Consider the following 458066-nt stretch of genomic DNA (forward strand, 5'->3'; position numbering starts at 1 on the left):
AGATCGGCACCGTCAACTCGATCAACTGGGCACGCGTGGTGGCGCAGGTGGTGTACTACTTCCGCGGCTATCTGTCGGCGACCACGTCGAATGACCAGAAGGTGTCCTTCACCGTCCCGTCGGGGAACTTCGGCAATATCTGCGCCGGCCACATCGCCCGCATGATGGGCCTCCCGATCGACAAGCTGGTCGCCGCCACCAACGAAAACGACGTGCTCGATGAGTTCTTCCGCACCGGCGTGTACCGCGTGCGCAAATCGTCCGAGACCTACCACACCAGCAGCCCGTCGATGGACATCTCCAAGGCGTCCAACTTCGAACGCTTCATCTACGACCTGGTTGGCCGCGACGGCGACCGCACCCGCGCGCTGTTCCAGAAAGTGGAAACCCACGGCGGCTTCGACCTGTCCGGCAAGCCGGGCAGCGACGGCGACGAGTTCAAGCTGGTGGCCAAGTACGGCTTCAAGTCCGGCAAGTCCACCCACGAGGACCGCCTGAACACGATCCGCGACGTGGCCGACGACTACGGCATCGTCATCGACACCCACACCGCCGACGGCATCAAGGTCGCGCGCGAAAACCTGGAGCCTGGCGTGACGATGATCGTGCTGGAGACCGCGCTGGCCGCCAAGTTCAACGAAACCATCCTCGACGCGCTGGGCGAGGACGCCGAACGTCCGGAAGGCTTCGAGAACATCGAAGACCTGCCGCAGAAGTTTGTCGTCATGCCGCCGGATGTCGAGAAGATGAAGGCCTACATCGCCGCGAACACCGGCCTGTAACCATGAGCGACGAATCCAAGCCCAAGTTTCAACCGAAGCCGATGCTGGCGGTCGCCGAGGCGCTGGCCCTGATGGCCGCCGCCGCGCGTCCCGTGGCCGGCGTTGAAGTGGTATCGACACTGTCGGCCAACGGCCGCGTGCTGGCGAAGGCGCAGGTGTCGGGCATGAACGTGCCGGGCATGGACAACACGCAGATGGACGGCTACGCGGTGCGCGCCGCCGATTGCGCCAGCGGCCGCGCGGCACTGACGGTGTCGCAGCGCATCCCGGCCGGCCATGTCGGCCAGCCTTTGCTGCCAGGGACCGCCGCGCGCATCTTCACCGGCGCGCTGATCCCGGAAGGCGCGGACGCGGTGGTCATGCAGGAGCAGTGCGAGCTGGCCGGCAACGTGGTCACGATCCGCCACACGCCCAAGTCCGGCGAATGGATACGCCGCGCCGGCGAGGACATCACCAACGGCAGCATCATCCTGCCGGCCGGCACGCGCCTGCGCAGCCAGGAGCTGGGCCTGGCCGCGTCGGTCGGCCTGGCCGAGCTGCCGGTCAAGCGCAGGCTGCGCGTGGCCGTGTTCTTCACCGGCGACGAGCTGACGATGCCGGGCGAGCCGCTGGCGCCGGGCGCCATCTACAACTCCAATCGCTTCACCCTGCGCGCGCTGCTGGAAAACCTGGGCTGCGAGATCAGCGATTTCGGCATCGTGCCCGATTCGCTCGACGCCACCCGCTCGGTGCTGCGCGAGTGCGCGCAAGGGCATGACCTGATCATCACCTCCGGCGGCGTGTCGGTCGGCGAGGAGGATCACATCAAGCCCGCCGTCGAGGCGGAGGGCAAGCTGAATATGTGGCAGATCGCCGTCAAGCCGGGCAAGCCGCTGGCGTTCGGCGAGGTGGGGCAGGCTTTCTTTGTCGGCCTGCCGGGCAATCCGGTGTCGAGCTTCATCACCTTCCTGATGTTCGTTCGCCCGTTCGTGCTGCGCCTGCAGGGCGTGACCGAGGCGCTGGCGCCGCGAGCATTCACGATGCGCGCCGATTTCAACTGGCCGAAGGCGGACAAGCGCAACGAGTTCCTGCGCGCGCGCATCAACGCGGCCGGGGGCCTTGAATTGTTCACCAACCAGAGTTCCGGCGTACTGACGTCGACCGTATGGGGCGATGGCGTGATCGACAATCCGCCCGGCCAGGCCATCGCGGCCGGCGACGCCGTTCGATTTATACCGTTTAGCGAGTTAATGCACTGATGTCTGTTACCGTAAAATTTTTCGCCAGCGTGCGCGAAGCGCTGGGCGCATCGTCCGAGACGCTGGACCTGCCGGCCGGCATGAGCACCGTCGGCGCCTTGCGCGCCCACCTGGCCGCGCGCGGCGAGGCCTGGCAGCAGGCGCTGGGCAATCCGGCATTGCGCATGGCCTGCAACCAGGTGATGTGCGGCGCCGACACGGCCCTGGCCGACGGCGCCGAAGTGGCGTTCTTCCCGCCAGTGACCGGCGGCTAAGCCCTAGGGCTTTTTAGGCTTGGCGTTGGCGCCGCGCGCCGCGTCCAGGTTGTCGCACAAGGCGCAGGCCTGGTTGTTGCGGTAGCGGCGCCATGCCGCGTAGGTGAAAATGGCCGCCGCGAACAGCGCCCAGACGGCGGCGCTTAGATAGTCTTCGCGCGCGGTCGAACCTTTGAACCACTCCACCGCCGCCAGTATCACAAACAAGGGCACTGCGGCCTGCAAATAGCGTTTAATCCAAAAAGTGGCGCCCATCGTATCTCCTGTAACTTTGTCTCATATCGGACCGAATTCATGCAGTCTAGTTTGACACCTTTTCGTGTCGCCGTCATCGGCGGCGGTCCTGCCGGGCTGATGGCCGCCCAAACTCTGTCGCAGGGCGGGGCGGAGGTCGACGTCTATGACGCGATGCCCTCGGTCGGCCGCAAGTTCCTGCTGGCCGGGCGTGGCGGCATGAACATCACGCACGCCGAACCGTATGTGGACTTCGTTACGCGCTACGGCAAGGGCGCCGCGCCGCTGCGCCCCATGCTCGACGCATTCGGCCCGCAGGACGTGCGCGACTGGGTGCATGGCCTGGGCGTGGACACCTTCGTCGGCACCTCGGGCCGCGTGTTCCCGACTGATATGAAGGCCGCGCCATTGCTGCGCGCCTGGCTGCATCGTTTGCGCGAAAGCGGTGTGCAGTTCCACATGCGCCACCGCTGGCTGGGCTGGCGCGACGACGCGCTGATGTTGGATACCCCCGGCGGCGAACTGCTGGTGCACGCCGACGCGGTGGTGCTGGCACTGGGCGGCGGCAGCTGGGCGCGACTGGGTTCGGATGGCGCATGGGTGCCGCTGCTGGCCGCGCGTGGTGTCGGCGTGGCGCCGCTGGCGCCGGCCAACTGCGGCTTCGACGTGGACTGGAGCGAGCATTTCAGCAGCCGTCACGCGGGCGAGCCGCTGACCACCGTCGCCATCATCTCCACCGGTGCGGACGGCAAGGAATTCCGCAAGCAGGGGCAGTTCGTGGTCACCCAGGGCGGCGTCGAGGGCAGTTTGATCTATGCCTTGTCGGCCGCGCTGCGCGACCAGATCGCCGCGAATGGCTACACGACGATCCATCTCGACCTGCTGCCGGACCTGTCGCCGCAACGGGTGGCGGACGAGGTGGCGCGGCCGCGCGGCGCGCGTTCGATGGCCAGCCATCTGCAAAGCCGCCTAGGCATCAAGGGCGTCAAGGCCGGCCTGCTGCGCGAGTGCCTGGGCAAGGAACAGTATGCGGACGAAGACCAGCTGGCGCGGGCCATCAAGCGGCTGCCGGTGGGTCTGCTGCGGCCACGCCCGATCGACGAGGCGATCAGCAGCGCCGGCGGCGTGCGCTGGGATGCGTTGGAGGGAACGATGTTGAAGTCGGCGCCGGGCGTGTTCGTGGCCGGCGAGATGGTGGACTGGGAAGCGCCCACCGGCGGCTATCTGCTGACGGCCTGCCTGGCCGGCGGCCAAGCGGCGGGACGCGATGTCCTGGCCTGGCTGAAGCGCGACTGATTTATTCCCAGGTCACGTCGCCGGAACCGGTGCGGCTGACGTTGCGGTTGTCGGGATTGCCGAATACGCGGATATCGCCGCTGCCGCGCAGCGTCAGGTCCGCCGACTGCTTGGCGAACACCTGGCTGGTGCCGGAGCCCTTCAGGTTGACCGTCACTTTTTCCGAAGCCAGGTGGCGCGCATCGAGGTCGCCGGAGCCGGTCAACTCGGCGTTCAGTGTCTTGCAGCTGCCGGAAGAAGTGATCTGGCCCGAGCCCACCATCTCCAGTTCCACATTCTCGCTGCTGCCCGCGTTCAGGTTCAGATGGCCGCTGCCATGGGCGCCGGCGGTCAGTTCGCGATAACGGCCGGTGAAGTTCACATTGCCAGAGCCGTGCATCTGCAGTTCCAGCTTGTCGCCGTTGAAGCCCGTGACCTTGGTCTCGCCGCTGCTGCGCACCGTCAGCTCTTCGAGCTGCGGCAGCACCAGCTCCACCTGCAATGGGTGGCGTGGATTGAGCAGCATGCCTTTGGTGCCGATGTGCAGGTCGCGGCCGTCCTGGATGGTTTCGATATTGGCCAGCGAACGCTGCTCGCCGCGCACCTTCAGCGACGCCACCGGACCCTGGACCAGAATCAGGTCGATCGGGCCGTTGAGTTCCACGGCGGTGGCCATGGCGTCGATCTTGCGGGTTTCGCTGCCCAGGGCGCGGCCGGCCGAACTGGTCGGGCTGGTGCTGCCGTAGGCCTTCAGCATGCTGTAGCTGATGGCGATCAGCACGAAGGACAGCAGCAAAAGGCTGGTCCCGATTTTTAATAATGCGCGCATGGTCATGCCTCCTTAGCGTCCACGAAGCAGGGACACGTTCATTGCGATATACCGTTTCAGGCCGATCATGGTGTAGCGGGTGACGACAATGCTGATCAGGCAAAGCGCGATCCCGCCCAGTATCAGGCCAAAGCCGATCAGCGACTGGCTGGTGCGCGCGCCGCTGTCGAAATCGGTGGTGATGTGCAGGTCGCCGGTGGCGACCGCCTCGGCGCGGTTCAGCAGGCGTCCGCTGCGGCTCAGGTTCTCGTCGCCGCCGACGCTGTTGTCGGCGTTGTCCGGGTCCTTGTTGATCTGGACGCCCATGCTGTTGATCGCCATGCGCCAGCCCTGGATGTCCTGCTCTTCCTGGTCCGTGTCGAAGTGCGAGTTGGTGAACGCCATCACGTGGCGCAGCGGGCCTTCCAGCGCCAGCTCGTTCTGCCCCGACAGCCCGCTCGACACCAGCGCGATGCCGGCGATGTAGAAGGCGAACGCCGATACGTAGACGGCGCCCAGCAGCGAGGCATACACCATCGCCGGGATCACCATGAACAGGTTGAAGATGGCCAGGCCGATGAACGACACCACCATCCGCGCCAGGTTGACCGGGGTTTTCTTTTGCTCGAAGGCGTTCAGGTGGACGTTGGCGCGCAAGGTCATGGCGACCTTGCGTGGTTCGTCGAGTTCCTTGTAGACCTCCGCCTCGCTGCGGCCGGCGACCAGGCCGTCGATGAAGCGCTGCTCGTAGTAGGCCAGGGTCTTGGCCACCGTTTCCTGGGGCAGGCCCTGCATGGCCTGTTTGAGCGCGTCGAGGTATGCCTGCTTGTTCATGATATCAAATACCTAATGTTGCGCTGTTGTGTGCCATGGCCATCGCGCTGCTTGCCACCGGTGCGGTCTGCACGATGGCCACCGTGCTGGCCGCGACGAAGGCGATCAAGGCAAGGGTTTTGAGGCTGAGGGCGATGTTCATGTTGATTCCAATGTTGGTCTTTTGTCGATGATGCTACTGTACGCAAGCGCCCGGCCAGGCGCCATCGGCATGAGACAGGCTGCATAAATAGCGGGGCAGACGACCAAAACCGGGGACTAGATGGTGGCCCCCTTGAGCAGCGCGGCGGCGGCGACGCCGCTGCGGACGGCCGATTCCAGCGTGGCCGGGTAGTCGCCGGCGGTGTAGTCGCCGGCGATGACCAGGCCGGGCAAGCCGCTGTCGTTGGCCGGGCGGGGCAGGCCGGGCGCGCAGGCGTAGGTGGCGCGCTTCTCGGTGATGACCTTGAACCACTTCGGCCGGCCCAGCTCCGGGCGCTGGAACACCGCCGCCAGCTGGACCGCCACCGCCTCGGCCAGCAGATCCTGGCTTTGGGCGGCGGCGCTGCCGGAGGCGCTGATGACCACCGCCAGCAGGCCGGACTGGCCGGCGTCGAGCTGGCCGCGGTCGAACACGAACTGGCCCCATTGATGGTTATCCGGGTCGTCCAGCAGCGCGAAGAAGGGCAGTTCCAGCCGGGTCGCGGCGTCGTATTGCAGGTAGCAGGTGGTGATGGCTTCCGGCTCGAACGCGGTCAGCTGGCTGCACAGGGCGGAGGTATCGCAGTCCGGTATGCCGTGCAGCAGCGTGGCGGCCTGGCTGGCGCCGGTGGCCAGCACCACGCCGCTGAAATAGGTGCTCCAGTTGCCGCCCACGGCGGCGCCGCTGATGTCGAGCTGCCACAGGCGGCCTTCGATGGAGCGCAGCGCCTGCACCTTGGCGCCGGTGCGCACCGAGCCGCCGTGCGCCTCGACGTAGGCCGCCGCCGCCTCGGGCAGCAGGGCGGACAGGTCGGCGCGCGGCAGCAGCATGTCCGAGGCGCTGCGCTTGGCGCCCAGGCTGTCGCGCAGCACGTTGAGGAAGACCTGGGCCGAGGCGCGTTCCGGCGGCGTGTTCAGCGCGGCCAGGCAGAGCGGGCGCCACATCAGCTGAATCAGGCGCGGGGTCTGATCGAAGCGTTCCAGCAGCTCCACCACGCTGCAATCTGTGTGCAGGGTCCAGCCCATCCACCGCGCGGTGGTGGAGAAGCGCGCCAGGCTGAGTTTATCGGCGCGGTCCAGTCCCTTGGCGCGCAGCAGCGCCAGCGCCAGGTGCAGCGGCGCGGGCAGGCGCGGCGCGACGAAATCCATGCCGCCGCTGCCGGCCGGGTAGCGCATCTGCAGAGGAAGGGACAGCAAGGCCTGCTCGCGGTCCACGCCGGTCAGCTTCATCAGCCGCAGCGTTTCGCTGTAGGCGCCCAGCAGGATGTGCTGGCCGTTGTCCAGGTGGCGGTGGTCGGTTTCGATGCGGCGCGCGCGGCCGCCCAATGTGCGCGCGGCCTCCAGCTGCGTGACCTTGTAGCCGGCGCGCGCCAGCTCGACCGCCGCCGCGCAACCGGCCCAGCCGCCGCCGATCACCGCGACCGCGCGCGAAGTCAGCCCCGGTTCGACTTTGCCGGTGCGCTGGTCGACGCCTTCGTTAGCCACGAATGTAGGTCTTCCACGCCAGCCAGAGCTTGCGGATCGGCGTCAGCGAAATGCGTTGCGTGAGCACGTGGAAGCCGTCGGCCTGCACTTCGTCGAGCAGCGTGCGGTAGATGGCGGACATCATCAGGCCGGGGCGCTGGGCGCGCCGGTCCTCCTTCGGCAGCAGCGCGAAGGCTTCGTCGTAGACCTTCTGCGCGCGCGCGGCCTGGAAGGCCATCAGCTTTTCGAAGTTCTCGCTGTGGCGGGCGTTGAGCAGGTCGGCGGCGGTGACGTTGAACTGCTGCAGCTCGTTGATCGGCAGGTAGATGCGGCCCTTGCGCGCGTCCTCGCCGACGTCGCGGATGATGTTGGTCAGCTGGAAGGCGTGGCCCAGTTTTTCCGCGTACAGCAGCGTTTCGGGCTTGGTCGCGCCGAAGATGCTGGCCGACAGGATGCCCACCACGCTGGCCACGTGCCAGCAGTACTTGGTCAGCGCCGCGTAGTCGAGGTAGCGGGTCTGGTTCAGGTCCATCTCCATGCCGTCGATGATGGCCTGCAGGTGCTGTTGTTGCAGATTGTAGGCGCTCAGGTGCGGCTGCAGCGCCTGCGTGACGGGGTGGGTCTGCTGGCCTTCATACATGTTGGCGATTTCCTTGCGCCACCAGGCCAGCTTGATGCGGGCGATCGATTCGTCGGTGCACTCGTCGACGGTGTCATCCACTTCGCGGCAAAACGCATACAGGGCGGTGATTGCGCGGCGACGCTCCTGCGGCAGGAACAGGAAGCTGTAGTAGAAACTGGAGCCGCTCTGGGCGGTCTTTTGCTGGCAGTATTCGTCGGGAGACATGGATAAAAAAGCAAGGATGACATCGAAGCCGCTATTCTATAGGTTAAGTGTAACAATGTGGGCCTCTGTCGGCACGGCGGGCATGGATTGGAGTACAGTTCAAAGTTCTCAATTAAACAAGATTGTTCACTAGCCAAGGGGAACTCCATGGATGCCACCGGCCGGCCTGAAGGCTGCAACACCGTCACACCAAACTGCATCGTCAGCAATGTGGCCGAGGCGGTCGCGTATTACCAGAAGGTGTTCGGCGCGGAGGAATTGTTGCGCCTGCATACGCCTGATGGCAAAGTAGTGCATTGCGAGCTGAAGCTAGGCGATTCGCGCATCAACTTGGGCGAATCCATGGAGGGCTGGCCGGAGCAGCCGTTGCTGGCGCAGATCTACGTGCCGGATGCCGATGCCACCGTGGCGCTGGCGATCGAGTGCGGCGCGAAGGCGCTGAGCCCGGTCGGCGATATGTTCTTCGGCACGCGCGAGGGGCGGGTGATGGATCCATTTGGCAATACCTGGACCATCGCCACGCATCAGAAACAGGTCTCCGGCGCGGAAATGCAGCGCCTTTTGAATGAGATGTATGCATGATACAAATACGTGAAATCGATCACCTGGTGCTGCGCGTCGTCGAACTGGCGCGGATGATGGACTTTTACTGCGGCGCGCTCGGCTGCACGGTCGAGCGCAGGCAGGATGAAATCGGCCTGGTGCAATTGCGCGCCGGCAGCAGCCTGATCGACCTGGTGCCGGTGGATGGCAAGCTGGGCCGCGTGGGCGGGGCGGCGCCGGGCGCCGAAGGGCGCAATATGGACCATTTCTGCCTGCGGGTGGAGCCCTTCGACGAGCCGGCCATCCGCGCGCATCTGCTGGCGCACGGGGTGACGGCTGGGCAAGTGGAATCGCGCTACGGCGCGGAAGGAGAGGGGCCGTCCATCTATCTGACCGACCCGGAGGGCAATGTTGTTGAGTTGAAAGGTGCACCCAATCAACTGTGACGACGGGTTTTTATCTTCGGGGATACAATATGTTACGTTTCCCTGGAGATGCCACGTATGTATCAGCAGTTTGCCGCCGCCATATTGCTTATTCCACTGTTGTGGGGCTGCGGCCGCGCGCCAGCCGCGGCCGATGTTCCAATGAAATCCGCTACTTATTACGAAAATCACCTGCAGGAGGCCGCGCTGGTGGCTAGCCGTTGTCACGTGCTTAATGAACAGCAACAGCGCAAGCTCAGCGGGCGCGACTATCAGGAATGGCGCATTTCAAACGAATGGGCCAATTGTCATACCGCGATATCGGTGACGGACGCGGCCGCGTTGCGCGATTCGCTGCTCAAACCGCCGGCGTCGCACGGGGCGAACACGGCGCTATCGCCGTAGGCTGCCTGCGCGGCGGCGGCCAGGCGGGTCGGACAGCACCCGCACGATGACGCTGAATGGAATGTTCCTGCGCACTAAAAATTCCGACGCGAACGCCCGTCCACGGCTTTGCAGCAGGTTGACGCCCAATTCCACCACTTTCGATGTTTCCAAATCCGGTCGCGACGACCGATCTTCCGTAATCATAATGCCACCTCTCCATTTTCTGGCAAGGTAGCATAGGGAAGGAACATTGTGCAGCGGAAACGATCTAATCGTGCTCGGCTATCTTTTGCGGCAGAGTCGCGTCAAGCGGCCTTGAAAACCGCCTTCATTTGCTTCTTCATGCGCACCGCCGCCCAGAAGATGCCCAGCCAGTCGCGCTTGGTGAGCTTGGGGCGGTGCAGGAAAACGTCGTATTCGGCCGCCTCGATCGCGTCCAGGATGCGCAGGCCGCCTTGCACCACCATGCGCAGCTCGAAACCTATGCGTCCGTTCAGGCGCAGGGCCAGTGGGGCGCCGCTCAGCATCAGCGCACGGGCGCGGTCCACTTCAAACTTCATCATGGAGCGCCAGCGGGGGCGGGCGCTGGCGTGGTCGAGCGCCGCCGGCGAGATCGCGTAGCGGCTCAGATCCTCCAATGGGATGTAGATACGTTCCTTATGGATGTCGATCGCCACATCTTGCAGGAAGTTGATCAGCTGTAACGCGGTGCAGATGGCGTCGGAATCGCGGATATTTTCCTCGTCGGCCTGGCCGTACAGGTGCAGCATCAGGAAGCCGACCGGATTGGCAGAGCGGGCGCAATAGTCCAGCAGCGCATCGTAGGTGGCGTAGCGGCTCACCAACACGTCTTGCTTGAAGGCCGACAGCAGGTCGAACAGCGGCTTGAGCGGCAGCTCGTACTGGCGCACCACCTGCGCCAGCCGCTCGAACATCGGATCGTGCGGGGTGGCGCCGGCCTCGATCTGGGTCAGCGCGGCTTCGTAGGCGTTCAGCGCGGCAAGCCGCTGCTCGGGCGCGGCGTCCCCTTCGTCGGCCAGGTCGTCGGCGCTGCGGGCAAAGGCATAGATCGCTTCCACCGCCGGCCGCAAGCGGCTCGGCAGTAGAAAAGATGCAACAGGGAAATTCTCGTAGTGATCTACCGGCATAAAACTGGCCCAAAAGCAAAAAATAAAGTTAATGACGCGAAAGTCATTTGCAAACACACGAGGTCGGCATATAATAAATTAACGGAAAGTCATTAATTTCCGAGCCGTAATAGTAGTGCCATCTACACTCCAGAGCAAGCTAAAGGAATACACCGTGGTCGCCTTTGAAAAACAGCGTCAGATTTCACCCCTCCTTATTACCGTGCTGGCGGCCGCCGTGCTGGCCGGTTGCTCCAAGCCCGCCGAGAAAACCGAAGACATCCGCCCCGTGCGCGCCATGGTGCTGGCCAGCAGCGACATCGACGTCAACGCCGAGTTTTCCGGCGAGGTGCGCGCCCGCGTGGAATCGCGGCTGGGCTTCCGCGTCGGCGGCAAGATCGTCAGCCGCAAGGTCGATGTCGGTACGCTGGTCAAGCACGGCCAAGTGCTGATGCAGCTGGACCCGCAGGACTTGCAGCTGTCGCAGGCCCAGGCGCTGGCCGGCCTGCGCGCCGCCGAGACCAACCGCGACCTGGCCAAGGCCGAGCTAAAGCGTTATCAGGAACTGCGCAACAAGAACTTCGTCAGCCAGGCCGTGCTGGACGCCAAGGATTCCACCTACAAGGCAGCGCAAGCCAATGTGGACGCCACGCAGGCTGCCTATCGCGGGCAGTCCAACCAGGCGGCCTATGCCAGTCTAGTGTCCGATGTTGACGGCGTTGTGACAGCGGTGGATGCCGAAGTCGGCCAGGTGGTGCAGCCGGGCACGCCCGTGGTGCGCGTGGCCAAGCAGGGCGAGAAGGAGATCGTCATCGGCCTGCCGGAAGACAAGGTCGAGACCCTGCGCCGCGTGCCGGACGTGCAGGTGCGCCTGTGGGCCGACCCAAGCAACGTGGTGGCGGGCAAGATCCGCGAGATCTCACCGGTGGCCGATCCGTCGACCCGCACCTACACCGTCAAGGTGGTGATTCCGGACTCGCTGTCCGAAGCCAAGCTGGGCATGACTGCCGTGGTGCAGTTCGCCTCCAAGACGGCCAAGCCGCAGATCAAGGTGCCGTTGACGGCGCTGTACTATGAAAAATCCGCTTCGTCGGTGTGGGTGGTGGAGGGCGGCGTCGTCAAGCTGGTGCCGGTCACCATTGACGGCGCGGCCGGCAACGAGATCGTGCTGGCGGGCGGCGTCAAGCCGGGCCAGACGGTGGTGACGGCGGGCGTCAACCTGCTCAAGCCGGGCCAGAAGGTCAAGATCCTCGGTAACGATCTGCCGGCCGCCGCGCCTGCTGTTGCGCCTGCGGTCGCGGAGACCGTCAAATGAAGGGGGGCTTCAACCTTTCACGCTGGGCGCTTGAACACATCCCGCTGACGCGCTACCTGATCGCCGTGCTGCTGATAGGCGGCATGCTGAGCTATTCCAACCTCGGCCAGGACGAGGATCCGCCATTCACCTTCCGCGCGATGGTGGTGCGGGCCAACTGGCCGGGCGCGACCTCGCTGCAGATGGCCGAGCAGGTCACCGACAAGCTGGAGAAGAAGCTGCAGGAGACGCCGGACATCGACGAGATCAGCAGCTACTCCAAGCCGGGCGAGACCACCATCATCCTCAAGCTGCGCGAATCGGCGCCGCCCAAGGAAGTGGCGCAGTCCTGGTACCAGGTGCGCAAGAAGATCGGCGACATCCGCGGCACCTTGCCGCCGGGCGTGCAGGGGCCGTTCTTCAACGATGAATTCGGCGATACCTACGGTTCGATCTTCGCGCTGTCCGGCGACGGCTTCACCTATGCCGAGATGAAGGACTATGCCGATTTCGTCCGCCAGCAGCTGCTGGGCGTGCCGCTGGTGTCCAAGGTCGAGCTGTTCGGCGTGCAGGACGAGAAGATCAACATCGAGTTCTCGCACAAGAAGTTCGCGCAACTGGGCATCCCGATCGAGGCCATCGCCAACCAGATCGCCACCCAGAACACGGTGGAGGCGACCGGCGTGCTGGTCACCCCGACCGACAACCTGCAGGTGCGCGTGACCGGCGCGCTCAAGACCGTCAAGGATCTTGAGGAGCTGGAGCTGCGCGCCAACGGCACCACCTTCCGCCTGGGCGACTTCGCCACCGTCAAGCGCGAGTACCAGGACCCGCCCGGCAACAAGATGCGCTTCAACGGCAAGGAAGTGATCGGCTTGGGCGTGTCGATGGAAAAGGGCGGCAACATCATCCAGCTCGGCAAGAGCATGGAGAAGACCGTCGCCGCGATGAAGGCCAAGCTGCCGGTCGGTATCGAGCTGGAGCGCGTGTCGGACCAGCCCGAGGCCGTCAAGGCGTCTGTGGGCGAGTTCGTGCACACGCTGATCGAAGCGGTGCTGATCGTGCTGGCCGTCAGCTTCGTCGCGCTGGGCATGCACAGCAAGCCCAAGCTGCGGCTGGACGTGCGTCCTGGCCTGGTGGTGGCGCTGACCATTCCGCTGGTGCTGTCGGTGACCTTCCTGTTCATGCGCATGCTCGACATCGACCTGCACAAGATCTCGCTGGGCGCGCTGATCATCGCACTGGGCTTGCTGGTGGACGACGCCATCATCGCCGTCGAAATGATGGTGCGCAAAATGGAGGAGGGCATGTCGCGCTTCGACGCCGCCACCTTCGCCTACACCTCGACCGCGATCCCGATGCTGACCGGCACGCTGATCACGGTGGCGGGCTTCCTGCCGATCGGCCTGGCCAAGTCGGCGGCCGGCGAGTACACGTTCTCGCTGTTCTCGGTCAACGCGCTGGCGCTGGTGATTTCGTGGGTGGTGGCCGTGGTGTTCACGCCGTACATCGGCTACGTGCTGCTGAAGGTGAAGCCGCACGCCGAGGGCGGCAGTGAACATGACCTGTTCGACACGCCGGGCTTCCGCAAGTTCCGCGCGGTGGTCAACTGGTGCGTCGAATATCGCAAGACCACCATCGCGGCCACGCTGCTGATCTTCGCGCTGGGCGTGTACGGCTTCAAGTTCATCGAGAAGCAGTTCTTTCCGGACTCCAGCCGTCCCGAACTGATGGTCGAGCTGTGGACGCCGGAAGGCACCACCTTCAGCGCCAATGAGGCGCAGGTGAAGAAGTTCGAGGCATTCATCCGCAAGCAGGAGGGCGTGGTTAGCGTAACCAGCTACGTCGGCACCGGCAGCCCGCGTTTCTACCTGCCGCTGGACCAGATCTTTCCGCAGACGAACGTGTCGCAGATCGTCGTGCTGCCGAAGGACCTGCATGCGCGCTCGGCGTTGCGCGACAAGATCGTCGACGTCTTCAAGCATGACTTCCCTGAAGTGCGCGGCCGCGTCAAGCTGCTGCCGAACGGGCCGCCGGTGCCGTATCCGGTACAGTTCCGCGTGACCGGCGGCGAAGTGGACAAGGTGCGCGCCATCGCCGACCAGGTGAAGGACATCATGCGCGCCAATCCGAACACGCTGGGCGTCAACGACAACTGGAATGAATCGATCAAGGTGCTGCGCCTCGACCTGGACCAGGACAAGATGCGCGCGCTGGGCGTGACTTCGCAAACCGTGATGCGGGCGGCGAACACCATCCTGTCGGGCACCACCATCGGCCAGTTCCGCGAGGACATCAAGCTGATCGACATCCAGATTCGCCAGCCTATCGAGGAGCGCAACACGATCTCGATCCTGAACGACACCAACATTCCGACCGCCAGCGGCAAGTCGGTGCCGATCAGCCAGCTGGCGCGAGCGCACTTCGTGTGGGAGCCGGGCGTGGTGTGGCGGGAAGGGCGCGAATGGGCGATCACCGTGCAGTCCGACGTGGCCGACAACATCCAGGGCCCGACCGTGTCCGGCCAGATCGAGCCCAAGCTCAAGCAGCTGCGCGACAACCTGCCGGCCGGCTACGCCATCACCGTCAAGGGTGCGGCGGCGGACAGCGGTTCGGCCGAGGCGTCGATCGCGGCCAACCTGCCGCTGGCGATCTTCATCATCTTCACGCTGCTGATGCTGCAGCTGCACAGCTTCTCGCGGGCGCTGCTGGTGTTCCTGACCGGCCCGCTGGGCGTGGCGGGGGCGGCAATGGCCTTGCTGGTGCTGGGCCGTCCGCTGGGCTTTGTGGCCAACCTGGGCATCATCGCGCTGTTCGGCATGATCATCCGTAACTCGGTGATCCTGGTCGACCAGATCGAGCAGGACATCAAGGCCGGCCACGATCCGTGGACCGCGATCGTCGAGTCGGCGGTGCGGCGCTGCCGTCCGATCATCCTGACGGCCGCCGCGGCGGCGCTGGCGATGATTCCGTTGTCGCGCTCGGTATTCTGGGGTCCGATGGCGGTGGCGATTATGGGCGGCCTGATATTGGCCACGGCGCTGACTTTATTATTCTTGCCAGCACTGTATGCGGCATGGTTTAGAGTGAAAAAGCCGGTGAAATAAGGAAAAAACAGCGGAATGTTGGCGACATATTAAAAATCGTCACATTTCGCTGAAAAACCCGTTAGAATACCGCGTTGAAGTTGAAAGCTCCTGCGGACTCCAGCGGGAATAGGGCGACCGTTTTCACTTACGGGTCGCCCTTTGCTTTTGTGCAAACATGCCGCGAGGATGGCGAAATTGGTAGACGCACCAGGTTTAGGTCCTGACGCCAGCAATGGTGTGGGGGTTCGAGTCCCCCTCCTCGCACCAACTGTATTACTATTTTTTTGGACGATTTTTACATGGCAACTGCAGTCGAAACCTTAGGCAAACTCGAACGTCGTATCACGATCTCCTTCCCGCTGACCGAGGTCCGCGCTGAAGTTGAGAAGCGCCTGAAAGTGCAAGCCAAAACGGCTAAGGCACCAGGCTTCCGTCCGGGTAAAGTTCCTCTGAAAATGGTCGCAGCACAATACGGTTATCAGATCGAGACCGAAGTGCTGAACGATAAAGTTGGCCGCGCTTTCAACGACGCCGCCAATGCAGCCGAGCTGCGCGTAGCGGGCTACCCACGCATCGAGCCTAAGGAAGATTCGCCAGCGGGCGTCCTGACCTTCGACGCGACCTTCGAAATCTACCCGGAAGTGGTCGTTGGCGACCTGTCGACCGTGGAAATCGAAACCGTCAAGGCTGACGTGTCGGAAACCGAAATCGACAAAACCATTGAAATCCTGCGCAAACAGCGCGTGCACTTCCACACCAAGGGCGAAGCTGGCGAACACGGCGACGGCGGCGAAGCTGTCGCAGCCAATGGCGACCGCGTGACCGTGGACTTCGTCGGCTCGATCGACGGCGTTGAATTCCCAGGCGGCAAAGCTGAAGACTACGCTTTCGTGCTGGGCGAAGGCCGCATGCTGCCAGAATTCGAAGCCGCCACCGTCGGCCTGAAAGTCGGCGAATCCAAGACCTTCCCACTGGCCTTCCCAGAGGACTACCATGGCAAGGACGTTGCCGGCAAAACCGCATCGTTCACCATCACCCTGAAGAAGCTGGAATGGGCGCACCTGCCGGAAGTCGACGCTGAGTTCGCCAAATCGCTGGGCGTGGCCGATGGCGACGTCGCCAAAATGCGCGAAGACATCAAAGTCAACCTGGAACGCGAAGTTGCCGGCCGTGTCAAAGCCCGCAACAAGGAAGCCGTGATGGAAGCGCTGGTGAAAACCGCGACCCTGGACGTGCCACAAGCCCTGATCGCCCAAGACACCGAGCGCCTGGCCGAAATGACCCGTCAAGACATGGCTCAGCGCGGCATGAACGTCAAGGACATCCCGTTCCCACCAGAACTGTTCGCGGAAAAAGCCGAGCGTCGCGTACGCCTGGGCCTGATCCTGTCGCAACTGGTCGGCGAGAACAAGCTGCAAGCCCAGCCTGAACAGGTCAAAGCGCAAGTCGAAGACTTCGCCCAGAGCTACGAAGACCCACGCGAAGTGCTGAAGTACTACTACAGCGACCGTCGCCGCCTGGCTGAAGTCGAAGCCCTTGTATTGGAAGAAAACGTCGTTAACTACGTCCTGGGCCTGTCGAAAACGTCGTCCAAGGTTGTGGCCTTCGACGAACTGATGGGAAGCAACGCACAAGCGTAATTCAGCACGGGCCGGATGATGTAATATAAAGCTTCCGGCCTATAGCTGCTTCACAAGGAAATGGAATGACTGGTATGAACCGTAACCCGGCGCTGGACACTGAAATGCTCGGCCTGGTGCCGATGGTGGTCGAACAGAGCGGCCGCGGCGAGCGCTCCTATGATATCTACTCGCGCCTGCTGAAGGAGCGCGTGATCTTCATGGTCGGCCCCGTCAACGACCAGATGGCGAACTTGATCGTCGCCCAGTTGCTGTTCCTCGAAAGCGAAAATCCGGACAAGGATATCTCGCTGTACATCAACTCCCCAGGCGGTTCGGTCTCGGCCGGTCTGGCGATCTTCGATACGATGCAGTTCATCAAGCCCGACGTTTCGACGTTGTGCACCGGCATGGCCGCCTCCATGGGCGCCTTCCTGCTGGCGGCCGGTGCCAAGGGCAAGCGCTTCTCGCTGCCGAACTCGCGCATCATGATTCACCAGCCGTCCGGCGGCTCGCAGGGCATGGCTTCGGACATCGAAATCCAGGCCAAGGAAATCCTGTACCTGCGCCACCGTCTGAATTCGATCATGGCTGAACGCACGGGTCAAACCGTGGAGCAGATCGCCAAAGACACGGATCGTGATCGTTTCATGTCGGCGGAAGAGGCGGTAGAGTACGGTTTGATCGACAAAATGTTGTCCAACCGGGCTTGATGCTTCCTTCGCAGCATTGCTAAAAGAACGCCCGGGCGATTAATCGTTCGGGCGTTTCGTTTTTATTTCGGGTAGCATGTAGTCGTCGGCGGACTTTTCCAGACTTCACTTATGCTACCTGGCAAGAGCAACGCCATTCTGTAACCCAAAGAAAACTGCCCCATGTCAGACAAAAAATCCTCCAGCGGCGAAAAATTACTGTACTGCTCGTTTTGCGGCAAGAGCCAGCACGAGGTAAAGAAACTTATCGCCGGCCCATCGGTCTTCATCTGCGACGAGTGCATCGACTTGTGCAATGACATCATTCGCGATGAAACCTCGGCCATCGAGTCGGTCACGGGCGCCAAGTCGGACCTGCCGACCCCGCATGAAATCAAGGACTTGCTGGACCAGTACGTCATTGGCCAGCAAACGGCCAAGCGCATCCTGTCGGTGGCGGTGTACAACCACTACAAGCGCCTCAAGCACCTGGGCAAGAAAGACGACATCGAACTGGCCAAGAGCAACATCTTGCTGGTCGGTCCTACCGGCTCGGGCAAGACCCTGCTGGCCCAGACCCTGGCCCGCATGCTGAACGTGCCATTCGTCATCGCCGACGCCACCACGCTGACCGAAGCGGGCTATGTGGGCGAGGACGTCGAGAATATCATCCAAAAACTGTTGCAAAGCTGCAACTACGATGTTGAGAAAGCGCAACGCGGCATCGTGTACATCGACGAGATCGACAAGATCTCGCGCAAGTCGGACAACCCATCGATCACCCGCGACGTGTCGGGCGAGGGCGTGCAGCAGGCGCTGTTGAAACTGATCGAGGGCACGATGGCGTCGGTGCCACCGCAAGGCGGCCGCAAGCATCCTAACCAGGACTTCGTGCAGATCGACACCACCAACATCATGTTCATTTGCGGCGGCGCGTTTGACGGCCTGGCCAAGGTGATTTCCAACCGTTCGGAAAAATCCGGCATCGGTTTCTCGGCCAGCGTGAAGAGCAAGAAGGAGCGCAGCGCCAGCGACGTGCTGCTGGAAGCGGAACCGGAAGACCTGATCAAGTTCGGCCTGATTCCCGAGCTGGTGGGCCGCCTGCCGGTGGTCGCCACGTTGTCGGAACTGACCGAGGAAGCGCTGATCCAGATCCTGGTCGAGCCGAAGAACGCACTGGTCAAACAGTACGCCAAGCTGCTGGACATGGAAGGCGCCGAGCTGGAAATCCGTCCTGCCGCCCTGCACGCCATCGCCAAGAAGGCGCTGGCCCGCAAGACCGGCGCGCGCGGCCTGCGCTCGATCCTGGAACACGCGCTGCTCGATACGATGTACGAGCTGCCGAACGAAACCAATGTCACCAAAGTGGTCATTGATGAAAACACGATCACCAGCGGCGCCAAACCTTTATTGATCTACCAAGACCAGGCCAAGGCATCTGGTGAGAATTGAATAACTTGTGCACACTAACCCCACTCAGCAGCAAAATTCATTTCGCATCCGTGGGGCAAGGCGGTACAATTTAAATCAATAAAAGAATGCAGGCTTCATTCGGAAAGCCACACGTGACAGCAGCGTTTGTCACGCGTGGCTTTTTTATTTGACGCGTTTTTTTAGAACATGACTAGCTACTTTGAAATTAACCTTTTTTAAAGGGATTATTTCTTGCAGGTCGGTCTTGTGATTCGGCAAAACAGCGCCCACATCATAATCACGCTTTCACATAAGGTACGCCATGACAACTTCCAAATTAACTGAGCAAACTCAACTGCCGTTATTGCCGCTGCGGGATGTTGTAGTTTTCCCGCATATGGTGATACCGCTGTTCGTAGGCCGCCCAAAATCGATCAAGGCGCTGGAAGCCGCTATGGAGCAGGGCAAGAGCATCATGCTTGCCGCGCAAAAAGCCGCTGCCAAGGACGAACCTTCTGCTTCCGATATCTACGAGATCGGCTGCGTGGCCAATATTCTGCAGATGCTGAAACTACCCGACGGCACCGTCAAGGTGCTGGTCGAGGGTGCTCAGCGCGCACGCATCAACCGCATCACCGATGCGCCGACGCACTTCATCGCCGATCTGACGCCGCTCGATTCCGAGCTGGGCGACGATTCGGAGATCGAAGCGATGCGCCGCGCCATCGTTCAGCAGTTCGACCAGTACGTCAAGCTGAACAAAAAAATCCCACCTGAGATCCTCGCCTCGCTGTCGGGCATCGACGACGCCGGCCGCCTGGCCGACACCGTCGCCGCGCACCTGCCGCTAAAGCTCGAGCAGAAACAGGTGATCCTGGAAATCTTCAGCGTGGCCAAACGCCTGGAGCACCTGCTGGGCCAGCTGGAAGGCGAACTCGACATTCTGCAAGTCGAGAAGCGCATCCGTGGCCGCGTCAAGCGCCAGATGGAAAAGTCGCAGCGCGAGTACTACCTGAACGAACAGGTCAAGGCCATCCAGAAGGAACTGGGCGAGGGCGAGGACGGCGCCGATCTGGACGAGCTGGAGAAAAAAGTCGCGCTGGCCAAGATGCCGAAAGAGGCATTGGACAAGGCCACCGCCGAGCTGAAAAAACTCAAGCTGATGTCGCCGATGTCGGCCGAAGCCACCGTCGTGCGCAACTACATCGACACGCTGGTCAGCCTGCCTTGGAAGAAGAAATCCAAGGTCAACAACGACCTGTCGAACGCCGAGAAAGTGCTGGAAGGCGATCACTACGGCCTGGACAAGGTTAAGGAACGCATCCTGGAATACCTCGCGGTGCAACAACGCGTCGACAAGCTGAAAGCGCCGATCCTGTGCTTCGTCGGTCCTCCAGGCGTCGGTAAGACCTCGCTGGGCCAGTCCATCGCCCGCGCCACGAACCGCAAGTTCGTGCGCATGGCGCTGGGCGGCGTGCGCGACGAGGCCGAGATCCGCGGCCACCGCCGTACCTACATCGGCTCGATGCCGGGCAAGGTGCTGCAGTCGCTGGCCAAGGTCGGCGTGCGCAATCCGCTGTTCCTGCTGGACGAGATCGACAAGATGGGCGCGGACTTCCGCGGCGATCCGTCGTCGGCCCTGCTGGAGGTGCTGGATCCTGAGCAGAACCACACGTTCTCGGACCACTACATCGAGGTGGACTTCGACTTGTCCGACGTGATGTTCGTGGCGACGTCGAACTCGTACAACATCCCGCCGGCGCTGCTGGACCGCATGGAAGTCATCCGCCTGTCCGGCTACACGGAAGACGAGAAGACCAGCATCGCCCAGCGCTACCTGCTGCCTAAACAGATCAAGAACAACGGTCTGAAGGAAGAGGAAATCTCGGTGGCCGAGTCGGCGCTGCGCGACATCATCCGCTACTACACCCGTGAAGCCGGTGTGCGCTCGCTGGAACGCGAAGTGTCCAAGATCTGCCGCAAGGTCGTGAAGATGCTGTTGCTGAAGAAGACGGAGAAGAAAGTCGCCGTCACCAGCAAGAACCTGGACAAGTTCCTGGGTGTGCGCCGCTACGACTTCGGCGTGGCCGAGAAGGAAAACCAGATCGGCCAGGTCGTGGGTCTGGCATGGACCGAGGTGGGCGGCGATCTGCTGACCATCGAAGCCGTGCAGATGCCGGGCAAGGGCGGGGTGATCCGCACCGGCACGCTGGGCGACGTGATGAAGGAATCGATCGAGGCAGCCCGCACCGTGGTGCGCAGCCGCGCCAATCGCCTGGGCATCAAGAACGAAGTGTTTGAGAAGAGCGACATCCACATCCACGTGCCAGAAGGCGCGACGCCGAAAGACGGTCCTTCGGCTGGCGCGGCGATGACGGTGGCGATGGTGTCGGTATTCACGGGCATTCCGGTCCGCGCCGATGTGGCGATGACGGGCGAGATCACGCTGCGTGGCGAAGTGTTGCCGATCGGCGGCCTGAAAGAGAAGCTGCTGGCGGCCCAGCGCGGTGGCATCAAGACTGTGCTGATCCCCGAGCAGAACGTCAAGGACCTGGCCGACATCCCGGACAATGTCAAGAACAAACTGGAAATCGTGCCGGTGCGTTGGATCGACAAAGTGCTGGAAATCGCGCTGGAACGCATGCCGGAAGCGTTGACCGAGACCGCCCCGGTGGAAGCCGTGGCAGCCGCGGCCGCCAAGGTGGACGGCCAAACGGAAGTGGTAAAACATTAACTTTTACTAGAGTTTAGTAACGGTGAATGCAAAAACAGGCGCTTTTATAGCGCCTGTTTGTTATTTCACCCCGATTTTCTATGGTGCAGCGCTTGACACAGGGGCGGGCTGGCTTGTTTAATACGGCCTGAGATTTTTCTCGGCCTGGAGAACGGTATTCAAATACCGCTATCTACCGGCTAAAACGATATAACCTTTGTGACGGGGAATTGCTTTGAATAAGACTGAATTGATCGACCATATTGCTACCACCGCTGATATCTCGAAAGCGGCTGCTGCACGCGCACTCGACGCGGTGATCGACGGTGTAACCACCACCCTGCAAAAGAACGACAGCGTCACCCTGGTCGGCTTTGGTACCTTCTCCGTGAGCGAACGCGCTGCCCGTACCGGCCGCAATCCGCGCACCAAAGAAGAGATCATCATCGACGCAGCGAAAGTTCCTAAATTTAAAGCTGGTAAAGCTTTGAAAGATGCTGTAAACTAACGGACTTCAGTGAGCAGCAAGCGGTAAAGTTGCTCACGAAACGCAAAACGGGCGGTTAGCTCAGTTGGTAGAGCGGAGCCCTTACAAGGCTTAGGTCGGGAGTTCGAGCCTCTCACCGCCCACCAGTTTTGCAGCAGCAAGGTAGTACCCAGTGTTTTGTTGGAGCGGTAGTTCAGTTGGTTAGAATACCGGCCTGTCACGCCGGGGGTCGCGGGTTCGAGTCCCGTCCGCTCCGCCAACAAAATGCTAAATTGAGTAAGACCAAGGAGCGGTAGTTCAGTTGGTTAGAATACCGGCCTGTCACGCCGGGGGTCGCGGGTTCGAGTCCCGTCCGCTCCGCCAAGAACAAGATACCCCGCAGCTATTATTAGCTGCGGGGTTTTTCTTTTTCCGCCGTATTAAATTGGGGTCAAGTCTGACATTCGGACACGAGCTCAACCGTATATATGCGTTACGGTTGAGCTCGTGTCCGAATGTCAGACTTGACCCCATTTTGTTTTTGGTTGAGCTCGTGTCCGAATGCCAGACTTGACCCCATTTTGTTTTAATGGCGCGTGGGCGCGGACATTATCGCGTTCGGAAACTAATATTTTCTAATGGCATCGTTCGGCTGGGTGCGCCGGTGTCTGCTGCGCCGCACCACGCGTGCGCTGGTGGCGATTTTGTTGCCCGGCCTGGTGGCGTGACTGTTTTGCCAAGGATTTACTCTTGCTATAGAGGGGGGCTCTCTGTAAAATCCCGCAACCGGAATCTTGTATGTGCAAGTTCCACTCAATCCGAATTGGCAGACCATGTTTGAATTTATTCGTACCCATCAACGTTTGATGCAGATACTCCTGGCGATTATTATCGTCCCGTCGTTCGCCTTCGTTGGTATCGGCAGTTACAAGAGCTTCGGCGATGACGCCAATACGATCGCCAAAATCGACGGCAAACCGCTGACCCAGCAAGAGTTCGATAACGCGGTCCGCACTCAGCTGGACAGCTATCGCCAGCGCCTGGGCGCGCAGTTCGACCAGAAGATGTTCGATACCCCGGAATTCAAGCAGAATATCCTTGACCAGCTGGTCGCCGAGCGCGCCGTGGCTGCCGAGGTGAACCATGCGCACCTGAGCGTCAGCGATGCCCAGCTGCAAAAAGTCATCAAGGAACAATTTGGCGGCGAGGGCGCGTTCGATATGGAGCGCTACAAAGCCATCCTGGCCGCGCAAGGCATGACGCCGCTCATGTTCGATCAGCGCATGCGCCGCGACATGACCTTGCAGCAGTTGGGCAACGCGATCCAGTCCACCGGCTTCGCACCGCGCGCCGTGGCCAAGAGCCTGTCCGACATCGGCGCGCAGGAACGCGAGGTGCAGGAACTGCTGCTGCCGGTCGCCGATTTCGTGCCGCAAGTGAAGATCACCGACGACATGGTCAAGGCTTACTACGACAAGAACAGCAAGTTCTTCGAAGTTCCGGAGCAGGCCAAGATCGAATACGTGGTCTTCAACAGCGACGCCGTCATGAACCAGGTCACCGTGACCGACGCCGAGGTGGCCGCGTACTACGCCGCCAACCAGCCAGCTTTCGCCACGCCGGAAACCCGCCGCGCCGCACACATCCAGGTCGCACTGAAGAAGGGCGCCAGCGCCGCCGAAGTGGCCGCCGCCAAGGCCAAGGCCGACGCCATCGTTGCCGAACTGCGCAAAAATCCAGGCGACTTTGCCAAGGTCGCCAAGGCCAAATCGGACGATCCTGTGTCGGGCGAGCAGGGTGGTGATCTGGGCGTCGTCAGCAAGGGTTCGCTGCCGGCCGCTTCGGTTGAAGCCGCTGTCATGAAACTCAAGCAGGGCGAGATCAGCGATCCGGTGCAGTCGGACTTCGGCTTCCACATCCTGACCGTGACCGAGCTCAAGCCGTCCGTCGTCAAGCCGCTGGACGCGGTCAAGACCGAAGTGGCCGAGGCGCTGAAAAAGCAAAAGGCCGCCAAGAAGTATTCGGAAATGGCTGAAGCCTTCACCAATACCGTCTACGAGCAGTCGGACAGCCTGAAGCCGGTCGCCGACAAGCTGGGCCTGAAGATCGAAACCGCCGCCAACGTCTCGCGCACGCCGTCGCCGATGGCCGGCCAGGCGCCGTATAACAACGCCAAGTTCCTGGCCGCGCTGTTCTCCAACGAGTCGATCAGCAGCAAGCGCAATACCGAAGCGGTCGAAACCGCGCCGAGCACGCTGGTCGCCGGCCGCATCGTCGAGTTCAAGCCTGCGACCAAGCGTCCGCTGGCTGAAGTCGATGCCGCCATCCGCCAGCGCGTCACGATGGAAGAGGCCGCCAAGTTGGCCGCCAAGGCCGGCGCAGAGAAACTGGCTGCGTTCAAGAAATCCGGTGACGCCACCGGCTTCGGCGCCGCCAAGCTGGTGTCGCGTTCCAAGCCGGAAGGCGTGAACGGTCTGGCGATGCAGGAAATCATGAAGGCCGATACCACCAAGCTGCCCGCCTACGTTGGCGTGGACGTGCCTGGCATGGGCTATGGCGTCTACCGCATTGGCAAGGTGCAGCAGCCTGCGGTGCAGGATGAGGCACGCCGCAAATCGGAAGCCGAACAGATCAACAGCATCGTGGCTCAGCAAGAGATGTATGACTACATCGAACTGCTGAAACAAAAGGCCAAGGTCAAGATCCTGAAGCCCATCGCAAAAACCACAGTTGTAGAAGTAAAGTAAGTTGATTTTCCGGGAAGCGCTCCGCGCTTCCCGGTGCAGTACTCCCCGCCGTTGCGGCGCGTCCGCCCCACCTCCCAGCATTTTCCCTTCCGCCTTCCCGCCTTCGATATCGCAAGTTAGTTGTTTAATTTGAATAATTAATTGACATCTAAATTGGGCTGATGTAACGTTAAATGGCGCATTGGCTCCTCAGGCGCATTCGGTTTCCACTTTTTTTCTCGGGAAAATTATGAAACTAAAATCTCTCTTAATCGGGACTGTGCTGGCGGCCACCTCGATCACAAGCTACGCCGCCGGCGACAGTTATAGCGTTCCGGTTGTGCTAAACGGCACCCCGACCACCGGCTACAGCGCCCACTTCGGGGTGGACCACTCGGTAATCGGCGCCTTCACCGACGTCTTTACCTTCAGTCCCGCCGTGGGCCCCAGCCTGGTGAATGCCTGGGTGCAGACCTTGAACCTGGGTGGCAACCATAATATCGATTTCTACTCCGCGGACCTGAACGGCCATGCCTTGAGTTTTACCCCGACCGGCGCTGCCGAGTCAGGCATGCTCGACCCGACCTGGATCTCCGGCACGCTGGTGCTGACGGTATATGGCATATCCAATAACGTCTCCGCCAGCTATTCCGGCACGCTGAATGTCGATCCGGTACCTGAGCCTGAAACCTATGTCATGATGCTGGGCGGTTTGGGCATCCTGTCGTATCTCGGACGGCGCCGCAAAAAGAGTTGACGGCCTTTCAGCACCTTAAGCTGTGGCAGAAAAAAAGCCCCGACAACCGGACACCGGTTCTCGGGGCTTGTTGCTGGTGCGGCGCTGACTCAGGCCGGTATGGCCATCAGGCTCAAGGCGGCAGTCTGGAAGGCGGCGTTGTCGATGTCCGCCAGTTCCAGCGGCATGGCCTGGCCATATTTGACGAAATTGCGGTCGATCGAGCGCAGGTACGCCGGATCATAGTGATCGGCCAGCAGCTCCTCCACCAGCGCCGGCATCGCCCCGGCCACCGCCATGGCTTGCCAGCGGCCGATCTTCTCGCGCCCGTGCAGCGCCGTCAGGAACTCCAGTTGCTCGTTGAGGGAGGCCGGGCTGTCGGTGAAATGCGCGTAATCCTCCATCAGCAGGCGCACGCGGTTGGCGCGCGACAGCGTCAGCGCGACGCAGTCGGAGGCGCGCATGGCGTCCATCAGCGCCGTCGGCACGCGCAGGTTGCCGACCTTCTTGCTCTCCGATTCCACAAACACCGGAAGCGCGGGGTCGAAGCGGCGCAGGGTATTCCAGATCGCGGTCTCGAAAGCCTTCTGGCTGGGCTGCGGTTGGCTAGGCAGGTTGCCCAGCACCGAACCGCGATGGGCGGCCAGCTGCTCCAGGTCCAGCACTTGCGCGCCGTTCGCGTGCAGCACTTCCAGCAAGCGGCTCTTGCCGCTGCCGGTGGTGCCGCAGATGACCTTGAACTTCAACCCAGGCGGCTGTTCCAGCGCCGCGTTGACGTGGGCGCGGAAGGCCTTGTAGCCGCCGTCCAGCTGCGCCACCGGCCAGCCTATCTTGGCCAGGATGTGCGCCATCGAGCCGCTGCGGTTACCGCCGCGCCAGCAGTAGATCAGGGGCCGCCATTCGCGTGGCTTGTCCAGCCACAGCGCCTCGATGTGGGCGGCGATATTCTTCGCCACCAGCGCGGCGCCGACCTTCTTGGCCTCGAACGAATTGACCTGCTTGTACATCGTGCCGACCTGGATGCGCTGGGCGTCGTCCAGCACCGGCGCGTTGATGGCGCCGGGCAGGTGGTCGAGCGCGTATTCGGCGGGGCTGCGGACGTCGATGATGGCATCGAACTTGTCCAGTTGCTGGAGCGCGTCGTCGAATACTAGGATTTCTGGATACTTCATTTTGCCTTGATGCTTTTCTGTAGAACGGGCCAGATGTTGGCCAGGATGGTCGGATGGGCTTCGGCCAGCGGGTGCAGGCGGTCCGCTTGGAACAGCTGCGGCTTGTCGGCTATCCCGTCGAGCATGAACGGCACCAGCGGCGCCTTGATCTCCTTGCTCAGGGTGCCGTACATGGCGAAGAATTTGTCGGCGTAATCGCGCCCGTAGTTGGGCGGCATGCGCATGCCGATCAACATGACCTTGGCGTCGGCCTTGGCGGCGGCATCGGCCATCGCGCGCAGATTGGTCTCGGCGGCGGCCACCGGCAGGCCGCGCAGGCCGTCGTTGGCACCCAGTTCGATCACCACCAGCGCCGGCTTGTATTTCGCCAGCAGCGCCGGCAAGCGCGTGCGGCCGCCGCTGGTAGTTTCGCCGCTGACGCTGGCGTTGACCACATTGGCCTCGATCTTCTCGCTCTTGAGTTTTTGCTCGGCCAGCGCGACCCAGCCAGCGCCGCGCGCCAGGCCATATTCGGCGGAAAGGCTATCGCCGAGCACCAGCACGGTTTTTGGTGCAGAATAGGCGCTCGCCGCGGCCGATGTCAGCAGCAGCGCGGCCAAGGCCTGAGCCCCCTGTTTTCTTGATAAACCGTATAAAACATTTAACACATTCAGCATGCCTGATTTCCCTAAAGCGTCTTCCCATTTCATGCCGGACGGACCGGGCCTGGCGTCCAGCGCCGCAGCTGTGCCGCTGTACGGCGCGCAGCCCGCCATCGCCGTCAGCGGTCTGGCCAAGCGCGTGGCCGACGCCAGCGGCGAACTGACGATCCTGCACGAGGTGGATTTTACCGTGCAAAAAGCCGAGACGCTCGCCATTGTAGGCGCTTCCGGCTCGGGCAAGTCGACTTTGCTGGGTCTGCTGGCAGGCCTGGACACGCCCAGCGCCGGCCGCGTGATGCTGGATGGCGTCGATATCTACGCGCTGGACGAGGATGGCCGCGCCGCGCTGCGCAAGGAAAAGCTGGGTTTCGTGTTCCAGTCGTTCCAGCTGCTGGCCCACCTGACGGCGCTGGAAAATGTCATGCTGCCGCTGGAGCTGCGCGGCGCCACGCATGCGCGCGAGAAGGCGGAGAGCATGCTGGAGCGGGTGGGGCTGGCCAGCCGCTTGAAGCACTATCCCAAGTACCTGTCCGGCGGCGAGCAGCAGCGCGTGGCGCTGGCACGGGCCTTTGTCCCCGAGCCGCCATTGTTGTTCGCCGACGAGCCGACCGGCAGCCTGGATGCGGCCACCGGCGAGGCGGTCATCAAACTGATGTTCGAACTGAATCGCCAGCACGGCTCAACCCTGGTGCTGGTCACGCACGACCAGGCGATGGCGGCGCGCTGCGCCCGCACCATCACCATCGCGGCGGGGCGGCTGGTTTGATGGGCTAGCGGGCGTGGTGCTGGACCATGCGGTTGAGCGCCACGCGGATCGCAGGTATCAGTTCGCCGGCGGTCAGGCCGATCGGGCCCGTGCCTTCGGTGACCAGCACGTCGGCCGCCATGCCGTGCAGCCAGACGCCGGCCAGCGCGGCCTCCCACAGCGGCCAGCTTTGCGCCAACAGGCCGCCACACAAACCCGACAAGACGTCGCCGGTGCCGGCCGTGGCCAGCGCCGGATTGCCGGTGGTGTTGATGACGGTATCCCCGTTCGGCGCCGCGATCACGGTGCCGGAACCCTTCAGCACCACATAGGCATTCAAGCTGGCCGCCAGCTTGCGGGCGGCGCCGATGCGGTCGGCCTGCACCTCGGCGATGTCGGAGCCCAGCAGCCGCGCCGCCTCCAGCGGATGCGGCGTCAAAATGCTGGAGGCCGGGCGCCGCGCCAGCGCGGTTTGCAGTGCGGGATTGGCGGCCAGCAGATTGAGTGCGTCGGCGTCGGCCAGCAGCACACTGCCGCTCGCGATGGCGCGCTCCAGCAGTTCGCCGGCGCGGCGCGATGCGCCCAGGCCAGGGCCTATCACCAGCGTCGCCGCGCCCAGGTCGAAATCGTTGGCGAGGCGGCACATCAGCTCCGGCTGGCCGCTGTCGCAGGGCAGTGGGTCTTCGACGAACAGCGCGTAGACGCGGCCCGCGCCGCTGTTGAGCGCAGTGCGCGCGGCAAGCAGCGGCGCGCCGCTCATGCCGCGCGCGCCGCCGATCACCGCCACGCTGCCGTAGCTGCCTTTGTGCGTGTTGTGGCGCCGCGCGCGCAGATGGCGCGAGAAGAACTTGACGTCGTTCAGGTGCAGCCGCGCCGGCGCGAAATGGCTGGCGTCGATGTCGAGGCGCGAGACGTCCACCAGACCCGCGTAATCGCGGCCGTCGCAGGTGTGCAGACCGGGCTTGTTGCCGATGAAGGTGATGGTGTGGGTGGCGTGGATCGCCACGCCGTCCGGTCCGACGATGGCGCCGGTGTCGGCATCGAGGCCGCTCGGCAGGTCCAGCGCCAACACCGAGCATTTGAGGCCGTTGACCGCTTCCGCCAGTTCGCGCAGCGCGCCCGCCAGCGGGCGTTGCAGGCCGATGCCGAACAGGCCATCCACCACCAGCGTCCATTCGGTGCCGGCCACCATCGCCAGATCCAGGTCGGCAAAGCGGGCGTCGCTGGTCTGGGCGCGTCGCATGGCGGCCGCGCGCTCCGTGGACGGCGTCGATTGCGGCGGGAAGTGCAGGATCGTCACCTGCGCGCCGGCGTAGGCCAGGTGGGCCGCGGTCTCCAGTGCATCGCCGCCGTTATTGCCGGGGCCCGCCAGTATCAGGACCTTGGCCTTGGAGGTCGAGAAGGGCAGCAGATCCAGCGCGGCATTGGCGCCGGCCTGGCCGGCCCGCTGCATCAGCACGCCGTCGGGTAGCGCGGCGGCTGCGGCGTGTTCGATGGCGCGTATCTCCGCGCTGGAGTAAAGTGGATTCATGGTGCGATTTTAGCATCCAAATTATGTTGTACGGCCGCTATCCCACGCGCGGCCGAGACACTACAATACACGCTTCAGTTATCGTAGCGAGGCTTGCATGGATTGGCAGTTCTGGATAGACCGTGGTGGTACGTTTACCGACATCGTGGCGCGTCCGCCCGATGGGCGCCTGCGTACGCTCAAGCTGCTGTCCGAGAACCCCGAGCAGTACGCCGATGCGGCCATCGCCGGCATACGCCAGCTGATGGGTGTCGCGAAGGGAAAACCGATTCCGGTGGCGCAGATCGGCGCCGTCAAGATGGGCACCACCGTCGCCACCAACGCGCTGTTGGAGCGCAAGGGCGAGCCCACCGCGCTGGCCATCACGCGCGGCTTCCGCGATGCGCTGCGCATCGCTTACCAGAACCGTCCGCGCCTGTTCGACCGCCGCATCCTGCTGCCAGAACTGCTGTACAGCCATGTGATCGAAATCGACGAGCGCATGGGCGCGCATGGCGAGACCGTCGCCGCGCTGGACATGGAGACCGCGCGCGCCGGCCTGGCGGCGGCCTACGACATGGGCCTGCGTTCGCTGGCCATCGTCTTCATGCACGGCTACCGTTATCACGCGCATGAGGTCAAGGTGGCGGAGATGGCGCGGCTGATGGGGTTCACGCAGGTCTCGGTCTCGCACGAAGTCAGCCCGATGATGAAGCTGGTCGCGCGCGGCGACACCACCGTGGTGGACGCCTATCTGTCGCCGATCCTGCGGCGCTACGTCGACCAGGTGGCGAAGGAAATGCCGGGTGTGAACCTGCAGTTCATGCAGTCCAGCGGCGGCCTGACCGACGCGCGTGCCTTCCAGGGCAAGGACAGCATCCTGAGCGGCCCTGCGGGCGGCATCGTCGGCATGGTCCGCGCCAGCAAGCTGGCCGGCTTCGACAAGGTGATCGGCTTCGACATGGGCGGCACGTCGACCGACGTCTCGCATTTTTCCGGCGAGTTTGAACGCGTGTTCGAAACCCAGGTGGCCGGCGTGCGCATGCGCGCGCCGATGATGAGCATCCACACGGTGGCGGCGGGTGGAGGTTCGATCCTGCATTTCGACGGCAGCCGCTATCGCGTGGGCCCGGACAGCGCGGGCGCCAATCCTGGGCCGGCCAGTTATCGACGCGGCGGCCCGCTGGCGGTCACCGACTGCAATGTCATGCTCGGGAAAATCCAGCCCAATCACTTCCCGCAGCTGTTCGGCGCGGAGGGCCGGCAGGCGCTCGACGCGCATACCGTGCGCACCCGCTTCGCCGAACTGGCGGCGCGCATCCAGGCCGCCACCGGCAAGGAGACCACGCCGGAGCAGGTGGCCGAGGGCTTTATCGAAATCGCGGTCGGCAATATGGCCAACGCGATCAAGCAGATCTCCGTGCAGCGCGGGCACGACGTCACCGAGTACGCGCTGACCAGCTTTGGCGGCGCCGGCGGGCAGCATGCCTGCCTGGTAGCCGACGCGCTGGGCATGACGACGGTGTTCGTGCATTCGCTGGCTGGCGTGATGTCGGCCTACGGCATGGGCCTGGCCGACCAGACCGCGATGCGCGAGGCCGCGGTGGAAGCGCGCCTGGGCGCCGATTCGGTGGAAGACCTGGACGCGCGCCTGCATGCGCTGGGCCGCCATGCGCGCGCCGACCTGCATCACCAGGGCGTGGACGACCAGCGCATCGCGATGATACGCCGCGTGCACCTGCGTTACGAAGGCACGGATTCGGCGCTGATCGTCTTGTTCGATACGGTCGATAGCATGAAGGCGCAGTTCGAGGCGGCCTACCGCAAGCGCTATTCCTTCCTGATGCCGTCCAAGGCGCTGATCGTGGAGGCGGTGTCGGTGGAGGCGGTCGGCAAGTCCGACGCGCCGTCCGAAACCGTGGAGCCGGCGCCGCGCCGCGTGTCCGGCCTGATGCCGCATGCGGTGGTGCCGATGTACACCGGCGGCAAATGGCGCCAGACCAATCTGTACCAGCGCGGCGCCACGCGCATCGGCGACATCGTGAAAGGCCCGGCCATCATCGCCGAGGCGAATGCGACCACCATCGTCGAAGCGGGATGGCAGGCGGAGGTGACGCTGAACGACCATCTGGTGCTCAAGCGCGTGGTCGCGCTGCCGGAGCGCCGCGCCATCGGCACCAGCGCCGACCCGGTGATGCTGGAGATCTTCAACAACCTGTTCATGTCGATCGCCGAGCAGATGGGGCTGCGCCTGCAGAACACCGCCTACTCGGTCAACATCAAGGAGCGGCTGGACTTCAGCTGCGCCATTTTCGACGCCGACGGCAACCTGATCGCCAACGCGCCGCACATGCCGGTGCACCTGGGTTCCATGGGCGAGAGCATCAAGACCGTGATGCGTGAGAATGCCGGCCGTATGCACGCCGGCGACGTTTTCATGCTCAACGATCCGTACAACGGCGGCACCCATTTGCCGGATGTGACGGTGATCTCGCCGGTGTTCGACGAGGCGGGCCGGGACATCCTGTTCTACGTCGGCTCGCGCGGCCACCATGCGGACATCGGCGGCACCACGCCGGGTTCGATGCCGCCGGACTCGCGCGTGATCGAGGAAGAGGGCGTGTTAATCAATAACTTCAAGCTGGTGGACGGCGCCGCCGGCGGCCAGCTGCGCGAGGCCGAGACGCGTGCCATGCTGGCAGGCGCGCGCTACCCGGCGCGCAATCCCGACCAGAACATGGCCGACCTGCGGGCGCAAGTGGCGGCCAACCAGAAGGGCGTGGACGAGCTGCGCAAGATGGTGGCGCACTTCGGCCTGGAGGTGGTGCAGGCCTACATGGGCCACGTGCAGGACAACGCCGAGGAATCCGTGCGGCGCGTGATCAGCGCGCTGAAAGACGGCAGCTACACACTGCAACTGGATAACGGCGCGCAGATACAGGTGGCGGTGCGGGTCGATCACGCCAGCCGCAGCGCGGAGATCGACTTCACCGGCACCTCGCCGCAGCTGGAGAATAACTTCAACGCGCCGTCGGCGGTGTGCATGGCGGCCGTGCTGTACGTGTTCCGCACGCTGGTGGACGACGAGATTCCGCTGAACGCCGGCTGCCTGAAACCGCTGAAGGTGCTGATACCGCAAGGCTCCATGCTCAATCCCCACTATCCGGCGTCGGTGGTGTCGGGGAACGTGGAGACGTCCACCTGCATCACCAACGCGCTGTATGGCGCGCTGGGCGTGATGGCCGCGGCGCAGGGCACGATGAACAACTTCACCTTCGGGAACGCCCGCTACCAGTACTACGAGACCATCAGCGGCGGCTCCGGCGCGGGCCCCGGCTTTGACGGTACCAGCGTCGTGCAGACCAATATGACCAATTCGCGCCTGACCGATCCGGAGATCCTGGAGTTCCGCTTTCCTGTGCGCCTGGAGAGCTACGCCATCCGCGAAGGCAGCGGCGGAGCGGGCCAGTGGCATGGCGGGAACGGCGGCGTGCGCAAAGTGCGCTTCCTCGAAGCGATGACCGCCGCCATCCTGTCGAACAACCGCATCCACGCGCCGTTCGGCATGGCCGGCGGTGAGCCGGGCGCGTTGGGGCGCAACACCGTGATGCGGGCCGATGGCCGCGTCGAGGAACTGGCACACATCGGTAAGACCGACATGCAGCCCGGCGATCTGTTCGTGATCGAAACGCCGGGTGGTGGCGGCTACGGCCCACGCGAGGATAAGCAATGACGCAACTGGAGGCGGGTGCTTATTTGCTGCGGCCCTTCGTCGCTGCGGACGCGCCGGCGTTCGCGGCGGCCATTCGCGAGTCGATGTCCAGCGTCGGTAAATGGATGTCGTGGGCGCATGCCGAATACACTGAGGAACAGGCGCTGTCGTGGTTCGCCTTTTGCGACGCCAGCCGCGCCGAGGGCAGCGCCCACGAATTCGGGATCTTCCTGCCGGATGGCGTCTCGCTGGTTGGTGGCGGCGGCTTGAACCAGCTCAATGCGGTCAACAGCTTCTGCAACCTGGGCTACTGGGTGCGGGAGTCGGCGCAGCGGCAGGGCGCCGCGATCGCCGCGACTACCGCGCTGGCCCGCTACGCCTTCCTGCACCTGAATCAGGCGCGGGTGGAGATCGTCATCGCCGCCGGCAATGAGGCCAGCGCCGCCGTGGCGCGCAAGGCGGGCGCCGTGCACGAATGCCTGGCACGCAACCGGCTCAAGCTGCGCGGCGAGTCCGTGGCGGCCCATGTGTTCTCATTGATCCCCGATCAGACTTGTCAATCCACGTTGACAAGTCCGGTTTTGTCAATTAAAGTTGACGCATGACCGATCTCCATCACCTCAAGATTCCCACCGCGCCCGGCGACGCCTTGGCGGCGGTGCTGGCGCTGCGCGAGCTCGCGGACCAGATAGAGCGCAAAGCCGTGCGCAAGGCGCTGGAGGACGGCTGGACCTGGGCCCAGATAGCGGAGGCGCTCGGCGTCTCCCGGCAGGCCGCCCATAAAAAGCACGCGGCGAGTCTGGCGCGCGGCTGAAGCCATCAGGAGGAAAGCACGATGTTCGCGAAGATCAAACAGCGCTGGCAAGACATGCGCACCATTGCCAATTTATCGAACAACGCCGAACGCTGGGCCTTGAAAGCGGGCCAGCAGCACCCTGGCGCGGAGCACTACGCTTTGGCCGCGCTGGACCTGGGCGACGGCTCGGCGCGGCGTGTGTTCCAGCGAGTAGGCGCCGATCCGCAGGCGTATCGCGCGGCGTTGGAGCAGCGGCACGCCGCGGCGCTGTCCTCGCTGGGCCTGGAGGTCGAGGCGGACGACATGGCGCCGCCGCCCGCGACGGCCGGCAAACTGTTCGACGCCCAACCATCTGGCCAAGCACTGATGCAAAGGCTGCGGGATGCGCAACGCCAGCTGCCTGCCGCGTTGTGCGGGGCGCATATCCTGCTTGTGGTGGCGGGCATGCGGCAAAGCGCGGCTGGCCGCGCCTTTGGCGCCATCAACGTCGATCTGCAGGCACTGGGCCGCGCGGCGGAAGAGGAGCTGCGCACCATGGCCGCCTGACGGCCCGCCATCCAATACCATCGGCATCAAAAAACGGTACCGGCGATTCCCGGCTTGTCCAGTACAGGGCGTGGGGCTTAAAGTTTTGGTTCGATGAACAGATGGAAGGGAGAACCCGGTGCGTATGCTACTCAAGCTCCTGCGCGGGCGCAGATCGGCGAATGGCGCGATCCTGTCGGCCTTCCTGCTGTGCGCCCTGTACTTCGTGACCTGGTATCTGATTTCCCACCTGTCGAACTTCCCCGGTTCACTGATCCTGTAACTAAGCGGTCGTCGCGATACCGTACTTGCGCTGGGTGTGCGAATACTGCGCCTGCAGCGCCTCCAGCGAAGGATGGGTCGGATCGATCTTGCGCATGCGCTCCAGCAGATAGGCGCATTGCTCGGCCAACGGCACTTCCCAACCCAGATCGTCCAGCTGCTTGAGTATCGCCGATGTCGCCGCCGGCAGCAGCGACATATTGGCCGGCGCCTTGCGCAGCGCCGCGTTCAGCGTATCGACCGCAGCCCGCAGGTCGCCCTGGCCGCGCTGTTCGGATGCATGGGCAATCAGCTCGTCCACCTGCAGCTTGATTTGTTCGCCCATGCCGGCAGCCAGGTCGTGGCGGCCGGCCTTCTCAAACACCTGCACCGCATCGTCCATCGACACGCCGCTCTCGGTATCGTTCATCAGGTTCAGCATCAGGTCGGAGGCCTGCTGGTCCAGCTTCACATTCAGGCAGCTGTGTACCAAGCCGATTTTGAGGCCGGTCGACAGGCCCCGGCTCGCGCCGACGGCGTTGACGGCGGTGGCCAGTTCCGCCGCCGCGCCGCTGATATTGCCGGTCATTTCCTGCAGCAGGCCGGCCGCGATGGCGCGGCAGGCCTCGACGTTGGCGCTGCCGCGCAACGAACGCTCCATGTCGCGTATCACGCCGCTGGCCTGATGGGCGTCGCCTTTCTTGACCAGCGTCTTGACCAGCTTGACGTGATCCTCGGGGTCGCGGAACTCGGAGTACTTGGCCTTGGCCACCACCTGCTTGAACGCCTTCTCGGCCACGCCGACGTCGCCCGTCTCGAACGCCACTTCGCCCAGGTGGCGCAGCCGGCGCACCATGTTGGGCGAGATCGCCACCGCGTCCTCCAGTATCTTCTTGGCCGCTTCCTGCTGGCCCATCGCCTCGTGGGTGCGCGCCAGCAGATCGTAGGCCGCCATGAACTTGGGATTGTGGACCAGCAGCTCCTGCAAGGTCTCCTGCGCTTCGATGTACTTCTGCTGGCCGAACTGGCAGCGTGCCATCCCCAAATGCGCCCAGGCGATAGGGCGGTTCATCAGGATGACCTGGTACACCACCTCGGCGTCGGCCAGTTCGTCCAGCGACACCAGCAGCTCGGCGCGCAGGCGCGCGAAATCGATCGCGTAACGTGGATTCTTTTCCTCGGCGATGCCGCACTCGCCGATGGCTTTGCGGACGCTGCCCAGTTCCACCAGCTGGTGGATGGGCAGGAACACGTCGCGCCGCTCGACCGCCTTGCGCAGCCGCTGCAGCAGCGCGTCGACGGTGAAGGGCTTGAGGACGTAGTCGGTTGGCGTCAGCTCGGCCGCGCCGATCACTTTGCTGTACACGCCCTCGGACGTGAGCATGATGAAGATGGTCGACGGTGCGATGAGCTTATGGTGGCGCAGGTCTTCCAGCAGCTGCTGGCCGTCCTGGCCATTGTTTTCGCCGCTGCCGTTGCCCAGGTCGTACTCGCACAGGACGATGTCGAACGGTTTCTTGGCCAGCTGGCGGATGGCCGTGCCGGAGCTGACCGCGTAATCGATCTTGGTGATGCCGGATTGGTTCAGCATGTTGTGCAGGCTGCCGCGCATCCCGGGATTCGGGTCGACGATCAGCACCGACAATTCACTATATTCCGCCATGTTACGCATCCTAGCTAAAGTTAAATCTAGCATACTCCATGGCAAGTCGAAATGTTATGAAAAACCGGCAACAAGAGCGGGACTGTGGATTAATCCGGCCTCAAATTGCCAAAAATGTTGCTTCCGCAGCACTTTTTTGGCCGAATTGGCGCTGTATAGGCAGGCTGGTAAAGGGTATAATGCGCGCAAAGGAAATTCTGCATTACAAGTATCTCGTGCTCCATCTACCTTTAATCCGCAGCCATGCTGCATCAACCATCCTCCAAACATGTTGATTCTGCCGGGCTCCAACGCCCTGTCCGCATTCCGTAGCCAACGCCTGTTAACTCAACTGCAAGCCGCGCTGCCTGCCGTCGCCGCCGTCCAGGCGCGCTATGTCCACTTCATCGACGCCGCCGAACCGCTGTCGGCCGACGACACCAGCCGCCTCGGCGCGCTGCTGACCTACGGTGAGCCGGCCCACGCCGACAATACCGATGGCGTGGTCGAAGAGTTCTTTGTCATCCCGCGCTTCGGCACGATCTCGCCGTGGGCCTCCAAGGCCACGGACATCGTCCACAACTGCGGCATGGCGCACATCAAGCGCGTCGAGCGCGGCATCGCCTTCCGCATAAATCTGAAAAGCGGCATTTTGGGCAGCAGCATCGGCGCCGCCAAGAAGCTGTCGGATGAAGAAGTGCAGGCCGTCGCCGCGCTGCTGCACGACCGCATGACCGAATCGGTGCTGCGTCATCCGGACGAAGCGGCCGGCTTGTTCCGCACGCTGGAAGCGAAGCCTCTGGAATCGGTCGACGTGATCGGCATGGGCAAGGCAGCGCTGGAAAAGGCCAACACGGACCTGGGCCTGGCGATGTCGGACGACGAGATCGAGTACCTGGACGCCGCCTTCACCAAGGCTGGCCGCAATCCGACCGACGTCGAGCTGATGATGTTCGCGCAGGCGAACTCGGAGCACTGCCGCCACAAGATCTTCAACGCCGATTGGACCATCGACGGCGTCGCTCAACCGAAGTCGCTGTTCGGTATGATCAAGAACACGCACCAACTGCAGCCCAAGGGCACCATCGTCGCCTACAGCGACAACTCGTCGATCATGGAAGGCGCGGAAGTGATGCGCTTCTTCCCGCAAGGCGACGCCCACCAGTACGCGCCGACCACCGAGTTGACGCACACGCTGATGAAAGTGGAAACCCACAATCACCCGACCGCGATCTCTCCATTCCCAGGCGCCTCCACCGGCGCCGGCGGCGAGATCCGCGATGAAGGCGCGACCGGCCGTGGCGCCAAGCCGAAGGCAGGCCTGACCGGCTTCACCGTGTCGAACCTGATGCTGCCAGGCGCCGTGCAGGCCTGGGAAAACGACGCTCCCGTCACCGCGCCGGTGGCCGACTACCGCAGCAGCGGCAAGGCTTATGGCAAGCCAGACCGTATCGCGTCGGCGCTGCAGATCATGATCGAAGGCCCACTGGGCGGCGCCGCGTTCAGCAATGAATTCGGCCGTCCGGTGCTGGGCGGTTACTTCCGTACCTACGAACAGAATATCGGCAAGCAGTTCGCCGGCGCGCACGACACCGTGTTCGGCTACCACAAGCCGATCATGATCGCGGGCGGCATCGGTAACATCTCCGGCCAGCACACGCACAAGAACGACATCCCGGTCGGCAGCCTGCTGGTGCAGCTGGGTGGTCCCGGCATGCGCATCGGCATGGGCGGCTCGGCTGCTTCGTCGATGGCCACCGGCACCAACACCGCGGACCTGGACTTCGATTCGGTCCAGCGTGGCAATCCGGAGATGGAACGCCGCGCGCAGGAAGTGATCAACGGCTGCTGGCAGCTGGGCGCGAACAATCCGATCATCTCGATCCACGACGTCGGCGCCGGCGGTCTGTCGAACGCCTTCCCGGAGATCACCAACGACGCCAAGCGCGGCGCGATCTTCGACCTGCGCAAGATCCCACTGGAAGAAAGCGGCATGGCGCCGAAAGAGATCTGGTCCAACGAGTCGCAAGAGCGCTATGTGCTGGCGATCTCGCCGGACAATCTGCCGATGTTCAAGGCGCTGTGCGAGCGTGAGCGCTGCCTGTTCGCTGTCGTCGGCACCGCGACCGAAGAACGTCAACTGAAGCTGATCGATCCAGAGCTGGGCAACGAGCCGGTCGACATGCCGATGGATGTCCTGCTGGGCAAACCGCCGAAGATGCAGCGCGACGTGCATCATGTGCAGAACGAATTCCCGGCCATTGACCTGACCGGCATGGACCTGGAGGAAGCCGCCAAGCGCGTGCTGCTGCTGCCGACCGTCGGCGACAAGTCCTTCCTGATCACCATCGGCGACCGCACTGTGGGCGGCATGTCCGTGCGCGACCAGATGGTCGGCCCATGGCAGGTGCCGGTTGCCGATTGCGCCGTCACCGCGATGAGCTTCGAGGGCTACCTGGGCGAAGCGATGGCGATGGGCGAGCGTACGCCGCTGGCCGTCATCAACGCCGCCGCGTCGGGCCGCATGGCGGTCGCCGAGGCGATCACCAACATCGCCGCCGCGCCGATCAAGGATATCTCCGACATCAAACTGTCCGCCAACTGGATGGCCGCCTGCGGCCAGCCTGGCCAGGACGCGGCGCTGTTCGACACCGTCAAGGCGGTCGGCATGGAGCTGTGCCCTGCGCTGGGCATCAGTATCCCGGTCGGCAAGGATTCGCTGTCGATGCGCACCACCTGGAAGGACGAGGGCGACGCCAAGGCTGTCACTTCGCCGGTATCCCTGATTGTCTCGGCCTTCGCGCCGGTGCACGACGTGCGCAAATCGCTGACGCCACAGATCAAGACCGATGCCGGCGACACCGCCATCATCCTGATCGACCTGGGTCGCGGCAAGAACCGCCTGGGCGCTTCGGCGCTGTCGATGGTTATGGGCCAGCTGGGCAACGAGACGCCTGACGTGGACAGCCCTGAAGACCTGAAGGCCTTCTTCACCGCGATCCAGCAACTGAACAACGACGGCAAGCTGCTGGCCTACCACGACCGTTCCGACGGCGGCCTGTATGGCACGCTGACCGAAATGGCCTTCGCCGGTCGCGCGGGCTTGTCGATCAATCTCGACATCCTGACGCTGGAAGAGGGGCACGGCGCCGATCAGGGCGACGCCAAGAACTGGGCCGGCCAGATCGCCGAACGCCGCAACGAGCAAACCCTGCGCGCGCTGTTCTCCGAGGAGCTGGGCGCGGTGATCCAGGTGCGCGCCGAGGAGAAGTCGGCGGTGATGGACGTGCTGCGCACATTCAACCTGGGCGCCTGCAGCCATATCATCGGCAAGCCGAACGACCGTGGCGTGATCGAGTTCACCCGCGATGCCAAGAACATCTACAGCAAGCCGCGTTCGGAACTGCATCGCCTGTGGAGCGAAACCAGCTGGCGCATCGCCCGCCTGCGCGATAATCCTGCTTGCGCCGATGCCGAATACGACCGCATCCTGGACGAAACCGATCCTGGCATCACGCCGAAGATCACCTTCGACCTGACCGAGGACGTCGCAGCGCCGTTCCTGGCAACCGGTGTGCGTCCACGTGTCGCGATCCTGCGCGAGCAGGGCGTCAACTCGCACATCGAGACCGCTTACGTGATGCACCAAGCGGGCTTCAACGCCGTCGACGTCCACATGAGCGACCTGATTGCGGGCCGCGTCAAGCTGGATGACTTCCAGGGCATCATCGCCGTCGGCGGCTTCTCGTACGGCGACGTGCTGGGTGCCGGCGAAGGCTGGGCCAAGACCATCCTGTTCAACGCCGCGCTGGCCGAGCAGTTCGCCCGCTTCTTCGCGCGCACCGACAGCTTCGGCCTAGGCGTCTGCAACGGCTGCCAGATGATGAGCAACCTGAAGTCCATCATCCCTGGCGCGCATGCCTGGCCCAAGTTCACCACCAACAAATCGGAGAAATTCGAAGCGCGCTTCGCGATGGTGGAAGTGCTGGATTCGCCGTCGATCTTCTTCAACGGCATGGCCGGCACGCAGACCGCCATCGCCATCGCCCACGGCGAAGGTTATGCGGACTTCACGCAGACCGGCAATATCAACGAAGCCGTGGCAGCGATGCGCTTTGTCGATAATCGCGGCGCGGCCACCGAAGCCTATCCATATAACCCGAATGGCTCGCCGCAAGGTCTGACTTCGGTAACCACGGCGGATGGCCGCTTTACGGTAATGATGCCGCACGCGGAGCGCGTATTCCGTTCGGTGCAGCAATCGTGGCATCCTGAATCGTGGGGCGAAGATTCTCCATGGATGCGCATGTTCCGCAACGCGCGTAAATTCGTTGGATAACCGAAGTTGAATCAGAAAAGGCCGGAGCGATCCGGCCTTTTTTTATGGTTTGGCGAGATGCTTATTGGCCTCGCGATAACTGAGTGCCGAAAGCCGGTGCTTTTCTTTTTGCGTGAATGCCCGGACAGCTTCTGGATCATGGTGGGCATAATCGCGTAAGGCCCAGCCTATCGCTTTCTGGATAAAGAACTCTTTCTCGTGCGCCAGCGCAAGGGAGTAATTGAATAGCCTGTCCGTATCCACCTTGTCGCGCCAGCCCAATTGGTGCAATAGGGCGATCCTCCGTACCCACATATTATCGTGAGATAAGGCCTCGTCCATTCCATCGTGGCGGTAATGCAATATATCGCTGATTACCGAAGCCAGCGCATCGACCGTATCCCACCACGATTTATTCTGCGCGAATCTCAGCAGCTCGGGAATATGCGCAAGATTCAATTCCTTGCTGTGCATGGCGACCAAGTCAATCGCCACGTATTGATATTCTCTTTGCGGACGCTCCCATAATTCGCGGGCGCAAAGGAGGAGATTCTCCGCGCCGCTTCCCTTTAATCGCTTCAGCAAAGGCTTGGCTGCCATCCGGCGTTGCGGCGTGCCTACGCCCAGAAAATCGAATTGATCGCGCATATAAGCCCGCATGGCGGGCGCGCGGGCGGGCGTGGCTGCGGAGGCGAGGAGGGTGTCGAGGTCGGCGTGGAATTGTGGGTTCATGGGCATGAGTATAGAAGATTTCGGCCCCAGCCCCGAGAGTAAGCTGAAAATTGGCATGAACTTGCCAGTTTCTGGTCTGCATGGGCAAAAAGAAAGGCACTCGACGGAGTGCCTTGAAGGGGGGATATTTGCGCGCTTTAACGAGCGTGCCGCGCGAGCCGGAATATGCTGACGATCTGCGCCAGATTGGAAGCCTGGTTTTGCATCGTCTCCGCGCTGGCGGCCGCTTCTTCCACGAGCGCGGCATTTTGCTGCGTCACTTGATCCATCTGGGTAATCGCCTGATTAACCTGTTCGATACCCGATGTCTGTTCCTGCATCGCCATGCTGATTTCGCTCATAATATCGGCGACATGTTTTACGCTGTCGACGATTTCGGTCATGGTAATACCCGCTTCCTCGACCAGTTTGCTGCCTGTATCCACATTCGCGACCGAATCGGTAATTAATTCCTTAATCTCCCTGGCCGCCGCTGCGGAGCGCTGCGCGAGATTACGGACTTCCGAAGCCACCACGGCAAATCCACGTCCTTGTTCACCTGCGCGCGCCGCTTCAACCGCGGCATTTAATGCCAGGATATTAGTCTGGAACGCGATGCCATCAATAACCGAAATAATATCGACAATCTTGCGGGAGGAGGCGTTAATCGAAGTCATGGTATTGACGACCTCAGAAACCACCGCGCCGCCTTTCATCGCCACCTCCGAGGCCTTTGCGGCCAATCCATTTGCCTGGTTGGCATTGGCGGCATTTTGTTTAACCGTCGACGTTAATTCCTCCATCGATGAAGCAGTTTCTTCCAGCGAGCTAGCTTGTTGCTCGGTGCGGGTGGACAGATCCAGATTACCGGCGGCTATTTCGCTGGAAGCGGTCGCAATGGTGTCCGTGCCGCCGCGTATTTGCGCCACCATATTCCCCAGATGATCCTGCATTGCTTTCATTTGATAAAGCAGGCTGCTTGAATCGCCATGTTCAGTATCCACGGCATGGGAAAAATCACCGGATGAAATATTATTTGCCACGTTTACCGCGTAGGCGGGTTCGCCGCCAATCTATTGCATGACGCTATTAGTCATCCAGAAGGCGATGCCGGCGCCGGCAAGGCAGGCCACCACGCCCAGCGCCAAGCTGAAGATCAACATCTTGCGCGTGAAGTCCACCAGCTCTTGGCGGATTTGCTTGACCAGTGCGTTCTTGTTTTTGTTGAAGTCCAGCAGCTTGGTGCGCATTTCCCGCCAGACGGGAGTTTCTTCCTTGTTCAGGGTGCTGATCGCGGCGGCCTGGTCATCCTTGGCGACGCCCAGGATTTTGGCCTGCAGGCCGGCCTGCTTTTCGCGCAGCGCCAGCACATCCCGGAACAGCTTCGAGGTCTCCGGCTGGTCGCGGGGCAGCTCCAGCGCGATATCGGCTTGTTCCTTGAAGGATATGCCCGCGTCCTCCAGATTCTTGTAGCCGGTCTTGTTGGCGGGATCGATGACGACGTTGCGCAGCGCCTGACCCATTTGCAGACCTTGGGCGTACATATTGGTGGAGGCCGACAGCAGCGCCTGATCCTGCTCCAGGAACTGCGAGAACTGGTTCTTGGCATTCTGCATGCCAATCAATGCCACTCCGAGGGCGCAGGCGAAAAAAACGCATACCAGGGAAATGCACAACATCATGCGCGACTTCAGTTTCATGGCAATATCTCTTATCGTAATGAAATGTCAATGGGACGTTTTGGTGCCCCACGGAAAGTCTAGGCATGCGTCTTTGCGCTGGCGATTCAAATATCCGCGCCTGTTGCATCGCCGCCAAAAACGAAAAAGGCGCCTCGAAGGGCGCCTTTCTTTGACAGCAAGAAACAGTATTACTGGATCTTGGCTTTCTTGGTCAGTTCGTCGCGGAAGGCGGCGATCTTACGTTGTTGCAGGGCTTCTGCAACCTGGCCTTTGACTTCTTCCAGCGAAGGCAGCTTGGTGGCGCGGGATTCTTCCAGCTTGATGACGTGGTAGCCGAACTCGGTCTTCACTGGAGTCTGGGTGATCTCGCCATTTTTCAGTGCAACCATCGCGTCGGCGAAAGGCTTGACCAGTTTGCCTGGAGTCATCCAGCCCAGATCGCCGCCGTTGTTGGCGGAGCCGTCCTTCGATACCTTGGCCAGTTCCTCGAACTTGCCGCCGGCTTTCAGCTTGGCGATGATGTCTTTGGCTTCCTGTTCGGTGGCGACCAGGATGTGACGCGAGTGGTATTCTTTTTCGCCCATGGCGGCTTTGTACTTGTCGTACTCGGCTTTGATTTCGGTATCTTTTACCGGATTCTTTTTGACGTAGTCGGCCAGCATCGCGTTGATGATGATGCTCTGACGTGCGTTTTCGATTGCAGCCTTGACTTCCGGCTTGGTGCCGAAACCTTGTTTATCCGCTTCCTGGATCATCACTTCGCGGCCGATCAGTTCTTTCTTGACCATTTCACGCAGTTGCGGGCTGTCAGGCTGCTGGCCTTGGGCGACCACTTGCTTGACCATTTGATCCACTTTGGCGGCAGGAATAGCCTTGCCATTGACGGTCGCGACGTTTTGCGCGAATACCGGTGCTGCTACGACAGCGATCAGTGCTAACAACAGGCGGGCTGGCTTCAACATCATTATTAAATCCTATAAAAAAACTAGAAATCGCACTCGGCGGTGCATTGTATCAACGCAAAATTAAAAACGGCGCCCCGCAGGGCGCCGCCTTCATCTGTAACATTACTGCACTTTTGCTTTCTTGACCAGTTCTTCTTGGTAGGCTTGCAATTTCTTCTGGGCCAGCGCTTCAGCAACTTGCGGCTTCACTTCTTCCAGGGTAGGCAGCTTGGCTGGACGGATGTCGTCCACCTTGATCACGTGGAAGCCGTTCGGGGTTTGAACTGGCTTCTCGGTGACCTGGCCTTTTTGCAGGCCGACGAAGGCTGCCGAGAACGCTGGTGGGAAGGACGAAGGCACGGCCCAGTCCAGATCGCCGCCGTTGGCTGCCGAACCGGTGTCTTTCGACGCTTTGGCCAGCTCTTCGAACTTGGCGCCACCCTTGATTTTGGCGATCACGTCGTTGGCTTCGGCTTCGGTGGCCAGCATGATGTGGCGCACGTGGTATTCCTTGTCGCCGTTCTGGGCCACGAAGCGGTCGTATTCAGCCTTGATGTCGGCGTCCGAAACCGGATTCTTCTTGATGTAGTCGCCAACCAGCGCGTTGATGATGATGGCTTGGCGGGCGTTTTCGATTTGCGTTTTAACCGCTGCATCTTTGCCGAAACCTTGCTTTTCCGCTTCCTGCATCATCACTTCGCGGCCGATCAGGTCCTTCTTGATCAGTTCGCGCAGTTGTGGCGAATCAGGCTGCTGGCCTTGTGCAACGACCTGCTTGACAACTGCCTCCACGCGCGAGGTAGGGATGGCTTTGCCATTAACTACGGCAACGTTTTGTGCGAAAGCAGGTACTGCGGCAACGGCGAGAAGTGCAATCAGCAAACTGGCTGGCTTGAAAGTCATTATTAATTCCTGTAAGGGGAAAGTTTTAGCGAAATTGCCTGGGCAGGAGTTAGATCAGCTATCTGTCTTTGTGTTCAATTATTTTGAAACCGATAGCGACCGTTCCCAGACCAAGCGCTACATCATACTTCGGACGGAGCCAATGCGGTAATGGCCAATGCATGAATTTCTTTATGCATCATATCGTGCACGGAATCATACACGAGTCGATGTCTTGTGACGAGTTTGAGGCCCTCGAATTGTAACGAAACAATTCTAACGTTGTAATGACCCCCACCCGAGGCGGCGCCGGCATGGCCCGCGTGCAATGCGGAATCGTCTTCCAGCGTCAGTTCCAGCGGCGCCAGGGCGGCCTGGAAGCGGCTGCGCATGCGGTCTATGCGGGTATCGGTCATGCTTCATCCTTGATGTGGCGGGACAGGTAAATAGTTTGACCAACGATAAACACAAACATGATCGCGGTCGAACCAAATGCCTTAAAGCTGACCCAGGAACTGGTGTCGCCTTTAAACAAAACGAAGGCGACATACCAGTTCAGGAAGCCCATCGCGACAAAGAAACAGATCCATGCCAGGTTCAGCCGGCTCCAGATCAGGTCCGGCAATTGGATGATCTCTTCCATCGATTTGCGCATCAAATTCTTTTTAAAGACCAGTTCGCTAACCAGCAGGCCGGATGCAAAGAACCAATAGACGATGCTCAATTTCCATTTGATGAAATCTTCGTCGTGCAAGTAAATGGTCAGGCCGCCGAAGAATACAAACATGGCCAGCGAGAACCACAGCACGAAGTCGACCTTGCGCCCGCGCGCCTTGATATACCCGATCTGGGCCATCGTGGCCAGAATGCCGACCAGCGTCGCGATCACGATCGGCGATTCGTCCGGCTTCACCGAGCCGCCGGAAATCATGCCGCTGAGGTAGGTATTGATGAAGTGCTGGGCAGCCTCGGCATTCCAGCCCGACAGCTTGTAGGCGGCAAAGAACAGCAGCAGCGGGATCAGGTCGAACAGAAATTTCATGTTGTTTTAAAGGTTATTGTGGATCGAAGCGCAAGGAGGCCGAATTAATGCAATAGCGCAACCCGGTTGGGGGCGGACCGTCCGGGAACACGTGGCCCAGATGGGCGTCGCATACCGCGCATATGATTTCGGTGCGCAGCATACCATGGGTACGGTCGGTTTTTTCAATGACATTGGCGGGATCGAGCGCTTCGAAATAGCTCGGCCAGCCGCAGCCGGAATCGAACTTGGCGTCGGAGCGGAACAAGGGCGTATCGCAGCACACGCAGGTGTAGATGCCGTGTTCGTGGTGATCCCAGAACTTGCCGGTAAAAGCGCGTTCGGTGGCGGCGTGGCGCGTGACTTGATATTCCATCGGGTCCAGCATGGCGCGCCATTCGGCGTCGGATTTGGTGACTTTATTGGTCATGGCTTATTGCTCGCTTAAAAGATGAAATTGTTCAAAATGGACAGGGCTAGGCGCAACGACGAAGGCAGTGCGCTAGCACGGCGAGGAGTTGCAACGACGCCATGGCCTTTTTGAGCAATTTCATGAAGAACAGCTTACTTCAAGGTGGCTAGCCCAATCGGGGGGCAAGGCCGCGTATTGATCATGCTCAGGCTGTTCGTCGTATGGGCGCTGCAAAACTGACAGCAGACGCTCCACTTCAGTAAAGTCCTTATTCTGTGACTTTTCAATAGCAACCTGCGCTAAATAATTACGCAGCACATATTTTGGGTTGATTTTGTTCATCGCAAGCTGGCGCGCGGCGTCGTCGCTGGCCTCGGCTTGCAGGCGGGCGCGGTACTGCACAGCCCAGGCGTCGAACGCCGGCCGGTCGATGAACAGGTCGCGCAGCGGTTCGTCGCCACTGGCGTCGGCCGTCTTAAGGCCGCTCAGGCGACGGAAGAAGAGGGTGAAATCGACGCTGTTGGCCTGCATTAGCGCAAACATGGCGTCGAATAGCGCACGATCGGCATCGGCGTGTTCAGCCAGCACAGTCAAGCCCAGCTTGGCGTGTAACAGCTCATCCATCTTGGCGGCGAACGCGGGCTGGTAGACATCCAGCGCGGCTTGCGTCGCATCCACCTCGCCGATCAAGGGCAGCAGGGCCTGGCCCAGCGCGTAGCAATTCCAATGCCCAACTTGTGGCTGATTTGCATACGAATAGCGGCCTTGCTGGTCGGTGTGGTTGCAGATGTGATCGGAATCGAAAGCTTCCATGAAACCGAAGGGGCCGTAATCCAGGGTCAGGCCCAGGATGGACATGTTGTCGGTATTCATCACGCCATGCATGAAGCCGACCGCCTGCCAGTGAGCGATCATGTGCGCGGTGCGGCGCGTAACTTCAGCCAGGAACGCCTGATATGGATTGGCTTCCGCGCGCAACTCCGGATAAAAGCGGTCGATGACGTAATCCGCGAGCACCTTCAGCTCGTCGTTCTTGTTGCGGTAGAACCAGTGTTCGAAGGAGCCGAAGCGCACGAAGCTGGGCGCCATGCGCACGACCACGGCCGAGGTTTCCACGGTCTCCCGCATCACGCCCTGGTCCGAGCCCGCCACCGACAGCGCGCGCGAGGTCGGAATGCCAAGTCCGTGCATGGCTTCCGAACACAGGAATTCGCGTATCGACGAGCGCAACACGGCGCGGCCGTCGCCCATGCGGGAGTAGGGCGTCAGGCCGGCGCCTTTCCATTGCAATTCCATCGGCCCCTCGGCGGTGGCGACATCGCCGAACAGCATGGCGCGGCCGTCGCCCAGCTGGCCGGCCCAGACGCCGAACTGATGGCCGGAATATACGGCCGCCAGTGGCTCGGCGCGCTCCGGCGCGGCGTTTCCGGCCAGGATGTCGAGGCTGTCGGCCACTTGCGCGGGCGTCAATCCGATCAGCGCCGCAGCCGGCGCGCTGACGGCGACCAGGTAAGGCGCAGGCAACGGCGTCGGCATCAGGCGGGTATAAAAAGCGGGCGGCAGGGACGCGAAGGAATTGTCCAGGGGCAGTTTAGAGGCAGTAATGGCAGTTCCCGGTTCGAAGTGAGTCCCGATTTTACCCCAGTGCGCAGGTGCTGCGCTGCAGCATCGAAATGCGTTGACGGTCGTCGCGTGGGCGCTACAAACTCGTTCATCCAATATCAAACTTTCCCAGGAGTCCACATACATGTATCCCCAGAGTCCGCTGATGGGCCAGATGATGAACCAGCCCTTGCTCGTTTCCAGCATTTTGGACTTCGCCGCCCGGCACTACGCCAACAGCGAGATTGTTTCGCGCCGCGTTGAAGGGGACTTGCACCGCTACACCTTCCGCGACTGCCAGCAGCGCGTCAAGCGCCTGGCCAACGCCTTGCACGGCCTTGGCGTCGGCATGGGTGAGCGCGTGGCCACGCTGGCCTGGAACGGCTACCGTCATCTGGAAGCCTACTACGCCGTGTCCGGCTCGGGCGCCGTGCTGCACACCATGAACCCGCGCCTGCATCCCGAGCAGCTGGCCTACATCTGCAACCACGCCGAAGACCAGTACCTGCTGTTCGACTTCTGCTTCTTGCCGCTGGTGGAAGCGTTCGCGCCCTTGTGCAAGACCATCAAGGGCTTCATCCTGCTCGGCGCGGCCGACCGCATGCCGGCCGAGACCAAGATCCCGAACCTGCTGTGCTACGAGGACTTGATCAACTCCCATTCCGCCGAGTTCGAGTGGCCGCTGTTCGATGAGAATTCCGCCTGCACCTTGTGCTATACCTCCGGCACCACGGGCAATCCCAAGGGCGCGCTGTACTCGCACCGCTCGACCGTGCTGCACGCCTACGCGTCGGCCTTGCCCAACGTATTGAACGTGTCCTCAAGCGATACCGTGATGCCGGTGGTGCCCATGTTCCACGTCAATGCCTGGGGCCTGCCGTACTCGGTGCCGCTGTCCGGCGCCAAGATGGTGTTCCCCGGCGCGGCGCTGGATGGCAAGTCGGTCTACGAATTAATGGAGCAGGAAAAAGTGACGTTCTCGGCCGGCGTGCCGACCGTGTGGCTGGGCCTGATCAACTACGCGGTGCAGAACAAGCTCAAGTTCTCGACCTTCCGCCGCACCGTGATCGGCGGCTCGGCCTGTCCGCCGGCGATGATGAACACGCTCATCGACGACTTCGGCGTCGAGGTTGTGCACGCCTGGGGCATGACGGAGATGTCGCCGCTGGGCACGGCCGGCGGCCTGCTGACCAAGCATCTGGACCTGAGCAAGGAAGAGCAGCGCAAGATCCTGCAAAAGCAGGGCCACGGCATCTACGGCGTCGACATGAAGATCATCGACGACGATGGCAAGGAGTTGCCGTGGGATGGCGTCAGCTATGGGCACCTGATGGTCAAGGGGCCGTGGATCATCTCGCGCTATTTCAAGGACGAGGGAGGCGATGTGCTGCAGGACGGCTGGTTCCCGACCGGCGACGTGGCCACCATCGACGCCGACGGCTTCATGCAGATCACCGACCGCAGCAAGGACGTCATCAAGTCCGGCGGCGAGTGGATAGGCACCATCGACCTGGAGAACGTCGCCATGTCGCACCCGGCGGTGATGCAGGCCGCCTGCATCGGCGTGGCGCATCCGAAGTGGGACGAGCGGCCACTGCTGGTCGTCGTGCTGAAGCAGGGCCAAGAGCTCAAGCGAGAAGACCTGCTGGCCCACTTCGACGGCAAGGTCGCCAAATGGTGGCTGCCGGACGACGTGGTGTTCGCCGACGCGCTACCGGTCGGCGGCACCGGCAAGATCCAGAAGAACAAGCTGCGCGAACAGTACCGCGACTACCGCCTGCCCACCATCTGAGGCGCCGCTATTTCCTGACCCGGGCATGCTGGACCATGGGCAGCTCCGGCAGGAACACCAGCATCAGCAGTCCCAGGCCGACCAGCACGGTGCCGGTGGCGAAGATGTTGCCGATGGCATGGCGGTAGAGGTCGGCCGTGGCGGTTTGCCCGTGCAGGCGCTGCGCCAGGATCGCGCCGGAACCGGTCACGCCGATCAGGCCACCCAGCGAGCGGAAGAAGGTCATCATCGCGGTGCCGACGCCGCGCCGGTTGGCGGGCAGGGCGTTCTGCACGGCCATCGTCATGTTCGGCATCACCAGGCCGAGGCCCGCGCCCAGCGTGAAGATGGCCGGCTCCAGCACCAGGTAGCCGGCCGAGTTGGCGATGCCCCAGGCCAGCACGGCGAACGACAGCGTCGCCAGGCTCAGGCCGATGGTCTGCGCCGGCTTGTAGCGGCCGTGGAACTTGGCCAGCACGCGGCCGTTCTGGGTCGACGCGATCACCAGGCCGATCATCATCGGCATCGTCAGCAGGCCCGAGTGGGCCGGGCTGACGCCCATCACCATCTGGAACAGCAGCGGGAAGAACACGCTCGAACCCATCATGCCGACGAAGGTCAGCGCCAGCACCGCGCTGGCCACGTTGAACACGCGGTTGTGGAACAGGTCCGGCGGCAGCACCGGCTCCGGCACCCGGCGCACGTGCCACAGCAGGGCCGCCGTCAGCGCCGCCGCCAGCAGGCTCAGATATTTCACCTCATTGGAATTCCACGGCCACTGCGTGCCGCCCAGCGCCAGCACCAGCAGCGCGGCGGTCACCGCACTGGTCAGCAGCACCGAGCCGAGATAATCGATCTTGTGCGCGTGATGCGGACTGGTGTGGTGCAGCGATTTCGAGATCACATACAGCGCCGCCGCGCCTGTCGGCAGGTTGACGTAAAAGATCCAATGCCACGACAGCCAGTCCGTCAGCAGGCCGCCCAGCACCGGCCCCAGCACGCTGGCCACCGCGTACACGGCGGCGATGCTGCCTTGCCGCTTGCCGCGCTCGGCGGGCGGCACCAGGTCGCCGATGACGATCTGCGCCAGCGGCAGGAAGCCGCCCGCGCCCAGGCCCTGGATCGCGCGGAAGGCGATCAGCTCGGTCATGTTCTGCGCCAGCCCGCACAAGGCGGACCCGGCGAGGAAGGTGATGATGGCCGTGTACAGCAGCGGCTTGCGGCCGTACTGGTCGCTCAGCTTGCCGTACAGCGGCATCATGGCGGTCGAGGCCAGCACATACGCCGTTACCACCCACGACAGGTGGGCGATCCCGCCCAGGTCGGTGACGATGCGCGGCAACGCGGTGGCGACAATGCTCTGGTCGAGCGCGGACAGGCTGATCATGATGACCAGGCCCATGTAAATGGCGTGGATTTCCTTGGACGTGATCGGCGCGGTGTCGGTGTGTGTGGTCATTCGCCAATCTCGTTCAGGTATTGGATGGCCGTGCGCAAAGCCTGCGCACCTTCGGGTTGTAGCTGTGCCAGCCTGCGGGCCAGCCAGTCGCGACGGCGGCTGCGGAGGTCCGCCATCAGCGCCTCGCCCTGCGTGGTCAGCAGCAGGCCGACGCGCCGGCGGTCTTCGGGATTGGGCGTATCGCGCCGCACCAGACCGGCATTCTCCAGCGTCTTGATGTGGGCGCTCATGGTCGGGCCGCGCAGCTTTTCCAGGCGCGCCAGCTCGGCCACGCCGATGCCGGGGGTCTGGTCGATGGTCGACAACAGCAGCCTGTGCTGCAAGGACAGGCCGGACGGGTCATGGTCGCCTTCATGGCGGATGCGGCGGAACACGTGCAACAGCGCCGCGCGCAGATCGTCCGCCAGCTCGATGGCGTCCTTGGGGACCGGGGTTTCTTTGATCATGGCATTTAATATAGGTAGGCTACCTATCTATATTAAACGATGGCCGGCCGGACTTCAAGACGAAAAAAAAGCCCGGCGAACCGGGCTGAGGGAGGAGACATCGTTACTTGAGGGCGCCGAACACCTTGCCGATCAGCTTGCTGCCGGCGCCGAGCGGATCGGCGCGGATGGCTTTTTCCTCTTCGCCGATCATCGTGTACAGGCCGTCCAGCGCGCGCTGCGTGACATAGCCTTCCACCGTGGACTGTTCCTTGGCCAGCACGCCCAGCTTGGGCGCCATCGCCATCGCGGTGTTGTACTTGTTGGCCAGGTCGGAGCGGTCGGTGACCTTCTTCACGATCGGCAGGAACTGCACCGCCAGCTTCGGCGAGGTCTTTTCGCGGAAGAAGTCGGTCACCGAGGTCTCGCCGCCGGTCAGGATGTTCTTGGCGTCGGTGATGGACATCGACTTGACGGCATCCAGCAGCAGCGGCTTGGCCATCGGCACGGCGGCCTCGGCCGCATGGTTCATCTGCACCACCAGGTCGTCGAGCTGCTGGCTCTTGCCGGTCATCTTCAGCAGCGGACGCGCCTGCTCCAGGATCTTCGGCAGCGGGATGCGGACCTTCTCGTTGTTGAGGAAGCCGTTCTCCGCGCCCAGCTTGGAGACCGCCAGCGTCGAGCCTTTTTCCAGCGCCGCCTTCAGTCCGCCCGAGGCGTCCTGGTTGCTCAGGTCGGCCAGCGACAGCGCATAGGCGCTGGCAGCCGCCAGTGTCAGGGGAAGCAGCAGGGCGATGGAACGGCGGGAGATGGACATGGTGGACCTCAAGGTTGGCAAGGCCGGCGGCTGCCGGTTTGCCGCTACTTTACCCCAGCGCCGCTCATGCCGCCAGCGCCGGCATCTCGCGCGCCAGCCGCTGCAGCAGCCGGTCGCACTCGAACACGCTCAGCGTCTTGTGGCTGTCGCCTTCGCCCTCGATGTCGATCACCTCGTCCATCTCGCTGCGCGGATCGTCGTGCGTGCCGGTGTTGCGCATCATCTTGGGCGCCGCAAAACGGCGGTTGTCGTTGATGGTCAGGATATTCTCGACCGCGTCCACCACCAGCCCGTACAGGTCCGCGCCGCGCTCGACGATCAGGATCTTGGACTGCCCGACGCCGGCCAGCGGCGGCATCTGGTACAGGCTGCGCAGGTCGATCACCGTGATCATCTGCTGGCGCAGGTTCAGCATGCCGCGCATGAAGGCCGGCATGCCGGGCGGGCAGCTGATGTCGCCGGAATAGTCGATGATCTCGCGCACCTGCCTGATCTCCACCGCGTAGCTGCTCTCCAGCGCGAAGGTGATGTAGACCTGGCGCTGGCCGCGCCGCGTGGCGCCCTCGGCCTTGACGGCGGCGCCGGCCGGGTACAGGTTGGCGTGGCCGGCGCGCATTTCCCGGATCTCGGTGCTGCTGAAGATCTGACGGTGATCGAGGAAGATGATGTCGCCCAGCTCCGGCTTGGAGATGCAACCGCCGAACATGCCGGCGCGGGCCTTGCTCAGCAGTGGAATCGCCATCACTTCCTCGCTGTAGAAGCTGACGATATTGTCGACCGAGTCGACCAGGAAGCCGACCGTGGCATCGTCGATGCGGGCGACGATGACCCGCTGTTCCGGCAGGAACTCGCGCCCGTCCGGTGCGGCCCCGTGTGCGGCGTCCAGCAGCGCGGCGAAGTCCACCACCGCCACCTGGCTGCCGCGGAAGTTGAAGCGGCCCAGGCATAGCGCGCTGTTCAGCACGGACGCCTGCAACGCCGGCACGCGCATGATTTCCTGGATCGCGCCCATCTCCAGCGCGAACGACGAGGCGCCCACGCGGAAGCTCACGCATTTGCGCCGTTCGCCCTGGCTGCGGTGCGCGGCCTGGCGGTGGGCGCCCTGCAGCGCCAGCACCTGCGGCACGTTTTCGATGCGGGCCAGCGCGGCCGGGTCCAGCACCTGCACCAGGCGGGCGCCGTCGTCCAGCAGGATGGTGCCGGCCACCACGCCGCGCGTGTCGCCATCGGCGTAGCTCAGCGTGCTACGCTGCTCGGGACGCACGCGCAGGATCTCGCCGGTGGCGTGGAACAGCATGCCCACCAGCACACCCTGGTAATCGAGGATGGCGATCTTGTCGCCAGCCTCGGCGGCACGGGCCTGCGGCCGGAACACGCGGCCCAGGTTGACCACCGGGATCACCGTGCCGCGCAAGGTGAACACACCCTCCAGGAAAGCCGGCGACAGCGGCAGGGCGCTGATCTTCTCGGGCATGTGCACCACCTCGCGGATGCAGATTGCGGGCAGGGCGAACTCGTCGCCGTCCAGCACGAAGGAGCCGAACAGTTCGGTGGCGGGCGCGGCGCTGCTGCTAGTGGCGTGCATGAGGCGCTTCCTCTTGGGTGACGACGATGTCGGTGACGGCGAAGCTCTGGGTCGCGCAGTCGATGGTCAAGGTGCGGCCGTGGTGGCCGCCCAGCCGGCAATAGCTGACGTTGAGTCCCCGCTGGCGCAGGTATTTGTGGGCGGCGGCGACATTCTTCTGTCCCACCTGGAGCCGAGGCATGTGATGCTGGAACATGTTGGCGCCGCCGGCGATCACCACCTCGATGTCGGGATAATCGTCTTCGGTCGCGCCCATCAGTTGCAGCAGCGACGGCACGGCCTGGCTGACGTAGCGTGCGCCGAATTCGCATTCCCGCTCCGGCGCCTCGGGCAGCAGGCAATGGGCAAGGCCGCAACGGCCGCGCTTTTTCCACAGAAAGGCGATGCCGACACAGGAACCCAGTAGCGCATGCAGCTGGTCGCTGCGGCCGCCGACCTCCAGCTTGCCGATCTGCACCTGCAGGCAGCGCGGCATGGTGGCGGGAATGGACTTGCCGGAAGGGACGATGACGGTGTTTTTCATATTGTATAAATCATGGGACGTTCGTAGCGGTAGGCAGTGTTGAGGCCGCCGATCGATTCGGATTCGCCGAGGATCAGCCTGGCGTGGGGCGCCATGCTGTGGCGGGCCAGTTTCAAGACGGCTTCCTGGTGTTCCTGGTCGAAATAGATCAGCACATTGCGCAGGAAGACCAGGTCGAACTGCCGGTGCGGCTTCAGTGGCGTCAGCAGGTTGTGCTGGACCAGCTCGACGTGCTGCTTGAGCGCGTCGACCACGCGCAGACCCTTGCCGCCGGACTTGAAGTACTTCCTCACCCATTCCGGATGCGACAGGTGGATGCGCTCGACCGAACGCCCGCTGTACTCGCCGGCGCGCGCCACCGCCAGGATCTGCCGCGAAATGTCGCTCGCCAGGATGCGGTAGCTGAAGCCCGGATGCGCGGCCTGGAATTCTTCGCACAGCATCGCCATCGAATACAGTTCCTCGCCGCTGGAGGCCGCCGCCGACCAGATATCGAGCCGCCTGCCGCGTTGCGTGTCCCACCACGCGGGCAGGAACTCGTTTTCCACGTAGTCCCACACCTGCGGCGTGCGGAAGAACAGCGTGTCGTTGGTGGTGACCAGGTCGATGAAATGGGGGATTTCGCCGCGGTCCTGCTCCACCTTGTCCAGATAGGCCTGGTAGCTGGCGATTTCCAGCGCCTGCATGCGCGGGCGCAGGCGGCGTTCCAGCAGCACGCTCTTGCGCTCGTTCATCGCGATGCCGGTGTGCTTGCGCACCAGCGCGATGAGCGCGCTCAACGTGTCCGGATGCAGTCCCGCGCCAATGTTCATGCCTACACCACGAAGCCGGCCACGGTCTTGTTCAAGTCGCCGGCGCGCTGGTTCAAGCCTTCGGTTTGGCGGGCGATGCTGTCGCAGGCGGCGGCGGACTTCTCGGCCTCCTCGGCGATGTACTGCACGGCGGTGCTCACTTCGCGCGCCGTCAGCAGCTGCTCGTTGGTGGCGGTGGAGATGTCCGAGATGGCGACCGTGGTCTTGGCCACGCCGTCGACGATCTTGTCGAACGCGTCGCTGGCCTGGCGCGAGATCTCGCTGCCGGCCGAGACCCGCTTGACCGACTCGTTGATCAACTTCGAGATTTCCTTGGTGGCCTGCGACGAGCGCTCGGCCAGCTTGCGCACTTCGTCGGCGACCACCGAGAAGCCCAGTCCGTGTTCGCCGGCGCGGGCCGCCTCGATGGCGGCGTTGAAGGCCAGCATATTGGTCTGGTTGGCGATCTCGCTGATGACCTTGACGATTTCGCCAATGTCCTCCGACGAACGGTTGATCAGGTCCATCGCCTCGATCGACTTGGCCACGGCCTTGGCGCCGGCCTGGGCTTCGTGCTGGGTGGCCTTGGCCAGCGTATCGGCGTCGTTGGTGTTTTGCGCGATGGTGTTGATGGAGTTGGTCAGGCCGTCGATGGAGGCGTTCATTTCCTCCACCGTGGCGCCCAGCGCCTGCGTGCCGACGGCCACGCCATTGGAGCGTTCGGCGATGGTGGTCGATGCCTCCGCGAAGCCGTTGGCCGACGCCACCACGTCGCTGATGACGTTGCGCAGGTCGGCGATCATCTTGCTGATGCCTTCGGCCAGGTGGTCCAGCGGTTCGTCGCCATCGATGGCGATCTTGCTGGTCAGGTCGCCCGAGGCGGCCCGGTCCACGGATTCCAGCAGGCGCTTGATCTTGCCGCCATCGGACTCGGCCTTGGCGGCCACCGAGTTTTCCAGGTTGACCTGGTCGGTGATATCGCTGGCGAACTTCACCACCTTATATGGCTTGCCGTTCAGGTCCAGCACCGGATTATAAGTGGCCTGGATCCATATGGTTTTTCCATTATTGCCAATTCGTTTATATCGGCCGCTGTCGAATTCGCCACGATTCAATTTTTGCCAGAAGCGTTTATATTCCGAGCTATTGCCATATCCCGGCTCGCAGAACATGCGATGGTGTTCGCCTTTTATATCCTCGATGGTGTAACCCATGGTATTAAGGAAATTATCGTTGGCATTCAATACATGGCCGCTCATGTCGAATTCAATCACCGCCTGGGCCTTGGAAATGGCCGCCAGCTTGCTTTCGTACTCGGCGGCTTTGATCTTGCTGTCGGTGATGACGGTGGCGAACTTGATGACCTTGTAGGCCTTGCCATCAGGGCCGATGATCGGGTTGTAGGAGGCGTTGATCCATACTTCGCGCCCACCCTTGGCCAGCCGCTTGTAGTCGCCCCGGTCGAACTCGCCGTTCCCGAGGCGGGCCCAGAACTGCTTGTACTCCGGGGACTTCACGTATTCGGGGTCGCAGAAGATCGAGTGGTGCTTGCCCTGGACTTCGGCCAGCGTGTAGTCGACGGTCTTCAGGAAGTTTTCGTTGGCATGCAGGATGGTGCCGTCGAGATCGAACTCGATCAACGCCTGCACCCGATTCAGCGCGGTGTTAATTGCCTGAATATCCAGATCCTGCGATTTGATTGCCTCGCTGTCTGCATCCATTTTGGACTCCGTTATATTTTGTGAGAATTAATTTGCGGGAAATATTAATCGCGGCACGACAGTGTATTCCACGGCATTCGGACTTATTATTTATCCGAACTCTGATAAAGCACAAGGCCGGTATTTATTATTTCAACGCGCCTGTACTGAATTTGCTACGGGGAATTAATGCTGGCGTGAATATGTGTGAGAATCTCGCTTATTTTAAAAGCGGTTTCTCCGCATTCAAAAGCGCTGGCGAAACCGGCAAGTTTGCGTGGCTGCCCACCGGGCCATCCTGTACCATGCTGTCAGGACAACAAAAAAAATAATACGACCGTTCTTTTATGGGGTATAGTAAGTGGGCTGAGGTTCCCACTAAAACATAAGGAAGAGACATGACTGCTGAATATCAAGTCCACGGCACGGTTGCCGTCATCACGCTGAACAATCCGCCGGTCAACGGCCTGGGCCTGGCCACCCGCACGGCGGCGGTCAAGGGCATCCAGCAGGCGCTGGCGGACGACACCGTCAAGGCCATCGTGATCACCGGCGCCGGCAAGGCCTTCTCCGGCGGCGCCGACATCAAGGAATTCAATTCGCCCAAGGCGCTGACCGAGCCCAGCCTGCACACGCTGATCGCCACCGCCGAAAGCTCGACCAAGCCGGTGGTCGCCGCCATCCACACCGTCTGCATGGGCGGCGGCCTGGAGCTCTCGCTCGGCTGCCACTACCGGGTGGCGATGCCGGGCGCGCAGATCGCGCTGCCGGAAGTGAAGCTGGGCCTGCTGCCGGGCGCCGGCGGCACGCAGCGCCTGCCGCGCGTGCTGGGCCTGGAAATGGCACTGAACATGATCGTCTCCGGCACGCCGGTCGCGTCCGACAAGCTGGCCAACACCGCGCTGTTCGACGCCGTGTTCACCGCCGACGCCGACCTGGTCAGCTCGGCCGTGGCCTTCGCCGAGACCATCGCCGACGTGCGCCCGCTGCCGAAAGTGCGCGACCGCAAAGTCGATTACCCGAACCACGAAGCCTTCCTGCAGTTCTCGCGTAACACGGTCAAGGCCATGTCCGGCCCGTTCCCGGCGCCGCTGGAGTGCGTGGAAACCGTGGCCGCCTCGGTCACGATGAAGTTCGAGGACGGCATGAAGTTCGAACGCGAACGCTTCCTGCACCTGATCCAGACCACCGAATCGAAAGCGCTGCGCCACGCCTTCTTCGCCGAGCGCGTCGCCAGCAAGGTACCGGACGTGCCGGCAGATACGCCGGTACGCGCCATCAAGCAGGCCGCCGTGATCGGCGCCGGCACCATGGGCGGCGGCATCGCCATGAACTTCCTGAACGCCGGCATCCCGGTCGTCATGCTGGAGACCAAACAGGAGGCGCTGGACAAGGGCCTGGCCACGATCCGCAAGAACTACGAGAACACCATGAAGAAGGGCAAGCTGACGCAGGAGAAGTTCGACCAGCGCATGGCCCTGGTGAGCGGCACGCTGGCGTATGAGGATATCGGCCAGGCCGACATCGTGGTGGAAGCCGTGTTCGAGGACATGGGCGTGAAGGAAACCGTGTTCCGCAAGCTGGACGAGGTGATGAAGCCGGGCGCCATCCTGGCCTCCAACACGTCGACCCTGGACCTGAACCAGATCGCCAGCTTCACCAAGCGTCCGCAGGACGTGATCGGCACCCACTTCTTCAGCCCCGCCAACGTGATGAAGCTGCTGGAGATCGTGCGCGGCGCGCAGACTGGCAAGGACGTCCTGGCCACCGCGCTGGCGTTGTCGAAAAAGCTGAAGAAGACCGGTGTGGTATCCGGCGTTTGCGATGGCTTCATCGGCAACCGCATGATCGAGCAGTACAGCCGCCAGGCCGGCTTCCTGCTGGAGGAGGGCGCGCTGCCGGAGCAGGTCGACAAGGCGATGGAGAAGTTCGGCTTCGCCATGGGACCGTTCCGCATGGGCGACCTGGCCGGCAACGACATCGGCTGGGCGATCCGCAAGCGCCGCTATGTGGAGAAGCCGGAGATCAGCTACTCCAAGACCGCCGACCTGCTGTGCGAGATGGGCCGCTACGGCCAGAAGACCGGCGCCGGCTGGTACGACTACAAGGCCGGCGACCGTAAGGCCTATCCGAATGAGCAGGTCAACGCGATGATCGTGCAGCACTCGGCCGACATCGGCGTCACGCGCCGCAAGATCAGCGACCAGGAAATCGTCGAACGGCTGGTGTACTCGATGGTCAACGAAGCGGCCCATATCCTGGAAGAGGGCATCGCATTGCGCGCCTCCGACATCGACATGGTCTACCTGACCGGCTACGGCTTCCCGCTGTTCCGCGGCGGCCCGATGTTCTATGCCGATACGGTGGGCCTGCCGAACGTGCTGGCGGCGATCAACAAGTACGCCAAGGGCCACCAGGGCAGCGCCTGGAAACCCGCTCCCCTGCTGGTCAAGCTGGCGGAAGAGGGCAAGGGCTTCAATAGCTGATCTTATTTGACCAGGCCAGTGCCCTGCGGGATGTGATAGGCGTCGTAGTAATGGCGCTTGTAGATCGCCGTAAGGGCGCCGGCCTTCTGCATGTCATGCATGGCGCTTTCCAGCGCCGCCAGGCGCTCCGGCGAGACGGATGTCCGCGATACCGCTATCGAACGCGGTTGGCCGTCCGAGGGCATGCGGAAGGCCGCTTTCTCCAGTTGCCCGTCCAGGTGCAGCGCCGACACCAGCGCGTCGCCTTGGTCCTCGGGGATCAGCACCGCGTCGATGCGGCCCAGTGCCAGCTTGCGGAAGTTGGCCTCCATGTCCTTGGCTGGATCCCGCTGCACCGACCAATCGCGGTCGAAGCGCCGCAGATACTCCGCGCCCCATTTGGTGCCGATGCGTAGCGGCGCGATGTCCGCATAGTCGTTGATGGTGACGTTGCCGTCTTTGCGCACGTAGAACACGCGGTCCGCACTGTGTTCGCGGTATGGCGTCTGCAGGAAGTACAGGAAGGTGTCGCGGCGCGGCGTCTCGCGCAGGCCGATCATGATGTCTGCCGTGCCTTGCTCCAGCATGAACTGGCAGCGCTTGAGCGGACACGGTTTGATCTGCAGGGTCAGGCCGGCGCGCCGCGCCAGCTCGCGGGCGATTTCGGTATAGGCGCCGCCATAGACGCCATCCTCCTCGGTGATCCAGGGCAGCATCTTGTTGACCGCCAGGACCAGCGTATGCTCTCCGCTTTCCGGCTCCGCCTGCGCGAGCGCCGGCAGCGACGCCGCCAGCGCCGTTATCGCGAAAAGCAGGCGGCGCAGGATTTTACTTACCTGATACCGGCTTGACCTTGGCCGCCGCTTCCTTGGCGCGGGCGCGGGCGGTTTCAACGTCGTCGGCGGTGGCCAGCGCCACGCCCATGCGGCGGCGTGCGAACGATTCTGGCTTGCCGAACAGGCGGATGTCGGTGCCCGGCACGCGCAGCGCTTCGGCCACGCCTTCGAAGGCGATGCCGGCCGCTTCATGCTGGCCGTAGATGACGGCCGATGCACCCGGCGCTTTCAGCGCGACGTTGACCGGCAGGCCGAGGATGGCCTTGGCGTGCAGTTCGAATTCGCTTTGAACCTGGGTCGCCATGGTCACCATGCCGGTGTCGTGCGGGCGTGGGCTCACTTCCGAGAACCAGACCATGTCGTCCTTGACGAACAGCTCCACGCCGAACAGGCCCAGGCCACCCAGGTCGCCGGTGACTTTCTCGGCGATGTCGCGGGCGCGCGCCAGCGCCAGTGGATTCATGCGGCATGGCTGCCAGGATTCGACGTAGTCGCCTTGCACCTGCACGTGGCCGATCGGATCGCAGAACTGGGTCTCGACCTGGCCGTTGGCGCCGATGGAGCGTACCGTCAGCAGGGTGATTTCGTAGTCGAAGTCGATGAAGCCTTCGACGATCACGCGGCCCGCATCCACGCGGCTGCCGGCGGCGGCGTAGTCCCACGCGGCCTTGACTTCGGCGGCGCTGTCGATCTTGGATTGGCCTTTGCCCGACGAGGACATGACTGGCTTGATCACGCACGGGAAGCCAATGGCGGCGGTGGCCGCTTCAAGTTCGGCCAGGCTGCTGGCGAAGCGGTACGGCGACGTCGCCAGGCCCAGTGTTTCGGCGGCCAGGCAGCGGATGCCTTCGCGGTTCATGGTCAGCTGGGCCGCGCGCGCGGTCGGGATGCAGGTGATCTTGCCGGCTTTTTCCAGCGCGGCCAGCGTGTCGGTGGCGATGGCTTCGATTTCCGGCACGATCAGGTCCGGCTTCTCCTGTTCGATCAGCGCGGCCAGCGCGGCGCCATCGGCCATGTTGATGACGTGGGCACGATGCGCGACCTGGTGGCCCGGCGCGTTCGGATAACGGTCCACGGCAATCACCTCCACGCCCAGGCGCTGCAAGGCGATGATGACTTCCTTGCCTAGTTCACCGGAGCCGAGCAGCATGACTTTGGTGGCGGTGGGAGACAGTGGAGTGCCGAAAATGCGTGGAGTGTTCATGTGGAAGTCCGGGAGTGAGGGATAACGGTTGATGGTGCGCCGCAGCGCCGCGCGGGCCGACTATAGCAAAATGCGGCTATTTTGGACAGCGGCAGGGGCATTATAATAAACCCAATCTTGGCATCGGATTAATCGCAGGCGCTTATCGCGGCCTGGCTGCGTTTATCCGGCAGGGGCTGCGCCGGTCGCATGGCCATCCGCGCCGCCGCATCGTCAGGCAAAGTGTGCCCATGACATTCCGTCATGGACATGACTAAGGAAAAAAATGAAACCAATGCACGTAATCGCCGCCGCACTTGCCGCCACTTCGCTGTGGGTGGTCGCGGCCGAATCGACCGGCAAGCTGCCCGCTCCCTGGTATGTCGGCGGGGGGACGCCATCGTCCTATCAGGCGGGGATAGACAGTGTGGAAACCACCAGCGGCAAGGGCTCCAAGTTCCTGCGCTACGTCCAGGGCGAGGGCAAGAGCTTTACGACGCTGTCGCAGGGCGTATCGGCACAGCGCTATCTGGGCCAGCGCGTGCGGTTCCAGGCACGTGTGAAGTCGCGCGACGTGAGTGTCTGGGCGGGCCTGTGGATGCAGGTCAGCGGGCCGACACCCGCCAAGCTGGCCTTCTACAACAGCCAGGACAAGCCGATCACCGGCACCACGGATTGGCAGACCCGCAGCGTGACGCTGGATGTGCCGGAGGAGGCGACCACCATTAACTTCGGCGTGATCAACGCCGGCACCGGCCAGGTCTGGATAGACGAGCTTTCGTTCGAGGTGGTCGGCAAAGACGTGCCGGTCGACTCCTTCCAGCGTAACAAGTTGCCGGAGTCGCCGACCTTATGAGCGCCGCAGCCGGTGGCGGTTACGCGGCATTGACCGAGGCGGCGGCGAGCACGGTTCCGCAAAAGGCGCTCAGCGCGGCGCTGGTCGCCGGCTTTGCCGCCGTTTGCCTGGCGCTGCGGGCGTACACCTTGCTCGCGCTGTTCAGCGCCATGCTGTTGCCGGTGGGCGCAAGCGGCGCGTGCATGCTGGTGCTGCTGGCCCGCGCGGCACGGCTGCGCGAATGGCGCTTTCTGTGGCCGGTCCTATTGCTGTTTATCGGCGGATTCAGTTGGTTGGCCGGCCTGTTGTATCACGAGGGCATGGGCCGGGCCGGCATCGTCACGCACAACGATTTGCTGGTGCAGTTTTCAGTGGCGGCGCTGGCGCTGCTGCTGTTGGCGCCCCGGCTGTGGATCGCACAGCAGCAATCGCGCGCGCTGCAGATGGCGCGGCTGACGCAGGCCGCGTTGTCCGCCGACCTGAAGGCCCTGCAAGCCCAGATCGAACCGCACTTCCTGTATAACACGCTGGCCAATACGCGTTATCTGGCACGCCACGACCCCGAGCGCGCTGTGGCGATGCTCGATCACCTGATCGGTTACCTGCACACGGCGCTGCCGGACCTGCGCAGCCCGATGTCCAGCCTTGGCCGGGAGTGCGAACTGGCGGGCCACTATCTGGCGCTGATGGGCATACGGTTTGGCGACCGCCTGCAATACGACATCGACTGCCCGCCCGAGTTGGGCGTGGTGGAGCTGCCACCGCTGATGTTGATGCCGCTGGTGGAGAACGCCGTGCAGCACGGCGTCGAACCGCACCCCGGCAACGTAATGGTGCGCATGCTGGTGCGCCGCCAGGACGATGCGTTGGTGGTGGCGGTGCGTGACAACGGCGCAGGCCCGGGCAAAGCGGCGCTGGGCAGCGGGGTCGGATTGCGCAACCTGCGCGAACGCCTGGCCGCCTTGCACGGCAATGCCGCCGGATTCCGTCTTCAAGTCGCGGCGGACGGCTGGACCGAGGCTGTGATCACATTGCCAATGGGGGCCGCATGATGCATCGTCCACGCATACTGATCGCGGACGACGAGCCTTTGCTGCGCGCGGAGCTGCGCCAGTCGCTGGCGGCGTTGTGGCCGGAGGCCGAACTGGTGGCCGAAGCGGCGGATGGCTACGAGGCGCTGCGCCTGGCGCGGGCGCTGGAGCCGGACGTCGCCTTCCTCGATATCCGCATGCCGGGCCTGAGCGGCCTGGAAGTGGCGCGCACCTTCGGCGCCCGTACGCATGTGGTGTTCGTCACGGCCTACCAGGAGCACGCGCTGGCCGCGTTCGATGAAGGCGCGATCGATTACGTGCTCAAGCCCACCGATCCCGTGCGCCTGGTGCGCGCCATCGAGCGGGTGCGCGCGCGCCTTGGCACGCCTCCGCCCGACCTGGCGCGGCTGATGCAACAGCTGTCGCCAAAACCGGCGGCGCCGTCATGGCTGCAGGCGACCGTCGGCAACTCGATCCACTTCATCGATTTGAGCGACGTGATTTACTTCTGTTCGGAGTTCAAATACACGCGGGTGGTGACGCCGCAGCAGGCCGAGGCCCATATCCGCACGCCGCTGAAGGAGCTGGCGGCCGAACTGGAAGACGCTGGATTCTGGCAGATACACCGGGGATATGTGGTGGCGGTGAAGCGCATCGCGGCCGTCAGCCGCGACGCCGACGGCGCCTTGTGGCTAAGCCTGCGCGGCCATCAGGACAAGCTGCCCGTGAGCCAGCGCTTCCAGCACCGGTTCAAGGGCATGTAGCGCTTTTAGAACGAGTAGACCAGCGTTACCGAGGTTTGGGTGTCGGTGTTCTTTTTATCTTCCGGCACGTTGGTGTCGTTGCGGACGCTGAACGCGGCCTTCATCTGCATGGTGCTGTTGATTTTGGTGCGCAGCGCTGTCTCGGCCAGCGAGTGCATGTTCGAGGTGCCGCGTTCGACGCTCAGGTTCTGGCTGAACAGGGCGGTGTCGCTCAGCTTCCATTTCAGGTTGGCCGCGCCGCGCACGGTCATGCCGCTTTCCATTTCACCGGTCGAACGGGTGCCATTGAAATAGCCCGGACCAATTTCCACGTCCATGCTGTGGTCCGGCGTCTTGTAGGTCTCGGTGCCGTAACCGACACCCACCGTGGAGTAGCGGGTGTACGCGCCGAATTTGTCGTTGACGTGGGTGGCCAGCGCGAACAATTTGTCGTGGTCCTGCAGCAGCTTGTAGGCGGCTTTGGCGGAGAACGAATAGCGCTGGGCGGAACGCTCGCGCACTTTTTCGCCGTCGGACCTGGTGACCTGTTCGTCCTTGAAGTACCCGGCCAGGACATACTCGTTGCTCCAGTCGGGCAGCTCCTGCTTGGCATCCAGCTTGCCGGTGACCGAAGTACCGACCGTGTTGCCTGACGTGGAGATGGCGCCCAACTCCGCGGAGTTGTTCCAGTCGTGGCCGAGGATGGATTCCGCGGCGGCGTAGCCTTGGACCAGGGAGAGGGTGAGGGCGGGGATAAGTAGGATCGCTTTCATGCCGAATATTGTACCTTAGCCCGAAAATCAGCGCATCCAACCGGATCGCGGGTAGGGATCAGCTGGTGAGCCAGTAGTCCGGACGGGCGTAGATCTCCTTCAGCATGTCGATGAAGAAGCGCACCTTGGCCGGCAAGTGCCGCTGCTGCGGATAGACCGCCACGATGTCGTACTGCGGCAGCGCGTAATCGTCCAGCACCGTGATCAACTCACCGGAGGCTAGCTGCGACTGGATCTCCCACGATGAACGCCACGCCAGACCCAGGCCCTCGGTGGCCCAGCGGTGTAGCAGTTCACCGTCGTTGCAGTTCAGGTTACCGTCCGCCCGCACCGTCACCTGCTTGCCGTGATCCTGGAAGTACCAGCCGCGCTGCTGCCCGCCCTGCAGGTTGAAGGCCAGGCAGTTGTGCTGCGCCAGGTCGTCCAGCGTGCGTGGAATGCCGTGGCGGTCGAAGTACTCCGGCGTGCCGCACACCACGCGCCGGTTGCTCGCCAGCTTGACGGCGACGAAGCTCGGATCGATCACGCCGCCGATGCGGATGCCGACGTCGTAACCGTCCCGCACCAGGTCCACCACGCGGTCGGTCAGGTTGAAGGAGATCTGCACGTCGGGATGCGCGCGCACGAAGCCCGCCGCATGGGGCGCCACGTGCTTGCGGCCGAAGGCTGCCGGCGCCGAGACGATCAGGTGGCCGGTGGCGCGGTGCCGTCCCTCGGACACCATGCGGTCCGCATGGCCCAGATCCGCGAGCAATTTGCGGCAATGGTCCAGGTACAGCGTGCCTTGCTCGGTGAGCGTCAGGTGGCGCGTGGTGCGGTGCATCAGCTTCACGCCCAGGCGCTTCTCCAGCGCGTCGATGCGCCTGCCCAGCATCACGGGCGTGATGTGCTGGCCCATCGCCGCCCGTACCAGGCTGCCTTTTTCGGCCACGTCGACGAAGGCCTCGATTTGCGTCAGTTTGTCCATGGCTCGATTATTCCACACTTATTCCATATTTTGAGTATCGAATAAAGCGAGAGTTTGTCTTCTTATCACGGCCCGCCTTTCCCGCTACGATGATCCCATCAAGTTCAGTACTTAACCATCAGGGGACAAGCATGGCACGGATGACAGCAGCGCAGGCGGCAGCAATCGTTTTGGAAAAAGAGGGGGTGAATCAGGTGTTCGGAGTTCCGGGCGCCGCGATCAACCCGTTTTATGCGGCATTGAAGAAGCAGGGCAGCGCGAAGCACATCCTGGCGCGCCACGTCGAGGGCGCGTCGCACATGGCCGAGGGCTACACCCGCGCCAAGGCGGGCAATATCGGCGTGTGCATCGGCACCTCCGGCCCGGCCGGCACCGACATGATCACCGGCCTGTATTCGGCCCAGGCGGATTCCATACCTATCCTCTGTATTACCGGCCAGGCGCCGCGCGCCCGTTTGTACAAGGAGGACTTCCAGGCGGTCGATATCGAGTCGATCGCCAAGCCGGTGACCAAGTGGGCCGTCACCGTGCGCGAACCGGCGCTGGTGCCGATGGTGTTCCAGCAGGCCTTCCACATCATGCGCTCGGGCCGTCCCGGTCCGGTGCTGGTGGACCTGCCGTTCGACGTGCAGATGGCGGAAATCGAATTCGACCCGGACACCTACCAGCCGCTGGAAGCCTACAAGCCCAAAGCCACCCGCGCCCAGATCGAAAAAGCGTTGACGATGTTGAACGACGCGGAATGCCCGCTGATCACCGCCGGCGGTGGCGTCATCAACGCCGACGCGTCCGACCTGCTGGTGCAGTTCGCGGAACTGACCGGCGTGCCGGTGATCCCGACCCTGATGGCGTGGGGCGCGATCCCGGATGACCACAAACTGATGGTCGGCATGGTCGGTTTGCAAACCAGCCACCGTTACGGCAACGCCACGTTGCTGGCGTCCGACTTCGTGTTCGGCATCGGCAATCGCTGGGCCAACCGCCACACCGGCACCATCGAGGTGTACACCAAGGACCGCAAATTCGTCCACATCGACATCGAGCCCACCCAGATCGGCCGCGTGTTCGGCCCTGACTTCGGCATCGTCTCCGACGCCGGCGCAGCGCTCAAGCTGATGATCGAAGTGGCAACCGAGTGGAAGGCCGCCGGCAAGCTCAAAGACCGTGCGGCGTGGGTGGCGCAATGTAATGAACGCAAGCGCACCATGCAGCGCAAGACGCACTTCGAACAGGTGCCGGTCAAGCCGCAGCGCGTGTACGAGGAGATGAACAAGGCCTTCGGCCGCGATACCTGCTACGTCAGCACCATCGGCCTGTCGCAGATCGCCGCCGCGCAGTTCCTGCACGTGTATAACGCCCGCCACTGGATCAACTGCGGCCAGGCCGGCCCGCTGGGCTGGACCATCTCCGCCGCGTTGGGCGTGGCCGCCGCCGACCCGCAGCGCAAGGTGGTGGCCATTTCGGGCGACTACGACTTCCAGTTCATGATCGAAGAGCTGGCGGTGGGCGCGCAATTCAAGCTGCCGTACCTGCATGTGGTGGTGAACAACTCCTACCTCGGCCTGATCCGCCAGTCGCAGCGCGGCTTCGACATGGACTTCTGCGTGCAGCTGTCGTTCGAGAACATCAACGCGCCGGAACTGAACGGCTATGGCGTTGACCACATCGCCGTGGTGGAAGGCCTGGGCTGCAAAGCGATCCGCGTGACCAATGCGGACGAGCTGCCGGCCGCCTTCGAGCAGGCCAACAAGTGGATGGAGGAGTTCAAGGTGCCGGTTGTGGTGGAGGTGATCCTGGAGCGCGTGACCAATATCGCGATGGGCACCGACATCGACAAGATCAACGAATTCGAAGAGCTGGCGCTGCGCGGATCCGACGCGCCGACCGCGATCTCCCTGCTGGACTGAGAGGAAAACAACATGACCAAACTTGCAGCCAACCTCACCATGCTGTTCACCGAGGTGCCGTTTATCGACCGCTTCGAAGCGGCGGCCCGCGCCGGCTTCCAGGCCGTGGAGTTCCTGTTCCCGTATGCGTACAGCGCCCGCGACCTGTCCGAGCGCCTGAAGGCCAACAAACTGGAACTGGTGCTTCACAACCTGCCGGCGGGCCACTGGGAAGCCGGTGAGCGCGGCATCGCCTGCCATCCGGACCGCGTGGCCGAATTCCGCGATGGCGTCTGGACCGCCATCGCCTACGCCAAGGAACTGGGCGTGAAGCAGGTGAACTGCCTGGTGGGCATCCTGCCCCAGGGCGTGACGCGGCAGGACGCGCAGGTCACGCTGGTGGACAACCTGCGCTTCGCCGCCGAGGCGCTGAAGGACGAGGGCATCCGCCTGCTGATTGAACCGATCAACAGCTACGACATTCCCGGCTTCTTCCTGACCAATACGGCGCAGGCGGCATCGCTGATCGCGGTCACCGGATCGGACAACCTGTTCATCCAGTACGACATCTATCACATGCAGCGCATGGAAGGTGAGCTGACCAACACCATCAAGAAGCACCTGCCGCTGATCGGCCACGTGCAGCTGGCGGATAACCCCGGCCGCAACGAGCCGGGCACCGGCGAAATCAACTACCGCTACCTGTTCGAGCAGCTGGACGCCGCCGGCTACCAAGGCTGGATCGGTTGCGAATACAAGCCCCGCACCACGACGGAAGCGGGCCTGGGCTGGCGCGCGGCGCATGGCGTTTAAATCACATACTTTTTAAGGAAAATATCATGTCTCGAGTTGGATTTATTGGTCTGGGTATCATGGGCGCACCGATGGCGCAGCACCTGCTGAACGGCGGCCACAAGCTGTACCTGCATGACATCAAGAACCCGCCGTTCCCGCTAATCGAGGCCGGTGCGACGGTCTGCACCTCGGCTGCCGAAGTGGCGGCGCGCGCCGACATCATCATCGTCATGGTGCCGGACACGCCGCACGTCGAAGCGGCCCTGTTCGGCGAAGAAGGCGTGGCCAAGGGCCTGCGTCCGAACACCATCGTGGTCGATATGAGCTCGATCTCGCCCATCGAAACCAAGAAGTTCGCCAAGAAGATCAATGCCTTGGGCTGCGAATACCTCGATGCGCCGGTCTCCGGCGGCGAAGTGGGCGCCAAGGCCGGTTCGCTGACGATCATGGTCGGCGGCTCGGAAGCGGCGTTCGATATCGTCAAGCCGCTGTTTGAACTGATGGGCAAGAACATCACGCTCGTCGGCGGCAACGGCGACGGTCAGACCACCAAGGTCGCCAACCAGATCATCGTCGCGCTGAACATCCAAGCCGTGGCCGAGGCGCTGCTGTTCGCGTCCAAGGCCGGCGCCGACCCGGCCAAGGTGCGCTCCGCGCTGATGGGCGGCTTCGCCAACTCGCGCATCCTGGAAGTGCACGGCGAACGCATGGTCAAGCGCACCTTCAATCCGGGCTTCCGCATCGAGCTGCACCAAAAGGACCTGAACCTGGCGCTTCAGGGTGCCAAGGCAATGGGCGTGTCGCTGCCGAATACCGCGATGGCGCAGGAGCTGATGAATGCCTGCGCGGCCAATGGCCTGGGCGGCATGGACCACTCGGCACTGTGCCGCGCGATCGAGCTGATGTCCAACCACCAGATCGCCGAGGCGTAATGAGTACGCTGAATCCACGCCAATTCCTGCTTGATCTTTATGGCAGCGCGGTGGACGCTGTCAGTGCGGAGAAGTGCTTGCCGGCCTACCTGCCGGAACCGCCGAAGAACGGCCGCACGCTGGTGATCGGCGCGGGCAAGGGCGCCGCCGCCATGGCGCGCGCGGTCGAGCGTCACTGGAAGGGTGATATTTCCGGGCTGGTCGTCACGCGCTACGAGCATGGCGTGGACTGCGAGCGCATCGAAGTCATCGAGGCCGCCCATCCGGTGCCGGACGAGGCGGGCCGCGCCGCCGCAGGCCGGATGATGGAGATGGTCCAAGGTCTGAGCGAGAACGATCTGGTGCTCTGCCTGATCTCCGGCGGCGGCTCGTCGCTGCTGGCGTTGCCGGCGCCCGGTATCACGCTGGAGCAGAAGCAGGCGCTGAACAAGGCTTTGCTGAAGAGCGGCGCCGCCATCTCCGAGATGAACTGTGTGCGCAAGCACCTGTCGGCCATCAAGGGCGGCAGGCTGGCGCTGGCCTGCGCGCCGGCACGCGTGGTGACGTTGCTGATCTCCGACGTGCCCGGCGACGATCCCGGCATCATCGCCAGCGGCCCGACGCTGCCCGATCCGACCACCTGCGCTGATGCGCTGGCGGTACTGCGCAAGTACGACATCGCCATCCCGGACAGCATCCGCGAACATCTCGAATCCGGCGCGGGCGAGACGCCGAAGCCGGGCGATCCGCGCTTCGCGCGCAACAGCCATCACGTGATCGCCATCGCGCAGGATGCGTTGGAGGCGGCGGCGGCACATGCGCATGCGGTGGGCATCACGCCTTACATCCTGTCCGACGGTATTGAAGGCGAATCGCGCGATGTCGCCATTGTCCACGCGGCGATGGCGCGGCAGGTGGCGACGCGCGGCCAGCCGTTCCAGCGGCCTTGCGTCATCATTTCCGGCGGCGAGACCACGGTGACGGTGCGCGGCTCGGGGCGCGGCGGGCGCAATGCGGAATTCCTGCTCAGCCTTGCGGTGGCGCTGGACGGCCATCCCGGCATCCACGCCGTGGCCTGCGACACCGACGGCATCGACGGCTCCGAGGACAACGCCGGTGCGCTATACGGCCCGGACTCGCTGGAGCGCGGCCTGACGCAGAAACTGCGGGCCAAGACGCTCTTGGAAAACAACGACGGCTACGGCTATTTCAGCGCGTTGAACGATCTGGTGGTCAGCGGCCCTACCCGCACCAACGTCAACGACTTCCGCGCCGTTTTAATTCTGTAAAAAAGGAACACCCAATGCGACGTCAACGTCAGGCCAAAATCGTGGCCACGCTCGGCCCGGCCAGCAGCAGCAAGGAAGCCATCCAGGCATTGTTCGAAGCGGGCGCCGATGTGTTCCGCTTTAACTTCAGCCACGGTACCCATCAGGACCACCAGGCGCGCTGCAACATCGTGCGCGAGATCGAACGCGGCGCCGGCCGGCCGATCGCCATCCTGGCCGATCTGCAGGGGCCCAAGCTGCGCGTGGGCCAGTTCGCCGAAGGGAGGGTGACGCTGGTGGCCGGGCAGGAGTTCGCGCTGGACCGCGACACGTCGCCCGGCAATGCGCAACGCGTGTGCCTGCCGCACCCGGAGTTGTTCGAAGTGATCGACAGCGGCCAGTCCTTGTTGCTGGATGACGGCAAGCTGCGGCTGGCGGTGGTCGCCAACGAGGGACGGGTGATACGCACGCGCGTCGTCAACGGCGGCGTGCTGTCGGACCGCAAGGGCGTCAACGTGCCGGACGTGGTGCTGCCTATCCCGGCGCTGACGGAGAAGGACCTACGTGACCTGGACTTCGCGCTGGAGATGGGCGCGGACTGGATTGCGCTGTCGTTTGTGCAGCGGCCGGAGGACCTGGTCCAAGCCCGCGCCATCGTCGGCACGCGCGCCGCGCTGCTGGCCAAGCTTGAGAAGCCGGCTGCGCTGGATGAACTCGACGCCATCGTCGCGGTATCGGATGCCATCATGGTGGCGCGCGGCGACCTGGGTGTGGAGGTGCCGCCGGAGCGGGTTCCCGGCGTGCAGAAGCGTATCCTGCGCGCTTGCCGCCTGCAGGGCAAACCGATCGTCATCGCCACGCAGATGCTGGAGTCGATGATCTCGGCGCCAGTGCCGACGCGGGCGGAAGCTTCCGATGTGGCCAGCGCGATCTACGACGGCGCCGACGCGGTGATGCTGTCGGCGGAATCGGCCAGCGGCGCTTATCCGACCGAGGCGGTGTCGATCATGGACCGCATCATCTGCGAAGTGGAGAAGGATCCGCTGTACCGACAGATGATCGACGCCCAGAACCAGGCGCCGATGCCGAACAGCGGCGACGCGATCTGCTCCGCGTTGCGCGACGTGACGCAGATCGTCGGCGCGGTGGCGACGGTGACGTACACCAGCTCCGGCCACACCAGCCTGCGCGCGGCGCGGGAGCGGCCGATGGCGCCGATCCTGAGCATCACGCCGAACCTGTCGACGGCGCGCCGCCTGGCGCTGGCCTGGGGTGTGCATTCGACCGTGAGTGCGGACGTGCGCAATGTGGACCGCATGGTGGCCGCGGCGTGCCAGGCGGCGCTGCGGGAAGGATTCGGTCAGCCGGGCGATCAGATCGCGATCACGGCAGGCGTGCCATTCGGCCAGCCGGGCAGCACCAACCTGCTGCGCATCGCGCAGATCTGGCCGAGCGACGAGCCGGCGGCGGCGTGATTCTATCGTCGACCTTTCGCGTTGCGGTGCCAATGGTGCTGCAACGCCGGTTGACGGCGGTCGGACAGATCTACTTCCAGAATTCGCCGGTCTTTGGCGCGGTGCTGCTGCTTTGCCTGTTCCTGAGCGGGCCACCGCTGGCACTCGGATGCGTGTTGGGCGTCGCCTGCGCGTCGCTTGCGGCACGGGCGTTCAAGCTCCCGGAAGAGCGCCGGCATAACGGTTTATACGGTTTTAATGGCGCGCTTGCTGGCGTGGGCCTGTGCGCCGTCTACCAGCTGGACGGCCCGTTGCTGCTGATGGTCGCCGGCGCTGGTGCGTTGACGGCGGCGCTGACCTGCGCCGCCGAACGCGCCCGCATTCCGCCGTTGACGCTTCCGTTTGTGCTGACGATGTGGCTGGCCGGTGCGGCTGCCCAAAGTGTCGGTCTGCAGGAATCGATGCCTGCGCCGGGCGGTTGTGGCACGACAGTCGTCAGCTATCTTTTCTGCTCGGTGGGACAGGCGGCATTCATCGGCGGCGCGCCACTCGGCATGCTGCTATGGGCCGCGCTGGCGCGACGCCATTGGCATCAGGCCATGTGGGGATTATCAGGCGCGCTGTTTTCCTGGCTGGCGATTACGTTGGCGAATCAGCTGTGGCCTGGCGCATGCATCGAAACCCAGTCGACCGGAGCGGGCATCAACAGCACACTGGTGATGCTGGCTCTCGGCGCCCGCGAATGCCGCTGGCTCTCGCGTCTTTCCGCCGCTGGCGTCAGCATTACGCTATCTATCGGCTTGGGCGCCGCTGACATCCATTACTTCACGCTGCCGTTCATCCTGACAATCTGGATAGTGCTCTTGGCTACTCGTCTTAGAGATCATGCGGCGTTAGGCCGGTATGCTTGGCTATTCGACTGAGAATGCGGGGGCCCAGCTCTTCACTGTCGTGGAACGCAAAGACAAAGTCTGGCCAGCCGGCGCGCATGAGAACTCTGTGAGACCCGGACTGTCGTTTAAGTATCCAGCCCACCTTTAATAACGCGGAAAAAACCAGCTTTGCCTTGGTAGCGGGCCACTGGCTCATGCCATTGCTGGAACCGATATCTTAATATTAAGCGGCTGAATCTCTTCATGTTCAAGTCGCTCGGCAATTACACGCAGTGCAAGCGCCTGAACTTTGGATATGGCTCGGGTTGCGCTTTCTGCGTAGACCATCACGCCGGGCAGTTGGGGAATTTCCGCCAGCCAGCGGCCGTCGGATTCCTGTTCGCAGTCAATAGTGAGGTTCATATTGTCCTCCATCGGAACGCCTAGTCTAGCATGAGAAAAACGACCGGCGTTGTGATCGATCTAACCGCCGTTGACGTATTCGGTCAAACCTTCGGCGAGGGCGGCGAAGGTGGTGGCGCAGGCGGGATTGCTGCGCAGGTTTTCGTGCATCGCCAGCCAGGTATCGAGCGGAATGGTCAGCAGGTCGGGGAGTACACGCACCAGCCGCGCGTCGCGCTTCGCCAGGCCGACCTGGCAGATGCCTATCCCCAGCCCGGCGCGGATCGAGGCCAGGTGAACCAGGTCGCTGTCGCTGCGCAGCGTGTAGGACTGGTTTTGCAGCTTACCCAGCAGATGCTGCAGGCTACGGGTGAAGGCCGTCTCGCGGTCGATGCCGATGAGGGCGTGGCCCGACATGTCGTCCCAGGTCTGCGGCATTCCCCGGCGCTTCAGGTAGTCGCGCCTGGCGTGGAACCCCAGATCGATATTGCCGATGCGGCGCGCCACCAGCACGTCCTGCTCCGGCCGCGTCATGCGGACGGCGATGTCGGCGTCGCGCCGCAGCAGGTTTTCGATGCGGTTGGAGGTCGCCAGCTCGATGGTGATGCCGGGATGCGCGCGCGTGAGCCGCGCCAGTATCGGCGGCAGCACCTCCACGCTGACGGTTTCACTGGCCGTGACCCTGACCGTTCCCTTGATCTCTCCATGCCCGAGGCCAGAAGCTGCGCGCAGCAGCGCCGAGGAGGTGGCCGCCAGCGTCTCTGCATATGACTGCAGCGCGTATGCGGCATCGGTCGGAATGAAGCCCGATTGCGAACGCGTGAACAGCGACAGCTTGAGCGACTGCTCCAACGCGTCGATATGGCGGCCGATCGTCGGCTGGGTCAGGCCCAGCGCGCGGGCGGCGCCCGATAGCGAGCCTTCCGTCAGCACGGAGAGGAAGGAGCGGTACAGGTCCCAGTTTGGTTCGTTCATAGTCATACGAAATTGTATAGCGGCTATGCGCTTTTAGGTAATTTTCTTTTAGCTGGGGTTGCGCGACACTGACTCCATCAACTCACCAAACGGAGATAAACATGAAAAAGACTGCACTGGTACTGGGCGCAACGGGCGGAATCGGCGGCGAAGTGGCGCGGCTCCTGATGGCTCGCGGATGGAACGTCAAGGCGCTGCACCGCGCACCGGAGCGCGCCGCCAAGCCGAACGACGGCATCCAATGGCTGGCAGGCGACGCGATGAACCGCGATGAGGTGGTCAATGCCGCACACGGCGTCCAGCTGATCGTCCACGCCGTCAACCCGCCCGGCTACCGCAACTGGGGCGCGCTGGTGCTGCCGATGATAGACAACAGCATCGCCGCAGCCCGCTCCAGCGGCGCACGCATCCTGCTGCCTGGTACCGTGTATAACTACGGCCCCGATGCGTTCCCGATCCTGGATGAGGAATCGCCACAACGGCCGGTCACCCGCAAAGGTGCGATCCGTGTCGAGATGGAAGCGCGCTTGCAGGCTGCGGCGGCCGACGGTGTAAGGACGCTGATTGTGCGGGCCGGCGACTTCTTCGGCCCCAAGGCCGGCAACAACTGGTTCGCACAAGGTCTGGTCAAGCCGGGCAAGCCGGTGACAGGCATCAGCTATCCAGGTAGCGCAGGCGTCGGCCACCAGTGGGCCTACCTGCCGGATGTCGCCGAGACGATGGTGCAGTTGGTCGAAAAGGAGGATCAGCTGGCGACCTTCGCCCGGTTCCAGATGGAAGGCCACTGGGATGCCGACGGCACTCAAATGGTGGCGGCAATCGCCCGTGCCGCGCGCAAGCCGGAGCTGAAGGCAAGCGCTTTCCCATGGTGGCTGCTGGCACTGGCGTCGCCGTTCGTCACGGTATTCCGCGAACTGCGCGAGATGCGCTACCTCTGGCAGCAGCCGGTTCAGATGTCGAACAAGCGTCTGGTGCGGATGCTCGGTGCCGAACCGCGCACGCCGCTCGATGTCGCCGTGCAGCGAACCTTGTCCGGCTTGGGCAGCATTTAAGCCAGCTTGTACCTGGCCAGGATGCGGTGTGTGGTTCCATCGGCATCCATGGCCGCCTTCGCGCGCTGGAACTCCTGGACCGTGGCTTCGTCGAAGTCCAGCGACCCGGCCAGCCACGCGGTGGTGGTCCGAACCGGGGCGCTGACCTCGAAGGCCCGCTGGGCGGAGCGGCTCTTCAGCGAACTCTGGATGATATTCCGTTCGCCGAAGGCCGCATCGGCCATGCCCTCCAGCAGATAGCGGTGGATCTCTTCGATCGAATTCCCTTCGACGATATTCCGGTAGCCGAGTTCCTGAAGTATCGCCGTCTGCGCGGCGCCGCGCAGCAGCGCGATGCGGCGGGACTTCATGTCGTCCAGGTGTTGGAGGTCGAACGTTCCGCCGCGCGGCGCGAGGAACATGTAGTGTTCTTCGTACAAGGGCGCCAGCCAGCGGAAGCGGGATTCGCGTTCCGGCAGGCGCGTGACGGGAAAAATCGCCGTCGCCGGCATCGAAGTCGCGAGGAACAGCGCACGCTTCCAAGGCACGAACTCTAGCTTGAGGTCCATCTGCGTGCGTTTGCACAGCTCATTGAGCAGCTCACGCAGGGCGCCGGGACGCGTGTTGTCGTTTTCGAAAACCAGCGGTGGCAGGTGCGTGGTGACGACATGCAGCCGTCTGGCTGGCCCGGTCTGCGCCAGTGCGGCGCCACAACCGAGCGCCAAGGCCATGCCTAGTAGAGATCTTCGTTTCATAATTCGGTAAGCAAATCAGCGCCGACTGCGCTCCACGTATCGTAACCGAATTTGGAGCGCGGGCGGCGCGGGATTGCTTAGCTGTGACGCTGGTGGACAGCTTTGCCGGCGGCGTAGGTGGCGGAGATCGCGCGGTCGTCGCCCAGCATGGCGATAGCGAACAGCAGTTCTTCGACCGAGTCCGTGCGCTCCGTGCGGCGGGCCAGCAATGGCGTGGCTTTTGGATCGAGGATGATGAAGTCCGCCTCCGCGCCCGATACGAAATTCCCGATCGTGCCTTCCAGCTGCATGGCGCGGGCGCCGCCCAGCGTGGCCAGGTAGAACATGCGCATCGCCTGCAGGTAGGTGCCGCCCATGCGGGCCACCTTGTAGGCTTCGTTCATCGTCTGCAGCATCGAGAACGAGGTGCCGCCGCCTACGTCGGTGGCCAGCGAGAGCGGCACTCGCTTCGCGTCGGCACGTTCGAAGTCGAACAGGCCGCTGCCCAGGAACAGGTTGGAAGTGGGGCAGATGGAGATGGCCGATTGCGTCTCGCCCATGCGGGCGCGGTCGGTGTCGTCCAGCCAGATGCAGTGCGCGTACATCGAGCGTGGACGCATCATGCCGAAATGATCATAGACGTCCATGTAGCTGCGCGCGCGCGGGAACAGCGATTTGACCCAGGCCACTTCGTCGGTGTTCTCGGCGACGTGGGTTTGCAGGAAGGTGTCCGGGTAGGCCTTGGCCAGCGCGCCGGCCAGTTCCAGCTGGGCTTCGGTGGAGGTGGGCGCGAAGCGCGGAGTGATGGCGTACAGCTGGCGGCCGCGCTTGTGCCACTTCTTGATCAGCGCTTCGCTCTCACGCGCGCCGCTTTCGGCCGTGTCTTGCAGGAAGTCGGGGCAGTTACGGTCCATCAGCACTTTGCCGGCGGCCATGCGCAGGTTGCGCTTTTCGCTTTCGGTGAAGAAGGCGTCCACCGATTGTGGATGCACGGTGCAGTAGACCATGGCGGTGGTGGTGCCGCAGCGTGTCAGTTCGTCGAGGAAGAAGCTGGCGACGTTGGCCGCGTGTTCGGGATCGGCGAATTTACGCTCGGTGGGGAAGGTGTACTTCTCCAACCATGGCAGCAGGCCGGGCGCCGGCGAGGCGATCATGTCGGTCTGCGGATAGTGGACGTGCGTGTCGATAAAGCCGGGCATGATGATCTTGCCGCGGTAGTCGTGCAGCGGTGTCCCTTGCGGAAGGAAGGCGATCAGCTGGCTGAAATCGCCCGCCAGGTGGACCTTGCCGTCGTTGACGATCAACAGGCCGTCCTCGTGCCAGGAGCAGGCGTTGGCGGCGAAGGCCGGGTCGTCGCTGAAGTGCAGAAGGCTGGCGCGGTAAGCCTGGAAAGTGCCGCTCGGAGTGATGATGCTTGCCATGATATTGATTCCTTGTTCCGTAGTGCGGACGCCAGTTGACGCGCGCGGTGATGCGGCGCGACTGACATGGTCGTCGGCGATGAAGGCGGGCGCTTGGCGCCACACCGGTCTATGCGTTTGGGGTTACTGCTAGCGCGGTGGCTAGATTAGTGAGGTGCGCGCTCTAGATGACGATAGCGCGCTCCCGCCCCGGCGCTGCCGGAGAGTGAGAACGCCCGGCTTGCAGGCAGTTGGAAGGACATCAATTGATACATACGGTTTGCGATTCCGATAAGACGGCAGGTGCGGATGCGCTCATTTTAGCACCGTTTTCCGCCGGAGCGGAGAGCGCGGCGGCTTCCCAGACCTGCATCAGCTGCGCCGCGACCGAGACGGCGATCACCGCCGGCGCCTTGTCGTGGATGCCGGGCAGGCCGATAGGGCAGGTCATGTCCCCCATGCGCGCCGCCGGAATGCCGCGTTCCTGCAGGCGGCGCTCGAAGGAGACGCGCTTGGTCTCGGAGCCGATCAAGCCGAACCAGGTGAAGTCGGTGCGGCGCAGTATGTGTTCGGACAGCTGCTGGTCCAACGCGTGGCTGTGCGTCAGCACCAGGAAGGAGGCGCCGGGCGGCGCTTCTTCCACCACCGCTTCCGGCGTGTCGGTCGCTTCGACGCGGACGTTGGCCGGCAGGACGGAGGGGAACATGTCTTCACGCTCGTCGATCCACACCACCTGGCATGGCAGCTCCGCCAGCGCGCGTACGATGGCCGCGCCCACATGGCCGGCGCCGAACAGGTACAGGCGTTGACGATAAGGCAGGCAGGAGTCGATCAGCCAGCGCTTGCCGTGATCGTCGATGCGCACCTTGCAGTCGATGCCGGGGCCGGGACGGGGCAATGTGGCGGGGCCGGGGCCGCTCAGGTGCGCGCCCGTCGCGTCGTAGCTGCTGGCTGGCTCCACGCTGTCCAGCGGCACCAGGCGCCAGCTGTCCTGGCCTTCACGCCAGCGGCGTGCCAGCGAGCCGAAATGCTCGCCGGCTTCCGGCATGATGCGCTCGAACGCCAGATGGACCACGCCGCCGCAGCATTGGCCCAGGCTGGGGCCCAGTGGAAAACGCTCCAGCCGGCGCTCGGCACGCAGCTCGCCGGCCGGCATGGACAGCATCTCGCGGGCGATGTCGGTGGCGACCATTTCGAGGTGGCCGCCGCCGATCGTATCGAAGGCGTGATACTGGGTGATCAGCATCTTGGCGCCAGGTTCGCGCGGCGCGGAGCCGGCTACCTGCGCGACGGTGACCAGTACACGTGGCACCGCCTTGCTGGCCGCCGCCGTCAGCGCGTTGAGGTTAAGAGGCATGGACATGTTTAACTCGCCGCTTCCGCTGCCGCTTGCACTGCGCTGATCGCATCGAGGATAGCCTCGCTGGTTGCCGGTGCGCGCAGCGGCGGGTTGTAGCGATGATCGCCGACGCTGGAGCAGGCGTCGCGGATCGCCAGGAATACCGAGAACGGCAGCAGTAGCGGCGGCTCGCCAACCGCCTTGGAGCGGTGGATGCTGTCCGCGACGTTGCGGTTCTTGAACAGGCGAACGTTGAAGTTCTCCGGGCAGTCCGATACGCCGGGGATTTTGTAGGTGGACGGCGCATGTGTCATCAGCTTGCCGGCTGCGTTCCACCACAGTTCTTCGGTGGTCAGCCAGCCCATGCCCTGTATGAAGGCGCCTTCGACTTGGCCGACATCAATGGCGGGGTTCAGCGAATTGCCGGCGTCGTACAGAGCGTCGGCCTTCAGCAGCTTCCATTCGCCGGTCAGCGTATCGACCACGACTTCCGACACCGAGGCGCCGTAGGCGTAGTACGAGAACGGATTGCCGCTCATTGTCTTCGGATCCCAGTGCAGGCCAGGCGTGGCGTAGAAGCCGTCGGACCACAGCTGGATGCGCGCCATGTAAGCCTTCTGCACCAGCTCCGCGAACGGAATCGCGATCTCGCCGACGTGGACGAAGTTCCCCTCGAAGCGCACCGTGGCGGGATCGCCGTCGTGGCGTTTGGCGGCGAATTCGGCCAGGCGCGAGCGGATGGTGTTGGCCGCGTCCTGCGCCGCCTTGCCGTTCAGGTCCGCGCCGGTGGATGCGGCGGTGGCCGAGGTGTTGGCGACTTTGCTGGTGTCGGTCGCGCTGGCGCGCACCATGGCGAGGTCGATGCCCAGTTCATGCGCCACCACCTGGCATACCTTGGTGTTGATACCCTGGCCCATTTCGGTGCCGCCGTGGTTGACCAGCACCGAGCCATCCGTGTACACATGCACCAGCGCACCGGCCTGGTTGAAGTGCGTGACGTTGAAGGCGATGCCGAATTTGACCGGCGTAAGCGCCAGGCCGCGTTTGAGCACCTTGCTCTGCGCATTGAAGGCGTTGATCTCTTCGCGGCGCTGGCGGTAGCCGCTTTCGTCCTCCAGCTGCGCTACCAGTTCGTGGATGACGTTGTCGACCACTTTCTGGTTGTACTGGGTGACGTTGCGGCCTTCCTCGTCGTTGCGGCCGTAGAAGTTAATCTTGCGGACGTCCAGCGAGTCCATGCCGAGATTGCGGGCGATTTCGTCGACGATGTATTCGATGGCGATGGCGCCTTGTGGGCCGCCGAAGCCACGGAACGCGGTGTTGGACTGCGTGTTGGTCTTGCCGGCCATGGCGCGGATATCGACGTCGCCGAGATAGTAGGCGTTGTCGAAGTGGCAGACGGCGCGCGTGGCGACCGGCGCCGACAGGTCGGCCGAGAAGCCGGCGCGCGTAACCATCTCCACCTTGGCGGCGACGATCCGGCCGTCGTCGCCGTAGCCCATCTCGTATTCATAGTAGAAGCAGTGGCGTTTACCGGTAACCATCATGTCGTCGTCACGGTCGGCGCGCAGCTTTACCGGGCGGCGCAGGTGCGCGGCCGAGATGGCGGCGCAGGCGGCCCACAGCGCGGACTGCGATTCCTTACCACCGAAGCCACCACCCATGCGGCGGCACTCGACCACGATGTCGTGCGAATGGCGGTGCAGGGCATGGGCGACCACGTGCTGCATTTCGGTCGGGTGCTGGGTGGAGCAGTGGATCAGCATTCCCTTGCCTTCTTTTGGAATGGCGTAGGAAATCTGGCCTTCCAGGTAGAACTGCTCCTGGCCGCCGACGTGCAGCGAGCCTTTCAGTTTGTGCTTGGAGCGTTCGAACGCGGCCTGCGCATCGCCGCGCGCCAGGTGCATGGGCGGCACGACGAAGGACTTGGCGTCACGCGCGGCTTGCGGCGTCAGGATGGCGGGCAGCTCTTCGTATTCGATGACGGCCTTTTTGACTGCGCGGCGGGCATTGTCGTGCGAGTCCGCCACCACGATGAAGATCGGTTGGCCGACGTATTCGACCAGGCCTTCCGAGAGGATAGGATCGTCGTGGATGATAGGGCCGCAGTCGTTGGTGCCGGGGATGTCCTTGTGGGTGTACACGGCCACCACGCCGGGCGTGGCTTTGACGGCGTCGAAGTTCATCGACAAGATATTGGCGTGCGCCTTGGACGAGATGCCCAGCGCCGCGTGCAGCGTGCCGGCGGCTTCTGGGATGTCGTCGGTGTAGGTGGCTTCACCCAGCACGTGCAGCACCGCCGATTCGTGCGGATGCGGCTTGCCGACTTCCGCCCACGCCATGGGGACGGCCTGCGTCAGGAATGGTTCCGATTTGCTGTTCATGCTGTTACGGCTCCCTCTGCGTAGTGGAATGCGTTGATCGATTGCAGCGGCTGGGCGGTATCGGGATTCGTCTCCAGCCAGTAGCGGCGCAGCAGGTTCTGCGCGGTTTTCATGCGGTAGCTGGCGGTGGCGCGCATGTCGCTCAGCGGTGTGTAGTCCTTCGCCAGTTCGGCCGTCGCCAGCTTGAGCGTGGCCTCGTCCCAGCGCTTGCCGTTGACGGCGGCTTCGGCCAGCGGTGCGCGGCGGGAGGTTGCTGCCATGCCGCCGTAGGCGATGTGGGCGTCGCTGACCACGCCGTCCTTCAGGGTGAAGGCGAAGGCCGCGCAGACGGCGGAGATGTCCTGGTCGTAGCGCTTGGCCAGTTTGTAGGTGCGGAAGTGGATGTCCTTGCGCGGCAGCGGGATGCGTACGGCTTCGACGAATTCGCCCGGTTGCCAGTCCTTCTTCATGTAATCGAGGTAGAACTTCTCCAGCAGCATGGAGCGCTGGCCCTTATCGCTGCGGATGACGATTTCCGCGCCCAGCGCGATCATCCAAGGCGCTGAGTCGCCGATCGGCGAGCCGTTGGCGACGCTGCCGCCCAGCGTGCCGGTATTGCGGATCGGCTGCGAAGCGAAGCGCTGCCACATTTCGTGCAGCTGTTCCTTGTAATGCTTGCAGACCGCCTCGTAGGCGTCGTTGAGGGAGACGGCGGCGCCGATGTACAGCATGCCGTCTTCCTCTTCCATGCGATACAGCTCCTGCACCTGGCGCACGTAGATCATATCGCCCAGGTTGCGCATTTGCTTGGTCACCCACAGGCCGACGTCGGTGGAGCCGGCGACGATGGTGGCGGTGGGCTTGGCGGCCCGCAGTGCGGCCAGCTCGGCCAGCGTGCGCGGGGCGTGGAAGGTTTGGCCGTCGTGGGTGTAGCTGTACATTTCGGTTCGCTGGATGGATTGCAGCGTGGCTTTCAGCGCCTCGCGGTCGAAGCTCACGTGCGGCAGCTCGCCCATGCGGCGTGCCGCGTCGATGATGGGGCGGTAGCCGGTGCAGCGGCACAGGTTACCGGACAGGGTTTCGTCCACCGTCTTGCGGCATGGCGGCGTGGTTTGCCCCTCCTGTTTGAGGTAGAGGCTCCACAGCGACATGGCGAAGCCCGGCGTACAGAAGCCGCATTGCGAGCCGTGGCATTCGACCAGCGCTTCCTGCACCGGATGCATTTTTCCGTCGGCCTGCTTCAGGTCTTCGATGGTGAAGACCGCCTTGCCGTCCAGCGTGGGCACGAACTGGATGCAGGAGTTGACCGACTTCATGGCCACTTCGCCGTCCGGCTGCAGCTCCGCCACCACCACGGTGCAGGCGCCGCAATCGCCTTCGGCGCAGCCTTCCTTGGTGCCGGTGCAGTGCAGGTCCTCGCGCAGGTGCTGGAGCAGGGTGCGGGTCGGGGCGCCGCCGTCAACGGAGCGGACTTCGCCGCGATAGAAGAATCGAATAGGTTCAGACATGATTGCTCCGCGATTACTTGGTTTGGAACTGGCGCAGGAAGTCCAGGAAGATCTGTGCCGATACTTCGGCGTCGTCCGCCGTCATGGTTTCCAGCGGGTTGTGGCTGATGCCGCCGTTGCCGCAGCGGGTGAACAGCATGGCGACATCGGTCATGCGGGCCAGCGCCATCGCGTCGTGGCCGGCGCCGGAGGGCAGCTCGAATACTTCGATGCCGGCGCGTTCGGTGGCGGCGGCCAGCTGCTTCACCAGCCACGGCGCGCATGGTGCGGCGGGAGCTTGCATGATCTTGGTGATCTTGAGGCCGATCTGGCGGCGCGCGCAGACTGCTTCGGCCTGATTCAGGATATCGGTGACAGCGGCGTCCCGCGTGGCGTCGTCGGCGGCGCGGATGTCCAGCGACAGCTTGCAGGCGCCGGGGATCACGTTGACCGATCCATCCGGCACTTGCAGCTGGCCGACGGTGCCAACCAGCGAACGTTCGCGCCCGCAGCGGTCCTCCACGTACAGCACGATTTCTGCGGCGGCTGCGGCGGCGTCCTTACGCATGATCATCGGCGTAGTGCCGGCGTGGCTGGCCAAGCCGGTCAGCTCGACCTGGTAGCGGCAGCTGCCGGCGATGGAGGTGACGACGCCGGTCGGTAGGCCTTTGCCCAGCAATACCGGGCCTTGTTCGATATGGACTTCGACGAACGCCAGCACGTCATCCGGCCTGCGGGCGACCGAGGCGATCTTGCTGACATCGTGACCGGCGGCGGTCAGCGCTTCGCGCATGGTGATGCCCTGGGCGTCGGCCTTGTCCAGCAGCGCCATGTCGAACTGACCGATGACGGCGTTCGAGCCGAGGAAGGTGCTTTGATAGCGCACGCCTTCCTCTTCCGAGAAGCCGATGATCTCCAGGTCGAAGGGCAGGCGTTCGCCGCGCTCATTCAGGTGCTTGACCACGGCGATGGGCAGCAGGATGCCTTCGCGGCCATCGTACTTGCCGCCGTTGCGGACGGTGTCGTAGTGGGAGCCGGTCAGCAGCGCCTTGGCGCCCGGCTTGTCCGACTTGTAGCGGCCGACGACGTTGCCGACCGGGTCGATGGCCACTTCCATGCCGGCTTCCTTCATCCACGCCGCCAGCTGGGCTGCGGTCTTGCGGTGGGCATCGGTCATGTAGGCGCAGGTGAGGTTGTCCGCGTCGTCGCTCCACGCGCCGATCACTTCCGACCATTCCATGATGGTGGCGCCGAACTGCAGCTCCACTTGCAGCAGCTGGTTGAGGCGCATCTCGGCGATGCGGCCGATCTGGCGCAGGCATTCGGCCAGTTCGTCGTCACGTTGCGAGCGTAGGCGGCGGCTGAAGGCGGCGATGATCTCCTGGCGCGACAGGCCGCTGCCGGTCGGGCCTTTGACGGCCAGGATGAAGGGGAAGCCGAATTTGGCGTTGTAGTCGGCGTTCAGTTTGTGCAGCGTCGCCAGTTCGTCTGCGGAGCAGTGGGTCAGGCCGGCCTGCGCCTGTTCACCGGTGGATTCGGCGGTCAGTTCGCCGGCGAGTGCCGCCTTGCCGGCCAGTTCAGGGTGGGCACGGACCAGGCCCAGTTGCTCTTCTTCGGTAGCTTTCCGCACCACGCCTTGCAGCGATTGTTTGAGCGCGGCGATGGTCGCGAACGGGCGCTGCGCGGCGGCGCGCTCCGGTATCCATGGCGAGTGTTCATAGAGGCCATGCAGCAGCTGCGTGAACTCTTCGGCGCCGCAGCGGTTCAGGTGATCTAGTGTGATTGTCATTGTTGTGCAGGCAGTCGCCCGTCTCCTCTTGGTATAAGAGGAATGATATATGGCAGGGGAGGCTGTTATATACGCCCGGAGCCATAACCGCATTCAGCCCGGGCTTATGGGGAGTGTTGTGGGCGTGCCACGCCCACGGAGGTTCACTTTGCGGTGAGGGCTTGCGCGGCCTGCGTGACCTGGTCGCGCAGCCATTTGTGTTCCGGCGCCTGGTGTACGCGCTCGTGCCACAGCTGGTAGAAGCGCATCGTCGGGAAGCGCACCGGCACGGTGAAGGTCTTGATCGGCAGGTTTCGTTCGTAGAAGCGCAGGTACTGCCGCCCTGTGGTGAGCACCATGTCGGTCTGCGTCAGCATGTAGGGGATCAGGCTGAAATACGCCGACTCCACGACCACGTTGCGCTGGTAGCCTTGCTGTGCGAGGAAGCTGTCGATCACGCCGTGGAAGCCGGGCAGCGTGGGCGAGGGCGCCACGTGGGGCAGGCTCAGATAATCGTCCAACGTCATGTCATTGGCGCCGGTGCGCTTGGCGTAGGGCGCGTCGGCGCGCATGGCGCAGATGATCGGGTCTTCGAAGAGCCGCGACAGGTACAGGTGCTCCGGCGGCTGCTCCCAGTTCCCGATCAGCAGATCAAGATCGCCGTCGGACAGCATGCGGATCGCGTCCACTTCTGCGCCCAGGCTGTGGATGATGACGCGGCTCTTGGGAGATTCGCGTCGCAAACGCGCCACAACGTTCGGCAGGAATTGAATATCGAGGTAGTCCGGCGCGCCGATGCGGAAGGTGCGGCTCTCCTCCTTCGAGGCGAAGGGCGTCTTGTGTAGGAACAGCTGTCCCACCTCGTCGAGGATGCGCTTTGCCGGCTCCTTCAAGCTTTCGCCGTGCTGCGTCGGCACCATGCCACGGCCGCCGCGCACCAGCAGCGGATCGCCCGTGAGCTCACGCAGTTTCTGCAGCGAGGCCGAGATGGAGGGCTGCGTTTGATCCAGTTTCATCGCCACGCGCGAAACGTTCTTCTCGCAGAGGAGCATGTAAAGGATGCGTATCAGGTGCAGGTCTAAATGGTCGGGAAGTTGTGCCATGGTGATCGATCTATAACGGTGAGCCTATTTTTAATATACGGCTACTGCCATACGAAAAGCCAGAATTAGTTTTATCGTTCGTTCCACACCATGCGTGTTCTGCGCGTGGTTTTCAATCGGTCGCAGCGGAGCTTTCAACAGTTCGCGGCCAAAAAGGGAAATCATCCCATTCGTCTGGAGCGCCCGCGGTGGCAGACGAGCTAAATCCAAACATGGAGACAACATGGAATTGCTCGCTTACGGCGTGGACTGGCTCAATCTATTGGTGCGCTGGCTGCATCTCATCACGGGGATAGCGTGGATCGGCGCGTCCTTCTACTTCGTCTGGCTGGACAACAGCATACGCCCGCCGAAGCCCGGCTCCGACCTTGCGAAGAAGGGCGTCTCCGGCGAATTGTGGGCCGTGCATGGCGGCGGTTTCTACAACCCGCAGAAGTACCTGGTTTCGCCGGCCGAGCTGCCGTCGGACCTGCACTGGTTTAAATGGGAAGCCTACGCCACCTGGATCTCCGGCTTCTCGCTGCTGTTCATCGTCTACTACTTCAACGCTTCGGCGATGATGATCGATAAGTCGGTCGCGGACCTGACGCAGTTGCAGGCGATCGGCGTGGGTCTGGGTTCGCTACTGGTGGGCTGGCTGTTCTACGATGCCTTGTGCCGTTCGCCGCTGGGCAAGAAGGATGGCCTGCTGGGCGTGGTCATGTTTGTGTTCATCGTCGCCATGGCCTATGTGCTGACCAAATTCCTGAGCGGCCGCGCCGCCTACATCCACGTCGGCGCCATGATCGGCACCATGATGGTCGGGAATGTGCTGATGCTGATCATTCCGGGCCAGCGCAAGCTGGTGGAGGCGATGGAGCAGGGTAAGTCGCCCGATCCTATCCACGGCAAGAAGGCCAAGCAGCGCTCCGTCCATAACAACTACTTCACGCTGCCGGTGCTGCTCATCATGATCAGCAACCACTATGCGATGACCTACAGCCATGCGTACAGCTGGGCGCTGCTGGGCGCGATCATCGCGGCTGGTGTGCTGATTCGCCACTTCTTCAACCTGCGCCATCATGGCAAGACCGCGTGGCAGTTCCCTGCGGCCGGCGTGGCGATCCTCGCTGCTGTCGCTGTGGTGATTGCCCCGCGTCCCGCTGCGGCGCCATTGCCTGCGGCTGCCAGCGGAGTGGCCGATGCGGCGCATGCTGGCGTTGCGGCCCCTGACTTCAACCGTGTGCAGGCCATCGTCAACCAGCGCTGCGTCAGCTGCCATGCGGCCCAGCCCACGCAGCCCGGCTTCGCCACCGCGCCCGCCGGCATCATGCTGCACACGCCGGAGCTGATTCACCAGAACGCCGCCAAGATCAACCAGCAGGCCGTCGTGCTGAAGGCTATGCCGATCGGGAATATGACCAACATCACGCCAGAAGAACGCTCCGAAATCGGCGCGTGGTTCGCCGCCGGCGCCAACTGAGAGATAACGATTATGACCACCACTACCATCAACGGTTTCAACCTCACCGCCGCGCAAGTTGTCGCCGTCGCCCGCGACCACACAATTGAAGTGAACCTCGCCGCATCGTCGCGCGCCGCGTTGAAGGAAAGCCGCGACTACATCGAGTCGACCTGGATGCACGACGAAGCGCCGATGATGTACAGCTTTAATACCGGCGTCGGCATGCTGAAGGACACCCGCGTCAAGGTGCAGGACATCGTGCTGTTCCAGACGCAGCTGATCAAGGCCCACGCCTGCGGCATGGGCGAGCCGTTCTCCGAGGAGGTCAGCCGCGCCACCATGCTGTTGCGCGCCAATGCCTTCGCCAGTAACTACTCCGCGCCGCGCGTGGAGGTGGTTGACCGCCTGCTGGCCTTCGTCAATGCCGGCATTCATCCGATCATGCCGCAGAAGGGTTCAGTCGGCGCCTCGGGCGACCTGGCGCCGCTGGCTTACCTGGCCGCCGCCATCGCCGGCTTCGAAGAGGCGGAGGTGATGTACAAGGGCCAGCGCATGTCGGCGCCGGACGCGATTCGCGCATCCAACGTCGGCCCGGTCGTGTTTGAGCTGAAGGCCAAGGATGCTTCGGCGCTGATTAACGGCTGTACCGTGTCGCTGGCGGTGGCGCTGCTGGCCGCCGCCGATGCGCGCAACATGCTGTCGGACGCCTGCCTGTCGCTGGGACTGACGCTGGAGGCGATGCGGGCCGAGATGTCGGCCTTTGATCCGCGCATCCACGAAGCGCGCCCGCACGCTGGCCAGATCAAGACCGCCGCCATCATCCGCGATTTGCTGGACGGCTCCACCCGCACCACGCACGAGGCGCGTGCCGTGCAGTTCCCGGAAGAGCTGCGCCGCACCGACATCCCGTACACCGCCCGTATCCAGGACGTGTACTCGCTGCGCTGCGCGCCGCAGGTGTATGGCCCGGTGTTCGATGCGCTGGACTACATCGACACCATCCTCGATAAGGAAGTGAATTCGGCCACCGACAACCCGCTCATCTTCGGCAAGGACGGCGGCGGCTTCGAGATTATCTCGGGCGGTAACTTCCACGGCCAATACCTGGCGCAGGCGATGGACCTGCTGGCGATGGCTGTCGCGGACCTGGGCAGCATCGTTGAACGCCGCGTGGCGCGCCTCATCGATCCTACGCTGTCGTGGGGCCTGCCGCGCAACCTGATGTCCGGCGTGCGTGGCGTGAACACCGGCTATCCGGTGATGCAATGCTCGCTCAGTTCACTGGTGATGGAGAACCGCACGCTGTGCATGCCGGGCAGCGTGGACTCGATTCCCGCCAAGGGCAACAGCGAGGACCACGTCTCCAACTCCACCTGGTGCGCGCGCAAGGCCGCCACTGTGGTATCGAACACACAATACATTGTGGGCGTAGAAATGTTATTGGCCTCCCAGGCGCTGACGATGACAGAAAACCTGCTGCCCGGTTTTGTGCTCGGCAAGGGCACGCAGGCGGCCTATGAATCGGTGCGCAGCCAGATCCCCGCGTGCCTCGACGGCGACCGCTGGCTGCACAACGACCTCGAAGTAGCGCGCTCCTTCATTGTGAGCGGCTCGGTGCGCGAGGCGGTGATCGCGAAGATTGGTGAATTCGTTTAAACCCGGCGGCATGTAAAGCATAGGAGGGTAAGCAAGGGGCTACGCCGTAAAAAATACGGCGCGTCCCGACTGTTATAGGCCATAGCAGATAGCAGGTATGCCACCAGACCAATTACACACAGTGGCCCCTGAGATAAGGTCTAAGCCGATTGTTCCCATGTTTAATCGGCGGATGACACAAGAAGCAGTTAAAAATAGAACACGGAGACGTTATGTTAATTCTAGAGAAGTACTTCAAGCTGAAAGAAAATGGGACCGATGTGCGCACCGAATTGGTCGCGGGTCTCACCACCTTCCTGACGATGGCTTACATCATCTTCGTCAATCCCTCCATCCTGGGCGACGCCGGCATGCCCAAGGGCGCGGTCTTCGTCGCCACCTGTATCGCGGCCGCATTGGGCTGTTTGATCATGGGCCTTTACGCGAACTATCCGATCGCCATGGCGCCGGGCATGGGGCTGAACGCGTACTTCGCGTACGTGGTGGTCAAGGGCATGGGCATGCCTTGGCAAATGGCGCTGGGCGCGGTGTTCATCTCCGGCTGCCTGTTCCTGTTCGTCAGTGTATTCAAGCTGCGGGAGATGATCGTCAACGGCATTCCGCACTCGATACGCACCGCGATCACCGTCGGCATCGGCCTGTTCCTCGGCTTGATCTCGCTGAAGAGCGCAGGCATCGTCGTCAGCAGCCCTGAGACGCTGGTGCGTGTAGGCGACCTGCATTCGGCGCCCACGCTGCTGGCCATCGTCGGCTTCTTCGTCATCGTCGCGCTGGACCGCCTGAAGGTAAAGGGCGCGATCCTGATCGGCATCCTGGCCGTGACGGTGATGAGCTTCTTCATCGCAGGGAACAAGTTCAATGGCGTGGTCGACATGCCGCCGTCGCTGGCGCCTACGCTGTTCAAGCTTGATCTGATGGGCGCGATCTCGGTCGGCCTGCTGAACGTGGTGCTGGTGTTCTTCCTGGTCGAACTGTTCGACGCCACCGGCACGCTGATGGGCGTGGCCAACCGCGCCGGCCTGCTCGTCAACGGCAAGATGGAGCGCTTGAACAAGGCGCTGATGGCCGACAGTACCGCCATCCTTACTGGCTCGCTGCTGGGTACTTCCAGCACCACGGCCTACATCGAGAGCGCGGCTGGCGTGCAAGCGGGCGGCCGCACCGGATTGACCGCCGTCGCGGTCGGCGTGCTGTTCCTGGCGTGCCTGTTCATCTCGCCGCTGGCCGGCGTGGTGCCAAGCTACGCCACGGCGCCTGCGCTGCTGTACGTCTCCTGCCTGATGCTGCGCGAACTGGTCGACATCGACTGGTCCGACACCACCGAAAGCGTGCCAGCCGCCATCGCGGCGCTGACCATGCCGTTCACGTACTCGATCGCGCTTGGCGTGGCGTTCGGCTTCATCTCCTACGCGGTGTTGAAGCTGTTGACCGGCCGTGTGCGCGAAGTGCGTCCAGTGATCTGGGCGATCGCTTGCGTGTTCACCTTCAAGTTCGTCTACCTCGGCGCAGGCTGAGGATCTAACCCACACGATTGCATCCTCACCGGCGCGCCATATGGCGCCGGCGGGGACGGTCGCGTCCAAAATAATACGGAAAACTAAAATGAAAACGAGACAAATCCCTCAGCTGTTGTGCATCGCCTTGATGGGCATGGGCGCGGCCCACGCCGCCGACTGGAGCGACACCTCCGTCAGCTGGCGTTACGGGAACGACTACCGCGAGCCGTTCAACCCGAACGACATCTCGAAGAATATTCTTGCGCTGACCCACGTCAGCGGCTACAAGTACGGCACCAACTTCTTCAACGCGGACTTCTTGATGTCGGACAAAAACGATCCGGCCTCGCTGACGCAAAAGTCGGGCGCCAACGAAGCGTACATTCTGTACCGCAATACGGTGGACCTGAGCAAGGTGACTGGTCGCGAATACAAGTTCGGTCCGGTGCGCGGGCTGGGCATCACCGGTGGGTTCGACGTCAACACCAAGAACGATGTGGGCTACAACTCGCGCAAGCGCATGTTCGTGCTGGGGCCGACTTTTATGTGGGACGTGCCGGCGGGGCACTTCAACACCAGCCTGTTCCTGCTCAACGAGAGCAACGCGCCGAGCGGCGCCTTCCCGCCGATCTCCACCGTGACTGGACGCTATACCTACAAGACGCATGCGATGTTGTCGTCGGAATGGGGGATCCCGGTGGGTTCGCTGTGGGCCTTCGAAGGCTTTGCCAACTTCATCGCGGCCAAGGGCAAGGACGAAGTGGGCAACGATACCGGCGCCGAGACCAATATCGACATGCAGCTGATGTTTGACGCCGGCGCCGCGATGGGGCATGCCAAGAACACCTTCCGCATCGGCGTCGAATACCAATACTGGCGCAACAAGTTCGGCAACACCTCGGCCACCACCGGCGGCCAGGGCAACATCGCCAAGACGCCGATGATACGCGCCGAATATCACTTCTAAGCAACTTGGGGTCAAGTCTGACATTCGGACACGACCCCAGCAGTAGAGGCTTCGGACACCGGCCCAACAGATGGGCTCGTGTCCGAATGTCAGACTTGACCCCAATTTTATGCGGCGGCTTTGGTGGCGTTCGATAGCACGTAGCGGTTCTTGCCGTGCCGCTTGGCGAGATAGAGCGCTTCGTCGGCGCGCTTGTAGCTCACTGACAGGTCGGCGTCCCTGTCGAATTCCGCGATGCCGATGCTTACCGTGCGTGGCGGGTGCGTCGCCCTGCGAACGCCATCCAGCAGTGCGACGGCAAAATCCAGCGCTTCCGCAGCTTCGCCGTGGAATAGGACGCCAAATTCTTCGCCTCCCAGCCGGCCGCACAGGTGGCCAGTTCCCAACCTGGCGATGACCTGCGCCGTGCGGATCAGTACCTCGTCGCCGGCGTCGTGGCCCAGCGTGTCGTTGATTTTCTTGAAGTCGTCGATGTCTATCATCAGGAAAAATAGCGGCGCGTCCGAGGCGTGCGATTGCGCGCGGCGCGCCTCGAGCGTGAATTTGCGCCGATTGTTCAGGCCGGTGAGCAGGTCCTTGTAGGCCATCTCCGCCAGCTCGCGCCGCGCGCGGTGGCTGCGTATCCGCAGCTTGAGGAAGTAGGCGTGCAGGTAGATCGCCATGGCGAAGCTGCTGCCCATGACCAGCAAGGATAGATTGAACGTCAGCTCTCCCGGATGCGCGGGAAAATTGCCGACCGTGAGTATCAGCCACACGGCAATGGCCGCGCCGATGTAGTTGAGCATGCCACCGAAGATGGGCGCCGCCGACAGCGTCAGCACCGTGCCGACCGGCAGCACCCAGAACGTCGGGTCGGGGCAGTACGCCACCAGCAGGCGAAAGGCGAACGCGGTGGCGGTGGTGCCGACGATGCCGGAGACGACCAGCGCCCGGACCGAGCGCGCGCACAGCGAGATGCCCAGGCTGAGCAGCATGCCGGGTACGCCGAACAGCAGGCTGGCCTGCAGCGTCTGCCCGCTGGAGGCCAGGATGACGGCGGCAGTGATCCAGCTCAGCAGCCCGACGCTTTGGGAGATGATGGCGACCGGACGCAACTCGGAATAGAACTGCTGCTGCTCGTCGGTATCGGCGCCGTAGTAGGAATAGGGAAGTAGTGTACGCATGCGGTCTCAAGGCCTGCCCATCGGGAGGGGCCTCAAGTATACGTGTTCGCTTGCCCACCTCCCAGTTAATTTCTGGGATGTGGGCAATTATTTGAGGCTTACATGCGTGGTTCGCCGGTCCTGGCGTTGACGGCGATGGTCGTGCCCGGAGGCGCGCTCAACTGCGCACGGTGCTCCAGCCCGCGATAGTTGTACGTCACATCCCAGTATTCCGGCTTCGGATTGCTGACGTTTTCGCAACGACGAACGTCGCGCGCGTAGGTCTGCTGGTTGCGGTTGTTGGCCATGTTGTTGCCGATGGCCGCGCCGGCTACCGCGCCGCCGGCCGTGGCCACGTCGCGCCCAGTGCCGCCGCCCACCTGGTGGCCCAGGATGCCGCCGATCAGCGCGCCGGCAATGACGCCGCCGACATTGTTGCCGTTGGAGGCCGGTTCGCTCACCTGTTGGCGTTCGACCCAGCAGCGCTGCTCCGGCGTGCCGACCACGGCGCGCACCGAGGTGATCGGCACGTCAACCACGCGCTCGCTGGGTCGGCGGCGGTATTCATAGGTCGGTTGCGGCAGCGGTGGCGGGGCTTCGTTGTCGTAGCGGGCGCGACGGCCCACCGGACGCACCGACGAGATGCGGTCGTTCATGCCCATGCCGCTCAGCGATTCATAACTGCCGCGGCGCAGCACCATGCAATGGCCGCTGAAGTTGGCGTCGTCGCAGACTTCCCACTGGCCGCGGTCGACCACCACCGACGAGGCGCGGTCGTTGAAGCCGGTGCGCGAGAAGTCGTTGACGGACCGGGTGGCGGTGAAGGCGCGCCCGCGCAGGCCGTCATGCTCGTAAAATGTGATTTGCGCCATGGCTTGCGATGCCAGCGCCAGGGTTGCGGCAGCCACGGCGATTTGTATAGGCTTGTTCATGGTCATCCTCTTGTCGTTGTTTTAGTCCCCGCACAATGCGCCGATTCGTGCGCTCTATCTGTGCGGTTGACAACACAAGGCGGTTCAGGGCTCGACCGAGTGCGCCCGTTTCAGGCAGCGCAGGACGAAGGTGGATCGGCTGTGGCGCAGGCCGGGGAGCTTGTATAGTTTGCGGCGCAGGAATTCCTCGTAGCCGGCCGTCCCCGCCACCGCCACCTTGATCAGGTAGTCGTACTCGCCGGTCAGCAGGTAGGCTTCCATCACTTCCGGCAGGTCCGCCAGCGCCTGGCCGAATTTTTCGAAGATGTCGTCGTCGTGCCGGTCCAGCGTGACTTCGATGATCACCGTGTCCGGGTAGCCCAGCGCCTTCTGGCTGAGCAGGGCGGTGTAGCCCTCGATCATGCCGCCTTCTTCCAGCGCCCGCACGCGGTTCCAGCACGGCGTGGTGGACAGGCCGACTTTTTCCGCCAGCTTGGTGTTGCTCAGGCGGCCGTCGCGGCGCAGCTCGCGCAAGATACTGCGGTCGAGTTCGTCGATTTCCATGTTGTTTTTCCGTGAAAGATGATTATTCCTCGGATTTTATATCAAGCGGGATAATCTTCTTCAATCTGCGCGGAACGGAGCAAAACAAGGAAGCCTATTTTGCGGCTTCCCGGATATTCTGGTTGCATGAATACCACACAAAAAAGCTACCGATTTTGCATCGAGCCGGACGACGCCATCGCCACGCTGGAGGCCGTGCTGGCGATTGTGCGCCGTCTGGGATTGGAGTTGCGCAGCCTGCGCACGACCACGCATCCGCAGGGCGTGGACGTGCAGATACGGCTGGCGGCGGAGGATGAGGATCCGCTGACGCTATGCCGCATGCGACTCAATAACGTCGTCGGCATCCTGGCGGTGCGGGAGATGCCGACGCTGGTGGCATCTCCGCAGCGGGCGGCGCTTAGCCGCTGACGTACGCGTACTTGAACAGGAACAGCGCGGCGATCACCCACACCACCGGCTTGACCTGGCGCGCCTGGCCGGTCAGCAGCTTCAAGCCGGCGTAGGTGATGAAACCGAAGGCGATGCCGTGGGCGATGGAGTAGGTGAACGGGATCACCAGCGCGGTGATCGCGGCCGGCACGCTTTCGGTGGTGTCGCTCCAGTCCACGTCAACCAGGTCGCGCAGCATCAGGCAGGCGACGAACAGCAGCGCCGGGGCGGTGGCGTAGGCCGGCACCACGCCGGCGATCGGCGCGAAGAACAGCGCCGCCAGGAACAGCGCCGCCACCACCAGCGCCGTCAGGCCGGTGCGTCCGCCCGCTTGCACGCCGGCCGCGCTTTCCAGGTAGGCCGTGGTGCTGGAGGTGCCCAGCATGGAACCGGCCACGATGGCGCAGCTGTCGGCCAGCAGCGCCTTGTTCAGGCGCTTCATTTTGCCGTCGACCAGCAGGCCGCCGCGGCTGGCCACGCCCATCAGCGTGCCGGTGGCGTCGAACAGTTCAACCAGGAAGAACACCAGCACCACATTGAACAATCCCAGCGAGGAGGCGCCTTTCAGGTCGAACTTGAACAACGTCGGCTCCAGCGATGGCGGCAGCGACATGAAGCCGTGGAAGGTGTTCCCGCCGAAGAAGAAGCTCATCACCGTCACCACCACGATGCCGATCAACAGCGCGCCGGGCACGCGCAGGCGGTCCAGCGTGACGATCAGCAGGAAGCCGAAAACGGCCATGATGGTTTGCGGCTTGTGCATGTCGCCCACGCGCACCAGCGTTTCGGGACTGGCGACCACCAGGCCGGCGCCCTTCATGGCGATCAGCGCCAGGAACAGGCCCAGGCCCACCGTGATGGCCACCCGCAGCGAATGTGGGATGCCGTTGACGATCAGCTCCCGCACCTTGAACACGCTCACCAGGATGAACAGGCAGCCGGAGATGAACACCGCGCCCAGCGCCGATTGCCACGGCACGCCCATGCCCAGCACCACGGCGTAGGCGAAGTAGGCGTTCAGGCCCATGCCCGGCGCCATGCCGATCGGGTAGTTGGCGTACAGGCCCATGATGATGGTGCCCAGCGCCGCCGCCAGGCAGGTGGCGACGAACACCGCGTCCTTGGGCACGCCGGCGTCGCCCAGGATGGCGGGGTTGACGAAGATGATATAGGCCATCGTCAGGAAGGTGGTGATGCCCGCGACCACTTCGGTCCTGACGTTGCTGCCATGCTCGGTGAGCTTGAAAAATTTGTCGACCGGCGACATGTGCGTTCTCCCTGATTGCTTCGAGGCCGAAGAATATCACGTACAGGCGATTCTCCCCGGAATTGCTTATTGCACTGAAAGATGTAAAAATGGAAAATCTCAAGACAAAATGCCATCTTCATCCGCACAGGGCGTCATCATTATGGAACTTCAGCCGCAGCAAGCCGGCAGCACGCTTGTGCTCAGCCCCGCCGGCCGCATCGATCATACCCATGCCGATGCCTTCAAACTCGCACTGGACCCGCACCTGAGCGACTGTACCAAGGATGGCGTCCCGCTGGTGCTTGATTTCAGCGGTGTCAGTTACATCAGCAGCATTGGCCTGCGCGCGTTGATGGTGGCGATCAAGCAGGTCAAGGCGCAGGGCGGGCGCATGGTGCTGGCGTCGCTGCAGCCGCTGGTGCTGGAGGTGTTCACCATCAGCCGCTTCGACATGTTGTTCGAGATCTTCCCCGACCGCGTCGCCGCGCTGGCGGTGGTCGGCGGCGGTTCATGAAGGCGCGCATCTGGGGCGCGCGCGGCTCGCTGCCGGTGGCGCTGAACCACAAGCAGATCCGCTCCAAGCTGGTGACGGCGCTGGAAGGCGCCATCGGCCGCAACCTCGACACGCCGGAGAAGGTGGCGTCGTATATCGACAACGACCTGGGTTTCGATGTGCGCGGCACTTATGGCGGCAATTCCAGTTGCGTCGAGGTGGAGGTGTGGGACCCGGACGCCGTGCATGAACATATCATTCTTGATCTGGGTTCGGGTGTGCGTGCGCTGGCCGGCGCCAAGCTGGCGCGCTACGGTCCGGGCAAGCCGCAGACCTACCATGTGTTCATGTCCCATCTCCATTGGGATCACATCATGGGCTTCCCGTTTTTCACGCCGGCTTATATACCGGGCAACCGCATCGTCATCTACGGCTGCCACGAGGAGCTGGAGACGGCGTTCCGCCGCCAGCAGGAGCCGATCAGCTTCCCGGTCGGCTTCCACCAGCTGGGCGCGACCATCGAGTTCGTGCGGATGGAGCCGGGTGTGCCACTGCGTCTGCATGACGTGACCGTGACCGCCAAGCTGCAGCTGCATGCGGGCGACTCCTACGGCTATCGGCTGGAGCAGGGCGGCAAGGCCATGGTCTACAGCACCGACTCCGAACACAAGCTGGATAACGCCGCCGAGCGATTAGCCTTCGTTGAGTTCTTCCGCGACGCCGACCTGGTGATCTTCGACGCCATGTATTCGCTGGCCGATTCCATTTCGGTGAAGGCCGACTGGGGCCACTCCAGCAATGTGGTCGGCGTCGAGTTGTGCCAGCTGGCCGGCGTCCACCAGCTTTGCCTGTTCCATCACGAGCCGATTTACGACGATGCGCAGATCGCCCGCGTGCTGGCCGAGACGCGGCGCTACGCCGAGATCACCGGCGAGGCGCCGCTGGACATCGTCTCCGCCTACGACGGCATGGAAATCGAACTGTAAGCGCGGCCATGCTGCTCCGCTTGAGAACCATGGCCCTGGGCGGCATCCGCGCCGGCCGGGGCAGGCCGCTGGCGCTGGTGTTGGCGTGCCTGCTGGCCGTGGCGCTGGCGTCGGGCGGCGACGGCGTGCTGCCGCAGCTGCGGCTTGCCTTGTTCAACGCCTATCAGGTCCACCTGCCGCGTCAGCGCGTATCCGGGCCGGTGCAAATCATCGCCATCGACGAAGCTTCGCTCAAGGAGTTCGGCCAGTGGCCATGGCCGCGCACGCGCTTGACCGAGCTGATAGAGCACATCAACGCGCAGCAGCCGCTGGCCATCGGGCTCGATATCCTGATGCCGGAGCCCGACACCACCTCGCCCGAGGCGCTTGCGGCGCGGCTGCCTCCCGGTCCATTGCGCGACAGTCTGGCGGTGCTTCCCCCGTATGACGACGTGCTGGCCGCCGCGATACGGCGCGCGCCCATCGTGCTGGGCGCGGCGGGATTTGCGCATCCCGAGGCCGGCACCAGTGATGCCTTGCGCGTATGGCCGGTGCATGTGAACCGGCCGGCGTCGTCGCTAAAGGTGATGCGCTTCCCGCAGGCGATGTCCAGTTTGCCCTTGCTGCAGGCGGCCTCCAAGGGGCAGGGGCTGTTGTCGGTGGATCTGGAGCGGGGCCTGGTGCGCCGCGCACCGCTCGTTGGCGCCATCGGCGACACGCTGGTGCCGGCGTTTTCGATGGAGTTGCTGCGCGTTGCGACGGGCAGCTCGGCGCTGGAGATCGAGGCCGGCGACGACGGCGTCCACAGCGTGTCGGTCGGCGACCTGCGCGTGCCGACCACGCCCGATGGCGCGGTGTGGGTTAACTTTTCGGCACCGGCGATGGACCGTTACGCATCGGCGCTGGACGTGATGCGCGGCCGGCTCGCTCCCGGCGCGCTGCAGAACAAGATCGTCATCGTCGCCATGACGGGGCTGGGCCTGACTGACTACAAGACGAACGCGCGCGGCGACTTCATGCCCGGTGTGGATACGCACGCGCAGATGATCGAGAGCTTCTTCGACGGCGCCTTCCTGCGCCGGCCAGCGTGGATGCGTTGGGCGGAAGTGGCGTTGTTCGGCGTTTGCAGCCTGCTGCTGGTCTGGTGGCTGCCCAGATTGCGCTTGCTGGTGTCGGCGCCCTTGTGCGGCGCGCTGGCAGTGGGCTTGTTCGGCGGCGGTGCGCTGTTGTTCGCGCGCGCGGGCTTGCTGTTCGACGCGGCGGGCGTGGTGTGCGCGATCGGCGTGGTGGGACTGAGCATGTTGGCCAGCATGCTGACGGCGGCGGTGCGCGATCGCAAGCACAGCGAGCGCGCCTTGCAGATGGCCCGGGTGTCCGCCGCCAAGGTGGCCGGTGAGCTGGGTGCCGCGCGCCGCATCCAGATGGCGACGCTGCCGCAAGCCGCGCTGGCCTTCCCCGGCGAGCGGCGCTTCTCGCTGGATGCTTTGCTTGAGCCGGCGCGCGAGGTGGGCGGCGATCTGTACGACTTCTTCATGCTGGATCAGGACCGCGTGTTCTTCATGGTCGGCGACGTGTCGGGCAAGGGTTTGCCGGCGAGTCTGTTCATGGTGGTGGCGAAGGCGCTGTCCAAGAGTGTCGCGTTGCGCGGCCCATCGGAAATGGCGGCCATCATGAACGGCGCCAACCGCGAGCTGACCCGCGAGAATCCGGAGATGCTGTTCGTGACCAGCGTGGCCGGCATACTGGATGCCTCCAACGGCCAGGTCTTCCTGTGCAACGCCGGCCATGACGCGCCGCGGCGCCTGACCGTGGATGGCCGCGTCGAACACCTGCATGCGGCGGACGGCCCGCCGTTGTGCGTGTTGGAGGACTTCGAATATCCGGTGCGGCACTACCAGCTGCAAGCCGGCGAGTGCCTGTGCCTGACCACCGACGGCATCAACGAGGCGATGAACGAAGCAGGGAACCTGTACGGCAATGCACGGCTGGACCGCTTGCTGGCCGCACTGCCCGCGACAACGCCGGCGGCGGTGGTGCAGGCCGTGCGCGACGACGTGCGGCTGCATGTGGGCCAGGCCGAACCCTCGGACGACCTGACCTTGCTGGTGCTGCGGTGGGACGGCGTGGCCTGATCAGCGCGTGATCAGCGCACGCGGATTTCGACGCGGCGGTTGCGCGGCTCGTCGACGCCATCGGCGGTGGGCACCAGCAGTTCGCGCTCGCCGCGTCCCTGCACGGCGATGCGGTCCGCGTCAATTCCCACTTCCACCAGCATTTGCTTGACGGTGGCGGCGCGTCGCAGCGACAGCTCGTCGTTGTACGCCTGCTTGGCGACGGTGTCGGTGTGGCCGATGACGATGATCTCGGGAGCGGGCCGCGACGCCAATTGCGCCTTGATGTCCGCCAGCCGCGCCGCCGATTCCGGCACCAGCGCATCGGTATCGGTGATGAAGTACAGCGTGAACACGGCGGCCCGCTGCGGCATGGCGGTCAGCGTGGAGGCATAGCGGCTGCCGATATCGGCGCCGTTGCCGGCGCTGACGGTGGCGCCCTTGCTATCGATGGCGGCGGTCTGGTATGGCTGGTCGAGCACCGTGTCGACACCGGCGGTGGTGATGATGACCGCGCTGGCCTTGCCGTCCTGGCTGGGCAGCAGGGTGATTTGCTCGGTCGGTGTGCGTTGCTGCGAGACGGCGGCCAACAGGCAGGCGATCCAGATCAGCATGGCCATGCTTTACTCTCCGTCCTTGACGTCGATGACGAATTCGGTGCCGCGCACGCCCAGGATGGAGGTGGGCGTCCGGAACTGCACCGCGCCCGGCGATTGCTTGGACAGCTTGCCGGAGATGACGCCCAGCGTGCCGCGCTTGACGGTGGCATTGAGCACGCCGTCGTGCGAGGTTGGATCGAAAGCGTATTTTTCAAGCCACACATTGCTGTTCGGGCCCACCGCCAGCAGGGTCTCGTCGCGCAGCGTGATACCCACGCTGCCATCGGCGCCGGTGACCACGCGGTCGCTGGCCATCAGTGCGGCGCCAGGGGCGGCCGGGGTCTGTTTGCCGGCGCGCTCGATGGCCGCGATGCCCTTGGCGGTCTTGATCATGCCGGCCGGCTGCTCGGCGGCGCAAGAGCCGCCAACGGCGAGGACGGCGGCCGCCGTGACAATGGCGGCTTTTAAGTTACGCATGTTTCTTCTCCTGGGATAAGCATTCCGATAATATGCTCGAATGGACAGAAAAGAAACCGGTATTGCGCAGCTGTTGCGGTTTCCGGCGCGGCTGGATGCGGTCTCCGGCGCGATGTCGTTTGCCGCGTTGGCGCTCAAGCAGGCTGGCCTCGGGCCGGGCGTGGTCGCGCGCGCGGAGCTGATACTCGAGGAGCTGCTGCGCAACAGCATCCTGCACGGCCACGGTGGCGACAGCGCGCATTCGGTGTGGGTGGGCGTCGACGGCGCGCGGCTGGTGTACGAGGACGAGGCGCCGGCCTTCAATCCGGTCACCCAGGGCCCGCCGCCGCCCGATCCCGCGCTGCCCATCGAGGCGCAGGCCGTGGGCGGTGTCGGCCTGCTGCTGATACGCCAGTTGGGCAGCGCGGTGGCGTATCGGTATTCCGGGGGACGCAATCGTATCGAGATCGCCTTACAATAGAGGCTATCTTCAACCAACAGGATCATGCATGAGCGAGTTTTCCAGCGATATCTACACCGAGCCGTCCACCATCGACGTCAACACCCTGAACAACCTCGGCCCGCTGGCGCCGATGGCGGGCATCTGGAAGGGCGAGCGTGGCCTCGATATCAAGCCGAAGGCGGACGGTCCGCGCAAGCAGGCATACGTGGAGCGCATCGAGCTGTATCCGATCGATCCCGTCACCAATGGCCCGCAGCTTTTCTACGGCCTGCGCTACCTCATCATCATCAACAAGCCTGGCCAGGCCAAGACCTACCACGAGCAGGTCGGCTACTGGCTGTGGGAGCCGGCCACCAGCACCGTGATCCAGACGCTGGGCATCCCGCGCGGGCAGATCGCCATGGCGTCCGCCGTGGTGGCGCCGGACGCGAAGGAGTTCGAACTGGTGGCGCGGCTGGAATCCGATACCTACGGCATCCGTTCCAATCCCTTCCTGGAATACGGCTTCAAGACCGTCGAGTACCGCATCAAGGTCACCATCAACGACGATGGCAGCTGGGGTTATGAAGAGGACACGGTGATGATGATACGCGGCCAGGACGAGCCGTTCCACCATGTCGACCGCAACCTGCTGTTCAAGGTCGCCGAGCCGGTGGCCAATCCAATGGCGAGCGGCGTTCCGGCCTAATCGGCCAGCGCGTATCCGTCGCGGCCATTGCGTTTGGCCGCGTACAGCGCGCTGTCGGCGCGGGCCACCAGTTCGGCCGGCGTCTCGGCGTCGTGCTCCTGCAGCGCGATGCCGATGCTGGTGGTGATGCGCATCGTCTTGCCGGCGATGTGGAACGGCCGGCGCATCGCATCGATGATCTTTGCCGCCAAGCGCTCGGCCTCGCCGTGGCCGTTCACCTGTTCCAGCACGATCACGAACTCGTCTCCCGCCAGCCGCGCCACAGTGTCCGAGGCGCGCACATTGCCCACCAGCCGCGAGGCGAATTCCTTCAGCACGACGTCACCGGCGCCGTGGCCCATGGTGTCGTTGATGATCTTGAAGTTGTCGACGTCCAGGTAGGCCAGCGCCAGCGAGCGGCGATTGCGCTTGGCCCGAACCAGCGCCAGTTGCAGTATCTCTTCGAACATCAGGCGGTTGGCGATGCCGGTCAGTGTGTCGATGCGGGCCAGCTGCGTCAGGCGCTCCTCGATTTCCTTCATGCGCGTGGTGTCGTGGGTGAGCGTGTAGATGCCCACCACGGTGCCGTCGGCGCCGATCTCCGGCACCAGCGTGGTTTCCAGCGCATGCAGGCTGCCGTCGATTTGCGCCTTCAGTTCGTAGGTGGCGTTCTCGCCGCTGTAGGCCTTTTCCAGGTGGGCCTCGGCCTGCTCGTAGTGGTCGCGGCCTATGCCCTCGACCAGATGGCGGCCTATCAGCTTGTCCGGCGCCACGCCGAACCACTGGAAGAAAGTGGCGTTGACGAACTGGAAGCGGCGCTTGTCGTCCAGGTAGGTGATCAGCACCGGCAGGTTGTCGGTCAATAGCTTCAGGCGTTTCTCGCTGGCGGCCTGGCGCAGCTCCGCGCTTTTGCGCTCGGTGATGTCGACCACCATCAGGTAGACGCCGGCGACGCTGCCGTCGGCGGCGATGTCCGGTATCAGGTCGCCCATCACTTGCTGTGGCTGGCCGTCCTTGCGGCGTTCGCGCTCGTAGTGTACGCGCTCGCCGCGCAGCGCCGCCTCGTGATATGGCGCCAGCGAGTCGGCGAATTCCTTGCCCAGCACTTCCTCCATGGTCCGGCCTATCATCGCCTGCGGATCGAGGCCCAGCATGGTGCGGAAGTATTCGTTGGTGAAGTGGTAGCGGTTGTCCTGGTCGATATACGCGACCAGCGCGGGGATGCTGTCGGCGATCATGCGCAGGCGCTTTTCGCTGTCGGCGATCTTTTGTTCGTACAGCACGCGTTCGGTGATGTCGTGCAGGAAGGCGGTCGCGTAGTATGCGCCGCCGTGCCGCAAAGCGTTGATCGACAGTTCAACCGGGACTTCGTGGCCGTCGCGGTGCAGCGCCGTGATGCGCACGCGCGTGTTGGCCATTGGTCCGATGCGGCCGTTGGCGACATGCGCCATGCCGGCGATGTGCGCCGCGCGCTGGTCCGGCGGGATAATCAGGTCGGCGATGTCGCGGCCGATGGCTTCCTCGCGGCTCCAGCCGAAGGTGCGCTCGGCGGCGGCGTTCCATTTGGTGATGGTGCCGTTGTTCTGGCAGCTGACGAAGGCGTCCGGCGCCTGTTCGAGGATATTGCTGATCAGGGATTCGCTTTCGCGAATGGCTTCCTGCGTCTGTTCGCGTTCCGCCATTAGTTCGTGGAAGGCGCCGCTCAATTCGCCGATTTCGTCGGCGCGCCGGCGCTGCAGCACGCCGATGCTGGCCTCACCGTTGCGGATGTCGTTGATGTTGTGGCGCAGCTGTCCCAGGGGCTTGAGCAGGGTCTGGATCGCCAGCCACGCCATCAGGCCGGCCAGCGCGGCGAAGGCGCCCGCCGCCAGCATGGCGTGGCGGCGCATTTCGATCATCGGCGCGAACGCTTCGTCGACCGGGAAGCGGGCCCCGATGATCCAGTTGGTCGTCGACAGGTGCTTGTACGAGTAGATGCCTTCGCTGCCGTCCTTGTTGGCCGCTTCGGTCCAGCCCTCGAATCCTTGCAGCGCCATTTCGGTGGCGCGGTTGTAGCCGGGGCGCGCGTTGATGTGCTCCAGCAGCCGCTTGGGATTTGGATGGTGCAGCAGGATGCCCTGCGTGGTCATGATGAACATGTAGCCGGTCTGGCCCGGCTTCTGGGCCGCGATCTGCGCCAGGAAGTCGGAGTCGATCAGGTCGATGGTACCGCCCAGCAGCATCACCGCCTTGCCTTGTGCGTCCAGCACCGGCTGGATGATCATGATGGCGGGGCGGCCGGACAGGATGCTCTTGAACGGCGGCGATACCACGGCGCGGCCCTCGGCCAGAACCTTGCGCAGGAAGGCGCGCGGACGCTCGTCCAGCGCCAGCACGGCCGCGCCTTCGCCTTCGGTGTGTATCAGCACGCCGTTCTGGTTGAAGATGTGCAGGTTGAGGAATTGCTTGCGCACCGCCGGATGCCGGGCCACGAAGGCGCTCATGCCTTGCGGATCCTGGCCGGCGTCGGGTGGCACGGCGTCGGCGAGGCTGGCCAGCAGGGCTTTTTTCGCGGTGATCTGAGCGTCCACCTGGGCGGCGGCCGAGGAGAGCAGGGCGTACTGCTGGTTGCCGATCACGCCCTTCATGTTGCGCTCCGCCAGCACCAGCGCGACCCAGGTGACGATCACAGTCGCGACCAGCACCAGCATCACCACGACGGCGGTCATGCGGAACTTGAGGCTGCGCGGCATCAGTGCTAAAACGGCCATGTTGCTCTGTTTTAAGTATATTGAACGGAGTATTACATACCCAGCCCTGCAAGGCCAGCGGGTACAATGCCCGCTGCAACGAAGCCACACCGCGCCGGCCGGCGCTTTACACGGAACAGGGACTATGCTGCGGGCGATTTTGTGGGATAACGATGGCGTACTGGTGGACACAGAGCGCCTGTTTTACGAGGCGAACCGGGACCTGTTCCGGCCACTGGGGCTGGAGTTGAGCGAACAGCACTTCTTCGACTGGTACCTGGCCGATAATTGCGGCGCGTGGCATCTGCTCGAACCCCAGCTCAGCATCGCCGAGATCGACGCCTGGCGCGACGAGCGCAATCGCCAGTATGCGGCCACGCTGGCCACCGAGACCATCCCCGCCATCGACGGTGTCGGCGAGGTGCTGGCCAGCCTGTCGCCGCGCCTGCGCATGGGCGTGGTGACCAGCTCCAATCGCGACCACTTCGAGATCATCCACGACCGCCTGGATTTGCTGCCGCATTTCGAGTTCGTGCTGACCTTCGAAACCTACGCGCGCAGCAAGCCGGCGCCCGATCCCTACCTGCTGGGCCTTGAGCGGCTGGGTGTGCGCGCCGACGAGTGCCTGGTGGTGGAGGACTCGCCGCGCGGCCTGCAAGCCGCGACGGCGGCCGGCATCCGCTGCATCGTGTTGCGCAATGAGCTCACGCGCGGCCATGACTTCCCCGGCGCCTGGCGCGTGGTCGACACCATGCCGCAGCTGCTGGCCGAGATCGAGCAGCTGATCGCGGCTTAACGGCCCGACGACGCGCGCCGCGCCGGCGGTGCTTCCAGCGCGGCGTAGTGTTCGCGCTGACCCGGCGCGCCGTGACGCGCGGACTTGATCGGCTTGACGCTGGCGCTGCGTCGCGTGCCCGCATCGCCCACCAGCTTGAACACGCCGACCGCGCCTTGCAGATGCGTGGCCTGGTCGCGCAGCGTGGCGGCGGCCGCCGAGGCCTGTTCCACCAATGCCGCGTTCTGCTGCGTGGTCTGGTCCATTTCGGCGATGGCGCCGTTGATGTGCTCAATGCCGGACAGCTGCTCCTGGCTGGCGGCGGCGATGTCGCTCATGATGTCGGTGACGCGGCGCACGCTGGCGACGATCTCCGTCATCGTCACGCCGGCCTGGTCGACCAGTTTGGCGCCGGCGTCGACCTGGCCGACCGAGTCGCCGATCAAGCCCTTGATTTCGCGGGCCGCCGCGGCCGAGCGTTGCGCCAGGTTGCGCACCTCGTTGGCCACCACGGCGAAGCCGCGTCCCTGTTCGCCGGCGCGGGCCGCTTCCACCGCGGCGTTCAACGCCAGGATGTTGGTCTGGAAGGCGATGCCGTCGATGACGGCGATGATGTCGACGATCTTGCGCGCCGACGCGTTGATCGAGGCCATCGTGTCCACCACTTGCGCCACCACCGCGCCGCCCTGGCCGGCGACGTCGGAGGCCGATACCGCCAGCTGGTTGGCCTGCAGCGCGTTGGCGGCGTTCTGCTTGACGGTGGAGGTGAGTTCCTCCATCGACGAGGCGGTCTCCTCCAGCGAACCGGCCTGGCGTTCGGTGCGCTCGGACAGGTCCATATTGCCGGCGGCGATTTCCGACGATGCCGTGCCGATGGCCTCGGTGCCACCGCGCACTTCGGAGACGATGCTGATCAGGCTGGCGTTCATCTCCTTCAGCGCGGCCGACAGCTGGCCGATCTCGTCGCGGGAGCGGATCTCGATGTGGGAGCTGAGGTCGCCGCCGGCCACGGTGCGCGCCACCCGCACCGCGTGGCGGATCGGGCCGACGATGCCGCGCGTGATGTACCACGCGGTGAACAGGCTGAGCGCGCCGCCGGCCACGCCCAGCGCGATCATCAGCGTGCTGTAGAAGGAGGCGATCTGCTGCGCGTTGCCGGAGGCGTGCTCGACGCTGGTCGCGCGCAGGCCGGCCGAGCCCACCGCGACCACCACCGCGAGCATCATTGTTGTTAGTGAGAAGGCAATGGTCAGGCGCTGACCTATCTTGATGTCGGCTATTTTCATGTCTCGTTTTATTGTGATTTTGAGTACCGGTATTTGCTCCGGGGAACAGAAAGTGTATCAGCGAACGGTCGTGCGAATCTATAACTTTTAGCAATATTTCGCTGGCGTGCGACGACAGTGTTGCGCTTTGGGTAGCATGGTCCCAGCAAACAGAGTAAGGAGATGATCATGCCTAAAGGAGCGAGTCCCAAGCGCGAGCGCGAATACAAGGAGCTGGAGCACAAATTCGAGAAGGAAGGCCGCTATCCGGGCCGGGAGGAAGAAGTGGCTGCACGCATCGTCAACAAGCAGCGGTCCGAGGCCGGGGAGACCAAGGAAGCCAAGACCCACGCGCCACGTGGGGGCACCGGGCACCGGCGCGCCAACACCACGCGCAGCGCCCGCCGCAGCAAGCCGTCGTGACGCTGGCCCTTATCATATTTTTCACCTGTTGGTCACAAAACGATGTAAAATAGTAAGCAGTGTTGTCGCAATTGAAATGAAACTCAGCCTCTGGTAGGGCGGACGTTTAGAAGGGCTGGAACCGTCGCGGTTCCGGCCCTTTTTGTTTTTACGGCTGGATCCAGGCCTGGCTGGCGCTCAGCACGGCTGTCAGGATCAGCAGCGCGCCCATGACGCGGGCGGCGACCGTGGCGGCGGCCGGGTGCGCGGCAAACCATCCGCTGGCGCCGCTGGCGGCATAGGCCAGCGCGCCGTAGACGCCCAGCTGGGTCAGCGCGGTGATGCCGCCCAGCACGCCGGACTGCACCCACAGCGGCCCCTGACCCGGCTTGAGGAACTGCGGGAAGATCGCCAGCATGAAGATGTAGGCCTTGGGGTTGAGCAGGCTGGTGGTCAGCGCGCGGCGGAAGATGACGGCGTCGGCCATCGCCTCGGCGCCCGGCGTCGGGTGGAAGATGCTGTCGCTGCGCAGCAGGCTGTAGCCCATCCAGGCGATGTACACCGCGCCCGCCAGCAGCATGATCCTGAACAGCGGCGGCCAGCATTGCAGCACCACCGCCACGCCCAGCGCGCCCATGCACAGGTGGCAGAAGCCGCCAGTGATGATGCCGCCGACCGCCGCCATCCCCGAGCGGCGCCCGCCCAGCATGGAACTGCCCATGACGAAGGCCATGTCCAGGCCGGGCAGGGCGATCACTCCAAATACGACGACAAAATATAGCCACAGATTGGCGGTTTGGCTCATGTGTTGCTCCCTGGTTGGTGTGTTTTGCCTAGCTTAGCGATTAATCAGGACGGATTTGGCCCTATAAATCTGCTATCTTTGCGGCATGTATCATCCAACCACCCGCGTGCTGGCAGTCCTGGAGCTGCTGCAAACCCATGGCCGCATGAGCGGCGCCGAGATGGCGCGCCGCCTCGACGTCGACGCCCGCACCTTGCGCCGCTACATCGTCATGCTGGAACAGATCGGCATCCCGATCATGGCCGAACGTGGCCGCTACGGCGGCTACGCGTTGATGCCTGGCTTTAAATTACCGCCGATGATGTTCACCGACGACGAGGCGCTGGCGTTGTCGCTGGGTCTGCTGGCGGCGCGCGGACTGGGGCTGGCGGAGGCGGCGCCGGCGGTGGCCAGCGCGCAGGCCAAGCTGGGGCGCATCATGCCGGACGGCTTGCGCCAGCGCGTGGACGCCATCGATGGGACGGTACGGCTGGATTTGCGGTCCATCGCCCAGCCTGCCGCCGGGCCGCAGGACAACGCGGCGCTGACGGCGCTCAGCCTGGCCGCCAAGTCGCGCCGGCGCGTGCACCTGCGCTACCGCTCCGGCGGCGTCGACACCGAGCGCGACGTCGATACCTACGGGCTGGCGTACTACGGCGGGTACTGGTATGCGGTCGGCTATTGCTATCTGCGCGCCGACATCCGCACTTTCCGCCTCGACCGCGTGCTGCAGGTGACGCCGGCGCGGGGCGGTTTCCAGTTGCCTCCCGGATTCGATGCGCTGGAGCATTTGCGCCTGTCGGTGGCCGCGTTGCCGCGCAAGTTTTCCGCCACGATCCTGCTGGAGACCGACCTGGCCACCGCGCGGCGCGCCTTCGTCGACACCATCGGCCTGTTCGAGCAGACCGCCGACGGTGTGCTGCTGCGCAACCAGTCCGACGACCTGGGCTGGTTGGCGCGCCAACTGGCCGCCGCGCCGTTCGCCTTCACGGTGGTCGAGCCCGACGCACTGCGCGAGGAGTTGCGCACAGTTGCCGGGCGCTTGTTGCGGGCGGGCGAGCTCCGCTAGAATGCCGCCACGCCAAATTTACTCGAAGGAATTATGTTTTTGATTCAACGAACTGTCGCGGCGGCAGCGCTCGCTTGCGGCTTGCTGGGCGCCGGCCTGGCCTGGGCCGGCAATTGCCCGGCGCATTATGTCGACGGCCGCCTGCCCGAAATCCGCAACGCCAAGATGAGCGCCGCCACCACCGAGCTGTGCTTCGGCGTGTTCGGCGTCATGCATTCGGGGATCACCCGCACGCCGCTGTGGTCGGCCGAGCATTTGACCTCCGATAATATCGAGGCGGCCAAGACCCTGTCGCGCGAGAATTCCTTCCACACGGAACCGCAGTTGCCGGCCGGCGTGCGCGCCGAACTGTCCGACTACGCCCGCAGCGGCTACGACCGCGGCCACATGGCGCCGAACGGCGACATGCCGGACCGCGAAACCCAGCACGAGAGCTTCACGCTGGCGAACATGGTGCCGCAGGACGCGGACAACAACCGCCACGTCTGGGCCGGCATCGAGGGCGCGGTGCGCAAGCTGGCGCAGAAGGAGGGCGACCTGTACGTGATCACCGGCCCGGCCTTTATCGGCGGCAATCTGCAAAAGGCCGGCAACGTGCTGGTGCCCACCCATTTGTACAAGCTGGTGTACAGCCCGCGCCAGCGCGCCGGCGCCGCCTTCTTTATCGAAAACCGCGCCGATGCGGAATATGAAACACTGAGCGTGGCGCAGCTGGAGGCGCGGGTCGGCATCAATCTGTTGCCGTCCTTGTCGGCCGAGCAAAAGGAGACGATGTTGCGTCTGCCTAAAGTCAAGCCACGTAAATCCCGGAGTTAATCATGAGTAAATTTGTACCCTACGCCAACGAGTCGGACGTGTTGAACATCGGCCAGCTGTCGATCGAAAACCGCCTGGACCGCATCACACTCAGCGGCGATGTCGACCTGACCGCCGACCAGGCCGGCCTGGCCGACGCCCGCGCGCTGCATCAATTGCTGGGCGAGGTGGTGGCGCGGCTGGAGGCGCAAAAGCTGCCGGCCAAGCTGCCGCCGCCAGCCACGCAGACGGTGGCCAATCCGTTCGACTGAACGGACCGTCGCCGGCTAGGATTGGTCCGGGTCCGGCAGGCTGATCCGGTTGCGGCCCATGTGCTTGGCGCGGTACAAGGCCGAGTCGGCGGTCGCCACCAGCTGGCTCGGGTCGCCGCCCGGCGCCGCCAGCGCAGTGGCCGCGCCTATGCTCACCGTCACCACATGCCGCGTGCTGCCCAGGTTGGGCAGGTGCAGCTGCTCAACCCGGCAGCGGATGCGCTCGGCCACGATGGCCGCGCCCTTCAGCGACTGGTTGGGCAGGATCACGGCAAACTCCTCGCCGCCGTAGCGCGCCACCAGGTCGTTGGCGCGCATTTCACTCGATACCGCGCACGCTATCCTTTGCAGGCATTCGTCGCCGCCCAGGTGGCCGTAGGCGTCGTTGTACTGCTTGAAATTGTCGACGTCGACCATCAACAGCGACAGCGGCTGCTCCTGGCGCAGGGCGCGCTGCCATTCGGCATGCAAAGTGTCGTCGAAGCAGCGGCGGTTGGCCAGGCCGGTCAGGCCGTCGCGGGTGGCCAATTGCTCCAGCGCCACCTGGGCGCGCTTCTCGTCGGTGACGTCGCGCAGGGTTTCGGCCACCGCCACCAGCTTGCCCTCGGCGTCGAAGATCGGGCTGGCGTCGGCCGCCAGGTAGCGGCGCCGCCCCACGCGCGGCATGTCGCACCAGTTTTCGGCACGCAGGCCGCTGTCGTTGTCGTTGCGGCGGATGTGCTGGTTATACAAGGCCTGGGCATCGGCGTCGCGGCCGTGCATGACCAGGTCGGCCAGTGTCGGGCGCTGCTCGTGGTAAAAACTTTTCCAGTGGTCGGTGGTGCCCAGCACTTCCCAGGCGTCGACGCCGGTCAGCCGTTCGCAGGCGCGGTTCCAGATGATGACCTTGCCGTGGACATCGATGACGAAGGTCGGTATGACCAGCAGTTCCATCAGTTTCAGCGCGAAGCCGTGTTGCATGTCGGCTTGCGAGAATTCCATCAGGTGCTGGATTTTTTGAGTGGACATTGTTGGTCCCCGTTATGCGAACGTTGGTTGAATCGGGAAAGACATGGTCAGCGCGGTGCCGTGGCCTGGTTGGCTGGAGATGTCGAAGCGGCCGCCGGCTTCGGCCACGCGCTGGGCGATGCCGCGCAGGCCGCAACCGCGCCGGGCGGGCGGATCGGGCAGGCCGATGCCGTTGTCGCGCACAGTGAGGCTCAGGCTGCCCGACACGCGGCACAGGCCGATGCAGACCTCGGACGCCTGAGCGTGCCGGGCGATATTGCTCAGCGCTTCCTGCAGGATGCGGTAGACCGCCGCGTCCAGTCGCTCGTCGGTCGGCGCGCTGAAGGCCTCGCCTTCCGCTTCCAGCCGGCAGGGTATGCCGCTCAGGCGCGAAAACTGTTCGACCTGTTGCTGGACGGCGCCCTGCAAACCACTTTCCAGCTGTTCCGGGCGTAAATCGCGCACAATGGTGCGCAGGGAACGGGTGGCTGTTTGCAGGCGCGCCTCCACCTGGGCCAGCGGCAGGGCCAGCGCTTCATGCTGCTGCGCCAGCTTGGCGACGTCGAAGGTCATGGCCAGCAGGTGCTGTCCCATGTCGTCGTGCAGGTCGCGGGCGATGCGGCGGCGTTCGGCATCGCGCAGCGATTGCTGGCTGGTGTTGAGGCGGCACACTTGGGCGCGGGTGTCGGCCAGCGCCTGGTCGGCCAGTTCGCTGCGGCTACGCTCGCGGGCCAGTGCGGCATCCATGGCCGAGAGCGCGGCCCGTAGCCGGCGTTGCCGCCACAACATTAGGAGGGCTATGCCGGCGAGTAATAACGCGCCGACGGCGATGACATCAATTTCCAAGAACGGTTGTGCGTAGCGCATGATTTATTTTCCCCTGGTAGCGTCCACCAGATCAACATTACGTTGTTGCTGTGCAGTAGTATTGCGCCATGTCAATTTCCTCCGGCATAGACCGGAAAGTGTGGCGTGGGATATAATTGAGGGTTGTCCTATCAGGAACCGCCGTGACTTACAGCATCAAAGAGATTTTTTACACGCTGCAAGGCGAGGGCGCCCACGCCGGGCGTCCCGCCGTGTTCTGCCGTTTTTCCGGCTGCAATTTGTGGACCGGACGTGAGAGCGATCGCGCCAGCGCCGTCTGCCAGTTCTGCGATACCGACTTTGTCGGCACCGACGGCGAAGGCGGCGGCAAGTTCACCACGCCGGAAGCGCTGGCCGCGACCATCAACGCGCTGTGGCCGGACACTTATACCGCCAGCAAATACGTGGTGTTCACCGGCGGCGAACCGCTGTTGCAGCTGGATACCGCGCTGATCGATGCGATGCATGCGGTCGGCTTCACGATCGCGATCGAGACCAACGGCACGCTGCCGGTGCCGGAAGGCGTGGACTGGATCTGCGTCAGCCCGAAGATGGGTTCCAAGCTGGTGGTGACCAAGGGCAGCGAGATCAAGGTGGTGATCCCCCAGACCGGGCAGGACTTGTCGGTCTACGAGCAATTGGACTTCGAGAATTTCTTTGTGCAGGCGATGGATGGCCCGCTGGCCGAGTTCAATATCAAACTGGCGATCGACACCTGCAAGCGCAATCCGAAATGGAAACTGAGCTTGCAAACCCATAAACTTTTACAGATACCCTAATCATGCTGACCATTACCCGCAAGCTGGAGTTCGACGCCGGCCACCGCATCCCCGACCACAAGAGCCAGTGCCGCAACCTGCATGGTCACCGCTACACGCTGGAAATCACGCTGACCGGCAACATCATCACGGCCGAGGGTAATTCCGACAACGGCATGATCATGGACTTTTCCGACATCAAGGCGCTGGCGAAGGAACACCTGGTCGACGTCTGGGACCATTCCTTCATCGTCTACGAGAAGGATGCCGCGGTGCGCGATTTCCTCGCCACGCTGCCGGGCCACAAGACGGTGGTGATCGACCGCATCCCGACCGTGGAAAACCTGGCCCACGTGGCCTTCGAGATCCTGAAGGCGGCCTACAAGGACCGCTACGGCACCGGCCTGCACCTGCACAAGCTGGTGCTGCACGAAACCCCTAACTGCTGGGCAGAAATCACCGATGCCTGATGACGATTTTATGCGGCAGGCGCTCGAACAGGCCCAGCACGCGTGGGATCTGGGCGAGGTGCCGGTGGGCGCGGTCGTGGTCAAGGACGGCGTGGTGATCGCGCGCGGCTACAATCAGCCGATCGGCCGGCATGACCCGACCGCGCACGCGGAGATCGTCGCGCTGCGGGCGGCGGCCGAGGCGCTGGGCAATTACCGGCTGCCGGGCTGCGAGCTGTACGTGACGCTGGAGCCGTGCGTGATGTGCTCGGGCGCGATGATGCATGCGCGCCTGGCCAAGGTGGTGTACGGCGCCACCGATCCCAAGACCGGCGCCTGCGGCTCGGTGGTCAACCTGTTCGAGCAGGAGCAGCTCAATCACCACACCGCCATCGCCGGCGGCGTCATGGCCGACGAGTGCGGCGCGATGTTGAAATCCTTCTTTGCCGCCCGGCGCGCGGCGGCGGCAGCGGCCAGGCGCGGCGCCACGGAATAGCGGCGGTTTTCTCCGGCGCGGATAAAATGGTATGCTCAAAATACTGTTATCCGTACCGTCCTGGGAGAGACCGCCTTGGCTACCGCACAAGCAAACGGCATCACGATCGCTTACGAGGCCAGCGGCAATCCGCTGGACCCGGCGGTATTGCTGATCATGGGCCTGGGCATGCAGCTGATCTCGTGGCCGCAGGACCTGGTCGACGGCCTGGTGGAGCAGGGCTACTACGTGATCCGCTTCGACAACCGCGACAGCGGCTTGTCCAGCAAGTTCGACCATCTCAAGCAACCCAATCTGATGCTGGCCTACCTGAAATCGCTTGTGGGCTGGAAGCAGTCGCCCGCCTACACGCTCAACGACATGGCCGACGACGCGCTCGGCCTGCTCGATGGGCTGGGCATCGCCGGCGCGCACCTGGTCGGCGCCTCGATGGGCGGGATGATCGCGCAGATCTTCGCCGCCCGCCATCCCGGGCGCACGCTGAGCCTGACGTCCATCATGTCCAGCAGCGGCCGGCGCGGCCTGCCCGGCCCGACGCCGGCCGCGCGCAACGCGCTGATGCGCACGCCAGCCTCGCCGCACAACCGGCGCGACGTGGTCGACCGTATGGTGCAGGTGTATCGCATTATCGGCAGCCCATCGTTCCCGACGCCGGAGCGCCAGCTGCGCGACGGCATCGAGCGGGCGCTGGACCGCAGCACCTGCCCGGCCGGCATGGCGCGGCAGATGGTGGCCGTGGTGGCGTCGGGCGATCGCACGCAGTTGCTGCGCAAGATACGCTGTCCCGCGATGGTGATTCATGGCGCGGCCGATCCGCTGGTGCCGCTGGCCTGCGGCGCCGACACCGCGGCCTCGATCGCCAATGCCAGGCTGCACGTGATCGAGGGCATGGGACACGACTTGCCGCCGCAGTTGATCGAGCGCTTGCTTGCCTTGCTTGAGCATCACCTGCGCGGTAATATATTGCCCGACCATCCTCCGCTGATGCCGCACCGGGCGGGCAGCGGCACCCATCAATGACAGGGGCATCTTGAGCACATCGACTTTCGGCATCGCGATTGCCGCCACGGGCGGTTACGCGCCCGACCACGCAGCACTGCAAAACGGCATCGAACGCCTGCGCCAGCAAGGCCATCTGGTCCACAACTATTACGACGACGATAAAAAATTCCAGCGCTTCGCCGGCACCGACGCCGGCCGCCTGGCGCAGCTGAACGCGGCCGCCGCCGATCCCGAGGTGCAGGTGGTGATCGCCTTGCGCGGCTCCTACGGGATGAGCCGGCTGTTGCCCTCGATCGATTTTCACGCGATGGCCGACAGCGGCAAGCTGTTCGTCGGCTACAGCGATTTCACGGCGTTCCAGATGGCGTTGATGAAGCAGACCGGCCGCATCAGCTTTGCCGGCCCGATGATGTGCGACGATTTTATCCGCGAGACGCCGGCCGATTACACGATGCGGCAGTTCCGGGATTGCCTGCGCGGTCCGGTGCACATGGTGCGCGGCGCGGTGGCGGAGGGCGGCGCGGACAATCCGCTGGTCGATGTCGGCGGCAAGCTGTGGGGCGGCAACCTGGCGATGCTGGTCAGCCTGCTGGGCACGCCGTATTTCGCGGCTGAGCCCAATGGCATCCTGTTCCTGGAGGATATCAGCGAGCATCCGTACCGGGTCGAGCGCATGGTGTTGCAGCTGCTGTACGCCGGCGCGCTGGACGGCCAGCGGGCGCTGGTGCTGGGCGATTTCTCGGGCTACAAGCTCAGCGCTTTCGACAACGGCTACGATTTCGAGACCATGCTGGCCTACCTGCGCGAGCGCCTGCCAATGCCGGTGCTGACCGGCCTGCCATTCGGCCATATAAAAGAACGCGCCACGCTGCCTTACGGCGGCATGGCGCATCTGGTATCGAGCGAACGCGGCTTCGATCTGACGATCAGCGATTACCCGACGTTGTAGTGCCGATTCAAGCGAGTGCTTTGCTTTGACGGCGCTTGAGGAAGCCGATCGCGCCCAGTCCGGCCAGGAACATGGCATAGGTTTCGGGCTCCGGCACCGGCAATGCCGAGGTGGTGACACTCATGAAATCGTTTTGGGTATGCAGTTCCCAGCCCAGGTAGCCCCAGGCATTGGTGACCAATCGCATCGCAATCGGGCCATCGGCGCGGTTGATGCCACTCAGCGCGCCGTTCAGGGCGCTGTAGACGCACGGATCGGCGTTCAGGTCGAAGCTCAGGGTTTGCCAATTGTGCGTGCCAAATGCATGGAAAAACTCCTTGTCTAAGGTTTGCTAGGAACCACCCGCTGAATATATATCAACAGTTTTTAAAAAGATATCAAAAAAATATATAAAATAATAATAAGTGTTTTATGTGGGTTTTTGCCCAATGAGGCGATTTGGCCCGGACCATTCCAGCAGCGCTCCATCAATGGTAAAATGCCCGGTTATCCAGCATCACTGCTAAATTCAACGCTTTAAGGGCTTTACTCGTGCTATCCACAGCTAACATCACCATGCAATTCGGCGCCAAGCCGCTGTTCGAAAACATTTCCGTCAAATTCGGCGATGGCAACCGCTATGGCCTGATCGGCGCCAATGGTTGCGGCAAGTCCACCTTCATGAAAATCCTGGGCGGCGACCTGGAACCGTCGGGCGGCAACGTGATGCTGGATACGAACGAGCGCCTGGGTAAGCTGCGCCAGGACCAGTTCGCCTACGAAGAGATGCGCGTGCTGGACGTGGTGATGATGGGCCACACCGAGATGTGGGCGGCGATGCAGGAACGCGATGCGATCTACGCCAATCCCGAAGCCACCGACGACGACTACATGAAGGCCGCCGAGCTGGAAGGCAAAGTCTCCGAATACGACGGCTACACCGCCGAGTCGCGCGCAGGTGAGCTGCTGCTGGGCGCCGGCGTCAGCATCGACCTGCACCAAGGTCCGATGAGCAATGTGTCGCCAGGCTGGAAGCTGCGCGTGCTGCTGGCGCAGGCGCTGTTCTCGAATCCGGACATCCTGCTGCTCGACGAACCGACCAACAACCTGGACATCAACACCATCCGCTGGCTGGAAGACGTGCTCAACGAGCGCAACTCCACCATGATCATCATTTCCCATGATCGCCACTTCCTGAACCAGGTCTGCACCCACGTGGCCGACATGGACTACGGCACGCTGAAGATCTATCCGGGCAACTACGACGAGTACATGTTCGCCTCGACCCAGGCCCGCAACCAGCAGCTGGCCAACAACGCCAAGGCCAAGGAAAAGGTCGCCGAGCTGCAGGACTTCGTGCGCCGCTTCGCCGCCAACAAGTCCAAGGCCCGCCAAGCGACCTCGCGCGCCAAGCAGATCGAGAAGATCAAGGTCGACGACATCAAGCCATCGTCGCGCGCCTATCCGTTCGTGCGTTTCGACGGCGAGAAGAAGCTGCACCGCCTGGCGGTCGAGGTGGATTCGATTTCGAAGAAGTACGACCGCCAGCTGTTCAATAACTTCAGCATCATGGTCGAGGCGGGCGAGCGCATCGCCATCATCGGCGCCAACGGCGCGGGTAAGACCACGCTGCTGCGCTGCATCGGCGGCGACGATATCGCCGGCCTGCACGCCGATCACGGCACGGTCAAGTGGGCCGAGAACGCCAACGTCGGCTACATGCCGCAGGATCCTACCGAGGAGTTCGCGGCCGGCGAGACGCTGACCGACTGGATGGGCCACTGGACCAAGGAAGGCGACGATGACCAGGCCGTGCGCTCCATCCTGGGCCGCCTGCTGTTCGGCGGCGACGAGGTGAGGAAGTCGGTCAAGGTGCTGTCCGGCGGCGAGAAGGGCCGCATGATGTACGGTAAGCTGATGCTGGGCCGCCACAACGTGCTGCTGCTCGATGAACCGACCAACCACATGGACATGGAATCGATCGAGTCGCTCAACATCGCGCTGGAAAAATACGCCGGCACGCTGATCTTCGTTTCCCACGACCGTGAATTCGTGTCGTCGCTGGCGAACCGCATCATCGAGATCAAGGAAAACGAAGTGGTCGATTTCCGCGGCAACTACGAAGACTACCTGAGCAGCCAAGGCATCGACTAAACGTCGGTCCGAGTCCGATAAAGAATCCCGCCGCAAGCGGGATTCTTTGCAATGTGCGATAGTTATTGCCTCACGTTTTACGTTCACTGAACACCATGGAAACCATAGAGATCAAATCCGTCGAGTACGAGCATCCTCAAGACGGAGCCAGCTGCACCGCCCACGCCTGGGCGCGCACGCCAGCGACGCCATCCCCCGAGCAACGCACCGCCCTCAAGGAGCGCATCAAGCGCCTGTTGAAGGAAAAGGAGGCGGTGCTCGTTTCCCACTATTACGTCGACGCCGACCTGCAGGACCTGGCCGAGGAAACCGGCGGCTGCGTTTCCGATTCGCTGGAGATGGCGCGCTTCGGCCGCGACCATCCGGCCAAGACGCTGGTGGTGGCCGGCGTGCGCTTCATGGGCGAGACCGCCAAGATCCTCAGCCCTGAAAAGCGCATCCTGATGCCGGACCTGGACGCGACCTGCTCGCTGGACCTGGGCTGCCCGGCCGATGAATTCACCGCCTTCTGCGACGCCCATCCGGACCGCACGGTGGTGGTGTACGCCAACACCAGCGCCGCCGTCAAGGCGCGCGCGGACTGGATGGTGACCTCGTCGATCGGCCTGGACATCGTCAAGCACTTGCACGAGCAGGGCAAGAAAATCCTGTGGGCACCGGACAAGCACCTGGGTTCCTACATCCAGAAGCAGACCGGCGCCGACATGCTGTTGTGGCAGGGTTCCTGCCTGGTGCACGACGAGTTCAAGGGCATCGAACTCGATCTGCTGAAGGCCGAGTATCCGAACGCCAAGGTGCTGGTGCACCCTGAATCGCCGGCTAATGTGGTGGCGCTGGCGGACGTGGTCGGCTCGACCACGCAGATCATCAACGCCGCCGTGGAGTCGGACGCCGATACCTTCATCGTCGCCACCGACAACGGCATTTTGCACAAGATGCGGGCCGCCGCGCCGGGCAAGCGTTTCATCGAAGCGCCGACCGCCGGCAACAGCGCCAGCTGCAAGAGCTGCGCGCATTGCCCGTGGATGGCGATGAACGGCCTGCAGAACCTGGCCGACGTATTGGAAAAAATGGATGGCGCCAACGAGATCCATGTGGATCCGGAAATCGGCAAACAGGCGGTGACCTCCATCAACCGCATGCTGGATTTCGCGGCAGCCAAGAAGGCCAAGGTCCAGCCCGGCGCTGACCTGGCAAAAGAAGCTAAACTGTTTTCGGGAATCGGTCCGGCATGAGTACCTTAGTCAACACCTTTGCGCCGTTCGACGACGCGCTGAAGTCCGCCTTCGAAGGCAACCTGCTGGCAGCCCTGCTGGAAGACGTGGGCAGCGGCGACCTGACCGGCCTGCTGGTGCCCGATGGCGGCCGCGCCACCGCGCGCGTGATCGTACGCGAGGACGCGGTGCTGTGCGGCGCGCCCTGGTTCGAAGGCATCATGAACTGCATGCAGGCCGGCATCGAGATCGACTGGCAATATGCCGAGGGTGATCTGATGAAGGCAGACAGCCTGGTCTGCACGATCCAGGGGCCGGCGCGCGCGCTGCTGACGGCGGAACGGGCTGCGCTGAATTTCCTGCAGCTGCTGTCGGGCGTGGCGACCGCGACCCGCAAGTATGTCGATGTGATCGCCGGCACCCGCGCCGCCATCCTCGATACGCGCAAGACCATGCCTGGCCTGCGCCTGGCGCAGAAGTACGCGGTGCGCGTTGGCGGCGGACAGAACCAGCGCCTGGCGCTGTATGACGGCATCCTGATCAAGGAAAACCATATCGCGGCGGCCGGCGGCATCACCGCCGCGGTGTTGGCGGCCAAGCGCCTGGAGAAGGGCGTGACGATCCAGGTCGAGGTGGAAAGCATCGCGGAGCTGGAGGAGGCCCTGGCGGCCGATGCCGCTTCCATCCTGCTGGATAACTTCAGCCTCGACATGATGCGCGAAGCGGTGCGGCTCAACGCCGGCCGCGCCTTGCTGGAAGCGTCCGGCGGCATCAACTTCGATACCGTGCGTGCCATCGCGGAAACCGGCGTGGACCGCATCTCCATCGGCAGCCTGACCAAGGACGTGCGCGCGACGGACTACTCCCTGCGCATCGTCGGCTAGGCCCGTCGCAAAAAAATTAATCTAATTTCATCAATATTATTAATTAAGAATGACTTAAATATAATATAATCGCTCCTGTTATTTTTTTAACCACTAACGACAGGAGCGAATTCGATGAAATTGCAATTTTTGGCGGGTGTTGTGGCGTTGGGCCTGGCTGGCTTGGCGCATGCGGATGGTTTCGTCAACGGTAACTTCGAGGCTGGCAGCACCGCCGGCTGGACGACCGGCGGCGGTGACCGTTCCTACACCAACAACGCCAGCATACTCCCCTCCCAATTCCTGCCAGGCGGCAGCCTGAACCAGGACAGCGGCAGCCGTGGCGCCGTGATCGATGGCAGCTACGTCGATCCCAACCTGGGCTCGCTGATCGGGACGACCGTGTACAGTGGCAAATATGCATATCGCGCGGAAGATACGATCTCCGGCGGCCTGGCGACGGTCATCAGCCAGAAAGTCAACAACTACACCGAGGCGAACATCTATTTCGCCTGGAAAGCCGTGCTGGAAAATGGCGGCCACGTTGAAGACGAATCGGCACTGATGATGCTGACTTTGACTGACAACACCACCGGCAAATTGCTGATCAATCGCAGCTACAACGCGGGTTACACCGGTGGCGGTGTGGATAGCCGTTTCGCCAGCCATGGCGATCTGTTCTACACGCCTAACTGGCAGGTGGAGCAATTGAGCATCGACCAATCCCTGTCCGGCCACAGTTTCACGCTGTCGCTGCTGGCGGCCGACTGCCAGCCGACCGCACACACCGGCTACGCCTACCTGGACGGCTTTGGTTCGGTCTCGCCACCGGTTCCTGAACCAACCACCTACGGCATGATGCTGGCCGGCCTGGGCCTGCTGGGCTACATGGCTCGCCGCAAGAAATCGGCTTAAGCTGGCTGGTGCCGCTGGGCGGTGCCAGGGGCTATGCTCTTGCGCATTTTTGCCAGCGGCACCTTGATATCGCCGGGCAGTGTAATTTCAAATCGTTCCACCAGCGTAAAGCCGCATGCCAGATACAGGGGCACGCCTGGCATGGTGGCGGCCAGTTCCAGCGTGTGGAAACCGCCGGCCGTCGCCGCGTCGCTGCAATGGGTCAGCAGCAAGCGGCCCAGGCCCTGGCGGGCAGCCGACGGGTCGACGAAGAAGGCGCGGATGCGCGCCGCTTCCGTGGCCGGATCGAGCAGCGGATCGGCGCCTTGCTTGGCGCGGTCGGCGCCGAACAGCGTGCTGCGCTTGCTCCAGCCGCCGCAGGCCACCAACTCCCCATGCTTTTCAATCAGAAAATAGGTCTGGTCCGCGACCAGCTGGGTATCCACGCCGAAGACATGACGGGTGATGGCCTCGGCTTGCTCCTTGCTGTAGAAGCCATCGCTCAACTCGATCCCCGAGCGCGCGATCAGCGCCTCCATCGCGGGAATGTCGGCTGGCTGGGCGGCGCGCACGGTGATCGTCATTTGCGGCGGGACGGCGTGAGGATGCTCGGCAGCGCTTTCGGCAGCGTCTCCGGATAGTCGCGACTGAAGTGCAGGCCGCGGCTCTCGTGGCGCTGCAAGGCGCTGTTGACGATCAGGTTGGCCACGTCGACCAGGTTGCGCAGCTCCAGCAGGTCGTGCGTGATGCGGAAGTTCTGATAGTACTCATCGATTTCTTCCTTCAGCAGCGCGATGCGGTGCTGGGCCCGTTCCAGCCGCTTGGTGGTGCGCACGATGCCGACATAGTTCCACATGAAGCGGCGCAGCTCGTCCCAGTTGTGGGCGATGACCACTTCCTCGTCGGCGTCGGTGACGCGGCTTTCGTCCCAGTCCGGCAGGTAGGGCACTTCGCCGGGGGGCTTGGCGGCGATATCGGTGGCGCAGGCGCGGCCGATCACCACGCATTCAAGCAGCGAGTTGCTGGCCAGGCGGTTGGCGCCGTGCAGGCCGGTGCAGGCGGTCTCGCCGACGGCGTACAGGCCCGGCAGGTCGGTGCGTCCTTGCAGGTCGGTGACCACGCCGCCGCAGGTGTAGTGCGCGGCCGGCACGATCGGAATCGGCTGCTTGGTGATGTCGATGCCCAGTTCCAGACAGCGCGCGTAGATGGTCGGGAAGTGTTCGATCAGGAACTCGGCCGGCTTGTGGCTGATGTCCAGGTGCACGTAGTCGAGGCCGCGTTTCTTGATCTCGAAGTCGATGGCGCGCGCCACCACGTCGCGCGGCGCCAGCTCGGCGCGCTCGTCGTGGGCCAGCATGAAGCGGGTGCCGGCGGCGGCGCCAGCCTCGGGCGGCAGCTTGAGCAGGCCGCCTTCGCCGCGGATCGCCTCGGTGATCAGGAAGGACTTGGCGTACGGGTGGTACAGGCAGGTCGGGTGGAACTGGATGAATTCCATGTTCGACACGCGGCAGCCGGCGCGCCAGGCCATGGCGATGCCGTCGCCGCTGGCGGTGTCGGGATTGGTGGTGTACAGGTAGACCTTGCCGGCGCCGCCGGTGGCCATCACGGTGTGCTCGGCGGCGAAGGTCAGCACCTGGCCGGTCTTCTCGTCCTGCACGTAGAGGCCGTAGCACTTGGGCTGGGCGTTGCCTTTTTTGACAGGGTGCAGCTTGTCGGAGGTGATCAGGTCGATCGCGCAGTGGTGTTCGAACAGGCTGATGTTCGGGTGCGCGCGGACTTTTTCCTCCAGCGTCACCTGCACGGCGTGGCCGGTGGCGTCGGCCGCGTGGATGATGCGGCGCTGGCTGTGGCCGCCTTCGCGGGTCAGGTGGAAGCCCAGTTCGGCCGTGTCGTCGCGGGTGAAGGGCACGCCTTGTTCGATCAGCCATTCGATCGCTTCGCGGCCGTGCTCGACGATGTAGCGCGTGGCGCCCTCGTCGCACAGGCCGCCGCCGGCGACCAGGGTGTCGTCGATGTGCTGGGTGTGGCTGTCGCCCGAATCGAGCACGGCGGCGATGCCGCCCTGGGCCCAGTTGCTGGCGCCGTCCTTCAGGGCACGCTTGGAAATGATCGCGACTGTGCGCGTTTCGGCCAGGTGGAGGGCGACCGACAGGCCGGCCAGTCCGCTGCCGACAATTGCAACATCAAATTTCATGATTACGTTTGGATGCGGTAAGGAACCATGACTATAGACCATTTGTCATGAACGCGTCATATCCGTCTGATTTTCGGCGATTTCGGGCCTGAACCGATCAGCCGATTGTGGCCGCTCAAGACGCAACTGCCGGGGGTTGGCGATGATCGGAACTACACCGCCGTTTGGTGCCGGGGAGCGGATCGTGATCAGGATATTCCACCATTATGTATCGAAGATGGGCTTCATGCTGTTGCTGCTGGAGCTGCTTGTGCTGTTGACGGCGGCCGTGGCCAGCGCGCCTTTGTGGCTCAAGGGCCGGCATGGCGGCGCCGACCAGCTGTACTTGCCGGCGCTGGCGTTCGCGCTGGTGATGGTGCTGAGCATGGGCACGCTGGGCATGTACCAGCACAACCAGTCGCGGGAGGACATCAAGAACACGTTGCTCCGCATCCTGCCGTCGTTCGTGCTGGGTTTTTGCCTGGTGAATTTGTTGTCGAACATGATACCCGGCCTGCCATTCGGGCGTGTGGGCAGCGTGGTGTTCGTGCTGGGCGGGGCGGCGGTGCTGCTGGCGCGGCTGGTGGTGTTCACGTCGGCCCAGTCGAGCATGATGGAGCAGCGGTTGATCGTCATCGGCGATGGCGCCACGGCGCGCGAGTGCCTGGAGCTGGGCGCCAGCAGCGTCGGTTTCCACGCGTTCAAGGTGGTGGGCTTTGTGCCGGTGTCCGGCGAGGTCTCCTGCGTGCCGGCCACGATGCTGCTGCCGGCGGACTTGTCGCTGCTGTCGCTGGCGCGGCGCTATGCGGTCGATGAGATCGTCGTGTCGGTCGGCGACCGGCGCAATGGGGCGTTTCCCGTCCGGCAGTTGCTCGAGTGCGCGCTGGGCGGCGTGCAGGTGACCGACGCCGCCACCTTTTTCGAGCGGGAGGCCTGCCAGATCCGCGTAGATTCGCTGCAGCCTAGCTATTTGATCTTCGGCGGTGGCTTCGACCAGAGTCTGCTGCGGGCGGCCGTCAAGCGCGCCTTCGACCTGGTGGCCAGCGGCGCGATTTGTGTGGCGTCGCTGCCGGTAATGCTGCTGACGGCGTTGGCGATCCGCATCGAGGACGGCGGTCCGGTGTTCTATCAGCAGGAGCGGGTCGGGCGCGACAACCGTCGTTTCAAGGTGCTGAAGTTCCGCAGCATGCGGCTGGATGCCGAGCAGGACGGCAAGCCGAAATGGGCGGCGCTGGACGATCCGCGCGTGACCGCCGTCGGCCACTGGATACGCAAGCTGCGCATCGACGAGTTGCCGCAGATGCTCAATGTGTTCAAGGGCGAGATGAGCTTTGTCGGGCCACGTCCGGAGCGGGCGTATTTTGTCGACCAGCTGTGCGGTCAGATCGCCTATTACAACGTGCGGCACAGCATCAAGCCGGGCATTACTGGATTGGCGCAGGTGCGCTACAGCTACGGCGCCTCGGTGGATGATGCGCAGCGCAAGCTGCAATACGATCTGTATTACGTGAAGAACAACAGCCTGTTCCTCGATTTGCTGATCTTGATCGACACGGTGCAAGTGGTGTTGTTTGGAAAAGGCGGGCGCTGATGTCGTGGGCGCTGGTGGCCGGCTACAGCTACGGGCTGGCGGCGCTGGCGTTCGCGGCATTGGCGGCGCTGCTGCTGCGCGGCGGCTGGCGCGCGCGTGGACATGCGGGGGCGTTTGGCGCGGCATGCCTGGCGACGTCGGCTTGGGCGGTGCTGGTTGCCGCCGGATCGGCCTGGCACTCCGGTTTGCTGGTGGCCATGGATGCGCTGGAGGCGACGCGCACTGGCGCTTGGCTGGCGCTGCTCGTGGTGCTGGCCGGTGGCACGCGGCGTCGTGGCTGGCTGGCGGCGGCCGGGGGCTTGGCGCTGTTGAGCTGGATGCTGGCCACCGAGCAGCAGCCGTTGGCGGCCATCGTCGTGCGGCTGGGTTTGTCGGTGTTGGGGATGCTGCTGGTCGAGCACCTGTATCGCGGCACGCCGCCGGCCTCCCGCTGGGGCATCAAGTTCGCCTGTCTGGGCATCGGCGCCTTGTTCGCCTATGATTTTTACTTGTACAGCGAAGCCTTGCTGTTCCGCCGCGTCAACCAGGATATCTGGGCCGCGCGCGGCATCGTCAACACGCTGAGCGTGCCTTTGCTGGCGTTGGCGGTGGCGCGCAATCCGGTGTGGACAGCGGGTCTGTCGCTGTCGCGGCAGATCATGTTCCGCTCGGCGGCGCTGCTTGGCTCGGCTTCGTACCTGCTGGCGATGGCCGCCAGCGCCTGGTATCTGCGCTACATCGGCGGCGTGTGGGGCACGCTGATGCAGCTGGCCTGCCTGTCCGGCGCGGCCATGCTGCTGTCGGGCTTGCTGTTTTCCGGCACCGTGCGCTCGCGACTGAAGGTTTTCATCAGCAAGCACTTCTATCAAGGGCGCTACGATTATCGGCAGGAATGGCAGCGCCTCACGCACGCGCTGGCCGAGGATAGCGCGACGCTGCCGCAGCGGGCGATACAGGCGTTGGCGGAGCTGGTGGAAAGTCCGGCCGGGCTGCTGTGGCTGCGTCGCGACGGCGCCGACTTCCAGGCCGTGGCGCGGTGGAATATGCCGTTGCAGACGGCGACCGAGCCGGCCGATGGCGCCTTGTGCTCGTTCCTGGCGCAGCGCGGCTGGGTGGTCGACCTGCCGGAGTGGCGCGCCGATCCGCAGCGCTACGGTCGGCTGGGCTTGCCGGCATGGCTGGCAGAGGATCAAGGCGTGCGGCTGGTGGTGCCGCTGATGCTGGAGCGCAGCCTGTTCGGTTTCATTTGCCTGGCGCCGCCGCGCGCCAGGCTGGTGCTGAACTGGGAGGTGTGCGACGTGCTCAAGATCGCGGGGCGGCAGGCCGCCAGCTATCTGGCGCATCAGGAGTCCGCGCACAGCCTGGCGGTGGCGCGGCAGTTCGAATCGTTCAACCGGATGTCGACGTTTGTCGTGCATGACTTGAAGAACCTGGTGTCGCAGCTGTCGCTGTTGCTGGCCAACGCGGAGCGCCACAAGGCCAATCCGGCGTTCCAAGAAGACATGCTGGAAACGCTGGCCCATACGCTGGGCAAGATGCGCTCGCTGCTGCTGAAGCTGCGCCGCGACGAGGTGGCCGAGCTGTCCGCGCCGCTGCCGCTGGAGCCGCTGCTGGCGCAACTGGTGCGCGCCTGCGCGCAGCTGGAGCCCCGGCCGGTGTTGGAGTCGTGCGAGCCGGGCCTGGTGGTGCTGGCGAACCGGCAGCGGCTTGAGCGGGTGATCGGTCACCTGATCCAGAACGCGGTGGAGGCGACGCCGCGCGGCGGCCGGGTCGCGATGCGCCTGCTTCGCCGCGATGCCGCCGCTGTGATCGAGCTGAGCGACACGGGGCACGGCATGAGCGAGCAGTTCATCCGTGAGCGGCTGTTTCAGCCGTTCGAATCGACCAAGAGCGCCGGCATGGGCATCGGCGTGTTCGAAAGCCGCGAGTACGCGCGGGAGATTGGCGGGCGGCTGGAGGTGAGCAGCGCGCCGGCGCACGGGACGACGTTCCGGCTGGTGCTGCCGCTGCACGCGGACGCGGCCTGATCGAGGGAGGACAGACATGGCCAAGAATAAATTGCTGGTGGTGGAGGACGACCAGGGCTTGCAGAAGCAGCTGCGCTGGAGCCTGGATGCGTACGAGGTGGTGGTGGCGGACGATCGCGAATCGGCGATGGTGCAGCTGCGTCGCCATCAGCCGGCGGTGGCGACCATGGACCTGGGCTTGCCGCCCGATCCGGACGGCGCCAGCGAAGGGCTGGCTTTGCTGCAGCACATCCTGGCGGCGGCGCCGGACACCAAGGTCATTGTCCTGTCCGGAAACCAGGCGCGCGAGCATGCGCTCAAGGCCATCGCGATGGGCGCCTACGATTTCCACCAGAAGCCGCTGGACGCCGACACGCTGGCCCTGGTCGTGGCGCGCGCCTTTTACCTGCATGCGATGCAGCAGGAAAACCGGCGCATGCTGCAGATCCAGTCGGATTCGCCGCTGGCCGGCATCATCAGCCGCGATCCGGGCATGCTGAAAGTGTGCCGCAGCGTGGAGCGGGTGGCGCCGTCGTCGGCGTCGGTGATGCTGCTGGGCGATTCGGGCAGCGGCAAGGAGCTGATCGCGCGTGGCCTGCATCGCCTGAGCACGCGCCAGGACAAGCGCTTTGTCGCCATCAATTGCGCGGCCATTCCCGAGCATCTGTTGGAGAGCGAGTTGTTCGGTTATGAGAAGGGCGCCTTCACCGGCGCGCAGCGGCAGACGCTTGGCAAACTGGAGCTGGCGCACGGCGGTACGTTTTTCCTGGACGAGGTCGGCGACCTGGCCTTGCCGTTGCAAGCCAAGCTGCTGCGCTTTCTGCAGGAGCGGGTGATCGAGCGGGTTGGCGGGCGCAACGAGATCAGCATCGATGTGCGCATCGTCTGTGCCACGCACCAGAATTTGAAGGCCTTGTCGGAGAGCGGGCGCTTCCGGGAGGACTTGTTTTACCGGCTCAGCGAAATCGTGCTGTCCATTCCGCCGTTGCGCGAACGCGTGGGCGACTGCGCTTTGCTTGCCCATCATTTCAAGAACAAGTTTTGCGCCAGCGAGTCACGCTCGGCGCTGCACTTCAGTCCGGAGGCGCTGGCGGCGATTGAGTCCTATCCCTGGCCGGGCAATGTGCGCGAGATGGAGAACTGCATACGCCGCGCCGTGATCATGGCCGATGGCCCGCAGATCACGCCACTGGACCTGGGCTTGCCGGACAGTGCCGCCGTGGAGTCCAGCGTCAACCTGCGCCAGGCGCGCGAGGCGGCCGAGTACCGGGTGATGGTGCAGGCGCTGGCGCGGGTCGATGGCAATATCGTGAAGGCGGCGGAATTGCTGGGCGTGAGCCGGCCGACGCTGTACGACTTGATGAACCACCACGGCTTGAAATGAGGCCTAGTCGCCGTCGCGCCACTGGCCGGCGGCCACTAGTTGATTCTTCAGTCCCGGCAAGGGGAAGCCCAGCCCGTAGGCCGTGTGGGCGCTGGAGCGGGCTTGCTCGTAGTCTTTGCGCTTGAGGTAGAGCAGACCGAGGTTGTAATGGGTGGTGGCGTTGCCCGGCTCTAGCCGGACCGCTTCCTTCAATTGTTCCAGCGCGGCGTCGGACTGGCCCAGCCCCAACAAGTAGCCGCCAAAAAGGGCGTGGACGCGCGCGTCGTCCGGCCGGAAGCGCAGCGCGCGGTCGAAGTAGCAGTCGATCGAGTAGTGCGCGCCGTAAGGTTTGTGATTCTTGTCGCGCAAGGCCAGCTTGCTCATGGCGGCCAGGGCGCGGTGGTGGTTGGGGAAATGCTCCAGCGTGTAGCCGATGTCGGCGCCCAGCGAGCCGGACGAGCCGCGTACCAGGCGTTCCACCTCGGGCGTGAAGTGGTATTGCTCGACCACGGTCAAGCCTTCGCGGTCGGTGGGGTTGGTGTAGTCGCCGCCGGGGTCGTGCTTGACGTAGCTGTCGCAGGCCTCGCCGGTGGCGGTGCCAGCGGCGATCATCAGTATTACTGGGGCGATTATGTGTGCGTGGGTTGTCATGTTGTTTCCTTGTGGACGGTGCGGTCCAGCAGCGCGGCCAGCTCCTGGGTGCGGGCGGTGCGCGAGTGGCTGGTGATGATCTTCTGCGAGGCCAGCGGCGCCTGCCATGTGCGGCACAGATGGAGGAAGCGCAGCAGGGCGGCGGCGATGTCGGCCGCACTATCGAGCTGGCCGATGGTGTCGATGCCGGCGGCGCGCAGGGTGGCGGCGGTGTCGCCGGCGGCGTCGGTCAGGGCCAGCAGCGGGCGGCGGGCGCGCAGGTATTCGTACAGCTTGGCAGGGATCTGGCTGTTGCAGTTGGCGGCCTGTAGCAGCAACAGGCCGTCGGCGGCAAACATCTCCGCCACGGCTTGTTGGTAGGGCAGCGCGGGAGCGAGTTCGATGATCTTTTCCAGGCCGGGGTGGCGTTGTATCAGCATGCGCAGGTGGTCGTCGTGGGCGCTGGCGCGTAGTAGCAGGCGGAAGTTGTCGGGGCCGATGCGGTGTTCGGACAGCAGCTTGTCCAGCGCGGCGAACAAGGGGCCGGGGTCGCGTTCCGATGGATAGATGACGCCGCTGTGCAGCAGCGTGAATGGCCGTGAGCTGGTAGGCCGGTCGGTGGAGTCGGCGGCCGCGAACACAGCTTCGTCGTAGCCGTTGGGGATCAGCGCCAATTGGCGGTCGTCGGCGAGCGGGTGGCGCTGGCCCAGGCTGAGCAGGGCGCCTGGCGTGGTGCAGACCACGGCGGCGGCGCGGCGGATGGTTTGCCGCTCGATCCAGCTGTGGATACGACGGCGGCGCGGGTCCGGCGGGTAGCCGGTATCGACCATCGGATCGCGCTGGTCGGCGATCCACGGGATGCCGGTCAGGCGGTGCAGGCTGAGCGCGATCAGGTGGGCGGTGGCGATCGGGTAGCTGGACCAGATGGCGTCCGGCCGGTGTTTGCGGATCAGCCGCAAGCCGGCCGGGACGGCGCCCAGCCACCATGATATCCAGCGATCCGGCTGGGCCAGCAGCTCGGGATAGCGTCCGCGCAGCGCGAGGTGGCGGGAACTGTCCAGCGCGAAGCTGCGGTGTACCGAGATGGCGGCGTCGCTGTGGTCGGCGCCGAGGTCTTCGTAGGCGCGCGGGTGGACTGTCAACACCAGCGGCTGCCAGCCGTGCTCGGGCAAATGGCGGGCGAAGGCATGCGTGCGGTGTATGCCGCTGCCGCCACTGAGCGGCGGGTAGTGGTAGGCGATCATCAGGACGCGCTTCACCATGACGCGATCCAGTCGGTGCAGGCGGCGGCGACGTCCGCGCGCCAAGCACGGCTGGAGAAGGTGTGGTTGGCGTCAGGGACGTGGACCAGTTGCATGCGCGGCTCGTCCAGCAGCCGGCGCCAGTGTGGCTGGTGGCCGGGCAGCGCCGAGAATTCCCGCGCGCCCAAGTCCGCGCCGCTGAGGACGATGAGCGTGTGTCCGCGGAACTGGTGCAGGGCGCGGTAGAGCCGCTGAGGCAGGGACGCCCCCCCGGTTTCGGCGTTTGCCTGCCTGGCGGCTGTGGCCAACGCGATGAAGGAGCGCAGAGTGGCGCCGATCCGCAGGGCGCCGCTACCGAGCTTGCGCCAGAAGTCTCGGTCGAGCAGGCGCTGCACGTAGTAGTGGCGCAGCGTGGCGTTGGCGTGGCCTTGCTCCGTGCGCACCCAGGGATTGAGCATGACGAGGCCGGCGATGCGCGGATCGCGCGCGGCGTGCCAGGCGGCGGCTGTGGCGCCGTCGCACAGGCCCCACAGCACCAGTTCCTTCATCGCCGGCAGGGTATTGAAGAATTCCGCGATGGCGGCGTCCAGGTCGTCGTCCAGTTGTTCGAAGTTGCGCTGCTCGCCTTCGCTGTCGCCCATGCCGCGGTAGTCGAAGCGCATGACCGGGATGCCGGCGGCGGCCAGCTGCCGCGCCAGCAGGACGAAATGGCGGTGACTGCCGACCCGATACTGCGGGCCGCCCGTGACGATCAGCACGCCGCGCTGGTGCGGACGCTCCGGCAAGTCGAGGATGCCGATCAGCCGGCAGTCGCGGCAAGCGAAACACAGGGCGCGGCTTTGCCAGGTCATGTCGGCTCTCTGGGCATGGCGGCCAGTGTCGCCGCGATCAGCGCCGGTACTTCGGCGATCTCCGGCGTCGACCAGAAGGGCTCGCCTCCAAGCGGGAAGGCGTCGATGTGCGCGCCCGCGCGTTCCCAACGTTCCAGCAGCAGGGCGGAAGCCGGCTGAAGTGTCGCCGGCTGCTGCGATGTGCTCAGCTCCAGCCACTGCACCGGGCAGTGCGGTCGGGGGCCGGCCTCGGCCGCGTTGATCACCTCTACCAGTTCCGGCGCCAGCGTGTAGCCGCCTGCTTCGTGGGCGTCGGCGGCTTGCGTGGCGCCAAACAGACGGGCTGCTGTCTGCAGACGCATGAACTGGCGCAGATGCGGACGGCCGCTGATCACCGGCTGCCACAAGACTATGCCTGTGGGCGCGGGTTGCGCCTGTTCGGCGAACTGCAAGGCCAGCAAGGCGCCCAGGCGCAGGCCCCACAGGTGGCCGGGGCCGGGGGAATTCTTGGCCAACCAGCGCCAAGCCAGGGCCAGGTCGGACAGCCACAGTTCCCAGCGGGCCTCGGAGAAATCGCCGCTGCTGTCGCCGCATCCGTACAGATCCATTTGCAGCACGCCGTAGCCGGCGCCGGCGTAGGCGCGGGATTGCAGTGCCGCCATGCGCCGGCTCTTGTTGAGCTCCTCGGCGAACGGGTGGACGTACAAAATTGAGCCGCGCACGCGTACGCCGGGATGCGGCGGGTAGTACAGGCAGAAGCGGTCGCCCAGGTCCGCCGGCAGGAAGAACGGCAGGGCGTGGCTGCGCTGTGCATAGCCGCTCACGTCAGCTTCCCTTGCACGAAGGAGGTCAGCGTGCCGACGGTGGCGAAATGGCTGGCGCTGATCTCGTCGTCGTGGACCTGGATGGAGAAGCGTTGCTCCAGCTCGGTGATCAGGTGGACCACCGCCATCGAATCGAGTTCGGGCACGCTGCCCAGCAAGGCCGTTTCCGGCTTGAGCTGGATATTTCCCAGCCCCAGCGTGTGGCGCAAGGCTAGGCAGACTTGATCTAAGACAGGCATGGCGGCTCCTTGGGGACGAACTCGGGTAGGGTGCTGGTGTCGAACGTCAGCTGCGGGAAACTGGATGGACGGCGCGACAGGTGGAAGTAAGGCGCCAGTGTGGCGCACATCCATTGCCAGCTGCCGCAGCGCAGGAAGATGGCGCTGCCCAGGCCCACCACGCCGATGCGCGCATGGGCCCGCAGCGAGGCGGGGTTGAATGCGGAGATGCGGCTGCAAGTCCAGCGCACGCCGCGCAGGCGCAAGTGGCGCCGGGTGGCCTCCCACAGCTTGGGGAAGACCCAGCCCAGCCGCTCTTCCGGCCGGACCCACACGTCGAAATCCCACGAGGTACGCGAGCTGGCCAAGCGGTAGCGGACCCGCACCTCATCCTCGATGTAGGCGTCGGATATCAGCCACAGAAAGCCCGCCAGCCGGTCGTTACGCCAGGCTGTCAGGCTGCAAGCGCCCTGCGCGAAGCGTTGCCGGACCACCGGTTCGGGCCGGGGATAGTCGTCCGGCATGCCGTCGGCCGGGACGTGTTCGCGGATGTGGATGTCTTGCCCGCGCGCGTTGCACAGCGTTGTGTCGCCGACGTACTGGGCCACGAACTGGTAGCGGTGCAGCGCCCATGTGCCAGCGCTGGCGGCAGCCAGCACATGGCCGAGCCAGTACAGGATGGCATTGAACCAGCCCAGTTGCAGGTAGGTGTGGCGCAGGCCAGTGGTCATCGCGGCGGGCCTCAAGGTGAGCGGAACTCAAATTAGACGCCGTCCGCACGGCCGCAGGTTTGCGCCAGCACAAGCGGACACCATGCTTGAGGCATATCAAGAACGGTGGAGCGATTTATCTCAATCATAGAGGCTGCCTTTCGATTGGATGCCGCCATGACGCAGTTAGTTCACCAGTTAATCTTTCAATCCGCGCAGCGGGAGCCGCAGCGGCAGGCCTTGTCGTATCAGGGCGTCGGGCTGAACTACGTCGCGCTGGTGCAGATGGTGCGGCTGTGTGCGGCCGCCTGGGTGCATCACGGGCTAGGGCGTAGCGAGCGGCTTGCGGTGTTCATGGAGAAACGCGAGGAAGCGGTAGTGGCCATGTTCGGCGCGGCCGCCGCGGGCGCGGTGTTCGTGCCGGTGAATCCGGTGCTGAAGCCCGAGCAGGTGGCGCACATCCTGGGCGACTGCGACGTGCGGATCCTGGTCACAACGCGCGAGCGCTACAATCTACTTGCGACCGCGCTGGCAAGTTGTACAGGTTTGCGGAAGGTCATCATCGTTGGTTCCATGGAAGGTTTGCCGGCGTTGGATGGCCTGCAATTGCTGTCCTGGCGCGAGTGCATGCGCGATGCGCCGCAGACACCGCCCCACGCCTGCATCGACAGCGACATCGCCGCCATCCTGTACACCTCGGGCAGCACCGGCAGGCCGAAAGGAGTGGTGCTGTCGCATCGCAACCTGGTGGCGGGTGCGCTGAGTGTCTCGTCATATCTGGGGAACACGCCGGAGGACCGCATCCTGTGCGTGTTGCCGCTGAGTTTTGACTACGGCCTGAGCCAGCTCACCACGGCGTTTGCGGTCGGCGCCTGCGCGGTGTTGTTGAATCATCTTTTGCAGCGCGATATCCTCGAAGCCGTCCAGCACGAGCGCATCACCGGCCTTGCCGCTGTGCCGCCGCTGTGGATGCAGTTGGCCGAGCTGGACTGGCGCCATGCGCAGCGGCTGCGCTACATCACCAATTCAGGCGGAGCGATGCAGCGCCATACGTTGGCGAAGCTGCGCAAGCTGCTGCCATACACCCAGATTTACCTGATGTACGGCCTGACCGAGGCGTTTCGTTCGACGTTCCTTGCTCCGGAGCAGCTGGACCGGCGGCCTGACTCGATCGGCAAGGCGATACCGAATGCCGAAGTGCTAGTGCTGCGCGGCGATGGTTCCCCCTGCGGACCGAACGAGCCGGGCGAACTGGTGCATCGCGGCGCGCTGGTGGCGATGGGCTACTGGAACGACGCGCAGCGTACCGCCGAGCGCTTCCGTCCGCTACCCGACCGGCTGGGCGGCCTGCCCGTGCCGGAACTGGCCGTGTGGTCCGGCGACACCGTGCGTTGCGACGACGAGGGCTATCTGTATTTCATCGGCCGCAGCGACGACATGATCAAGACTTCGGGTTACCGCGTCAGTCCGACGGAAGTGGAAGAGGTGGCGTACGCCACGGGCATGGTGGCCGAGGCCGCCGCTATCGGCGTGCCGCACGAGACGCTGGGGCAGTCGATCACGCTGGTGACTGCCTCGATGCCGCAGGGCGCCATCGATGGTGAGGCGCTGCTGACGGCTTGCCGCCAGGCTTTGCCCGCGTACATGGTGCCCTCGGTCATTGATATCCGCAGCGCGCCCTTGCCGCGCAACCCCAACGGCAAGATCGACCGCAAGCTGTTGGCCGACCAACTGGCCGGCGCACGGTGCACGTCGTGACGGCCGTTGCCGAGCTGCCGCGGCACGCGGCGCCCAGCCAGTTCCCGACATTGGACGATGTGCTGCTGCTGGGCGGCATCGAGCTGACCCGTTTGGCGGAACGGGTGGGACGCACGCCGTTCTATGCCTACGAGCGCAGCCACATCTTCTCCCGCGTCGCCCAGCTGCGGCGGACCCTGCCGGAAGGCGTGCGCCTGCATTACGCGTTGAAGGCCAATCCGATGCCGGCCTTGGTGCAGTTGATGGCGGGGCTGGTCGATGGCTTCGATATCGCGTCAGGCGGCGAGATGAAGGTGGCGCTGGATGCCGGCATGGCTCCCGGCGGCGTCAGCTTCGCCGGGCCGGGCAAGCGCGACGAGGAATTGCGCTGCGCGGTGGCCGGCGGTGTGCTGCTGCACCTCGAGTCCGAGCGCGAAATGGAGCGCGCCGCCTGCATCGGCGCCGAACTGGGCATGACGCCACGCGTGGCGGTGCGAGTCAATCCCGATTTCGAATTGAAGATGGCGGGCATGAAGATGGGCGGCGGTCCCCGTCCGTTCGGCGTCGATGCGGAGCGGGTGCCGGCCATGTTGCAGCGGCTGGAGCGGTTGGGATTGGACTTTCATGGCTTCCATATATTTTGCGGTTCTCAGAATCTGTCCGCCGCAGCGATCTGCGAGGCACAACGGCTGAGCGTCGAACTGGGCGTGCGGCTGGCCGACCACGCGCGCGCGCCGTTGCGCATGCTGAACATCGGCGGCGGCTTCGGCGTGCCATATTTCCCGGGCGAGCGGGCGCTGGACCTGTCGGCGGTGGCCGAAGGGCTGAATCAATCGCTGCGCCTGCTGCGGCGGGCTTCGCCGGATACCGACCTGATCCTGGAGTTGGGGCGCTACCTGGTGGCCGAGGGCGGCGTCTACGTTTGCCGCGTGCTGGAGCGGAAGCGTTCGCATGGGCAGACCTTTCTGGTGACCGATGGTGGCCTGCATCAGCATCTGGCGGCATCCGGAAATTTCGGCCAGGTGATCCGAAAGAACTATCCGGTCGCCATCGGCAACCGCATGCATGCGGCGGCGACCGAGACGGTTTCCGTGGTCGGGCCCTTGTGCACGCCACTGGACCTGTTGGCCGAACGCATGGAATTGCCGCGCGCCGAGGCCGGTGACCTGGTGGTTGTATTCCAGTCGGGTGCCTATGGATTGACGGCCAGTCCGACCGCCTTTTTGAGCCATCCGTTGCCATTGGAGGTGCTGGTATGAGTGGCCTGTGCGGTTACGTCGCCACCGACGCGGCGGCGGACAGCGGTAGCGTTAAGCAATTGTTGGCCGGCATGGGCCGGACGCTGGCGCGGTTTGATGACAGCCCGGTGTGCATCGCGGCGGAGCGGGGCGGAGGCATCGCCGTGGCCGCCTCGGCCGACAGCGTCAGCGTGCATGGCGCGAATGGTGTGCTGGTCGCGGTCTGGGGACGGCCCTTGCTTAACGGCTGCAACGAGAATCTCGCCGAGCGTTTCGCCGCCCTGTGGCTGATCAAGGGGGCGCAAGCGTGTTCGGCGCTGTCGGGGCCGTTTGCAGTGTGCGCGATGGCGGAGGCGGGGGAACAACTCTTGCTGGCCATCGACCGCAGCGGCGTCCACGCGATGCATTATCAGCAGGTGCGGCAGGGCGTGTTGTTCGGCTCGTCGGCCGCCGCGTTGCAGGCGCATCCGCATGCGCTGGCGGCGCTCGATCCGCAAGCCATCTACAACTATCTATATTTCCATACCGTGCCGGCGCCGCGCACCGTGTATCGCGGCCAGCGCCGCCTGCAGCCGGGCGAATATCTGCAATACCGGCACGGCCATTTGCAGACGGGCAGCTATTGGCAGATCGAATACCAGGAGCAGGCTGCCACGCCCTTCAGCGAGCTCAAGCAGCAATTCCTGGCGACGCTGGAAAGTTCCGTGCGTCGTTCGGCCGGCAGCGCCAGGACCGGCGCCTTCCTGAGTGGCGGCACGGACAGCTCCACGCTGGCGGGCATGCTGGCCAGCGTCAGCGGCAGCGCGCCGCGCACGTATTCGATCGGTTTCGACGTGACCGGCTATGACGAGATGCGCTATGCCCGCATCGCCGCCCGCCATTTCGGCGCCGACCACCATGAGTTGTATGTGACGGCGGGCGATGTGGCGGCCGCCATCCCGCGCATCGCAGCCGCGTCGGACCAGCCGTTCGGCAATTCGTCGGCCGTGCCCGCTTATTATTGCGCCAACATGGCGCGCACCGACGGCGTGACCCGGTTGCTTGGCGGCGATGGGGGCGACGAACTGTTCGGCGGAAACGAGCGCTATGCGCATCAGGCGGTGTTGTCCCGCTATGAACAGCTGCCGTCGGCGCTGCGTCAGGTGGCGCTGGAGCCCTTGCTGTTCGGCCTGGCCGGCGGGCTGGACCTGGCGCCGCTGCGCAAGGCGCGCAGCTATATCGAGCAGGCGGTGATGCCGATGCCGGCCCGGCTGGAAACGTACAACCTGTTGCAGCGCTACGGCCCCGGCGAGGTGCTGCATCCGGATTTCCTGTCCCGCGTGGATGAAAGTGCGCCTATCGGGCAACTGAACGACTGCTACTGGCAGGGTGACGGATTGAGCCTGATCAACCGCATGCAGACGCTGGACCTGCGCTACACGCTGGCGGACAATGATTTGCGCAAGGTGCGCCTGGCGTGCGAGCTGGGCGGCGTGGATGTGGCGTTTCCGTTCCTGAGCGATGAAATGCTGGCGTTTTCGGCGCGCTTGTCGCCCAAGGACAAGCTGAATGGAACGCGGCTGCGGTACTTCTTCAAGCGCGCCTTGCAAGACTATCTGCCGGGGGCCATCCTGCGCAAGAAAAAGCATGGCTTCGGTCTGCCGTTCGGCCACTGGCTACAGCGCGATGCGGGCTTGCAGGCGCTGGTGCTGGACAGTTTGAGCGATCTCAAGAAGCGGCAGATCATACGCGCGGACTTCATCGAGCGCTTGATGCACACGCTGGTCGCCGAACATCCCGCCTATCACGGCACCATGGTATGGGTGCTGATGATGCTGGAGCAATGGCTGGCACGTTCAGTGGCGCCGGCTGGCAAGTAGTCTCAGCAGGAAGCGCGGCCGGTCCTGCTCCCAGGGTGTGTAGCGTGGCAGCTGCAGCGGGTCGCTGGCGGCGTCGGCGGCGCCGGGCGCGGTGGTGACGGCGCCCAGGAAGCCCAGCTGGCGCGCCATATCGGCATGGCGCTGGTCGAAATCGACGCCCGGCTTGCCGTTCGGATAGGCGAACAGGTGGACCGGGGCTTGCGTGATGTCTTCGAGCGCGGCTTTGCCTCGCTGCATGTCTGCGTGGGCGTCGGCATCGGCCTGCCTGGCCAGGATGGGGTGGGAGGCGGTGTGCGCGCCGATTTCCATGCCCGCCGCCAGCAAGGTGCGGAGGTCTTCGCTGCGCATCATCAATTCCTCCTGCCGGTCCGCCGCCAGGCTGCGGGCGAGCGCCTGGCGCTGTTGGGCGGGAAGGTACTTGAGCGCTTGCTGCAGTTTTTCTATCGCTTGCCGTTTCTGGTGCAGGGTGTGCACCTGAAGCGCGTTGCAGCCCGGCACCTCCAGGCGCAACACGGGCTGCCGCGCGTGGCGCACGCCGGCGACCACGTCGTCGTTCCACATCCGGCCGCCATCGAGATAGTCGCTGGCGATGAAGAAGGTGGCGCTCAATCCGAGACGCTGCAATATCGGCAGCGCGCAGGTGGCGTTGTCGGAATATCCGTCGTCAAAAGTGATGCAGGCGGCGCGCGGCGGAAGCGTGCCCTGGCGCAGCCGGGCGATGGCGGAACTCAAGGGCAAGACGTGGAAGCAATGCTTGAGCAAAGTCATGTGGCGCTCGAATAGCCGGGTGTCGGGCAATGCCGGCTGCAAGGGATCGGGCCGCGCCAGTACACGGTGGTAGACCAGTATCGACAGGCTTCGGTTCATGGCTGCCTGACCGCTTGAGCCCGGCCGTCAAGCTCGCCTTGCACGGCGTGCCTGACGGCATGCTGCCGCTCCGAGACCAGGACACGGGTCGCGATGATGACGGCCATCAAATAGTACGGAACGTCGAAATACAGCAGGCTCAGAAAGGCCCCGCCGACCGCGAATCCAACGAAACTCGCTTGTATCATGGTGGCCAGCTGCTGCGCCCATTCCAGCTCGGGCCGGCCCAGGCTGTGGCGCGCAATCCACGCGGCCGAGCGCCAGGTCAGGCCGAGGAGCAGCAAGTAGAGCGCCAGCCCGACAAAGCCGTGTTCTCCCAGTGCCTGGAAATAGATGCTGTGCGCGGCATGAATATCATGCGGATTGGGGGCGTAGAGGAAGAAGGCGCGCGGTTCGGCGATGTCGAACCCGCCGCCGAAGAACCGGTCTTTTGCGAGATTCCATGCCATGTACCAGGCGTTGATACGGCCCATCGCCGATTCGTCCTCTTGGTAGCTGCCGATGCTGTCCATGCGCTCGCCCCAGCGATCGGGCATGAACAACAGGGCCAGCGGGACCAGCACGGCGAGCATGAGGGCGCCGGCCAGTTTATGGCGGCTCTTGGACCACATCACCACGATCATGGCGGCAATCGCGAGCAGCGCGCCACGCGAATAGGAGCCGAGCGCGGCCAGCGCGCTGAGCAACATCGCCGCACCCAGGCCGAAGCGCAGCCAGCGTCCGGCGCTGCGCAGTTGCAGGTAGCGCAGCAGTGGAATGGTCATGATCAGCGCCAGCGCGATTTCGTTATTGTCGCCGATAGACGTGCCTTCCGGCCCCCACACGCGGTCGACGCCGCCGCTGCGGATGGTGAACAGTCCGCCCTTGACGCCGTAGTAGCCCAGCGACATGGCCAGCACCCACATCAGGCGGTGCACGTCCTCGCGCGTGCGTATCACCATCATGGTTACCAGGCTCATCAGCATGATCTTCATCACCTTGCTCCATTGGGCGTATGCGGTCTCGGGGAACATGGCGAACAAGGTCGTGACGTTCATCCACAGGATCAGCACGATCAGCGTGTAGGTGATGGGCGATACCGGCAAGGTCTTGGGCAGGCGCGAGCTCGCCAGGCTGAACAACGTTGCGACGGCGACGATGAAAGCGAACGGAAAGGTGGCGGCAAAGCCCCAGCTTTGCGTGTGGGGATTCATGACGCTGATCCACACCCACATCAGCACACCGTTGACCGGATTGCGCAAGATCAGCGGCAGGCTGCCAAAGATGATAAGGGTGATCAGGATGTCGCGCATGGGCCGGAATCACTCGTTGATGCGGCTCAACGTTGCAACTGAGCCTGTCACTACACTGGATTGTCACGTTCCGCAATCATAGGATACGGGGGAGGCTCTCTTGTTGACCGTTCTCATGGCGACCTGCGATGGCGCGCAGACACTGCCCAAGGTGCTCGATGGCTACTGCCGGCTGCACGCGCCGCGCTGCCCATGGCGGCTGATCATCGTCGAGAATGGCAGCCGTGACGGCACCGGCGCGGTGGTGGCGCAATATCAGGATCGCCTGCCGTTGCATTTGCTGCGCAGTCCGCACAAGGGCAAGAACGCGGCCCTGAACCTGGCGCTGGAGTGGGCGCTGCGCCACGATGACAACGATGGCCTGTTCATCTTCACTGATGACGACGCGACCCCGGCGCCGGACTGGTTGCTGCAATGGGAGCGTTGCGCCGACGCCCATGCGCGGTACATGGTGTTCGGCGGCGCGATAGAGCCTGATTGGGCCGAGCCTCCTCCGGCGTGGCTGCTGCGGCTGGTGCCGATGGGCCTGACGTTCGGCCTGACTTCGTCCGAATTGGCGGAAGGGCCGGTATTTCCGGGGCTGGTGTGGGGCGCGAACATGGCGGTGCGGCGGTCGGTCTTCGCGGCTGGATATCGCTACGATACCTCGATCGGCCCCAACGGCCATGCCTACGCCATGGGCAGCGAGACGGAGTTGACACGCCGTCTGGCCTTGGCTGGTTACGCGGCGTGTTTCTATCCGCACGCGCGAGTCTTTCATTTCGTCCGGGCCCGGCAACTGACGCTGGCATACGTGCTTGAAAAGGCATGGCGTTTCGGACGTGGAAAGTTCCGACAAGACTCGCCGGGCACTTACCCCGAATGGCGCGGCATGCCGCGCTGGATGCTGGCGCGCTTCCTCCGCGAGTGCGGCGGCTATCTCCGCGCCTGCGTGCAGGGCGATGCCGATGCCCGCTTCCGGCGGCGCTGGGAGCTGGCCTATTTGCGCGGCTACTTCTTCGAGGCGAGGTTGGGGCGGCGCAAGCAGGGCAAGCGGGTGCTGATCACCAGCTATTCAGGCGAACTCGGCGGCATGGAGATGCGCATGGCGCAGGAAGTGCGCTATCTGCGCCTGGGCGGCGCCGACGGCAGCCTGGCGCTGCGCCGCTTCGCCGGCATCGACGCCTGGGCGGGACGGTTGGCGCGCGAGCAGATCGTGGTGGCGGAATTCGATCCGCCACGCTTCTTCGAGCAATGGGACTGGCGGCGCTGGAACCTGCTGCGGGCGCGGCTGTGGGCGGCTGGGCGCCTGCGTGCGTTTCGCGCCGACCTGGTGCATGTGGCGTGGTGCTGGACCAACTACGGCGCGTCCGTGTTGTGGCTGGCCGGCTACTGCAGGTTGCCGGCGGTGATCAGCGTGCACAACGCGTTTCCTGAGGCGGAAATCAGCGACTGGCATCAGCCCTTGCTGCGCCAGGCGTTTTCTGCGGTGCGCGGGGTGTATGCCGTGTCGCGCTCGGCGATGGCGCATTTCATGGCGATCTACCAACCGTATTTGCCTGCCAGCACGCGGATGGCGGTCATTCCGAACTGCGTCGACACCGACAGGTTTTTGCCGGGGGCCGATTTGCGCCGTGCGGCGCGCAGCGCGCTGCGGCTGCCTGAGGATGCCTTGGTCATCGGCGCGGCGGCGCGCCTGTCGGAGCAAAAGCGGCCGGGGCTTTTGCTCGATCTGTTCGTTCTGCTGCGGCGCCGGTTTCCCCAGTTGCATCTGATCCTGATGGGCAGTGGGCCGCTGGAGGCCGCGCTGCGGGACCGGGTGCGGGCGGCGGGGCTGGAATCGTGCGTGACGTTAACGGGCTTTGTGACCGAGGTCGAAGCGTTGTTGCCGGCACTGGATCTGCACATATTAATGAGCCGCAGCGAAGGTTTCGGCATCGCGACCATCGAGGCGATGGCCTGCGGCGTCCCGGTCGTGGCAACCGAAGTGCCCGGCAGCACGGATATCCTGCGCGACAGCGGCGGCGGCGTGCTGGTTCCCGCCGACGATCTGGATGCCGCATCGGCCATCGTTGCCGATCTGCTCGCCGATCCTGGACGGCGCGAAGTCATGGGCGGCCAGGCTCGCAAGGAGGCGGTGGAACTTTATAGCTCCGCCGTGGTAGGCAGGCAGGTGCTTGCCTTTTACGATCAACTGATCTGAGTGAGATGCCATGCAGCCACGCCTGTCCTTCGCGGTGTCTTTCGGCGAGAAATACACGTTGCTGCTGCTGAACACAATCGGCATGATGGTGCTGGCGCGGCTGTTGACGCCGGCCGAGATCGGCGTCTATGCGGTGGGCGCGGTGCTGGCCGGCCTGGCGCAGGCGGTGCGCGACTTTGGCGTCGGGCCTTACGTGATCCAGGAAAAGCAATTGACCGAGGACAAGCTGCGCGCCGCGCTGGGTACCAGCATCCTGGTGGCCTGGTCGCTGGCGGCGGTGGTGCTGTGCGGTAGCGGCGTGGCGGCGCGGTTTTATCGGGATCCGCGCCTGAGCACGGTGCTGCAGCTGTTGTCGATCAACTTCCTGCTGATTCCCTTCAGTTCGCTGGCGTTGCCTTTTCTGCGGCGCCAGATGCGCTTCTCCGCCATCTTCGCGATCAACACCGTCAGCACCGCCGCGCAACTGCTGGTGTCGGTGACGCTGGCCTGGCTGGGGTACAGCTACCTGAGCCTGGTCTGGGGCGCGGTGGCCGGCACCGCTGCGGCGCTGTTGGCGAGTCTGTGCTGCTGGCCGCCAGGCCTGCCGCGCTGGCCCGCGCGGCGCGGTATGCGGTCGATCCTGAAGTTCGGGTCGATTTCCACCGTCAGCAGCGTGATCGATGAGTTGGGCGTGGCCGCCCCCGACCTGATCATCGGCAAGATGATCGGCGTTGCCGAGGTGGGCATCTTCGGCAAGGCGCAGGGCGTGCTGAACGTGTTCAATCAATTGGTGACCGGCGCGATTTCGCCGGTGGTGTTTCCGCTGTTCTCCGCGCAGGCGCGCGCTGGCGACGATCTGCGTCAGGCCTACCTGACCACGGCCAGCTATATGACCGTGCTGGCCTGGCCGTTCTTCGGCTTCGTGGCCATCATGGCGCCGGCCGTGGTGCGGGTGTTGTACGGCGAGCAGTGGGATGCATGCGTCCCGTTGATACGCATCATATGCCTGTCGAGCGCGTTGTATAGCATGTTTAGCATGGCACGCTATCTGTTTGTGGCGATGGGCGCGGTCGGCACGCAAGCCAAGCTGGACGCGCTGTCGGTGCCGGTGCGGGTGTGCGCGGTATTGCTGGCGGCGCCGCTGGGCCTGAAATGGGTGGCGTGGGGCGTGGTGCTGGGTGGCGTGTTCCGAAGCATCTGGACATTTCGCTATCTGCGCCAGTTGGCAGGTCTGGAACTGACGGCCTTGCTCGGCGCGCTCCGGCGCAGCGGGGTGGTGGCGCTGGTGAGTCTGAGCGGACCGTTGCTGCTGGCGTTGCATCCCCAGCCGGCCGCGCACGCGCTGGTTCAGCTGTCGGTGGCGGCGTCGATCGCGTTGCCGCTGTGGCTGGCGGCAATTCTGCTGTTCCAGCATGAGCTGGCCGCAGAGTGCGCGCTGGCGGGCCGCAAGGTCAGGGCGAGATTCGGAAAATAGAGGTCACTTTATGCGCGTAGGAATCCTGTCATATCCCATGTTGTTCCAGCGCGAGGGCGGGCTGCAAGTGCAGGTGCGGTCGACAGTGCGTGCGCTTCAGGAACAATCCGCCCTCGGCCTGGAGGTGGTGTTGGTCGACGCCAACCGCCAACGCCTGGACCAGTTCGACCTGATCCATGTCTTTTCGGCGATCAACGGCAACCACCGGTTGGTGGAGCTGGCGTCTGACCTCGGCGTGCCGGTGGTGCTGTCGCCGGTGCTGTCGCCTGGTTGGGGCCGCCTGGATGGCATACGCGCCAGGCTGGCCGACAGCCTGACCGGGCGCCTGACGGGGTGGAATGTGCAGACTAGCTATGCGCAAACCAAGCGTGCATTGCAATTGGCGCAGATGGTGATCGCGCTGGGCGCGGCCGAGCGCGACGCCATCGTCAGCGCATTCCAGATACCCGAGGGGAATATCCGCATGCTGCCGAATGGCATCAGTCCGCACTTCTTCGGCGCGCGGCAGGAAGAGTTTCGCCGCTGTACGGGATTGGCCGGTCCGTTCGTGTTGATGGTGGGGGCGATCTCGCCCTACAAAAACCAGCTGGGTCTGGTGCGCGCGCTGGCGCAGACCGGGTTGCCTGTTGTGTTGATCGGCCGGGCGCAGCGACAGCACCAGGGCTATCTGCAGCAGTTGCTGGCCTTGCCCCGCGTGCGCTGGCTGGGCCAGCTCGAGCATGACGATCCGCTGCTGGCCAGCGCCTATGCCAGCGCGTCGGTGTTGGCGTTGCCGAGCCATGGCGAGGTGTTTCCCTTGTCGGTAGTGGAAGCGCTGGCGGCCGGCACGCCGGTGGTGATGACTGATGAAAGCGCGCTGAACCTGCCTAACAGTAGTTTCGCCCTGAAGCAGTTGCACTGGGATGATGAGGCCGGCTTGCGCCACGCAATTCTGGACCTGATCGCCGACCCGCCGGAGCGGGTGCTGGTGCGGGGCCTGGTCGAGCGCTTTAGCTGGCAGCGAGTCGCCGAGCAGATGGTGGCTTGCTATACCGAGCTGTTCCACCGGACCCGCCGGGCGCAAGAGGCGTGCCGTGCTGTTTAATTCGTTTAGTTTTTTGTTTCTGTATTTTCCGGTCGTGCTGGCCGGGTATTTTGTGCTGGCCAAGCTGCGTCCCCGATGGGCGATTGCCTGGCTTGCGTTGGCGTCGCTATGTTTCTATGGTTATTGGGATTGGCGCTATCTGCCGCTATTGATGGCCTCAATCAGCTTCAATTACTGCTGTGCGGCGCGCATGCTGGCGTCCCGCAACCGAAGCAAGCAATGGCTGCTGCTCGGTCTGACGGCGAACCTGGCTTTGCTCGGCTATTACAAGTATGCGAACTTTTTCATGGCCAGTGTCGACACGCTGCTTGGCGCCCCGTTGCATGACTGGCATATCGTGCTGCCGATCGGAATCTCGTTCTTCACTTTTACGCAGATCGCTTTCCTGGTCGATTGCCATCGCGGTTTGGCCGGTGAGTACCGGTTCATCCATTACGCCTTGTTTGTCAGCTACTTCCCGCACCTGATCGCCGGGCCGGTGCTGCACCACAAGGAAATGATGCCGCAGTTCGAGCGACCGCCGGGATTGAATGCGGCGGACGTCGCTGTGGGCTTGTCCATTTTCGTTGTCGGGTTTGCGAAGAAGGTGCTGCTGGCCGATCCGCTGTCGCCGCTGGTGGCACCGGTGTTCGCGGCCCAGGCCCATCCGCAGCTGATCGAGGCCTGGATAGGCGCGCTGGCTTACACCTTCCAGCTGTACTTCGACTTTTCAGGTTATTCCGACATGGCGATCGGCTTGTCGCGTTTGTTTGGCGTGCAGCTGCCGTTGAATTTTAATTCTCCCTACCAAGCGGGCAATATCGCCGAGTTCTGGCGGCGTTGGCATATGTCGTTGTCGCGCTTCCTGCGCGACTATCTTTATGTGCCGCTCGGCGGCAATCGCCATCACAGGCTGCGCAACCTGATGCTGACCATGCTGCTCGGCGGGTTGTGGCACGGCGCCGGCTGGACATTCGTGGTGTGGGGAGGCCTGCACGGCGTCTATCTGGTGCTGCATCGTGGATGGATCGCTTGGGTGGGGCCGGGCCTGCCGCAGTGGTGGGGCCGGTGCCTGACTTTTCTTGCGGTCGTGGTGGCGTGGGTGGTGTTCCGGGCGCCGGACCTGTCCACTGCCGGCGATGTCCTGCGCGGAATGGCAGGTGCCAATGGCCTCGCCTTGCCACATGGGTTGGCGGCCTATGCACCGTATTTTCACGGCGGCGCGCAGTTCTCAGGCATACGCTGGATCGATTTCGGCGGAGCCGGCGTGCTGGTTCTGGCTCTGGCGGTGCCACTGGCCTTCCTGGCGCCCAACACGCAGGAAATCTTCCGTCACTACGCTCCTTGCGTTGCGACGCAACGGCGTCTGCACTGGTCCTGGCGGCCGCGCAAGGCGTGGAGCCTGGCGTTTTCCCTGCTGTTTCTTGGTTGCCTGTTCAGCATGAACCACGTCAGCGAATTTCTTTACTTCCAATTTTGAACATGGATCCCCATCCAGGCGCCGAATGGCGTAACTATGTCGGCATCTTTTGCGCCAGCTGTGCGCTGGTGACGGGTGCGGTGACCGTGCTGAACTATCAAGTCGATCCCTACCTGACGCATCAATGGCAGACGCCGTCCGTCCAGCGCCTGCGGCCTGGGCGCGAAAAGCTCAGCGCCTGGGGCAAGACTTATGCGCTGGCCAAATTCAAGCCGGCGGTGCTGTACGTCGGAAACTCGCGCACGGAATTGGGACTGCCGACGCGCGCACCGGTGTTCGCCGGCCAAGATGTGTTCAACGGGGCGCTGTCCGGCGCGTCGCTGGCTGACGCGATGGACATGGCTCGCCATGCGGTCCACGTCGGGCATATAAAAACTTTGGTCTGGGGCATGGACCCGCCGTCGTTCTCCATGGAGATCGGCAACACCGACTTCAACCGCGAATTGGTGGCGGAAGGTCCGTTGTATTTGTGGCGGCGTGGTCTGTTGGACGCCCGTCGCGCGCTGGCGTTCGACATGACGGCCGATTCAATCCGCCTGCTGCGCGGCACCCTGGGCCGCGATTGCCGGTCCAGCCTGGCGTTCTACGGTCAGCGGGATGACGCTTGCGTGCGGGATCGTATCGAAAGCCTGGGCGGGACCGGGGCGGTGATCATTCCCCGTGTGCGCGAGTATCTGCGGGGCGAGGGGCCGACTGCCGAGGCGTTGACGGCGTTGCAGCGCAGCTTGGCCGGCTTGTGCGCTGCCGGCACCAGCATCCGCCTGTACCTCAATCCGACCCACGCGATGACCGCCGATGCCTTGTACTGGGCGGGCAAGTGGCCGGCACTGGAAACATGGCAGCGCGCCCTGACGCAATTGGGGCAGCACCAGCGGGCGGCTGGCTGCGACATTCGCGTCTTCGACTTCTCGGGCTTCAACAGCGTGACGACCGAGGCCATACCGCAGGTGAGCCACAGGTCGTCGATGCAATATTACTGGGAGACGTCGCATTACCGCAGCAACGTGGGGGCGATGATCTTGGCAAGGATGTACGGCGTTGGCGATGCCCCGCGGGACTTCGGCGTCGAATTGCTGCCTGACACCGTGGACAGCCATCTTGCCGTAATGCGTCTCGCGCGCGACCGCTATCATCTCGAGCATCCCGATGAAACCCGCCTGGTGCGGGCGGTGGTGGCCGAGCGTTAATCCTTGCGCATCAGCGCGCAGCCTTTTTCGCAGCCTTGCGAGGAGTACGCCAGCGCCGGAAAATCCTGCCGCCAGCGCCGCAGGATGGCTTGTTCGTCGGGGCGCGCGGCATCGTCGAGGTAGACGGCGGCGCCCGGGTTCAAACGAGGGAACAGCAATGGCCCTGCCGGGTAGCGCGCCTGCAAGCGCGTCGCCTGCGGAGGACCGTCGATGACCAGCAAATCCACGGTCAGCAGCGCCGGCAATTGCGCCAGATCGTACCAGGGCCACGATTGGCCGTCGAGGTCGTACGGTGTCAATGGCGCGTCGATGACGATGGCCCAGTCCTGCAGGCCGTGGCGGCGCAGTTGTGCGCGCGTTTGCTCGGCGAAGCCTGCGTCGTGCTCCAGGCTGTAGACACGGCCGGCGCCGTTCAGCTGCATGCAACGCGCCAGCACCACGGTGGAGATGCCGCTGCTGCATTCCAGCACCGTCGCGTGTTTCAGGTCCCGCGCGTGGCGTGCGACTTCCAGCAGGAAATCAGGGGAGGCCGCCCAGCCGCGCGTCGGCGGCAGGCTGTGCTTGAGGTCGAGCTCGATGTAGAGGCCTTGCAGGGCTTCCAGTTGGCGGAACAAGCCGGTCTGGTCGTTGCGGGTCTGGTCGCGCAGGTCGTACAGCAGCACGTGCACGCGGCGCAGTTTGTGCAGGGTGTGTAGCGAAACCGCCAGAAGCAAGGCGATCGCGGTATAGGCGAGGATGGGCATGTCGGCTCCTGGTTCAGTTGGTCGCTACCTTGCTGATGACGTAACGGTGCTTGCCGGAAGCTTCCGCCGGGATTTCCGTGACTTCTTCGATCACGATGTCCACCGAGGCTCCCAGACGCGCGCGAAACTTGGTGATGATGTCGATCCGCAAGGATGGCGGCAGGCCGCTGACGCTCACCAGCAGCACGCGCGTGATGTCCAGGCTTTCCTGGATGATCTTGAAGGCGCGTATCTGTGGCAGGTCGCGCAGCACGTAGATCAGCGCCAGACCGTGCATGACGGTGCCATCGCGCGCGACCACGAAATCGGTGACGCGGCCTTCCACGCGTTTCAGCAGGGGCAGGCCTCGGCCGCAGACGCAGGGGCGGGTGTCGAGCGCGCCTACGTCGCCGGTGGCGTAGCGGATGAACGGAAAGTCGCCGCTGGCGAGATGGGTGACGACGATGGCGCCGTTTTCGCCCGGCGCGACCGGCACGCCCTGCGGATCGACAATTTCCAGGATGACGTCCTCTGCGGTGATGTGCAGGCCGCCTTCCGGACATTCGTGGGCGAGGAAGCCGGCGTCGCGCCCGCCGTAGCCGTTGGCGACCGGGGCGCCGAATGTCTGCTCGAGCAAGCTGCGTTGTTCCTCATAGAGCCGTTCGGCGGTGACGAACACGACTTTGATGCCCAGCCGGTCCAACCGGATTTGCTTTCCTTGCGCGTGCCGCGCCAGCACGCACAGGGCCGACGGGTAGCCGAACAGCATGGCGGGCCGCAGTCGCTGCAGCTTGCTCAGGTAGTCGTCCAGGCGGGCGGGCGACAGGTCGAACGCCGGTAGCAGCAGGCTGCGCAGCATGCGGTCGCGCCGCGTGCGCCAGCGGTCCTGGGCGTTGAGCTCGATTGGCGATCCCCACATCAACGCTTCGGGATCTCCGATGTCGACGCCCCACCAGCGGGTGGCGCGCCATTTGGCGGCCACGTCGTGACTGACCCGCGCCTTGCCTTGGAAGAAGATCAGCGGCTCGCCGCTGGAACCGCCGGTGTTGAAGCGCTGCAGCGGTCCGGCGTTGTCGGCGATGAAGTCGGCCCGATGGCGGTTGATGTCGGCCTTGGTCAGGATGGGCAGGCGGCTCAGTTGGCGCAGGTCGCGGACGCGGGTGGCGTCGAAGTCGAGCCTGGCATAAAGCTGGCGGTAGTACGGCACATGTTCTGACGCGTGCAGCAGCAGCGCGCGCAGCCGGGTCAGCTGCAGCGATTCCAGTCGGGACTGCGGCCACCACTGGGTCTGTTCCATGCGCCTCCGCAACGCCACGCTGGTGTGCCGCTTGAGCAGTTCGTGCAGCGGAAACAGCAGCCGGGAGACCAGGGCCGTGTAGCCGGATGCGGGCGGGCGCCTGAGTACGCGCCGGTATTGCGCCGTCAGCAAGGGGGCGACTTGGCGCCAGGCGTAGCGTTGCGTCTCGGCCAGCCCGGCCCGGGCCAGCGCCCGCGCGCGCTCCGGGGATTGCAGCACGGCCAGCATGGCCTGGGCCATGGCTTCGGGGTCGCGCGGCGGCACCAGCACGGCGTTGACCTGGTCGCGCACCAGATACGGTATCCCGCCCACGTCCGTGCTGACGACCGGCACGCCGCTGGCCCAGGCTTCCAGGATGGAGTTCGGCATGTTGTCGGCCAGGCTGGCGTTGAGCGCCAGATCGCTCTGGCGATAGAGCGTGGCCATTGTGGAGTTGTCCAGCCTGCCGGTGAAGTGCAGCGCCTGACCCAAGTCCAGGTCCCGCGCCAGTTGCTGCAATCTGCCCAGCTCCGGGCCTTCGCCGCAGAGGGTCATGTGGGCGTGCGGCAGGCTGCGGCGGACAATGGCGAAGGCCTTCAAGGCCGTTGCCTGGTCGTACAGCGGTTCGAGGTGGCGGGCGACCAGGATGGCGGCGTGCGGCGGGGCGTCGGCCGGCGGATGGAATCGTGCCAAGTCGATGACGTTGGGGACGATTTGCGCGTTCATGCCGTGCAGCGTGAAGACTTCGGCGAGGAAGGCGGACGGCACGATCAGCGCGTCGACGTGGCACATGCTCCAGCGGACCAGCGCCGCGCTGCGGTTGAGAAAATCCATCGCTTCGCCGCCGCGATAGTTGACCAGTACGCCCCTGCCGCGCAGGCGGGCGATCCAGATCGCCGGCGCGGCGTGCAAGTGCCACGACCAGCCGGAATGGGCCATGACATGCAGCAGCTGCGCCCGCCCCGCAGCCCGCCACAAGCGCCACAGATAGGGCGGCAGGCGGGCGGCGCCGCGCACACCGCGCAGCGAGGCCAGCCAGGCCGGCTGGACCGGGTTGACCTGCACCAGTTCGACCTCTGCGCCGGCCTCGCGCAGCAGCCGGGCCAGTTGCACGGTTTGATTGGCGATGCCGCCATCGGGCGGCGGCAAAGGGCCGACCAGGGCGATGCACAGTCCGGCGATGTCCACCGGCCGCGTGGTTTGAGGGGGCGGGCCGTTCATGGCGGCGGCGCGACCAGGCGCTGGTAGACGGGAATGTAGCGGGCGACGCAGGCCGGCCAGTTGCGCTCGGCTTCCACGAAGGCGCGGGCCTGCCTGCGCAGCGCCGGCCAGGTGTCGGCATGGTGAACCAAGTGCAGGACCTGTGCCGCCAGCGCCTCGGCGTCGCCGGCTTTGAAGAGGAGGCCGGTCTTGCCGTGCTCGATCAGTTCGCGGTGGCCGCCGACGTCCGACGCCACCACCAGGCGCCCCTGCGCCATGGCTTCCAGCGGCTTGAGCGGCGTGACCAGCTCGGTCAGGCGCATCGGCAGGCGTGGATAGACCTGGATATCGGTGAGCTGGTAGTAGTCGCCGATCAGTTCCTGCGGCACGCGTCCGGTGAACTTGACGCTGGCGCGCAGATCCAGCGCATCCACCAGCGCATGCAGTTCGGCCTCCTGCGGGCCGCCGCCGACCAGCAGCAGTTGCGTCGAGGGTGCGTCGGCCAGCAGGCGGGGCATGGCGGCGATCAACAGTGCCAGGCCCTCGTAGGCGTAGAACGAGCCGACGAAGCCCAGCACGGGACCGCCGGTCAGGCCCAGGCTGTGGGCCAATTTGTCCCGTGACGGCGTGACCGCCGCGAAGCGCTTGCCGTCCACCGCGTTGGGGATGACGGTGACCTTGCTGGCGGGGATGCCCCGGGCGACGATGTCGTCGCGCAGGCCTTGCGATATGGTGGTGATGGCGTCGGCGCGGCGAAGCACGTGGCTTTCCAGCGCGCGCGTGAGCCGGTAGCGGATGCCACCGGGGCGGCTGGTGCCGTGGTCGGCCGCGGCGTCCTCCCAGAAGGCGCGGATTTCGTAGACCACGGGTATGCCCAGCGCCCGTCCCACGCGCAGTGCGGCGACGGCGTTGAGCGCGGGCGAGTGCGCGTGCAGTATGTGCGGCTTGCATCGGATCGCGATCGGCAGCAGGCGCTGCTGCAGGCCCACGACCACGGACCATTGGCGCAGCACGGGCAGGCCGGACCACCAGCGCCGCAACGCCGGCGTGCGGAAGAAGTGCCAGCCGTCGATGTCCTGCTGGTCCGGGGCGCCGCCGTGCTTGGCGCTGGTCAGGTGGATGGTGTGCCAACCCAGCTTGCGTTGCTGGCGCAATATCTCCAGCGTGCGGAAGGTGTATCCGCTGTGCAGCGGCAGCGAATGGTCGAGGATGTGGAGCACGCGCATGATCAGGCCGCCTGTCGCACCAGCTTGCGCGGCGCGGCCACCGGCAGTTGGCGCAGGAAGGATTCGAACATCATCAGGGACCAGAGCGGCGCGCTGTGATCGCTGCGGCCGGACAGATGCTGCGCCAGCAGCGTTTGCATGTGGTCGAGGTTGAACATGCCGCAGTCGGCCAGCACGGGGCTGCGCAAGCTGTTTTCAAGCTGGCGCCGCAACGGGCCGCGTAACCAGCCGGCCAGCGGCACCGAGAACCCCATCTTGTCGCGGTACAGAAGCTCATCCGGCAGGTGGGGTTCGAGCGCGCGCTTGAACAGGTATTTGCCGGTGCCGCCGCGCAGCTTCAATTCTGGAGGCAGGCTGGACATCCATTCGACCAGTTGGTGATCCAGCAACGGCACCCGGACCTCCAGGCCATGGGCCATGCTGGCGCGGTCGACCTTGGTGAGGATGTCGCCGGGCAGGTAGGTCTTCAGGTCGAGGTACTGTATGCGGGAGAGAGCATCGTCGGCCGGGCATCGCCGGGCGTGCCGTTGCAGCACCTCGCGTGCGTGGTAGCCGGCCAGTTCGCGCTTGAGCTTGTTGCTGAACAGGGCGCCGCGCAGCTGGTCGCTCATGATGCTGACGCTGTGAAAATACGCCGACACGGAATCGCGGGCCAGCGCCTGGAAGGTTGTCTTGGCACGCAGCGGGCGGGGCGCCCAGTCGGCCTTGGGATAGAGGCGGCCCAGCGTGCCGAACAGCGGGCGGCGCAGGCCGGACGGCAGCAGGTTGCGCCAGCGTTCCTCGTGCAGGTGCCAGCGGTAGCGGCGGTAGCCGGCCAGGTTCTCGTCGCCGCCGTCGCCGGACAGGGCCACGGTCACGCGCTGGCGCGCCAGCTGGCAGACCCGATAGGTTGGCAGGGCGGAGCTGTCGGCGTAGGGTTCGTCGTACAGGCCGGCAAGGCGGTCGACCAGGCTGATGTCGTGCTGCTCGACGCTTTGCGCGTGGTGCTGGGTGGCGTAGCGTTCGGCCACCATGCGCGCGTAGGGCGATTCGTCGAATTGCGGGTCGCCGAAGGCAATTGAACAGGTGGTGACGGGGGCTTTCGATTCCAGCGCCATCATGGCCACCACGGCGCTCGAATCGACGCCGCCGGACAGGAAGGCACCCAGCGGCACCTCGGCCACCAAGCGGATGCGGACCGCCTCGCGCAGGCGCGCCAGCAGCTCGTCGGCGGCCTGGGCCTCGCTGGTGGGGGCGCGCACGGCGAACGGGATGTCCCAGTACTGGCGCGGCGCCGACGGCGCCTGGCCTTTGCGCAGCAGCAGCGTGTGTCCCGGCGGCAGTTTGCGGATCTGGTGGAAGATGGTGCGCGGCTCCGGGATGTAGCCGTAGGCGAAGTAGTCCTCGACAGCCAACGGGTCGAGATCGCGCCGCAGTCCTTCGTGGACCAGCAGCGCTTTCATTTCCGAGGCGAACAGCAGCTGGCCGTCGTCCAGCAGCGCGTAGTGCAGCGGCTTGACGCCAAGGCGGTCGCGCGCCAGCAGCAGCGACTGCTGGCGCCGGTCCCACAGCGCGAAGGCGAACATGCCGCGAAAGTGCTCGACGCAGCGCTCGCCCCATTGCTCCCACGCGTGGACGATGACCTCGGTGTCGCAGTGGGTGCGGAAGGTGTGGCCGAACTGCTGCAACTCGCGCATCAGCGCCGGGTAGTTGTAGATCTCGCCGTTGTAGACCACCACCACGCTGCGGTCTTCGTTGAACAAGGGCTGCTGGCCGCCGCCCAGGTCGATGATGGACAGGCGGCGGTGGCCCAGCCCCAGGCCAGGTTCGTGGTGGGTGCCGCCCTGGTCCGGGCCACGGTGGAATTGGCGGTCGGTCATGGCTTGCAGCAGGCCGGCGTCGATGTCGGCATGGCGGTGGAGGTCGAAGATTCCGGCGATGGCGCACATGGCTATCCTTTCATCGGTCGCGTTGGGGCGGCGAGGGCGTCGTAGACCGCCAGGTAGGCGTCGGCCATCGCGTTCAGGCTGTATTCGGCCAGCACCCGGCGCCGGCCGCGCTGGCCGTGGCTGACAGCCAGCGCGGGCAGGCGGTAGTAATCGTTGATGGCGTCGGCCAGCATGGTGGGCGCGTTCGGGGGCACCAGTGTGCCGGTCCAGCCGCTGCGGACCAGATCGGGATTGCCGCCGACCGCCGTCGCCACCACTGGCAGGCCGGTGGCCATCGCCTCCAGGATGGTGTTGGACATGCCCTCGGCCAGCGACGGCTGGACGAACACGTCCATCGCGCGCATCAGTTGCGGAATATCGTCGCGGTTGCCGGGCAGCCAGGCCAGCTCGTCCATGCCGGCCTGATGCAGCAGGTCCAGGCAGGCCTGGCGACATGGACCGTCGCCGGCGATCAGCAGGCGCACGCGGTCGCGCGGCAGCGCGTGCTCGGCGACCAGCAGGATGAACGCCTGCACCAGCGTCAGATGGTCCTTGACCTCGGCCATGCGGCCCACGCTGCCGATGACGAAGGCGTCTTCGCACAGGAAGCCGTCGGGGCCGATTGCGGCCGGCGGGCCGAGGCGCGGGTGGAACTGCAAGCTGTCGACACCGTTGCAGATTTGGGTGACGCGTTGCGGGCGCGCGCCGATGGTGCCGATCAGCCAGGTCTCCAGGTCTTTGCTGACCGCGATGAAGTGGCCGATCAGCGGACGCAGCAGCTTGCGCAGCAGGCGGTATTTGCGGCTCAGGCCGTGGAGGTCGTCCATGTCGCGCCCATGCTCGCCGTGCACGCGCAGGCGCACGCCGGCCACCGCCGCCAGCAACTGGCCCTCGATGCCGGACAGGTTGCGGGTGTGGATCATGAGCGGATGTAAGCGTTTCAGGGTCTGGAACAGCCGCAGGTAGTGCGCCCAGTCCTTGCCCTCGCGCTTGTTGATGCTGATGATTTCAACCCCGGGCCGCTGGATGCGCAGGTGATAGTCGCTGTAGTCGCGCAGGCAGACGATGGCGTGCCGGTAGCGGTCCGGCGGCAGGTGGTTGATCAGGTTGATCAGGCCGTTCTCCAGGCCGCCCACGTCGAGGCGCTGGATCAGGTGCACGATCAACGGCGTGGCGGGCGGGTCATTGTCCGGCGACATGGGCGAGTCCTTGTTCAATGGCGGGCAGCATGGCGGACAACAGGCTTTGCATGGCGTCGGCAGCCTGCTCGGGGCGCTCATCGTAGCGGCTTGCCAGGACGATCTCGGCGCCGCTGTCGTCCAAGCCCAATAGCTTGTCGCGGGCCAGCAGCAGCTTGAGCAGCAACGGGCTGCTGGTGTCGTGTTCCGCCTGCCGGTACCAGCGCCAGACCAGTAGCTTGGTGTCGCCGGCCTGGACGGTCGACTGTCTGATTTCAATGCTGTGCTGGCCGTAATGTATGCGGCGGCTCGCGTCCGCTATTTCTTTCCACGGCAGTCCGGTTTGCGGGGCGTTCCAGACCTGGGCCGACAATTCGTTGCCCTTCGATTGGTGGCGGTACCAGGTCAGTTGTAGCGAGACCAGATGTGCACCGTCGCGATAGTTGGCGGCCCAGCGCTGCGGTGTGCCCGCGTGGCGGACGTGCCAGTCGCTGTCGCGCAGGTCGCTGGCGCGCCATGGTCCCGGCGGTGGCGCGAGTGCGAGCGGGGTTTCCGGGGGCGCGGCGTCAGCCGGCGTCCGCAGTGCGAGATAGGCCAGCGCCGGCCAGACGGCCAGGGTGACCAGGCCTGTCAGTGCCGCTCTGGTGAAGGCGGCAGGGGGCGCGACCGACGCGCGGGAAGCCGGCGTGGCTTGTTTCGCGGGGAGCACGTCGCGCCAGCGCGCGCCGACCCAGAACATCGAGGTCGCGACCAGGCCGAAGAACAACCAGCCATAGATCAGATGGTCGATGCCGACCGCCAGCGTCATGTTGCTGTAGTGCCCGATCAGCACGATCAGGAAGGCGCGCGCACCGTTGGCGACGATGGGCAGGATCAGCGACACGGCAACGAACGCCAGCTGGCGGCCGCGGCTGTGGTAGCTCAGGTGGGCGTAGAGCGTGCCCAGCGCGAACGAGGCGATCAGGTAGCGCAGGCCGCTGCACGCTTCCTCCACCGACCAGTTGCCGCTGGGTAGAGACAACAGATTGTTATCGCGGAACACGGGGATGCCAGCCAGCTGCAAGGCGCCGACCGTGAAGCTGGAAGTGAAGTCGATCAATGGCGAAATGAGCACTTCGCCGAACGGGACGGAAAGCAGCAGGTAGGCCAGCGCGAAGGTGATGGCGCGCGCGTAGGACCAGCCCAGCACCAGGGCGACCAGCGCCGCCACCATCAGCACCAGGCTGTATTGCTGCAGGACGGGGACGTTGGCCACGGCGGCAAGCAGCCACAGCAAGCCCAGCGCCGCCAGCGGCAGCAACATGAACGGCGAGGGACGGAGCGCGCACCCGGCCAGCCGGGCGCGCTGCCGCCACACCAGCCAGACGCTGACGGGCGCCACCACCAGGCCGTGGGCGAAGGTTTGCGAATGCCACCACAGACCGGCCATCGCCGCGACGGTAGGCCAGTGCAAGGCCAGCAGGCCAGCGAGCGCCAGCAGCAGACAGGCATAGGCCCAGCGCCCGGTCGGGTTGGCTTGCGGCTCGACCGCCGGTAGCGGCAGGGGGGACAGCGCGGCGCTCATGGCGCAGGCTCCGGTTGCGCACTGGCCGCCGCGGAGACGTAGAGCACGTCGCCGAGCCGCTCCAGGTTGCGCTCCCACTGATAATCATGCAGCACGCGCTCGCGGGCCGCCGTTCCGAGCGGCTGCGGTGCTTGCAATTGCTCGCTGATGCGCCGGATGAATTCGATGGCGGTGGCGGCGCAGATCAGGTCTTGCCCCGGGACGGCAGACAGTCCTTCGAGCGCTTGCGGCGTCGCCACAACGCTCTTTGCCATGGCCATGGCTTCCAGGATCTTGTTCTGGATGCCGCGCGCGATCTGCAGCGGCGCCACGGCCAGCGCCGCGTGTTGTAGGTAGGGGCGGATATCGGGCACCGTGCCGCTGACGTGGATGCCCGGAAGCCGCGCCAACATCCTTACTTGGGGATCTGGCCGTGCGCCGACGATGTGGAATTGCAGGTTGGGGAAGCGCAGCCGCAGGGCCGGCATGACCCGCTCCGCCATCCAGACCACGGCTTCGATATTGGGGGGGTAGTCCATGGCCCCGGTGAACACCAGCGCGCGGGCGCCGTGGTAGGGGTCCGGCACGCCGGGCTGCGGCGCGAAGTAAGCGGTGTCGACGCCGTTGCTGAAATATCCGGTCTTGTGTCCTGATTCGGGCGCGCGTAGCCGGAACAGCTCGGCTTCCGCGCGGGAGACCAGCAGGACCTGGTCGTAGCCGCGGGCAGCGGCCCGTTCGAATTCCAGCAGGTTGCGGCCTTCGCGCCGGTACAGCGATGACATCGGCCAACGCCGGTGGTCGGCGTAGTTCTGCCATTTTTCGGAATCGACATCGACCAGGTCCAGCACGCGGTGCAAGGGTCCGCGCGCGGTGCGGGCCGGCAGGTATTGTGCCATGGGGCCGGAAAAAGCCAGGGCGGTGTCGATACGGTGTTGCGCCAGCGTGTCGCGCACCCAGTCGCGCATTGCCCGGTGGTGATAGTAGGCGACGCTGAGCGACTCGCCGCGCCACAGCGCCGGGACGCTCGACAGCCGCGCCAGGCGTGGGCGCAGGCGGACGAAAAGGGCGCTGGCGCAGCCGGTGGCCAGTTGCCTGGTATATTGCTGGTCGGCCGGATCGTCGATGAAGGTGCCCAGATGAACGCGGAAGTGGCGTTGCAGGTAGCGCAGCACGTTGTAGGCGCGTATCTTGTCGCCCTTGTTGGGCGGGAAGGGGATGCGATGCGTCAAGTACAGCAGGTCGCGCATGGCATTACCCCAATTGCCGCACGATGTGCGGCCCGATCGTGTTCGCCAGCGACAACGGCATCAGCCGCCAGGCGCGTATCAGCAACTGCAGGCGCGGATTCAAGGGTTGCATGTCCTTGAGCCGCTTGGCGCGATGCAGCTGGTAGTCGTAGCGCAGCGGCTGCGGCTCGAAGCCCCAGTTCTTTTTGAAGTGGAAGGCGCCGGTGCCGTATTTGCTGCGGCCGAAGTCGAACAGCTTGCGGCCGCGGTCGGCGGCGCGGCGCATCACTTCCCAGTACATGAAGTCGTTGCCGGCGCAGGCGCGGGCCGCGTCGCCTCCGCCGCCGTAGTAGGGCAGGATTTCGTCGCGAAAATGGAAGCTCATCACCGAACAGATCGCGCTGCTTCCCTGTTGCACGCTGAGGATTTCGCAGTCGTCGCCGAAGGTGTGCTGCAGAACGCGGAAGTAGCGCCGGTTGAATACCGGCGTGCCGAGGCGGTGCACGCTGGTGGCGTAGTTGGCGTAGAGGCGGTCGCTGTCGGCGTCGATCGTGGCCCGCAGGCCGGCGACCATGCCTTTGCGCACCATGGCGCGCTGCTTGCGCGGGATGGCCTGCAGATTCTGCTCGTTGTCGGCGGCCAGTGGTTTGCGGAAGGTGGCGTACAGCTCCTTGTGCAACCAGTCCGCGTGCCGCGTTTGCAGGTGGCGGTATTCCAGGTGGTCGACCCGCAGGCGGCTGGCGAGCTGCTGCGCGGCTTGGTCGAGCGCGGCGGCCGCGCCTTCGTCCTCGGCGGCGATGCCGCCATAGACGCAGAACGGCAGCGAACACAGCGTGTTGCCGAACAGCCGGCTGTTGACCTGGGCCAGCGGCAGAACGGCCTGGATCCGGCCGGATGACTCGGCATATAAATACCAGGTGGGATGGCCGAAGACGTCTTCCATGATCCGTTGCCAGCCGGCGCGGTGGAAGAACGTGGCATTGGGGCAGCGTTGGACGAAGGCGTCCCAACGCGCGCGGTCATGCGACCCCATTTGTCCTATGCTCCACTGCATCGTGCATTCCCAAGAAAGATATGGTCGATCCGGCCCCATTCGAAGTCGCGCAGCAGGCGGACGATGCGCCCCTCTGTGCGGTGCAGGTTGAGGTAGTGGCGGAACCTGGTCTTGAAGCCAACGCCGCGCTGCCTGGGCTGGCCGGGATCGAGTTCCCACGGATGAAAATAGAATATGCCAGCTTGGCCGTCGACTGAATTGATGCGCCGCAAGGCCCAGCGCGAGACGGCGTAGGGCAACAGGCGGAAGTAGCCGCCGCCCCCGGCCGGCCAGTTGCGGCCGGCGATGTGGAGCGTGCTGATCGGCAGCTCGAGCAAGCCGGCGTCGCCCCTCGGACGCCATGCGAAACGGGCGCCGTCGGGCATGCCGTAGTGGTCGTGCTGGATGGGATAGATGCTGGAGCTGTAGCGGTAGCCGGCATCGAGCAGGCTGTCCAGCGCCTGCAGATTGCGGGCGCCGATGGAGAAGCTGGGCGCCCGATAGCCGAGCACGGCTTTGCCGGTCAGCTGCTCCAGCAGGTGCTTGCTGCGCCGGATGTCGTCGCTGAATTGCTCGGGCGTCTGTTCGCTGGCGCGCAGGTGGGCATAGCCGTGGCTGGCGAGCTCGTGGCCGCCGTCGGCGATCCGCCGCACCAGCGCCGGGTAGCGCTCGGCGATCCAGCCCAGCGTGAAGAAGGTTGCCTGGGTGTGGTGCTGGTCGAGCAGGGCGAGGATCAGGTCGACGTTGCGCTCGACCCTGCACGGCAGCGTTGGCCAGTCCGCGCGCTTGATGTGGGTGGCGAAGGCCGAGACCTGGAAATAGTCCTCGACGTCGATCGTCAGCGCATTGCGCATCCCGGCTCTCCGTTGATGCTGAGCCAGCGCCCGATATGGCCGGCGATGCGCTCGGCTGCGTGGCCGTCCCAGAAGGTGGGGATGCGTCCGGCCTTGCCGCCGTAGCGCAGGATGTCGCGGCTCAGGGCCAGGATGACGGAGGCGTCGCGACCGGCGATGGCGTTGCTGCCTTCGCTGACGGTGACCGGGCGCTCCGTGCTGTCGCGCAGGGTCAGGCAGGGGATGCCGAGCGCGGTAGTTTCCTCCTGCACGCCGCCGGAGTCGGTCAGCACCAGGCTGGCCTGCTTCATCAGGCCCAGCATGGCGCGGTAGGCTTGCGGCGGCAGGCAGGCGACGCGCGGGGTGTCGAGCAATTTGCCGAGCTCGTAACGTTGCAGCATCGCGCGGGTGCGGGGGTGGAGGGGAAACAGCACCGGCACGTCGTCGCTGAGCTTGACGATGGTCTCCATCAGCATGCGCAGCCGGCGCGGATCGTCGACGTTGGAGGGACGGTGCAGGGTCAGCAGCGCGTAGCGCGTGTCGTGCTGGAGGAAGCCGGCGAGGTTGACCTGGCGCAGCACGTCCAGCACCGGCGTGGCCCGCGCCAGTTCGCGCTGCAGCGTGTCGATCATGACGTTGCCGACGAAGTGGATGCGCGCCGCGGGGATGCCTTCGCGCAGCAGGTTGTTCATGCCGCTGGCCTCGCTGGTGAACAGCAGCGTCGACAGCTGGTCGGTGAGGACGCGGTTGATTTCTTCCGGCATCGCGCGGTCGTAGCTGCGCAGGCCGGCCTCCACGTGCAGCACCGGGATTTGCATCTTGGCTGCGGTCAGCGCGCAGGCCAGGGTGGAATTGACGTCGCCGACCACCAGCACGGCCGACGGTGCGGTCGATTCCAGCACTGGTTCGAAACGCTCCATGACCAGCGCGGTTTGCGCTGCGTGGCTGCCGGAGCCGACCTGCAGCTGAATGTCCGGTGCGCGCATTCCCAGCGTGGTGAAGAAGTCACCGTCCATGTCGGCGTCGTAGTGCTGGCCGGTGTGGACTAGGATGGATTCAATCGGCGTGGCGCAGGCGGCCAGGGCGCGCAGGATGGGCGCCATCTTCATCAGGTTCGGGCGGGCGGCGACGACGCAGGCGATGCGGTGGGGCGTGGACATCTTGGACTCCGTTCAGAAAGCGACAGTGAGCGCGGCACCGATACCGTTTTCACGGTAATCGCCGCCCGCGTTGCTGGTGTGGCGGACATGCCGCAGGTCGACGCTGGCGCTGACCTTGGGCTGCAGTTGATGAGTCAGGGCCAGGGTCAGCACGCTGTTGCGGTCGCTACGTCCGGTGCTCAGCGATTCGGCACGGCTGTGGCTGGCGCCCACGGTGACGCTGCTGCGCGGCGACATGCGCCAGTTCCAGCCGGCCTGGGCGGCGGTCTGGCGCGTGCGGTCTTCCAGCGCCAGTTCGTCCGGCTTCAGGAGAGGGCTGTCGATGGCGCTGCTGCTTTGCGCGGTGCGGCGCGTGCTTGTCAGGCTGAGCGCCAGGGCGCTGCGCGGACTGGTGTAGACGGTGGCCAGTTTCCAGTCTTTCTGCAGGAAGTAGCGATGGCTGAAGAAGTTGACGTTGCCGTCCGGGCCCAGCATCTGGGAAATCAGCAGGAAGACCTTGATGGTCTGCAGCCGGGTCTGCGGATCGGGAATGCGGGTGGCCCACAGCTGGTAGAGGAAATCGCTGAGGCCGGTTGGCTGTATGCGGAGGAACTCGCCGTGCGTGGTGGTGATGTCCTCGTTGTAATTGAGCGACCAGAACATGCTGTGCATCCGGTATTCGGCGTCCAGGCTGTAGGTGTTGCCAAAATAGCGGCGACCGACGCTGGCCGCGACCTTGGTGCGCGGCGATGGCGTCCAGTTGCCGCCGGCCGACCAGTGGCGGCCCTGCGGCTGCGCGCCGCCGGTATAGTAGTCGCTCTTTTCGTAACCGCCGGTGGCCGACAGCGACAGCCGGCTGTTGAGTGGATAGCTTAGCGTCAGCGCGGTGTCGTTCATGGTGACGGGCGGCAGCGCGTTGTCGTCGATGTGCTTGAGGTCCGCGCGCATGTCCCAGTTCCAACCCTGGCCGTCGTTGTCGCCGGTCAGGCGCAGGTTGGTGTCATCGCTGCGCACGCCGAGCAGTCCGCCGCCGGTGACGCGCTGGTAGTCGTAGCGCAGCTGGGCGGTGGCCAGACCGTGGAAATGGTGCTGCAGATAAGGGCTGATGCTGGTCGCGCGTACCGTGCTGCTGTTGGCGGTGACCTGCGTGGCCTCCAGCACTTGGGGACCGAAGGGCGAAATGTTTTGCTGGCTGATACTGGAGCGGGCGTCCAGGTACAGCCAGTCGCGCATCAGGTCGGCATGGCCTTGGGCGTCGAGCTGCTGGGTGCTGCGGTCCGCGCGATGTGTGTAATGGATCTTCTGCAGGGAATAGTCCAGCGCCAGCTTGAGGTGCGGGCCGTCGGTGCTGACGGCGATGCCGGGCGCCAGCTCGGTGGTGAACTCGTCTTGCGCATTGCCGGGCGGGGCCAGGTTCATATTGTTGGTGTAGGATTCCCGCATGCGCAGCGAGGGTACGACGGTCCACTCGGCCGGAATGGCGCAGGCCGGCAGCGACAGCAATACCAGCATGCTCAGTTGATACGGGGCGCCGCGCGGAGCCAGGTTAATCATAATAACCATAGTATTCGCCGCCGGGGAAGGCCTTGCTTTTGTTGTAGATCAGGCTGACATGCGGACACTGCTCGATATGGCGCAGCGCCTCCTTGACCGCGTGCTGGCTGGTAGTCTCGGACTCGACCACCATGACGATCTGGCCCATCTGGGCGGCCAGCACGCTCGCTTCCGTGGTCATCAGCAGCGGCGGCGAGTCGAAGATGACGATGCGGTCGGCGTAGCGCTCGGCGATCTCGGTCAGCAGGCGGCTCATGCTGCGGCTGGCCAACAGCTCGGTGGCGTGCTTGTTGGCCCGGCCGGCCGGCAGGATGCTGAGCGTGGCGACGTTGGTCTTGAGGATCACATCGGAGAGCTCCGTGCGTTCGCGCAGCAGGATGTCCATCAAGCCGGGCTCGGCGGGCATGCCCAAGACCTTGAGGACCGACGGCCGCGCGACATCGGCGTCGACCAGCAGCACCGTGATATCCATCTCCATCGCAATGCTCATCGCCAGGTTGACGGCGCAAAAGGTCTTGCCTTCGCCGGGCAGGGCGCTGGTCACGACGATCAGGTTGCCGTGCCGTAGCGGCGGGACATCACGGTCGCCGCGGGCATTGCGCAGCAGAGGGCGCTTGATGATGCGGAAATCCTCGGCCACGGGGGTGCGGCCGCCGTCATGGGTCACCATGCCGAGCTGGCTCAACCGTTCTAGATTGATCTCGATATGCCGCGGGGCGCCGCCCGGACGGGGCGCATGCTCGGTGTGTTGCTCCATGTGCTACTCCTAGTATCGAAGGGCCGTCGCCGCCAGGACGGCGCCATAGGCCACAAACAGACAGGACAGTGCGGTGCCGAAGGCGTAGCGATCCCGTTTGCGTTTGATTTGCTGGCCCACGGTCCAGGTCATCGACACCGTGCCCAACACCGGCAGGCCGGTGCGTTCGCGCAGCTCGCTGGGGCTGAGGAAGGTGGGGCGCACCTGGCTGATCAGCAAGGCCGCCGCCAAGCCGGTGATCAGCGCGCCGCCCAGCACCAGGCTGGCCAGCAGTACGCGGTTGGGGCCGACCGGCAATAACGGTACGATCGGCGCGTCGATGATCTTGAAGGTCATCATGTCGGTGTTGGAACTCAGTTCGCCGGACAGCTTGGCCGCCTCGCGCCGGCCGATCAGCTTTTCGTAATTGTCCTTGTTGATCAGGTAGTCGCGGTTCAGCTGGGCCAGCTCGGATTCAATTTCCGGCACCGCGTTGGCCTGGGCCAGCAGACGCTGGTGGCGCGCGGCATACTCCTGTACGCGGGCGCTGATGGCGGCCACCTTGGCGTCGGCCTCGGTTTGTGCCACCTTGAGCTGCTGCAGCATCGGGCTGTAGTTCTTGCCTGGGTCACCCGCAGGCTTGAGCTTGCTTTCCTCCACCTTGCGCGCCTCCAGCTGCGCCACCAGGCGCTTGGCGGCGATGATGTCCGGATGGAGTTCGGTGTATTGCATGCGCAAGGCGTCGAGATTCTTGTTCAGGGCGGCGATACGGCCGTCGAGTTCGGGGCTGTCGATGCTGGCCGGATTCAGATCCGCGCCCAACACGGGCTCGTCGCCGCTGATCTGGCTGCGGATGGCGTTGCGCGCCTGTTCGGCTTCCACCAGTTCCAGGCGGGCGGTGTTGAGGGTGTCCGCTGACTGCATCAGCTGGCTGCTGTAGTCGACGCCCTGGCGCGGCAACAGACCGTTGTTCTTTAGCTTGAATTCCTTGACGGCGTTTTCCGCACTGATCAGCTTGTCTTCATATGCCTTGATCTGGTCGTCAATGAACTGCACCGCCTTTTTGGTTTCGCCATTTTTACCCTTGAAACTGCCTTCGACAAAGATGGTCAGCAGGGATTGCACGACGTCGTGCACCAGCTTGGGGCTGCGGCCGTTGTATGTGATGGTGTAGATGTCGTTGGTGCCGGTGCTGCCGATCTTGATCTTGCTCATCAGCTCTTCCAACTGTTGTTCGTGGTCGCGCGCGGTCTTGGTGTTCAGGTCCAGGTCCACCGTGCGTATCACGCGCTCGATGTTCGGACGGCTGAGCAAGGTGCGGCTCATGATGGAGACCTGTTGCTCGACATTGGGTACGCTGGTCATGCCCGCCAGCAGCGGCTTGAGAATGCTCTGGGTGTCCACAAAGATTCGCGCCGAGGTTTGATAATCGTCGGGCAGCAGCGCCACCTTGGTCCAGCCCGCCAGCGCCACCAGCCACATGACGGCGATCGCATACCAGCGATATTTCCATATCCCCTGCAAACTGATTAACAGCTGGCTAATCATCTGCTCCATGTTGCGATTGCTCCATTGGCCTGGGGAAGGTGAAGCTAAATTATATGGCTCGTTATCCGGAATGTTTTCCTAACTTCTCAGTGATTGAGACAGATCAAGCAGCGACGGGCGGCTTTTCTGAATCATGAAAGCTGGACCATTGAAGCGAGATTCGTCATGCATCCACTATTGCGTATTGCCGCCACAGCCTGGCTCTCATTGGTGTTGCTGGCGGGCTGCGCGCACCGCGCCGCGTTGCCGCAGGAAGAACTGTCCGCGCCGCTCGGCGACTATCTGATCGGCGCCGGCGACGTGGTCAACATCAATGTCTGGCGCAATCCCGAGGTCTCCGTGAGCGTGCCGGTCCGGCCGGACGGGAAAATCACCACGCCACTGGTCGAGGACCTGCAGGCGGCCGGCAAGACGTCGACCCAGTTGGCGCGCGATATCGAGAAGGCGCTGGAAAAGTATATCCAGCAGCCGATGGCGACCGTGATCGTGACCAGCTTTGTCGGCCCGTACAACCAGCAGATCCGGGTGATCGGCCAGGCGGCCAAGCCGCAGGCGCTGGCCTACCGGCAGGGCATGTCGCTGATGGACGTGCTGATCGCTGTGGGGGGCATCACCGACTTCGCGGCCGGCAACAAGGCGCAGATCATCCGGACGGTGCGAGGCAACCGGCAGAGCTTGCCAGTACGCTTGCAGGACCTATTGCGTGACGGCGACATTTCTGCCAATGTGGCGGTGCAGCCGGGAGACGTGTTGGTGATCCCGGAAAGCTGGTTCTGAAACGTAAAAATATATTTTGATTGTTGGGGAACTTTCTATCAAAAAGGCAGGTCTGAAGAGCATGAGCCCCAGTTTGCGCTAATTTCGCGACTGGCCGACAGACCTGACAGGATCCCCACCGTGCAATATGACGACGCGATAGTTTCATTTGAAGCCGGTCCAGGCCTGCGCGACCTCGTGGTCGGCGAAGGCACCACCAACAAGGAATTGGACCATACGATAGACCAGCAGATTTTCCATATCCGTATGGCAAACTCGCAGGGCCGCCGCGAAGCGGCCAGCCTGTTGCTCAAAAAGATGTACGGGTGGCGCGGCTACTCGGTCGACCCCAATGCGCCCCATGCGCTCAACAAGATTACGCTGTTTGCCGAGACGGGTGGCCACACCGTGGGTACCATGTCGCTGTGCCTGGACAACGATGAAATCGGCTTGCCTGCCGATGAAAACTTCCGGGACAAGCTTGACGATTTGCGCGCCCAGCACCGCCGCCTCTGCGAACCGTCGCGGCTGGCGATCGACAAGGGTGTATCCAAGCGCGTGTTCGCGGCGCTGATTCATATTTCGTATATTTATGCACATAATATCCACGGCTATACCGACTATGTGATCGAGGTGAATCCACGGCACGTCATGTTCTACAAGCGCATGTTGGGTTTCCGGGATTTTGGCGGCGAGCGGCCGTGCACACGGGTCGGCGCTCCGGCTGTGCTGTTGCGCCTGGAACTGGACTACATGGGCGAACAGATCCGAAAGTTCGGCGGCCTGATGGAGCAACAGACCACGGAGCGCTCGTTTTACCCATACTTCTTCCCGACTTGGGACGAGCCGGGTATCACCGGGCGCCTGATCAACGGGAAAAGTTAGCTAATCCGGTGGCCGCGCCTCAAGGAAACTGGTTGGTATCGCGTAGGCGATGCCGCTGGGCGCGCTGATCGCCGTTTCCTTGAGCCCTTTCACGAACACCATGTTGACGACGCCGATCACCTCCCCGGTGTCGGGATCGAACAGAGGACTGCCGCTGTTGCCGGGATAGGCTGTGCCATCGAGCTGGAACACCAGATAGGGGGACTTTTGCAGCTGGCTCAGCAGCTTGCCGTCGAGCTTGCTCGAACTGAGCGATGGCATGGCCACGGGGGTGATGGCTGAGACCGTACAGCGATGGGTCACCTGGCGCAGCCCCAGCACCATGCCAAGTGGAAATCCCATGAAGGCCAGCGACTTTCCTTCGTGGACTTTGGCGGAATCGCCTAGCTTGAGCGCGGGGATGGGTGCGCCGCGCACACGCAGGCGGGCGAGGTCATGCTCCTTGTCGAGCATCGTGACCGTGGCGGCGCGGAATTGCGAACTGTCGCCCTGACGCACGAGGACGCCCAACATGTCGCCCTGGTCAGTGCGGAGCAGCTCGCTGACCACATGGGCTGCGGTGACGACGGTCAGTCCGTCGTCGATCGCGAAGCCGGAGCCGATAAACGACAAGGCCGGGCTGCGGGTTTTCTGAAAGCTGCCGATGCCGACCACCGAAGGTTTCACCAGTTCGATGGTACGGCTGAGCTCGTCGGCGGTGGCCGGCATCGCCAGGAACATGGCCAGCAGCATGGCACAGTGGAGACGTTTCAGCATGGGGAACTCCTTACAGGCATGGCAGATGGCGCCGCTCGAAGCGCGGAAGCGCACAGCAGCAACATGAAGAGCAGCGTGATGCGTGGGACGTCAAACAGACTGTCGAACAGGCCCACCACTTGAAACGCGACCAGCGCTGCAAGCAGGCCCAGCGCCATGGCCCGCTCGTTGTCGGCGGATGAGCGACGCAGCAATTCCGCCCCCGCGCTGCCGAGCAGTCCGGCGTAGGCCAGCAGGCCAGGCCAGCCCATTTCGAAATACAGGTTCAGGCCGAGGTTTTTGATATGCCAGGGTAAATGATAACGATCGCTGCTGAAGAACCAATAGTCGTTCACCGCTGCAAATGAGCCGTTGCGCACGAGCTCGTGTTGATCGGCCTGCCTGCGCAGGCTGATGTTGTCCAGGTCCAGCATGGCCTGATCGCCCTCAATGGAGAGCTCCAGTTGCACCCGGCGGCTCGACTGGCCAAGCACGCCGGAGGACAACTTGAATTGATACCGCTGCCAAGTCGGCACCGATGGAACTTGGTGCAGGGGCAAGGCGATACAGCCTTGTGGGTAGAGCAATTGGCGTTCGCATAAATCCACGTGAAGGAAAGCCGGAGCACCGTTGTTTCGAACGTCCATGGCCAGCTGGTAGGAGGTATCGGGCCGAACATCGACTACTTGCAGCATACGCAGCATTTCCCCGTAGCCTGCCGGGTACTCGCCTGCAGTCAGCCGAAGGTAGCGGTTGCCGTCCTGGTCCATGTAGCGATAAGTTGGCGGGACCTCATGCCGCTGGTTGCGCCAGAAATACAGCGACGGAAATTTGCCCAAGCCCGCTCCCAACAGCGTGCTACTCCAGTCGTCATCCATCAACTGGAGTGCCTGCCTCCAGTGTTGCACCCGCGTGGACAGGTCGCCCCCGGTTTGGGCAAAGCGTTCGCCGACGAAGTAGCCGTTGTAGACGGGAATGACGGTCGCCAGCACCATCACGCCGGCCATCAACGCGGTCAAGCGATGTGGACTTGGACGCCACAGGGGGCGGCGCAGCAGGAGGTTGACGGCCAGCGGCGACATGGCGATCACTACGACGCCGGCGCTCAAGGCCAAGGTTGCCGGGCCGGCGTGGTGATAGGCGATCCAGGCCGTGTTGACCGACAGCCCCGCCAAAGCCAGCGTGGATAACGGTAGCAAGCGGGCCGGGTGTAGGATGCTCAGCCCGAAAGTCAACGACGAGCACAGGAAGAGCAGATACGGCGTCTTTAACATCGCCCACGGCGGCTCGCTCACCGGCAATATCCAGGCCAGCGCACCCGCGACGAGCGTTCCACAGATCAAACCGCTAGCCGCGACCAGAGGCTTCATGGTGTATGCCGCCGTTATCCAGGCTGCCGCCAGCAGGATCAGAGCCGCGTAGAATCCGCGATAGCCGCTGCTTTCAAATACCGCGTTGAGCACGTACGCGAGCAGCGCAATGCCCATCGCGATGGCCAGCGCCATGCGCCAGCGGCGCCGCAGCAGCCCGCAGTTCCACATTGCCAACAGCATGAGCCCGGCGGTGGCATAGGCCAGATACAGGCCGCGGGAGAACGTGCTCAGTCCGGCATACAGCGCCAGTGGCAACAGCAGCAGCGCGCTTGCCTGGCGCGCCGGCGATCGCTTGCCGAACAACCACGCCGCGAGCAGTGGGGCGCTCATCGCCAGGTAGCCATCCAGCGCCGCACCGCCCGTATGCATGGCGGAAAAGGGGGCGGTGATGCGATAGTCGCTGGCGAAATTGAGCAAGCCGGGAAACTGCCAACGCTCCAGCGTGGCAGCACCTGCCACCAGTCCCAATCCGATCAACATTCCGGGTAGCAGGAAACGCTGCAAGCCCGCCAAGTTCGGGCCGGCCGCTTGCTTTAGGGGCGGCAACAGGACGAATGCCCAGAACCAGGCCTTGCCAACGCGTAGCGCGTTATAGGGGCTGAGATAACTGTTGAAGGAGTTGATGTCGATGGGCGGCAGTGGCTGCAGTCCCCGCCACAGGGCAATCCCGCCGGCACATGCGAGCATTGCCAGACTGATCCGGAACATCGGCGGAAAGCCGGGCCAGGGGCCGTGGGTGTCGAGGTGCCAATAGCAGCAGCCTGCGGTCAACAGGAGCAGCAGGTCGATTTCCTCGATGAAGAACCAGCCGTTATGGGGGGCGAGATCCAGCACCGGAAGCAAGGCGGGCAGGGCCAGCAACCACAGCACGGGGCGCCACCAGAGCAGCGCGCCATACGCCAGCAGGACGGCGGCGAGCCAGCGGTCGTCCTGCGGATAGACAGCGAGCGCCAACAGCAGGCCGCCAAAGAATGCCCACGAAAGCAGGCGTGCGCACAACATGAGGATCTCCCCGCCGAACGGTAGGGATAGAGTAGGAACTCTCATCGCATCCCCCCTTGATCGGCCGCAAACGGACGCGCCTTGCCGCGCATTTGTCGCCGGTTTGCGGCATCTCAACAGCACCCCGGGCGCGCTCCGTAGAATCGGCCCAGACGTGTGTCTAACGCTTTTACGCGAGGTGCGCTATGGAAGTGGTCGCCGTGGTGGGACTGGGATATGTGGGCTTGTCACTGGCGGTGGCGTTCGGGTCGCGCCGACGTACCATCGGGGTCGACCTGTCGGCGCGCAAGGTCGCGAGCTATCGGCGCGGAATCGATCCGGGCTGCGAGGTGACGGCCGAGCAATTTGCGGCGGCCCGCTGGCTGGAAATGGGCTGCGATCCCGCCGTCCTTAGCGAGGCGGACTATATCGTGGTCGCTGTGCCGACGCCGGTCGACAGCGCCCACAATCCGGATTTTTCGGCGTTGATCGGCGCCAGCCAATCCGTCGGCCGATACATGAAAGTCGGCGCGGTCGTAATCTTCGAGTCGACAGTCTATCCCGGCGCCACCGAGGAAGTCTGCGTACCCGTGCTGGAGCAGTGCTCCGGCTTGAAATGGCAGCGTGATTTCCACATCGGTTTTTCGCCGGAACGCATCAACCCCGGCGATAGCGAGCACACGCTGGCAACCGTGCGCAAGATTGTCGCGGGCGACGATGAACCGACCTTGCGGCGTGTGGCGGCGCTGTACGAGGAGGTGGTGGGCGCCGGGGTTCACCGGGCATCCAGCATCATGGTCGCGGAGGCCGCCAAAGTGATAGAAAACACCCAGCGCGACCTCAATATCGCGCTGATGAATGAGCTGGCGATCATTTTCGACCGGCTCGACATCGACACGCTGGAAGTCTTGCAGGCTGCGGGCACCAAGTGGAATTTCCTGCCATTCCGGCCAGGGCTGGTCGGCGGCCATTGCATCGGCGTCGATCCCTACTACTTGACGCACAAGGCGGAAATGCTCGGCTATCATCCGCATGTGATCTTGGCCGGGCGCCGCATCAACGATGGCATGGCCAAGTTCGTCGCCGAGAAGACCGTGAAGGAAATGGTGCGCGCCGGGTTCCGGCTCAAGGGATGCCGGGTCAACGTGCTGGGCCTGACGTTCAAGGAAAACTGTCCCGACCTGCGCAACTCCAAGGTCGCCGATTTGATCGCCGAGCTTCAGTCCTACGGCTTGCAAGTGCACGTCCATGACCCGGTGGCGGATCCGGACGAGGCTCAGCATGAATATGGCGTGCAGTTGGAACAATGGGACGACCTGCCATGTGCGGAAGCGCTGATCAGTGCGGTGGCACATCGCGAGTTGGCCGAGCGTCCCTTGCAGCAGATCCGGGCCAAGATCGTTCAGGACGGCTGCTTCATCGACCTCAAATCCCAGTTCGACGAACAGGCGCTGCGTCAAAGCGGCCTCAGCGTGTGGAGGCTGTGATGGCTGACTACGAGGACGGCACGCCCACCAGCACCAGCTACCAGGACGTGCGCGAACACCTGCTGCAGCAGCAATATCGCTGGGTCATTACCGGCGTGGCCGGGTTCATCGGTTCCAATCTGTTGCAGGCACTGTTGGAGCTGGGCCAACGCGTGGTTGGCGTCGACAATTTTCTGACGGGCTATCGCCACAATCTCGAGCAGGTGAGGGACGCGGTGGGGCAGGACGCATGGCACCGCTTTGAACTGGTCGAGGGCGATATACGCGATGCAGCCGCTTGCAACCGGGCCTGCGATGGTGCCGATTTCGTACTGCACCAAGCTGCGCTGGGCTCCGTGATCCGCTCGCTGCGCGAACCACTGCTATGCAACGATATCAATATCGGCGGCCATCTCAACGTGCTGGAGGCGGCCCGGCTGGCGGGCGTACGGCGCGTCGTCTATGCCGCGTCCAGCGCCAGCTACGGCGATCATCCCGCTTTGCCCAAGCAAGAAGCGCATATCGGCAAGGCCTTGTCGCCGTACGCGCTGACCAAGTGCGTTAACGAACTGTATGCCGACCTGTACGCGCGCTGCTTTGGCTCGGAAACCATCGGCTTGCGGTACTTCAATGTCTTCGGCCCGCGACAGGACCCGTCCGGCGCCTATGCCGCAGTCATTCCGCAATGGATAGCGGCAATGATGGGCCGGCGCCGGCTGGTGATCAACGGCGACGGCGAGAGCAGCCGCGACTTCTGTTATGTCGCCAATGTCGTGCAGGCCAACCTCCTGGCCGCCATGACCGAGCGTAAGGACGCCGTCAATCAGGTCTACAATGTCGCGCTCAACAAGCGCATCAGCCTGAACGAGTTGTACCTGATGCTGCATGGCTTGCTGGTGGAGCGATATCCGCATTTGCGCGACTACCAGCCGGACTATGGCGAGTTCCGCGCCGGCGATGTGCGCCATTCACAGGCCGATATCTCCAAGGCCAGGGATTTGCTGGGCTACGCGCCCACCCACGACCTGCAGCGCGGGCTCAGGCAGGCTTTGCGGTGGTATGTGCAGTACCTGGAGCGTTGACCGTCAACAGCCGTGGCAGACCGCGAAAGTCCACCGTATGCAAGGTGACGGGTTTGCGCCAGACGCGTGCCATATAGTTGAGTACCTGTTCCGCCGCCGCCAAGTCCAGCCCCCGGCCGTCGCTCGCGTGGTCGTGCCGCAAGATCAGTGAGCGGTCTTCCTGCACGCGTTCGACGGCGATGCGCGGCGCGCCATAATTGTATTTCGGCGCCAGGATCGCCTCTCTCACGTCGTGTAAATCGCGGCTGAGCATACGCGTCTCGCCATCCTTGCGCGCCTGGTAGCTGAACAAGCCCAGCTCCGCAGCCAGGTCCGCATCCAGGTAATTGCGGATGAAGCCGAAGTCGTCCTCCTCGCTGCATATGCGGCGCGCCGCATCAATGCCCTGTTGTTCGATAATACGTTCCCACATGCTGTAGCCCAGATGGTAAGGATTGACCGCCAGCGCCAACTGGTGTTCGCCGGCGTAGGGACGTACCACGTCCGAATGGGCCTTGACTGCCTGCAGGTAGAGGGCGTGCGGCAGAAAGTCCGCTTCGCGCAGCAGGCGGGCGTGCCAGTATGAGGCCCACCCCTCGTTCATGATCTGACAAGCGTGCACCGGATAGAAATAGAACGATTCCTCGCGCACCGCGAGAAAGATGTCGCGCTCCCATGCCTGCAGCGCTGGCGCGTGCCGGGCGATAAACCATAGCAGGTCGTACTCCGGGTAGGGCGGCAAGGCAGGGTGGTCCGTGACCGGCGCCGTGAGTGGCGCTTCGCCTGGGAGAATTTGGTAGCGTTGTTGAAATGGACCTGGCGCCGCCGGTGGCCGTTGCCCGGCTTCCGGGTAGGGCTCGCGGTAAAGATCTTTCTGGATGTCGATATGCGGTTCGAGCGCCAGCGCCGCGTCCAGCACCGCCTCTATCTCCTGTTGGCCATGACGGGCCAGCGCCAGTTCCAGGCGATGGGCGCGGGCCGCGCTCTGTTCGAGGATGCGCCCACCCGCCATGTTCAGGAAGCGCTCGAACAGCGCGTTACGCCGGACGAAATCCGCGTGGCCGATCACATGGGCCGCGACCAGCGTGTTTTCGGCCAAGCTGTTTTGATTCATCATGTACGCCCGGCATGGGTCGCCAGGAAACATCACCTCGAAGATGCGCGAATGGCCCATGTTCTGGTGCAGCAGCTGATGGATGTAGCGCAGTCCGAACGACCAGTGATGCATGCGTACCGGCACGCCATAGACGGCAATCTCCAGCATGAAGTTCTGCGGCACCAGTTCGAAGTCGACCGGATAGTATTCCAGCCCCAGCCCGTCGGCCAGTTGCTCGAAGTGGGTGATGTAGTCCTCAAGCGTACTCATGCGCTGTCCTCCGCCGCCGCCTGGCGCGTCAGGAACTGCTTGAGCGCGCCGATGATTTCCTCGCTGTGGGTCAACACCACGCTGGATACCGGCAAGCCCTGTCTTTCCCGCTCCTTCCACAGCCTGCCCATTTCGGTCTCTAGCAAGCGCGGCATGCCGGGCAGGGTTTCAACGTAGCCCAGATAATTCATGCGGTTCGCCAATTGCCCCAACAGCTTGCTTGCCACCGCCCGGTCTTCGGAAAAATTGTCCCCGTCCGAGGCGTAGAACAGATAGCTGTTGTAGTTGGCCGCGTCATAGCGTTCGTCCAGCATCGACAGCACCAGTTGAAAGGCGGTGGAGGCCATGGTGCCGCCCATGCCGCTGACCTCGAAGAAGTCGCGCTCGTTGAATTCCCAGGCGCGGGCCGCATGCGCGAGAAAGCGCAGTTCCACGTTCCCGTAGCTTCGCCGCAAGCCTTGCAGCGCCAGGAAAAAGAAGGTCTTGGCCAGCCTGCGTTCCGCCTGCGTCATGCTGGTCGATACGTCCAGCACCATGAAGACCACCGCGTTGCTGCTCGGCCGCGGCTGCTCGATCAGTTGCCGGAAGCGCAGGTCATCGTTGGTGAACGGCGCCGGCGCGCTCTGCACTGCGCGTCGTTTGATCGCCTCCTTGATGGTGCGGCGCCGATCCAGGCGCGAGCGAGCGCCGTGCTTGTCCCATCCGCGATGCAGCACTTCCGGTTGTTCCAGCGTGGCTCTGCCGCGAGGCTGCAGCAGCGGCAACTGGAATTCCTCCCACAGCCAGTCCAGGATATCGTCCACGGCGAATTCCATCATCAGCGTCACCTCGCCCGGCGCCTTGCCGGCGCCTCCTGTCTCGCCACCATCGTCGGGCGGGACCAGAAGATCGCCAGGCTGGCCCGGCCCCTGGCCCGCGCCGGTGGTGCTGTTGTTGTCGGCAAGCCGGAAGCGCGCGTGCTCCAGCAAGCGCAGCGGCACCTGCACGCTGCCCTGGCCGGACTCGCTGATCAGCTCGGACGAGGAAATGATATCCGGAAGATGGTCGCGCACCGCGTTGCGGACCTTCTCGTTATGCCGCAACCAGTCGCGCGCGCCGCGCGAGAACAGTTCGTACCAATCGCGTTCGCCCGTTTGCATGGCCCGGCCTCATTCCTGCGCCAGCAGCGTGGTGACGTAGTTCAAGGCTTCGCGCGCGCAATGGCTGTCGTAGCCATATTCATCGACCAGGCGGCGCTCGACCGCCGAGATCTTTGCGCGCACGTCGTCATCCGGGCGCTTGCTGGAGCTGACCAGGCGCAGCACATCCCTGCGCTGCTCGAACAGGTATTGCTGCAAGGCGTCGCGCAATTGCGCGTGGCTGCCCAGGCCGAATTGCTGACCGCGCTTGTAGGCGCTCATCGCCTTGCGCACGACTTCCTGCCGGAACGATTGTTTGCCGGAATCGGAGATGGAAATCTTTTCCTCGACCGCGCGCAGGAAGCGTTCGTCCGGCCTGCGTTCTTCGCTGGTGATGGGGTCCTTGACCTGGCGGTTGTCCAGCATGGCCTCGACTTCGTCCAGATACTTGCCCAGCAATTCCTCGACCTCCTGCTCGAAGGACACGAACAGCGCCTTGTGCACATCCTCCTTGACCCAACGGTTGTAGAAATCCTTGCGCGTCAACACCAGGTAGTCCACCCATTTGCGCTTGCGGGCTGGCTCGATGCGGGCGTCGCTTTCGATGCCGTCCTTCAGTGCCAGCAGCAGGTCCATCGTGGTCAGGCTGCTGCGGGGCGTCTGGATGATCGCGTTCGACAGGGCATTGATGACAAAGCGCGGGGACACGCCGGACAACCCTTCGTCCGGCGCCTTGTCGCGGTGGCGCAGCCGCTGCGCTTCCACCGGGTGGATTCCGTCCACGTCCTCGCCTGCGAAAATACGCACCCGCCTGGCAAGATCGCCGTCGCGTTCCTCGCCTTCGTGCAAGCGGGTCAGCACCGCGAACACGGCTGCCGCGTGCAGCACGTGCGGATCCAGGTGGACGCTGCGGGAGGCCGGCGCGGCCGCCAGGATCAGCTTGTGGTAGATGCGCGCCTCTTCTCGATAGTTCAGCGTGTACGGCACCTGCACGATCACCATCCGGTCCAGCAAGCCTTCGTTCTCGCTCTCCTGCAGGAACTTGCGGAATTCGGCCAGGTTGGTATGGGCGAGGATGGTTTCGTCGAGGTAGATCAGCGGAAAGCGAGCCACCTTGACGTTCTTCTCCTGCGTCAGCGTCAGCAGCAGGTACAGGAACTCCCGCTTGACCTTGAGGATTTCGATCATCTCCAGCATGCCGCGGCTGGCTGCGTACACCGCGCCGGACCACGACCAGGCGCGCGGGTCGCCCTCGTCGCCGAACTCGGCCACCTTGGAGAGGTCCACCGATCCCACCAGGTCGGCGATGTCGGCCGTGTTGGGATCATGCGGCGCATAGGTGCCCACGCCGACACGTCCGGCTTCCGAGATGAAGATGCGTTCGACCGGCATGCGAAGGAAGTCGCCGCTCAGCTCATGCTCCTGCCGTGCCCGGCAATGCGGACACAGTTCGCCCGTCACCTCGACGCCGTAGGTGTCGCGAAAACCCGAACGCATGGTGTGCGGCACCAGATGCAGCGGCGATTCGTGCACCGGGCAGCCGGCGATGCCGAACAGCGCGCCGGCGTCGGTATAGCTGTATTCCTCCAGTCCGCGCTTGAGCCGTATCACCAGCGTAGACTTGCCGCCCGACGGCGGCCCCAGCAACAGCAGCAGGCGCCGGCCGACTTCCGATCCGGCGGCGGCCGCCTTGAAATAGTCGGCCACGCGCGCCAGCGCATCGTCGATGCCGAACAGCTCGTCGGCGAACAGCTTGCAGCGCAGCTTGCCGTTTTCATCCTGCTGGCCGCTCCAGCCGAGCATGTCCCAGATGTACTGATGCGAACTGCGCACGAACTGGCAGGGCGCCACCGGCAACACCTGCTCCATGAATTGCGCGAAGCTGCCGCTCCACTGTCCGGCCCGGTGCTGGCGGGTGAAGGCCTGCAATTGTTCCCGATATTGTTCGCGTGGATCCATCGTCGCATCCCCTCCTGTGCGGTCAGCCCATTGAGTATCCGCGCTAGGGCAGGCAGGCCGTATGACCTGCGTCAAAAGGGTTCGGGGACCTTTATGGCCGAAAACTAGTCAGCGCGGTCCCACGGCGGGATGCCGGCAAATTGCTCGACCAGGAAGTCGATCATCACCCGCACCTTGGCGCTCAGGTGGCGCCGGCTGGGGTAGACGGCCAGCACGTCGATGTCCGGCATGTGATACTCGGGCAGCACCCGGACCAGCCTGCCCGCGCGCAGGTCGGCGCCCACCAGGAAACTGGGCTGCCAGATCACGCCCAGCCCGCCCAAGGCGGCGGCGCGGGCGGTATCGCCATTGTTGGTATGCATGACGCACTGCACCTTGACCGCGTGCGGCTGCTCCCTGGCATCGAGAATCTGCCATTCGTCGGCCGTGGCCGCGTAGCTGTAGCCGATGCAGCTGTGCTGCAGCAGCTCGGCGGGATGCAGCGGCATGCCCCGCTGCTGGATGTAGGCCGGCGACGCGCACAGGATGTTGTGCGAGGTGGCCAGCTTGCGCGCCACGTTCGACGCCGACCCGGAGCGCGAAATACGGATCGCCATGTCGTAGCCTTCCTCGACGATGTCGACCACGCGGTCGATCAGCGCCACATCCAGCTGCACGTCGGGATATTTTTGCATGAACCGGGCCCACAGCGGTGCCAGGTGCAGCACGCCAAAGCTGAGCGGGGCGTTGATGCGCAGCACGCCGTGCGGCTGCATGGTGGCGGAGGAGGCGATCGCTTCCGCCTCCGCCACGTCGTCGAGGATGGTCTTGGCGCGTTCGAACAGCGCCTCGCCGCTGGATGTGAGCGACATCTTGCGCGAGCTGCGGTTCAGCAGCCGGGTTTGTAGATGGGCTTCGAGGTCGCTGATGTAGCGGGTCACGTTGGCCGGCGAGGTGTCGAGCGCCTCGGCGGCGCGGGCAAAGCCTTCCCTGCGCACCACTTCCACAAACACTTCCAGTGCACGCAACCTGTCCATACGGCGGTCCTTTGATGTCTTGTCTAATAAAAAAGCCGCAGCACCTGAAGGGTGTCGCGGCTCAGTGGCGAAGCGGGCAGGGCGCTCAGCGCGGCAGGTAATTCACGTTGGCGGCTTCCTTGATCACACGGCCGGCGCTGATGGCCGGGTTCCCACTGCCGCTTTGCATGGCTGCGGTGTTGCCGTGATACATACCAACCAGTCCTTCCGCGGCTTGGGCGTCGCCGGCATTGGCGGCGCGCTCGAACAGCTGCATGGCTTCGTGGCGCTTGGCCGGGTTGGCCAGGTAACGCAACGCCAGTTCGCGCTGGGCCACTGGAGAACCCTGGTCGGCCCACTCTTGCAGCCGGCGTTCGGCGGCGGTCTGGCTCATTGGACCCATTTGCATGGCGGCGGCTTCAATCACGGTCGGCGACGGGATCGCGTCTTCTTGCGCCTGGCAGGCGATCAACGCGCCCACCAGCACCAACACCGACGATACCAGTACACCCGACTTGTTGAATAATTCCATATTTTAGTTACCCTTGGTTAAAGCCATACCGTTGTCGGTGAGGAAAGCCTTCCTGCTAATCTATCCAAGGCTAAAAAAACCGATGTCGTCTGCCACGGCAGTTCAAGTTCGATGCGCAAACTGCCACCGCCTCGACGCAATGCACCATTATACTTGCGCAGAGACAAATTATCAATTGCGCAAGATGCTGAATTGCAATAGTTTTGGCTTTCCATTCTACAAAACGACGGAAAAACGTGGCGCACGCCAGCTTCTGTCTTGCTAGCTGCCATTGCTTATCAATTCGGAAGGGATCTTATCACGAAGCTTTTCAGGCTCCTGTTTGCAAGGCGATAATCAGGGTAACAATTGTAACCATTCGTTAAGTGGGCCGAGAAAGCCCGGTACGGCCCGCTTGGTTGCGCTGCAGCATAAACCGAAATTCATAATTACTGAACGATACACCGGCGCTTTGTTGAGTGCAACGTCACAGGTGTTGTTATTTGTTGATTTTGGGGAAAGTTGATGCGAGGCCGGCCGAAAGGTGGTTCCGGCTCGGCTTGCTGCTCAGGCTTGTGGCGCGCTCCGCTGCAGCCAGGCGTCGGCGGACTGCAATACCAGTCGGTATTCGGACTCGAGTGCGGTGAAGAGGGAAGGAATTTGATCCAGATGACGTTCCGCGATCGCCTGCTCCAGCTTGAGCGAGGCGCTCACCAGACGTTTGGCGCCCAGCGTGCCGATCGAACCGCGCAGGCTGTGCAGGGTCTTGCCGGCATCGGTGTAGCGCTCTTCACGCAGTGCTTCGGCGGCCTGCTGCATCGGCGCCAGGCCGGGCGCGCAGGCGTCCCGGACGATTTTCGAGACTACGGCCAGCGCCTTGTCGTCGTTGCCCATGTACTTGAGCAAGGTATCGACCGAAAAGATTTGTTCCTCGGATACCGGCGGTGTGGCATCAGACATGCAGCGCTCCGTGAGTGTTGAATTTACCTTCCATCATACTCTGTCCCGGTGGCTGAAGCCGGCGGTTACTGTTGACCGTCGTAGAACTGTTGCGTCAGCGTCTGCAACGGCGCGGTCGACGCGGCGGGCGCCGCCACGCCGGCAGGTGGCGTCACCCGTACCGGCTTGCTGCCGGTCTGGGTCGAATGCAGCACGTTGGCGGTCGCTTCGGGCGCGGCATTCCAGACCGGGTTGTCCAACCCCTCGAACACGCGCTTGAGCTGGTGGCCCCAGGTGTTGCGGATCATCTGGAAATACTGGTTGCGCTCGTCGATGGTGACGAAGTGGGTCACCGCCAGCCTGTCGCTCTCGTACACCAGCAGGTCCAGCGGCAGGCCGACCGACACATTGGAGCGCAACGTCGAATCCATGGAAATCAGCGCGCACTTGGCCGCATCGTCCAGGCTGGTGGCCGGGGTCACCACCCGGTCGATGATGGGCTTGCCGTACTTGGCTTCGCCGATCTGGAAATAGGTGTTTTCGTCGTGGGATTCGATGAAATTGCCGGCCGAATAGATCTGGAACAAACGGCAGCGCTCGCCCTTGATTTGGCCGCCGAAAATGATGCTGACATTGAACTCGATGCCGAACTCGGCCAGCGCCTTGGCTTCCCGTTCATGCACCTGGCGCACGGCGTCGCCCAGCAGACGGGCGGCCTCGTGCATGCTGGTGGCGTTCCAGATGCTGTGGCCGTCGGCGTTTTGCTGCTCGGCGATCAGCTGGCGTATCGATTGCGAGATCGACAGATTGCCGGCGGTCATCAGCACCATCATGCGGTCGCCGGGAATCTCAAACACGCTCATCTTGCGGAAGGTGCCGACCTGGTCCACGCCGGCGTTGGTACGCGAATCGGAAAGAAACACCAGCCCGGCATCCAGGCGCATGCCCACACAGTAAGTCATCGTTGCAAGTTATTGATTAGAATAGTTATTATTGTACACCCGCCGCCGGGGTGCTCATCGACCACTCACTGCGGCACGATTTGCACATCTACGCTCATCGACTCGGTGCCGCCGCCGCGCCGCACGCCGCGCACCGGCGCCGCCGCGTCGTAGTCGCGCCCGATCGCCAGGCGGCAATAGGCGTCCGTCATCAGCCGCGCATGGGTCACGTCGATGCTGACCCAGCCGGTGTAGTCCTTGTCCTCGGCCCAGGCGTCCACCCAGGCGTGGCTGGCCGCATGGTCGCTGGTTTCCGGGTCGATATAGCCGGACACGTAGCGCGCCGGGATGCCATGCGCATGGCAGCAGGCCAGGAACAGGTGCGCGTGATCCTGGCACACACCCTGGCCCAGGGCGAGCGCGTCGCTGGCCGTGGTGGTGACGGCGGTCGCACCGCTTTGATACCGGACCGCACCAAAGATGTGCTCAGCCAGGCGCAGCAGATCCTTGGTTTGCGCCTTGCCGTCCGGCAGGCAGGAGGCCGCCAGCTCCAGGATGCCGGGCGTGGGCTCGGTCAGGCGCGTGGACACCGTGTAGATGAGCGGCGACAGGCTGTCGCCGTTGGGAATGCGGCCCTGTTTCGGGCTGGTGGTCTCCACCACGCCGGAGGCCACGATGGCCAGTCCCTGGTGCGGCACGTTCATCGTCATCATGTGCGACAGGTTGCCGTACGCGTCCGTGTAAGCGTGCACATGGCCCGGCATCGCGATATTCCATGACAGCACATGTTGCTGCGCCTCCGCGCGCGGCGTCAGGTGCAGCTGCTGGATGGTGTAGGCCAGCGGCGTGGTGTAGGTGTAGCGCGTTTCGTGACGTATCGTCAGTTGCATGGGTTGCCTCGTTTTAAGCCGCCAGCGGCACCAGGAAATCGCGGCTGACGCGGTTGCCCAGTTGGTAAATGTCGGCCAGGAAGCCGGTCAGGGTGTCGTGCAGGCCGGTCGCCAGGATGTCGTCGATCTTGCCAAACTGCAGTTCCGCATGCAGCTTGCCGGCGAAGCGCTCCGTATCGGCGGACACGTCGTTGCGCACCTCGCGCAGGTTCTGGACCACTTCGTCCATGCAGGCCAGCAGCGAGCGCGGCATGTCGCCGCGCAACATCAGCAGCTCGGCGATGCGCGCCGGCGTGATGACGTCGCGGTACACCTTGCGGTAGATCTCGAATCCCGACACCGAACGCAGCAGCGCGCCCCAGTAGTAGAAATCGCGCTGGGTCATGGTCTCGCCGGTGCTTTCCGCGCCGCCGCCGTGGAACTTGACGTCGAGGATGCGCGCCGTGTTGTCGGCCCGCTCCAGGAAGGTGCCGAGACGAATGAAATGCACTGCCTCGTCGCGCAACATCGTGCCCACGGTCACCCCGCGCGACAGGTGCGAGCGGAACTTGACCCATTCGAAGAACTTGCTGGGATCGTTTTCCAGCAGGTCGCTGTCCAGCCGCTTCTGCATGTCCAGCCAGGTCTGGTTCTGGATTTCCCATACCTCCGTGGTCAGCGTGCCGCGCACGGCGCGGGCGTTTTCGCGCGCCTCGGTCAGGCAGGCCACGATGGAGGAGGGGTTGTCCGGATCGCGCACCATGAAATCGATGACGGCGCGCGCCTCCAGCGAGTCGTACTTGCGGTCGAAGGCGGACTGCAGCTCCGAGATGCCGAGCATGGCGCGCCAGCCTTGGGCGTTTTCTTCGTCGGACTGCGGCAGCATCGAAGTCTGTACGTTGACGTCGAGCATGCGGGCGGTGTTTTCGGCGCGCTCGGTGTAGCGCGCCATCCAGAACAGGTGATCGGCGGTGCGGCTTAACATGGTGTCTCCTTAACGTTCCAGTATCCAGGTGTCCTTGGTGCCGCCGCCTTGCGACGAGTTCACCACCAGCGAGCCTTCCTGCAGGGCCACGCGGGTCAGCCCGCCGGGCACCATGGAAATGGTCTTGCCCGACAGTACGAAGGGACGCAAATCGATGTGGCGTGGCGAGATGCCGGTTTCCACGTAGGTGGGGCAGGCGGACAACGCCAGCGTCGGCTGGGCGATGTAGCCGTCCGGCTTGGCGATCAGGCGCTGGCGGAAGTCCTCGATCTGCTGTTTGGTCGAGGCCGGCCCGACCAGCATGCCGTAGCCGCCGGCGCCATGGACTTCCTTGACCACCAGCTCGGGCAGGTTGGCCAGCGTGTATGCCAGGTCTTCCTTCTTGCGGCACTGGTAGGTCGGCACGTTGTTGAGCACCGGCCCCTCGGACAGGTAGAACTTGATCATGTCCGGAACAAAAGGATAGATCGACTTGTCGTCCGCCACGCCGGTGCCGATGGCGTTGGCCAGCGTGACCCGTCCCGCGCGGTAGACCGACAGCAGGCCCGGCACGCCGAGCGAGGAATCCGGCCGGAACGCCAGCGGATCGAGGAAATCGTCGTCGAGGCGGCGGTAGATCACGTCCACGCGCTTGGGGCCGCGCGTGGTGCGCATGAAGACGGTGTTATCGCTGACAAACAAATCCTTGCCTTCGACCAATTCCACGCCCATCTGCTGGGCCAGGAAGGCGTGTTCGAAGTAGGCCGAGTTGTACATGCCCGGCGTCATCACCACCACGGTGGGATCGTTGATGCCCATCGGTGCGACCGAGCGCAGGTTATCCAGCAGCAAATCGGGATAGTGGTCCACCGGCGCGATCTTGTTGCGGGCGAACAGTTCGGGGAACAGCCGCATCATCATCTTGCGGTCTTCCAGCATGTAGGACACGCCGGACGGCACCCGCAAGTTGTCCTCCAGCACATAGAACTCGCCCTGGCCAGCCCGCACGATATCGACGCCGGCGATGTGGGCGTAGATGTCCGACACCACCTTGATGCCTTGCATCTCGGGCCGGTACTGCGCGTTCTTGTAGATCTGCTCGGCGGGGATGATGCCGGCCTTGATGATGTTCTGGTCATGATAAATATCATGGATGAACATATTGAGCGCCTGCACCCGCTGGACCAGCCCTGCCTGCAGTTGTTTCCACTCGCCCGCCGGAATGATGCGCGGGATGGTATCGAAGGGAATCAGCCGCTCGGTGCCGGCGTCGTCGCCATAGACGGCGAAGGTGATGCCGACCCGGCGGAAGGTCAGGTCGGCCTCGGCGCGCTTGCGCTCGATGGTTTCCGACGACTGGCGCTGCAGCCAGCCGCAGAACTCGCGGTAGTGTTCACGGACCTCGGCGCTGGCGTGATGGGCCAGCCCGTCGGCGGTCATTTCGTTGAAGAATTTAGCCATATCGAACATTCCCTGATGAGTACGTTTATGATCTATCAAGAAACGTGCCAGAGAAAATGCCCGGTTTTGGTGCGGCTACTCCTTCAGCGCCTGCTGGCGTAGCTGCTCGATCTGGCCGCCGTCGCGCATCTTCCTGATGACGGCGGCCAGTCGCAGGGCCAGCTTTTCATGTTTTTTGTTCAGATAGGCGTAGATCGGCATGCGCTCCATCACGCCGGCCTGGCGGATGCCCGCATGCGCGAATTCCGGGCTGGCCAGCATGGGATCGACGACCTCGGCTGTGTCGACGTAGAGATCGGTCCGCCCGACGGCCAGTTTGCGCAAGCCGAGTTCCGCGTTCAGCACACCGCTGAAGCCGCCTGGTGGCAGCACGCCCGCCAACCGCTGCTGGATCACTGGGTAGCCAAAGCGGAAATCCACACGATAGCTGGTTCCGCGCAGGGATTCCCAGCCGTTGGTCAGGTGGATGTCGGGATTCCGGGTGTAGGCCGCGCTGCTTGCGAAGAAGGGGGCTTCGGGCACGCGCATCAGCGCCGTCTGCATGGCGCCGTAGTCATAGCCACGCGCCAGCTCGCCATCGACGTTGCCGGCGATCGCTTCGGCGCTGGCCCGGGCGGCGGGCAGGCTGCGTATTTCCAGCGCCACCCCCAGTTGCTGGAAGGCCTCGGTGTAGATCAGCCTGAGCCAGCGGCCGGCAAAGCCGTTCTGCTGCTCCAGCATGGTGGCCATGACAAGATGCTTGGGGTCGTCGCCGGCGTGTGTGGGGCCGGCGGCCAGGCCCAGTAAAAACATCAGGGCGAGGACTGGCCTGTGCCGCATAAGCGTTCCAAATAGTTGTCAAATGATGCTACGAGTATAGCAACAACTTACTTGGCCAGGTCGATTTGCCAGAAACCGCTGGAGGTGACGGTCTTGCGCGCGGCCATCGCCGGCGGCAGCGTCACCTCCAGCGCCGCCATGCGCGCCGGGTCGACCATCACGGTCGGCGTCTCCTGGCGCAGGATGGGCAGCACATCCGGCTTGGTGTGGCGTTGCAGAATCTTGGCCGCCTGGTTGCCCGCCAGCCGCCCGACCTGGGTGAAATCGGCGCCGACGTACAGCGCCGCGCCGGGCACCCGCACCATCGCCAGCGTCACCACCGGCACCTTGTTTTCGATGCCGAAGTCGCCCAGGTCGATGGCCGCCTCGTAGCGGTGCAGGCCGTAGTAGGTGTCCAGCGGTACGGCGAACATCTGCACGCCGCGGCCGGCGCCGTACAGCTCCTTCAGCGAGGGCGCGATGTGGTCGGTCTTGTTGACCAGCTTGGAGCTGACGTCCAGGCCCAGCGGCTTGCCGCTGCGGGTGGCCGCCGCGACGTTGGCGACGCCGTTCTCATCGTCGGTGTAGACCATGCCGATCCGGCGCACATTCGGGAACACGTCCTGGACCAGCTTGAGCGAGTCGGCCATGTCGGTGTACAGCGTCGAGCCGGTCGCGCCTTCGCCGCCGTCGACCAGCGACACGCAGCCGGCATCCTCGGGATTGGCGATGGCCGTGAAGACCAGCGGGATATGGGCGTCGGCCAGCATGCCGCGCGCATACTTGGTGGCCGGCGTGCCGATGGTCAGCACCAGGTCGGGCTTGGCCTCGACGATGCGGCTGGCCTCCTGGCGGATGCGCAGGAGCACGCCCAGCCGGCTCCAGAAGCCGCCTTTTTCGATATCGAAATCAATTGCCACCTTGTTGATGCTCAGGTTCTTGCCGGCCACCAGGCCGCTAGCCTGCAGAGATTTGAGGAAGCCGTTGTAGGCTTCCTGGTAGGGTTCGATGTCCGTCACCTGCAGCACCTCCACCTTGAAGACGCGGGTGTCGTCCATGGTTTCGGGTGGCAGGGGTTCGAAGGCGAGGGTGGGGCCGGCGCACAGCGCCAGGGTGAGCAGGGAAACGGCGAGGGATTTTTGCATGGTCGGTCTAATTGCTGTTGGTGCAACAATTAGACCAGAGATGCCCGCAAGGCATGCCTGCTATCGCATGCCTTGACGAGCCAATCTGCGCGTTCTGTGGGCCAGCCGCTACAGCGTGCCGCTGCTGCTGCCGGAAGTGCTCCTGCTGGCGCTGCCCGGCTGGTCGCTCTGCAGGCTGCCGCTGCTGGTGCCCATCACACTGCCGGTCGCGGTGCGGGCGCCCGGCACGTTCTGCTGGGTGCCGTAGAAGTTGTGGATCTGCGTGCTGAACTCGGTGCTGGCCATGTCCGGCCAGTTATCCTTGTTGAAGCCGGGGGCATTTTTCAGATGCTCCTTGGATACATCGAGCAGGAAACGCTTGTTGGCGGTGTCCAGCTGCAGCGCCTGCCAGGGGACGGCGAACAGCTTGTCGCCCATGCCCAGCCAGCCGCCGAACGACAGCACGGCATAGGCCACTTGGCCCTGGCGCATGTCCAGCATGATTTCCTTGATGTCGCCCAGGTCTTCATCCTGGCGGTTGTAGACGTCTTCGCCGATCAGCGTATCCGCGCCCATCAGGCGGGGGCCGGGGCCTTCCGAGGTGTCACTGTAAATGCCATAGGTATCACGGTCTAGGTAGCTCATGGTGGTCTCCAGATAGTTGGTGCGGTCCCGCGTTAAACAACGAGGTGACAACACTCATCATCCTTGGAGCGGGACCGTACAGGTATAGGTGCGCGCGCAGTGTGGATGTAGGACGGGGATGAGTTCCCAGGGAACCAAGTCAGGCGGCCACGGGCGCTTCGGAGACCACCTGGTTGCGGCCGTTGCGCTTGGCCCGGTACAGCGCGCTGTCGCAGCGCTCGATCCAGCCGTCATGGCTGACGTCCGTGGGGTCGAACAGCGCGATGCCGGCGCTGACGGTGAAATGGAAGGCGCCGTGCTCGCTCGCCACCGGCACCGCCGCCACCTGCGTGCGCAGCCGCTCGGCGAACGCATAAGCTCCTTCGGCATCGGCCTGCGGGAGCAGGATGACGAACTCCTCGCCGCCGTAGCGGCAGGCGCAGTCGATCTCGCGCGACAACGCGCGGATTTCGGACGCCAGGATGCGGATCGCCTCGTCGCCGACCGGGTGGCCGTGGCGGTCGTTGATCTGCTTGAAATGGTCGATGTCGATCATCACCAGCGCCGCCTGCAGGCCCAGCCGTTGTGCGCGCTGCCATTCGGCGGCGATGCGCTCGTCGGCCACGCGGCGGTTGTGCAGGCCGGTCAGGCTGTCGGTGCCGGCCAGCATGTACAGCCGCTGGTTGGCGTGGCGCAGGTCGGTGACCAGCTGGTTGGTCAGCGTCTGCCAGTGGATGAACATGTGGTAGCCGAACGCCGCGATGAACACGACAATCAGCGCGAACACCCAGTAGAACGCCCAGGTCGTATCCCGGGCGACTTCGAGCGCCCGCGCCAGCGCCGCCGGAATGCCGGCCGCCTGCGCGTGCAACAGATTGTCGGCCAGCTGCAGCGTGACGAAACCATAGACCAGCACGCCGATGGTCACGCAACCGAGCAGGCGCAGCACCGAGCCGCGCGGATCGGCCGCGGCGTCGGCCAGCAATTGCGGCCTGGCTTGCTGCCAGCGCTCCAGGTGCGGCCACAGCAGGGCCATCGCCGGCGCGCACAGGAACACGCTTTGCAGGAAGGCGCCCAGCCACCAGCCCTGCCAGATCGGCAGCAGGGCGGTCGAATCGATGCGGTTGGTGTAGCACCAGACCAGCGCGCCGCTGGAACTGAAAATGGAACCCACGAACGATAACTGCACATAAAACAGCATCGCGCTCACGCTGCTCAAATTCCGGCTGATGGCGATGGCCCGGTAGCCCAGCCCCATGACCGCGAAGCCGAGCGGGTTGGCGCCGCTGAACAGCAGCGCCCAGGACAGCGGCATGCCGCCGTAGAGCGCGAGCGTCAGGGTGGCCAGATAGGCGGGAATGGCGCCCCACCACCAGCCGCAGGTCAGCGTCCACATCAGGCAGATCACCAGCGGCGGATAGACGGTGATGTACAGCTCCAGCCCGCCCAGGTGGACCGGCAGGCCGGACCATTTGAAGATCACCGAGATCAGACCCAGCCCGATGCTGGCGGCCAGCGACAACAGCCACAAGGCCGAAATCGACAGCAGTTCGCGCCGGCTGCCGTCACGCAGCAGCCGGCGTATGGACACGGCGCGTGCCATCTGTGGGAGTTCCGCGGAGGGCAGGCTATTTCTCATCGAGTAATCCTAGTTGCATACAAGGATTGTACGCGAGCCCATGTTGTTTTGGCATGCCTCCTTGCGGCGAGTGGCTGGTGTCGCCAATTTCCGGTTTGTCAGCGGCGCGGCGCCAGTCCGGCCAGCGCGGCCGGGAGGGGCGCGCCGCGCATCAAGTCCGCCAGCAGGCTGGCGCTGCCGCAGGCGAAGGTGAATCCGAGCGGCCCGTGGCCCACGTTCAGCCACAGGTTGCGGTGGCGGCTGGCGCCGATGATGGGCGCGCCGCCGGGCGTGGCCGGACGCAAGCCGGCCCAGGCCTCGGCCTGTCCGTAGTCGGCCGCGTCGGGCATGGCTTCCCGGGCCAGCCGCACCAGGCTTTGTATGCGGCGCTGATCGATGCGCCGGTCCGCACCCACCATATCCACCATCGCCGCCACGCGCAGCTGCGGGCCGATGCGGGCGTACAGCACCTTGCGTTCAAAGTCCGTCACGCTGATTTGCGGCGCGTTGTCGGCGGCGCGGATCGGTGCGGACAGGCTGTATCCCTTGAGCGGATACAACGGCAGGTAGATGCCGGCCTCGGCTGCCAGATCGCGGCTGGCGATGCCGGCCGCCAGCACATAATGGTCGGCGCGCAACGGACCGTCGGTGGTATCCAGCCGCTCCACGTCGCCGCACTTGATGTGGATGCGTGTCACGTCCCGATGCAGCACGCCGTTGAAGTTGGGGTGCGTCCGCAAGCGTTGCAGCAGCGCCAGGCAGAAGGCGTGACAGTCCGCCACCGCCTCGCCCGGATTGAAAACGCCGCCCGCCAGATCGCCCTGCAGGGCCGCCAGCGCGGGTTCGCGCGAGGCGATCGCGGCTGGCGTCCACACCTCGGCATCGGCTTGGGCGAGACCGGCTGCGTGCTCGAACAGGCGTGCGCTGCGGTACACGACCAGCTTGCCCGCGTCGCGCCAGTCGAACTCCGACAGGGGTACGTGCAGCGACAAGTCGCCCATCGCGTTGCGGCTCAACTCGCCCAGTTGCAGCAGCGTCGCGGTGGTGCGGCGGTTGGCGGCCGCGTTGCAGTTGGCGAGAAAACGCACGAGCCAGCGCCATTGCCGCAGATCCGCCTCGGGCCGTAAGCGCAGCGGGCCATCGGGCTGGAACAGCCAGTGCAAGGCCTTCAAGGGCACGCCAGCGTCCGCCAGCGGCGACACGTAGCGGTAGCTGAGCTGGCCGCCGTTGCGGTAGCTGGCCATGCTGCCGACTTCAGCCTCGCGCTCGACCAGCGTCACGCGATAGCCGGCCTCGACCAACCACCAGGCCGAGGTCAGGCCCACCACGCCGCCGCCGATGACGATGACTTCGCTCATCGCTTCACCTGCCGAGTATGGCGTGGCGATACAGCGCGGTCAGGATGCGCTCTTCGCTGCGCGTCATCGCCGAGTAGCGGCCGGGATTCTTGTCCGGATCGGTGCCGGTGCCGCCGATCAGCGACACCATGCCGTTGCCGCGCTGCAGATCCACCACGAAGGTCGAGATCAAGCCATAGGCGTCGCCCAGGTGGCCGGCGGCGATGAAGCCTTCGCCTTCGACCAGCCGGCCGCGCCCGAAGCGCTGGTTGCCCAGTCCCCAGCTTTGATACAAGCCACGATAGGTGTCGCCGTTGCTGCCGTTGTGTTTCCACTGCTGGCTGAACATCAGCGCCACCGATTCGGGCTGGAGGATCTGGCGGTCCTGATAACGGCCGTGCTGGATCAGCATCAGCATCACCTTGCCCAGGTCGGCGGCCGAGATGCGCAAGCCACCGGTCGGGCTGAACAGCGTGCCGTTGCTGCCGATGACGTAGGTGGCGACGTTGGCGGGCGCGGCCGGCGGGCGGACGCTGTAGTCGTCCACCTGCGCGATCCACGGGCCGTCGGGGTTCCAGACCTCGGTGTCGACGGTGCGCTTGCGGTACAAGGTCGCCACGTTGTCGATCTCTTCGGCCGTGAATTCGGATGGATTGTAGCCGCCGCGCAGCCCCATCGGATCGAGCAGCAGGCGCTTCATCAGGCGGTCGAAGCGCTCGCCGCTGACCTTCTCCATGATGGTGCCGATCACGCCCCAGTTCAGGTTGGTGTACATGAAGTAGTCGCCCGGACCGGCCTCGCTGGCCCACATGCCGGGCGCGCCGCTGGTCAGCTGGTCGCGGATGGCGACGTCCGCGCCCCAGAAGTAGCCTGCCTCGTCGCGCAGGGACGAGGTGTGCGTCAGCAGCATGCGCAGGGTGATGGGCCGGTCGGGAAAGTGCGGGTTGCGCAGCGCATAGCCGAGGTACTGGCCGACATCCGTGTCCAGCGCCAGCAGATACTGCTCGATCAGCCGCATCACGCCGAACGTGGTCATCATCTTGGAAATGGAGGCGATGCGGTACATGGTGTCCGCATTGGCCGGCGCGGCCGCGGCGCCGATGCGGCGCTGGCCGGTCTGGAATTGATACTGCACCTTGCCGCCGCGAATCGCCAGCACCGACAGGCTGGCCAGCGGCATCGCCTGGTCGGCCGCTACTGCAGCCAGTTCCTGGTCCAAGGTCGCGGCCATGCCGCTGGCGCCCGCCATCAACAGCATGCCCATCAATGCCTGCATTTCTCGTTTCATGTGGGGCCTGTAGTGTACTCGATGGTAACGAGAATACTGTGAGCGGGTGGTGGTCGCCAATGAAAACCGGGTGTAACCATATAACTTTTCGGAATGCCTTCCTGGCAAGCTTTCATGGGCGCAGGCGCTTGTTCAAGACTACACTTTCTGCATGCTCAACACTGAACGCCCCAGTCAGGAACATGCCGGCCTGGACGAATACCCGGTCCCCAAGCTGGTCGGCACGCTGATCGCCGACCAGTTCCAGGCCGTCGCCGCCGTGCAGGCCGCCGCCGGCGCGATCGCCGCAGCGGTCGAGGCCGCTGTGCCGCGCATCGCCGCCGGCGGACGGCTGATCTACGTCGGCGCCGGCACCTCGGGGCGCCTGGGCGTGCTCGACGGCGTGGAGCTGCATCCAACCTTCTCGTGGCCGCACGAGCGCGCGTTGTCGCTGCTGGCCGGCGGCAAGCGCGCCATGTTCGCGGCGGTGGAGGGCGCGGAGGACGACGCCAAGCAAGGCTTCCTCGACTTGGCCGCCTTGCTGCCGCAACGCGACGACGTGGTGCTGTTGCTGGCCGCGTCCGGCAGCACACCGTACGTGCTGGGCGCGCTGGACGCGGCCCTGACCTCCGGCGTGCTGACCATCGGCATCGCCAACAATGCCGAGGCGCCGGTGGCCACGCGGGCCGAGCTGGGCATCACGCTCGACACCGGCCCCGAGGTGATCTCCGGCAGCACGCGCCTGAAGGCCGGCACTTCGCAAAAGATCGTGCTCAACACCATCTCCAGCGCCATCATGGTCCGGCTGAACAAAGTCTACGGCAACCTGATGGTCGACATGAAGGCCACCAACGCCAAGCTGCTGCGCCGCGCGGTGGCGCTGACCATGCACGCCACCGGCGCCGACGAGGCCAGCGCCCGCTTCGTGCTGGAGCAGTGCGACCACCACGTCAAGGTCGCCATCGTGGTGCTGCTGCGGCAGATCCCGGTGGCGCGGGCGCGCGAGCTGCTGGCCCAGGCTCATGGCAGCGTTCGCTCGGCACTCCTGCTACAGTAGCGCATCGTCATAGCGAAAGAGGAAGATGCGGCTGCGTCACATTGAAGTTTTTCACGCCATCATGCAGGTCGGTACCATCAGCGGCGCGGCGCAAGTGCTGCACATTTCGCAGCCGGCCGTGACCAAGGTCCTGCAACACTGCGAGCTGCAACTGGGCATGCCCTTGTTCGAACGCGTGCGCGGCAAGCTGTACCCCAAGCCGGAGGCGCACCGCCTGTTCGCCGAGACCGAAAAACTGAACCGCGACCTGCAAGGCATCCGCCGCCTGGCAGCCAGCCTCAAGGGCCGCGCGGTGGAGACCATCCGCCTGGTGGCGACGCCGACCCTGGCCGCCAGCGTGCTGCCCCAGGCGATGAGCAACTGGCGCCGCGCCTTCGCCGACACCCGCTGCGAACTGGCGACCCACCACACCAGCGAGATCGTCAACACCCTGCGGCTGGGCGAGGCCGACCTCGGCCTGTCGCTGCAGGACCCGCGCCACCCCGGCATCGTCGCCGAGCCGATCGCGCAGGGCGTGATGACGGTGATCGCGCCGCCCGGCCGCTGGTCCGCCGCGCAGCAGGCGCAGCCGTTCTCCGCGCCCGAGCTGGAAGGCGAGCTGATAGGCTACGCCGACAACGATCCGCTCGGCGACCTGGTGCTGGCGGCCTGCGAGGCGCAAGGCATGCAGCCGCACTTCCACACCGTGGTGCAAACCTACCAGATCGCCCGCTCGCTGGTGGAGACCGGCGGCGGCATGGCGGTGGTCGATCCGTTCACCGCCGCGTCCGGGCGCGGACAGCTTCAAAGCCGGCCGTGGACGCCGGAAATCCCGATCCACTTGTACCTGCTGACACCGGCCCACGCGCCCCTCTCGCACGGCGCCAACCAGCTGGCCCGCAGCATCGCCGAGGCCGCCCGAGTGCTGTTAACTCCGGGAAATGTGGTTTAAAAGATACAAATGTCTTTCCTGAAAGTTGCTCCCACTGGCATGCTGCGGGGGAGAGCGCCGCTACATGAGTAAAAGTTATACGGACAAAAGCTATTTTCATTGGCTGGTCAATGTTGCAAGGCGCTAATCTGGAAAAATAAGCATTCAGATTCACCACAGGGAGAGACCGTGAAGGTTAAAAAACTGGCGCATGCGATTGCGCTGATGGGTGTATTCGTCCCGGCCGCAGGTCCGGTGTTTGCGCAGGAAGTCATGACGCGCGTTGAAATCACCGGCAGCAGCATCAAGCGCCTGGCGAAAGAGGGCGCCTTGCCGGTGCAGGTGATCAATTACGACACCATCGAAAAATCCGGCATCACCAGCACCGAGCAGCTGATCCGCAACTTGTCGGCCAACGGCACCGGGGCCGACAACATGACCTCGGGGAACAACGTGTTCGGCGCGGATGCCGACCGCGTCAGCGGCGGCGCCTCATACGCGTCGCTGCGCGGGCTCGGGCCCAACAGCACGCTGGTGCTGCTCAATGGCCGCCGCATCGCCACCTTCGGCGCCAGCGCCAAGGCGGTCGACCTGAACGCCATCCCGCTGGGCGCGATCCAGCGCGTGGAGATATTGAAAGACGGCGCCTCGGCGATCTACGGCACCGACGCCATCGGCGGCGTCATCAACTTCATCCTGCGCACCGACTACCACGGCGCCGAAGTTTCGCTCAACGACAACTTCACCCAGCATGGCGGCGGCGCCACGCGCAGGCTGTCGCTGCTGGGCGGCATCGGCTCGCTGCAGAAGGAGGGCTTCAACGTCATGGGCAGCGTCACCTATGACAACAATGAAAAGCTCAGCTCGCGCGACCGCTCGTTCGCCAACGGCTTCCAGCCCGAGCGCGGCCTGTCGCCGGACACCACCGGCACGCCGTTCGCCAACCAGCTGAGCGGTGCCGGCACCGCGCTCGGCACCGGCTTCAAGCGGCCGGGCGACAACACCACCTATCTGCAGGCCAATCCGCTGAGCTTCCAGGGCAAGTGCGACTCCATACCGGGCATGTCGCAGTACCAGACCGCGCTGTGGAAGGACGTCACCGCCGCCACGCGCAGCACCTATTCCTGCGCCTACGACTATGGCGCCGACTACATCATCAGCGTTCCGGTCGAGCGTCTGAACGCGGTCGCGCGCGGCACGCTGCAGATCAGTCCCGACCACAAGCTGTTCGTCGAGGCGCTGTACGGCCACAACAAGGCCCTGGCGGAGTTCACGCCGGTGCAGATCCAGACCTCGCTGGCCAACGGCAATGCCTATCCGGTCGGCGGCGCCTACTACCAGGACTTGTCGGCCTACATTCCGACCTTCGACAAGACCAAGCCCATCATCTACAAATGGCGCGCCAATGCGTGGGGCGACCGCAAGCAGGAAAACGTCACCGACAACCTGCGGCTGCTGGTCGGCGCGGAAGGCGTCCTGTTCGGCAAGTGGGACTACCGCGCGGGCTTCTCGCATGGCGAGAGCACCACCAAGACCGCGCTGCTGGACGGCTACGGCTACACCAGCCAGATCTACGCGGCGCTGGGTAGCGGCAAGATCAATCCGTGGCTGACCGCCGGCCAGACGCAGACGCCGGAAGCGATGCAACTGGTCGAGTCGACCAAGTTCCGTGGCGCTTTCCAGCACGGCAAAACCACGCTGACGCAGCTGGACGGCAACCTGTCCGGCGAGGTCTGGCAATTGCCGGCTGGCGCGGTGTCGATGGCGGTCGGCTTCGACCTGCGCCGCGAGGGCTACGACTTCGGGCAGGATGTTGACGCCACGCAGATCCTGCTATCGCCGGGCAATGCCGCGCTGAGCGATGCGAGCCGCAATATCAAGGCGGTCTACACCGAGCTGATCGTGCCGATCACCAAGGAACTGGAAACGCAGCTTGCCGTGCGCCGCGACCACTACAGCTTGTTCGGCTCGACCACCAATCCGAAGGTCTCGTTCCGCTACCAGCCCAGCAGCATGCTGGTGTTCCGTGGCTCGGCCAACAAGGGCTTCCTGGCGCCGAGCTTCACGCAGCTGTACTCCGGCCGCTTGTTGCAGGAACTGCCGAACGGCACCATCGACCCGATCTTCTGCCCGACCCATCCCGGCGATCCGGCCTTCTGCGCCATTGCGCGCCTGCCGTACTTCAGCGGCGGCGATCCCGCGCTGAAGCCGGAGACGTCGAAGCAGGGCAGCCTGGGCATGGTGATCGAGCCGGTGCGTGGCTACTCGGCCTCGCTCGACTACTGGGCCGTCAATTCGCAGAACCGCATCCTGAACCGCACGCCTCAAGTGGTGCTGGCCAACGCGGCGCTGCTGTCCCAAAACATCGTCCGCAACCCGGACAACACCATCGCCTATGTGAACGCGGGCTGGATCAACGCGGCCGGCATCAAGACGCGTGGCGCCGACCTGAGCTTGCGCGGCGAAGGCAAGGTCAACGCCTACAAGTGGATCTTCAACCTGGACGGTACCTACACGCAGAGCTTCAAGTTCGCCGAGATCGAAGGCCAGCCGTACAAGGAATACGTCGGCAACTTCTACACGCGCGACCTGTACCTGCGCTGGAAGCACAACGCCAGCATCACGCTGGCGCGCGGGGACTGGAGCGCCATGCTGGTCCAGAACTACAGCTCCGGCTACAAGGACCAGTTGCCGGACGGCGGCAAGGCACCACCGCCACCGGGCTTCAATCCGGACGTGAAGGCCTACACCAAGTACGACCTGTCGGCCTCGTACACCGGCTTCAAGAACGTGACGATCACGCTCGGCATCCAGAACCTGCTGGACACCAATCCGCCATTCACCGCCCATAACGTGGACGAGGTGGTGGGCGCCGGCTGGGATCCACGGGTGGCCGATCCGCGCGGGCGCTCGCTCAACGTCCTGCTCAAGTACCAGTTCCTGTAATGTCCACGGCGAACGGCCGGCGGCGGTTCGGCCAGCTGCTGGCCGCCGCCGCGCTGGGGGCGGGCGCCTTGCCGGCGTCCGCCGCTCCCGCAAGGAAAAGAGCGATGCGATTGATCAAACCACAGCGCCTGCAGCCGGGCGACCTGGTCGGCCTGATCGCGCCTGCCGGCCATACCAACGACGAGGCGCTGGCCCAGGCCGTCGCCAATATCGAGTCGCTTGGATTGCGGGTGCGCCTGGGCGACAACATCAACTACATCTACGGCAATTACGCCGGCACGGTCGAGCAGCGGCTGGCCGACTTGCACGCGATGTTCCGCGATCCCGACATCAAGGCCGTGTGGGCGGTGCGCGGCGGTTCCGGCTGCATCTCGCTGCTGGAGCATATCGACTACCGGCTGATCCGCGCGCATCCGAAGGTGCTGATCGGTTACTCGGACATCACCTGCCTGCACCTGGCCCTGCTCAAAAAATGCGGACTGGTCACGTTTCACGGCCCGGTGGGTTCGTCCACATTTTCGGACTACTCGGTGGCGCAGATGCGCAGCGTGCTGATGTCGCCGCAGGACAGCTACACCATCGCCATGTCGGCGGACAATCCGCCGCCGCGCACCGTGCACGGCGGCGTCGCCACCGGCCGGCTCATCGGCGGCAACCTGTCGCTGGTGAGCGCACTGGCGGGCACGCCGTACGCGGCCGACTTCAAGGACGCCATTCTCTACCTGGAGGAAGTCAACGAGGAACCCTACCGCATCGACCGCATGATGACGCAACTGCAGCTCAGCCAGGGCTACCGCAACGCCGCCGCCGTCGTGCTGGGCATCTTTGAAAATTGCGAAGGCGCCGACGGCGAGAGCGCGCTGTCGCTGGACGACACGGTCGACCAGCACCTGCTGCCGCTGACACGGCCCGCCGTGGCCGGCTATTCCTTCGGCCACATCCGCCACCAGTTCACGCTGCCCGTCGGCCTGCGCGCCCGCCTGGACACCGAACAGCAAACCTTGACTTTACTGGAGCCGGCGGTCAGCTAGCCGCCGCATTTGCTACACTGCGTCCTTTTCAAAGCTTCAAGGAACACGATGTCGAGCCCAACCGAGTTGCGCGCCTACGCGCTGCATTGCCTGCTAGAGAACGATCCCGGCATGAAAGTGACGGCGGTGGCCGCCATGGCGGCGGCATCGCGCGCGGGCGATTGCGGGCTGGACCCGGCCAGCGTCATCGTGCCGGCCGGCGCCATTCCGGGCCGCCCGGACAAGCCGGACCTGGTGCCGCCGCTGTCGGTGGGGCGGCGCTCGATGGCCACGGTGGAGGGCCGGGCCATGCTGATCCACGCGCTGGCGCATATCGAATTCAACGCGGTCAACCTGGCGCTGGACGCGCTGTGGCGCTTCCCCGATCTGCCGCTGGAGTACTACATCGACTGGCTGCGCGTGGCCGCCGAGGAGGCCACGCATTTCGCGATGCTGGCGGCCCACCTGGAAACGCTGGGCTACCGCTACGGCGACTTCCCGGCCCACGACAGCCTGTGGGAAATGGTCGGCAAGACCACCGAGGACGTGCTGGCCCGCATGGCGCTGGTGCCGCGCACGCTCGAAGCGCGCGGGCTGGACGCGATCCCGCCGTTGCGCGCCAAGCTGGCCCAGGCGGGCGATCGCGACGCGGCGGCCATCCTCGATATCATCCTGCGCGACGAGATCGGCCATGTGGAGATCGGCAATCGCTGGTACAACTACCTGTGCCAGCAACGCGGCCTCGAGCCGCGCGCCACGTATGCCGAGCTGGCCGTGCGCTACAAGGCGCCCACGCCGCGCGGTCCGTTCAACATCGACGCCCGCCTCAAGGCCGGCTTTACCGAGGAAGAGGTGCGGGCTTTGTAGCCGCTGTGTGAACGAACGTACAGTTCGTTCGCGGGGGACGGCCTACCATCGAGGTCGCCGATACGCCCCCCGGAGACGCAAGCCCATGAACGACTTCAGCGACATCAACCATGCGCGGCGCGATCTGTTGATCGCGGGCGCCCTGTCCGCCACAGCCGCCGCTGTGCCCTCGATGGCCGACGCTCAGCCGGCGCAGGCCGCCAGTCCAGCCAACCCCGCGCCGGTCCACGCCGGCGTATCGCTGAAGGTGAACGGCAAGGCCGAGCATCTCGACCTCGACACCCGCACCACGCTGCTGGACGCCCTGCGCGAACATCTGCACCTGACCGGCACCAAGAAAGGCTGCGACCACGGCCAATGCGGCGCCTGCACCGTCATCGTCGACGGCCGACGGCTGAACTCCTGCCTGACGCTGGCGGTGATGCACGACGGCGCCCAGGTCACCACGATCGAAGGCCTGGGCAGCGAGGACAAGCTGCACCCGATGCAGGCGGCCTTCATCAAGCACGACGGCTACCAGTGCGGCTACTGCACGCCGGGACAGATCTGTTCGGCGGTGGCGGTGCTCGATGAAATCAAACAAGGCATCCCCAGCCACGCCAGCGCCGACCTGAACGCCAAGCCGCTGCTGAACGCCGACGAACTGCGCGAACGTATGAGCGGCAACCTGTGCCGCTGCGGCGCCTATTCCAACATCATCGACGCCATCACCGAGGTCGCGGGGAGGACGGCATGAAGGTGTTCAGCTATCAACGCGCGCAGTCGCCGGCGGCGGCCGCCGCCGCTGCGGCCAGCACGCCGGGCGCCAAGTTCATCGCCGGCGGCACCAACCTGTTGGACCTGATGAAGCTGGAGATCGAAACCCCGGCCCACCTGATCGACGTGAACGGCCTCGGTCTGGACAAGATCGAGGCCACCGGCCAAGGCGGCCTGCGCATCGGCGCGCTGGTGCGCAACACCGACCTGGCCGCCGACCCGCGCGTGCGGCGCGATTACGCGGTGCTGTCGCGCGCCTTGCTGGCCGGGGCATCGGCCCAGTTGCGCAACCGGGCCACGACCGCAGGCAACCTGCTGCAGCGCACCCGCTGCCCGTACTTCTACGACACCAACCAGCCGTGCAACAAGCGCACGCCGGGCAGCGGCTGTTCGGCCATCGCTGGCCACAGCCGCAACCACGCGGTGCTGGGCGCCAGCACGGCCTGCATCGCCACCTATCCCAGCGATATGGCGGTGGCCATGCAGCTGCTTGACGCCAGCGTCGAGACGGTGCGTCCGGACGGTTCCGCGCGCAGCATTCCGATCGCCGATTTCCACCGGCCACCCGGCAACACGCCGCATATCGAACACGCGTTGATGCCCGGCGAACTGATCACCGCCGTGACGCTGCCCGCGCCCTTGGGCGGCACGCACATCTACCGCAAGGTGCGCGACCGCGCCTCGTACGCGTTCGCGCTGGTGTCCGTGGCGGCGGTGGTCCAGCCGGACGGCACGGGCAGGGTGGCGCTGGGCGGCGTGGCGTACAAGCCGTGGCGCATGCCGGCGGCCGACGCCAGCATGCCGCGTGGCGCCAAGGCGGTGGCCGAGCAACTGCTGGCCGGCGCCCAGACCACGCCCGACAATGCGTTCAAGCTCACGCTGGTGCAGCGCACGCTGCATACGGTGCTGACGCAAGCGAAGAAAGCCTGATGCGATGAAATTCACCAAGCCCGCCACCACCAATCCCATCGATCAACTGAAAGTCGTCGGCAAGCCAACCGACCGCATCGACGGCCCGCTCAAGACCACCGGCAGCGCGCCCTATGCCTACGAGCAGAACGCGGCCGCGCCCAACGCCGCGTATGGCTACGTGGTCGGTTCCGCCATCGCCAAGGGACGCATCGCCGCGATGTCGCTGGACGCGGCCCAACGCGCGCCGGGCGTGATCGCCATCGTCACGGCCGAGAGCGCGGGCAAGCTGGGCAAGGGGAAAATGAACACCGCCAAGCTGCTGGGCGGACCGGACATCCAGCACTACCACCAGGCCGTGGCGCTGGTGGTGGCGGAGACGTTCGAGCAGGCGCGCGCCGCCGCGCAACTGGTGCAGGTGAGCTATACGGCGGAGAAGGGCGCCTACGACCTGGCCGCCGCCAAGGACCAGGCTGTCCCCCCATCGGGCAAGGACAACGCCGATACCCGCGTAGGCGACTTTGATCGCGCCTATGCGGCCGCTCCGGTGCGGCTGGACGCCAACTACACCACGCCCGACCAGGCCCACGCGATGATGGAGCCGCACGCGTCGATAGCCGCCTGGGACGAGGCCAGCGGCCAGCTCACCGTCTGGACGGCCAACCAGATGATCGACTGGGGCAAGGGCGACCTGGCCAAGACGCTGGGCATCCCGAAGGACAAGGTGCGCCTGATCTCGCCCTACACCGGCGGCGGTTTCGGCGGCAAGCTGTTCCTGCGCGCGGAGGCGCTGCTGGCGGCGCTGGGCGCCAGGGCGGCGCGGCGTCCGGTCAAGGTGGCGCTGCAACGGCCGCTGATGTTCAACAACACCACGCACCGCCCGGCCACGATACAGCGCATCCGCATCGGCGCGGGCCGCGAGGGGCGGATCACCGCCATCGGCCATGAGAGCTGGTCCGGCGACCTGCCGGACGGCAAACCGGAAACGGCGGTGCAGCAAACCAAACTGTTGTACGCCGGTGCCCACCGCATGACCCGGATGCGGCTTGCCGTGCTCGATCTGCCCGAGGGCAACGCGATGCGCGCGCCGGGCGAGGCGCCAGGCCTGATGGCGCTGGAGATCGCGATGGACGAGATGGCCGAGAAGCTCAAGATGGACCCGGTCACTTTCCGCATCATCAACGACACCACCTCCGATCCCGCCAAGAAGGAGCGTAAGTTTTCGCAGCGGCGGCTGGTCGAATGCCTGCGCACCGGCGCCGACCAGTTCGGCTGGAACAAGCGCAGCGCGCGGCCCGGCCAGATGCGCGACGGCCCATGGCTGATCGGCATGGGCGTGGCCGCCGCCTTCCGCAACAACCTGGTGACCAAGTCGGCGGCCCGCGTGCGGCTGGACCGCACCGGCACGGTCACGGTGGAAACCGACATGACCGATATCGGCACCGGCAGCTACACCATCATCGCCCAGACCGCCGCTGAAATGATGGGCGTGCCGCTGGCGCAGGTGGTGGTCAAGCTGGGCGATTCGGATTTCCCGGTCTCGTCCGGGTCGGGCGGGCAGTGGGGCGGCAACAGCTCGACGGCGGGCGTGTACGCGGCCTGCGTGGCGCTGCGCACGGCGGTGGCGGAGAAGCTGGGCTTGTCCGCCGACGAGGCCGTCTTTGCCGATGGCGCCGTCAGCGCGGGCGGGCGTTCGGTGCCGCTGGCCCAAGCCGCCGCCGACGGCGAGCTGGTGGCCGAGGATTTCATGGAGTACGGCGACCTGGACAAGAAGTTCCAGCAATCGACCTTCGGCGCCCATTTCGTCGAGGTCGGGGTCGACGCCGCCACCGGCGAGACGCGCATCCGGCGCATGCTGGCGGTGTGCGCGGCCGGCCGCATCCTCAATCCGAAATCTGCGCGCAGCCAGGTGATCGGCGCCATGACCATGGGCGCGGGCGCGGCGCTGATGGAGCAACTGGTGGTGGACAAGCGCGGCGGCTTCTTCGTCAACCACGACCTGGCCGGCTACGAGGTCCCGTCGCATGCCGACATTCCGCACCAGCAGGTGATCTTCCTCGACGAGACCGATCCGGTGTCGTCGCCGATGAAGGCCAAGGGCGTTGGCGAACTGGGCATCTGCGGCGTGGCCGCCGCCATCGCCAACGCGGTCTACAACGCCACCGGCGTGCGCGTGCGCGACTATCCGCTCACGCTCGACAAGCTGATCGCGAAAATGCCGGAGAGTGCCTGACGCCACACTTTCAATAAATCCGTCAGGAAAGATATCAACTGCAAGTCGATTGGAGGTAGTATCAGCATCGGAACTATTGATGCGCAGGAAATAATAGAGTTGATCACCATCGATCGGGAGGCAGAAATGTTATCCAATTTGAAAGTTGGTATTCGCTTGGGGCTGGCGTTCTTTCTTCTGACCTTGCTTTCCATCGCACTGGGCTGGATCGCCGTCCACGAAACCTCGGCCATGAACGAGCAGTGGCAGACCATCAAGCAGGACGCGCTGGCCAAGCGCAGCGCGATCAACAACGGCTCCAACGCCTTGGGCGCCGGCATCCACCACTTCAAGAACTACATCCTGCGCGGCGGCGACTACGACAAGAAATTCGAAGCCGACATGGTCGATGTCGACCACACGCTGCACGACTACAAGGCCACCGGCTTCGTCACGCCGGACGAGGAAAAACTCCTGACCCAGCTGAGCGAAGGCGCGGCCGCCTACCGCAAGGACATGGCGACCCTGGTCGCCCTGCGCGCCAAGACCGACAATCCGAACGAGCTCGACAAGGCTGTGGCCGGCGCCGACAAGCCGATCAACGCCGCCCTCGCCAGCCTGCGCGAGAAGACCGAGGCCACCCTCAGGCATTCCGACCAGGTGATGAGCGAGGTCAGCGCCGCCGCCCAGGTCAAGGTGATCGAGACGCTGGCGGTGATCGTGGTGCTGACCATCGCGGCCGGCATCTACATCACTTTGAGCATCACGCGGCCGATCGGCCAGGCGGTGGCGGCGGCCGAGACGCTGGCGCGCGGCGACCTGAACCTGACCATCGACGTGAAGTCCACCGACGAAACCGGCCAGCTGCTGGCGGCGATGAAGCACATGATCCTGAAGCTGCGCGAGATGATCGACAGCCAGCGTGGCATGGTCGAGTCCGCAAATCGCGGCAATTTCTCCATGCGGATCAGCACCACGGAACTGCAAGGCTTCCAGAAGGACATGGCGGACGGCCTGAACATGCTGATGCAAACCACCGGCGCCAGCATCGACGATGTGGTGCGCGTGATGGGGGCGATGTCCGAGGGCGACCTGTCGAAGAGCATCGACAAGCCGTACGAGGGCGCGTTCGGCGAGCTGAAGGACTATGTCAATCACATGGCCGCCAAGCTCAAACAGGTGATCGAAGGCCAGCGCCGCGTGGTCGAAGCCGCCAATCAGGGCGACTTCAGCAACCGCATCGACGTGGCCGGGCTGCAGGGCTACCAGAGGGAAATGGGCGAGGGCTTGAACAACCTCGTCACCACCACCGGCGCCAGCATCGATGACGTGGTGCGGGTGATGGGCGCGATGTCCGAGGGCGACCTGCGCGTGAGCATCGAGAAGAGCTACGCCGGGTCGTTTGGCGAGCTCAAGGAGTTCTGCAACAACACCGTCTACAAGCTGGCGCAGGTGGTGACCGAGGTGAATGGCAGCGCCGAAGCCTTGGCCAGCGCCTCGGAGGAAATCAGCGCGACGGCGCAGACCCTGTCGCAGGCCGCCAGCGAACAGGCCGCCGGCACCGAGCAGACCAGCGCGTCGATCGAGCAGATGACGGCGTCGATCTCGGCCAACACCGAGAACGCCAAGATCACCGACGGCATGGCCAGCCAGGCGGCCAAGGAAGCGGTCGAGGGCGGCGACGCCGTGCGCGCCACGGTGGCGGCGATGCAGCAGATCGCCAAGAAGATCCAGATCATCGACGATATCGCCTATCAGACCAATCTGCTGGCGCTGAACGCGGCCATCGAGGCGGCGCGCGCGGGCGACCATGGCAAGGGCTTCGCGGTGGTCGCGGCCGAGGTGCGCAAGCTGGCCGAGCGCAGCCAGCTGGCCGCGCAGGAAATCGAACATGTGGCCACCAGCAGCGTCGACCTGGCGGAGAAGGCCGGGCGCCTGCTCGACCAGATGGTGCCGAATATCCGCAGGACCTCGGATCTGGTGCAGGAGATCACCGCCGCGTCGGAAGAGCAGTCGGCAGGCGTCGGCCAGATCAACAGCGCGGTGGGCCAGTTGAGCCAGACCACGCAGCAGAACGCGTCCAGTTCGGAAGAGCTGGCCGCCACCGCCGAGGAGATGAGCGGCCAGGCCGAGCAACTGCAATCGGCGATGTCCTTCTTCAAGCTCGAGACCAGTGGACGGCCGGCTCCTGCCGCGAAGCGCCAACCGGTCGCGCCGCGCGAGACCCGGCGCCATGGCGGCGCCCAGGCATTTAGCCCGATGAGCCCCGCCTTGCACGAGGTCGACGAAAGCCGCTTCACCAAGTTCTGATTTTTCCCTGTGCCGCATCGACGCCGCTTGCCTGGCGCCATGCGGCACAGCCGTTTCTGGACCGTTCGAGTCCGTATTCCCCTTCTTTCAGCAGTGTCATCCCAGAATACAATTGCAAATCTAAATGATAGTCATTATCATTCGCGTTGGTTTGTTTATTGTTAATTTTGTCTGCTTGACACCAGGGAATGCTGGTGTCCGGCGGATCGGGAGCGGGCATGGGGCAGGAGCGGTTTTACGAAGTGGTGGTCAACGCGGAGGGGCAATATTCGGTATGGCCTGCGCAGTGGGCCGTGCCTGGCGGTTGGCGGGCGGCGGGATTCCGCGATACCCGCGAGCAGTGCCTGAGGCATATCGACAGCGTCTGGCTGGATCAGCGCGAGTACAACCTGCGGGTGGCGCTGTCCGGCAAGGAGCGTCGCCATGGGTGACAAGCTGCCGCAGGACGCGGCCATCGAACTGGTATCGCCGGCGCAGCGCAGCCTGTGGTTCCTGAGCCAGTTGAGCCAGACCACGCAGCGCCTGCACATGCGCATCGAACTGCGCTGGCCGAAGTCGCCGGATCGCGCGTTGATCGCGTATGGTCTGAGCGTTTTGCAGGCGCGGCACGGGATTTTGCAAACCACCTTTCACCGTCTGGCTTGGGGCGATATCGAACAGCGGCCGGGCAGCGCGGCGCCGTTGCTGCTGGAGCGTGAAGGGAGTTACGCCAGCTGGTGCCAGCGCCAGGAGTTCGATCTGGAGAGCCAGCCCGGCATGAAGGCATGGCTGGACGGTTCGACGCTCACGCTGGCGGTGCATCGCATGCTTGCCGATGCGGCTTCCGCCGAAATCCTCGTCGATGACCTCCTGCGTTGCATCGCGGGGCAGCCCGTGGCGCCGCTCGGGCCGCGCGGATTTCATCAGCACACCAGGCGGCAGCTGGAGCGCTTGAGCAATGACGTCTCGGCCACCGACTACGACTACTGGCTTTCCCGGTTGGCCGACGGTTCGGCGCCGCTGGTCCTGCCGCTGGACCGCCCGCGCACGGCGGCTCGTACCTGCGCCGATGCGCAAGTCGAAGTTGAACTGGACGCGCCATTGTCCGCCGCATTGGCCGACTTCTGCACGGCGAATGGCGCGCAATCGGCCCAGGTCCTGCGGGCGGCGTTCGGCGTGCTGCTGTATCGCCATACCATGCAAACCAGCTTGCGCATGGCGACCTTCGATGAGGGACGCCCGGTGGACATGCATGGCGTTGTCGGCCCGTTCGAGAACATCCTCGTCTCCCATCTCACGGTGGACGGTGGTGTGAGCTTCGCCGCCTTGCTCGACGCGATACGAGCGGAAGACGCAGCCAATCTGGCGCACGCCGCGCTGCCGTTCGATAAGCTGCTGGAGCGGCTCAATGCGGACGGCTTCCAGAAGCACGAGCTGCCGTTCCAGGTTGGCTTCGCGCTGCGCCGTCAGCGCTGCCAGTCCGGCGAAGTCTCCGTCCGCATGGATGAGGACCAGGCGCTTCGCGTCGACCTGCTGCTGCGGGTGACCGAGCGCGCCGGCGGCCGTCATGCGCTATCGCTGGCGTATGCGGCCGCGCTTTTCGATGCGTCGACCGCCGAGGCTTTGCTGGAGCGGCTGCTGTCATTGCTGGCGCAGGCGTTGTCCGCGCCGTCGGTTCGGCTCGATCAGCTTCAGTTGGTGGATGCGCAGGCGCTGGCGCAGTTGAGCGCTCCGTGGCCTGCGGCCATGTACGCGCCCGTGCCGGTGCACCAGCTGATGGAGCAGCAGTTGCCGTTGCGCGGGAGGGATGAGGCGCTGGTGTGCGGTGGCGATACGCTCAGCCACGCGGCCATGCACGCGGCGGCCAACCGTCTGGCGCATTACCTCATCTCGACAGGCGTTGGGGCGGAGACCCGCGTCGGCGTGGCGCTGGAGCGTGGCGTCGACATGATCGTCACCCTGCTGGCCGTGTTCAAGGCCGGCGGCGCGCTGGTGCCCATCGATCCGTCCTATCCGCAGGAACGCATCGAGTACATCCTCGGCGATGCCAATGTGTTTTGCCTGTTGACGCAACGCGCGCTGCAGGATCGCCTGCCGGTGCCTGCAATCGCCATCGATACGCTCGACCTGTCGCGGTACCCCGAAACTGCGCCGGATTTGCATGTGTCGCCGATGCAGATGGCCTACATCATCTACACCTCCGGCTCGACCGGTAGGCCGAAAGGCGTGGCGGTCGCGCATGGGCCGTTGTCGCTGCATTGCCAGGCCACGGCGGAGCTGTATGAAATGGACGCCGCATCGCGCGAGCTGCACTTCCTGTCGATCAGCTTCGACGGTGCGCACGAGCGATGGATCGTGCCGCTGATCGTGGGCGGCTGCGTCGTGCTGCGTGGCGACGCGCTTTGGAGCGCTGCCGAAACCTACGCCGCCATGCGCCAACACCGCGTCAATAACGCCGGCTTCCCGACCAGCTACGTGCAGCAGCTGGCCGAATGGGCCGATGGCCGCAGCGACGCCGTGTCTCTGCGCCTGCTGTCGTTCGGCGGCGAGGGCATGCCGCGCGCGACATTCGAACAGCTCAAGCGCGCCTTGTCGCCGGAGTGCCTGATCAATGGTTACGGGCCGACGGAGACGGTGATCTCGCCGCTGGCGTGGAAGACCACGGCCGGCGCCAGCTTCGAAGGCGCCTATGCGCCGATAGGCCGTGCAGTGGGCCCGCGCAGGGCGTACGTGCTCGATGCCGACCTCAATCCCGTGCCGCCCGGCGTGGCCGGAGAGCTGCACATTGGCGGGGCATGCCTGGCGCGCGGCTACCACGGCCAGGCCGCCGCCACCGCGGACCGCTTCATTCCCGATCCGTTCGCGGCCGACGGTGGACGCATGTACCGCACCGGCGACCAGGTGCGCTGGCGCCCAGACGGCATCATCGAATATCTGGGCCGCCTCGATCAGCAAGTCAAGGTGCGAGGCTTCCGCATCGAGCTGGGAGAGATCGAAGCGGCGCTTGGCAAACTGCCCTCGGTGCGCGAAGCGGTGGTCGTGCTGCACCAGACGCCGCAGGGGGCTAAGCTCACAGGCTATGCGGTGGCCGATGCGGATAGCGCCGTCGATGGCGCCGCACTGCGCCATCAACTGGCGGCGCAGCTGCCGGACTACATGGTGCCCGCCGCCGTCGTCATTCTCAACAGCCTGCCGCTGACGCCAAACGGAAAAATCGACCGCAAGGCCTTGCCTCTGCCAACGCAGGAACGGCGCGAAGTGGTGGCGCCGTCGTCGGATATCGAACGCCAGCTGGTGGCGATCTGGCAGGAGGTACTGCAGCTACAGCAGATCGGCGCGACCGACAATTTCTTCGAATTGGGCGGCGATTCGCTCAGCGCGCTGCGTGTGCTGACGATGCTGGACAGGCTGCTGCCCGACCATGGCATGGGCATCGTCGACCTGTTCAACTACCCGGATATCGGCAGCCTGGCGCGCGCGCTCGGCAACCGTGAGCTGGCCGGCAGCGAAGTGGTTTGCCTCCAGCGCGGCGGCAGCAAGCCTATGTTGTACTGCTTCCCCGGCCTGCTGGTCAGCACCCTGGAATACACGGCGCTGGTGAACCATCTCGGCCCGGACCAACCGGCCACCGGCTTTATCTGCCACTCGCTATCCGGCGGTGACGGCGATCCGCTGCCTGTATCCGCGCTGGCGGCGCGCTACGCCGACCATATCCGCAGCCAGAGCGCGGGCCAGCCGGTGATGCTGCTGGGCTGGTCGTGGGGCGGCATCCTGGCCTACGAAGCGGCGCGCCTGCTGGTCGACAGCGTCGACGTGCGCTTCGTCGGCATGCTGGACGTCTGCGCGCTCGATGCGGAGTTCGCGGTCGGTGGTGAAAAGCCGCTCGAGCCGGCGCTGCGTCAACGCCTGCAAAACGACATCGACAACTGGCTCGCCGCCAGCGCCATGCGCGAACGCTGGCAGCAGCTGCTGGGCCGCATGGACGCCACCGTCTACACGCAGTTCCTGCACTACGTGAACAACAGCCCGGACACGCTGCCGCTGGACGGACCGGACATCGGCAGCCGTGAGCACATCTTCTGGACGCTGATGGAAAACGCGCTGGTCTTCCGGGACTACACGTTGGAGCCGCTCGACTGCCGCATCCACGCCTGGATCGCGGAGGACTCGCTGCTGCGCGGGATGAACGTGATCGACTGGCGCAAGCAATCGAGCCGTGTGGAGCGCGTCCACGCCATCCCTGGCAGCACGCACCTGAGCATCATCGCCGATCCGCGGTTCCACCAGAGCTTTGCGCAAAGCGTCAACGAATCATTCACACATTAAGAGAAGAAGGCTATACCCGATGCGACACCAGTTGAACAAGCAGGACCTGAAACCATTGGCTCGCGCCGTCACCGGCGCCATGCTGCTGATGGGCGGCTATCACCTGAGCGCCGCCGCGAGCGACGCGGCGCCGGCCGAGACAACCCTGTCGACCGTGGTCGTGCAAGGCGAAGCTGACGGCATCGCAAAACGCAGCAGCGTAGGCAGCAAGGGCGACACGCCCATCGTCGAAGTGCCGCAATCGATATCGGTGCTGAGCCGCGAGCGGCTCGATGCGCAAAAGGCGCCGGGCATTCCGCAGGCCTTGCGCTACACCGCAGGCATGCAGACGGAGAGCTACGGCGTGGACCCGCGCTTCGACCAGTACATGATACGCGGCTTCGAAGTCGGCTCGAACGGCATCTTCCGCGATGGCGTGAACCTGCCTACGCGCGGCTTCACCGGCTTTACGATGGAGCCGTATGGACTTGAAAGCGTCGAAGTGCTGCGCGGACCAAGCTCCGTCCTGTATGGCCAGGCCGAGGTGGGCGGCATGGTCAACGTCGTCAGCAAACGCCCGACGGCATCCCGCTTGCGGGAGGTGGAGGTCAGCTACGGCAGCTACGACCGCAAGCAGGTCGCCGCCGATATCGGCGGGCCGCTGGACGAGCAGGGCGTATGGCTGTACCGCGCCACCATGCTGGCGCGGGAAGCCAAGGGTTCCGTCGACTACACCAGCGACAACCGCCAGTACTTCGCCCCGTCGCTGACTTGGCGTCCGGACGCCGACACGTCGCTCACGCTGCTGGCCTATCTGCAGAACGACAATGTGCCGCCGAATTTCTACCTGCCCGCGACCGGCACGCAGAAGCCAGGCCTGTTCGGCCAGATTCCGGTCAACCGCTTCGTCGGCGAGCCGGGGCTCGACCACTTCAAGACGGAACAGCGCAGCATCGGCTACGTGTTCGAAAAGCGCTTTTCGCCAGCGTGGAAAGTGCGCCAGAACCTGCGCTACGCCACCGAGAAGGTCGACTACCACAGCCTGTACATGACCGGCCTGCACGACGACGAACGCACCATCGACCGCGCCAATTTCTCGGCGCAGCAGAAGGCCCGCGTGTTCGCGGCCGACCAGAACGTGGAGTGGAACAGCCGTTTCGGCGACATCGACAACACCTTCGTGGCCGGCGTGGACTACAGCCGCGCCGTGCAGGAAGGCCAGAACTACCTGGGTGTGGCGCCCACGCTGGACGTGATTGCGCCGGCCTACGGCCAGCCGGTCGGCGCGGCCGACAAGTACGAGGACAAGCGCAGCACCTTGAGTCAGATCGGCATCTACGCGCAGGACCAGATGAAGTTCAACGGCCAGTATCTGCTGACGGCGGGCCTGCGCCGGGATCGCAGCCGCATCGACAACGACGACTATTTCAACGCCGCGCAAAACAGCCAGAAGGACAACGCCACCACCGGCCGCCTGGGCTTCACCTGGCTGGCGCCCCATGGCGTGTCGCCCTACCTGAGTTACGCCACCTCGTTCCGTCCCGTGATGGGACAGACCTTCGATGGCCGAAACTTCGAGCCGGAGAAGGGCAAGCAGGTGGAACTTGGCGTCAAATGGGCGCCGCTCGACAGGCCGGCGTTGTTGACGGCCGCGTTGTTCGATCTGCGCAAGAGCAATGTGCTGACGGCCGACCCGGATCACACAGGCGTGGGCGCCCAGATCCAGCGCGGCGAGGTGCGCGTGCGTGGCCTGGAGCTGGAAGCCGAGGCAAAGCTGGGCCGCGACTGGAAGGTCAACGGCTCCTTGACGGGACTCGATGCGAAGATCACCCGCAACAACGATGGCAACGAAGGCAAGCGCCCATCGCTGGTGCCGCGCGTGAACGTGGCCGCGTGGGCGGAACGCACCATCGGCGAAGGCTGGCGTGCGGGCGCTGGCTTGCGCCGCATCGGCAGGACCTTCGGCGACGATGCCAACACGTTTGAAAACCCCGGCGTGGCACTGGCAGACGCGATGCTGGGCTACCGCCACGGCCACTGGGACTTTGCGCTCAACGTCAGCAACCTGACCGACAAGATCTACCTGGGTAACTGCTCGACGGACGGCACCTGCAACTACGCCGCCCGCCGCCAGGCCCAACTCACAGCCCGCTACGTGTGGTAACACGGTGCCAGCCATTCCTCCATATGATTCAGAAGAAGGATAACGCATGAACGACACCGTAAAAGCCGCGCCATTCCGTAGCGCGATCCTGTCCGGCCAAGCGCTGGAGACCACACTCACCGGCGCCGAGATGGCCGTCACCCTCAATGGGCAGCCGGTGCTGGAATTGAACGTCGACGCGGGCAACGAGTGGTGGCTGGCCCGCAAGCCGGGCGCTCCGCAGCCGCCGGCGCTGCTGCAACTTGCCTTGCTGGCGGCGCTGGAATCGCTCACCGCCAGCCGCGCCGATTTGAACACACTGCGCCTGCATGCAGGCGAATGGCCCGAGATCAAGGCTGAATTGCTGCGCATTGGCGCCGCGCGCGAGGCCGGGCCGTCACTGACCGTGTCGCCGGCCATGCTTTGGCAACTGCCGCAACTCTGGCTGCCGCAGGCACCGGCCATCTATCCGCAGAACCACGTCCGCACCGGCGAACGGTGGCATCCGCAGCGTCCCGCCAAGCCGCAGGGATATGTGTACGAGCGCTTCATACCCTGGCTGGGCCAGAGCATCGCCTTCCGCGTCGCCAGCGTCGAGCAGGACCTGCACACCATGCACAAGTGGATGAACGATCCGCGCGTGGCGCAGTTCTTCCAGGAGGAGGGCGACCTCGATTACCAGCGTGCCTATCTGGGCGGCCGCCTGGCCGATCCGCACATGCTGCCGCTGATCGCGGAGTTCGACCGCGTTCCGTTCGGTTACATGGAAGTGTATTGGGCGCAGGAGAATCGTCTCGGTCCTTACTACGCCGCCGATGACTACGACCGTGGATGGCATGTGCTGGTGGGTGAGGAAGCCTACTCCGGCGGACAGTTCATCAGCGCCTGGCTGCCATCGCTGATGCACTACATGTTCCTGGACGAGCCGCGCACCCAGCGCATCGTCGGCGAGCCGGCGGCCGGCCACCAGCGGCAGGTGCGCAACCTGGAACGCTCGGGTTTCGCCGCCATCAAGGACTTCGACTTCCCGCACAAGCGCGCGACGCTGGTGATGCTGATGCGCGAAAAATTCTTCAGCAACCGCTTGTGGCATCCAAGCCCGAAAGCATAAGGAGCGCACATGTACACTGAACCAACTACCTACGATATCGTTGGTGTGGGCTTCGGCCCGTCCAACCTGGCGCTGGCGATAGCGCTTGACGAGATCCTGCTTGAGCGCGGCCGCGAGCTGTCGCATTGCTTCATCGAGCGGCAGGCGCAGTTCACCTGGCACGGCGACATGCTGTTGCCCGGCACCGACATGCAGATCTCGTTCCTGAAGGACCTGGTGTCCTTGCGTGATCCAACCAGCCCGTATTCGTTCGTGAACTACCTGCGCCAGCATAACCGGCTCGAAGCGTTCATCAACCAGAAGACCTTCTTCCCGAGCCGGATCGAGTTCAACGACTATCTGCGCTGGACCGCCGGGCATTTCGACGCCCATTGCCGCTATGGCGAGAGCGTCACACGCGTGGCGCCGGAATACAAGGGCCGCGACGTGGTCGCGTTGACCGTGCATTCCGCCGATGCGGCGGGCCGCGAGCGCCAGCGCCGCACCCGCAGCCTGGTGTTCGCGCCGGGCGGCAGGCCCTTCGTGCCGCCGTGCCTGGCGGAGCGTAACGACGCGCGCATCATTCACTCGTCGCGCTATCTGGGCGAGATTGAACGCAATCCGCTCGACGCCGGAGGTGAACATGCGCTGGCGGTGGTGGGCGGAGGCCAGAGCGCGGCGGAGATTTTCCTCGACCTGGTGGCGCGCTATCCGAATTCCAAGGTAGACCTGATCCTGCGCGGTTCGACGCTCAAGCCGTCGGAGGATGGACCGTCGATCAACCACATCTTCGATCCGGACTACACCGACTTCTTCTTCGGCCAGCCACAGAAAGTGCGGCAATCGCTGCTGGCCGAATTCCGCCATACGAATTACGCGGTGGTGGACGGCGACCTGATTGAGCGCATCAGCGCCATGCTGTACGCGCAGCGCGTGGCAGGCACGGAGCGGGTGCGGGTGCTCAGTTCCTGCGCCATCGAGCAGGTGCGGTGCGACGACCATGGCGTGACACTGGACCTGGCGCGGGCCGACGCGGCGCAGCCGCTGCAGCAGCGCTACCAGCGCGTGATCAGCGCCACTGGCTATCTGCGCGACACCAGCCGTTCGCTGCTGGCCGAACTTGAGCATGAGCTGGATGGCTTCAGCATCGGCCGGCACTATCAGCTGGCCGCACCCGCGCACGTGCAGACGCCGATCTTCGTCCAGGGCTCGTCCGAGACCACGCACGGGCTGGCGGATACGCTGCTGTCGGTGCTCGCGATACGCTCGCACGAAATCGCGCTGTCCCTGGTGAACAAGCTGGCGCCCAAGCCGCAGCGGCCTGTCGACGCCAACAGCATCGTGGCGGAGGAAGTTGAATGAGCTTCGTCAGCGCCGCCTTGCCGGACATGGATTCTCCGCACCTCAAGCGCCTGCTGTTCACGTTGGCGCTGCCGGCGGTGATCGGCCTGTCGGCGAACGCGATGCACCAGCTGGCGAACGCCTTCTTCGTCAGCCAGTTGGGCGTTCATGCCATCGCCGCGATCAGCATCTGCTTCCCGTTGCTGATCGTATTCGGTGCGATCGGCGAAGGCGCCGGCGTGGGTGTGGCCAGCTGCGTGGCGCGCATGCTGGGCGCGGGCGACGGGCAGCAGGCCAATCACACCGCCAGTACCGTGATGGTGCTGCTGGCCGCCGCCGGCTGCGTGCTGGCGGCGGTGTTGATCCCGCTGCTGCCGGCGCTGCTGGCTGCGATGGGCACCACGGCCGATGCCATGCCGGCATCGATCGCCTACGCCACCATTTTCTGCTACAGCGCACCGTTGATACTGCTGCAGATGCTGTGCGACTTCATCGCCATCTCCGAAGGGAATACGCGCTTCAGCATGTGGACCTTGATCGGTTCTTTCGCGCTCAATGTGATCCTCGATCCCATCCTGATTTTCCACTTCGAGATGGGCGTGACAGGCGCCGCGTGGGCGACGCTGGTCTCGGCCGCGGCGGCATTGCTGGCCTACGCCGTCTACTTCCGCAAACGCGTTGGCAAAATCCACGTCGCGCTGCGCCACGTGAAGATCGACTGGCGGGGCTTGTGGCAGGTCGTGTCGGTGGGTGTGCCGGCCGCCATGTCGACAGGGCTGGCGGCGGTGGCGTTCGCGCTGGTCTACCGGAACGCCGCCACCTACGGCGACACGGCCGTGGCGGCGGTGGCCATTGGTCTGCGCATCCTGACCGGCGGCAGCCTGCCGCTGGTTGGCTTCTGCCTTGGCGCGCAGGCCTTGCTGGGCTTTAGCTGGGGCGGCGGAAACCACGTCCGCTTCCTTCACGCGACGCGGCTGATGCTTGCGATCTGCAGCGCCTTCGCCATCGTCTATTCGGCGCTGGTGATTGCGTTCGCGCCGTGGATCGTCACATGGTTCACCGACGATCCGGCCGTGCGGCAGCTGGCGGTGACGGCATGCCGCGTGTTCCACCTGGGCTTTTGCCTGTTCGGCTTCCACATGGTCGCGGTGGTGGCGCTGCAGGCGGCTGAGCGTAGCCGCAAGGCCGCCTGGCTGGTACTGGCGCCGCACGGATACCTCCTGATACCGCTGCTGTTCCTGCTGCCGCCGATCTGGGGCCTGGATGGGCTGATCGCCAGCATGGCGATTGCGGCCAGCCTGAGCGCCGCGCTGGGCGCGACCATGCTGCTCGGTGAGATGGGCGCGTTGCGCCGCATCGCCAGGCAGGAGAACCTTCCATCGATTGAACCTTTACAGGCTGTGAACTAATGCGTCGAATCGCCACATTACTGCATCGCTGGGCCGGACTGACGATCGCCGGCTTCCTTTTCATCAGCGGCATCACCGGCGCCGTGATCTCCTGGGACCACGAGCTGGATGAACTGCTTAACCCGCACCTGACCGATGCCGCAGGCGTCGGCCCCGCGCAGCCCGCGCTGCAGCTGGCGCGCGCGGTGGAGGCGCGCCATCCGCAAATGCAGGTGCTGTCGGTGCCGCTGGCGGCGGAGCCGGGGCATTCGCTGGCCTTCTACGTGGAGCCGCGCGTGAACCCGGCCACCGGCGCGCTGTATCCGGCGACGTACAACCAGGTGTTTGTCGATCCCGTCACCGGTGCGGAACTGGGCGTGCGCAAGTGGGGCGCGGCGTGGCCGATCACGCGCGAAACCTTCGTGTCCTTCCTGTACCAGCTGCACTACACGCTGCACATCCCGCAGATGTGGGGCATCGATCGCTGGGGCGTGTGGCTGATGGGCGGCATTGCGATGATCTGGACGGTGGACAGCTTTGTCGGCTTCTACCTCACGCTGCCGGTGCGGCGGCGCGCGGTGGTGGCGGTTGGCCCGCAGTCCAAGAGCTGGTGGCAGCGCTGGCGGCCGGCTTGGCTGATCCGCTTTGGCGCGGGGGGCACCAAGCTCAATTTCGACTTGCACCGCGCGCTCAGTTTGTGGACATGGCTGCTGCTGATCACCATCGCCTTTACGGCGTTCTCCTTGAACCTGTACCGGGAGGTGTTCTTCCCGGTGATGTCGCTGGTGTCCGACGTGACGCCGTCGCCCTTCGATACGCGCGCGCCCACCGCGCCGGAGAAGCCGCTGGCGCCCGCGCTGGGTTATGCCGAGGTGCTGGCGAAGGCGCAACCGGAGGCGGTGCGGCGCGGTTGGCGCGAGCCGGCCGGCAGTGTGTCGTATGCGCGCGAGTACGGGATTTACTCGGTGGCCTTCTTCCAGCCGGAGGACGAGCATGGCGCCGGCGGCGTCGGCCCCCGGCAGCTCTACTACGACAGCCGCAGCGGCGCGCTGCTGGGCGAGCGCCAGCCGTGGAAGGGCACGGCGGCCGATATCTTTGTGCAGGCCCAGTTCCCGCTGCATTCGGGTCGCATACTCGGCATACCGGGCCGCGTGCTGATTTCGCTGATGGGGCTAGTCGTGGCGGCGCTGTCCGTGACCGGCGTGCTGGTTTGGTGGCGCAAGCGCAGCGCCCGCGTCACGGTGGCGGCCAGGATCACGGCGCAGCATGCGGAAGCCGTTCGCCGTTGAGTATCCGCCGCTCCCTCTACGGCGCTGGCGCTCAGTTGCGGAAGTAGCGCGCGGGTGACGCGCCGAAGTGGCGCTTGAACATGGCGATGAAGTTGCTGGTCGTGGCGTAGCCGAGCGCGTCGGACACGGCGTTCACCGCTTCGCCTTGCGCCAGGCGTTCGAGCGCGGTCGACAGCAGGTATTGCTGGCGCCATTGGCCGAAGCTGCAGCCGGTCTCGCTGCGGAACAGGCGGCTCATGCTGCGCGAGGACAGTCCCGCCCATGCCGCCCACTCGGCCAGGCTGCGGCCATCCGCCGGCGTTGCCGCCAGCGCCGCCGTGATGCGCAGCAGGCGCCGGTCCTGCGGCATCGGCAGGTGCAGGGCCGCTTGCGGTTGCTGCTGCAATTCGTCCAGCAGCACCGACAGGATGCGCTTTTGCGGCGGCGTCAGCGCCGTTTGCTCCGCCCAGTTGGCGGCTTGCCGCACCAGCGCGCGCATGATCTCGGTGACGCCAATGATGGTCGGATGCGGCGGCAGGTGCTTGCTGGCGGCGCGCGTGAGCAGCACGGTCCAGCCGCTCATCGCGCCGCTGACGCTGACCTTGTGCAGCTCGCCCGGCGGCAGCCAGCCGGCCCGTTGCGGCGGCAGCAGCCATGAACCGGAGGCGGTCCGCACGTGGACCAAGCCACTCTCCACGCAAAAGACCTGGCCGCGCTGGTGGCGATGCCAGTCATATTCCCGCGTGCCGAGCTGGAATTCGCGCTCCTGGCCGGCGTCGCCCCACAGCACGATCAGGTCCGGGCCGTCCAGGCGCTCGCTGTGATTTTTCGGCATGGCTCAAATTCATTATTTTTAGACCAAACAACGTTATCACCGCATGCCGGAATTGTCCAATACTGAGGCTCTTCGTCATCAGTGAGGGTCGTCATGCAAGAGAATGCGTTTCAAGTCGCCATCATCGGCGCGGGCCTTGGTGGCCTGTGCCTGGCGCAGGGATTGACGAAGCACGGCATCGCCTTCGCCGTGTTCGAGCGCGATGCGGCGCTCGACAGCCGCTCGCAAGGCTATCGCATCCGCATCAACCCCGACGGGCAGTCGGCCTTGCGGCGCTGCCTGCCGCCGGAGCTGTTCGCCTTGTTCGAGGCGAGCTGCGGGGCGGAACTCAATCCACCCCAGGCGCTGGACGTGGGGTTGAACGACGTGGCGCGCTGGAACGATGCCTGGCGCTCCGAGGAACCGGGACCGGCCGATCTCAAGGCCAATCGCCACACGCTGCGCGAGGTGCTGATTTGCGGCATTGCCGAGCATGTCCACTTCGGCAAGGAGCTGCGCGGTGTGGTCCGGCATGGCGGCGATGGTGTGTCGTTCGATTTCGCCGACGGCTCGGCGTATCGGGCGGATTTGCTGGTCGGCGCGGACGGCAGCAATTCCCGCGTCGCGGCGCAATGTTTTCCTGCCATGCGCGGCCTGGATGCCGACGTGGTCTGCATCTACGGGAAGGCCGATGCTGGCAACCGGTCGATCGCCGATGCGCTGCTCGGCGGCACTTCGGTGATCTTCGACAGCCAGCTGGCCATGGTCATCGACCCCATGCGGTTCGCGCCGGCCGGGAACGGCAGCCTTAGCCTGGTGGAGGACTATCTTTACTGGGCCTTGATCGGCCGCCGGCAGCGGCTGGGCGTCTCCGCCGGGACGATGCCGCGCGAGGCCGATGCGCGGCGCTGCATTGCAGATCTCAGCGCTGGCTGGGCGCCCGGCTTGCGCGCCGTGTTTGCCGCCACGCCGCCAGGGATGCTCACCATGCTGCCGGTGCGGCAGTCGCCGCCGCCGCAAGCGTGGCCTCAGGGCAGGGTGACGGTGCTGGGCGATGCGGTGCATACGATGAGTCCTGCCAGCGGTCTGGGCTGCAATACGGCCTTCCTGGACGCCGCTTTGCTGGCGGCGCAGCTGGCTGGCGCCCTGCGCGGCGCGGCAACGCTGGACCAGGCCGTCGCCACCTACGAGGCCGGGATGCGCGAACAGGCGACCGCCGCACTCCGGGCGTCGGAGCGCGGCGCCGGGCAGCTGTACGGGGGCGACATCTGAGGATTTTGATTTGCATCAAGGATTTTGCTGCTTCGGATCAATAGACTGGATCTCGTCGCTGAACGACTTTTCATTCAGCATCCATTCACTCTACCGGAGCAGCAAATGTCATTCAATCATGTCGTAGCGTGGATAGACCACGTGCAAGCGCACGTTATTCATTTCAATGCCGAGGCCGCCGATCACGAGGTCATCAAGACTGTGTCGACCCATCCGCATCTGCACAATAAATCGGGCGCGGTCGGTTCCGGCCGCGCGGCGGAAAGCAAGGCGTATTTCGATGATGTGGCGCGCGCCTTGAGCACCGCCACCGAGGTGCTGATTGTCGGGCCGGCGCAGGAAAAGCTGGAACTGATGAAGTATCTGATCACCCATCATCCCGCCGTGGCCAAGTGTGTGATGGCGGTGGAGAGCTCCGATCATCCGAGCGACGGCCAGCTGCTGAAGTACGCACGCAAGTATTTTCTGAAGGCCGACATGCTGCGTTGAGGAAGGCGGGGCGCTGCGGCGCCCCTTGCATCCACACGAGGTGAAAACTATGAAAATACAATTCCTCGGAGCGACCGGCACTGTCACCGGCTCCAAATATTTACTCACGTCGGGCGGATCGCGCATGCTGCTCGACTGTGGCCTGTTCCAGGGCTACAAACAACTGCGCTTGCGTAACTGGGCCGACCTTCCGGTCGACCCGTCCGACATCCAGGCCGTGGTGCTGACCCACGCCCACCTGGATCACAGCGGCTATCTGCCGCTGCTGGTCAAGAACGGCTTCCGCGGCAAGATCCTGTGCAGCGAAGCCACCTACGACCTGTGCAAGATCCTGCTGCCCGACAGCGGCCGCCTGCTGGAAGAGGAGGCGGGCCACGCGAACCGCCACAGCTATTCGAAGCATACGCCGGCGCTGCCGCTGTACACCGAGGACGACGCCGAGCGTGCGCTGAAACTGTTTTCGCCGGTCCCGTTCGGCAAGCCGTTTGATATCTGCGGCAAGCTGCGCGGCCAGCTCGCGCTGGGCGGCCATATCCTGGGCGCGGCCATCGTCACCATCAGCGATGGCGAGCGCAATGTGACCTTCTCCGGCGACCTGGGCCGGCTGCACGACGCCATCATGGTCGAGCCGAGCCATGTCGCCCGCACCGATTACCTGGTGCTGGAATCGACCTACGGCGACCGCGTCCACAATCCCGCCGATCCCGCCATCCTGCTGGGCCAGACCATCCGCGAGACCGCCGCGCGCGGCGGCGTGACGGTGATCCCGGCGTTTGCGGTTGGCCGCGCGCAGTCCATCCTGTACGCGATCCACCAGCTCAAGGAGCGGGGCGAGTTGCCATCCGCGCTGCCGGTGTACCTCAACAGCCCGATGGCCACGGACGCCACCGCGCTGTACCAGAAGCACCGCCACCTGCATCGCCTGGACCACAAGCAGTGCGAGGCCATGTGCCACGCCGCGCATATCGTCAACAGCGTGGAGGAATCGATCGCGCTTAATATGCGACGGCTGCCGATGGTGATCATCGCCGCCAGCGGCATGGCGACCGGCGGCCGTGTGCTGCATCACTTGAAGGCTTTCGCCAGTGATCCGCGCAATACGATCCTGTTCGCGGGCTTCCAGGCCGGCGGCACGCGCGGCGCGGCCATGATCGACGGTGCGCCGGAGATCAAGATCTATGGCGAGTATGTGCCGCTGCGGGCCAGCGTCAAACAGATCGACAATCTGTCCGCCCATGCCGACGCGGGAGAGATCCTCAGCTGGCTGGGCCACTTCGAGCGGGCGCCCAAGCGCACCTTCATCACGCACGGCGAGCCGGCGGCCGCGGACGCGCTGCGTCACCGTATCGAGGAGCAGCTGCACTGGAACTGCCATGTGCCCGAGTACCTGGAACAGCAGGAGCTCACATGACCCGCATGTCAACGCCGGATGCGGGGCCGCAATGCGCAGGTCCGGTGCCCGGCTTGAGCCTGCGCCGCCTGTTGGTCGATACCTATCAGGAGCCGATCGCCTTCCTGCGCAGCGATTGCCCGATCTGTAAATCGGAGGGCTTCGAATCGCGTTCGCGCATTGAAATCTGGCGCGGCGATCAGCACATTATCGCCACGCTCAATGTGGTGCACGGCGAATGGATCGAGACGTGTGAGCTGGGCTTGTCGGAGGCGGCCTGGCGCGCGCTGGGCGGCAACGACGGCGAGCCTTTGCGCGTGGCGCATGCGCAGCCGGTGGCGTCGATGTCGGCGGTGCGGGCCAAGATCTACGGCCGTCCGATCGGCAGCGACGCGGCCAAGGCCATCGTGCGCGATGTGGTGGACGGGCGCTATTCGGAGATCGAACTGGCGTCCCTGATCACGGCCTGTTCCGGCGACCGCATGGACGTGGCCGAAACCATCGCGCTGACGCGCGCCATGGTGGGGGTGGGCCAGCGGCTGCACTGGAATTCCGATATGGTGGTGGACAAGCATTGTGTCGGCGGCCTGCCTGGCAACCGCACCACCTTGCTGGTCGTGCCCATCGTGGCCGCTTGCGGGCTGATTATTCCGAAGACTTCTTCGCGGGCGATCACGTCGCCTGCCGGTACCGCCGACACCATGGAGACGCTGGCGCCGGTGGCGCTGGACCTGCCGACCATGCGCTGCGTGGTGGAGCGCGAGGGCGGCTGCATCGCCTGGGGCGGCGCGGTGTCGCTCAGTCCCGCCGACGATGTGCTGATCCGCGTCGAGCGTCCGCTGGGCCTCGACAGCGACGGCTTGATGGTGGCGTCGGTGCTGTCGAAGAAGGTGGCTGCCGGTTCCACCCATGTGGTGATCGACGTGCCGGTCGGGCGTACCGCCAAGGTGCGGTCGCAGCAGGCCGCGCATTCGCTGGCGCACCGGCTCGATGCGGTCGGCAAGGCGCTGGGCATCAGCGTCAGCGTGATGCTGAGCGACGGCACGCAGCCGGTCGGCCGCGGCGTTGGTCCGGCCCTGGAGGCGTGGGATGTGTTGTCCGTGTTGCAGAACCAGGCCGATGCGCCGGCCGACCTGCGTCAGCGCGCCTTGCTGCTGGCCGGGCGGGTGCTGGAGATGGGCGGCAAGGCCGCGCCAGGCGAGGGCCTGGCACTGGCCTGCGGTGCGCTCGACAGCGGCGCGGCCTGGGCCAAGATGCAGGCGATCTGCGAGGCGCAAGGCGGCATGCGTGAGCCGCCGCGCGCCGCGTACACGCATGTGATCACGGCCTTGCACCAGGGCCGCCTGGTCGCCATCGACAACCGGCGGTTGGCGCGCCTGGCCAAGCTTGCCGGTGCGCCGAAGTCTCCGGCCGCAGGGCTGGAGCTGCATGCGCCACTGGGCACATTGCTGAGCGCGGGCCAGCCCTTGTTGACGTTGCACGCGGAGTCGCCCGGCGAGCTGGCTTATGCGCTGGCCTACGCCGAGGCGGAGGACGATATTTTCTCGATTCAGGAGGCGTGATGAATGCGATATTGATGGCGCTGCCCGGCGCCGAACATTTCGCCAGCCGTCTGCGCGGACATCTGGGTTGCGACGCCGGCGAGCTGTTGCTGCATCAGTTCCCGGACGGCGAGACCTGTCCGCAGATGACGCCCGCGGTGGAGGGGCGCGATGTGATCCTGGTCGGCGCGATGGACCGGCCGGACCACAAGATCATGGCCTTGTACCTGAGCGCCTGCGTGGCGCGGGAACTGGGCGCGCGCAGCGTGGGCCTGGTGGCGCCGTATCTGCCGTATATGCGACAGGATGCCGTGTTCGCGCCGGGGCAAGGCGTGACGGCGCGGCACTTCGCGCGGCTGCTGTCGGGCTGCTGCGACTGGATGGTGACGGTCGATCCTCATCTGCACCGGTTCCACAGCCTGTCCGAAATCTATACGATGCGCACCGAGGTGGTGCCGGCCGCGCCGGAGATCTCGCGCTGGATCGCGGCCAACGTGGAACGGCCGGTGCTGGTGGGGCCGGACGAGGAGAGCGAGCAGTGGGTGGCGCAAGTGGCCGCCGGCGTTGGCTGTCCCTACACGGTGCTGCGCAAGGTGCGGAGCGGCGACCGCGAGGTGGCCGTGTCCTTGCCTCCCGCCGACGTTCTGGCCGGCAGGACGCCGGTGCTGGTGGACGATATCGTGTCGACCGCGCATACCATGATCGCGGCCGTCGAGCAGTTGAAGGCGGCGGGCTGTCCGCCGCCGGTGTGCGTCGGCGTGCACGCGTTGTTCGCCGATGCGGCGTACGCCGAGCTTGAAGCGGCCGGCGCCGGGCGCATCGTCACTTGCGATACTGTCTGCCACATCAGCAACGATATCGGCATGAGCGCGACGCTGGCGGAAGCCGTCGCGCGCATGCTGGGTTAGAAGGCCATCGTCAGGCCGAGATCGACCGAGCGGCCGTATCCGGGCAATGGCTGCAGCGCGCCGCCATTCGCCCGCAGTCCCGACAGGTACACGCCACCGAGCGGATCGGCGTAGGCCTGGTTGAGCAGATTGCTCACACCCGCCGTCAGTTGCGTGTTCTTGCGGAACTGGTAGGTGGTGCGGGCGTTCAGCAGCGCATAGCCTGCCGTGACGGGCTCCAGCCGCTGCTCATCCACCTTCTTCTTGCGGGCCACCAGCCTGGTTTCCACCTGGTTGGTCCAGGCGCCGCTGCTGTGTTCCAGCGTCAGCAGGGCATTGGCCGGCATCATGTGGTACAGGTCGCCGCCGTCGGTGCGCTTGCCGCGCGTGTAGGCGGCGGTGCCGGTGAACTTGAGCGTGGCCGCCACCGGCACGCTCCACGACAGGTTGGCGCCATACAGGCGGACATCATGGTTGGCGAAGCCCAGCAAGGCGCCGCGTCCGGCCTTGTTATATGGCCTGAACTGGCCCAGCACATCCACATCGATGTAGTCGCTCACCCGGTTGTAGTAGGGATTGAGCTTGACGTACCAGGCCGCCGCGCCGCTGCCGCCGTGCCAGTGCGCGGTGAAGGCCAGGGTGTAGGCGGTCTCGGGCTTCAGGTCGATGTTGCCGACGTAACCGTTGCCGTCGCCGAACCAGTTGGTCATGGTCATTGCCATCGTGCCGCGTCCCCAGGTGTAGCGCTCGTACAGGTTGGGCGAGCGGGTCTTGCGGGCGGCGGCCAGCTCGTAGGTAGTGGTGGCGTCGGCGTCGAAGCGGGCCAGTGCCGTCAGGTCGAGGTTGCCGTCGCGCTGGCGGTGTTCGCGGGCGTTGAAGGCCGCTGCTGCGGCGGCGTCCGCCGCGTTCATCATATTGTTGGAATACGGCTGGACGTCGCCGGCGTCCATGCGTACCTGTTCCCAGCGGGCGCCGAGCAGCGTGGTCCATTGCGCGTTGTGCTCGGTCTCGGCTTCGGCGTAGAGGGCGACGCGGTCGCGCTGGCCGTCGTTGACGTTGACGTAGGTCTGCGGGCCCATCATCATTGAGCGCGGCACGGCCGGCCAGAAGTCGTCCAGGCGGAAGGTGTGGTACTCCTGTCCGGCGCGCAGGCGGGTGGCGTCGCCGACCGGCATCGTCAGCTTGAGCGCGTAGCCGGCGTTGCGGCCTTGCGTGACCATCGGCATGTTGCCGGCGCGTTCGGGCGAGAAGAAGCCCATGTCGTGCTGGGTCCGTTGCCAGTAGGCGCTGGCGTCGAGCTCGCCCCAGCCGAGCTTGCGCATGTAGGCGAGATTGGCGAACTTTGCGTCGTTGTCGGTCATGTCCATGTATTGGTTGGGGAAGCCTTGATACGGGATGTGCTGGATGCCGGCGCGCAGCGTCAGTTGCTGTTGCTGGTCGCGGAAGGCCAGCACGGCCGACTGGTTGATGCTTTCATACAGGCTGCCGAGCACGCGCTGGCCGTTGCCGTCCTCGTAGCTGTGGCTGCGCGCGTAGCTGGCGTTGTAGCCCAGGCTCATCTTGTCGTTGGCGATGTTGGCGGAGACGCCGCTGGTCACGGCGTCGCCGTTGCCGCGGCCGCCGAGCGAGAGCTTGCCGCTGGTGTGCAGGCCGTCGGCCTTGTCGGCGAATACCGGCGGCGCGGACCTGACGGCGATGGTGCCGCCGATGCTGTCGCCGCCGGCGCTGACCGGTGTGACGCCGGCCAGCACGTCGATGCGGCCGATCTGCGTCGGCGCGATGTAGGACAGCGGCGCGTTCATGTGGTTGGCGCAGGCCGAGGTGATCTCCATGCCGTCGATGCGGATCTTGAGGCGGTCGTCGCCGAGGCCGTTCAGGAACGGCAGCGCGGAGACGCCGCCGGCCTGCGCCGAGCTGTAGCCGGGGACGGAGCTCAACAACAGAGTGGTGTCACTGGCGCCGTTCGGGCGCGGATGCAGTCCCTCGCCGATGGCGGAAATGATCACGGTATGTTGCGGGTCGATGGCCGGGGCGGCGTCCTCTGCGGCCCAGGCGGCTTGCAGCGCCAGCGACATGGTGGATAACATCAAGATATGTGGGAAGTTCATGGTTTTCATAATGTACTCAGTTGGTTTTGTTTAGACTGCGGGACGGCGCACCGCCCCGATCAAGGTGTCAAGCAGCAGGACGGCCAGCATCGATGCGCCCAGCAAGGGGAAGCAGCAGCCCAGCACGACGGCGATCAGCATCACGCCCCTGGCCAGCCGGTCTCCGTGCCTGAGGGCGGGCGCGGCCAGCTTGCCGGCGGGCCGGCGCTGCCACCACATGACGATGCCGCTGACGCAGAGCGCCATCAGCGCCACGCAGCCGGCCAGCATCACGAGCAGGTTCGGCGTGCCGTATTCCAGGCCCTGGTGCACGGCCACGCCCCATTCGGTGATGCGGCCGATGGCGCCGACGCGGCCGGCGCCGATGTCCATCAATACCTTGCCGCTGTATTGATCGATGTGGACCACGCGATGGGCCGCGACCTGGCCCGGCATGTAGATCGCGCTGTAAACGCCGCGCGGGTCGCCGGGCAGCGCTAGGCGATAGCCGCGATCGATACCCATGGCCGCCAGTCGGGTGACGATGGCGTCCGGGCTGGCGATGGCGGAATTGTTCAGCAGGTCGTAGCCGGGGCCGGAATGAACTTGATGTGGAGCAGTCCTATGCTCCGCATGCGGGTCGTCGGATGCCGGCACGGCTTGCTGTTGCTGGGTCCACGGCAGATCGCCAAGGGCGTTGGCGGGCAGCGTGGATTTCGGCACGCCGCGCCACATGCCGTCGGGTACGCCGAGATCATGGGCGCTCAGCCAGGCGTTGACGTTCTTGCCCCAAAACACAGACCACGGCATGCCGGTCAATGCCAGGAACAGGATGATGCCGCCGCCGAAGGCGCCGGTTACGGCGTGCAGGTCGCGCCACCACACGCGGCCTTGCGCCTGGCGGCGGATCGAGACCACGCCCGCGCGCCGGCCGCGCGGCCACCACAGGTAGGCGCCGCTGGCCATCAGCATGATGATCCAGCCGGCCACGATTTCAATCACCGCCTTGCCGCCATCGCCGGCGATGGCCAGCGAGTGGATGTGCTTGACGATGGTCATCAGGCGCCGGCTTTCGTCGATGACGCCCGCCACGGCGCCGGTGCCCGGGTCGACGAAGACCTGCATGGTCGCGCCGTCCTGCTGGATCACGTCCACCTGGGCGTTGTGGCGGTCGTCGGCCGGCAGGGTCAATGCCTTGGCCTGGCCGGGCCAGGCGTGCAGCGCGTTGGCGATGAGCGTGGACGCCGGTACCGGCGTGGCTTTGCCAGCCGGCTCCTGGCGCAGCATCTGCTGCGCGTAGACCAGGTCGTCAATCTGGCGGTTGAACAGATACATGGCGCCGGTGGCGGCCAGTGAAAAGATGAAGGGTACGCATACCAGGCCGGCAAAGAAGTGCCAGCGCCAGATGCGGCGATACAGGCCGGAAGTTCCGGCCGTGGGAGTGCCTGCGATCATGGAGTCGCCTCGAAAGTTCGTGATGGATCACCGCCGCCAAACGGCGGTACCGCTGAAGGAACTCAGGCGAGGAAGGGCGGGGCGCGCGGATTGGCCGCGGACCAGGTGTGCAGCGATCGTGGTGCCGTGTAGAACAGCGGTGGGTAGGTGTCGCGGCCGGCATCGAGCGCGAGCGGGACGGACGGCGCGCCAGGCAGCGGATGGGCGTCCGCATGCAGGGTGCAGAACGCGCAGTGTTCCATGGCGTGCTTTGCGGAGGCCGGTGTCTTGCCTTGGTCGGATCCGGCCAGCTTGACGATTTTGTAGCCGTCCACGGTACAGACCTGGACCGTGTCGGTGGCGGCCAGCGCGCTGGAGACGGCGGGCGCGATCGCACTGAACAGGATGGCCAGGAGGGCTATCCAGATGTGCAATGTTTGTCGCTTCGCCATTTTTAACATGGCGAAATTATAGCCGAAGATGCTATGAATGCTTTAGTAATGTCACTGTGGTGACGCATTCGCCGGTCTGGAATACCTCCACATGCGCGCCTTGATTCGGGAAGTTGAAGCGGTATCGGGCGACCGGGATGTAAGGCTGCTTCGGCTCGGGGAACGCTGGCTCGCCAGACGGTGCCGGTGCAAGCTGGAATGCGTTGCTCAGGTCTGTGCTGCGGATACAGGTATGTTCTCCGCGGGTGATGAACTCCACGCCACCCTCGTTGTCTTCGCCGGCGGAGCGGTTGATGGTCTTGTACTGAACGAACGCGAGACTGTGCGTGTCCTGCTCGGCGGGACGATACAGGCAGATGTGGAATTTGCCCTCGGGCGGCAGATCGACGTCGGCGCAACTTTGGTCCAGTGTCAGCGCCAGCGCTTTCTCCACCTGCTTCGGCGAGATGGGGGCTGGCGACAGCGCGAGCGACTTCAGCGCCGACAGCTTGCGGGCCGCATCGCCATCGATGTCCGCATGGACGCTGTTGCACAGGGCTGCGGCGCATACCGCCGCAGTGAGGCGAAGTGGACTTCTCATGGGTTCCGCATTCAATAGTTAAGTATCGAATGATAAACCAGAGGTACGCCAGACATGCGGACTCCGTTTTTGCCGAACTCGGTCAGGGGCAAAGCGGCAGCATCGAGCAACCGCAGCGGCCGAATTCCCAGCCGTCGGCAGCGTCTCTCTTGAAGTAGGCCAGCGCCGCGCGGTGGCGTTGCACGCCGTGCGGCGGGATGGCGGCCGGCGCGCCCGCCACCTGCGGCCAGCCGACATCGCGGCTGGCGACGCGGGCCGGCACCAGCCAGTAGTCCCCGGTGCGGTAGTAGCCGCCCACGCGGAACTGCACTTCTACGCCGCGTTCCAGCGGTAGCCAGACCGCGCTGTTATGCTCTTCGACTTGCAGCACGCCGGCGGCATTCACGCCGTCGTGCTGGTCCCAGCGCTTGAGCAGTGTGCAGTGTGCGAAATCCACGGTGGTCTTTTGCTGTAGCTGAATGACGATGGTCTGGCGGGTGCGGTCGATTTTCGACACCTGGCCCAGCGGCGGCGCGACCGGCGTGAATTCGAAGGCGTCGCCGGTCAGCTCGACCCACTGACCTTCGCACAGGCCGGTGCGGTGGTCGTGGCCGAAGCTCTCCAGCCCGACCGAGATGGTGTTGCTCTCGACGTCCAGCTTGGGCGTGCCGCGTATGGCGAATACGACCGAGGCGTTTTCGCGCGACCATTTGATGGTGGCGTGGCCGTCGGCCAGCCCGCTGTCGTGGACTTCGATGCGGTAGAGCTGGTTCTCGCGGCTGCGGAAGGCGGCGTCTGCCGAGAGCGAGCAGGGATCGTCCTCGGTGGCGTCGTGGACGGCGCGGGCGCGCATCAGGGGGCGCGCGGCGTCCAAGGCGTCGAGCAGGTCGCCGGCGGTGGCGCAGTCGGCCTCCGCGCCGGGGAAGTTGGCGAGCGCGGTGGTGAAGGCGGTTTGGGTGTTGGTGACATGGTCGACGACGAGCTGGATCGGCGGGCGGTCCTCCGGCTTGGCGATCGCCAGCCTCAGTTGAAGCGCGCCCAGCACCAGCGCCAGGTGGGTGTCGACCCACGGCTGGCTGGCGACGCGCACCTGCCAGACGATCTGCGCGCGCGAGGCGGTGTCGATGCCGCCCAGCGCGACTTCTCGCAGGCCAGGATATTGCAGCGCGCTGACGTGGCGTTCCCAGCATTCCAGATAGGCGAGGCCGCCCGCTGTTGGTGGCTCGTGCTCGGCGTCCGGGAAGTAGGGCCAGGGTTGGGTGGCGTAGCTGCAGGCACTGTCGTTCTCGCAAAGGATGCCGTCGAGGTAGAAGTGGCCGGCGCTGATGCTGAAGTCGGCCGTGCCTTGGGGATCGGCGGCCAGCGTGAAGCTGTCGCCGGCGCGCCAGTGGCGGCCGATCAGGTCGACGATCAGCGAGCGCAGGAAGTGGTGGTGTATCGCGCTCTGTTCGTTGAAGTCGGCCTCCAGCAGGATGCGGCCCTGTTGCAGCAGCACGCGGCTGAAGCGGGCGGCGGAGTCGAAGGTGACGCGGGCGAAATCTCCATTCATGGCTTGGCCTCTTGGGACGATGCGGACGGATAGTGGGCGTACAACGTGGTCGCCTCGAAGGTGGCGGGCACGTACTCGGCCAGGCGGGCGTTGAGCAGCGCCAGGCGCTGCGGCTCGAACAAATCGTGGTAGACGCCCAGCTCGGAGCCGTCCTGCGCGCCGGCGGCGATCTCGGCGGCGGTGGATGGATGCAGGCGGGCGTACAGCTCGCTGCCGTAGCGCAGCGATTCGAAGTGCGGACGTACCCTGAGCTCGGTTTCGGCGGAGACGATGGCCTTGCGTGCCGTGCGTTGGGCGGGTGTCAGTGTGGTGTCGGCGTCGACCTTGGCGCGCGCGGCGGCGATGGCGTCGTCCGGTTGGCAGCGGTGGCGGCGTGGCGTGCGTGAACTGGCCGGCAGGTAGCAGTAGCGGATGCAGCCGGTTTGCCTGCGCGCGACTTCGACTTTGCCGAGGAACAGGCTGTCGTCGGCGCGCACGATCGCATGGACCGCCACTTCGCCGATGATGGTGCTGCGGGCGACTGTCAGCAGGGCCAATGCGATCTCGCCCTGGGTGCCGGCGATGGCGGGTTGGCTGGTGTCCGTGGCGTCGACGATGCTGTCGGTGACCACGATGGGCGCGGCTTCGTCGGCGCCTGCCACTTGCACCGGGCCGACGATGCTGTGATCGATGCGCAGGCAGGCGGCGCTTCCGTCGAGTACGACGCTGGGCTGGCCGGGGTGGGTGGGCCGGCAATCGCATGACAAACCCCAGCCGGGCACCAAGGTGCTGTGGCGTATCCAGACCTGGCACAGGTCGCCCGTGTTGGTGCTGCCTTCGCTGTCGCCGTCGGCCGGCGGACGCGGTGCGGTGTCAATGCCGTCGCCGCCGTCCATAGCGCCCGGTGCAATGCCGGTGCCGTGGCTGGCTTCAGGCAAGCGCTGTGCGATGCCCCTGCCATCCTCCGGCGGGCGCTCGGCGACGTCGGTGCCTTCGCCATCGTCCGGCAGGCGCGGGGAGATGTCGATGCCGTGGCCGGCCACCAGCAGGCCGTCGAGCGTCAAGCGGCTGCCGGCTGCGCCTTGCACCGAGATGCGGTCGGCGGCGCCGTCGCGCTCGTCGGTCAACAGCAGGACGGGACGCGTGCCTGGCGCGGCGACGATCCATACGGATTCGCCTTGGCCCAGCGTGATGTGGATGGCGCCGTGGTAGCTGCCGCTGTCCGCCAGTTCCACCACCAGCGCCGCTTCGGGGCGCGTCTCCGGCGGGCCGGAACGGGCGGTTTGCCAGTCATCGATGGCCAGGCCGATGGTACGGAAAGCGCCGGGTTCCGGGGCGCCATGTTCGGCCGCCCGCACGCGCACGCGTGTCACGCGCGCGGGCAGCGGCAGCGCGGGGCGGCTGTATTCACCACCGCCCAGGTCCATCGCGAAGCCGTAGCCGTAGCTGACCAGTACGCCCTTTTGCGGCCGCTGCTTGAGGGGGAACATGATGCGCCCCAGTTGCGGATCGATGGCGACGTGGTTCTTCGGAACGCGATACGACCAGCTGGACAGGTCGGCCGGAATGACGGCCGATGCGGGCACTTGTCCCTGGTCGCCTTTTTTTGGCCAGTCGGGGACGGTGATCCACAGGCTGCGCCCCGGGCCGTACAGCGTCGGATCGGCGCTGGCGGAACTGGCGTTGGGCGCAGGCTGGGATTCGAGCTCGCCGCGCAGTATGGGCAGTGGCAGCAGGGCCGGCGGTTCCGGCGTGCGGTACAGCGCGACATCGTTGCCGAGGATGGAGAAGGCGTAGCAATGCTGGCCGGCTTCGCGCTGGCAACTGGCGTAAGTCCGGGTGACGCCGTAGCGCCGCTGGCGAAAGACGAACAGGCCCACGCTGGAGGGGTTGTACCAACCGGGCGACTGGGCGTTGCTGATGCGGCGCACATCGGCCGTCCTGCACAAGGTATCGAAGGGGGAGCCGGTGTGTTGTAGTCGCGCGGCATTGTGCAGGCCGGCGGTGGCCGGCCGTTCCGGATGCAGGTGGTCCAGGTGCTGGGCCTGCACCAGCCGTCGGTAGAATTCCACCGCGACGGCGGGCCAGTGCGCCACGTCGCGCGCCAGTTCCTCCAGCACCATCAGGGTGCCTTTCCTGCGCTCGAAGGCGATGCTGTTGGCCACTTCGCGGCGCGGTGCGAGGTATTGCGCCAGCGCCGGCGACGCATCGGCGCCGCTGGAAGGCTGGTAGCCGAGCAGTTCGGCGATGTAGGGTACCACCCACGGTTCGCAGGTTTCGATGAAGTTGTTGTCGTACATGCGCAGCAGATCGCGGTCTATCAACCGGGCTTGCGTGCCGATGATGGCCATCAGCTGCTGCAAGGCGCCGCCGCTTTGCGCGTCGCGCTGGCGGATGTAGGCGGGCAGCAGCTGGTACAGGGCGTCCGGGGAGTTCAGCATGATTTGCCTTCTGTTTCGACCAGGTTGAACACCAGGGTGCCGGGGACGTCGGGCGCCAGCATGGCCATTTGCGCGGGCAGGAAGCGCGGCAATTCGCCATCGCGTTGAGCGATCTGGTCCTGGCGCGACTGGGGCGCATCGGCCGCCGCCATGGCCGGTGCGCAGGCCACCAGTTGCTGCACCGCGCCGCCGCTGGCTTGCTGTTCCAGCACCGCCACGGCCGCCGCCAGCGCATCCTTGTCCCGCAGCGCCAGTTCGGAGATGCCGCCGAAGACGTCGACGTCGACCCATGCCACACCGGGCGTGGTTTGCATGGCCGCAACCGCGGCAGACAGGTAGACCGAGCGGCCGAGCTGGGCGCGGTCGAACGAGAAGACGTCGAGCAGCCGGGCGCGCAGACGAGGCTCGACCACGTTCCAGTCGGCGTCCGTGTCGATGGCCACCTTGGCTTGCAGCACCAGCGCGATCAGTTCACGCACGCCCAGTTGCACCGGCAGCGCGGGATCGCCGTAGGTGTGGAAGGCCTGGTTCAGGCCTTCCAGCAGCGCGCCCTTGGGATCGAGCGGGATGTCGTCGACGCCGGCCAGCGTGACGTAGACCACGCTGGCACCGCCGTCGGCCAGCTTGGCGGCCTGCGCGTGGCCGATGGCGGCGAAGCGCTGGGCGAAGTAGGCATAGTCCTGCACCGACACCAATCGCGAACGCGGCGACAGGGCCAGCACGGCTTGCGGCAGGTTGCGGCGGATCTGTTCGATGCCGTCGCGGTCGGCGCCGCCGGCGGCACGCAGCGGGTTGATCACGCCTTGCACGCCGAGCGGGCGGGTGGACAGCAAGGTGATCTGGCCCGGCTGCACGTTGCCGCTGCGGCCTATGCCGACGCGGAATTGCGCACGCAGGTTGTCCTGGCCGGTGGGCAGGCGCGCGCCGTGGATGCCATCGCCGAAGACTGCGGTGGCGGCGCCGGTCGCGTCGGTGGTCAGTTCGTAGGCGCGCTGGCCGGGGGCGGCGTCCAGCAGCGAGTCGACTTCATTCCAGCGTACGTCGTTGACGCGGACGATCTGCGTTCCGCGCACGCCGCTGGCCGTGGGCGCGGCCACGTAGGTGAGCGGCGCGCGCTTGAGCGTGTAGGTGGCGAGTCGGGCGCGCGCGTCGCCGGAGCCCATCACTTCGGACACGGTCTCGCCATGCGAGGCCGGCACCACGTTGCCATACACGATGACGCTGCTGCGGCGGTAGGTGAAGGCCAGTTTGTTTCGCAGGTAGACCACGGTGTGGCGGGCGTCGGCGGGCGAGGCCGGGTCGGCGATCTGCTTGATGGCGTCGATCATGGCCAGTTCGCCGTCGCGGATGCCGGGTAGCGCGACGTCGTTGGCCGTGATGTCGGTGCGTTCGCCGGCCACGATGATCCAGCGGCCCACGTCAAGCCCGTCGTACAGGCCGTTGAGGACGACGTTGTCGCCGCCGACGTCGTCCGCGATTGGTTCGGTGGCCAGCGTTACCAGCTCGCTTTGCACGGCGTACACGGTGTTGCGCAAGTAGGCGAGCGAGGTGGCGAGGTCGCCGAGGTTCTCTTCGATGTCGTGCAGCACGTCGAGCATTTTTCCGCTGTCGGGGTCGACCAGTTCCAGCCGTGTGACTTTGCTGTTGAGGCTGTAGTCGCCGCGGTTGGCGGTGCTGGCGCCGATCACGCGGGCGAAACGCACCGTGTGGCTGCTGGCGTTCTGCACGCGCGGCGTCTGGATCAGCGCGTAGCTGTCCGGGTGGACCGCGTCGTTGACGCCGTCAAGGAAGGCGTAGCGGTGGTCGATTTCCGCCGCTGTCCAATCGGTGTCGTTGGAGGTGCGGACGATGGAGGAGAGCAGCGGGGCGTTGGCGCCGTACGGGCTGTGCACGGAACGCAGCAGGTACAGGTCCGGTGCGATATCCTGCGTGGCGGCGGTGCCGGGCAGTTGCCCCCAAGCCGCGTACAGGTGGGCGCCCAGGCCAGGCGTCAGCGATTGCAGCAGCGCGCCGCGCGTGGCGCCGCTCGCTTCCAGGCCGGCGGCGGCCTTGCGGTCCAGATAGCGGGGAGCGCGCAGTTGCGCCTCGGGTGTGGTTTCCAGCGCCGCCAGGCTGGCATCGATGTCGGTGGATTCGATGGAGATCGGCTTGCTGTGGGTCGGCGTCAGGAGCGCGGCAAGGATATCGCCTGCCGGGTCGTCGACGGCGGCGAAGCCAGTCGATGTATCGCTGATGCTGGAGAACGCGTCGATGGCGCTGGCGCCGAGCAGGTAGGAGACCAGCGCTTCCAGCAGTTGCACCAGCTTGGGGTCGGCATGGTCGCCGTCTTGCGCGACTTTCTTCTGCGTTTCATCGGTCAGCGCCAGGATCTTGGCGGCGAGGTCGGGCGTCAGGCCGGGGCGGGGCTTCAGCGTCAGGACCACGCTGGCGGTGAGCACGTCGTTGCGGGCGCTGGCGATTTCGCGGCCCACCTGTTGCCCCTGCTGGTCGCCGAAGCGGAACAGCAGGCGCTCGCCGGGACGCACCACCAGGCTGGCATCGTTGAGCCGGAACTCGGACCCGGTCAGCGCGTCGACGCGTTTGACCGCCGGCACGCGCGTCAGGCGTGGCGGCATCATGCTCCACTCGGCGCGCGCCTGCAGGGCTTCGTCGGTTTCGAAGGTCTGCATTTGTTCGCCGGGTTGGGGGACGGTCTGGGTCTTGGCGCCGGCCGGGATCTCGACCGGCGCGGCGCTGGCGTCCAGCAGGAAGGCCAGGTGCACGGTCGCGGCCACGCCGGGACGCGGTTTGTAGCCGACCTCCGATGCCAGTTCGCGCAGCGACCGCTCGCTGCGCGCGGTGCGCAGATAGGCTTCGTTGGTCAGCCGCTCGCGGTAGAAGGTCAGCACGTCGGCGGCGACGGACCAGGCGTCCAGCAGCGCGATCGCGGGATCGGTGAGGTCGCGGGTGCCGAGGGCGCGCAGTGCCGGTGCGTCGCGGGCGCTGAGGCGGCGCAGCGCGTCGGCGAAGAAGTCGCCGTGGTTGCCGATGCGCGTGCGCAGCGTGTCGCGGCCGGCGCGATTGGCGGGGGGCGCCAGCGTGGCGGGGGTGCCGCAGGCGCCGGCGCAGGCGCAGTCGCAAACGGTGCCGGCGCAGGGATCGCAGTGATGGTCGCAGCTCATCGTCCACCTCTCACATTTAACGTCAGCGTGCCGCGTTCGGGGAAGTCGGGATTGCCGTCCAGCTGGGCGATTTCGTCGGCGGCGATGGGCAGCAGGCCGTCCGCCAGGGTGCGTTGTGCATCGGCCGGGGCGGCGTCGGCGCGGGCGAATTTCAGCATCGTGACGTGGGCTACGCCTTCGGTTTGCTGGGCCAGGGCGACCAGGACGGAGGCGCGGATGTCCTGTCCGAACTGGAGGCGGTCTTCGTGGAACAGGCCCAGCTTGCCGTCCGCCAGGCGGCGGTTGGACAGGGCGTCGGCCAGCGCGCGCTTGACTTCGGCGCGGATGGCGTTGGGCGCGACGCAGATGTCCATTTCGATCCGCAAGGGTACGCGGAGCGCGGGGAGCAGGCGCAGGTCGTGGCCGATGCGGCGGACCATTTGCAGGCGCTCCTGGGTCTGCGCTTCGAGCAATGGGTCGTCGTCGGCGGAGGCGTAGCGGTCGAGGGCGACGGCGGCTTCGTACCAGCTTCCAGTCCACACCAGTTCCGCGTAGGCGCCCTGGATACGGGCGTCGTTGGCGGCGATCTCGGCGTAGTCAGCGGCGGCGATGGCGCGCTCCAGCACGCGGCCGTAGGCGCGCGGTGCGTACTGTTTGACGTCGGTCACCGGCTCGGGCTCGCGGCCGCCGGTTGCGGGCATCGGGTTGCGCGGGTGCAGCTCGATGCCGGACAGCAGCCCGTTGCGCAAGGCGACCCAGACGATGGTGTCGTGGCCGACGTTGCCTGCGGCGCCGTTGCCGGTCCGGTAGCGGGCGCGGAAGCGGCTGTGGGCCGGTGGCATGCGGCCATCGTCGCCGGTGCCGAAGCGCAGGTGGGCGTAGCCTTCGTCGTCGACTTCGGTGACGAATACCTGGTCGTCGCGCTCGCTGGCGAGCAGGTCGGGTACGGCGCGCCAGCTGTAGCTGTCTTCCCAGACGATCTGGCTGGAGCCCGGTGAAGTGGCCCAGCCCCGGTCCAGCCGCAGTTGCGGCAGGGCCTGGCGCGGGTCCTGGGTCAGCATGGCGGTGGCCGGGGCCGGTTCGTGTGGCACGGGTGTGGACCAGGTCAGGCCGTTGCGGGCCAGCGTCGGGTTGAACGGGGCGGGTGTGATGGTGATGTCGGCGGCCATGCCGTCGCAGGCGCAGCAGCCTTGTGAGCTTTCCTCGTCGACGACCCAGCTGTCGTCGTTGAGTTCGATGTCGATGCCATGGTCGACCAACACCACGTTGCCGCGCGCGACCGCGCATTCGACCCAGCGGCAATCCGGTGCGGCGGTGCGGGCGGACAGGCACAGCATCCAGGGCAGCGCGTCGGCGCGGTCCCATTCGATGTCGAGCAATAGTGTGTTGTCCAGCGGATCGTGCAGTTCGGTGACGCTGGTCAGGCGGACTGCGTGGCGGCGCGCGGGATCGGCGTCGGCGCCCGAGCCGGTGACGCCGCTGCGGATTTCTTCGAAGATCAGCACGTCGCCGGCGGCCAGGTGCAGCGTGCGGCGCGGTTCCGCGTTCGGCGCGGCCTGGTCCGAATCGCGCAGCGTGGCGTTAGTGGCGCCGGCCGGCAGGCAGCAGCCCTGGTTGTGCCAGGTGTAGAAGTGGATATCGTTGTGAGCGACGCGCAGGTGCAGCTTGCCGTCGCCGTCCAGGTCGATGGCCTGGAACAGCATGGCCTGGTCGATGCGCTGCAATTCCTGCCATGATTTCAGTCCGGGCACGACCACCTGTTGTTGCGGCGGTGGCGCGGCGAATACCAGGTCGGACACGGGCAGCGCGATGTCCTCCGAGGTCTCGATGGTCAGCCAGGCGCGGGCGTTGCAGCCTTCGTGCATGCGGTAGTCCAGCAGCCGGGCGTGGCGCCGCACCGAGATGCGCCGGCGCGCCGTGCCGAGATAGGCTTCGGTGGCGACGGCGTCCAGCGTGTAGCTGAACTGGTCGGCGATGTAGGCCAGCACTTCGACCACGGTGACGCCCAGGTCGGGCAGGTGGCGTTCGCGCCAGTCCGGCATGACGGAACTCATGCGGTCCAGCAGCAGGCGGCGGAAGCTGTTGAAGTCGCGCGCCAGATAGTCGATGGCGGGCGCGGGGGCGGCCGGTGGCGTTGCACAAGGCGGCGCCAGGCAGTCGAGGTCGGACGGGCAGTCGATGCGGAACGAGAATGCGGCGCAGGCGTAGCGCGGGTCTATGCCGGCCGGCACCGGGCGCAGGCGCGGCACCGGTGCGGGTAAGGGATCGTCGCTGCAGCGGCTGGTGCGCCGCTCCGGCTCGACCAGGCACAGGCAGTAGCTGGAAAAGTCGCCCGTGCGGTCCACGCTGACGCGCAGGCAGACGTCGCCGTCCTCGTGTTGTTCGAATTCGGCGCCGGTCACCTGGATGCCTGTGATGCGTTCGCCTCCTTCGATGAGCAGGTTCTCGCGGTCCAGGCCGGCGGGTGGCTGGCCGAAGAAGCGTACGCACAGGGTCAGGCCGTCGGGATAGACTTCGACATAGTCGAGGCCGGCCAGCTGTCCGCCGGCCCGCACCAGCGCGCGGCGCAGGTCGTCGCTGCACTGCGCGCCGGATTGCGATGTGCACGGTTGGCTGTTCATGTCAGGCTCCGGCTGAAGTTTTCGGTGACGATCTCGCCCGTGGGGCGCAACATGTAGCGCACGGTGACGCGCAACGTGGCGTCGTCGCTCAGCACTTCCACGCCGCGCAGTTCGATCAAGTCGCCCAGCCATTGGGTCAGCGCGGCCTGCACTGTCAGCTGTAGCGTCGCGGCCAGTTCCGCGCTGTTGGGGGCGAAGATCGATTGCAGCAGGCCGCTGCCGAATTCCGGCCGCATCACCCGCTCGCCCGGATTGGTGAACAGCAGCATCTCCATCATGTCGCGCACGTGGGTGGCGTCGGTGGAGGCCAGGCTGCGGCCGTCGGCGCCGATCTGGTAGGGGAAGGCGATGTTCATGGCGGTCTCCGCTCAGATGGCGTTGACGCGCTGCTGGCCTGGCGCCAGGATCAGCGGTGTGGGGTTGGGCACGCAGATCGATGTGGCCGGCACGATGCCCACTGGCAGGCCCATCGATGTGACGCGCGCCGCGCCGACGGTCAGCTTGCCGCTGACGCACGGCGGTGAGCCGGACGAGGCGGCGGGGAAGCCGCAGCCGGCGATGGTGTAGCTGTGGGCCAGCGTCACCACGGCCATGCCCATCACGCTCAGGCGGCTGGTGGGCGGCAGCGGCGTGGCCTTGCCGGCGTGGGTGCAGGTGACGACGGCGTTCACGGTGAGCAGGAGTCCGGGCATGATTATTTGACGTAGAGCGCTGCGGTGAGTGGATTGCCGTCCGGCGTGCCGTTGATCTGCACGCCGGGCAGGCCGAAGATGCGCACGCCGGTCGGCTCGACCGCGATGAACGAGGTGCCGCTCTTAAGCAACACGCCGCCCTGAGGCAGCAGCGGCGGCAGCGGCGTGTCGCTGATGACCAGCGCGTGCTTGAGCAGCGATTCAATGGTCAGGATCGGCGCGCCAGGCGTGGCGGTGGACTGGGTCTTGGGCGTGAACGCGGATGAGCCCCACCAGAAGCCGGTCCAGATCGGGTGGTCCGGATGGCCGTGCAGGAATTCCACCCAGACGTTGGCGCCGATCGGCGGCACCACGTACATGCCCAGCGACATGCCGCCATACGGCAGGCAGGGCAGCGCCCACGAGGACACGTTGGGGCCCCACACGTCCTCGACGGCGACCATCAGGCGGCCGCGCATCTCCGGGTCGATCGGCACTCGCACCACGCCGCGGTACTTGCCCCAGTAGCGCTTGACGCCGCCGACGCTGTCCGGTGGGCCGCCGCCGTCATCGTCGTCATCGTTGAACTGGTCGGTGAAGCCCAGGTCCTTCATGGTGGGTTGGTCGGCCATTTGCGTGTCCCTTCGGTCGGTTGCGCTAGCCCAGCAAGGGCAGCGAGGTGTCGGGCAGGCCGATGCCGGGGATCGACAGCGGCTCGAAGGCGTTGCGCGACAGGTTGAAGTTCTGCTTGAATTCGCCCGGCTTGATCTGGCTGGTCACGCTGCGCACGAAGTACAGGCCGTCGTGCGACAGGCCGGCGCCGCGCACCTCGACCAGGCGGCGCGGCTTGAGCACGCGGCCGTAACGCACCACGTTGAGCGCGCCCGAGCCGCTGATCACCTCGGCCGAACGGGCCGCGTGGGCCAGCCCGACCATGATGGCCTGCGCCGGATTGTAGTGGGCCACGCCGCTGAGCGGCTCCACCCGCAGCGGGATCGGCGAGCGCCGGCCCAGCGGCGGCGACAGCGGATTGACGTCCGGAATCGGGATCGGGATCGGCACCGGCAATTCCTCCGGGCGGATCAGCAGCAGGTGCAGCGTCTTGGAAAACCCGTCGAAGATGAAGCTGATGTTGTCGACGTTGCTGGCGGCGTCGCTGTTGGCGATCAGCGCAGCCTGCGGGGTACCGGTCTTGATCTCCGGCCCCCAGTAGGCGATGGACCGGCCCGGCTGCGGTCCCGGTTCGATGTAGAAGACGTAGCCGACACTCTTGGCCACATGGTTCAGGTATTGCAGGTCGGTGCCGATGTGGCTGGGGATGCGCGAGGTCGGGATCGGGATGTCGATGTTCACGCTGGGGATGATCAGCGGGATCATGCCCAGCGGGATGTACTTGGCCAGGATCAGGGCGACGCGGCCTTCGATCGGCATCGCCGGGTATTTGATCAGCCAGCTCAGGTCGACCGTGTCGAGCATGCGCGACAGGTCCTCGCCGGTGACGTTCAGGCGCGACTGGCCGGGGTCGTTGGAGACGGCCACCTCGTGGCGGGTGATGACGCCATCCATCAGCACCTGCGGCGTGCCGTTGAGCGTGGCGTACAGCACGATGCGGCGCGGCGGATCGAAGAAGCCGTCCTCGAAGCGGCGCCGTATCGGCGAGCCCTTGCCGAAGGCGAAGCTGAGCGAGAAGCCGCTGCGGCCCTCGGTCACCTGGGTGACCTGGGCCAACAGCAGGCTCTGGGCCACGTCCAGCGGCACCGGCTCCGGGTTGAGCATGCCGGCCATCAGCGAGAACTGTATTCCGCGTAACATGCGTCCTCCTGTCAGCGGCGTGGCGCCGGCGTGCCTTCGGCGAAGGTGATCAGCAGGCGGCGGCCGAGGCGCCGCGTCAGCTCGTCCGGCTGCAGCGCGCGGTTGGCGTCGGCGATGCGCCACCACAGCGTGGCTTCGCCGAACTGCACGGCGGCGATGTTGTCCAGCCGGTCCTGGTCGTTGACCGCCACCACGCCGGCGGCCGACAACGTTTCCGGCCCCGGCACGAAGCGGCGCTCGACGTAGGTGTGCTCGACGCCGTCGTCGTCGGTCCAGATCAGCAGCGGCAGGCCGCGATAGCGGCTCAGCTCGTCGAAGACTTCGGTGCGCAGGTCTTGCAGCGACGGCACCAGGGTGCGCGGATCTATCATCACAGTCCTTTCACGCCGAGTTGATCGAGCGAGCCGGCCACCGCCCGCAGCGCCAGCGCTTCCTTGTTCTTCAGGTAGCTCATGTACAGCGCGGCGCCGGGGTGGTCGATGCCGAAGTCGTTGACCGACAGCACACGCAGCGCCAGCGTGACGCGCGCGCGCGTGGGGTTGAGGCTGATGTCGAAGGCTTCCTCGGTGACGGAAAACTCGGTCACCCGCACCGGCGCCACGCGCTGCGCGCTCCACACGAACAGCGCCAACGGCGACTCCATCGGCGCGATTTCGATGGCGCCCTGGGTCATCAGGGCGTCGGCGGCGTCGACCTGGGCGCTGGTTGGCGTGACCAAGGCTTCCAAGGCGGCCAGCTGGGGAAAGATGCCGACCTCGACGGCGGTCCTGTTCGCGTCGGGGAATTCCAGCTGGTCGGTGGCGTCGATCTCCGCTTCCAGCCGGAAGGTTTCCACCGGCGGGCCTTTAAAGCGCAGCGGTTCGGTGCGGTCGCCGGTGTCGCCGCTGACCGATTGCACTTGCAGGGTGCGGTTCAGGTGGTCGGGCGTGTATTGCAGCACGATCACGCGGCCGGCGCGCCGGGTCAGCGCATCGATCATGACGATGCCGCACTTGAGCGTGTACGGGGTGCGAGGATAGGTGCTCATAGGAAGCCCTTGAAGGTGGCGTGGACGTTCTTGGGCAGGATGAAGGGGCGCTTGCCGGGCGGCGCGATATCCCAGCGGGCGTCGTTGACGCCCTCCAGCTTGAAGGTGACGGCCTTGCGCGTGATGGTCTTGCCCTTTTCCTTGCTGGTCTCGCTGGCGACGTTGCGTTCCTTGATGACGAATTTGAGCCGGAAGGTGTAGATGCCCTTGTCCTCGGCAAAGAAGGCCAGCGTCATCATCACGGATTCGCCGACGGCGGCGTTGTGCACGTCGAAGTTGCTGAAATTGACGAACCAGAAGTCGCGCGCGGTGTTGGTCTCGTCGGTCGAGACGCGGTATTTGGTGACTTCGCCGCCCTTGGCGCCGGGCTGGCCGGTGCCCTTGGTGCCCGCGCCCTCGGTGCCTTTGCCCGAGGTGCCGGGCTTGCCTTCGCCTTTGCCTTCGCTCTCGCTTTTGCCGCCGCCCTGGTCCGTGCCTTGTTGCTTGGGTGGCGTTTTGGGTTTCTTCGCCAGCGCCGCCAGCACGCTCTTGCGCAGCTCCTCCGGTGTGACCTTGGCTGGCTTCCAGTTCAGTGTCTTCAGATAGGCGATGTCTTCGTCGCTGATGCCCTGGGTGGCGGTCAGCACCTTCTGGATCCAGGTGGAGGCCGGCACGGTGTACTGGCCCTCGGGCGAGCTGTCGGCGATCGCGCGCAGCAGCGCTTGCTGCGCGGGGCTGGACTTGTCGATCAATTCGCGGATGATGCGGGCTTGAGCCAATGCGGCGTCCAGCTGATCGTGGGTGATGGGCTTGCCCTTGAGGCCGAATACGGCCATTTCCTTCTCGGTCAGCAGGTCGGAGCCTTGTTTTTGCGTGCCTTGGCCACTGGTGCCGCCGGGCTGGCCGGTGGTGGAGGTGCCACCAGCTACGCTCTTGGCGTCGCCTGGCTGGCTGCCGGCTTGGCCTTGGCCTGAGCCTTGGCCGGTGCCGGTGCCGCCGGCCTTGGGCGCGCTGCCCGGACCTTCGGACTTGGTGCCGGTGCCGCTTCCTGTGCCGGTACCCGTGCTGGTCTTGTCGCCGGTTGTCGTGGCGCCTGTTGATGTCCCGGTGGCGCCGGTCGTGCCTTTGCCTTCCGCCGATCCGCTGTCGGAGGGCGGCGTGGTTTTTTTGCCGCCGGCGGTGCCGCTGGCATCCTCGACATTGCCGGTGCCGGCCGTGCCGGTCGCGGTCACGTCGCTGTTCTTGACGGAGCCGGCACCGGCCACGCCAGCTGCCTTGACGTCGGTACCGGTCGATGTGCCGACGCCCGCCGCGCCTGCCGCTTTGGAAGTGGTGTCGTTGCTGTAGCCGGCTCCGGCCGTGCCTGCGCCGGTGCTGGTGGTGTCAACCGAGGCGCCTGCGCCCACGCTGGCCACCGACTGGCCCGAACTGCTGACCGCCGCACCCGCCGACGCGTTGCCGGCGCCGATGGAGCTCGACGCGATGCTGACGCCGACCCCGGCATTGCCCGCGCCGAGGCCGGACGAATAAATCGACACGCCGATGCCGGCGCTGTACATGCTGGTGCTGGTGCTGCCGATCGAGATTCCGAAGCCCTTGTTGGTGGTCTTGCTGGCCTTGTCTTCTCCCTCCTTGGCGTCGCCGACGCAGCGGCACTTCTTCCTGAGGTCGTTGCTGAACGGTGGCGTGCAGAGATACATATACAAACCGTTGGCGGGCGGGAGCACCCCCAGCCATTGCCTGCAGGTGATCGCCAGCGGATCGAGGAAGGGCAGCGGCGGCGGTGGGGGCAGCTTCATTCGTTCGATGGTCAGGCCGGGATTGACGCCCAGGTAGCGCTCCTTGAGGAAGTGCTCGTAGAGTTGAAGCTTGGCTTCGCCTTCGATCAGGCCCTCGGAGTTGAAGGGTTTGATTTCGCCCAGCGCGAAGCCGGTGGGCGTTGCCATGATCAGGTCGGGCACCAGTTTTTTGAAGACGCCCTTGGCCTTCTTCAGCGCCTTGCTCAGGCCTTTGACCTTCTTGGGATCGAGCGCCAGGAAGGGCGCCTTCTTCTTGGGCTGGATAACGAAATTCGGCAGCAGGAAGCGGTACATGGCTTGCATGGCGGCCTGGATCTGCTCGTGGGCGTCGGTGCCGACCTGGCGTACATTGCCCCGGTAGCAGATCCCGCAGCCGCCGGCCGCGTCGCCGTAGGTGAGCGGCGCCTTGGCCACGCCGGTCGCGGACTGTTTGACCGGCACGTTCACCTTCCAGCCGAAAGACACGGCCTCGGCGGCGATGTCGGCCTGGTCCTCGTCCGCCGCGTTGTCCTGCATCGTGACTTCGCCGTCGGGCGAGCGTTGCAGCGGGCCCCTGGTGCCGCCTTGCTGCACCACGTGGGTCAATTCATGGGCCAGCAGCATTTGTCCGTCCGGATCGCCCGGCTGGTAGCGCCCGCCCGCGAAGGCGACATGGTTGCCGACCGTGTAGGCTGACGCGTGGATCGCGCTGGCGGAGGCGTTGGCTTCGCTGTCGGCGTGGATGCGCACATGCGAGAAGTCGTGGCCGAAGCGCGATTCCATCAAGCCTTTGGTGGCGGTGTCCAGGCCTTGGCCGGGACTGTCGAGTACACGGCCGACGCTGGCTGGCGCGCCACCGGGCGCCGCTGCGTTGCTGGATGCGCGCGCCAGGTTGCCGGATGCGCTGCAGCGCTCGCAGCTGCCGCCTTGCTCGGCGCAGGAGCATTTGCGTTGCAGCAGAGGCGGCTGGACCGGATTGGCTGCGGTGCGGGATGATTGTTGGGCGGCGAACATCAACGGCTCCTCGCAATGCCGCTGGCCGATGTGCCGGCGCCATTGCCCGCCGCAGGCGACAGGGCGGCGCCCAGCGCCTGTCCCAGCGAGTGGCCGAGCGGCGCCTTAGCGTGCGACAGATCGATCCGCAGATGGTGAGCCGGCGACGGCGAGGTGCCGGCGGAAGTCGTCCCGATCCAGCCGGCGCGCAACGCGCTGGTCAGCTGCGCTTGCAGGGCGCGCTCCAGTTGCAGGCGTTCAAGCGGTGACAGCGTCATGCCATGCAAGGTCAAGCCGTCGATTACGCAGCGGATTTTCATGCCGGCACCTCTACGGGCGGCTGGGCCGGCGTCCAGGCAAACTCGCTCTCGGCGACCGGGCGGCCGATCTTCAGCAATTCCCAGCGGATGGCGTCCAGGATATGGGGCATGCCGATATCGGCGTGCGCGGCGGCAGCGTTGTGGGCCGCCGCCAGCGCCGCGTTGAAGATGGCGCCGCCCGTCATCGCGAAGCGGGCCAGGCGGTCCAGGTCCAGTTGCGCGCTGTCGAGGCGGCTGGGGTCGGGGAAGACCCTGGACCAGATCTCCTTGCGCTCGGCGACGCCGGGGAATGGGAAGCCGATGATGAACCGCAGCCGTCGCGTGAAGGCCTGATCGAGCGCGTGCTTCATATTGGTGGCCAGCAGCGTCACACCGGGGAATTGCTCCATGCGCGTGAGCAGGTAGTTGATGTCGATGTTGGCGTAGCGGTCGTGGCTGTCCTTGACCTCGCTGCGCTTGCCGAACACCGCGTCGGCCTCGTCGAACAGCAGCACGGCGCCGCCGCCCTCGGCCGCGTCGAACACCCGGCGCAGGTTCTTGGAGGTCTCGCCGATGTATTTGCTGACCACGGCCGACAGATCGACCCGGAACAGCGCCAGCGACAAGGCCTGCGCCACTGCCTCGGCTGCCATGGTCTTGCCGGTGCCGCTCTCGCCGTGCAGCAGGGCTGCCATGCCGAGACCCCGGTTGGCGTGCGCCGCGAAGCCGTAATCGTTGAGCACGGCGATGCGCTGGGCGGCGTGCTCAACCAGCCGGCGCAACTGCTGTTTTTCGTGCGGCGGCAGGGCGACATCGTCCAGCGTGGCGCGCACAGCGATGCGCTGCGCCAGACCGTCCAGCGCGCCCGCGGTGTGTTCGACGCAGGCATTCCAGGCCGCCCGTACCGGCGGCTCCAGGTTGGCGGCCGGGCTCACGCCCGCCGCGAGGCTGGCGATGCGCGACGCCGACAGCTGGAATTCATTGGCCAGCCTGGTCAGCGCCGATTCGTCGGGAACGGCGATGCCGCGCGCCATCAGTGCCTGGTGCCATAAGGTGGCGCGCTCCATTGCGAGGGGCGGTTCGACCAGCACGACCCCGGTGCTGCCCCAAGCCGCGTCGGCAAAGCGGGAGTCGACGAAGACGCTGCCTGGCAGCCGTTGCAGCAGCCGGATGGGCAATGGCTGCGGCTTGTCTCCGTCCTCATGGTCCGCGTGTGCTTCCGCGTCCTCGATCAACAAGGTCAGCGGCAGCAGCCTGGTTTCGCGCTGCCACAGGTGCAGGAAGCGTTCCATGTCCTGCGGCTGCACGGGCAGGGCGCCTGCCGGCAGCGCCATCAGCCGGTGCCCTGCCGAGGCGGCGGACGTGGCCAGCACGTCGCGCTTGGAATTGGTGTCGGCGCCCAGCAGTTGGACGATGCCGCTGCCGCCGTCGGGTGCCAGCCAGTACGACAGCTGTTGCGCCACCTGCTGCTGGTGCGGCGGCAACTGCGCGGGCGGGACGACGGGCGTCACCAGCGTTTCGATGCGTTCGTCCAGATAGTTGAGGCCCTTGATGTAGGCGGCGATCCGCTCGTCGATCCGCAGCGGCGCGGCCAGCAGCGAGTCGGCGCCGGATTGGTGGACTTCCAGCAGTTGCATGGCGCGCAGGGGGCGCTCCGGTGCCATCGCGTCCCAGCCGGCGGTTTGGAACAGGCTCATGCCAAGCGCGAAAGTGGGCGAGCGACGATACGGATCGCCTTGCGCGGCCGCGATCAGGGCGGGCATGTCGGGATCGAGTTCCGGCGCGGCCGCAAGCAACAGCATGTCCCGCTCGAAGGGGTTCAGCCCCATGCTGTTGGCCAGCGACACCAACGCGGGCGCGGGCTGCGCGGCGGCGGCGTTCTCGAAGGCCAGGCGGGCGTCGGCGAGCCCTCCATCACTGGCTGGCTCCGCTTGCGGGGTGTCTCCGGCCGGCGGCAGTTCCTGTTGAACTTGCGCCTTGCGCCGCCAGGGCCAGCGTGCCTCGGGCTCCACGGCCGGCGGCTTGCGGGTCAATGGCGGCAGGCCCGGCGCGAGCCGCCGTTCTTCGGCCAACAGGCAAGCGCGCAGCCACGCCAGTCCAGCCTCGATGCAGGCCTGGTTGTTGCGGGCGAAATCGGCGTCGTCGGCAGGCATGGCGCTACCCCGGTACCGTGATGGATTGCAGTGGATCGAAGCTGGGCGGCTGCGCGCCGAGGTCGCGTACCAGGATGCTGTCGACGCCGTCCACGCGCAGCGCCACCGGTAGCGGCGTTTCCGATGCGGCCAGCCCGGCCAGCGTGACGGTGATCTGCGCGGACTTGGCGGCCACCGGCGCCGGCCTGAACGGTTCGCCGCCGACAAAGATATCGATCCGTTGGCCCGGCCAGATTTGCGGGAACACATGCAGTGTGAGATCGAACGGTCCGGGCGGTGCGCTCAATGTGGGCTGCGGCGACAGCCGCGGGGCCAGGCTGAAGCCGATTTCATTGGTCCGGCGCGTCGGCTTGCCCGCGCTGTCGATGCGCAGGGCGACCGTGTATTGGCCGGCGGGCCAGTCGCTGTCGGCGGTGCCGCTGCCGGATGGCGGGAGCGTGACCAGTGCCTTCTGCGAAGTCGCGCCCGCCGCCAGCGGTAGCTCGAGCGGCACTGGCAGCAAGGCGTGCTTGAATTCGGCGGTGACGGTGTCGCCGCTCAGTTGGGCGCCGGCCAACGCCAGCGTGTCCCCGAGCTCGGCGGTGAGGTGGAAACCATCGGCGCTCACGATGGCGATCGACGTCAGCACGGGGATGCTGGACGGCGGCACTTGCAGGTCGGGTTGGCTATGGACGCCCTGGTCGCCGGCGCCGCGTTGCAGCACGGGCAGCGGCGAGCGCACCGGACGGTTATGCTGGATCAGCACGGTCGAGACCTGGTACACGACCGTGGGCCGGTAGCGCGCCTGCATCGCGGTCCACAGGCGGGACAGTTCGTCCGCGCCGGGGTAGTTCGGCGTGATCTTGACCAGCTCCAGCTGGTCGGCCAGGTCGATCGCGGTGCGGCCGTCGGTGTCCGGCGGAATCAGGTTGACGTTGACCGGGCTGTTCGGACTGAGCGAGCGCCGGATCGCGGCGCGCGGCAGCATCGGCATGTCGCTGAGGATTTCCATGGCGTAGCCCAGCAGGATCTCGGCGTTGAGGTCGGTGCTGCCGTAGGCGGTCAGCATGTAGTGCAGGTTCAGCGCCAGCGGCGCGTTGCTGAGGCGTTCTCCACCAGGCCCCTGCGACGGCAGCCCGACGTTGCGCCAGCCCTGGTTGGGCGTGATCTGGTACAGGAACAGGTTGAGGCGGTTCTCCTCGGTCTCGCCGACCGGAATCCGGTCCGGGGGCAAAGCGCTCACCAGCAGTGAGCCGACCTGCGCCAGGTCGTTGTTGATCAGGCCGTCGTTGAGGACGTCCTTGAGGATGGCGGTGACCGCCGCTAGTGCCAGGGGGCTGCTCATGAGCGCGCTCCCCGTGCTCGGCGCGACAGGTAGGCGGTCAACGCGTCGCTCCCGCGCTGCGGCGCTGCCTGTACAGCCGCGGGCGCCGATGCGCCGGCCGGTGCGCGCACGTCGATACGCCCGATGTGAATGTCGATGGTGATCTCCGGAGTCGCCTGGGCGGACGGCCTGGCAACGAGCGGTGCTTGCTGTGGCGGGGCGCCGCGCAAGGCGGGCTGGGGCCGCTCGGCGCTGACCAGCCGCATGGTGGCGGCAGATGGTTGGATTGGCTGCGGCGCTGGTTTGCCAGCAGGCGACGCGCGGCGCGGCGTTGCGTGTGCTGTGCCGTGGTCTTCCTGCCTGGCTGGCGTGGATGCGGCAGGTGTTGCGTTGTGCGCGGGTGTGGCGAGCAGTCGGCTTGCCGCAGTTGGCGCCAAGCGCGCGAACTGGGATGCCGCCAGATGTGATGGCTGGGACGGCGCGACGGCCCCGGCCGAAATAGCCGAAGGGGCGTGTCCATCGCGATTGAGCGGGGCGCGCTCCTCTTTGCCCGGCGCACGTTCAAAGCGGCCGGCCGGCAGCGCGGAGGCGACGGGACGGGCTTCCTGTCGTTGCCATGCAGGTGACGCCGTCGCAGCGGGATCGAATGGCGTCATAGCGGCGGACGCCCGGGTGAGCGGATGGTGCAGATCGGTCGCCGGGGGAGGGGGCAAGTTATCGCCGCGGCCCGCGCGCGCCATCGTGGCCGCGGCTTCCTCCGGCTGGGCCCGCAAACCGCGCGGAGGCGGCATACGAGGCCTGGCATCGGCGGTGGCGAACTGCATGGCCTCGAAAGGATAGGGCAGGCGTGGCCGCAACGCGTGCGTGGGTGGCGCGTCCGGCCGGCTATGCATGGCGATGCGGTCCAGCCAGCCGGTCACGGCCGTTCCGCCCCCGGCTTCGGCGAGTGCGTGCGCCGGCGCGGCCGTTTGTGCCGTGTCCGCCGCGCCGCCCGTGCTGTGTTCGCCGTTTTGCATCAGGTCTCCAGCCATTCCAGGTAATGATTACGCCGGGTGGACGACATCGCCAGGATATCGCTCTCACGCCAGCCGAAAGCTTGCGCAAGCCGGCCAACCTCGCTCAAGACCCGGCGCGCGCATGCGCCGAGCTCGGCCCACAACACGTCGATAATGTGCAGATCCGTGCTCCATTCGTGCCCGCAGGCTGGGCAGGTCATCGCGAAGGCGATATGCGCCAACGGATCGGCCCGCTCGATCGCCTGCTCGACGGCCGCCAGCGTCGCCTCGCCGAGCTCTGCCGGCGACACATCCACGCCATCGCGGCGGGCGCTGTCGATGGTGCGCGCGAGCAGGCGTCCCGGCGTCGTCCCGTCCGTCGCCAGCAGCAGGTCATGCGCGGTGGGCAGGTGGAAGCGCACGTCGCAGCCTTCGCTGTGGAGGCTGTGCGTAGCGTCGGCCATTTCGTTTGCGTTCAGCAGTGCGTCCATGGGCATCTCGATTTCGACCACTTCTTCGCAGGCGGGGCAATCGGCCAGGCACACCAGGGCGTAGCCAAACAGCCGCTGGCGCAACACGATCAATTGCCGGTTGATGTAGCCCAGCGGCCAGGAGGCGATGTCGTCCCGCTCCGGGTAGGCGGCGGACAACAGCAACAAGGCCCGGCGCGCCGGCGGCAGCGGCTGCCCCACGTCCCAGATGTCCAGCAGCTCGGCCGTGCCTGGTGTGCGCATGAGCGCCTCGTCAGCCTGGTGGTTCCGTGAAGGTCGGTTCGGAAGGTTCCGGCACCTCGTAATCCCGCTCCCAGCCTTCGTTTTCCAGCTTCAGATGCTGGATCAGCACGGCGTTGGCGTTGGCGTCGAGATCCGAGGCGGCCAGGAACTCCGACACCCAGCAGCGATACACCTTGTAGCGGATCGCCAGCTGCCCGGCCTCGTTGTAGACTTCGATCACCAGGTCCTTGCGGAAATCCTTGAGCGACACTTCCTTGCCCAGGCCGGAGCCGTAGTTCCACACCTTGTTGGCCCACTGCTCGAAGTCCTTGTCGTGCGTGACGCCGCGCTCGACGGTGATGGCGTCGAACTCCGTGCGGCCGGGCGACTTGCGGCTGGAGCTGGGATCGCCGCCTTCGCGGTGCCGCACCACCTCGGTGGTGCGTTTGAGCCCGCTGATCTTGCTGACCCCGGCGACGAAATCGTTGCCCCATTTGATGCGGAACTTGAAGTTCTGGTAGGGATCGAAGCGCAGTGGATTGACGGTGAATTGAGCCATGATCGCCCCCTCAGGTTTCGATTTGTCCGGCGATCTGCTGCAGCCGGATCACCACGAATTCCGCCGGCTTCAACGGCGCGAAGCCGACATTGACGTTGACGATGCCCAGATTGATGTCGTTCTGCGTGGTGGTCGAGGCGTCGCAGCGGACAAAGTACGCGTCGCGCGCGGATGCGCCCTGGAACGCGCCTTGGCGGAACAGGTTGTGCATGAAGGCGCCGACGTTGAGGCGGATCTGCCCCCACAAGGGCTCGTCGTTGGGCTCGAACACCACCCACTTCAGCGCGCGGTACAACGATTCCTCGATGAACAGGGCGGTGCGGCGCACCGCGATGTATTTGTACTCGTCGCCAAAGGCATCGGCGCCGCGCATGGTGCGCGCGCCCCAGACCACGCGGCCGAAGACCGGGAAGGTGCGCAGGCAGTTCAAGCCTTGAGGATTAAGCAGGCCGTTGTCCTCATCGGTCATCGGCACCGTCATCGAACTGACGCCGAGCATGGCGGCGTCCAGCCCGGCCGGCGACTTCCACACGCCGCGCTGGGTGTCGATGCGGGCAAAGATGCCGGCGATGATGCCGCTGGGGGCGAAGGGTTCGATCTGGTCGCCGTGCAAGGGATTGGGCATGTTCACACGCGGGAAGAACACCGCCGCGTTGTGGCTGGGCGCCGCGTACTTGTTGGGGAAACCGGTCTGCGCCAGGTCCACCGAGGTCCATTCCGACGGCGAATCGAGCAGCAGCATGGCGCGCCGTTTCTCGCAATAGGCGGTGGCGACGGCCACCACGCTGTCGTCGATATTGTTGCTGGCGTTGTAGGGCGGGATGCACAGCATGTTGAACAGGCCGTCGCGGGTGAACAATTGTTCCAGCGCGAACAGGCCGGTCTTCTGCGCCTGGCCGTTGGGCTTGATGAAGTCGGCCGAGGTCAGCGCGGCGCCGTCGTCGACGCTGTCCAGCGCCGCCTTCATCGCGGTATCGTAGGCGGCCTTGGCGGCCTTCACCGCCGGCGACGATGGGTCCGGATCGGCGGCGCGCGCGGCGTCCCAGGCCAGGAAGGCAGTGCCGACCGGGTCGCCCTTGACGTTGGCGAAATCTGGCAAGGCCGGCGGCGCGCCGTTCAGGTCGGCCCCGGCCCAGACGATCAACGTGGAAGCGTCCGCCAGTATCCGGTCCACGCGGCGGGCGGTGTTCTTGACGGTCAGGTTCAGGTAGGTTTCCGTGGTGCCGCCCTGCGCCGCGCTGGCCACCGTGAGATTGAAGAGGTCGGCGACGGTGACGCCCAGCTGGGTGGCGGTGGCCGCGGCGGCCGGGCCGCTGGCGGCGGAGACCATCAGGCGCAGGTAGCCGGCCCATTTGCCCGGACTGGCGGCGGCGAAGCGCAGCGAACCGGCCTCCAGCACGCGCGCCTCTGACGGCAGGTTGGCGATCAGCGCGAGGGCGGCTTGCGCGGCGGCCGCGACCGCGTTGGCGTCGGCGCCGTCGGCCAGCCCGGCGAACGCGGCGTTGGCCTGCTGCGCGGCCGCTTTCTGCGCCTGGGTGGCGTTGGCGTCGTCGGTGATGACCTTCAGTGCGGCCGCCGCCTTGTCCCTGGCGTCCTTGCCGGTCGCGCCGGCGGCGCCCGCGTTGGCCACGGCCGCGATGGCGTCGGCCTGCGCCGAGTGGAACAGGCGCACGATCACCGCATGGCTGCCGCCGTTGATGAAGAAGTCGCGCACCGAGAAACTCATCGTGCTGGCGAGCCAGAGTTCGCCAAACTTGCGCTCGAAGTCGGCATAGCTGGTGATGTCGACCGCCGTATCGACCGGGCCTTTGCGGGCGCGCCCGATGAAGGCGGCGATCGAGGTGGCGACTCCGGTGATGGTACGTACGCCGCTCGGTATTTCCTCGACGTAGACCCCTGGATAACTCAATGCACTCGGCATGACCGTTCCTTTCGACATGGCGGCGCCCGGACCGGACGCTCGCGCGCCGGGCCAGTTGCTAATTTGATGTAGGGACTTGCAAGGTGCAGACTAAAACAACCTCTGGGTAAATCGTGCGTCGAGTTCACTGAACCGTGAAATGTATTCTGCGCCGATTTCCCCTGCCAAAGCGCCTGCGATTTCCATTAAACCGAAGCCTATTGATCTAGATCTAAAACAGCGACGATCCCGCAAACGATGTATCAAACGGTGTGGTGACCTGATAAATATAGTCGGCGAAACACGACAAAAATACGCACTTTGTCACAACATAAAGCATAAATTTTTCCGGTCGAAATTCCGGCAGTGAGCTGTGGTACCGGGCCGAACTACGACCCGCCGCCTGTCTGCCGATCGCATAGCAGGAGCGCGCTCGTTCGAGTTTGATTTGTATCAAATGTTTTTGCGAATGGCGGTTCTACAATTCGCTATATATCAAGGCCTTTACTGATGAGCTAAGGCCGAGCTCAATCAAGGAGCCCGCGATGACACTGTTTCACCTGCTCGCAGTACTCGCCGCGCTTGGCGCCAGCTGCGCCGCGCACGCGGAGACCGATTGCACGGATCCCATTGCGGATTGGAAGCCCCGGGACATGTTGCGTCAGCAAGTCGAGTTGCGCGGGTGGACCGTCCAGCGTATCAAGGTTGACGACGGTTGTTACGAGGTGCGAGGCACTGATCGGCTCGGCAACAAGGTGAAGGCCAAGTATGGCCCGGCGACGTTGCGTATCCGCAGCCTTGAGATCGAATTCGGCGAACATGGCGATGCCTCCGACTACCTGCGCCCAGCCCGTCCGTCCGCTGAACATAACCGGGCACCCGGCCCGCAGACTCAAGGAAACAAGCAATGAAGAAAATTCTGACCGGCGCCTGCCTGGCGGGCACATTGGCGCTCCCCTCGATGGCACAGGCGCGCCCCGTCGTGCTGACCACGCAACTGCAAAATTACAACGGCAACGGTGCCTATCTGGCGTTCTATGTCACTGACGCCGCAGGCAACTATAAAAAGACACTATGGGTTGCCGGAAAGAAGTCAAAGTACTATAAGCACCTGAGTGCATGGGCGCGCGGCAGCGGGCTTGACGCGCGTGCATACGATGGCGTCAGCGGCGCCAGCGTCGGCAATGGTAAGTCGCTGAAGGTCACGGTTGAACTGGCCGATGCGCTGATTGATGCCGGCTATGAAATCCGCGTCGACAGCGCGGTGGAAGACGGCCGCGATCATCCAGCCGATGCGCGCGCGCAGCTGACCAAGGCCGGTGCCGGCAAACCTGTCCAGGGCCGTGGCTACATCAAATCCTTCAGTTACGACATGTAAGGCACTTTGTGTTGCGGCGCCTACACTCCATGCCCGGCCTGTTCTGCGGGCTCCTGGTCATATTGCTGGGGGTGACCGGCGCGTTGTTGTCGCTCGCTCCAGCGCTGGACCGGCTAGGCACCACCGTGCAGAGCGGCGTCAGCGTGGCCGAGATGGCCGGCCGCGTAGCGCGCCAATACCCGGGAGTCGAACAGATCCAGCGCACGCCTTCGGGCTCGTTGATCGTCTACTACAGCACGGGCGCCGGCGACAGCGTGGTTCGTGTCGATCCGGCGAGCGGAGCGGCGTCCGCCTATGCGCCATCGGCGTTCTTTCGCTGGATCAAGCAACTGCATCGCTCCATGCTGCTCGATACCCCCGGCCGCCTTGCGGCCGGTGTGACAGCGCTGGCCCTGCTAGGACTATGCGTTTCCGGCCTGCTATTGCTGGCCAAGCGCACCGGCGGCTGGCGCCGGCTCGCGGCGCCGCTGCGTGGCAGCTGGAGTCAGCGCTGGCACGCGGAGCTTGGCCGTGTTGCGATGGCAGGCCTGCTGCTGTCGGCGCTCACCGGGGCGTATATGTCGGCGGCCACGTTCGGCCTGATCTCCGACGGCATGCAGAGCGAACCCGATTTCCCCGCCGCGACTTCGGGCGGACCGCCGGTGGCGGTTTCCGCCCTAGCCGCGCTCAAGCAGGCCGACCTGTCCGACCTGCGCGAACTGGTCTTTCCCATCCCTGGCGAGCCCGCCGCAGTGTTCACCTTGAGGACGCTGCAGGGCGACGGCTACGTGGACCGGTCCACCGGCGCCTTGCTGACCTATCGCCCCCACAGCGTGGTGCGCGAGGGGTTTGAGCTGGTGTACCGGCTGCATACCGGAGAGGGCCTGTGGTGGCTCGGCCTGCCGCTTGGCGTGTGCGCGTTGGCGGGGCCATGGCTGGCCATCACCGGCGCGATTGTGTGGTGGCGGCGGCATCGCGCCAAGCCACGTATCCGCGACAACAGCAGCGCGCAGTCGGCCGATGTGGTGATCCTGGTCGGCAGCGAAAATAACAGCACCTGGGGCTTTGCCCAGACATTGCACGACGCCTTGCGCAGCCAGGGCCGGCAGGTCCATACGGCGCCGATGAACCAGCTGTCCGGGCGCTATCGCCACGCACGCGACCTGATGCTGTTGACGGCGACTTATGGTGACGGCGCAGCTCCCGCCACGGCCAACCGTTTCCTCGACCGGCTCGAACGCCTGCCGGCCAATCCAACGCTCAGATTCTGCGTCCTTGGATTCGGCGACCGGCAGTTTCAAAGATTCTGTCAGTTTGCCAAGGACGTGGATGCGGCCATGGTCGCGCGTGGCTGGCAGCGTTCGCTGGAGCTGGCCACGGTCGACCGCCAGTCGCCGCAGGAATTCATGCGCTGGGGCGTCGGCGTCGGCGCCCTGTTGGGCATCGCGCTCAAACTCGAGCACGCGCCCCGCCATCCGCCGACCTTCTTGCTGCGGCTCGAGGAGCGTATCGATTACGGATTGCTGGAACAGGAACCTACTGCGGTGCTGCGGTTTGCCGCGACACCGCTCAGTCAGGCCCGCACCCGGTTGATGGGATTGCTGTGGCAAGCACGGCTGCCGCATTTTGAAGCGGGCGACCTGGTCGGCGTGATCGCGCCGGGCAGTCCGGTGCCGCGGTTCTACTCCTTGGCCAGTGGCGCCAGCGACGGCATCCTGGAAATCTGCGTGCGACGACAGCCAGGCGGCCTGTGCTCCAGCTATTTGCATGGCTTGCGGCCGGGCGCATGCATCGAAGCGTTCATCCTGCCGAATCCGCAATTTCGGCCGGCATCCGGCAAGGCGCCTGTGATTCTGATCGGCGCAGGCACCGGGATCGGACCGCTCGCCGGCTTCATCCGCAACAACAGCGGCAGGCACCCGATGTATCTGTACTGGGGTGGCCGCGATCCGGAGTCGGACTTCCTGTATGAACCGGAGCTGCGCAATTATCTCGCGGACCGCCGCCTCACGCAGTTGCACGCCGCTTTCTCGCGCGTGAAGGATGGACAACGGGTGCAGAACCGGCTGTTCGACGACGCCGACAATCTGCGCAGCCTGATCGCGGACGGTGGCCAAGTGCTCGTTTGCGGCAGTCGTGCGATGGCCCAAAGCGTTCGGCAAGCCCTGGACGAAGTGCTTGCGCCACTCAGACTCGATGTCCAGTCACTCAAGAACAATGGAAGATACCGTGAAGACGTCTTTTGAATCGCCGCCGCCCCCGGTCCTGCAGCGCTTTAGCTTGAACGGCGCGACGATGGGCACGCGCTATACCGCCGTGTTCTACGCCGCGGCAGACGTGGACGCCGCGGCGATCGGCGCCTGCTTGTTTGCCGCGGTGGACCAGGTCGATAGGCAGATGTCGAGCTGGAACCCTGCCTCCGATCTTTGTCGTGTCAACGCCGCACCCGACAATACCTGGATCGCCATACCCGATGAGCTCGCCGAGGTGCTTGAGGCCGGCCTGCAGGTGGGCGCGGCCTCGAAGGGCGCGTTCGACATCGGCTTGGGAGCGTTAGTCGAGGCGTGGGGGTTCGGACCTGCGCGGCGCCCGCTGGCCGCGCCGCCCCCGGCACGGAACGGCACGCAAGCCGGCGTTGGCGCGGCCGGATTGGAGGTCGACCGTAAAGGGCTGCGGGTACGCAAACACCGGCCTGTTTGCCTCGACCTATCGGGCATTGCGAAGGGCTACGGTGTCGATCGGCTGGCGCAATGTCTCGACCGATGGGGCGTCACCCATTACCTGGTTGGCATTGACGGGGAAATGCGGTCGCGCGGGGCCAAGCCTGGCGGCGAAGCCTGGACGGTGGCGATCGAGAAGCCCGTGTACGGTATACGCGAGGTGATCGGGGCAATTGAACTGACGGATACGGCGATCGCCACCTCCGGGGATTACCGCCGCTGGGTTGACCTGGGTGGCAAGCGTTTTTCGCATACAATGGACGCTGCCACACAGCAACCTATTAAGAGCGATCTGGCTGGTGTCACGGTGCTGGCCCCGACCTGCATGCTTGCCGACGCCTGGGCGACGGCGTTGCTGGTACTGGGGCTGGAGCAGGGGAGCCAATTAACTCGCGAGCTTGGCATGGATGCCCTGTTCATCTGGCGTGATGGCGGGACTCTCCGGGAAGTCTGGATTGCCGGGAAATGAGCAGGGAGCAACTAGCCACCGTGCGCATGGCCTGTTGCCGGATTCAGTGCCAGCAGCGCTATCCTGGTGTCTTCATACGCCAGCGCCAGGTCTTGCAGCTGTCCGGCCGCATCGTCGAAATTTTCGCCCTTGCCCATCAGCTCCAGATTGGTGCATGGCAGCCGCATGCGGTTGGCGCCCACGAACTCTATGCTCGATTGCAGGTAGTGGGCGGTCGACGCCAGCAATGGCGCGTCCTGCGCCGTTGCCGCGCTCGCCAGTTTTTCCAGCAGCTGCGGCACCTCGGCGATAAAGGAGGCGACCACTTCGTCGAGCAGGGAAAGGTCTTCGCCGATCGCCCGCAATTGCTCGATGCGGGCATGGCTGAGCACCGCATCGTCGCGCCGGCGCGTGGCCAACCTGGCGATCGCCGCCACCAGCGCCGAGCTCAACACATGCAGCTCGATGGGCTTGGCGATGTACTCATCCATGCCGGCGTCCAGGCAGCGCTCGCGGTCCCCGGGCAAGGCGTTGGCCGTCATCGCGATGATGTACGGGCTGTTGCTGCCCTTGAAGCGCTGGCGCAGGCGCTGCGTGAGCTCGAAGCCGTCCATCTCCGGCATCTGCATGTCCATCAGGATGATCTGGTAGTGCCGGCCTTCCAGCGCCGTCATCGCCTCGACGCCGTTGGCCACCACGTCGGCCTGGTAACCGAGATGACGCAACAGCTGCCTGAGCACTTTCTGGTTGATCGTATTGTCCTCGACCACCAGAATGTCCACCGCGGCGGCCAGCCCCGGGGCGACGGCGGCCGGGCGGGGCGGGGCGGCGGTCGCGTCGCGCTTGCTCAACACCTGCCGCAGGGCGTCCAGCAGGGCGCGCGGCTTGATCGGCTTGTTCAGCCACGCGGCGAACATGCCGCCGTCCAGGCTGCTCCCGGCCTGCCGGTGGCCGACCGAGGTGAGCAGGACAAGCGGCAGCGTCGCCCGGTCGCGCATCTTGCGCAATTCGCCCGCCAGGCGCACGCCATCCATGTCGGGCATCTGCATGTCGAGCACGGCCACGTCGAAGGGCGCGCCATGCCGCACCAGGTCGATGGCTTCGGCCGCGGAGGCCGCGGACAGGCCCTCCATTCCCCACAACAGCGCCTGCCGCATCAGGATGCGGCGGTTGGTGGTGTTGTCGTCGACAATCAGGATGCGCTTGCCTTCCACGGTCGCCGAGCGATCCCGCAGCACATCCTCGGCAAGCTGGTCGTCGCTGGCCTCGGCCACCATGGACAGCGTGAAGGTCGAGCCTTTTCCCACCTCGCTTTGCAGCGTCAGGCTGCCGCCCATGATCTCGGCCAGGCGCCGGCTGATCGTCAAGCCCAGGCCGGTCCCGCCGTACCTGCGGGTGGTGGAGGCGTCGACCTGGGTGAACGAGCGGAAGATGTTCTCCTGGCTGTGCTCGGGAATGCCGATGCCGGTGTCCCTCACGGCGAAATCCAGGCAGTAGGTGTTGGCATCCCGGCTCTCCGCGCTGACCGTCACGACCACCTCGCCGTGATGGGTGAACTTGATCGCGTTGGACAGCAGGTTGACCAGGATCTGGCGCAGCCGGGTGGCGTCGGACAGCATGGTGGCCGGCACGCCGGGCTCGATGATGTAGGCCAGGTCGAGGTGCTTCTCTCCCGCGCTCGACGCCACCAGGTCCAGCGCATCCTCGACACAGCGGCGTATTTCGACCGCATGGTGTTCGAGGTCGAGGCGGCCCACCTCCATCTTGGAGTAGTCCAGCAGGTCGTTGATGACCGCCAGCAGCGCCTCGCTGCTTGAACGGATGGTCTCGGTGTAGTCGCGCTGCTCCTCGTCGATGCGGGTATGCAGCAGCAGGCTGGTCATGCCGATCACCGCGTTCAGCGGCGTGCGAATCTCGTGGCTCATATTCGCCAGAAACATGCTCTTGGCGCGCACGGCCGCTTCCGCCGTTTCCTTGGCCTGTTCGAGTTCCTGCTCGTAGGCCTTGCGCTCGGAGATGTCCTGCAGGATCGCGGTCAGGATCACCTGGCCGTCCTCGCCGGATTTGGAGATCGTCGCCTCGGCCGGGAATTCGGTGCCGTCCTTGCGCACTGCGTAGATGGTGCTGCGTTCGCCCATCCTGCGCGCGGTCGTGTCACCGTGCCGGAAGGCGGACACGCGCGCGGCGTGCCCGGAACGATAACGCTGCGGAATCAGCAGCTCCAGGCTTTTCCCCACGACCTCGGACGCCGCCCAACCGAACATGCGCTCGGCGCCCCGGTTGAAGAGGATGATGCGCTGGCTCTCGTCAGTGCAGAGAATGGCATTCTCCGCAATGTCGATGATGTTGCTGAGTTGGTCCGGGTTCAGTGGATGGGGCATCGTTGGTTCAGGGGTGCTCGGACAATAATATCCGCCATCCTAACACTCTTGCGCAACGGTTAGCCGGGCGGCGCCTGACCGGCGGCCAAAATGGCTTTCCTTCCCCGCAGGGACCGGCGCCGCATCAGCAGATACGCGGCTGGCACCACGAACATCGACAGCAGCGGCGCGGTGATCATGCCGCCCACCATGGGCGCGGCGATGCGCTGCATGACCTCGGACCCGGTGCCCGAGCCGATCATGACCGGCACCAGGCCGGCGATGATCACCGCCACCGTCATCGCCTTCGGCCGCACGCGCAGCACGGCGCCTTCGCGGATGGCCTCCAGCAGGTCTGCCTCGCCGCAAGCGCCGCGCGCCAGCCGGGCCTCCCAGGCGTGCTTCAGGTACAGCAGCATGATCACGCCGAATTCGGCCGACACGCCGGCCAGGGCGATGAAGCCGACCCCGCTCGCCACCGACAGGTTGTGCCCCAGCGCCCACAGCAGCCAGATACCGCCGGCCAGCGCGAACGGCAAGGTCGCCATGATCAGCGCCGCCTCGTCGATGCGCTTGAAGGTCAGGTACAGCAGCAGGAAGATGATCAGCAGCGTCATCGGCACCACGACCTTGAGCTTGGCGGTCGCCCGCTCCAGGTATTCGAACTGTCCAGACCAGGACACCGAATAGCCGGCCGGCAGCGCGACCTGGCTGGCGACCCGCTGCTGCATCTCGCGCACGGCGGCGCTCAGGTCGCGGCCGCGGATGTCGACATACACCCAGCCCGACAAGCGCGCGTTCTCGCTCTTGAGCATGGGCGGGCCGTCGACGATACGGATCGCGGCCACGTCGCCCAGCCGGATCTGAGCGCCGCGCGCGGTCAGCATCGGCAGGTCGCGCAGCTTCTCGACCGAGTCGCGCACCTCGCGCGGATAGCGCACATTGATCGGGAAGCGCTGCAAGCCCTCGACCGTCTCGCCGATGTTGTCGCCGCCGATCGCGCTCGACACCAGGCTCTGGACGTCGGCGATGTTCAGGCCGTAGCGCGCCGCCGCGTCGCGGTCGATATGGATGTCGACATACCGCCCGCCGTTGAGCCGCTCGGCGAGCGCGGACGAGACGCCCGGCACGCCCTTGACGACCCGCTCGATCTCGCCGGTGATGCGGTCGATCTCGCGCAGGCTGGCGCCGGCCACCTTCACGCCGACCGGGCTCTTGATGCCGGTGGCGAGCATGTCGATGCGGTTGCGGATCGGCGGCACCCAGATGTTGGACAGGCCCGGCACCTTGACGGTGCGGTCGAGCTCTTCGACCAGCTTGTCGGGCGTCATGCCGGGCCGCCACTGGTCGCGCGGCTTGAACTGGATGGTGGTCTCGAACATTTCCAGCGGCGCCGGGTCGGTGGCGGACTCGGCCCGGCCGGCCTTGCCGAACACCGTCTGCACCTCCGGCACCGTCTTGATCAGCCGGTCGGTCTGCTGCAGCAGTTGCGCGACCTTGCCGGCGCCGATGCCGGGCAGGGCGGACGGCATGTACAGCAGGTCGCCCTCGTCCAGCGGCGGCATGAATTCGCCGCCCAGGCGCGCCATCGGCCAGGCGGTCACCAGCGCGACCAGGCCGGCCACCACCAGCGTGGCCTTGGGACGGCGCAGCACCGCCTCCAGCAACGGCCGGTAGAGCGCGATCAGCCAGCGGTTCAGCGGATTCTTCCGCTCGTCCGGGATGCGACCACGGATCAGGTAGCCCATCAACACCGGGATCAAGGTCACGGCTAGGCCGGCCGCCGCCGCCATCGCATAGGTCTTGGTGAACGCCAGCGGCGCGAACAGGCGGCCTTCCTGCGCCTCCAGCGTGAACACCGGGATGAAGGACAGCACGATGATCAGCAGCGAGAAAAACAGCGCCGGGCCGACCTCGGCCGCCGCGTCGCCGATCACGGTCCAATGTTCGTCGCCGGCCAGCTTGCGGCCGGGATGGGCGTGGTTCCAGGCCTCGATGTGCTTGTGGGCGTTCTCGATCATCACCACCGCGGCGTCGACCATGGCGCCGATGGCGATGGCGATGCCGCCCAGGGACATGATGTTGGCGTTCACGCCCTGGTAGGACATGACGATGTAGGCCATCAATATGCCCAGCGGCAAGGACACGATGGCCACCAGCGCCGAACGAAGATGGAACAGGAAAATCGCGCAGACCAGGGCGACGACGATGAATTCCTCGACCAGCTTGTGTCCGAGATTGTCGACCGCGCGCTTGATCAGGCTGGAACGGTCGTACACCGGGACGACCTCCACGCCGGGCGGCAGGCTCGCCTTGAGCTTGGCGAACTTGGCCTTGACCGCGTCGATGGTCACCAGCGCGTTCTTCCCGGAACGCATGACGATGACGCCGCCGGCCACTTCGCCTTCGCCGTTCAGGTCGGCGATACCGCGCCGCATCTCCGGCCCCAGTTCCACGCGCGCCACGTCGCCCAGGCGCACCGGGACGCCGGCCTCCGTGGCCGTCAGCGGAATCTTGCGGAAGTCGTCGAGCGACTGCAGGTAGCCCGATGCGCGCACGATGTACTCCGCCTCGCCCAGCTCCATCACGGAACCGCCGGCCTCCTGGTTGGCCCGCTGCACCGCCTCGATCACCGCGCCGTGCGGGATGGCGTAGGCGCGCAGCTTGGCCGGGTCGAGCACGATCTGGTATTGCCGCACCATGCCGCCGATGCTGGCCACCTCGGAGACGTTCGCTACCGTCTTCAGTTCGAACTTGAGGAACCAGTCCTGGTAGGCGCGCAGTTGCGACAGGTCGAGCTTGCCGCTGCGGTCGACCAGCGCGTATTCGTAGATCCAGCCCACGCCGGTCGCGTCCGGGCCCAGCGCGGTCTTGGCCTGCGCCGGCAGGCGCGACTGCACCTGGTTCAGGTATTCCAGCACGCGCGACCTGGCCCAGTAGGGATCGGTGCCGTCCTCGAACAGGATGTAGACGAAGGAATCGCCGAAGAAGGAATAGCCGCGCACGGTCTTCGCGCCCGGCACCGACAGCATGGTGGTGGTCAGCGGGTAGGTCACCTGGTTTTCCACGATCTGCGGCGCCTGGCCCGGGTAGCTGGTGCGGATAATTACCTGCACATCCGACAGGTCCGGAATGGCGTCGAGCGGCGTGCGCGCCAGCGACCACACGCCCCACGCGGCGATGAAGACGGTCGCCAGCAGGACCAGGAAGCGGTTGACGATGGACCAGCGTATCAGTTTCGCGATCATTTCTTCGCTCCCATCGGCATGGCGTCGTCGCGGCCGTCGTCGCGAGGGAGCGGCATGGCCGGGGCGCCGCCCATGCGGGTGGCCGTGCCCTTCAGGCTGGCCTCGGAGTCCAGCAGGAACTGGCCCGACAGGACGATCTTTTGCCCGGCGGCCAAGCCCTTGCGGATCTCGGTCATGCCATTGCCTTCGGCGCCGAGCTCGACATCGACCGGCTGGAACTTCCCGCCATCCTGGGCCAGCAGCACGACGCTGCGGGTGCCGGTCTGGATCACAGCCTCCGATGGAACCAGCAGCACGTCGGCCCCACGGCTGGAGCCGAAGGTGACGGAGGCGTACATGCCGGGCACCAGTTGCCCGCCCGGATTGGCCAGCTCGATCCGCGCCTTGAGGGTGCGGGTGGCCGCGTTCACTTCGGGCAGCACCGCGCCGACCTTGCCCTTGAAGACGCTTCCCGGCAGCGCCTGCGCGCGGGCCTCGGCGGCGTCTCCCGGCCGCACCCTGGCCGCCACGCTTTCGGGCACTTCCGCGTTGACCCAGACGGTGGACAGGCCGTTGATGCGGAACAGCGGCGCGCCCGGCGCCACGGTCATGCCTTCGCGGGCGCCAAGCTCGGCGACGACACCGCTGGCCGGCGCGCTAATCGTGACGCGCGCATGAACCTTGCCGCTCGACTCGACCAGCTGGATTTGCGCGTCGCTCATGCCGGCCAGGCGCATGCGCTGGCGTGCGCCGTCGACCAGCGATGCGGTGTCGCCACCCTGCATGCGGCGGGCCGCCAAATATTCTTCCTGCGCCGCGATCCAGTCGGGCACGTACAGCTCGGCAAGCGGCTGTCCCTTCCTCACGGGATCGAGCGGAGCGCGCACATACAGGCGCTCGATGAACCCGTTGCTGCGGGCCTGGACCAGCGCCACGTCGCGCTCGTTGTACGCGACACTGCCGACCGCGACCACGCCGGAGGGCAGCCTGCCGCTGGTGACCAGCGCGGTCCGCACGCCCAGGTTCTGCTGGACGTGGGGGCTGATGGTGATGCTGCCGTCGTCGCCATCGGCGCCGCCATAGACCGGGACCAGTTGCATATCCATGTAGGGCGACTTGCCGGGCTTGTCGAACTTCTGTCCGGGAACCATTGGATCCTGCCAGTAGAGCGGTTTCCTGGCTGCCGCGGGCGCTGCCGGCATGGCCTTCATGGCTTGGGACGCGCCCAATCGGTAGGCCCCGTATCCGCCGGCGGCAATGGCGAGCGCGATCGGCAGCGCAAGTATTTTCTTGTTCTTCATTTTGATTCCTGTTGACGGTTATTGCTTGCGTGTCCGGTGGCCGAGTCCTCGGGAGCGAGGAAGTTCAGCTGCGCCCAAAGCCGCGCTGTATCGAGCTCTAGCTGCAATGCCTGCAGGCGGGTTTCGGTCTCGTTGCGTCTTGCCGCCAGCACCTCGGCCAGCGTTGCCTTCCCACCCCGGTAGGCGGCCAGCACAACTTCGCTGCGTTCGCTGGTCAGCGGCAGCGTTTCGCGCGTGTAGCGGGACAGCCGCTCCTTGCCGCTCTGCCATTCGACGATCTGGGTGCGGACCTCGGCCTCGTGGCCGCGCAGCATCTCGTCGCGCTCGGCCTTGGCTTGTTCCACCAACGCGAGTTTGCCGGCCAGCTCGCGGTCCTGGCGGTTCTTCCGGTCCCATTGCAGCGGCACCGAGATGCCGATCGATACCATGTTCGAATAGGCAGAGCCGCGCTGCTGGAACGCGACCTCCACGCTCCAGTCGCTGCGCTGGTTCGCCTGGGCCAGATTGGCGTCGGCCTGCGCGATGTCCTGCTGCCGGGTCAACACCGCGACCTGCGGGTGATGGGCGAGGAGGGCGCCCGGCTCGGCGGTGTCCATGCGGATAGTGTCGATATCGGGCTTGCCGGCCACTGCAGCCTCCGCGCCGGTCCACCTGGCCAGCACCGTCCGGGCGACGCTTCGACGGCGCGCGATTTCGCTGCCGCGGTCATCGAGGGCGAGCAGGGCGGAGCGGGCCGCGAGTATATCGGCCTGGCTGCCGCGTCCGCCGCGATAGGCCGCCTCGGCCGCTTCGATTTCCTGGTGTGCCAGCGTGGCCTGTTTGGCGATGGCCTCGGCCATCTGATCGGTATAGAAAACCTCCAGCCACGATATCGCGGTGTCGCGCTGGATAGCGGCGGTGGCGGCTTGCTTCTCGGCCTGGGCCTTGTCCGCCTCACGCTCCAGGCGCGCGGAACGCCAGCGCAGCTTGTCGGCACGCGTCAATTCCTGCGACACGCCGATGCGGCGCATGGTCATGAAGTCGCTGCCTATGGTCAGCCGGTCGGAGCCGTTGATGGGCAGGTTGTCGACGCCAACTTTGAGAACGGGGTCGGGCAACTGGCCGGCCGCGACCGCCATTTCATGCGCGGCGTCGGCCGCATGGTCCTGCGCGGTCAGCTGGCGCGAACGGGCGACCGCAAGTTGTTGGGCCTGGCCCAATGTGAGCTGCTGCGTTTGCGCGTGCGCGGCGTGAGCGGCCAGCAGCAGCGCGAGCGCAAATTTGATCTTCGACAGTTTGCGAAAACTGCCGGCGGGCGCATGACGATGCGCGAAGAACGGGGATGACATGGTACCTCCAGAAAGCGACGAACAACATCGCGCTCGCCAGGCTCGGCGATGCGATGACGGACTAGGCGATCTGGTGGATTAAATGCGGAAGCAGCAGTTGCGGATGGCGACGGGCGGAGCGGTCGTGCGCGTCAGGGCGACAGGGCGGTAGGATGCGGCGTCAGGCAGCAGGACGGCGTCGACCAGCTGCAGCTCCAGTATCAGCGCGCTCGGCACGAATGGCGGCACGTCGGGCGCGGGGCTGTCGAGCGACTGTTTGGCGGGCTCGCCGTTGGCATGCAGATGGCAGAGCTGGGGTTGCGCTGCATCCATGTCCTGGCAGTCGGGCATGTCGACCATGGCCACCGGACCATCCTGGCTTCCCGCCGGCACGCCAGGGCAGACGTACGACGCCACAGCGAGCTGCATGTACAGCATGCTGAAAAGCGCGACGATGGCCGTCAGGAGGCGTGTGAAACGGGTGGTCTTCATCGGGGAAGCTCGGTCGATAACCCGAATAGCGTAGGCTGGAACAGATGGGCTGTCAAGTCGTCGATGCGCGGATCTCGTCGGCGCGCGCGTCGACGACCGCCAGCCGCTCCTGCTCCGTGAGGCCGAGCTCGCCGATCCAGTCGCGCACGGCGGGGTGCTCGTAATACGCCGCGCCGAGCACGAAGAGCCGCCGCACGAATTCACGGATTCCGTCCGGCGTGCGGAATCCGCGCGCGATGGCGGCCTCGATCCCGGCGAGCACGACTGGCCGTGGATCGCCGCCGCCCGGCGCATGCGGGGCCTCGGCAACCAGCTCGTCGACGAAGGCATCGGCCCGCTTGGTCGCGAGTGCCGCGAGCCGCTGTGAGTCGATGCGGATCATTGCCATGGGTTGCCATAGTACTTGAGGAGCAGGCCGATCCAGTACTGCTCGACGATCTGCAGCAGGTTCTTCGTTGTGCTCAGACGATGAAGCGTGTTTTGTGCCCGCACGGTGTCGACCAACAGGACCATCTCCTTTTTGAGCATGATGTCGTCCCGGCAGCGCGGCTGGATGTTGAGCATGGCCTTCATGATCCTGGCCTCGTTCCAGGGTGCGTCCGTGCTCACCGCTTTCCCCTGGAGGCATCGGCGCTTGCCCTCCAGGTTGGAGCGGTCGGACGATGCGAGCGGGAACAGTCCGAGGCTCCCGGCGAGGTTGCATTCGTTGCCCGGGTCGACCTGGGAAAACACTTCAGCTATCGTGTAGCGCTTCTCTTCGATGCCTAGCAACACCAGGATGCCGGTCAGGTAGGACGAGTTGTCCTTGTTCGCCTCCACGCCGAACATCGTCACCAGGAGGGCGGCGAGCGCCTGGCGGTACGCGGCATCCTCGGTTTCGCACTGGCCGGTCCGCAGGAATCCGAGTGCGAGTTTGGCAAACTCGACCGGGTCTTTGCGGGCGAACTCCCTCGCGATCCTGGGGTAGCTCCAGTCGTTCTTGTCGTCGCCCTCGTCTTCGGCGACGTCGAGGATGTCGCTGTCATCGTCGTCGACGGGTTCCACAACCGGCTGGGCCGCCTTCGAGTTCCTCCTGGCCCTGGCCTTGGCAAAGAGGATACGTGGATGCTTGCGGGCGGCGAGCGTATTGCGGACCGAGCAGAGCTCCCGGTCAATCTGGATGCGGTCGCGACCGATGAGGATGCACGGATTCTTCCAGAAATACTCGGTGTCCTGCACAATCGCGAGCGCACTGCTGCGGCTCTTCACATGGAGCAAGTGGCCGGCCATGACTGTCCAGCCGTTGCCGCCGCAGATCCAGAGCGGCGGATTATTGAGCATCCATGAGGCGAACTGGCTGTTGTTCGCGTTGAGGAGCTGCCGGCACACCCGCGCGGCGGCCTGCACGAGCTGATATCCGGTGAGGCACCCATCCGAGGTCTTCAACGATGTCTGTTCGTCGCAGGTGCCGCAACAGTTCGCGAAGTTCGGGCAGGGAGTGCGTCTGCGGGCGCTCGAACAGTACTCGATGGGCAAAAACGCGGGCAGGTCCACCAACGCGGGGAAGCGGGGCCGCACCGGTTGAACCACCGGGCGCCATTTCGGCTTGACCATGTCGATCTCGACGATGACGGGCAGGTGGTCGCTCAGCACGTTCGCGAGGGCGAGGTAGACGTTGATCTCGAACAGCCGTTGTCTCTGGTCTTCGCGAACGTACTTGACCGCGTTTCTAGATGCCTTGTTTGCCCAGATGTCTTCCTTGTTAAAGAAATCCGTCATCGGATCCTCCTCCAGAGCCGACGCCGCCGCCTCACGGCGGATGAGCTCGATGTGCGGATGGCTGTTGTTCATGTCCACAAAGCGCTTGAACGACGTGACCAGCGCCGCCGCGAGCACACTGGGTTCCCCAAGAAATTGACTAAGGAACCCGTCCTCGATAGGTCCATAGTCGCGCTCCACAAGGTCTTCATCGTCGTTGCTCTCGTCGACAGAGGAGTTGGGCGTCCCGATTTCGATGTCATCGGGGTTGATGCTGGCGTAGTTCTCGCCGAGGTTCGACCTGAGGTTCGCAAGCAGCGAGGGCTCGCTGGGCGCGAGCTTGAGCAACTGGTTCCACGGTTCCTTCGCCATGCCGGAAGGTAGCGGCTCAGCCGGTTTTTCGCCGACACCCAGCCTGTCGCGCACGTCCTCGGGCATCACCGCGCCCAGGAGATTGATCACTTTCGGCTTGAGGTCGCCCCACGCGTAACCCTCGGTGGTCCGCACCAGCACCTGGTCGAAGTTCGAGTAGACGAAGTTCTCGAGTGTGAGCTCCTCGTCATAGTGTTGCGCCCCTCGCTCCCGCGTACACGCCATGTGGACCGACATGCGCAGCGTCGTGCGAAAATCGTCCGAATAGCCGAGGTTGGAGAGCATGCCGGCGCTGGTGAGCGGGTTGAACGCCGCCTCGGCCGCCGCGAGCACCTGCTCTTCATCGGTGGGCAGATCGGGACCGGCCTTCTCCTCGGCCTCTGCCAGCGCCTCTTCGGCATCCCTCACCGTCTGCTCGAGCTTTTCGCGATGCTTGTAAAGCGCCGAGGCCTGGCCCTTTCGTGGGTCCAGCTCGAATTTCGCCAACAGTTTTTGGGTCTCATGGCGCTGCAAATCCGCCTTCACTATCCTGTCCTGACTCCTCTTGCCCTTGCTTTTCCGCGCCGCCGCATACTCCGCGTTCCACATCCGCAGGTCCAGCAGCAGTTGCACGATCTGCGCGGTGGGATCCTCGTCCTGCAGGGCATTTGCGAGCAGTTGCCTGTCTTTGGCCAGGGCATTCAGCGCATCCAGGTACTTTTGGTAGGCAATGTTGTACTCGTCGATGTGACGCGCGGCAGCCTCCCTCGACTTCATATCCATGTCGTCGTAGGTCTGGGCCTCGCGACGGCGGACGTGGTTTGCGGCCTCCTCGTCGAGGTTGAAGTCCGCGCAGAGTATCGTGTACGGAAACTTGTCCGGCTCGGCGAAGACCGGCAGGTTCCCGAGCGCCTTGATCGCGTGGCAGGCGAGGGCGTAGTCCTTGTCCGCGACCGAAGGCGCGTGGAAGATGATCACGCGGAACTCGGGATAAAGCGCGAAGTGCGGGCTGGTGCGCCGGGGCCGGAATACGGCTTGCGCGGGCCGCCGGGTCATGACGGTCGAAGCCGTATCGACCTGGCGCTTGCCCGACGCGTCCCTGGAGTAGCCGAACTCCTCGCCGACGAGATCGAAGCTCGCCAGCTCGAAGAGCTGCTCGTTGTAGACGACGGCGTAGGTCTCCAGACCGTTGCGTCCGCCGGCGCCGGTGTAGGTGCCGGGGAAACGCACGCGCCACGGCGTCTCCGACAGCTCCTTCATTTTCTCGACGATGCTGACGGCGTGCTTGAGCCCGAAGCCTTCCATCACCTCCATGATGCAGATAACATCAGCGTTCATGCGCAGCATGATGGCGGCCAGGAGCGCGGTGACGGCGGGCTCCTGGTGGTGGAACTGCTTGCCGAGCGTCTTGATGTTCCACGAAGCGACACGCAGTGGCGGCGCGTTGTCGGCGTTGTCGCGGCAGTTTTGGCACGCGCAGACCGGGCACATCGGTTCACCACAGACGCCGCACGGCTCCATGACCGCGCTTGGATGCACGCTGCAAGTCATCGCGGGAATCTGGTCAAGCCCGCGGACACCGCTGCGTTGATGTCAGCGACGGAATTCATGATGTGAACGCCACCTCACTTGGTTTTTTTGCATTATGAATTTTCCATCGCAACGGGTCAAGCCCGGTGTCCCAGGCATCCGGGCGGATCAGGCAGGCGTCGGTTTTATTGCTGTATCTCGTACTGGATTCGAACAAGCGGGCGCTGCGTACCGGCGGAAAGTCGCGTGCTCGCATACAGTCCGTCATCGTACCGTTGGCCGGAAAGCCGTGTGGACTGCAGTAAGTTGGCCAATGTCAGGCGCAGCCGCCCGCCGGCTGCCGGCCAGGATGCATAGGCCTCCAGCTCCCGAACGACACCGGTTTCCTGCACCAGCGACTGCGATGTGCGGGCGCGCCATCCGCCGACGAAACGAAAATTCGTGCCGGCGGTGACGCCTTGCGGCATGTGCAAATCGAGTCCGATGTTGGCCGTCAGCGGCGCCTGGTTGCCGAGGCGGTTGTCGGGGCCGGCCAAGCCCTCGACGCGCGACCAGTTGCGGCTCAGGTTGGCGCGCAGCTCGGCTGTGGTGCCGCCGGCAACCGAAGCCTTGAACGGCACGCGCGCATCGACTTCGATGCCGTGGACATTGGCCACGCCGCCATTGGCCGGGCTGCTGACCCAGACCCCATCCTCTTGCCACAGCCTGAGCTGCACAACATCCTGGATGCGCCGCGCGTACGCGGACACGCTGACCATGGCATCCCGCGCAAAATAGGACTCCAGCGCCGCGTCCAATCCCCAGGCCAGTTCGGGGCGCAGCGATGGATTGCCCTGATAGTCCGGCTGCGTCGGTCCATTGTCGTTGTTGACCGTGTAGCGCCGAGGTACCAGGTCGCGCGGCTGCGGCGCCTTGTAGGTGCGTGCCAGCGCCACGCGCAGCTGGTCGCGCGCGCTATCGGGCAGCTTCCAGACCACCTGGACCACCGGACTCCACACCCGCGACGCGGTCGCTGCTTCCCCCGGACCCCATGTGCGGGTATCCAGTCCCTCCCAGCGCAGTCCGAGATACGCTTGCAGGCGCGGGGTGACGCTCCACTCGTCCTGCGCGAACAGCGCCAGTTGTTCCACGCTGGCGTTGTAGTCCTGGTCCAGCCGGTACAGGGGAGGGCTGCCGGGCCCCAACGGGCCGGTGTCGCGCTGGTGGCGGCCCTCTTCGCGCCGGACATCGGAAGCGTCCCAGCCGATCGCGATGTCATGGCCGGCCATCAGCGGCGCCAGGTATTTGCCGCTGGTGGTGGCGCGGCGCTCGTAGGCCCGCGAATCCACTGCGCGATTCAGCCACGGGGTGCCTTGCGGATCGATGCCGTGGAACAGGTAGTCGCCGTCGCGGTGATTCGCCTCGATCCCCGCTTTCAGCGTCAGCTTGCCGGTTTCGAAGCGCTGCATCCAGCTCAGGTCGGACTTGACCAGCCAGTTCTTGAACACTCCGCGCCAGTTCGAGTCCGGGGACGCGGTGGGCGCGCCCAGCAGGGTCGTCTCGGACTGCACTCCGCGCGCGTCGACATGCGACAAGTCCACCAGGCCTTGCCAGGTCAGCGTATTGCCGCCGTCGAGCTTGACGTCCGCGCGCGGCGCGGCGCTGAGGCGGCGGGTATGGTTGCGGTCGTCGTCCTCCAGCCGGCGCAGCGAGGTGCCGCCGGCATCGGTGGTTCGCTCATCGGTACCGGTCTGTTGCCTGCTGCGCGACTCGCTGGCGGTGGCGGTGACGCCATAGCCGACCGCGCCGCTGCGCTCCGTCCACTGGACCGTCGCCGTGGGGCTGGTCTCTCCCGCCTGACGGTCGGCGCTGAGCTTGGCGGTGCGCCGGGGCGCGCCGGCGGCCTTGCGCAAGATGATGTTGATCGATCCGGCCACCGATTGCGCGCTGGCGTCCACCTGCGCGCTGCGCTGGATCTCGACGCGCTCGATCAGCTCCGGCGACAGCGTGGCGATGTCGAAGTTGGCGGGCGCCGGCTGGCCGTCGATCAAAATCTGGGTGTAGCCGCCGCCGAGGCCTCGCATGCGGATTTCGGTGCCGACGATGCTGATGCCCGGCTGACGCTTCAGCGCGTCTGCCAAGGTGGTTTCGCCATAGCGCTGCAGGTCGTCGCGGCCAACCACGATGCGGCCGACGGCGTCGTCGCGGCGCAACTGGCTGCTGCCCGGCCCCCGCACCTCGACTTGCTGCAACGGTGGCGTGTCGTCGCCGGCCGCGGCGGCAAAGCTCAGGACGAGAAGGGGAACTGGCCGCAATATGGAAAGACGCATGATGGTAGTGAGGGAAGTTGAAGTGCGGCCAGCGTAGCCGACGGCATGCGGTCGCTCTAGCGCCGTGTGACGAGTGCCTGCGCCTGTGGGATGAAGCGGCAGCCATCCGCACAATTCGGACTGTTATACTCCGCCACAAATATTGATATCGTTGCCCATGTCCGCAAAATCACGCGCGTTTTTGACTAACTTCGGCCTCTGGACGCTGCTGTGCGCAGTCGCCGGCGTGAGCACCTATGGCGATGCGGCGCATGATCGCGACTTCCGCAGCTACTGGATGATGACGCTGGGTTGGTGGTGCGGCTATGCGGTGATGATGGTGCAGAGCTACGTGCTTTACCTGGTCTACCAGCGCCATCCTCGCTGGCTCGGCACCCGGCGCCTCATCGTGCGCGGCTATCTGTTGTACATGACCTTGTGCTGGCCGGTGGCCATGCTCGGCCTTGCCTACCGTCGCTGCTTCAAGTTCGACCTGGCGCCTACGCTGGCCAACGCCTGGCACTACTGGATCTCAATGGATAAATTCGAGTGGTTTGTGGTGTTTATCCTGTTGACCCTGGCATTTGGCGTGGTGGTGGCCGGCTTGCTGTGGCAGCAGCGGCAGCAGCAAACCCGCGAGCTGGCCTCCATGCGCTTGTCGCTGGAGCGGCAGCGGTTGGCCGCGCTGCGCGGGCAGCTCGAACCCCATTTCATCTTCAATACGCTCAGCGCGATCGGCGCCATGGTGAGGACCGACGACAAGCCTGTCGCGCTGGATGGACTGTCGCGCTTTGGCGACCTGCTGCAGTATGCGTTGTTGAGCAGCGAGCGCGACTGGGTCAGCCTGAAACAGGAACTGCAGTTCGTGCTGGATTATCTGGAATTGCAGCATCTGCGATTTGGTGCGCGGCTACGCGTCAGCATCGAGGGAGAGCATGTGCTGGATGAGGAAGTGGAATGTCCGCCGATGCTGTTGCAACCCCTGGTCGAGAACGCCTTGCGGCACGATCTTGAATGCCATGGCGGCAGCAGCGATATCAGCGTCACGTTCGCGCGCGAGGGCGAGTTTTTGCTGGTCAGCGTCAGCAATCCGATCTTCGACCAGGTGGCGCCGACCGCGGGACTGGGGATCGGCTTGCGGGGGATCCGGGCCCGGCTGCTGCTTGCCTACGGCAACCTGGCCTCGCTGGATATCGCGCGGACTGATGGACGATTTGTGGCCGGACTACGACTTCCATGGCAAGTGGCGGACTGAGCATGACTTTTAAAATTCTGATTGTGGACGACGAGGCGCACGCGCGCACCAATTTACGGCTGGCGCTTGCGCCGCTGGCCGAATGGGAGGTGGCGGGCGAATGCGCGAGCGCGGCCAGTGCCCGCGACTTTCTGCAAACGGACGAGGTGGACCTGATCCTGCTGGATGTGCAGATGCCGCAAGAGTCCGGGCTGGAAATGGCGCGCTCGCTGAGCCAGCGGGAACTGCCGCCGCTGATCGTATTCGCGACCGCGCACCGAGGGCATGCGCTCGATGCCTTCGATGTCCATGCCTTGGACTATATCGTCAAGCCCGTCAGCGAGCCGCGCCTGCATCAAGCGATTGCCCGCGCCAGGGTATTGCTGGAACAACGCGCCACGTATGCCCGCGCCTTGCGCCAGTTTACCGATCCCGCCCCCGGGTTCTGGCGCGAATTGATCGTCAGGTCGGTCGGGCGGATGGACCGGGTCGCCTTGCAGGACGTGCGCTGGATCGAGACCGCCGGCAATTATGTTGAACTGCATCTGGCGCACCATACATTAATGCACCGTACGACGCTCACTGAACTGGTCAAATACCTGGATCCGGATGAATTCTTGCGCATACATCGCCGCATACTGGTGCGGCGCGATCAGGTACTCGGATTGCGCCAGACACCAGAGCGAACCGACGTGGTGGCGTTGCGCTGTGGTCAACAGCTTCCTGTCAGTGAAAGCTACTGGCCCGCGGTCAAGTCGACATTAGGCCGCAGGAGCATCGCACCAGCCTAATCGAGCGATTTGCGGAAACGCAGCACGGCGATCAGCAGCAAGCCGCCGCCCAAGGCCAGCAGGCTGGTCATCTGCGGCCACAGCACATCCAGTCCCACCCCCTTGATATACGTGCCGCGCACAATCACCAGGAAGTAGCGCAAGGGGTCGAGCCAGGTCAGGTATTGCAGCGCCTCGGGCATGCTGCTGATCGGGAAGCTGAAGCCGGACAGGATGAACATCGGATTGAGGACGAAGAAGTTGGAGGCGAAGGCTTGCTGTTGGGTCTTGCACAGGGTGGAAATCAGCAGGCCGATGGCCAGTGCGCTCAGCAGGAACAGGCTGGTCCCGAGCAGCAGCACCAGTGGATTGCCCTTGAAAGGAACGCCGAACCACAAGGTGCCCAGCACCGCGATCAGCGTGACCTGCACCAGCCCGATCAGGAAGAACGGCAGGCATTTGCCGACGATGAATTCGAACGGACGGATCGGCGTCACCAGCAGCTGCTCCAGCGTGCCCACTTCGCGCTCGCGTACGATGGCGAAGGCGGTCAGGTTGACGATGGTGATCAGGGTCAGGGTGCCGATCACGCCGGGCACGAAGAACCAGCGGCTGTTCAGGTTAGGGTTGTACCAGTAGCGTTCCACCATCTCGGCAGCGGCCAGCGGCTGCCCTTGCAGCTTGCCGCTGCGCTGGCCCAGGTCGAGCGCCACCGACTGGCCGAAGGCTCCCGCGATCTGGCCCACGTAGCCCAGCGCGATCAGGGCGGTGTTGGAATTGGTGCCGTCGACCAGCAGCTGCAGCGGCGCGGTCTGGCCCTTGTTCAGCAGTGCCGAAAAGCCGGGCGGCACCACCACGGCGATCTGCGCCCGGTTGCTTTCGATGATGTCGCGCGCGTCCGCCTGGCGGCTGGCGATGGCGGTCACCTTGAAGCGGCCGGTGCTGGTGAAGGCGCTGACCAGGGCGCGGCTGGCCTGGCTGTGATCCAGGTCCAGCACCGCCGTCGAGATGTTGAAGATCTCGAAGGTGGCGGCGTAACCGAACAGCAGCATCTGGATCAGGGGCGGGATCAGCAGGCGGAAGCGGGCCGATTTGTCGCGCCGCAGTTCGCGGAATTCCTTGATCAGCAGTTCGAGTATGCGGCGCAGCATGATGGTATCAATCCAGCGTTTTGCGGAAGGCGCGCGCCGCCAGCCACACGATGGCGGCCGCGTACAGCAGCAGGCAGGCGATCGGCGCCGCCAGCTCGGCGGCGCTGGAACCCTTGAGGAAGGTGGCCTTGAGGATCTGTACGTAGTAGCGCGCGCTGACCAGATAGGTCACGCCGCGCACCGCCAGCGGCATCTGTTCGATGGGGAAGGCAAAGCCGGACAGCAGGGTGGTGGGCAGCATGGTCAGGATCAGGGCCACCTGGCTGGCGCCGACCTGGCCGCGGATCGCCACCGAGACGTAGTAGCCGATGCACAGCACCACCACCAGGAACAGGCTGGTCGTCACGAACAGGGTGGACAGCGCGCCACGGAACGGGACCTCGAACCAGAACACGGCCAGGACCAGGCAGATCGCGGCGTCGGCCATGCCGACCACGAAGTAGGGCAGCAGCTTGCCGATCATCAGTTCCATGGGCCGCACCGGGGTCGAGATCAGCAACTCCATGGTGCCGCGCTCCCATTCGCGGGCGATGGTGAGCGCCGTCAGCTGGGCGCCGACGATGGCCATCACCAGCGCCACGATGCCGGGCACGATGTAGTTGCGGCTGACCAGATCCTCGTTGTACCAGACCCGCGCCTCGCTGCCCACTGGCGTGGTGGTCTGCAGGTGGCCGCCGCGCTGCTGCACGGAGCGCAGCTGGATATCGACCGAGTAGCCGGAGATCACGGCGCGCGCGTAGTTGGCGGCGATGTTGGCGGTGTTGGAGTCGGTGCCGTCCACCAGCACCTGCAGCGGCGCTTTGCCGCTGCCGTTGACGGTCTTGGAAAAATCCGGCGGGATGACCAGGGCGATGCGGCAGCCGCCATCGTCCAGGCTGCGCGTGACCTGCGTGTAATTCGCCGCCACCCGCGCCACGTCGAAATAGGGCGAGGCGGTGAAGCGCTTCACGATGGCCTGCGATGGCTGGCTGGCTTCCCGGTCCAGCACGCACAACGGAATGTGCTTGATGTCGAGGCTGATGCCATAGCCCAGCATGAACATCTGCATCACCGGGATCAGCAGGGCGATCATCAGGCTGCGCGGGTCGCGCACGATCTGCAGCGCCTCCTTGACGGCGATGGCGCGGATGCGGCGCAGCCTCATGGCGCGCCCCCGGCCGCGCTGGCTTGCACCAGGCGTACGAAGCTGTCTTCCAGCGTGGGCTCCGCATCGCGCGCGGCGACCTCCTGGTCCGCCATCGCCAGCTGCTTCAGTTCGCGCGGCGTGCCCAGCGCGATCAGGCGGCCGCGGTTGATCAGCGCGATGCGGTTGCAGTATTCCGCCTCGTCCATGTAGTGGGTCGAGACCAGGACGCTGACGCCTTCGCCGCCCAGGGTCTGGATCAGGTCCCAGAAGCGGCGGCGCGAGACCGGATCGACACCGGAGGTCGGCTCGTCCAGAAACAGGATGCGCGGGCGGTGCAGGATGGCCGCGCCCAGCGCCAGGCGCTGTTTCCAGCCGCCGGCCAGGGTGCGCACCAGCGCTGTCTCGCGCCCGTTCAGGCCCGCCATCTCCACCGCGAAGCGCACCCGCTGCGCCATCTGCTGGCGCGGCACGCCGTACACGCCGCCGAAGAAGCGCAGGTTCTCTTCCACGCTCATGTCGTTGTAGAGCGAGAAGCGCTGCGACATGTAGCCGATGCGCGCGCGCACCGCTTCCGGGTCGCGCGCGACGTCGATGCCGGCCACCAGGGCGCGTCCGGCCCCGGGGCGCAGCAGGCCGCACAGGATGCGGATCAGGGTGGACTTGCCGGCGCCGTTGGGGCCCAGGAAGCCCATCACCTCGCCCGGCGCCACGCTGAAGCCAACGCCGTCGAGCGCGGTGAACGCGCCAAAGCGCTTGCCCAGGCCTTCCACCACGATCTGCGGCGCGGCGCCGTTCATGCGGCCGTCCGCTCGGCGGGTGCGGCCAGCGCGGCGACAAACAGGTCTTCCACCGTGGGCGCCACTTCCCGGATGCGCTCGACCGTCACGCCCGCGCCGCGCAGCCGTTCCTCCATCTGCGGCATGCGCCCGCGCTGGTCCAGATGGATGTGGGCGCCGATGCCGACCACCAGCACGCCCAGTACACCGGGCAGGCCGGCCAGCGCGTCGCGCACGGCGCGGGGCTGGGGCGACAGCACCTCCACGATCAGGCCCGGCATGCGCGCCTTGAGGGCGGCCGGGGTGTCGCTCATCAGGACCGCGCCTTCGCTCATCAGCGCCAGGCGGTCGCAGCGCTCGGCCTCGTCCAGGTAGGCGGTGGCGATCAGGATGGCCACGCCCTCCGCGCGCAGGCCGTACAGCAGCTGCCAGAATTCGCGCCGCGAGACCGGATCGACGCCGGTGGTGGGTTCGTCCAACAGCAGGATGCGCGGGGTATGGACCAGGGAGCAGGTCAGCCCGACCTTCTGCTTCATGCCGCCGGACAGCTTGCCCACCAGCCGGCCGCGGAACTCGGTCAGGCCGCAGGCGGCCAACATCTGGTCGGCGCGCGCGCGCCAGGTGCGGCGCTCGACCTCGAACAGGTCGGCGTAAAAACGGATGTTCTCGTCGACGGTAAGGTCCTCGTACAGGCCGAAGCGCTGCGGCATGTAGCTCAGGTGGCGCCTGGCGCGCTCCGGATCGGCGCCGACGTCGACGCCATCGATCACGATGCTGCCGCCGTCCGGACGCAGCACGCCGGCCAGCATACGCACCACGGTGGTCTTGCCGGCGCCGTCGGGCCCCACCAGGCCGAAGATCTCGCCGGCACGCACGCCGAGCGCCAGCCGGTTCACCACCGTACCGGCGCCGAAGCGCTTGCACAGGCCGGCGACCTGGATCAGGTTGCCGGGGACGGGGGCGGGATTCATGGCTGGCCGGCTGTCGCCAGCTCGATGCGGGCGTCGGCCGGCATGCCGGGTAGCAGTTCGTGGGCCGGATTGTCCAGATCGATCTTCAGGCGGTACACCAGCGTGACGCGCTCGGCGTGGGTTTCCACGCTCTTCGGGGTGAACTCGGCCTTGGCGGCGATGAAGGAGACGCGGCCCCGGTAATGCTTGCCGGGCCGGCTGTCGGTGGTGACCGAGACGGCCTGGCCCAGCTTGACCTTGCCCAGGTCGGTCTCGTTGGCGTAGGCGCGCAGCCACACGTGTTGCAGGTCGGCGATGGTGAGCACCGGCGTGCCGGGCACCGCCACTTCGCCCAGTTCGGCCTGGCGCACCGTGATCACGCCGTCAAACGGGGCCCGCAGCACGGTGTAGCCGCGCACGATGCGCGCCAGCCGCGCCACTTCCTCGCCGCTCTGGACACCGGCCTGGGCGGTCTTGACGTTGTGCGCCGCCACCGCGCGCAAGGCCTGGTCGCGTGCCAGCGCGGCCTGCGCCACATGCAGCGCGGTGTTGCTCTGGTCCAGCGCGGACGGCGAGACAAAGCCTTGCCGCGCCAGTTCCTGGGCGCGGCGCTGGTCGAGCCGGCGCTGCGCCAGTTCGGTCTCGTCGAGGGCGATGGTTTTGCCGGCCGCCGCCAGGTTCTGGCGCGCGGTATCGGCCTGTTGCTGCTGCAGCGCGCGGTTGGCGTCGGCGATGGCGATCTGCTGCTGGTAGTCGGCGTCATCCAGCACCGCCAGCGTGGCGCCCTTGGCCACCCACTGGCCTTCGTTGAACGGCAGCGCCACGATGCGCGATTGCACGGTCTTGAAACCGAGGACGCTTTCGTGGGCCTCGATGTTGCCGGACAGCGTCAGCGCGTTCGTTGCGCTGGCGGTCCGGCCCTCGATAGCGGAGTAGCGCCAGGCCAGACCGGAGGCGGCGGCGGTCAACAGGACCGCCAGCACGATCCAGCGCCATTTGCGGCCCGGCGGAGCGGTGCTCATGGCGTTATCCGGTAGAGGTCGGTATGGCCGAAGCCGCGGGTGTAGTCCAGCACCGAGATCACTTCCGGCTCGATGCGCAACAGCGCCATATTGCCGGCCCAGGGCTGGGGGCCAGGTTCGCTCATCATTTGGCGCAGCTGGGGAAAGCGGGCCGTCATCAGGGCGGCGGCATGTTGAATCTCGGCGTCGCCGTCCACCACCGTGGCGCGGCCGGCCAGCGACAGGCCCCGAATGTGCTGCCAGTCCGCGTAGGGCAGGGTGATCGCCAGCGACACCTTGTCGTTATGACGGATATTGCGCATCTTCTGGCTGTCCAGTCCGACCCCGATGTAGAGGGTCAGGCCGTCATGCGCGAAGCTGACCGTGGTGGCCTGGGGATAGCCGTCCGGGCGGATGGTGGCCAGGGTCAGGTCCGGTTGTCCGGCCATGATGGCCAGCACGTCGGCGCGGGCGGTTGCGGTCAGGGCTTCCATGGCGCCTCCGTCAGTGCACCATCAGGACCGGCAGCGTCATGCCGCGCAGGATGTCGCGCGTGGCGCCGCCCATGATGATTTCGCGCAGCCGGGAGTGGCCGTAGCAGCCCATCACCAGCAAATCGGCCTGGATCTCGCTGGCCAGCGAGAGCAGGGCCTCGCCCACCGGTCCCTGGGTCTGGCGCTGCACCACTTCCACCTGGACGCCGTGGCGGGCCAGGAAGGTCGCCATGTCGGCGCCGGGCAGTTCGCCGTGGGCGCCCCAGGTTTCCTCGCCATTGAACACGGCCAGCGTGACTTGCCGGGCTCGCTTCAGCAGGGGCAGCGCGGCATGGATGGCGCGCGCCGCTTCCGGGCTGCCGTTCCAGGCCAGCAGGGGATGGCGGCCCAGTTCCCCGGCGCCGCCGGCGTAGGGCACCACCAGCACCGGTTGGCCGCAGTGGAGTATCACGTACTGCAGGGCGCTGTCCGGCATATAGGGGGTCTGCTCCGGGCCGCCGGGCTGGCGCAGCACCAGCAGGTCGGCATAGCGCGCCTGCATCAGCAATTCCATATCGGGCAAGCCGTCAATGCGGCGGGTTTCAAACGAGCCCACGCCCAGATGCTCGACGCGCTTGGCAAACGCGGCCAGGCTGGCGTCGGCGCGGGTGGTCAGCGTGGTCAGGTCGGCGGGCAGGATCACCACACCGGGCGCGGCGGCATTGCACTGGTAGATCATCTGGTCCACCCCGCTCATGGAGACGCCGACCAGGTGGGCTTGTTCCGCAATGGCGATCTGGGCCGCGACAGTGGCGCAGGACGATGTCGCATCGGCGGCATCGGCCTGCACCAGGATGGTCTTGTAGCACATGGCGTTCTCCTTATCGGGGATAGGTAGTGCGTACCATCGTAAGGATCTGACGCAAGGATTTGTATGATCCAAATCAAAATCCCTGCGAGTTGGGAGCTCAACCGGCGCCTGGGGGCAATTTGATTTGGGACAAATACTTTTCAAATCGCGCTATGCATACTGAACTTGCTTAGAGCTAAATCAACCCGTCAAGGAGAACATCATGAGTATCGTAAGCAATGTCGGCACGGTGGACCGTGCACTGCGCCTGGCGTTGGGGATCGGACTGATCGCCGCCACGCTGCTGGGCTATATCGGGGTGTGGGGTTGGATCGGCGTCGTGCCTTTACTGACGGCGCTCTTCAGTTTCTGTCCGCTGTACCGCATCTTCTCGTTCTCGTCGGTAGACAGCCACATGGAATAGACGGGAATCGGCGCCCGCTCAGGGCGCGCATTCCGGTCCATGGGCCAGCCTGGCCAGCAAACCCTTGACACCGACCGCGTCGACGATCAGATGGCGCGGCAGCGCGAAGGGTGAATCGGTGCTGGTGGCGTTGCGGTTGCCCAATGCGAAGGCGGCACTGTAGCCAGCCTCACGGGCTTGCGCTTCCAGTTCTGCATCGACAATGCCGAATGGCCAGGCCAGGTAGCGTGCTTCGGCATGCAGCTGTTGGCGCAGCAACTCGCGCGGACGGGTGAGTTGCATCGTGACGAAGCGCCGGTAGTCGGCGGCGCCCAGCCGCGCGCGCTCGTGGCGGAAGTTCGGATGCCACTGGGTATGCGAGCCAATCTCGATATTGCCGCCGGCTTGCATGGCGCGTAGCTGATCCCAGTCCAGGGCGTAGCTGGCGCGGCCGATGGCGCTAGGATAAATGAACAGGGTCAGCGGGAGATGTTCCCGCTGTGCCAAGGGATAGAGCTCGCTGTACACGGAGCGGTGGCCGTCATCGACCGTGATGGCCACCAGATTGCCGGCGCGCTGCTGCCGTGTGGCCAGCGCCGCCACCAGGTCGGACAGCGGCACGATGCGGTAGCCGTGGGCGCGCAGCTGCGCGATCTGGGCCGCGAAGACTGCGGTGGTCGTGGTCATGCTGTCCGCCGCGGTGGGACCGAAGCGGTGATACACCAGAATACCGCAGGTGCCGGTGTTGCCGGACAACGGCCACAATAGCGCCAACCACAGGAACGCCCGCCACGCCCGCTGCCTCACCACCGCTTTCCGCCTTCCAACAGGCGCCTTCAAACGCGCACCTTGTTCTCGTGCCCATTGGCGGTGCGCGTGATCTTGACGAACAAATCCAGCTCCTCCACCGCCACCTTCACATGGTGCTTGCGCATCAGTTCGGCGGCATCCCTGAGCGGTGTGTCTTCCACGGTGTGGACGACAGAACAGGTGCATACCGCTCCTACATTGTATTTGCTGGTCATGGCTATCTCGGTGGGTTGAGTGATCTGGCGAGTGTAGGCGGGCCGCTGCGACATCTCAATGATCAGGGTCAAGTGGCGTCAATTCGCCTTGTGTTAGCGGTCCCGCCGTTCCGGGAGCAGTTTCCACCCCAGTTGCTCGCGGATGCGGTCCGGTGTCAGCGGGGTGTTGTCTGTCGTGTTCATGTCCGTCTCCTTGTCTGGATTTGCTTCAGTATTCGCCGGCGGGGCGGGTGTGGCAATGACGGAAACCTACCTTGCTGCGTAGGGGTTTCCTGACATCTTCTGGGCTTGGCGGAGTTGCGCTCTAAATTGATACAGATCATAGATTGCACGATGACTGCGGCGCTAAGATGAATAAGTCTGATTGGACTCAAGGAGAGTGGTCATGCAGGGTACAGGCACATTGAATGGCGGAGCGGATGGTGGAGGCAATATGCAACGCATCGCACTTGTTACCGGCGGCACGCGCGGCATCGGCGCCGCCATTGCACGCCGTCTGGCGGCCAGCGGTTGCCAGGTGGCCGCCGTCTATCACGGCAATGAAGTGGCCGCGACGGCGTTCCATAGGGAGACCGGCATCCGGATCTACCGCTGGGACGTGGCCGATTACGAAGCCTGCGCGGCCGGCGTGGCCGCCGTCACGCGCGATCTGGGCGGCACGGTGGACATCCTGGTCAACAACGCCGGCATCACGCGCGACACCATGCTGCACAAGATGTCGCCGCAGCAGTGGAACGAGGTGATCGCCAGCGACCTGGGTTCCTGCTTCAACATGTGCCGCGCCGTGATCGGACCGATGCGTGAAAAGGGCTTCGGCCGCATCGTCGGCATCTCTTCGGTCAACGGCCAGCGCGGCCAGCTGGGGCAGACCAACTATGCGGCGGCCAAGGCGGGCATGCTGGGCTTTACCAAGGCGCTGGCGCTGGAGTCGGCGGCCAAGGGCATCACGGTGAACGCGGTGGCGCCGGGCTATATCGCGACTGACATGGTGGCCGCAGTGCCGGACGAGGTGCTGAAGAAGATCGTGGCCCAGATCCCGGTCGGGCGGCTCGGGCAGCCGGAGGAGGTGGCGCGCCTGGTGCGGTTCCTGGTCAGTGACGAGGCCGGGTACATCACCGGCGCCACCTTCAGCGCCAACGGCGGACAGTACATGGCGTAGCCATTACACTTTCGGGAGCCTGCCATGGGTCAACATATCTTGTTGCCGACCGACGGATCCGCGCTGTCGCGCAAGACGATAGACGCCGCGATGGCGCTGGCCAAGCGGCTGGGCGCGCGCGTCCACGGCCTGTACGTGGTGCCCTTGCTGCATCCGGATTATCTGGATGCCTTTGCTTATCGTGATCCCGGGTTCGTTCAGCGCCAGAAGGCATTGTTCGAGCACTTCGCCGACGAGTACCTGGCCGTGGTGCGCGATGCGGCACAGACCGCCGGCGTGCCTTGCGTCTGCAGCAAGGCGTATGGCGCCGATCCGGCGGTGTGCATCGTCTCTTCCGCGCACCAGTTCGCCTGCGACATGATCTACATGGCGTCGCACGGCTGGAGCGAGGACCAGCCGCTGGGCAGTGTCACCGCCAAGGTGCTGCGCCTGAGCCATGTTCCGGTGGTGGTGTACAAACCGGCACCGGCGGAGCGGGGTTGAGCACGATGAGCGAGCATGAGCGAGTCCATGCCGGCTGGCGCTACAGCATCTGGTACTGGGTGCTGGGCCTGGCGCTGCTGGTCGCCGCGCTGAGCCTGATCGATTCGCTTTCGGTGCGGCAGCTCAGCTACAGCGAATTCAAACAATTGCTGCGTGCACGGCAGCTGGCGGACCTGAGCGTGTCCGAGCAGACCATCAGCGGCGCGTTCGTGGGCGGGCGGCTGGACACGCTGCTGCCGGCGGACAGGGCGCGGGCGCTGAAGTGTACCGCACAGCAGCGCTGCGCGTTTCAGGCGGTGCGGGTGAGCGACCCTGGACTGGTGCAGGAACTGGAACAGGCCGGGGTGGAGTTCACCGGACTGCAGAAGAACGAGTGGTTCAGCAACCTGTTGTGGTGGAGCCTGCCGCTGGTGCTGATGTTCTGGTGGTCGGACCGCTTGCGAAAAGGGGGGCTGGGCGCGGCCGATGGCGTGCTGGGCATCGGCCGCAGCAAGGCGCGCGTGTACAGCGCCTCGACCTCGGGCGTCACCTTTGCCGACGTGGCGGGGATAGGCGAAGCCAAGGAGGAGCTGATGGAACTGGTCGAGTTCCTGCGCAACCCGGACCGCTATCGACAGCTGGGCGCGAAGATTCCGAAGGGCGTGCTGATCGTGGGCGCGCCCGGCACCGGCAAGACCTTGCTGGCCAAGGCCGTGGCGGGTGAAGCGGGGGTGCCGTTCTTTTCCATCAGCGGCTCGGAATTCGTGGAGATGTTCGTCGGCGTGGGCGCGGCGCGCGTGCGCGACCTGTTCCGCCAGGCCGAGAGCAAGGCACCCAGCATCATCTTCATCGACGAGCTGGACGCGCTGGGACGGGCGCGCGGCATCGGCGGCGTGCTGGGCGGTTCCAATGAACAGGAGCAGACCCTCAACCAGCTGCTGGTGGAGATGGATGGCTTCGATACCAACAAGGGCGTGATCATCCTGGCCGCCACCAACCGGCCGGAGATCCTCGATCCGGCGCTGCTGCGGCCGGGCCGCTTCGACCGCCATATCGCGCTCGACCGGCCGGACCTGGGCGGACGGCGGCAGATCCTGGAGGTGCACCTGAAGACGGTCAAGCCGGGACCGGATGTCGACCTGGCGGCGCTGGCGGCGCGCACGGCGGGCTTTGCCGGCGCCGACCTGGCCAACCTGGTCAACGAGGCCGCGTTGCTGGCGGGCCGCAAGCGCAAGCAGCTGGTCGGGATGTGCGACTTTGACGAAGCCATCGAGCGCGTGCTGGCCGGCCTGGAAAAGAAGACCCGCGTCATGAACGCGACCGAGAAACAGGCGGTGGCCTACCACGAGGCCGGCCACGCGCTGGTGGCGGAATCACGGCCGCACGCGGACCGTGTGGCGCGCATCTCGATCATCCCGCGCGGGATCGCGGCGCTGGGCTATACCCGGCAGCAGCCGACCGAGGACCGCTATCTGCTGCGCAAGAGCGAGCTGCTGGACCGGCTGGATGTGATGCTGGGTGGCCGGCTGGCGGAAGAACTGGTATTTGGCGACATTTCCACCGGTGCGCAGAACGATCTGCAACTGGCCACCGATCTGGCGCGCCATATGGTGATGCAGTACGGGATGAGCGACGGCGTCGGAATGGTGACGCTGGAGCAGCCGTCAGGCGCCGGCGGATATCCCGGTTTACCCAACGGCCATGCGGCGTACAGCGAGCATACGGCGCGCCTGATCGATGCCGAAGTGCGGGCGCTGCTGGACGCCGCCGCCGGCAGGGTGCGCGATTCGCTGGCGGCGCGTCGCGAGCAGCTTGACGTGCTGGCGCAAGCGTTGCTGGAGCGGGAAACGCTGGACCGCGCCGCCATCGATGGCTTGCTGGCGCCGCGCACCGGCGGACCGAGGCTGGTGCAGAGCTGATCAAAAGGCTGCTAACTGCCGCCGCGGCTGCGCTCCACCCGCACCGCCGTGACCTTGTAGTCCGGCGTATGCACCTGGCGGTCGCGATGGGGCGAGGTGAGGCGATTGACCAGCAAGTCGGCGCGATGGAAGCTGGTGAATAGTTCGCCAGGCTTGACACGTTCGCATACATGCAGCGGCAAGACCGCGCTGCCGTAGCGGCTGGTCACGCGCACCGGCTCGCCGTCCTGCAAACCGAGCCGGCTTGCGTCGTTTTGCGTCATGTCCAGCACATCGGCGGGGCGCAAGGCGGCGTTGGGCGTGCGGTAGGACATGGTCCCCGCATTGAAGTGCTCCAGCACGCGGCCGGTCGTCAGGAGCAGGGGATAGTCGCTGTCGCATTGTTCGGCCGGCGCCAGCGCGGGGATGCAGGCCAGCGCCGCGCGCGGCCCATGTGCAAACTGGCCCGTGTGCAGCACGGGAGTGCCAGGATGCTGTTCGCTGGGACAGGGCCAGTGGATGCTTTCGCTTTCCAGCCGCGCATACGACAGGCCGGCGCCTGCGGGCCACACAGCGCGCACCTCATCCCAGATCGCCTGCGGGCCGTCGAATTCGAAGCCCGAGGCGTGTCCCATGCGGCGCGCAAGCTGCTGGATGATCCACCAGTCCGGACGCGCATCACCGGGCGCCTGGACCGCTTGCCGGATACGCTGCACGCGCCGGTCCGAATTCATGAAGGTGCCGTCCTTCTCGAACACGCTGGCGGCAGGTAGAAACACGTGGCCGAATTCGCGTGCCGTCTCGTTCATAAACAGGTCCTGGACGACGACCAGCTCCATCTGCCGCAGCGACTGCCCGCTACGGTTGGCGTTGGCCAGCGACAGATAGATGTCGTAGCCGATGACCCACATGGCCTTGAATCGGCCGGACGCCGCCGCATCCATCATTTCCAGCAGGTCCATGCCTTGGCTGGCGGGTAGCGGCGCCTGCCACACCGCCTCGAAGCGGTCCCGCGCCTGCGGGATCGGCTGCGCGCCGGTCAACGAATGCGGCTCGCAGCCCATCTGCGCGGAGCCCTGCACGTTGTTCTGCCCGCGCAGGGGATTGATGCCGCTGCCTGGCCGTCCCAGGTTGCCGGTCAAGAGCGCCAGATTAATCAGGGCCATGACGCCTTCCGTACCCTGCACGTGTTCCGTGGTGCCCAGGCCGTGGAAGCACATGGCGGGCTTCCCGCCGGCATACATGCGGGCGGCGGCGCGTATCATTTCCGCCGACACCCCGCAGGTATCGGCCACGGCTTCCGGCGTGAAGTCGCGCACGAAATCCGCGTAGGCGTCGAAGCCGTCAACCCGCTGCTCGATGAACTGCGGATCGGTCAGGCCTTCCTCGACGATGACGGCCGCCATCGCGTTGAGCAACGCGATGTTGTGGCCGGGGCGCAGCGGCAGATGCAGTGCTGCATAGTCCGCCAGCTCGATGCGGCGCGGGTCGATGACGATCAGGAGGGCGCCGTTACGCGCGGCCTGCTTGATGCGGGCCCCCACGATGGGATGGTTTTCGGTGGGATTGCAGCCGCAGAGCAGGATCACCTCCGCGCGTTCGATGTCATCGAAGGTGTTGGTGGCCGCGCCGGTGCCCAGCATGGTCTTGAGGGCTTTGGCCGATGGCGTGTGGCACACGCGTGCACAGCAATCGACGTTGTTGGTGCCCAGGACCACGCGCGCAAATTTCTGCGCCAGGTAGTTCTCCTCGTTGCTGGCGCGGGCCGATCCCAGCACGCCCAGGGCGTCGGGCCCGTGCTGGTCGCGCAGCGCCGACAGCCGGGCCGCCACGAAGTCCAACGCTTCATCCCAGGAGACACGGCGCCAGCCTTCGCCGTCGCGCAGAAGCGGCGTCGTGATACGGTCTGGGGCATGCGTGAATTCGTGGGCGTAACGGCCCTTGACGCACAGGTGGCCGTGATTGACCGGACTGTCCGCGGGCCGAACCTGGATCACACGCCCGTCGCGGCTGCCGACCTCCATCTGGCAGCCGACGCCGCAATAGACGCAGGTGCTGCGGGTCCAGTGCTCCGGCGCCGGCTTGCTGCGCTTATCGGACAACGCGCCGCTCGGGCAGGCATCGGCGCAAGCGCCGCAGGCGACGCAGCCGCTTTCGTTCAGGGTGGCGCCCTCGGGCGCGACGCGGGTCTGCTCGCCGCGTCCCCAGGCCTGCCAGATGAACTGGCCTTGCACCTCGTCGCAGATGCGTACGCAGCGCATGCAATCGATGCAGCGATCCATATCCACACCCAGATATGGATGGCTGTCGTCATGGAACAGCGCCGCGCGCGGCTGCCCGCCCGGTGCCACGCCGTATTCGGCCAGCAGGCGGTGAAAGGAATGCTGCGGCTCGAGGGCGACGGCGTCCGCCGGATAGTGCGCGGCCAGCAGCGACAGATTGGTCCGGCGCAGCGCGCGCAGGGCAGGGGTGTCGGTGCGGATCGCCATGTCGTCGGCCGCCGGTGTGCCGCAGCTGACAACCGGGCGCGCCTGGCCATCCACTTCCACCAGGCACAGACGGCATGCGCCGCTTGGTTGCAGGCGAGGGTCATGGCATAGCGCCGGCACGGCGCGGCCGGTGGCGTGCAGGGCCTGCAAAATGGTGCTGCCCTCGTCGCACGTGCAGGCCACGCCATCGATGGTTATATGTAGCATTTGGCCAGCTCCCCGGGATAGTGGCGTTCGATCGCGCGCGCGAATTCCGCCAGGCCGCGGCCATGGCCGCATAAGCTGGCTTGCTCGAGCGCGTCCAGCAGCGCGTGCCAGCGCTGGCGGTCGAATCGTCCACCGCACACGGCGCCGGCCAGCATGCGCTCCACTTCGGCGCTGCCATGGCTGCAGGGTGTGCACTTTCCGCACGATTCCAAGGCGCCAAAGCGGAACACCTCGGACGCCAGTTCGGCGATGGTGGTGTCGTCGGCGAAAGCGATGATTCCCCCGTGGCCGACAGCGCAACCGAGGCGCTGCATGGCTTCATGTTCGAATGGCGTGTCCAGCAGAGCTGGCGGCACCAGTCCGGCCAGAGGCCCGCCCACCATCACGCCCAACAGCCGGCCCTGCCGAAGTCCACCGCCTATGTTTTCAACGATGTGGCGCAGCGGCGTGCCGAATTCCACTTCATAGAGCCCGGGATTCCGGAACAGCGAATTGAGGGAAACCAGCTTGGTTCCCGGACTGTCCGCCGTGCCAAGCGTCTTGTAGCGGTTGGCGCCATGGGCGATGATCCATGGCACGGCGCACAGTGTCTCGACGTTGTGCACCAACGTCGGCATGCCATGCAGGCCATGCGAGCTGACTTGGGGAGGGCGCAGCCGCACTTCTGGACGCTTGCCCTCGATGGAGTTGAGCATGGCCGTCTCTTCGCCGCACACATAGCTGCCCTGGCCGATGTGCAGCTCCAGCGTCAGTGGCGAGGCTGTGCCGGGCAACACCAGCCAGTTCGCGTCGTGGGCTTGCTGGATGGCGGATGCCAGCGCGGCCTGCGCCTGCGGGTATTCCTTGCGCAGATAGATGATGGCGCGTGCGGCGCCCACCGCTTGGGCGGCAATCAGGATTCCTTCCAGCAGCAGGAAGGGATCGTCCTCCATCAGCATGCGGTCGCTGAATGCGCCGGGATCGCCTTCATCCGCGTTGACGATCACGTATTTGCATGGCGCGCTGACGGCTGCCACGGCCTCCCACTTGCGGCCGGCGGGGAAGCCGGCGCCACCGCGTCCGCGCAGGCCGGATCCGGCTATGCAGCGTCGCAACCCGGCTGCTGTTATGGTCTGTGCCCGGCGCACGCCAGCGCCGCCACCCAGCGCGAGATAAGCGTCGAGATCGGTCACCGGCCGCTGCGCAATCCGTGATAGCAGTACGGCTTCGCGCGAATGTATCGCTATCGCAGGGCGGCTGTTGGAGCCTGGCGTTGCCGGCGCCTCGTAACAGTGGCCCAGGCAATACAGCGCCGGCTCGCGCTCATGCGCATGTCGCCAGCGTTGCGGCGCGCTGTGCCGGGCTGCGAAGCAGGCCAGTCCGCGACAGCCGTGCAATGCCAACGGGACATGGGGCAGGTGATAGAAACTATCGGCTACCCGGCTCATTTTGTGTCGATCCTGGGTGTGGCCCGACGTTCCGAGCGATGGGTGAACGTGAGATAGTCGACCATGGCTGGCTATTTTTCATCTGGGGATGGCGCTGCCAGTTGGGCTGGACATATTGGCCTCCTGATTTCTTGGCTCCTCGCTCAGTATATGGCAGATTTACGCGAGTCTGCCCAGCGTTATGAGCTTTCCCTGAAATTTCGTTTTTCACAGGCCGGGAGCGATTTCCACGGCGCCAGGTGTTTGCATATTTGCATGCTAAAATAACATCACTTCCATGATCTTGAGTTTTGCGGGCAAGTGAGGAAGGCATGCTGGCGATGCCGCAACAATCCCGTATCGCCTTTTGATTCGTTACACAAACGAGGGAGTCCAGCTTGAACCTAACCATGAAACACCTGCGGCAACTAGGAGCCGCGAGCATGCTCGCGGCCATGTCGCTGCTGCCCGCATATGCGGCCGATTTCACGACCGTGATGAACAATAATCTCTCCACCACCGGCGAAGGGCTAGTCAATCCTTCCTTTGGAAAGCAGATCAAGAACCTGATGATCTATCAGGCGGGCGGCTGGGCTGGATTTCCCGAGGTGGCAGCCGCGCAACCGCAAAGCTATGACCCCACATGGCCACAGGTAGGCGGGGTCAACAGCTATTTGCTGCGCAATCCGGAAATTTTGCTGCGCCAGATGGGCCAGATTAAATCTCTGAATGCCAATACCGCAATCGCCGTATTGATCATGCCGCCCGAGGAAGCGGATTTCCCCAGTGTGCCATTGAATCTCAAGAAAAAATTTGGCGCCTGTCTGAACGGTAGCTGGGCAGGGCAGGATAACTGCTCCGGAGGGGACGGATGGAAGCGGCCTGATGAAATGTTTGCCCTGGTGAGATGGGCCGCCTGGATGAAAGGGATCGAGGTCGCACCGTTTTTCTCCATCAACAATTACGACCACGAGAATGAAATTGATCGTGGGACATACGTCTTACCCAAGCTAAAGCGCCTGGTCACATGGGTACGCTCCATGACCGATGCCACCAGCCTGAAAACGGTGGACGGCAAAATTGTCATCATGACTGAAGGACTTCCCGACAACACAAAGCTCTCCGACCAACAACGGCAGGATCTCCTGTGGTGGATGGGCCAGCAGTTGGACATACTCTGGCTGGACAATCTGGCGATTCCCTTCAACAATCCTCAGTCGCTGATGAACTACCCGAATATATACGTCAGCGGACAAATCGCCCCGCCCCTGGACGTCCCCAATCCCTTGACCAGCGACTACGCCACTGACGGGACATGGTGCCCTACACCGGATGCGCAAACCTCATTGAAATCCATGTTCGGCCCTCGCTACCGCTGGAGTTTCACTGATCGATTTGGAAAAACCAAAGCCGACATGTTCAGTTACAACCATAAAGTATGCGAGCCTCTCAGAATGCGCTGGCTGAATATCGCCCCTTATGACTCGACAATGTACCCCGTCATCATTTCGCAATGGAATGAGTACGGGGAATTCCTTTACTTCGAACCCAGTCAATTCGATGGCAATGCTGAGTTTAATTATCTGAGCTGGCGACTCTCCCAGCAGCAGTAAATTTGCCACTGAATCCGGCGGCGGTGATCTATTTCCCGGAGCACTGTGAACGTGGAACCGGATTGGCGGTGTCGTCGACGGCACAGAATGGAATCGACCAGACGAAGTCGGCTTGGGTCGCGAATTGCGTCAGGTCGGCCTGGTCGACGGCGATGGGGGCATAGGGGGGATTGCCGCTGGTCGAAGCCGCAAACCAGCTTGCATCCACCGGGCCTATCGACGCCAGCCCGCTCAATCTATCGAAGCCGGCACTCGTCGTTGCCTTCCCTTTGTTGTCGAACGCTGCGCGACTATGGCATGTCATGCAGGACGATTGGTTCACGAAACCGTTTTCGGTGACCGAGTTGCCCAGGCGGATAGCTTGCCCGGCGCGCCGGCTGTACGCCTACCACACCCAGTGCTTGAACAGCCTGTTGCGCAAGGCGTTGGATCGCAAGGACATGCTGGGTGAAATTCTGGTCGGCTATCGCATTGCCGACAACGCGGACGGAAAAACAGACCCGTGCCCGGTGATCAATAACGCCTGCTTGGAAAAGTAAGGGCGTTGAACGGGGCGGGGCGATCAGCGAATCTTTTTGCCCACCGTGACAATCAGTGACATTTAAGTGAAGGTCTTCCGGGCAAAATTGTTGTTTGACCCAACATCATCAGCCAAGTAGGGCATGCGCGGCGGTCGCGGATGCGGCTTGGCTGATGTTGCTACATCGCCGACCAACTTTTTTCAGGAACATCGCATGACAGTCCACGAGCCGGATATTCAAAGTTATCTCACCGAAGCCATACCGGGCTATCTGCAGATCTTGGGCGATTTCGGGACAGGATTTCACCCGTTTTGCCGCAGAACGCCACCTAACGGCGAACAGCCGACCCAGTTGCCGCGTGGCCTGGGCCTGGATGTGCTGTCGATCATCGACGCCAAGCGCATCCTGGCGCTGGAACTCAAAAAAACCGATCACGAGACAAGGACACTGGGTGATTTCCAGCCGGGGCAAAAAGCGTTCCTAAAATACGTCGACCAGCTAGCGTTCTGCAACGCTTATCTCGTGTTTGACCGCATGCCAAGCCTGAATTTGTATAGCGTGAAGGGACTCCGGGCGCAGCAGGTAGCGCGGCTGAACCGTATGGCCGCCGTTCCTCCACAGCTGGTCGATGCGGTGGAAGCATCGCCTGCGTCCTATATCGGCCTTGGCGCCATTGGGTCGACTATGCTGGACGTGGTGACCCGGATCGTCTTCGATCTTCCACAGGGGGAGGCGGACGCGTATGCGTTAATGGACTATCTCGGGGAACATGTCGATGAGATCAACAATTGCTTCTTCTGGTTCTTTGGCGAGGACTATGCGCTCGGACTGACGCTGGAGGAATTCAAACGATCGTTTGCACACCTGGCAGATGTCAGGGCAAGCGCGACCGGCGAAGGCCTTCGAACAGCGTTTGAAGCCTTGCGGAGTGTCAGGAACAAAAAAGACTCCACCGCGCAGGAATTGACGGATGCCGAGACGGCTTATCTCACTGCGCGCGATGATCACCTGGCGCAAGCGCTGGCTGTTGCAAAAAATCCTGACGACGATAAAAAAGGGGGCGGCGGCCCACGCAAGATTTTCTGATAAGGGCCAACCGGAGGATCCGCGCGAGCGGCTTGGCATAGACCTACAGAACCGCATGACGTTAAATGCCGGGTTGGTTCATAATGGCCACCCCAACAGTCTGGAGGCAAACATGCCGCTATATCAAGTCCGGTATCGAGGTGACAAAGAATTGAGCTTTAATTCTCCTAGTATTCTGCGTGAGGAACAGATCGTTGAGCGTGTGCTGGCTGAAGAGCAAATTGCGCCGCGCCTGTTGTTGGATAAACCGCGTGGGGGTAAGCAAGAGCCAGGCCCCAGTCTGCAGGAAGTCATCGCTGCAAACAACCTTGCGCCAATAGTGTACACAGAGGACGAAAGTGAACCGATCACCATTGCGTGATCTGATCAGGCCGCCTAAGGGCGGCCTTTTTTGGAAAGGCCTGCTCATTTTACATAATATAAATTATGCGAAATACAGCCATTGCCGCCTCAGAGCTGCCGCCATCCACAGTGCGCTAACCTAAATCTGTAGCCAACCATAACCTAATCGTTGAGCCGCCTTGTGTTTTGCCTTGGTTTCAGCTGTTGGCTCAACATTTAGGTGACTGAGCCAACAAATTCACGGCGGCTCAACAATTGCGTCAATTTCGTTTTTAAACGTATTTTCGTCGTTTGAAATCACCTAATGATCACGCCAACGTGCGAACTTGCCGCTGCGCCGACACGGCGGCCCAGCGTTCAGGTTACTCACCTCATTCTCGCATTGGCTTGACCTTTACGTTAAAACTCCACGGTCCGCCCCAGTCGGCCCTCCCACGACGACGTAATTCTGCAACCATCAGAACCTGATCGTTGGGCCAATCTAATTACGTGAAATCGGCATCTCTGAAGAATGAAAACGCCAGATCGCCGGGTTCGCCCGGAAGTGAGACCGCGGACTAAACTCCCCGATATCTCGCTAGGAGAAAGGATCATCCGGCACGGGAAGCGTCAAAGATATCGCGCCATAGAAGGCTTGCGCGCTGTCCTGGGTCAGGTCCGCCAACCTGGTCGAGCTACCGGTTCCGACAATTAATAATTTCGCGCGGCTGCCAAGAGCCAAATTGGTGGCGTCCCGGCACGCCTTTAACGCGCGCAGTGTGCGGATGCCTTCCCGCGAATCCGCCCAGGCGTCGACGTTTTCGATCAGCATTACCAACGCTGTCCCGCCGTTTGTGATGTGGAGAATCAGGTCGTTCAGATCATTGGATTGTCGCTCCCGTCCGCCGACTCTTGTTTGAGCTCCGGCTGCCGCAGTCACCCTTTCAAGCACGTCGCTGCCTGAAAACTCACTCGCGCACAAGCGCACCACTTTGGCGCCCGACCCAAGCAGGCAATCCTCGAGTGCATCGAGAAAAAGAGCCTGCAGCGCGGCGTTCTTGCCGGCCGCGACAAAGACACCTGACTGATACCCTTGATCGAGCGCGAACGCTGACAGCAAATCGCGGCAAAGTTCGGTGGCGAATCGATCGAGCACAATGTTCGGCATCGGTTTGACGGGAGCGTCCTATATCTGGATAGGCACGCTGATGATGTCCCGGGCCACGCAGATGCCATCCTTAATAATATACGCTTCGACGTAATGGTCGCCGCCAAAGGTGGTCGATTCCACCAGCGATTGGCCGCCGCGGTCGGAGACGATCTGGCCCCGTAGCATTTTCCGCCTTTCAGCCTCGGGGCCGACATTGCGTACCTTCCACATCAACTCATACGGTTTGGGCACATCGCATGACTCGATATGGAAACGCAGGTCGCGGCCGTGTGCAACGAGCTGTGCGCCCGCAAGTATGCGCTTGAGCAGGCCGACCGTTTTGACCTCGCAATCGATGGACAAGTCATATGAAACATCCACCGGGAACAGCTCCTCGATGAAGTGCTCCCCTGGAGCCCGCTCGCTGTGGATGGAATCCGACGCCATGGCCTTCTCCAGCTGCACCTGGTGCAGAGGGAACGACCTGCCAAACACCTCGCGCCAGAGCTTGGACTTTTGGGTCAGGGATGCGTCGTCCACAGCCTCCTGACATTTCGTCGCAGCCTTCTTCGCCTTAGTCTGAAACTTCCCTTTCGAATGCACCCGCTGGCCACTGCCCGGCGCCGCCCAATAATCCTGATGGTCCAGGCCCCCGAGGTAGGCGAAGAACGTCGCCATCAGTTTGTCGTAGGACGAGTACGTGGCGTTGTTGAACTCCTTGTGTTGACCGAAGAAGTTATAGACGAGCGTGTCGATCAGCATACCGCTCATGCTGACGCCATGGTTGTTCTTCCAGGCACGCACCATCTTGCACACATGCTTATAGTTCCTGTTCGTTTCACCGTTACGCTTTTCGACCGCATCCATTTCCTGGATTGGCTTGCACACCCGCCACGAGCCCCCGCTGTTCGCGTCCGGGAAGCGGTAGCCGTCGGCATCCTTGTCGACAAACGCCGGCAGGACTTCGACGACGAAGCCGCTGAATTTGATGACTATAACCTGCCCGTCGCCCTTGATTTCAGTTTTTGGATACCGCTTTTTCAAGGATTCACGCACCGCCTGAAGTAGCTGGGAGGGGCCGTTATTCTGGTAGGCATTGTATTTTTCATAGAGCGACCAAGGCAGTTCGATGGCCATATCCAGGTCGCTGATGCCGTGAATCGCGGTGCGTCGGCCGTACGAACCGATCTGGCGGCGGTACAGGACGCCGGACTCCAGATCCCGAAAGTCCTTGTTCAGACGCATCGTGATGTTCGCGTAGGCGGTCGAGATCGCATCGGCATTCTTGACGGTCAGGTTGTTGCGGAATTCCTGGAATAGTTGTGCGGTGGTCATGGTTGGCAGCTAAATATGTGAAGAACGGCGTTGAAGTGGCGTACCAGCCAGACGAGCGCGGCAAGGCTGACGCTGATCGAAAACAAGGTAAAGCCCAGAGGCAGCTTGTCACGGAGCAGCCTGAATTTGAGCTGCTCGTCCATCCAGCCGGTTTGCGCTTGCCAGAAGAATTTATAGTGGGCATACCAGTCGCTCAGAAACAGTTGCTTCGGGATGCCCAGCCGCAGTGCTTCTTCCTGAATCCTGCGATGGTCTAGCAACAATGTATCCAGATTGGCGTCCGCCGGCGCCGACTTCACCTTCTGATACAGCTCGCGCAGTTCGTGCAACTTGCCCGTCAAGGCGCTGCCGGCCTGGTGATACTTGTCCTTGTCCGCCGCGTAGAAATTCAGGTAGATCGACGCGACGCCGATAGCGATAAAGGCTGCCGCGACCTGCTTTTCCTCGAACGCCGGTACGAATAACGCGTAGATGCCGACCACCAGCGAAATGAGACCGGTCCACCCGGGAAGTTTTTCGACCATGTCAAAGGTTGCGAGGTGCTTTTTGGCGGCGTAGCCGACGTTATAACCGGTCTCGGCGATCAGCCTGAGCAGCGCGTCCTGGTTCATTGTTATTCGATTCCCTGAGTAATGTTTTCCACCAGATAAGGATCAATGTTCATTTTTCAACCCTGGACTGACGGACATCCGGCACGCGGCTGCGAGCGTGTTATCGCTTCTTGATCGACTGGGAGGTGACGGATCCGGCCAACTGCTTGGTTACCGCGCTGGCGTTGGCGTTTTTGAGGGCGGCGGAGGCCTTCGCTTCCATCGCCTTGCCAGTCACCTTGGCTGTGCCTGCTTGAGCCAGCGCGCTTCCTGCCAAGCTGCGTTGCAGCGCCGACGCGTTGGCATTGCCCAGTGTGCGTCCTGCAGTCGAGGCGACTTTGCCTCCGGTGGATTTTCCTGCCATGCCGTTCTCCTCAAGATTCATCAATGAAACCCATATATAGTGTTTCAAGTTCCAATGTCAACTATACGTAGTATTTTACGGAATTCAAGTAATTTTTCTGCAATGGATGAAAATTCAATATTGGTGGTATTGGGGAGCGAGAAGAACACCATGATCTGTTCCACGAGCGGACGTTCTATTTCATAAAAAAACTTACCTTAATCCGTGCTAAGGTAAGCTCTGCAATTTGACGATATTAAATATCCCTGTTAATGTACCTGCATAGCCAACGCAAATTCCCACCATGGGCCGTCCTCCTTTCTCCCTGTCCGATCCGCAGGCGCGCTTGTTGACCCAGCGCGTGGCCGAACTTGAGCTCGCCTGTCCGTCCGGCGGCAATTCCCACCGCCCCTTCGTGCGCGGGTTCATCCTCGCCGTGCACGAAGCCACCGGCCAGTTTTTCAGTCCGACGATCTATCGGCGCCTGCTCGCGGCCTACGCGCCCGCCCGCCGCCCGTCGACCGTGACGCTCGCGGACGAAAAGGACCGTCTGGCGCACGAGCTGGGCCAACCACCCAGCCCGGCGCCGACCAACAGCGCGCCCAGCGCCCCGCCCGCTCCCGCGCCGGATCTGCACACGCTGCAGGCGCGCATCGCCGAAGCGGTCGAACACGGTTTCAACCGGGCACGCCAGGCACAGCGCACCGACAGCGCCGAATCGCGATTCCTGCTCAATCGCCTGCAAGAGGCGGAACAACAGCTGGCCGACCTGCGCGCCACCGCAGCTTCTTTGGCCAGCGAACTGGCGGTGGCCAGGCAGAGCGCCCGGCAGCACGCCGAGGAAGCTGCCCGGGCCAGCGGGGCCCTCGCCCGCCAGGCAAACAGCGTGGCCGCGCTCACCGACGAAATGGCGCAGCTGCGCAAATTCGCCCTGATAGCGATCGACGAGGCCCGCGGCGAGGGCCGGGCCTGGAAGGAACGGGCGACCGCCCTGGAGGCGCGGCGCCAGGCCGACGCCCGGCTGATGGAATCGTTCCGCCGGCTCGCGTATCAAAAAGGGGCAGAGATCCCCCCTGAACTCACGAAGGAGCACCCGCGTTGAACGAGCTGATCGACACCCCGCCATCACTCCCCTCCCCGATGCCGGCCGTCTCGCACGGCCTGGGGCCCGTCGCCGACGACTGGGAGGCCGCCGAGGTCTGGCTGCGCGCCATCGCCAGCCGCGGCCGGCGCAATTCGCCCGAGACGGTGGCCACCTACCGCTACCACATCGCCAAGCTGCGCTGGTTCTGCGAGCGTGTCCACGGCGTGCGGCCGTCGCGCTGGAGCGTGCAGGACGTCGAGGCCTTCTACGACTTTTTGGCCGGGGTGCCCGACTGGGCGCTGTGCGCGCGGGACGACAGCAGCGGCGCCTTTGCCGGCATCGGCGACGAGGGATATTCGCCGTTCCGCAAGCAGCCCTCAGCCAGCAGCCGCTCCGACATCCAGCGCTGCATCCACGCGATGTTCCGGGTCTGGCGCGAGATGGGCTACATCGCCATCAACCCGATGGGACTGCACGGCGCCGGCACCACCCGCAAGATCAACGCCCACCGTGCCGTCACGCCAGACCTGTACGACCTCGTCCTGGACGCCATGGAGGTCGCCGAAAAGGTCACGTTCGCCAGCCGCCAGGCCTACACGCGCGACCGCTTCATCTTTATTGCGCTGCGGGAGCTGGGCCTGCGCGCGAGCGAACTGATCAAGGCCACCATGGGCGCGTTTCACTGCCTCACTGATCCGAAAGACGGCAGGACGTATTGGGTCATGGTCGTGCGCGAGGAAACGGCCAAGGGCCGCAAGGAAAGGACGCTGCCGGTCACGAAGGCGGTGATGGCGGCGTTGGGCGCCTACCGGGAGGCGTTCGGGATGGACACCCTGCCCGCGCCGCTGGAGACGGGAGCGCTGATCCTGTCGCCGCGCACCGACCGCAGCACCGTCACGATCGGCGGCAAGGCGGTGCGCGACGTGGAGTCGCGCCGGTTCTTCCAGGCCTGGCTGCCGGTGACGACGCGCCACGGCCTTTACTACATCGTCAAGGGCAGGCTCACCCGCACCGCCGACGCCCTGGAACAGGCGGGCGACGTCGCCGGCTGTGCGCAGCTGCGGCTAGCCTCGCCCCACTGGCTGCGCCACACGTTCGCGAAATCGGCGCTGCTGACCGGCCAGGATGTCCGGCATGTCGCCGCGCTGCTCGGGCACCGGGATCTGGCCACGACCATGGTCTACACCGAGCAGGATGCACTGGACCTGATCCGTGCCACCAACGTGGCGAGCCCGGGCTTGCTTGCCGAACAGGTGGCGGTGCCACCGGCGTAGGCGTTCGGCGCACCACGGGGCGCTGGGGTCTCGTCCTTTCAATGGCGCATATCGGATGGCGCGAAGCCACTCCGGACGAGCGCACCGTCCGTCTCCTTGCGCCGGCCGCGCAATGTCGGCGGCCGATGCGCCAACACTCGCCGTGACGGCGAGGCGCACGACGGCCTGCGCCTGGCGCTAGGACATATTGGTGAAGCAGTCGGACAACTGCGACTATAATCGCTGGGCATCATGGCGCCAGTATCCAAGGCCGCTTTCTTCGTTTCACGCCCTGTCACCGCACGCCGGCGCGACGTTCCCTCTTTTCACTTGGTTTTACTTATGAGTCAAACAATACCGCCCATTCCCCCGCAGATTCTGAACGCGGCAGAAAATAATGACCTGGTGATATTTGTAGGGGCCGGCGCATCAAAATTATGCGGCAGCCCTGACTGGCGTGGCTTTGCCGACGGGGTGGTCGGGGAGCTGAGAAACTCGGGAATATTGAATTTCCTGGCAGGCGAACAATTGAAATCCATACCCGACGCTCGCCGTACCCTGTCGGTCGCCATGAATCTGGCAAAGACAAATCGCGTTGAGATCAATTATGAAACGATCTTGCATCCGGACGAGCCAAAGGAGCGTGGCGCCCGCTTGTACGAAATACTGAAGGAACTCAATTCCATTGTCGTCACCACCAACTACGACAAATGGCCGCACAAGGCCGGCCGGAGCCAGATCACCATGGGAGGCCTGGATGACGCCACTCTTCCCGATGGGCTGCCCAGGGACTATCTGGACGCTAAATACTATCGAAGTGAGCATTTTCTCCCCTATCTGCTCACCGAAAAAGGCGCTGTTATCCATCTTCATGGGAGTTACAAGGACGAGGACTCCATGATCATCTCGATGCGCCATTACATGCGGCACTACGCCGATGATAGGGTCATCAAGTTTCTCAATCACTTGTTCACGCATTGCACCGTCCTGTTCCTCGGCTACGGCGTCGCGGAGCTCGAGATACTGGAGCATATTATTCGTTCCAACGATCCCGCGGGCAAAAATTCCGGCGCCGAACCCAGACATTTTCTGCTCAATCCCATTCAGTCGCACCGGGTGAAGGAGAATGAATTTACTGAAAGTTATTTTCGGGACGAGTGCGGCATCCGTGTCATTAATTATGAGATCGACGAAAAAGGCTATGACCAGGTCGTCGACGTGCTGGAAACCTGGGCACCTTCGCTCAAAGCCAAAACGCCGTCATTGCTCGATTACCAGCATCAACTACAGTTGTTCATCAACGATGTGCCGGAAGCGATAAACCGGACGTCGGCCATCAGGCTGGTACTTGGTCAGCCGGGCCTCACGCCATTCTTTTTAAATTCGATCAAAGATCCAGTATGGTTGGATGAACTCGACACGAACGGGTTCTTTGCGCCGACAACCATGCCCCCTTTGGTGATCACCGACGAGCCCGACGGTAGTCGCCTGTATGACGCGCCGCGCTGGCCGCCGTTGCGATATCTGGAAAACATTGCGCCTCTCGTCGACGCCGACGAGGCAGAGCGCATCATGGCGATCCTGCGCGGACTGACCGCGTATGGAAGCGAGGTTCAATTTGACAACTGGCGCGTCTGGGCGAGTTGCGCCACGATCATGTCCCTGCTCCCTCTCCATGTGATCCAACTGACGGATATGAGCATGATCGAGCTTTGGTTGAACACGAGGTTCAACGCGGATCTCATCGGCCACAATGTTTGCACTGGCATGCTGCCGCGTCTACTGGAAAGCCCGACGCCCGGCGACGCGGACAAGGCACTGGCGCTGATCAAAAAAATCACCGTAGAGCAATCGGATGGTGAACAGAAATCCTTGCTCCAGACGCACTATCTTAAAGACGCGCTGGAAGGATATGGCGAGCGGCTGGGAGAGCGGTGTGGCGAGGCTGCCGTGGGGCTGTTTATCCGGCGCCTCATGGGGGCCATCGGAACACCGGACGATGACAGGTATACCTATGTTCACCGCAAGGCGATAGAAGAACACCAGCAGGACGCTTATGCGGGCGAGAATCTGACAAGCGTGTACATCGATGCCCTGCGTGATGCCATGACCGGCTTTATCCGAAAAGATAAGGCAGCTGCCGCGGCGACGCTCGCGTCGCTGCTGACGTCGGATTTTCCCTCCATTGTCCGCGTCGGAATATATATCGGCGACAAACACTTCCCTCTCCTTGCGGATGTGCTGGAGCAGCACTTCAAGCCCTCCTGGCTGATCAAGCCGGAATTCTGGCATGAGGCCTATTGGCTGGTCAAACACAACTACGCGAATTTCCCGCCGATGTTGAAACAAAGGTTTCTCGATCTGGTTCAGGCGTTGCCAGGCGACTGGAACGAGGAGGATCCACGCACCGCTGAGTTTAAGGAGTACCACCGTCGCGATCTGCTGAGCGCCATTGCCGGTCAGGGCGATCGCGCTGTCGACGCATGGTACCAATCCCTGACGCAAAGATTCGGCGCCGCCCACGAGCACGTGGACTTTCAGTCCTACTCCTCCGGCGGCTCGGTGGGCTCCGCCACCCCGAAGACGTCGGACGAGTTCCTCACCATGAGCGCCGATCAATTGCGGGATTTCATGGCAACCTTCACGCCCGACCGGAGCGCTTTTGACGGGCCGTCGTATCGGGGCGCCGCCGGCAATTTGCAGGAGGCTGTCAAGGCGAGCGAAGATGGTTTTGCTGGAAAATTCGACCTGTTCGCCAATGTCCATCCCGCCTATCAGCACGGCCTGTTGTCGGGCCTGAAGGATCGCCTCGCCCTGGCAACGAGTCCATTCGACTGGCCTGCGGCGATGCGGTTGATTGCCACCGTGCTCACGAATATCAATCCGGCGAGCGCTCCAGGCGACCAGTCCTTCGCCAGCGTTTTCGAGCCGACGTCGCTGTGGGTGCTGACCGACGTCGTCGACCTCCTCAAGGCCGGTTTTCAATCGAGCTCCCATCCTGTTCCGCCAATGCTGCAGGATGAATGCCTGACAATGATCCTCGGCTTGCTGAAGCTGAGCACGCCCCATGACACCTCCGATGTCAAGGATGCCGTGTCGACGATGATCAATAGCCGTTACGGCAAGGCGCTGGAAGCGTCCCTCGTCGCAGCGCTTGCCATGGCGCGAGGGGACAGCTCCGGCGAGGATGCGCGCCGGGTCTGGGCGGCGCTGCGCCCCATTTATTCGGAGGCCCTCGATGCGAGCGAGGCCGGGCTCAACCTTGAATTCGCCACCTTCGGGGGGCTGTATTGTGTCAACTTGCACTTTCTTGATGCAACCTGGGTCTTAACCAATTTCAACCGGTTGTTTTCGTTGAAAAATAAGGCAGCATGGATCTGCGCGGCGCAGGGATTTTCGTACCAGAACCACCTTTATCCTTGGCTGCACGCGCTGCTGCGCGATGGCGGGCACCTGTACCGGATGATTTATGAGGACGCGCTCAAGGACCAAGTCCAGGAGCGTGCCATGCAATTCTTGGGCTTGGCCTATCTCCATGACGACCTAGAGTCGCTTGATAATACGGGCGGGCCTCCTGGGTTGATGGCGCGCGTCATCGATGATCTCAATACGGACGCACTGACGCGTCTGTGTTGGTTCTTTTGGACGCTTCGCACCCAAGGGCCTACAGGCGTCGCGGCGCCTAAGATTGTGGCCTTTTGGAAAAGACTGGATCAGACAATCAGCGCGTCTGGACAAGAGCATACCGAGCTCCTCTCGGCTCTGAACTCGCTGGCCGTCTTTTTAGATGTGCTTGACGATTCCACTACACCATTGCTACTCAATGCGGCGCTACACGCCAATGTGAAATTCCATACCCACACCCTGGTGTCCGAACTGCGGCGTTTGTCTGAATATAATGCCCACGCGGTGAGTGAAATTTTCGATGCCGTTACCAACAGATTCCTGCCAGACTTCGAGCAAGAAGATGTAGTGGCAATTGTCGAACACATCGCCGATTATGGCGAGGTTGAAACCGCGCGCAAAATCTGTAACAAGTACAATGAAAAAGGGGTAACTTTTTTGAACCCGCTTTTCGAACGGATTCGCACATTCAAGGACTGATTGAGTTTTGTCCATCACCGCCGTCAAGCATTACGATAGGTCACGGTCACATGGCGTTCCTTGCGGCGCCACGCTATCGCCCCGCCGCTTTTGCTTGAAGCGGCTTGCGAAGGCGTTCCTGGGGGAGCGCGTTCCGGCAGGATTTCACGATCGCCCACAGCCGGCGCACGTCGGGATGTCTGGCCTGCTCCAGCACCGCCTGGGCGCCTTGCAGCTGTGCCAAGTAACGCTTCTGTAACCTCGATGTCGTCAGCATAGCGCGTAGTACGTTTTCCGCCGGCGCAAGTACCCCTGCCAGGTGCGGAAGACGCAGTGCGATCGCCAGGCCCTCCGGATCGTAGTCGGGCGCCGACCAGACCGGGCGTCCATAGCCTTTCAGGAATTCCATCGACGCGCCGATGGAGGTGTGTGCTCCGCCCCGCCATAAAATCAGCGGATTGTCGCCGGCGGGTCCGAAATCGAGGTCCAGTTCGTCAATGTGTTCGAAGACCTCCCAGTTTTCGATGACGATTACTGCATCGTGGCTCAGGCCATCAATTGCCTCGCCGATATCCCATTCGAGATTGGCCCGCGGTGGGATCAAGATCGCTTCCCTGCCCCATTGCAGCGGACGTCCCGGGAGCGCCTTGAGCACGATCCGGTTGGCGCGCACGGCCAGTCCCGCCCATTTCTCATCCGGCCCCAGCTCCAGCGCTGCCCGCCGGCTCACACCGGACCAAGCGTCGGCCGGGGTGGCTGGATCGATGCTGTCGGCGCGCAACCAGTCGCAGATGCGCACCTTGTGAGCTGGCATGAAGAGGATGCTACTGCCCTGCCGCACACCGATCCCGCTGTCGTCCACGAAAGCGTTCAACGTTTTCGTTGCGGGGAATAGCACGCGCTCCGACGGGCTTTGAACGACTCGCAGCAAGCTTTGAGTAAGCAGTTTTGTCGTCATCGGCGCACTCTCGATAGCAATATATCGGTCACGTAGATGTTTCCGCACAACGGGTCAGTCTCCAAAGTGACCGGATCAAAGCTGACGTCGGCGCTGCGCCGACGCTTCAGCGAGCCTTCATGTAGCAGGCAGAGCAGCCAGATATCGTCATCGAGACGCGCTAATTCGTGCTTATGCGCCTTCCATGCGAGCGCGGAAACCGGGGCGTCGCCGAGCTCGCCTAGTAGTGCCGCGAGAGCGTTCTGCCAAGTGTTTGAACTCTCCACTTCGTTGTCCGACGCGGGTGTCTCGGGCAGTAGGGAGCCGAAGCGCGGCGGAGGATCGACGGGCGGCCTGATACAGGGAATGGAGAGGGCGACGTCGTAGAGCATCTGTTCCTGCAACGGATTTTGTACACACGGATGCGCCCGCAAGGAAAAGCCAGGTGCACGCCGAGCCCACGCTGGCGCGTCATCGAATACTTCCATCTCCTGAGGGACGTAGGACGGACTACGTTTCAAAAACAGTTCGAACGCACGCATGCGTTTTGCAAGAAGTTCGATCTGTCTGGTGCGAAACAGGTAATCGCGCAGGATGGCGGTGATGTCGAGCAATTGCGCGCGCCACTGCGGCAGATGCTGGACGATCTGGGAGCGATACGTTTCGCACATGCGCTCCCCCTCGGGCGTGCTTTCTAACGTGTGCATCAAGTTGCTGGACTGGATCGCCCCCAGAGCCTGGCTGATGCGTTCGACACGCTCCAGATAGAATTCGTTCTGCGCACGCTTCTCCGCATAGGTGGGAACATTGGCGAAACGATTGTCGGCCAAGATGCGCAGGAATTGCAAGGCGACGGTCACGCTATCGGACAAGGCGAATACGGCGCGATCGAATTCGTCGATGTAGCGGTCCGCGTCGTCCGAGCGGCCGTCAAACACTGCGTTGGCGACCAGATCGGCGATCTCCGGCAGCCGCCGGTCGAGGTCAGCCACGTCGGCGCCGACCATGGAATAGAGCCGGTCCACGTGGAGCGTCTCGTCGAAATGCTTGGCCAGCGAACTGGCCAGACGGTACGTTCCTTCCTTGAAAGGGACTAGGATACGCGCCTGGTTCAGCCTGAACAGGCCCCGTCCCGCGTCCGGATCATCGCTAGGGCCGACTTCGCCTTGGTGATAAGCGGCGGCAATGAGCTGTCGATGCTTATACAGCTCGATCAGGTGGGTGACGACAAGATCTAGATGGTCGGGCATAAGGGCCTAAAACAAACGTGGCAGCGGGGCTTCGTCTTCCTCGATATCGTCGCCGATGTTTTCGGCGGTCATCAGGAATTGGACGATTTCGGTGAGGTATTCGATCTTTCCTGTGACCTGGAAAATTTCGCGCTCGGCGTTCACACAGATAAGGTAGCCTTCGTCCACCAGCAGCTTCAAATGCCTGTCCAAGCTCCCCCGCAACTTGCCGTCGGTAGCCCCACCTCGCCCGACATTGCCCAGCGCTTGAAACTCAGCACGCAGGCCGGGATTGCCGTCAATCGCGGCCATGAGGGCGTGCGCTTCGATTTTGTCGCCTCGGGAGTAGAAGACCTCCAGTCCGCTGGCGCGCATCGCTTTGACGAAGAAATCGACAAGGAAGCGCACTTTCTGCTTAATGCGCGTGAACTCCTCTTTGATGGCGCGCTTCTCGTCGGGGCCAACACGTTCGTAGGCGGCGTACCAAGCCCCGCTTTGCTCGGTCATGACGAGCGTGCGACCGATCCGCGTCAGATAGGCGTTGACGTCCTTCTGGTTGGACTCGATGGCAAGGAAACGATACGCCTCGGGGTGTCGTACTTCGCAGATGAATTCGCCGCACAGCAGCAGCGGCATAGCCTGCTCAAACATCGCTCACCTCCGCGATCACGCTCTCTGGCCGCTCGCCGGACGCGGAGAGGGTCGGGTCATAAATGCACCGATCGAGCTTGATCGAGCGCCGATGGCGGAACAGTGCGAGCACGTCCGGATCAGGGTCCGGACAGGCCGAAACCAGCGTGATGTTGTTTTTTCTTAAAATGTCCATCAACAATTCCACATTTCCCAGGTCGAGGTCCTTGATCTCATCAAGGGCCCAGACGACATTGACCTGCGCGCCGCCGCGGATGCGGTTGATGAAGGCCACGAAAATGAGAACGATAACGATATACGATAGGCCGTTCGAGGAAATGGTCTCCAGGTCTTCCGCCTTCCTGAACGGACGCCGGTTGCCGTTTTCGACGACCTCGCCCTGGATGCGAACGAGACTGGTCAGCTCCGCCTGAATACCCTCCTTCAAATGCCAGTGGTCGAGCAGTTCGCGTAGCGTTGTGGCGAACGCCGCCGGCGGCAGATCGACCAACTCACCTCCCGACCAGTCGTTGCGCGCTTGAATGACTTTTTCAATGGTGCTCCAATAGTCCAGTTCGCGAATCGAAGACACAATTTCCACGTTCAGCTGGCTGATACTTTCAAACCCTTGGTTCGCGTTCAAGCTGTCCTGTAATTCCCTGTTAAATTGCTGCACTCTTCGGTGAAAACTATCCATCCTGTTGCGAAAGTCCCCCACAGCTTCCGCGATGGTGCGGGCGTCGACGCGCAACAGGTTTTGATAGTGAACGTGCTCACTGGAATACCACGCCTTGAAGGCGGGCACCCATTCCCTCGCCTGCGTCGCGCGCTCCGGTCCGATGGACTGACGGTGGGTGTCATAATATTGGTCCGACGGAGAGAGGCGATGTGCGGTAAAGGCTTTTTTGATGGCGTCGATCTCGCGCGCAAGACGCTCTTCACTTGATTTCAATTGCCCCATCTGCAACACGTATTGACCAATGAGCGCCGGCAATTGCCAGGCGGCGTCGAAAGCCGGCACGGCGTGCGCCGGGATTTCGTAGGGCGCGAGCAGCTGAACATGTTTCGCCACCTTCTGCTGTTCCGTCGCCAGCTCGTCGATGCGTTGACGACTTGCCGTCAGCTCCCGCGCACGGCGCGTCTTGTCTTCGTCCCACGACTTCATGCACGTCAACTTGGCCTGTTCTTGCTTTTTCTTGCTCTCCTTGGCAAAAGCAAGTGCCTCCTCATGTGAGGCGCGCTGGCTCCATTCGGAGGCAAGCCAGAGGCGCCAAGCCGCCACGCGATTGCGTGTCTGGTCGATCACGCGGAGCTGCTCTCGTTCCACCTTGATCTGCGCTTCCAGTTGGGCCAGGGCGGTGGTGTCAACACCGTTGTCCTTGAGTTTGGCGGTCCGGTCTTCCTCGATCTGGGCGCGGCTGAGGCTATAACGCTTCTCGGCCTCATCTGCCCTGGCGCCAATGTCGCCCATCATCTCGTCAAGCGCGCGCAGCGCTTCCGCACCGCGCGCATTCCGTTGGGTCAGCAGCTGCGCAATACCGCTTTCGACGCCACGGCGATATGCCGCCAGGCGTTCCTTCGCTTGCGCGGCGATGACGCTGGCCTCGGTATTGGCCAGTCGCGCCAGTTCGGCGGCGGCATCGCGGCTGCGCCGCACGTCCGCGCGTGTGGCGCTCAACAGCTTTTCGGCCGAAGCCAGGGCGGCCCTCGCGCTGGCCGCTTCCGCCGCGAGTAAACGGGCCGTCTCTTGGGCGGCGTTGCGCTCGGCGCCTTGCTGTGCCAGGACTGTTTCCTGTTGGGCGACACGATCCTTGGCCCGTTCGATGTCTTCCTGTGTCGCGCCGATCTTGCGCTGCAGCGCGGCCTCGTCGGCGATCAGCGGAGTGTCAAGCACATCGAGATTGAGGCGCAATCCATAGATGCTATCGGTAAGTTCACCAAGCACAGGCGCAAGGTCCGTGCGGGCTAAGATATCTTCACGCAGCACCTTGGCGATATCCTGTGTCCATTGAGGATGCTGGCTGCGCAGCGCATAGAGAACGCTCTCATGGTCGGGCGCGGCATGCATGAGCAGCGTGTTGAGCCTGGCATGTGCTTGCGTCACTTCCGCCTCGAGGATGCGCAACTGGCTTTCCGCGACGTCGAAGGCGCGTCGCGCCTTTTCCTGTGCTTGACTGGTTGCCGCCTCTTGCGCAGTGCAGTCCTCCAATGTTACGCGCGCCTGCGCCACCTTCGCCTCCTGCTGCGCGGCGACTTCAACCAGGCTCGCATCGGGTTGGGGATGTTGCAATTCGGCTGCCGCCAATCCCAGTGCCACGTTGGCCGCTACCAGCTCTTCTTGCAGAGCCTGCTCTTGCGGGATCGCCAATTGCCGCTCCTGCTCCCTTCGTTCGTCGAACTCGCGCGCCACCTGCGCCATTCTGAGGTGATGGTCCTGTCGCGCACCGCTGCGCAGCCGCTCAAATTCATTAACTCGCAGGCTGTGTTCGAGGTCGAGGTTGCCGGCCAATTTTTCGTACTGCTCCTGGATGTTCGACTGCGCGTGCAGCAGGAGATTTTTGCGCGCCTCCAGCCGCGCGCTCGCCTGGACAATCTCGCCTTCCCGTTCAGCGAGCGCCGCCTTGTCCGCCACTCTCTCTTGCTGAAATTGTTCGCCTTGTTTGGCGAGCCGATTGAGCTTACCTTGGGCATCGTTGATCGACAATTCTGCTTGGTGGATGCGCTCGACGATGGCGCTGCGCAACTGTGTAAAATGCCGATCCGCGTTGGCTTGCTCCTCAAGCGACTGGTCAAGCGTCAGCTGCTCACTTGTGCGGCGCATCCGCAGACTGTCGTCGAGCGCCTGGAAGCGACCGTAGAGCCCGCGCAGTTCCTGCTCGGCGGCCAACGCGGTCAGGTAGGCGTCGTCCACGTCGACCATCCGCTGCGATTGGGCCATCACGACCGAATAGCTATGATAAGCGTCCGGCCAACTTTCCACCTTCTTGCGTTCCATTCCCAAGGAGATCTGCCCGACCGCGTCGGTAACAGTGGCGACGATCATGCGCTGCAGATCGGGGAAGTTCGTCTTGCGCGTAAACATTCCAAAGACGATACGTTCGATATGCGGAAGCGGCTGACTGGCGGGACAAAAGGCGTACGCCAGAAGGTCGCGCCGATGTTGCTTCAAATCATTTCCGTGCACACGCTTTCCCTGAATGATGGCGCGGTACTGGTCGAGACGCATTTTGCGGCTGCAGGTAACGCCCCGCAGCTTGAATCGCTCAGGCAAATTCGCACTGGCGACCAACGACTTGCCATCCTCGTGGACGAACCAGTCACGCTGGTAAGCGCCATCGACAAAGCGGTACTCCACGCCGTCGCCCGTTGCATCCGAACACAAGATGGCACAACACATGACATCGTGCCGCTGGTACTCGAAGACGATGTAGGACGTCGACCTGGGTAAATAATATCGCGCAAAGTTCTGCTGATTGCTGACCGGTTTAACAATGCGGTCCGGGCGTTCGCCGTAAAATGCCGGGATGAGCTTTAACAGCGATGTCTTCCCCCTGCCGTTACGCCCTGTGATGGCCGTCCCTCCCTCCAGGGGGAGTTCGGTGATTCGGCCTGCGGTGTACGAATCGACCATGATCAATCTATTCACCGCAAAGCGGTTTACCAGGGCCGGAATGTCGACGATCATGGAAACTCCTATTGTTTCGCCAAGGGCAAAAAAGGGTAAAGACTATTTATCCGTAAATTTATTATACATATACATAAACTTAACGTTTGTGTTAGCATCTGTCAATACTGTATGAAATCACAGGATACTCGCGTGACCATTCCCCGTAGTGCCCCGATATCGCCTTGCGGCCCGGCACCTTTGTCGATGAGCGTTCGACAGAGGCTAATGCATATTGAGCGCTGCCTCTTCTGGAAAGGCGAAGTTCAACGAGCAGACCTGGTCGATACGTTCGAGGTGACGGCCGTGCAGGCGGCGAACGACTTCCGTCTGTACATGGAAATCTTTCCGGGGAATATGGCGTATGACCGTTCGCTCAGAAGGTACGTACCGCAGACCGTCTTTTCTCCGGCGCTGATTCGCCCCGAGACGCTGGACGAATTCGCCCTCATGCCCTCGGCGCGGGTGCCGGTGGCCCATTGGCCTCTTCCTGTGCGCCGCGCCACTCCGGAAGTGCTGCTGGCGATAGTGGCGGCCGTTCGGGAGCGGCGAAAGATCGAGGTCCAATATCAATCGATGAGCGGCCAGGTGCCCGAATGGCGGTGGTTGTCCCCGCACGCGTTCGCGTCCGATGCCGAGCGATGGCATGTACGGGCTTTCTGTCATACGCGGCAGCAGTTCCGGGACTTCGTGCTGGGCCGGATACTGGCGACGCGCGCTGTCGACGGCTCGGACATCGATCCTATGGCCGACACGATTTGGCACAGCTATGCGGATGTGCTGGTCACCCCGAACCCCCGGCTCGAAGCGGAGCAGCGGCAGGCGATTGGCGCCGAGTATCAGTTGCCGCCCGATTTGGAGCTGGTACTCAAGCTCAGGGAATCAATGCTCTTCTATGTCAAAGCAAAGTTCGACCCAAATGGCACCGAGCACCCTGCGGCCCATCAGCTGTTTGTGGCGGCGTTGAAGACGTCGCGATAGCTCAGTTGAGGTGGAACAAGCGGGCGTTATCGCCGGCTGCGCCCCGCTCTGCAGAAAGCCTCGCCGCACTGGCTGCGCGATGCCTTCCCAACGTGGCCAGCCTGGGCTTGCTTGCCGAACAGGCGACGGTGTTACCGACATAGGCGTACGGCACGCCACAAGGGCAGCCAGCAATAAACACCGCCCTTTTAACCACCATGGGCGCACCTGATACGGCGCCATTCTATCGATGAAGAACCACCTGCAGCAACTCTCGTTTTGCAATATCCGCCGGCTCAATCCTTTCCAAACCTACGAGGAAAACATTTTAGGTGACTGGGCAAAGAAAAGAACCTGGTATGAATTAGGTGCCGTGAATATCTTCATTGGCGCTAATGGAGCCGGCAAATCTACAATTCTCGAGTTGGTTGATCTGTTCCGGAATCCCCAACGTGTCACTACCCTTGCTCGAGAAAATCAGAACCGACACAGCATCACGGCCTGCCATCTGGTGTTCGGGCGCGGTGATGACGTGCGCGTAGTCATTCACCCCTACAAACGCGAAGGCAGGCCACTGGCATCCAATTTGGGAAGGAAAACGAATCCGGTCGATATCCAGGCATTCGAACTGAATGTCCGGACCGCACTCGATGAGTCCCATGAACTGCGGAGGAACATCAGCAAAATTAAGCTCGATTCCGCCACCAGGGCCGAGATTGCGGTAGCGCTTGGTGCAGTGGGCACGCAGGTGCGCTACTTTGATTCGGCGGCAGTAATCAGCGAAGTGGACCTGGTCACTGAGCTCAACGCGGCCCGCGCTCATCTACGCGGAATTTTGTCCCACTTTGAGGTGATGGACCCCGTTGCCGCAGAATCTGGATGGGGCGACTCCGACGATGAGATGGGGGACGAAGGGCTAAAATCGAGTCAATCGTCACCGTTTATTCTCTTGGACGACGGGCGCCTTGCTGTCTATTTGTCGGATGACGTTCAGCAATTTAACCACGTGCAGCTAGCCGCCCTTCCCTCTGGATGGCGTCAGCTCAGCGCCATTCTGGGCTGGCTGCGCAAGTGCCCGACGGGCGCCGTCTGTCTGATCGAGGAACCAGAAACCCACCTTCATCCGCGGCTTCAGCGCTATCTGGCAATGGCCATGGCGGCCATTGCCCGGGACCGCGAACTCCAGCTTCTGATCACCACCCACTCTCCAGTTTTCCAACAACCCTCCGTCTGGCCTGATGGCGCCAGCGTCTTTGAAGCTCGGGCGGGTGTACTGTCGAAGATGACCGACGCCTGGCAAGTGCTTGACGATCTGGGAATTAAAGGTAGTGACGTTTCTCAAAGCAATGGTGTGATCTGGATTGAAGGGCCATCGGATCGCCTATACATCAAGCATTGGTTGAACGTGTACTGCCGTCAGCGTGGTTTAACGCCGCCGGTGGAGAACCGAGACTATGCTTTCTGCATGTACGGTGGAGCAAGCCTGAGTCATTTCTCCGTGAGCGAACTGGACGCGTTCATCGACATGGTCTGCATCAACCGCAATTTGGCGATCGTCATGGACCGCGACAACGACTTTGCCCCAGCCACCAACCGTTGCGTCAATACAGGCTCGGCGAAATGTCGCGTCATCAGCGAACTCCGAACGCGAGATCTTCCCAAGTCGCATCTTTGGATCACAGATGGGTACACCATGGAGTCCTACCTGCCATCTGGGTTCCGTAGTCAGTATTTCGATGAACAGCACGGTCGGCTGGTGCTGAAGGAAAACAAAAATAAGGTCAACGCCGCGCGCAAGTATGTCAAAGACTTTTCGGACTGGGCTGGCTGCAGCCATGAACCTGAGCTCCTGGCGCATATCGAAGCGCTTCATAACTTGATTGGCTCCTGGGATCTGTGACCAAGTGAGAAGGTAAGCGTCTCACGTTGCGCTTCAAGAGCCATTCATCGAGCAGGGCGAACACAACTTCAGCTCCTGCCGGATAATTGCCGCCACGGGCCAGCCAGCAATGACGATCGCCGACTTCACCCTGCTGACGAGAAAACGCCCGGAACAGGCGGCGCGAAACAGGATCAATGCCGCCGAACCGCGCAGGTCAGCGGTGGCGCATTACCACGACAAGTTTCACGTTCTTAAAGTAAGAGGTCACGGGGTGGCGGAAGGATGTCGGCCACCCAGATAGTGCAGGTTTGACCGTATCGGATTGCCGGAAAACATATCCTTCCAGATCGTTAGCGTGAGCTGATGCTCCAACGATGTCGGAGTCAACGGTGAACGTCTGCACATGGCCAAACAATGGGGCAATCTCCATGAGACAATAGGCTTATCTAACAATGTATAGCTAAGTATATTCACGTATAGGCCGTTGCGGATATACATCATTATATTTAAAATTCTCCATCCATCTGAAGGATGCTTGATGACAACGACGTCCCCCGTGCCTGCCGTGCGCCATTACGACATCAAGGTATCGAACCCGTTTGTTCCGGACGGCGCGTATAAGCAGGGCCTGACTATGGTGCTACCTCGGCTCTTTCAATTCTTGAGCGAGGGTGAAAAGCACGACATCATCGATAACAAATTACGGCTACGACATAACGGCGCAGACCAAGCGCAGTACATCCAAGGCGCATGCGAACTAACCATCTGTTCATGGTTTGCCAACCAGGCACTGCATACTTCGTCAAGGTACCAGTACGAGCTTCAGGTCGTGCCGCCGAAGGACGTCGACTGCGCCCTTTGGTACAAAAACATTCAGTTCAACCTTGAAGTCAAATGCGCGGACTACCGGCATCAAAACCAGATCGATGCAGGAGCCGGATTGAAAGTCAACGGGTTCGGACGACTGGACGATTTTGAAGAGTTCACGGCCAGGCTGGCAGCTGCCATGTCCAATGCCCCTGACCCAGTCACTGTCGCCAAAGCCAAACATATGGACTGCAAACTGAAGGATTTTCTGTTGAGCAGCCAGGAAAAATTCGGTTGCCACATTGATCCGGAGCACTTGAACGTGCTCTACGTTTGTGTCGACCATCCGATGGACATGCAGAAGTGGCTCTCATATCTGCAAGGCCCCCGGGGGTTGTTCACGCCCGACTCGTTCGAACCTCCCGCCAGTTATGCCAACGTGGACGTCGTTGTGCTGACCAATCTATACCACCGCCACCATGACCTCGACAAAAAGAGTTCGTTAAGCGACCATTGGATCCTGGAGGCCGCGTTCAACATCGCCGTGGCCAATCCTGCTAGTACGAAAACGCAGCGATTGTTTGCTGCGTTCGCGGAAATCGCGCCGCTTGATAACGCCGGCCTGGAACGATTCGCGGCCACGCTCGACGATCTCAGCGGCAAGCTGGCGCTGTCGTATTATGCGAACGAGCAGATCAGCAGGGGCATCCACAAGTTCCAAGGTTACGCTTGAGGTCGGCCAGGCGCACGACCAGCGTGCTTCGTTAAAGGGATGACGCCGGATCGAACCTCACGAGCCCACTGCCCACCTCCCCGCCGGGCATTCTCCCGATCTCGATTGTAAGCTTGGAGAGAAAGCGGCTTTGTCGGGTCATCCACTTGAGTAGTTGCACCTTCCCATCCTTGCCCGCAATTTCATCGTTCCCGGTTTTATGCGCGGTCAGCATATCCTGTACCGTGCCTGCGGCAAAGTCGGCGACGCTCAGCAAGTCGTCAAGGTGGGATTTTTCTTTGAATGCAACGGCCGCCCCGACAATGTCGAATTGATGATCGCAATACAAGCTCAAGGTTGATACAAGGAGTTGACGCGTATGCTCAAAATTACGCTTCTTACCCTGCGCATTGACAGCGTCGCTATCGCAGTACCACAGGACTCGCTGACCGCTTTGCGTCACCAATGCCAAGAGCATTGCGATTGTGTGGCAGATGCGAAGTACCCGCTCACCGGTGGCCCCATCCCATTGGCCAAACCCTTCCTTCGCCAATGTGAGCGAAATCAACTCATGCGCCTGTTGCTTGGTTTGGGCAAAGACACTGGGAACATCCTTGTCGATGGCGACTGTCACGAGCACGCCATGAATCTTGGATTCGACCAGGCCGAGAAAATCGGGCAGCGCACGTAACCTCGGTCCGTACTGCAAGTCCTTGAAAGCAAACTCGCTGTACGGAGAGAGAATTTTATGTCGGCCACGCAACTGCTCTACCTCGTGCCGGAATGGGCCAACTTTGTTGTAGGCCATGACCAGGAAGGAATAGGTCGCAAAATGTGCGCCGCTATGCTCGCCACCGAAATCGGACATGATGGCAATTTGGGAATCGGCCGAAAAGTCGGGCAGCGAGGAAATCTGGCCGATCGCATCCCGCATGAGATGCGCGAAGTATGAGTACTCTGGCGTGAGCTTCGGGAGCTCGAACGGCCCTCTTTTGGCAATGATCTGGCCGGGATTGCTAGAAAAGACCGGGCTGCGTGACAGTATCCAGTGCATACCCGATCACGGCCTACATAACGCAGACGCTACGTTGAAGTGCAAGCGAGCTTCGAAACATGACAATGGCCTGTCGGTGAGGTCACCTTGCTCATAATAGCACCGGCAAAAATGTGACCCCGATGGTACGCCGCCGGCGGCCAACATACCGGAATTACGTTCAATTTGCATCGCTGCTCCGCCGACGTCGAACTGATACTGTTAGCTGGAAAGAATACGACAATATGATATTCATCATAGCACGCGGCCCTGGTTTGGATACCCTACGCTAAAGCCATCTGGCAGCAAATCATAACCATTTGATATCGCGTATGCCGCGTTATTTGCGCGCCGCTCTCTCGTGCAAATGCATGGAATCCCATGTGCGCCTGGCGTGCTCGCGATGGTCCTCATCGTCACGCAGTGCCTTAGAGTTGCTGCTCTACCGCTTCAATGACCGACGAAGGTCGCACGCCCAGCGCCGCGCAGAGCTTGAAGATCACGCGGATGGACGGCTGGTTCACGCCGCGTTCGATCAGACTGACGAAGTTGCGCTCGACACCGGCCTCAAGGGCAAGCTGCTCCTGCGATAGCCCCGCCTCTTTGCGAAGGCGGCGCAACACAATACCGAACGCGATCGCTGGATCGTCCAAAAATTTCCTCCCAATATATTGGGAGTGATCTTCGTCTTAGGGTATTATTTCGTCTTCACAATATATTGGTAATTTTTCGGAAATCTGCTGCGACGTAAAAACCACCTCGGCAAAGAGCCCTTGGGCCATAAAGGGACGGCGCTGCCGCTAAAGGAATTTGTTATGTTAAGAACAATGGATGACCACGCCATGCGTACCATCCCTTCGCTACATGGACTTGGCACCAGGATGTGGAGGTCGGTAACGATGGGGCTTCGCATCCCTTACTACTTCGTCTGCCACGCGGTCAAGGAAGACGGCATATGGCTGCACGAGAGCTGTCTCTTGTGGCGCGAGGCGGACGTTATCGACTTCTGCCAGGACGTCGTCCAAGACGTGCACCGCAAAATCTCGCAATTGAGCATGTTGGTGCCTGTGGAAAGCGGCCGATGGGTGATGGAGGAAGTCGAGGAAATCTGGACCGCGCCCGCCGCGGATGAACAGGCGGCCATCTTTTTGGCGCATGATCGTCGCCAGCTAGGTCACGCGACCGACACCCTGCTCGCCCCCTTTGACCAAACCAAACAGAAAATTTACGCCCGACCACGGGCACGCCAGAAAGGAACTATACGATGAAATTTTTCGCCATGATGGCCATCGCACTGTGCGCGGGCGGCTGCTCGCGGTCCGATGAGCGGGTGATCGTCTATGTCGATTCCAAAGAAGCACGGGATAAGGGTCTTGAGGTGATTGCTAAACATCAGCGTGATCTGGCGGAATCGGACAAGATGCTTGACGCGGAACTTGAGGCTGCCAAGAACAAGCCAACAAAACCGATCAAATGAATTCCGCGGCGTTGTTCTGCACGCCATCGCAAAACCAGCAGGTTTTGAAAAAGCTTGAGTTTTCATACACTGCTAAGCATCAAGAAGATGCAGAGAAATTATACGCCCCCCAATTATCCCCTTCATCATTCCCGCATCGGCAGTGTGCGCCAGAGCGCAGTCAGCGGTCTGTTAAAGTTCGCTCGTTGGCGGTAGCGGAAGTCACTGGGCCACAAGTTGGCGCGGTTACGGGAAAGGTGCCGAGTGTTGGTTTCTTTTTTTTCGGCGAAATTGGGCTAGTGACGGGAAACGAAAGAATCGCTTTCCGTCACCGCTGTTTCTTACTTCAATGGCTCTTGCGCTCGAAATCCAAGCATGCGTGAGCGCAAGTGATGTTGCGACCAATTCGGAAACAGTTGCAGGCCCGGAATAGCCAAGGTTACCGCCTCCCCTTCCGCCCACACCTCATCGGGACGTTCGAAGACCCCGCTCATCCACCGCTCGCCCATCCGGTGCCACACCGTATTGCGTAACAAGACCATTTGCTCAGGCGTGGGAGTCGTCCTCAAGTGGGACCACACGGCGTTCACGCTGAAGCGGCGGGCGATGTGATACCACGCAGCGAAGAGGCTGAGATAAGCGGCATAATATGCAACACGCGGGCCGTCGGTGCCGACCCAACGAATATTCAACCAGTTTTCACCGAGCGGCTGCGCTGTGTGGAGAGGCCGCAGCACAGCGGTATCCTCCATACCCAAGATCCCCTCACTTTGTAGCCGCATAAATCCCATGGCCAGAAGCTCTAGCGCCAGCGTTTGAGAGCTACGTACGTTGAAGCGTTCAAGGAGAGTGACTGCCTCCAGTTCGGTGATCCCAAGCTTGGAGCAGACACGCTTGAGTAGCACGCGCAAGGTGTGCCGATACATTAAGGTCTCCTTGGGCGACGCCACCTTATAACGCAGTCCGAACTCAAAGGGCTTGCGCGGAGCAATCTGGCAGCGCCAGACGAGACGGGATGTCGGCGGCCACGTGTTTGCGTTCGTCGAGATCTCCGGCACATCGTCCACGCGTCGGTCATCGAGCGCGCGCAGCAGCATCTCAGGGCGGCACCAGGCGTGTTGAAGGCTCCGGTCAGGCCGCCACCTCATACCGTTGATGTCGGTACGCCGCTCAGCTGAGCCTGCCAGCCAGGCAGCGATCGGCGCGAGCCGGTCATGTACAAAGGCGATGCTTTCCCGCAACCGCAGATGGCCCTGCCAGTCAGACATCGCGCCGGCACACGGTTTGTTACAAGCCTTGCATTCATACGGGCGACGATGCAAGCATTCGTTCTCTTTCACCTTCGGCGTCGGCTTGCCGCATGACTGGCATTGTGTCTGCAAAACCACGCCGTGCATGGGACAACTGTGCACCTGCCAATATTGGAACAAATGGGTGTGGTAAAGATCTTGAAGGCAGACGGGACAAAAGCGAAATCGCGGGCTGCACCACGTATTGCCATAATACGGCCTACCCGTTTTCAGATCCGCGATAACCTGGCCGTACGTGTCATCGGCAAACATCTGCAAATCGAGCTTGCGACCGATGCCAGAGCGCGTAAAACACTTGATCATCAGGTTCGAATCGAGCGCATTGTGCCAGGCAAAGCGCTCAAGCACACTGGTCAGCGATTCGAACGGCATAGGCATCAAGTCCCGGCCAGTCCATTTTGCCATCTTAGGCGTCCTCATCATTATCACACCTCGCGATCAGAGGTGGACCGGCGATCGGCCAGATCCGAGGCTTGCTTGATCAATGCCTCGCCCAATGCGTTGAGCCACGCATCGGGAGGTACGACGAACTCAGCGGAATCGATCGAAGCCATTTCCACCAAAAAAATGCGGATGGCTGCAAACAGTTGCCGTGTCGGGAACGCGGTGCGGCCCCCACCCTTGTAACGAAGAATTTTTTTGAGCGTCTTATCGCAGTTTTCCGTCTGCTGCACCAGGCGAAATCCCGCTTTATATGCCTCTGGAACAAAGTATGCAGTCCAGGTGGCGTCAGAATCGATCGGGTATTTGTGCGTATCGATGGCGGTGAAAATAGCCTTGATGTCGGCTGCCGAACTGCATTGGCGCATCTCTATCTTGCGAAGCCCGAACCGGGACAGCAGATCAAGCCTGCGACAGAAGGCCAGGTCCTCCAGCACGATGTCCAGCTCCGGGTGCTGGCCCATCAACACCGTGATCAACTGGATAGATTCGTCTGCCAAATCGTTGCCGACATCCTTCAAAAACAAGAAGTCTTCGCGCTTCATCGCGTTCGCCTCATCGATCATCAGCACGATAATATTTTTGCCTTCGACGCGTGCGCCGTCGGCCAGGATGCGCAGCAGGCGCTGCCGTAAGTCGAACGTCTCGCCGCGCTGCTCCCGGTGGCCGACCGAGGCGAGAAAATGCTTGAAGAAGGCCCGGATCGACGGGTACTGCTGATTGTGTGTGCTATGGGTTAGCACGCAGATTCCCGGAAATTCTGCCTTGATGAGTGCTTCGAGTACCGTTAGCGCCATCGACTTGCCCGCGCCGCTGGGCGCAAGGAAAGCGATGCTCATTTCCCGCAAAATCACCCGCCGTTTGACATGCGCGTACAATTCCTGAATGGGTGGTGTGACCAATGCCGTGTCCTGACTGAACAGTGGGTGCATCATGATTGCTTCAATGGTCGGTGCAACAGTTTGGTCAGCTGGTTGGTCGTTCATTTTCAGCCCTTTCTTACGACGAAGGTGATGTCAGGAAGCGAGTTCAGTCCTAGTGGGTCGGCCACGCGTACCGGTTGCGATGGTGTGACGGCTTTCGGCGGGGGACTAGCTGGCGTGGCGTGCTTCTGCTCCTGACGGCGAGTTCTTTCCACGTCCAGGGCAGTGCGGGAGTCGCCCTGACGTCCCGACTTACCCTTCTTGGCAAGTTGCGCCTCTTTTTCCTTGCGCTGGAGTTTCATGGGGTCTTCGGTATCCCTGTGGTACGACGCCGACATGCCGGCGTTGGTGATCAGCTGGCGTGTGCGCCAGGAGGCAGAACTGGTTGCCCAGGCGCCGGACAGCTTCATTTCTCCCAGCTGCTCGCCCGTCTCCTTCACAACGGCAAAAACGCGGCGGGCCAGCTGTTTGTCGACATATACAATCAGTCTTTTCCCCAGCAGCCGATACGTACTGGCCAGTGTTTCGTTCGTGTGCCGGTGCCGCGCCAGGTTGAAATACGGCAACACACCCTTATCGCGATTGCCCTTCACAGTGACTTCTTCCATATGCATCATCAGCGGGCAGAATTTTTGCACTGCCAGTGGTAGAGGCTGGGGAAACAGACCGCTCGCTGGTGCCTGGAGCGCCAATTCGAGGCGACGTATGGGCGAAATGAACTGCAATCCTTCGGAGGGGCGCTGGTTATAGTCGCGAATACACCGTTTGAACAGTCGGATAAGCTCATTGAGCTCGATGCGGAAAGTAGTTGCCGCGCCTGTGGGATCATCCCTTCTGGTGTCGGACGGGCCGGTTCCGAAGGTTGATGGCAGGCGCTGCAACCCCCTACGGGTAAGTTCCCCAAAGATGCGCTCAATGAGCGAGCGCCGCCACCATGAGTATGCGGGACCGAAATTAATCGTGCATCCGACCGTGCTGATGATGTTGTTGCACACCAGATTAGCCGCATTCGCCCAGGCATTGTCGACGCGCAGCACCGCGAAGCACTGGTGCTTGAGCTCCGGTATAAGCTGGCTAACGACGACGTTGTTGCCTTCGGCCAGGTGCACGTCGCGATCGGTTTCGGGCGATGGCAAGATGGCGTGCTGGATGACTTCGAGGGCGTCGTCCCCGCTTGGGTTAAGCGCCAGCACGATACAAAACCCTGTGACGGCGCCTGAGAGTTCTTCCGCGATCAAACCGAACTGCCAGCGAGCCAACGGCACCTCAAACTCAGCAGACGCGTCGTTTTTGAGAATGATGACCGACGCAGCGTCCACCTTATGGTAGTCCAGCTGGACAAAACTGAATGGACGCAGAACCGGGATTAGCGGCGTTCGCCCGTTGCCCACGCACTGGCGGCGAGCCGCCTCCACCCCAGAGCGCGCCGCGACGGTCGCCCTGGCATTTTCGTTGCGAAACCGGTCGAGATACCCGGCGAGCGACTTGTAACCACAGTTTTTGGTGTTGAACGGCCACTGCGCCTCAGTGAAACCCAAGGCGCGCAGCTGCGCCTTTAATTCGTCGTGAATCTCCCGGATTTTCCTGCGCGCCTCGGGCAACGCGTCGCCCGTGCGCTTTCCCACGTACAGGTCCTTGACCATGGTTTCGATCTCGGGGTACTTGTCGAACAAAGCCCCAAGTGCCCCCGAGCAGCCGCCTGGACCGGAACCCTTGGTGTGCTGCACGGCTTTGGAGCGGGTGTAGCTCTGCACTCGCCATCCTGGGAGGAGCGCCCAGAAGCCTTGAATTTGGCCGGTTGGCGAGAGCGCCAGGCACCGGTAGACCAGCCGCTTAACTTCTGAGCGGCGTTTGCCCGTCATCGATTCGATGTCTTCATAGGGCAGGCCACTGGCATACCCTTCCACCGCTTGCCGTCGGGAGACGAAGCCGCGGCGCCCAGCATCGTCGAGGTGATTGATGTCAGGCGTTGGCCACTGACTCAAATCATTGTACGCGGGGGGGATGATGGTACGAATTTGTCCACGCCTCATGCGTAGGCCCTCCTCAGCACAGTTTGAGGGCCAAACAGCTCGTTTTCCAGGTCGGCGCGCAAATCGCCGCGCTGTAAAGCCTGCGCGACGAGAGCAAAGATATGCGCTGGGTCGGTCTCGGGCAGCGCCACAAGGTCAGCGTAGCGAAGCGATGCCGCCGACAAAAACGCGTTTTTTATCGCTACAGCTTCGCGCGCAATGGACACGGACCGGCAACGTGTAATCGATGCACAAAGGTTCAACCAGTTATCGAAAAGAATCTCGTTGCCCCGCAGGTCCTTTTCCGTCTTGACGTGAAATGTCGCCCCAGATGCGTAGGCCGACTCCTCCATCGCACGGTGCCGTTTGGACAGCGCGGCTGCATCATCGCTTCGGCCCGCCCTATCGCTCCACTTCACATCCCACCACTGCACCCGTTTATCCTGGTAATACACGCGAAGCGATGGAAGTAGATCATCCTCGTGGCCGGCGGCATTGGCATCCTTGACGGCGTAACCGATCACGCTCTGATCGCCCTCCAGCAGCACCACATGCATGAATAGCGGATCGGTGGCGATAGAGAGCCGTTTTTCGGTTTTGGGGGAGTCAAAGAACCAAAGGTTGGTCAACGGGTTCTTGCGATTGTTTACTGCTGAAAAAGTTTTTACTTGGCGCTCCAACTCGGTAGGGGCCAAGGTAACAGTTATTGCATTCATGGCTTTATTCGCTTTCAAAATTGGCCTGTCGGCTATTTAAAGGCGCGCAAAGTCCTTGACTGCACCTGCGAACACAGGCACAATCGACGCGCGATCTAAGTTTTAAGAAAGGGGTTCCGTTGTTGACGCAACGGGCCCTTTTTTGTTTTTTATCAAGACATAGCAAAACCTCCTTCTATTCATAGGATTCAGAGGCTTATATTCTACGCAGATTTTTAAAAGAAACTCAACGCTTTTATTTTGGCCGTCAGGAAGAAGTGCCTTTGAAAAAAACGAAGTTATACATCCCGTATTTCCTCACCTTTCGCAAAGGTGAGGAAATTCTAGAATTTAATTTCACCTTTTAAAGGTGAGTAAAATTCGATATTTCTACTCACCTTTGATACAAATGAGTTTTTACTGGCGCCGCATCCGCTTGCCCCTTTAGCCGTTTTTAAATTTAAAGTTTTGGAATAACTATTCTTTCCAAGTTTATGAATTTATTACAGTTTTTTGACCGGCATTGCGCCAACCTCGACGACTGATATTGGTCAGACTCTGTAATAGCCACCTCCCTGCATTCCCTCACCTTTCATGGATCATTGACCGCTCGCTCGTCATTTAAAAATATGAATATTTTCGGAAGGTCGCTCCCTCCAATTGATTGCCTAAGATCTTCTCATCTCAAAAAAAATTCCGTCTGGAATTTTTTCATAATTGATTGCGTCAAAGTAACGACGCATGTAGATAGGGAAGCCAAACGGTTGTGTTGTATACAGCCAGTTATTTTTCCTGATAACTTGCTTGTCTCGTCCCGGGGGAGACGGGGGAGACAACGATGGATGATCCAGTTCAGGTGAACTTCAGTTTTAGGCTACGTTATGCCCAACGCCCGGTGTGCAGCAACAATCATCGTCGGACTTTGCATTGCCCCGTGGTGACGCCCCGCGCACCTGGCGCTCCGTCAGAAGTAGGCAGGGGCTCCATGAGATCTTGAAAGGACGCATTAAGGAAGCGGTGCATGTACTCCGCGAAGCAGGCGATACCAGAACGCCGACCATCTCGCGAAGCTTTCGGCTCAATGGCTACGCAACAGCTTTGTGTTGGCGCAGATAGAAAAAAACAGAAACCTGTCCACGCTGGCATCGACACTTGGCTATGCGTGTCTCGACAGCATCATGCGCTATAGCGATCCGGTAACGCCCGACCCCAACGTCCTTTACGAAAGCGACTTGCGCAAGGCCAGGGGTTTGGCCACGGACGAAGCCCAGCCTTTCGATAGGATCTAACAGTGCAGGTGCTAGCCCTTACGGCGCAGGTGAGCTTGAGGCCTGTTTGCTCGGTTAGCGCTCACAGCAGCTTGTCGCTATGATGCGCGGATGATTACCTGTTTCGATATCGGCGGAAGCGCTATTAAGCATGCGCCTGCGGCGTAATCGCGATCCATGCTGCTGTAAGCCTGGCCGTCAAATTTTGACCATTGGTCTGGGTGACCAAATCACCGGATACTATGGGCACAGGTGAAATCTGAAAACCCAGCGATCGTGTAAATTTCTCCGCTTTCGAAAACTGCTCACTGTACAAAATATACCTCGCAGAAGCTACAGGCTGCTTAGAATATCACCAGGTTAAATATCGAACGGATCCTGCTCCCTCAAGCCAAGCCACCTTTCGATCGAAGCTTTGAGAGTTTCCAGGTCAGCCCGGTTTTCCGGAAATGCCGAGAGATCAATGGTATCGCATCGAAGTCTGGCTGCATCTATACCAATAAAGTCAGCGATTATGTCCTTGTTAAACCGCTTGTGTGTGGTATAGGTTCGGTCACCATCGGCGTGCGTGGTAACAGTGCCTACCAGACGAGTCGCTATGCTGGCGAATCCTGCATCAGTGCTGATGGCTTGCTCCATCCACGCGCGCGGCTCATCAAGTGATCCAGCATAATCGCGCCACCGATAGAGCAAGGAAACCAGGTCAGGTTCGGAGATTAAAGTTTCAACTGGCTGCGCTCGGTGCCGTATCAAAGCAAGCCAATCGTGCTTCAACGCTTCAATTGTCGGCAAATCCAATGTCGGTTCAAACTGATCAGCGTCGTCCTCGTTTCTGGCAGCCGGATCATTTAGATTAATCATCATTGCGGCTACCGAAAGCGCCTCCGTTTTACGAAGTGCAGCGATGACAAGTTCCCCACGTACATCTTCAGGAATGCGTTTTATATACCAGCTTACGGCTCGCCATCCGGAAATCCAAGGTGAGCCGAACATTCCAACATTGCTGGCACCTGCAAACTTCTGCGCGATCTGGAACATGCCAGGCAAAAGCACGCCGGCGTTCACAACGGGAAGGTCTGCAGCAGACTCATCCAACCTCTCCACCAATGAGTCCAATAGGCCGTCTATCTCCACGCTTGAAATTGCCGCCTCCAGCGCTTCCTCCGTTGCCGCAGCTTCAATGAGCGCAATAAAACGACTATCTGAAATTTCTCCTTCGGCTGTTTGAAGTTCAAAGTATCGGGGGAAATAACGTCCCGTGCAGACACGTTTTGAAGCGAGCCACTTTCGATAAAACCCTTCGGCATACCGCGTTCCGCCATAGGCCCATTCTAGAGTGGGGAACAAATTCGCGAGTGTCTCCCGACTTATGTCGCGCCGCAACTCCGGTACAATCCCAATGAGCTGCTCTGCGGCTACCTTGTTTTCATCATCTCGGCGGTCCCCACCAAACCTGCGTTCTTGCAGAACTAGAGATCTCTCCCGAAAAAGCGCGGAATGAAGATCAGGCTCGAAGACCCGCAGGGTTTCAAGAAGAAGAAAATCGATCAAGTTCACTTCAAATACATCCCCCACGACATGCAAGGGTAAATGTACTGCAATAGATGAAATCAGACGGCGTGCGTCACGCATGTTACGCAGCCTGGGCTGGATACAGCCTACGAATGCGTTGCCCCACCGCTGTTGCGAAACTCCGTTCGCTTCATTGGCATAGGGCTCCGCAAGTTTGAATAGTTCTTCCGCGAATACCGCGTGTACCACCGAGGCCGGCACTGCGGGTAAGTCAAAGCTTGTCTGAACAATTTTCTCTAGAAAAGCGCGGCCATCACCATTGGCAACTGGACCTAAAGCGCTTTCAACAATGCTGGGCTGGAAAAGCAGGACAAAAACAATGTTAGGCAAATTAGCGTTAGCCTTCACCTGTCGTAGGAGCGTCCTAATTTGTTCCGGTTCGAGCCTGTCGATGTCATCGACAAACACCACTAACGGTCGGTCCAGCTCGCGAAGCTGACTTTCCAGCGCTGATCGCACTTTGTTAAGCGGTTCATTTTCTCGGTGATGACGCCCTAAATACAAAAGGACGCGTCCAATGAGCGGCGCTACTATTGCTAACGTGGCCAGCCCCGCGGCTACCTGTGCAGCAGTCGGCAAGTCGAATCCAATGGCGGAGGCTACGACAACAACAGATGTGTTAGTCAGCAGCGAGGAAATCAACTTGCTGCCCCCGCCTGACTCCTTCAACGATGAGCCGGCGCCATTTAGCATCTCACCGTAGCGGCGCAACATTTCTGCGCGGGCCCGTGCTGCTTGCGAATGATCTCCGCCAAGGCGATCCGCGATCTGATTGAATAGGGCCCGCGCGATTGCATCGCCGTCGCCCCATTGCCAGGGATTGAAATCTACCCAATCGGCGCCCTTTTGCTTGGCATCCAGCTTTTCTGTGATCAGATTCTTCAATGAAGATTTTCCGAAACCCCACCCTCCCCGTATCGCGAACACTCTTCCCTCACGCAAGGTGAGCTCAGAAAGCACGCCAGCTATACGCTCGGCGAAATCTGCTCTCCTGAGACGATCTTCAGAGGCGCTGCGGATGGGGGCGTCTGCTCCAATCCCGCTGTCAAGTTGTTCGGCTCTCGACGCCGAAGCAGCGCGCCTAGCTCGATTGCGAGCAAACCAGGCTGATGCCCGGGAAAATATCCGTTTCATAAGCTTCGTATTTAAAAATGAAGCCCATTGTAGCTACAACTTTCCCTCGTTCAAAAATATTTGCTAATGCTCCGTCCAATGCGCGGTCTCCTTTATCGCGTGAGATTTCGCGCATTTTCCAGCTGAGCAAGCTGCTATGCTCAAGGCCAACCAATAGGCTAGTCCAGCATTCGTGGGCAAGAACAATAAAGGAAGGATTAACCGTGACGACAACGCCAACATACCTGCGCCGCTATACGGACCTGACCTCGTTGCTTCATATCTTGTCAGCCCAGGAAATCACACTTCTCGATCCGAAGAGCTGGGATGACCGTAACGACGCTTACTTCATGTCTCAATACAAGGAACGTAAGAGGTTGGAGTCTTTGCTCGCACTATGCTTCTCGCAAGTGCCTGAAACCTATCATCATTGGCATGTTTTCTCCAAAGGGCCGTCAGGGGTTCTGATAACTTTCAATCGCGACCTACTTCTTGACATGTTCAGGAAACACAGGGAACTAAAGTTCGATAGCGTGGATTACCTTACCCTCGAAGAGGCGAAGACCTTTGACTTCGCATTAGATAAACTCCCCTTCATCAAACGATATGGGTATAAACCAGAGAGAGAGCTTCGGGTTATCTTCGAATCAAAGACTAAAAAGCGAGCATCCGTTCGTTTGCCGATTTCCCCGGAGTGTATTCGAAATGTAACGCTGAGCCCATGGTTACATGAAAGTTTACATGACTCTGCAGTTCAAGCAATCCAAGCAATTGATGGATTCAAAAAATTAAAAGTTAACCGCTCAACCCTTATTTCAAACGACGTCTGGAAGGGGTATGCGACTGGCTTACAGTTAGCGTTGGCACAGTTCTTCGCAGGCGCAGTTGGTTCTATACAATGCAGTTTTATCTATCGGAAGGGGACGTATGGAATTTACAAGCTCATTTCTTGATGTACTCGGGCGCTGGATGCGCGGCTGGAAAGAGGATCAAGCCCTTCGTCTAACATTTGTAACGCAGCTGGAAGAAGAGGCAGCAAAACTCCCGTCTTGCTTTCGAACAGTCAATGTCGATTGCTATCGAAAGCGCTATTTGACCCGCGGTGATATTTCTCCTCTAATTCGCGGCGATCTTGATGATGGTGTTACTAGCTGGACGACAGACCAAGGATTTGCAGAATTCTTCAAGGGATTAGAGCGTACAGGCACCATAACAGCTACTATTTTCAAACATCGCCCGGAACCATCAGAAGTTGTCTTGAGCATTGCAGCTCTGTGGGAGAATTCTGAATTCCAAAAAGCCGTTCAAAGATACATTGACAATAACGGCATCCACGCAGAAGCATTTCAACGAATAGGCTCCTCACAGTCAGAGATTGTTCTACGGGCGCGACTTCGATACGACGAGATTATTGCCTTTACCGGCAGAAGTAGTCCGTTTGACGAGCTTTGCGACGCGGCTGGAATTACGCTCAATAATCAGGACGAGGCATGGAAACTTCTGCTTGATCTGAACAAGCAACCAGATACTCCCCGCTATGTATCCCCAGAGGGTGTTAAACGAATTCTCAATAAAGTCGCGGCGACCGGGGAATCATTTGGCATTCGGCTTAATAAATAGTAGGCTGCGAACGGAAACGGCACACCGCGCATCGTGGCGTGCCATCAAAAGAATAGCTTCAAAAAGGTGCCACCATAAGGGTTATCACGGTCACGGTCTTGAACGCTACCATAATCGATACATTCAATAACTGCAAGGCGCTAGAACTTACGAAACATTCACTTTTCACTATTTATTAAAGGCATGCTAGGCGCCGCACTTCTTTAGAAAGTAATTTACCTCGTACGGGTATTCTCATTTGACGTATAAAGACGTAATTCCTGCAACGCATGGTAGAAGCGATCAAGTCGTTCCTTGGCCAAATTTATTACAGCCATGGCCTTCGCTTGATTGACTGGGAAATGGAACAGAGCGATCGGATAGTAGGCTTGTCGATCTCGATCATAAAACCATTCGCTGCCGTCACATTTGATCTCAGAGAACAAACCGCCGAGTGCACTTAGGGCATTTTTCTGAATCTCGAAAGCATGAGAGTCTTGAGCATGGTATGCACTTCCTGCTTTCCAATAAGCTGCAGGGATTCCAGTGCGTGGATTACAGTGACAAGCTCTTAATACTTCTTCGATAGCTTGGATGGATCGCAACTCGATATAGGGTACATGTTGATTAACATTAGCGGATACTTTTGCACATAAGGCCAAAAAGTCATCAACCTTTTGATTTGACTCTGCGACGTTGTAATTCGCTCGCCGGGGAGGCTTTCCGCCGCTTGCAGCTAGCTGTAATACCTTTTCGCGCTGCCACTGTTGCATCAATTCGACTGGAAAAGCTGCTTCATCTACATCAACCTGACGAGCATGCGTGGCACAAAGGTAGACGCCATTATCTAACGCTTTACGTTGTTCATCAGTCCATTCTGGTTTGAAACGAGGGCCACCTTCCTGAGCTGCTGAAGCATGAGCACGCACTCCTACTGAAATCATCCGCGAACCATCTTGACTGGGAAATCGCCCTGAAGTCTCACATCCTGGCATCACACAAATATAGTTAACCATTTCTGCGATTTGATCCCATACCTTGGGGGTAAATTCTGCGCGAGTCATTTTTTCTCTCGTTAACATGATGTGTTACTTTACCACTGACCAAAAGAAAATAGTCGAACTCCTGAGTAGGTCTTTTCTGCACTCCGTCTGAATTTGATATCTGGCATCAACCGAAGAGACAGGCATGGTCGCTTATCCAACATCACAATAAACGGTGGCCAGCCGGCTTTCCGTCACGCAGGCCCAACCATTACGTAAAGCGGGACGGATGCTACTTGGCCTAACATTTACGTCATGGACGCTAATCGGCATGCTGGCTCAACATTTACGTAACCTAGTTTGTACCCGCAACTTGGCTCAACGTTTAGGTGATAATCGCCATGCGCGAAGCGAAAACACGGGCTTTAACCGAACCTAAACGTATAGCCAATCGAAGCCATTGATACCACTTTCACTGGGAAAGTACTTGTTTTTTTTGGCCACAGGTTTAGGTCAGCGCACTTCCACCTCGTTGAATATTTGATATGAAAAATACTGCACAGTGTACAATCTTCAACAACGTACAGCATTCACCGACTCACATGACTTCCGATTCCTCCCAACCTAAAACCAAACCGTCTCAAACAAACGGCGGCCGTCGAGCCCGCAAATTGCATCAGACTAGCGCAGACCTATTGGCCTGCGCCTGGCAATTGTTCGAGGACCAGGGTTATGAGGCGGTGACGATGGAATCCATCGCCCAGGCCGCCGACGTGGCGCGCGGGACTCTCTACAAGCATTTCCCCTGCAAGGAAGCGTTTATTCAGCATCGTTTTCACCACGATTTGATCGCGCGCCGAGCCGAAATGCGCGCCGTCATGGCGACCATGCCGACAGTCGCCGAACGCTTTCTGTATATGTTCCAGAACGAGGCAGCCTATTCCGAAAGCATGCGCCCGTATGCCGCGCCCTATCTCTATCACCGTCTTCGCGGACAGAAAATCCAGCAGCATCCGATCGAACGCGACAGCTTTGAAAGCCTGATTGCTGATCTGATTCGACAGGGCCAACTGGACGGCGAGATCGTCACCGACACCAGCGCCGAACAGATGGCTGAGTACGTGGTCTTTTTGCGTCTGGCTACGCTGATGCGATGGATTGCGACACCCGACTTGCCGCTTGCGCCGCTCTTCGTGGAAATGGTTCAGCTTTTTCTCAACGGAGCCTACCGTAGAGCGGCTCCTACGCAGTTATCCACTTCTAACTGAAAGCCCATATGTCCACTCGATTCAAGAATGCCGCGCTGATTTCCAGCGCCATTTGCTGCGCCCTGTTTTGTATCTGGATGTTCGCTCCCGCCACCCTGCTGCAACTCTGGGGAGTCGGCTATTCCAATTCAGCCGGACTGGTAGCGCGCCGCAACGCTGCGCTCTTTGCGGGGTTCGGTCTGATGCTGTTCTTGGTTCGTAACTCTCCGGCCAGCGAGGCTCGGGCAGGAATCAGCGCCGGTGTCGCGCTGGCCAGCCTGATTCTCGCCGCGCTCGGGATGTTGGAATATCTGAGCGGCGCCGCTGGAGTCGGCATCGGAAGCGCCATCATCCCCGAGATTGCGCTGGCAGTGGTTTTCACCGTCCTCTGGCGGGCTGACCGGGCATTGCTGCATCACATAACGGCCGTGTCGATCCCTCAAGAGTCGCGAATAGCCAAGGTCTATTCCTCGATGAATCTCGCCGACGCGTACTCGATTGAGCTCCCGGTCGGCGCGTCAACAAACGCCGAGCAATTGGCGCGGTTCATGTTTGCCCACCAGCCAGCTTGGATCAACGGCTTGTTGGCGGTTCGAGACGCACTGGTTGCCGGCATCGGTCTCAAGACAACCAAGCAGCTCGAGTCGCTTGGCGCCACGGACAAGGCGAGCCGCGTCGGCTTCTTCAAGATATACAGTTCAACGCCGAACGAAATCGTTCTCGGTGAGGACGACAAGCACCTGGACTTCAGGCTTTCTGTCTTGTGCTCCGGTGGGTCTTCGCCAACAGCTAAAGGGCGCGTCACAATGTCGACAGTCGTCCATTGCCACAACGGAGTCGGCCGGTTCTATATTTTCCTCATCGCGCCGTTTCACCGCTTGGTGGTTCAGGCCAACCTCCGTCGTGCCGCACAAGTCGGTTGGCCAAGCGCATGACCTCCGTCACGGAGCACTACGCAACACACCTTGCCCCGATCTACCTTTGGATGGCGGGCGGTTCTGTCGCAGCGCTTGAGGCCGGCAGCGCGGAGATTGAGGCGCTGAACCTGCCGCTCACTCCAGGAGCCGTCGTCATCGATCTCGGGGCTGGCTTCGGCATGCATGCCATCCCGCTCGCGCGCAAGGGTGCGCGAGTGACGGCTATCGACACGTCGATCAAACTGCTGCGCACACTCGCAGACCTCGGTGACGGCTTGACTATCCGGACCGTCAACGATGAGCTGCTCGGATTCCAGCGCCACATTTCGGAAGCTCCCGCCGCAATCCTGTGCATGGGTGACACGATCACCCATCTGCAGGATTTCCAAGCGGTAGAGAGCCTCGTCGAGAAAGCATCTGCTGAACTGCCGCCTGGTGGCGCGTTTGTCGTCTCTTTCCGGAACTACGCCGAAGCGCTCGTTGGAGACGGTCGCTTCATCCCGGTAAGGAGCGACGACAGCCGCATCCTCACTTGCTTCCTCGAATACGAGCCGGAGTCTATCCTGGTCCATGACATTCTTCACCAGCGCACTTCGGATGGTTGGCAAACGCAGGTAAGTCACTACAGAAAACTTCGACTATCACCTGAGTATCTGATCTCCAAGTTCCAGTCGAGCGGCTTCAAGGTTCGGCGCGAGGCGGGAATGCGTGGGATGGTTCGCCTGGTCGCAACGAAATCCTCCTAATCCGGTCGCGGTGAGCCAGCTTAACGCGGTCCGGACGCCGCTGGGCCTTGCCAAGGTTGATTCCTTTCTGACGCATATCGCCGAGCCCCCTGACCTCTCGGTCACCCTCTTCCCGTCGTGGTTTGCGCCGGCCGTACCTGACTGGCCACGCCAGTCGATTGAAGGCGACTTCCAGTTGTTTGAGGCCGCCACACAGCATGGCTTCTCGGCAGAACTGTCCGCCTTCCTTGCCGCCGGGGGGGGCAACCCCTCGTATTCACTGCGGGCACCGGGAATCTCCATGCAGCGGAGTTCTTTGCCTGCGCCCTCTCGGCGCTTAACAGACTCGGGCGTCGAGCTATCTTTTTGACGAAGGAGCGCGCACAAATTCCGGCCAACCTCCCGGAAGCAGTGCTGTGGCAAGCCTATGTGCCGCTGTCCGCCCTCCTTCCGCATACTGCGGCGCTGGTCCATCATGGCGGCATCGGCACCACCGCCGAAGCCCTGCGCGCCGGCACGCCACAGCTGGTTGTTCCGTTCGCCTGGGATCAATTTGATAATGGCGCGCGCATTGCGTCGCTCGGCGTCGGCCAGGTCATTCCGGCGAGGCGCATACGACCGCGCAAGCTGGCGCGAATGCTCGAGCATCTCTGCAACTCCGAAACCGTGCGCGCTCGGTGCTCGTCACTTGCGTCACGCTTCATGCCGCGGCCACCCTCGCCGTCCGCGTTGTCGATACTTGGCCCGATCCGGCCGGATTGGGCCCCGCGATTAGCAATGGCATGGATGACGCACGCAAGCGGCGCGCGCAGACGCTCCTGCTGGAAGCAGGCCGCCAGGCAACCATGGCCATCGACTACGTTCGTAATGGTGTTTGCCAAGAACATCACCATCTAACTTCAATTCCGTTCAGCAGGCTTTGGTGCCGCAATAGGATACAAAGCGAGTCGGGCAGTCTGCGGCCAGGACCGAAACAGCAAGCTGCGCGGGTGAAACCGGGCTTGACGTTATCTAACAGGCAAGGTTAGTATCTGTCTCATCCCGATATGAACTTGTTTTTGCCTCGTTGGCACAACATAGGAAGCGTCCATGATGCTAACCATCAGAAAGGAACAACTCGAGATGTTCGAGCGTTTCATGTTCAAGAATATGCAAACGCGGGTGGAGCAGACGATAGCGGCAATTTTTCCTGACATCTGCGCCGAGCCGGAGGACCGCGAAGCGCCATTGTTAACCATGCGAGCCAACGCATATTGCAAAGCCATCACGGCCGAGGGGATTGCCGCAGCCGACGCCTTCGGCATGGAGCGGGAAAGCGACATCAAAGCCTTCGTCGCACTCGGTCTGGCGCTGCAGCGCAGCGCCAGACCCGCGCCATCGTGGCTGACGCAATGGCTGGACCGGCCACACGCCGGGCCGCTCAAGCTGGCCATAATCGAATCGCGCCTGCAGCAGCTTGGGGAAAATGACCCGCTGCTGCTCGCCATTGCCGACAGTGTTCGTCGTGCCCGTACCTGAGGTGCTAGATGCCGAGGAAACGACGCAAGGCCAAACCCGGCAGCGCCAGCAGCGCTGCCACCAGCACCGCCAGCAGCACCACCAGCAGTGCCACCAGCAGCAGCAGCACCGCCCGCTCCTCTGCGGCCCAGCCGACATCGGCCACTGTCGCCGGCAAGCGGCGCCGGTCCAGCGACACCTCGCCGGCCACGCCGCGTCCCGCCGCAGACAACGATAATGGCTCAGTCCCGGCCAGCGGCGGCACTAAAAAGACACGCTACGCGGTTAGGGAATGCCCGGAGGTGACCAGCACCTTGGCCGTCGCACTGTGCGATACTGAAGGCGCTCCCATCGCCAATGCAATGGTGACGGTGAGCGGGCCGACGCCCGGCGCCGGCAACACGGACGACCATGGCTTGCTGATGCTGTACAAACGCGCTCCCGGAGATTACCAGGCAACCATCGTCTTGCCTCCGGCACTGGACAAGCGTTACAAAACGCCTGGCAAGCTGAGCTGCAGTGTTGGTATCGACGATCTGCGCGTCCTGTCAGCGATCCTGCAGCGCAAGCCCAAGATCGTATCGATCGATATTCTCGACAGCGGTGGTCGAATCGCGGCGGATAACTGCATCCAGTGGGTCAATTGGAATCGGGACGGCCGTCACCCGCGCCTCAAAGTGAGTTTCGATCAGCCCGGCGCCCATCGGTTCGCGGTCCAATGCCTGCCTGGCGCAGCCAACGCCACCTATAGCGCGGCCGAAGTCAGGCGCAATGTGCGCTTCCGGTACCAGCGCGCCGTGAAGGTCTACACCACTGCTGCCAATGGTACGCTGGTCCTGCCACGCGCCGATTTTCCCCTCACCGCTGCCGGCAATGATTCCTACGTGTTCAGGGCGATGGACATCAATGAGGTGGAAGTCACAAGCCAGCGCCTGCAAACTCGGCGCCTGATCTACTACGTCGAAATCAAAATGAATGGGCTCGCCGCCGCCTTGAGCGGCCACGGGGCTGTCGCACGCGAATTCGCCAAACACGGCATCCAATTGCTCAAATTGCCGTCCGTTAATGTCCCTTATCTACACAACCTGGGTAATGCAGCGGATGTGACAAGGTTCGAAGGCCTGGCGCGCAGCGCCTATAGAAACTCGTTCGCGGTACCCAAGCAGCCGTATGCGCTTGCAGTTGCCTATACGGACCACCTTGCCGTCATCAATCCAAACGTGTTGGTGACTACACCGCGCATCGCGGTGGGACCGAGACGGTCGTCAGTGGTGGTAGCGATTGTCGCCCCCAGCCTGACTTCCACAGCACTGGACGTCCACCCCCTGTGCATGGACGTCGATCCTCGCTTCGACTGGTTTGTCTCGGCTATCTTTATCCCGGATGGGTCGTCAAGAGGGACCGTCATTCCCAAATCCGCCTGTACCCCGATACCGGATGACGCCGGCCAGCCCCAAGTGGCTACCAAGGTCAGTATCAATGTTAGCCAATTAACAGCAGGAGCCGGCACGATCAGGCTGAAGGTCAATGTCGTTGACCGGATGCGCAGCGGCATCGCCTCCATCGGCGGCAACATGATCTGTATTGCCAGCAGGACTTGGTGGGAGAACATAAGCGACACCGAGCTGGTCCAAACGCTGACGCACGAGATCGGGCACATGATCGGCATGGTGCCGAATGGCGTCAGCGGCTTGGACCGTACTGCCACCTGGTACGATGGTCAGAAGGGCCATGTCGGCAACCATTGTTTCAAAGGCCTGCCGGCAACCCAGGCGCGCTACGATGGGAACGGCGACAGCGACCACTCTCTCTGCGTGATGTACGGCTCAGACAATGACCATAGCGACTTCTGTAGCGACTGTGCGCCCGCCGTGCGCAAGCTTGATCTCGGCGACGGTTGGACGCCATTCTGATGCAGAGCAGCCGCTTGCGCCCGGCGCGCATGATCGTCTTGCTACTGCAACTTGTGCTGACAAGCTGCGCCGGCACCGCCACGGCCCATCGGCAACGACCAGGCACGCCACTTCCATCCCCTGTTCCAGGACCCCGTATGACCATTGAAGACAGCCTGTTCCAAACCGTGCCACTCGGCACCAACCAGCAATCCGAATGCTCGCCCACAGACCCCGGCGAACCGTGGCGCGGCGCCTTGATCCGGGCGCCATCCCAAGTCACGCTGCCGGCTTACCGCTTTCCCGTCCCGCAAATGACGCTCAGGCTGCCGCTGTGCGTAACTTTTCGCCTGGAAGCGTCCAGTCTCTACGCTAAAGGTCCGCTCGTCGTGGTCGCCACCGATGTGCAAAGCGGGCGGATATACCGGGGCGAAGTCGTCAATCCGGACCCTCATCCGCAAGCGCCGCGCCCGCAATTCGCCCCTATCGACCCCAAGTTACTGCGGGGCCTCATCATTTCCGGCTATTTCAACCTGAATGTGGCATCGCACCTGCCGCTTCCGGCGATGCCGGCCACCTACGATATTTTGGTTGAGTACGGCACGGTGCAATCGAACCAGGTCCGTGTGACGGTGCTGCCGCCGCAATAGCGCAGCTAGCTATGGCGCGCCGGCAGTCGTGGCGCACCGTGGCGCTACTGCTATCATGGCGACCATGCCGACAGTCGCCGAACGCTTTCTGTATATGTTCCAGAACGAGGCGGCCTATTCCGAAAGCATACGCCCGTATGCAGCCCCCTATCGCGATAGCTTTGAAAGCCTGATTGCTGATCTGATTCGGCAGGGCCAAGCGGACGGCGAAATAGTCACCGACACCTGCGCTGAACAGATGGCGGAGTACGTGGTCTTTTTGGAATATGTGAGCGGCGCCGCAGGAGCCAGCATCGAAAGCGCCATCATCCCCGAGATTGCGCTGACGGTGGTTTTCGCCGGCCTCTGGCGAGCTGAGCGGGCACTGTTACATCACATAACGCCTGTGTCAATCCCTCAAGAGTCGCGAATAGCCAAGGTCTATTCCTCGATGAATCTCGCCGACGCGTACTCGATTGAGCTCCCGGTCGTAGCGTCAACAAACGCCGAGCAATTGGCGCGGTTCATGTTTGCCCACCAGCCAGCCTGGATCAACGGCTTGTTGGCCGTGGCTCTTCGCCAACAGGTAAAGGGCGCATCATAAAGGGCGCATCACCATGTCGACAGTCGTCCATTGCCACAACAGAATCGGTCGGTTCTATATTCTCCTCATCGCGCCGTTTCACCGCTTGGTGGTTCAGGCCAACCTCTGTCGTGCCGCGCAAGCCGGTTGGCCCTTGGCGTCGCCGAGCGTATGACCGGCGCGCCCCTTGACGTTTCTCCGCTGTCGAAAAACTCGATACCTACGCCAGAACGCCCATTCCAGCGGCGCATGATGCAAGCGTTCCGGTGGTATTTCCGCAACCGTGGCGATATTTAATAGTTGAAGATTTTATAAGTCGTTGCGATACTCGCACCACTGTTGGCCCGCCTTGGCGGCGCAAGCATGTCACCTCTCCAAGAATTGTCATTTGACGCCGTCGCCTCGAGCCGAAGCGCGCTTCGCTTGTCCCGACGCCTATTGCAACGCATCCCTCCGGGATGTTCGACATGAGAAGGACAAGAAATGCGAGCTGCACAGATCCGCCGCCACCTCGGCGCCCCCTCCGCCCTGCTGCCGCGCACCGGCACCGAACAAGGCCTGCCATCGACCACGCCGCAGCTGTTGCGCGGCACGGTCGCGCCGGCGACCGCCGCCAAGGCCGCCAAGACGCCGGCACTGAACCTGGAATTTTCGCCGCGCGACTACATCACCTACCTGCTGTCGATCGACGCCGAGATCGAACACTGCTTGATGGTGCAATACCTGTACGCCGCCTACTCGCTGGGCGGGCCACAAGTGCCCGAGGCGTACCGCGACAGCGTGCGCACCTGGCAGGAGGTCATACTGGGCATCGCCAAGGAGGAGATGGGCCACCTGATCTCGGTGCAGAATTCGCTGCGCCTGATAGGCTCTCCGTTGCACATGGAACGCGAGGATGAGCCCTGGGATTCCCCGTTCTACCCGTTCCCGTTCTCGCTCGAACCGCTGACGCTCGATTCGCTGGCCAAGTACGTGTACGCCGAATCGCCGGTTGGCTGGGAAGGCGGCGCGCTGGGCGACGAAATCCGTCTGCGCGTGCACGCCCAGACCGACAATCCGCACCAGGTGGCGGCGCTGTTCGAAACCCTGATTCCGCTGGTGGCCCATCCCGACTACCTGCCCGACGCCGCCTTCGACGCGTCGACCCTGCCGGCCCAGGCCGACTTCGCCGAGTGGGGCCGCGGCTATCAGGGCGGCCATCGCGGACGGCCCAGCGGCCAGCCGACGCAGACGCCGGACGTGCTGGTGGTGCCGCAGACCTGCCGCGACGACATGGTCGCCGCGCTGCACGCGATCGCCCAGCAGGGCGAGGCCACCAGCGGCACCACCGCCTCGCACTTCGTGCGCTTCCTGCGCATCTATGTCGAGATGCGCGAGCTGATCGAGCACACACCGCTCGCGCCCGAACACTGGAGCGCGGCCCGCCCGGCGGATTTCGCCGCGCCGCAATGGCAGGCGCTGCAACCCGAGAGCAAGGCCGGCCTGCTCACCAGCCGCGCCACGTGGGCACCGGCGCGCAAGGTGGCGATCAACCCCTACGTCTCGCTCGATCCCGACGACGAGGGCAGCGACGAGAGCGCCACCGCCACCCGCATCAGCCATCCCGAATCGGCGCTGTGGGCCACGCTGCACAACATCCGCTACCGCATGCTGCTGACCTACCTGATCCACAGCTTCACGCTGTACGGCGGCTTGAACGCGGCCGGTGCGATCACGCCGCGCGGCGCCATCGTCAACGCCACCTTCGGCGAGATGTACAACCTGCGCGCCATCTCCGAGATCCTGATGCAGTCGCCCGTCTCGGCCGACGACCCGGACGCCGGCTACGCCGGGCCGCCGTTCCAGATGCCCTACACGCTCAACAGCCCGTTCGGCGAGGCCAACAAGTGGCGCGGCCACCTCGACCTGCTGACCGCCTCGGCCAGCGTGGTCGAGGCGCTGCAGCTGCTCACGCCCGACTCCCGCCACGCCTACCTGGCGTCGCTGCGCGAGGCCGACCGCAATATGCGCGAGCTGATCCTGCGCATCCTGTCGGGCAGCATCGACACCGCCTTGCTCTAGGAGACCATCATGCCGATACTGGAACTGAGAATCCTGCCACCGCTGGCCGTGGCCCGCCTGGGCGCCGCCGCCGAGCCGCTCGAAGCCTTCGACCTGGAGACCGATCCGGACAGCCCGATGAACTACCGCCGCATCGTGCCGCGCGAGAGTTTCGAGGTCGATCCGCAGAGCGGCCGCATCGTGCGCGCCTACGTGCCCGAGAATATCCGCTTCAAGGACGCCGACAAGCTGGTGCGCCCGGTGGCGCCCTTCCTCGAGGTGTACGCCCGCACCAGCGACGAACCCGAGCAGCTGCAGCCGCTGACCGTCGCCCTGCTGGCCGAGCACGGCCTGGCGCTGGACAAGCTGCACTGGGACGTCGAGCTGGGCAACATCAAGATCTACCGCCGCACCAACAACCCCAACGATAAGATCCACGCCAACCTGTTCGACCTGAAGGACCATGCCCGCCACGCGCTGGAGGGCTGGTGCGAGAACTTCAAGCTGGGCAAGAAGCTACCGCTCGGCCACGTGCAGTTCATCGCGCCGACCGACGACTTCCCGGAAATCAGGCTGCGCTACACGCCGGCCGCGGGCAAGGTCTACGGCAGCCGCTTGCATCGCCTGGAGCCGCAGGCCGACGGCGTGCCGCTGCTGGTGAAAGACCCGATCATCGACAACGAGGACCTGGTGCTGTACGACGCGGTGCGCGGCGACTGGCTTAACTACACTGAAAGCACCGGTCCGACGCTGACCAACCCGGCCGGCATCTACGCCGGCTACGCCAATGCCCAGGGCCAGCAGGTCAGCTGGGGTTACCTGGACGACGAATGCGACGGCCACGTGCGGGTGGTGCTGAAGCTGGCCGACGGCAGCACCTTGACGGCCCAGGCCACCATCGGCGCCGGCCCGCCGGCCTACGCGCCGGACACGCTGCCGATCCGCGTGGTCTCCGACGAGATGGAGCAGCTGCTGCACGGCCCCACCGTGAAGGAGGAAGAGGTGTCGCTGGAGCAGGCCACCGAACTGGTGCTGCGCGCGCTGGAGACGGTGCGGTTGATGAACACGGCCATCATGAACGGCAACCCGGTGAACGGCCGCCTCAACGTGGCCAGCACCATGGTGCGCCAGAACAGCAGCGACTTCGAGCGCTACTACGAGCCGATCGCCGCCGCCGCGCTGGTCGACAACCTGGCGCTGCGCGCCCTGCACGAGCGGGTGTTCAGCGCCCTGTCGGCCGGCGGCGCGCCGTGGTTCGCGCAGACGCTGCGCCTGCCCGAGGAGATCGGCGACCTGTCGGCGACCGCGCTGCGCAAGATGCCGGCGCTGATGCGCGGCGCCGACGGCCGCAGCCTGACGCTGACGCGGCGCCACATCGACATGGTGGTCAAGGCCGCCCGCAACGCCATGTTCCGTCAACCCAACAACACTGCAGGAGAACTGTGATGGCCGCCAAACAGCCCAGCCTGAGCGCCAACAACCTGACCGCGCAGATCCACCATCGCGGCGCCGGCAACCCGGCCTCGATCCTGCCGCGCAGCGCGATTTCCAATTGCTTCCCCGGCCTGGAATTTGACTTCCGCAACCTGTGGCGGCGCGCCTTCGAAGGCATTGTGCTGGTCGAGAACAACAACTACGTGATCGACGCCGAGCCCGAGTTCCAGCATCTGGTCACGCGCCGCCTGCTGCGCTTTGACGGCCTGGAGGTCGGCACCATGGTCAACACCACCGGGCCGGTCTTCCCCGACGGCAGCTCGGGCACGCTGGCCTCGGTGGCCAATCCGAACGCGGTGTCCTTCATGGAATGGTCGAACTCGATCGCCCGCATCCTGCACCTGCAAGGCCAGATGGTCACCTGTGAGTTCACCGCCCAGACCGACGCCAGCACCGAGGTACTGGCCAAGGACACGCCCGCCATCACCGTCGAGCTGCGCCTGCGCACCTTCTTCGAACCCGACACGGCGGCGTTCAACCCGGCGCTGCTGCGGCCGGGGGAGCTGACCCAGGGCCTGTGCGCGCCGTGGCAGAACGACTACCGCGAGTGCGCCTGTTACTACTGGGCAGCCTCGCGCCCCGACTATGTCAACGTCGAGCCGGGCGTGGACGGCTTGTCGCACGGCGACATGTGGTTCGCCAAGAAGCGCACCGGCACCTACATCCCGGATAACCGCACCGACACCCGGCTGTACTCCTACGACGACCTGTTCAAGTCCTGGCAGGAGGACCTGCGCTTCATCATCCGCGGCAAGGACGCCGATGAATCCTGACACCATCGCCGCCAAGGCCACGGCGGCCGACGGCGCGGCCCTGGCGCGGGCGCTGAGCAGCCGCATCGCGGCGGCGTCCCGGCCACGCCAGCGCCACGCCCACCTGGTCGACGACGCACGGGGCGCGCAGCTGTTGATGGTCAACGGCACGCGCCTGTACCACCTGCCGCCCGAGCTGACCGAGCAGTTCCGCACGGCGCTGGGCAGCGACGATCCGGCCCTGCTGGAGGGCCTGGTCGACAGCTGCGGCCTGCGCGCCGAGGCGCTGATCGACGACACCCCGCTGGCCGCGCCGCCGCTGCACGCGCTGTCGCTGGCGATCGCGCAGAAGTGCAACCTCGGCTGCACCTATTGCTACGCGCAGCAGGGCGAGTTCGGCGACAAGGCCAAGAGCATGGAGGAGCAGCAGGCGATCAAGGCGGTCGACCTGCTGCTGTCGCAGGCCGCGCCCGGCGCCAAGGTCAACCTGGCCTTCATGGGCGGCGAGCCGCTGTCGAACCGCGCGGTGCTGCGCAGCGTGACCGAATACGCCAGCCGGCAGGCTGCGCTGCGCCAGGTCGACTGCCGCTTCTCGATCACCACCAACGGCACCCTGCTGCGCCCGGACGACGCCGACTTCTTCGAGCAGCACGGCTTCGCCGTCACGGTCAGCCTGGACGGCGCGGCCGAACAACACAACCAGCTGCGGCCATTCAAGGGCGGCAAGGGTTCCTTCGATCGCATCCTCGAACGCATCGCGCCGCTGCTGGCGATACAGCGCCGCATGCAGGTGTCGGCACGCGTCACCGTCACGCCGTTCAACATGAACCTGCCGGCCACGCTCGACCTGTTTATCGGCATGGGCTTCCACAGCGTCGGCTTCTCGCCGCTGCTGCGCGCCGCCAACGGCCGCGCCGAAATGGGCGAGGCCGAGCTGGCCGAGATGCTGGAGGCGATGATCGCCTGCGGACTGGCCTTCGAACAGAACGTGCTGCAGGGCCGCCGCTATCCGTTCATGAATATGCAGAACGCGCTGCGCGAACTGCAGCGCGGCACGCACCGGCCCTACCCCTGCGGTGCCGGCGCCGGCTACTTCGGCGTGTCGGCGGACGGCGAACTGTCGGCCTGCCATCGCTTCGTCGGCGACGCGCAGGGCGCGATGGGATCGCTGAACGGCGGGGTCGACCGTGCGCGCCAGGCGATCTGGCTGAGCGAACGCCATGTGCACAAGCAGGAGCCGTGCTCGAACTGCTGGGCACGCTACCTGTGCGGCGGCGGCTGCCACCACGAGGTGTTGGCGCGCGGGCGCAGCGCCTGCGACTACATCCGTGGCTGGCTGCACTACACGATAGGCGCGCACCAACGCCTCAGCCAGCTGGCGCCCGACTGGTACGCCGCGCCGGCCGGCAAACCGGGCTGAGACCGATGCGCGACGGCGACAGTCCGTTCGACGCGCTGGTGCTTGGCGCCGGCCCGGCCGGCGTCAGCGCCGCGCTGCGCCTGCAACAGCTGGGCCACCGCGTCCTGCTGGTCGAGCGCAGCGCCGTCTGGCCGCGTCCGCAAGTGGGCGAGGCGCTCACGCCTGGCGTGCGCAACATCATCGACCTGCTCGACGCCAACGACGCGCTGGCGGCGGTGCCCCACGTGGCCCGCGCTGGCAGCCGGGTGCTGTGGCGCGGCCGCACGCCCGACGTGCTGCAGCAGGCCGGTTCGGCCATCGTCGACCGCGGACGCTTCGACGCCGCCCTGCTGGCGTTGGCGCAGCGCCGTGGCGTCGAGCTCGAACAGCCGGCACGGCTGCTGCACGTGGCCGGCGCGGCGGGCGACTGGCGCGCCAGCCTGCTGTGCGGCGAAGCCCGGCCCCGTCAGGTGCGCGCCCGCTTCATCCTCGACGCCAGCGGACGCAACGCGGCGCCCGGCATTCATTGCGCGCCCCGGCTGGCGGCCTTGTGGGGCGAGGTCGACCAGTCGGCCCTGCCGGAACTGGACGGCACCACCCAGGTGGAAGCGCTGGAGCACGGCTGGCTGTGGGCCGGCTGCCTGCCCGGCCGGCGCTACCGGCTGATGCTGGTTTGCGATCCGCATGCGGCCCGCCGCGCCCAGCCGGCCGGGCCGGAGGCGCGTCTGCGGGCCGCCTGCGCGGCCAGCCAACTGCTGCGCGCGGCGGCCGGGCTTCCCTTGCTGGGCGCGGTGCAAATGTGTGCGGCCACGCCCTACCTGGCGCCCGACTGTTGGCAGGACGGCCGACTGAAGCTGGGCGACGCGGCCTTCGCGCTCGATCCGGTCTCCTCGTCCGGCGTGGAAAAAGCCATGCGCTTCTCGCTGCAGGCGGCGGTGGCGCTGCATACCGTGCTGGCCGATGATCGCCACGACCGCCAGGCGCTGGCCCGCCGCTTCTTCGAGGGCCGGCTGGTGGAGGCCTGCGCGCGCCACGCGCACTGGACCGAAGCGTATTACGGCCAGGCCTGGTGTGCCGACCAGCCGTTCTGGCAAGCCCGCGCACGCTGCGAGCCCGGCGGCGGCGACGCGCAGCGCCCGGATCTGCTGGCCGCGCTGTCCGCGGAGCGCGCCCGGCTGGCGGGCTACCAGCCGCCGGAGCTCAAGCCGCTGGCCGCGCTCAACCCTGCCCTGCCGCTGCGCCTGCATGGCGGCGCGGCCATCGTCGAGCTGCCATGCGTGATAGACGACCAGGTGTGCCTGCACACGGCGCTCGACCATCCCCATCTGGAGCGGCCGCTGGCCTTCCTCGAAAACGAGGCCTTGTTCCCGCACCTGGCCAGGCTGGCGCAACCGCTGCCGCTGAACCAGTTATTGAACCAGCTTGCCGCCAGCATGCCCGGCCACAAGGCCCAGCGCATCACCGCCTGGTTGTGGCAGCACGGCCTGCTGGAAAGCGTCGGCTGAGTCGACAAATCATCCCTGGCCCACGACGACGGCTTTAGGATATGATCAACAAGAAAGAAGGTGTATCGAAGCCATTTCAACGTCGGGATTTCATCTAATGCAGCATCCGCTTGCCAGCCTCTGGCGCCATCCGACGCGCGTGCTGTTCTACCAGTCCGCTGGCTTGGTCGAACACGCTTCCCTCAGCCTGGACGGGTTGGATCGGCCATCAGCCTTGGCCACCCGGCGCCGCTTCGCTTCGGCGGGCGACGCTTTCGACTACCTGCGCTATTGGCTGGGCGAACCGGGCGCCCGCTCCGAACTCAAGTCGATTCTGCAACGCTCGGGCACATCCTTGGCCGGCGCACATTCGGGCATGGACGGATGGCAGCACGCACTTGCGCGGCGGCTGGCGACGGGCGCTGTGGTGGTGGTGGAAGAATGCAGCCAGCTACGCGCTCCCGGACGGTTGATCGGTCCATCGCCGGCAAGCGCGGCCGACAATGCGGTAACCGACCTGCCGCTGCTGAGCGACATCTCACCAGCAACACCGCCACCGGTGCAGAAAACCGAGGTGAGCGCGGTAGTAACCGAGGAAAGCCCACCGTCTTCCATCACGGAGGCCGAATTGCCGGAATCCGCGGCAGTCCAGATTGCACAGGCTGAAGTGCTCGAGGAAGCCGCCAAGAATGGCACGCCGTTCTGCGAGATCTGCGAGGCGGCGCGCCAGGCGGCCGAACCGGCGACGGAAGCCGCCGACAGTCAGGTCGCGCAGGCTGAAACGCTCGAACAGGCCGCACGCGATGGCACGCCGTTCTGCGAAATATGCGAGAAAATGCGAACACTTCGGGAGTCGTCAGATGAATGAGGCCACATTGCAGCCCCTGATCAACGAGCTTTGGGCGGACCATGCCGATATGGAGGGCTGGCACGTCCATTGGCTGCTCGACGGCGCGCGTGATCCCAACATCGAAAATCTTGTCCGCTCCAGCGGCCTGGAACACGCCTGCCTGTTTTCAGGGCAGATGCATCCACGGCTACAGGCTGCAGCCCCCTATCTCATACATTTACCGTTTGGATCAGCCGCGGCAAGCAGGCTACTGAAACGTGGTTGGGGAAACGCATGGGGAATTTTCACCATCGCCAAGGCTGATGTCACGCTGGCCCAGCAGCGTCTTCATCTGAAAAAATTCCTGCGCGTCCAGACCGAGGACGGAAAACTGCTGGCTTTCCGCTATTACGACCCGCGTGTACTCAACACCTATCTCCCGACATGCACAAGCGAAGAGTTCCGCACTTTTCTCGGACCGCTGTCCCGGATCGTCGCGGAGAGCGACGGCGGCAAGAAGGCGATTGAATTCACCCTGCATGACGACGCAATGCGCTGCAGAACGCTGGAGCAGCGGCCGGACGATGCGATTAGCGCGGATAAACGATGAACTGATCAAGCTTGCCGTCTGGCGTGAAATAAGTCGGCACTCGCACGGTCCCACCCGCGGTCTTAATTCGGAAGAAGCGGTAGGTAAGCCCGCCTCGACGGTCGGAACGTGATTCAACAACGCTCTCCACTTTTCCCAGCGGTTTGAGCGAAGTGGCGAAATCGGCGACGACTTGATCGCTGAAGTAGCTGTTCAAACCATCGCTCATCATGCTTCTGTCGGGATGTCCGGTTTGTAACTGCGCGAACAGGGCACGGACGGCGTTTAAAGCAGAAGAAGCAGCCGAGTCGGTGGCAGGTGCAAACAAAAGCGCTTCGATCTCACTCGTAACTTTGTCACTGGTGGCGCCACCTCCATTGGTGAGCACGACGATGGCTGTATCGTCGTTCGGAAAGATGGTGTTTTGTGAGCGAAAGCCAGCTGTCTCACCACCGTGGTCCCAACGCAGACGTCCTTCCGGCGTCATGCGTACGAACAGGCCGAGACCGTAGTTAGTGCCTGTCCCACCAGTCAGTAAATTTTCTGTGGTCATCACTTTACGAGAAGTCTTGCTAAGGATCGCATCGTGCATCAATGCGATATCCCATCGCGCCAGATCGCTTGCAGTCATCGCCAAGTTGCCGGCTGCCCATATCCAATATTTGCCCTCCGGCCGCGCCGGGCGCGGCGGGCCGAACGCCGCTACTTCATAACCTTGAGGCTCGCTATCATCCCAAGCTACCGCGCTCGTGTCGACCATGGACCGCATGCCTGATTTTTCCGCGATGCGGCTGCTTATAAAAGTATCGAGTGACATGCCGCTCGCTATTTCTATAATGCGGCCTGCAATCGCATAGCCGGTATTGCTGTATTCCCATCTGGAACCAGGCTCGAAGCTGAGCGGCCGTTTCGCCCAGTTGGCAAGGATCGCATCGACTGTTGTCGACTTTTCCATGAATGGCGCCACATAATCGAGTGGGTAATAGTCAGGGTATCCGGCGGTGTGTGCAAGCACCTGCCGCACCGTGATTTCGTTTGCCCTTGTCAGGTCGGGTAGAAAGCGAGAAATTTTGTCATCGAGCGATACCTTGCCGTCTTCCACCAGCAGCAGCATCGCCGCCGCAACGAACTGTTTGGTATTCGATCCGATTTTGTAGCGCATTTGCGGCGTTGCCTTGAGCGCTCGATCAATGCGTGCAATGCCGTACGCCTGCGAATAGGCCAGCTTTCCGTCTTTGACGATGGCTATGGATACGCTCGGGACCGACTTATCTTCCATCGCCTTCACGACAATGTCATCGATAGCGCGCGTAGTCTCGGGTCCAAGCTGGGCGAAAGCACTCGCAGGCAGCACGAGGGCAAGTGCACAAATGCGACCTATCCCGATCGCCTTTCGCGTGATCTCATTCATTGCTGCCGCGATCAAGACGCGTCCTTCCGCAGCACGACATGCGTTGCCGCTGAAGTGGGAACGTGCTCGACGCACTGGAATCCCAGCTTGGCCAGGTCCACTCCCGCGAACAAGGACTCTCCCGAACCCAGCACCACCGGGGAAATTGCCAGGTGCATCTCGTCGACCAGGCCGGCCTTCAGATATTCATGGATGGTGGCGACACCGCCACCCAGGCGCACATCCTTGCCATTTGCGGCCTTCTTTGCCTGGGCCAGCGCGGATTCGATACCGTCGGTGACGAAATAGAAGGTCGTGCCGCCTTTCATCTCCAGCGGCGCGCGGGGATGATGGGTCAGCACGAACACCGGGACGTGATACGGCGGCTCTTCGCCCCACCAGCCCTTCCAGCTCTCATCCGGCCACGGCCCGCGGACCGGGCCGAACATATTCCTGCCAAGGATCCAGGCGCCGATGTTGGCGAAACCGCGCGCCGCGAAGTCTTCGTCCGGTCCATCCGTTCCCTTGGTTTCGTCGCCCAGCATGCGCTGGAAAGTCCGGGTACCGAAGAACCACTTGTGCAGGCCCTCGCCCCCCTCGCCCAGCGGACTCTGCAAGCTCTGGTTCGGACCGGCCCCGAAACCATCGAGCGATATGGAAAAACACTGTACTTTGAGTTCGGACATTCAACCTCCCTGGTCAGGAATCTTAATTGGACGCGCCAGCCTTGGCGCGCGCCACGTGAAGTTTCTTGTAGCTGTCGATCAGGCGCTGGTGTCGATCGAGGCCCTCCAGCTTCATGCTTGTCGGCGTCAAACCGAAGAAGCGCACGTTGCCTTCGACAGATCCTATCACCGCATCCATCCGGGCGTCGCCAAACATGCGGCGTAAATTGACAACGTAATCGTCCAGTTCCAGATCGTCGTCCAGCATCACTTCCAGCACCACGTTCAGGGCCTGATAGAACAAGCCGCGGTCGACCGTGTTGTCGTTGTACTGCAGGAAGGCTTCCACCAGTTCCTGCGCCTCTTCGAATTGCCGCAGCGCGAGCTGGATCAGCAGCTTCAACTCCAGGACCGTCAACTGGCCCCAGACCGTATTCTCATCGAATTCGACCCCGATCAGGGTGGCGATGTCCGAGTACTCATCCAGCTCGCTGTTTTCCAGACGCTCAAGCAACGCCTCCAGGCTGGAGTCGTCCAGCTTGTGCAGGTTGAGGATATCTGCACGGAACAACAGCGCCTTGTTGGTGTTATCCCAGATCAGGTCTTCCACCGGATAGACTTCCGAGTAGCCGGGCACGAGGATGCGGCACGCGGCGGCGCCCAACTGGTCGAAGACGGCCACGTACACCTCTTTGCCCATGGCTTCGAGAATGCCGAACAACGTCGCGGCTTCCTCGGCGTTGGAGTTTTCTCCCTGGCCGGAGAAATCCCACTCGACAAAGTCGTAATCGGACTTGGCGCTGAAGAAGCGCCACGACACGATGCCGCTGGAATCGATGAAGTGCTCGACAAAGTTGTTCGGCTCGGTCACGGCGTTGCTGACAAAGGTCGGGCGCGGCAAGTCGTTCAGGCCCTCGAAGCTGCGGCCCTGGAGCAGTTCGGTAAGGCTGCGTTCCAGGGCGACTTCCAGGCTCGGGTGGGAGCCAAACGATGCGAACACGCCGCCGGTGCGCGGATTCATCAAGGTCACGCACATCACTGGGTACTGCCCGCCCAACGAGGCATCCTTCACCAGCACCGGGAAGCCCTGCTCTTCCAGGCCCTTGATGCCGGCCACGATGCCAGGGTATTTGGCCAGCACTTCCTGCGGCACGTCGGGCAATGCGAGCTCGCCTTCGAGAATCTCGCGCTTGACCGCCCGTTCGAAAATCTCCGACAGGCATTGCACCTGCGCTTCAACCAACGTGTTCCCGGCGCTCATGCCGTTGCTGACGAACAGGTTCTCGACCAGGTTGGACGGGAAATACACCACCTCGCCATCCGACTGCCGCACGAACGGCAGCGAGCAGATGCCGCGCTCCACGTTGCCGGAGTTGGTGTCGTACAGATGCGAGCCGCGCAGCTCGCCGTCCGGGTTGTAGATGTCCAGGCAGTACTCGTCCAGGATTTCAGCCGGCAGCGCATCCTTGCGGCCTGGCTTGAACCAGCGCTCATTCGGGTAATGGACAAACGCCGCGTTGCCGATCTCCTCGCCCCAATACGTTCCGGCGTAAAAATGGTTGTTGCTGAGCCGTTCAATATACTCGCCCAGCGCCGATGCCAGCGCGCTTTCCTTGGTCGCGCCCTTGCCGTTGGTGAAGCACATCGGCGAGTGCGCGTCGCGGATGTGCAGCGACCACACGTTGGGAACGATATTGCGCCAGGAAGCGATCTCGATCTTGATGCCCAGGCCCGCCAGCAGCCCCGACATATTGACGATGGTCTGCTCCAGCGGCAAGTCCTTGCCCAAGATGTAGGTGTTCGCACCAGGATCGGGATTGAGCGTCAGCAGGGACTGGGCGTCCGCATCGAGGTTCTCGACTTCCTCGATCACGAATTCCGGCCCTTCCTGGACCACTTTTTTCACGGTACAACGGTCGATGGAACGCAGGATGCCCTGGCGGTCCTTTTCGGATATATCCGCCGGCAGTTCGACCTGGATCTTGAAGATCTGCTGGTAGCGGTTCTCCGGGTCAACGATATTGTTCTGCGACAGGCGAATATTCTCGGTGGGGATATTGCGGGTGGTGCAGTACAGCTTCACGAAATACGCTGCGCACAAGGCCGACGATGCCAGGAAGTAGTCGAACGGGCCGGGGGCCGAGCCATCACCCTTGTAGCGGATCGGCTGGTCGGCGATCACCGTGAAGTCGTCGAACTTGGCTTCGAGACGTAGCTTGTCGAGAAAGTTGACCTTGATTTCCATAGCTGAATTCCATTTTTTGCTCAAAATAATCCACCATTATCCGCCCTTTTAGCCGAACAACAAAGGCTGGCAACCGGTCGCACTCCGATGGAAAGATTGCGCCGAATATAACGTTTACAAAAAGACATGTTGAGCATATACTTTTTTTGCGCCAATCTTCGCAAGCCCGAAGCCAGCGACTGACGCATTCAGGAAACGTAATGACCATGGCCGTATTTTTGGTGATCTTGCAAATCAACTCCACAAAATAGGAAAAATAATGGCATCAACACTTTCTCAAAGCATCAAACCGCTACATTTCGCGGCCGCCCTCCTCGCTTGCAGCGTTGCGCTGCAAGCCTCGGCGGCGCACAGCTATACGGACAAACTGGTCGCCGGGGAAACCCTGCAGGCCAATGAGTTCCTGAAGCCGCTCGATAACAACCTGGTCAACCTGATCATGCAAGGCGACGGCAACCTGGTGCTCTACCGCATGTCGGACAGTGCGCCGCTGTGGCATACCAACAGCTGGGGCCATCCCGGCGCGGTGACGGTGATGCAGGGTGACGGCAACCTGGTCGTCTACGGCGCGAACGGCACCGACGTTCTGTTCCACACCAACACTTGGAACAATCCCGGCTCGTACCTGCAACTGCTGTCGAGCGGCAACCTGGTGGTTAAATCAGCCAGCAACACCGTGCTGTGGGCAAGCAATACCTCGGTCCAGCCAGCGCCGATCTATTCGACGCCTTCGTATCAGCCAACGTTCTGGAACGACGGCGCCACCATCCAGCGCAATAACAACTGCTACAACTACGCCAACAACAAGCGCACCGACACCTTTGCCCAGCCTGGCCGCGCGCATGGCGTGACCGGCTACGCGATGACCGGGCCGGCAGTCTACAGCGCGGCTGTGGCGGACGGCCTGGTGCCGACCACCGCCACCGGCACCTCGCCCGAGGGCAAGACCAAAATCGCACTGGTGGTTGCCCCTGGCGTTGACTACCATTGGTACCGTCAGGACGCCGACGGCCGCTGGACCCACAAGCCCGGCCAAACGCGCGCAACCAACGTCGACAACAGCGGCGTGACGATCTCCAATCCGGAAACGGCCAATCGAGGCATGTACACTTTGTTCGTGGGCTATTTCTTCACGCCGTCGGACGCGGTCCAAGGCCAGGGCAAGGCAGACATCCGCTAATCCGATTACCCACTTAGAATAGGACATTCCAAATGAAGCAATCTTTTATCAAGCACGCGCTGTTGGTTGCCGGCTCATTTTGCGTTCTGGCCGGTGCGCAAGCGGGGGAAATCGTGAAGTCGCTGAAAGTCGAACTGCTGGTGTTCTCGGGCCGCCCCAACCCGACCTTCGTGGTCACCGATCCGGTCCAGATCAAGGAGATCCTGGCGCTGGCGAAGAACCTGCCGCAGAAGAAAGGCGCCAGCACCAGCGAGACCGTCCAGCCGGAGCCCAAGCTGGGCTACCAGGGCTTTATCGTGACGAACAATTCGGACATTTCGTCCGACATCAAATCGTTCGAGGTGCATGGCTCCGACGTTCACCTGGCCTTGGCCAGCGGCAGCAAGCAGGCCGGCAAATCGACCGTCGTGCATGCCGAAGGCATCGATTCCGACGCCAAGCTGGAAAACAAGCTGCTGTCGCATGTGAAGGACAACGGCCTGGTTGACGAGAAAGTGCTGGAGTTTATCGAGAACTCCAAGTAAGGCTTGACCGTGCCGATGGAGCGCATCACTGCGCCGCTCCATCGGCATTATTGTTTCTAGTTCGCTTCCTTCGCCACGACCTGCTCCAGCGTGTTGAAGAAATGCTGCCAGCCATGCTTGGCGCCCTGGTAGGCCTGCTCCTGGTCAGGCCGGAAACCGGTCTGCTCCATGCGCAGATGCGTTCCGCCGGCGGTCGGCTCCAGCGTCCAGGTGACGACGCTTTCCAGGCCCATGGCGTTCCAGGTGTAGGCAAGCGTGCGGATCGGTTCGACTTCCGTCACCTGGCAATCGACCGAGCCCCACTCGGCGCGGAAGTTAAAGTGATGGCCTGACACGGGCTGGAAATCGCTCTTCATCAGCCAGGCCTCGATCAGGTGCGGCTGGGTCAGCGCCCGCCACAGCTTTTCCTGCGGGTGTGGAAACTCCCGTTCGACTACGACGGTACGGATTTGTTCGGCGATAGCGTTCATTATTGGTCCATCCTTTTCAACAGGTCATCAAGATCGTCGAACCGGCTGTCCCAGAAGCGTGCCATCTGGTTGGTCCAGTCCAACAGCGGAGTCAGCGCCTTGGGTTGAGCGCTGTAGTGGGTCTGGCGTCCTTCATGCCTATCCAGCACGAGCCCGGCCTGCTTCAATACCGCGAGGTGCTTGGACACGGCCGGTTGCGATACCTGCGCCTGTGCCGTCAGCGCCCCGACGGATTGTTCGCCGCCAGTGCATAGCTTTTCGAAGATTGCCCGCCGGGTGGGATCGGCAAGCGCCCGAAACAGCTCGTCATGAGAATTTGTCATTTGAATCCATAGCCACAGAGTTATGGATTGAACTATAACCAGCCGGTTATCGATCGTCAAGAGAAAATTTTATGTGGACGTCAATCGTGCGCATCTTGACATGCCTAGCCGCCCCGGCTATCGTCGCAACTATTGCCCTATTGAAAGCTTTCAAGCCGGGCAAATGTCACCTCCTCACCCAGGCAATCCACACCTTATTTAAACGAGCACGCGCCTCAAACGGCCAGAGCTGGGGGTGGAAGCGTTCCCACATCAACAGGAATGAAGGATGCATCATGACTATACGTCGCAGAAACCTCCCGCCGCAGGCCCTGCCCCTGCTCTTGCCTTTGCTGCTGGCCGCTTGCGGCGGTGGCGGCGGTGCCGACCAGGCCACCGGGCAGCCCGCTGCGCGCATGCTGGGCGTAATGAAGGTGCAGTCCGGGATCTCGGTCTCGGCGGAAACCGCGCTGACGCCGGTCAGCACCACGGCCAGCTCGTCCGAGCGGGGCGACTTGTCCGCCGCCGCTGCCATCGACCACAACGATGCGACCCGCTGGGGCAGCGGCTTCAGCGACGACCAATACCTGACACTGGATTTCGGCACGTCGCAGTCCATCACCCGCGTCCACATCGAATGGGAAAATGCGCACGCCACCCAGTACCTGCTGCAAGTGTCCGACGATAACGCGACCTGGACCACGATCAAGGCGGTCGACAACAGCCAGGGCGGCAGCGAAGACTGGAGCGGCCTGTCGGGCCAGGGCCGTTACCTGCGCATGAAAGGCATCAAGCGCTCGACGCAATACGGCTATTCGATCTTCGAGATCCAGGCCTTCACCGGCACGCCGGTCACCACGCCGCCGGTGGACACGCCGCCAGCAGTGGTGGTCGATCCGACCAAGCCCGGCGTGATCGTCAAGCCGGTGGCGGCGACTTCGTCGGCGGTGGAAAACGGCGGCCTGTCGGCGGCCATGGCGATCGACGGCAAGACATCCACCCGCTGGGCCAGCACGGCCGAGGACGGCGCCTGGATACAGTTCGACTTCGGCGCCAAGACCCAGATCGGCTACATGAAGCTGCAATGGGAGAACGCCTACGGCAAGCAATATGCGCTGCGCGTTTCCGACGACGGCCAGACCTGGTCGCAGGTGCGCTACGTCAGTGCGGGCCAAGGTGGGACCGAAGAGTTCTACAACCTCGGCATCAATTCCCGCTACGTGCGCCTGCAGGGCGTGGCCCGCGCCACGCAGTACGGCTACTCGCTGTATGAGGTGGAGTTCAAGACGCCGGGCAGCGACAACACGCTGGCCACCACCAGCACCTCGGCCCTGAAATATCCGGCCAGCGGAGCAGGCTGGGCGCCCTTGCCCGCCGCCGCGCAGCCATTGGAGACGCTGCAATTCACGCTGGCCGACGGCACGCTGGTCACCCGCTTCGGCGCTCGCGGCCTGGCCCGCCACGGCCGCGAGCGCGGCGAGGAGTGGAACGAGATCGGCTACGGCCCGAACGACACCGTCGATCCGGTCACCGGCCTCCCGCAAGATAAAGGTCCCGGCAACTACCTGACCTTTGTGTCGAACTACTTCAAGAACCGCACCTGGGGCGTCGAAATCATCGACAACAGCCGCGTGCCCGGCGTGACCAAGCCCACGCTGGTCGTCAACCAGTACACGACCGTGGACTTCCTGCCTGGCGGCATAGCCTTCTTCCGAGGTTTCGACCGTCCGGGCGTGACCGGCTACGGCTGGATGGCGCCGGGCGAACTGGTGGACCGCAGCGTGACGCTGTGCAAACCGGTGGCCTTCCCCGCCGCCGGCAAGTTGTCCAGCGCCGACGGCATCAACGGCGCCTGCACGCTGCGCATCAAGGACTACCCTGGCCACGGCGGCCTCGATGCCAACGGCATGCCAAACGGTCAGGATGTGAAGTCGCGCGCGCTGGTCGCCGGTGACGTCATCGAAGTCTCGCCGTCGATGTTCTCCACCACAGCATCGATGACCGCCAACGGCGACACCGGCGGCATCCGCTACTACTCCTACGAATGGGTGTATGTTGTCGGTGCGGGACTCAAGCCGTGGTATGGCGTGCAGCCGCGCCTGAACTCCGTGCCGCTGCCGGAAGAGACGCTGTCCGGCGGCCAGGGCTCGGTGTCGTACAACTATTCGGACAATGGCCTGTTCATGTTCCAGCAGCCACACAACAACATCGGCATGCAGAATATGCAGCGCTTTGTCGAAGGCCGGCGCCTGGTGCACACCAACTTCACCACCGGCGACCACAATGAACCGGGCAACGACCGCTATCTGCCTGCGGTGGGCTTGCAGGGACAGCGCTACAACCAGTCGGCCTGCATCGGCTGCCACGTCAACAATGGCCGCAGTCCCGCGCCGATCGCCGTCAACCAGAAGCTGGACAACATGGCCATCCGCGTGGCGACGGCCGATGCGCAAGGCCAGCAGCTGCCGCATCCGCTGTACGGCACGGCGATCCAGATGAACGCCGTGTCGGCGAGCGGCACGCCGCAGAACTGGGGCAGCACCGTCAGCGTGGGCGGCTTCGAGTCGCGCACAGTGAAGCTGGCCGACGGCACGTCTGTGGAGCTGCGCAAGCCGACGCTGGCCTTCGAAGGCCCGGCGCCGGCGATCTACTCGCTGCGCGCAGCCCAGCCGATGATCGGCACCGGCCTGCTGGAAGCCATTCCGGAAGCGGACATCCTGGCCCGCGCCCGCACGACGCCCGATGCGGACGGCGTCGTCGGCGTGGCCAACTATGTCTACGAGCCGGAGACCGGCGCCGTGCGCCTGGGCCGATTCGGCTGGAAGGCCGGCAAGGCGACGCTGCGCCATCAAGCCAGCGAAGCGCTGCTGCTCGATATGTCGGTCACCTCGCCGGTCTATCCCAACCGCGCCTGCATCACCGGCCCGACCGGCTGCGCGGCGGGTGGAACGCAGAAAGGCATCTCGGAAGCCGACCTGCAATCAATCTCCCGCTACCTGTCGCTGGTGGCTGTGCCGGCGCAGCGCAGTATTCCGAGCGGCTTCCCGAAAGGCGTGGCGCCGCTGGATGAACATCGCGTCGATGCGCAGCAAGTCGCCGCTGGCTCGAAACTGTTCCAGGGCATGCGCTGCGTGGCCTGCCACACTGCGGAGATGAAGACCGGCTCCGGCCACCTGTTCGCGGAACTGCGCAACCAGACCATCCGCCCCTATTCCGACCTGCTGCTGCACGATATGGGCGCTGGCCTGGCCGACAAGTTCGTCGAAGGCCAGGCCAAGGGGGGCATGTGGCGCACCTCGCCGCTGTGGGGCATCGGCTACACGGACAAGGTGATGGGCAACGCCAGCAAGGTCGGCTACCTGCACGATGGCCGCGCGCGCAACCTGACCGAGGCGATCATGTGGCACGCGGGCGAGGCGGACAAGTCACGCCAGCGTTTCGAGACGCTTTCGAAGTCCGATCGTGACGCGTTGCTGGCGTTCCTGAAGTCCCTGTAGCATCCAACGGCCGCCGTCAGGTAGCTGTCGGCGGCTGTTGGGATGTCAGGATGGCGGCGGCCAGCACGGCGCCGAGCAGCAGCACCGTTTCAATCCGCAGCGCCAGCCGCACCGCCGCCACGCCTTGCAGCGAGCGCGATGCGGCCGGCAAACCGATGAATTTGTTGTAGCCGCCGATGCCAACGGCTGCCGCCACCAGCGCCACCTTGGCCAGCAAGGTAAAGCCGTAAACGGTATTCATCAAATTCCCGGTGCTGCCGACGCGATGCCAACCGCTGTAGACGCCCGTCGCAGCGATGGCGACAACAGCCACCATCGCCGTATGCGACATCAAATCCAGGTAGCGGGTCCTCGCCGCCGGCGGCAGCCGCGCGGACAGAACGCACCACCCCGACACGGCCACAACGCCCGTCCAAACCGAAATCGCCGACAGGTGGATAGCCTCGGCGACGTAAGGAAGCGTCCAGATTCCTTCCTCACCCGCGTGGCCCATCGACGCCCGGGTCAAGGCGAATACGCCCAACGCCAGCAGGACCACTGTCTCTCCAGCCTTCGGCAAGCGCGGTATGCAGCGCAGTGCGAACACGAATAACAGCGCCGCGAGGGCAAGGCAACTGGCATGCCCATAAGCTGTACCGCTGACCATCATCCAGAACATGTCGCACGCCTCGCGCATGGTGCAGCCGGCCATGACGGCGGTTGCTGCCAACAGCGACCAGCCGGCGGCGACGACGGCAATGCCTGCCGCCAGCAGGTCGAACATGCGCAGGCGGGCGTCAAGTGCCACCGACATGACATCGTCGCCCGGCAGCCAGCGCCGCGCGCACCAGGAACCGACCAGCCAGCAGAAGCAGCAAACCAGCACAAACGCCGACCCGACTTGCACCAGCCAGACGGTATCGAATCCAGCGCCCACTATTTGACCGTGAACGTGAACTCGCCTTTGCGGCGATGGCCGTCACGGCCGGCCGCGGCCCAGCCGACCGTGTAGGCGCCTGCCGGCAGCGGCGGCAAAGCCAGGCGGAGGATCATCGGATTGGCGTCATCGACCGTGGCCTTGGCCTGGTCGGCGGGCGTGCTCCCACCCGCGCCGGTCAGCGTGATGCTGCTGAACGCCGGCTCCACTTTCTCATTGAACGTCAGCGCGATCTCTTTTGGCGCCGCATCCAGTACGGCGTTGGCGGCCGGATTGGAGCTCTTCAAGCTTGCGTGCGCGGCGGCGAACGGCGATGCCAGCGTGGCCGCCGCCACGATTGCGGATGCTACGAGGGTCTGGAATGGTTTCATGAGTTTTCTCCTTAGTGTCCGCTATGGCCGCTCGGCTTGCGAACGGTGAGTTCTACGTTTGGTTGGTTCAATGCCGGCATGGACTGGCCGCCGGCGGTGTAATTGCGGGCTGGTTCCGGCATGGCGCCGGTCCACTCGTAGGCCAGCGTGCCCGCCGGATGCTTGTACCAGCCGGGGTCCGTGTAGTCACCAGGCTTCTGGTCCTTGCGCACTTTGACCACGGTGAACATGCCGCCCATTTCCACGCCGCCGAACGGGCCTTCGCCCGACATCATCGGCAGCGTGTTTTCCGGCAGCCCCATTTGCATGCCGCCCATCGAGCCGCCCTTGTCGCCCATGGTCATGTAGTCCGGGACGATCTTGTTGATCTTCTCGGCGATGCCGCTGTGGTCCACGCCTATCATGGTCGGCACGCTGTGGCCCATGGCGTTCATGGTGTGGTGCGATTTGTGGCAGTGGAAGGACCAGTCGCCCGGTTCGTTGGCGACGAATTCGATCGCCCGCATCTGTCCGACGGCGATATCGGTCGTCACTTCCGGCCAGCGCGACGCAGGCGGCGTCCAGCCACCATCGGTGCCGGTGACGTAGAACTCGTGCCCGTGCATGTGCACCGGATGGTTGGTCATCGTCAGGTTGCCGACGCGGATGCGCACCTTGTCGCCCTGCCGCACCGGCATGGAATCGATGCCGGGGAATACGCGGCTGTTGAAGGTCCACAGGTTGAACTCCAACATGGTGTTGGTCTTGGGCGTGTAGCTTCCGGGGTCGATATCGTAGGCGTTCAGCAGGAAGACGAAGTCGCGGTCCACCGCGAACTGCTTGTGATCCTTGGGGTGCGTGACCCAGAAGCCCATCATCCCCATCGCCATCTGCGTCATCTCGTCGGCGTGCGGGTGGTACATGAAGGTGCCGGGCCGCTTGGCGACGAATTCGTACACAAAGGTTTTACCGGGTGCGATGCCGGGCTGCGTCAGGCCGGTCACGCCATCCATTCCGTTGGGCAGGCGCTGGCCGTGCCAGTGCACGCTGGTGTGCTCCGGCAGCTTGTTGGTGACGAAGATGCGCACACGGTCGCCCTCCACCACTTCGATGGTCGGCCCGGGCGACTGGCCGTTGTAGCCCCACAGGTTGGCCTTCATGCCGGGCGCCATTTCGCGCACCACCGGTTCGGCGATCAGGTGGAATTCCTTGACGCCGTTATTCATCCGCCACGGCAGCGACCAGCCGTTGAGCGTCACCACCGGGTTGAATGGGCGGCCATTGGACGGCGCCGGCGGCACGTGGGTGTTGGCGTTATCCATCGTCATGGCTTCGGGCAGCGTTGCGGCGCCGGCCTTGCTGACGGCCGCCGCGCTGACCGCGACCGCGCCTGCGCCTTTGAAGAAGTCTCTACGTGAAATCATGGGTTCATCCTTGTTTCGTTTGCGGTGCCGCCGTTGACGGCCGCCTGCAATTTAGTCTCGGCGATCCAGAAATCGCGCTGTGTTTCGATGGCGGTGTTGACGCTGTTGAGCTGTTCGCGTGAGTCGGCCAGCAGCTCGAACACGCTGGCCAGCATGCCGTTATAGCGCAGCAGTACCTCGTCGGAGATCTTTTTACGCAGCGGCACCACTTCATCGCGATAGTGACGGGCGATGTCATAGGTGGTGCGGTAGGACGAATACGCCTCGCGCACTTCGGAGCGGGCGCGCACCGCCGTATCGGTCGCGCGGTGCACCGATTGCATGTACTGCGCCTGCGCCCGCGCCACCTTGGCGCCGCCCCAATCGAAGATCGGCAGCTCGAATGAGACCTGGTAGCCGTTTTCACGCGGCAGGCCGCTGGTGCTCTTGTTCGCGTAGCCGGCGTCGAACACGTTGATGAAGCCTGTGGCCTTGGTCAGGCCCAATGCGTCGGCGGTGGCTTCGGTGTCGCGCCGCGCGGCGAGCATGTCCAGCCGCTGCGACAGCGCCTGCGCTTCGGCGTCGTTCATTTCCTTCGGTTGCGCCGGCAGGTCGGGCAGGCGGTCCGGTAGCGTGAAGTTCTGCTGCTCGCCCCACAGGCCAAGAAGGCGCACCAGTTGCTCGCGCGAGGCGGTCGCTTCGTGGCGGCTGCGGGCCAGTTGCGTCGTCGCATCCTGGTAGAAGGCGCGTTCGCGGGCCTGATCCAGCTTGCTCCAGTTGCCGACTTTCGCCATTCTTTCCGCCAGCTCGGACGAGGCGTCTGCCGCGGTGCGAACCTGCTCCGCGAAAGCAGCCGATTGCGCCGCCGCCACCGCGGTGAAGTAGGCGCGCCGGGTGTCGGTCGCCAGCTGAATGGCTTGCGCCGCCGCTTGCAGCTTGGCCTGTTCGAAGCGGCGTTGCCCGATGCGCGAGCGTATCGGCAACGTCAGCAAACCCGCGATGTCGAACATGACGCTGCGATCAATCTCGGTCTCGCCGCCACCACGGATGCGGCCAAAGCTGAAGCCGGGATTGCGCATGCGGCCCGATTGGACGAACTCCGCTTCCGACACGCCCAGTTCCGCGAACGAGGCTTTCAACGCGGGGCTGTTGAGCAGTGCGATCTGCACCGCCGTTTCAGCGGTCAGCGGCTGTGCCAGCAGCGCGTGCACCTGTTGGTCGTTGTTGGCGTCACGCGAGAAGCTGGCCTGTTGGCCGATGCGTTCCTGCGTCAGGCGGGAGACGTCGTTCAATCCCGCATCGCCAGAAAGGCTGGCGCATCCAGCCAGCAGCGCCAGCGACGCTGCTGCAGCGGTGGTTAACGCCGTGTTGAGTATTCGCGCCATATCATTTCTCTTTCATGTGCATGTGATGACCCTTGTGCGGGTCTTCGGCGGCTTCGGCCTTCGGCTTGTCGGCCGGCGCCATCGGTGCCATTGGTTCCATCTGCATGTGCATGGAGTGGCCGGACTGGCCGGCCAATGCCTGGTTGGCCTGCAGCCAGGCTTTATCGGGCGTCACGGCCGGTTCTTCAGTGGACCGGAAATCGGCGAACGCCGAACGGTAGGCCGGCGGCGCGACCTTGGCGTTTGCGTCGGCGGCACCGGACGTGGCCTGGGCCGACGCGAGCAACGGCAAGCAGGCGGCAGCCAGCATCAATATGCGGGTGTGATTCATGGGATTCCTAAAAAGTGACGGATACGCGGGGCGAGCCCGCAGCTTCGGCATCTTCAGGAAAGACGGGGCGGACGTTCCAGTGTGGCGGGGATGTAGGCGGTCATCGCGGGTTCGGGCGCGACGACGCGGACGTCCGACAGGCTGGCCGGCAGCACCAGTACAGGCACGGTGGGCGGCGCGCACGCCCCCACACAACTGGCGCAATGACTGCACTTGCCATGCGCGCCGGATGCCAGGTCGGACTTGGCCGGCGCGCAGTGTTCCGCGCCCGCAGCCGGCTGGGTGGCGACTTGCGCCTGCGCCGCCACGCACGGAATAAAGACGGCAGCCACCCCTTGCAACGGCAGGGCTGCTATCAAAATCCAGAGCAGTAGACGGATGAGTGGGCGCATAGTGTGGTCAATGGTACCGCAGTCTCTCGGAGACAGGCAACAGCGCACACCATACACCTTCCCACAGCGGTAAGGTCAAGAAAAAGATGCGGGTATGATCTCGGCGATCATTTCTCCCTGGTCGTCGATGCCGCATTCGCGGAAGCCGAAGCTGCGGTAGAAGGCCTGTGCCACGGCGTTGCCCGGCTTGTAGTAGATGATGATGCGCTCGACGTCCGGCTTGGCGCGCAACTCCTCCAGCAGCAGCGCCATGGCCTTGCGCCCTATGCCCTTGCCCTGCTGCGGAAAATCGACCATGAAGCGATAGATGCCATACAGGCCGGGGACGTCCTCGGCCTTGCAGTCGTACAGCAGGAAGCCGGCCGGCTTGCCGTCGCAGTAGATCCCGCGTGTGAAGAAGTCGGGATAGAACTTGGATTGCGCGATCGAATAGGCATTGCTGTCCAAAAAATCACGCTGGTGCTCCGGGAGCTCCATGTCCATGAAGCTCTCGAAGTTGTCCTCGTCGATGTCTTGCAGTGTAACGTGTGCTGTCATTGAAATCCGGCTTCCCTAAGCGATGATATTCAGGCCGCCGTCAACATATACGGTGCTGCCTGTGAGGCGATGTGCGAATTGCGAGGCCAGGTAGGCGCAGGTATTGCCCACGTCGAGGATGTCCACCAGCTCACCCACGGGCGCGCGGTTGGCGGCGTCGCGCAGCAGCAGTTCGAAGTCCTTCAGGCCGGAGGCGGCCCGCGTTTGCAACGGCCCCGGCGAAATTGCATGGACCCGGATGCCGCGATGGCCCAGCTCATACGCCAGATAGCGGCAGCACGCTTCCAGCGCCGCCTTCACCGGCCCCATGACGTTGTAGTTCGGGACGACCTTCTCCGCGCCATGGTAACTCATGGCGAACATGCTGCCGCCTTCAGTCATCAACGGCACCGCAAGCTTGGCCATGCGCACGAAGGAATGGCAGGAGATGTCCATCGCCTGCAGGAAGCCGTCCAGCGAACAATCCAGCAGGCCGCCCTGCAAATCCGCCTTGGGCGCGAAGGCGATCGAGTGGACCAGGATATCCAGCTTGCCCTGCTCGGCCACCTTGGCGAACAGCGCTTCCATCTGGCCGGGTATCGTCACGTCCAGCGGCAATAGCTGGGCGTCGATTTCCTGCGCCAGCGGCGCCACATGCGGCAGGGCCTTCTCGTTCAGGTAGGTGAGGACGACCTCCGCCCCGAGTTTGCGGAAGGCCAGCGCGCAGCCCCAGGCAATGGAGTGCTCATTGGCGACGCCGACCACCAGCGCGCGTTTGCCGGACAAAATCGGATAAATCGTTTCGGTGGTATTCATGGATGCTCCAATAATGTTTGCGTGTGGCGGGCGATCATCAGTTCCTCGTTGGCCGGCACCACCCACACTGCCACCTTGCTGTCGGCGGCGCTGATGCGGGCGACGCCACGCGGATTGACGTCGTTGGCGACGGCGTCCAGTTTCACACCCAGCCAGGCCGCGTCGCGGCAGACCGCCGCGCGCAGCGCCGTGCTGTTTTCGCCTATCCCGCCCGAGAAGACCAATGCGTCCAGCCCTCCCAGGGCCGCGGCCAGCGAACCCAGTTCGCGGCCGATGCGGTAGACCATCAACGCAATGGCGGCTTTCGCACGCGGATCGTCGCTCTGCTCAAGCGTCCGCATGTCCGGCGAGATGCCGGAGACGCCGAGCAGGCCGGACTCCTGGTACAGCAGCTTCTGCACCGCGCCCACGTCCATGCCCAATTGTTCGATCAAGTACAGCACCACGCCGGGATCGAGCGCGCCGCAGCGTGTGCCCATGGGCAGGCCGTCGACGGCGGTAAAGCCCATCGTGCTGGCGACGCTGCGGCCCCCAGCCATCGCGCACATGCTGGCGCCATTGCCCAGGTGCGCCGCGACCACCTTGGCGCTGGCCAGCGATGGATCGGCGTCCGGCAGGCGGCTGGCGATATATTCATACGACAGTCCGTGGAAGCCATAGCGCCGCACGCCCTGGTCCGTGATCCGCGCCGGCAGCGCGAACGCTTGCGCCTCCGGCGGCTGGCCGACGTGGAAGGCGGTATCGAAGCAACCCATTTGCGGCACATCAGGCGCCATCGCCATCACGGCGCGTACCGGCGCCAGATTGTGCGGAAGATGCAGGGGCGCCAGCGGTATCAGCTTCTCCAGAGCGGCCAGCACCTCGGAATTCAAACGTTGCGGCCCGCTGTAGGCCACGCCACCGTGAACAATTCGGTGGCCCACCGCCACCACGCGGTGGCCGTCGAGATGCGATTGTGCGAAATCGATCAGGAAGCGCATGCCGCCTTCGTGGTTCAGCGGTGCGTCCGCCCAGCTGCGCTCTCCGATGGACCGGCCCTGCGCATCCCGCGCGCTGAAGCGGGTGACGCCGCTGTAGAGGTTTTCGATTTTCCCGTTGAACGTGAGCGCCAGTCCGGGGCCGCTGTACAGCGAGAACTTGATGCTCGACGAACCAGCGTTGATGACGACGATGCTATCGTTAGGTGCCATGGTCTCAAGCTCCCATGGCGTGGCCGGTGGCCAGTTTGCTGTGCGCCACCAGCACCGCCACCGCGCAGGATGCGAGGCGCGCGGTGACCGAGTCGGCGCGGCTGGTGAGGATGATCGGCACGCGGGCGCCGAGCACGATGCCTGCCGCCGCCGCACCGGCCATGAAGGTCAGGCTCTTGGCCAGCATGTTGCCGGCTTCCAGATCGGGCGCCACCAGTATGTTCGCCTGGCCGGCCACCGGCGACACCAGATGCTTGATCGCCGCGGCCTCGGGATCGATGGCGTTGTCCATCGCCAGCGGACCATCCAGGATGGCGCCGGTGATCTGGCCACGGTCGGCCATTTTGCACAGTGCCGCCGCGTCGATCGTGGAAGGCATCTTGGCGCTGACCGTCTCCACCGCCGCCAGGATGGCCACCTTGACCGGATCGAACTTCAGCACATGCGCCAGGTCGATGGCGTTCTGGATGATGTCGACTTTTTCGTCCAGCGTGGGATTGATGTTGACGGCGGCGTCGGTCACGATCAACGGCTCCTCGCGACCCGGCACGTCCATCACGAAGCAGTGGCTCAGGCGGCGCCCGGTGCGCAGGCCGGTCTCGCCCGCGACCACGGCGCCCATCAACTCGTCGGTGTGCAGGCTGCCCTTCATCAGCACCGACGCCTGTCCTTCGCGGATCAGTTCCACCGCGCGGAAGGCCGATGCGTGGCTGTGTTCCGTATCGACCAGCGGCAGTGCGGAGATGTCCAGGCCCGCCTCCTCCGCGGCTTTGCGAATGCGCGCCTGAGGCCCAACCAGGATCGGATTGATCAACCCCATGCGGGCGGCATCGAGCGCCGCTTCCAGCGCATGGCGGTCGCACGCGTGCGCGACGGCGACCGTGACCGGCCCGGCTTTGCGCGCCGCAGCGATCAGGATTTCGTAATTCGGGTGAGGCGTACTTGGTGCATTCATCTGGTTTCCTTGGTGGTCAGGCAGGGAAATGATAGCAACAAATCTAGATAACGCAATCGAATATTGCTGCGCTGCCGCATCGATTTATTTTGCGACGTTTAACCCCGTTTTCGCCGCCGGTCCGTTTCACATGGGACGCCGGGCTTTTCCGGCCAAGGAGATGTCATGTTGCGCCCATTGCTAACAGTATTTTTATTGAGCCTGTCGTTGACGGCGAACGCCATCGCGCCGCTTCCGCCCATCATGCCGCCGCGCCTGGTCGTCCCGCGTGCGCAGACGCCCGTGCGCCTGCAAAGCCTGCGCATCGGCGCGGAGATCAGCGGCGGCCTGGCCCAGACCACCGTGGAGATGGTGTTCTACAATCCGAACGCGGTGCAGCTGGAAGGCGAACTGCAGTTCCCGCTGCTGCCCGCGCAGCACGTGACCGCGTTCGCGCTGGATATCGACGGGGCGCTGCGGCCCGCCGTGCCGGTCGAAAAAGCCAAGGGCCGCATGATCTTCGAGGAAGTTGAACGAACCCGTGTCGATCCCGCGCTGTTGGAGACGACCCAGGGGAACAACTTCAAGCTGCGCGTCTACCCGATACCACCCCACGGCACTCGCACCGTGCAGCTCAAATATGCCGAAGCGCTGCCGCGCCAGGAGGCGCAGCGGCTGTACCGGCTGCCCCTGGCCTACGGCGAAGGAATCAAGGAATTTGATCTGGAACTAAATGTGCACGGCGCGATAACGCCCCCGCAAGCGCGCGGCGCGTTGGGCGAGGTGCAGTTCGAACGCCAGCAGGACGGCTATCGCGCCCGCATCGCCAGGAATGCCTTCCGCGCCGACGGCACACTGGAGCTGACGCTGGCCGCCGCGACGGCGCCGCAGACCTTTGTGCAGGAATTCGACGGCGAGACCTTCTTCCTCAGCGAGATCGCCGTCGCTGGAGACAGCAACCATCCGGTGCGCGTGCCGCCCGCCGTGCTTGGACTGCTGTGGGATAGCTCCGGCTCCGGCGCTCAGCGCCAGACCGACGCGGAGCTGGCGGTGCTGGACGCCTACTTCAAGACCGTTCGCAATGTGGAAGTGCGGCTGATCCGCCTGCGCGATCGCGCAGAGGCCAGCCAGCGATACCGCGTCGTCAATGGCAACTGGGCCGGCCTGCGTGCCGCGTTGGCGGCCACCGCCTACGACGGCGCCAGCGCCCTTGGCGCATGGAAGCCGGAAGCGGACATCAACGAATACCTGCTGGTCAGCGATGGACTGTCCAACTATGGCGACGCGCCCTTCCCCACATTGGCCAAGGGCCAGCGTTTGTATGCATTGAATTCAGCGCTGGTGTCGGACAGCGCGCGCTTGTCGGCGCTGGCGGAGCGTAACGGTGGCAGGCTGGTGCAACTGCAGGCGAGCCAGCCAGCGCAGGCCGCGCAAGCGCTGCTGGCCGACGAGCTGCAATTGAGCGACGTCACCGCCAGCGGCGCCAAGGATATCTCGGTTGAAGCACGTGAGCCGCAGGATGGCATTTTACGCATCGCCGGGCGCCTGACGCAGCCCAATGCGGAACTGACGCTGACCTTGACGCAGCAGGGCAAGAGCCGTGCAATTGCTGTACCGGTCAGCGCCACGGCGCCGTATCACCCGCTGGCCGCCGGCACGTGGGCCAGCTACCGCCTGCATGCGCTGGAAGCGGACTACGATCTGAAACGCGGAGAGATCCGGCGTATCGGCCAGCGTTTCGGCATCCCCACGCGCGAGACCTCGCTGCTGGTGCTTGACCGGCTGGAAGACTATCTGCGCTACGACATCGAACCGCCCGCAGCCTACAAGGAAGCCTACGCCAAGCTCAAAGAAAATCGCTGGACGCAGCGGCGCCGCATCGCCGCACAACACAGCGACCAGATCGTGCAGGAGTTCGAGCAGAAGGTGGCGTGGTGGGCAAAGACCTATCCGAAGTCGGCGCCGCCCAGGCATATCGAGTTCAAGAAGGACGGCGATGGCGCGATCGAGTTTGAGCCTCGATTCAGGCCAGCCGCGGTGGCCGAAATGGCCGCGCCGCCACTGACAAGACGGTCGCCGGCGCCGCTGGCATACGGCCGCGCCGAAGCACACAACGCGGAGCGCGTCGCCAAAGCGCCCGCGCCGTCCGGCGACGAGACGCCGAACGCCGGCATCCAGCTCAAGAAGTGGTCGCCCGACGAACCCTATCGGGCCCGCATGAAGGCCGCCAAAGCCGCCGACTTGTACGCCATTTACCTCGACGAGAAGCCGAACTACGCCAACAGCAGCGCCTTCTTCCTCGACAGCGCCGACCTGCTGCTCGAGGTGGGCCAGCGCGACCTGGCCTTGCGCGTGCTGTCCAATCTGGCGGAGATGAACCTGGAAAACCGCCAGGTATTGCGGATACTCGGCTACCGGCTGCTGCAGGCGGGCGAGCCGGCGCTGGCGATCCCGGTGTTCAAGCAGGTGCTGCTGCTGGCCGAGGAAGAGCCACAGTCGTACCGAGACCTCGGCCTGGCCTATGCCGCCGCAGGACAGGTGCAACCGGCGGTGGACCAGCTTTCGGAAGTGCTGAACCGTCCGTGGGATGGCCGCTTTGCCGAAATCGAGCTGGTGACGCTGGCGGAGCTCAATGCGATTGTCGCCAAGGCTGCCGTCAAGCCGGACACCAGCCGCATCGATCCGCGCCTGCTGCGCAACCTGCCGCTGGCTTTACGGGCCGTGCTGACCTGGGACGCCGACAACACCGACATCGATTTGTGGGTCACCGATCCGAACGGAGAGAAGTGCTACTACGGCAACCGCTACACCTACCAGGGCGGGCGCATGTCGCGCGACTTCACCGGCGGCTACGGGCCGGAGGAGTTCTCGCTGCGGGTGGCCAAGCCGGGCAAGTATCGCGTGGAGGTCAACTCCTTCGGCAGCCGCCAGCAGATCGTGGCTGGCGCGACGACTGTGCAGCTGCGCCTCAGCACCGGCTTCGGTACGGCTAAACAGCGCGACCAGATGGTCACGCTACGTCTGCGCGATACCGGCAGCACCGTGCTGGTGGGAGAGTTCGACGTTAATTGATCGCCTGGAGTTGCCGCTGCAGTTCAGGCGGCACTTCGGCATACGGGTAGCGCATGCGGAATTTCAGCCATTCCGCATGCGCTTCTTTCGTCTGGCCGGCTTTCAGCATTTCGGCCATGCGATCAAGCCATTCGGGCGCTGGCAGGTCCTCCGCCACCGCGCCAAAATAACTCATCGGCCGTGGCTTGGATGCGGCATCGGCCATCACCGGCGCCCGCATGCGCGCAAGCGGCGCCGGTGCCGCCAGCAATGGGAATTCGGCGCCAGGCTCCGGTTGCAGAACCATCTGCTTGGATTCCTCTCGTGCAGCCAGCGCGGTGGACCGCTTGGCCATTGGTGCAGCCATGACCGGCGGCGCGGCCATAACCGGTGGTGCGGCGACTATCGACGGCGCGATCGATGGCGCGGCTACAACCGGTGGCGCGGCCAGTTCGGCGTTCGCTGCCGCCGTCGCGATCTCCGTGGGCGGGGTAGCTCGCGTTGCAGAGCGCTTGCGCTGAACAGCTTTCGGCGCTGTTGGCTGCGGCGCCGATTCAATTTCACTAGCGGGCGGCGGCGCTTCCGCGACAGGAGCCGCCGCCACGACCACCGCCTCTTTGGCCACCGGCGCAACCGCCTGCGGCATCAGCACGCGCACAGCGAACAAGGCAAACACCGCGCTGGCAGCCAATCCAAGCGGAACGCGCGCGCGCCGCAGGTAGTGGCGGGCTGGCGGCGCGGCCGGCACGGCATCGTGCAGCGCATCGTTTGCCGATTCGGCGCCGGCGCTACGCATGTCGGCGGCGGCCCGCGCCAGAATGGCGGCGGACAAAGCCTCCGGCGGACGCGGTTGCGGCAAGTCGTGCAACTGGCGCGCCAGATCCCCCTCGCCCTTGAGGAAATCTTCGAACTCCGCGTCTTCAGTGTGATCGTGTGGATTCATGCTCTCGCCTCTTCGGCAGCCGGCGCCAGTTCCTGCCGCAGCCTTCGCATCGCGTAACGCAGGCGGCTCTTTACCGTCTCCACCGGCGCCTCAACCAGTTCCGCGATCTCCTCCAGGCTCATGCCGTTGAACTGCTGGAGCACCAGCGCCTCGCGCTGATCGACCGGCAGCAAACGTATCATCGCATGCAATCGGTTGGTCTGCTGCTTGCGTTCCAATTGACCGTCGGGCGCCAGGCTATCGTGCGCGCCATCGGCGACGCCCTCGAACCAGCCCTCCTCGCCGCCGTCGCTGGCCAGCAGCACGCGCTCGTTCAGGCGTATCAAGTCGATCAGGCGATTGCGCGCGATCTGGAAAAGATAGGTGCGGAAGCTGGCGCCCGGTTCGTAGCGCGCGCGTGCCTGGTGCAGATTGGCCCAGCTGTCCTGCATGATGTCGTTGACCCATTCGCGGCGCGGCGAGCGCCATGCCAGAAACAGATACAGCCCCTGGCTGTGGCGCCGGTACAGTTCCTCGAACGCCGCCAGATCGCCATTGCGATAGCTGAGCATGAGCATTTCATCGGATCGTGGCGCGGACATGGCGTAATGATAACGCAGGCACCGCCTGCCCGGACACCCACGTATTGTTACCAAATATTGCCAAGCCATAAAGGCTTTCCCGCAACCGGGGCTGTAAAGACGTGTAAATTTCACCGCAAGAGATATTTCCTGCGATAAACTTTATCTGCTAAAGCTCAGGAGCACGTCATGCACTTCACTCTTCGCCCCATCACTTTCGCTGTGGCCTGTGGCCTGGCGTTGTCGCAGGCCTTGCCGGTCCACGCGCAGCCGCAGAACTGGCGCGCCACGCATTCCCATGCGCCCGACGCCAGCGATTTCACGCCCGGCGCCGAGATGCGGTCCGGCGATACGCTGCACGTCGCGGTCTCGCTTCAGCTGCGCAATCGCGAGCAGCTCGAAGCCTTCGCCGCCACCCTGATGTCCGGCCAGACCAACACCCCGCTGACCAGTGAACAGTTCCTGTCGCGGTATGCGCCGACGGCGGCGGATGTCGCCGCAGTGGTCAAGCACCTGAGCCAGAGTGGCTTCGTCAACATCGAGATCAGTCCAAATAACATGCTGGTGAGCGCCGATGGTTCGGTGGGCACCGCGCGCTCGGCCTTCAATGTCCAGATGCGCCACTTCTCCAGAGGCGAACGCACGGCGTATGCGAACACCAACGATCCGGTGGTGCCTAGCGCATTGAGCGGCATTGTGCTCGGCGTGCATGGCCTGCAAACCGTGCATCTGGCGCACACCGCGCAGGTGGAGGCGCAGGCATCGGTGTACGCCACCGCCGGAAAAGTGGGCCATAGTCCGACGGCCTGGCCGGCGATCTACAACGCCACCAGCCTGCCCACCGCAGCCAAGACCACCATCGGCATCATCACCGCCGGCAGCATGACGCAGACGTTGACGGACCTGAGCAGCTTCGCCCGCACCGCCGGATACGCGCAGCCGGTGGTCAGTGTGGTCAACGTCGCCAGCGCGAGCCGGCGCGTGAGCACGACCGCCACCACGGACAATACGGCGGAGTGGAATATCGACAGCCAGAACGCGCTTGGCGCGGCCGGTGGTGCCGTCAAGTCCATGGTGTTTTATGCGGCGAACTCGCTGTCCGAAGCGGATCTGACGGCGGCCTACAACGCGGCCGTCGCAGCCAATGTCGCCAAGGTGATCAACGTATCGCTGGGCGAGTGCGAATCCAATGCGCGCCTGAGCGGGACCCAGGCCACCGACGACCAGATCTTCCTGGCCGCCGTGGCGCAAGGCCAGACCTTCGTCGTCGCCACCGGGGATGCGGGTTCCTACGAGTGCGGCGGCAAGACCAGCGCGCAGAGCTATCCCGCCGTCTCGCCATATGTGATCGCGGTCGGCGGCACGTCGGTGTCCACCAGCACCGCCGGCACATGGACCGGTGAAACCGTTTGGGCGTGCACCAACTACAGCACCTGCGCCACCGGCGGCGGCACGGGCGGTGGCGTGAGCCTGATCGAAGCCGCGCCAAGCTGGCAGCTGGCGTCCAAGGTCTTGGGCACTTCCACCCGCCGGGGCGTGCCGGATATCTCCTTCGCCGGCGATCCGTCGACGGGCGCGATCACGCTCGTCAAAGGCAAGTACGTGCAGTACGGCGGCACCAGCCTGGCCGCACCTATCTTCGCCGGCTTCTGGGCGCGGATACAGTCAGCCAATGGCAACCGGCTGGCCTTCCCCGCTCCCGCCCTGTACAAATATGGTGTGGCGCAGACCGCGCTTTTCCACGATGTCATCTCCGGCACGAACGGCGGCTACACCGCGGCCAAGGGCTGGGACTACACGACCGGTTTCGGCAGCCTGAATGTCGGCAGCTTCGCGGCCTTCGTCACCTCCAGCGGCGGGTTCTGACGGCGGTCAGTAGATCTCGCGGCGCAAGCGCTGCATTTGCTGCTCATGACGTTCCACCCAGCGGCGGGCGTCATCGAGCTGGCGCTCCAGGCGCGGGATGTACTCGTACAGATCGCGGCGCTCCTGTTCACGGCGGGCGTCCTGCTTCCTGGTCTCGTCGTTGACCACGCGGTCCTTCGCGTCCTGGTTCGAGCGGATCTCGCGTTCCAGCCTGGCCAGCCGATGGCGGGCGTCATTCAGGCGGTTCGCCACTTCATTGGCATCGTCCACCGCCTGCCGCTGCTTGGCGGCGGCGATCTCGAAATCCTGCCCGCTCACGTAAGCATGCTTCAACTGGTTGCGCATCTCGACGCGGCAGACTTCGACCATCATGCCGATGTTGGTGCGGCCACGTTCAAAAGCGTTCTCCGGCTGGCAGTACCTGGTGTTCTGCTCTTCCCAAGCCGCCGTGTACTGGTCGCGGGTTTTGGCGGTGACGAACACGCCATCGCGGCCCGCATTGGCGATACGCTCGTCCAGCATGAACGGCTTGCCATAGCCATCGTCGGCACCGGCCTGGCTCCAGTAGGCGGCAAGCCGCGTCTCCCATGCCTGGCGGTAGTCTGACTCGAAAATCTTCAGTCCTTTGGCGCGCGCCTCCTTGCTGCGCATGGCGAAGTCCTTGCCGCTGACGGCATCCTGCGTGCCGAGGTTGCGCCAGTAGTTGACGATCTCGCCGTTCCAGGCGGCGCGGTAGGCTTCCTCCTGCACCTGCACGCCGGCGCTGCGGGCGGCTGCCGCACGGTCGCGGAAGGCGCTGTCCGGCGTGCCGTTGCGCGCGTCGGTGTAGCCGGCATCCTGCCAGAAGGTGCGGTTGCCGATCTGCCAGCCGTCTGAGTATGCGGCTTCGTCGAAGCGCAGCTGCGTGGCTGCGGCCTTGGCGCGCGCTGCGTCCTTTTGCGCGGCCAGTGGCTGGCCGTCGGTGCCGGCGCGTTTGCCCAGTCCTCGCCAGTATTCGGAATTGCCGATGGCCCAGCCGGCATCGTAGGCTGGGCGGTTGAGCGGCGTATTGTGCTTGCGGATTTCTTCGCTGGCCACGTGGGCGTCGAATTGCGGTTGCTGTCCATTGCCGCCATCGGCCTTGCCAAACTGCGACCACAAGTCCCAGTTCCCCTGCGCCCAGCCGGCCGTGTATTGCGCCTCCGCGCCATTGGCGACGGGCTGCTTGGCGTCTGCGTGATCGTCGCAGAAGTCCTTGCGCTCCGCGTAGTTGGCCGGCTCGCCCTGCAGGCCGTCCTTATGGCCGATGGCGTTCCAGTCGCCGACCTTGCAATCGGCGATGCGCTGCATGGTGGACTGGCAGCCGGCCAGCAGCAGCGGCACAGCGAGGATCAGCGGGCGAAAGCGGGTCAGATAATTCATGGCGGGGTATGAGAGTTTCAGCGGCCAGATTATATGGCAAATTTGACACGTTCAGGCCGGGTTTTGCGTAAAGCTCACCCTTACCATCAGCCCCGGTCCCTCGTCGCGATTCGCCAGCAGGATGCGGCCCTGGTTGCGCGCTGCTGCCCGCTCGGCGATCGCCAGGCCAAGGCCGCTGCCCGCCTGGTCCTGGTCGGGCAGCCGGAAGAAGCGTTCGAACACCTTGCGCTGCATTTCCGGCGCAATGCCAGGTCCCTGGTCGGCCACCGAGAAGTCCACGCGGCCGTCGGTCTCCAGGATGCATACCGTCACGCGCCCGCCTTCCGGCGAATACTTGACGGCGTTGCTGACCAGGTTATCGATCAGCGATGCCATGCTTTCCAGGTGCATCGGCAGGATGCAGCGCTCCGGCGCCTGCAGTTCGATTTCGACGTGGCGCGTAGCGGCGATCTGGCCGGCCAGCGCCAGGCGGTCCGCCACCAGTTCGACCAGGTCGCGCGGCACCAGGCTGGAGTGATCGCGGTCGCCGCCGGAGCGGGCCAGGGCCAGCAACTGATGGACCGTGTGCGTGGCGCGCTGCACGCCGGTGCGCAAGCCCTGCCCGGCCTCCTCCACACGCTGCGCGGTGCGCGTGGTGGCCAGTGTGTCGGCATTGATCTGGATGATGGACAGTGGCGTCTTGAGTTCATGCGCGGCATCGACGAGGAATTCCTGCTCGCGTTCCAGCCGCTCGGTCAGGCGCTCCATCAGCCGGTTCACCGAGCCGACCAGCGGCGACAGCTCCAGGTATGGTGACGGCGCCAGCGGCGACAAATCGGTGGCCGAGCGTTCCTCGATCTCGCCGACGATGGACTTCAAGGGCCGAAGTCCGACACGGATGATGAACCACGCCGGCAGCAGCAGGAACGGTATGCTGAACAACAACGGTGCAAAGTAGTAGCCGATGCTCGACACCTGCAGCATCCATTCGCCTATCACCTCGGTCGCCATGCGCACCGTGACGCCGGTGGCGGGATCGTCTTCCACCGAGACCACCCAGCCGTCCCTGAGCGGCTGCCGGTGCGGGCCGGCGGCGGCATCGGTGGGCGGCAGGCCTGCGTCCGGCGAGGCGTAGACCAGCTGCCCGTGCCGCCAGACCTGCGTTTGCAGCGCGGGGATGTACCAGCCCAGCTCCGTGTACAGCGCGTAGTGCAGCTGCTCCATCTTGCGCACCAGGGGCTGGACCTGCTCGGGCGGCCGCTCGCCGATGGTTTGCATCAGCACGATGATGCGCAAGGCGCTGGCGCGCAGCTCGCGCTGCATGTCGCGGCGCTTGCTGGTGCGGGTCTCGTACACATCCAGCGCCAGGTTCGCCAGCCAGATCAGCATCATCACCGCGATGAAGCCGAACAGCAGGCGCTTGAACAGTGAGCGATTGTGCATCGTCATTTGTCGACGACGTAGCCCACGCCGCGCACCGTGCGGATGTAGCCCTCGCCGATTTTCTGCCGCAGGTGCGACATGTGCACGTCCAGCGCCGCGCCCTCGCTGTGCGGCAGCGCGCGCGATTCAAGCTCGCGCCGGGTCAGCACGCGGTCCGGGTAGCGCATCAGCGCGTGCAGCAGCGCGAATTCGGTCTTGGACAGCACAACATTGACGCCGGCCCGGGTCAGCAGCATGCGCTTATCGTCCAGCACCAGGTCCTTGACCTTCCACACCGGCTCACCGGATTCGCTCCAGCCGGTGGCGCGCCGCATCACCGCGCGCAGGCGCGCCAGCAGTTCCGTGACCACGAAGGGCTTGACCAGATAGTCGTCGGCGCCGCGATCGAGGCCGTTCAGGCGGTCCTCCAGGCTGTCGCGCGCGGTGATGACCAGGATGGGCAGCGTGTGGCCGGATGCCCGCAGCTCGCGCAGCACGTCGATGCCGTTCCCGTCGGGCAGCCCCAGGTCCAGCAGCACCGCGTCGAATGGTTCGTTTTCCACCCAATGGCGCGCATCGCTGGCGCGGCGCACCCATACCACTTCCTGTCCCGCATCCTGCAAGGCCGCTTGCAAGGCCTTGCCCAGTTCCAGGTCGTCCTCGACCAGGCATATCTTCATGTGTCGCCACCTCTTTCGTGAAGCCCGTATCTACGCATCTTCTTGTGCTCCTGTCAATCGCCTGCGCGCCACAGCGTTAGGAAACCCTTAAGGTTCCTTTTGGATTTCGTTAAGGAAGACTAGGGAGAATCTGCCCACACTAAAACTATTATCGAGGGAGCTTGGATGGACAGCAAAGCAGGGATGAAAACGGTGCCAACGCCTATCGCGTCGGCGGTGGCATTGATGCTCGCGTGCGCGGCGGCGCCCGCAGTGGCGCAGCAAACGGCTGGCGACAGCGCCCAGCCGCTGGAACAGGTCGTGGTTACCGGCATTCGCGCCTCCCTGCAGCAGGCGCTGGCCCGCAAGCGCAATAGCGATACGCTGTCCGAAGTGGTATCGGCCGAAGACATCGGCAAAATGCCGGACAAGAACGTGGCCGACGCGATCCAGCGCGTGCCGGGTGTGAACATCTCCTCCTCCGCCGGCGGCGAAGGCGGCTTCGCCGAGAACGACCGCGTGAGCGTCCGCGGCACCAGCTCCAGCCTGACGCAGACGCAGGTCAACGGCCACACCATCGGCACCGGCGACTGGTTCGTGCTGGACCAGGCGGGCGCGGTCGGCCGCAGCGTGAGCTACGCGCTGCTGCCGTCGGAAATCGTCAGCGCGGTCACGGTCCAGAAAAGCCAGCAGGCCGACATGGTGGAAGGCGGCGTGGCCGGTTCGGTCAACATCGAAACCCGCAAGCCGCTGGACTTCAAGAAGCAGTTGACGCTGGAAGCCTCGGCACAGGCCATCCATGCCGACCTGCCCAGCAAGACCGATCCGCAAGTGAACGCGCTGCTAGGCTGGAAGAACGACGCCAAGACCTTCGGCGTTCTGGTGCAGCTGTTCTCGGAAAAGCGCCATGAGCGCCGCGACGGGCAGGAGTTCTACGGCTACACCGCCATCGCCGCCGACAGCAACGCGGCCAAGGCGCATCCCGAGCTGGCGGGCATCCTGGCGCCGGCCGGCATCAGCGCCTCGCTGTTCGAGCAGACCCGCAAGCGCACCGGCGGCGCCTTCGACCTCCAGTTCAAGCCGAACAAGGACCTGAGCTTCGACATCAACGGTTTCAGCTCGCAGCTGGACGCGGCCAACTACAACCGCAGCTTCTACAACAACATCGCCGCCAACATCAACGCCACCAATCCGGACACCGGCGCGCCGGTCGGCGTGATCCCTTCGGCCTACACCATCAAGAGCGGCACGCTGGTGTCGGCGACGATACCGGCTTCGCAGTACCCGGCCGTCAGCGCCACGCAGACCTACAACTCGTCCTTGTATTCGGCCTTCGGCGACCAGATCTACCGTCCCGGCTCGTCCTCCTCGTCGGCCTACATCGACCTCGATGGCAGCTACAGGGTCAACCAGGACCTGCGCATCAGCGGCAGCGTGGGCTACACGCGCGGCACCGGCAAGACTCCGGCCGATATCGGCTACGAGGCGGGGCTGACCGGCGCCGGTTCCAGCTACACGCTGAATGGCCTGTCGCCGGCCACCATGTCCTTCCCCGGCGCGGACACGTCGAAGTTCACCAACTACGTCACCGCTTCCGCCTGGGGCTCGCACGTCATCACCAAGGACGCCGAAAAATACGCGCAGGCCGACGCCGAGCTGCGGCTTGACCGCGGCGTCATGGAGTCCGCCAAGTTCGGCGTGCGCTTCGCCGAGCACCATCGCAGCGTGAGCCAGCCGGAAAACCGCAGCTGCAAGGCCTGCGACGGCACCACCTCGGCGCCGCTGCCCGCCTGGAACGGCTCGACCTACCCATCCAATTTCGGCAACGGCATCGCCAACAGCGGGGGCTTCCTGCGCAATGTGTGGCAGATCAATCCCGCCGACATCGCCGCATGGGCGGCCAAGTACGACCTGGCCGGCGGCCCCACCACCGAGAACTGGGCCGGCGAGATGGACGTGAAGGAGAAGTCCAGCGCCATCTACGGCATGGTCAACTTGGCTGGCGACGGCTGGCGCGGCAACGTAGGCGTTCGCTATGTGCACACCAACCAGGCCACCATCACCAACATCCCCGGCGGCGACCATCCAATCGGCCAAGACAACGTGAACGGCCCATACACGCCGACGCTGAACCAGAGCGGCTACAACGACTTCCTGCCGAGCGCGAACTTCAAGATCGACCTGTCGCCCAAGCTGGTGGCCCGCGCGGCGGTCGCCAAGACGATGGCGCGCCCAGACTTCAGCGCGATGGTCGGCGCGGTGACGCTCAACGACACCAACCTGACCGGCAGCAGCGGCAACCCGAGACTGAAGCCGGTTCGCTCGACCAACTACGACGTCGCATTGGAATGGTACTTCGCGCCGAAAGCGCTGCTGTCGGCTGGCCTGTTCTACATGGACATGTCGTCCTACGTCACCTACGGCACGGCCAACCTCACCTACTTCAACAACTCGTTCAAGCGCTTCGACAGCTACGCCATTTCGTCGCCGACCAATATCGCGGCCAAGAACAAGGGCGTGGAGCTGGCGTACCAGCAGCACTTGTTCGGCGGCGTGGGCGTGGTGGCCAACTACACCTACACCGACGGCAAGGCGGACGACGGCCTGCCGGTGGTCGGCAACTCGAAGAACACCTACAACGCCGAGACCTACTACGAGGACGACCGCTTGAGCGCCCGCCTGGCCTACACCTACCGCTCCAGCTTCTCGGGCGGCTTGTACAACAGCTTCCCGCAGGTGATGGCGGGAACCGGCAACCTGGCGGCGTCGATCAGCTACAAGATCAACGAGAACCTGTCGGTCACCTTCGATGCGCTGAACCTGAACAACGCGGTGCTCCGCTACTACGGCACCAACAAGGACCAGCCTATCGCCTCGTATTCGAACGGCCGTCAATACTACCTGGGGCTGCGTGGCAAACTCTAAGCCCGCGCGGATACTGGCGATCGACGCCTTCCGCGGCGTCACCATCCTGGTCATGATCTTCGTGAACACGCTGGCAGGCGTGCGCGGGATGCCGGCCTGGATGGAACACGCCCCGGCGGACGCCGACGCCATGACCTTCCCGGACGTGGTGTTCCCGGCCTTCCTGTTCATCGTCGGCATGTCGATACCGTTCGCCATGGCGCAGCGGCTGGCGGTTGGCGACACGGCGGCCCAGCGCTGGCGGCACGTGCTCACCCGCGCCGGCGGCTTGCTGGTGCTGGGCGTCTTCATGGTCAACGCGGAGGATGGCTACAACGAGGCGGCGATGGGCATGTCCATCCATTTGTGGTCGCTGCTGTTCTACGGCTGCGCGCTGCTGGTGTGGGCCGTCCACCGTTTCGAGAACAGGATACTGTCGCTGGCCTTGCGGGCAGCCGGCGTTTGCGGGCTGGTGGCCTTGGCGCTGGCGTTTCGCGGCGGCGCCGATGGCAGCCAGCGGCTCGCGCCGCAATGGTGGGGCATACTGGGATTGATAGGCTGGGCGTACCTGTACAGCGCAGTAGCGTGGGAGCTTGCGCGTGCGCGCATCTTGCCGCTCGTCGCGCTGGTGCTGGCTTGTACGGGCCTGTACACCGCCGCCCATTTGGCGCCAACGTCCGCGCTTGCGCAGCTGCTGGGCGCACAGGCCGAAAACGCGGTGCACACATCGATCGCGCTGTGCGGCATGGTGACGTCGCTGATCTTCTTCGGCCAAGGGCGCGGCAAGCCGTTCCGCGATGCGCTGCTGCTTGCGCTGGCGCTGACCGCGATCGCCTTTGTGCTGCGGCCCTGGTTCAAGATATCGAAGATCTACGCCACGCCTAGCTGGGCGCTTTACAGCTCCGCCATCTGCGTGCTGCTGTTCGCGACGCTGTACTGGGTGGTCGACCTGCGGCGCATCAGCGGCTGGGTGGCGCTGGTCCGGCCGGCGGCTGCCAATCCGCTGCTGGTTTATATCATTCCCTACATCGTCTATGCGTTGATGCAGCTGCTGCACCTGGCGCTGCCGGACGCGCTGGGCTCCGGTTGGCCCGGATTCCTATGGGCCCTTGCCTACGCCATCATCGTCATGGCGCTGGCGGCGGGCCTCAACCGGCTGCATTTCAAATTGCAGCTTTAAACTCGAAAACTATGCGCATCAATTCTATCGACGCGGTACGCGGCCTGACTGTGGCCGCAATGCTGCTGGTGAACGACGCCGGCGACTGGTCGCACGTCTACCCTTGGCTGGAGCACGCCGAATGGCATGGCTGCACGCCGCCGGACTTCATCTTCCCCATCTTCCTGCTGATCGTCGGCGTCTCGATCAACCTTGCGCTGGGGCCGCGCCTTGATGCCGGCGCCAACGCCAAGGACCTTACGCGCCCGGTGCTGCTGCGCGCCGCGCGCATCGTGCTGCTGGGGATAGCGCTGCATGTGGTGGCGATGCTGCTGCTGAATGGGCGCGCCTTCCGCCTGTTCGGCGTGCTGCAGCGGACCGGCATCTGCTTCGCCGCCGCCGGAATGCTGGCCATCCACGTGCGCGGCGCCCGCGCCCAATGGGCGGTGTTCGCGGCCATCGTGCTGGGATATTGGGCCTTGCTGACCGCTGGCGGTTCGCTGGAGCCAGGCCTGAACCTGCCCGACCGCGTCGACAGCGCGCTGCTCGGCCACCTGGCCTACCAGTACGACGCAGCCACCGGCATCGGCCACGACCCGGAGGGCATCATGGGCACGCTGCCGTCGCTGGCCACGGTCATCCTCGGCCTGCGCGCCGGCGATTGGCTGCGGCAAGGGCGGACCCGCACGCTGGCACTGGCCGGCGCGGCGGCGATGCTGGCCGGCGGCCTGTGGTCGCTGGTGCTGCCGCTGAACAAACAGCTGTGGACCTCGTCGTTCGTGCTGTGGACCGGTGGTTTCGGCATGCTGGTTATCGCGCTGGCGCATCAGCTGATCGACGTGCGTGGCTGGCCGGCGCTGGGCCGCGCGATGGGCCTGAACGCCATCGCCGCCTACGCCGGCTCCTGGATCGCGACTTGCGTGATCGAAGGCAGCGGCATCATGGGGCCACTTTACGCGACGATTTTCAACCGTCCGCTGACCCCGTTGCTGGGCCCCTGGGCCGCCTCGCTGGCGTTCGCCGCCTGCTTCACCGCCCTATTCTGGCTGGCCATGGCCGGCGCTGAAAAGAGAGGCTGGCGCATCACGATTTGAGGCCGGATTTTTTTCGTATTTTGAGCGGGATCGCTTCCATTGCTAACACATCTATTGTGACTATCTCAACTTACTTTACAAATTAAAAATGTTCCAATGTTGATGTTGTTCATTCATAATATTTTAAAAGCAAGTTCGCTGAAGTCACTGTTCCGCGCCGCCGGCGGCCGGCCGTCCGCCTCAAATACGAAATCTGGAGTTTTTACATGCGCTTTAAATCGATAATGTTAGCCCTGACCGCCGCCGCAGCCCTGAGCACCGGCATCGCAAACGCCGCCGTGCCTGGCGAGTTGATCGTCAACGGCGGTTTTGAAACCGGCGACTACGGCCAGATCGGCTGGGGCGGCCATCAGCTGCAGGGTTGGAACAGCAACGGCTACAACTTCCTGTTCAACGGCTCGAACGTCGACAACGGCGGCGCCACCGGCAGCTTCGGCAACCTGCAACTGTGGGGTCCCCATAACGGCGCCGCCAACGGCCTGGGCGCCAGCCCGGTCGGCGGCAACTTCGTCGCGGCCGATGGCGCCTTCGAGATCGCCCCGCTGACCCAGACCGTCAACGGCCTGGTCGCCGGCCAACAATACAACCTGAGCTTCTACTGGGCCGGCGCACAGCAGCAATCCTTCAACGGCGCCACCACCGAACAGTGGAAAGTCTCGCTGGGCAACCAGACCCAGTCGACCGAAGTGAAGCAGAACGTCAACCACGGCTTCACCGGCTGGCAAAAAGAGACCTTCACCTTCACCGCCACCAGCAGCAGCGAAGTGCTGAGCTTCCTGGCCGTGGGCACTCCGGCCGGCGTGCCGCCGTTCTCGCTGCTGGATGGCGTGTCGATGGTGGCCTCCGTACCTGAGCCGCAAACCTGGGGCATGATGGGCCTGGGCCTGGGCCTGGTCGGTTTCGCCGCACGTCGCCGCAAAGCCAAGGCCGCTTAATTCGCCGCCAGCTTCAACCGATGCCGGACGTTCGCGTCCGGCATTGTCGTTTCCGTTTCCGCCATTATTCGCACCATGACTTCGATGAACGCCCTGCTCGCCTACCTGCCCACTTTTGCGGTCAATGTCGCGCGCTTGTGCGTGTGGCTGGTGCTGCTGTCGCTGGTGTTTGTGCCGCTGGAGCGCTGGCTCGCGGTGCGCAAGGCGCACCTGCCGCGGCGTGCGCTGGCGATCAACCTGGGCCTGTATTTCCTCAACAGCCTGTTGCCGGCCGCCGTGCTGAGCGCGTTGATGGCCGTGGTTGCCGTGGCCGCGCAGGCGGTGCTGCCTGCCGCCGTGCCGGCCGCCGTGGGCGCGTTGCCGCTGGCGGTGAAGCTGCCGCTGTCCCTGCTGATCGCCGAGGTGGGTTTCTATTGGGGCCACCGGCTGAGCCACCAGCTGCCGTGGCTATGGCATTTTCATTCGGTGCATCACAAGCCTGAGCACCTGTACTTCCTGATCAACACGCATGCGCATCCGGTCGACATGGTCGTCACCCGGCTGTTCGGCATGACGCCGCTGTACATCCTCGGCCTGGCCGGCGCCAGCGTGGGCGGCAGCGCCACACCGGCGCTGGTGATTATCATCGGCACCGTCTGGGGATTCTTCATCCATTCGAATCTGCGGGTCCGGCTCGGCCCGCTGGAATCGATCATCGCAACGCCGGCCTTCCATCACTGGCACCACACCAGCGTGGCGCCGCTGGACCGCAATTTCTCGTCGACGCTGCCTTTCCTCGACCGCGTGTTCGGCACCTGGCACCTGCCCGCCGAGTGGCCGGCGGCGTACGGCATCAGCGAAGCGCCGGTCGGCGCGCACGAGGCGTCAAGGAAAGCGGGCGATCCTTCGCTATAATCCAACGTCCACAACATGACGAAGAAAGCTTCGGATGATCAAAAGTTTGCGTATTGCCGGCGCGGTGATGCTGGCCTGCCTGTCCGGCGCGGCGGCGGCCGACACCTTCGAAACCATCGAGGCGGCGCCGCTGAAGGAAGTGTGGCTGAACGGCGGTTTCTACTCCTACCATTTTCAGCGCGATAAGGGCCTGAACGACAGCAATCCCGGCCTGGGCGGCGAGTACCGCTTCTCGACGGTGGCGTCGGCCACGGCGGGACGTTTCTACAACAGCGACCGCGCCTATTCGAATTACGTCGGTGTGTACTACCAGCCCTGGAAGGTCGGCCCGGTGCGGCTGGGCGCGGTGGCGGGCGGCTTCAGCGGCTACCCGAAGATGCGCGACGGCGGCTGGTTCCTGGCGGCGATCCCCACCGCCAGCTTCGAATACAAGAGCGTGGGCGTCAATGTCGCCATAGTGCCGACCTATAAGGACCGGCTCTATGGCGCCATTTCCGTCCAGCTCAAGCTGAAGGTCTTCGACTGATCAGTGACGCGCCTTGGACGAGACGGCGATCTGGTCGAGGATGTGCTTGGGCACGGCCGCGTAGTGCTTGAACTCCATCGTGTACGTGGCCCGGCCCTGCGTCAGCGAACGTAGCGTGGTGGAGTAGCCGAACATCTCGGCCAGCGGCACCAGCGCGCGGATGATCTTGCCGCCGCCGCCCGGGATCTCGTCCATCCCCTGCACCATGCCGCGCCGCGCCGTCAGGTCGCCCATGGCGTTGCCCATGAACTCTTCCGGCGTTTCCACTTCCACCTGCATCATCGGCTCCAGCAGCACCGGATCGGCGCGCCGCATGCCGTCCTTGAAGGCCATCGAGCCGGCCATGCGGAACGCGTTCTCGTTCGAGTCGACGTCGTGGTACGAGCCGAAGGTCAGCGTGACCTTGACGTCCACCACCGGATAGCCGGCCAGCACGCCGCTGCGCAAGGTCTCCTGCACGCCCTTGTCGACGGCGGGAATGAACTCGCGCGGCACCACGCCGCCCTTGATGGCGTCGACGAACTCGTAGCCCTTGCCCGGTTCCAGCGGCTCCAGCGTCAGCACCACGTGGCCGTACTGCCCGCGTCCGCCGGACTGCTTGACGAACTTGCCTTCCACATCGCTGGCCGCGCGCTGGATGGTCTCGCGGTAGGCCACCTGCGGCTTGCCCACGGTCGCCTCGACGCTGAACTCGCGCCGCATGCGGTCCACCAGGATCTCCAGGTGCAGCTCGCCCATGCCGGACATGATGGTCTGGCCCGATTCCTCGTCCGTGTGCACGCGGAACGACGGGTCCTCCTGAGCCAGCCGGTTCAGGGCGATGCCCATCTTTTCCTGGTCGGCCTTGGTCTTCGGTTCGACCGCCTGCGAGATCACCGGTTCCGGGAAGATCATCTTTTCCAGCACGATCACGTGGTCCGGCGAGCTTAACGTATCGCCGGTGGTCACGCCCTTCAGGCCCACCGCCGCCGCGATATCGCCGGCGTAGACTTCCTTGATCTCCTTGCGCTCGTTGGCGTGCATCTGCAGGATGCGGCCCAGGCGCTCCTTCTGGCTCTTGGTCGGGTTGTAGACCGTGTCGCCGGAATTGACCACTCCCGAATACACGCGGAAGAAGGTCAGCTGGCCGACGAACGGGTCGGTCATGATCTTGAACGCCAGCGCCGAGAACGGATCGCTGTCGGTCGGATGGCGCTCGATCGGGTTGTCGTCCTCGTCATGGCCGGCGATCGCCGGCACGTCCACCGGCGACGGCAGGTACTCGACCACCGCATCCAGCATCGCCTGCACGCCGCGGTTCTTGAAGGCGCTGCCGGCCAGCATCGGCACGATCTCGTTGCGGATGGTGCGCAGGCGCAGGCCGGCCTTGATCTCGTCCTCGGTCAGCACGCCGCCGTCCAGGTATTTTTCCAGCAGCTCGGGCGAACCCTCGGCGGCGGCCTCGACCATCTTGTCGTGCCACTCCTGGGCCAGCCCCTGCAGGTGCGCGGGGATGTCCTCGTAGGTGAACTTGACGCCCAGGCTCTCGTCGTCCCAGTTAATCGCGCGCATCTTGACCAGGTCCACCACGCCGTGGAAGTTGTCCTCCGCGCCCAGCGGAATCTGGATCGGAATGGCGGCGCCCTTCAGCCGCGTGGCGATCTGCTCGCGCACGCGGAAGAAGTCCGCGCCGACGCGGTCCATCTTGTTGATGAAGGCGATGCGCGGCACGGCGTACTTGTTCGCCTGGCGCCACACGGTTTCCGACTGCGGCTGCACGCCGCCGACCGCGTCATACACCATGACGGCGCCGTCCAGCACGCGCATGGAACGCTCGACCTCGATGGTGAAGTCGACGTGGCCGGGCGTGTCGATGATGTTGATGCGGTGCTCGGGGAAATTGCCCGCCATGCCTTTCCAGAAGGCGGTGGTGGCGGCCGAGGTGATGGTGATCCCGCGTTCCTGTTCCTGCTCCATCCAGTCCATCGTCGCGGCGCCATTGTGCACCTCGCCGATTTTGTGGTTGACGCCGGTATAAAACAGGATGCGCTCCGTGGTCGTGGTCTTGCCAGCGTCGATGTGGGCGCTGATGCCAATGTTGCGGTAACGCTCGATGGGGGTCTTGCGGGTCATCATTCTCTCCTTGGTGCAATGTGAATGCAGGAAGTCTCACGTGCGGCGATTACGGCGGATTTCAAGTGGCAAGGCAAGGTCATCTGTGCGACCTGACTGGCAGCAATTCCTATAGTCTGTAGAATAAGTTTCAAGTTTAACTGAAAGACCCTCATGACTGTACGCTCCAAACACGCCCTTCTTCTCTCCTTCGGCCTGGCCCCGGCTCTGGCTTTGGCCCAATCCGCCCCGCCACCGACCGCCACCGACCTCGAATTGCGCATCGAACGCTGCTCCGTGCTGGGCGACGCCAGCGCCCGCCTCGCATGCTACGACGCCCTGGCCAAGACCGGCCCCGCGCTGAAAAGCGTCGGCGGCGCCGCGGTCGGCGTGCCCGACCCCGGCAAGGTCAGCAAGCTGGCCACCGCGTTGACCCAGCCGTCCAGCATGCAGCCGGACGAGCCGCCCGCCGCGCCCGTGCTGCCGCCCAAGGTCGCGGCCATCACCACCATACCGCCGGAAGACTCGGTCTCACGCATGGTGCAGTGGTGGGAGCTGGACCGCTCGGCCAAGCGCGGCGTGTTCAATTTCCGCCCGCACCACGACACCTACCTGCTGCTGGCCAATTACAGCACCAGCTCCAATGATGCGCCTTTTGAGAACTTCACGCCGGCTGGCATCAAATCCCAGCACACGGAGCTGACCTACCAGCTCAGCTTCAAGATGAAGCTGATCGAACAGGTGCTCAAAACCCCGGTCGACCTGTGGTTCGGCTACACCCAGAACAGCTTCTGGCAGGCCTACAACCGCGCCGCCTCCAGCCCGTTCCGCGAGACCAACTACCAGCCCGAGCTGATGCTGACCACGCCGCTGAACCTGAGCCTGGGCAGCGCCCTCGACGTGCGCTACCTGACGCTGGCCGTGATGCACCAGTCGAACGGGCAAACGTCGACGCTGTCGCGCAGCTGGAACCGGATATATGCGGAGGTGGGCGCCGAGCACGGCAAGCTGGCCGCGCAGTTGCGCATCTGGAAGCGGCTGGACAACGCCCGCTCGGACAACGACAACATCGACATCGTCGACTACATGGGCCACGGCGACCTGAACCTCAGCTACCGCAACGACGGCCACGAGTTCTCGCTGATGGCGCGCCACAACTTCAAGAACGGACGCGGCGCGCTGCAGGCCGGCTGGGCCTTCCCGGTGGTCGCCAACCTGAAAGGCTACCTGCAATTGTTCAGCGGCTACGGCCAAAGCCTGATCGACTACAACTACAAGCAAAAGTCGCTGGGCGCCGGCTTCCTGGTCGACTTCTAAGACTGCAGGATCAGCGGCTTGGCGAGCCGCGCAGGATGCGCGCCGGCAGCATGACGATGGCGCGCAGCAGCTCGAACACGCCCTCGACGCCGATGCCGATCAGGCGGAACGGCAGCGTCAGCAGCCAGAACAGGGGATACAGCACCAGCGCCAGCAAAGCCAGCGGCCAGCACAGGAAAAGCAGACCCAGCCAAAGAATAAAGCTCAGCATACGACGCTCCCGGAATGAATATTATCTATAATGCCACTGTAGTTTAGCGACAAGCCGGACGCAATTCCCGTGCGACCAGCTGCGCATAGCCGCGATCAACCGCGACTTTCATGGGACAAACGGAAAAATAATGCTCAAACCTTGGTATGTGGCGGCCCTGCTTGGCAGCTCCGCTTTGATGAACGCGCAAGCCCAGCAACAGCCGGCGACGGCTCCCAGCGTGGTGGTGGCCGGCCAGCGTCACGCCTCGCCGTGGTTCCGTGCCGAGAGCCAGCACCTGGTGGTGTATTCGAACACTAGCAACAGCCAGGTCGCGGACCTGCTCAACCAGCTTGAAAAGCTCGACTACATGCTACGGCTGTACACCCAGCCCTTCCTCAAGTCCAGCGGCGACGAGCCGCGGCTGACGTTCTACTATCACGACGGCGCGGTGGCCTTGAACCCGCTGGGCGTCAGGCAGCCGGCCAACGCCATCGGCCTGTACAACAGCTGCGCCTCGGGCGTGCAGGGCTATGGCGTGCGCCTCAGTCCCGACGACGAGGAGGGTCTGTCCGCCCTGTACGAGGCCTACACCCGCCACTTCCTGTACCGCTACACCGACATCCGCGCGCCGATCTCCTTCATCGACGGCATGGCGCACTACTTCGCCAGCGTGCGCTTCACCGACACCGAGATGGTGGTGGGCCGCACGCCGGTGAGCCTGGGCCGCTACCTGAACTTCCTGGGGAACGGCCACCGCTACAGCCTGGAATACAAGGACGTGCTGGAGCAAAACGACTCGCGCGGCCAGAACTATGCTTCGACCGCCGGCATCAAGCTGGAGTTCGCCGCCCGCTCCTGGTTGCTGACCCATTACATGCTGTCGACCGACGACAACCGCAAGCGCCTGGTCGACTACCTGAGCGCGGTCTACCGCGAAGTGCCGATCACCGACGCTTTCGAGCAGGCCTACGGCCTCAAGGTAAGCGAGCTGAGCACCACGCTGTGGCGCTACCGGCTGCAAAAGCAGGCGGTGTTGACGGTGCATATTCCCACCCTGCCGGCGGCCGTGATGAACTTCGAGAGCCTGCCGGAGTCGTCCGGCGAATTCGTGCTGACGGAAGCGGCGCTCAAGTCCTGCCCCGACCGCAAGACTGGCGAGTCTCTGTTGCGCCGTACCGCCGAGGCGGCCGCGCGCTATCCGGCCAACGCCTACGTCCAGCGCGTGCTCAGCCGGGCGCAGATCGACTGGGGCAACCCCAAGAACGCACTGCCCTACCTGACCTCGGCGGCGGGCAAGCCGGATGCCGGCGCGGAAGTGTTCTATCTGCTGGGAGAGGCGCAGCTGCGCCTGAGCCAGACGGACGCCGCACGCGCCAGCCTGGGCCGCGCACTGGCGCTGGATCCGAAGTCGGCCGAGGCGGCGTCCGCGCTGTACCAGGCCGGGATGAAGGCCGGCACCGCTCCGGACGAGGCCACGCTGCAGGCGGCCATCACGGGCTGGAAGAATGCACACGAGGTCAACACGCTGGCCCGCCAGGCCGCGCTGGCGTACGCGTACGCGGGCGAGATGCCCAAGGCACGCAACGCCCTCAAGCTGATGGCGCATAACATCCGCGAACCAGAATTGGGTGCCTGGGCTAAAACGTGGCTGGAGAAATTGGCGGCGGGCGTTGGCCAGGCCGAAGTGCTGGCGGAGATGAGGGTGCAACCGGAGTCAGGCACGGCAACCCGCGAATGGACCATCGCCAATTCGATGGTCATGCAGGATGTGGAGTACAACGCCGGCTTGCAGGATGCGCGCAGCTTCCTCAGCCAGCAAAGCCTCAATCCGTCGAGTCCGGACAAGGCCGTGCAAGCGACCTTCGATACGCGCTAGGTCTTGATTACTGGCCGACGCAGATAATCTTGGTCACGTACTCTTTGGCGTTGGGCTTCTTCTTGTTAGCCCACGCCACCGCCTGATTGGCCTCGTCGATGGTCAACACGGTGGCCTTCTCTTTGGACTTGATGAAGGAGACGCCCTCGAAGACGCCGTCCTTGCTGCGCATGACTTTGGCGAACACCGGCGGCTTGGTCTCGCCGTCGGAGATTTTGTTCTGCTGGATGAGGTAGCGCTGGTCGATCTTTTCCATATATTTCTTTCTGCAAAAGACGAAATATACGCTTCGGAACGACCCGCGTGAAGGGCTATTTAAGCGAAGGCCGGCGCGTAGCTGGCTGGTTGCAGTGCCGCTTCGTACAGGATTTCAGCACGCAGCGAGGCCTGCAGCGATGGAATCGAGCCACCGGCGCGGTACTGGAAGCTCACTTGCAGCACGTCGCCCTCGCGCGCCTTGACCGGGGTGGCCAGCGGCAGCGTCATGTAGTGGTTGAGCCAGTCGATGGTGGTCGAGCGCTCGGACACCACGGCCAAAATGTTCTTGGTCACGAAACGCATGGCGTTGATCTCGCCGTTGCGCTCGACCACGAACTTGCCCTGCCACGCATAGGTCAGGTCATTCGGCTGGTTGAAGTCGATGATGCTGTACACGGCCGGCTGCGCCAGTTCCACCGTGCCGGGATAAATCACATTGGTTTCCTGGAACTGCACGATGGGCGCGTAGAAGCCCTCGAAATCATATTCCTGCTGCAGCGGCTGGACCGCCATGATCACGGCCTCGGGCAGGAACACCGGCAGCGGGCCGCCGAAGCGCTCGGTATAGCGGCGCTTGAACGATTCGATCACCTCCACCTGCTTCTCGCGCAGCATGCCGACGTGGATCATCTCGCAGATGACGACATCGACCGGCTCCGGCGGCAGGTATTCGAAGGCGTCGGCGTGAACCACCTCGACCTTTTCGCCGTTCGGGTTCAGGGCCAGCATCTTGCGGGCTTCCTTGACCATGTCGGGATTGAACTCGACGCAATACACCTTGTCCGCCTTGGCCGCCGCGAACCACGACAGTACACCGGTGCCGCCGCCCAGCTCCAGCACCTTGGCGCCCGGCTTGACCGCGTAGTCGATGGCCGACTTGAAGCCGTGCATGCGGTTTTGGTCCATCAGCATGTTGTGATGGTAGTGGACTGGAATGAATTGCCCCAGATAGCAGCTTTCAATCTCGCGTTCGTTCAGCATGGATATCCTTGGTTGATGAGCATTGCGTCTGGGAGCAATGCATTGGACCCATTATGGTCAACAATGCGGACCAACCAAGCGGGGAACTACGCGCCAAAAGCCCGCCAATTCGGGCGTTGTCAATTCAGCATGCGGGTTAGCGCTTTGCCTTCGCGGCCAGGTGCGCTTCAATGGTTTTGGCGATCCAGGGCTTGTCGGCCTTGGTCGCGAATTCGGCGGCGGTCTGGTGGAAGCCGCCGTCTTTCAAGGTCGCGTCGGCGCCCTGCTCCAGCAATAATTCCACGACTTTTTCCTGGCCCTCGCGCGCGGCGATCATCAGCGGCGTCATGCCGGACGGCGCTTCGGCGTCGATGTAGGCGTGGTGCTCCAGCAGGATGCTGGTGATCTCGGTGCTGCCGGCCGCAGCCGCGTAGTGCAAGGCGGTCCAGCCTTTCTGGTTCACCTGTGCGCCGCGCTTGATCATGTCCAGCACGGTGGCCTTGCTTTGACGGAAAGCCGCCATCATCAACGCGGTGTTGCCGTTGGGTGCCTTGGCTTCCAGGTCGATGCCGGGCTGATCCATCAGCAAAGTGGCGACACGGTAGGCTTCGTAGCGCATCGCGACGATCAGCGCGGTCTCGCCGCCCGGCTCGCGCAGATTCGGGCTGAGTCCGCGCTCCAGCAGTTTTTTAACGCCGGAAACGTTGTCCAGCTGGATGGCGCGGAAGAGATCGACCTCGTCGTCGGTCTGCTCTGCCGCCAGCACGGGGATCGTCAGGGAGGCCATGGCCGTCAAAAGCAAGCGGCGTTTGGAGAGAATCAGCATTAAGTAATCACGCTACCACGTTGAATAGTTTGAAGAAATTGGCGGTCGTCTGTTCGGCGACCTGCTCCACCGGGATGCCCTTGAGCTTGGCGATGTACTCGCCGACGTGGGCCACGAAGCCCGGCTCGTTCATCTTGCCGCGATGCGGCATCGGCGCCAGGTAAGGCGAATCGGTCTCGATCAGGATGCGCTCCAGCGGCACTTCCAGCGCCACCGCCTGCAGATCCTTGGCGCTCTTGAACGTCACGATGCCGGAGAACGAGATGTAGAAACCCATCTCGATCGCCGCGCGCGCCACTTCCAGCGACTCGGTAAAGCAGTGCATCACGCCCGCCACGCCGCCCGCCTCGGTGCCGGCGCCTTCTTCGCGCATGATGCGGATGGTGTCTTCGCTGGCGCTGCGGGTGTGAATAATCAAGGGCTTACGCGTGATTCTTGATGCTTTGATGTGAGTGCGGAAGCGCTCGCGCTGCCACTCCAGGTCGCCTTGCAGGCGGAAATAGTCCAGCCCGGTCTCGCCGATGGCGATGATTTTCGGGTCGTTGGCCAGCTCCACCAGTTGTTCCACGGTTGGTTCGGGCGTGTCCTCGTAATCCGGATGCACGCCGACCGAGGCGTAGATGTGCGGATACTCGTGGGCCAGCGCCAGCACTTGTGGAAAATCCGGCAGGTCGACCGACACGCACAGCGCGTGGGTGACCTTGTTGTCGGCCATCTTGGCCAGGATTTCGGGCATGCGAGCAGCCAGCTCGGGGAAATTGATGTGGCAGTGGGAATCGATAAACATGCCGTGATTGTAACCCAAGCGCGTCTGGCCTAGAATCGGCGTTCCATTCAATTCAGGAGCCCGTCCGATGTCCGTCCGCATTCCGCTCGCCCTCGCACTTGCCCTGCCGCTGGCCGCCGCCGCCGAGCCGCCTCCCCAGCAATTCGCCGACCTCGGCGACGTGCGACTGGAAAGCGGCGCCGTCATCAAGGACTGCAAGCTCGGCTACCGCACCATCGGCAGCCTGAACGCCGCCCGCTCGAACGCGGTGGTGTTCCTGCCCTGGCACACCGGCAAGAGCGTCGAGGCGGTCTCGCTGCTGGGGCCGAAGGGCTTGTTCAACACCGCCGGCCACTACGTGATCGTGGTTGACGCGATCGGCAACGGCGTGGCCTGCTCGCCGTCCAACAGCGCGGCACAGCATGGCACGGCCTTCCCGGCCTTCACGGTGCGCGACATGGTGGAATCCGAATACCGCCTGCTGACCGAAAAGCTCGGCCTCAAGCACGTCCATGCGATGGTGGGCTACTCGATGGGCGCGACCCAGACTTTCCAGTGGATGGTCAGCCATCCCGGCTTCATGGATGTGGCCGTGCCGATCGCCGGCACGCCGCGCCAGACCAGCTACGACCTGCTGTTCTGGCGTACCGAGGAGGCCGCCATGCTGGCCGACCCCGATTACGCCAACGGCGAGTACAAGCAGAACCCGAAGCTGCCGCTGTACCACCAGATATTCTCGCTGAACTTCGACACGCCGGCCTATCGCGCGGCCCAGACCAAGCCGGCCGAGGTGGACAAATTCATCGCCGAGACCATCGCCGACGACCCGGACGCTGCCGACGCCAACGACACGCGCTGGCAAATGCGCGCCTTCCTGACGCAGGATATTGGCGACGATGCCGCCGGCAAGGTGAAAGCGCGCGTGCACATCATCAACCCGCGCCAGGACCTGATCGTCAACCCGGCGCCGGCGCTGGCGTTTGCGCGCCGGATCCGCGCCACAACCACGGTGCTGGAGGGCGATTGCGGCCACTCGGCGGTGGTCTGCGCGACCGCCCAGATCCGCGCGGCCGTCGACCGCGCGCTGAAATAAGGCTTAAGCGACGCGCTTGCCGAGGATGATCAGGTCGCGCTCGATGCCGTCCAGGTTGGCGACCTTGGGCAGGTTGGCCCAGGTCTCGAAACCGAATTTGGCGAACAGGCCCAGGCTGGGCTTGTTGTGGCCAAAGATAAAGCCCAGCAAGGTGTGGACCTTGATTGCCGGCGCATGGGCGATGGCTTGCGCGATGCAGTAGCCGCCGATGCCCTTGCCGCGCCAGGCCTCGGCGATGTAGATGGAAATCTCGGAAGTGCCCGAGTACGCCGGACGGCCGTAGAAATTCGAGTACGACATCCAGCCCAGCACTTCCGGCTGGCTGGCTGTATCGCCGGCCTGCTCGATGATCCACAGCGGGCGCTTCTCCGGCGTATGCTCGTTGAACCAGCCCAGGCGCGACTCCACCGACACCGGCTCGGTGTCGGCGGTGACTTCGCGCGAGGCGACGGTGCTGTTGTAGATGGCAACGATGGTGGGCAAATCATCAAGCGTGGCGAGGCGATGGCGGAAAGCTGTGGTCATATCGGGAAGCTGTGAGAGATTAAAGCGTATGCGTGGCGCGCGAGGATCGCAGCGCCGCGCCGAGGATTTCTTCGATGCGCAGGCGGGCGCGCTGGCCGCTTTCGTCTTCGGGGAAGTGCACGCCCACGCCCTGCGCCTTGTTGTTGTGCGCGCCGGCCGGCGTGATCCAGGCGACTTTGCCGGCGATCGGGTATTTGTTGGTATCGTCCATCAGCGCCAGGATCAGGTAGATCTCGTCGCCGATTTTATAGGGCTTCTGGGTCGGCACGAACATGCCGCCGTTCTTCAGGAAAGGCATGTAGGCCGCATACAACGCGGCTTTCTCCTTGATCGCCAGCGACAAGACCGTCGGCCGCGCAACGGGCACGGTATTCGGATCAAGTGGACTGGCAGCGGACATCTAATTCCCTTCAGGCGCAGCAGGCGGCGTATTCGAGCAACATATCCTCCAGGAACAGCTTGGGCGACAGCGGGTGATCGGCAGTCGCCCGCCGCTCGTTGGCGCCCTTGATGGCGGCCAGCAGGCGGCTGACATGGATCTTGCCGGCCAGGCTGGCCAGTTCCTTCTGGTAGCGCGGATAGTAACGGATGTTACCTGCCAGTTTGTAGGAAAACACATCATAAAGCCAGCGCTGCAACCAAGAAACTTGTGCACTCAGCGGCACTTTTTGCAGTTTGTCGGCAACTTTCAACGCCCCTTCGACGCTCGGATGGGCCAGCAGCTGCAGCAGCACTTCCAGATCGTCGCGGTTGCCCACTTCGGCCTGGGCCATCGCCGCCAGCGGCGCGCCGCCCTGCTCGCGCAGCCAGCTGTCGGCATCCGGCACGCCCTGCGTCTTCAGCCAGGCCAGCGCCTCGGCGTGGCTCGGCATCGGCAGCGCGAACTTGCGGCAGCGCGACAGGATGGTCGGCAGCAGCCGGTCCAGGCTGTTGGAGGCCAGCAGGAACACCGTGCCCGGAGGCGGTTCCTCCAGCGTCTTCAGCAGCGCGTTGGAGGCCGGCATGTTCAGCGCCTCGGCCGGATACAGCACCACCACCCGCAGCCCCTGGCGGTGGGTGGAAATGTTCATGAAGTCCGCCAAATTGCGGATCTGCTCGATCTTGATCTCCTTGGACGGCGCCTTGGTCGACTTGGCGGTTTTCTTGGCCTCACCTTCGCCCTCCTCGCCTTCGGGGGGCTCGTCTTCCAGCGCCTCCGGTCGCACGCGGCGGTAATCCGGATGGTTTTGCTGGGAGAACCAGCCGCAGGACGCGCACTGGCCGCAGGCGTGGCCATCCGGCAGCACGGCCTCGCACAGCAAGCCCTGGGCGAAGCGCTCGATGAAGTCGGACTTGCCTATCCCGGCCGCGCCATGAAACAGGATGGCGTGCGGCATGCGCTGGCGCAGCAGTTGCAGCTGCTGCCAGGACGACTCCTGCCATGGGTATATGGAATTGCTCATTGTTGTCACGCTAACAATTGGTCGAGGATGGCCGCGATCTCGACCTGGATGTCGGCGATGGACTGGGTCGAGTCGATCACGCGGAAGCGGGCCGGGAACTGGGTCGCGCGGCGCAGGTACTCGTTGCGGGTGGAGGCGAAGAAATCGGCCTTCTCCTGCTCGAACTTGTCCAGCGAACGGGTCGCGTCCAGCCGCGCGCGCGCCACTTCCAGCGGCACGTCGAACAGCAGCGTCAGGTCCGGCTGCAGGTGCGGATGCACCCAGTGCTCCAGCGCCTCCAGCTTGGCCAGGTCCATGCCGCGCCCGCCGCCCTGGTAGGCGAAGCTGGCGTCGGTGAAGCGGTCGGAAATGGCCCAGGCGCCGCGATGCAGCGCCGGCTCGATCACCTGGGCGATGTGCTCGCGGCGGCTGGCGAACATCAGCAGGGCCTCGGTTTCCAGGTGCATTTTTTCGTGCAGCACCAGCTCGCGCAGCTTTTCCCCCAGCGGCGTGCCGCCCGGCTCGCGCGAGCTGACCACATCGACGCCGCGCGCCTTGAGATAGTCGCCGACGAAGGCGATGTGGGTCGATTTTCCGGCGCCGTCTATGCCTTCGAAAGTGATGAATTTACCGCGGTGTTGAGTCATGAATTGCCTAAAACTTATCTTTGGAACTTGTTGACCGCCCGGTTATGGTCGGTCAAATTATCTGAAAACTGGCTGGTGCCGTTGCCCTTGGAGACGAAATACAGCGCCGGCGTCTTGGCCGGGGCCAGCGCGGCCGTCAGCGATTGCACGCCCGGCAAGGCGATCGGGGTCGGCGGCAAGCCGGTGCGCGTGTAGGTATTGTACGGGGTGTCGGTCTCCAGATCCGATTTGTGGATCTTGCCGTCGTATTTGCTGCCCATGCCGTAGATCACGGTCGGGTCGGTCTGCAGCAGCATGCCCAGTTTCAAGCGGTTGACGAACACGCCCGCGATCATGCCGCGCTCGGACTTCTGCCCGGTTTCCTTTTCCACGATGGAGGCCATGGTCAGCGCCTCGTACGGCGTCTTGTATGGCAGCGCCGGGTCGCGCTTGTCCCAGGCCTCGTTCAGGCGGGTCAGCAGCATGGCGTGCGCCTGCTTGTAGATCTGCAAATCGCTGGCGCCCTTGGCGAACAGATAGGTATCCGGGAAGAACAGGCCCTCCGGCTGCTTGTACTCGGAGGCGATGGCGTTCATCACTTCCTTGTCCGACATGGCGACCGTATCGTGTTTCAGGCCCTTGTGCGCGGCGATGGCCGCCCGCATCTGGCGGAAGGTCCAGCCTTCGATGATGGTCAGCTGTTCCTGGGCGAACTCGCCTCGCACCAGCTGTTCGATCAGGCGCAGCGGCGTGGTGCCCGGCTTGAGCTCGTAGGTGCCGGCCTTGAGCCTGGCGCTCTTGCCGGTCACGCGAGCGAGCAGGTTGAACAGCACCGGCTCGATGGGTACGCCCGCCTCGGCGATCTGCTGGCCGGCGGCGTGGGCGCCGCTGCCGGGCGCGATGTTGAATTCGATGGCTTCGATCTCATCGCCAATGATCGGATGCTGCGACCAGTACATGAAATAACCGCCGCCGGCGATTGCCAGCAAGATGCACAGGGTGATGATTTTTTTAATAAAAGCCATTGTTAAAGCCGTAGGGTTGGAACAAGTCGCACAGCTTGCCACTTCTTGGCACAGTCCGCCAGTGCCGCGTTTTGTACGGCATCCGACGCGATCCGTCCGACATCACTATAATGAGCCCGTAATGATAATGCTTTAATCGTCAAATTATTGGAAATTATGTCTTCTTGGAATGAACTTTTAGCACAGCAAGCCCAGGCGCTGACCACCACGCAGCTGGCCGTGGGCTTTGTCGCCCCGCTTGGCGACCAGGGACTGATCGCGCTGGACGGCGAGGAATCCGCCAGTTTCCTGCACAATCAGCTGACCAACGACGTCGAGCACCTGGGCCTGGCCGAAGTGCGGCTGGCCGGGTATTGCTCGCCGAAGGGCCGCTTGCTGGCCTCGTTCCTGATGTGGCGTAACGAAACCACCATCTTCCTGCAACTGCCGCGCGAGATCCAGGCGCCGGTGCAGAAGCGGCTCGGCATGTTCGTGCTGCGCGCCAAGACCAAGCTCAGCGACGCCACCGAACTGCCGGCCAGCCAGGTCGCGCTCGGCCTGGGCGGCGGCATGGCCGAAGAGACGCTGCAAAACTGGTTCGACCCGCTGCCGGCCAAGCCGTTCACCAAGGTCGATCATCCACTGGGCACGCTGATCCGCGTGGCCGACGTGTTCGGCGCGCCGCGCTACCAGTGGCTGATGTCGGCCGAAGTGGCGCAGACGGTGGTGCCGGAGCTGGCCGCCAAGCTGTCGGTCGGCCGCACCGACGCCTGGCACCTGTCGGAAATCCATGCCGGCATCCCGCAGATCACCAAGGCCACGCAGGAACAGTTCGTGCCGCAGATGATCAACTTCGAGCTGCTGGGCGGCGTCAACTTCAAGAAGGGCTGCTACCCCGGGCAGGAAATCGTCGCCCGCAGCCAGTACCTGGGCAAGCTCAAGCGGCGCACCACCCTGGTCAGCATCGCCGACGCGGCCGCCGCGGCCGGTGTCGAGGTGTTCGCCACGGCCGATCCCGAACAGCCATGCGGCATGATCGTCAACGCCGCGCCCAACGGCAAGGGCGGCATCGACGCGCTGGTGGAAATGAAACTGGCCGCCATCGAAGCGGCCTCGGTCCGCCTCGGCTCGGCGGACGGCGTGCCGCTCACCTTCCTCGACATGCCCTACGTGCTGGACCCACTCGACCTCTAGCATGGACTTCTACATTTATTATCAGGTCAAGGATGCCGACGCGGCGTCCTTGTTGGCGGCGGTCGTCCCGATGCAGGCCGCGCTCGGCGCGCGGCATGGCGTGGCGTGCCAGCTCAAGCGCCGTCCGGAGGTCAAGGACGGCATGCAGACATGGATGGAAGTCTACGCCGCCACGCCGGCCGGATTCGCCGCCGCGCTGGACGCCGCCGTCGCGCAAGCCGGCCTGGCCGCCTGGACCGCCGGCCCGCGCCACACCGAAATCTTTACGGATCTAGTCCCATGTGCCTGATCGTTTTTGCCTGGCGGGTGATCCCGGCCGTGCCGCTGGTTGCCGCCGCCAACCGCGATGAGTTCTACCAGCGCGCCACCGCACCTGCGGCCCCGTGGCCCGAACATCCGCAGATCTTTGCCGGCCGCGACCTGCAGGCCGGCGGCAGCTGGATGGGCATCGCCCAGCCGGCCGAATGCGGCAAGGCTTCGCGCTTCGCCGCCATCACCAACATCCGCGCGCCGTCCGAGCACCGCGACGACGCGCCCTCGCGCGGGCGCCTGGTGGCCGACTTCCTGGCCGGCTGCATGACGCCGCAGGAATACGTCGACGCCATCCGCGCCGACGCGGGCGCCTACAACGGCTTCAACCTGGTGCTGAGCGACGGCGAGACGCTGATCTGGTTCTCCAACCGTGGCGACGCCGATCCGCGCAACGGCAAGCCGCTTGAGCCGGGCGTGTACGGCCTGTCGAACGCGCTGCTCGACGCGCCGTGGCCCAAGGTGCTCAAGACCAAGGCCCAGTTCGCAAGCCTGCTGTGCCTGGGCGCGCCGGACGACGCCTACTTTGAAATGCTGGCCGACACCACGCCCGCGCCGGACCAGCGCCTGCCCGAAACCGGCGTGCCGCTGGACCTGGAGCGCATGCTGTCGGCGGTGCGCATCGAAAGCCCGAGCTACGGCACGCGCACATCGACCGTGGTCAAGCTGTATGCGGAAGCGCCGGCCACGCTACAAGAGATGCTGATCCACTAGGCCGCCAGGCACTTTACTGCTGCTTCATGTGGGCGATCAGCTGGTCAAGCGCCTTGCCCCAGCCATCCTGGAAACCCATCTGCTTGTGCGCCTCGACGGTGGCCTCGTCCTTGTGGCGGGCGCAGGCGATGTAGCGGGTGCCGCCCCGTTGGGCAGCGGCTCCATCCACCCTGGGATCGACATCCTCGACGATGTCCGTCATGCTTGCGCTCCTTAAAAGGTGTACTGCATATTGATGTGGGCGATGCCGGCCTCGAAGAACTCGTCGCCGTCGATGGCGAAGCCGTGGCGCTCGTAGAACGGCGCGGCGTGCGATTGCGCGCTCAGCGCCACCTGCTGGTCGCCGCGGGCGCGCGCCTGCGCCATCAGCACTTGCAGCAAGGCGCCGCCGACGCCGCTGCCGCGCGCGAACTGGCGCACCGCCATGCGGCCGATGTGGCCGTCCGGCAGCAAGCGGCCGGTGCCGACCGGCGTGCCGGCCGCATCGTAAGCCACCGCGTGCAGGCAGACCGCGTCCATGTGGTCCATTTCCAGCTCGGCGGGGACTTTCTGTTCTTCGACGAAGACTTCAAAGCGTATCAGCTTTGCGTCGGCGTTGAGGGCGGTCCAGTCTCCGGTGCGGATGTTGTGCGTGGCGGTGAGGGTCATTGGCTTGCTTGGCTAGTTGCGGAAGGCGTGATTGTCGCATGCGGCGCGGACGTGCGGCGCTTCCACGCCTGGAAGATGCGCTCCGCCTGCGCCTCCGCATCGCCCCGCTGCCGGGCGCTGAGGGTCTTGGTCCAGCCGTCGAGCATCTCCTGCGGGTAGACCACGCTATCGGGGTTCATGGCGGTCACTATTTTGTTGGTCGCAAGCTGTTCCATATAGAGCTCCGGCGCGCCGGCCGGCATGCCCAATTCGAGATGCGCGGAGGTATTCAGCATCACCGCGTCGAGGTAGCCTTGGGCGATGCTGTCGTCCAGCCGCTTCAGCGCGTCGCGGCGCCATTCGATCACGGCGGGATCGTCCGGACGCTCCTTCAGCGCGCTGCGGTCGCCATGCGGGCCGGCGAAGATGTACCGCGCCAGAGCCCCGCCCACGTGCTGGTTGGCGGCGTACTCCAGCAGCTGGAAGCGATCGAGCCTGGTCCTGCCGGTCAAGCCGGCGCACTCGCGGCGCAGCGCTTGCAACGATTTCTCATCGGCCTTGTGCGCCAGGAGCTGGACTTGCATGCCGCCATTCTCCCGGGTGATCTTCAGGTCCGTGTTGTCGACAAGTTCCTTGTCGTTCTCCAGGGTCAGGCACTCGTCGATCTTGTTGAAGGCGGCAAGGGACTTTTCGGGATCGCCCGCCGCGTCGCGCACCATGTCTTCGACCGAGACCTCGGCTGCCATGGTAGGCGCCGCATTGCCCGGCGATGCGGCGGCCGGCCGCAAAGCCGCGCCATGCTGCCGAGCGGCAGATGGCAGGATGAGAGACGCGGCGGCCTGGACCGGCGGCCGGGTCAGCCAGTCAACGCCCTTCCAGACCAGCGCTGACGCGATAATCAATGACAGCAGAAAATATAGTCTTCTGGCGGGTAACATGGCATGTTGGAGAATTGGCCAAGCATGACATTAACATAACACCGCCGCGCACCCGACAACATCAGCCCAGCTTCATCTTCGCGCGCAACGCCTCGCGCACGTGCGGCGTGGCGGCATACGGATCGCCGGGATTGGTGCCGGCGACGATGTGCTCCATGCGCTCCTGCACGCCGGCCAGCGCGCCCGGATGCGAGTAGATGTAGAAGTCGCCGTCCGCGATGGCCTTGAACGTCATCTCGGCCACATCCTGCGCCGACACTTTGCCCGACGAAACCGCCTTGTCCGTCATGGCCTGGGCCGCCAGCTGGCTGGCGGTCGGTCCCTGCGTCATGCGCACGTCCTCGGGACGGTTGCGGTGCGACTGGCTGATCCCGGTCGGCACAAAATACGGACACAGCACCGACGCCCCGATCGGCGCGCCGACCAGTTGCAAGTCCTGGTACAAGGTCTCCGACAGCGCCACCACCGCGTGCTTGGAGACGTTGTACACGCCCATCGCCGGCGCGTTCAGCAAGCCCGCCATCGATGCCGTGTTGACGATGTGGCCCTCGAACGCAGGATCGCGCTTGGCCGACTCCAGCATCAGCTTGGTGAAGATGCGCACGCCGTGGATCACGCCCCACACGTTCACGCCCATCACCCACTCCCAATCGGCCTCGGTGTTTTCCCAGATCAGGCCGCCCGAACCGACGCCGGCGTTGTTGAACACCAGGTGCACGGCGCCGAATTCGGCGATGGCCGCGTCGGCCAGCGCCTGCACCTGCTCGCCCTTGCGCACGTCGCACAGGCGCGAGATGACACGGGCGCCCTGCACCTTGAGCGCGTCGGCCGCGCCTTCCAGCGCATCGGCCTGGACGTCGGCCAGCACCAGTTTCATGCCTTCGCGCGCCGCCACGTTGGCGAATTCGCGCCCCAAACCGCTTGCGCCGCCGGTGATGACGACGACCTTGTCCCTGAAAGTTTTCATTAGATGAGCTTGACCAGTTGTTTGCCGAAGTTATGCCCTTGCAGCAGGCCCATGAACGCTTGCGGCGCGGCCGCGAGGCCTTCCGCTACCGTTTCGCGGTATTTGATCTGATGATTGGCGACCAGCGCGCCCAGCTCCTGCAAGCCCTGCTGCCAGAATTCCATGTGCTCGGTGACGATGAAGCCGCGCAGCGTCAGGCGGTTGAGCAGCAGCAGGCGCGAATGCTTGATCGGCAGTTCCTTGCCGTCGAAACCGGCGATCAGCCCGCACAGCGCCACGCGGGCGTAGGCGTTGGTGCGCGCCAGCGCGGCGTCGAGGCAGGCGCCGCCGACGTTTTCAAAGATGGCGTCGACGCCTTCCGGCGTGGCCGCCGCGAGATCGGCCTCCAGGTTGCCGGCCTTGTGGTCGACGCAGGCGTCAAAGCCCAGCTGCTTGACCACATACTCGCACTTCTCCGGCCCGCCGGCGATGCCGACCACGCGGCAGCCGCGCAGCCTGGCCAGCTGCCCGACCACGCTGCCCACCGCGCCGCTGGCCGCCGACACCACCACCGTATCGCCCGCCGCCGCCTCGAGAATCTGGTTGAAGCCATACCACGCCGCCATGCCCGGCATGCCGACCACGCCGAGGTAGGCGGACAAGTGAATCCGCGAGGTGTCGAGCTTGCGCAGCAGCACGCCATCGGACACGCCCATCTCGGCCCAGCCCAGCATGCCGCCGACGAACTCGCCGACCTTGAAGTAATCGTTGCGCGAGGCCACCACCTGGCCAACCGTGCCGCCGATCATCGTGTGGTCCAGCTGCTGCGAGGCGGCGTAGCTCTTGGCCGAGCTCATGCGCCCGCGCATGTACGGGTCCAGCGACAGGTAGTGGTTGCGCACCAGCACCTCGCCGTCGTCCAGCGGGCGCATGTCCACCGTCTCCATCCGGAAATTCTCCGCCGTCACCGGCCCGCGCGGACGCGAGGCCATGACGATGCGATGGAAGGTCTTGGGGATCTCCAACGTCATCGTCACACCGCCGACACGCCGCCGTCCACCGCCAGGATCTGGCCGGTGATGTGCTTGCCCGCGTCGGAGGCGAACAGCACCGCGGCGCCTTTCAAGTCCTCGTCGTCGCCCAGGCGGCCCAGCGGCGCGTCCTTGGACAGTTCGTCCGGCCCCAGTTTTTCCAACAGGCCCTTGGTCATCTTCGACGGGAAGAAGCCCGGCGCCAGCGCGTTGACGGTGATGCCGTGGCGGCCCCACTCGCCCGCCAGCGTGCGCGTGAAGTTGACCAGCGCGCCCTTCGAGGTGTTGTAGGCGATGGTCTGCATGGTGCCCGGCGGATTGCCGGCCAGGCCGGCGATCGACGCGATGTTGATGATGCGGCCGTAGCCGCGCGGGATCATCGAGCGCTTGCCCACCAGCTGCGACACCACGAAGATGCTGCGGATGTTCAGGTTCATCACCTTGTCCCAGGCTTCGACCGGGTGGTCCTCGGCCGGCGCGCCCCAGCTGGCGCCGGCGTTGTTGATCAGGATGTCGATGTGGCCGAGGTGGGCCAGCGCGGCGGTCACCAGCGCGTCCGCATGGGCATCCTGCGACAGGTCGGCGGCCACCGCGTGGGCGTTGACGCCGTGGCCGGTCAGGAAGGCCACCGCCTCGTCCAGGTCCGCCTGCTTGCGCGAGGAGATGACGACCTTGGCGCCCTGCTCGCCCAGCGCCAGCGCCATCTGCAGGCCCAGTCCACGCGAGCCGCCGGTGATCAGCGCGGTCTTGCCGGCCAGGGAAAACAATTCTTGGGTAGTACGCATATTGGTGTCCTTAGATTTCGTAGTCCATGCACTGGCGCGCGTCGCGCACGGCGGCGAAGAACGGCTTGATCGCCACGTGGTCGGGATGGTTCTGGTACTCGTCCAGCGCGGCCTTGTCGGTGAATTCGGAGTACATCATCACGTCATAGGTCGCCTCCAGGCCGGGCTGGGCCACGACGGCCTCCAGCTTCAGCAGGCCGGGCACCAAGCCGATGCAGCCTTCCAGCAGCGCCTTCATCTTGGCCGCGTTGGCGGCGCGGTCGGCGCCCTCGGCATGGTCCTTCAATTTCCACATCACGATGTGCTTGATCATCTTGTCTCGCTTGTCTAGAACCACGCGTCGCGCATGTCGAGCGTGGTGGTGTCTATGCTGGCCAGCAGTTCCAGCTGCTGTTCGACCTTCGGCAATTCCCAGCGGAAGAAATAACGGCAGGCTTGCAGCTTGCCGCGATAGAAGTCCGCGTCGCCGCCATCTAGCGCGGCGGCCGCCAGCAAGGCCTGCTGCAACCAGATCCATGCGACCACCACATGGCCGACCGCTTCCAGGTACAGGCTGGCGTTGGCCAGGGTTTTGTTCATGTCGCCGGCAGCATACAGCTTTTGCGTGACGACTTCCACTGCCTGCCAGGCCGCGTCCAGCGCATCGGCGTGCGCCAGCAGCTCCTGGCTGATCTCCGCCAGCCCGGCCGGCACCGCATCCGGCGCGCCGACGCTGCCGCGCACCTTGCGCACCGTCTTGCGCAGCTCGGCGCCGAACGCCTTGAACAAGGCGCCGTCCTGCATGCCGGCCTTGCGGCCCAGCAGGTCCAAGCCGTGGATGCCGTGCGTGCCCTCGTGGATGGCGTTGAGCCGGTTGTCGCGATAGAACTGCTCGACGTTGTACTCGCGCGTGTAGCCGTAGCCGCCGTGCACCTGGATCGCCAGACTGTTGGCCTCCACGCACCATTGCGACGGCCACGATTTGGTGATCGGCGTCAGGAAGTCCAGCAGGCGGCCCGCGTGTTCGCGCGCTTCCGGCGTCTCGGCGCTGTTCTGTTCGTCGACAAGGCGGGCGCTGTACAGCACCAGGCCAAGGCCGCCCTCGACGTAGGCCTTCTGCGCCAGCAGCATGCGGCGCACGTCGGTGTGTTCGATGATGGGCAGTTGCGGTTGCGCCGGATCCTTCTGCGCCGGATGGCGGCCCTGCGGGCGGTTGCGCGCGTAGTCCAGCGCGTGCAGGTAGCCGGTGTAGCCCAGCACGGCCGCGCCCAGGCCGACCGCGATGCGCGCCTCGTTCATCATGTGGAACATGTTCGCCAGGCCCTGGTGCGGCTGGCCGACCAGGTAGCCGATGGCGCCGCCCTTGCCCTGCGGCTGGAACTTGCCCTCGCCGAAGTTGAGCAGGCAGTTGCTGGTGCCGCGGTTGCCCATCTTGTGATTGAGGCCGGCCAGCACGACGTCGTTGCGCTCGCCACGGCTTCCGTCTTCGTTGACCAGGAACTTGGGCACGATGAACAGCGAGATGCCTTTGACGCCGGGGATCAGCTTGCCGTCCGGGCCGGGGATCTTGGCCAGCACCAGGTGAACGATGTTGTCCGACAGCTCGTGCTCGCCGGCCGAGATCCACATCTTGTTGCCGCTGAGGCGGAACTGGCGCTCGCCTTCAGGGCCGGGCTGCGGATCGGACACGGCGCGGCTGGTGATGTCGGACAGGCTGGAGCCGGCCTGCGGCTCCGACAAACACATGGTGCCGAAGTAGCGGCCGGCGAACATCGGCTCGGCGTAGCGGCGCACCTGTTCCGGCGTGGCGCTCTTGAGCAGGGTGTTGGCCCCGCTCATGGTGAGGAAGGTGTAGGCGCTGGTGGCGACGTTGGCCGCCGTGAAGTACGCGGACAAGGCCTTCTGCACGACGACCGGCAGCTGCATGCCGCCATGCTCGTAGTCCTGCCCGGCCGCCATCAGGCCGGCGGCCGAGTAGGCGTCCAGCGCCGTCTTCACCTCCGGAATGTGCTCGACGCGCAGACAACCCTCTCCCGGCACGGCGTGCGCCTCCTGGCTGTCGCCCTTCTTGTTGTGCGGCGCGAACAGCTCGGTGGCGAGCTGCTCGGCCGTGTCGATGGCGGCATCGAAGGTTTCGCGGTTGTGATCGCTGAAGCGGGCGCGCCGGGTCAGCGCCTCCGCGTCCAGCCACTCGTACAGCATGAAGCCAAGGTCGCGGCGCGACAGCAGTAGGGACCGCATGGCTTACACCACTTCGAACAGGCCTGCCGCTCCCTGGCCGCCACCGATGCACATGGTGACCACCACATATTTGACGCCACGGCGCTTGCCTTCCAACAGCGCATGGCCGGTCAGGCGCGCTCCCGAGACGCCGTACGGATGGCCGACCGCGATCGCGCCGCCGTTGACGTTGAGGCGGTCCATCGGGATGCCCAGCTTGTCGGCGCAGTACAGCACTTGCACGGCGAAGGCTTCGTTCAGCTCCCACAGGCCGATGTCCTCGACTTTCAGGCCGGCCTTTTTCAGCAGCTTGGGAATGGCGAACACGGGACCGATGCCCATCTCGTCCGGTTCGCAGCCGGCCACCGCGAAGCCGCGGAAGATGCCCAGCGGTTGCAAGCCCTTGGCGGCCGCGGCCTGCGCGCTCATCACGATGGCGACCGAGGCGCCGTCCGAGAACTGGCTGGCGTTGCCGGCGCTGATGACGCCGCCCGGCATCGCGGTGCGGATCTTGGACACCGCTTCATAGGTGGTGTCGGCGCGGATGCCCTCGTCGGCCGAGATGGTCACTTCCCTGGTCAGCAGCATGCCGCTGGCCTTGTCGGCCACGCCCATGACGGTGGTCATCGGCACGATCTCGGCGTCGAACAGGCCGGCAGCCTGCGCGGCGGCCGCGCGCTGCTGGCTCTGCACGCCGTATTCATCCTGGCGCTCGCGGCTGATGTTGTAGCGCTTGGCCACGGTTTCCGCCGTCTGCAGCATGGTCCAGTAGATCTCCGGCTTGTGCTGGTCCAGCCAGACATCCTTGTACATGTGCAGGTTCATTTCCTGCTGCACGCAGGAGATCGACTCCACGCCGCCGGCCGCGTAGATGTCACCCTCGCCGGCGATGATGCGCTGGGCCGCGCTGGCGATGGTCTGCAGACCCGACGAGCAGAAACGGTTGACGGTCATGCCGGCCGTGGTCACCGGGCAGCCGGCGCGCAACGCGATCTGGCGCGCGATATTGCCGCCGGTGGCGCCCTCGGGGTTGGCGCAGCCGATCAGCACGTCCTCCACCTCGCCGGACTCGATGCCGGCGCGGCTGATGGCCGCCTGCAGCGCGTGGCCGCCCAGCGTGGCGCCGTGCGTCATGTTGAACGCGCCTTTCCACGACTTGGCCAAACCTGTACGGGCGGTTGAAACAATGACGGCGTCGATCATGAAAGTCTCCTATGAGTGGGTGTTTTTAGTGAATCGAGAATAGCATAATTTAGTACGGTCGTTCGCAAATATTTCTGTAAGTTTCGTGTAAGTTTCAAGCAAGCTTGACGTAAGGTTCACGGGCCACACTTGGCGCAAGCTGACAAAGTTGTAACTGTCTCAGCTGGGGAAATTCAAAAATTACAGGAGACAAAAATGGCAACATCACCAGGTACCGCAAACCTGCCCGCCGGCGGAGGCATCACGCCGGAAGAACGCAAGGTGATCTTCGCGTCCTCGCTGGGCACGATTTTCGAATGGTACGATTTCTATCTGTACGGCTCGCTCGCACCGATCATCGCCAAGCAGTTCTTCATCGGCGATCCGACCACCACCTTCATTTTCGCACTGCTGGCCTTTGCCGCCGGCTTCATTGTGCGCCCATTCGGCGCGCTGGTGTTCGGCCGCCTCGGCGACATGATCGGCCGTAAGTACACCTTCCTGATCACCATCCTGATCATGGGCGCGTCCACCTTCATTGTCGGCCTGCTACCCGGTCATGAGCAGATCGGCATCGCCGCTCCCATCATCCTGGTCTCGCTGCGCATCCTGCAAGGCCTGGCGCTGGGCGGCGAGTACGGCGGCGCGGCCACCTATGTGGCCGAACACGCACCGCACGGCAAGCGCGGCTCCTTCACTTCGTGGATCCAGACCACCGCCACGCTGGGCCTGTTCCTGTCGCTGCTGGTGATCCTGGGCACCCGCACCGCCATCGGCGAGAAGGAATTCGCCGCGTGGGGCTGGCGCGTGCCGTTCCTGGTGTCGGTACTGCTGCTGGGCGTATCGGTATGGATCCGCCTGTCGATGAACGAGTCGCCTGCCTTCGCCAAGATGAAGGCCGAGGGCAAGACCTCGAAAGCTCCGCTGAGCGAAGCGTTCGGCCAATGGCGCAACCTGAAGGTGGTGGTGCTGGCGCTGATCGGCCTGACCATGGGCCAGGCCGTGGTGTGGTACACCGGCCAGTTCTACGCGCTGTTCTTCATGACCCAAGTGCTGAAGATCGACGGCGCCACCTCCAACATCCTGACCGCCATTTCGCTGGCGCTGGCCACCCCGTTCTTCATCTTCTTCGGCAAGCTCTCCGACAGCATCGGCCGCAAGTGGATCATCCTGGGCGGCTGCGTGATCGCCGCGGCGACCTACTTCCCGCTGTTCGGCGCGCTGACCCACTACGGCAATCCGGCGCTGGAAACCGCGCTGAAAAATTCGCCGGTGGTGGTGGTGGCCGACCAGACGTCGTGCCACTTCCAGTTCAACCTGACCGGCCAGAAGAAATTCCCTTCGTCGTGCGATATCGCGACCGGCATGCTGACGCAGTCCTCGGTCAACTACACCACGCAGGACGCGCCGGCCGGCAGCGTCGCCAAGATCAAGGTCGGCGACAAGGAAATCACCTCCTTCAACGCCACCATGACGCCCGATGGCCTGAACTTCGACAAGGCCAGCAAGGATGCCGAAGCCGCGCTGAAGAAGGAAGTCGCCGCCGCCGTCAAGGGCGCCGGCTATCCCGCCAAGGCTGACGACACGCAGATCAACAAGCCGATGATGGTGGTGGTCCTGTTCATCCTGGTGCTGTATGTGACCATGGTGTACGGCCCGATCGCCGCGATGCTGGTGGAGATGTTCCCGACCCGCATCCGCTACACCTCGATGTCGCTGCCCTACCATATCGGCAACGGCTGGTTCGGCGGCCTGCTGCCGACCATCTCTTTCGCGCTGGTGGCCTTCAAGGGCGACATCTACTACGGCCTGTGGTATCCGATCGTCGTCGCGCTGATCACCGCGGTGATTGGTGCGCTGTTCGTCGGCGAGACCAAGGACAACGACATCTACGCCCACGATTAAACCGGGCCGGATAGCGTAAAAAGCCCCGTGTGTGCATTGCGACGCTCAAGATCGTCGCAATGCCGCACGGGGCTTTTTTTACATCTGCCGGAACAGATCGACGTAGTTGCGGCTGACGACCAGCTGCTCGTCGCGGCCCTTCAGCTGCACCATCAGGCGGCCGCGGAAATCGTGGCGGGTGCCGGCCACGTGGCGCGCGGCGACGATCACGCTGCGGTGGATCTGCCAGAACTGCTGCTCGTCGAGCTGTTCGCGCAGCTTGCTGATCGGCGTGCGGATCAGGCTCTCGCCGTCGGCCAGGAACACGCTGGTGTACTTGTCGTTGCTCTGGAAGTAGATCACCTCGTCGATGGCGATCAGGCGCGTCTGCTCGCCTTGCGAGGCGCGTATCCATTGCAGCGATGGCGCCGGCGCCGGGGCGACAGGCGCCGCGCCGGCCAGCTGCTGCAACAGCGCCTGCAGCGTCGCCGCCGTCATGCCCGCCGCGGCAGCCGGTTCGCTGGCACGCAGCGCCGCCTTCAGCTTGCCCACCGTTTTCTCCAGCCGCTCCAGGCTCGCTGGCTTCAGCAGATAGTCGACCGCGGAATGCTCGAACGCATCCACCGCGTACTGGTCGAACGCTGTGACGAAGACGATGTGCGGCGGCTTGGCGCCCGCCACCAGCCGCGCCGCCACATCCAGCCCGGTCATGCCGGGCATGCGGATGTCGAGGAACACCACATCCGGCGCCTCCTCGTCGATCAGGCGCAGCGCCTCCAGGCCATTGGCGGCCTTGGCCACCACCTTCAATTCCGGCCACGCGGTTTTCAGCTGGCCTTCCAGATAGTCGCGCAGATGTTCTTCGTCATCGGCGATCAGTGCTCGGAGTGTATCGATGTCGGACTCGCATTCAAAGGCAGCATCAGGCGCACCATCATGCCGCAGGGTTGGTTTTCCAATAATTCTACCCGAGCCGCGCCGCCGTACAAACTGCGCAGGCGTTCGCGCAGATTGCTCAGGCCCACGCCGCCGCCCGGCTTGGCCGACATGGTGCCGCCCAGGCCAACGCCGGTATCGCTGATCTGCACGCACAGATGCTCGCCCATCTCCACCGCGCTGACGACGATCTCGCCGCCCTCCACCTTCGGCTCCAGGCCGTGCGAAATCGCGTTCTCCACCACCGGCTGCAGCAGCATCGGCGCGATGGCGAACTGGCGCAGCCGGTCCGGCACCTCGATGCGGTAGCGCAGCCGCTCGCCCATGCGCACCGCCAGCACGTCCAGGTAGGCGGCGATCAGCCTGGCCTCGGAACCCAGCGTGGCCTCCTCGCTGCGGCTGACCGCCAGGCTGGCGCGCAGGTAGTCGATGAAGCGCTCCAGCATGTGCTGGGCCTTGGCTGGCTGCGGGCCGATCAGGCTCACCACGTTGGCCAGCGTGTTGTACAAGAAGTGAGGTTCGATCTGCGCCTGCAAGGCCCGCAGCCGCGCCTCCGCCAACATGCGCGCGCTGGAGGCCATCAGCTCCTGCTGTCTGGCCTTCTCCAGCGCCTGCGCCACCCTTTGCTCGGCGCCGCGGTTCACCAGGTACATCATCAGGGCGACGGCCGCCGCCACCACCAATGACTGCGTCAGCACGCTGCGGTTGGCCATCAGCTGCATGATGCTCTTCCCGCTCAACAGCGCGTTCCCCACGCCGAGGCCCAGCACCACGCTGACCGCCACCAGCGAGGTGTTGAACAGCAGCCGTGGCAGGCCGGTGGCGCGGCGCGGCCAGCCGTTGCCGACGGCGTTGGCCAGCAGGCTGCCGAGGTGGATGAAGAACCCGATCAGGTTCGTAATCACCAGCATCGGCACCCAATGCTTGAGCACCGGCTGGTCGTAGTTGGACCAGTACATCTCGACCACCGTCAGCACCGTCCCAAGGCCGCAGTTCCAGATCAGCGTGTACAGCAGGTCGCGGCGCAGCGACGGCGGCCGGCGCCGGAAGAAGCGTATCAGGTCCAGCGGATGCGCCGACGGCGGCGCTTCGCAATCCGTTGGCGCCGTGGCTGGTTTGCTGCGGTGGTTCATCGTGTTTTCCAAAATATTCAGGCCGCCAGAAAGTTACCATGAATGCAGGGCGGCGAGGCATAAGAAAGGCGCGCCATCGCCCGCGGGCCGGCCTTGACGTTGTGCGCATCAAACACCGTCAACACCGTTTGCCGCCGCCGCGTGTCCTGCGCCACGCCGACCAGGTAGCCGTCGGTCTCGGAGCGCGCGCCGCGCCGCGGCACCAGCACATGCTCCTCCGCCACCCAGCCGGCGTCGAAGCGGTAGCTGTCCGCCTTGCCGCTGTCGGTGTCGATCAGGTTCACGGTGTTGAAGATGTCGTCCGGCGTGCCGGGCGCCACGCCCAGCACCGCCAGCCTGCGATGCCGCACCGATACCGCCTGCGGCGCCACCCGGGGGAACTCGCTGGCGCCAAACAGCCGCGCCTCGCGCGCCTGGCCGGCCGCGTAGTCCAGCGTGAGCTGCACGGTGCTGGAGCCGTCGCGGAATGGCTGTATCTCGCCTCGCATCATGGTGCCCAGCTGGGACAGCGTGTCGCCCTGGTGCAGCACCACGTCCAGCCGCGTGCAGGCGCCGTCTTCGAACGCGTTCCCGAAGTGGAAGACCGAACGCGCCGGCAATTCGAACACCTGCCGCAGCTGCAGCGTGTCCTTGGCGATGACGACCACGCGCAACGGCCGCGTGTCGCCGGCCCAGCGCAGGCTTTCGCCGTAGCTGAGCCCCGGACCGGACTTCATGTCGTACGGCGGCACCAGGAAGATCAGGTGGCGCGCGCTGACGGCGAAGTCGTGCACCATGTTCAGTTGCGGCACGTCGATCAGGGCGGTGCGCGCCACCTGGCCCGCCGCGTCCAGGCGGTAGATCGCCAGCTTGTTCGCGCCGGGCATGTTCCCGAAGTTCCACAGCCCGCCGTCGGGATCGGATTTCGGATGCGCGGAGAACGGCATCGACTTCAGGTCCGGCCGCCAGGTCTTGATGCCGCGCGTCTCCAGCGTTTGCGGATCGACTTCGATGGCCGATCCGCCTTCCCACAGGGCGTACACGTGGCCACCAAACGGCACCAGATTGGTGTTGGCGACGTTGATGGTATCGTTGCTCTTGACCGGCCTGCGGTCGATGTAGGTGCCGAAGGCGGGATACAGGAACTGGCCGGCCGCCGTCTCCTCGGTGAACTTCTGGGTGGCGACGAAGCGGCCGCGATGCGCGACCTTGCCGCCGCCGACCTGCCAGCGCTGCACATAGCCGTCGCCGTCGAACCAGTGGTGATAGCGCTCGCCTCCCAGCTCGAAGCGTCCCGGCCCGTTGCGGTAGAAGACGCCCCGCAGGTCATCCGGCATGCGGCCGTGGATCGCCGCGTCGCCGGACAGCTCGCCCTCGATGCCGGCATACGCCAGCAGCCTGGGATCATGGTCCAGCGCCTGGTGGAAGCGGCGGTAGGTCTCGCTATCCGCCCATGCCGCACCGGAGGCCAGGCCCAGCGCGGCCAGGCCGATGCCACGGGACAGGAACTTGCGGCGGCCGTTCATCGTGTGGTTCATGATCGGCTCCCGGTCAGTGCAGGCTGACGCTGTGCACGGCGCCGTCGGCGGGCAGCGCGAAGCGCGCGGCCTCGAACTCCGGCGGACCGTACTTGCCCATGGCGTTGTTGCTGAAGGCGTAGTTCTCGGTCGGGACGCCGTATGGATTGGCGTCCATCTTGCCGTTGCCGTTGGCGTCGTGGAACAGCGAGAAGGCGTAGTCGCCAGCCGGGAGGTCCTTGAACTCGATCTGCGTGGTGCCCGCCACGGCCTGCACCGCGGTCGCGCGGAACGGCTTTTGCTGGTAGGTTTCGGCGGAGTTGTATAGCGCGACCATGATCGTGCCGTCGGCGCTGGAGACGCCGGTCACGGCGATCTTCAGGTCGGCGGCGCCGGCCGGCGCGGCGGCCAGCATCAGGGCGGACATGGTGGACAGGACGAAGGCGGCAAGGCTGGTGGATCGCATGGTGGGCTCCGGTGAGTGAATGTGGCTCCACTTTAGCCAGCGACCCGCCGGCCCGGAGGACGATGCGACGAAATGCGCGCGCCCGGCGCGAAATGCACCCGGACGTCGCCAATTGCGGATGCTCAGCGCTGGCGCCCGGCCGGGATATGTCGCGCAATGATGTCCAGCATTTGCTCGACGTCGATTGGCTTGGCGATGAAATCGTTCATGCCTGCGGCGATGCAGCGCTCCTGCTCCGATTGCATCACGCCCGCCGTCATCGCCAGGATCGGCAGGTCCAGCTTGAGCTCCCGCCGTATCACGCCGGTCGCGGCGAAACCGTCCATCACCGGCATCTGCACGTCCATCAGCACGATGTCGTAGTCGTCGGGATGCTCGCGCAGGCAGTCCACCGCCAGCTGGCCGTTCTCCGCCACGTCCACGCTGGCGCCGGCGTATTCCAGCATGCCGCGCGCCACCACCTGGTTCAGCGGATGGTCCTCCACCAGCAGCAGGCGCAGGCCCTTGAGCCGGTGGGAAGCCGGGTCGTCATCGTCGTCCGCAGCCACGGCGGGGCCCTCGGCCTGCGGCAGCAGAAACGGCAGCGTGACGACAAACTCGCTGCCCTCGCCCGGCTTGCTGGTGACGGCGATATCGCCGCCCATCAACTCGGCCAGGCGGCGGCAGATCGCCAATCCCAGCCCGGTGCCGCCGAAGCGGCGCGTGGTGGAGGCGTCGGCCTGGTTGAAGGCCTCGAACAAACGGCTCTGCTGCTCAAGGTCCATGCCGATGCCGGTGTCGCGCACCACGAAGCGCAGGCCCACCGCGTCGCCGGCGTGGCCGGCCATGCTGTTGGCCGAACGCTCGACCCGCAGCAGCACCTGCCCGCGTTCGGTGAACTTGATGGCGTTGCCGACCAAATTGATCAGGATCTGCTGCAGCCGCATGGCGTCGCCCACCAGCGCGCGCGGCACGGCGGCGTCGGTGGCGATGGTCAGCTGCAGGCCGCTGGCCGCCACATTGGTCATCATCACCGTGTTCACCGCCTCCAGCACCTCGTCCAGCTGGAAGGTGGACGGCGCCAGCTCCATGCGCCCGGCCTCGATCTTGGAGAAGTCCAGCACATCGTTCAGGATGCCCAGCAGGACGTTGCCGGACGAACGTATCATGTCCACGTACTCGGCCTGCTGCGCGCTCAGCTCCGTATTCCCCAGCAAATACGCCACGCCCAGCACCGCGTTCATCGGCGTGCGGATCTCGTGGCTCATGTTGGCCACGAACTCGCTCTTGGCGCGGCTGGCGGCGGCGGCGCGCTGCTCGCCGGCGGCCTGCATCAGCTCCGCGTTCTTGCGGTCGGTGATATCCATCGCCATCAGGTAGGTGCCCACCACCTCGCCGCCGGCGGCGATGTCCGGCACCAGGTCGACCAGGAAGTGCACCAGCTGGCCGCCCCGCTCGAACGCGCGCTCGTAATGCAGCCGGCCGCCCTGCAAGGCCTGGTCCAGGTCACCCAGCCAGTTGTCGGCGGAGCCGCCGAAGACTTCGGACACGGTCTTGCCGAGCATCGTGTGCGGGTCGATGCCGAACTGCACGCGATAGTATTCGTTGGTGAACAGGTAGCGCTTGTCGCGGTCCAGGTAGGCGATCAGCAGCGGCAGGTTGTCGGCCAGGATGCGCGCCCGCTTCTCGCTTTCGAAGGTGCGCAGTTGGGCCGCCTCGCGCTCGGCCATCAGGCGGTAGAAGGCGCCGCTCAATTCGCCGATTTCATCCTTGCGGTCCAGCTGCAGCACCTGGATGCCGGCGCGGCTGTTCTTGATCTCGACGACGTTGCGCCGCAGGCGCTGCAAGGGCCGCAGCAGGCGCGCGATGCCCAGCCACGACAGCAGGCCCGCCAGGCCGGCGAACGCCATCGCCGCGGCGGCCGCCTCGTAGCGCAAGGCCCGCAACGGCGCCAGCGCCTCGTCGCTGGGGAAGCGCGCCGCCACGATCCAGCGCGCGTGCTGCAGGCGGCGGTAGGAATAGATGCCCATTACACCGTCCTTGTTCTCCGCCTCGGTCCAGCCCTGGAAGCCGCTGAGCGCCATTTCGGTCGCGCGGTTGGTGCCGGGCCGCTCGTTGATGCTGTGCAGCAGCCGCTTCTTGTTCGGATGGCTGAGCAGGATGCCTTCGGCCGTCATGATGAAGGTGAAGCCGGTGCTGCCCGGCTTGAGCGCGCTGAGCGACTCGAACGGCGCGTAGTGCAGCAGGTTGATGCCGCCGGCCAGCACCAGCGCCACGCGGCCTTCGCTGTCGAGCACGGGCGCGGTGATCAGCACCGTCGGCGCGCCGGCCAGCTTGCTGGCGAACGGCGCCGACACCACGCCGCGCTTGCGCTCCAGCGTCAGGTCGAACCACTCCTGGCCGGAAGCGTCGTACCGCTGCGGCGGCATGGCTTCCTCCAGCGCGCCGGTCAGCACGCCGTCGGCGTCGTAGATTTCCAGGAACGAGAACTGGCCGCGCGCGGTGGGCCGGGCCTTCAGGTAGGCGCGCAGCGCCTCGGGGTCGTGCAGCGTGGACGCCGGCAGCGATTCGGCCAGCGCCGCCAGCATCGCCTTCTTGCCCGCCAGGTGCTCGTCGATGTGGGCGGCGGCGCTGGACAGCAAGGCATACTGCTGGCTGCCGATCACTTCCTTCATGTCGCGCTCGGCCAGCATCAGCGCCACCACCGTCACGATGACGGTGGCGCCCAGCACCAGCAGCATGACCAGGCCGCTGAGGCGCGACCTGAGGGTGGACGGCAGATACTGTTTCAACGCCATGAGCCGGGCTCACTCACTAGAAAGATGATATCAAAGTATTACATGCTGCCCCCCGTTTGGCTATGGCTGTACTGCATAAACCCAACAAATTTGCGCGGATGTCGGCCGCCGCGACACCCAGCGCCGCCCGGTTTCGGGGTATAGTGATTGCCACCGAGACAATCCAATCGATCGCCATGCGAGCAGGCTCCGCTCCGGCCACGCCGTCCACCGCCCCGTCCAGCCCCACGCCGCTTGCGCTGGTGCTGCTGACCGCCTGCTACTACCTGATCGCCAACGCCAGCCTGATGCTGGCCTTCGCCCACACCAACGCCACCCCGGTCTGGCCGCCGTCCGGGATCGCCTTCGCCGCCGTCCTGCTGATGGGCCACGGGGCCTGGCCGGCCATCCTGCTGGGCGCGCTGGCCGCCAACCTGTCCACCTTCACCACCAACGGCCTGCCGTTCACCACCGGGCTGGTGACGGCCTCGCTGCTGATCGCCGTCGGCAATACGCTCGAGGCGCTGGCCGGCGCCTGGCTGATGCGCCGCTACACCGATACCTCGCGCCCCCTGCGCCAACTGCAGGACGTCTACAAGTTCGCGATTGTCGCGCTGCTGGTGTGCCTGATCAGCGCCGGCATCGGCAGCACCACACTGGTGCTGGGCGGCCTGGTGGCGGCCGGCGCCTTCAACACCGTGGCGCTGACCTGGTGGGTGGGCGACGTCGCCGGCATCCTGCTGGTGGCGCCGGCCATCCTGGCCTGGCGCCGGCGGCGCTGGCGTTGGCCGGCCGCGCTGGAGGCGGCGCTGTCGCTGCTGCTGCTGGCGGCGCTGATCGCCTGGATCTTCGGCCGCCGCTACACCTCGGACGACGATCCCGGCTGGCTGCCCTACCTGTTCATGGTGTGCGTGGCATGGGCCTCCTACCGCTACGGCCTGCGCGGCGCCACCCTGTCGTGCATCATGACCGCCGGCGGCGCCGTGTTGTGCACCGTGCGCGGACTGGGGCCGTTCGCGGTCGGCACGCTGAACGACGCGCTGATCGCTCTCGACAGCTTCGTCGTGCTGTGCAGCGTGATCGGCATGGTGCTGTGCGCCGACGCCAGCGAACGGCGGCGCATGAGCGGCTCGGTGCGCGGCCGCAGCGCCGCGCAGTGGGCCACGCTGCTGGTCGGCCTGGGCCTGACGGTGGTGGTCTGGCATCTGGTGGCGCTCAACACCGAGCGCCGCGCGCGCCAGCAGTTCGACACCGAATGCGGCGACATCACGGAACGCATCAGCGCCCGCATGGCCCTGTACGAATCGGGCCTGCGCGGCGCCCGTGCGCTGTTCAACGCGGAGCCGGAACCCAGCCGCGCGCAATGGCGCGACTATGTCGAGGCGCTCAACCTGCAGCACAGCTTCCCCGGCGTGATGGGACTGGGCTACAGCCCACTGGTGCAGGCGGAGCAGCGCGACGCGCTGGAGCGCCAGGTGCGCGCGCAGGGCCACCCGGACTTCCGCATCTGGACCCGGCCGGGCGCCGGCCTGGGCGCGGCGTCCGTCCCGGTGCTGTACCTGGAGCCGTTCCAGGGCCAGAACCTGCGCGCCTTCGGCTACGACATGATGTCCGAACCGATCCGCCGCGCGGCGCTGCTGGAGGCGGCGCGCACCGGCGAGCCGGTGCTGTCGGCCAAGGTGACGCTGGTGCAGAACGATACCGGCGAGGGCCGCCCGGGCTTCCTGATGTACTTCCCGATCCATCGCAAGCAGGATGGGCCGGCGCCGCGCATCGAGACGCTGCAGGGCTACACCACCAGCCCGATCCGCGCCGACGACATGATGGCCGGCCTGCTCGGCCCATCCGGCCAGGTGGTGCTGCTGGAGATCTTCGACGGCCCGGACACCGCGCCCGCCGGCCGCCTGTACGCCAGCGGCGACCGCAGCGACAGCGACAAGCTGCAGTATCCGAACCCCTACCTGCGCACCGCGCCGCTGGTGCTGCTGCACCACCGCTGGACGCTGCGCTTCACCTCTCTCCCGGCGTTCGAGAACTCCATCGACCGCCAGAAGTCCCACATCGTGCTGCTGGCCGGCGCCATCATCAGCCTGTTGTTCTTCGGCGTGGTGCGGGCGCTGACCGCGCGCCAGGCCTACGCCGCCGCGCTGGCCGAGGAAAAGACCGCGGCGCTGCGCGAATCGGAAAGCTCGCTGATCGCGGCGCGTGACCTGGCGGAGGCGGCCAGCCGCGCCAAGTCCGAGTTCGTCGCCAACATGAGTCACGAGATCCGCACGCCGCTCAACGCGGTGCTGGGCATGACCCACCTGCTCAACAACACCGTGCTCTCGCCCGACCAGCAGAAATACCTGGAGATGATACGGTCGTCCGGCAATTCGCTGCTCAGCATCCTGAACGACGTGCTGGACTTCTCCAAGATCGAGGCCGGACGCATGGAGCTGGCGCCGGCGCCTTTCCAGCTGAGCGCCGTGCTGGAGGCCATCGCCACCATCATGACGGTCAACTCCGGCGAGAAGGACCTGGAGCTGGCGATCGGCGTCGAGGCCGACGTGCCGCAGTCGCTGGTGGGCGATGGCCATCGCCTGCAGCAGATCCTGATCAACCTGGTCGGCAACGCCATCAAGTTCACCGAAAAGGGCTCGGTGACGGTGCTGGTGGAGCGCGTTGGCGGCGGCGAGACTGGCGCGGTCACGCTGTGCTTCACGGTGCGCGACAGCGGCATCGGCATCCCGCCCGACCAGCTGGCGCAGTTGTTCGCGCCGTTCTCGCAGGCCGACGCCTCGATGACGCGCCGCTTCGGCGGCACCGGCCTGGGACTGGCCATCTCGCGCCGCATCGCCGCGCTGATGGGTGGCGAGATCGCCGTGCAAAGCGACGCCGGCGTCGGCAGCGCCTTCATGCTGACCGTGCCGCTGCAGCGCGGCGCCGACCTGCCGCAGGCCGGCACGCCGCTGCCGGCCCAGCACCTGCTGGTGGTGGACGACGACGCGGTCAGCGCCGACTACCTGTGCCGCACCATCGGCGCGCGCGGCTGGAGCTGCGAGCGCGCAGGTTCGGGCGAACAGGCGCTGGCCCTGCTGCGCGCCGCCGCCACGCGCTACGACGCCATCCTGGTCGACTGGGACATGCGCGGCATGAACGGCCTGGAGACCATGCAGGCCATCCGCGCCGCCATGCCGCAGGACTGCCCCGCCATCATCCTGATGGTGAGCGCCTTCGGCCAGGGCAAGCTGCTGCACACCGACGGCGCCGACGCGGCCAACGCGGTGCTGCTCAAACCCGTCACGATGGCGCGCCTGAACGAGACCTTGCAGCAGGCGCTGGCGGGCACGCCGGTGGCGGCCAGCGCCGACGCCGGCACGCCGGCCGGCCAGCGCATCGACGGCGTGCGCATCCTGCTGGTGGAGGACAATCCGATCAACCAGCTGGTGGCCAAGAGCATGCTGTCCTACGCCGGCGCCCACATCGAGGCGGTGGACAACGGCCGCGCCGCGCTCGACCTGCTGCGCACCGAGGCCCACCGCTACGACCTGGTGCTGATGGACGTGCAGATGCCGGAGATGGACGGCTTCGAGGCCACCACCCGCATCCGCAACGAGCTCAAACTGGAACTGCCGGTGCTGGCCATGACGGCCGGCGTGATGCTGTCCGAACGCGAGCAATGCATCGCCTCGGGCATGAATGACTTCATCGCCAAGCCGATCGACGTCGAGCAGATGCTGCGCGCGATCACCCGCAACCTGCCCGCCGCCCAGCGCGCCGCCGCCGGCCGCTGAAGTGCCGCTGAGGCGCCGACCCCACCCCGGTTGTGTTCCTGAAAAAATTAATGTAGTATTCTAAATGCCAGTTTAATTTCAAGCGCCATCCAGTCCATCATGAACCCACTGCCCCTGACTCCCGAATCGATCGCCACGCTGGTCCACGAGTTCTACGACGAGGTGCGTGCCGACCCCGTGCTGCAGCCGGTGTTCGACGGCGCCATCGGCGACAACTGGACGCCGCACCTGGCTCGCATGGTCGACTTCTGGAGCACCGTCATGCTGGGCAGCCGCAACTTCCAGGGCAACGTCTTCGGCAAGCACATGCTGCTGAACGGCGTCACGCCGGAGCACTTCCTGCGCTGGCTGACCCTGTTCGAAGCGGCCGCCACCCGCCTGTTCAACCCCGCCGACGCGGCCGAATTCAAGACCGTCGCCCGCCGCATCGCCGCCAGCCTGCAATACGGATTTTTCGGCGAAGTGAAAGTCGCCTCACCCCAGGAGCCGTCATGAAAACCATCCCCGCCAACGTCGTCCACTACCGCAGCAGCCCCGTCTTCACGCAGGACACCGTGCCGGCCGCCCTGCAACGCGCCCACACCACCGCCGACGACGTGTGGGGCCGCATCACCGTGCTGGAAGGCAGCCTGCTGTACCGCATCACCGATCCCTCGCAGCCGGCCGAGGAAGTGCTGCTGACGCCCGAGCGCCACGGCGTGGTCGAACCGCGCGTCGAGCACGAAGTGCAGGTGGTCGGGCCGGTGCGCTTCCAGGTCGACTTCCACCGCTAACCCACCCAACACGGAACCACCATGAACATCGACAAATTCAAGCACCAGCACATCGACATCCTGAGCGCCATCGCCGACTTGCGGCGGCTGGTACAAACCGGCATCGCCGAACACGCGGCCGACATCTCGCAGCGCATCGTCGCCATGAGCGGCGTGATCAAGCTGCACCTGGCGGTCGAGGACCGCGCGCTCTACCCCGCGCTGGAGGCCAGCGGCAACGCGATGTTGGCCGGCATGAGCCAGCGCTACCGCAGCGAGATGGACGGCATCGCCGGCGACTACCTGGGCTTCGCCGGGCGCTGGAACACGCCGCGCCAGCTGGCCGAACATCCCGAGACCTTCCGCGACGAGGCCAACCGCGTGCTCAGGACGCTGTACGAACGCATGAAAAGAGAAGACCGCGAGTTCTATCCCGCCATCGAATCGGCCCGCGTCGTGGTCTAGCGTTTTTCGGCCGGATTGGCCTCCCGCAGGCCGCGATTGGTCTCCTAGAATGGACGCATCAACCACTTCGAAGGAGCACACCATGAACGCACGTATCGATTTCTACAACGCCTCGCCGGACGCGATGAAGGCCATGATCGCGCTGGAAGTCGCGGTCAACAAGCTGGGACTGGAGGCGCCGCTGCTGGAACTGGTCAAGCTGCGCTCGTCGCAGATCAACGGCTGCGCCTACTGCGTCGACATGCACACCACCGACGCCCGCAAGGCCGGCGAGACCGAGCGGCGCCTGCACGGCGTGGCGGTCTGGCGCGAGACACCCTTCTTCACCGAGCGCGAACGCGCCGCGCTGGCCTGGACCGAGGCCCTGACCCAGCTGGCCGCCACCCACGCGCCGGACGCCGACTACGAACTGCTGCAGGCGCACTTCTCGCCCAAGGAACAAGTGGACCTGACGCTGGCGATCAATACCATCAACGGGTGGAACCGCCTGGCCGTCGGCTTCCGCAAAATGCCGCCGCCAATTGTGTCGTAAACGTCCACGCTCAGCCAGGCCGGCAAGCCGCCGAAAACCCTTCCATATCAAGGACCGCCTTTAGGCAAGCTTGCCGTTTGCATCACGTGATAACGCTCCCAACATGCAATTTGTTGCCGATGAACAACGGGAATGTGACAATTTGCCAGAAAAACACCCACGCCACCGCCTCTCCGGGCCACACTAAAAAAAGCGCACAACACCACATATAAAGTCGCCATTAACCTACGGAGGGGTACACGATGAAACAACCCAAGCTTGCGATCACCACCTTAGCAGTCCTCAGTGCCCTGGCCGCGTCCGCGCATGCGCAGGACAGCATGCCCATCACCGTCAGCGGCTTCGGCACCGGCGCCCTGACCATGACCAATTCCGACCAGGCCGAATTCAACCGCGTCAACCAGGCCTCCGGCGTCGGCAAGGACGCCCGTCCCGGCGTCGATTCCAATCTCGGCATCCAGGCCACCGCCAAGTGGAGCGACACCATCTCCTTCACCGCGCAGGGCCTGGTGCGCAAGTCCGGCAACAACGACCAGTTCGGCGCCGAGCTGGCATGGGCCTTCGCCAAGATCAAGCTCAACGACGACTTCTCGCTGCGTCTCGGCCGCGTCGGCCTGCCGGTCTACATGATCTCCGACGTACGCAACGTCGGCTACGCCAACACCATGCTGCGCCCGCCCAATGAGGTGTACCGCCAGGTCACGGTCGACAACGCCGACGGCGGCGACGTGGTCTACCAGCACAGCTTTGGCGACACCACCGTCACCGCGCAGGCCGCGATCGGCCGCTCCAAGGTGCGCGCGCCGGGCAATTATTACGTCGACTTCAAGCCGGTGATCTCGACCCAGCTGGTGGTCGAGAACGGCCCGTTCACCTATCGCCTGGGCCGCTCGCAAGCCAACTTCGGCATCTACGACAACGCCAGCCTGACCGGGCTGGTGTCCACGCTGACCAAGGTCGGCCTGACCTCGGTGGCGAATGAAGTCAAGCTCACCGACATCAAGGGCACCTTCACCTCGGCCGGCATCGCGATGGACTACAACAACATCATCGGCCAGGCCGAATACGCCAAGCGCAAGACCGAATCGCGCCTGGTGCCGGACACCAGCTCCTGGTACATCATGGCTGGCTACCGCTACGGCAAGTTCGTGCCGTTCATCGTGCACGGCGACGTCAAGCAGGACAGCATCCGCGACTTCGCCTCGATGCCGACCACCGGCCCGCTGGCCGCGCTGACCGCCGGCACCAACGCGGCCATCAAGTCGGGCCTGCAATCGACCACCGGCATCGGCCTGCGCTGGGACTTCTACAAATCGGCCGCGTTCAAGGTGCAGATGGACCGCATCAAGACGCGTGACGGCGCCGGCTACTTCCTCAACCCCAAGCCGGGCTTTGCGGGCAGCACCGTCAACGTGTACGCCGCCGCCATCGATTTCGTCTTCTGAGGAGAATCCACATGAAAACGACAATCGCAAAAGTATTGCTGGCGGCCGGCGCATGGCTGGCCGTGGCGCCCGTGTTCGCGACCGAGATCGTGGTCATCGTCAGCCCGAAGAATCCGGCCACCCGCATGTTCAGCGAACAGGCGGCCCAGTTCTTCCTCGGGAAATCGACGCTGTTCACGCCGATCGAGCACACCGACGGCCCGCTGCGCAACGAGTTCTATAAAAAAGTGCTGGACAAGGACTCGACCCAGGTCAAGGCCATCTGGTCCAAGCTGGTGTTCACCGGTAAAGCCAGCGCGCCGAAGGAGTTCGGCTCCAGCGCCGAGGTGAAGAAGGCCGTGGCGGCAGATCCGCAGGCCATCGGCTACATCGAGAAGTCGCAGGTCGACGACACCGTCAAGGTCATCCTCACGGTGCAGTAAGCCCGCGCATCACAGCACCAGGCGCCGCGAGGCGCCTTTTTTTTATCAGCCTTCGACCACAATGGCCGGCCGCAGCCGCTTGCGCGACGCCTTCGCGTGCGGCACCCAGGCGTGCGTCTGCCAGCGGCGCCACATGATCAGGCCGCGTATCCATTCATCGGCCGCGTAGGCGATCCACACGCCCGGCAAGCCCCAGCCCAGCACCACGCCCAGCAGCCAGCTGCCGCCGGCCAGCACCAGCAGCATCGACAAGGCGCCCGCCATCACGGGAAAGCGCGCGTCGCCGGCGGCGCGCAGCGCGTTGATCACCACCAGGTTGAAGGTGCGGCCCGGTTCCAGCGCCACGGTCAGCCACAGCAGCGTGGCGCCGGCCGCGATGATCTCCTGGTCCTGCGTGAACCAGCCCAGCAGCCAGCGGCCCAGCAGCGCCGCGCAGGCCGCGATCAGCACGCACACCACCAGCCCGCGCGCCAGCGCCCGCCGCACCACGCCGTGCGCCTCGCGCAGCCGCCCGGCGCCGATCAGGTAGCCCACCACGATCTCCACCGCCAGCCCGGTGGCGATGCTGAACATCATCACCCCGCCCATCAGCTGCAGCACATAGGCCTGCGTGGCCAGCGATTTGGCCCCCAGCTCCGCCGCCGTGGCCACGCTGACCATGAAGGCCAGCCGCCAGGCGATGTTCTCGGCCGCGCCGGGCAGGCCGATGTGCAGCACCGCCGCCAGTTCACGGCGCGGCAGGCGCCACCAGTCGTCGCGCGCCACGTGGATGTGCAGGTGCACGCGCCACATCAGCAGGTGCAGCGCCAGGCCGATGGCGCGGCTGACCGCCAGCGCCACCGCGTAGCCCGGCAGGCCCATGGCCGGCAGCGGCCCCCAGCCATGCATCATCGGAATCGCCAGCGCCAGGTGGCTGACGTGCATGATCACCAGCACCGCCAGCGTGTCGCGCGTGCGCAGGTGGGCCCGCATCACGCTGGCCATCGAGGCGTTCCAGGCGTCGAGCAGCATGGCCGGCGCCAGCGCCTGCAGGAACGGCGCGGCCAGCGGCAGCACCTCGGCCGGCGCGTTGAGCAGGCGCAGCAGGCCGTTCGCGCCCAGCAGCGCCATCAGGCCGGTGACCGCGCCCAGCCAGGTGCTGGCGCCGACCACCGCGCAGGCCACGCGGTTGGCGGCCTCGCGCTGGCCGCCGCCCAGGTTTTGCGTGACCACCACGCTGACGCCGGCGCCGATGATGCGGAACAGGATGAACAGGGTGGCCGAGACTTGGCTGGCGATGGCGAAGGCCCCGCCCGCCTCGTCCGAGATGCGCGACGCCAGCGCGGTGCCGATGACGCTGGAGGCGATCGCCAACCCCAACTCGACCAGCAGCGGCCAGGCCAGGTTGAACATGGGCGGGGTGCGGATCGGGGTTTTGGCGGCGGGCATGTGGTTCCGGAAGGTGAATGTTGCTAACAAGTCTTAGTTTATATCAACTGGAAGCGCTGTCAGTGCAACCATTGAAACAATCTATGGCTGTAGAATCGTTAGCAAAGGATACACTTTCGCTGAATCAACCAGACACAACTATCATAGTGCGATTTACTCCCTCCACCGTCGTCCGTTTGTGCGCCTTGCTGCTGGGCCTGCTAGGCGGGTGGGCCAACGCCCAGGCGTTGACGGTGTTGTATCCCGACATCGGCGAACCCTACCGCACTGTGTTCATGGAAATCCTGCAGGGCATCGAGGAGCAAGCCCGGGCCAGGCCGCGCATGATCGCGCTGTCGGCCGGCACCGACCCGGCGGAACTGCGCAACGCCCTCAAGAGCGGCAAGGTGGTGATCGCCCTCGGCCGCCAAGGATTGAAGGCCGCCTCCATGCTCGATCCGGCGCAGGCGGTGGTGATCGGCGGCGTCGGCACGGTGCCGGACGCCGACCGCCTGAGCGGCATCAGCCTCACGCCCGATCCCGCCCTGCTGTTCGCCATGCTCAAAAGCCTGCTGCCGGGCATGCGCCGGGTGCTGGTGGTGTACAACCCGGCCGCCAACGAAGGGCAGATCCGGCTGGCCCGCGAGGCGGCCCGCAACCTGGGGCTGGAGCTGGTCGCGCTGGAAGCCCACGACCTGGCCGGCGCCGCGCGCGCGTACGAGGCCCAGTTCGCCGCCGCCGATGGCCGCCGCGACGCGCTGTGGCTGCCGCAGGACGCCACCACCGTCGAGGAGACCACCATCCTGCCGCTGGTGCTGAAGGAGTCGTGGAGCCGCAACCTGCCGGTGTTTTCCAGCAGCGTGCTGCACGTCAAGAAAGGTGTGTTGTTTGGCCTGTATCCGAACAATGTGCAACTGGGCCGGGACCTGGCCACGCTGGCCCTGTCCCTGCAAAACGGCGAAACGCCGAAACGCGGCGTGATGCCGTTGCGCGCGGTGCGCAGCGCGCTCAATTCCCGCACCGCCAGCCACATCGGCTTGAATCTTGTCTCCAGCCAACAACGGACCTTCGACGCGGTCTTTCCCGAGCCCTAGCGCCCCGGTCGCTCGCGGCAATTTAATTTCCAGATTGCAAAGTCTCGGCTTATACTATGAAAGCATCTTAAGCGGGCCCGTCCTGGCGCCGTGGTAGCCATGCGGCAAAGTATGATGAAAAAGACACTATTAAAACTACGGCGGCTGAGACGCGCCGGCGCCCTGCTGCTGGTCGGCGTGACCGGCGCGACCCAGGCGGGCGGCGGCGTGATGCCGTCGAGCATAACGCTGGTCAGCTCCAGCGCCGCGCACGGCGGCATGCTGCTGGCGCCGGTGGATCCGGTGGTACAGCCGTTGCCAGCCCCATTGCAAGCCCCGTTGCGCGACGACGTGCGCCCCGTCACCCTGGCGCAGCTGGAAGACCAGCTGCGCCGTCCCGAATTGCAGGCCTCGATCGGCAAGGGCAGCATCGCGGTCGTCTATCCGAATGTCGAGGAGCCGTTCCGCTCGGCCTTCATCGCCATGATCCAGGGCATCGAGGAGCGTACCAAGCTCAAGGTGCGCAGCTATCCGGTCGATCCCAAGGTCGACACGGCCGAACTGAACGCCACCCTCAAGCGCAACGGCACCAAGGTGGTGATCGCGCTGGGGCGCCAGGGCCTGAACGCCACCGCCGGCCTGGACCGCGAGATCGCCGTGCTGGCCGGCGGCGTGCTGCTGCTGTCCGACGCCGAGAACGTGATGGGCATCAGCATGACGCCCGATCCGGCCATGCTGTTCTCGCGCCTGCGCGCGCTGCTGCCGGAACTCAAGCGCGTGATCGTGGTCTACAATCCGCAGAAGTCCGAATGGCTGGTCAAGCTGGCGCGCGACGCGGCCAAGGCGCAGGGGCTCGAATTGCAGGCCCACGTGGCCGGCGACCTGGCCCGCGCCGCCCAGCTGTACACGCAGCTGATCGGCGCCGCCGACAACCGCCACGACGCCGTCTGGCTGCCGCACGACAGCACCACCGTCGAGGAAAGCACCATCCTGCCGCTGGTGCTGCGCGAATCGTGGAACAGCGGCGTGCCGCTGTTCTCCAGCAACGTGCTGCACGTGAAGAAAGGCGCGCTGTTCGCCATGGTGCCCGACAACGTCGAGCTGGGCCGCACACTGGCCGCCTCGGCGCTGGGCGTGATCGCCGGCGACGTGCGACGCCGTCCGCTGGTGCCGCTGCGCGAGCTGCAGACCGCCATCAACCTCCGTACCGCCAGCCATATCGGCCTGCACCTGGGCGCCTCGCAACAGCGCAGTTTTGACTTTGTCTATCCTCAGCCCTGATGATCTCCATAGTCCGTAATTTCTTACGCAATACCGGTTTCCAACGACAGTTGACCGTCATCGTCTCCGGCGCCATCCTCGGCCTGGCCGTGTTCTCGGCGCTGATGAACTCGTGGGAAGCCAACGCCCGCATGCGCGACTACTTCATCGGCCAGGGCCAGCGCATCGCCGACAACCTGGCGCGCCAGAGCACGCTGGCGCTGCTGTTCCACTCGGCCGAGAACGCCCGCGAGGTGGTCAACTCCACGCTGTCCTTCCCGGATGTGGCGGCGCTGCAGATCATGGACGCCAAGGGCAAGGTGCTGCTGTCGCGCGTGGTGGCGGGCGCCACCCTGGACGTGGCCAACCTGAACCAGCCGGCGTCCGCGCACGCCGGCCTGGTCGGCGAGACGTCCGACGGCTGGCTGTTCACCGCGCCCGTGTATGGCGGCCAGAGCGAGGCCTCGCCGTTCGAGCTGCAGGAACACCAGCAGCAGTTGCTGGGCTACGTCCATGTGCAGATCGCCAAGAGCACGCTCAAGCGGCTGACCTGGTCGCTCCTGCTGGGCAACCTGGCGCTGACCCTGTCGTTCGCCGTGGTGCTGCTGGTGCTGGGCCGCCTGCTGACGCGCCACATGATCAATCCGCTCAACGCGCTGTCGACGCTGATGCGCCGCGCGGAGGCCGGCGAGTCGGGCATGCGCGCCGCGCCGGCCGGCCCGCGCGACCTGATCGAGATGGCGCACGCCTTCAACCAGATGATGAACGTGCTGGAGCAGCGCGAGGCCGAACTGAAGGACTCGCGCGACGCCGCCGTCAACATGGCGCAGATGAAGGCGCAGTTCGCCGCCACCGTCAGCCACGAGGTGCGCACGCCGCTCAACGGCGTGGTCGGCATGCTCGACATGCTCAAGGAAACCCGGCTGACGCCGCGCCAGCAGGAGTTCGTCGACGTGGCATGGAACTCGTCGCGCACGCTGATCGCGCTGATCAACAACATCCTCGACTTCTCCAAGATGGAAGCGGGCAAGCTCAAGCTGGAGGAGACCGAGTTCTGCCTCGGCACCCTGCTGTCCGAGGTGCTGGAACTGGTGGCCCGTCCCGCGCAGCAGAAAGGCGTGTCCCTGAACTGGACCGTCGCGCCCGACGTGCCGGCCCGCATCGCCGGCGATTCGCTGCGGCTGCGCCAGATCCTCATCAACCTGGTCGGCAACGCCGTCAAGTTCACCGACCACGGCGAAGTGGCGGTCGATGTCGCGCTGGCGCCCGGCGACGCGTTCGGCCTGCGCTTCGAGGTGCGCGACACCGGCATCGGCATGAGCGAGGACGTGCGGCGCCACCTGTTCGAAGCCTACGTCCAGCCCGACCCCAGCACCACGCGCCGCTACGGCGGCACCGGCCTCGGCCTGGCCATCTGCAAGCAGCTGGTCGAGCTGCTGGGCGGCCAGATCGAAGTCGACAGCGTGACCGGCGCCGGCACCACCTTCCGCTTCACCATCGCCTGCCGCGCCGCGCAACAGCAGGTGGCGGCGCCGCCGCTGCCGATGCGCCCGCCGGTCGGCGCGCCCGCCGTGGCGCTGCCGTCGCCGACGCTGAGCCCGGCCCCGATGCCTGAGCGCCAGTTCCGCGTGCTGGTGGCCGAGGACAACCGCACCAACCAGATGGTGGCGGCCGGCATGCTGGCGATGAACGGCTGCGTCTGCGAATTCGCGGCCGACGGCGTCGAGGCCGTGCGCGCCGCCCAGCGCGAGCGCTTCGACCTGATCCTGATGGATTGCAGCATGCCGGAGATGGACGGCTACGAAGCCACCGCCCACATCCGCCTGGCCGAGCTGGCGATGGGCCGGCGCACGCCGCTGGTGGCGATGACCGCCAACACCCAGGCCGGCGACGCCGAGAAATGCCTGGCCGCCGGCATGGACGACTACCTGGCCAAGCCGATCACGCTGGTCGAGCTGCGCCACAAGCTGGAGAAATGGCTGCCGCACGGCGGCCCGCTGGCCACGCCGGTGCAGCACGCCAACCACGCCCCGGCCAGCGCCACCGCGCGCGGCTACGGCGGCCCGTGCCCGGTCGACCCGGCAGTGTTCGACAAGCTGCGCGAAGTGCTGGGCGACACGCTGCCGCACGCGGTCACGCCGTATCTCGAAGACACGCCGGCCTGCCTGGAGGAACTTGAACAGGCCGTGCAGGCCGGCGACATGGCCACCGCGCGCGCCCGTGCGCACGCGCTCAAGGGCTCGTCCGGCAACTTCGGCGCCGAGACGCTGGCGCAACTGGCGCAGCAGGCCGAACACTTCGCGGCCGAGCAGCAGCCTGAGCAGATCGAACCGCTGCTGGCGCCGCTGCGAGCGCACTACGAGGCGCTGGCCGCCTTCCTGCACGCCGAGATCAGCGACGCCGCGCCGCAGCAGACGCAGGCGGCCGACGACCGTCCGCAAGTACTGGTGGTCGACGACGACCGCAGCACCCGCAGCACGCTGCGCCACACTTTGCAGCGCGACGGCTTCCACGTCGAGGAGGCGGCCGACGGCGCCGCCGCGCTGGCGATGCTGGCGCGCTTCCAGCCCGACGTGATCCTGATGGACGCGATGATGCCGGTGATGGACGGCTTCACCGCCTGCGCCCGCATGCAGGAACTGCCCAACGCCGGCGCGGTGCCGGTGCTGATGATCACCGCGCTGCAGGACAACTCGTCGGTCGAGCGCGCGTTCGCGGCCGGCGCCAGCGACTACATCCCCAAACCCATCCACTACGCCGTGCTGTCGCAGCGGGTGCGCCGCATCATCGAGGCCAACCGCGCCGAGAAGCGCATCCGCCACCTGGCCTACAACGACGTGCTGACCAACCTGCCCAACCGCACCCTGTTCTTCGAGCTGCTGGCGTCGAGCATCGACCAGGCCCGCGTGGCCACCGACGGCCGCCAGGTGGCCGTGCTGTTCATGGACCTGGACCGCTTCAAGTACGTCAACGACAACCTCGGCCATGACGTCGGCGACCGCCTGCTGCAGGCCGTGGCCCAGCGCGTGCGCCACACCGTGCGCGCCGACGACGCCGTGGCCCGCCTGGGCGGCGACGAATTCACCGTCGTCCTCAACGAGCTCGACAGCCCGGCCGCGGCCGCCACCGCAGCCCACAACATCGTGCGCGTGCTGTCGGCGCCGTTCCCGATCGACGGCCACGACATCTTCGTCACCGCCAGCGTCGGCATCGCCATGTACCCGCACGACGGCGGCGACGTCGCCACCCTGGTCAAGCACGCCGACAGCGCCATGTACCGCGCCAAGCGCACCAACACCGGCTTCCAGTTCTACGAGGCGTCGATGGAGCATTCGATCTCCGAGCACGTGCGGCTGGAGAGCGACCTGCGCCGCGCCATGGAACAGCAGCACCAGCTGGAGGTGTACTACCAGCCGCAGTCCAGCCTGTGCAACGGCAAGATCATCGGCATGGAGGCGCTGGTGCGCTGGCGCCATCCGACGCGCGGCATGATTCCGCCGGTGGACTTCATCCCGCTGGCCGAGGAGACCGGCCTGATCAACCCACTGGGCGACTGGGTGCTGCGCACCGCCTGCGCGCAGCTGCAACAGTTCCTGGCGGCCGGCCTGCCGCCGATGCGGGTGGCGGTCAACCTGTCGGTGCGCCAGCTGCTGCAGAAGGATTTCGCCGCCTCGGTCGAAGCCGTGCTGGCCGACACCGGCCTGCCGCCGCAGCTGCTGGAGCTGGAGATCACCGAGAGCACGCTGATGGAGAACGCCCAGGACACGCTGGCCGCGCTGCACCGCCTGCACTCGCTGGGCGTGCGCCTGTCGATCGACGACTTCGGCACCGGCTACTCGTCGCTGTCCTACCTCAAGCGCTTCCCGGTCGACATCATCAAGATCGACCGCTCCTTCGTGCGCGACGTGCCGCAGGATGCCGACGACGCCGCCATCATCAGCGCCATCATCGCGCTGGCCCACAGCCTGCGCCTGGAGGTGGTGGCCGAGGGCGTGGAAACGGCGGCGCAGTTGCAGTTCCTCCAGGGCCGCGAGTGCGACCTGATGCAAGGGTTCTACCTCAGCCCGGCGGTGCCGGCGGAGCAGTTCGCCGAACTGGTACGACGACATGTAGACACGGCTACAACAGTCGCGGCGAAGATCTGCTAATTTTTACACATCGACAACAGCGGGCAGGCTAGAATCAAAAAAACGACACAGGAGATAGCATGTTGAAAGCGTCGAGCGCCCACCGGCTGTACTGGACCGCGGCACTCGCCCTGCCGCTGCTCGCGAACCACGGCACGGCCCACGCCGACCCGGTCAGCGAAGAGGACGAACTGGCGATGGTCTACGGCGCCAGCGACAGCGTCAGCATCGCCACCGGCAACCTGCAAACCCTGCGCCGCGCGCCGGCCGTGGCCACCGTCATCACGGCGGCCGACATCGCCGCCATGGGCGCCACCGATCTCGACCAGGTGCTCGAAAGCGTGCCCGGCGTGCACGTCAACCGCACGCCCAACAGCAATTCGCCGCTGTACGTGGTGCGCGGCATCGTCAGCGCCTACACGCCGCAGATCCTGATGCTGCAAAACGGCGTGCCCATCACCACCTCCTACGTCGGCAACAAGGGCAATATCTGGGGCGGCTATCCGGTCGAGCACATCGCCCGCATCGAAATCATCCGCGGCCCGGGTTCGGCACTGTACGGCTCGGACGCCTACTCCGGCGTCATCAACATCATCACCAAGGGGCCGGGCGAAGTGCCGGGCACGGAAGTGGGCGCCCGCGCCGGCACCTTCCACAGCTACGACGGCTGGGTGCAGCACGGCGGCAAGCTCGGCCCGGTCGAGGTCGCGGCCTACCTGCGCGTGGGCCAGTCCGACGGCAACGACCGCATCGTCGAGGCCGACGCGCAAAGCCGCAACGACACGCTGTTCAAGACCCATGCCAGCCTCGCGCCGGGCCGGCTCAACAACCAGTACAAGGCTATCGACGGCAACCTGGACCTGATCTACGGCCAATGGCGCGCCCGCTTCGGCTACAAGAAGCGCTACGACATGGGCACCGGCGCCGGCATCGCCTCGGCGCTCGATCCGATGGGCCGCCAGCAAAGCGAACGCATCACCGGCACGCTGGCCTGGGCCCAGCCGCAGCTGACGCGCGACTGGGGCGTAGGCGCAAGCCTCAGCAGCCAGCAATACTCGCAGGAAGTCAGCGCCATTTACCAGCTGCTGCCGCCCGGCCTGACCTTCCCGACTGGCACCTTCCCGAACGGCATGCTGGGCGCGCCGGAAACCTACGAGCGCAACTACCGCCTGGCCGGCTACGCCGACTACAACGGCTTCAGCGATCACCACGCGCGCATCGGCGCCGGCCATGACGACCTCGAACTGTACCGCGCGCAGGAGTTCCGCAACTTCAACTACGCGCCGAACGGCACGCCCATTCCCTTGCCGGCCGTGATCGATGTCACCAACACCACGCCGTTCATGCGGCCGCAGCGGCGCAAGGTCGACTACCTGTACCTGCAGGATGAATGGAACTTCGCCACGGACTGGAACCTGACCGCCGGCATCCGCCACGACCACTACTCGGACTTCGGCGGCACCACCAATCCGCGCCTGGCGCTGGTGTGGGACGCCAGCTTCGACCTGACGGCCAAGCTGCTGTACGGCCGCGCCTTCCGCGCGCCGGCCTTCCTGGAAAGCTACGGCATCAGCAATCCGGTCGCGCTCGGCAATCCGAACCTCAAGCCCGAGCGCAACGCCACCACCGAGATGTCGTTCAACTGGCAGGCCCGCACCGACGCCACGGTCAACCTGACCTTCTATCGCTACGATATGAAGAACATCATCCGCACCGTGGTCAATCCTGTGCCGGGCACGGGCGCCACCTACGCCAACGCGGGCGACCAGCGCGGCCACGGCGTCGAGCTGGAATCGAACTGGAACGTGACACGCGACCTGCACCTGTCGGGCAACTACGCGTGGCAGCGCTCGACCGACCAGACCACCCACACCGACGCCGGCTACGCGCCGCGCCAGCACGCCTACGGCCGCGCCGACTGGACCTACGCCAACGGCTACCAGGCCGGCGCGCAGCTGAACTGGGTGGCGGGCCGCGAACGCGCCTTCGGCGACGCCCGTCCCGCCATCGCCGACTACACCACGGTCGACCTGACGCTGGCGACCCGCAACGGCCGCAACCAGTGGAACTTCGCGCTGGCGCTGCGCAACGCCTTCAACGCCGACGTGCGCGAGCCGAGCCCGGCACCCGGGCTAAGCCTGCCGCACGACCTGCCGATGGCGCCGCGCACGATCTCGCTGCAGGCTTCGTATAAGATGTAAGCAGCCGTGCGGTGCGGCTGCGGCCCAAAGAGAAAAACAGTGACAGCATATGACGATTTTCTGAATTTCTTTTCCATGCATGGCAAGGAACGTCTGGACGGCCTTGGTGTGGACTATTTCACCGCCATGACGCGGGAGGAAAGAGAAAAGGCCTTCGACTTTCTCTGGGCGCGTATCGAGCGAGCCGGCAGCGAGGAAAGCATACACGGACTGTTCAGGGCAAATCATGAGCGTGCCATTGAACCCGTCAGGCGCTTGTTGGAAGCCGGGACGTTGAGCGGCGAGGCGCAAATTGCCGCTGCGTGGCATCTTTGGGCTGTACAACCGGACGACCGGCTATTGGCGGTTTTCATTCGGTTCATGGGCAGTCCGGACCAGGACTTAAGAGAAAAGGCCGCATACTACGCTCCGGCTATCAAGCTGACGGGTGAATACAAATCCGCCCTTCAAAGAATGATATGTACCGAGACCGAGCAGCTTGCACGAATACACGCTGTGGACAAACTCCTGGAGTGCCACGGAATTTCGCGTGAATCAATTGGGAAAGCGGATTTTTCCAGCATTTACAAAGGCCTGCATAGTGCAGACCCGGGGACTAGAGAGATGACGTTAAAACGAGTTGACGAACTGAGATCATGAGCGCTTATCAGAATTTCCTGGACTTTTTTTCGATGTACAACAAAGAGCGGCTGGACGGAATAAGTGAAAGCTACTTTACCGAGATGACCGCCGAGGAAAGAGACATGGCGTTCGACTTTCTCCTGGCTCGTGTCAAGTCAGGCGGGAGCGAAGAGAGCGTGAAGGGACTTTTCCGCGCAAATCGCGCCCGCGCCGTGGAACCGGTCAAGCGCATGCTGACGGAGGGCACGCTGATTGGAGAGGCCGAAATCTCCGCCGCATGGAATCTGTACTACATTGAGAATGACGACAGTCTGCTTTCCATCTTCGTCCATTTCTTGGGCAGCCCCGATCCCCGGCTAAGAGCCAAAGCGGCCTATTACGTGCCTCCCATTTTCAGCGATGAACTCATCTCTGGCTTGCAGGGCATGATTCGTACGGAAACCGAACAATTACCCCGCATACATGCGGTGGACAAGCTGCTCGAGTGCTCCGGCATCAGCGAAGAGACGATGGACAAGAATCTGTATCTCCGCATCTTCAGGGATTTGCATGGCGAAGACTTGAAGAAGAAGGAAGCCGTCTTTAAGCAGCTACACCGCTCGAATTAAGCGGCGCGGCGCAGGCGCTCCGCCTCCGGCCGTGGCAAGGCTTTGCGCGGAGCGCCGACGGGCAATTGATGCACGCGCTGCTTGCTCCAGGCGCCGCCTTCGATCTTGAAGGAACCCACCAGTTGCGCCAGCTCGCTCGCCTGGTCCTGCATCGCATCGGCCGCTGCGGCGGCCTCCTCGACCAGCGCGGCGTTCTGCTGCGTGACGCCGTCCATGTCGCCGATGGCGGCGTTGACCTGCTCGATGCCGTGCTCCTGCTCGGCGCTGGCGGCGCTGATGGCCGCCATGATGCCGGTCACCTTCTCCACGCTCAGCACGATCTCCGCCATCGTCGCGCCGGCCGTCTGCGCCAGCTCGCTGCCGCTGGCGATGCGCTCGGCCGATTCGTTGATCAACTGCTTGATCTCCTTGGCCGCGCTGGCCGAGCGCTGCGCCAGATTGCGCACCTCGGACGCCACCACGGCGAAGCCACGTCCCTGTTCGCCGGCGCGCGCCGCTTCCACCGCGGCGTTCAGCGCCAGGATATTGGTCTGGAAAGCGATACCGTCGATCACACTGGTGATGTCGACGATCTTGTGCGCATACTCGTTGATGCTGGCCATGGTCCGCACCACCTCCGACACCACCGCCCCGCCCTTGCCCGCCACGTCCGACGCCGACTCCGCCAGACGGTTGGCCTGGCGCGCGTTGCCGCTGTTCTGCTTGACCGCCTCCGTCAGCTCCGCCATCGCCGACGCCGTTTCCTCCAGCGCGCCGGCCTGGTGCTCGGTGCGGCGCGACAAATCCATATTGCCGTTGGCGATTTCGCGCGAGGCGGCGTCAATGGCCACCGCGCCGTCGCGCACACGGCCGACCGTTTCGGCCAGGCGGCCGGTCATGTGGCTGAGCGCATCGAACAGCTGGCCCATCTCGTCACTGCGACCGTGCTGGATGGCCACGTGCAGTTCGCCCGCCGCCACCTGTCCGGCCAACGCCACCGCACGCCGCAGCGGCAGCACGATGCTGCGGGTCAGCGCCAGCGCCAGCACCGCGCCCAGCGCCAGGGTCGCCAGTCCCATGACGACCAGCAGCACACGGCTGCCCTGGAACTGGCTGGCCGACTGCGCCGCCAGCGCCTTGGCCTGCTGCGTCTGGTAGGCCAGAAGCTTGTCCAGCGCGCCGGTATAGGCGCCGAACACCGCCGCCATCTTGTTGTCCAGCAGATCGCCGACTTCCTGCGTGCGGCCGCCATCCTTCAACTTGAACAGCTCCGTGCGCAGCGCCAGATAGGCGCTCTTGCGGGCGGCGACGGCGCGCAACAGCTCCGCTTCCGCGCCCGGCGCCGGCATCGCCGCCAGCCTGGCTTCCATCGCGCTGGCCTGCTTCTCGCCGGCGGTCAGCTGGGCCTGGAAGATGTCCCCCACTTCCAGGCTATCGCTGCGCGCGATGGAGGTGGCGCGCAGCCCGTTCAATTCCACGATGCCCAGCAGTTCGGAGGTGAGCTGCTGCTTGGCCAGCTTTTCGTCGACCAGGTTGGAGGTGGTGTCGTTGGCGGTCTGCAAGCGCCACAGGGCCACCGTCGACATGCACGCCATCAACAACAACAAGGCCGCAAACGAGGCCATCACGCGTACACCGGTATTCAGCTTAGGGATTTTCATGACTTTTCAATAAAAGAAGTGCGTTTCGATCAAGATGGCGCCAGTATGCAGGGCAAATATGACGCTGTTATTACCGCACGGCAATCTTTCGTCATATGTTTATTACGAAACAAAAGGTATTTTTGTAGAGCAACTTTTCGAATGACTCGTATATACTGGTTCCTCATACTCGCCTCCCATGAAAACCGTGAGCACACTCCCGATCGCCGAAGCCGAACTGCTGAAATCCGAACAAGACGCCGTGCTCGCGCTGAGCAAGCTGTTGCACATCTGGTACAACGAGGCCGGCCTGCACGGCATGCTGCGCTCGCTCGACGCCACGCTGGCGCAGTGCCACGCCATCCGCGAGGAATTCGCCGCCGAGGGCGAGCCGCAGCGCGTCGACGCCGAACGCGGCGCCATCAGCCAGCACCTGGGCTTCATGCTGTCCTTGTGCGCAGACTGATAACACTCTTTTCTTTTGGTTAAGATGTAATAGCCCGGTAACAATTTCCCACTAGCATTACGGGCACTGAAGTCAACCAAAGGTTACAGCCCGTGGAGTTCAACGCCTCTCGTTTGCACCTGCCCCGTTTCCGCCTGTCCGTCGCCGCCGACCTGTGCGTCGAGACCGTCTCGGTGCCGTCCGACACCAGCAATTTCGGCGTGCTGGAGCTGTTCACCGAACGACGCGACTTGATGAGCCTCCCAGTGATCGAGGGCGACCGACCTATCGGCCTCATCAGCCGCAACATCTTCATGTCGCAGATGTCCAAGCCCTTCTACCACGAGCTGTACGGCAAGAAGAGCTGCATCGCCTTCATGGACAAGGAACCGCTGATCGTCGACGCCGCCCTGAGCATCGAGGCGCTGACCTTCCGCGCGGTCGAGTCGGGCGAGAAGGCGCTGGCGGACGGCTTCATCGTCACCCGCGACGGCGGCCTGGCCGGCGTCGGCTTCGGCCTGCAGCTGATGAACGTGGTGGCCAACATGCAGGCCGAGAAGAACCGCCAGATCATGCACAGCATCGACTACGCCAGCGTGATCCAGCGCTCGCTGCTGCGCCCCTCGGACCTGGCGCTGCGCGAGGCCCTGAACGACGCCCACCTGGAATGGCAGCCGCGCGACGTCGTCGGCGGCGACTTCTATCACTTCGCGCACTACCCGGACGGCTGGTTCGCCGCCATCGCCGACTGCACCGGCCACGGCGTGCCGGGCGCCTTCATGACGCTGATTTCCTCGTCGACCCTGGCGCAGGCCTTGCAGCAATTGGGTCCGCGCGATCCGGCCGCGCTGATCGCCGAAGTCAATCGCGGCGTCAAGAGCATGCTGGGACAGGTCGACGAACGCCACGGCCTGCACGGCGCGCCCGCCTCCAACGACGGCATGGACGCCGCCTTCCTGTGGTTCGACAACGCCAGCCGCCAGCTGCACTTCGCCGGCGCCAAGCTGCCGCTGTTCCAGCTCGGTCCCGACCAGCAGGCGGTGCAAACGATCGACGGCGACCGCATGGGCGTGGGCTACGTCGACACGCCGCTCGACTACGCGTGGACCAACAAGACCATCGCCATCCCGGAACGCAGCCTGCTGTTCCTGACCACCGACGGCTTGATCGACCAGATCGGCGGCGCCAAGGACATCGCCTTCGGCAAGCGCCGCATGCGCGATGTGCTGCTGGCCCAGCGCGGCGCCGGCGCACGCGACGTCAGCGACGCCATGCTGGCCGACTACCAGGCGTGGCAAGGCGGACAACCGCGCCGCGACGACCTGACCTTTTTCTGTTTCCGCCCATAGGAGCGCCGATTTTGCTGTACGAAGAATTCAACGATTTCTGGGACGTGGCCCGCAAGCGCCACATCATCTTCTTCTACGTGGGCTATTTCTCGCAGCACGTGGTGGCCGCCATCTCCGAGACCATCAAGGCGCGGCTGGACACGGCCGGCGCGGCGGGGCCGACGCGGCGCCGCATCTTCTCGTCCTTCGTCGAAATGTCGCAGAACATCATGCACTACTCGTCGGACACGCTCACACCGCACGAACAAAGCGACAACCAGATGCGGCGCGGCTCGTTCTGCATCGGCATGAAGGACGACAGCTTCTTCCTGCTGTGCGCCAATCCGGTCGACAGCGCCAACGTGGAGCGCATCCGCAGCCGCCTGGAGCCGCTGCACACCATGACGATGGAAGAGATCAAGTCCGCCTACAAGAAGGCGCTGCGCGACGAGACGCCGGCCGACAGCAAGGGCGCGGGCCTGGGCTTCCTGACCATGGCCCGCGACGCCAGCGAACCGCTGGAGTTCGAGTTCGTGCAGGAAGCGCACAACCCAGGCACCACGGTGTTCTGCATCAAAGCGATAATTTAAAAAGTACTGGAACAGTCATGGAACCACTTTACATCAGCGCCTCGCCCACCTCGCCGGAGATCGACTTCCGCTTCGACCAGGACACCTTGTCGATCAAGGGCGAGTCCTATCCGGAAAACGCCGCCGCCTTCTACGGCCCGGTGATCGCGCGCGTGCAGGCCTACCTAGACGCCTGCAATGACGCCAGCATCACGGTCAACGTCTCGCTGGCCTACTTCAACAGCTCCAGCACCAAGATGCTGTTCTCCTTCTTCGACGCGCTGAACAAGGCCGCGATGGACGGCAACCAGGTGCGCCTGAACTGGTACCACGACGAGGACGACGACACCATCCTCGAATTCGGCCAGGAGCTGCAGGACGATTTCGGCGCGCTGGACTTCCACGACCACCCGGTGAGCAACTGATGATGTCCATTCCCGGCCGCGACGAAGCCGACCTGTTTGCGCTGGAGAGCGCGGCGCTGGCCAACGCCAGGGCCGCCCACGCCGATCCGCGCGCCGACGCCCGCGCGGCGCTGGCCGAGATGATCGTCCACTACGAGCGCCTGATGCGCGAGAGCCGCCGCCTGATCCGCCGCAGCGACCGCGCCGAGCTGGATATGAACCAGATGAACCGCCAGCTGCACGAACTGGCGCAGCAGCTGGAATACCGCGCCACCCACGATCCGCTGACCGGGGCGCTCAACCGAGCGGCCGTCATCGAGCAGGCCAGCGGCTGCCTGGCGCGCGGCGACATGGCGCTGATCGTGCTCGATATCGATCACTTCAAATGGGTCAACGATGATTTCGGCCATCCGGCGGGCGACGCCGTGATCCAGACCGTGGTGCGCTGCCTGCAGGCGCTGCTCGGCCCCGACGTGGCGATAGGCCGCGTGGGCGGCGAGGAGTTCTCGGTGGTGTGGCCGACCAGCTCCATCGACGAGGCGCAGCAGGTGGCGGCCAGCATCTGCGACGCCATCGCCGACCAGGTGTTCGCCGCGCCCATCGACCGCCAGATCACGGCCAGCGTGGGCCTGAGCTGGAACCGCGCCGGCACCAGCTTCGAAACCGCCTACAGCCACGCCGACGAAGCGCTGTACGCCGCCAAGCGGGCCGGCCGCAACTGCGTCAAAGTCCACGCGCCGCTGCCAACGCCGCATCCCGCCGCCACCCCTCCGGCGCCCGAAGACGTGTCAGCTCCGTGCCATTGATCTAACCGGCCGTCACGGCACGGGCGTCAACAGCGGCTGGCCGCCGAAGTGGGCCAGCAGGTTGTCGACCACCAGCTGGCCCATGGCGTGGCGGGTCTCCACGGTCAGGCTGCCCACGTGCGGCGTCAGCACCACGTTCTCCAGCTCGCGCAGCGCGGCCGGAACGTGCGGCTCGTTGTCGAACACGTCCAGCGCCGCCATGCCCAGCGCGCCGTCGCGCAGCGCGGCGACCAGCGCCTCCTGGTCCACCAGCGACCCGCGCGAGACATTGACCAGGGTCCCCTCCGGACCCAGCGCCGCCATCACCTCCGCGTTGACGGCGTGCCGCGTGGCCGCGCCGCCGGGCGCGCACACCACCAGGTAATCGCTGGCCCGCGCCAGTTCCAGCAGCGAGGCGCAGCGCACCACGGCCACGCCGTCGACCGCGCGCGGCTGGAAGTAGCGCGTACGCATGCCGAAAGCCGCCGCCCGCGCCGCCACCGCCTGGCCGATGCGCCCGAAACCGAACACGCCGCACACCTTGGCGCGCAAGGCGCGCGTGGGCGTCAGTGGCACACCGCGCTCCCACGCCCCGCTGCGCACATGCCGGTCCAGCGCCGGAAGCCGGCGCGCCGCCGACAGCAGCAGCGTCAATGCCAGATCCGCCACGTCGTCGGTCAGCACGCCCGGCGTGTTGGTGACAAAAATGCCACGCGCGCGGGTCGCGTCCAGCGCCACCGCGTCCACGCCGATGCCGTTGACGGCGACGATCTCCAGCCGCGGCAACTGCTCCAGCAGCGCCGGGCCGATGCCGATCGCGCCGGTCGTCAGCACGCCGCGTATCGCCGGCGCCACAGCGGCCAGCCATTCCGGCTGCGCCTCGCAGGGCTGGCGCCACAGATGATGGCAGTGGAACGCCTGCTCCAGCCGCTCCATCACCGCCGCCGACGGACTCGCCGCCAGCACCAATATTTCCGGTTTCATATCGCTATCCTCGTCCATGTGACGATTGTACAAGGGCGGCGCCCAACGTGCTTTGCATGGACTTTCCGCCGGCATTTCCGTATGCTGGAAGTACCTTTCTGGAGCGCGCCCCGATTTGAACGTCCACGCCGCCACACCGCACCGTCCCGCCGCGCGCCGCTGGCTGCTGGCGGCGCTGGCGGCCTGCATGATGTTGTGCGGGCCCGCCATGGCCGCCCCGGGGCGCTGGGACCAGCTGGCCACGCCCCTGTTCGAGCACCTCGGCCTGGAACAAGGGATGCCGCACCCGATCGGCCTGACGCTGGCGCAGGACGGCGACGGCTACATCTGGGTCGGCACGCAGAGCGGCCTGGCGCGCTGGGACGGCTATCACATGCGCAGCTTCCACCACGATGGCGCCAATCCGGCCTCGCTGCCCGGCGATTTCGTCCAGGTACTGCACGTCGATGTGCGCGGCCGGCTGTGGGTGGGCACGGCGGCGGCGGGACTGAGCATGTTCGACCGCCGCACCGAGCAATTCAGCCGCCCCAGCGACGAATTGGGCACGGGCCAGATCAGCGCCATCGCCAGCGACGCCAAGGGCAACCTGTGGCTGGGCACAGCCAAGGGCCTGAAATACTACGACACCGTCCAGGGCACGGTGCGCCTCTACAGCCACGAGGAGCATCCCGGCCTGCCCGACAATCAGATCCGCGCCCTGCTGGTGGACCGCGCCGGCACGCTGTGGATAGGCTCCGCCACCGGCCTGTCGCGCCTGCGCGACGGCGGCGCCATCACCCCGGTCGCCGTCAGCGGCGACGCCCACGGCGCCTGGAGCGACACCGTCATGTCGCTCGGCGAGAACAGCTTCGGCCAGATCGCCTTCGGCACGCTCAAGAGCGGCGTCGGCGTGGTCGACGCGGGCTCGGACCGGGGCCACCTGCTCACCATCGCCGGCGTCAAGGAACTCCAGGCCAACATGGTGCTGGCGGTGGTCGAATCCACGCCCGGCACCTGGTGGGCCAGCACCTACGGCGGCGGCGTGGTGGAGTTCCGCAACGGCCAGGGGCGCCGCATCCTGCACCAGCCGGCGGTGCCGCTAAGCCTGAGCAACGACCGCGCCGCCGCGCTGCTGCGCGACCGCAGCGGCATCATGTGGGTGACCACCGAGCGTGGCGTCGACCTGTTCGATCCCCACAACGAGAGCGTCGACTCGGTGTTCGGCGCCCAGGGCGCGCCGGAAGCGGCGGTCACCGCGCTGATGACCGACCACCAGGGCCAGGTGTGGATCGCGCTGGCCGACCAGGGCATCGACATCGTGCGGGCCGACGGTTCGCGCCGCGCCGCGCTGCGTCCCGACCCCGCCCATCCCGACAGCGCGCTGCCCAACCGGATGGTGCTGTCGCTGGCCGAAGCCGGCGGCGGCGAGGCATGGATCGGCACCCAGCTTGGCCTCTACCGCACCCGCGACGGCGCGCGCGGGGTTCGCCGCATCGCGCTGCCCGAGCCAAATCCCTCGCCGCGCGTCGGCACCATCCTGAACCGCAAGGGCGAACTTTGGCTGGGCACCTTCGACGGCCTGCTGCGCTACGATCCGGTCGCGGGCACGGTGCGCCGCTACGTGCAGGGTGCGGCCGACGCCGGCGGCCTGACCGACAACCGCGTCCACGCGGTGGTGCCCGACGCCGGCGGCGGCTTGTGGATCGCCACCCGCAACGGCTTGAACTGGCTCGATCCCGACAGCGGCAAGGTGGAACAGATCTACGCCCACCCCGAGCTGCCGTCCGCGCTGTCGGAGGCGGTCCTCCTCTCGCTGGCGCTGGACACGCGCGGCCGCCTGTGGGTGGGCACCTACGGCGGTGGCATCTGCGTGATGACCGGACGCGATGTGCATGGCGCGCCGGTGTTCCACCGTATCGCCACGCTGGGCGGGCTGGCGGCCGGCAGCATCATGTCGCTGCAGGCCGATCCCGTCGGCCGCATCTGGGCCGCCACCGCCGACAGCATCGCCGTGATCGACGTGGACTCGTTCAAGGCGCGCGCGCTGACCCGCGCCGACGGCCTGGCGTTCCGCACCTTCTTCATCGGCGCCAGCACGGTCACGCCGGAACGCGACCTGGTGTTCGGCGCCACCGCCGGCATGGCGGTGGTCTATCCTGGAAGGCTGAGCGACTGGAGCTTCCGCCCGCCGCTGGTGATCAGCGCAGTGCGGCGCGACCAGCAGACGATCACACCCGGGCAGATGGCCAGCGACCAGGGTCCGACGCTGACCCTCAAGCCGGAGAACCAGGGCTTCGAAGTCGAACTGGCGGCGCTGGACTTTTCGGCCCCGCAGCGCAACCGCTACGCCTACCTGCTGGAAGGCTTCGACCAGCACTGGGTGGAGGCCGACGCCAGCCGGCGCATCGCCTCCTACAAGCACCTGCCGCCCGGCGTCTACCGCCTGCGCATGCGGGGCAGCAACCGCGAAGGCATGTGGAACACCGAGGAGCTGCAACTGCGCGTGGTGGTGCTGCCGGCCTGGCACCAGACCTGGTGGGCGTGGCTTTGCTACCTCGCCGCCGCCTGCCTGCTGACGTGGGGGCTTGTGCGCTGGCGCGTGCGGCAGCTGCACCACAAGGGCGAGCAGCTGCAGGCACTGGTCTACTCGCGCACACGGCACCTGGAAAAGCTCAACGCCATCGTCAAGTCGATCAACGAGCAGCTCGATTTCGACGCGCTGCTGCACACCATCCTGCACGAATCGACCGTCATCGAAGGCATCGATTCGGCGATCGCGCTGGTGCGCGAGGCCGGCACCGAGACCTTGTCGCTGCGCGCGGCGTGGGGCCGCATCGACACGGCGGCGGACGCCTACAACATCGACCTGCGCCAGGCCGAGCTGCGCTACGCGCCGGCCGACTGCATGATCGCGCCGGACATCTTCGAAGTCCACCGTCGGCACACGCTGCCCGGCGACGTGTGCGCCCTGCTGTCGGTGCGCGTGGTGATCGACGGCCAGGTCGAAGGCTACCTGGTGTTCAAGAACTACCAGTACCGCGCCACCTTCGCCGCCAGCGACCTCGATCTGCTCAAGGCGCTGAAGGAGCCGTTCGTGTCGGCCTACCAGAAGGCGCGCGCGCTGCGGCTGCTGGAACAGGCGCGCGCCAACGCCGAAGCGGCCACCCGCGCCAAGAGCGACTTCCTGGCCAACATCAGCCACGAGATCCGCACGCCAATGAACGCCATCCTCGGCTTCGCCGGCCTGGGCACGCACCTGGACCTGCCGCCGCAGCCGCTGGACTACTTCCGCAAGATCGGCCGCGCGGGACAGAGCCTGCTGGAGATCATCAACGACGTCTTGGACTTCTCCAAGATCGAATCGGGCAAGCTGGAACTGGAAGCCCTGCCCTTCGACCTGCCAGACACCCTGAGCCAGCTGGCCGACCTGTTCGCGTGGCGCGCCGCCGAGCGCGGACTGGAACTGGTGATCTGGGCCGCGCCGGACGTGCCGTCCAACCTGCTGGGCGATCCGCTGCGGCTAAGCCAGATCCTGGTCAACCTGGTCGGCAACGCGCTCAAGTTCACCGCGCGCGGCCACATCGAGCTGCGCGTGGAACGCGACCACGGCGCACCGGTGCCAGTGGACGCCTTTGGCCAGACGCCGGTGGCGCTGCGCTTCGTGGTCGAGGACAGCGGCCTGGGGATCAGCAGCGAGCAGCAGGCGCGCCTGTTCCAGGCCTTCGCCCAGGCCGACGCCAGCACCACGCGCCTGTACGGCGGTACCGGCCTGGGGCTGGCCATCTCGCAGCAGCTGGTGCGCAAGATGGGCGGCGTGATCCAGGTCGACAGCGAACCAGGCGTCGGCAGCAGCTTCAGTTTCACCGTCGCGCTGCAGCCGGCCGCCGACCAGACGCCGCGCCAGGCGCCGCTGCCGCCGTCGGTGCTGGGCAAGCGCGTGCTGGTGGTGGACGACAGCGAGGCGGTGCGCCACATGCTCAAGATCCAGCTGGCCAGCATGGGCCTGAAGCCGCGCGCGGTGGCCTCGGGCACGGCGGCGGTGGCGGCCATGCAGCTGGAACCCTACGACATCCTGATGATGGACGCCGCCATGCCGGACCTGGACGGCATCGAAACCCTGCACCGCATCGCCGATGATCCGCAGTTGTCGGCGGTGCCGGCGGTGCTGATGGTGACCGCCTACGCGCGCGAGCACGATCGCGCCACCGCCGAACAAAGCCGCGTGATGCCCTTCATCGACAAGCCGGCCAGTCCCTACCTGCTGCGCGGCGCGGTGCTGGCGGCGCTGGGCATCGAAAGCGGCCAGCAGGCCGTCAAGCTGGCGGCGCCGCCGTCGCTGGCGGTGCAGCGCATCCGCGGCGCGCACGTGCTGGTAGTGGACGACAACAGTATCAACCAGCAGGTGGCCAGCGAGATCCTGCAGCGAGCCGGCGTCAAGGCGGACCTGGCCAACAGCGGCGAAGAGGCCGCGCGCATGACCGCCGCCGGCGCCTACGACGCGGTGCTGATGGACATCCAGATGCCGGACATGGACGGCTACCAGGCCACGGCGCTGATCCGCGCCGACCAGGCCCACGGCAAGCTGCCCATCATCGCCATGACCGCACACGCGGTGGCCGGCTACCGCGAGCGCTGCCTCGAGATGGGCATGAACGACTACGTGACCAAGCCGATCGATCCCGACACCTTGTACGCGGTGCTGGCGACCTGGGTCGAACCGGGCCAGGCGCGCGCCGAGGCAGCCGATCCCGCGCCGGCCCGCGGCGTGCCGGACGGGGCCTCGTCCATCACGATGCGCGGCATCGACATGGCGGCGGCGATGGAACGGCTGGGCGGCCAGAGCCGCCTGCTGGAGCGCTTGCTGGGCCTGTTCGCCAAGGACTTCGGTGCGAGTTTGCAACAGATTCAAGATGCAATCGACCACGGCGACTTCCTGAAGGCGGCCGACCAGGTGCACAAGATACGCGGCGCGGCCGGTAACATATCGGCAACGGATTTGTTCGAGACGGCCACAGCGCTGGAAGACCGCTTGCGCGACGATCCCCCTGCGCTGACCGATTTGCTGATGGCTTTCGCGCAGGCGTTCGATGTCGTAATGGAAAGCGCGCGCGGGAACGCGGAGGGGCCGCCCGATCGAGCCACCGAACTGGCCCGCACTGGCTAGCGTTTTGACAGTTACGAATCCGCTTGAGATGGCGCCGGCTTTGGCCTACGATGATCTTGCGTTTCGACACGCGACATTTCCATACACCCACACGAAAGGTTCAGACATGGCCATGCACTCCCCGCAAGATCTCGATCTGCTGCTGTCCAAGCTGTCCGGCGACGACGAGTTCCGCACCAGTTTTCTGAAAGATCCGCAACTGGCGTTGGGCACCCTGGGCATCGAGCTCGATGCCGACAAGATTCCCGCCCTGCGCAGCCTGCCCGCCAAGGAAGTCTTCATCGCCAGCCGCCACGCCATCAAGGGCAAGCTGGAAAACGCCGCCGGCGCGGTGCCGTTCTTCCTGTCGGGCCAGCGCTAGCCCCGTGGGTTACGGTGGGGCCTACGGTTCGTAGCGCAATTCCACCGTATCCCGCGCGCCGGACGCCGGTCCGCAGCCGCATACGGCGATCACCATATCCTTCAACGGATCGAGCCCGAACACCCGCTCGATATCGATCTCGTTCACCGCCGCCGTCACAAAGGCCGGCATCCCCGCCTCGGTGGCCAGCAGATAGAAAGTCTGCGACAGGTGGCCGGCATCGAGCAGCAACGCGCGGTAGGCCTTGGCGTGGTTGCGGTACTTCCAGAAGTTGCGCTCCACCCGTGCCGCCAGCACCACCATCATCGGCGCATCGACAAACCAATCCTGGTCGGCCACCATGCGCAGCGCCAGTTCCGCGGTTTGCGCGGTGTCCATCGCCGTCAACGGCTCCAAGGCGTGACGCACCGGATGGTAGTGATACAGGCCGGGCACGATGCCCTCGACGCGCTGCGCCAGCACGTAGGCCTCCACCGGATGCAGGCCGCCGGCCGAGGGGCTGAGCTTTTTGAGCACGAAGGCATCGGGCGCCATTTCGCGCTCGCCCTGCGAGCCGAAGGCGCGCTGCAGCAGCCGCGCGACGGTGGCAGTCGGCAGCACGGCGGCGGGATCGAAATTGCGGCCGGTGTAGCGCTGGAACAGCGTGTCGTCGAGACGCGCGCGGTCGGGATACGGCAGCGCGATGGCCTCGCCCTCGGCACAGAGTTCGATGACCGGGCCGGGTGGCGTGCCGTATGAGACCACCAGTTCTTCGAAACTGGGGAACTGCATGCCCTTGTCGACCCGCATGTCGCCCCAGCGGCTGAACATGTGCGCGGCGGCCGACAAGGGCCGCCAGTTCTGGGAGCGCAGCGTTTCGTCGCGTTCGCGGAAGCGGGCGTCGTCGCCGATCAGCAGGCCGCATTCGAGCAGGCGGGCGATCACGGCGGCGCCGTACTGCTGCGCGCAGTCGGCGCTTTCCTGCCACAGCGTCAGGCCGATGCCGCCCAATGCCGCCACCTCGTCCAGCGTGACTTCGATTTCCTCGCCCAGATGCGGCGCCAGCGCCATCCAGCGCATGGTCGCGCCGAGCGGGCCGTCGCCAGCGAACAGCGCTGTCCAGTCGATATCCAAATCCTCCCGGGGTTCCAGGAACAACACGGCGCAACGTCTGATCAGCATGATGGACTCACCTTGAAAGTTAGCCTTGCAAACTCCAGCGGCCCAATGCGGTGTAGGGCAGGTTCTGGCCGATGTGGCTGTGGACCAGCACCAGTTCGCGCACCGTCCACTCGACCGGAGCGACGGCTTGCGGCGGGACCGTCACATCATCGTACAGCAGTGTGACGTGCGGCGTATAGCTCGGCGGATTGCCGGGCAGCCCGGCCTTGAGCAGGGCCGTCGCGAGACTTTTATACAGGGAGCCAAGACCGCTCACGCCATCGCCGCCGGCCAGCACGAACGGGCGGTTGCGGGCGCGGTTGACAAAGGTCTGGGCCATGTCGAAGCAGACGGCGAAAGGCGCCGTCGTCGCCGCCACCGAAGCGGCGGCCTGCCCTGCCCGCGCGACCAGGCTGTCCGGCATGCAGGGGAAGTCGCCCAGGTTGCACAACGTGGCGTGCAGGCGCGCATCGGCGATGGGGCGGCCGCGCATGGCGTGTGCGGTCTTCAGGTCGGCGGTGAGGTTGCGGATGCGGGCGATGGCCGCGGCGTCCGGCAGGACCGCGAAGAAGATGCGGTCCGTCAGCTGTGGTTCGGGCTCGAAGCCCGGCAGTAAGGTCTGTTGTGTCATGGCTCTCAGTTTAACGCTTGACAGCTTCGATTACAACTGTAATCATTTACAGCGATTACACCTGTAAATGAAAGAGCATATGAAAGCCATCCCGCAGATCAGCGAAGCAGAATCGGTTGTCATGGAGGCGTTGTGGACGCACAGCCCGCGCAGCGCGGAGGACGTCGCCGCCGCCATCGGCGACGAGCGCGCTTGGCAGGAATCCACCGTCAAGACCTTGTTGAACCGGCTGCTGCGCAAGAACGCCGTCAAAGTGCAGAAGGACGGGCGGCGCTACCTCTACTCGACCGCGATCACGCGCGAACAGTGGCTGCACAGCGAAAGCAAAGGCTTCCTGGACCGGCTGTTCGACGGCCGCCTGGCGCCGATGGTGGCGCACTTCAGCCGCCATCGCAAATTGAGCGCGGCCGACCTGCAGGAGCTTAAACGGCTGATCGGAGAACTCGATGCCGACAAATGATATCGCTGCCCTGCTGCCCGCTTTGCTGCCTTCGCTGCTGCCCGCCGTGCTGCGCGCCAGCGTCACGCTGAGCGTGGCCGTGATCGCGGTGTGCGCACTGCGGCTGCCGCTGCGACGCTGCTTTGGTCCCGGGGTCGCCTATGCAGCCTGGCTGGCGGTGCCCATGTGCGCGCTGGCCGCGTTGATACCCGCCGCGCCGGAAGGCAGCATACTTGTGCTGCACGGCGCGCCATCAGCCCAGTCGTTCGCCGCAGCGATGCGCGAGTTGGCGCCGGTTTCCGTATCGATGGGAGTACGTGGCTATATCGTCCTGGCCTGGCTGACGGGCGCCTTGGGCGCCGCCGCGCTTCAGATAATCCGGCAGCGATCCTACCTGCGCAGCCTCGGCAAGCTGACGCGGCGCGGCGACATCGCCTATGCGGACTCGCTTGACGTCGGCCCCGCGCTGGTCGGCCTGCGGCGGCCCATCGTGGTGGTGCCGGCGGACTTCGACGACCGCTACACGCCACAGGAACGGGAACTGATCCTGGCGCACGAGCGCACCCACGCCAGCCGCCGCGACCCGGTCGCCAACGCAGCTGGCGCGGCCTTGCGCTGCCTGAACTGGTTCAATCCCCTGATCCATATCGCCGAACGCCTGATGCGCGCGGACCAGGAGCTGGCCTGCGATGCCGGCGTCATGCGCCGCCACCCCAACGCGCGCCGCAGCTACGCCAACGCGATGCTCAAGACCCAGTTATCGGCAAACGCAGCACCCCTCGCATGTCAATGGCAATCCACCCATCCACTGAAAGAGAGAATCATGAGCTTGAACCAGACCACACCGTATGCCCTGCGTATGACCGGACGCCTCCTGATCGCCGCCGCGATGGCGACAGGCAGCTGGGCCGCCTGGGCGGCGCAGGAAGCCCCCAAAGGCGAGCTGTACGACATCGCGGTGAAACTGAACGTGGACGGCGCCAAGAGTGCGCCACACCTGCATACCCACAGCGATGAGCCGGCAAGTTTCCGCAGCGGTGAAGGCGTGCAGCAATGGCAGGCGCAGCTCACGCTCAAGCCAGCCGACAACGGCAAGATGTTCATCAGCGCCATCGTCAAGCACGCCGGCAAGCCAGTCAGCAAGCCGGGCCTGCTGGTAGCGCTGGGCGAACCAGCCACCATCAAGATCGACACGGATGACAAGTCGCACATGGAAATGGAACTGACGGTCACGCGGCTCTAAAATTTCCACCCAAACATTTGGGGTCAAGTCTGACATTCGGACACGAGCTCTGCCGTAGCAGCGCCGCTACAGCAGAGGCCGTGTCCGAATGTCAGACTTGACCCCAATTTTGTGTGCGAACGTCGGGCTCGAGCCGAATTTTATTTGACGCGCTGTTTCTCCAGCTTGCGTGCCAAGGTGCGGCGGTGCATGCCCAGGCGGCGGGCGGCTTCCGAGATGTTGAAGTCGGTCTCGGCCAGTACGGTGTGAATGTGCTCCCACTCCAGCGTTTTGACCGAGGTGGCGCGGTTGGTCAGCTCCAGCTCGGCGGCGCCGGCGACGTGCTCGAAGGCGGCTTCGATGTCGTCGGTGTTGGAGGGCTTGGCCAAATATTGGCAGGCGCCCAGCTTGATCGCTTCCACCGCCGTGTTGATGCTGGCGAAGCCGGTCAGCACCACGATCAGCATTTCCGCATCGTGCTGGTGCAGCATCTGCACGCAGGCCAGTCCCGATGAATTCCCCTTGAGCTTGAGATCCACCACCGCGTAACCCGGCGAGTGATCGACCAGCAGCCCGCTCGCTTCATCCACGTTTTCGGCCAGCAGCACCTTGTAGCCGCGCCGCTCGAACGAGCGCCCCAGCGTGCGGGCGAAGGCGGCGTCGTCCTCGACCAGCAACAGCACGCGTTCTTCTTCAGTAGTCATATTGATTCGTTTCCGGTTTGATTTCGATCTCGGACAGCGGCAGCGTCAGCCGCACCAGCGCGCCGCCGTGCGGCAGGTTCGATGCCGTCACCGCGCCACCCAGCGTGCGCGCGACGTTCACCACCAGGAACAGCCCCAGGCCTCCGCCCGGCCGTCCCTTGCTTGAATTGTAGGGCTTGCCCAGCTGCGCAAGGATCGCCGGCGCGAAGCCCGGCCCGGCGTCGGTCACCTGCAGCACCAGTTGCTCGTCCTTCACGCTGGCCTCCATGCGCAGCCATTGTGGCGAGGCTTCCAGCGCGTTGTCCAGCACGTTACAGATCATTTGCTTGAGCGTCGAGTCCGATACCACTGGATGGTCGGGCACGATGCGGTTGTCGTATTCGAACTCCACCACCGGCCGCCCCACCCGCCATTCCGCCACCAAATCCGCCAGGAAGGTGTTGACCGTGGTGGCCGCCGACGATTCCCCGCGCGTCTCCCCCGCCGACAGCAGGATCCCGCTGACGATCGACTTGCAGCGCATGAGCTGGGTCTGCATCTCGCCGATCTCTTCCAGCAGCTCGCCGTTGGCCTTGAACTCGGGCATGTGCTTCCAGTCGCCCAGGATCACCGCCAGCGTGGCCAGCGGCGTGCCCAGCTCGTGCGCCGCGCCCGATGCCAGCAAGCCCATGCGGATGATGTGGTCTTCCTCGGCGGCGCGCTGGCGCAGGTCGGCCAGCTTGGTGGCCGTCACCCGCATATTGCGCATGATGCGCGTGATGAAGATGACCAGCAGCGCCGCGTCCAGCACGAAGCAGATCAGCATGCCCTGCACGTACAGGCTGAGGATGCCGCGCCCATGGTCCAGCGGCAGCGACAGCGGCTCGGAGAACAGCGCCAGCCCGGCGATACAGGTGCCGGTCACGCCGACGATGGTCCAGGTCGACCAAGCCTCCAGCAGCACCGCGCCCAGGATCACATGCAGCAGGTACAGGAACACAAAGGGATTGGTGGCGCCGCCGCTCAGGTAGAGCTGAGCCGTCAGGCTGGCGATGTCCACCGTCAGCGCCAGCAGCAGCTCGCTGTTGGACACCACCTGGTTTTCCTGCCAGCGCAAGGTGCTGGCGATGTTGAAGGCGATCAGGCAGGCCAGCACGTTGAGCATGGCCGGCAGCGGCAGGCGCACGTCGAACACCATCGTGGCGGCGAAGATGGTGGTGATCTGGCCGATCACGGCGATCCAGCGCAGCTGGATCAGCTGCTGCATGTTCTTGTGCCCGGCCGCGTGGGTGATGGTGTTGGCCGAGGCCTTCACCTCGGCCAGCGGCTCGATGACCGGCGCGTTCGGCCGGCCCCTGTCATACGGATTGTCGTTTTTCCTTGCCATTTATGCTTGTTCTTTTGATTTGCGCCCCTCGCGGACGACCCATGCGGCGCCGCCGACAATCATCAGCGCCAGCGCGTACCAGGTGACAGCATAAACCAAATGGTTGTTGACGAAGGAAACTACCGTCAGTCCGCCCAGCGGTTCGCCCTCCGCCGGCGCGCCCGGAGCGGCGTCGGCATCGACGAAATACGGCGCCACGGCCGGCAATCCGCGCGCGCGGGCGATGGCTTGCACGTCGCGCGTGTACCAGTAGTTGCGGGCCGGCTCGTTGGCGCGCAGGCGTCCACTCGCCTCGCCCAGCCGCAACAGGCCGGTGACGGTGACCATGTCGCCTCCGCGCGCGCAGGCATCGGCCGGCGCGGCAGGCGGCGCGGGCTGTGGCGCCCAGCCGCCGGAACCGGCGCGGATGAAGCCACGGTTGACCATGACGATGGCGCCGTCCGGCGTGCACAGCGGCGTCAGCACCCAGTAGCCGATGCCGCGGTCCAGCGAGGCCAGCACCTGCGTGTCCGAGCCCTTGAGGAAGTGGCCGCTCAGCCGCACGCGGCGGTAGTCATCGGCCTCGGCGTTCAGCCCAGGCCACTGGCCCACGCCGGGCGCATCCACCGGCGCCGCGTGCACGCGCTGCTCAACGCGCTCGATCAACGCCAGCTTCCATTGCAGGCGGAATAATTGCCACGTCCCCAAAGCAAAAAACCCTGCAAACATCACCCCGGCCGCAATGGCCAGGATGATGCGCAGGGCGCTGGAACGTGGGCGCGATGGCCCGTCCATCATTGCATGTCGCGCATGTTGTGCACGTCCGTACCCATGGACGGCATCATGTTGACGTTCATGTGGTACATGACCCAGATCGAACCGGCCAGCACGATGACCAGCAACACCAGCGTGAACAAGGTCGCCAGCAGCGACCAGCCGCCTTCGATCTTGCCGTTCATGTGCAGGAAGTACACCATGTGCACCACTACCTGGACGGCGGCGAAGGCCAGGATCACCGCGGCGGTGGTGCTGGACTTGTCGAAGGCCTTGTGCATCACCAGCCAGAACGGAATCGCGGTCAGGATCACCGACAGCACGAAGCCGATCGCGTAGTCCTTCAGGCTGCCGTGCGGCACGTCATCGTGGCCGTGGCCGTGGCCATGGTCGTCATGGCCGTGGTGGTCGTGATTGTGTGCGCTCATGGCAGGACTCCCATCAGATAAACAAAGGTAAACACACCGATCCAGATCACGTCCAGGAAGTGCCAGAACATCGACAGGCACATCAGGCGACGGTTGTTTTCCGGCGTCAGGCCGTGCTTGGCCAGCTGGAAGATCAGCGTGACCAGCCAGATCGAACCGAACGTCACGTGCAGGCCGTGGGTGCCGACCAGCGCGAAGAACGAGGTCAGGAACGCGCTGCGCTGCGGACCGGCGCCTTCGTGGATCAGGTGAACGAATTCATCCAGCTCCAGGTACAGGAAGGCCAGGCCGAACAGGCCGGTGATGGCCAGCCAGACGATGGTGCCCTTCACGCTCTTGCGCTGCGCGGCGATCATGGCGAAGCCGTAGGTGATCGACGACATCAGCAGGAAGCCGGTGTTGAGCGCCACGGTCGGCAGGTCGAACAGCTCGGCGCCGGTCGGGCCGCCCGCGTAATTGCGGCCGAGCACGGCGTAGGCGGCGAACAGGCCCGCGAACAGCAGGCAGTCGCTCATCAGGTAGAGCCAGAAGCCCAGCAGCGTGCCGTTCTCCGGGTGGTGTTCGCGCACGTAGTAGCGTGCGCTTGGGTCGGCGCTCACGGCGCCGTTAGCGATAGTTTCAGACATGGCTTTCCAGCAGGCGAGTATGCGCTTCTTCGGTGCGGATGACTTCTTCCGCAGGGATGTAGAAATCGCGCTTGTAGTTAAAGGTGTGCGTGATGATGGCAACCATCATGGCGATGAACGCCAGGCCGGCTGGAATCCACATCTGCCAGACCATGGCGAAGCCCAGCGCGAAGGCCAGCGCCGAGATGATGAAGCCGGCGGCGGTGTTCTTCGGCATGTGGATGGCCACGAAGCCCTTGGTCGGACGCTGGTAGTGGTTGGCCTTCATGTCGGCCCAGCTGTCGCTCTCATGCACCACTGGCGTGAAGGCGAAGTTGTAGTCCGGCGGTGGCGACGAGGTGGCCCACTCCAGCGTGCGGCCGCCCCATGGGTCGCCGGTCACGTCGCGCAGTGCTTCGCGGTTTTTCCAGCTGACGTAGAACTGCACCAGCATCGCGCCGATACCCGCGGCGATGATCAGCGCGCCAATGGCGGCGATCACGAACCATTTTTGCAGCGACGGATCTTCGAAGTGGTTCATGCGGCGGGTCACGCCCATGAAACCCATCACGTACAGCGGCGTGAAGGCGACCCAGAAGCCGACCAGCCAGCACCAGAACGAGACCTTGCCCCAGAACTCGTCCAGCTTGAAGCCGAACGCTTTAGGGAACCAGTAGTTGATCGCGGCGAAGCAGCCGAACACCACGCCGCCGATGATGACGTTGTGGAAGTGGGCGATCAGGAACAGCGAGTTGTGTAGCACGAAGTCGGCTGGAGGCACGGCCAGCATCACGCCGGTCATGCCGCCGATGACGAAGGTCAGCATGAAGCCGACGGTCCACATCATCGGCACGTCAAAGCGCACGCGGCCCTTGTACATGGTGAACAGCCAGTTGAAGATCTTGGCGCCGGTCGGGATCGAGATGATCATCGTCGTGATGCCGAAGAACGAGTTCACCGACGCGCCCGAGCCCATCGTGAAGAAGTGGTGCAGCCATACCAGGTAGGACAGGATGGTGATCACGACGGTCGCGTACACCATCGAGGTGTAGCCGAACAGCTTCTTGGCGCTGAAGGTCGAGACGATTTCCGAGAACACGCCGAACACCGGCAGCACCAGGATGTACACCTCAGGGTGGCCCCAGATCCAGATCAGGTTGACGTACAACATCGGGTTGCCGCCGAGGTCGTTGGTAAAGAAGTTGGTGCCGACCATGCGGTCCAGCGACAGCATCGCCAGCGTGATGGTCAGGATCGGGAAGGTGGCGACGATCAGCGCGTTGGTGCACAGCGCGGTCCAGGTGAAGACCGGCATTTTCATCAGGTTCATGCCTGGCGCGCGCATCTTGACGATGGTGGCGATCAGGTTGACGCCCGATAGCGTGGTCCCCACCCCGGCCACCTGCAGCGACCAGATGTAGTAGTCGACCCCGACGTCCGGCGAGGCGGCGATGCCCGACAGCGGCGGGAAGGCCAGCCAGCCGGTGCGGCCGAATTCGCCGACGAACAGCGAGACCATGGTCAGCATGGCGCCGAAGGTGGTCATCCAGAACGAGAAGTTGTTCAGGAACGGGAACGACACGTCGCGAGCGCCGATCTGCAGCGGCACCACGTAGTTCATCAGGCCGGTCACCAGCGGCATCGCCACGAAGAAGATCATGATCGTGCCGTGGGCCGTGAAGATCTGGTCGTAGTGGTGCGGCGGCAGCATGCCGGCGTTGTCGCCGAAGGCGATCGCTTGTTGGGCGCGCATCATCAGCGCGTCGGCGAAGCCGCGCAGCAGCATGATAATCGCCAGCACCATGTACATGATGCCGATTTTCTTGTGGTCGATGGAGGTGATCCAGTCGCGCCACAGCGGGCCCCACAGGCGGAATTTGAACATCGCGGCCAGGAAGGCCAGGCCGCCGATCGCCACCATGGCGAAGGTGCCGATCAGGATGGGCTCGTGGTATGGAATTGCTTCCAGCGACAGCCGCCCAAAGATCAGTTTGGTCAGGTTGAGATCAGACATGGTCATTCTTTACGGAGTGGTTGGGCCGTGGCGGTGGCGACTTTAGGCTCGCACACATCTTTCGGCAGTTCTTTCGCGGTGGCGGCGGCCTGCATGCGCATGGCGTCCTGCTCCATCTGCGCGTTCATGCAGGTCGAGCCTTCGGCCACGCAGCGGTTCAGCACCAGGTCGTACAGGCCCTTGTCGACGCTGCCGAAGTGCATGATCGGATGCTTGATGGTGGGCTTGTCCAGGTCCAGGTAGCCGGCGCGGGTCAGCGTGCCGCCGCCGGCGCGGGTTTTCTCAACCCATGCGTCGAAGTCGGCCTGGGTGACGCCGTGGTACTTGAACTTCATGTCCGAGAAACCGGCGCCGCTGTAGTTCGACGAGAAGCCGTCGTACACGCCCACCTTGTTCATCACCGCGTTCAGCTGGGTCTCCATGCTGGGCATGGTGTAGACCATGCCGGCCAGCGCGGGGATGTAGAACGCGTTCATCACGGTCGAGGACGTCATGTGGAAACGGACCGGCACGTCGACCGGGGTCACCAGCTCGTTGACGGTGGCGATGCCTTGTTCAGGGTAGATGAACATCCACTTCCAGTCCATCGCCACGACCTGCACTTCCAGCGGCTTGACGCCGACCGCCACAGGACGGTTCTCGTCGATGCGGCTCAGCGGACGGTATGGGTCCAGCAAGTGGGTGTAGATCCAGGTGATCAGGCCCAGCACGATGATGATCAGCAGCGGAGCGCCCCAGATCAGCAGCTCGAGCTTGGTCGAGTGGTCCCAGTCCGGCTTGTACTCGGCGGAAGTGTTGGACTTCCGGTAGCGCCAGGCGAACAGGCAAATCAGGAACATAACGGGTACGATAATCAGCAGCATCAGCAGCGTTGACACAACAACAAGGTGTGCCTGCTGGGCTGCGATATCACCGGACGGGTTCAACACCACCGTGTTGCAGCCTGCTAGCCACAACAGCGGCGCGAGGAACAGTCCACGACGCGCGAGAGAAGGAATCATAGGTAATCTACGTTACAGTATGTGGATGATGTGTTACTGTACCAATCACGGAATGTTCCTGCCATTGGACACTTTGTCCCAGGGGCCGGGGCATGATCGTGATAAAAATATCAACGCAGGAGACAGAGACCATGGCCACTACGACTACACCAAACGGCGTGCATATTGGCGCCCAAGAACCATCTCAGGCCGGTAATGATGCACGCAACATCAATGCACGGGACGACGATCACATCTCACCAGGCGAAATAGCGGTCGGCGTGGTGATCGGCCGCGCATCCGAGTATTTCGATTTCTTTGTCTACGCGATTGCTTCCGTGCTGGTGTTCCCTTCGCTGCTGTTCCCGTTCGACGGGCGGCTGGAAGGCACCTTGTACGCATTCACCATCTTCTCTTTTGCCTTTATTGCAAGACCGATCGGCACCGTGATCTCGATGGCCATCCAGCGCCGCTACGGGCGCGAGGCCAAGCTGACCGGCGCGCTGCTGCTGCTCGGCTCCACCACCGCCGGCATCGCTTTCCTGCCATCCTATGCCGACAACGGCTTCTATTCCATCCTGATCCTCTCCGTGCTGCGCATCGGCCAGGGCCTGGCGCTGGGCGGCTCGTGGGACGGCTTGCCGTCGCTGCTGGCGCTCAACGCTCCCGAGAACAAGCGTGGATGGTACGCGATGTTGGGCCAACTGGGCGCGCCGACCGGCTTCTTCATCGCCGCCGGCCTGTTCTGGTACCTGATCGGCAACCTGAGCGACCTGGACTTCATGGACTGGGGCTGGCGCTATCCGTTCTACGTGGCCTTCGCCATCAACGTGGTGGCGCTGTTCGCCCGCCTGCGCCTGACCTCGACCAGCGAGTACGCCAAGCTGCTGGAAGAACGTGAACTGCAGCCGACCAGCGTGATCGAAATGGCCAGCTCGCAAGGCCGCAACCTGATCATCGGCGCCCTCGCCGCCCTGGCCAGCTACGCGCTGTTCCACCTGGTGACGGTGTTCCCGCTGTCGTGGATCACGATCTACTCGCCGCGCTCGGTCACCGGCTTCCTCGGCACGCAGATGGTGGGCGTGTTGCTGATGGCGGTGGGCGTGGTGGCTTCCGGCGTGATCGCCGACCGCATCGGCCGCCGCCGCACGCTCGGTTCGCTGGCCATCCTGATCGCGGTGTTCAGCGGCTTCGTGCCGACGCTGCTGAACGGCGGCGAAGGCGCGCAGGATACCTTCATCATGCTGGGCTTCGCGCTGCTGGGCTTGTCGTACGGCCAGGCCGCCGGCGCCGTCACGGCCAACTTCCCGGCGCAGTACCGCTACACCGGCGCGGCCTTCACGTCCGACCTGGCATGGCTGGTGGGCGCGGGCTTCGCGCCGCTGGTGGCGCTGGGCGTGTCCTCGCAGTTCGGGCTGGCGTATGTGGGCTTGTACCTGCTGTCGGGCGCGGTCTGCTCGCTGGCCGCGCTGAGCCTGAACCGCGCGCTGGATATCCGTAACTGATCCACCCAGGCGTCCGGCTGCATCGCCAGCCGGACGCTCTCTCCTGTGGCAAAATAAGCAAACTTTCCCACACGGAGTATCAAATGAAGGTATGCATCGTCGGCGCCGGCGCCATTGGCGGTTTCATTGGCGCGCGCCTGGCCGCGGCCCAGGCCTGCGAGCTGAGCGCCTACGCACGCGGCGACACGCTCGCCGCATTGCGGCAACACGGCTGGCGCCTGCAGCAAGGCGAGGTCCTGATCCAAGCCCCCGCCCACGCCAGCGACAACGCGGCGGCACTGGGCCCGCAAGACGTGGTCATCATCGCCGTCAAAGGCCAGGCGCTGGCCGCCGTGGCACAGCAGATCGCCCCGCTGATCGGCCCACACACCCTCATCCTGCCCGCCATGAATGGCGTCCCGTGGTGGTTCGGTCAAGGCGTGCCGGCGATCGGCAACGAGCCGCTGGCCAGCGTCGACCCCGGCGGCGTGATCGCGGCGGCGCTGCCTTACCAACAAGTGATCGGCTGCGTGGTCCACGCCAGCACCTCGACGCCCTCGCCCGGCTTGGTCAGCCACAAGATGGGCAACGGCCTGATCATTGGCGAGCCCGCCGGCGGCGACTCCGAACGCGCACAGCGATTGGGCGCACTGCTGCGCCAGGGCGGCTTCGACGTCAAGGTATCGGCCGATATCCGCTACGACATTTGGTATAAATTATGGGGAAATATGACCCTGAACCCGGTCTCGGCAATCACCGGTGCGACGGCGGACCGCATCCTGGACGACCAGCTGGTGGCCGAATTCTGCCGCGCCGCCATGCGCGAAGCGGCCATCATTGGCGAGCACATCGGCTGCCGTATCGCTGAAACACCCGAGCAGCGCCACCTGGTCACACGCAAACTGGGCGCCTTCAAAAGCTCCATGCTGCAGGACGCCGAAGCCGGCCGCATGCTGGAGCTGGACGCACTGGTGGCGTCCGTGCGCGAGATCGGCCAGCGCCTGCAACTGGCCACCCCGCACATCGACGCCCTGCTGGGCCTGACCCGGCTGTTTGGCCGCGTCCACGGCCTCTATCCGGAAGCCCAGCAATAAATCACCGGCTTAGCGCTCCTCGCGGTTGCCACGTTCATCGCGGCTGCCCGACTGGCGCTGGGCCGGATCGCTGTTTTCCTTGTTTTTGGTATCGCGGCTGGTGTCCACGCTTTGCTGCTGGCTACCGCCACGCGAACCGCTCTGCTGCGAGCCTGGCGTGCCCGATTGCTTGGCTTCATCTGGTTTCTGGCGCTGGGTCATGATCGTCTCCTGTGGAAGTGATTGAACGCCGGCATTGCCGGCAACCCATCATCTTCCAGCGCGTCCTGGGGCGGTATAGGCGTTCTGCCCACGCCGATGTAAGACCAGACTGAGTTCCCAAAGAACATAGGCCGTTGCGCAAATGCCTCAATGTTGCAAACGCGGCCATTTCAGTTTCCCCGGCGCTCACTCCGCATGACTCGCGCAGCCATGCGTTTGGCTTCCAAAGCCACTGCAAAGTCGCCAGTCACTCCCCGGTTTCGCTCTAAGATCGGCTCATTGCAGTAATGACACCGTTTCTGAGAAACCGCTATGACACCAGCATTGAACGTCCACGCAGCACTGTCGGGAAAGCGCGTACTGATCACCGGCAGCACCGGTTTCCTCGCCAAGGTCGTGCTGGAGAAATTGATCCGCAGCGTGCCCGACATCGCCGGCATCGTGCTTGTGATACGCGGTGGCCGCGGCAAGACCAACGGCGACGCCCGCACCCGATTCGAGCGCGACATCGCCACCTCCTCCGTGTTCGACCGCCTGCGCGCCGAGCGCCCGGCCTTCCTGGCCGAGTTCTTCGCCGAGCGCATCGAATGCGTGACCGGCGAAGTGACCGCGCCCTGCTTCGGTCTGAAGCTGACGGAGTTCAACGCGCTGGCCCGCCGCGTCGACCTGGTGATCAACGCCGCCGCCAGCGTCAACTTCCGCGAAGCGCTGGACGAGGCGCTGGCCATCAACGCCCTGAGCGTGCAGCACGTCGCCGAACTGGCGCGCGCCGCCAACGCACCGCTGGTGCAGGTATCGACCTGCTACGTCAACGGCTACAACCGGGGCGACATGCTGGAGCAGAACGTCACCCCCGCCCGCGCCGCCATCCCGCGCCACACCGACGGCCATTATGATTTATACGGTTTACTCCAACACCTGCAGCACCGCGTGGCCGCCATCAAGGCCGAGACCACCGATCCCGAACAACTGGCGCGCCGCCTGACGGAGCTCGGCATCGCCGAAGCCAACTACCACGGCTGGAACGACACCTACACCTTCACCAAATGGATGGGCGAACAGCTGGCGATGCAGGCCATGCGCGGCAAAACGCTCACCATCGTGCGCCCGTCGATCATCGAAAGCACGTTGCAGGAGCCGGCGCCCGGTTGGATCGAAGGCGTCAAGGTGGCCGACGCCATCATCCTGGCCTACGCGCGCGGCAAGACCAGCTTCTTCCCGGCCAAGGCCAACGAAATCGTCGACATCGTGCCGGCTGACCTGGTGGCCAACAGCATCGTGCTGGCCGCCGCTGAAGCGCTGATCGAACGCGGAACCACCCGCATCTACCAAGCCTGCACCGGCTCCGCCAACCCGATCTCGGTCGGGCGCGTGATTGAACTGTTCCAGACCGAATCGCAACGCAATTGGCGCAACTACGAACGGCTGTTCTACAACGAACCGAAACATGGCTTCCGCGTCGTCAGCCGCCCGGTATTCCTGTTGATGCTGCGGGCCATGAGCCTCGGCGCAACCGCCTGGAGCGGCGTACGCCGGCTGCTGGGCGCGGGCGACTCGCCCAAGCTCGAAGCGCTGCGTACCACGCAGCTGCTGGCATTGACGTTCTCGTTCTACACCGCGCCACGCTACGTGTTCCACAACAAATCGTTGATGGAACTGGCGCAGCGCTTCGGCAGCGAAGACCGCGCGCGTTATGGGGTCGACCCGGCCGTCATCGACTGGCCGGACTACCTGTGCCGCATCCACATGACGGGCTTGAACCGTTACGCGCTGCGGCCGCGCTCACCCAAGTCGGTGGAAGCGGCGGCAGCGGCGGCGCCGGCGCCCGTGGCGGAGACAGAAGCACGACCGGTAAAAATATAAGCGGACGCCGGCAAAGATCCGGCGCCGCATGAGGAGACAGCATCACATGAGCAAACCAACCGCAGCACCGGCGGCAATGACACGTCGCGACTATGCGTGGCATCGCATGGACACCGACAAGAACCTGATGGTCATCAACAGCATTTTGCTGTTCGAAGGCGCGGTCGACATGGAGCGGCTGATATCGACCATCGGCCTGCGCCTGCCCAACTACCCGCGCTTCACGCAAAAGGTGGTGCAGCTGCGCGGACGTCCGCACTGGGTGGAGGACGGGGAGTTCAACATCGCCCAGCACATCAAGCTTGAGCAGATGTCGCAGGACGTCAGCCGCGAAGAGCTGCAAGCGCACATGACCCGCATCGCCCACCTGCCGCTGGAGCGGGACCGGCCGATGTGGCACATGACGGTGCTGGACCGCGTCAATGGCGGACACGCCATCGTGTTCCGCGTCCACCACTGCATCACCGACGGTTTGGGGCTGGTACACGTGCTCAATCACCTGACCGACGACAACGGCGTGCATGGCCGCACGCCCTCCCCGGTCGGCCATCCGCACCGCGCCACGGTGGCGCACAACGCCGTGTGTTCGGCGGTGGCGCGCGGCGTGTCGTGGCTGAAGATCGCCTTCCACGTGGCGCGGCTGTCGGTGCTGTGGCCCGACGCACCAAGCCAGTTCAAGGCACCGATGACCGGCGCCAAACAGCTGGTGTGGCTGCCGCCGCTGGAAATGGACCGCGTGCGCGCCATGTCCAAGCGCATGGGTGTGACGTTAAACGATGTGTGGGTGGCCGCCGTCTCCGGCGCGCTGCGCCAGTACCTGGGCGAACGCGGACAGCGGCCTGACGGCCGCGCCCTGCGCGCCGCCGTCACCTTCAACCTGCGCGAAAAGGCCAACGCCTTCCAACTCGGGAACGAGTTCGGCCTGGTGGCAGTGGACCTGCCGACCAATATGGACGATCCATGCGTGCGCCTGCGCCAGTCCAGTGAACGCATGACCGCCATCAAGCGCTCGCACCAGCCACGCGCAACGATGGCCTTCCTCTCGATCGCCGGCTGCCTGCCGACCGCCCTGCAGCACTTCGCGTTGAACCTGTTCACGTCCAAGGGCTCGGTGGTGCTGACCAACATCGAAGGACCCGGCAGCCGCCGCTACCTGGCCGGCTCGCGCATGACGGATTTGATCTGCTGGGTGCCGCAGGCGGGCAAACTGGGCGTGGGCCTGGCGTTCATCTCGTACGCAGGACAGATTCAACTCGCCCTCTTCGTCGACACCGACCTTGTCCCCGACCCAGAACGCCTGATGACGCTAACCTACGACGCCTTCGAGGAACTGGAGCTAGCCACCCGCGCCGCGCCTTCCGGAACACCCGATGAAGCAGCCGATACCGAACTGACAGGGGCACCGTTAGCTCCAGCCCGGTAACTGAAGAGACAATCCGGTTGTCAGGCCAGCAAGGGCTGGCGCGCGATCAGCCAATCGCTGGCACCCGGTTCCCATGGAAACACGCCAGTGGTGCTTGGCCAGATAATCTGGTAGGCCCGAAACGGGCCGCCCTTGTTCAGCCAGCTCGCCCAGTGCATGTAGTCGGCAACTTGCTCGGCAGACGCCTCGCCGATGACGCATTCGAAATCGCCGCCGAGCAGACCAGCAATGCGTTCCCCCGGGGCGATCGCCCGGCGCTCCTTCATCTGTCGGTAGCACTCGTTGATGACGCTGCAAGCAATGTTGGACTTGAGGCCAATGACGATCAGCTCCGGCATGCCGAGCGACTGTTCGATACCGATCGAATAGGTAAACGGCGGATGCTCGTCCTCTTCCAGCACGCTGATGACATGCAGGCCATATTTCTCGATATCGGCCAGTGCCTTGGCGTCAGCTTCGGGTCCACCGCAGTTGTGCGGCACGTCTTCCTCGTCATCGTCCTGTTCGTCTTCCGGCTCCAGCTCCCAACGCTCCCATTTGGCCCCTGCAGCGTCGCGGCACGCACCCCAACCACGCGGAAGATCAGCAATGGCCGCGATGTCGGAGTGCTTCTCGAAAAGACAACCGAGACACAGCATGACGCATTCGCCCGGCTCGTCCGTGGTGCCGTCCAAGAACTGCCAGTCTCCGTTGAAATCGTGGACGACACGCAGCACATCAAAGCCTTCGCGCGCCACTTTATCCGTACAAAAAGTGGCAGTGGCAATGCGGTCTGGGAACGGCCAGTCGGGGAAATTGTGAGTATGCTCGGTCATAATTGAAGGCACGCGCCGTTAGTACCGAACTCTTTTCAATGAAAAAAAACCAAGCGCGTGACTTGTGCCTAGACCTACCGCGTTGTATGTGCCTTGAATATTCGATGCATCTGATTTGCCAGACAAGAGGGAATATCTATCACACATCGCTGTGCCGCCTAGAGTAAGCGCACCGTTTTCCAGCTGATATGCTATCGGCTCTGCCAAGGGGAAGAAACGCTCATCTTGAACGGTCTTGGCCTCGATAGCTACCCGCTTCCACGTTCCGCCCATGCACGATTCAGAAGCAATTTTCTCAGTGAGTCGAATTGTCGCCACAACTTTAACGGAATGTTTTGTGTCGGCTATCCGCAAATCCCAAAGACCATCCAATTCTTGCGCGTGGCTCACTATGGAAACACCGCACACCATGGCGCAAGCGAAAAATATGCGCACAACAGATTTTGGTACCGGCATATTAAAAAATTCCTCGGCCATGCATTCACTCATATATCTGTATCCGATAGCCGGCTTTGGGTAGTAATCCGGGCTTAACCAGGAGGGATAACTTAATTGGCAGGATCAACAGCCCAACCGTGGCTGGCGAGCCAACCCACTTCGGCAAAGCCGGAAGGGACAATATCCCCTTCCTGAAGTCCGTAAAGTGCATGCCAGTCCAGTTTCATGCCTTTGAGCGTGACATTGCAAACGTTAAATTGCGCGCCTGCAGCACGCGCGGCGTCAACGGCTTCCTTGATCTTCGGATCCATCGGTTGCGAGAGCAACTTAACGCCCGCACCGTACAACACAATCTTCGCCTTCATGCCGCCGCCCAGTCCAGCGGTTGCCGTGACCCCATTGCCGACGTTCCGCAAACGGAATAGCCAAACTGCCGGATCGTCGGTGGTGATTGGCACGACCACCTTGACTTCGCCATACGGCGCATGTTGAATGTTGGGCGCGACGTATTCAGCATGAGCTGCGTTGGTGAACAAGATCGAAACGAAAATGGCGAACAGAACATTGCCCAACGTAATATGATTTTTCAATTAGGTACTCCGTATTGAGTTTCAACGCGGAGGTCTCTCCGCGCGGCAGCTCTTTGGCCGAATTCCACCAACTGCATCAGGATAGCAGCTTGCTAATCTGCAAAGCTCACAAATTATAACTCTCGGCTGAAGGCCAGGTATTTGAGCGCGAGACCTGTAAGCACGATATGGCAGAAAAAAATATTCTCTTGACTACATGCGACGCATGTCGCATGATTGTCAGGTGAGTCACATTTAGCCTGCGCGCCATGCATATCCCTTCGACTACCGAACTCAGTTTGTTAAAAGCCCTTTGGCGTTGGCAGCCCTTGAGCGCGCGTGAAATCCACGAGCACATCGGCGATGAGCTCAGTTGGTCGTATTCATCGACACGCAAAACGCTGGAACGCATGCTCGAAAAAGGCATGGTCCGCCAACACACCCGCCACGGCGTGCAGACCTACGAAGCGACGCTGGAAAAAGTGGACACGCTGGCGATGTTTGCCCGCGATTTCGCCAAGCGTGTGATGGAGATCGACACCCCACTCCCCGTGGCCATGTTCACCGGCAGCAAACTGGTCAGCGGCACCGAGCTCGCCGAGCTTGAGCAATTGTTGCAGCAATGGCCCGGCAACGAGGATGCCACGCCATGACCCCGCTCGACGTCTTACTGGCCCGCCTGCTGTTCGCGGCCGCAGGTTCGCTGGCGGCCGGCCTTGCCGTCTGGGCGGTGGCGGTACTATGCGCGCGGCGCTTCCCCGCGCTCGCCGCTCAGCGCTCGCTGTGGCTGCTGGGCCAACTGGCGGTTGCCATCATCTTCGGCGCCATACTGCTGCCGCACACCGACCGTCTGCGCATGGTGCCGGTCATCGACATGAACAACGACTCGCTGCCGTTGGCCGCGGCGCAGCCTTCGCAACCGGCGATCATCACTGCCACCGATGCCGCGCCCGCCACTGCCGCCGAACAGCGCGGCACCAAGGTCGCTTACGCGGCGCGCGCCTGGTGCGTGCTGTATTTCCTTGGCCTGGGCTACTTCGCCTACCGCCAATGGCGCGCCAGGCGGCTGCTGCAAACGCTTGTCGCAAGCGGAGCACCGCTAACGGCGAGCGACGATCACCCGGGATTCATGGGCAAGGCACAGGCACTGCTGCCACGTGCGATCGAAGTCTGCGCGCCGATTTCGCCGATGTTGCAGGGGATTTTCAAACCGAGACTGCTGCTGCCCCGACATCTGCGCAACTTCGACCGGCTGCAGCAGCAGCTGATCATCGAACACGAGCTGACCCACTGGCGCCGCCGTGATCTCCAGCTCAGCGCGGCATCGGTACTGCTCCAGGGCGTGTTCTGGTTCAATCCATTCATGCGCATGCTGCACGCCCGGCTGGGCTGGTCGCAGGAGTTTGGCTGCGACCACGACGTGCTGTCCGGCCGGCCGCCCGAGGAACGCAAGGCCTATGCGGCGGCGCTGGTCACGCAGCTGAGTCTGCAACGGCAAGCGGTCGACGCGGCGCTGGCGTTTGGCGCCAGCGGCCAGCCCTCCCTGGTCTCCCGCGTCAAGCTGATCCGCTCACCGATGGCGACACGCAGCCGCTGGCCGCGCTATGCCGCCCTCGGCAGCCTGGCGGTGGTGGTATGTGCCAACCTGATGTTGCAGCCCGCGTTCAAACTGCATGCCGCCAACCTCGATGCGCTGGATTGCACGATCATGGCCGACGCCAGCAGCGGCAAGGAACTGGTGCGCGAAGGCAGCTGCGACGAACGCGTCACGCCGGCGTCCACCTTTAAAATCGCCATCAGCCTGATGGGCTTCGACAGCGGCGTGCTGCAGGACGACCACAGCCCTTACCTGCCGTACGAGGAGCGCTACGCCTCACCGAATCCGTCCTGGCGCCATGGCACCGATCCGGCCTCGTGGCTGCGTGAATCCGTCGTCTGGTATTCCCAGCAAGTGGTGTCGCGCGTTAGCTCCGCCGGCGTACGCGGCTACGTGCAGGCGTTCGACTATGGCAACCGCGAACTGGCCAGCGTCGCCGGCGTGGACGATGCCATCGCGCTGTCAGAGGTCAGCCCCACGCTGAGAATCTCCCCGTCCGAGCAGGCCACCTTCCTGCGCAAGGTGGTCAATCGCCAGCTGCCGCTGTCCGCGCATGCGTATGAGTTGACCGAGCGGCTGCTAAAGGTCAACGCGCCGGTGAACGGCTGGCAGGTCTACGGCAAGACCGGCACGGCGGCCATCCAGCGACCGGACGGCACCGCCGACCAGACTCAGGATATCGGCTGGTTCGTCGGCTGGGTGGTCAAGGATGGCCGCAGGCTGGTGTTCGCGCGCCTGCTGCAGCATCCCGTTCTCAGCTACCACCACGCCGGCGCGCAGACCCGCGAAGCCTTCATGGCCGAACTGGCGCGGCGCGCGCTGTAGCTTCCTGTTTCCTATCCTGTTCCTCTCCATCTCGCTGGGGAGGGTGGCCCCACTCGTCCCGAGAAATCCATGTGCAATGCTGATCTGACCTCTCCCTGCCTCCGCAAGCTCACCCTGCCGCTGCTGCTGTTACCTTTGCTGGCGCACGCCCAGGACCAGGCGCCAGCCGTCCAGACCGTGGTGGTATCGGCCAGCACCGAGCCTGTGGTCAAGAAGCTCGACAAGACGGTGTACGATGTCACCGGCATGGCGCGCGCGGCCAACGGCACAGCGCAGGATGTGCTGCAATCCACCCCGGAGGTATCGGTGACTGCGGATGGCAAGATCTCGGTCAAGGGTAACAACCAGGTAACGGTCCTCATCAACGGCAAGCCGACCGCGATGCTGGCGGGCTCGGGTGACGAGCAGGCGCTGGCGCTGCAAACGATGAGCGGGGCCGACATCGCCAGCGTCGAAGTCATCACGAATCCCTCCGCCGCCTACAACGCCAATGGCGGCGCCATCCTGAACATCGTGTTGAAGCACAATCGCAAACCGGGCGCGCACGCCCAAATACAGGGCAGCGCGGCGGACCACGGTTTGTGGAATGTCGCCACATCCGGCGACGTGACCAAGGGCGCCCTCAGCGTCCACGGCAACCTGGCGTACCGCCGCGACGGCACGCTGAAAATGCGCGACTCGGCGGTCGACTGGAACAACCCGGTGTCCGGCCTATCCGGACAAACCCGCCAGACCTCGGAGATATTTGTGCGCCGTAGTGTCGAAAGCGCGACGCTGGGCCTCGATTACGCGCTCAGCGAGATCGATAGCATCAGCCTGTCGGCGCAGCACAACCGCCGCCGCTCGCTGCCATTGCTGGACGAGCTCAACGCGACGCGCACGCCGGCCGCCGAGACGCTGTATCACCGCATTTCCTTCGGCCCCAACGAGCAGTCCGACAACGGCGCCAGTTTGGCTTACAGCCACCAGGAGCGCGGCGCGGTGCTGAAAGCCACGCTGCAGCACAGCGCCACCGATAACCTTGTGGACAAGTCCTATCGCGACGTGTTCATCGCGCCGGTCCTGCCCGCCGACTACACGCGCGGCGCCACCGCATCGACACGGCGCCTGACGCAGGCCACCGTCGATTGGAGCCAGGCCACCACTCACGGCCAATGGGGCGCCGGCCTCGATATCCAGAACAAGGTCGACGACATCGCCAACTACCAGGCCGCCGTCGACCCGCTCAATGGCAGCGAGACGCAGGATCCCGACACCACCAATCG

Annotated in this window: 395 protein-coding genes, 4 tRNA genes and 3 pseudogenes (2 of these 402 cut by a window edge); 186 read left to right on the forward strand and 216 right to left on the reverse strand. The window is 64.2% G+C overall.

Annotation, left to right across the window (positions count from 1 at the left end; genetic code table 11):
* The 3 genes in view from thrC to moaD are tightly spaced (at most 2 nt apart) and all read left to right on the forward strand, a layout consistent with a single transcriptional unit that may run on beyond the window.
* Positions 1–782, forward strand: the 3' portion of a protein-coding gene (thrC, locus tag ACUJB0_RS00465) for a threonine synthase (RefSeq protein WP_444843474.1). It extends 697 nt beyond the left edge of the window; the window shows 782 of its 1479 coding nt (coding positions 698–1479); the start codon falls outside the window, past its left edge; it ends in the stop codon at positions 780–782.
* Between the two features lie 2 nt (positions 783–784).
* The gene (locus ACUJB0_RS00470; protein WP_444843475.1) at positions 785–2020 is read left to right on the forward strand and encodes a molybdopterin molybdotransferase MoeA; all 1236 of its coding nucleotides are present in this window, start codon (positions 785–787) and stop codon (positions 2018–2020) included.
* Positions 2020–2274 carry a molybdopterin converting factor subunit 1 gene (gene moaD, locus ACUJB0_RS00475; protein ID WP_444843476.1) on the forward strand — a complete coding sequence of 85 codons (255 nt, stop codon included), beginning with the start codon at positions 2020–2022 and terminating at the stop codon, positions 2272–2274. The genes ACUJB0_RS00470 and moaD overlap by 1 nt, the downstream gene beginning before the upstream one ends.
* 3 nt (positions 2275–2277) lie before the next feature.
* Here moaD and ACUJB0_RS00480 read toward each other — a convergent pair whose 3' ends face one another.
* Positions 2278–2529: a hypothetical protein gene (locus ACUJB0_RS00480; protein WP_444843477.1), complete on the reverse strand. Its 252-nt coding sequence runs from the start codon at positions 2527–2529 to the stop codon at positions 2278–2280.
* Between the two features lie 39 nt (positions 2530–2568).
* Here ACUJB0_RS00480 and ACUJB0_RS00485 point away from each other — a divergent pair, with 39 nt between their 5' ends.
* On the forward strand, positions 2569–3804 hold the full coding sequence (locus ACUJB0_RS00485; protein WP_444843478.1) for a TIGR03862 family flavoprotein: 1236 nt from the start codon (positions 2569–2571) through the stop codon (positions 3802–3804).
* A 1-nt stretch (position 3805) separates the two neighbouring features.
* Here ACUJB0_RS00485 and ACUJB0_RS00490 read toward each other — a convergent pair whose 3' ends face one another.
* From ACUJB0_RS00490 to hpnD, 5 genes are all read right to left on the reverse strand, one after another.
* Positions 3806–4612: a head GIN domain-containing protein gene (locus tag ACUJB0_RS00490; RefSeq protein ID WP_444843479.1), complete on the reverse strand. Its 807-nt coding sequence runs from the start codon at positions 4610–4612 to the stop codon at positions 3806–3808.
* 12 nt (positions 4613–4624) lie between these two features.
* Entirely contained in the window at positions 4625–5425 is an 801-nt protein-coding gene (locus ACUJB0_RS00495; protein ID WP_444843480.1) for a DUF1700 domain-containing protein, read from the reverse strand.
* A gap of 4 nt (positions 5426–5429) precedes the next feature.
* On the reverse strand, positions 5430–5567 hold the full coding sequence (locus tag ACUJB0_RS00500) for a hypothetical protein (RefSeq protein ID WP_161082730.1): 138 nt from the start codon (positions 5565–5567) through the stop codon (positions 5430–5432).
* A gap of 116 nt (positions 5568–5683) precedes the next feature.
* The gene (hpnE, locus tag ACUJB0_RS00505) at positions 5684–7090 is read right to left on the reverse strand and encodes a hydroxysqualene dehydroxylase HpnE (protein ID WP_444843481.1); all 1407 of its coding nucleotides are present in this window, start codon (positions 7088–7090) and stop codon (positions 5684–5686) included.
* Positions 7083–7916, reverse strand: a complete 834-nt coding sequence (gene hpnD, locus ACUJB0_RS00510) for a presqualene diphosphate synthase HpnD (protein WP_444843482.1) — start codon at positions 7914–7916, stop codon at positions 7083–7085. The genes hpnE and hpnD overlap by 8 nt, the downstream gene beginning before the upstream one ends.
* A gap of 147 nt (positions 7917–8063) precedes the next feature.
* On the opposite strand from hpnD, the gene ACUJB0_RS00515 reads away from it, so the two are divergent.
* From ACUJB0_RS00515 to ACUJB0_RS00525, 3 genes are read left to right on the forward strand one after another with little or no spacing between them, the layout of a single operon-like run.
* On the forward strand, positions 8064–8498 hold the full coding sequence (locus tag ACUJB0_RS00515) for a VOC family protein (protein ID WP_444843483.1): 435 nt from the start codon (positions 8064–8066) through the stop codon (positions 8496–8498).
* Positions 8495–8905: a VOC family protein gene (locus ACUJB0_RS00520; protein WP_444843484.1), complete on the forward strand. Its 411-nt coding sequence runs from the start codon at positions 8495–8497 to the stop codon at positions 8903–8905. The genes ACUJB0_RS00515 and ACUJB0_RS00520 overlap by 4 nt, the downstream gene beginning before the upstream one ends.
* A gap of 57 nt (positions 8906–8962) precedes the next feature.
* Positions 8963–9289 carry a hypothetical protein gene (locus ACUJB0_RS00525; protein ID WP_444843485.1) on the forward strand — a complete coding sequence of 109 codons (327 nt, stop codon included), beginning with the start codon at positions 8963–8965 and terminating at the stop codon, positions 9287–9289.
* Here the strand turns inward: ACUJB0_RS00525 and ACUJB0_RS00530 are convergent.
* Both ACUJB0_RS00530 and hpnC read right to left on the reverse strand, forming a co-directional pair.
* The gene (locus ACUJB0_RS00530; RefSeq protein ID WP_444843486.1) at positions 9278–9442 is read right to left on the reverse strand and encodes a hypothetical protein; all 165 of its coding nucleotides are present in this window, start codon (positions 9440–9442) and stop codon (positions 9278–9280) included. The genes ACUJB0_RS00525 and ACUJB0_RS00530 overlap by 12 nt on opposite strands.
* A 134-nt stretch (positions 9443–9576) precedes the next feature.
* Complete coding sequence (hpnC, locus tag ACUJB0_RS00535) at positions 9577–10419, reverse strand: squalene synthase HpnC (protein WP_444843487.1); 843 nt, start codon at positions 10417–10419, stop codon at positions 9577–9579.
* 115 nt (positions 10420–10534) lie between these two features.
* On the opposite strand from hpnC, the gene ACUJB0_RS00540 reads away from it, so the two are divergent.
* From ACUJB0_RS00540 to ACUJB0_RS00600, 13 genes are all read left to right on the forward strand, one after another.
* Positions 10535–11713 (forward strand): efflux RND transporter periplasmic adaptor subunit, encoded by a 1179-nt coding sequence (locus ACUJB0_RS00540; RefSeq protein ID WP_444843488.1) that lies wholly within the window; start codon positions 10535–10537, stop codon positions 11711–11713.
* Complete coding sequence (locus ACUJB0_RS00545; RefSeq protein ID WP_444843489.1) at positions 11710–14799, forward strand: efflux RND transporter permease subunit; 3090 nt, start codon at positions 11710–11712, stop codon at positions 14797–14799. The genes ACUJB0_RS00540 and ACUJB0_RS00545 overlap by 4 nt, the downstream gene beginning before the upstream one ends.
* 162 nt (positions 14800–14961) lie before the next feature.
* Positions 14962–15048 (forward strand) — tRNA-Leu (locus ACUJB0_RS00550).
* 32 nt (positions 15049–15080) lie between these two features.
* The gene (gene tig, locus ACUJB0_RS00555; RefSeq protein ID WP_444843490.1) at positions 15081–16421 is read left to right on the forward strand and encodes a trigger factor; all 1341 of its coding nucleotides are present in this window, start codon (positions 15081–15083) and stop codon (positions 16419–16421) included.
* Between the two features lie 74 nt (positions 16422–16495).
* The gene (gene clpP / locus ACUJB0_RS00560; protein WP_020703301.1) at positions 16496–17113 is read left to right on the forward strand and encodes an ATP-dependent Clp endopeptidase proteolytic subunit ClpP; all 618 of its coding nucleotides are present in this window, start codon (positions 16496–16498) and stop codon (positions 17111–17113) included.
* A 162-nt stretch (positions 17114–17275) separates the two neighbouring features.
* A complete protein-coding gene (gene clpX, locus ACUJB0_RS00565; RefSeq protein WP_008448338.1) occupies positions 17276–18544 on the forward strand; it encodes an ATP-dependent Clp protease ATP-binding subunit ClpX in 1269 nt (422 codons plus the stop codon).
* Between the two features lie 283 nt (positions 18545–18827).
* The gene (gene lon, locus ACUJB0_RS00570) at positions 18828–21239 is read left to right on the forward strand and encodes an endopeptidase La (RefSeq protein WP_117010517.1); all 2412 of its coding nucleotides are present in this window, start codon (positions 18828–18830) and stop codon (positions 21237–21239) included.
* Between the two features lie 214 nt (positions 21240–21453).
* Positions 21454–21726 (forward strand): HU family DNA-binding protein, encoded by a 273-nt coding sequence (locus tag ACUJB0_RS00575; RefSeq protein ID WP_008448340.1) that lies wholly within the window; start codon positions 21454–21456, stop codon positions 21724–21726.
* A gap of 49 nt (positions 21727–21775) precedes the next feature.
* Positions 21776–21851, forward strand: a tRNA-Val gene (locus ACUJB0_RS00580).
* Positions 21852–21887: 36 nt separating this feature from the next.
* Positions 21888–21964 (forward strand) — tRNA-Asp (locus tag ACUJB0_RS00585).
* A 27-nt stretch (positions 21965–21991) separates the two neighbouring features.
* Positions 21992–22068: transfer RNA gene (locus ACUJB0_RS00590), tRNA-Asp, on the forward strand.
* Between the two features lie 449 nt (positions 22069–22517).
* Positions 22518–24431 (forward strand): SurA N-terminal domain-containing protein, encoded by a 1914-nt coding sequence (locus ACUJB0_RS00595; protein WP_444843491.1) that lies wholly within the window; start codon positions 22518–22520, stop codon positions 24429–24431.
* Positions 24432–24660: 229 nt separating this feature from the next.
* Complete coding sequence (locus ACUJB0_RS00600; RefSeq protein WP_444843492.1) at positions 24661–25167, forward strand: FxDxF family PEP-CTERM protein; 507 nt, start codon at positions 24661–24663, stop codon at positions 25165–25167.
* Positions 25168–25256: 89 nt separating this feature from the next.
* Here ACUJB0_RS00600 and mnmH read toward each other — a convergent pair whose 3' ends face one another.
* Positions 25257–26318, reverse strand: coding sequence for a tRNA 2-selenouridine(34) synthase MnmH (gene mnmH, locus ACUJB0_RS00605; protein ID WP_444843493.1), 1062 nt, complete (start codon positions 26316–26318; stop codon positions 25257–25259).
* Positions 26315–26974, reverse strand: a complete 660-nt coding sequence (locus ACUJB0_RS00610) for an arylesterase (protein ID WP_444843494.1) — start codon at positions 26972–26974, stop codon at positions 26315–26317. Before ACUJB0_RS00610 ends, mnmH begins: the two co-directional genes overlap by 4 nt.
* Positions 26975–27005: 31 nt before the next feature.
* On the opposite strand from ACUJB0_RS00610, the gene ACUJB0_RS00615 reads away from it, so the two are divergent.
* A complete protein-coding gene (locus ACUJB0_RS00615) occupies positions 27006–27725 on the forward strand; it encodes an ABC transporter ATP-binding protein (RefSeq protein WP_444844219.1) in 720 nt (239 codons plus the stop codon).
* 4 nt (positions 27726–27729) lie between these two features.
* Here ACUJB0_RS00615 and ACUJB0_RS00620 read toward each other — a convergent pair whose 3' ends face one another.
* Positions 27730–29235, reverse strand: a complete 1506-nt coding sequence (locus ACUJB0_RS00620; RefSeq protein WP_444843495.1) for an NAD(P)H-hydrate dehydratase — start codon at positions 29233–29235, stop codon at positions 27730–27732.
* A gap of 97 nt (positions 29236–29332) precedes the next feature.
* On the opposite strand from ACUJB0_RS00620, the gene ACUJB0_RS00625 reads away from it, so the two are divergent.
* The 5 genes from ACUJB0_RS00625 to ACUJB0_RS00645 all read left to right on the forward strand — a co-directional run bounded on the left by ACUJB0_RS00625 (position 29333) and on the right by ACUJB0_RS00645 (position 34530).
* Positions 29333–32947 carry a hydantoinase B/oxoprolinase family protein gene (locus ACUJB0_RS00625; protein WP_444843496.1) on the forward strand — a complete coding sequence of 1205 codons (3615 nt, stop codon included), beginning with the start codon at positions 29333–29335 and terminating at the stop codon, positions 32945–32947.
* A complete protein-coding gene (locus ACUJB0_RS00630; protein ID WP_444843497.1) occupies positions 32944–33531 on the forward strand; it encodes a GNAT family N-acetyltransferase in 588 nt (195 codons plus the stop codon). The genes ACUJB0_RS00625 and ACUJB0_RS00630 overlap by 4 nt, the downstream gene beginning before the upstream one ends.
* On the forward strand, positions 33528–33740 hold the full coding sequence (locus tag ACUJB0_RS00635) for a helix-turn-helix domain-containing protein (protein ID WP_444843498.1): 213 nt from the start codon (positions 33528–33530) through the stop codon (positions 33738–33740). The genes ACUJB0_RS00630 and ACUJB0_RS00635 overlap by 4 nt, the downstream gene beginning before the upstream one ends.
* Before the next feature lie 21 nt (positions 33741–33761).
* Positions 33762–34268, forward strand: coding sequence for a Clp protease N-terminal domain-containing protein (locus ACUJB0_RS00640; protein WP_444843499.1), 507 nt, complete (start codon positions 33762–33764; stop codon positions 34266–34268).
* A gap of 124 nt (positions 34269–34392) precedes the next feature.
* Positions 34393–34530: a hypothetical protein gene (locus ACUJB0_RS00645; RefSeq protein ID WP_175000971.1), complete on the forward strand. Its 138-nt coding sequence runs from the start codon at positions 34393–34395 to the stop codon at positions 34528–34530.
* On the opposite strand, the gene ACUJB0_RS00650 is transcribed toward ACUJB0_RS00645, so the two are convergent.
* Positions 34531–36171: a response regulator gene (locus tag ACUJB0_RS00650; protein ID WP_444843500.1), complete on the reverse strand. Its 1641-nt coding sequence runs from the start codon at positions 36169–36171 to the stop codon at positions 34531–34533.
* 268 nt (positions 36172–36439) lie between these two features.
* Between ACUJB0_RS00650 and purL the strand changes: the two genes are divergently transcribed.
* The gene (gene purL / locus ACUJB0_RS00655; RefSeq protein WP_444843501.1) at positions 36440–40489 is read left to right on the forward strand and encodes a phosphoribosylformylglycinamidine synthase; all 4050 of its coding nucleotides are present in this window, start codon (positions 36440–36442) and stop codon (positions 40487–40489) included.
* A 42-nt stretch (positions 40490–40531) separates the two neighbouring features.
* Here purL and ACUJB0_RS00660 read toward each other — a convergent pair whose 3' ends face one another.
* From ACUJB0_RS00660 to ACUJB0_RS00695, 8 genes and pseudogenes are all read right to left on the reverse strand, one after another.
* Entirely contained in the window at positions 40532–41200 is a 669-nt protein-coding gene (locus ACUJB0_RS00660) for a DNA alkylation repair protein (protein WP_444843502.1), read from the reverse strand.
* A gap of 137 nt (positions 41201–41337) precedes the next feature.
* A pseudogene (locus tag ACUJB0_RS00665) lies at positions 41338–42879 on the reverse strand (methyl-accepting chemotaxis protein).
* Between the two features lie 170 nt (positions 42880–43049).
* Positions 43050–43826 carry a peptidylprolyl isomerase gene (locus tag ACUJB0_RS00670; protein ID WP_117015026.1) on the reverse strand — a complete coding sequence of 259 codons (777 nt, stop codon included), beginning with the start codon at positions 43824–43826 and terminating at the stop codon, positions 43050–43052.
* Positions 43827–43928: 102 nt separating this feature from the next.
* Positions 43929–44708 (reverse strand): peptidylprolyl isomerase, encoded by a 780-nt coding sequence (locus ACUJB0_RS00675; protein ID WP_161082705.1) that lies wholly within the window; start codon positions 44706–44708, stop codon positions 43929–43931.
* Between the two features lie 122 nt (positions 44709–44830).
* Positions 44831–45103: a BolA family protein gene (locus tag ACUJB0_RS00680; protein WP_161082704.1), complete on the reverse strand. Its 273-nt coding sequence runs from the start codon at positions 45101–45103 to the stop codon at positions 44831–44833.
* Entirely contained in the window at positions 45100–45729 is a 630-nt protein-coding gene (locus ACUJB0_RS00685; protein WP_444843503.1) for a septation protein A, read from the reverse strand. The genes ACUJB0_RS00680 and ACUJB0_RS00685 overlap by 4 nt, the downstream gene beginning before the upstream one ends.
* A gap of 13 nt (positions 45730–45742) precedes the next feature.
* On the reverse strand, positions 45743–46138 hold the full coding sequence (gene msrB / locus ACUJB0_RS00690; protein WP_117015030.1) for a peptide-methionine (R)-S-oxide reductase MsrB: 396 nt from the start codon (positions 46136–46138) through the stop codon (positions 45743–45745).
* A 120-nt stretch (positions 46139–46258) separates the two neighbouring features.
* Entirely contained in the window at positions 46259–47929 is a 1671-nt protein-coding gene (locus tag ACUJB0_RS00695) for a protein adenylyltransferase SelO (protein ID WP_444843504.1), read from the reverse strand.
* On the opposite strand from ACUJB0_RS00695, the gene ACUJB0_RS00700 reads away from it, so the two are divergent.
* Complete coding sequence (locus ACUJB0_RS00700; protein ID WP_444843505.1) at positions 47868–49514, forward strand: 3-(methylthio)propionyl-CoA ligase; 1647 nt, start codon at positions 47868–47870, stop codon at positions 49512–49514. The two genes, ACUJB0_RS00695 and ACUJB0_RS00700, sit on opposite strands and share 62 nt — an antisense overlap.
* 7 nt (positions 49515–49521) lie before the next feature.
* Here the strand turns inward: ACUJB0_RS00700 and ACUJB0_RS00705 are convergent, their stop codons facing one another.
* From ACUJB0_RS00705 to ACUJB0_RS00735, 7 genes are all read right to left on the reverse strand, one after another.
* A complete protein-coding gene (locus ACUJB0_RS00705) occupies positions 49522–50952 on the reverse strand; it encodes an MDR family MFS transporter (RefSeq protein ID WP_444843506.1) in 1431 nt (476 codons plus the stop codon).
* Entirely contained in the window at positions 50949–51398 is a 450-nt protein-coding gene (locus ACUJB0_RS00710) for a MarR family winged helix-turn-helix transcriptional regulator (RefSeq protein ID WP_444843507.1), read from the reverse strand. The genes ACUJB0_RS00705 and ACUJB0_RS00710 overlap by 4 nt, the downstream gene beginning before the upstream one ends.
* A gap of 103 nt (positions 51399–51501) precedes the next feature.
* Positions 51502–52194 carry a DUF4197 domain-containing protein gene (locus ACUJB0_RS00715; RefSeq protein ID WP_444843508.1) on the reverse strand — a complete coding sequence of 231 codons (693 nt, stop codon included), beginning with the start codon at positions 52192–52194 and terminating at the stop codon, positions 51502–51504.
* Positions 52195–52258: 64 nt separating this feature from the next.
* Complete coding sequence (locus tag ACUJB0_RS00720) at positions 52259–53779, reverse strand: chemotaxis protein CheW (protein WP_444843509.1); 1521 nt, start codon at positions 53777–53779, stop codon at positions 52259–52261.
* Positions 53766–54302, reverse strand: a complete 537-nt coding sequence (locus ACUJB0_RS00725; RefSeq protein WP_444843510.1) for a chemotaxis protein CheD — start codon at positions 54300–54302, stop codon at positions 53766–53768. The genes ACUJB0_RS00720 and ACUJB0_RS00725 overlap by 14 nt, the downstream gene beginning before the upstream one ends.
* Positions 54299–55114 (reverse strand): CheR family methyltransferase, encoded by an 816-nt coding sequence (locus tag ACUJB0_RS00730; protein WP_444843511.1) that lies wholly within the window; start codon positions 55112–55114, stop codon positions 54299–54301. Before ACUJB0_RS00730 ends, ACUJB0_RS00725 begins: the two co-directional genes overlap by 4 nt.
* 2 nt (positions 55115–55116) lie before the next feature.
* Complete coding sequence (locus ACUJB0_RS00735) at positions 55117–56814, reverse strand: methyl-accepting chemotaxis protein (RefSeq protein WP_444843512.1); 1698 nt, start codon at positions 56812–56814, stop codon at positions 55117–55119.
* 377 nt (positions 56815–57191) lie between these two features.
* Here ACUJB0_RS00735 and ACUJB0_RS00740 point away from each other — a divergent pair, with 377 nt between their 5' ends.
* Entirely contained in the window at positions 57192–59279 is a 2088-nt protein-coding gene (locus ACUJB0_RS00740; protein WP_444843513.1) for a 3-hydroxyacyl-CoA dehydrogenase NAD-binding domain-containing protein, read from the forward strand.
* Positions 59280–59281: 2 nt separating this feature from the next.
* Here the strand turns inward: ACUJB0_RS00740 and ACUJB0_RS00745 are convergent, their stop codons facing one another.
* Both ACUJB0_RS00745 and purT read right to left on the reverse strand, forming a co-directional pair.
* Entirely contained in the window at positions 59282–59974 is a 693-nt protein-coding gene (locus ACUJB0_RS00745) for a substrate-binding periplasmic protein (protein ID WP_444843514.1), read from the reverse strand.
* Positions 59975–60086: 112 nt separating this feature from the next.
* A complete protein-coding gene (gene purT, locus ACUJB0_RS00750; protein ID WP_444843515.1) occupies positions 60087–61298 on the reverse strand; it encodes a formate-dependent phosphoribosylglycinamide formyltransferase in 1212 nt (403 codons plus the stop codon).
* A 265-nt stretch (positions 61299–61563) separates the two neighbouring features.
* Between purT and ACUJB0_RS00755 the strand changes: the two genes are divergently transcribed.
* From ACUJB0_RS00755 to ACUJB0_RS00765, 3 genes are read left to right on the forward strand one after another with little or no spacing between them, the layout of a single operon-like run.
* Complete coding sequence (locus ACUJB0_RS00755; protein ID WP_444843516.1) at positions 61564–62133, forward strand: transcriptional regulator; 570 nt, start codon at positions 61564–61566, stop codon at positions 62131–62133.
* Complete coding sequence (locus tag ACUJB0_RS00760) at positions 62130–63164, forward strand: sensor histidine kinase (RefSeq protein WP_444843517.1); 1035 nt, start codon at positions 62130–62132, stop codon at positions 63162–63164. The genes ACUJB0_RS00755 and ACUJB0_RS00760 overlap by 4 nt, the downstream gene beginning before the upstream one ends.
* Entirely contained in the window at positions 63161–63907 is a 747-nt protein-coding gene (locus tag ACUJB0_RS00765; protein WP_444843518.1) for a LytR/AlgR family response regulator transcription factor, read from the forward strand. The genes ACUJB0_RS00760 and ACUJB0_RS00765 overlap by 4 nt, the downstream gene beginning before the upstream one ends.
* Positions 63908–63912: 5 nt before the next feature.
* On the opposite strand, the gene ACUJB0_RS00770 is transcribed toward ACUJB0_RS00765, so the two are convergent.
* Together ACUJB0_RS00770 and ACUJB0_RS00775 are read right to left on the reverse strand one after the other, a co-directional pair.
* Entirely contained in the window at positions 63913–64659 is a 747-nt protein-coding gene (locus ACUJB0_RS00770; RefSeq protein ID WP_444843519.1) for a DUF481 domain-containing protein, read from the reverse strand.
* A 58-nt stretch (positions 64660–64717) separates the two neighbouring features.
* Positions 64718–65626 (reverse strand): LysR family transcriptional regulator, encoded by a 909-nt coding sequence (locus tag ACUJB0_RS00775; RefSeq protein WP_444843520.1) that lies wholly within the window; start codon positions 65624–65626, stop codon positions 64718–64720.
* A 131-nt stretch (positions 65627–65757) separates the two neighbouring features.
* Between ACUJB0_RS00775 and gcl the strand changes: the two genes are divergently transcribed.
* From gcl to ACUJB0_RS00805, 6 genes are read left to right on the forward strand one after another with little or no spacing between them, the layout of a single operon-like run.
* Positions 65758–67533, forward strand: coding sequence for a glyoxylate carboligase (gene gcl, locus ACUJB0_RS00780; RefSeq protein WP_444843521.1), 1776 nt, complete (start codon positions 65758–65760; stop codon positions 67531–67533).
* Between the two features lie 12 nt (positions 67534–67545).
* Complete coding sequence (gene hyi / locus ACUJB0_RS00785) at positions 67546–68325, forward strand: hydroxypyruvate isomerase (protein ID WP_444843522.1); 780 nt, start codon at positions 67546–67548, stop codon at positions 68323–68325.
* A gap of 26 nt (positions 68326–68351) precedes the next feature.
* Positions 68352–69239 carry a 2-hydroxy-3-oxopropionate reductase gene (locus ACUJB0_RS00790; protein ID WP_117015046.1) on the forward strand — a complete coding sequence of 296 codons (888 nt, stop codon included), beginning with the start codon at positions 68352–68354 and terminating at the stop codon, positions 69237–69239.
* On the forward strand, positions 69239–70507 hold the full coding sequence (locus ACUJB0_RS00795; protein ID WP_444843523.1) for a glycerate kinase type-2 family protein: 1269 nt from the start codon (positions 69239–69241) through the stop codon (positions 70505–70507). Before ACUJB0_RS00790 ends, ACUJB0_RS00795 begins: the two co-directional genes overlap by 1 nt.
* 14 nt (positions 70508–70521) lie before the next feature.
* The gene (gene pyk, locus ACUJB0_RS00800; RefSeq protein ID WP_444843524.1) at positions 70522–71961 is read left to right on the forward strand and encodes a pyruvate kinase; all 1440 of its coding nucleotides are present in this window, start codon (positions 70522–70524) and stop codon (positions 71959–71961) included.
* 32 nt (positions 71962–71993) lie between these two features.
* Positions 71994–72863: an urea transporter gene (locus ACUJB0_RS00805; protein ID WP_444843525.1), complete on the forward strand. Its 870-nt coding sequence runs from the start codon at positions 71994–71996 to the stop codon at positions 72861–72863.
* On the opposite strand, the gene ACUJB0_RS00810 is transcribed toward ACUJB0_RS00805, so the two are convergent.
* From ACUJB0_RS00810 to ACUJB0_RS00820, 3 genes are read right to left on the reverse strand one after another with little or no spacing between them, the layout of a single operon-like run.
* The gene (locus tag ACUJB0_RS00810) at positions 72817–73029 is read right to left on the reverse strand and encodes a type II toxin-antitoxin system HicA family toxin (protein WP_444843526.1); all 213 of its coding nucleotides are present in this window, start codon (positions 73027–73029) and stop codon (positions 72817–72819) included. The genes ACUJB0_RS00805 and ACUJB0_RS00810 overlap by 47 nt on opposite strands.
* On the reverse strand, positions 73026–73235 hold the full coding sequence (locus tag ACUJB0_RS00815; protein WP_444843527.1) for a type II toxin-antitoxin system HicB family antitoxin: 210 nt from the start codon (positions 73233–73235) through the stop codon (positions 73026–73028). Before ACUJB0_RS00815 ends, ACUJB0_RS00810 begins: the two co-directional genes overlap by 4 nt.
* A gap of 60 nt (positions 73236–73295) precedes the next feature.
* A complete protein-coding gene (locus ACUJB0_RS00820; protein ID WP_444843528.1) occupies positions 73296–74195 on the reverse strand; it encodes a LysR family transcriptional regulator in 900 nt (299 codons plus the stop codon).
* 95 nt (positions 74196–74290) lie between these two features.
* Here ACUJB0_RS00820 and ACUJB0_RS00825 point away from each other — a divergent pair, with 95 nt between their 5' ends.
* Positions 74291–75241 (forward strand): NAD-dependent epimerase/dehydratase family protein, encoded by a 951-nt coding sequence (locus ACUJB0_RS00825; protein ID WP_444843529.1) that lies wholly within the window; start codon positions 74291–74293, stop codon positions 75239–75241.
* Here the strand turns inward: ACUJB0_RS00825 and ACUJB0_RS00830 are convergent.
* The 7 genes from ACUJB0_RS00830 to ACUJB0_RS00860 form a co-directional block, all read right to left on the reverse strand.
* Entirely contained in the window at positions 75238–75951 is a 714-nt protein-coding gene (locus tag ACUJB0_RS00830) for a substrate-binding periplasmic protein (protein WP_444843530.1), read from the reverse strand. The two genes, ACUJB0_RS00825 and ACUJB0_RS00830, sit on opposite strands and share 4 nt — an antisense overlap.
* 101 nt (positions 75952–76052) lie before the next feature.
* On the reverse strand, positions 76053–77375 hold the full coding sequence (gene guaD, locus ACUJB0_RS00835) for a guanine deaminase (RefSeq protein ID WP_444843531.1): 1323 nt from the start codon (positions 77373–77375) through the stop codon (positions 76053–76055).
* Positions 77376–77616: 241 nt separating this feature from the next.
* Entirely contained in the window at positions 77617–78717 is a 1101-nt protein-coding gene (gene xdhC / locus ACUJB0_RS00840; protein ID WP_444843532.1) for a xanthine dehydrogenase accessory protein XdhC, read from the reverse strand.
* A gap of 2 nt (positions 78718–78719) precedes the next feature.
* Positions 78720–81077, reverse strand: a complete 2358-nt coding sequence (gene xdhB, locus ACUJB0_RS00845; RefSeq protein ID WP_444843533.1) for a xanthine dehydrogenase molybdopterin binding subunit — start codon at positions 81075–81077, stop codon at positions 78720–78722.
* Positions 81074–82564, reverse strand: a complete 1491-nt coding sequence (gene xdhA / locus ACUJB0_RS00850) for a xanthine dehydrogenase small subunit (RefSeq protein ID WP_444843534.1) — start codon at positions 82562–82564, stop codon at positions 81074–81076. The genes xdhB and xdhA overlap by 4 nt, the downstream gene beginning before the upstream one ends.
* Before the next feature lie 13 nt (positions 82565–82577).
* A complete protein-coding gene (locus tag ACUJB0_RS00855) occupies positions 82578–84332 on the reverse strand; it encodes an allantoate amidohydrolase (RefSeq protein ID WP_444843535.1) in 1755 nt (584 codons plus the stop codon).
* Between the two features lie 143 nt (positions 84333–84475).
* Positions 84476–85414: a LysR family transcriptional regulator gene (locus tag ACUJB0_RS00860; RefSeq protein ID WP_117015057.1), complete on the reverse strand. Its 939-nt coding sequence runs from the start codon at positions 85412–85414 to the stop codon at positions 84476–84478.
* Between the two features lie 223 nt (positions 85415–85637).
* Here ACUJB0_RS00860 and ACUJB0_RS00865 point away from each other — a divergent pair, with 223 nt between their 5' ends.
* The 4 genes from ACUJB0_RS00865 (at position 85638) to ACUJB0_RS00880 (ending at position 90977) form a co-directional block, all read left to right on the forward strand.
* On the forward strand, positions 85638–86876 hold the full coding sequence (locus tag ACUJB0_RS00865; RefSeq protein WP_444843536.1) for a urate hydroxylase PuuD: 1239 nt from the start codon (positions 85638–85640) through the stop codon (positions 86874–86876).
* Positions 86877–86888: 12 nt separating this feature from the next.
* The gene (locus tag ACUJB0_RS00870) at positions 86889–88514 is read left to right on the forward strand and encodes an HAL/PAL/TAL family ammonia-lyase (RefSeq protein ID WP_444843537.1); all 1626 of its coding nucleotides are present in this window, start codon (positions 86889–86891) and stop codon (positions 88512–88514) included.
* Positions 88515–88726: 212 nt separating this feature from the next.
* Entirely contained in the window at positions 88727–90028 is a 1302-nt protein-coding gene (locus tag ACUJB0_RS00875; RefSeq protein WP_444843538.1) for an NCS2 family permease, read from the forward strand.
* Positions 90029–90116: 88 nt separating this feature from the next.
* Positions 90117–90977, forward strand: a complete 861-nt coding sequence (locus tag ACUJB0_RS00880) for an outer envelope protein (protein ID WP_444843539.1) — start codon at positions 90117–90119, stop codon at positions 90975–90977.
* A gap of 107 nt (positions 90978–91084) precedes the next feature.
* Here ACUJB0_RS00880 and ACUJB0_RS00885 read toward each other — a convergent pair whose 3' ends face one another.
* The 3 genes from ACUJB0_RS00885 to ACUJB0_RS00895 all read right to left on the reverse strand — a co-directional run bounded on the left by ACUJB0_RS00885 (position 91085) and on the right by ACUJB0_RS00895 (position 93594).
* Complete coding sequence (locus ACUJB0_RS00885) at positions 91085–92140, reverse strand: GGDEF domain-containing protein (protein ID WP_444843540.1); 1056 nt, start codon at positions 92138–92140, stop codon at positions 91085–91087.
* Between the two features lie 98 nt (positions 92141–92238).
* Positions 92239–93051 carry a beta/gamma crystallin-related protein gene (locus ACUJB0_RS00890; RefSeq protein ID WP_444843541.1) on the reverse strand — a complete coding sequence of 271 codons (813 nt, stop codon included), beginning with the start codon at positions 93049–93051 and terminating at the stop codon, positions 92239–92241.
* 84 nt (positions 93052–93135) lie between these two features.
* Positions 93136–93594 (reverse strand): Lrp/AsnC family transcriptional regulator, encoded by a 459-nt coding sequence (locus tag ACUJB0_RS00895; protein WP_117015064.1) that lies wholly within the window; start codon positions 93592–93594, stop codon positions 93136–93138.
* Between the two features lie 126 nt (positions 93595–93720).
* On the opposite strand from ACUJB0_RS00895, the gene ACUJB0_RS00900 reads away from it, so the two are divergent.
* Positions 93721–94005 carry a hypothetical protein gene (locus ACUJB0_RS00900; protein WP_444843542.1) on the forward strand — a complete coding sequence of 95 codons (285 nt, stop codon included), beginning with the start codon at positions 93721–93723 and terminating at the stop codon, positions 94003–94005.
* Here ACUJB0_RS00900 and ACUJB0_RS00905 read toward each other — a convergent pair.
* A complete protein-coding gene (locus ACUJB0_RS00905; RefSeq protein WP_161088676.1) occupies positions 93995–95293 on the reverse strand; it encodes an NCS2 family permease in 1299 nt (432 codons plus the stop codon). The genes ACUJB0_RS00900 and ACUJB0_RS00905 overlap by 11 nt on opposite strands.
* A gap of 109 nt (positions 95294–95402) precedes the next feature.
* Between ACUJB0_RS00905 and ACUJB0_RS00910 the strand changes: the two genes are divergently transcribed.
* The 3 genes from ACUJB0_RS00910 to ACUJB0_RS00920 are packed head-to-tail and all read left to right on the forward strand — an operon-like array spanning position 95403 to position 98865.
* Entirely contained in the window at positions 95403–95789 is a 387-nt protein-coding gene (locus tag ACUJB0_RS00910) for an STAS domain-containing protein (RefSeq protein WP_444843543.1), read from the forward strand.
* Entirely contained in the window at positions 95786–96754 is a 969-nt protein-coding gene (locus ACUJB0_RS00915) for an MBL fold metallo-hydrolase (RefSeq protein WP_444843544.1), read from the forward strand. The genes ACUJB0_RS00910 and ACUJB0_RS00915 overlap by 4 nt, the downstream gene beginning before the upstream one ends.
* Before the next feature lie 8 nt (positions 96755–96762).
* A complete protein-coding gene (locus tag ACUJB0_RS00920) occupies positions 96763–98865 on the forward strand; it encodes a CHASE2 domain-containing protein (RefSeq protein ID WP_444843545.1) in 2103 nt (700 codons plus the stop codon).
* 11 nt (positions 98866–98876) lie between these two features.
* On the opposite strand, the gene ACUJB0_RS00925 is transcribed toward ACUJB0_RS00920, so the two are convergent.
* A complete protein-coding gene (locus ACUJB0_RS00925; RefSeq protein WP_444843546.1) occupies positions 98877–99464 on the reverse strand; it encodes an OmpA family protein in 588 nt (195 codons plus the stop codon).
* 3 nt (positions 99465–99467) lie between these two features.
* The gene (locus ACUJB0_RS00930) at positions 99468–99920 is read right to left on the reverse strand and encodes a FecR family protein (RefSeq protein ID WP_161088681.1); all 453 of its coding nucleotides are present in this window, start codon (positions 99918–99920) and stop codon (positions 99468–99470) included.
* 40 nt (positions 99921–99960) lie between these two features.
* Between ACUJB0_RS00930 and ACUJB0_RS00935 the strand changes: the two genes are divergently transcribed.
* Entirely contained in the window at positions 99961–100380 is a 420-nt protein-coding gene (locus ACUJB0_RS00935; protein WP_444843547.1) for an ATP-binding protein, read from the forward strand.
* A 28-nt stretch (positions 100381–100408) separates the two neighbouring features.
* Positions 100409–101050 carry an FABP family protein gene (locus ACUJB0_RS00940; protein ID WP_161082661.1) on the forward strand — a complete coding sequence of 214 codons (642 nt, stop codon included), beginning with the start codon at positions 100409–100411 and terminating at the stop codon, positions 101048–101050.
* Here the strand turns inward: ACUJB0_RS00940 and ACUJB0_RS00945 are convergent.
* On the reverse strand, positions 101047–103779 hold the full coding sequence (locus ACUJB0_RS00945) for a sensor domain-containing diguanylate cyclase (RefSeq protein WP_444843548.1): 2733 nt from the start codon (positions 103777–103779) through the stop codon (positions 101047–101049). The genes ACUJB0_RS00940 and ACUJB0_RS00945 overlap by 4 nt on opposite strands.
* A gap of 124 nt (positions 103780–103903) precedes the next feature.
* Here ACUJB0_RS00945 and ACUJB0_RS00950 point away from each other — a divergent pair, with 124 nt between their 5' ends.
* Positions 103904–104554 (forward strand): HAD family hydrolase, encoded by a 651-nt coding sequence (locus ACUJB0_RS00950; protein ID WP_444843549.1) that lies wholly within the window; start codon positions 103904–103906, stop codon positions 104552–104554.
* Here ACUJB0_RS00950 and ACUJB0_RS00955 read toward each other — a convergent pair.
* Positions 104551–105702, reverse strand: a pseudogene (locus ACUJB0_RS00955) (methyl-accepting chemotaxis protein); the annotation flags it as partial. The gene ACUJB0_RS00950 and the pseudogene ACUJB0_RS00955 overlap by 4 nt on opposite strands.
* A 285-nt stretch (positions 105703–105987) precedes the next feature.
* On the opposite strand from ACUJB0_RS00955, the gene ACUJB0_RS00960 reads away from it, so the two are divergent.
* Positions 105988–106221 carry a hypothetical protein gene (locus ACUJB0_RS00960; RefSeq protein WP_444843550.1) on the forward strand — a complete coding sequence of 78 codons (234 nt, stop codon included), beginning with the start codon at positions 105988–105990 and terminating at the stop codon, positions 106219–106221.
* 148 nt (positions 106222–106369) lie between these two features.
* Here the strand turns inward: ACUJB0_RS00960 and ACUJB0_RS00965 are convergent, their stop codons facing one another.
* Positions 106370–107005: a LysE family translocator gene (locus ACUJB0_RS00965; protein ID WP_444843551.1), complete on the reverse strand. Its 636-nt coding sequence runs from the start codon at positions 107003–107005 to the stop codon at positions 106370–106372.
* An 85-nt stretch (positions 107006–107090) separates the two neighbouring features.
* Between ACUJB0_RS00965 and ACUJB0_RS00970 the strand changes: the two genes are divergently transcribed.
* From ACUJB0_RS00970 to ACUJB0_RS00980, 3 genes are read left to right on the forward strand one after another with little or no spacing between them, the layout of a single operon-like run.
* Positions 107091–108053, forward strand: a complete 963-nt coding sequence (locus ACUJB0_RS00970; protein ID WP_444843552.1) for a helix-turn-helix transcriptional regulator — start codon at positions 107091–107093, stop codon at positions 108051–108053.
* Between the two features lie 33 nt (positions 108054–108086).
* Entirely contained in the window at positions 108087–108869 is a 783-nt protein-coding gene (locus ACUJB0_RS00975) for a DNA/RNA non-specific endonuclease (protein ID WP_444843553.1), read from the forward strand.
* Between the two features lie 2 nt (positions 108870–108871).
* Positions 108872–109120: a hypothetical protein gene (locus tag ACUJB0_RS00980; protein ID WP_161088690.1), complete on the forward strand. Its 249-nt coding sequence runs from the start codon at positions 108872–108874 to the stop codon at positions 109118–109120.
* Between the two features lie 15 nt (positions 109121–109135).
* On the opposite strand, the gene ACUJB0_RS00985 is transcribed toward ACUJB0_RS00980, so the two are convergent.
* Together ACUJB0_RS00985 and ACUJB0_RS00990 are read right to left on the reverse strand one after the other, a co-directional pair.
* On the reverse strand, positions 109136–110128 hold the full coding sequence (locus ACUJB0_RS00985; protein WP_444843554.1) for a sensor domain-containing diguanylate cyclase: 993 nt from the start codon (positions 110126–110128) through the stop codon (positions 109136–109138).
* A gap of 12 nt (positions 110129–110140) precedes the next feature.
* Entirely contained in the window at positions 110141–110854 is a 714-nt protein-coding gene (locus ACUJB0_RS00990) for a sensor histidine kinase (RefSeq protein WP_444843555.1), read from the reverse strand.
* A gap of 263 nt (positions 110855–111117) precedes the next feature.
* Between ACUJB0_RS00990 and queE the strand changes: the two genes are divergently transcribed.
* From queE to ldcA, 5 genes are all read left to right on the forward strand, one after another.
* The gene (gene queE / locus ACUJB0_RS00995) at positions 111118–111753 is read left to right on the forward strand and encodes a 7-carboxy-7-deazaguanine synthase (protein ID WP_444843556.1); all 636 of its coding nucleotides are present in this window, start codon (positions 111118–111120) and stop codon (positions 111751–111753) included.
* Positions 111754–111755: 2 nt separating this feature from the next.
* The gene (gene queD, locus ACUJB0_RS01000) at positions 111756–112202 is read left to right on the forward strand and encodes a 6-carboxytetrahydropterin synthase QueD (RefSeq protein ID WP_117015083.1); all 447 of its coding nucleotides are present in this window, start codon (positions 111756–111758) and stop codon (positions 112200–112202) included.
* Positions 112195–112677 (forward strand): tRNA adenosine(34) deaminase TadA, encoded by a 483-nt coding sequence (gene tadA, locus ACUJB0_RS01005; RefSeq protein ID WP_444843557.1) that lies wholly within the window; start codon positions 112195–112197, stop codon positions 112675–112677. Before queD ends, tadA begins: the two co-directional genes overlap by 8 nt.
* A 75-nt stretch (positions 112678–112752) precedes the next feature.
* Positions 112753–113697 (forward strand): alpha/beta fold hydrolase, encoded by a 945-nt coding sequence (locus ACUJB0_RS01010; RefSeq protein WP_444843558.1) that lies wholly within the window; start codon positions 112753–112755, stop codon positions 113695–113697.
* Positions 113698–113707: 10 nt separating this feature from the next.
* Entirely contained in the window at positions 113708–114628 is a 921-nt protein-coding gene (gene ldcA, locus ACUJB0_RS01015) for a muramoyltetrapeptide carboxypeptidase (RefSeq protein WP_444843559.1), read from the forward strand.
* A 7-nt stretch (positions 114629–114635) separates the two neighbouring features.
* On the opposite strand, the pseudogene ACUJB0_RS01020 reads toward ldcA, so the two are convergent.
* Positions 114636–114758 (reverse strand): annotated as a pseudogene (locus ACUJB0_RS01020) (PEP-CTERM sorting domain-containing protein); the annotation flags it as partial.
* A gap of 401 nt (positions 114759–115159) precedes the next feature.
* On the opposite strand from ACUJB0_RS01020, the gene ACUJB0_RS01025 reads away from it, so the two are divergent.
* From ACUJB0_RS01025 to ACUJB0_RS01040, 4 genes are all read left to right on the forward strand, one after another.
* Complete coding sequence (locus ACUJB0_RS01025; protein ID WP_444843560.1) at positions 115160–116761, forward strand: ABC-F family ATPase; 1602 nt, start codon at positions 115160–115162, stop codon at positions 116759–116761.
* 95 nt (positions 116762–116856) lie between these two features.
* Positions 116857–117996, forward strand: a complete 1140-nt coding sequence (gene nadA / locus ACUJB0_RS01030; RefSeq protein ID WP_444843561.1) for a quinolinate synthase NadA — start codon at positions 116857–116859, stop codon at positions 117994–117996.
* Positions 117993–118859 carry a carboxylating nicotinate-nucleotide diphosphorylase gene (gene nadC / locus ACUJB0_RS01035; RefSeq protein WP_161088697.1) on the forward strand — a complete coding sequence of 289 codons (867 nt, stop codon included), beginning with the start codon at positions 117993–117995 and terminating at the stop codon, positions 118857–118859. The genes nadA and nadC overlap by 4 nt, the downstream gene beginning before the upstream one ends.
* A 114-nt stretch (positions 118860–118973) precedes the next feature.
* Positions 118974–119753 carry a PEP-CTERM sorting domain-containing protein gene (locus ACUJB0_RS01040; RefSeq protein WP_444843562.1) on the forward strand — a complete coding sequence of 260 codons (780 nt, stop codon included), beginning with the start codon at positions 118974–118976 and terminating at the stop codon, positions 119751–119753.
* On the opposite strand, the gene ACUJB0_RS01045 is transcribed toward ACUJB0_RS01040, so the two are convergent.
* Positions 119750–120316: a GNAT family N-acetyltransferase gene (locus tag ACUJB0_RS01045; RefSeq protein ID WP_444843563.1), complete on the reverse strand. Its 567-nt coding sequence runs from the start codon at positions 120314–120316 to the stop codon at positions 119750–119752. The genes ACUJB0_RS01040 and ACUJB0_RS01045 overlap by 4 nt on opposite strands.
* A complete protein-coding gene (nadB, locus tag ACUJB0_RS01050) occupies positions 120313–121926 on the reverse strand; it encodes an L-aspartate oxidase (RefSeq protein WP_444843564.1) in 1614 nt (537 codons plus the stop codon). The genes ACUJB0_RS01045 and nadB overlap by 4 nt, the downstream gene beginning before the upstream one ends.
* A gap of 184 nt (positions 121927–122110) precedes the next feature.
* On the opposite strand from nadB, the gene ACUJB0_RS01055 reads away from it, so the two are divergent.
* The 3 genes from ACUJB0_RS01055 to prsR are packed head-to-tail and all read left to right on the forward strand — an operon-like array spanning position 122111 to position 126865.
* Positions 122111–123496 (forward strand): TIGR03013 family XrtA/PEP-CTERM system glycosyltransferase, encoded by a 1386-nt coding sequence (locus ACUJB0_RS01055; RefSeq protein WP_444843565.1) that lies wholly within the window; start codon positions 122111–122113, stop codon positions 123494–123496.
* Positions 123496–125502 carry an XrtA/PEP-CTERM system histidine kinase PrsK gene (prsK, locus tag ACUJB0_RS01060; RefSeq protein ID WP_444843566.1) on the forward strand — a complete coding sequence of 669 codons (2007 nt, stop codon included), beginning with the start codon at positions 123496–123498 and terminating at the stop codon, positions 125500–125502. The genes ACUJB0_RS01055 and prsK overlap by 1 nt, the downstream gene beginning before the upstream one ends.
* A gap of 16 nt (positions 125503–125518) precedes the next feature.
* Entirely contained in the window at positions 125519–126865 is a 1347-nt protein-coding gene (gene prsR, locus ACUJB0_RS01065; RefSeq protein ID WP_444843567.1) for a PEP-CTERM-box response regulator transcription factor, read from the forward strand.
* A gap of 3 nt (positions 126866–126868) precedes the next feature.
* Here prsR and ACUJB0_RS01070 read toward each other — a convergent pair whose 3' ends face one another.
* The 6 genes from ACUJB0_RS01070 to ACUJB0_RS01095 are packed head-to-tail and all read right to left on the reverse strand — an operon-like array spanning position 126869 to position 131318.
* Positions 126869–127495, reverse strand: a complete 627-nt coding sequence (locus ACUJB0_RS01070) for a tetratricopeptide repeat protein (protein ID WP_444843568.1) — start codon at positions 127493–127495, stop codon at positions 126869–126871.
* Positions 127492–128736 carry a glycosyltransferase gene (locus ACUJB0_RS01075; RefSeq protein ID WP_444843569.1) on the reverse strand — a complete coding sequence of 415 codons (1245 nt, stop codon included), beginning with the start codon at positions 128734–128736 and terminating at the stop codon, positions 127492–127494. Before ACUJB0_RS01075 ends, ACUJB0_RS01070 begins: the two co-directional genes overlap by 4 nt.
* Entirely contained in the window at positions 128730–129566 is an 837-nt protein-coding gene (locus ACUJB0_RS01080) for a hydrolase 1, exosortase A system-associated (protein WP_444843570.1), read from the reverse strand. The genes ACUJB0_RS01075 and ACUJB0_RS01080 overlap by 7 nt, the downstream gene beginning before the upstream one ends.
* Positions 129563–130369: a hydrolase 2, exosortase A system-associated gene (locus ACUJB0_RS01085; protein ID WP_444843571.1), complete on the reverse strand. Its 807-nt coding sequence runs from the start codon at positions 130367–130369 to the stop codon at positions 129563–129565. The genes ACUJB0_RS01080 and ACUJB0_RS01085 overlap by 4 nt, the downstream gene beginning before the upstream one ends.
* The gene (locus ACUJB0_RS01090) at positions 130366–130608 is read right to left on the reverse strand and encodes an acyl carrier protein (RefSeq protein WP_444843572.1); all 243 of its coding nucleotides are present in this window, start codon (positions 130606–130608) and stop codon (positions 130366–130368) included. Before ACUJB0_RS01090 ends, ACUJB0_RS01085 begins: the two co-directional genes overlap by 4 nt.
* Positions 130596–131318, reverse strand: coding sequence for a GNAT family N-acetyltransferase (locus tag ACUJB0_RS01095; RefSeq protein WP_444843573.1), 723 nt, complete (start codon positions 131316–131318; stop codon positions 130596–130598). Before ACUJB0_RS01095 ends, ACUJB0_RS01090 begins: the two co-directional genes overlap by 13 nt.
* A gap of 156 nt (positions 131319–131474) precedes the next feature.
* On the opposite strand from ACUJB0_RS01095, the gene ACUJB0_RS01100 reads away from it, so the two are divergent.
* The 3 genes from ACUJB0_RS01100 to ACUJB0_RS01110 are packed head-to-tail and all read left to right on the forward strand — an operon-like array spanning position 131475 to position 136131.
* Positions 131475–133055, forward strand: a complete 1581-nt coding sequence (locus ACUJB0_RS01100; RefSeq protein ID WP_444843574.1) for an acyl-CoA ligase (AMP-forming), exosortase A system-associated — start codon at positions 131475–131477, stop codon at positions 133053–133055.
* The gene (locus ACUJB0_RS01105; protein ID WP_444843575.1) at positions 133052–134293 is read left to right on the forward strand and encodes a pyridoxal-dependent decarboxylase, exosortase A system-associated; all 1242 of its coding nucleotides are present in this window, start codon (positions 133052–133054) and stop codon (positions 134291–134293) included. The genes ACUJB0_RS01100 and ACUJB0_RS01105 overlap by 4 nt, the downstream gene beginning before the upstream one ends.
* Positions 134290–136131 (forward strand): asparagine synthetase B family protein, encoded by a 1842-nt coding sequence (locus ACUJB0_RS01110; RefSeq protein ID WP_444843576.1) that lies wholly within the window; start codon positions 134290–134292, stop codon positions 136129–136131. The genes ACUJB0_RS01105 and ACUJB0_RS01110 overlap by 4 nt, the downstream gene beginning before the upstream one ends.
* Here the strand turns inward: ACUJB0_RS01110 and ACUJB0_RS01115 are convergent.
* Both ACUJB0_RS01115 and ACUJB0_RS01120 read right to left on the reverse strand, forming a co-directional pair.
* A complete protein-coding gene (locus ACUJB0_RS01115) occupies positions 136108–136998 on the reverse strand; it encodes a polysaccharide deacetylase family protein (protein ID WP_444843577.1) in 891 nt (296 codons plus the stop codon). The two genes, ACUJB0_RS01110 and ACUJB0_RS01115, sit on opposite strands and share 24 nt — an antisense overlap.
* The gene (locus tag ACUJB0_RS01120) at positions 136995–138290 is read right to left on the reverse strand and encodes a putative O-glycosylation ligase, exosortase A system-associated (RefSeq protein WP_444843578.1); all 1296 of its coding nucleotides are present in this window, start codon (positions 138288–138290) and stop codon (positions 136995–136997) included. The genes ACUJB0_RS01115 and ACUJB0_RS01120 overlap by 4 nt, the downstream gene beginning before the upstream one ends.
* Positions 138291–138390: 100 nt before the next feature.
* Between ACUJB0_RS01120 and ACUJB0_RS01125 the strand changes: the two genes are divergently transcribed.
* Genes ACUJB0_RS01125 through ACUJB0_RS01145 form a run of 5 tightly spaced genes read left to right on the forward strand, consistent with a single transcriptional unit; the run spans position 138391 to position 145655 of the window.
* Positions 138391–140472, forward strand: a complete 2082-nt coding sequence (locus ACUJB0_RS01125; RefSeq protein WP_444843579.1) for a glycosyltransferase — start codon at positions 138391–138393, stop codon at positions 140470–140472.
* Positions 140473–140482: 10 nt separating this feature from the next.
* On the forward strand, positions 140483–141925 hold the full coding sequence (locus ACUJB0_RS01130; RefSeq protein WP_444843580.1) for a lipopolysaccharide biosynthesis protein: 1443 nt from the start codon (positions 140483–140485) through the stop codon (positions 141923–141925).
* 37 nt (positions 141926–141962) lie between these two features.
* Positions 141963–143009, forward strand: coding sequence for a glycosyltransferase (locus ACUJB0_RS01135; protein WP_444843581.1), 1047 nt, complete (start codon positions 141963–141965; stop codon positions 143007–143009).
* Positions 142999–144468, forward strand: a complete 1470-nt coding sequence (locus tag ACUJB0_RS01140) for an MBOAT family O-acyltransferase (protein WP_444843582.1) — start codon at positions 142999–143001, stop codon at positions 144466–144468. Before ACUJB0_RS01135 ends, ACUJB0_RS01140 begins: the two co-directional genes overlap by 11 nt.
* A gap of 2 nt (positions 144469–144470) precedes the next feature.
* Complete coding sequence (locus tag ACUJB0_RS01145) at positions 144471–145655, forward strand: hypothetical protein (RefSeq protein WP_444843583.1); 1185 nt, start codon at positions 144471–144473, stop codon at positions 145653–145655.
* On the opposite strand, the gene ACUJB0_RS01150 is transcribed toward ACUJB0_RS01145, so the two are convergent.
* From ACUJB0_RS01150 to ACUJB0_RS01210, 13 genes are read right to left on the reverse strand one after another with little or no spacing between them, the layout of a single operon-like run.
* Positions 145652–146398 (reverse strand): class I SAM-dependent methyltransferase, encoded by a 747-nt coding sequence (locus ACUJB0_RS01150; RefSeq protein ID WP_444843584.1) that lies wholly within the window; start codon positions 146396–146398, stop codon positions 145652–145654. The two genes, ACUJB0_RS01145 and ACUJB0_RS01150, sit on opposite strands and share 4 nt — an antisense overlap.
* Positions 146399–146411: 13 nt before the next feature.
* A complete protein-coding gene (locus ACUJB0_RS01155; RefSeq protein ID WP_444843585.1) occupies positions 146412–148874 on the reverse strand; it encodes a glycosyltransferase in 2463 nt (820 codons plus the stop codon).
* A complete protein-coding gene (locus ACUJB0_RS01160) occupies positions 148871–150079 on the reverse strand; it encodes a TIGR04063 family PEP-CTERM/XrtA system glycosyltransferase (RefSeq protein ID WP_444843586.1) in 1209 nt (402 codons plus the stop codon). Before ACUJB0_RS01160 ends, ACUJB0_RS01155 begins: the two co-directional genes overlap by 4 nt.
* A 2-nt stretch (positions 150080–150081) precedes the next feature.
* Complete coding sequence (locus ACUJB0_RS01165) at positions 150082–152007, reverse strand: XrtA/PEP-CTERM system amidotransferase (protein WP_444843587.1); 1926 nt, start codon at positions 152005–152007, stop codon at positions 150082–150084.
* 2 nt (positions 152008–152009) lie between these two features.
* A complete protein-coding gene (locus ACUJB0_RS01170; RefSeq protein ID WP_444843588.1) occupies positions 152010–153185 on the reverse strand; it encodes a TIGR03088 family PEP-CTERM/XrtA system glycosyltransferase in 1176 nt (391 codons plus the stop codon).
* On the reverse strand, positions 153169–154728 hold the full coding sequence (gene xrtA / locus ACUJB0_RS01175; protein WP_444843589.1) for an exosortase A: 1560 nt from the start codon (positions 154726–154728) through the stop codon (positions 153169–153171). The genes ACUJB0_RS01170 and xrtA overlap by 17 nt, the downstream gene beginning before the upstream one ends.
* Positions 154725–155936, reverse strand: a complete 1212-nt coding sequence (locus ACUJB0_RS01180) for a TIGR03087 family PEP-CTERM/XrtA system glycosyltransferase (protein WP_444843590.1) — start codon at positions 155934–155936, stop codon at positions 154725–154727. The genes xrtA and ACUJB0_RS01180 overlap by 4 nt, the downstream gene beginning before the upstream one ends.
* A 22-nt stretch (positions 155937–155958) precedes the next feature.
* Positions 155959–156966, reverse strand: a complete 1008-nt coding sequence (locus ACUJB0_RS01185; RefSeq protein WP_444843591.1) for a FemAB family XrtA/PEP-CTERM system-associated protein — start codon at positions 156964–156966, stop codon at positions 155959–155961.
* Positions 156967–156971: 5 nt separating this feature from the next.
* The gene (locus ACUJB0_RS01190) at positions 156972–157820 is read right to left on the reverse strand and encodes an XrtA system polysaccharide deacetylase (protein WP_444843592.1); all 849 of its coding nucleotides are present in this window, start codon (positions 157818–157820) and stop codon (positions 156972–156974) included.
* Entirely contained in the window at positions 157805–158959 is a 1155-nt protein-coding gene (gene wecB / locus ACUJB0_RS01195; RefSeq protein WP_444843593.1) for a non-hydrolyzing UDP-N-acetylglucosamine 2-epimerase, read from the reverse strand. Before wecB ends, ACUJB0_RS01190 begins: the two co-directional genes overlap by 16 nt.
* Before the next feature lie 12 nt (positions 158960–158971).
* Positions 158972–160501 carry a TIGR03016 family PEP-CTERM system-associated outer membrane protein gene (locus ACUJB0_RS01200; protein ID WP_444843594.1) on the reverse strand — a complete coding sequence of 510 codons (1530 nt, stop codon included), beginning with the start codon at positions 160499–160501 and terminating at the stop codon, positions 158972–158974.
* The gene (locus ACUJB0_RS01205; protein ID WP_444843595.1) at positions 160485–161249 is read right to left on the reverse strand and encodes an XrtA-associated tyrosine autokinase; all 765 of its coding nucleotides are present in this window, start codon (positions 161247–161249) and stop codon (positions 160485–160487) included. Before ACUJB0_RS01205 ends, ACUJB0_RS01200 begins: the two co-directional genes overlap by 17 nt.
* A 9-nt stretch (positions 161250–161258) precedes the next feature.
* Positions 161259–162785 (reverse strand): XrtA system polysaccharide chain length determinant, encoded by a 1527-nt coding sequence (locus tag ACUJB0_RS01210; protein ID WP_444843596.1) that lies wholly within the window; start codon positions 162783–162785, stop codon positions 161259–161261.
* A gap of 156 nt (positions 162786–162941) precedes the next feature.
* On the opposite strand from ACUJB0_RS01210, the gene ACUJB0_RS01215 reads away from it, so the two are divergent.
* Both ACUJB0_RS01215 and ACUJB0_RS01220 read left to right on the forward strand, forming a co-directional pair.
* Positions 162942–163553: an XrtA/PEP-CTERM system exopolysaccharide export protein gene (locus tag ACUJB0_RS01215; RefSeq protein WP_444843597.1), complete on the forward strand. Its 612-nt coding sequence runs from the start codon at positions 162942–162944 to the stop codon at positions 163551–163553.
* Positions 163554–163673: 120 nt separating this feature from the next.
* Entirely contained in the window at positions 163674–164417 is a 744-nt protein-coding gene (locus ACUJB0_RS01220; protein WP_373997047.1) for an N-acyl amino acid synthase FeeM domain-containing protein, read from the forward strand.
* Here ACUJB0_RS01220 and ACUJB0_RS01225 read toward each other — a convergent pair whose 3' ends face one another.
* Both ACUJB0_RS01225 and ACUJB0_RS01230 read right to left on the reverse strand, forming a co-directional pair.
* Positions 164418–165173, reverse strand: a complete 756-nt coding sequence (locus tag ACUJB0_RS01225) for a S1 family peptidase (RefSeq protein ID WP_444843598.1) — start codon at positions 165171–165173, stop codon at positions 164418–164420. It abuts the gene before it with no gap.
* Complete coding sequence (locus tag ACUJB0_RS01230; protein ID WP_444843599.1) at positions 165167–167527, reverse strand: hypothetical protein; 2361 nt, start codon at positions 167525–167527, stop codon at positions 165167–165169. Before ACUJB0_RS01230 ends, ACUJB0_RS01225 begins: the two co-directional genes overlap by 7 nt.
* Before the next feature lie 185 nt (positions 167528–167712).
* On the opposite strand from ACUJB0_RS01230, the gene ACUJB0_RS01235 reads away from it, so the two are divergent.
* Complete coding sequence (locus ACUJB0_RS01235; protein ID WP_161090231.1) at positions 167713–168993, forward strand: nucleotide sugar dehydrogenase; 1281 nt, start codon at positions 167713–167715, stop codon at positions 168991–168993.
* Entirely contained in the window at positions 168993–170054 is a 1062-nt protein-coding gene (locus ACUJB0_RS01240; protein WP_444843600.1) for an SDR family oxidoreductase, read from the forward strand. The genes ACUJB0_RS01235 and ACUJB0_RS01240 overlap by 1 nt, the downstream gene beginning before the upstream one ends.
* Here the strand turns inward: ACUJB0_RS01240 and ACUJB0_RS01245 are convergent.
* From ACUJB0_RS01245 to ACUJB0_RS01325, 17 genes are all read right to left on the reverse strand, one after another.
* Positions 170011–171399, reverse strand: a complete 1389-nt coding sequence (locus tag ACUJB0_RS01245; RefSeq protein WP_444843601.1) for a SpoVR family protein — start codon at positions 171397–171399, stop codon at positions 170011–170013. The two genes, ACUJB0_RS01240 and ACUJB0_RS01245, sit on opposite strands and share 44 nt — an antisense overlap.
* Positions 171396–172538: a DUF444 family protein gene (locus ACUJB0_RS01250; protein ID WP_444843602.1), complete on the reverse strand. Its 1143-nt coding sequence runs from the start codon at positions 172536–172538 to the stop codon at positions 171396–171398. Before ACUJB0_RS01250 ends, ACUJB0_RS01245 begins: the two co-directional genes overlap by 4 nt.
* A gap of 9 nt (positions 172539–172547) precedes the next feature.
* The gene (locus tag ACUJB0_RS01255) at positions 172548–174476 is read right to left on the reverse strand and encodes a serine protein kinase (protein WP_444843603.1); all 1929 of its coding nucleotides are present in this window, start codon (positions 174474–174476) and stop codon (positions 172548–172550) included.
* Positions 174477–174580: 104 nt separating this feature from the next.
* Positions 174581–175492 (reverse strand): LysR family transcriptional regulator, encoded by a 912-nt coding sequence (locus ACUJB0_RS01260; RefSeq protein WP_444843604.1) that lies wholly within the window; start codon positions 175490–175492, stop codon positions 174581–174583.
* 85 nt (positions 175493–175577) lie between these two features.
* Complete coding sequence (locus ACUJB0_RS01265; protein ID WP_444843605.1) at positions 175578–176003, reverse strand: hypothetical protein; 426 nt, start codon at positions 176001–176003, stop codon at positions 175578–175580.
* 17 nt (positions 176004–176020) lie between these two features.
* Positions 176021–176275: a hypothetical protein gene (locus ACUJB0_RS01270; RefSeq protein ID WP_444843606.1), complete on the reverse strand. Its 255-nt coding sequence runs from the start codon at positions 176273–176275 to the stop codon at positions 176021–176023.
* A gap of 274 nt (positions 176276–176549) precedes the next feature.
* Positions 176550–176942, reverse strand: coding sequence for an Hpt domain-containing protein (locus ACUJB0_RS01275; RefSeq protein WP_444843607.1), 393 nt, complete (start codon positions 176940–176942; stop codon positions 176550–176552).
* 65 nt (positions 176943–177007) lie between these two features.
* Positions 177008–177883 (reverse strand): proteasome-type protease, encoded by an 876-nt coding sequence (locus ACUJB0_RS01280; RefSeq protein ID WP_444843608.1) that lies wholly within the window; start codon positions 177881–177883, stop codon positions 177008–177010.
* A gap of 65 nt (positions 177884–177948) precedes the next feature.
* On the reverse strand, positions 177949–178752 hold the full coding sequence (locus ACUJB0_RS01285) for a transglutaminase family protein (protein WP_444843609.1): 804 nt from the start codon (positions 178750–178752) through the stop codon (positions 177949–177951).
* 13 nt (positions 178753–178765) lie between these two features.
* A complete protein-coding gene (locus tag ACUJB0_RS01290; RefSeq protein WP_117015098.1) occupies positions 178766–179716 on the reverse strand; it encodes an alpha-E domain-containing protein in 951 nt (316 codons plus the stop codon).
* A 9-nt stretch (positions 179717–179725) separates the two neighbouring features.
* The gene (locus ACUJB0_RS01295) at positions 179726–181156 is read right to left on the reverse strand and encodes a circularly permuted type 2 ATP-grasp protein (RefSeq protein ID WP_444843610.1); all 1431 of its coding nucleotides are present in this window, start codon (positions 181154–181156) and stop codon (positions 179726–179728) included.
* 75 nt (positions 181157–181231) lie between these two features.
* Complete coding sequence (locus ACUJB0_RS01300) at positions 181232–181975, reverse strand: transporter substrate-binding domain-containing protein (protein ID WP_444843611.1); 744 nt, start codon at positions 181973–181975, stop codon at positions 181232–181234.
* Between the two features lie 47 nt (positions 181976–182022).
* Positions 182023–183099, reverse strand: coding sequence for an ABC transporter substrate-binding protein (locus tag ACUJB0_RS01305; RefSeq protein WP_444843612.1), 1077 nt, complete (start codon positions 183097–183099; stop codon positions 182023–182025).
* 108 nt (positions 183100–183207) lie between these two features.
* On the reverse strand, positions 183208–183723 hold the full coding sequence (locus ACUJB0_RS01310) for a PRC-barrel domain-containing protein (protein ID WP_444843613.1): 516 nt from the start codon (positions 183721–183723) through the stop codon (positions 183208–183210).
* Positions 183724–183862: 139 nt separating this feature from the next.
* Positions 183863–185305: a GGDEF domain-containing protein gene (locus ACUJB0_RS01315; protein WP_444843614.1), complete on the reverse strand. Its 1443-nt coding sequence runs from the start codon at positions 185303–185305 to the stop codon at positions 183863–183865.
* 134 nt (positions 185306–185439) lie between these two features.
* The gene (locus ACUJB0_RS01320; RefSeq protein WP_444843615.1) at positions 185440–186678 is read right to left on the reverse strand and encodes a D-amino acid dehydrogenase; all 1239 of its coding nucleotides are present in this window, start codon (positions 186676–186678) and stop codon (positions 185440–185442) included.
* Positions 186679–186682: 4 nt separating this feature from the next.
* Complete coding sequence (locus tag ACUJB0_RS01325) at positions 186683–187945, reverse strand: serine hydrolase domain-containing protein (RefSeq protein WP_444843616.1); 1263 nt, start codon at positions 187943–187945, stop codon at positions 186683–186685.
* A 151-nt stretch (positions 187946–188096) separates the two neighbouring features.
* On the opposite strand from ACUJB0_RS01325, the gene ACUJB0_RS01330 reads away from it, so the two are divergent.
* From ACUJB0_RS01330 to ACUJB0_RS01370, 9 genes are all read left to right on the forward strand, one after another.
* Entirely contained in the window at positions 188097–188981 is an 885-nt protein-coding gene (locus ACUJB0_RS01330; RefSeq protein WP_444843617.1) for an N-acetylmuramic acid 6-phosphate etherase, read from the forward strand.
* Between the two features lie 25 nt (positions 188982–189006).
* Complete coding sequence (locus tag ACUJB0_RS01335) at positions 189007–189912, forward strand: LysR family transcriptional regulator (RefSeq protein WP_444843618.1); 906 nt, start codon at positions 189007–189009, stop codon at positions 189910–189912.
* 168 nt (positions 189913–190080) lie between these two features.
* Positions 190081–192837: a TonB-dependent receptor gene (locus ACUJB0_RS01340; protein WP_444843619.1), complete on the forward strand. Its 2757-nt coding sequence runs from the start codon at positions 190081–190083 to the stop codon at positions 192835–192837.
* Positions 192837–193868, forward strand: coding sequence for a S66 peptidase family protein (locus tag ACUJB0_RS01345; protein WP_444843620.1), 1032 nt, complete (start codon positions 192837–192839; stop codon positions 193866–193868). Before ACUJB0_RS01340 ends, ACUJB0_RS01345 begins: the two co-directional genes overlap by 1 nt.
* A 48-nt stretch (positions 193869–193916) precedes the next feature.
* Positions 193917–194714 carry a ferritin-like domain-containing protein gene (locus ACUJB0_RS01350; RefSeq protein WP_444843621.1) on the forward strand — a complete coding sequence of 266 codons (798 nt, stop codon included), beginning with the start codon at positions 193917–193919 and terminating at the stop codon, positions 194712–194714.
* 85 nt (positions 194715–194799) lie between these two features.
* On the forward strand, positions 194800–195450 hold the full coding sequence (gene paoA, locus ACUJB0_RS01355) for an aldehyde dehydrogenase iron-sulfur subunit PaoA (protein ID WP_444843622.1): 651 nt from the start codon (positions 194800–194802) through the stop codon (positions 195448–195450).
* Positions 195447–196400: an FAD binding domain-containing protein gene (locus ACUJB0_RS01360; protein ID WP_444843623.1), complete on the forward strand. Its 954-nt coding sequence runs from the start codon at positions 195447–195449 to the stop codon at positions 196398–196400. Before paoA ends, ACUJB0_RS01360 begins: the two co-directional genes overlap by 4 nt.
* Positions 196401–196404: 4 nt before the next feature.
* Positions 196405–198612 (forward strand): aldehyde oxidoreductase molybdenum-binding subunit PaoC, encoded by a 2208-nt coding sequence (gene paoC / locus ACUJB0_RS01365; RefSeq protein ID WP_444843624.1) that lies wholly within the window; start codon positions 196405–196407, stop codon positions 198610–198612.
* 126 nt (positions 198613–198738) lie between these two features.
* Positions 198739–200901 carry a HAMP domain-containing methyl-accepting chemotaxis protein gene (locus tag ACUJB0_RS01370; protein WP_444843625.1) on the forward strand — a complete coding sequence of 721 codons (2163 nt, stop codon included), beginning with the start codon at positions 198739–198741 and terminating at the stop codon, positions 200899–200901.
* On the opposite strand, the gene ACUJB0_RS01375 is transcribed toward ACUJB0_RS01370, so the two are convergent.
* Positions 200888–201121, reverse strand: coding sequence for a hypothetical protein (locus ACUJB0_RS01375; protein ID WP_444843626.1), 234 nt, complete (start codon positions 201119–201121; stop codon positions 200888–200890). The genes ACUJB0_RS01370 and ACUJB0_RS01375 overlap by 14 nt on opposite strands.
* Between ACUJB0_RS01375 and ACUJB0_RS01380 the strand changes: the two genes are divergently transcribed.
* Genes ACUJB0_RS01380 through ACUJB0_RS01410 form a run of 7 tightly spaced genes read left to right on the forward strand, consistent with a single transcriptional unit; the run spans position 201120 to position 212436 of the window.
* A complete protein-coding gene (locus tag ACUJB0_RS01380; protein WP_444843627.1) occupies positions 201120–201332 on the forward strand; it encodes an MbtH family protein in 213 nt (70 codons plus the stop codon). The two genes, ACUJB0_RS01375 and ACUJB0_RS01380, sit on opposite strands and share 2 nt — an antisense overlap.
* Positions 201325–205206, forward strand: a complete 3882-nt coding sequence (locus ACUJB0_RS01385; protein ID WP_444843628.1) for a non-ribosomal peptide synthetase — start codon at positions 201325–201327, stop codon at positions 205204–205206. Before ACUJB0_RS01380 ends, ACUJB0_RS01385 begins: the two co-directional genes overlap by 8 nt.
* 19 nt (positions 205207–205225) lie before the next feature.
* The gene (locus ACUJB0_RS01390) at positions 205226–207349 is read left to right on the forward strand and encodes a TonB-dependent siderophore receptor (protein WP_444843629.1); all 2124 of its coding nucleotides are present in this window, start codon (positions 205226–205228) and stop codon (positions 207347–207349) included.
* 46 nt (positions 207350–207395) lie between these two features.
* Positions 207396–208439 (forward strand): GNAT family N-acetyltransferase, encoded by a 1044-nt coding sequence (locus tag ACUJB0_RS01395; protein WP_444843630.1) that lies wholly within the window; start codon positions 207396–207398, stop codon positions 208437–208439.
* Between the two features lie 9 nt (positions 208440–208448).
* Positions 208449–209780, forward strand: coding sequence for a lysine N(6)-hydroxylase/L-ornithine N(5)-oxygenase family protein (locus tag ACUJB0_RS01400; RefSeq protein WP_444843631.1), 1332 nt, complete (start codon positions 208449–208451; stop codon positions 209778–209780).
* Complete coding sequence (locus ACUJB0_RS01405) at positions 209777–211168, forward strand: MATE family efflux transporter (RefSeq protein ID WP_444843632.1); 1392 nt, start codon at positions 209777–209779, stop codon at positions 211166–211168. The genes ACUJB0_RS01400 and ACUJB0_RS01405 overlap by 4 nt, the downstream gene beginning before the upstream one ends.
* Entirely contained in the window at positions 211168–212436 is a 1269-nt protein-coding gene (locus ACUJB0_RS01410) for a PepSY-associated TM helix domain-containing protein (RefSeq protein WP_444843633.1), read from the forward strand. Before ACUJB0_RS01405 ends, ACUJB0_RS01410 begins: the two co-directional genes overlap by 1 nt.
* A 31-nt stretch (positions 212437–212467) precedes the next feature.
* On the opposite strand, the gene ACUJB0_RS01415 is transcribed toward ACUJB0_RS01410, so the two are convergent.
* Positions 212468–213250, reverse strand: coding sequence for an AraC family transcriptional regulator (locus ACUJB0_RS01415; protein ID WP_444843634.1), 783 nt, complete (start codon positions 213248–213250; stop codon positions 212468–212470).
* Between the two features lie 93 nt (positions 213251–213343).
* Between ACUJB0_RS01415 and ACUJB0_RS01420 the strand changes: the two genes are divergently transcribed.
* The 5 genes from ACUJB0_RS01420 to ACUJB0_RS01440 all read left to right on the forward strand — a co-directional run bounded on the left by ACUJB0_RS01420 (position 213344) and on the right by ACUJB0_RS01440 (position 218829).
* Complete coding sequence (locus ACUJB0_RS01420) at positions 213344–214501, forward strand: FAD-dependent oxidoreductase (protein WP_444843635.1); 1158 nt, start codon at positions 213344–213346, stop codon at positions 214499–214501.
* Between the two features lie 105 nt (positions 214502–214606).
* A complete protein-coding gene (locus tag ACUJB0_RS01425) occupies positions 214607–214990 on the forward strand; it encodes a translational machinery protein (RefSeq protein ID WP_444843636.1) in 384 nt (127 codons plus the stop codon).
* Positions 214991–215039: 49 nt separating this feature from the next.
* Entirely contained in the window at positions 215040–216401 is a 1362-nt protein-coding gene (locus ACUJB0_RS01430; RefSeq protein ID WP_444843637.1) for an MBL fold metallo-hydrolase RNA specificity domain-containing protein, read from the forward strand.
* Positions 216398–217942, forward strand: a complete 1545-nt coding sequence (locus ACUJB0_RS01435; RefSeq protein ID WP_444843638.1) for a thymidine phosphorylase family protein — start codon at positions 216398–216400, stop codon at positions 217940–217942. Before ACUJB0_RS01430 ends, ACUJB0_RS01435 begins: the two co-directional genes overlap by 4 nt.
* Positions 217942–218829 (forward strand): ribose-phosphate pyrophosphokinase, encoded by an 888-nt coding sequence (locus ACUJB0_RS01440; protein WP_444843639.1) that lies wholly within the window; start codon positions 217942–217944, stop codon positions 218827–218829. Before ACUJB0_RS01435 ends, ACUJB0_RS01440 begins: the two co-directional genes overlap by 1 nt.
* On the opposite strand, the gene ACUJB0_RS01445 is transcribed toward ACUJB0_RS01440, so the two are convergent.
* The 22 genes from ACUJB0_RS01445 to ACUJB0_RS01550 all read right to left on the reverse strand — a co-directional run bounded on the left by ACUJB0_RS01445 (position 218826) and on the right by ACUJB0_RS01550 (position 247273).
* Positions 218826–220916: a TonB-dependent receptor plug domain-containing protein gene (locus ACUJB0_RS01445; protein ID WP_444843640.1), complete on the reverse strand. Its 2091-nt coding sequence runs from the start codon at positions 220914–220916 to the stop codon at positions 218826–218828. The two genes, ACUJB0_RS01440 and ACUJB0_RS01445, sit on opposite strands and share 4 nt — an antisense overlap.
* 30 nt (positions 220917–220946) lie before the next feature.
* Positions 220947–222350, reverse strand: coding sequence for a PepSY-associated TM helix domain-containing protein (locus ACUJB0_RS01450; RefSeq protein ID WP_444843641.1), 1404 nt, complete (start codon positions 222348–222350; stop codon positions 220947–220949).
* Between the two features lie 62 nt (positions 222351–222412).
* Entirely contained in the window at positions 222413–222781 is a 369-nt protein-coding gene (locus tag ACUJB0_RS01455; protein ID WP_444843642.1) for a DUF2946 domain-containing protein, read from the reverse strand.
* Positions 222782–222812: 31 nt separating this feature from the next.
* Positions 222813–223361, reverse strand: coding sequence for a hypothetical protein (locus tag ACUJB0_RS01460; RefSeq protein ID WP_444843643.1), 549 nt, complete (start codon positions 223359–223361; stop codon positions 222813–222815).
* Positions 223362–223443: 82 nt separating this feature from the next.
* A complete protein-coding gene (locus ACUJB0_RS01465; protein ID WP_444843644.1) occupies positions 223444–224889 on the reverse strand; it encodes a DUF6519 domain-containing protein in 1446 nt (481 codons plus the stop codon).
* Positions 224886–227309, reverse strand: a complete 2424-nt coding sequence (locus tag ACUJB0_RS01470) for a hypothetical protein (RefSeq protein ID WP_444843645.1) — start codon at positions 227307–227309, stop codon at positions 224886–224888. The genes ACUJB0_RS01465 and ACUJB0_RS01470 overlap by 4 nt, the downstream gene beginning before the upstream one ends.
* Positions 227303–230470 (reverse strand): putative baseplate assembly protein, encoded by a 3168-nt coding sequence (locus ACUJB0_RS01475; protein ID WP_444843646.1) that lies wholly within the window; start codon positions 230468–230470, stop codon positions 227303–227305. The genes ACUJB0_RS01470 and ACUJB0_RS01475 overlap by 7 nt, the downstream gene beginning before the upstream one ends.
* A complete protein-coding gene (locus ACUJB0_RS01480) occupies positions 230467–233070 on the reverse strand; it encodes a baseplate J/gp47 family protein (RefSeq protein ID WP_444843647.1) in 2604 nt (867 codons plus the stop codon). Before ACUJB0_RS01480 ends, ACUJB0_RS01475 begins: the two co-directional genes overlap by 4 nt.
* A complete protein-coding gene (locus ACUJB0_RS01485) occupies positions 233067–233426 on the reverse strand; it encodes a GPW/gp25 family protein (protein WP_444843648.1) in 360 nt (119 codons plus the stop codon). The genes ACUJB0_RS01480 and ACUJB0_RS01485 overlap by 4 nt, the downstream gene beginning before the upstream one ends.
* 12 nt (positions 233427–233438) lie before the next feature.
* Positions 233439–233762, reverse strand: coding sequence for a hypothetical protein (locus ACUJB0_RS01490; protein ID WP_444843649.1), 324 nt, complete (start codon positions 233760–233762; stop codon positions 233439–233441).
* 2 nt (positions 233763–233764) lie between these two features.
* Positions 233765–234373 carry a phage baseplate assembly protein V gene (locus ACUJB0_RS01495; protein WP_117015134.1) on the reverse strand — a complete coding sequence of 203 codons (609 nt, stop codon included), beginning with the start codon at positions 234371–234373 and terminating at the stop codon, positions 233765–233767.
* Positions 234374–234398: 25 nt separating this feature from the next.
* Positions 234399–235553, reverse strand: a complete 1155-nt coding sequence (locus tag ACUJB0_RS01500; protein ID WP_444843650.1) for a hypothetical protein — start codon at positions 235551–235553, stop codon at positions 234399–234401.
* Positions 235554–235564: 11 nt separating this feature from the next.
* Positions 235565–235924 (reverse strand): LysM domain-containing protein, encoded by a 360-nt coding sequence (locus tag ACUJB0_RS01505; protein ID WP_444843651.1) that lies wholly within the window; start codon positions 235922–235924, stop codon positions 235565–235567.
* Positions 235924–236580 (reverse strand): hypothetical protein, encoded by a 657-nt coding sequence (locus tag ACUJB0_RS01510; protein ID WP_444843652.1) that lies wholly within the window; start codon positions 236578–236580, stop codon positions 235924–235926. Before ACUJB0_RS01510 ends, ACUJB0_RS01505 begins: the two co-directional genes overlap by 1 nt.
* The gene (locus ACUJB0_RS01515) at positions 236577–239351 is read right to left on the reverse strand and encodes an eCIS core domain-containing protein (RefSeq protein WP_444843653.1); all 2775 of its coding nucleotides are present in this window, start codon (positions 239349–239351) and stop codon (positions 236577–236579) included. The genes ACUJB0_RS01510 and ACUJB0_RS01515 overlap by 4 nt, the downstream gene beginning before the upstream one ends.
* Complete coding sequence (locus tag ACUJB0_RS01520) at positions 239351–239650, reverse strand: hypothetical protein (RefSeq protein WP_444843654.1); 300 nt, start codon at positions 239648–239650, stop codon at positions 239351–239353. Before ACUJB0_RS01520 ends, ACUJB0_RS01515 begins: the two co-directional genes overlap by 1 nt.
* Positions 239647–241782, reverse strand: coding sequence for an ATP-binding protein (locus ACUJB0_RS01525; RefSeq protein ID WP_444843655.1), 2136 nt, complete (start codon positions 241780–241782; stop codon positions 239647–239649). Before ACUJB0_RS01525 ends, ACUJB0_RS01520 begins: the two co-directional genes overlap by 4 nt.
* 4 nt (positions 241783–241786) lie before the next feature.
* Entirely contained in the window at positions 241787–243106 is a 1320-nt protein-coding gene (locus ACUJB0_RS01530) for a Pvc16 family protein (protein ID WP_444843656.1), read from the reverse strand.
* Positions 243103–244101: a hypothetical protein gene (locus ACUJB0_RS01535; RefSeq protein WP_444843657.1), complete on the reverse strand. Its 999-nt coding sequence runs from the start codon at positions 244099–244101 to the stop codon at positions 243103–243105. The genes ACUJB0_RS01530 and ACUJB0_RS01535 overlap by 4 nt, the downstream gene beginning before the upstream one ends.
* Positions 244101–244814 (reverse strand): T4 family baseplate hub assembly chaperone, encoded by a 714-nt coding sequence (locus ACUJB0_RS01540; RefSeq protein WP_444843658.1) that lies wholly within the window; start codon positions 244812–244814, stop codon positions 244101–244103. The genes ACUJB0_RS01535 and ACUJB0_RS01540 overlap by 1 nt, the downstream gene beginning before the upstream one ends.
* A gap of 10 nt (positions 244815–244824) precedes the next feature.
* Positions 244825–245352, reverse strand: a complete 528-nt coding sequence (locus tag ACUJB0_RS01545; protein WP_117015144.1) for a phage tail protein — start codon at positions 245350–245352, stop codon at positions 244825–244827.
* Between the two features lie 10 nt (positions 245353–245362).
* The gene (locus tag ACUJB0_RS01550; RefSeq protein WP_444843659.1) at positions 245363–247273 is read right to left on the reverse strand and encodes a phage tail sheath family protein; all 1911 of its coding nucleotides are present in this window, start codon (positions 247271–247273) and stop codon (positions 245363–245365) included.
* 524 nt (positions 247274–247797) lie between these two features.
* Here ACUJB0_RS01550 and ACUJB0_RS01555 point away from each other — a divergent pair.
* The 4 genes from ACUJB0_RS01555 to ACUJB0_RS01570 are packed head-to-tail and all read left to right on the forward strand — an operon-like array spanning position 247798 to position 251798.
* Positions 247798–248163, forward strand: coding sequence for a PepSY domain-containing protein (locus ACUJB0_RS01555; RefSeq protein WP_444843660.1), 366 nt, complete (start codon positions 247798–247800; stop codon positions 248161–248163).
* The gene (locus ACUJB0_RS01560) at positions 248160–248630 is read left to right on the forward strand and encodes a DUF2271 domain-containing protein (RefSeq protein WP_444843661.1); all 471 of its coding nucleotides are present in this window, start codon (positions 248160–248162) and stop codon (positions 248628–248630) included. The genes ACUJB0_RS01555 and ACUJB0_RS01560 overlap by 4 nt, the downstream gene beginning before the upstream one ends.
* Positions 248631–248638: 8 nt before the next feature.
* On the forward strand, positions 248639–250855 hold the full coding sequence (locus ACUJB0_RS01565) for a PepSY domain-containing protein (protein WP_444843662.1): 2217 nt from the start codon (positions 248639–248641) through the stop codon (positions 250853–250855).
* Positions 250827–251798: an FAD:protein FMN transferase gene (locus tag ACUJB0_RS01570; RefSeq protein WP_444843663.1), complete on the forward strand. Its 972-nt coding sequence runs from the start codon at positions 250827–250829 to the stop codon at positions 251796–251798. The genes ACUJB0_RS01565 and ACUJB0_RS01570 overlap by 29 nt, the downstream gene beginning before the upstream one ends.
* Positions 251799–251809: 11 nt before the next feature.
* On the opposite strand, the gene ACUJB0_RS01575 is transcribed toward ACUJB0_RS01570, so the two are convergent.
* From ACUJB0_RS01575 to ACUJB0_RS01610, 8 genes are all read right to left on the reverse strand, one after another.
* Positions 251810–254158: a PAS domain-containing hybrid sensor histidine kinase/response regulator gene (locus ACUJB0_RS01575; protein ID WP_444843664.1), complete on the reverse strand. Its 2349-nt coding sequence runs from the start codon at positions 254156–254158 to the stop codon at positions 251810–251812.
* A 59-nt stretch (positions 254159–254217) separates the two neighbouring features.
* Positions 254218–257385 carry an efflux RND transporter permease subunit gene (locus ACUJB0_RS01580; RefSeq protein ID WP_444843665.1) on the reverse strand — a complete coding sequence of 1056 codons (3168 nt, stop codon included), beginning with the start codon at positions 257383–257385 and terminating at the stop codon, positions 254218–254220.
* Positions 257382–258665, reverse strand: a complete 1284-nt coding sequence (locus ACUJB0_RS01585; RefSeq protein WP_444843666.1) for an efflux RND transporter periplasmic adaptor subunit — start codon at positions 258663–258665, stop codon at positions 257382–257384. Before ACUJB0_RS01585 ends, ACUJB0_RS01580 begins: the two co-directional genes overlap by 4 nt.
* The gene (locus ACUJB0_RS01590) at positions 258662–259993 is read right to left on the reverse strand and encodes a TolC family protein (protein WP_444843667.1); all 1332 of its coding nucleotides are present in this window, start codon (positions 259991–259993) and stop codon (positions 258662–258664) included. The genes ACUJB0_RS01585 and ACUJB0_RS01590 overlap by 4 nt, the downstream gene beginning before the upstream one ends.
* 78 nt (positions 259994–260071) lie before the next feature.
* Positions 260072–260464: a hypothetical protein gene (locus tag ACUJB0_RS01595; protein ID WP_444843668.1), complete on the reverse strand. Its 393-nt coding sequence runs from the start codon at positions 260462–260464 to the stop codon at positions 260072–260074.
* Between the two features lie 52 nt (positions 260465–260516).
* Positions 260517–260846 (reverse strand): hypothetical protein, encoded by a 330-nt coding sequence (locus tag ACUJB0_RS01600; protein ID WP_444843669.1) that lies wholly within the window; start codon positions 260844–260846, stop codon positions 260517–260519.
* Positions 260843–264091 carry an exonuclease/endonuclease/phosphatase family protein gene (locus ACUJB0_RS01605; RefSeq protein ID WP_444843670.1) on the reverse strand — a complete coding sequence of 1083 codons (3249 nt, stop codon included), beginning with the start codon at positions 264089–264091 and terminating at the stop codon, positions 260843–260845. The genes ACUJB0_RS01600 and ACUJB0_RS01605 overlap by 4 nt, the downstream gene beginning before the upstream one ends.
* Before the next feature lie 176 nt (positions 264092–264267).
* Positions 264268–266391 (reverse strand): TonB-dependent receptor plug domain-containing protein, encoded by a 2124-nt coding sequence (locus tag ACUJB0_RS01610; protein ID WP_444843671.1) that lies wholly within the window; start codon positions 266389–266391, stop codon positions 264268–264270.
* Positions 266392–266548: 157 nt separating this feature from the next.
* Here ACUJB0_RS01610 and ACUJB0_RS01615 point away from each other — a divergent pair, with 157 nt between their 5' ends.
* Positions 266549–267625 carry a sensor histidine kinase gene (locus ACUJB0_RS01615; RefSeq protein ID WP_444843672.1) on the forward strand — a complete coding sequence of 359 codons (1077 nt, stop codon included), beginning with the start codon at positions 266549–266551 and terminating at the stop codon, positions 267623–267625.
* Positions 267626–267627: 2 nt separating this feature from the next.
* On the forward strand, positions 267628–268395 hold the full coding sequence (locus ACUJB0_RS01620; RefSeq protein ID WP_444843673.1) for a LytR/AlgR family response regulator transcription factor: 768 nt from the start codon (positions 267628–267630) through the stop codon (positions 268393–268395).
* Here ACUJB0_RS01620 and ACUJB0_RS01625 read toward each other — a convergent pair.
* From ACUJB0_RS01625 to ACUJB0_RS01655, 7 genes are read right to left on the reverse strand one after another with little or no spacing between them, the layout of a single operon-like run.
* Positions 268392–269525 (reverse strand): ABC transporter permease, encoded by a 1134-nt coding sequence (locus tag ACUJB0_RS01625; protein WP_444843674.1) that lies wholly within the window; start codon positions 269523–269525, stop codon positions 268392–268394. The genes ACUJB0_RS01620 and ACUJB0_RS01625 overlap by 4 nt on opposite strands.
* Positions 269526–269532: 7 nt before the next feature.
* Positions 269533–270669, reverse strand: a complete 1137-nt coding sequence (locus ACUJB0_RS01630) for an ABC transporter permease (protein ID WP_444843675.1) — start codon at positions 270667–270669, stop codon at positions 269533–269535.
* A complete protein-coding gene (locus ACUJB0_RS01635; RefSeq protein WP_444843676.1) occupies positions 270666–271448 on the reverse strand; it encodes an ABC transporter ATP-binding protein in 783 nt (260 codons plus the stop codon). Before ACUJB0_RS01635 ends, ACUJB0_RS01630 begins: the two co-directional genes overlap by 4 nt.
* A complete protein-coding gene (locus tag ACUJB0_RS01640; protein WP_444843677.1) occupies positions 271445–272398 on the reverse strand; it encodes an ABC transporter ATP-binding protein in 954 nt (317 codons plus the stop codon). Before ACUJB0_RS01640 ends, ACUJB0_RS01635 begins: the two co-directional genes overlap by 4 nt.
* Positions 272395–273399, reverse strand: coding sequence for an HlyD family secretion protein (locus tag ACUJB0_RS01645; protein ID WP_444843678.1), 1005 nt, complete (start codon positions 273397–273399; stop codon positions 272395–272397). The genes ACUJB0_RS01640 and ACUJB0_RS01645 overlap by 4 nt, the downstream gene beginning before the upstream one ends.
* Positions 273396–273872 (reverse strand): pyridoxamine 5'-phosphate oxidase family protein, encoded by a 477-nt coding sequence (locus ACUJB0_RS01650; RefSeq protein WP_444843679.1) that lies wholly within the window; start codon positions 273870–273872, stop codon positions 273396–273398. Before ACUJB0_RS01650 ends, ACUJB0_RS01645 begins: the two co-directional genes overlap by 4 nt.
* A 10-nt stretch (positions 273873–273882) precedes the next feature.
* Entirely contained in the window at positions 273883–274722 is an 840-nt protein-coding gene (locus tag ACUJB0_RS01655; protein ID WP_444843680.1) for a universal stress protein, read from the reverse strand.
* A gap of 202 nt (positions 274723–274924) precedes the next feature.
* On the opposite strand from ACUJB0_RS01655, the gene ACUJB0_RS01660 reads away from it, so the two are divergent.
* Entirely contained in the window at positions 274925–275125 is a 201-nt protein-coding gene (locus ACUJB0_RS01660; protein WP_444843681.1) for a YgaP family membrane protein, read from the forward strand.
* A gap of 18 nt (positions 275126–275143) precedes the next feature.
* On the opposite strand, the gene ACUJB0_RS01665 is transcribed toward ACUJB0_RS01660, so the two are convergent.
* Entirely contained in the window at positions 275144–275791 is a 648-nt protein-coding gene (locus tag ACUJB0_RS01665; RefSeq protein WP_444843682.1) for a polysaccharide deacetylase family protein, read from the reverse strand.
* 149 nt (positions 275792–275940) lie between these two features.
* Positions 275941–276201 (reverse strand): CBS domain-containing protein, encoded by a 261-nt coding sequence (locus tag ACUJB0_RS01670; RefSeq protein ID WP_444843683.1) that lies wholly within the window; start codon positions 276199–276201, stop codon positions 275941–275943.
* 361 nt (positions 276202–276562) lie between these two features.
* Here ACUJB0_RS01670 and phbB point away from each other — a divergent pair, with 361 nt between their 5' ends.
* Genes phbB through ftsH form a run of 3 tightly spaced genes read left to right on the forward strand, consistent with a single transcriptional unit; the run spans position 276563 to position 279669 of the window.
* A complete protein-coding gene (gene phbB / locus ACUJB0_RS01675) occupies positions 276563–277288 on the forward strand; it encodes an acetoacetyl-CoA reductase (RefSeq protein ID WP_444843684.1) in 726 nt (241 codons plus the stop codon).
* A gap of 24 nt (positions 277289–277312) precedes the next feature.
* The gene (locus tag ACUJB0_RS01680) at positions 277313–277771 is read left to right on the forward strand and encodes a universal stress protein (RefSeq protein WP_444843685.1); all 459 of its coding nucleotides are present in this window, start codon (positions 277313–277315) and stop codon (positions 277769–277771) included.
* Positions 277772–277776: 5 nt separating this feature from the next.
* Positions 277777–279669 carry an ATP-dependent zinc metalloprotease FtsH gene (ftsH, locus tag ACUJB0_RS01685; RefSeq protein ID WP_444844220.1) on the forward strand — a complete coding sequence of 631 codons (1893 nt, stop codon included), beginning with the start codon at positions 277777–277779 and terminating at the stop codon, positions 279667–279669.
* Between the two features lie 11 nt (positions 279670–279680).
* On the opposite strand, the gene fdhF is transcribed toward ftsH, so the two are convergent.
* Together fdhF and ACUJB0_RS01695 are read right to left on the reverse strand one after the other, a co-directional pair.
* Positions 279681–282344 (reverse strand): formate dehydrogenase subunit alpha, encoded by a 2664-nt coding sequence (gene fdhF / locus ACUJB0_RS01690; protein ID WP_444843686.1) that lies wholly within the window; start codon positions 282342–282344, stop codon positions 279681–279683.
* Positions 282332–283516, reverse strand: a complete 1185-nt coding sequence (locus ACUJB0_RS01695; protein ID WP_444843687.1) for an NADH-ubiquinone oxidoreductase-F iron-sulfur binding region domain-containing protein — start codon at positions 283514–283516, stop codon at positions 282332–282334. The genes fdhF and ACUJB0_RS01695 overlap by 13 nt, the downstream gene beginning before the upstream one ends.
* Before the next feature lie 632 nt (positions 283517–284148).
* Between ACUJB0_RS01695 and ACUJB0_RS01700 the strand changes: the two genes are divergently transcribed.
* The 4 genes from ACUJB0_RS01700 to ACUJB0_RS01715 all read left to right on the forward strand — a co-directional run bounded on the left by ACUJB0_RS01700 (position 284149) and on the right by ACUJB0_RS01715 (position 287331).
* A complete protein-coding gene (locus ACUJB0_RS01700; RefSeq protein ID WP_444843688.1) occupies positions 284149–285363 on the forward strand; it encodes a hypothetical protein in 1215 nt (404 codons plus the stop codon).
* Positions 285364–285533: 170 nt separating this feature from the next.
* Positions 285534–285902, forward strand: coding sequence for a hypothetical protein (locus tag ACUJB0_RS01705; RefSeq protein ID WP_444843689.1), 369 nt, complete (start codon positions 285534–285536; stop codon positions 285900–285902).
* Positions 285903–286097: 195 nt separating this feature from the next.
* Positions 286098–286970: a hypothetical protein gene (locus ACUJB0_RS01710; protein ID WP_444843690.1), complete on the forward strand. Its 873-nt coding sequence runs from the start codon at positions 286098–286100 to the stop codon at positions 286968–286970.
* Positions 286885–287331, forward strand: a complete 447-nt coding sequence (locus tag ACUJB0_RS01715; RefSeq protein ID WP_444843691.1) for a hypothetical protein — start codon at positions 286885–286887, stop codon at positions 287329–287331. The genes ACUJB0_RS01710 and ACUJB0_RS01715 overlap by 86 nt, the downstream gene beginning before the upstream one ends.
* A gap of 558 nt (positions 287332–287889) precedes the next feature.
* Here the strand turns inward: ACUJB0_RS01715 and ACUJB0_RS01720 are convergent.
* The 4 genes from ACUJB0_RS01720 to ACUJB0_RS01735 form a co-directional block, all read right to left on the reverse strand.
* Entirely contained in the window at positions 287890–288459 is a 570-nt protein-coding gene (locus tag ACUJB0_RS01720) for a hypothetical protein (protein ID WP_444843692.1), read from the reverse strand.
* A gap of 18 nt (positions 288460–288477) precedes the next feature.
* Positions 288478–289776 carry an SMODS domain-containing nucleotidyltransferase gene (locus tag ACUJB0_RS01725; RefSeq protein WP_444843693.1) on the reverse strand — a complete coding sequence of 433 codons (1299 nt, stop codon included), beginning with the start codon at positions 289774–289776 and terminating at the stop codon, positions 288478–288480.
* Positions 289773–290387, reverse strand: a complete 615-nt coding sequence (locus ACUJB0_RS01730) for an SLATT domain-containing protein (RefSeq protein WP_444843694.1) — start codon at positions 290385–290387, stop codon at positions 289773–289775. The genes ACUJB0_RS01725 and ACUJB0_RS01730 overlap by 4 nt, the downstream gene beginning before the upstream one ends.
* A gap of 100 nt (positions 290388–290487) precedes the next feature.
* Positions 290488–290730, reverse strand: coding sequence for a hypothetical protein (locus ACUJB0_RS01735; protein ID WP_444843695.1), 243 nt, complete (start codon positions 290728–290730; stop codon positions 290488–290490).
* A gap of 283 nt (positions 290731–291013) precedes the next feature.
* Here ACUJB0_RS01735 and ACUJB0_RS01740 point away from each other — a divergent pair, with 283 nt between their 5' ends.
* The 3 genes from ACUJB0_RS01740 to ACUJB0_RS01750 all read left to right on the forward strand — a co-directional run bounded on the left by ACUJB0_RS01740 (position 291014) and on the right by ACUJB0_RS01750 (position 297150).
* On the forward strand, positions 291014–291811 hold the full coding sequence (locus ACUJB0_RS01740; RefSeq protein ID WP_444843696.1) for a hypothetical protein: 798 nt from the start codon (positions 291014–291016) through the stop codon (positions 291809–291811).
* A complete protein-coding gene (locus ACUJB0_RS01745; RefSeq protein ID WP_444843697.1) occupies positions 291808–293067 on the forward strand; it encodes a tyrosine-type recombinase/integrase in 1260 nt (419 codons plus the stop codon). Before ACUJB0_RS01740 ends, ACUJB0_RS01745 begins: the two co-directional genes overlap by 4 nt.
* 231 nt (positions 293068–293298) lie before the next feature.
* A complete protein-coding gene (locus ACUJB0_RS01750; RefSeq protein ID WP_444843698.1) occupies positions 293299–297150 on the forward strand; it encodes an SIR2 family protein in 3852 nt (1283 codons plus the stop codon).
* A gap of 73 nt (positions 297151–297223) precedes the next feature.
* Here the strand turns inward: ACUJB0_RS01750 and ACUJB0_RS01755 are convergent, their stop codons facing one another.
* Genes ACUJB0_RS01755 through ACUJB0_RS01770 form a run of 4 tightly spaced genes read right to left on the reverse strand, consistent with a single transcriptional unit; the run spans position 297224 to position 303610 of the window.
* The gene (locus tag ACUJB0_RS01755) at positions 297224–298087 is read right to left on the reverse strand and encodes a DUF7281 domain-containing protein (RefSeq protein ID WP_444843699.1); all 864 of its coding nucleotides are present in this window, start codon (positions 298085–298087) and stop codon (positions 297224–297226) included.
* Positions 298084–299316 carry a hypothetical protein gene (locus ACUJB0_RS01760; RefSeq protein WP_444843700.1) on the reverse strand — a complete coding sequence of 411 codons (1233 nt, stop codon included), beginning with the start codon at positions 299314–299316 and terminating at the stop codon, positions 298084–298086. The genes ACUJB0_RS01755 and ACUJB0_RS01760 overlap by 4 nt, the downstream gene beginning before the upstream one ends.
* Before the next feature lie 6 nt (positions 299317–299322).
* Positions 299323–299946 carry a condensin complex protein MksE gene (locus tag ACUJB0_RS01765; protein WP_444843701.1) on the reverse strand — a complete coding sequence of 208 codons (624 nt, stop codon included), beginning with the start codon at positions 299944–299946 and terminating at the stop codon, positions 299323–299325.
* Positions 299939–303610: an ATP-binding protein gene (locus tag ACUJB0_RS01770; protein ID WP_444843702.1), complete on the reverse strand. Its 3672-nt coding sequence runs from the start codon at positions 303608–303610 to the stop codon at positions 299939–299941. The genes ACUJB0_RS01765 and ACUJB0_RS01770 overlap by 8 nt, the downstream gene beginning before the upstream one ends.
* A 186-nt stretch (positions 303611–303796) precedes the next feature.
* Between ACUJB0_RS01770 and ACUJB0_RS01775 the strand changes: the two genes are divergently transcribed.
* From ACUJB0_RS01775 to ACUJB0_RS01785, 3 genes are all read left to right on the forward strand, one after another.
* A complete protein-coding gene (locus ACUJB0_RS01775; protein ID WP_506737530.1) occupies positions 303797–304570 on the forward strand; it encodes a helix-turn-helix transcriptional regulator in 774 nt (257 codons plus the stop codon).
* A 229-nt stretch (positions 304571–304799) separates the two neighbouring features.
* Positions 304800–306449 (forward strand): ATP-dependent nuclease, encoded by a 1650-nt coding sequence (locus ACUJB0_RS01780; protein ID WP_444843704.1) that lies wholly within the window; start codon positions 304800–304802, stop codon positions 306447–306449.
* Between the two features lie 520 nt (positions 306450–306969).
* Positions 306970–307971 carry a hypothetical protein gene (locus ACUJB0_RS01785; protein ID WP_444843705.1) on the forward strand — a complete coding sequence of 334 codons (1002 nt, stop codon included), beginning with the start codon at positions 306970–306972 and terminating at the stop codon, positions 307969–307971.
* A 31-nt stretch (positions 307972–308002) separates the two neighbouring features.
* Here ACUJB0_RS01785 and ACUJB0_RS01790 read toward each other — a convergent pair whose 3' ends face one another.
* Both ACUJB0_RS01790 and ACUJB0_RS01795 read right to left on the reverse strand, forming a co-directional pair.
* Entirely contained in the window at positions 308003–309004 is a 1002-nt protein-coding gene (locus ACUJB0_RS01790) for a hypothetical protein (RefSeq protein ID WP_444843706.1), read from the reverse strand.
* Positions 309005–309411: 407 nt separating this feature from the next.
* Complete coding sequence (locus ACUJB0_RS01795; protein WP_444843707.1) at positions 309412–309636, reverse strand: helix-turn-helix domain-containing protein; 225 nt, start codon at positions 309634–309636, stop codon at positions 309412–309414.
* Positions 309637–309882: 246 nt separating this feature from the next.
* Here ACUJB0_RS01795 and ACUJB0_RS01800 point away from each other — a divergent pair, with 246 nt between their 5' ends.
* Both ACUJB0_RS01800 and ACUJB0_RS01805 read left to right on the forward strand, forming a co-directional pair.
* Positions 309883–310251, forward strand: a complete 369-nt coding sequence (locus tag ACUJB0_RS01800; protein WP_444843708.1) for a hypothetical protein — start codon at positions 309883–309885, stop codon at positions 310249–310251.
* On the forward strand, positions 310248–310460 hold the full coding sequence (locus ACUJB0_RS01805; protein WP_444843709.1) for a hypothetical protein: 213 nt from the start codon (positions 310248–310250) through the stop codon (positions 310458–310460). Before ACUJB0_RS01800 ends, ACUJB0_RS01805 begins: the two co-directional genes overlap by 4 nt.
* Positions 310461–310780: 320 nt before the next feature.
* On the opposite strand, the gene ACUJB0_RS01810 is transcribed toward ACUJB0_RS01805, so the two are convergent.
* The 5 genes from ACUJB0_RS01810 to ACUJB0_RS01830 all read right to left on the reverse strand — a co-directional run bounded on the left by ACUJB0_RS01810 (position 310781) and on the right by ACUJB0_RS01830 (position 319794).
* Positions 310781–312154, reverse strand: coding sequence for a TniQ family protein (locus ACUJB0_RS01810; protein WP_444843710.1), 1374 nt, complete (start codon positions 312152–312154; stop codon positions 310781–310783).
* 20 nt (positions 312155–312174) lie between these two features.
* Positions 312175–313176 carry an ATP-binding protein gene (locus ACUJB0_RS01815; protein ID WP_444843711.1) on the reverse strand — a complete coding sequence of 334 codons (1002 nt, stop codon included), beginning with the start codon at positions 313174–313176 and terminating at the stop codon, positions 312175–312177.
* Positions 313177–313178: 2 nt separating this feature from the next.
* Positions 313179–315146, reverse strand: coding sequence for a hypothetical protein (locus ACUJB0_RS01820; protein WP_444843712.1), 1968 nt, complete (start codon positions 315144–315146; stop codon positions 313179–313181).
* On the reverse strand, positions 315143–315841 hold the full coding sequence (locus ACUJB0_RS01825) for a hypothetical protein (RefSeq protein WP_444843713.1): 699 nt from the start codon (positions 315839–315841) through the stop codon (positions 315143–315145). The genes ACUJB0_RS01820 and ACUJB0_RS01825 overlap by 4 nt, the downstream gene beginning before the upstream one ends.
* Positions 315842–317448: 1607 nt before the next feature.
* Positions 317449–319794, reverse strand: coding sequence for a KAP family P-loop NTPase fold protein (locus ACUJB0_RS01830; RefSeq protein ID WP_444843714.1), 2346 nt, complete (start codon positions 319792–319794; stop codon positions 317449–317451).
* A gap of 203 nt (positions 319795–319997) precedes the next feature.
* Between ACUJB0_RS01830 and ACUJB0_RS01835 the strand changes: the two genes are divergently transcribed.
* Together ACUJB0_RS01835 and ACUJB0_RS01840 are read left to right on the forward strand one after the other, a co-directional pair.
* Complete coding sequence (locus ACUJB0_RS01835) at positions 319998–320726, forward strand: DUF2971 domain-containing protein (protein WP_444843715.1); 729 nt, start codon at positions 319998–320000, stop codon at positions 320724–320726.
* Entirely contained in the window at positions 320701–321393 is a 693-nt protein-coding gene (locus ACUJB0_RS01840; RefSeq protein ID WP_444843716.1) for a hypothetical protein, read from the forward strand. Before ACUJB0_RS01835 ends, ACUJB0_RS01840 begins: the two co-directional genes overlap by 26 nt.
* 215 nt (positions 321394–321608) lie before the next feature.
* On the opposite strand, the gene ACUJB0_RS01845 is transcribed toward ACUJB0_RS01840, so the two are convergent.
* The gene (locus tag ACUJB0_RS01845) at positions 321609–322454 is read right to left on the reverse strand and encodes a hypothetical protein (protein ID WP_444843717.1); all 846 of its coding nucleotides are present in this window, start codon (positions 322452–322454) and stop codon (positions 321609–321611) included.
* Positions 322455–322957: 503 nt separating this feature from the next.
* Between ACUJB0_RS01845 and ACUJB0_RS01850 the strand changes: the two genes are divergently transcribed.
* The 5 genes from ACUJB0_RS01850 to ACUJB0_RS01870 all read left to right on the forward strand — a co-directional run bounded on the left by ACUJB0_RS01850 (position 322958) and on the right by ACUJB0_RS01870 (position 326762).
* Complete coding sequence (locus tag ACUJB0_RS01850; protein WP_444843718.1) at positions 322958–323623, forward strand: TetR/AcrR family transcriptional regulator; 666 nt, start codon at positions 322958–322960, stop codon at positions 323621–323623.
* 8 nt (positions 323624–323631) lie between these two features.
* The gene (locus ACUJB0_RS01855; RefSeq protein WP_444843719.1) at positions 323632–324537 is read left to right on the forward strand and encodes a DUF2867 domain-containing protein; all 906 of its coding nucleotides are present in this window, start codon (positions 323632–323634) and stop codon (positions 324535–324537) included.
* A complete protein-coding gene (locus tag ACUJB0_RS01860) occupies positions 324534–325265 on the forward strand; it encodes a class I SAM-dependent methyltransferase (protein ID WP_444843720.1) in 732 nt (243 codons plus the stop codon). The genes ACUJB0_RS01855 and ACUJB0_RS01860 overlap by 4 nt, the downstream gene beginning before the upstream one ends.
* 345 nt (positions 325266–325610) lie before the next feature.
* Positions 325611–326141 (forward strand): glycosyltransferase, encoded by a 531-nt coding sequence (locus ACUJB0_RS01865; RefSeq protein ID WP_444843721.1) that lies wholly within the window; start codon positions 325611–325613, stop codon positions 326139–326141.
* Between the two features lie 192 nt (positions 326142–326333).
* Positions 326334–326762, forward strand: coding sequence for a hypothetical protein (locus ACUJB0_RS01870; protein WP_444843722.1), 429 nt, complete (start codon positions 326334–326336; stop codon positions 326760–326762).
* Between the two features lie 4 nt (positions 326763–326766).
* Here ACUJB0_RS01870 and ACUJB0_RS01875 read toward each other — a convergent pair whose 3' ends face one another.
* Positions 326767–326973: a hypothetical protein gene (locus ACUJB0_RS01875; protein WP_444843723.1), complete on the reverse strand. Its 207-nt coding sequence runs from the start codon at positions 326971–326973 to the stop codon at positions 326767–326769.
* 82 nt (positions 326974–327055) lie between these two features.
* Here ACUJB0_RS01875 and ACUJB0_RS01880 point away from each other — a divergent pair, with 82 nt between their 5' ends.
* The 11 genes from ACUJB0_RS01880 to ACUJB0_RS01930 all read left to right on the forward strand — a co-directional run bounded on the left by ACUJB0_RS01880 (position 327056) and on the right by ACUJB0_RS01930 (position 338453).
* Positions 327056–328654: a hypothetical protein gene (locus ACUJB0_RS01880; protein ID WP_444843724.1), complete on the forward strand. Its 1599-nt coding sequence runs from the start codon at positions 327056–327058 to the stop codon at positions 328652–328654.
* Positions 328655–328791: 137 nt separating this feature from the next.
* The gene (locus tag ACUJB0_RS01885; RefSeq protein ID WP_444843725.1) at positions 328792–329283 is read left to right on the forward strand and encodes a hypothetical protein; all 492 of its coding nucleotides are present in this window, start codon (positions 328792–328794) and stop codon (positions 329281–329283) included.
* Between the two features lie 55 nt (positions 329284–329338).
* Complete coding sequence (locus tag ACUJB0_RS01890) at positions 329339–329866, forward strand: DUF2867 domain-containing protein (protein WP_444843726.1); 528 nt, start codon at positions 329339–329341, stop codon at positions 329864–329866.
* 13 nt (positions 329867–329879) lie between these two features.
* Entirely contained in the window at positions 329880–330020 is a 141-nt protein-coding gene (locus ACUJB0_RS01895; protein ID WP_444843727.1) for a DUF2867 domain-containing protein, read from the forward strand.
* A gap of 308 nt (positions 330021–330328) precedes the next feature.
* Positions 330329–331906 (forward strand): ferritin-like domain-containing protein, encoded by a 1578-nt coding sequence (locus tag ACUJB0_RS01900; protein ID WP_444843728.1) that lies wholly within the window; start codon positions 330329–330331, stop codon positions 331904–331906.
* A 9-nt stretch (positions 331907–331915) separates the two neighbouring features.
* Positions 331916–333331: a hypothetical protein gene (locus ACUJB0_RS01905; protein ID WP_444843729.1), complete on the forward strand. Its 1416-nt coding sequence runs from the start codon at positions 331916–331918 to the stop codon at positions 333329–333331.
* Complete coding sequence (locus ACUJB0_RS01910; protein WP_444843730.1) at positions 333331–334152, forward strand: adaptor complexes medium subunit family protein; 822 nt, start codon at positions 333331–333333, stop codon at positions 334150–334152. Before ACUJB0_RS01905 ends, ACUJB0_RS01910 begins: the two co-directional genes overlap by 1 nt.
* Entirely contained in the window at positions 334142–335551 is a 1410-nt protein-coding gene (locus ACUJB0_RS01915) for a radical SAM protein (protein ID WP_444843731.1), read from the forward strand. Before ACUJB0_RS01910 ends, ACUJB0_RS01915 begins: the two co-directional genes overlap by 11 nt.
* A 5-nt stretch (positions 335552–335556) precedes the next feature.
* Positions 335557–337035: a flavin-dependent monooxygenase QhpG gene (gene qhpG, locus ACUJB0_RS01920; RefSeq protein WP_444843732.1), complete on the forward strand. Its 1479-nt coding sequence runs from the start codon at positions 335557–335559 to the stop codon at positions 337033–337035.
* A 97-nt stretch (positions 337036–337132) separates the two neighbouring features.
* Positions 337133–337882, forward strand: coding sequence for a hypothetical protein (locus ACUJB0_RS01925; protein ID WP_444843733.1), 750 nt, complete (start codon positions 337133–337135; stop codon positions 337880–337882).
* A complete protein-coding gene (locus ACUJB0_RS01930) occupies positions 337875–338453 on the forward strand; it encodes a DUF4123 domain-containing protein (protein ID WP_444843734.1) in 579 nt (192 codons plus the stop codon). Before ACUJB0_RS01925 ends, ACUJB0_RS01930 begins: the two co-directional genes overlap by 8 nt.
* Here the strand turns inward: ACUJB0_RS01930 and ACUJB0_RS01935 are convergent.
* Genes ACUJB0_RS01935 through ACUJB0_RS01945 form a run of 3 tightly spaced genes read right to left on the reverse strand, consistent with a single transcriptional unit; the run spans position 338434 to position 342732 of the window.
* Positions 338434–339843 (reverse strand): serine hydrolase domain-containing protein, encoded by a 1410-nt coding sequence (locus ACUJB0_RS01935; RefSeq protein ID WP_444843735.1) that lies wholly within the window; start codon positions 339841–339843, stop codon positions 338434–338436. The genes ACUJB0_RS01930 and ACUJB0_RS01935 overlap by 20 nt on opposite strands.
* A gap of 11 nt (positions 339844–339854) precedes the next feature.
* Complete coding sequence (locus ACUJB0_RS01940; RefSeq protein WP_444843736.1) at positions 339855–340508, reverse strand: dihydrofolate reductase family protein; 654 nt, start codon at positions 340506–340508, stop codon at positions 339855–339857.
* A 22-nt stretch (positions 340509–340530) separates the two neighbouring features.
* Positions 340531–342732 (reverse strand): OsmC domain/YcaO domain-containing protein, encoded by a 2202-nt coding sequence (locus ACUJB0_RS01945; RefSeq protein WP_444843737.1) that lies wholly within the window; start codon positions 342730–342732, stop codon positions 340531–340533.
* 259 nt (positions 342733–342991) lie between these two features.
* Between ACUJB0_RS01945 and ACUJB0_RS01950 the strand changes: the two genes are divergently transcribed.
* Positions 342992–343912: a hypothetical protein gene (locus tag ACUJB0_RS01950; RefSeq protein ID WP_444843738.1), complete on the forward strand. Its 921-nt coding sequence runs from the start codon at positions 342992–342994 to the stop codon at positions 343910–343912.
* Positions 343913–343944: 32 nt separating this feature from the next.
* Positions 343945–344436 (forward strand): hypothetical protein, encoded by a 492-nt coding sequence (locus ACUJB0_RS01955; RefSeq protein ID WP_444843739.1) that lies wholly within the window; start codon positions 343945–343947, stop codon positions 344434–344436.
* A 56-nt stretch (positions 344437–344492) separates the two neighbouring features.
* Here the strand turns inward: ACUJB0_RS01955 and ACUJB0_RS01960 are convergent, their stop codons facing one another.
* Together ACUJB0_RS01960 and ACUJB0_RS01965 are read right to left on the reverse strand one after the other, a co-directional pair.
* Positions 344493–344906 (reverse strand): SRPBCC family protein, encoded by a 414-nt coding sequence (locus tag ACUJB0_RS01960; RefSeq protein WP_117010680.1) that lies wholly within the window; start codon positions 344904–344906, stop codon positions 344493–344495.
* The gene (locus tag ACUJB0_RS01965; RefSeq protein WP_161090643.1) at positions 344906–345229 is read right to left on the reverse strand and encodes an ArsR/SmtB family transcription factor; all 324 of its coding nucleotides are present in this window, start codon (positions 345227–345229) and stop codon (positions 344906–344908) included. The genes ACUJB0_RS01960 and ACUJB0_RS01965 overlap by 1 nt, the downstream gene beginning before the upstream one ends.
* 275 nt (positions 345230–345504) lie before the next feature.
* Here ACUJB0_RS01965 and ACUJB0_RS01970 point away from each other — a divergent pair, with 275 nt between their 5' ends.
* Positions 345505–348705 carry a di-heme oxidoredictase family protein gene (locus tag ACUJB0_RS01970; RefSeq protein ID WP_444843740.1) on the forward strand — a complete coding sequence of 1067 codons (3201 nt, stop codon included), beginning with the start codon at positions 345505–345507 and terminating at the stop codon, positions 348703–348705.
* Between the two features lie 16 nt (positions 348706–348721).
* On the opposite strand, the gene ACUJB0_RS01975 is transcribed toward ACUJB0_RS01970, so the two are convergent.
* The 10 genes from ACUJB0_RS01975 to ACUJB0_RS02020 form a co-directional block, all read right to left on the reverse strand.
* The gene (locus ACUJB0_RS01975) at positions 348722–349621 is read right to left on the reverse strand and encodes a CopD family protein (RefSeq protein WP_444843741.1); all 900 of its coding nucleotides are present in this window, start codon (positions 349619–349621) and stop codon (positions 348722–348724) included.
* Entirely contained in the window at positions 349621–349992 is a 372-nt protein-coding gene (copC, locus tag ACUJB0_RS01980) for a copper homeostasis periplasmic binding protein CopC (RefSeq protein WP_444843742.1), read from the reverse strand. Before copC ends, ACUJB0_RS01975 begins: the two co-directional genes overlap by 1 nt.
* A gap of 11 nt (positions 349993–350003) precedes the next feature.
* The gene (locus ACUJB0_RS01985; protein WP_444843743.1) at positions 350004–351395 is read right to left on the reverse strand and encodes a multicopper oxidase family protein; all 1392 of its coding nucleotides are present in this window, start codon (positions 351393–351395) and stop codon (positions 350004–350006) included.
* Positions 351392–352759: a TolC family protein gene (locus ACUJB0_RS01990; RefSeq protein ID WP_444843744.1), complete on the reverse strand. Its 1368-nt coding sequence runs from the start codon at positions 352757–352759 to the stop codon at positions 351392–351394. The genes ACUJB0_RS01985 and ACUJB0_RS01990 overlap by 4 nt, the downstream gene beginning before the upstream one ends.
* A gap of 1 nt (position 352760) precedes the next feature.
* A complete protein-coding gene (locus ACUJB0_RS01995) occupies positions 352761–353090 on the reverse strand; it encodes a hypothetical protein (protein ID WP_444843745.1) in 330 nt (109 codons plus the stop codon).
* Between the two features lie 53 nt (positions 353091–353143).
* Positions 353144–353422 (reverse strand): hypothetical protein, encoded by a 279-nt coding sequence (locus ACUJB0_RS02000; RefSeq protein WP_444843746.1) that lies wholly within the window; start codon positions 353420–353422, stop codon positions 353144–353146.
* Between the two features lie 135 nt (positions 353423–353557).
* A complete protein-coding gene (locus tag ACUJB0_RS02005) occupies positions 353558–354019 on the reverse strand; it encodes a GNAT family N-acetyltransferase (protein WP_444843747.1) in 462 nt (153 codons plus the stop codon).
* Positions 354020–354034: 15 nt separating this feature from the next.
* Positions 354035–354814, reverse strand: coding sequence for an enoyl-ACP reductase FabI (gene fabI / locus ACUJB0_RS02010; protein WP_444843748.1), 780 nt, complete (start codon positions 354812–354814; stop codon positions 354035–354037).
* Positions 354811–356004, reverse strand: a complete 1194-nt coding sequence (locus ACUJB0_RS02015) for an acetate/propionate family kinase (protein ID WP_444843749.1) — start codon at positions 356002–356004, stop codon at positions 354811–354813. Before ACUJB0_RS02015 ends, fabI begins: the two co-directional genes overlap by 4 nt.
* Before the next feature lie 4 nt (positions 356005–356008).
* The gene (locus tag ACUJB0_RS02020; RefSeq protein WP_444843750.1) at positions 356009–356959 is read right to left on the reverse strand and encodes a phosphate acetyltransferase; all 951 of its coding nucleotides are present in this window, start codon (positions 356957–356959) and stop codon (positions 356009–356011) included.
* Positions 356960–357124: 165 nt separating this feature from the next.
* Between ACUJB0_RS02020 and ACUJB0_RS02025 the strand changes: the two genes are divergently transcribed.
* Positions 357125–360010, forward strand: a complete 2886-nt coding sequence (locus ACUJB0_RS02025; protein WP_444843751.1) for a DUF2135 domain-containing protein — start codon at positions 357125–357127, stop codon at positions 360008–360010.
* On the opposite strand, the gene ACUJB0_RS02030 is transcribed toward ACUJB0_RS02025, so the two are convergent.
* On the reverse strand, positions 360003–360932 hold the full coding sequence (locus tag ACUJB0_RS02030) for a hypothetical protein (RefSeq protein WP_444843752.1): 930 nt from the start codon (positions 360930–360932) through the stop codon (positions 360003–360005). The genes ACUJB0_RS02025 and ACUJB0_RS02030 overlap by 8 nt on opposite strands.
* The gene (locus ACUJB0_RS02035) at positions 360929–361483 is read right to left on the reverse strand and encodes a sigma-70 family RNA polymerase sigma factor (RefSeq protein WP_444843753.1); all 555 of its coding nucleotides are present in this window, start codon (positions 361481–361483) and stop codon (positions 360929–360931) included. Before ACUJB0_RS02035 ends, ACUJB0_RS02030 begins: the two co-directional genes overlap by 4 nt.
* A gap of 198 nt (positions 361484–361681) precedes the next feature.
* On the opposite strand from ACUJB0_RS02035, the gene ACUJB0_RS02040 reads away from it, so the two are divergent.
* Complete coding sequence (locus ACUJB0_RS02040) at positions 361682–363358, forward strand: S53 family peptidase (RefSeq protein ID WP_444843754.1); 1677 nt, start codon at positions 361682–361684, stop codon at positions 363356–363358.
* A 6-nt stretch (positions 363359–363364) separates the two neighbouring features.
* On the opposite strand, the gene ACUJB0_RS02045 is transcribed toward ACUJB0_RS02040, so the two are convergent.
* The 3 genes from ACUJB0_RS02045 to ACUJB0_RS02055 are packed head-to-tail and all read right to left on the reverse strand — an operon-like array spanning position 363365 to position 366840.
* Positions 363365–364759, reverse strand: coding sequence for a DUF2799 domain-containing protein (locus tag ACUJB0_RS02045; RefSeq protein WP_444843755.1), 1395 nt, complete (start codon positions 364757–364759; stop codon positions 363365–363367).
* 51 nt (positions 364760–364810) lie between these two features.
* Entirely contained in the window at positions 364811–366181 is a 1371-nt protein-coding gene (locus ACUJB0_RS02050) for a sensor histidine kinase (protein ID WP_444843756.1), read from the reverse strand.
* A 2-nt stretch (positions 366182–366183) separates the two neighbouring features.
* The gene (locus tag ACUJB0_RS02055; RefSeq protein WP_161083362.1) at positions 366184–366840 is read right to left on the reverse strand and encodes a response regulator transcription factor; all 657 of its coding nucleotides are present in this window, start codon (positions 366838–366840) and stop codon (positions 366184–366186) included.
* 165 nt (positions 366841–367005) lie between these two features.
* Here ACUJB0_RS02055 and ACUJB0_RS02060 point away from each other — a divergent pair, with 165 nt between their 5' ends.
* The 6 genes from ACUJB0_RS02060 (at position 367006) to ACUJB0_RS02085 (ending at position 374331) form a co-directional block, all read left to right on the forward strand.
* A complete protein-coding gene (locus tag ACUJB0_RS02060; RefSeq protein ID WP_444843757.1) occupies positions 367006–369744 on the forward strand; it encodes a TonB-dependent receptor in 2739 nt (912 codons plus the stop codon).
* Positions 369731–370903 carry a DUF5009 domain-containing protein gene (locus ACUJB0_RS02065; RefSeq protein ID WP_444843758.1) on the forward strand — a complete coding sequence of 391 codons (1173 nt, stop codon included), beginning with the start codon at positions 369731–369733 and terminating at the stop codon, positions 370901–370903. Before ACUJB0_RS02060 ends, ACUJB0_RS02065 begins: the two co-directional genes overlap by 14 nt.
* A gap of 11 nt (positions 370904–370914) precedes the next feature.
* Positions 370915–371976 (forward strand): acyltransferase family protein, encoded by a 1062-nt coding sequence (locus tag ACUJB0_RS02070; protein WP_444843759.1) that lies wholly within the window; start codon positions 370915–370917, stop codon positions 371974–371976.
* Between the two features lie 224 nt (positions 371977–372200).
* Positions 372201–372911 (forward strand): PEPxxWA-CTERM sorting domain-containing protein, encoded by a 711-nt coding sequence (locus tag ACUJB0_RS02075; RefSeq protein WP_444843760.1) that lies wholly within the window; start codon positions 372201–372203, stop codon positions 372909–372911.
* Positions 372912–372995: 84 nt separating this feature from the next.
* A complete protein-coding gene (locus ACUJB0_RS02080; protein ID WP_444843761.1) occupies positions 372996–373805 on the forward strand; it encodes a sterol desaturase family protein in 810 nt (269 codons plus the stop codon).
* 34 nt (positions 373806–373839) lie between these two features.
* Entirely contained in the window at positions 373840–374331 is a 492-nt protein-coding gene (locus ACUJB0_RS02085) for a hypothetical protein (RefSeq protein WP_444843762.1), read from the forward strand.
* On the opposite strand, the gene fusA is transcribed toward ACUJB0_RS02085, so the two are convergent.
* The gene (fusA, locus tag ACUJB0_RS02090; RefSeq protein WP_444843763.1) at positions 374332–376443 is read right to left on the reverse strand and encodes an elongation factor G; all 2112 of its coding nucleotides are present in this window, start codon (positions 376441–376443) and stop codon (positions 374332–374334) included. It abuts the gene before it with no gap.
* Positions 376444–376596: 153 nt separating this feature from the next.
* On the opposite strand from fusA, the gene ACUJB0_RS02095 reads away from it, so the two are divergent.
* The gene (locus ACUJB0_RS02095; protein WP_444843764.1) at positions 376597–377739 is read left to right on the forward strand and encodes a phospholipase A; all 1143 of its coding nucleotides are present in this window, start codon (positions 376597–376599) and stop codon (positions 377737–377739) included.
* Between the two features lie 10 nt (positions 377740–377749).
* On the opposite strand, the gene ACUJB0_RS02100 is transcribed toward ACUJB0_RS02095, so the two are convergent.
* The gene (locus ACUJB0_RS02100; protein ID WP_117010739.1) at positions 377750–377950 is read right to left on the reverse strand and encodes a hypothetical protein; all 201 of its coding nucleotides are present in this window, start codon (positions 377948–377950) and stop codon (positions 377750–377752) included.
* A gap of 130 nt (positions 377951–378080) precedes the next feature.
* Here ACUJB0_RS02100 and ACUJB0_RS02105 point away from each other — a divergent pair, with 130 nt between their 5' ends.
* Entirely contained in the window at positions 378081–379808 is a 1728-nt protein-coding gene (locus ACUJB0_RS02105) for a tetratricopeptide repeat protein (RefSeq protein ID WP_444843765.1), read from the forward strand.
* A gap of 7 nt (positions 379809–379815) precedes the next feature.
* On the opposite strand, the gene ACUJB0_RS02110 is transcribed toward ACUJB0_RS02105, so the two are convergent.
* From ACUJB0_RS02110 to ACUJB0_RS02125, 4 genes are all read right to left on the reverse strand, one after another.
* A complete protein-coding gene (locus ACUJB0_RS02110; protein ID WP_444843766.1) occupies positions 379816–380064 on the reverse strand; it encodes a hypothetical protein in 249 nt (82 codons plus the stop codon).
* Positions 380065–380123: 59 nt separating this feature from the next.
* A complete protein-coding gene (locus ACUJB0_RS02115) occupies positions 380124–381047 on the reverse strand; it encodes a class I SAM-dependent methyltransferase (protein WP_444843767.1) in 924 nt (307 codons plus the stop codon).
* Positions 381048–381183: 136 nt separating this feature from the next.
* The gene (locus ACUJB0_RS02120; protein ID WP_444843768.1) at positions 381184–381813 is read right to left on the reverse strand and encodes an ankyrin repeat domain-containing protein; all 630 of its coding nucleotides are present in this window, start codon (positions 381811–381813) and stop codon (positions 381184–381186) included.
* Between the two features lie 46 nt (positions 381814–381859).
* On the reverse strand, positions 381860–382639 hold the full coding sequence (locus ACUJB0_RS02125; protein ID WP_444843769.1) for a TatD family hydrolase: 780 nt from the start codon (positions 382637–382639) through the stop codon (positions 381860–381862).
* 67 nt (positions 382640–382706) lie between these two features.
* Here ACUJB0_RS02125 and ACUJB0_RS02130 point away from each other — a divergent pair, with 67 nt between their 5' ends.
* The gene (locus ACUJB0_RS02130) at positions 382707–383711 is read left to right on the forward strand and encodes an alpha/beta fold hydrolase (RefSeq protein WP_444843770.1); all 1005 of its coding nucleotides are present in this window, start codon (positions 382707–382709) and stop codon (positions 383709–383711) included.
* A 3-nt stretch (positions 383712–383714) separates the two neighbouring features.
* Here the strand turns inward: ACUJB0_RS02130 and ACUJB0_RS02135 are convergent, their stop codons facing one another.
* From ACUJB0_RS02135 to mltG, 5 genes are read right to left on the reverse strand one after another with little or no spacing between them, the layout of a single operon-like run.
* Positions 383715–384236, reverse strand: a complete 522-nt coding sequence (locus ACUJB0_RS02135) for a GNAT family N-acetyltransferase (protein ID WP_444843771.1) — start codon at positions 384234–384236, stop codon at positions 383715–383717.
* Between the two features lie 19 nt (positions 384237–384255).
* Positions 384256–384636, reverse strand: a complete 381-nt coding sequence (locus ACUJB0_RS02140; protein WP_117010751.1) for a PilZ domain-containing protein — start codon at positions 384634–384636, stop codon at positions 384256–384258.
* A 10-nt stretch (positions 384637–384646) separates the two neighbouring features.
* Positions 384647–385678 (reverse strand): DNA polymerase III subunit delta', encoded by a 1032-nt coding sequence (locus ACUJB0_RS02145; protein ID WP_444843772.1) that lies wholly within the window; start codon positions 385676–385678, stop codon positions 384647–384649.
* 5 nt (positions 385679–385683) lie between these two features.
* Entirely contained in the window at positions 385684–386304 is a 621-nt protein-coding gene (gene tmk / locus ACUJB0_RS02150; RefSeq protein WP_444843773.1) for a dTMP kinase, read from the reverse strand.
* A 14-nt stretch (positions 386305–386318) separates the two neighbouring features.
* A complete protein-coding gene (mltG, locus tag ACUJB0_RS02155; RefSeq protein WP_444843774.1) occupies positions 386319–387308 on the reverse strand; it encodes an endolytic transglycosylase MltG in 990 nt (329 codons plus the stop codon).
* A 156-nt stretch (positions 387309–387464) separates the two neighbouring features.
* On the opposite strand from mltG, the gene ygfZ reads away from it, so the two are divergent.
* The 3 genes from ygfZ to ACUJB0_RS02170 are packed head-to-tail and all read left to right on the forward strand — an operon-like array spanning position 387465 to position 389504.
* Complete coding sequence (ygfZ, locus tag ACUJB0_RS02160; protein ID WP_444843775.1) at positions 387465–388481, forward strand: CAF17-like 4Fe-4S cluster assembly/insertion protein YgfZ; 1017 nt, start codon at positions 387465–387467, stop codon at positions 388479–388481.
* Position 388482: 1 nt separating this feature from the next.
* On the forward strand, positions 388483–388770 hold the full coding sequence (locus tag ACUJB0_RS02165) for a DUF4936 family protein (RefSeq protein WP_444843776.1): 288 nt from the start codon (positions 388483–388485) through the stop codon (positions 388768–388770).
* The gene (locus tag ACUJB0_RS02170; protein WP_161083381.1) at positions 388761–389504 is read left to right on the forward strand and encodes an NRDE family protein; all 744 of its coding nucleotides are present in this window, start codon (positions 388761–388763) and stop codon (positions 389502–389504) included. The genes ACUJB0_RS02165 and ACUJB0_RS02170 overlap by 10 nt, the downstream gene beginning before the upstream one ends.
* A gap of 13 nt (positions 389505–389517) precedes the next feature.
* Here ACUJB0_RS02170 and ACUJB0_RS02175 read toward each other — a convergent pair whose 3' ends face one another.
* The 9 genes from ACUJB0_RS02175 to ACUJB0_RS02215 all read right to left on the reverse strand — a co-directional run bounded on the left by ACUJB0_RS02175 (position 389518) and on the right by ACUJB0_RS02215 (position 397233).
* Positions 389518–389706, reverse strand: coding sequence for an SRPBCC family protein (locus ACUJB0_RS02175; RefSeq protein ID WP_444843777.1), 189 nt, complete (start codon positions 389704–389706; stop codon positions 389518–389520).
* Between the two features lie 11 nt (positions 389707–389717).
* The gene (locus tag ACUJB0_RS02180; protein ID WP_444843778.1) at positions 389718–390152 is read right to left on the reverse strand and encodes a GNAT family N-acetyltransferase; all 435 of its coding nucleotides are present in this window, start codon (positions 390150–390152) and stop codon (positions 389718–389720) included.
* Positions 390149–391069, reverse strand: a complete 921-nt coding sequence (locus ACUJB0_RS02185) for a hypothetical protein (RefSeq protein WP_444843779.1) — start codon at positions 391067–391069, stop codon at positions 390149–390151. The genes ACUJB0_RS02180 and ACUJB0_RS02185 overlap by 4 nt, the downstream gene beginning before the upstream one ends.
* A gap of 61 nt (positions 391070–391130) precedes the next feature.
* Positions 391131–392036, reverse strand: coding sequence for an SDR family oxidoreductase (locus ACUJB0_RS02190; RefSeq protein ID WP_444843780.1), 906 nt, complete (start codon positions 392034–392036; stop codon positions 391131–391133).
* Complete coding sequence (locus ACUJB0_RS02195; protein WP_506737531.1) at positions 392036–393034, reverse strand: NADP-dependent oxidoreductase; 999 nt, start codon at positions 393032–393034, stop codon at positions 392036–392038. The genes ACUJB0_RS02190 and ACUJB0_RS02195 overlap by 1 nt, the downstream gene beginning before the upstream one ends.
* A gap of 14 nt (positions 393035–393048) precedes the next feature.
* On the reverse strand, positions 393049–393831 hold the full coding sequence (locus tag ACUJB0_RS02200; protein ID WP_444843782.1) for an SDR family oxidoreductase: 783 nt from the start codon (positions 393829–393831) through the stop codon (positions 393049–393051).
* A 10-nt stretch (positions 393832–393841) separates the two neighbouring features.
* Positions 393842–394144 carry a Dabb family protein gene (locus ACUJB0_RS02205; protein ID WP_444843783.1) on the reverse strand — a complete coding sequence of 101 codons (303 nt, stop codon included), beginning with the start codon at positions 394142–394144 and terminating at the stop codon, positions 393842–393844.
* A gap of 14 nt (positions 394145–394158) precedes the next feature.
* Positions 394159–396051: an acyl-CoA dehydrogenase gene (locus ACUJB0_RS02210; protein ID WP_444843784.1), complete on the reverse strand. Its 1893-nt coding sequence runs from the start codon at positions 396049–396051 to the stop codon at positions 394159–394161.
* A 3-nt stretch (positions 396052–396054) separates the two neighbouring features.
* Complete coding sequence (locus tag ACUJB0_RS02215) at positions 396055–397233, reverse strand: acetyl-CoA C-acyltransferase (protein WP_161097649.1); 1179 nt, start codon at positions 397231–397233, stop codon at positions 396055–396057.
* A gap of 195 nt (positions 397234–397428) precedes the next feature.
* Here ACUJB0_RS02215 and ACUJB0_RS02220 point away from each other — a divergent pair, with 195 nt between their 5' ends.
* Positions 397429–399117, forward strand: a complete 1689-nt coding sequence (locus ACUJB0_RS02220; RefSeq protein ID WP_444843785.1) for an MFS transporter — start codon at positions 397429–397431, stop codon at positions 399115–399117.
* Between the two features lie 78 nt (positions 399118–399195).
* Here ACUJB0_RS02220 and ACUJB0_RS02225 read toward each other — a convergent pair whose 3' ends face one another.
* The 5 genes from ACUJB0_RS02225 to ACUJB0_RS02245 all read right to left on the reverse strand — a co-directional run bounded on the left by ACUJB0_RS02225 (position 399196) and on the right by ACUJB0_RS02245 (position 405904).
* The gene (locus ACUJB0_RS02225; RefSeq protein ID WP_444844221.1) at positions 399196–399951 is read right to left on the reverse strand and encodes a LytR/AlgR family response regulator transcription factor; all 756 of its coding nucleotides are present in this window, start codon (positions 399949–399951) and stop codon (positions 399196–399198) included.
* A gap of 20 nt (positions 399952–399971) precedes the next feature.
* Entirely contained in the window at positions 399972–401165 is a 1194-nt protein-coding gene (locus tag ACUJB0_RS02230; protein WP_444843786.1) for a sensor histidine kinase, read from the reverse strand.
* Positions 401166–401182: 17 nt separating this feature from the next.
* Entirely contained in the window at positions 401183–402682 is a 1500-nt protein-coding gene (locus ACUJB0_RS02235) for a carotenoid oxygenase family protein (RefSeq protein WP_444843787.1), read from the reverse strand.
* 13 nt (positions 402683–402695) lie between these two features.
* The gene (locus ACUJB0_RS02240) at positions 402696–403127 is read right to left on the reverse strand and encodes a DUF2141 domain-containing protein (protein WP_444843788.1); all 432 of its coding nucleotides are present in this window, start codon (positions 403125–403127) and stop codon (positions 402696–402698) included.
* A gap of 122 nt (positions 403128–403249) precedes the next feature.
* Positions 403250–405904 (reverse strand): PAS domain-containing hybrid sensor histidine kinase/response regulator family protein, encoded by a 2655-nt coding sequence (locus ACUJB0_RS02245; protein ID WP_444843789.1) that lies wholly within the window; start codon positions 405902–405904, stop codon positions 403250–403252.
* Positions 405905–406080: 176 nt separating this feature from the next.
* Between ACUJB0_RS02245 and ACUJB0_RS02250 the strand changes: the two genes are divergently transcribed.
* The 7 genes from ACUJB0_RS02250 to ACUJB0_RS02280 all read left to right on the forward strand — a co-directional run bounded on the left by ACUJB0_RS02250 (position 406081) and on the right by ACUJB0_RS02280 (position 413275).
* Positions 406081–409659, forward strand: a complete 3579-nt coding sequence (locus ACUJB0_RS02250) for a CHASE domain-containing protein (protein WP_444843790.1) — start codon at positions 406081–406083, stop codon at positions 409657–409659.
* A gap of 99 nt (positions 409660–409758) precedes the next feature.
* Positions 409759–410154: a group III truncated hemoglobin gene (locus ACUJB0_RS02255; protein WP_444843791.1), complete on the forward strand. Its 396-nt coding sequence runs from the start codon at positions 409759–409761 to the stop codon at positions 410152–410154.
* The gene (locus ACUJB0_RS02260; RefSeq protein WP_444843792.1) at positions 410151–410432 is read left to right on the forward strand and encodes a TehB family protein; all 282 of its coding nucleotides are present in this window, start codon (positions 410151–410153) and stop codon (positions 410430–410432) included. Before ACUJB0_RS02255 ends, ACUJB0_RS02260 begins: the two co-directional genes overlap by 4 nt.
* Positions 410433–410453: 21 nt before the next feature.
* Positions 410454–410876: a hemerythrin domain-containing protein gene (locus tag ACUJB0_RS02265; RefSeq protein WP_161083396.1), complete on the forward strand. Its 423-nt coding sequence runs from the start codon at positions 410454–410456 to the stop codon at positions 410874–410876.
* An 82-nt stretch (positions 410877–410958) separates the two neighbouring features.
* Positions 410959–411408 carry a carboxymuconolactone decarboxylase family protein gene (locus ACUJB0_RS02270; RefSeq protein ID WP_161090587.1) on the forward strand — a complete coding sequence of 150 codons (450 nt, stop codon included), beginning with the start codon at positions 410959–410961 and terminating at the stop codon, positions 411406–411408.
* Positions 411409–411650: 242 nt separating this feature from the next.
* Positions 411651–412853 (forward strand): hypothetical protein, encoded by a 1203-nt coding sequence (locus tag ACUJB0_RS02275; protein ID WP_444843793.1) that lies wholly within the window; start codon positions 411651–411653, stop codon positions 412851–412853.
* Between the two features lie 11 nt (positions 412854–412864).
* Positions 412865–413275 carry a type 2 periplasmic-binding domain-containing protein gene (locus tag ACUJB0_RS02280; RefSeq protein ID WP_444843794.1) on the forward strand — a complete coding sequence of 137 codons (411 nt, stop codon included), beginning with the start codon at positions 412865–412867 and terminating at the stop codon, positions 413273–413275.
* A 45-nt stretch (positions 413276–413320) separates the two neighbouring features.
* Here ACUJB0_RS02280 and ACUJB0_RS02285 read toward each other — a convergent pair whose 3' ends face one another.
* The gene (locus ACUJB0_RS02285; RefSeq protein WP_444843795.1) at positions 413321–414703 is read right to left on the reverse strand and encodes an MATE family efflux transporter; all 1383 of its coding nucleotides are present in this window, start codon (positions 414701–414703) and stop codon (positions 413321–413323) included.
* Between the two features lie 146 nt (positions 414704–414849).
* Here ACUJB0_RS02285 and ACUJB0_RS02290 point away from each other — a divergent pair, with 146 nt between their 5' ends.
* From ACUJB0_RS02290 to ACUJB0_RS02315, 6 genes are all read left to right on the forward strand, one after another.
* A complete protein-coding gene (locus ACUJB0_RS02290; RefSeq protein ID WP_444843796.1) occupies positions 414850–415776 on the forward strand; it encodes an ABC transporter substrate-binding protein in 927 nt (308 codons plus the stop codon).
* Positions 415777–415890: 114 nt separating this feature from the next.
* Positions 415891–417036, forward strand: coding sequence for an ABC transporter substrate-binding protein (locus ACUJB0_RS02295; RefSeq protein WP_444843797.1), 1146 nt, complete (start codon positions 415891–415893; stop codon positions 417034–417036).
* A 50-nt stretch (positions 417037–417086) separates the two neighbouring features.
* Entirely contained in the window at positions 417087–421163 is a 4077-nt protein-coding gene (locus ACUJB0_RS02300; RefSeq protein ID WP_444843798.1) for an EAL domain-containing protein, read from the forward strand.
* Positions 421164–421222: 59 nt separating this feature from the next.
* Positions 421223–423343 (forward strand): TonB-dependent receptor plug domain-containing protein, encoded by a 2121-nt coding sequence (locus ACUJB0_RS02305; protein WP_444843799.1) that lies wholly within the window; start codon positions 421223–421225, stop codon positions 423341–423343.
* 39 nt (positions 423344–423382) lie between these two features.
* Positions 423383–423982, forward strand: coding sequence for a hypothetical protein (locus ACUJB0_RS02310; RefSeq protein ID WP_444843800.1), 600 nt, complete (start codon positions 423383–423385; stop codon positions 423980–423982).
* Positions 423979–424572 carry a hypothetical protein gene (locus ACUJB0_RS02315; protein ID WP_444843801.1) on the forward strand — a complete coding sequence of 198 codons (594 nt, stop codon included), beginning with the start codon at positions 423979–423981 and terminating at the stop codon, positions 424570–424572. Before ACUJB0_RS02310 ends, ACUJB0_RS02315 begins: the two co-directional genes overlap by 4 nt.
* Here the strand turns inward: ACUJB0_RS02315 and ACUJB0_RS02320 are convergent.
* Positions 424569–426212 (reverse strand): methyl-accepting chemotaxis protein, encoded by a 1644-nt coding sequence (locus tag ACUJB0_RS02320; RefSeq protein WP_444843802.1) that lies wholly within the window; start codon positions 426210–426212, stop codon positions 424569–424571. The genes ACUJB0_RS02315 and ACUJB0_RS02320 overlap by 4 nt on opposite strands.
* Before the next feature lie 187 nt (positions 426213–426399).
* Here ACUJB0_RS02320 and ACUJB0_RS02325 point away from each other — a divergent pair, with 187 nt between their 5' ends.
* The 5 genes from ACUJB0_RS02325 to ACUJB0_RS02345 all read left to right on the forward strand — a co-directional run bounded on the left by ACUJB0_RS02325 (position 426400) and on the right by ACUJB0_RS02345 (position 429743).
* Entirely contained in the window at positions 426400–426657 is a 258-nt protein-coding gene (locus tag ACUJB0_RS02325; protein WP_444843803.1) for a hypothetical protein, read from the forward strand.
* Between the two features lie 113 nt (positions 426658–426770).
* On the forward strand, positions 426771–427985 hold the full coding sequence (locus tag ACUJB0_RS02330; RefSeq protein ID WP_444843804.1) for a SpoIIE family protein phosphatase: 1215 nt from the start codon (positions 426771–426773) through the stop codon (positions 427983–427985).
* Between the two features lie 11 nt (positions 427986–427996).
* The gene (locus ACUJB0_RS02335; RefSeq protein ID WP_444843805.1) at positions 427997–428554 is read left to right on the forward strand and encodes a SiaB family protein kinase; all 558 of its coding nucleotides are present in this window, start codon (positions 427997–427999) and stop codon (positions 428552–428554) included.
* Between the two features lie 17 nt (positions 428555–428571).
* Positions 428572–428958 carry a DUF1987 domain-containing protein gene (locus tag ACUJB0_RS02340; RefSeq protein WP_444843806.1) on the forward strand — a complete coding sequence of 129 codons (387 nt, stop codon included), beginning with the start codon at positions 428572–428574 and terminating at the stop codon, positions 428956–428958.
* Positions 428958–429743, forward strand: coding sequence for a GGDEF domain-containing protein (locus ACUJB0_RS02345; RefSeq protein ID WP_444843807.1), 786 nt, complete (start codon positions 428958–428960; stop codon positions 429741–429743). Before ACUJB0_RS02340 ends, ACUJB0_RS02345 begins: the two co-directional genes overlap by 1 nt.
* A 12-nt stretch (positions 429744–429755) precedes the next feature.
* Here the strand turns inward: ACUJB0_RS02345 and ACUJB0_RS02350 are convergent, their stop codons facing one another.
* Positions 429756–430706, reverse strand: a complete 951-nt coding sequence (locus tag ACUJB0_RS02350; protein WP_444843808.1) for a 2-hydroxyacid dehydrogenase — start codon at positions 430704–430706, stop codon at positions 429756–429758.
* 115 nt (positions 430707–430821) lie between these two features.
* Here ACUJB0_RS02350 and ACUJB0_RS02355 point away from each other — a divergent pair, with 115 nt between their 5' ends.
* Positions 430822–435849: a response regulator gene (locus ACUJB0_RS02355; RefSeq protein WP_444843809.1), complete on the forward strand. Its 5028-nt coding sequence runs from the start codon at positions 430822–430824 to the stop codon at positions 435847–435849.
* Between the two features lie 106 nt (positions 435850–435955).
* Entirely contained in the window at positions 435956–436210 is a 255-nt protein-coding gene (locus ACUJB0_RS02360) for an NHLP-related RiPP peptide (RefSeq protein ID WP_161087428.1), read from the forward strand.
* A 21-nt stretch (positions 436211–436231) separates the two neighbouring features.
* On the opposite strand, the gene ACUJB0_RS02365 is transcribed toward ACUJB0_RS02360, so the two are convergent.
* Both ACUJB0_RS02365 and ACUJB0_RS02370 read right to left on the reverse strand, forming a co-directional pair.
* A complete protein-coding gene (locus ACUJB0_RS02365; protein WP_444843810.1) occupies positions 436232–437371 on the reverse strand; it encodes a putative peptide maturation dehydrogenase in 1140 nt (379 codons plus the stop codon).
* A gap of 19 nt (positions 437372–437390) precedes the next feature.
* The gene (locus tag ACUJB0_RS02370; protein ID WP_444843811.1) at positions 437391–437981 is read right to left on the reverse strand and encodes a 2'-5' RNA ligase family protein; all 591 of its coding nucleotides are present in this window, start codon (positions 437979–437981) and stop codon (positions 437391–437393) included.
* A 79-nt stretch (positions 437982–438060) separates the two neighbouring features.
* Between ACUJB0_RS02370 and ACUJB0_RS02375 the strand changes: the two genes are divergently transcribed.
* Both ACUJB0_RS02375 and ACUJB0_RS02380 read left to right on the forward strand, forming a co-directional pair.
* Entirely contained in the window at positions 438061–438441 is a 381-nt protein-coding gene (locus tag ACUJB0_RS02375) for a BlaI/MecI/CopY family transcriptional regulator (protein WP_444843812.1), read from the forward strand.
* Complete coding sequence (locus ACUJB0_RS02380; protein WP_444843813.1) at positions 438428–439663, forward strand: M56 family metallopeptidase; 1236 nt, start codon at positions 438428–438430, stop codon at positions 439661–439663. Before ACUJB0_RS02375 ends, ACUJB0_RS02380 begins: the two co-directional genes overlap by 14 nt.
* 140 nt (positions 439664–439803) lie before the next feature.
* Here ACUJB0_RS02380 and ACUJB0_RS02385 read toward each other — a convergent pair whose 3' ends face one another.
* Genes ACUJB0_RS02385 through cyoA form a run of 7 tightly spaced genes read right to left on the reverse strand, consistent with a single transcriptional unit; the run spans position 439804 to position 446513 of the window.
* A complete protein-coding gene (locus tag ACUJB0_RS02385; RefSeq protein WP_117010834.1) occupies positions 439804–440346 on the reverse strand; it encodes a response regulator transcription factor in 543 nt (180 codons plus the stop codon).
* Complete coding sequence (locus tag ACUJB0_RS02390) at positions 440336–441712, reverse strand: ATP-binding protein (RefSeq protein ID WP_444843814.1); 1377 nt, start codon at positions 441710–441712, stop codon at positions 440336–440338. Before ACUJB0_RS02390 ends, ACUJB0_RS02385 begins: the two co-directional genes overlap by 11 nt.
* Positions 441713–442489, reverse strand: a complete 777-nt coding sequence (locus ACUJB0_RS02395; protein WP_444843815.1) for an SURF1 family protein — start codon at positions 442487–442489, stop codon at positions 441713–441715.
* Entirely contained in the window at positions 442486–442893 is a 408-nt protein-coding gene (gene cyoD, locus ACUJB0_RS02400; RefSeq protein ID WP_444843816.1) for a cytochrome o ubiquinol oxidase subunit IV, read from the reverse strand. Before cyoD ends, ACUJB0_RS02395 begins: the two co-directional genes overlap by 4 nt.
* Positions 442890–443519, reverse strand: coding sequence for a cytochrome o ubiquinol oxidase subunit III (gene cyoC, locus ACUJB0_RS02405; RefSeq protein ID WP_117010842.1), 630 nt, complete (start codon positions 443517–443519; stop codon positions 442890–442892). Before cyoC ends, cyoD begins: the two co-directional genes overlap by 4 nt.
* Positions 443512–445512, reverse strand: a complete 2001-nt coding sequence (cyoB, locus tag ACUJB0_RS02410) for a cytochrome o ubiquinol oxidase subunit I (RefSeq protein WP_444843817.1) — start codon at positions 445510–445512, stop codon at positions 443512–443514. The genes cyoC and cyoB overlap by 8 nt, the downstream gene beginning before the upstream one ends.
* A gap of 2 nt (positions 445513–445514) precedes the next feature.
* Positions 445515–446513 (reverse strand): ubiquinol oxidase subunit II, encoded by a 999-nt coding sequence (gene cyoA / locus ACUJB0_RS02415; protein ID WP_444843818.1) that lies wholly within the window; start codon positions 446511–446513, stop codon positions 445515–445517.
* Positions 446514–446644: 131 nt separating this feature from the next.
* On the opposite strand from cyoA, the gene ACUJB0_RS02420 reads away from it, so the two are divergent.
* Positions 446645–447997 carry an MFS transporter gene (locus ACUJB0_RS02420; protein WP_444843819.1) on the forward strand — a complete coding sequence of 451 codons (1353 nt, stop codon included), beginning with the start codon at positions 446645–446647 and terminating at the stop codon, positions 447995–447997.
* Between the two features lie 83 nt (positions 447998–448080).
* A complete protein-coding gene (locus ACUJB0_RS02425; RefSeq protein ID WP_444843820.1) occupies positions 448081–449070 on the forward strand; it encodes a 2-dehydropantoate 2-reductase in 990 nt (329 codons plus the stop codon).
* Between the two features lie 9 nt (positions 449071–449079).
* Here the strand turns inward: ACUJB0_RS02425 and ACUJB0_RS02430 are convergent, their stop codons facing one another.
* A complete protein-coding gene (locus tag ACUJB0_RS02430; RefSeq protein WP_444843821.1) occupies positions 449080–449271 on the reverse strand; it encodes a hypothetical protein in 192 nt (63 codons plus the stop codon).
* Positions 449272–449583: 312 nt separating this feature from the next.
* Here ACUJB0_RS02430 and ACUJB0_RS02435 point away from each other — a divergent pair, with 312 nt between their 5' ends.
* Together ACUJB0_RS02435 and ACUJB0_RS02440 are read left to right on the forward strand one after the other, a co-directional pair.
* Complete coding sequence (locus ACUJB0_RS02435) at positions 449584–451134, forward strand: SDR family oxidoreductase (protein WP_444843822.1); 1551 nt, start codon at positions 449584–449586, stop codon at positions 451132–451134.
* A gap of 46 nt (positions 451135–451180) precedes the next feature.
* Positions 451181–452557: a wax ester/triacylglycerol synthase family O-acyltransferase gene (locus ACUJB0_RS02440; RefSeq protein WP_444843823.1), complete on the forward strand. Its 1377-nt coding sequence runs from the start codon at positions 451181–451183 to the stop codon at positions 452555–452557.
* 20 nt (positions 452558–452577) lie between these two features.
* On the opposite strand, the gene ACUJB0_RS02445 is transcribed toward ACUJB0_RS02440, so the two are convergent.
* The 3 genes from ACUJB0_RS02445 to ACUJB0_RS02455 all read right to left on the reverse strand — a co-directional run bounded on the left by ACUJB0_RS02445 (position 452578) and on the right by ACUJB0_RS02455 (position 454400).
* Positions 452578–453372 carry a DUF4262 domain-containing protein gene (locus tag ACUJB0_RS02445; protein ID WP_444843824.1) on the reverse strand — a complete coding sequence of 265 codons (795 nt, stop codon included), beginning with the start codon at positions 453370–453372 and terminating at the stop codon, positions 452578–452580.
* An 18-nt stretch (positions 453373–453390) separates the two neighbouring features.
* Positions 453391–453849 (reverse strand): hypothetical protein, encoded by a 459-nt coding sequence (locus tag ACUJB0_RS02450; RefSeq protein ID WP_444843825.1) that lies wholly within the window; start codon positions 453847–453849, stop codon positions 453391–453393.
* A gap of 71 nt (positions 453850–453920) precedes the next feature.
* Entirely contained in the window at positions 453921–454400 is a 480-nt protein-coding gene (locus tag ACUJB0_RS02455; RefSeq protein WP_444843826.1) for a DsrE family protein, read from the reverse strand.
* A 248-nt stretch (positions 454401–454648) separates the two neighbouring features.
* On the opposite strand from ACUJB0_RS02455, the gene ACUJB0_RS02460 reads away from it, so the two are divergent.
* The 3 genes from ACUJB0_RS02460 to ACUJB0_RS02470 all read left to right on the forward strand — a co-directional run.
* Positions 454649–455032 (forward strand): BlaI/MecI/CopY family transcriptional regulator, encoded by a 384-nt coding sequence (locus ACUJB0_RS02460; RefSeq protein WP_444843827.1) that lies wholly within the window; start codon positions 454649–454651, stop codon positions 455030–455032.
* Entirely contained in the window at positions 455029–456801 is a 1773-nt protein-coding gene (locus ACUJB0_RS02465) for a penicillin-binding transpeptidase domain-containing protein (RefSeq protein WP_444843828.1), read from the forward strand. The genes ACUJB0_RS02460 and ACUJB0_RS02465 overlap by 4 nt, the downstream gene beginning before the upstream one ends.
* Positions 456802–456870: 69 nt before the next feature.
* On the forward strand, positions 456871–458066 hold the 5' portion of the coding sequence (locus ACUJB0_RS02470) for a TonB-dependent receptor (RefSeq protein ID WP_444843829.1). 907 nt of this gene lie beyond the right edge of the window; only the first 1196 of its 2103 coding nucleotides appear in the window; it begins with the start codon at positions 456871–456873; its stop codon lies beyond the right edge, outside the window.

It is taken from the genome of Duganella caerulea (genome assembly GCF_040362985.1).
GTDB lineage: Bacteria > Pseudomonadota > Gammaproteobacteria > Burkholderiales > Burkholderiaceae_D > Rugamonas > Rugamonas vulcania.

Excerpts from the sequence above, each read along its gene's own strand:
- ACUJB0_RS00470 (WP_444843475.1), top strand. The coding sequence starts at position 785 with ATGAGCGACGAATCCAAGCCCAAGTTTCAACCGAAGCCGATGCTGGCG.
- moaD (WP_444843476.1), top strand. The coding sequence starts at position 2,020 with ATGTCTGTTACCGTAAAATTTTTCGCCAGCGTGCGCGAAGCGCTGGGC.
- ACUJB0_RS00480 (WP_444843477.1), bottom strand. The coding sequence starts at position 2,529 with ATGGGCGCCACTTTTTGGATTAAACGCTATTTGCAGGCCGCAGTGCCC.
- ACUJB0_RS00485 (WP_444843478.1), top strand. The coding sequence starts at position 2,569 with ATGCAGTCTAGTTTGACACCTTTTCGTGTCGCCGTCATCGGCGGCGGT.
- ACUJB0_RS00490 (WP_444843479.1), bottom strand. The coding sequence starts at position 4,612 with ATGCGCGCATTATTAAAAATCGGGACCAGCCTTTTGCTGCTGTCCTTC.
- ACUJB0_RS00495 (WP_444843480.1), bottom strand. The coding sequence starts at position 5,425 with ATGAACAAGCAGGCATACCTCGACGCGCTCAAACAGGCCATGCAGGGC.
- ACUJB0_RS00500 (WP_161082730.1), bottom strand. The coding sequence starts at position 5,567 with ATGAACATCGCCCTCAGCCTCAAAACCCTTGCCTTGATCGCCTTCGTC.
- hpnD (WP_444843482.1), bottom strand. The coding sequence starts at position 7,916 with ATGTCTCCCGACGAATACTGCCAGCAAAAGACCGCCCAGAGCGGCTCC.
- ACUJB0_RS00515 (WP_444843483.1), top strand. The coding sequence starts at position 8,064 with ATGGATGCCACCGGCCGGCCTGAAGGCTGCAACACCGTCACACCAAAC.
- ACUJB0_RS00520 (WP_444843484.1), top strand. The coding sequence starts at position 8,495 with ATGATACAAATACGTGAAATCGATCACCTGGTGCTGCGCGTCGTCGAA.
- ACUJB0_RS00525 (WP_444843485.1), top strand. The coding sequence starts at position 8,963 with ATGTATCAGCAGTTTGCCGCCGCCATATTGCTTATTCCACTGTTGTGG.
- hpnC (WP_444843487.1), bottom strand. The coding sequence starts at position 10,419 with ATGCCGGTAGATCACTACGAGAATTTCCCTGTTGCATCTTTTCTACTG.
- ACUJB0_RS00545 (WP_444843489.1), top strand. The coding sequence starts at position 11,710 with ATGAAGGGGGGCTTCAACCTTTCACGCTGGGCGCTTGAACACATCCCG.
- tig (WP_444843490.1), top strand. The coding sequence starts at position 15,081 with ATGGCAACTGCAGTCGAAACCTTAGGCAAACTCGAACGTCGTATCACG.
- clpP (WP_020703301.1), top strand. The coding sequence starts at position 16,496 with ATGAACCGTAACCCGGCGCTGGACACTGAAATGCTCGGCCTGGTGCCG.
- clpX (WP_008448338.1), top strand. The coding sequence starts at position 17,276 with ATGTCAGACAAAAAATCCTCCAGCGGCGAAAAATTACTGTACTGCTCG.
- lon (WP_117010517.1), top strand. The coding sequence starts at position 18,828 with ATGACAACTTCCAAATTAACTGAGCAAACTCAACTGCCGTTATTGCCG.
- ACUJB0_RS00595 (WP_444843491.1), top strand. The coding sequence starts at position 22,518 with ATGTTTGAATTTATTCGTACCCATCAACGTTTGATGCAGATACTCCTG.
- ACUJB0_RS00600 (WP_444843492.1), top strand. The coding sequence starts at position 24,661 with ATGAAACTAAAATCTCTCTTAATCGGGACTGTGCTGGCGGCCACCTCG.
- mnmH (WP_444843493.1), bottom strand. The coding sequence starts at position 26,318 with ATGAAGTATCCAGAAATCCTAGTATTCGACGACGCGCTCCAGCAACTG.
- ACUJB0_RS00610 (WP_444843494.1), bottom strand. The coding sequence starts at position 26,974 with ATGCTGAATGTGTTAAATGTTTTATACGGTTTATCAAGAAAACAGGGG.
- ACUJB0_RS00615 (WP_444844219.1), top strand. The coding sequence starts at position 27,006 with ATGCCGGACGGACCGGGCCTGGCGTCCAGCGCCGCAGCTGTGCCGCTG.
- ACUJB0_RS00620 (WP_444843495.1), bottom strand. The coding sequence starts at position 29,235 with ATGAATCCACTTTACTCCAGCGCGGAGATACGCGCCATCGAACACGCC.
- ACUJB0_RS00625 (WP_444843496.1), top strand. The coding sequence starts at position 29,333 with ATGGATTGGCAGTTCTGGATAGACCGTGGTGGTACGTTTACCGACATC.
- ACUJB0_RS00630 (WP_444843497.1), top strand. The coding sequence starts at position 32,944 with ATGACGCAACTGGAGGCGGGTGCTTATTTGCTGCGGCCCTTCGTCGCT.
- ACUJB0_RS00635 (WP_444843498.1), top strand. The coding sequence starts at position 33,528 with ATGACCGATCTCCATCACCTCAAGATTCCCACCGCGCCCGGCGACGCC.
- ACUJB0_RS00640 (WP_444843499.1), top strand. The coding sequence starts at position 33,762 with ATGTTCGCGAAGATCAAACAGCGCTGGCAAGACATGCGCACCATTGCC.
- ACUJB0_RS00645 (WP_175000971.1), top strand. The coding sequence starts at position 34,393 with ATGCTACTCAAGCTCCTGCGCGGGCGCAGATCGGCGAATGGCGCGATC.
- ACUJB0_RS00650 (WP_444843500.1), bottom strand. The coding sequence starts at position 36,171 with ATGGCGGAATATAGTGAATTGTCGGTGCTGATCGTCGACCCGAATCCC.
- purL (WP_444843501.1), top strand. The coding sequence starts at position 36,440 with ATGTTGATTCTGCCGGGCTCCAACGCCCTGTCCGCATTCCGTAGCCAA.
- ACUJB0_RS00660 (WP_444843502.1), bottom strand. The coding sequence starts at position 41,200 with ATGAACCCACAATTCCACGCCGACCTCGACACCCTCCTCGCCTCCGCA.
- ACUJB0_RS00670 (WP_117015026.1), bottom strand. The coding sequence starts at position 43,826 with ATGATGTTGAAGCCAGCCCGCCTGTTGTTAGCACTGATCGCTGTCGTA.
- ACUJB0_RS00675 (WP_161082705.1), bottom strand. The coding sequence starts at position 44,708 with ATGACTTTCAAGCCAGCCAGTTTGCTGATTGCACTTCTCGCCGTTGCC.
- ACUJB0_RS00680 (WP_161082704.1), bottom strand. The coding sequence starts at position 45,103 with ATGACCGATACCCGCATAGACCGCATGCGCAGCCGCTTCCAGGCCGCC.
- ACUJB0_RS00685 (WP_444843503.1), bottom strand. The coding sequence starts at position 45,729 with ATGAAATTTCTGTTCGACCTGATCCCGCTGCTGCTGTTCTTTGCCGCC.
- msrB (WP_117015030.1), bottom strand. The coding sequence starts at position 46,138 with ATGACCAATAAAGTCACCAAATCCGACGCCGAATGGCGCGCCATGCTG.
- ACUJB0_RS00700 (WP_444843505.1), top strand. The coding sequence starts at position 47,868 with ATGTATCCCCAGAGTCCGCTGATGGGCCAGATGATGAACCAGCCCTTG.
- ACUJB0_RS00695 (WP_444843504.1), bottom strand. The coding sequence starts at position 47,929 with ATGCTGGAAACGAGCAAGGGCTGGTTCATCATCTGGCCCATCAGCGGA.
- ACUJB0_RS00705 (WP_444843506.1), bottom strand. The coding sequence starts at position 50,952 with ATGACCACACACACCGACACCGCGCCGATCACGTCCAAGGAAATCCAC.
- ACUJB0_RS00710 (WP_444843507.1), bottom strand. The coding sequence starts at position 51,398 with ATGATCAAAGAAACCCCGGTCCCCAAGGACGCCATCGAGCTGGCGGAC.
- ACUJB0_RS00715 (WP_444843508.1), bottom strand. The coding sequence starts at position 52,194 with ATGTCCATCTCCCGCCGTTCCATCGCCCTGCTGCTTCCCCTGACACTG.
- ACUJB0_RS00720 (WP_444843509.1), bottom strand. The coding sequence starts at position 53,779 with ATGCACGCCACTAGCAGCAGCGCCGCGCCCGCCACCGAACTGTTCGGC.
- ACUJB0_RS00725 (WP_444843510.1), bottom strand. The coding sequence starts at position 54,302 with ATGAAAAACACCGTCATCGTCCCTTCCGGCAAGTCCATTCCCGCCACC.
- ACUJB0_RS00730 (WP_444843511.1), bottom strand. The coding sequence starts at position 55,114 with ATGAACATTGGCGCGGGACTGCATCCGGACACGTTGAGCGCGCTCATC.
- ACUJB0_RS00735 (WP_444843512.1), bottom strand. The coding sequence starts at position 56,814 with ATGGATGCAGACAGCGAGGCAATCAAATCGCAGGATCTGGATATTCAG.
- ACUJB0_RS00740 (WP_444843513.1), top strand. The coding sequence starts at position 57,192 with ATGACTGCTGAATATCAAGTCCACGGCACGGTTGCCGTCATCACGCTG.
- ACUJB0_RS00745 (WP_444843514.1), bottom strand. The coding sequence starts at position 59,974 with ATGCTGCCCTGGATCACCGAGGAGGATGGCGTCTATGGCGGCGCCTAT.
- purT (WP_444843515.1), bottom strand. The coding sequence starts at position 61,298 with ATGAACACTCCACGCATTTTCGGCACTCCACTGTCTCCCACCGCCACC.
- ACUJB0_RS00755 (WP_444843516.1), top strand. The coding sequence starts at position 61,564 with ATGAAACCAATGCACGTAATCGCCGCCGCACTTGCCGCCACTTCGCTG.
- ACUJB0_RS00760 (WP_444843517.1), top strand. The coding sequence starts at position 62,130 with ATGAGCGCCGCAGCCGGTGGCGGTTACGCGGCATTGACCGAGGCGGCG.
- ACUJB0_RS00765 (WP_444843518.1), top strand. The coding sequence starts at position 63,161 with ATGATGCATCGTCCACGCATACTGATCGCGGACGACGAGCCTTTGCTG.
- ACUJB0_RS00770 (WP_444843519.1), bottom strand. The coding sequence starts at position 64,659 with ATGAAAGCGATCCTACTTATCCCCGCCCTCACCCTCTCCCTGGTCCAA.
- ACUJB0_RS00775 (WP_444843520.1), bottom strand. The coding sequence starts at position 65,626 with ATGGACAAACTGACGCAAATCGAGGCCTTCGTCGACGTGGCCGAAAAA.
- gcl (WP_444843521.1), top strand. The coding sequence starts at position 65,758 with ATGGCACGGATGACAGCAGCGCAGGCGGCAGCAATCGTTTTGGAAAAA.
- hyi (WP_444843522.1), top strand. The coding sequence starts at position 67,546 with ATGACCAAACTTGCAGCCAACCTCACCATGCTGTTCACCGAGGTGCCG.
- ACUJB0_RS00790 (WP_117015046.1), top strand. The coding sequence starts at position 68,352 with ATGTCTCGAGTTGGATTTATTGGTCTGGGTATCATGGGCGCACCGATG.
- ACUJB0_RS00795 (WP_444843523.1), top strand. The coding sequence starts at position 69,239 with ATGAGTACGCTGAATCCACGCCAATTCCTGCTTGATCTTTATGGCAGC.
- pyk (WP_444843524.1), top strand. The coding sequence starts at position 70,522 with ATGCGACGTCAACGTCAGGCCAAAATCGTGGCCACGCTCGGCCCGGCC.
- ACUJB0_RS00805 (WP_444843525.1), top strand. The coding sequence starts at position 71,994 with ATGGTGCTGCAACGCCGGTTGACGGCGGTCGGACAGATCTACTTCCAG.
- ACUJB0_RS00810 (WP_444843526.1), bottom strand. The coding sequence starts at position 73,029 with ATGAGCCAGTGGCCCGCTACCAAGGCAAAGCTGGTTTTTTCCGCGTTA.
- ACUJB0_RS00815 (WP_444843527.1), bottom strand. The coding sequence starts at position 73,235 with ATGAACCTCACTATTGACTGCGAACAGGAATCCGACGGCCGCTGGCTG.
- ACUJB0_RS00820 (WP_444843528.1), bottom strand. The coding sequence starts at position 74,195 with ATGACTATGAACGAACCAAACTGGGACCTGTACCGCTCCTTCCTCTCC.
- ACUJB0_RS00825 (WP_444843529.1), top strand. The coding sequence starts at position 74,291 with ATGAAAAAGACTGCACTGGTACTGGGCGCAACGGGCGGAATCGGCGGC.
- ACUJB0_RS00830 (WP_444843530.1), bottom strand. The coding sequence starts at position 75,951 with ATGGCCTTGGCGCTCGGTTGTGGCGCCGCACTGGCGCAGACCGGGCCA.
- guaD (WP_444843531.1), bottom strand. The coding sequence starts at position 77,375 with ATGGCAAGCATCATCACTCCGAGCGGCACTTTCCAGGCTTACCGCGCC.
- xdhC (WP_444843532.1), bottom strand. The coding sequence starts at position 78,717 with ATGTCCATGCCTCTTAACCTCAACGCGCTGACGGCGGCGGCCAGCAAG.
- xdhB (WP_444843533.1), bottom strand. The coding sequence starts at position 81,077 with ATGAACAGCAAATCGGAACCATTCCTGACGCAGGCCGTCCCCATGGCG.
- xdhA (WP_444843534.1), bottom strand. The coding sequence starts at position 82,564 with ATGTCTGAACCTATTCGATTCTTCTATCGCGGCGAAGTCCGCTCCGTT.
- ACUJB0_RS00855 (WP_444843535.1), bottom strand. The coding sequence starts at position 84,332 with ATGACAATCACACTAGATCACCTGAACCGCTGCGGCGCCGAAGAGTTC.
- ACUJB0_RS00860 (WP_117015057.1), bottom strand. The coding sequence starts at position 85,414 with ATGGCACAACTTCCCGACCATTTAGACCTGCACCTGATACGCATCCTT.
- ACUJB0_RS00865 (WP_444843536.1), top strand. The coding sequence starts at position 85,638 with ATGGAATTGCTCGCTTACGGCGTGGACTGGCTCAATCTATTGGTGCGC.
- ACUJB0_RS00870 (WP_444843537.1), top strand. The coding sequence starts at position 86,889 with ATGACCACCACTACCATCAACGGTTTCAACCTCACCGCCGCGCAAGTT.
- ACUJB0_RS00875 (WP_444843538.1), top strand. The coding sequence starts at position 88,727 with ATGTTAATTCTAGAGAAGTACTTCAAGCTGAAAGAAAATGGGACCGAT.
- ACUJB0_RS00880 (WP_444843539.1), top strand. The coding sequence starts at position 90,117 with ATGAAAACGAGACAAATCCCTCAGCTGTTGTGCATCGCCTTGATGGGC.
- ACUJB0_RS00885 (WP_444843540.1), bottom strand. The coding sequence starts at position 92,140 with ATGCGTACACTACTTCCCTATTCCTACTACGGCGCCGATACCGACGAG.
- ACUJB0_RS00890 (WP_444843541.1), bottom strand. The coding sequence starts at position 93,051 with ATGAACAAGCCTATACAAATCGCCGTGGCTGCCGCAACCCTGGCGCTG.
- ACUJB0_RS00895 (WP_117015064.1), bottom strand. The coding sequence starts at position 93,594 with ATGGAAATCGACGAACTCGACCGCAGTATCTTGCGCGAGCTGCGCCGC.
- ACUJB0_RS00900 (WP_444843542.1), top strand. The coding sequence starts at position 93,721 with ATGAATACCACACAAAAAAGCTACCGATTTTGCATCGAGCCGGACGAC.
- ACUJB0_RS00905 (WP_161088676.1), bottom strand. The coding sequence starts at position 95,293 with ATGTCGCCGGTCGACAAATTTTTCAAGCTCACCGAGCATGGCAGCAAC.
- ACUJB0_RS00910 (WP_444843543.1), top strand. The coding sequence starts at position 95,403 with ATGCCATCTTCATCCGCACAGGGCGTCATCATTATGGAACTTCAGCCG.
- ACUJB0_RS00915 (WP_444843544.1), top strand. The coding sequence starts at position 95,786 with ATGAAGGCGCGCATCTGGGGCGCGCGCGGCTCGCTGCCGGTGGCGCTG.
- ACUJB0_RS00920 (WP_444843545.1), top strand. The coding sequence starts at position 96,763 with ATGCTGCTCCGCTTGAGAACCATGGCCCTGGGCGGCATCCGCGCCGGC.
- ACUJB0_RS00925 (WP_444843546.1), bottom strand. The coding sequence starts at position 99,464 with ATGGCCATGCTGATCTGGATCGCCTGCCTGTTGGCCGCCGTCTCGCAG.
- ACUJB0_RS00930 (WP_161088681.1), bottom strand. The coding sequence starts at position 99,920 with ATGCGTAACTTAAAAGCCGCCATTGTCACGGCGGCCGCCGTCCTCGCC.
- ACUJB0_RS00935 (WP_444843547.1), top strand. The coding sequence starts at position 99,961 with ATGGACAGAAAAGAAACCGGTATTGCGCAGCTGTTGCGGTTTCCGGCG.
- ACUJB0_RS00940 (WP_161082661.1), top strand. The coding sequence starts at position 100,409 with ATGAGCGAGTTTTCCAGCGATATCTACACCGAGCCGTCCACCATCGAC.
- ACUJB0_RS00945 (WP_444843548.1), bottom strand. The coding sequence starts at position 103,779 with ATGGCCGTTTTAGCACTGATGCCGCGCAGCCTCAAGTTCCGCATGACC.
- ACUJB0_RS00950 (WP_444843549.1), top strand. The coding sequence starts at position 103,904 with ATGCTGCGGGCGATTTTGTGGGATAACGATGGCGTACTGGTGGACACA.
- ACUJB0_RS00960 (WP_444843550.1), top strand. The coding sequence starts at position 105,988 with ATGCCTAAAGGAGCGAGTCCCAAGCGCGAGCGCGAATACAAGGAGCTG.
- ACUJB0_RS00965 (WP_444843551.1), bottom strand. The coding sequence starts at position 107,005 with ATGAGCCAAACCGCCAATCTGTGGCTATATTTTGTCGTCGTATTTGGA.
- ACUJB0_RS00970 (WP_444843552.1), top strand. The coding sequence starts at position 107,091 with ATGTATCATCCAACCACCCGCGTGCTGGCAGTCCTGGAGCTGCTGCAA.
- ACUJB0_RS00975 (WP_444843553.1), top strand. The coding sequence starts at position 108,087 with ATGTTTTTGATTCAACGAACTGTCGCGGCGGCAGCGCTCGCTTGCGGC.
- ACUJB0_RS00980 (WP_161088690.1), top strand. The coding sequence starts at position 108,872 with ATGAGTAAATTTGTACCCTACGCCAACGAGTCGGACGTGTTGAACATC.
- ACUJB0_RS00985 (WP_444843554.1), bottom strand. The coding sequence starts at position 110,128 with ATGTCCACTCAAAAAATCCAGCACCTGATGGAATTCTCGCAAGCCGAC.
- ACUJB0_RS00990 (WP_444843555.1), bottom strand. The coding sequence starts at position 110,854 with ATGGATGCCGCACTGGCCCGCGAGCGTAGCCGCAGCGAACTGGCCGAC.
- queD (WP_117015083.1), top strand. The coding sequence starts at position 111,756 with ATGCTGACCATTACCCGCAAGCTGGAGTTCGACGCCGGCCACCGCATC.
- tadA (WP_444843557.1), top strand. The coding sequence starts at position 112,195 with ATGCCTGATGACGATTTTATGCGGCAGGCGCTCGAACAGGCCCAGCAC.
- nadA (WP_444843561.1), top strand. The coding sequence starts at position 116,857 with ATGGAAACCATAGAGATCAAATCCGTCGAGTACGAGCATCCTCAAGAC.
- nadC (WP_161088697.1), top strand. The coding sequence starts at position 117,993 with ATGAGTACCTTAGTCAACACCTTTGCGCCGTTCGACGACGCGCTGAAG.
- ACUJB0_RS01040 (WP_444843562.1), top strand. The coding sequence starts at position 118,974 with ATGAAATTGCAATTTTTGGCGGGTGTTGTGGCGTTGGGCCTGGCTGGC.
- ACUJB0_RS01045 (WP_444843563.1), bottom strand. The coding sequence starts at position 120,316 with ATGACGATCACCGTGCGCGCCGCCCAGCCAGCCGACATTCCCGCGATG.
- nadB (WP_444843564.1), bottom strand. The coding sequence starts at position 121,926 with ATGAAATTTGATGTTGCAATTGTCGGCAGCGGACTGGCCGGCCTGTCG.
- prsK (WP_444843566.1), top strand. The coding sequence starts at position 123,496 with ATGTCGTGGGCGCTGGTGGCCGGCTACAGCTACGGGCTGGCGGCGCTG.
- prsR (WP_444843567.1), top strand. The coding sequence starts at position 125,519 with ATGGCCAAGAATAAATTGCTGGTGGTGGAGGACGACCAGGGCTTGCAG.
- ACUJB0_RS01070 (WP_444843568.1), bottom strand. The coding sequence starts at position 127,495 with ATGACAACCCACGCACACATAATCGCCCCAGTAATACTGATGATCGCC.
- ACUJB0_RS01075 (WP_444843569.1), bottom strand. The coding sequence starts at position 128,736 with ATGGTGAAGCGCGTCCTGATGATCGCCTACCACTACCCGCCGCTCAGT.
- ACUJB0_RS01080 (WP_444843570.1), bottom strand. The coding sequence starts at position 129,566 with ATGACCTGGCAAAGCCGCGCCCTGTGTTTCGCTTGCCGCGACTGCCGG.
- ACUJB0_RS01090 (WP_444843572.1), bottom strand. The coding sequence starts at position 130,608 with ATGCCTGTCTTAGATCAAGTCTGCCTAGCCTTGCGCCACACGCTGGGG.
- ACUJB0_RS01095 (WP_444843573.1), bottom strand. The coding sequence starts at position 131,318 with ATGACCACTGGCCTGCGCCACACCTACCTGCAACTGGGCTGGTTCAAT.
- ACUJB0_RS01100 (WP_444843574.1), top strand. The coding sequence starts at position 131,475 with ATGACGCAGTTAGTTCACCAGTTAATCTTTCAATCCGCGCAGCGGGAG.
- ACUJB0_RS01110 (WP_444843576.1), top strand. The coding sequence starts at position 134,290 with ATGAGTGGCCTGTGCGGTTACGTCGCCACCGACGCGGCGGCGGACAGC.
- ACUJB0_RS01115 (WP_444843577.1), bottom strand. The coding sequence starts at position 136,998 with ATGAACCGAAGCCTGTCGATACTGGTCTACCACCGTGTACTGGCGCGG.
- ACUJB0_RS01120 (WP_444843578.1), bottom strand. The coding sequence starts at position 138,290 with ATGCGCGACATCCTGATCACCCTTATCATCTTTGGCAGCCTGCCGCTG.
- ACUJB0_RS01130 (WP_444843580.1), top strand. The coding sequence starts at position 140,483 with ATGCAGCCACGCCTGTCCTTCGCGGTGTCTTTCGGCGAGAAATACACG.
- ACUJB0_RS01135 (WP_444843581.1), top strand. The coding sequence starts at position 141,963 with ATGTTGTTCCAGCGCGAGGGCGGGCTGCAAGTGCAGGTGCGGTCGACA.
- ACUJB0_RS01145 (WP_444843583.1), top strand. The coding sequence starts at position 144,471 with ATGGATCCCCATCCAGGCGCCGAATGGCGTAACTATGTCGGCATCTTT.
- ACUJB0_RS01150 (WP_444843584.1), bottom strand. The coding sequence starts at position 146,398 with ATGCCCATCCTCGCCTATACCGCGATCGCCTTGCTTCTGGCGGTTTCG.
- ACUJB0_RS01155 (WP_444843585.1), bottom strand. The coding sequence starts at position 148,874 with ATGAACGGCCCGCCCCCTCAAACCACGCGGCCGGTGGACATCGCCGGA.
- ACUJB0_RS01160 (WP_444843586.1), bottom strand. The coding sequence starts at position 150,079 with ATGCGCGTGCTCCACATCCTCGACCATTCGCTGCCGCTGCACAGCGGA.
- ACUJB0_RS01165 (WP_444843587.1), bottom strand. The coding sequence starts at position 152,007 with ATGTGCGCCATCGCCGGAATCTTCGACCTCCACCGCCATGCCGACATC.
- ACUJB0_RS01170 (WP_444843588.1), bottom strand. The coding sequence starts at position 153,185 with ATGTCGCCGGACAATGACCCGCCCGCCACGCCGTTGATCGTGCACCTG.
- xrtA (WP_444843589.1), bottom strand. The coding sequence starts at position 154,728 with ATGAGCGCCGCGCTGTCCCCCCTGCCGCTACCGGCGGTCGAGCCGCAA.
- ACUJB0_RS01185 (WP_444843591.1), bottom strand. The coding sequence starts at position 156,966 with ATGGGGTCGCATGACCGCGCGCGTTGGGACGCCTTCGTCCAACGCTGC.
- ACUJB0_RS01190 (WP_444843592.1), bottom strand. The coding sequence starts at position 157,820 with ATGCGCAATGCGCTGACGATCGACGTCGAGGACTATTTCCAGGTCTCG.
- wecB (WP_444843593.1), bottom strand. The coding sequence starts at position 158,959 with ATGTCCACGCCCCACCGCATCGCCTGCGTCGTCGCCGCCCGCCCGAAC.
- ACUJB0_RS01200 (WP_444843594.1), bottom strand. The coding sequence starts at position 160,501 with ATGGTTATTATGATTAACCTGGCTCCGCGCGGCGCCCCGTATCAACTG.
- ACUJB0_RS01205 (WP_444843595.1), bottom strand. The coding sequence starts at position 161,249 with ATGGAGCAACACACCGAGCATGCGCCCCGTCCGGGCGGCGCCCCGCGG.
- ACUJB0_RS01210 (WP_444843596.1), bottom strand. The coding sequence starts at position 162,785 with ATGGAGCAGATGATTAGCCAGCTGTTAATCAGTTTGCAGGGGATATGG.
- ACUJB0_RS01215 (WP_444843597.1), top strand. The coding sequence starts at position 162,942 with ATGCATCCACTATTGCGTATTGCCGCCACAGCCTGGCTCTCATTGGTG.
- ACUJB0_RS01225 (WP_444843598.1), bottom strand. The coding sequence starts at position 165,173 with ATGCTGAAACGTCTCCACTGTGCCATGCTGCTGGCCATGTTCCTGGCG.
- ACUJB0_RS01230 (WP_444843599.1), bottom strand. The coding sequence starts at position 167,527 with ATGTTGTGCGCACGCCTGCTTTCGTGGGCATTCTTTGGCGGCCTGCTG.
- ACUJB0_RS01235 (WP_161090231.1), top strand. The coding sequence starts at position 167,713 with ATGGAAGTGGTCGCCGTGGTGGGACTGGGATATGTGGGCTTGTCACTG.
- ACUJB0_RS01240 (WP_444843600.1), top strand. The coding sequence starts at position 168,993 with ATGGCTGACTACGAGGACGGCACGCCCACCAGCACCAGCTACCAGGAC.
- ACUJB0_RS01245 (WP_444843601.1), bottom strand. The coding sequence starts at position 171,399 with ATGAGTACGCTTGAGGACTACATCACCCACTTCGAGCAACTGGCCGAC.
- ACUJB0_RS01250 (WP_444843602.1), bottom strand. The coding sequence starts at position 172,538 with ATGCAAACGGGCGAACGCGATTGGTACGAACTGTTCTCGCGCGGCGCG.
- ACUJB0_RS01255 (WP_444843603.1), bottom strand. The coding sequence starts at position 174,476 with ATGGATCCACGCGAACAATATCGGGAACAATTGCAGGCCTTCACCCGC.
- ACUJB0_RS01260 (WP_444843604.1), bottom strand. The coding sequence starts at position 175,492 with ATGGACAGGTTGCGTGCACTGGAAGTGTTTGTGGAAGTGGTGCGCAGG.
- ACUJB0_RS01265 (WP_444843605.1), bottom strand. The coding sequence starts at position 176,003 with ATGGAATTATTCAACAAGTCGGGTGTACTGGTATCGTCGGTGTTGGTG.
- ACUJB0_RS01270 (WP_444843606.1), bottom strand. The coding sequence starts at position 176,275 with ATGGCAGCTAGCAAGACAGAAGCTGGCGTGCGCCACGTTTTTCCGTCG.
- ACUJB0_RS01275 (WP_444843607.1), bottom strand. The coding sequence starts at position 176,942 with ATGTCTGATGCCACACCGCCGGTATCCGAGGAACAAATCTTTTCGGTC.
- ACUJB0_RS01280 (WP_444843608.1), bottom strand. The coding sequence starts at position 177,883 with ATGACTTACTGTGTGGGCATGCGCCTGGATGCCGGGCTGGTGTTTCTT.
- ACUJB0_RS01285 (WP_444843609.1), bottom strand. The coding sequence starts at position 178,752 with ATGCAACTGACGATACGTCACGAAACGCGCTACACCTACACCACGCCG.
- ACUJB0_RS01290 (WP_117015098.1), bottom strand. The coding sequence starts at position 179,716 with ATGTTAAGCCGCACCGCCGATCACCTGTTCTGGATGGCGCGCTACACC.
- ACUJB0_RS01295 (WP_444843610.1), bottom strand. The coding sequence starts at position 181,156 with ATGGCTAAATTCTTCAACGAAATGACCGCCGACGGGCTGGCCCATCAC.
- ACUJB0_RS01300 (WP_444843611.1), bottom strand. The coding sequence starts at position 181,975 with ATGCGGCACAGGCCAGTCCTCGCCCTGATGTTTTTACTGGGCCTGGCC.
- ACUJB0_RS01305 (WP_444843612.1), bottom strand. The coding sequence starts at position 183,099 with ATGCAAAAATCCCTCGCCGTTTCCCTGCTCACCCTGGCGCTGTGCGCC.
- ACUJB0_RS01310 (WP_444843613.1), bottom strand. The coding sequence starts at position 183,723 with ATGAGCTACCTAGACCGTGATACCTATGGCATTTACAGTGACACCTCG.
- ACUJB0_RS01315 (WP_444843614.1), bottom strand. The coding sequence starts at position 185,305 with ATGGCACGCGCCGTGTCCATACGCCGGCTGCTGCGTGACGGCAGCCGG.
- ACUJB0_RS01320 (WP_444843615.1), bottom strand. The coding sequence starts at position 186,678 with ATGAGCGAAGTCATCGTCATCGGCGGCGGCGTGGTGGGCCTGACCTCG.
- ACUJB0_RS01325 (WP_444843616.1), bottom strand. The coding sequence starts at position 187,945 with ATGAAACGAGAAATGCAGGCATTGATGGGCATGCTGTTGATGGCGGGC.
- ACUJB0_RS01330 (WP_444843617.1), top strand. The coding sequence starts at position 188,097 with ATGCTCAACACTGAACGCCCCAGTCAGGAACATGCCGGCCTGGACGAA.
- ACUJB0_RS01335 (WP_444843618.1), top strand. The coding sequence starts at position 189,007 with ATGCGGCTGCGTCACATTGAAGTTTTTCACGCCATCATGCAGGTCGGT.
- ACUJB0_RS01345 (WP_444843620.1), top strand. The coding sequence starts at position 192,837 with ATGTCCACGGCGAACGGCCGGCGGCGGTTCGGCCAGCTGCTGGCCGCC.
- ACUJB0_RS01350 (WP_444843621.1), top strand. The coding sequence starts at position 193,917 with ATGTCGAGCCCAACCGAGTTGCGCGCCTACGCGCTGCATTGCCTGCTA.
- paoA (WP_444843622.1), top strand. The coding sequence starts at position 194,800 with ATGAACGACTTCAGCGACATCAACCATGCGCGGCGCGATCTGTTGATC.
- ACUJB0_RS01360 (WP_444843623.1), top strand. The coding sequence starts at position 195,447 with ATGAAGGTGTTCAGCTATCAACGCGCGCAGTCGCCGGCGGCGGCCGCC.
- paoC (WP_444843624.1), top strand. The coding sequence starts at position 196,405 with ATGAAATTCACCAAGCCCGCCACCACCAATCCCATCGATCAACTGAAA.
- ACUJB0_RS01370 (WP_444843625.1), top strand. The coding sequence starts at position 198,739 with ATGTTATCCAATTTGAAAGTTGGTATTCGCTTGGGGCTGGCGTTCTTT.
- ACUJB0_RS01380 (WP_444843627.1), top strand. The coding sequence starts at position 201,120 with ATGGGGCAGGAGCGGTTTTACGAAGTGGTGGTCAACGCGGAGGGGCAA.
- ACUJB0_RS01375 (WP_444843626.1), bottom strand. The coding sequence starts at position 201,121 with ATGCCCGCTCCCGATCCGCCGGACACCAGCATTCCCTGGTGTCAAGCA.
- ACUJB0_RS01385 (WP_444843628.1), top strand. The coding sequence starts at position 201,325 with ATGGGTGACAAGCTGCCGCAGGACGCGGCCATCGAACTGGTATCGCCG.
- ACUJB0_RS01390 (WP_444843629.1), top strand. The coding sequence starts at position 205,226 with ATGCGACACCAGTTGAACAAGCAGGACCTGAAACCATTGGCTCGCGCC.
- ACUJB0_RS01395 (WP_444843630.1), top strand. The coding sequence starts at position 207,396 with ATGAACGACACCGTAAAAGCCGCGCCATTCCGTAGCGCGATCCTGTCC.
- ACUJB0_RS01400 (WP_444843631.1), top strand. The coding sequence starts at position 208,449 with ATGTACACTGAACCAACTACCTACGATATCGTTGGTGTGGGCTTCGGC.
- ACUJB0_RS01405 (WP_444843632.1), top strand. The coding sequence starts at position 209,777 with ATGAGCTTCGTCAGCGCCGCCTTGCCGGACATGGATTCTCCGCACCTC.
- ACUJB0_RS01410 (WP_444843633.1), top strand. The coding sequence starts at position 211,168 with ATGCGTCGAATCGCCACATTACTGCATCGCTGGGCCGGACTGACGATC.
- ACUJB0_RS01415 (WP_444843634.1), bottom strand. The coding sequence starts at position 213,250 with ATGCCGAAAAATCACAGCGAGCGCCTGGACGGCCCGGACCTGATCGTG.
- ACUJB0_RS01420 (WP_444843635.1), top strand. The coding sequence starts at position 213,344 with ATGCAAGAGAATGCGTTTCAAGTCGCCATCATCGGCGCGGGCCTTGGT.
- ACUJB0_RS01425 (WP_444843636.1), top strand. The coding sequence starts at position 214,607 with ATGTCATTCAATCATGTCGTAGCGTGGATAGACCACGTGCAAGCGCAC.
- ACUJB0_RS01430 (WP_444843637.1), top strand. The coding sequence starts at position 215,040 with ATGAAAATACAATTCCTCGGAGCGACCGGCACTGTCACCGGCTCCAAA.
- ACUJB0_RS01435 (WP_444843638.1), top strand. The coding sequence starts at position 216,398 with ATGACCCGCATGTCAACGCCGGATGCGGGGCCGCAATGCGCAGGTCCG.
- ACUJB0_RS01440 (WP_444843639.1), top strand. The coding sequence starts at position 217,942 with ATGAATGCGATATTGATGGCGCTGCCCGGCGCCGAACATTTCGCCAGC.
- ACUJB0_RS01445 (WP_444843640.1), bottom strand. The coding sequence starts at position 220,916 with ATGAACTTCCCACATATCTTGATGTTATCCACCATGTCGCTGGCGCTG.
- ACUJB0_RS01450 (WP_444843641.1), bottom strand. The coding sequence starts at position 222,350 with ATGATCGCAGGCACTCCCACGGCCGGAACTTCCGGCCTGTATCGCCGC.
- ACUJB0_RS01455 (WP_444843642.1), bottom strand. The coding sequence starts at position 222,781 with ATGGCGAAGCGACAAACATTGCACATCTGGATAGCCCTCCTGGCCATC.
- ACUJB0_RS01460 (WP_444843643.1), bottom strand. The coding sequence starts at position 223,361 with ATGAGAAGTCCACTTCGCCTCACTGCGGCGGTATGCGCCGCAGCCCTG.
- ACUJB0_RS01465 (WP_444843644.1), bottom strand. The coding sequence starts at position 224,889 with ATGAATGGAGATTTCGCCCGCGTCACCTTCGACTCCGCCGCCCGCTTC.
- ACUJB0_RS01470 (WP_444843645.1), bottom strand. The coding sequence starts at position 227,309 with ATGCTGAACTCCCCGGACGCCCTGTACCAGCTGCTGCCCGCCTACATC.
- ACUJB0_RS01475 (WP_444843646.1), bottom strand. The coding sequence starts at position 230,470 with ATGAGCTGCGACCATCACTGCGATCCCTGCGCCGGCACCGTTTGCGAC.
- ACUJB0_RS01480 (WP_444843647.1), bottom strand. The coding sequence starts at position 233,070 with ATGAACAGCCAACCGTGCACATCGCAATCCGGCGCGCAGTGCAGCGAC.
- ACUJB0_RS01485 (WP_444843648.1), bottom strand. The coding sequence starts at position 233,426 with ATGAACATCGCCTTCCCCTACCAGATCGGCGCCGACGGCCGCAGCCTG.
- ACUJB0_RS01490 (WP_444843649.1), bottom strand. The coding sequence starts at position 233,762 with ATGCCCGGACTCCTGCTCACCGTGAACGCCGTCGTCACCTGCACCCAC.
- ACUJB0_RS01495 (WP_117015134.1), bottom strand. The coding sequence starts at position 234,373 with ATGGCCGACCAACCCACCATGAAGGACCTGGGCTTCACCGACCAGTTC.
- ACUJB0_RS01500 (WP_444843650.1), bottom strand. The coding sequence starts at position 235,553 with ATGTTACGCGGAATACAGTTCTCGCTGATGGCCGGCATGCTCAACCCG.
- ACUJB0_RS01505 (WP_444843651.1), bottom strand. The coding sequence starts at position 235,924 with ATGATAGATCCGCGCACCCTGGTGCCGTCGCTGCAAGACCTGCGCACC.
- ACUJB0_RS01510 (WP_444843652.1), bottom strand. The coding sequence starts at position 236,580 with ATGAGCACCTATCCTCGCACCCCGTACACGCTCAAGTGCGGCATCGTC.
- ACUJB0_RS01515 (WP_444843653.1), bottom strand. The coding sequence starts at position 239,351 with ATGTTCGCCGCCCAACAATCATCCCGCACCGCAGCCAATCCGGTCCAG.
- ACUJB0_RS01520 (WP_444843654.1), bottom strand. The coding sequence starts at position 239,650 with ATGAAAATCCGCTGCGTAATCGACGGCTTGACCTTGCATGGCATGACG.
- ACUJB0_RS01525 (WP_444843655.1), bottom strand. The coding sequence starts at position 241,782 with ATGCCTGCCGACGACGCCGATTTCGCCCGCAACAACCAGGCCTGCATC.
- ACUJB0_RS01530 (WP_444843656.1), bottom strand. The coding sequence starts at position 243,106 with ATGAGCAGCCCCCTGGCACTAGCGGCGGTCACCGCCATCCTCAAGGAC.
- ACUJB0_RS01535 (WP_444843657.1), bottom strand. The coding sequence starts at position 244,101 with ATGCAAAACGGCGAACACAGCACGGGCGGCGCGGCGGACACGGCACAA.
- ACUJB0_RS01540 (WP_444843658.1), bottom strand. The coding sequence starts at position 244,814 with ATGCGCACACCAGGCACGGCCGAGCTGCTGGACATCTGGGACGTGGGG.
- ACUJB0_RS01545 (WP_117015144.1), bottom strand. The coding sequence starts at position 245,352 with ATGGCTCAATTCACCGTCAATCCACTGCGCTTCGATCCCTACCAGAAC.
- ACUJB0_RS01550 (WP_444843659.1), bottom strand. The coding sequence starts at position 247,273 with ATGCCGAGTGCATTGAGTTATCCAGGGGTCTACGTCGAGGAAATACCG.
- ACUJB0_RS01555 (WP_444843660.1), top strand. The coding sequence starts at position 247,798 with ATGACACTGTTTCACCTGCTCGCAGTACTCGCCGCGCTTGGCGCCAGC.
- ACUJB0_RS01560 (WP_444843661.1), top strand. The coding sequence starts at position 248,160 with ATGAAGAAAATTCTGACCGGCGCCTGCCTGGCGGGCACATTGGCGCTC.
- ACUJB0_RS01570 (WP_444843663.1), top strand. The coding sequence starts at position 250,827 with ATGGAAGATACCGTGAAGACGTCTTTTGAATCGCCGCCGCCCCCGGTC.
- ACUJB0_RS01575 (WP_444843664.1), bottom strand. The coding sequence starts at position 254,158 with ATGCCCCATCCACTGAACCCGGACCAACTCAGCAACATCATCGACATT.
- ACUJB0_RS01580 (WP_444843665.1), bottom strand. The coding sequence starts at position 257,385 with ATGATCGCGAAACTGATACGCTGGTCCATCGTCAACCGCTTCCTGGTC.
- ACUJB0_RS01585 (WP_444843666.1), bottom strand. The coding sequence starts at position 258,665 with ATGAAGAACAAGAAAATACTTGCGCTGCCGATCGCGCTCGCCATTGCC.
- ACUJB0_RS01590 (WP_444843667.1), bottom strand. The coding sequence starts at position 259,993 with ATGTCATCCCCGTTCTTCGCGCATCGTCATGCGCCCGCCGGCAGTTTT.
- ACUJB0_RS01595 (WP_444843668.1), bottom strand. The coding sequence starts at position 260,464 with ATGAAGACCACCCGTTTCACACGCCTCCTGACGGCCATCGTCGCGCTT.
- ACUJB0_RS01600 (WP_444843669.1), bottom strand. The coding sequence starts at position 260,846 with ATGATCCGCATCGACTCACAGCGGCTCGCGGCACTCGCGACCAAGCGG.
- ACUJB0_RS01610 (WP_444843671.1), bottom strand. The coding sequence starts at position 266,391 with ATGCGTCTTTCCATATTGCGGCCAGTTCCCCTTCTCGTCCTGAGCTTT.
- ACUJB0_RS01615 (WP_444843672.1), top strand. The coding sequence starts at position 266,549 with ATGTCCGCAAAATCACGCGCGTTTTTGACTAACTTCGGCCTCTGGACG.
- ACUJB0_RS01620 (WP_444843673.1), top strand. The coding sequence starts at position 267,628 with ATGACTTTTAAAATTCTGATTGTGGACGACGAGGCGCACGCGCGCACC.
- ACUJB0_RS01625 (WP_444843674.1), bottom strand. The coding sequence starts at position 269,525 with ATGCTGCGCCGCATACTCGAACTGCTGATCAAGGAATTCCGCGAACTG.
- ACUJB0_RS01630 (WP_444843675.1), bottom strand. The coding sequence starts at position 270,669 with ATGAGGCTGCGCCGCATCCGCGCCATCGCCGTCAAGGAGGCGCTGCAG.
- ACUJB0_RS01635 (WP_444843676.1), bottom strand. The coding sequence starts at position 271,448 with ATGAACGGCGCCGCGCCGCAGATCGTGGTGGAAGGCCTGGGCAAGCGC.
- ACUJB0_RS01640 (WP_444843677.1), bottom strand. The coding sequence starts at position 272,398 with ATGAATCCCGCCCCCGTCCCCGGCAACCTGATCCAGGTCGCCGGCCTG.
- ACUJB0_RS01645 (WP_444843678.1), bottom strand. The coding sequence starts at position 273,399 with ATGAGCACCGCTCCGCCGGGCCGCAAATGGCGCTGGATCGTGCTGGCG.
- ACUJB0_RS01650 (WP_444843679.1), bottom strand. The coding sequence starts at position 273,872 with ATGGAAGCCCTGACCGCAACCGCCCGCGCCGACGTGCTGGCCATCATG.
- ACUJB0_RS01655 (WP_444843680.1), bottom strand. The coding sequence starts at position 274,722 with ATGTGCTACAAGACCATCCTGGTGCAGGCCGATGCCGCCGATGCGACA.
- ACUJB0_RS01660 (WP_444843681.1), top strand. The coding sequence starts at position 274,925 with ATGAGTATCGTAAGCAATGTCGGCACGGTGGACCGTGCACTGCGCCTG.
- ACUJB0_RS01665 (WP_444843682.1), bottom strand. The coding sequence starts at position 275,791 with ATGACCACGACCACCGCAGTCTTCGCGGCCCAGATCGCGCAGCTGCGC.
- phbB (WP_444843684.1), top strand. The coding sequence starts at position 276,563 with ATGCAACGCATCGCACTTGTTACCGGCGGCACGCGCGGCATCGGCGCC.
- ACUJB0_RS01680 (WP_444843685.1), top strand. The coding sequence starts at position 277,313 with ATGGGTCAACATATCTTGTTGCCGACCGACGGATCCGCGCTGTCGCGC.
- ftsH (WP_444844220.1), top strand. The coding sequence starts at position 277,777 with ATGAGCGAGCATGAGCGAGTCCATGCCGGCTGGCGCTACAGCATCTGG.
- fdhF (WP_444843686.1), bottom strand. The coding sequence starts at position 282,344 with ATGCTACATATAACCATCGATGGCGTGGCCTGCACGTGCGACGAGGGC.
- ACUJB0_RS01710 (WP_444843690.1), top strand. The coding sequence starts at position 286,098 with ATGACAGTCCACGAGCCGGATATTCAAAGTTATCTCACCGAAGCCATA.
- ACUJB0_RS01715 (WP_444843691.1), top strand. The coding sequence starts at position 286,885 with ATGATCACCTGGCGCAAGCGCTGGCTGTTGCAAAAAATCCTGACGACG.
- ACUJB0_RS01720 (WP_444843692.1), bottom strand. The coding sequence starts at position 288,459 with ATGCCGAACATTGTGCTCGATCGATTCGCCACCGAACTTTGCCGCGAT.
- ACUJB0_RS01725 (WP_444843693.1), bottom strand. The coding sequence starts at position 289,776 with ATGACCACCGCACAACTATTCCAGGAATTCCGCAACAACCTGACCGTC.
- ACUJB0_RS01730 (WP_444843694.1), bottom strand. The coding sequence starts at position 290,387 with ATGAACCAGGACGCGCTGCTCAGGCTGATCGCCGAGACCGGTTATAAC.
- ACUJB0_RS01735 (WP_444843695.1), bottom strand. The coding sequence starts at position 290,730 with ATGGCAGGAAAATCCACCGGAGGCAAAGTCGCCTCGACTGCAGGACGC.
- ACUJB0_RS01740 (WP_444843696.1), top strand. The coding sequence starts at position 291,014 with ATGGGCCGTCCTCCTTTCTCCCTGTCCGATCCGCAGGCGCGCTTGTTG.
- ACUJB0_RS01750 (WP_444843698.1), top strand. The coding sequence starts at position 293,299 with ATGGCGCCAGTATCCAAGGCCGCTTTCTTCGTTTCACGCCCTGTCACC.
- ACUJB0_RS01755 (WP_444843699.1), bottom strand. The coding sequence starts at position 298,087 with ATGACGACAAAACTGCTTACTCAAAGCTTGCTGCGAGTCGTTCAAAGC.
- ACUJB0_RS01760 (WP_444843700.1), bottom strand. The coding sequence starts at position 299,316 with ATGCCCGACCATCTAGATCTTGTCGTCACCCACCTGATCGAGCTGTAT.
- ACUJB0_RS01765 (WP_444843701.1), bottom strand. The coding sequence starts at position 299,946 with ATGTTTGAGCAGGCTATGCCGCTGCTGCTGTGCGGCGAATTCATCTGC.
- ACUJB0_RS01770 (WP_444843702.1), bottom strand. The coding sequence starts at position 303,610 with ATGATCGTCGACATTCCGGCCCTGGTAAACCGCTTTGCGGTGAATAGA.
- ACUJB0_RS01775 (WP_506737530.1), top strand. The coding sequence starts at position 303,797 with ATGAGCGTTCGACAGAGGCTAATGCATATTGAGCGCTGCCTCTTCTGG.
- ACUJB0_RS01780 (WP_444843704.1), top strand. The coding sequence starts at position 304,800 with ATGAAGAACCACCTGCAGCAACTCTCGTTTTGCAATATCCGCCGGCTC.
- ACUJB0_RS01785 (WP_444843705.1), top strand. The coding sequence starts at position 306,970 with ATGACAACGACGTCCCCCGTGCCTGCCGTGCGCCATTACGACATCAAG.
- ACUJB0_RS01790 (WP_444843706.1), bottom strand. The coding sequence starts at position 309,004 with ATGCACTGGATACTGTCACGCAGCCCGGTCTTTTCTAGCAATCCCGGC.
- ACUJB0_RS01800 (WP_444843708.1), top strand. The coding sequence starts at position 309,883 with ATGGGGCTTCGCATCCCTTACTACTTCGTCTGCCACGCGGTCAAGGAA.
- ACUJB0_RS01805 (WP_444843709.1), top strand. The coding sequence starts at position 310,248 with ATGAAATTTTTCGCCATGATGGCCATCGCACTGTGCGCGGGCGGCTGC.
- ACUJB0_RS01810 (WP_444843710.1), bottom strand. The coding sequence starts at position 312,154 with ATGGCAAAATGGACTGGCCGGGACTTGATGCCTATGCCGTTCGAATCG.
- ACUJB0_RS01815 (WP_444843711.1), bottom strand. The coding sequence starts at position 313,176 with ATGAACGACCAACCAGCTGACCAAACTGTTGCACCGACCATTGAAGCA.
- ACUJB0_RS01820 (WP_444843712.1), bottom strand. The coding sequence starts at position 315,146 with ATGAGGCGTGGACAAATTCGTACCATCATCCCCCCCGCGTACAATGAT.
- ACUJB0_RS01825 (WP_444843713.1), bottom strand. The coding sequence starts at position 315,841 with ATGAATGCAATAACTGTTACCTTGGCCCCTACCGAGTTGGAGCGCCAA.
- ACUJB0_RS01830 (WP_444843714.1), bottom strand. The coding sequence starts at position 319,794 with ATGAAACGGATATTTTCCCGGGCATCAGCCTGGTTTGCTCGCAATCGA.
- ACUJB0_RS01840 (WP_444843716.1), top strand. The coding sequence starts at position 320,701 with ATGGAATTTACAAGCTCATTTCTTGATGTACTCGGGCGCTGGATGCGC.
- ACUJB0_RS01845 (WP_444843717.1), bottom strand. The coding sequence starts at position 322,454 with ATGTTAACGAGAGAAAAAATGACTCGCGCAGAATTTACCCCCAAGGTA.
- ACUJB0_RS01850 (WP_444843718.1), top strand. The coding sequence starts at position 322,958 with ATGACTTCCGATTCCTCCCAACCTAAAACCAAACCGTCTCAAACAAAC.
- ACUJB0_RS01855 (WP_444843719.1), top strand. The coding sequence starts at position 323,632 with ATGTCCACTCGATTCAAGAATGCCGCGCTGATTTCCAGCGCCATTTGC.
- ACUJB0_RS01860 (WP_444843720.1), top strand. The coding sequence starts at position 324,534 with ATGACCTCCGTCACGGAGCACTACGCAACACACCTTGCCCCGATCTAC.
- ACUJB0_RS01870 (WP_444843722.1), top strand. The coding sequence starts at position 326,334 with ATGATGCTAACCATCAGAAAGGAACAACTCGAGATGTTCGAGCGTTTC.
- ACUJB0_RS01885 (WP_444843725.1), top strand. The coding sequence starts at position 328,792 with ATGACCATTGAAGACAGCCTGTTCCAAACCGTGCCACTCGGCACCAAC.
- ACUJB0_RS01890 (WP_444843726.1), top strand. The coding sequence starts at position 329,339 with ATGGCGACCATGCCGACAGTCGCCGAACGCTTTCTGTATATGTTCCAG.
- ACUJB0_RS01895 (WP_444843727.1), top strand. The coding sequence starts at position 329,880 with ATGTCGACAGTCGTCCATTGCCACAACAGAATCGGTCGGTTCTATATT.
- ACUJB0_RS01900 (WP_444843728.1), top strand. The coding sequence starts at position 330,329 with ATGCGAGCTGCACAGATCCGCCGCCACCTCGGCGCCCCCTCCGCCCTG.
- ACUJB0_RS01905 (WP_444843729.1), top strand. The coding sequence starts at position 331,916 with ATGCCGATACTGGAACTGAGAATCCTGCCACCGCTGGCCGTGGCCCGC.
- ACUJB0_RS01910 (WP_444843730.1), top strand. The coding sequence starts at position 333,331 with ATGGCCGCCAAACAGCCCAGCCTGAGCGCCAACAACCTGACCGCGCAG.
- ACUJB0_RS01915 (WP_444843731.1), top strand. The coding sequence starts at position 334,142 with ATGAATCCTGACACCATCGCCGCCAAGGCCACGGCGGCCGACGGCGCG.
- qhpG (WP_444843732.1), top strand. The coding sequence starts at position 335,557 with ATGCGCGACGGCGACAGTCCGTTCGACGCGCTGGTGCTTGGCGCCGGC.
- ACUJB0_RS01925 (WP_444843733.1), top strand. The coding sequence starts at position 337,133 with ATGCAGCATCCGCTTGCCAGCCTCTGGCGCCATCCGACGCGCGTGCTG.
- ACUJB0_RS01930 (WP_444843734.1), top strand. The coding sequence starts at position 337,875 with ATGAATGAGGCCACATTGCAGCCCCTGATCAACGAGCTTTGGGCGGAC.
- ACUJB0_RS01935 (WP_444843735.1), bottom strand. The coding sequence starts at position 339,843 with ATGAATGAGATCACGCGAAAGGCGATCGGGATAGGTCGCATTTGTGCA.
- ACUJB0_RS01940 (WP_444843736.1), bottom strand. The coding sequence starts at position 340,508 with ATGTCCGAACTCAAAGTACAGTGTTTTTCCATATCGCTCGATGGTTTC.
- ACUJB0_RS01945 (WP_444843737.1), bottom strand. The coding sequence starts at position 342,732 with ATGGAAATCAAGGTCAACTTTCTCGACAAGCTACGTCTCGAAGCCAAG.
- ACUJB0_RS01950 (WP_444843738.1), top strand. The coding sequence starts at position 342,992 with ATGGCATCAACACTTTCTCAAAGCATCAAACCGCTACATTTCGCGGCC.
- ACUJB0_RS01955 (WP_444843739.1), top strand. The coding sequence starts at position 343,945 with ATGAAGCAATCTTTTATCAAGCACGCGCTGTTGGTTGCCGGCTCATTT.
- ACUJB0_RS01960 (WP_117010680.1), bottom strand. The coding sequence starts at position 344,906 with ATGAACGCTATCGCCGAACAAATCCGTACCGTCGTAGTCGAACGGGAG.
- ACUJB0_RS01965 (WP_161090643.1), bottom strand. The coding sequence starts at position 345,229 with ATGACAAATTCTCATGACGAGCTGTTTCGGGCGCTTGCCGATCCCACC.
- ACUJB0_RS01970 (WP_444843740.1), top strand. The coding sequence starts at position 345,505 with ATGACTATACGTCGCAGAAACCTCCCGCCGCAGGCCCTGCCCCTGCTC.
- copC (WP_444843742.1), bottom strand. The coding sequence starts at position 349,992 with ATGAAACCATTCCAGACCCTCGTAGCATCCGCAATCGTGGCGGCGGCC.
- ACUJB0_RS01985 (WP_444843743.1), bottom strand. The coding sequence starts at position 351,395 with ATGATTTCACGTAGAGACTTCTTCAAAGGCGCAGGCGCGGTCGCGGTC.
- ACUJB0_RS01990 (WP_444843744.1), bottom strand. The coding sequence starts at position 352,759 with ATGGCGCGAATACTCAACACGGCGTTAACCACCGCTGCAGCAGCGTCG.
- ACUJB0_RS01995 (WP_444843745.1), bottom strand. The coding sequence starts at position 353,090 with ATGAATCACACCCGCATATTGATGCTGGCTGCCGCCTGCTTGCCGTTG.
- ACUJB0_RS02005 (WP_444843747.1), bottom strand. The coding sequence starts at position 354,019 with ATGACAGCACACGTTACACTGCAAGACATCGACGAGGACAACTTCGAG.
- fabI (WP_444843748.1), bottom strand. The coding sequence starts at position 354,814 with ATGAATACCACCGAAACGATTTATCCGATTTTGTCCGGCAAACGCGCG.
- ACUJB0_RS02015 (WP_444843749.1), bottom strand. The coding sequence starts at position 356,004 with ATGGCACCTAACGATAGCATCGTCGTCATCAACGCTGGTTCGTCGAGC.
- ACUJB0_RS02020 (WP_444843750.1), bottom strand. The coding sequence starts at position 356,959 with ATGAATGCACCAAGTACGCCTCACCCGAATTACGAAATCCTGATCGCT.
- ACUJB0_RS02025 (WP_444843751.1), top strand. The coding sequence starts at position 357,125 with ATGTTGCGCCCATTGCTAACAGTATTTTTATTGAGCCTGTCGTTGACG.
- ACUJB0_RS02030 (WP_444843752.1), bottom strand. The coding sequence starts at position 360,932 with ATGAATCCACACGATCACACTGAAGACGCGGAGTTCGAAGATTTCCTC.
- ACUJB0_RS02035 (WP_444843753.1), bottom strand. The coding sequence starts at position 361,483 with ATGCTCAGCTATCGCAATGGCGATCTGGCGGCGTTCGAGGAACTGTAC.
- ACUJB0_RS02040 (WP_444843754.1), top strand. The coding sequence starts at position 361,682 with ATGCACTTCACTCTTCGCCCCATCACTTTCGCTGTGGCCTGTGGCCTG.
- ACUJB0_RS02045 (WP_444843755.1), bottom strand. The coding sequence starts at position 364,759 with ATGAATTATCTGACCCGCTTTCGCCCGCTGATCCTCGCTGTGCCGCTG.
- ACUJB0_RS02050 (WP_444843756.1), bottom strand. The coding sequence starts at position 366,181 with ATGCACAATCGCTCACTGTTCAAGCGCCTGCTGTTCGGCTTCATCGCG.
- ACUJB0_RS02055 (WP_161083362.1), bottom strand. The coding sequence starts at position 366,840 with ATGAAGATATGCCTGGTCGAGGACGACCTGGAACTGGGCAAGGCCTTG.
- ACUJB0_RS02060 (WP_444843757.1), top strand. The coding sequence starts at position 367,006 with ATGGACAGCAAAGCAGGGATGAAAACGGTGCCAACGCCTATCGCGTCG.
- ACUJB0_RS02070 (WP_444843759.1), top strand. The coding sequence starts at position 370,915 with ATGCGCATCAATTCTATCGACGCGGTACGCGGCCTGACTGTGGCCGCA.
- ACUJB0_RS02075 (WP_444843760.1), top strand. The coding sequence starts at position 372,201 with ATGTTAGCCCTGACCGCCGCCGCAGCCCTGAGCACCGGCATCGCAAAC.
- ACUJB0_RS02080 (WP_444843761.1), top strand. The coding sequence starts at position 372,996 with ATGAACGCCCTGCTCGCCTACCTGCCCACTTTTGCGGTCAATGTCGCG.
- ACUJB0_RS02085 (WP_444843762.1), top strand. The coding sequence starts at position 373,840 with ATGATCAAAAGTTTGCGTATTGCCGGCGCGGTGATGCTGGCCTGCCTG.
- fusA (WP_444843763.1), bottom strand. The coding sequence starts at position 376,443 with ATGACCCGCAAGACCCCCATCGAGCGTTACCGCAACATTGGCATCAGC.
- ACUJB0_RS02095 (WP_444843764.1), top strand. The coding sequence starts at position 376,597 with ATGACTGTACGCTCCAAACACGCCCTTCTTCTCTCCTTCGGCCTGGCC.
- ACUJB0_RS02100 (WP_117010739.1), bottom strand. The coding sequence starts at position 377,950 with ATGCTGAGCTTTATTCTTTGGCTGGGTCTGCTTTTCCTGTGCTGGCCG.
- ACUJB0_RS02105 (WP_444843765.1), top strand. The coding sequence starts at position 378,081 with ATGCTCAAACCTTGGTATGTGGCGGCCCTGCTTGGCAGCTCCGCTTTG.
- ACUJB0_RS02110 (WP_444843766.1), bottom strand. The coding sequence starts at position 380,064 with ATGGAAAAGATCGACCAGCGCTACCTCATCCAGCAGAACAAAATCTCC.
- ACUJB0_RS02115 (WP_444843767.1), bottom strand. The coding sequence starts at position 381,047 with ATGCTGAACGAACGCGAGATTGAAAGCTGCTATCTGGGGCAATTCATT.
- ACUJB0_RS02120 (WP_444843768.1), bottom strand. The coding sequence starts at position 381,813 with ATGGCCTCCCTGACGATCCCCGTGCTGGCGGCAGAGCAGACCGACGAC.
- ACUJB0_RS02125 (WP_444843769.1), bottom strand. The coding sequence starts at position 382,639 with ATGTTTATCGATTCCCACTGCCACATCAATTTCCCCGAGCTGGCTGCT.
- ACUJB0_RS02130 (WP_444843770.1), top strand. The coding sequence starts at position 382,707 with ATGTCCGTCCGCATTCCGCTCGCCCTCGCACTTGCCCTGCCGCTGGCC.
- ACUJB0_RS02135 (WP_444843771.1), bottom strand. The coding sequence starts at position 384,236 with ATGACCACAGCTTTCCGCCATCGCCTCGCCACGCTTGATGATTTGCCC.
- ACUJB0_RS02140 (WP_117010751.1), bottom strand. The coding sequence starts at position 384,636 with ATGTCCGCTGCCAGTCCACTTGATCCGAATACCGTGCCCGTTGCGCGG.
- ACUJB0_RS02145 (WP_444843772.1), bottom strand. The coding sequence starts at position 385,678 with ATGAGCAATTCCATATACCCATGGCAGGAGTCGTCCTGGCAGCAGCTG.
- tmk (WP_444843773.1), bottom strand. The coding sequence starts at position 386,304 with ATGACTCAACACCGCGGTAAATTCATCACTTTCGAAGGCATAGACGGC.
- mltG (WP_444843774.1), bottom strand. The coding sequence starts at position 387,308 with ATGGCTTTTATTAAAAAAATCATCACCCTGTGCATCTTGCTGGCAATC.
- ygfZ (WP_444843775.1), top strand. The coding sequence starts at position 387,465 with ATGTCTTCTTGGAATGAACTTTTAGCACAGCAAGCCCAGGCGCTGACC.
- ACUJB0_RS02165 (WP_444843776.1), top strand. The coding sequence starts at position 388,483 with ATGGACTTCTACATTTATTATCAGGTCAAGGATGCCGACGCGGCGTCC.
- ACUJB0_RS02170 (WP_161083381.1), top strand. The coding sequence starts at position 388,761 with ATGTGCCTGATCGTTTTTGCCTGGCGGGTGATCCCGGCCGTGCCGCTG.
- ACUJB0_RS02175 (WP_444843777.1), bottom strand. The coding sequence starts at position 389,706 with ATGACGGACATCGTCGAGGATGTCGATCCCAGGGTGGATGGAGCCGCT.
- ACUJB0_RS02180 (WP_444843778.1), bottom strand. The coding sequence starts at position 390,152 with ATGACCCTCACCGCCACGCACAACATCCGCACCGGAGACTGGACCGCC.
- ACUJB0_RS02185 (WP_444843779.1), bottom strand. The coding sequence starts at position 391,069 with ATGTTACCCGCCAGAAGACTATATTTTCTGCTGTCATTGATTATCGCG.
- ACUJB0_RS02190 (WP_444843780.1), bottom strand. The coding sequence starts at position 392,036 with ATGAAAACTTTCAGGGACAAGGTCGTCGTCATCACCGGCGGCGCAAGC.
- ACUJB0_RS02200 (WP_444843782.1), bottom strand. The coding sequence starts at position 393,831 with ATGCGTACTACCCAAGAATTGTTTTCCCTGGCCGGCAAGACCGCGCTG.
- ACUJB0_RS02205 (WP_444843783.1), bottom strand. The coding sequence starts at position 394,144 with ATGATCAAGCACATCGTGATGTGGAAATTGAAGGACCATGCCGAGGGC.
- ACUJB0_RS02210 (WP_444843784.1), bottom strand. The coding sequence starts at position 396,051 with ATGCGGTCCCTACTGCTGTCGCGCCGCGACCTTGGCTTCATGCTGTAC.
- ACUJB0_RS02215 (WP_161097649.1), bottom strand. The coding sequence starts at position 397,233 with ATGATCGACGCCGTCATTGTTTCAACCGCCCGTACAGGTTTGGCCAAG.
- ACUJB0_RS02220 (WP_444843785.1), top strand. The coding sequence starts at position 397,429 with ATGGCAACATCACCAGGTACCGCAAACCTGCCCGCCGGCGGAGGCATC.
- ACUJB0_RS02230 (WP_444843786.1), bottom strand. The coding sequence starts at position 401,165 with ATGAACCACCGCAGCAAACCAGCCACGGCGCCAACGGATTGCGAAGCG.
- ACUJB0_RS02235 (WP_444843787.1), bottom strand. The coding sequence starts at position 402,682 with ATGAACCACACGATGAACGGCCGCCGCAAGTTCCTGTCCCGTGGCATC.
- ACUJB0_RS02240 (WP_444843788.1), bottom strand. The coding sequence starts at position 403,127 with ATGCGATCCACCAGCCTTGCCGCCTTCGTCCTGTCCACCATGTCCGCC.
- ACUJB0_RS02245 (WP_444843789.1), bottom strand. The coding sequence starts at position 405,904 with ATGGCGTTGAAACAGTATCTGCCGTCCACCCTCAGGTCGCGCCTCAGC.
- ACUJB0_RS02250 (WP_444843790.1), top strand. The coding sequence starts at position 406,081 with ATGCGAGCAGGCTCCGCTCCGGCCACGCCGTCCACCGCCCCGTCCAGC.
- ACUJB0_RS02255 (WP_444843791.1), top strand. The coding sequence starts at position 409,759 with ATGAACCCACTGCCCCTGACTCCCGAATCGATCGCCACGCTGGTCCAC.
- ACUJB0_RS02260 (WP_444843792.1), top strand. The coding sequence starts at position 410,151 with ATGAAAACCATCCCCGCCAACGTCGTCCACTACCGCAGCAGCCCCGTC.
- ACUJB0_RS02265 (WP_161083396.1), top strand. The coding sequence starts at position 410,454 with ATGAACATCGACAAATTCAAGCACCAGCACATCGACATCCTGAGCGCC.
- ACUJB0_RS02270 (WP_161090587.1), top strand. The coding sequence starts at position 410,959 with ATGAACGCACGTATCGATTTCTACAACGCCTCGCCGGACGCGATGAAG.
- ACUJB0_RS02275 (WP_444843793.1), top strand. The coding sequence starts at position 411,651 with ATGAAACAACCCAAGCTTGCGATCACCACCTTAGCAGTCCTCAGTGCC.
- ACUJB0_RS02280 (WP_444843794.1), top strand. The coding sequence starts at position 412,865 with ATGAAAACGACAATCGCAAAAGTATTGCTGGCGGCCGGCGCATGGCTG.
- ACUJB0_RS02285 (WP_444843795.1), bottom strand. The coding sequence starts at position 414,703 with ATGCCCGCCGCCAAAACCCCGATCCGCACCCCGCCCATGTTCAACCTG.
- ACUJB0_RS02295 (WP_444843797.1), top strand. The coding sequence starts at position 415,891 with ATGAAAAAGACACTATTAAAACTACGGCGGCTGAGACGCGCCGGCGCC.
- ACUJB0_RS02305 (WP_444843799.1), top strand. The coding sequence starts at position 421,223 with ATGTTGAAAGCGTCGAGCGCCCACCGGCTGTACTGGACCGCGGCACTC.
- ACUJB0_RS02315 (WP_444843801.1), top strand. The coding sequence starts at position 423,979 with ATGAGCGCTTATCAGAATTTCCTGGACTTTTTTTCGATGTACAACAAA.
- ACUJB0_RS02320 (WP_444843802.1), bottom strand. The coding sequence starts at position 426,212 with ATGAAAATCCCTAAGCTGAATACCGGTGTACGCGTGATGGCCTCGTTT.
- ACUJB0_RS02340 (WP_444843806.1), top strand. The coding sequence starts at position 428,572 with ATGGAACCACTTTACATCAGCGCCTCGCCCACCTCGCCGGAGATCGAC.
- ACUJB0_RS02345 (WP_444843807.1), top strand. The coding sequence starts at position 428,958 with ATGATGTCCATTCCCGGCCGCGACGAAGCCGACCTGTTTGCGCTGGAG.
- ACUJB0_RS02350 (WP_444843808.1), bottom strand. The coding sequence starts at position 430,706 with ATGAAACCGGAAATATTGGTGCTGGCGGCGAGTCCGTCGGCGGCGGTG.
- ACUJB0_RS02360 (WP_161087428.1), top strand. The coding sequence starts at position 435,956 with ATGGCCATGCACTCCCCGCAAGATCTCGATCTGCTGCTGTCCAAGCTG.
- ACUJB0_RS02365 (WP_444843810.1), bottom strand. The coding sequence starts at position 437,371 with ATGCTGATCAGACGTTGCGCCGTGTTGTTCCTGGAACCCCGGGAGGAT.
- ACUJB0_RS02370 (WP_444843811.1), bottom strand. The coding sequence starts at position 437,981 with ATGACACAACAGACCTTACTGCCGGGCTTCGAGCCCGAACCACAGCTG.
- ACUJB0_RS02375 (WP_444843812.1), top strand. The coding sequence starts at position 438,061 with ATGAAAGCCATCCCGCAGATCAGCGAAGCAGAATCGGTTGTCATGGAG.
- ACUJB0_RS02380 (WP_444843813.1), top strand. The coding sequence starts at position 438,428 with ATGCCGACAAATGATATCGCTGCCCTGCTGCCCGCTTTGCTGCCTTCG.
- ACUJB0_RS02385 (WP_117010834.1), bottom strand. The coding sequence starts at position 440,346 with ATGACTACTGAAGAAGAACGCGTGCTGTTGCTGGTCGAGGACGACGCC.
- ACUJB0_RS02390 (WP_444843814.1), bottom strand. The coding sequence starts at position 441,712 with ATGGCAAGGAAAAACGACAATCCGTATGACAGGGGCCGGCCGAACGCG.
- ACUJB0_RS02395 (WP_444843815.1), bottom strand. The coding sequence starts at position 442,489 with ATGATGGACGGGCCATCGCGCCCACGTTCCAGCGCCCTGCGCATCATC.
- cyoD (WP_444843816.1), bottom strand. The coding sequence starts at position 442,893 with ATGAGCGCACACAATCACGACCACCACGGCCATGACGACCATGGCCAC.
- cyoC (WP_117010842.1), bottom strand. The coding sequence starts at position 443,519 with ATGTCTGAAACTATCGCTAACGGCGCCGTGAGCGCCGACCCAAGCGCA.
- cyoB (WP_444843817.1), bottom strand. The coding sequence starts at position 445,512 with ATGTCTGATCTCAACCTGACCAAACTGATCTTTGGGCGGCTGTCGCTG.
- cyoA (WP_444843818.1), bottom strand. The coding sequence starts at position 446,513 with ATGATTCCTTCTCTCGCGCGTCGTGGACTGTTCCTCGCGCCGCTGTTG.
- ACUJB0_RS02420 (WP_444843819.1), top strand. The coding sequence starts at position 446,645 with ATGGCCACTACGACTACACCAAACGGCGTGCATATTGGCGCCCAAGAA.
- ACUJB0_RS02425 (WP_444843820.1), top strand. The coding sequence starts at position 448,081 with ATGAAGGTATGCATCGTCGGCGCCGGCGCCATTGGCGGTTTCATTGGC.
- ACUJB0_RS02430 (WP_444843821.1), bottom strand. The coding sequence starts at position 449,271 with ATGACCCAGCGCCAGAAACCAGATGAAGCCAAGCAATCGGGCACGCCA.
- ACUJB0_RS02435 (WP_444843822.1), top strand. The coding sequence starts at position 449,584 with ATGACACCAGCATTGAACGTCCACGCAGCACTGTCGGGAAAGCGCGTA.
- ACUJB0_RS02440 (WP_444843823.1), top strand. The coding sequence starts at position 451,181 with ATGAGCAAACCAACCGCAGCACCGGCGGCAATGACACGTCGCGACTAT.
- ACUJB0_RS02445 (WP_444843824.1), bottom strand. The coding sequence starts at position 453,372 with ATGACCGAGCATACTCACAATTTCCCCGACTGGCCGTTCCCAGACCGC.
- ACUJB0_RS02450 (WP_444843825.1), bottom strand. The coding sequence starts at position 453,849 with ATGGCCGAGGAATTTTTTAATATGCCGGTACCAAAATCTGTTGTGCGC.
- ACUJB0_RS02460 (WP_444843827.1), top strand. The coding sequence starts at position 454,649 with ATGCATATCCCTTCGACTACCGAACTCAGTTTGTTAAAAGCCCTTTGG.
- ACUJB0_RS02465 (WP_444843828.1), top strand. The coding sequence starts at position 455,029 with ATGACCCCGCTCGACGTCTTACTGGCCCGCCTGCTGTTCGCGGCCGCA.